At 42.2% G+C, this 461,373-nt stretch carries 453 protein-coding genes, 17 tRNA genes, 1 rRNA gene, 1 other RNA gene, 3 pseudogenes, 1 riboswitch and 3 other annotated features (1 of these 479 only partly in view); of the genes and pseudogenes, 375 read left to right on the plus strand and 100 right to left on the minus strand.

Annotation, left to right across the window (positions count from 1 at the left end; genetic code table 11):
- The 17 genes from rrf to KP77_RS07230 all read left to right on the plus strand — a co-directional run.
- A 5S ribosomal RNA gene (gene rrf / locus KP77_RS17535) occupies positions 1-98 on the plus strand; the annotation flags it as partial.
- Between the two features lie 5 nt (positions 99-103).
- Positions 104-178 (plus strand) — tRNA-Asn (locus KP77_RS07155).
- A gap of 1 nt (position 179) precedes the next feature.
- Positions 180-271: transfer RNA gene (locus tag KP77_RS07160), tRNA-Ser, on the plus strand.
- 9 nt (positions 272-280) lie between these two features.
- Positions 281-355: transfer RNA gene (locus tag KP77_RS07165), tRNA-Glu, on the plus strand.
- 24 nt (positions 356-379) lie between these two features.
- A tRNA-Val gene (locus KP77_RS07170) sits at positions 380-455 on the plus strand.
- 18 nt (positions 456-473) lie between these two features.
- Positions 474-547, plus strand: a tRNA-Met gene (locus tag KP77_RS07175).
- 6 nt (positions 548-553) lie between these two features.
- Positions 554-629 (plus strand) — tRNA-Asp (locus KP77_RS07180).
- A 62-nt stretch (positions 630-691) separates the two neighbouring features.
- A tRNA-Phe gene (locus tag KP77_RS07185) sits at positions 692-767 on the plus strand.
- A gap of 6 nt (positions 768-773) precedes the next feature.
- A tRNA-Thr gene (locus tag KP77_RS07190) sits at positions 774-849 on the plus strand.
- Between the two features lie 7 nt (positions 850-856).
- A tRNA-Tyr gene (locus KP77_RS07195) sits at positions 857-940 on the plus strand.
- A 5-nt stretch (positions 941-945) separates the two neighbouring features.
- A tRNA-Trp gene (locus KP77_RS07200) sits at positions 946-1,019 on the plus strand.
- Between the two features lie 21 nt (positions 1,020-1,040).
- Positions 1,041-1,116 (plus strand) — tRNA-His (locus KP77_RS07205).
- A 5-nt stretch (positions 1,117-1,121) separates the two neighbouring features.
- Positions 1,122-1,196: transfer RNA gene (locus tag KP77_RS07210), tRNA-Gln, on the plus strand.
- Positions 1,197-1,202: 6 nt separating this feature from the next.
- Positions 1,203-1,277, plus strand: a tRNA-Gly gene (locus KP77_RS07215).
- A 10-nt stretch (positions 1,278-1,287) separates the two neighbouring features.
- A tRNA-Cys gene (locus KP77_RS07220) sits at positions 1,288-1,361 on the plus strand.
- 60 nt (positions 1,362-1,421) lie between these two features.
- Positions 1,422-1,506 (plus strand) — tRNA-Leu (locus KP77_RS07225).
- Between the two features lie 6 nt (positions 1,507-1,512).
- Positions 1,513-1,586 (plus strand) — tRNA-Gly (locus KP77_RS07230).
- A gap of 130 nt (positions 1,587-1,716) precedes the next feature.
- Here the strand turns inward: KP77_RS07230 and KP77_RS07235 are convergent.
- Positions 1,717-2,367, minus strand: a complete 651-nt coding sequence (locus KP77_RS07235; protein ID WP_041122059.1) for a B3/B4 domain-containing protein — start codon at positions 2,365-2,367, stop codon at positions 1,717-1,719.
- A 63-nt stretch (positions 2,368-2,430) separates the two neighbouring features.
- On the opposite strand from KP77_RS07235, the gene queG reads away from it, so the two are divergent.
- The 9 genes and pseudogenes from queG (at position 2,431) to yhbH (ending at position 10,400) form a co-directional block, all read left to right on the plus strand.
- The gene (queG, locus tag KP77_RS07240) at positions 2,431-3,561 is read left to right on the plus strand and encodes a tRNA epoxyqueuosine(34) reductase QueG (protein WP_041122060.1); all 1,131 of its coding nucleotides are present in this window, start codon (positions 2,431-2,433) and stop codon (positions 3,559-3,561) included.
- A 74-nt stretch (positions 3,562-3,635) separates the two neighbouring features.
- A pseudogene (locus tag KP77_RS07245) lies at positions 3,636-4,034 on the plus strand (amidase domain-containing protein); the annotation flags it as partial.
- A 46-nt stretch (positions 4,035-4,080) separates the two neighbouring features.
- On the plus strand, positions 4,081-4,554 hold the full coding sequence (gene trmL, locus KP77_RS07250; protein WP_041122061.1) for a tRNA (uridine(34)/cytosine(34)/5-carboxymethylaminomethyluridine(34)-2'-O)-methyltransferase TrmL: 474 nt from the start codon (positions 4,081-4,083) through the stop codon (positions 4,552-4,554).
- Between the two features lie 137 nt (positions 4,555-4,691).
- Complete coding sequence (gene nfsA / locus KP77_RS07255; protein WP_041122062.1) at positions 4,692-5,441, plus strand: oxygen-insensitive NADPH nitroreductase; 750 nt, start codon at positions 4,692-4,694, stop codon at positions 5,439-5,441.
- Between the two features lie 297 nt (positions 5,442-5,738).
- A complete protein-coding gene (locus KP77_RS07260; protein WP_041122063.1) occupies positions 5,739-7,634 on the plus strand; it encodes a PrkA family serine protein kinase in 1,896 nt (631 codons plus the stop codon).
- 50 nt (positions 7,635-7,684) lie between these two features.
- Positions 7,685-7,852, plus strand: a complete 168-nt coding sequence (locus KP77_RS18305) for a hypothetical protein (RefSeq protein WP_200889058.1) — start codon at positions 7,685-7,687, stop codon at positions 7,850-7,852.
- A 515-nt stretch (positions 7,853-8,367) separates the two neighbouring features.
- On the plus strand, positions 8,368-8,538 hold the full coding sequence (locus KP77_RS17955; RefSeq protein WP_152614692.1) for a hypothetical protein: 171 nt from the start codon (positions 8,368-8,370) through the stop codon (positions 8,536-8,538).
- A gap of 129 nt (positions 8,539-8,667) precedes the next feature.
- Positions 8,668-8,973, plus strand: a complete 306-nt coding sequence (locus KP77_RS07265) for a hypothetical protein (RefSeq protein WP_041122064.1) — start codon at positions 8,668-8,670, stop codon at positions 8,971-8,973.
- Positions 8,974-9,272: 299 nt separating this feature from the next.
- Entirely contained in the window at positions 9,273-10,400 is a 1,128-nt protein-coding gene (gene yhbH / locus KP77_RS07270; protein WP_041122065.1) for a sporulation protein YhbH, read from the plus strand.
- Between the two features lie 100 nt (positions 10,401-10,500).
- Here the strand turns inward: yhbH and KP77_RS07275 are convergent, their stop codons facing one another.
- Positions 10,501-11,808 carry an NCS2 family permease gene (locus tag KP77_RS07275; RefSeq protein ID WP_456152086.1) on the minus strand — a complete coding sequence of 436 codons (1,308 nt, stop codon included), beginning with the start codon at positions 11,806-11,808 and terminating at the stop codon, positions 10,501-10,503.
- Positions 11,809-12,218: 410 nt separating this feature from the next.
- On the opposite strand from KP77_RS07275, the gene KP77_RS07280 reads away from it, so the two are divergent.
- Complete coding sequence (locus KP77_RS07280) at positions 12,219-13,859, plus strand: M20/M25/M40 family metallo-hydrolase (RefSeq protein ID WP_041122067.1); 1,641 nt, start codon at positions 12,219-12,221, stop codon at positions 13,857-13,859.
- 42 nt (positions 13,860-13,901) lie between these two features.
- Here the strand turns inward: KP77_RS07280 and KP77_RS07285 are convergent, their stop codons facing one another.
- Together KP77_RS07285 and KP77_RS07290 are read right to left on the minus strand one after the other, a co-directional pair.
- Positions 13,902-14,528 (minus strand): nitroreductase family protein, encoded by a 627-nt coding sequence (locus KP77_RS07285; protein ID WP_041122068.1) that lies wholly within the window; start codon positions 14,526-14,528, stop codon positions 13,902-13,904.
- A gap of 145 nt (positions 14,529-14,673) precedes the next feature.
- Positions 14,674-15,204 (minus strand): flavodoxin family protein, encoded by a 531-nt coding sequence (locus KP77_RS07290; RefSeq protein WP_041122069.1) that lies wholly within the window; start codon positions 15,202-15,204, stop codon positions 14,674-14,676.
- A 181-nt stretch (positions 15,205-15,385) separates the two neighbouring features.
- Between KP77_RS07290 and wrbA the strand changes: the two genes are divergently transcribed.
- On the plus strand, positions 15,386-15,997 hold the full coding sequence (wrbA, locus tag KP77_RS07295) for an NAD(P)H:quinone oxidoreductase type IV (protein WP_041122070.1): 612 nt from the start codon (positions 15,386-15,388) through the stop codon (positions 15,995-15,997).
- Between the two features lie 34 nt (positions 15,998-16,031).
- Here wrbA and KP77_RS07300 read toward each other — a convergent pair whose 3' ends face one another.
- From KP77_RS07300 to KP77_RS07310, 3 genes are all read right to left on the minus strand, one after another.
- Positions 16,032-16,904 (minus strand): RluA family pseudouridine synthase, encoded by an 873-nt coding sequence (locus KP77_RS07300; protein WP_041122071.1) that lies wholly within the window; start codon positions 16,902-16,904, stop codon positions 16,032-16,034.
- Between the two features lie 71 nt (positions 16,905-16,975).
- The gene (locus KP77_RS07305; protein ID WP_041122072.1) at positions 16,976-17,449 is read right to left on the minus strand and encodes a thioredoxin family protein; all 474 of its coding nucleotides are present in this window, start codon (positions 17,447-17,449) and stop codon (positions 16,976-16,978) included.
- Positions 17,446-17,877, minus strand: a complete 432-nt coding sequence (locus tag KP77_RS07310) for a disulfide oxidoreductase (RefSeq protein WP_041122073.1) — start codon at positions 17,875-17,877, stop codon at positions 17,446-17,448. The genes KP77_RS07305 and KP77_RS07310 overlap by 4 nt, the downstream gene beginning before the upstream one ends.
- Positions 17,878-18,075: 198 nt before the next feature.
- Here KP77_RS07310 and KP77_RS07315 point away from each other — a divergent pair, with 198 nt between their 5' ends.
- The 8 genes from KP77_RS07315 to KP77_RS07350 all read left to right on the plus strand — a co-directional run bounded on the left by KP77_RS07315 (position 18,076) and on the right by KP77_RS07350 (position 27,423).
- Positions 18,076-19,620: a bifunctional GNAT family N-acetyltransferase/carbon-nitrogen hydrolase family protein gene (locus KP77_RS07315; protein WP_041122074.1), complete on the plus strand. Its 1,545-nt coding sequence runs from the start codon at positions 18,076-18,078 to the stop codon at positions 19,618-19,620.
- Positions 19,621-19,750: 130 nt separating this feature from the next.
- Positions 19,751-21,484, plus strand: a complete 1,734-nt coding sequence (locus KP77_RS07320) for a phospho-sugar mutase (protein ID WP_041122075.1) — start codon at positions 19,751-19,753, stop codon at positions 21,482-21,484.
- A gap of 305 nt (positions 21,485-21,789) precedes the next feature.
- On the plus strand, positions 21,790-22,899 hold the full coding sequence (locus KP77_RS07325; RefSeq protein ID WP_041122076.1) for a GAF domain-containing sensor histidine kinase: 1,110 nt from the start codon (positions 21,790-21,792) through the stop codon (positions 22,897-22,899).
- An 11-nt stretch (positions 22,900-22,910) separates the two neighbouring features.
- Entirely contained in the window at positions 22,911-23,564 is a 654-nt protein-coding gene (locus tag KP77_RS07330; RefSeq protein WP_041122077.1) for a response regulator, read from the plus strand.
- 120 nt (positions 23,565-23,684) lie between these two features.
- Positions 23,685-24,665: a zinc-binding dehydrogenase gene (locus KP77_RS07335; RefSeq protein ID WP_041122078.1), complete on the plus strand. Its 981-nt coding sequence runs from the start codon at positions 23,685-23,687 to the stop codon at positions 24,663-24,665.
- 88 nt (positions 24,666-24,753) lie between these two features.
- Complete coding sequence (locus tag KP77_RS07340; RefSeq protein ID WP_041122079.1) at positions 24,754-26,121, plus strand: SpoVR family protein; 1,368 nt, start codon at positions 24,754-24,756, stop codon at positions 26,119-26,121.
- Positions 26,122-26,230: 109 nt separating this feature from the next.
- Positions 26,231-26,872 carry an FMN-dependent NADH-azoreductase gene (locus tag KP77_RS07345; protein WP_152614693.1) on the plus strand — a complete coding sequence of 214 codons (642 nt, stop codon included), beginning with the start codon at positions 26,231-26,233 and terminating at the stop codon, positions 26,870-26,872.
- An 86-nt stretch (positions 26,873-26,958) separates the two neighbouring features.
- Complete coding sequence (locus tag KP77_RS07350) at positions 26,959-27,423, plus strand: NUDIX hydrolase (RefSeq protein ID WP_041122081.1); 465 nt, start codon at positions 26,959-26,961, stop codon at positions 27,421-27,423.
- Between the two features lie 37 nt (positions 27,424-27,460).
- On the opposite strand, the gene KP77_RS18515 is transcribed toward KP77_RS07350, so the two are convergent.
- The 6 genes from KP77_RS18515 to KP77_RS07375 form a co-directional block, all read right to left on the minus strand.
- Positions 27,461-27,589, minus strand: a complete 129-nt coding sequence (locus tag KP77_RS18515; protein WP_268747457.1) for a hypothetical protein — start codon at positions 27,587-27,589, stop codon at positions 27,461-27,463.
- Between the two features lie 153 nt (positions 27,590-27,742).
- Positions 27,743-29,218: a SulP family inorganic anion transporter gene (locus KP77_RS07355; RefSeq protein WP_041122082.1), complete on the minus strand. Its 1,476-nt coding sequence runs from the start codon at positions 29,216-29,218 to the stop codon at positions 27,743-27,745.
- Between the two features lie 341 nt (positions 29,219-29,559).
- The gene (locus KP77_RS07360; protein WP_041122083.1) at positions 29,560-31,242 is read right to left on the minus strand and encodes a glycoside hydrolase family 13 protein; all 1,683 of its coding nucleotides are present in this window, start codon (positions 31,240-31,242) and stop codon (positions 29,560-29,562) included.
- 399 nt (positions 31,243-31,641) lie between these two features.
- The gene (locus KP77_RS07365) at positions 31,642-33,000 is read right to left on the minus strand and encodes a hemolysin family protein (RefSeq protein ID WP_041122084.1); all 1,359 of its coding nucleotides are present in this window, start codon (positions 32,998-33,000) and stop codon (positions 31,642-31,644) included.
- Between the two features lie 247 nt (positions 33,001-33,247).
- Positions 33,248-34,150 (minus strand): aldo/keto reductase, encoded by a 903-nt coding sequence (locus KP77_RS07370; protein ID WP_041122085.1) that lies wholly within the window; start codon positions 34,148-34,150, stop codon positions 33,248-33,250.
- A gap of 15 nt (positions 34,151-34,165) precedes the next feature.
- Positions 34,166-34,435, minus strand: coding sequence for a hypothetical protein (locus KP77_RS07375; RefSeq protein WP_152614694.1), 270 nt, complete (start codon positions 34,433-34,435; stop codon positions 34,166-34,168).
- 90 nt (positions 34,436-34,525) lie between these two features.
- Here KP77_RS07375 and kynU point away from each other — a divergent pair, with 90 nt between their 5' ends.
- Positions 34,526-35,803 carry a kynureninase gene (kynU, locus tag KP77_RS07380; protein WP_041122087.1) on the plus strand — a complete coding sequence of 426 codons (1,278 nt, stop codon included), beginning with the start codon at positions 34,526-34,528 and terminating at the stop codon, positions 35,801-35,803.
- 13 nt (positions 35,804-35,816) lie between these two features.
- The gene (gene kynB / locus KP77_RS07385) at positions 35,817-36,431 is read left to right on the plus strand and encodes an arylformamidase (RefSeq protein WP_041122088.1); all 615 of its coding nucleotides are present in this window, start codon (positions 35,817-35,819) and stop codon (positions 36,429-36,431) included.
- Positions 36,432-36,471: 40 nt separating this feature from the next.
- Here kynB and KP77_RS07390 read toward each other — a convergent pair whose 3' ends face one another.
- The gene (locus KP77_RS07390; protein ID WP_041122089.1) at positions 36,472-36,906 is read right to left on the minus strand and encodes an arsenate reductase/protein-tyrosine-phosphatase family protein; all 435 of its coding nucleotides are present in this window, start codon (positions 36,904-36,906) and stop codon (positions 36,472-36,474) included.
- Positions 36,907-37,087: 181 nt separating this feature from the next.
- Here KP77_RS07390 and KP77_RS07395 point away from each other — a divergent pair, with 181 nt between their 5' ends.
- Both KP77_RS07395 and KP77_RS17820 read left to right on the plus strand, forming a co-directional pair.
- Positions 37,088-38,338: a dicarboxylate/amino acid:cation symporter gene (locus KP77_RS07395; protein ID WP_041122090.1), complete on the plus strand. Its 1,251-nt coding sequence runs from the start codon at positions 37,088-37,090 to the stop codon at positions 38,336-38,338.
- Positions 38,339-38,414: 76 nt separating this feature from the next.
- Positions 38,415-38,588, plus strand: a complete 174-nt coding sequence (locus tag KP77_RS17820) for a twin-arginine translocase TatA/TatE family subunit (RefSeq protein ID WP_084218631.1) — start codon at positions 38,415-38,417, stop codon at positions 38,586-38,588.
- Positions 38,589-38,700: 112 nt separating this feature from the next.
- Here KP77_RS17820 and KP77_RS07400 read toward each other — a convergent pair whose 3' ends face one another.
- From KP77_RS07400 to KP77_RS18310, 3 genes are all read right to left on the minus strand, one after another.
- On the minus strand, positions 38,701-40,101 hold the full coding sequence (locus tag KP77_RS07400; RefSeq protein ID WP_041122091.1) for a cryptochrome/photolyase family protein: 1,401 nt from the start codon (positions 40,099-40,101) through the stop codon (positions 38,701-38,703).
- A gap of 15 nt (positions 40,102-40,116) precedes the next feature.
- On the minus strand, positions 40,117-40,686 hold the full coding sequence (locus KP77_RS07405; RefSeq protein WP_041122092.1) for a TetR/AcrR family transcriptional regulator: 570 nt from the start codon (positions 40,684-40,686) through the stop codon (positions 40,117-40,119).
- A gap of 131 nt (positions 40,687-40,817) precedes the next feature.
- Positions 40,818-40,967: a hypothetical protein gene (locus KP77_RS18310; RefSeq protein ID WP_173425079.1), complete on the minus strand. Its 150-nt coding sequence runs from the start codon at positions 40,965-40,967 to the stop codon at positions 40,818-40,820.
- Positions 40,968-41,662: 695 nt separating this feature from the next.
- Between KP77_RS18310 and KP77_RS07415 the strand changes: the two genes are divergently transcribed.
- Both KP77_RS07415 and KP77_RS07420 read left to right on the plus strand, forming a co-directional pair.
- Positions 41,663-43,420 (plus strand): ABC transporter ATP-binding protein, encoded by a 1,758-nt coding sequence (locus KP77_RS07415; RefSeq protein ID WP_041122094.1) that lies wholly within the window; start codon positions 41,663-41,665, stop codon positions 43,418-43,420.
- Entirely contained in the window at positions 43,417-45,420 is a 2,004-nt protein-coding gene (locus KP77_RS07420) for an ABC transporter ATP-binding protein (RefSeq protein WP_041122095.1), read from the plus strand. Before KP77_RS07415 ends, KP77_RS07420 begins: the two co-directional genes overlap by 4 nt.
- A 445-nt stretch (positions 45,421-45,865) precedes the next feature.
- On the opposite strand, the gene KP77_RS07425 is transcribed toward KP77_RS07420, so the two are convergent.
- Complete coding sequence (locus tag KP77_RS07425) at positions 45,866-46,483, minus strand: NAD(P)-dependent oxidoreductase (RefSeq protein WP_041122096.1); 618 nt, start codon at positions 46,481-46,483, stop codon at positions 45,866-45,868.
- 230 nt (positions 46,484-46,713) lie between these two features.
- Here KP77_RS07425 and fumC point away from each other — a divergent pair, with 230 nt between their 5' ends.
- Positions 46,714-48,102, plus strand: a complete 1,389-nt coding sequence (gene fumC, locus KP77_RS07430) for a class II fumarate hydratase (RefSeq protein WP_041122097.1) — start codon at positions 46,714-46,716, stop codon at positions 48,100-48,102.
- A 67-nt stretch (positions 48,103-48,169) separates the two neighbouring features.
- On the opposite strand, the gene KP77_RS07435 is transcribed toward fumC, so the two are convergent.
- From KP77_RS07435 to KP77_RS07450, 4 genes are all read right to left on the minus strand, one after another.
- On the minus strand, positions 48,170-49,267 hold the full coding sequence (locus tag KP77_RS07435; RefSeq protein ID WP_041122098.1) for an ABC transporter ATP-binding protein: 1,098 nt from the start codon (positions 49,265-49,267) through the stop codon (positions 48,170-48,172).
- 109 nt (positions 49,268-49,376) lie between these two features.
- A complete protein-coding gene (locus KP77_RS17540; protein ID WP_052474027.1) occupies positions 49,377-50,294 on the minus strand; it encodes a helix-turn-helix domain-containing protein in 918 nt (305 codons plus the stop codon).
- Between the two features lie 97 nt (positions 50,295-50,391).
- The gene (locus KP77_RS07445; RefSeq protein ID WP_041122099.1) at positions 50,392-50,571 is read right to left on the minus strand and encodes a hypothetical protein; all 180 of its coding nucleotides are present in this window, start codon (positions 50,569-50,571) and stop codon (positions 50,392-50,394) included.
- 54 nt (positions 50,572-50,625) lie between these two features.
- The gene (locus KP77_RS07450; protein WP_041122100.1) at positions 50,626-50,832 is read right to left on the minus strand and encodes a DUF5342 family protein; all 207 of its coding nucleotides are present in this window, start codon (positions 50,830-50,832) and stop codon (positions 50,626-50,628) included.
- A gap of 129 nt (positions 50,833-50,961) precedes the next feature.
- Here KP77_RS07450 and KP77_RS07455 point away from each other — a divergent pair, with 129 nt between their 5' ends.
- Together KP77_RS07455 and KP77_RS07460 are read left to right on the plus strand one after the other, a co-directional pair.
- On the plus strand, positions 50,962-52,101 hold the full coding sequence (locus tag KP77_RS07455; RefSeq protein ID WP_041122503.1) for a DUF445 domain-containing protein: 1,140 nt from the start codon (positions 50,962-50,964) through the stop codon (positions 52,099-52,101).
- Positions 52,102-52,171: 70 nt separating this feature from the next.
- Positions 52,172-52,537, plus strand: a complete 366-nt coding sequence (locus KP77_RS07460; protein WP_041122101.1) for a YlbF family regulator — start codon at positions 52,172-52,174, stop codon at positions 52,535-52,537.
- A gap of 36 nt (positions 52,538-52,573) precedes the next feature.
- Here the strand turns inward: KP77_RS07460 and KP77_RS18670 are convergent, their stop codons facing one another.
- The gene (locus KP77_RS18670) at positions 52,574-53,350 is read right to left on the minus strand and encodes a methyl-accepting chemotaxis protein (protein ID WP_456152087.1); all 777 of its coding nucleotides are present in this window, start codon (positions 53,348-53,350) and stop codon (positions 52,574-52,576) included.
- Positions 53,330-53,869: pseudogene (locus KP77_RS18675) on the minus strand (protoglobin domain-containing protein); the annotation flags it as partial. The pseudogene KP77_RS18675 and the gene KP77_RS18670, both read right to left, overlap by 21 nt.
- Positions 53,870-54,136: 267 nt before the next feature.
- Here KP77_RS18675 and KP77_RS07470 point away from each other — a divergent pair.
- The gene (locus KP77_RS07470) at positions 54,137-54,931 is read left to right on the plus strand and encodes an enoyl-CoA hydratase (protein WP_041122102.1); all 795 of its coding nucleotides are present in this window, start codon (positions 54,137-54,139) and stop codon (positions 54,929-54,931) included.
- Between the two features lie 31 nt (positions 54,932-54,962).
- On the opposite strand, the gene KP77_RS07475 is transcribed toward KP77_RS07470, so the two are convergent.
- A complete protein-coding gene (locus KP77_RS07475; RefSeq protein ID WP_152614695.1) occupies positions 54,963-55,148 on the minus strand; it encodes a YhzD family protein in 186 nt (61 codons plus the stop codon).
- A gap of 141 nt (positions 55,149-55,289) precedes the next feature.
- Here KP77_RS07475 and KP77_RS07480 point away from each other — a divergent pair, with 141 nt between their 5' ends.
- The 4 genes from KP77_RS07480 (at position 55,290) to KP77_RS07495 (ending at position 58,764) form a co-directional block, all read left to right on the plus strand.
- Positions 55,290-56,186 (plus strand): ABC transporter ATP-binding protein, encoded by an 897-nt coding sequence (locus tag KP77_RS07480; RefSeq protein ID WP_041122104.1) that lies wholly within the window; start codon positions 55,290-55,292, stop codon positions 56,184-56,186.
- The gene (locus KP77_RS07485; RefSeq protein WP_041122105.1) at positions 56,179-57,450 is read left to right on the plus strand and encodes an ABC transporter permease; all 1,272 of its coding nucleotides are present in this window, start codon (positions 56,179-56,181) and stop codon (positions 57,448-57,450) included. The genes KP77_RS07480 and KP77_RS07485 overlap by 8 nt, the downstream gene beginning before the upstream one ends.
- Positions 57,451-57,573: 123 nt before the next feature.
- A complete protein-coding gene (yhaM, locus tag KP77_RS07490) occupies positions 57,574-58,527 on the plus strand; it encodes a 3'-5' exoribonuclease YhaM (RefSeq protein WP_041122106.1) in 954 nt (317 codons plus the stop codon).
- Between the two features lie 54 nt (positions 58,528-58,581).
- Positions 58,582-58,764, plus strand: coding sequence for a sporulation YhaL family protein (locus KP77_RS07495; protein ID WP_041122107.1), 183 nt, complete (start codon positions 58,582-58,584; stop codon positions 58,762-58,764).
- A gap of 35 nt (positions 58,765-58,799) precedes the next feature.
- On the opposite strand, the gene KP77_RS07500 is transcribed toward KP77_RS07495, so the two are convergent.
- Complete coding sequence (locus KP77_RS07500) at positions 58,800-59,723, minus strand: peptidylprolyl isomerase (RefSeq protein ID WP_041122108.1); 924 nt, start codon at positions 59,721-59,723, stop codon at positions 58,800-58,802.
- A 176-nt stretch (positions 59,724-59,899) separates the two neighbouring features.
- On the opposite strand from KP77_RS07500, the gene KP77_RS07505 reads away from it, so the two are divergent.
- Both KP77_RS07505 and KP77_RS07510 read left to right on the plus strand, forming a co-directional pair.
- A complete protein-coding gene (locus tag KP77_RS07505; protein WP_041122109.1) occupies positions 59,900-59,983 on the plus strand; it encodes a YjcZ family sporulation protein in 84 nt (27 codons plus the stop codon).
- 27 nt (positions 59,984-60,010) lie between these two features.
- A complete protein-coding gene (locus KP77_RS07510; protein WP_041122110.1) occupies positions 60,011-60,109 on the plus strand; it encodes a YjcZ family sporulation protein in 99 nt (32 codons plus the stop codon).
- Positions 60,110-60,338: 229 nt separating this feature from the next.
- Here KP77_RS07510 and KP77_RS07515 read toward each other — a convergent pair whose 3' ends face one another.
- The 6 genes from KP77_RS07515 to KP77_RS07545 all read right to left on the minus strand — a co-directional run bounded on the left by KP77_RS07515 (position 60,339) and on the right by KP77_RS07545 (position 63,907).
- Positions 60,339-60,527 (minus strand): hypothetical protein, encoded by a 189-nt coding sequence (locus KP77_RS07515; RefSeq protein ID WP_041122111.1) that lies wholly within the window; start codon positions 60,525-60,527, stop codon positions 60,339-60,341.
- Between the two features lie 91 nt (positions 60,528-60,618).
- A complete protein-coding gene (locus tag KP77_RS07520) occupies positions 60,619-61,179 on the minus strand; it encodes a DUF3267 domain-containing protein (protein WP_041122112.1) in 561 nt (186 codons plus the stop codon).
- A gap of 178 nt (positions 61,180-61,357) precedes the next feature.
- Entirely contained in the window at positions 61,358-61,945 is a 588-nt protein-coding gene (locus KP77_RS07525) for an HTH-type transcriptional regulator Hpr (protein WP_041122113.1), read from the minus strand.
- A 180-nt stretch (positions 61,946-62,125) separates the two neighbouring features.
- Positions 62,126-62,506: a YtxH domain-containing protein gene (locus tag KP77_RS07530; RefSeq protein WP_041122114.1), complete on the minus strand. Its 381-nt coding sequence runs from the start codon at positions 62,504-62,506 to the stop codon at positions 62,126-62,128.
- A 358-nt stretch (positions 62,507-62,864) separates the two neighbouring features.
- Entirely contained in the window at positions 62,865-63,383 is a 519-nt protein-coding gene (locus tag KP77_RS07540; protein ID WP_041122116.1) for a tryptophan transporter, read from the minus strand.
- Positions 63,384-63,484: 101 nt separating this feature from the next.
- Positions 63,485-63,907, minus strand: a complete 423-nt coding sequence (locus KP77_RS07545; RefSeq protein WP_041122117.1) for an HIT family protein — start codon at positions 63,905-63,907, stop codon at positions 63,485-63,487.
- Between the two features lie 102 nt (positions 63,908-64,009).
- Here KP77_RS07545 and KP77_RS07550 point away from each other — a divergent pair, with 102 nt between their 5' ends.
- A complete protein-coding gene (locus KP77_RS07550; RefSeq protein ID WP_041122118.1) occupies positions 64,010-64,759 on the plus strand; it encodes an ABC transporter ATP-binding protein in 750 nt (249 codons plus the stop codon).
- Entirely contained in the window at positions 64,743-65,966 is a 1,224-nt protein-coding gene (locus KP77_RS07555; protein ID WP_041122119.1) for an ABC transporter permease, read from the plus strand. The genes KP77_RS07550 and KP77_RS07555 overlap by 17 nt, the downstream gene beginning before the upstream one ends.
- Before the next feature lie 37 nt (positions 65,967-66,003).
- Here KP77_RS07555 and KP77_RS07560 read toward each other — a convergent pair whose 3' ends face one another.
- A complete protein-coding gene (locus KP77_RS07560) occupies positions 66,004-67,179 on the minus strand; it encodes an amidohydrolase (protein WP_041122120.1) in 1,176 nt (391 codons plus the stop codon).
- Positions 67,180-67,309: 130 nt separating this feature from the next.
- Here KP77_RS07560 and KP77_RS07565 point away from each other — a divergent pair, with 130 nt between their 5' ends.
- The 4 genes from KP77_RS07565 (at position 67,310) to KP77_RS07580 (ending at position 70,492) form a co-directional block, all read left to right on the plus strand.
- Positions 67,310-67,909, plus strand: coding sequence for a phosphatase PAP2 family protein (locus tag KP77_RS07565; protein ID WP_041122121.1), 600 nt, complete (start codon positions 67,310-67,312; stop codon positions 67,907-67,909).
- 92 nt (positions 67,910-68,001) lie between these two features.
- Positions 68,002-68,796 carry a cell wall-active antibiotics response protein LiaF gene (gene liaF / locus KP77_RS07570; RefSeq protein WP_041122122.1) on the plus strand — a complete coding sequence of 265 codons (795 nt, stop codon included), beginning with the start codon at positions 68,002-68,004 and terminating at the stop codon, positions 68,794-68,796.
- 9 nt (positions 68,797-68,805) lie between these two features.
- On the plus strand, positions 68,806-69,849 hold the full coding sequence (locus KP77_RS07575) for a sensor histidine kinase (RefSeq protein WP_041122123.1): 1,044 nt from the start codon (positions 68,806-68,808) through the stop codon (positions 69,847-69,849).
- Position 69,850: 1 nt separating this feature from the next.
- Complete coding sequence (locus KP77_RS07580; RefSeq protein ID WP_327063109.1) at positions 69,851-70,492, plus strand: response regulator; 642 nt, start codon at positions 69,851-69,853, stop codon at positions 70,490-70,492.
- Positions 70,493-70,520: 28 nt separating this feature from the next.
- On the opposite strand, the gene KP77_RS07585 is transcribed toward KP77_RS07580, so the two are convergent.
- On the minus strand, positions 70,521-71,039 hold the full coding sequence (locus KP77_RS07585; RefSeq protein ID WP_327063110.1) for an antibiotic biosynthesis monooxygenase family protein: 519 nt from the start codon (positions 71,037-71,039) through the stop codon (positions 70,521-70,523).
- A 253-nt stretch (positions 71,040-71,292) separates the two neighbouring features.
- Here KP77_RS07585 and hemE point away from each other — a divergent pair, with 253 nt between their 5' ends.
- The 3 genes from hemE (at position 71,293) to hemY (ending at position 75,013) form a co-directional block, all read left to right on the plus strand.
- Positions 71,293-72,324: a uroporphyrinogen decarboxylase gene (gene hemE / locus KP77_RS07590; protein ID WP_041122124.1), complete on the plus strand. Its 1,032-nt coding sequence runs from the start codon at positions 71,293-71,295 to the stop codon at positions 72,322-72,324.
- A gap of 90 nt (positions 72,325-72,414) precedes the next feature.
- Entirely contained in the window at positions 72,415-73,344 is a 930-nt protein-coding gene (hemH, locus tag KP77_RS07595) for a ferrochelatase (RefSeq protein WP_041122125.1), read from the plus strand.
- 262 nt (positions 73,345-73,606) lie between these two features.
- Positions 73,607-75,013, plus strand: a complete 1,407-nt coding sequence (hemY, locus tag KP77_RS07600) for a protoporphyrinogen oxidase (protein WP_152614696.1) — start codon at positions 73,607-73,609, stop codon at positions 75,011-75,013.
- A 24-nt stretch (positions 75,014-75,037) separates the two neighbouring features.
- Here hemY and yhfH read toward each other — a convergent pair whose 3' ends face one another.
- Complete coding sequence (gene yhfH, locus KP77_RS17825) at positions 75,038-75,166, minus strand: protein YhfH (RefSeq protein ID WP_084218653.1); 129 nt, start codon at positions 75,164-75,166, stop codon at positions 75,038-75,040.
- Between the two features lie 175 nt (positions 75,167-75,341).
- On the opposite strand from yhfH, the gene KP77_RS07605 reads away from it, so the two are divergent.
- The 3 genes from KP77_RS07605 (at position 75,342) to KP77_RS07615 (ending at position 78,827) form a co-directional block, all read left to right on the plus strand.
- Positions 75,342-76,106 (plus strand): MBL fold metallo-hydrolase, encoded by a 765-nt coding sequence (locus KP77_RS07605; RefSeq protein WP_041122127.1) that lies wholly within the window; start codon positions 75,342-75,344, stop codon positions 76,104-76,106.
- Positions 76,090-77,082 (plus strand): lipoate--protein ligase, encoded by a 993-nt coding sequence (locus tag KP77_RS07610; protein WP_041122128.1) that lies wholly within the window; start codon positions 76,090-76,092, stop codon positions 77,080-77,082. Before KP77_RS07605 ends, KP77_RS07610 begins: the two co-directional genes overlap by 17 nt.
- A gap of 191 nt (positions 77,083-77,273) precedes the next feature.
- A complete protein-coding gene (locus KP77_RS07615) occupies positions 77,274-78,827 on the plus strand; it encodes a fatty acid--CoA ligase family protein (RefSeq protein ID WP_041122129.1) in 1,554 nt (517 codons plus the stop codon).
- Positions 78,828-79,144: 317 nt separating this feature from the next.
- Here the strand turns inward: KP77_RS07615 and KP77_RS07620 are convergent, their stop codons facing one another.
- Together KP77_RS07620 and KP77_RS07625 are read right to left on the minus strand one after the other, a co-directional pair.
- Positions 79,145-79,396, minus strand: a complete 252-nt coding sequence (locus KP77_RS07620) for a hypothetical protein (protein ID WP_041122130.1) — start codon at positions 79,394-79,396, stop codon at positions 79,145-79,147.
- Between the two features lie 5 nt (positions 79,397-79,401).
- Positions 79,402-81,027, minus strand: a complete 1,626-nt coding sequence (locus KP77_RS07625) for an ABC1 kinase family protein (RefSeq protein WP_052474030.1) — start codon at positions 81,025-81,027, stop codon at positions 79,402-79,404.
- A 148-nt stretch (positions 81,028-81,175) separates the two neighbouring features.
- On the opposite strand from KP77_RS07625, the gene KP77_RS07630 reads away from it, so the two are divergent.
- The gene (locus KP77_RS07630; protein ID WP_041122131.1) at positions 81,176-81,952 is read left to right on the plus strand and encodes an enoyl-CoA hydratase-related protein; all 777 of its coding nucleotides are present in this window, start codon (positions 81,176-81,178) and stop codon (positions 81,950-81,952) included.
- A gap of 58 nt (positions 81,953-82,010) precedes the next feature.
- Here the strand turns inward: KP77_RS07630 and KP77_RS07635 are convergent, their stop codons facing one another.
- A complete protein-coding gene (locus KP77_RS07635; RefSeq protein ID WP_407637918.1) occupies positions 82,011-82,577 on the minus strand; it encodes a helix-turn-helix domain-containing protein in 567 nt (188 codons plus the stop codon).
- 103 nt (positions 82,578-82,680) lie between these two features.
- Between KP77_RS07635 and KP77_RS07640 the strand changes: the two genes are divergently transcribed.
- The 4 genes from KP77_RS07640 to KP77_RS07655 all read left to right on the plus strand — a co-directional run bounded on the left by KP77_RS07640 (position 82,681) and on the right by KP77_RS07655 (position 84,983).
- Positions 82,681-83,400, plus strand: a complete 720-nt coding sequence (locus tag KP77_RS07640) for an AzlC family ABC transporter permease (protein WP_041122133.1) — start codon at positions 82,681-82,683, stop codon at positions 83,398-83,400.
- On the plus strand, positions 83,397-83,702 hold the full coding sequence (locus KP77_RS07645; RefSeq protein ID WP_041122134.1) for an AzlD domain-containing protein: 306 nt from the start codon (positions 83,397-83,399) through the stop codon (positions 83,700-83,702). Before KP77_RS07640 ends, KP77_RS07645 begins: the two co-directional genes overlap by 4 nt.
- Before the next feature lie 70 nt (positions 83,703-83,772).
- Positions 83,773-84,591 carry a YihY/virulence factor BrkB family protein gene (locus tag KP77_RS07650; RefSeq protein ID WP_052474031.1) on the plus strand — a complete coding sequence of 273 codons (819 nt, stop codon included), beginning with the start codon at positions 83,773-83,775 and terminating at the stop codon, positions 84,589-84,591.
- Positions 84,591-84,983: a thiol-disulfide oxidoreductase DCC family protein gene (locus tag KP77_RS07655; RefSeq protein ID WP_041122135.1), complete on the plus strand. Its 393-nt coding sequence runs from the start codon at positions 84,591-84,593 to the stop codon at positions 84,981-84,983. Before KP77_RS07650 ends, KP77_RS07655 begins: the two co-directional genes overlap by 1 nt.
- On the opposite strand, the gene KP77_RS07660 is transcribed toward KP77_RS07655, so the two are convergent.
- From KP77_RS07660 to KP77_RS07670, 3 genes are all read right to left on the minus strand, one after another.
- Positions 84,980-85,468 (minus strand): hypothetical protein, encoded by a 489-nt coding sequence (locus tag KP77_RS07660; RefSeq protein WP_041122136.1) that lies wholly within the window; start codon positions 85,466-85,468, stop codon positions 84,980-84,982. The two genes, KP77_RS07655 and KP77_RS07660, sit on opposite strands and share 4 nt — an antisense overlap.
- Before the next feature lie 74 nt (positions 85,469-85,542).
- Positions 85,543-85,917, minus strand: coding sequence for a DUF998 domain-containing protein (locus KP77_RS07665; RefSeq protein ID WP_041122137.1), 375 nt, complete (start codon positions 85,915-85,917; stop codon positions 85,543-85,545).
- Between the two features lie 148 nt (positions 85,918-86,065).
- On the minus strand, positions 86,066-86,305 hold the full coding sequence (locus tag KP77_RS07670; RefSeq protein WP_041122138.1) for an IDEAL domain-containing protein: 240 nt from the start codon (positions 86,303-86,305) through the stop codon (positions 86,066-86,068).
- A 208-nt stretch (positions 86,306-86,513) separates the two neighbouring features.
- Here KP77_RS07670 and KP77_RS07675 point away from each other — a divergent pair, with 208 nt between their 5' ends.
- Positions 86,514-87,155: a competence protein ComK gene (locus tag KP77_RS07675; RefSeq protein WP_041122139.1), complete on the plus strand. Its 642-nt coding sequence runs from the start codon at positions 86,514-86,516 to the stop codon at positions 87,153-87,155.
- On the opposite strand, the gene KP77_RS07680 is transcribed toward KP77_RS07675, so the two are convergent.
- A complete protein-coding gene (locus KP77_RS07680) occupies positions 87,095-87,490 on the minus strand; it encodes a hypothetical protein (RefSeq protein ID WP_041122140.1) in 396 nt (131 codons plus the stop codon). The genes KP77_RS07675 and KP77_RS07680 overlap by 61 nt on opposite strands.
- 162 nt (positions 87,491-87,652) lie before the next feature.
- Between KP77_RS07680 and KP77_RS07685 the strand changes: the two genes are divergently transcribed.
- The 11 genes from KP77_RS07685 (at position 87,653) to KP77_RS07735 (ending at position 105,386) form a co-directional block, all read left to right on the plus strand.
- On the plus strand, positions 87,653-89,635 hold the full coding sequence (locus KP77_RS07685) for a S9 family peptidase (RefSeq protein ID WP_041122141.1): 1,983 nt from the start codon (positions 87,653-87,655) through the stop codon (positions 89,633-89,635).
- A 482-nt stretch (positions 89,636-90,117) separates the two neighbouring features.
- Entirely contained in the window at positions 90,118-90,822 is a 705-nt protein-coding gene (locus tag KP77_RS07690; protein WP_084218634.1) for a TVP38/TMEM64 family protein, read from the plus strand.
- Entirely contained in the window at positions 90,777-91,328 is a 552-nt protein-coding gene (gene lepB, locus KP77_RS07695; RefSeq protein WP_041122142.1) for a signal peptidase I, read from the plus strand. Before KP77_RS07690 ends, lepB (KP77_RS07695) begins: the two co-directional genes overlap by 46 nt.
- Before the next feature lie 133 nt (positions 91,329-91,461).
- Complete coding sequence (gene addB / locus KP77_RS07700; RefSeq protein WP_041122143.1) at positions 91,462-94,908, plus strand: helicase-exonuclease AddAB subunit AddB; 3,447 nt, start codon at positions 91,462-91,464, stop codon at positions 94,906-94,908.
- On the plus strand, positions 94,905-98,570 hold the full coding sequence (gene addA, locus KP77_RS07705) for a helicase-exonuclease AddAB subunit AddA (RefSeq protein WP_041122144.1): 3,666 nt from the start codon (positions 94,905-94,907) through the stop codon (positions 98,568-98,570). The genes addB and addA overlap by 4 nt, the downstream gene beginning before the upstream one ends.
- Positions 98,571-98,599: 29 nt before the next feature.
- On the plus strand, positions 98,600-99,760 hold the full coding sequence (locus KP77_RS07710; RefSeq protein ID WP_041122145.1) for a DUF418 domain-containing protein: 1,161 nt from the start codon (positions 98,600-98,602) through the stop codon (positions 99,758-99,760).
- Between the two features lie 67 nt (positions 99,761-99,827).
- Positions 99,828-100,736 (plus strand): fumarylacetoacetate hydrolase family protein, encoded by a 909-nt coding sequence (locus KP77_RS07715; protein WP_041122146.1) that lies wholly within the window; start codon positions 99,828-99,830, stop codon positions 100,734-100,736.
- Between the two features lie 328 nt (positions 100,737-101,064).
- On the plus strand, positions 101,065-101,436 hold the full coding sequence (locus KP77_RS07720) for a YisL family protein (protein WP_041122147.1): 372 nt from the start codon (positions 101,065-101,067) through the stop codon (positions 101,434-101,436).
- Between the two features lie 158 nt (positions 101,437-101,594).
- The gene (locus tag KP77_RS07725) at positions 101,595-103,103 is read left to right on the plus strand and encodes a phytoene desaturase family protein (protein ID WP_041122148.1); all 1,509 of its coding nucleotides are present in this window, start codon (positions 101,595-101,597) and stop codon (positions 103,101-103,103) included.
- Positions 103,100-104,578, plus strand: a complete 1,479-nt coding sequence (locus KP77_RS07730) for a phytoene desaturase family protein (protein WP_041122149.1) — start codon at positions 103,100-103,102, stop codon at positions 104,576-104,578. Before KP77_RS07725 ends, KP77_RS07730 begins: the two co-directional genes overlap by 4 nt.
- Entirely contained in the window at positions 104,556-105,386 is an 831-nt protein-coding gene (locus KP77_RS07735; protein ID WP_041122150.1) for a phytoene/squalene synthase family protein, read from the plus strand. The genes KP77_RS07730 and KP77_RS07735 overlap by 23 nt, the downstream gene beginning before the upstream one ends.
- A 49-nt stretch (positions 105,387-105,435) precedes the next feature.
- Here the strand turns inward: KP77_RS07735 and KP77_RS07740 are convergent, their stop codons facing one another.
- The 4 genes from KP77_RS07740 to KP77_RS07755 form a co-directional block, all read right to left on the minus strand.
- Positions 105,436-106,818 carry an ammonium transporter gene (locus KP77_RS07740; protein ID WP_041122151.1) on the minus strand — a complete coding sequence of 461 codons (1,383 nt, stop codon included), beginning with the start codon at positions 106,816-106,818 and terminating at the stop codon, positions 105,436-105,438.
- A gap of 21 nt (positions 106,819-106,839) precedes the next feature.
- Positions 106,840-107,181 carry a P-II family nitrogen regulator gene (locus KP77_RS07745; RefSeq protein ID WP_041122152.1) on the minus strand — a complete coding sequence of 114 codons (342 nt, stop codon included), beginning with the start codon at positions 107,179-107,181 and terminating at the stop codon, positions 106,840-106,842.
- 200 nt (positions 107,182-107,381) lie between these two features.
- Positions 107,382-108,722: an MATE family efflux transporter gene (locus KP77_RS07750; protein WP_041122153.1), complete on the minus strand. Its 1,341-nt coding sequence runs from the start codon at positions 108,720-108,722 to the stop codon at positions 107,382-107,384.
- 71 nt (positions 108,723-108,793) lie between these two features.
- A complete protein-coding gene (locus KP77_RS07755; protein WP_041122154.1) occupies positions 108,794-110,542 on the minus strand; it encodes a glycoside hydrolase family 13 protein in 1,749 nt (582 codons plus the stop codon).
- A gap of 267 nt (positions 110,543-110,809) precedes the next feature.
- Between KP77_RS07755 and KP77_RS07760 the strand changes: the two genes are divergently transcribed.
- From KP77_RS07760 to KP77_RS07780, 5 genes are all read left to right on the plus strand, one after another.
- Complete coding sequence (locus tag KP77_RS07760) at positions 110,810-112,087, plus strand: sugar ABC transporter substrate-binding protein (protein WP_041122510.1); 1,278 nt, start codon at positions 110,810-110,812, stop codon at positions 112,085-112,087.
- A 97-nt stretch (positions 112,088-112,184) separates the two neighbouring features.
- A complete protein-coding gene (locus tag KP77_RS07765; protein ID WP_041122155.1) occupies positions 112,185-113,495 on the plus strand; it encodes a carbohydrate ABC transporter permease in 1,311 nt (436 codons plus the stop codon).
- Complete coding sequence (locus KP77_RS07770; protein ID WP_041122156.1) at positions 113,495-114,337, plus strand: sugar ABC transporter permease; 843 nt, start codon at positions 113,495-113,497, stop codon at positions 114,335-114,337. The genes KP77_RS07765 and KP77_RS07770 overlap by 1 nt, the downstream gene beginning before the upstream one ends.
- Positions 114,338-114,417: 80 nt before the next feature.
- Positions 114,418-115,962: an alpha-amylase family glycosyl hydrolase gene (locus KP77_RS07775; RefSeq protein WP_041122157.1), complete on the plus strand. Its 1,545-nt coding sequence runs from the start codon at positions 114,418-114,420 to the stop codon at positions 115,960-115,962.
- A gap of 54 nt (positions 115,963-116,016) precedes the next feature.
- On the plus strand, positions 116,017-117,048 hold the full coding sequence (locus KP77_RS07780; RefSeq protein ID WP_041122158.1) for a LacI family DNA-binding transcriptional regulator: 1,032 nt from the start codon (positions 116,017-116,019) through the stop codon (positions 117,046-117,048).
- 26 nt (positions 117,049-117,074) lie between these two features.
- On the opposite strand, the gene KP77_RS07785 is transcribed toward KP77_RS07780, so the two are convergent.
- On the minus strand, positions 117,075-118,415 hold the full coding sequence (locus tag KP77_RS07785; protein ID WP_052474032.1) for a CoA-disulfide reductase: 1,341 nt from the start codon (positions 118,413-118,415) through the stop codon (positions 117,075-117,077).
- Positions 118,416-118,431: 16 nt separating this feature from the next.
- Entirely contained in the window at positions 118,432-119,295 is an 864-nt protein-coding gene (locus KP77_RS07790; RefSeq protein WP_041122160.1) for a DegV family protein, read from the minus strand.
- A 188-nt stretch (positions 119,296-119,483) separates the two neighbouring features.
- Between KP77_RS07790 and KP77_RS07795 the strand changes: the two genes are divergently transcribed.
- Positions 119,484-120,326: a YitT family protein gene (locus KP77_RS07795; RefSeq protein WP_041122511.1), complete on the plus strand. Its 843-nt coding sequence runs from the start codon at positions 119,484-119,486 to the stop codon at positions 120,324-120,326.
- A gap of 531 nt (positions 120,327-120,857) precedes the next feature.
- Here KP77_RS07795 and KP77_RS07800 read toward each other — a convergent pair.
- Positions 120,858-121,670 (minus strand): Cof-type HAD-IIB family hydrolase, encoded by an 813-nt coding sequence (locus KP77_RS07800; protein ID WP_041122161.1) that lies wholly within the window; start codon positions 121,668-121,670, stop codon positions 120,858-120,860.
- Positions 121,671-121,800: 130 nt separating this feature from the next.
- Between KP77_RS07800 and yjfP the strand changes: the two genes are divergently transcribed.
- A complete protein-coding gene (gene yjfP, locus KP77_RS07805) occupies positions 121,801-122,565 on the plus strand; it encodes an esterase (RefSeq protein WP_041122162.1) in 765 nt (254 codons plus the stop codon).
- 60 nt (positions 122,566-122,625) lie between these two features.
- Positions 122,626-122,934, plus strand: a complete 309-nt coding sequence (locus KP77_RS07810; protein WP_041122163.1) for a metal-sulfur cluster assembly factor — start codon at positions 122,626-122,628, stop codon at positions 122,932-122,934.
- Positions 122,935-123,309: 375 nt separating this feature from the next.
- Here the strand turns inward: KP77_RS07810 and KP77_RS07820 are convergent, their stop codons facing one another.
- Positions 123,310-124,140: an undecaprenyl-diphosphate phosphatase gene (locus tag KP77_RS07820; protein WP_200889060.1), complete on the minus strand. Its 831-nt coding sequence runs from the start codon at positions 124,138-124,140 to the stop codon at positions 123,310-123,312.
- A 141-nt stretch (positions 124,141-124,281) separates the two neighbouring features.
- Here KP77_RS07820 and clpB point away from each other — a divergent pair, with 141 nt between their 5' ends.
- Positions 124,282-126,858 (plus strand): ATP-dependent chaperone ClpB, encoded by a 2,577-nt coding sequence (gene clpB / locus KP77_RS07825; protein ID WP_041122165.1) that lies wholly within the window; start codon positions 124,282-124,284, stop codon positions 126,856-126,858.
- 36 nt (positions 126,859-126,894) lie between these two features.
- Here clpB and KP77_RS07830 read toward each other — a convergent pair whose 3' ends face one another.
- The gene (locus tag KP77_RS07830; protein WP_041122166.1) at positions 126,895-127,080 is read right to left on the minus strand and encodes a YjzD family protein; all 186 of its coding nucleotides are present in this window, start codon (positions 127,078-127,080) and stop codon (positions 126,895-126,897) included.
- A 141-nt stretch (positions 127,081-127,221) separates the two neighbouring features.
- Between KP77_RS07830 and KP77_RS07835 the strand changes: the two genes are divergently transcribed.
- From KP77_RS07835 to opp4C, 8 genes are all read left to right on the plus strand, one after another.
- A complete protein-coding gene (locus tag KP77_RS07835) occupies positions 127,222-127,404 on the plus strand; it encodes a ComZ family protein (protein WP_041122167.1) in 183 nt (60 codons plus the stop codon).
- Positions 127,405-127,655: 251 nt separating this feature from the next.
- Positions 127,656-128,591, plus strand: a complete 936-nt coding sequence (locus tag KP77_RS07840; protein WP_041122168.1) for a beta-ketoacyl-ACP synthase III — start codon at positions 127,656-127,658, stop codon at positions 128,589-128,591.
- 108 nt (positions 128,592-128,699) lie between these two features.
- Entirely contained in the window at positions 128,700-129,935 is a 1,236-nt protein-coding gene (gene fabF / locus KP77_RS07845; protein WP_041122169.1) for a beta-ketoacyl-ACP synthase II, read from the plus strand.
- Positions 129,936-130,275: 340 nt separating this feature from the next.
- Complete coding sequence (locus KP77_RS07850; RefSeq protein ID WP_041122170.1) at positions 130,276-131,304, plus strand: ABC transporter ATP-binding protein; 1,029 nt, start codon at positions 130,276-130,278, stop codon at positions 131,302-131,304.
- 2 nt (positions 131,305-131,306) lie between these two features.
- Positions 131,307-132,314 carry an ABC transporter ATP-binding protein gene (locus KP77_RS07855; protein ID WP_152614707.1) on the plus strand — a complete coding sequence of 336 codons (1,008 nt, stop codon included), beginning with the start codon at positions 131,307-131,309 and terminating at the stop codon, positions 132,312-132,314.
- A gap of 28 nt (positions 132,315-132,342) precedes the next feature.
- On the plus strand, positions 132,343-134,094 hold the full coding sequence (opp4A, locus tag KP77_RS07860; protein ID WP_041122171.1) for an oligopeptide ABC transporter substrate-binding protein: 1,752 nt from the start codon (positions 132,343-132,345) through the stop codon (positions 134,092-134,094).
- Between the two features lie 34 nt (positions 134,095-134,128).
- Complete coding sequence (gene opp4B / locus KP77_RS07865; protein WP_041122172.1) at positions 134,129-135,094, plus strand: oligopeptide ABC transporter permease; 966 nt, start codon at positions 134,129-134,131, stop codon at positions 135,092-135,094.
- Positions 135,095-135,112: 18 nt separating this feature from the next.
- On the plus strand, positions 135,113-136,018 hold the full coding sequence (gene opp4C, locus KP77_RS07870; protein WP_041122173.1) for an oligopeptide ABC transporter permease: 906 nt from the start codon (positions 135,113-135,115) through the stop codon (positions 136,016-136,018).
- A gap of 332 nt (positions 136,019-136,350) precedes the next feature.
- Here the strand turns inward: opp4C and trpS are convergent, their stop codons facing one another.
- Positions 136,351-137,346, minus strand: coding sequence for a tryptophan--tRNA ligase (gene trpS, locus KP77_RS07880; RefSeq protein WP_041122175.1), 996 nt, complete (start codon positions 137,344-137,346; stop codon positions 136,351-136,353).
- 161 nt (positions 137,347-137,507) lie between these two features.
- Positions 137,508-137,713: a binding site (T-box leader), on the minus strand.
- A 209-nt stretch (positions 137,714-137,922) separates the two neighbouring features.
- Here trpS and KP77_RS07885 point away from each other — a divergent pair.
- The 6 genes from KP77_RS07885 to pepF all read left to right on the plus strand — a co-directional run bounded on the left by KP77_RS07885 (position 137,923) and on the right by pepF (position 144,622).
- On the plus strand, positions 137,923-139,107 hold the full coding sequence (locus KP77_RS07885) for a putative glycoside hydrolase (RefSeq protein ID WP_084218654.1): 1,185 nt from the start codon (positions 137,923-137,925) through the stop codon (positions 139,105-139,107).
- A gap of 165 nt (positions 139,108-139,272) precedes the next feature.
- The gene (locus KP77_RS07890; protein ID WP_041122176.1) at positions 139,273-139,845 is read left to right on the plus strand and encodes a GNAT family N-acetyltransferase; all 573 of its coding nucleotides are present in this window, start codon (positions 139,273-139,275) and stop codon (positions 139,843-139,845) included.
- Positions 139,846-140,116: 271 nt separating this feature from the next.
- Positions 140,117-140,512 carry a transcriptional regulator SpxA gene (gene spxA, locus KP77_RS07895; RefSeq protein WP_039808451.1) on the plus strand — a complete coding sequence of 132 codons (396 nt, stop codon included), beginning with the start codon at positions 140,117-140,119 and terminating at the stop codon, positions 140,510-140,512.
- 311 nt (positions 140,513-140,823) lie between these two features.
- Entirely contained in the window at positions 140,824-141,480 is a 657-nt protein-coding gene (gene mecA / locus KP77_RS07900) for an adaptor protein MecA (protein WP_041122177.1), read from the plus strand.
- 68 nt (positions 141,481-141,548) lie between these two features.
- Positions 141,549-142,742: a competence protein CoiA gene (locus KP77_RS07905; protein WP_041122178.1), complete on the plus strand. Its 1,194-nt coding sequence runs from the start codon at positions 141,549-141,551 to the stop codon at positions 142,740-142,742.
- Between the two features lie 62 nt (positions 142,743-142,804).
- Positions 142,805-144,622: an oligoendopeptidase F gene (pepF, locus tag KP77_RS07910; RefSeq protein WP_041122179.1), complete on the plus strand. Its 1,818-nt coding sequence runs from the start codon at positions 142,805-142,807 to the stop codon at positions 144,620-144,622.
- An 88-nt stretch (positions 144,623-144,710) separates the two neighbouring features.
- On the opposite strand, the gene KP77_RS18130 is transcribed toward pepF, so the two are convergent.
- The 5 genes from KP77_RS18130 to KP77_RS07930 all read right to left on the minus strand — a co-directional run bounded on the left by KP77_RS18130 (position 144,711) and on the right by KP77_RS07930 (position 147,697).
- Entirely contained in the window at positions 144,711-144,884 is a 174-nt protein-coding gene (locus tag KP77_RS18130) for a hypothetical protein (RefSeq protein WP_160289512.1), read from the minus strand.
- A gap of 212 nt (positions 144,885-145,096) precedes the next feature.
- On the minus strand, positions 145,097-145,957 hold the full coding sequence (locus KP77_RS07915) for a ClpXP adapter SpxH family protein (RefSeq protein WP_235420692.1): 861 nt from the start codon (positions 145,955-145,957) through the stop codon (positions 145,097-145,099).
- Entirely contained in the window at positions 145,954-146,352 is a 399-nt protein-coding gene (locus KP77_RS07920; protein WP_041122181.1) for a globin domain-containing protein, read from the minus strand. The genes KP77_RS07915 and KP77_RS07920 overlap by 4 nt, the downstream gene beginning before the upstream one ends.
- A 122-nt stretch (positions 146,353-146,474) precedes the next feature.
- Complete coding sequence (locus KP77_RS18520) at positions 146,475-147,107, minus strand: lytic transglycosylase domain-containing protein (protein ID WP_041122182.1); 633 nt, start codon at positions 147,105-147,107, stop codon at positions 146,475-146,477.
- Positions 147,104-147,697, minus strand: a complete 594-nt coding sequence (locus KP77_RS07930) for a CYTH domain-containing protein (RefSeq protein ID WP_041122183.1) — start codon at positions 147,695-147,697, stop codon at positions 147,104-147,106. The genes KP77_RS18520 and KP77_RS07930 overlap by 4 nt, the downstream gene beginning before the upstream one ends.
- 149 nt (positions 147,698-147,846) lie before the next feature.
- On the opposite strand from KP77_RS07930, the gene KP77_RS07935 reads away from it, so the two are divergent.
- Genes KP77_RS07935 through KP77_RS07945 form a run of 3 tightly spaced genes read left to right on the plus strand, consistent with a single transcriptional unit; the run spans position 147,847 to position 150,216 of the window.
- Positions 147,847-148,509, plus strand: coding sequence for a GTP pyrophosphokinase (locus KP77_RS07935; RefSeq protein ID WP_152614709.1), 663 nt, complete (start codon positions 147,847-147,849; stop codon positions 148,507-148,509).
- An 11-nt stretch (positions 148,510-148,520) separates the two neighbouring features.
- Positions 148,521-149,315, plus strand: a complete 795-nt coding sequence (locus tag KP77_RS07940; protein WP_039808459.1) for an NAD kinase — start codon at positions 148,521-148,523, stop codon at positions 149,313-149,315.
- Positions 149,293-150,216: an RluA family pseudouridine synthase gene (locus KP77_RS07945; RefSeq protein ID WP_235420693.1), complete on the plus strand. Its 924-nt coding sequence runs from the start codon at positions 149,293-149,295 to the stop codon at positions 150,214-150,216. Before KP77_RS07940 ends, KP77_RS07945 begins: the two co-directional genes overlap by 23 nt.
- Before the next feature lie 3 nt (positions 150,217-150,219).
- Here KP77_RS07945 and prpE read toward each other — a convergent pair whose 3' ends face one another.
- Positions 150,220-150,963, minus strand: coding sequence for a bis(5'-nucleosyl)-tetraphosphatase PrpE (gene prpE, locus KP77_RS07950; RefSeq protein ID WP_041122185.1), 744 nt, complete (start codon positions 150,961-150,963; stop codon positions 150,220-150,222).
- 172 nt (positions 150,964-151,135) lie between these two features.
- Between prpE and mgtE the strand changes: the two genes are divergently transcribed.
- From mgtE to KP77_RS07965, 3 genes are all read left to right on the plus strand, one after another.
- The gene (mgtE, locus tag KP77_RS07955) at positions 151,136-152,509 is read left to right on the plus strand and encodes a magnesium transporter (protein WP_041122186.1); all 1,374 of its coding nucleotides are present in this window, start codon (positions 151,136-151,138) and stop codon (positions 152,507-152,509) included.
- Positions 152,510-152,859: 350 nt separating this feature from the next.
- The gene (fabI, locus tag KP77_RS07960) at positions 152,860-153,633 is read left to right on the plus strand and encodes an enoyl-ACP reductase FabI (protein WP_041122187.1); all 774 of its coding nucleotides are present in this window, start codon (positions 152,860-152,862) and stop codon (positions 153,631-153,633) included.
- A 92-nt stretch (positions 153,634-153,725) separates the two neighbouring features.
- Complete coding sequence (locus tag KP77_RS07965; protein WP_041122188.1) at positions 153,726-154,160, plus strand: CotO family spore coat protein; 435 nt, start codon at positions 153,726-153,728, stop codon at positions 154,158-154,160.
- A 116-nt stretch (positions 154,161-154,276) separates the two neighbouring features.
- Here the strand turns inward: KP77_RS07965 and KP77_RS07970 are convergent, their stop codons facing one another.
- The gene (locus KP77_RS07970; protein WP_041122189.1) at positions 154,277-154,795 is read right to left on the minus strand and encodes a CotY/CotZ family spore coat protein; all 519 of its coding nucleotides are present in this window, start codon (positions 154,793-154,795) and stop codon (positions 154,277-154,279) included.
- 147 nt (positions 154,796-154,942) lie between these two features.
- Here KP77_RS07970 and KP77_RS07975 point away from each other — a divergent pair, with 147 nt between their 5' ends.
- The 7 genes from KP77_RS07975 (at position 154,943) to KP77_RS08000 (ending at position 158,085) form a co-directional block, all read left to right on the plus strand.
- Positions 154,943-155,368 carry a YhcN/YlaJ family sporulation lipoprotein gene (locus KP77_RS07975; RefSeq protein ID WP_052474036.1) on the plus strand — a complete coding sequence of 142 codons (426 nt, stop codon included), beginning with the start codon at positions 154,943-154,945 and terminating at the stop codon, positions 155,366-155,368.
- Between the two features lie 11 nt (positions 155,369-155,379).
- Positions 155,380-155,838, plus strand: a complete 459-nt coding sequence (gene spoVAC / locus KP77_RS07980; protein WP_041122190.1) for a stage V sporulation protein AC — start codon at positions 155,380-155,382, stop codon at positions 155,836-155,838.
- A complete protein-coding gene (spoVAD, locus tag KP77_RS07985) occupies positions 155,839-156,852 on the plus strand; it encodes a stage V sporulation protein AD (protein ID WP_041122191.1) in 1,014 nt (337 codons plus the stop codon).
- 1 nt (position 156,853) lies between these two features.
- Complete coding sequence (gene spoVAE, locus KP77_RS07990; protein WP_041122192.1) at positions 156,854-157,210, plus strand: stage V sporulation protein AE; 357 nt, start codon at positions 156,854-156,856, stop codon at positions 157,208-157,210.
- 63 nt (positions 157,211-157,273) lie between these two features.
- The gene (locus KP77_RS17830; RefSeq protein WP_084218635.1) at positions 157,274-157,387 is read left to right on the plus strand and encodes a YjcZ family sporulation protein; all 114 of its coding nucleotides are present in this window, start codon (positions 157,274-157,276) and stop codon (positions 157,385-157,387) included.
- A gap of 58 nt (positions 157,388-157,445) precedes the next feature.
- The gene (locus KP77_RS07995) at positions 157,446-157,700 is read left to right on the plus strand and encodes a stage VI sporulation protein F (protein ID WP_041122193.1); all 255 of its coding nucleotides are present in this window, start codon (positions 157,446-157,448) and stop codon (positions 157,698-157,700) included.
- 94 nt (positions 157,701-157,794) lie between these two features.
- Complete coding sequence (locus KP77_RS08000) at positions 157,795-158,085, plus strand: hypothetical protein (protein WP_041122194.1); 291 nt, start codon at positions 157,795-157,797, stop codon at positions 158,083-158,085.
- 43 nt (positions 158,086-158,128) lie between these two features.
- Here KP77_RS08000 and KP77_RS08005 read toward each other — a convergent pair whose 3' ends face one another.
- The 3 genes from KP77_RS08005 to KP77_RS08015 all read right to left on the minus strand — a co-directional run bounded on the left by KP77_RS08005 (position 158,129) and on the right by KP77_RS08015 (position 159,886).
- On the minus strand, positions 158,129-158,551 hold the full coding sequence (locus KP77_RS08005) for a GNAT family N-acetyltransferase (protein WP_041122195.1): 423 nt from the start codon (positions 158,549-158,551) through the stop codon (positions 158,129-158,131).
- Positions 158,551-159,066, minus strand: coding sequence for a YjcG family protein (locus tag KP77_RS08010; protein WP_041122196.1), 516 nt, complete (start codon positions 159,064-159,066; stop codon positions 158,551-158,553). The genes KP77_RS08005 and KP77_RS08010 overlap by 1 nt, the downstream gene beginning before the upstream one ends.
- An 85-nt stretch (positions 159,067-159,151) precedes the next feature.
- Entirely contained in the window at positions 159,152-159,886 is a 735-nt protein-coding gene (locus KP77_RS08015) for an alpha/beta hydrolase (protein ID WP_041122197.1), read from the minus strand.
- A gap of 182 nt (positions 159,887-160,068) precedes the next feature.
- Between KP77_RS08015 and KP77_RS08020 the strand changes: the two genes are divergently transcribed.
- From KP77_RS08020 to KP77_RS08035, 4 genes are all read left to right on the plus strand, one after another.
- A complete protein-coding gene (locus KP77_RS08020; RefSeq protein WP_041122198.1) occupies positions 160,069-160,614 on the plus strand; it encodes a phosphatidylglycerophosphatase A family protein in 546 nt (181 codons plus the stop codon).
- Positions 160,615-160,829: 215 nt separating this feature from the next.
- On the plus strand, positions 160,830-161,801 hold the full coding sequence (locus KP77_RS08025) for a TAXI family TRAP transporter solute-binding subunit (protein WP_084218636.1): 972 nt from the start codon (positions 160,830-160,832) through the stop codon (positions 161,799-161,801).
- 79 nt (positions 161,802-161,880) lie between these two features.
- The gene (locus KP77_RS08030) at positions 161,881-162,402 is read left to right on the plus strand and encodes a DUF1850 domain-containing protein (RefSeq protein ID WP_041122199.1); all 522 of its coding nucleotides are present in this window, start codon (positions 161,881-161,883) and stop codon (positions 162,400-162,402) included.
- The gene (locus KP77_RS08035) at positions 162,395-164,383 is read left to right on the plus strand and encodes a TRAP transporter permease (protein WP_041122200.1); all 1,989 of its coding nucleotides are present in this window, start codon (positions 162,395-162,397) and stop codon (positions 164,381-164,383) included. Before KP77_RS08030 ends, KP77_RS08035 begins: the two co-directional genes overlap by 8 nt.
- 97 nt (positions 164,384-164,480) lie before the next feature.
- Here the strand turns inward: KP77_RS08035 and KP77_RS08040 are convergent.
- Positions 164,481-164,553 (minus strand) — tRNA-Val (locus KP77_RS08040).
- A gap of 104 nt (positions 164,554-164,657) precedes the next feature.
- On the opposite strand from KP77_RS08040, the gene KP77_RS08045 reads away from it, so the two are divergent.
- A complete protein-coding gene (locus KP77_RS08045) occupies positions 164,658-165,770 on the plus strand; it encodes an NAD(P)/FAD-dependent oxidoreductase (RefSeq protein WP_041122201.1) in 1,113 nt (370 codons plus the stop codon).
- Between the two features lie 39 nt (positions 165,771-165,809).
- Here KP77_RS08045 and KP77_RS08050 read toward each other — a convergent pair whose 3' ends face one another.
- A complete protein-coding gene (locus KP77_RS08050; protein ID WP_041122202.1) occupies positions 165,810-167,072 on the minus strand; it encodes an ATP-binding protein in 1,263 nt (420 codons plus the stop codon).
- Between the two features lie 95 nt (positions 167,073-167,167).
- On the opposite strand from KP77_RS08050, the gene ssrS reads away from it, so the two are divergent.
- Positions 167,168-167,360: non-coding RNA, 6S RNA (gene ssrS / locus KP77_RS17835), on the plus strand.
- Positions 167,361-167,398: 38 nt separating this feature from the next.
- On the opposite strand, the gene kynA is transcribed toward ssrS, so the two are convergent.
- Positions 167,399-168,217, minus strand: coding sequence for a tryptophan 2,3-dioxygenase (kynA, locus tag KP77_RS08055; protein WP_041122203.1), 819 nt, complete (start codon positions 168,215-168,217; stop codon positions 167,399-167,401).
- Between the two features lie 193 nt (positions 168,218-168,410).
- On the opposite strand from kynA, the gene KP77_RS08060 reads away from it, so the two are divergent.
- The gene (locus KP77_RS08060) at positions 168,411-170,231 is read left to right on the plus strand and encodes a putative bifunctional diguanylate cyclase/phosphodiesterase (protein ID WP_041122204.1); all 1,821 of its coding nucleotides are present in this window, start codon (positions 168,411-168,413) and stop codon (positions 170,229-170,231) included.
- Between the two features lie 294 nt (positions 170,232-170,525).
- On the opposite strand, the gene aldA is transcribed toward KP77_RS08060, so the two are convergent.
- Together aldA and KP77_RS08070 are read right to left on the minus strand one after the other, a co-directional pair.
- Positions 170,526-171,971 carry an aldehyde dehydrogenase gene (gene aldA, locus KP77_RS08065; protein ID WP_041122205.1) on the minus strand — a complete coding sequence of 482 codons (1,446 nt, stop codon included), beginning with the start codon at positions 171,969-171,971 and terminating at the stop codon, positions 170,526-170,528.
- Between the two features lie 70 nt (positions 171,972-172,041).
- Positions 172,042-172,479, minus strand: a complete 438-nt coding sequence (locus tag KP77_RS08070) for an SACOL1771 family peroxiredoxin (RefSeq protein ID WP_041122206.1) — start codon at positions 172,477-172,479, stop codon at positions 172,042-172,044.
- 112 nt (positions 172,480-172,591) lie between these two features.
- Here KP77_RS08070 and KP77_RS08075 point away from each other — a divergent pair, with 112 nt between their 5' ends.
- The 6 genes from KP77_RS08075 to KP77_RS08095 all read left to right on the plus strand — a co-directional run bounded on the left by KP77_RS08075 (position 172,592) and on the right by KP77_RS08095 (position 178,052).
- Positions 172,592-173,272: a response regulator transcription factor gene (locus KP77_RS08075; RefSeq protein ID WP_041122207.1), complete on the plus strand. Its 681-nt coding sequence runs from the start codon at positions 172,592-172,594 to the stop codon at positions 173,270-173,272.
- The gene (locus tag KP77_RS08080) at positions 173,269-174,231 is read left to right on the plus strand and encodes a sensor histidine kinase (RefSeq protein WP_327063111.1); all 963 of its coding nucleotides are present in this window, start codon (positions 173,269-173,271) and stop codon (positions 174,229-174,231) included. The genes KP77_RS08075 and KP77_RS08080 overlap by 4 nt, the downstream gene beginning before the upstream one ends.
- Before the next feature lie 45 nt (positions 174,232-174,276).
- Positions 174,277-174,621, plus strand: a complete 345-nt coding sequence (locus tag KP77_RS18585) for a sensor histidine kinase (protein WP_327063112.1) — start codon at positions 174,277-174,279, stop codon at positions 174,619-174,621.
- A gap of 62 nt (positions 174,622-174,683) precedes the next feature.
- Complete coding sequence (locus KP77_RS17545) at positions 174,684-175,400, plus strand: PepSY domain-containing protein (RefSeq protein ID WP_052474037.1); 717 nt, start codon at positions 174,684-174,686, stop codon at positions 175,398-175,400.
- Between the two features lie 84 nt (positions 175,401-175,484).
- Positions 175,485-176,534, plus strand: coding sequence for a M42 family metallopeptidase (locus KP77_RS08090; RefSeq protein ID WP_041122208.1), 1,050 nt, complete (start codon positions 175,485-175,487; stop codon positions 176,532-176,534).
- 63 nt (positions 176,535-176,597) lie between these two features.
- On the plus strand, positions 176,598-178,052 hold the full coding sequence (locus KP77_RS08095; RefSeq protein ID WP_041122209.1) for a UDP-N-acetylmuramoyl-L-alanyl-D-glutamate--2,6-diaminopimelate ligase: 1,455 nt from the start codon (positions 176,598-176,600) through the stop codon (positions 178,050-178,052).
- A gap of 250 nt (positions 178,053-178,302) precedes the next feature.
- Here the strand turns inward: KP77_RS08095 and KP77_RS08100 are convergent, their stop codons facing one another.
- Entirely contained in the window at positions 178,303-179,517 is a 1,215-nt protein-coding gene (locus KP77_RS08100; protein WP_041122210.1) for a NupC/NupG family nucleoside CNT transporter, read from the minus strand.
- Positions 179,518-179,657: 140 nt separating this feature from the next.
- On the opposite strand from KP77_RS08100, the gene KP77_RS08105 reads away from it, so the two are divergent.
- Entirely contained in the window at positions 179,658-179,897 is a 240-nt protein-coding gene (locus KP77_RS08105) for a YueH family protein (RefSeq protein WP_041122211.1), read from the plus strand.
- Positions 179,898-179,914: 17 nt separating this feature from the next.
- Here the strand turns inward: KP77_RS08105 and KP77_RS08110 are convergent, their stop codons facing one another.
- The gene (locus KP77_RS08110) at positions 179,915-180,547 is read right to left on the minus strand and encodes a class F sortase (RefSeq protein ID WP_160289513.1); all 633 of its coding nucleotides are present in this window, start codon (positions 180,545-180,547) and stop codon (positions 179,915-179,917) included.
- Positions 180,548-180,586: 39 nt separating this feature from the next.
- On the minus strand, positions 180,587-181,387 hold the full coding sequence (locus tag KP77_RS08115; protein WP_041122213.1) for a DUF4397 domain-containing protein: 801 nt from the start codon (positions 181,385-181,387) through the stop codon (positions 180,587-180,589).
- A gap of 168 nt (positions 181,388-181,555) precedes the next feature.
- Between KP77_RS08115 and KP77_RS08120 the strand changes: the two genes are divergently transcribed.
- The 9 genes from KP77_RS08120 to KP77_RS08160 all read left to right on the plus strand — a co-directional run bounded on the left by KP77_RS08120 (position 181,556) and on the right by KP77_RS08160 (position 195,065).
- A complete protein-coding gene (locus KP77_RS08120; protein ID WP_041122214.1) occupies positions 181,556-183,127 on the plus strand; it encodes a peptide chain release factor 3 in 1,572 nt (523 codons plus the stop codon).
- A 334-nt stretch (positions 183,128-183,461) separates the two neighbouring features.
- Positions 183,462-184,487 (plus strand): EAL domain-containing protein, encoded by a 1,026-nt coding sequence (locus tag KP77_RS08125; RefSeq protein WP_041122215.1) that lies wholly within the window; start codon positions 183,462-183,464, stop codon positions 184,485-184,487.
- 306 nt (positions 184,488-184,793) lie between these two features.
- Positions 184,794-186,161, plus strand: coding sequence for a Na+/H+ antiporter NhaC family protein (locus KP77_RS08130; RefSeq protein WP_041122216.1), 1,368 nt, complete (start codon positions 184,794-184,796; stop codon positions 186,159-186,161).
- A gap of 114 nt (positions 186,162-186,275) precedes the next feature.
- The gene (locus KP77_RS08135) at positions 186,276-189,347 is read left to right on the plus strand and encodes an efflux RND transporter permease subunit (protein WP_041122217.1); all 3,072 of its coding nucleotides are present in this window, start codon (positions 186,276-186,278) and stop codon (positions 189,345-189,347) included.
- A gap of 85 nt (positions 189,348-189,432) precedes the next feature.
- Positions 189,433-190,524, plus strand: coding sequence for an SDR family oxidoreductase (locus KP77_RS08140; RefSeq protein WP_041122218.1), 1,092 nt, complete (start codon positions 189,433-189,435; stop codon positions 190,522-190,524).
- Between the two features lie 53 nt (positions 190,525-190,577).
- A riboswitch (yybP-ykoY riboswitch) is annotated at positions 190,578-190,750 on the plus strand.
- Positions 190,751-190,800: 50 nt separating this feature from the next.
- Positions 190,801-191,580: a TerC family protein gene (locus KP77_RS08145; protein WP_041122219.1), complete on the plus strand. Its 780-nt coding sequence runs from the start codon at positions 190,801-190,803 to the stop codon at positions 191,578-191,580.
- Between the two features lie 173 nt (positions 191,581-191,753).
- Entirely contained in the window at positions 191,754-192,500 is a 747-nt protein-coding gene (gene sigI, locus KP77_RS08150) for an RNA polymerase sigma-I factor (RefSeq protein WP_041122220.1), read from the plus strand.
- Positions 192,497-193,597, plus strand: a complete 1,101-nt coding sequence (locus tag KP77_RS08155) for an anti-sigma factor domain-containing protein (protein ID WP_041122221.1) — start codon at positions 192,497-192,499, stop codon at positions 193,595-193,597. Before sigI ends, KP77_RS08155 begins: the two co-directional genes overlap by 4 nt.
- Positions 193,598-193,715: 118 nt before the next feature.
- Complete coding sequence (locus KP77_RS08160) at positions 193,716-195,065, plus strand: TrkH family potassium uptake protein (protein WP_152614700.1); 1,350 nt, start codon at positions 193,716-193,718, stop codon at positions 195,063-195,065.
- Between the two features lie 35 nt (positions 195,066-195,100).
- Here the strand turns inward: KP77_RS08160 and KP77_RS08165 are convergent, their stop codons facing one another.
- A complete protein-coding gene (locus KP77_RS08165; protein WP_041122222.1) occupies positions 195,101-196,843 on the minus strand; it encodes a B12-binding domain-containing radical SAM protein in 1,743 nt (580 codons plus the stop codon).
- Between the two features lie 161 nt (positions 196,844-197,004).
- A complete protein-coding gene (locus tag KP77_RS08170; protein ID WP_041122223.1) occupies positions 197,005-198,018 on the minus strand; it encodes an acyltransferase family protein in 1,014 nt (337 codons plus the stop codon).
- Between the two features lie 123 nt (positions 198,019-198,141).
- Here KP77_RS08170 and KP77_RS08175 point away from each other — a divergent pair, with 123 nt between their 5' ends.
- Positions 198,142-199,521 (plus strand): ATP-binding protein, encoded by a 1,380-nt coding sequence (locus KP77_RS08175; RefSeq protein ID WP_084218638.1) that lies wholly within the window; start codon positions 198,142-198,144, stop codon positions 199,519-199,521.
- A 64-nt stretch (positions 199,522-199,585) separates the two neighbouring features.
- Here the strand turns inward: KP77_RS08175 and KP77_RS08180 are convergent, their stop codons facing one another.
- Positions 199,586-200,353 (minus strand): carbon-nitrogen family hydrolase, encoded by a 768-nt coding sequence (locus KP77_RS08180; protein ID WP_041122224.1) that lies wholly within the window; start codon positions 200,351-200,353, stop codon positions 199,586-199,588.
- Positions 200,354-200,440: 87 nt separating this feature from the next.
- Between KP77_RS08180 and KP77_RS08185 the strand changes: the two genes are divergently transcribed.
- From KP77_RS08185 to KP77_RS08200, 4 genes are all read left to right on the plus strand, one after another.
- The gene (locus KP77_RS08185; RefSeq protein WP_041122225.1) at positions 200,441-201,619 is read left to right on the plus strand and encodes a pyridoxal phosphate-dependent aminotransferase; all 1,179 of its coding nucleotides are present in this window, start codon (positions 200,441-200,443) and stop codon (positions 201,617-201,619) included.
- A gap of 29 nt (positions 201,620-201,648) precedes the next feature.
- Positions 201,649-202,659, plus strand: a complete 1,011-nt coding sequence (locus KP77_RS08190; RefSeq protein ID WP_052474040.1) for a bifunctional metallophosphatase/5'-nucleotidase — start codon at positions 201,649-201,651, stop codon at positions 202,657-202,659.
- 50 nt (positions 202,660-202,709) lie between these two features.
- Complete coding sequence (locus tag KP77_RS08195; protein WP_041122226.1) at positions 202,710-203,159, plus strand: MarR family winged helix-turn-helix transcriptional regulator; 450 nt, start codon at positions 202,710-202,712, stop codon at positions 203,157-203,159.
- Between the two features lie 114 nt (positions 203,160-203,273).
- A complete protein-coding gene (locus tag KP77_RS08200; protein WP_041122227.1) occupies positions 203,274-204,971 on the plus strand; it encodes a M3 family oligoendopeptidase in 1,698 nt (565 codons plus the stop codon).
- 237 nt (positions 204,972-205,208) lie between these two features.
- Here the strand turns inward: KP77_RS08200 and KP77_RS08205 are convergent, their stop codons facing one another.
- Both KP77_RS08205 and KP77_RS08210 read right to left on the minus strand, forming a co-directional pair.
- Positions 205,209-207,293 carry an ATP-dependent Clp protease ATP-binding subunit gene (locus KP77_RS08205; protein ID WP_041122228.1) on the minus strand — a complete coding sequence of 695 codons (2,085 nt, stop codon included), beginning with the start codon at positions 207,291-207,293 and terminating at the stop codon, positions 205,209-205,211.
- Between the two features lie 136 nt (positions 207,294-207,429).
- On the minus strand, positions 207,430-208,179 hold the full coding sequence (locus tag KP77_RS08210; protein ID WP_041122229.1) for a hypothetical protein: 750 nt from the start codon (positions 208,177-208,179) through the stop codon (positions 207,430-207,432).
- A gap of 119 nt (positions 208,180-208,298) precedes the next feature.
- Between KP77_RS08210 and KP77_RS08215 the strand changes: the two genes are divergently transcribed.
- The 7 genes from KP77_RS08215 to ptsP all read left to right on the plus strand — a co-directional run bounded on the left by KP77_RS08215 (position 208,299) and on the right by ptsP (position 214,760).
- Positions 208,299-208,493: a hypothetical protein gene (locus KP77_RS08215; protein WP_041122230.1), complete on the plus strand. Its 195-nt coding sequence runs from the start codon at positions 208,299-208,301 to the stop codon at positions 208,491-208,493.
- Between the two features lie 15 nt (positions 208,494-208,508).
- Positions 208,509-209,225 carry an SDR family oxidoreductase gene (locus KP77_RS08220; protein WP_041122231.1) on the plus strand — a complete coding sequence of 239 codons (717 nt, stop codon included), beginning with the start codon at positions 208,509-208,511 and terminating at the stop codon, positions 209,223-209,225.
- 115 nt (positions 209,226-209,340) lie between these two features.
- Complete coding sequence (locus KP77_RS08225; protein ID WP_041122232.1) at positions 209,341-210,270, plus strand: AAA family ATPase; 930 nt, start codon at positions 209,341-209,343, stop codon at positions 210,268-210,270.
- A 1-nt stretch (position 210,271) separates the two neighbouring features.
- Entirely contained in the window at positions 210,272-211,435 is a 1,164-nt protein-coding gene (locus KP77_RS08230) for a DUF58 domain-containing protein (RefSeq protein ID WP_041122233.1), read from the plus strand.
- Positions 211,408-212,595 carry a hypothetical protein gene (locus KP77_RS08235; protein ID WP_041122234.1) on the plus strand — a complete coding sequence of 396 codons (1,188 nt, stop codon included), beginning with the start codon at positions 211,408-211,410 and terminating at the stop codon, positions 212,593-212,595. The genes KP77_RS08230 and KP77_RS08235 overlap by 28 nt, the downstream gene beginning before the upstream one ends.
- A gap of 180 nt (positions 212,596-212,775) precedes the next feature.
- The gene (locus tag KP77_RS08240; protein ID WP_039808554.1) at positions 212,776-213,039 is read left to right on the plus strand and encodes a phosphocarrier protein HPr; all 264 of its coding nucleotides are present in this window, start codon (positions 212,776-212,778) and stop codon (positions 213,037-213,039) included.
- Between the two features lie 2 nt (positions 213,040-213,041).
- On the plus strand, positions 213,042-214,760 hold the full coding sequence (ptsP, locus tag KP77_RS08245) for a phosphoenolpyruvate--protein phosphotransferase (RefSeq protein WP_041122235.1): 1,719 nt from the start codon (positions 213,042-213,044) through the stop codon (positions 214,758-214,760).
- A 125-nt stretch (positions 214,761-214,885) separates the two neighbouring features.
- On the opposite strand, the gene KP77_RS08250 is transcribed toward ptsP, so the two are convergent.
- A complete protein-coding gene (locus tag KP77_RS08250) occupies positions 214,886-215,542 on the minus strand; it encodes a GNAT family N-acetyltransferase (protein WP_041122236.1) in 657 nt (218 codons plus the stop codon).
- Positions 215,543-215,633: 91 nt separating this feature from the next.
- On the opposite strand from KP77_RS08250, the gene KP77_RS08255 reads away from it, so the two are divergent.
- A complete protein-coding gene (locus KP77_RS08255) occupies positions 215,634-216,497 on the plus strand; it encodes an NAD(P)-dependent oxidoreductase (RefSeq protein WP_268747459.1) in 864 nt (287 codons plus the stop codon).
- A gap of 39 nt (positions 216,498-216,536) precedes the next feature.
- Here the strand turns inward: KP77_RS08255 and KP77_RS08260 are convergent, their stop codons facing one another.
- A complete protein-coding gene (locus KP77_RS08260) occupies positions 216,537-217,679 on the minus strand; it encodes an aminotransferase class I/II-fold pyridoxal phosphate-dependent enzyme (protein ID WP_041122523.1) in 1,143 nt (380 codons plus the stop codon).
- Positions 217,680-217,827: 148 nt separating this feature from the next.
- Between KP77_RS08260 and corA the strand changes: the two genes are divergently transcribed.
- The 4 genes and pseudogenes from corA (at position 217,828) to KP77_RS08280 (ending at position 222,028) form a co-directional block, all read left to right on the plus strand.
- Positions 217,828-218,829 carry a magnesium/cobalt transporter CorA gene (gene corA, locus KP77_RS08265; RefSeq protein ID WP_041122237.1) on the plus strand — a complete coding sequence of 334 codons (1,002 nt, stop codon included), beginning with the start codon at positions 217,828-217,830 and terminating at the stop codon, positions 218,827-218,829.
- A 274-nt stretch (positions 218,830-219,103) separates the two neighbouring features.
- Positions 219,104-220,408, plus strand: a pseudogene (locus tag KP77_RS08270) (MFS transporter).
- 109 nt (positions 220,409-220,517) lie between these two features.
- Positions 220,518-220,967 (plus strand): TlpA family protein disulfide reductase, encoded by a 450-nt coding sequence (locus tag KP77_RS08275; RefSeq protein WP_041122238.1) that lies wholly within the window; start codon positions 220,518-220,520, stop codon positions 220,965-220,967.
- A 155-nt stretch (positions 220,968-221,122) separates the two neighbouring features.
- Positions 221,123-222,028, plus strand: coding sequence for a chemotaxis protein (locus KP77_RS08280; protein WP_041122239.1), 906 nt, complete (start codon positions 221,123-221,125; stop codon positions 222,026-222,028).
- A 97-nt stretch (positions 222,029-222,125) separates the two neighbouring features.
- On the opposite strand, the gene KP77_RS08285 is transcribed toward KP77_RS08280, so the two are convergent.
- Positions 222,126-222,566, minus strand: coding sequence for a YkyB family protein (locus tag KP77_RS08285; protein ID WP_041122240.1), 441 nt, complete (start codon positions 222,564-222,566; stop codon positions 222,126-222,128).
- A gap of 79 nt (positions 222,567-222,645) precedes the next feature.
- On the opposite strand from KP77_RS08285, the gene KP77_RS08290 reads away from it, so the two are divergent.
- The 6 genes from KP77_RS08290 to KP77_RS08315 all read left to right on the plus strand — a co-directional run bounded on the left by KP77_RS08290 (position 222,646) and on the right by KP77_RS08315 (position 230,026).
- Complete coding sequence (locus KP77_RS08290) at positions 222,646-224,187, plus strand: Ppx/GppA family phosphatase (RefSeq protein ID WP_041122524.1); 1,542 nt, start codon at positions 222,646-222,648, stop codon at positions 224,185-224,187.
- 11 nt (positions 224,188-224,198) lie between these two features.
- On the plus strand, positions 224,199-226,280 hold the full coding sequence (locus KP77_RS08295; RefSeq protein ID WP_041122241.1) for an RNA degradosome polyphosphate kinase: 2,082 nt from the start codon (positions 224,199-224,201) through the stop codon (positions 226,278-226,280).
- Positions 226,281-226,393: 113 nt separating this feature from the next.
- A complete protein-coding gene (locus KP77_RS08300; protein WP_052474041.1) occupies positions 226,394-228,478 on the plus strand; it encodes a sensor domain-containing protein in 2,085 nt (694 codons plus the stop codon).
- An 85-nt stretch (positions 228,479-228,563) separates the two neighbouring features.
- Complete coding sequence (locus KP77_RS08305) at positions 228,564-228,788, plus strand: hypothetical protein (protein ID WP_052474042.1); 225 nt, start codon at positions 228,564-228,566, stop codon at positions 228,786-228,788.
- Between the two features lie 197 nt (positions 228,789-228,985).
- On the plus strand, positions 228,986-229,744 hold the full coding sequence (gene fadH / locus KP77_RS08310; RefSeq protein WP_041122242.1) for a 2,4-dienoyl-CoA reductase: 759 nt from the start codon (positions 228,986-228,988) through the stop codon (positions 229,742-229,744).
- 69 nt (positions 229,745-229,813) lie between these two features.
- Positions 229,814-230,026, plus strand: a complete 213-nt coding sequence (locus KP77_RS08315) for a hypothetical protein (protein ID WP_041122243.1) — start codon at positions 229,814-229,816, stop codon at positions 230,024-230,026.
- A gap of 56 nt (positions 230,027-230,082) precedes the next feature.
- Here KP77_RS08315 and KP77_RS08320 read toward each other — a convergent pair whose 3' ends face one another.
- Positions 230,083-230,328 carry a glutaredoxin family protein gene (locus KP77_RS08320; protein WP_041122527.1) on the minus strand — a complete coding sequence of 82 codons (246 nt, stop codon included), beginning with the start codon at positions 230,326-230,328 and terminating at the stop codon, positions 230,083-230,085.
- 265 nt (positions 230,329-230,593) lie between these two features.
- On the opposite strand from KP77_RS08320, the gene KP77_RS08325 reads away from it, so the two are divergent.
- The 6 genes from KP77_RS08325 (at position 230,594) to KP77_RS08350 (ending at position 235,811) form a co-directional block, all read left to right on the plus strand.
- Positions 230,594-230,848 carry a YkuJ family protein gene (locus KP77_RS08325; RefSeq protein ID WP_041122244.1) on the plus strand — a complete coding sequence of 85 codons (255 nt, stop codon included), beginning with the start codon at positions 230,594-230,596 and terminating at the stop codon, positions 230,846-230,848.
- A 125-nt stretch (positions 230,849-230,973) separates the two neighbouring features.
- On the plus strand, positions 230,974-231,423 hold the full coding sequence (gene cbpB, locus KP77_RS08330) for a cyclic-di-AMP-binding protein CbpB (RefSeq protein WP_041122245.1): 450 nt from the start codon (positions 230,974-230,976) through the stop codon (positions 231,421-231,423).
- A gap of 18 nt (positions 231,424-231,441) precedes the next feature.
- The gene (locus KP77_RS08335) at positions 231,442-232,935 is read left to right on the plus strand and encodes an MDR family MFS transporter (RefSeq protein ID WP_041122246.1); all 1,494 of its coding nucleotides are present in this window, start codon (positions 231,442-231,444) and stop codon (positions 232,933-232,935) included.
- A gap of 8 nt (positions 232,936-232,943) precedes the next feature.
- Positions 232,944-233,810, plus strand: coding sequence for a LysR family transcriptional regulator (locus KP77_RS08340; RefSeq protein ID WP_041122247.1), 867 nt, complete (start codon positions 232,944-232,946; stop codon positions 233,808-233,810).
- A gap of 97 nt (positions 233,811-233,907) precedes the next feature.
- Positions 233,908-234,621, plus strand: a complete 714-nt coding sequence (gene dapD / locus KP77_RS08345; RefSeq protein ID WP_041122248.1) for a 2,3,4,5-tetrahydropyridine-2,6-dicarboxylate N-acetyltransferase — start codon at positions 233,908-233,910, stop codon at positions 234,619-234,621.
- A gap of 74 nt (positions 234,622-234,695) precedes the next feature.
- Positions 234,696-235,811 (plus strand): N-acetyldiaminopimelate deacetylase, encoded by a 1,116-nt coding sequence (locus KP77_RS08350; RefSeq protein ID WP_041122249.1) that lies wholly within the window; start codon positions 234,696-234,698, stop codon positions 235,809-235,811.
- 33 nt (positions 235,812-235,844) lie between these two features.
- On the opposite strand, the gene KP77_RS08355 is transcribed toward KP77_RS08350, so the two are convergent.
- On the minus strand, positions 235,845-236,708 hold the full coding sequence (locus KP77_RS08355) for a mechanosensitive ion channel family protein (RefSeq protein WP_235420694.1): 864 nt from the start codon (positions 236,706-236,708) through the stop codon (positions 235,845-235,847).
- A gap of 228 nt (positions 236,709-236,936) precedes the next feature.
- On the opposite strand from KP77_RS08355, the gene KP77_RS08360 reads away from it, so the two are divergent.
- The 6 genes from KP77_RS08360 to KP77_RS08385 all read left to right on the plus strand — a co-directional run bounded on the left by KP77_RS08360 (position 236,937) and on the right by KP77_RS08385 (position 244,661).
- Positions 236,937-237,479, plus strand: coding sequence for a peroxiredoxin (locus tag KP77_RS08360; protein ID WP_041122250.1), 543 nt, complete (start codon positions 236,937-236,939; stop codon positions 237,477-237,479).
- A gap of 178 nt (positions 237,480-237,657) precedes the next feature.
- On the plus strand, positions 237,658-239,412 hold the full coding sequence (locus KP77_RS08365) for an ABC transporter ATP-binding protein (protein WP_041122251.1): 1,755 nt from the start codon (positions 237,658-237,660) through the stop codon (positions 239,410-239,412).
- Positions 239,413-239,416: 4 nt separating this feature from the next.
- Positions 239,417-241,240, plus strand: a complete 1,824-nt coding sequence (locus KP77_RS08370; RefSeq protein WP_041122252.1) for an ABC transporter ATP-binding protein — start codon at positions 239,417-239,419, stop codon at positions 241,238-241,240.
- Between the two features lie 245 nt (positions 241,241-241,485).
- On the plus strand, positions 241,486-242,823 hold the full coding sequence (locus KP77_RS08375) for a cytochrome ubiquinol oxidase subunit I (RefSeq protein ID WP_041122253.1): 1,338 nt from the start codon (positions 241,486-241,488) through the stop codon (positions 242,821-242,823).
- Between the two features lie 101 nt (positions 242,824-242,924).
- On the plus strand, positions 242,925-243,938 hold the full coding sequence (locus KP77_RS08380; protein ID WP_041122529.1) for a cytochrome d ubiquinol oxidase subunit II: 1,014 nt from the start codon (positions 242,925-242,927) through the stop codon (positions 243,936-243,938).
- A 63-nt stretch (positions 243,939-244,001) separates the two neighbouring features.
- Positions 244,002-244,661: a potassium channel family protein gene (locus KP77_RS08385; RefSeq protein WP_041122254.1), complete on the plus strand. Its 660-nt coding sequence runs from the start codon at positions 244,002-244,004 to the stop codon at positions 244,659-244,661.
- 29 nt (positions 244,662-244,690) lie between these two features.
- Here the strand turns inward: KP77_RS08385 and rnjA are convergent, their stop codons facing one another.
- From rnjA to def (KP77_RS08400), 3 genes are all read right to left on the minus strand, one after another.
- Complete coding sequence (rnjA, locus tag KP77_RS08390) at positions 244,691-246,358, minus strand: ribonuclease J1 (RefSeq protein ID WP_041122255.1); 1,668 nt, start codon at positions 246,356-246,358, stop codon at positions 244,691-244,693.
- A gap of 3 nt (positions 246,359-246,361) precedes the next feature.
- Complete coding sequence (locus KP77_RS08395; RefSeq protein WP_041122256.1) at positions 246,362-246,571, minus strand: DNA-dependent RNA polymerase subunit epsilon; 210 nt, start codon at positions 246,569-246,571, stop codon at positions 246,362-246,364.
- Positions 246,572-246,905: 334 nt separating this feature from the next.
- Positions 246,906-247,460 carry a peptide deformylase gene (def, locus tag KP77_RS08400; protein ID WP_041122257.1) on the minus strand — a complete coding sequence of 185 codons (555 nt, stop codon included), beginning with the start codon at positions 247,458-247,460 and terminating at the stop codon, positions 246,906-246,908.
- A gap of 218 nt (positions 247,461-247,678) precedes the next feature.
- Here def (KP77_RS08400) and KP77_RS08405 point away from each other — a divergent pair, with 218 nt between their 5' ends.
- The 6 genes from KP77_RS08405 to KP77_RS08430 all read left to right on the plus strand — a co-directional run bounded on the left by KP77_RS08405 (position 247,679) and on the right by KP77_RS08430 (position 254,635).
- Positions 247,679-248,329: a YkyA family protein gene (locus KP77_RS08405; protein WP_052474043.1), complete on the plus strand. Its 651-nt coding sequence runs from the start codon at positions 247,679-247,681 to the stop codon at positions 248,327-248,329.
- A gap of 397 nt (positions 248,330-248,726) precedes the next feature.
- Positions 248,727-249,839 (plus strand): pyruvate dehydrogenase (acetyl-transferring) E1 component subunit alpha, encoded by a 1,113-nt coding sequence (pdhA, locus tag KP77_RS08410; RefSeq protein ID WP_041122258.1) that lies wholly within the window; start codon positions 248,727-248,729, stop codon positions 249,837-249,839.
- A 3-nt stretch (positions 249,840-249,842) separates the two neighbouring features.
- On the plus strand, positions 249,843-250,820 hold the full coding sequence (locus KP77_RS08415) for an alpha-ketoacid dehydrogenase subunit beta (protein WP_041122259.1): 978 nt from the start codon (positions 249,843-249,845) through the stop codon (positions 250,818-250,820).
- 84 nt (positions 250,821-250,904) lie between these two features.
- Complete coding sequence (locus tag KP77_RS08420; protein ID WP_041122260.1) at positions 250,905-252,242, plus strand: dihydrolipoamide acetyltransferase family protein; 1,338 nt, start codon at positions 250,905-250,907, stop codon at positions 252,240-252,242.
- Between the two features lie 4 nt (positions 252,243-252,246).
- A complete protein-coding gene (gene lpdA, locus KP77_RS08425; RefSeq protein ID WP_041122261.1) occupies positions 252,247-253,656 on the plus strand; it encodes a dihydrolipoyl dehydrogenase in 1,410 nt (469 codons plus the stop codon).
- Between the two features lie 121 nt (positions 253,657-253,777).
- Positions 253,778-254,635: a polysaccharide deacetylase family protein gene (locus KP77_RS08430; protein WP_041122262.1), complete on the plus strand. Its 858-nt coding sequence runs from the start codon at positions 253,778-253,780 to the stop codon at positions 254,633-254,635.
- Between the two features lie 234 nt (positions 254,636-254,869).
- Here KP77_RS08430 and KP77_RS08435 read toward each other — a convergent pair whose 3' ends face one another.
- Positions 254,870-256,390: an aminotransferase class I/II-fold pyridoxal phosphate-dependent enzyme gene (locus KP77_RS08435; RefSeq protein ID WP_327063113.1), complete on the minus strand. Its 1,521-nt coding sequence runs from the start codon at positions 256,388-256,390 to the stop codon at positions 254,870-254,872.
- 116 nt (positions 256,391-256,506) lie between these two features.
- Here KP77_RS08435 and KP77_RS08440 point away from each other — a divergent pair, with 116 nt between their 5' ends.
- Entirely contained in the window at positions 256,507-256,782 is a 276-nt protein-coding gene (locus tag KP77_RS08440) for a UPF0223 family protein (RefSeq protein WP_041122263.1), read from the plus strand.
- A 34-nt stretch (positions 256,783-256,816) separates the two neighbouring features.
- On the opposite strand, the gene KP77_RS08445 is transcribed toward KP77_RS08440, so the two are convergent.
- Positions 256,817-257,455 (minus strand): YktB family protein, encoded by a 639-nt coding sequence (locus tag KP77_RS08445; protein ID WP_041122264.1) that lies wholly within the window; start codon positions 257,453-257,455, stop codon positions 256,817-256,819.
- A 183-nt stretch (positions 257,456-257,638) separates the two neighbouring features.
- Here KP77_RS08445 and KP77_RS08450 point away from each other — a divergent pair, with 183 nt between their 5' ends.
- Both KP77_RS08450 and KP77_RS08455 read left to right on the plus strand, forming a co-directional pair.
- On the plus strand, positions 257,639-257,839 hold the full coding sequence (locus tag KP77_RS08450) for a hypothetical protein (RefSeq protein WP_041122265.1): 201 nt from the start codon (positions 257,639-257,641) through the stop codon (positions 257,837-257,839).
- A gap of 143 nt (positions 257,840-257,982) precedes the next feature.
- The gene (locus KP77_RS08455; RefSeq protein ID WP_041122266.1) at positions 257,983-258,777 is read left to right on the plus strand and encodes an inositol monophosphatase family protein; all 795 of its coding nucleotides are present in this window, start codon (positions 257,983-257,985) and stop codon (positions 258,775-258,777) included.
- A 61-nt stretch (positions 258,778-258,838) separates the two neighbouring features.
- Here KP77_RS08455 and KP77_RS08460 read toward each other — a convergent pair whose 3' ends face one another.
- Entirely contained in the window at positions 258,839-259,021 is a 183-nt protein-coding gene (locus KP77_RS08460) for a DUF5325 family protein (protein ID WP_041122267.1), read from the minus strand.
- Between the two features lie 111 nt (positions 259,022-259,132).
- Here KP77_RS08460 and typA point away from each other — a divergent pair, with 111 nt between their 5' ends.
- From typA to KP77_RS08515, 11 genes are all read left to right on the plus strand, one after another.
- On the plus strand, positions 259,133-260,977 hold the full coding sequence (gene typA, locus KP77_RS08465) for a translational GTPase TypA (protein WP_041122268.1): 1,845 nt from the start codon (positions 259,133-259,135) through the stop codon (positions 260,975-260,977).
- A gap of 22 nt (positions 260,978-260,999) precedes the next feature.
- Complete coding sequence (locus KP77_RS08470; RefSeq protein ID WP_041122269.1) at positions 261,000-261,311, plus strand: YlaH-like family protein; 312 nt, start codon at positions 261,000-261,002, stop codon at positions 261,309-261,311.
- Positions 261,312-261,792: 481 nt separating this feature from the next.
- Positions 261,793-262,692 (plus strand): branched-chain-amino-acid transaminase, encoded by a 900-nt coding sequence (ilvE, locus tag KP77_RS08475; protein ID WP_041122270.1) that lies wholly within the window; start codon positions 261,793-261,795, stop codon positions 262,690-262,692.
- Between the two features lie 41 nt (positions 262,693-262,733).
- Positions 262,734-262,964: a binding site (T-box leader), on the plus strand.
- Positions 262,965-263,045: 81 nt separating this feature from the next.
- Positions 263,046-264,782, plus strand: a complete 1,737-nt coding sequence (gene ilvB, locus KP77_RS08480; protein WP_041122271.1) for an acetolactate synthase large subunit — start codon at positions 263,046-263,048, stop codon at positions 264,780-264,782.
- Entirely contained in the window at positions 264,782-265,294 is a 513-nt protein-coding gene (gene ilvN / locus KP77_RS08485) for an acetolactate synthase small subunit (protein WP_041122272.1), read from the plus strand. The genes ilvB and ilvN overlap by 1 nt, the downstream gene beginning before the upstream one ends.
- Positions 265,295-265,395: 101 nt before the next feature.
- Positions 265,396-266,424 carry a ketol-acid reductoisomerase gene (ilvC, locus tag KP77_RS08490; protein ID WP_041122273.1) on the plus strand — a complete coding sequence of 343 codons (1,029 nt, stop codon included), beginning with the start codon at positions 265,396-265,398 and terminating at the stop codon, positions 266,422-266,424.
- A complete protein-coding gene (locus KP77_RS08495; RefSeq protein WP_041122274.1) occupies positions 266,411-267,952 on the plus strand; it encodes a 2-isopropylmalate synthase in 1,542 nt (513 codons plus the stop codon). The genes ilvC and KP77_RS08495 overlap by 14 nt, the downstream gene beginning before the upstream one ends.
- A gap of 18 nt (positions 267,953-267,970) precedes the next feature.
- Positions 267,971-269,071 (plus strand): 3-isopropylmalate dehydrogenase, encoded by a 1,101-nt coding sequence (leuB, locus tag KP77_RS08500; protein WP_041122275.1) that lies wholly within the window; start codon positions 267,971-267,973, stop codon positions 269,069-269,071.
- 19 nt (positions 269,072-269,090) lie between these two features.
- A complete protein-coding gene (leuC, locus tag KP77_RS08505) occupies positions 269,091-270,494 on the plus strand; it encodes a 3-isopropylmalate dehydratase large subunit (protein ID WP_041122276.1) in 1,404 nt (467 codons plus the stop codon).
- A 12-nt stretch (positions 270,495-270,506) separates the two neighbouring features.
- A complete protein-coding gene (gene leuD / locus KP77_RS08510) occupies positions 270,507-271,079 on the plus strand; it encodes a 3-isopropylmalate dehydratase small subunit (protein ID WP_041122277.1) in 573 nt (190 codons plus the stop codon).
- 69 nt (positions 271,080-271,148) lie between these two features.
- Complete coding sequence (locus tag KP77_RS08515; protein ID WP_084218640.1) at positions 271,149-272,102, plus strand: threonine ammonia-lyase; 954 nt, start codon at positions 271,149-271,151, stop codon at positions 272,100-272,102.
- A gap of 38 nt (positions 272,103-272,140) precedes the next feature.
- Here KP77_RS08515 and KP77_RS08520 read toward each other — a convergent pair whose 3' ends face one another.
- The gene (locus KP77_RS08520; protein WP_041122279.1) at positions 272,141-272,344 is read right to left on the minus strand and encodes a YlaI family protein; all 204 of its coding nucleotides are present in this window, start codon (positions 272,342-272,344) and stop codon (positions 272,141-272,143) included.
- A gap of 112 nt (positions 272,345-272,456) precedes the next feature.
- On the opposite strand from KP77_RS08520, the gene KP77_RS08525 reads away from it, so the two are divergent.
- Positions 272,457-272,912, plus strand: coding sequence for a pyridoxamine 5'-phosphate oxidase family protein (locus tag KP77_RS08525; protein ID WP_041122280.1), 456 nt, complete (start codon positions 272,457-272,459; stop codon positions 272,910-272,912).
- Positions 272,913-272,934: 22 nt separating this feature from the next.
- Here the strand turns inward: KP77_RS08525 and KP77_RS08530 are convergent, their stop codons facing one another.
- Entirely contained in the window at positions 272,935-273,435 is a 501-nt protein-coding gene (locus KP77_RS08530; RefSeq protein ID WP_041122281.1) for a hypothetical protein, read from the minus strand.
- Between the two features lie 181 nt (positions 273,436-273,616).
- On the opposite strand from KP77_RS08530, the gene KP77_RS08535 reads away from it, so the two are divergent.
- From KP77_RS08535 to pyc, 3 genes are all read left to right on the plus strand, one after another.
- Positions 273,617-273,898: a YlaN family protein gene (locus tag KP77_RS08535; RefSeq protein WP_041122532.1), complete on the plus strand. Its 282-nt coding sequence runs from the start codon at positions 273,617-273,619 to the stop codon at positions 273,896-273,898.
- A 118-nt stretch (positions 273,899-274,016) separates the two neighbouring features.
- Positions 274,017-275,258 carry an FtsW/RodA/SpoVE family cell cycle protein gene (locus KP77_RS08540; protein ID WP_052474060.1) on the plus strand — a complete coding sequence of 414 codons (1,242 nt, stop codon included), beginning with the start codon at positions 274,017-274,019 and terminating at the stop codon, positions 275,256-275,258.
- A gap of 28 nt (positions 275,259-275,286) precedes the next feature.
- Positions 275,287-278,730 (plus strand): pyruvate carboxylase, encoded by a 3,444-nt coding sequence (gene pyc / locus KP77_RS08545; protein WP_041122282.1) that lies wholly within the window; start codon positions 275,287-275,289, stop codon positions 278,728-278,730.
- Positions 278,731-278,757: 27 nt separating this feature from the next.
- Here pyc and KP77_RS08550 read toward each other — a convergent pair whose 3' ends face one another.
- Positions 278,758-279,681, minus strand: a complete 924-nt coding sequence (locus tag KP77_RS08550) for a COX15/CtaA family protein (protein WP_268747461.1) — start codon at positions 279,679-279,681, stop codon at positions 278,758-278,760.
- 337 nt (positions 279,682-280,018) lie between these two features.
- Here KP77_RS08550 and cyoE point away from each other — a divergent pair, with 337 nt between their 5' ends.
- From cyoE to KP77_RS08585, 7 genes are all read left to right on the plus strand, one after another.
- A complete protein-coding gene (cyoE, locus tag KP77_RS08555; RefSeq protein ID WP_041122284.1) occupies positions 280,019-280,933 on the plus strand; it encodes a heme o synthase in 915 nt (304 codons plus the stop codon).
- Positions 280,934-281,014: 81 nt separating this feature from the next.
- Positions 281,015-282,121: a cytochrome c oxidase subunit II gene (coxB, locus tag KP77_RS08560; RefSeq protein ID WP_041122534.1), complete on the plus strand. Its 1,107-nt coding sequence runs from the start codon at positions 281,015-281,017 to the stop codon at positions 282,119-282,121.
- Positions 282,122-282,147: 26 nt separating this feature from the next.
- Positions 282,148-284,040 (plus strand): cytochrome c oxidase subunit I, encoded by a 1,893-nt coding sequence (gene ctaD / locus KP77_RS08565; protein WP_041122285.1) that lies wholly within the window; start codon positions 282,148-282,150, stop codon positions 284,038-284,040.
- Complete coding sequence (locus KP77_RS08570) at positions 284,040-284,669, plus strand: cytochrome (ubi)quinol oxidase subunit III (protein WP_041122286.1); 630 nt, start codon at positions 284,040-284,042, stop codon at positions 284,667-284,669. The genes ctaD and KP77_RS08570 overlap by 1 nt, the downstream gene beginning before the upstream one ends.
- Positions 284,670-284,673: 4 nt before the next feature.
- Positions 284,674-285,003 (plus strand): cytochrome c oxidase subunit IVB, encoded by a 330-nt coding sequence (gene ctaF, locus KP77_RS08575; RefSeq protein WP_041122287.1) that lies wholly within the window; start codon positions 284,674-284,676, stop codon positions 285,001-285,003.
- A 144-nt stretch (positions 285,004-285,147) separates the two neighbouring features.
- The gene (ctaG, locus tag KP77_RS08580) at positions 285,148-286,068 is read left to right on the plus strand and encodes a cytochrome c oxidase assembly factor CtaG (RefSeq protein ID WP_041122288.1); all 921 of its coding nucleotides are present in this window, start codon (positions 285,148-285,150) and stop codon (positions 286,066-286,068) included.
- Positions 286,069-286,091: 23 nt separating this feature from the next.
- Positions 286,092-286,553 (plus strand): DUF420 domain-containing protein, encoded by a 462-nt coding sequence (locus KP77_RS08585; protein ID WP_041122289.1) that lies wholly within the window; start codon positions 286,092-286,094, stop codon positions 286,551-286,553.
- Between the two features lie 168 nt (positions 286,554-286,721).
- Here the strand turns inward: KP77_RS08585 and ytvI are convergent, their stop codons facing one another.
- On the minus strand, positions 286,722-287,780 hold the full coding sequence (gene ytvI / locus KP77_RS08590; protein ID WP_041122290.1) for a sporulation integral membrane protein YtvI: 1,059 nt from the start codon (positions 287,778-287,780) through the stop codon (positions 286,722-286,724).
- Positions 287,781-287,888: 108 nt separating this feature from the next.
- Positions 287,889-288,248: a YugN family protein gene (locus KP77_RS08595; protein WP_041122291.1), complete on the minus strand. Its 360-nt coding sequence runs from the start codon at positions 288,246-288,248 to the stop codon at positions 287,889-287,891.
- A 201-nt stretch (positions 288,249-288,449) separates the two neighbouring features.
- Between KP77_RS08595 and KP77_RS08600 the strand changes: the two genes are divergently transcribed.
- On the plus strand, positions 288,450-289,532 hold the full coding sequence (locus KP77_RS08600; RefSeq protein ID WP_052474044.1) for a CAP domain-containing protein: 1,083 nt from the start codon (positions 288,450-288,452) through the stop codon (positions 289,530-289,532).
- A 24-nt stretch (positions 289,533-289,556) separates the two neighbouring features.
- On the opposite strand, the gene KP77_RS08605 is transcribed toward KP77_RS08600, so the two are convergent.
- Positions 289,557-290,030 (minus strand): PaaI family thioesterase, encoded by a 474-nt coding sequence (locus KP77_RS08605; RefSeq protein ID WP_041122292.1) that lies wholly within the window; start codon positions 290,028-290,030, stop codon positions 289,557-289,559.
- Between the two features lie 78 nt (positions 290,031-290,108).
- Here KP77_RS08605 and ylbD point away from each other — a divergent pair, with 78 nt between their 5' ends.
- Positions 290,109-290,429: a spore coat protein YlbD gene (ylbD, locus tag KP77_RS08610; RefSeq protein WP_041122293.1), complete on the plus strand. Its 321-nt coding sequence runs from the start codon at positions 290,109-290,111 to the stop codon at positions 290,427-290,429.
- A 48-nt stretch (positions 290,430-290,477) separates the two neighbouring features.
- A complete protein-coding gene (locus KP77_RS08615) occupies positions 290,478-290,924 on the plus strand; it encodes a YlbF family regulator (RefSeq protein ID WP_041122294.1) in 447 nt (148 codons plus the stop codon).
- A 33-nt stretch (positions 290,925-290,957) separates the two neighbouring features.
- Here KP77_RS08615 and KP77_RS08620 read toward each other — a convergent pair whose 3' ends face one another.
- The gene (locus KP77_RS08620; RefSeq protein ID WP_041122295.1) at positions 290,958-291,860 is read right to left on the minus strand and encodes a glycerophosphodiester phosphodiesterase; all 903 of its coding nucleotides are present in this window, start codon (positions 291,858-291,860) and stop codon (positions 290,958-290,960) included.
- Positions 291,861-291,934: 74 nt separating this feature from the next.
- Positions 291,935-292,249 (minus strand): hypothetical protein, encoded by a 315-nt coding sequence (locus KP77_RS08625; RefSeq protein ID WP_041122296.1) that lies wholly within the window; start codon positions 292,247-292,249, stop codon positions 291,935-291,937.
- Between the two features lie 79 nt (positions 292,250-292,328).
- Here KP77_RS08625 and KP77_RS08630 point away from each other — a divergent pair, with 79 nt between their 5' ends.
- Entirely contained in the window at positions 292,329-292,604 is a 276-nt protein-coding gene (locus KP77_RS08630; protein WP_041122297.1) for a YlbG family protein, read from the plus strand.
- A gap of 48 nt (positions 292,605-292,652) precedes the next feature.
- Here KP77_RS08630 and KP77_RS08635 read toward each other — a convergent pair whose 3' ends face one another.
- Positions 292,653-293,039: a DUF7147 family protein gene (locus KP77_RS08635; protein WP_041122298.1), complete on the minus strand. Its 387-nt coding sequence runs from the start codon at positions 293,037-293,039 to the stop codon at positions 292,653-292,655.
- Between the two features lie 101 nt (positions 293,040-293,140).
- On the opposite strand from KP77_RS08635, the gene KP77_RS08640 reads away from it, so the two are divergent.
- From KP77_RS08640 to coaD, 4 genes are all read left to right on the plus strand, one after another.
- Positions 293,141-293,431, plus strand: a complete 291-nt coding sequence (locus KP77_RS08640) for a hypothetical protein (protein WP_041122299.1) — start codon at positions 293,141-293,143, stop codon at positions 293,429-293,431.
- A gap of 88 nt (positions 293,432-293,519) precedes the next feature.
- Entirely contained in the window at positions 293,520-294,887 is a 1,368-nt protein-coding gene (locus KP77_RS08645) for a hypothetical protein (protein ID WP_041122300.1), read from the plus strand.
- Positions 294,888-295,028: 141 nt separating this feature from the next.
- Entirely contained in the window at positions 295,029-295,607 is a 579-nt protein-coding gene (gene rsmD, locus KP77_RS08650) for a 16S rRNA (guanine(966)-N(2))-methyltransferase RsmD (RefSeq protein WP_041122301.1), read from the plus strand.
- On the plus strand, positions 295,597-296,082 hold the full coding sequence (coaD, locus tag KP77_RS08655) for a pantetheine-phosphate adenylyltransferase (protein ID WP_041122302.1): 486 nt from the start codon (positions 295,597-295,599) through the stop codon (positions 296,080-296,082). Before rsmD ends, coaD begins: the two co-directional genes overlap by 11 nt.
- A gap of 12 nt (positions 296,083-296,094) precedes the next feature.
- On the opposite strand, the gene KP77_RS08660 is transcribed toward coaD, so the two are convergent.
- Positions 296,095-297,183 (minus strand): hypothetical protein, encoded by a 1,089-nt coding sequence (locus KP77_RS08660; protein ID WP_041122303.1) that lies wholly within the window; start codon positions 297,181-297,183, stop codon positions 296,095-296,097.
- 124 nt (positions 297,184-297,307) lie between these two features.
- Here KP77_RS08660 and KP77_RS08665 point away from each other — a divergent pair, with 124 nt between their 5' ends.
- Positions 297,308-298,096 (plus strand): patatin-like phospholipase family protein, encoded by a 789-nt coding sequence (locus KP77_RS08665; RefSeq protein WP_041122304.1) that lies wholly within the window; start codon positions 297,308-297,310, stop codon positions 298,094-298,096.
- Entirely contained in the window at positions 298,089-299,123 is a 1,035-nt protein-coding gene (locus KP77_RS08670) for a SepM family pheromone-processing serine protease (protein WP_041122305.1), read from the plus strand. Before KP77_RS08665 ends, KP77_RS08670 begins: the two co-directional genes overlap by 8 nt.
- Before the next feature lie 37 nt (positions 299,124-299,160).
- Here KP77_RS08670 and KP77_RS08675 read toward each other — a convergent pair whose 3' ends face one another.
- Complete coding sequence (locus tag KP77_RS08675) at positions 299,161-300,363, minus strand: nucleotidyltransferase (RefSeq protein ID WP_041122306.1); 1,203 nt, start codon at positions 300,361-300,363, stop codon at positions 299,161-299,163.
- A 243-nt stretch (positions 300,364-300,606) separates the two neighbouring features.
- Between KP77_RS08675 and KP77_RS08680 the strand changes: the two genes are divergently transcribed.
- The 4 genes from KP77_RS08680 (at position 300,607) to KP77_RS08695 (ending at position 302,983) form a co-directional block, all read left to right on the plus strand.
- On the plus strand, positions 300,607-301,152 hold the full coding sequence (locus KP77_RS08680; protein WP_041122307.1) for a YceD family protein: 546 nt from the start codon (positions 300,607-300,609) through the stop codon (positions 301,150-301,152).
- A gap of 60 nt (positions 301,153-301,212) precedes the next feature.
- Complete coding sequence (rpmF, locus tag KP77_RS08685) at positions 301,213-301,386, plus strand: 50S ribosomal protein L32 (protein ID WP_039808711.1); 174 nt, start codon at positions 301,213-301,215, stop codon at positions 301,384-301,386.
- 139 nt (positions 301,387-301,525) lie between these two features.
- Positions 301,526-302,278, plus strand: coding sequence for an enoyl-CoA hydratase/isomerase family protein (locus tag KP77_RS08690; RefSeq protein WP_041122308.1), 753 nt, complete (start codon positions 301,526-301,528; stop codon positions 302,276-302,278).
- Positions 302,279-302,398: 120 nt separating this feature from the next.
- Complete coding sequence (locus KP77_RS08695; RefSeq protein ID WP_041122309.1) at positions 302,399-302,983, plus strand: RsfA family transcriptional regulator; 585 nt, start codon at positions 302,399-302,401, stop codon at positions 302,981-302,983.
- Positions 302,984-303,024: 41 nt separating this feature from the next.
- Here KP77_RS08695 and KP77_RS08700 read toward each other — a convergent pair whose 3' ends face one another.
- Positions 303,025-303,501, minus strand: coding sequence for an N-acetyltransferase (locus KP77_RS08700; protein ID WP_041122310.1), 477 nt, complete (start codon positions 303,499-303,501; stop codon positions 303,025-303,027).
- Between the two features lie 161 nt (positions 303,502-303,662).
- Between KP77_RS08700 and KP77_RS08705 the strand changes: the two genes are divergently transcribed.
- The 41 genes from KP77_RS08705 (at position 303,663) to pyrE (ending at position 348,494) form a co-directional block, all read left to right on the plus strand.
- On the plus strand, positions 303,663-305,003 hold the full coding sequence (locus KP77_RS08705; RefSeq protein WP_041122311.1) for an acetyl-CoA carboxylase biotin carboxylase subunit: 1,341 nt from the start codon (positions 303,663-303,665) through the stop codon (positions 305,001-305,003).
- Between the two features lie 5 nt (positions 305,004-305,008).
- Positions 305,009-305,221 (plus strand): acetyl-CoA carboxylase biotin carboxyl carrier protein subunit, encoded by a 213-nt coding sequence (locus KP77_RS08710; RefSeq protein ID WP_041122536.1) that lies wholly within the window; start codon positions 305,009-305,011, stop codon positions 305,219-305,221.
- A 21-nt stretch (positions 305,222-305,242) separates the two neighbouring features.
- Positions 305,243-306,781, plus strand: coding sequence for an acyl-CoA carboxylase subunit beta (locus tag KP77_RS08715; protein WP_041122312.1), 1,539 nt, complete (start codon positions 305,243-305,245; stop codon positions 306,779-306,781).
- A 162-nt stretch (positions 306,782-306,943) separates the two neighbouring features.
- Positions 306,944-307,846, plus strand: a complete 903-nt coding sequence (locus KP77_RS08720; protein ID WP_052474045.1) for a 2-dehydropantoate 2-reductase — start codon at positions 306,944-306,946, stop codon at positions 307,844-307,846.
- A complete protein-coding gene (locus tag KP77_RS08725; protein WP_041122313.1) occupies positions 307,846-308,232 on the plus strand; it encodes a DUF3397 domain-containing protein in 387 nt (128 codons plus the stop codon). Before KP77_RS08720 ends, KP77_RS08725 begins: the two co-directional genes overlap by 1 nt.
- Positions 308,233-308,310: 78 nt before the next feature.
- Complete coding sequence (gene bshC, locus KP77_RS08730) at positions 308,311-309,921, plus strand: bacillithiol biosynthesis cysteine-adding enzyme BshC (protein WP_041122314.1); 1,611 nt, start codon at positions 308,311-308,313, stop codon at positions 309,919-309,921.
- Positions 309,922-310,107: 186 nt separating this feature from the next.
- A complete protein-coding gene (gene mraZ / locus KP77_RS08735) occupies positions 310,108-310,539 on the plus strand; it encodes a division/cell wall cluster transcriptional repressor MraZ (protein WP_041122315.1) in 432 nt (143 codons plus the stop codon).
- 27 nt (positions 310,540-310,566) lie between these two features.
- Positions 310,567-311,502 carry a 16S rRNA (cytosine(1402)-N(4))-methyltransferase RsmH gene (rsmH, locus tag KP77_RS08740; RefSeq protein ID WP_041122316.1) on the plus strand — a complete coding sequence of 312 codons (936 nt, stop codon included), beginning with the start codon at positions 310,567-310,569 and terminating at the stop codon, positions 311,500-311,502.
- A gap of 21 nt (positions 311,503-311,523) precedes the next feature.
- Entirely contained in the window at positions 311,524-311,877 is a 354-nt protein-coding gene (gene ftsL, locus KP77_RS08745; RefSeq protein ID WP_041122317.1) for a cell division protein FtsL, read from the plus strand.
- Positions 311,874-314,060 (plus strand): penicillin-binding protein, encoded by a 2,187-nt coding sequence (locus tag KP77_RS08750; protein WP_041122318.1) that lies wholly within the window; start codon positions 311,874-311,876, stop codon positions 314,058-314,060. Before ftsL ends, KP77_RS08750 begins: the two co-directional genes overlap by 4 nt.
- A 106-nt stretch (positions 314,061-314,166) precedes the next feature.
- On the plus strand, positions 314,167-316,086 hold the full coding sequence (locus KP77_RS08755; protein WP_041122319.1) for a stage V sporulation protein D: 1,920 nt from the start codon (positions 314,167-314,169) through the stop codon (positions 316,084-316,086).
- Positions 316,087-316,145: 59 nt separating this feature from the next.
- Complete coding sequence (locus KP77_RS08760) at positions 316,146-317,624, plus strand: UDP-N-acetylmuramoyl-L-alanyl-D-glutamate--2,6-diaminopimelate ligase (RefSeq protein ID WP_041122320.1); 1,479 nt, start codon at positions 316,146-316,148, stop codon at positions 317,622-317,624.
- A 193-nt stretch (positions 317,625-317,817) separates the two neighbouring features.
- Positions 317,818-318,792, plus strand: coding sequence for a phospho-N-acetylmuramoyl-pentapeptide-transferase (mraY, locus tag KP77_RS08765; RefSeq protein WP_041122321.1), 975 nt, complete (start codon positions 317,818-317,820; stop codon positions 318,790-318,792).
- On the plus strand, positions 318,792-320,144 hold the full coding sequence (gene murD, locus KP77_RS08770) for a UDP-N-acetylmuramoyl-L-alanine--D-glutamate ligase (protein ID WP_041122322.1): 1,353 nt from the start codon (positions 318,792-318,794) through the stop codon (positions 320,142-320,144). Before mraY ends, murD begins: the two co-directional genes overlap by 1 nt.
- A 22-nt stretch (positions 320,145-320,166) precedes the next feature.
- A complete protein-coding gene (gene ftsW / locus KP77_RS08775) occupies positions 320,167-321,240 on the plus strand; it encodes a putative lipid II flippase FtsW (RefSeq protein ID WP_052474046.1) in 1,074 nt (357 codons plus the stop codon).
- Positions 321,241-321,363: 123 nt separating this feature from the next.
- Positions 321,364-322,215 carry a cell division protein FtsQ/DivIB gene (locus KP77_RS08780; protein ID WP_052474047.1) on the plus strand — a complete coding sequence of 284 codons (852 nt, stop codon included), beginning with the start codon at positions 321,364-321,366 and terminating at the stop codon, positions 322,213-322,215.
- A gap of 204 nt (positions 322,216-322,419) precedes the next feature.
- Complete coding sequence (gene ftsA, locus KP77_RS08785) at positions 322,420-323,712, plus strand: cell division protein FtsA (protein WP_041122323.1); 1,293 nt, start codon at positions 322,420-322,422, stop codon at positions 323,710-323,712.
- Between the two features lie 240 nt (positions 323,713-323,952).
- Positions 323,953-325,119, plus strand: coding sequence for a cell division protein FtsZ (gene ftsZ, locus KP77_RS08790; protein WP_041122324.1), 1,167 nt, complete (start codon positions 323,953-323,955; stop codon positions 325,117-325,119).
- Positions 325,120-325,263: 144 nt separating this feature from the next.
- On the plus strand, positions 325,264-326,097 hold the full coding sequence (locus tag KP77_RS08795) for a sigma-E processing peptidase SpoIIGA (RefSeq protein WP_041122325.1): 834 nt from the start codon (positions 325,264-325,266) through the stop codon (positions 326,095-326,097).
- Positions 326,098-326,111: 14 nt separating this feature from the next.
- Entirely contained in the window at positions 326,112-326,831 is a 720-nt protein-coding gene (sigE, locus tag KP77_RS08800) for an RNA polymerase sporulation sigma factor SigE (RefSeq protein WP_041122326.1), read from the plus strand.
- Positions 326,832-326,924: 93 nt separating this feature from the next.
- Positions 326,925-327,698, plus strand: coding sequence for an RNA polymerase sporulation sigma factor SigG (gene sigG / locus KP77_RS08805; RefSeq protein ID WP_041122327.1), 774 nt, complete (start codon positions 326,925-326,927; stop codon positions 327,696-327,698).
- A 106-nt stretch (positions 327,699-327,804) separates the two neighbouring features.
- Positions 327,805-328,053, plus strand: a complete 249-nt coding sequence (locus KP77_RS08810) for a YlmC/YmxH family sporulation protein (RefSeq protein WP_041122328.1) — start codon at positions 327,805-327,807, stop codon at positions 328,051-328,053.
- A gap of 67 nt (positions 328,054-328,120) precedes the next feature.
- Positions 328,121-328,936, plus strand: coding sequence for a peptidoglycan editing factor PgeF (gene pgeF, locus KP77_RS08815; protein WP_052474048.1), 816 nt, complete (start codon positions 328,121-328,123; stop codon positions 328,934-328,936).
- A gap of 2 nt (positions 328,937-328,938) precedes the next feature.
- Positions 328,939-329,610 (plus strand): YggS family pyridoxal phosphate-dependent enzyme, encoded by a 672-nt coding sequence (locus KP77_RS08820; RefSeq protein WP_041122329.1) that lies wholly within the window; start codon positions 328,939-328,941, stop codon positions 329,608-329,610.
- Positions 329,611-329,627: 17 nt separating this feature from the next.
- The gene (locus tag KP77_RS08825; RefSeq protein WP_041122330.1) at positions 329,628-330,038 is read left to right on the plus strand and encodes a cell division protein SepF; all 411 of its coding nucleotides are present in this window, start codon (positions 329,628-329,630) and stop codon (positions 330,036-330,038) included.
- 23 nt (positions 330,039-330,061) lie between these two features.
- A complete protein-coding gene (locus KP77_RS08830) occupies positions 330,062-330,346 on the plus strand; it encodes a YggT family protein (protein ID WP_041122331.1) in 285 nt (94 codons plus the stop codon).
- A gap of 61 nt (positions 330,347-330,407) precedes the next feature.
- Positions 330,408-331,184, plus strand: coding sequence for a YlmH family RNA-binding protein (locus tag KP77_RS08835; protein ID WP_041122332.1), 777 nt, complete (start codon positions 330,408-330,410; stop codon positions 331,182-331,184).
- 86 nt (positions 331,185-331,270) lie between these two features.
- Positions 331,271-331,780, plus strand: coding sequence for a DivIVA domain-containing protein (locus KP77_RS08840; protein WP_041122333.1), 510 nt, complete (start codon positions 331,271-331,273; stop codon positions 331,778-331,780).
- Positions 331,781-331,858: 78 nt separating this feature from the next.
- Positions 331,859-332,084, plus strand: a binding site (T-box leader).
- A gap of 269 nt (positions 332,085-332,353) precedes the next feature.
- Positions 332,354-335,128 carry an isoleucine--tRNA ligase gene (gene ileS, locus KP77_RS08845; RefSeq protein WP_041122334.1) on the plus strand — a complete coding sequence of 925 codons (2,775 nt, stop codon included), beginning with the start codon at positions 332,354-332,356 and terminating at the stop codon, positions 335,126-335,128.
- A gap of 310 nt (positions 335,129-335,438) precedes the next feature.
- Entirely contained in the window at positions 335,439-335,927 is a 489-nt protein-coding gene (lspA, locus tag KP77_RS08850; RefSeq protein WP_041122335.1) for a signal peptidase II, read from the plus strand.
- The gene (locus KP77_RS08855) at positions 335,893-336,825 is read left to right on the plus strand and encodes an RluA family pseudouridine synthase (protein WP_041122336.1); all 933 of its coding nucleotides are present in this window, start codon (positions 335,893-335,895) and stop codon (positions 336,823-336,825) included. The genes lspA and KP77_RS08855 overlap by 35 nt, the downstream gene beginning before the upstream one ends.
- A 156-nt stretch (positions 336,826-336,981) precedes the next feature.
- Positions 336,982-337,518 (plus strand): bifunctional pyr operon transcriptional regulator/uracil phosphoribosyltransferase PyrR, encoded by a 537-nt coding sequence (pyrR, locus tag KP77_RS08860; RefSeq protein ID WP_041122337.1) that lies wholly within the window; start codon positions 336,982-336,984, stop codon positions 337,516-337,518.
- Positions 337,519-337,637: 119 nt separating this feature from the next.
- Positions 337,638-338,960: a uracil permease gene (gene uraA / locus KP77_RS08865; protein ID WP_041122338.1), complete on the plus strand. Its 1,323-nt coding sequence runs from the start codon at positions 337,638-337,640 to the stop codon at positions 338,958-338,960.
- A gap of 138 nt (positions 338,961-339,098) precedes the next feature.
- Positions 339,099-340,004 carry an aspartate carbamoyltransferase catalytic subunit gene (locus KP77_RS08870; RefSeq protein WP_041122339.1) on the plus strand — a complete coding sequence of 302 codons (906 nt, stop codon included), beginning with the start codon at positions 339,099-339,101 and terminating at the stop codon, positions 340,002-340,004.
- The gene (locus KP77_RS08875; RefSeq protein WP_041122340.1) at positions 339,988-341,253 is read left to right on the plus strand and encodes a dihydroorotase; all 1,266 of its coding nucleotides are present in this window, start codon (positions 339,988-339,990) and stop codon (positions 341,251-341,253) included. Before KP77_RS08870 ends, KP77_RS08875 begins: the two co-directional genes overlap by 17 nt.
- The gene (locus KP77_RS08880) at positions 341,253-342,338 is read left to right on the plus strand and encodes a carbamoyl phosphate synthase small subunit (protein ID WP_327063114.1); all 1,086 of its coding nucleotides are present in this window, start codon (positions 341,253-341,255) and stop codon (positions 342,336-342,338) included. The genes KP77_RS08875 and KP77_RS08880 overlap by 1 nt, the downstream gene beginning before the upstream one ends.
- On the plus strand, positions 342,331-345,522 hold the full coding sequence (gene carB / locus KP77_RS08885) for a carbamoyl-phosphate synthase large subunit (protein ID WP_041122342.1): 3,192 nt from the start codon (positions 342,331-342,333) through the stop codon (positions 345,520-345,522). Before KP77_RS08880 ends, carB begins: the two co-directional genes overlap by 8 nt.
- Entirely contained in the window at positions 345,519-346,283 is a 765-nt protein-coding gene (locus KP77_RS08890; protein ID WP_041122343.1) for a dihydroorotate dehydrogenase electron transfer subunit, read from the plus strand. The genes carB and KP77_RS08890 overlap by 4 nt, the downstream gene beginning before the upstream one ends.
- Positions 346,276-347,214: a dihydroorotate dehydrogenase gene (locus KP77_RS08895; protein WP_041122344.1), complete on the plus strand. Its 939-nt coding sequence runs from the start codon at positions 346,276-346,278 to the stop codon at positions 347,212-347,214. Before KP77_RS08890 ends, KP77_RS08895 begins: the two co-directional genes overlap by 8 nt.
- A complete protein-coding gene (gene pyrF / locus KP77_RS08900) occupies positions 347,186-347,893 on the plus strand; it encodes an orotidine-5'-phosphate decarboxylase (protein ID WP_041122345.1) in 708 nt (235 codons plus the stop codon). The genes KP77_RS08895 and pyrF overlap by 29 nt, the downstream gene beginning before the upstream one ends.
- Positions 347,886-348,494, plus strand: a complete 609-nt coding sequence (gene pyrE, locus KP77_RS08905) for an orotate phosphoribosyltransferase (RefSeq protein WP_041122346.1) — start codon at positions 347,886-347,888, stop codon at positions 348,492-348,494. The genes pyrF and pyrE overlap by 8 nt, the downstream gene beginning before the upstream one ends.
- A gap of 241 nt (positions 348,495-348,735) precedes the next feature.
- Here the strand turns inward: pyrE and KP77_RS08910 are convergent, their stop codons facing one another.
- Complete coding sequence (locus tag KP77_RS08910) at positions 348,736-350,445, minus strand: Rqc2 family fibronectin-binding protein (protein ID WP_041122347.1); 1,710 nt, start codon at positions 350,443-350,445, stop codon at positions 348,736-348,738.
- A gap of 112 nt (positions 350,446-350,557) precedes the next feature.
- On the opposite strand from KP77_RS08910, the gene KP77_RS08915 reads away from it, so the two are divergent.
- From KP77_RS08915 to spoVM, 15 genes are all read left to right on the plus strand, one after another.
- Positions 350,558-351,427: a YicC/YloC family endoribonuclease gene (locus KP77_RS08915; protein WP_041122348.1), complete on the plus strand. Its 870-nt coding sequence runs from the start codon at positions 350,558-350,560 to the stop codon at positions 351,425-351,427.
- Between the two features lie 25 nt (positions 351,428-351,452).
- Complete coding sequence (gene remA / locus KP77_RS08920; RefSeq protein ID WP_041122349.1) at positions 351,453-351,716, plus strand: extracellular matrix/biofilm regulator RemA; 264 nt, start codon at positions 351,453-351,455, stop codon at positions 351,714-351,716.
- Positions 351,717-351,718: 2 nt separating this feature from the next.
- The gene (gene gmk, locus KP77_RS08925) at positions 351,719-352,333 is read left to right on the plus strand and encodes a guanylate kinase (protein WP_041122350.1); all 615 of its coding nucleotides are present in this window, start codon (positions 351,719-351,721) and stop codon (positions 352,331-352,333) included.
- Between the two features lies 1 nt (position 352,334).
- Positions 352,335-352,562 (plus strand): DNA-directed RNA polymerase subunit omega, encoded by a 228-nt coding sequence (gene rpoZ, locus KP77_RS08930; RefSeq protein WP_039808788.1) that lies wholly within the window; start codon positions 352,335-352,337, stop codon positions 352,560-352,562.
- Positions 352,563-352,679: 117 nt separating this feature from the next.
- Entirely contained in the window at positions 352,680-353,897 is a 1,218-nt protein-coding gene (coaBC, locus tag KP77_RS08935) for a bifunctional phosphopantothenoylcysteine decarboxylase/phosphopantothenate--cysteine ligase CoaBC (protein ID WP_041122351.1), read from the plus strand.
- Entirely contained in the window at positions 353,894-356,272 is a 2,379-nt protein-coding gene (priA, locus tag KP77_RS08940) for a primosomal protein N' (RefSeq protein ID WP_041122352.1), read from the plus strand. The genes coaBC and priA overlap by 4 nt, the downstream gene beginning before the upstream one ends.
- 12 nt (positions 356,273-356,284) lie before the next feature.
- Entirely contained in the window at positions 356,285-356,773 is a 489-nt protein-coding gene (def, locus tag KP77_RS08945) for a peptide deformylase (RefSeq protein ID WP_041122353.1), read from the plus strand.
- The gene (gene fmt / locus KP77_RS08950) at positions 356,770-357,702 is read left to right on the plus strand and encodes a methionyl-tRNA formyltransferase (RefSeq protein ID WP_041122354.1); all 933 of its coding nucleotides are present in this window, start codon (positions 356,770-356,772) and stop codon (positions 357,700-357,702) included. Before def (KP77_RS08945) ends, fmt begins: the two co-directional genes overlap by 4 nt.
- On the plus strand, positions 357,699-359,027 hold the full coding sequence (gene rsmB, locus KP77_RS08955) for a 16S rRNA (cytosine(967)-C(5))-methyltransferase RsmB (protein ID WP_041122355.1): 1,329 nt from the start codon (positions 357,699-357,701) through the stop codon (positions 359,025-359,027). Before fmt ends, rsmB begins: the two co-directional genes overlap by 4 nt.
- A 24-nt stretch (positions 359,028-359,051) precedes the next feature.
- Entirely contained in the window at positions 359,052-359,807 is a 756-nt protein-coding gene (locus KP77_RS08960; protein ID WP_041122356.1) for a Stp1/IreP family PP2C-type Ser/Thr phosphatase, read from the plus strand.
- On the plus strand, positions 359,804-361,774 hold the full coding sequence (gene pknB, locus KP77_RS08965) for a Stk1 family PASTA domain-containing Ser/Thr kinase (RefSeq protein ID WP_041122357.1): 1,971 nt from the start codon (positions 359,804-359,806) through the stop codon (positions 361,772-361,774). The genes KP77_RS08960 and pknB overlap by 4 nt, the downstream gene beginning before the upstream one ends.
- 12 nt (positions 361,775-361,786) lie before the next feature.
- Complete coding sequence (gene rsgA / locus KP77_RS08970) at positions 361,787-362,668, plus strand: ribosome small subunit-dependent GTPase A (RefSeq protein WP_041122358.1); 882 nt, start codon at positions 361,787-361,789, stop codon at positions 362,666-362,668.
- 3 nt (positions 362,669-362,671) lie between these two features.
- Positions 362,672-363,325 (plus strand): ribulose-phosphate 3-epimerase, encoded by a 654-nt coding sequence (gene rpe, locus KP77_RS08975; RefSeq protein ID WP_041122359.1) that lies wholly within the window; start codon positions 362,672-362,674, stop codon positions 363,323-363,325.
- A 128-nt stretch (positions 363,326-363,453) separates the two neighbouring features.
- A complete protein-coding gene (locus tag KP77_RS08980; RefSeq protein ID WP_041122360.1) occupies positions 363,454-364,089 on the plus strand; it encodes a thiamine diphosphokinase in 636 nt (211 codons plus the stop codon).
- A gap of 15 nt (positions 364,090-364,104) precedes the next feature.
- Positions 364,105-364,191: a stage V sporulation protein SpoVM gene (spoVM, locus tag KP77_RS18645; protein WP_039808808.1), complete on the plus strand. Its 87-nt coding sequence runs from the start codon at positions 364,105-364,107 to the stop codon at positions 364,189-364,191.
- A 59-nt stretch (positions 364,192-364,250) separates the two neighbouring features.
- On the opposite strand, the gene rpmB is transcribed toward spoVM, so the two are convergent.
- Positions 364,251-364,439 carry a 50S ribosomal protein L28 gene (rpmB, locus tag KP77_RS08985; protein WP_039808810.1) on the minus strand — a complete coding sequence of 63 codons (189 nt, stop codon included), beginning with the start codon at positions 364,437-364,439 and terminating at the stop codon, positions 364,251-364,253.
- A 236-nt stretch (positions 364,440-364,675) separates the two neighbouring features.
- Here rpmB and KP77_RS08990 point away from each other — a divergent pair, with 236 nt between their 5' ends.
- The 99 genes from KP77_RS08990 to KP77_RS09480 all read left to right on the plus strand — a co-directional run.
- Positions 364,676-365,038 (plus strand): Asp23/Gls24 family envelope stress response protein, encoded by a 363-nt coding sequence (locus KP77_RS08990; protein ID WP_041122361.1) that lies wholly within the window; start codon positions 364,676-364,678, stop codon positions 365,036-365,038.
- A 15-nt stretch (positions 365,039-365,053) separates the two neighbouring features.
- Positions 365,054-366,727, plus strand: a complete 1,674-nt coding sequence (locus tag KP77_RS08995; protein WP_041122362.1) for a DAK2 domain-containing protein — start codon at positions 365,054-365,056, stop codon at positions 366,725-366,727.
- Between the two features lie 93 nt (positions 366,728-366,820).
- A complete protein-coding gene (gene sdaAB / locus KP77_RS09000) occupies positions 366,821-367,483 on the plus strand; it encodes an L-serine ammonia-lyase, iron-sulfur-dependent subunit beta (RefSeq protein ID WP_041122363.1) in 663 nt (220 codons plus the stop codon).
- A gap of 34 nt (positions 367,484-367,517) precedes the next feature.
- Entirely contained in the window at positions 367,518-368,405 is an 888-nt protein-coding gene (sdaAA, locus tag KP77_RS18385) for an L-serine ammonia-lyase, iron-sulfur-dependent, subunit alpha (RefSeq protein WP_041122364.1), read from the plus strand.
- Positions 368,377-370,449: an ATP-dependent DNA helicase RecG gene (gene recG, locus KP77_RS09010; RefSeq protein ID WP_235420696.1), complete on the plus strand. Its 2,073-nt coding sequence runs from the start codon at positions 368,377-368,379 to the stop codon at positions 370,447-370,449. Before sdaAA ends, recG begins: the two co-directional genes overlap by 29 nt.
- 375 nt (positions 370,450-370,824) lie before the next feature.
- On the plus strand, positions 370,825-371,394 hold the full coding sequence (gene fapR / locus KP77_RS09015; RefSeq protein WP_041122365.1) for a transcription factor FapR: 570 nt from the start codon (positions 370,825-370,827) through the stop codon (positions 371,392-371,394).
- Positions 371,395-371,396: 2 nt separating this feature from the next.
- Positions 371,397-372,377, plus strand: coding sequence for a phosphate acyltransferase PlsX (gene plsX, locus KP77_RS09020; RefSeq protein ID WP_041122366.1), 981 nt, complete (start codon positions 371,397-371,399; stop codon positions 372,375-372,377).
- Between the two features lie 15 nt (positions 372,378-372,392).
- Positions 372,393-373,337, plus strand: coding sequence for an ACP S-malonyltransferase (fabD, locus tag KP77_RS09025; protein WP_041122542.1), 945 nt, complete (start codon positions 372,393-372,395; stop codon positions 373,335-373,337).
- Positions 373,337-374,080 (plus strand): 3-oxoacyl-[acyl-carrier-protein] reductase, encoded by a 744-nt coding sequence (gene fabG, locus KP77_RS09030; protein WP_041122367.1) that lies wholly within the window; start codon positions 373,337-373,339, stop codon positions 374,078-374,080. Before fabD ends, fabG begins: the two co-directional genes overlap by 1 nt.
- A gap of 59 nt (positions 374,081-374,139) precedes the next feature.
- Positions 374,140-374,373 (plus strand): acyl carrier protein, encoded by a 234-nt coding sequence (acpP, locus tag KP77_RS09035; RefSeq protein ID WP_039808828.1) that lies wholly within the window; start codon positions 374,140-374,142, stop codon positions 374,371-374,373.
- Between the two features lie 127 nt (positions 374,374-374,500).
- Entirely contained in the window at positions 374,501-375,247 is a 747-nt protein-coding gene (gene rnc / locus KP77_RS09040) for a ribonuclease III (RefSeq protein WP_041122368.1), read from the plus strand.
- On the plus strand, positions 375,247-378,807 hold the full coding sequence (gene smc, locus KP77_RS09045) for a chromosome segregation protein SMC (protein WP_041122369.1): 3,561 nt from the start codon (positions 375,247-375,249) through the stop codon (positions 378,805-378,807). Before rnc ends, smc begins: the two co-directional genes overlap by 1 nt.
- A 13-nt stretch (positions 378,808-378,820) precedes the next feature.
- Entirely contained in the window at positions 378,821-379,822 is a 1,002-nt protein-coding gene (gene ftsY, locus KP77_RS09050) for a signal recognition particle-docking protein FtsY (protein ID WP_041122370.1), read from the plus strand.
- An 82-nt stretch (positions 379,823-379,904) separates the two neighbouring features.
- A complete protein-coding gene (locus KP77_RS09055) occupies positions 379,905-380,225 on the plus strand; it encodes a putative DNA-binding protein (protein WP_041122371.1) in 321 nt (106 codons plus the stop codon).
- 14 nt (positions 380,226-380,239) lie between these two features.
- Entirely contained in the window at positions 380,240-381,589 is a 1,350-nt protein-coding gene (gene ffh, locus KP77_RS09060; RefSeq protein ID WP_041122372.1) for a signal recognition particle protein, read from the plus strand.
- A 108-nt stretch (positions 381,590-381,697) separates the two neighbouring features.
- Complete coding sequence (gene rpsP / locus KP77_RS09065) at positions 381,698-381,970, plus strand: 30S ribosomal protein S16 (protein ID WP_041122373.1); 273 nt, start codon at positions 381,698-381,700, stop codon at positions 381,968-381,970.
- Positions 381,971-381,975: 5 nt separating this feature from the next.
- Positions 381,976-382,209 carry a KH domain-containing protein gene (locus KP77_RS09070; RefSeq protein ID WP_041122374.1) on the plus strand — a complete coding sequence of 78 codons (234 nt, stop codon included), beginning with the start codon at positions 381,976-381,978 and terminating at the stop codon, positions 382,207-382,209.
- 327 nt (positions 382,210-382,536) lie between these two features.
- The gene (locus KP77_RS09075) at positions 382,537-382,929 is read left to right on the plus strand and encodes a YlqD family protein (protein WP_041122375.1); all 393 of its coding nucleotides are present in this window, start codon (positions 382,537-382,539) and stop codon (positions 382,927-382,929) included.
- Positions 382,929-383,444, plus strand: a complete 516-nt coding sequence (gene rimM, locus KP77_RS09080) for a ribosome maturation factor RimM (protein ID WP_041122376.1) — start codon at positions 382,929-382,931, stop codon at positions 383,442-383,444. The genes KP77_RS09075 and rimM overlap by 1 nt, the downstream gene beginning before the upstream one ends.
- Complete coding sequence (gene trmD, locus KP77_RS09085; protein ID WP_041122377.1) at positions 383,441-384,178, plus strand: tRNA (guanosine(37)-N1)-methyltransferase TrmD; 738 nt, start codon at positions 383,441-383,443, stop codon at positions 384,176-384,178. The genes rimM and trmD overlap by 4 nt, the downstream gene beginning before the upstream one ends.
- A 116-nt stretch (positions 384,179-384,294) precedes the next feature.
- Positions 384,295-384,639 carry a 50S ribosomal protein L19 gene (gene rplS, locus KP77_RS09090; RefSeq protein WP_041122378.1) on the plus strand — a complete coding sequence of 115 codons (345 nt, stop codon included), beginning with the start codon at positions 384,295-384,297 and terminating at the stop codon, positions 384,637-384,639.
- A gap of 109 nt (positions 384,640-384,748) precedes the next feature.
- Positions 384,749-385,282 (plus strand): signal peptidase I, encoded by a 534-nt coding sequence (gene lepB / locus KP77_RS09095; RefSeq protein WP_041122379.1) that lies wholly within the window; start codon positions 384,749-384,751, stop codon positions 385,280-385,282.
- Between the two features lie 5 nt (positions 385,283-385,287).
- Positions 385,288-386,145 (plus strand): ribosome biogenesis GTPase YlqF, encoded by an 858-nt coding sequence (ylqF, locus tag KP77_RS09100; RefSeq protein ID WP_041122380.1) that lies wholly within the window; start codon positions 385,288-385,290, stop codon positions 386,143-386,145.
- A gap of 72 nt (positions 386,146-386,217) precedes the next feature.
- Positions 386,218-386,976: a ribonuclease HII gene (locus KP77_RS09105; protein ID WP_041122381.1), complete on the plus strand. Its 759-nt coding sequence runs from the start codon at positions 386,218-386,220 to the stop codon at positions 386,974-386,976.
- Positions 386,977-386,990: 14 nt separating this feature from the next.
- Complete coding sequence (locus tag KP77_RS09110; protein ID WP_041122382.1) at positions 386,991-388,772, plus strand: hypothetical protein; 1,782 nt, start codon at positions 386,991-386,993, stop codon at positions 388,770-388,772.
- A complete protein-coding gene (locus tag KP77_RS09115; protein ID WP_041122383.1) occupies positions 388,769-389,038 on the plus strand; it encodes an EscU/YscU/HrcU family type III secretion system export apparatus switch protein in 270 nt (89 codons plus the stop codon). The genes KP77_RS09110 and KP77_RS09115 overlap by 4 nt, the downstream gene beginning before the upstream one ends.
- Positions 389,039-389,158: 120 nt before the next feature.
- Positions 389,159-390,319 (plus strand): ADP-forming succinate--CoA ligase subunit beta, encoded by a 1,161-nt coding sequence (sucC, locus tag KP77_RS09120; protein WP_041122384.1) that lies wholly within the window; start codon positions 389,159-389,161, stop codon positions 390,317-390,319.
- 18 nt (positions 390,320-390,337) lie between these two features.
- Positions 390,338-391,240 carry a succinate--CoA ligase subunit alpha gene (gene sucD, locus KP77_RS09125; protein WP_041122385.1) on the plus strand — a complete coding sequence of 301 codons (903 nt, stop codon included), beginning with the start codon at positions 390,338-390,340 and terminating at the stop codon, positions 391,238-391,240.
- 66 nt (positions 391,241-391,306) lie between these two features.
- Positions 391,307-392,167, plus strand: coding sequence for a DNA-processing protein DprA (gene dprA / locus KP77_RS09130; protein ID WP_041122386.1), 861 nt, complete (start codon positions 391,307-391,309; stop codon positions 392,165-392,167).
- Between the two features lie 341 nt (positions 392,168-392,508).
- The gene (gene topA, locus KP77_RS09135; protein ID WP_041122387.1) at positions 392,509-394,587 is read left to right on the plus strand and encodes a type I DNA topoisomerase; all 2,079 of its coding nucleotides are present in this window, start codon (positions 392,509-392,511) and stop codon (positions 394,585-394,587) included.
- Between the two features lie 63 nt (positions 394,588-394,650).
- Positions 394,651-395,955, plus strand: coding sequence for an FADH(2)-oxidizing methylenetetrahydrofolate--tRNA-(uracil(54)-C(5))-methyltransferase TrmFO (gene trmFO, locus KP77_RS09140; RefSeq protein ID WP_041122388.1), 1,305 nt, complete (start codon positions 394,651-394,653; stop codon positions 395,953-395,955).
- Positions 395,956-396,015: 60 nt separating this feature from the next.
- Entirely contained in the window at positions 396,016-396,912 is an 897-nt protein-coding gene (gene xerC / locus KP77_RS09145) for a tyrosine recombinase XerC (protein ID WP_041122389.1), read from the plus strand.
- 18 nt (positions 396,913-396,930) lie between these two features.
- Positions 396,931-397,473: an ATP-dependent protease subunit HslV gene (gene hslV, locus KP77_RS09150; RefSeq protein ID WP_041122390.1), complete on the plus strand. Its 543-nt coding sequence runs from the start codon at positions 396,931-396,933 to the stop codon at positions 397,471-397,473.
- A 13-nt stretch (positions 397,474-397,486) separates the two neighbouring features.
- On the plus strand, positions 397,487-398,899 hold the full coding sequence (gene hslU / locus KP77_RS09155; protein ID WP_041122391.1) for an HslU--HslV peptidase ATPase subunit: 1,413 nt from the start codon (positions 397,487-397,489) through the stop codon (positions 398,897-398,899).
- A gap of 70 nt (positions 398,900-398,969) precedes the next feature.
- A complete protein-coding gene (gene codY, locus KP77_RS09160; RefSeq protein ID WP_041122392.1) occupies positions 398,970-399,749 on the plus strand; it encodes a GTP-sensing pleiotropic transcriptional regulator CodY in 780 nt (259 codons plus the stop codon).
- Between the two features lie 384 nt (positions 399,750-400,133).
- The gene (flgB, locus tag KP77_RS09165; RefSeq protein ID WP_041122393.1) at positions 400,134-400,529 is read left to right on the plus strand and encodes a flagellar basal body rod protein FlgB; all 396 of its coding nucleotides are present in this window, start codon (positions 400,134-400,136) and stop codon (positions 400,527-400,529) included.
- Positions 400,529-400,987 carry a flagellar basal body rod protein FlgC gene (gene flgC, locus KP77_RS09170; protein WP_041122394.1) on the plus strand — a complete coding sequence of 153 codons (459 nt, stop codon included), beginning with the start codon at positions 400,529-400,531 and terminating at the stop codon, positions 400,985-400,987. Before flgB ends, flgC begins: the two co-directional genes overlap by 1 nt.
- Positions 400,988-401,015: 28 nt before the next feature.
- Positions 401,016-401,321 (plus strand): flagellar hook-basal body complex protein FliE, encoded by a 306-nt coding sequence (gene fliE / locus KP77_RS09175; protein WP_380270053.1) that lies wholly within the window; start codon positions 401,016-401,018, stop codon positions 401,319-401,321.
- 36 nt (positions 401,322-401,357) lie between these two features.
- Positions 401,358-402,950: a flagellar basal-body MS-ring/collar protein FliF gene (fliF, locus tag KP77_RS09180; protein WP_041122395.1), complete on the plus strand. Its 1,593-nt coding sequence runs from the start codon at positions 401,358-401,360 to the stop codon at positions 402,948-402,950.
- A gap of 11 nt (positions 402,951-402,961) precedes the next feature.
- A complete protein-coding gene (gene fliG, locus KP77_RS09185; RefSeq protein WP_041122396.1) occupies positions 402,962-403,975 on the plus strand; it encodes a flagellar motor switch protein FliG in 1,014 nt (337 codons plus the stop codon).
- Complete coding sequence (gene fliH / locus KP77_RS09190) at positions 403,968-404,741, plus strand: flagellar assembly protein FliH (protein WP_052474049.1); 774 nt, start codon at positions 403,968-403,970, stop codon at positions 404,739-404,741. Before fliG ends, fliH begins: the two co-directional genes overlap by 8 nt.
- On the plus strand, positions 404,738-406,069 hold the full coding sequence (gene fliI / locus KP77_RS09195; RefSeq protein ID WP_041122397.1) for a flagellar protein export ATPase FliI: 1,332 nt from the start codon (positions 404,738-404,740) through the stop codon (positions 406,067-406,069). The genes fliH and fliI overlap by 4 nt, the downstream gene beginning before the upstream one ends.
- Positions 406,070-406,516, plus strand: a complete 447-nt coding sequence (fliJ, locus tag KP77_RS09200; RefSeq protein ID WP_041122398.1) for a flagellar export protein FliJ — start codon at positions 406,070-406,072, stop codon at positions 406,514-406,516.
- Between the two features lie 5 nt (positions 406,517-406,521).
- Entirely contained in the window at positions 406,522-407,130 is a 609-nt protein-coding gene (locus KP77_RS09205; RefSeq protein WP_052474050.1) for a MotE family protein, read from the plus strand.
- A gap of 24 nt (positions 407,131-407,154) precedes the next feature.
- Positions 407,155-408,453, plus strand: a complete 1,299-nt coding sequence (locus tag KP77_RS17550; protein ID WP_052474051.1) for a flagellar hook-length control protein FliK — start codon at positions 407,155-407,157, stop codon at positions 408,451-408,453.
- Positions 408,454-408,456: 3 nt separating this feature from the next.
- Entirely contained in the window at positions 408,457-409,086 is a 630-nt protein-coding gene (gene flgD / locus KP77_RS09215) for a flagellar hook assembly protein FlgD (protein ID WP_235420697.1), read from the plus strand.
- Positions 409,087-409,099: 13 nt separating this feature from the next.
- Positions 409,100-409,462 (plus strand): TIGR02530 family flagellar biosynthesis protein, encoded by a 363-nt coding sequence (locus tag KP77_RS09220; RefSeq protein ID WP_041122400.1) that lies wholly within the window; start codon positions 409,100-409,102, stop codon positions 409,460-409,462.
- A 72-nt stretch (positions 409,463-409,534) separates the two neighbouring features.
- A complete protein-coding gene (flgF, locus tag KP77_RS09225; protein WP_041122401.1) occupies positions 409,535-410,773 on the plus strand; it encodes a flagellar basal-body rod protein FlgF in 1,239 nt (412 codons plus the stop codon).
- Between the two features lie 53 nt (positions 410,774-410,826).
- Positions 410,827-411,051: a flagellar FlbD family protein gene (locus KP77_RS09230; RefSeq protein ID WP_041122402.1), complete on the plus strand. Its 225-nt coding sequence runs from the start codon at positions 410,827-410,829 to the stop codon at positions 411,049-411,051.
- Positions 411,041-411,478 carry a flagellar basal body-associated protein FliL gene (gene fliL, locus KP77_RS09235; RefSeq protein ID WP_041122403.1) on the plus strand — a complete coding sequence of 146 codons (438 nt, stop codon included), beginning with the start codon at positions 411,041-411,043 and terminating at the stop codon, positions 411,476-411,478. The genes KP77_RS09230 and fliL overlap by 11 nt, the downstream gene beginning before the upstream one ends.
- Before the next feature lie 32 nt (positions 411,479-411,510).
- Positions 411,511-412,509: a flagellar motor switch protein FliM gene (gene fliM / locus KP77_RS09240; RefSeq protein ID WP_041122404.1), complete on the plus strand. Its 999-nt coding sequence runs from the start codon at positions 411,511-411,513 to the stop codon at positions 412,507-412,509.
- Positions 412,502-413,680, plus strand: coding sequence for a flagellar motor switch phosphatase FliY (gene fliY / locus KP77_RS09245; RefSeq protein WP_200889063.1), 1,179 nt, complete (start codon positions 412,502-412,504; stop codon positions 413,678-413,680). Before fliM ends, fliY begins: the two co-directional genes overlap by 8 nt.
- 21 nt (positions 413,681-413,701) lie before the next feature.
- Positions 413,702-414,064 carry a response regulator gene (locus KP77_RS09250; RefSeq protein ID WP_041122406.1) on the plus strand — a complete coding sequence of 121 codons (363 nt, stop codon included), beginning with the start codon at positions 413,702-413,704 and terminating at the stop codon, positions 414,062-414,064.
- Positions 414,065-414,069: 5 nt separating this feature from the next.
- Complete coding sequence (locus tag KP77_RS09255; protein WP_041122407.1) at positions 414,070-414,708, plus strand: flagellar biosynthetic protein FliO; 639 nt, start codon at positions 414,070-414,072, stop codon at positions 414,706-414,708.
- Positions 414,701-415,366 (plus strand): flagellar type III secretion system pore protein FliP, encoded by a 666-nt coding sequence (gene fliP / locus KP77_RS09260; RefSeq protein WP_041122408.1) that lies wholly within the window; start codon positions 414,701-414,703, stop codon positions 415,364-415,366. Before KP77_RS09255 ends, fliP begins: the two co-directional genes overlap by 8 nt.
- Positions 415,367-415,380: 14 nt before the next feature.
- Complete coding sequence (gene fliQ / locus KP77_RS09265) at positions 415,381-415,650, plus strand: flagellar biosynthesis protein FliQ (protein WP_041122409.1); 270 nt, start codon at positions 415,381-415,383, stop codon at positions 415,648-415,650.
- Between the two features lie 3 nt (positions 415,651-415,653).
- Complete coding sequence (fliR, locus tag KP77_RS09270; RefSeq protein ID WP_041122547.1) at positions 415,654-416,427, plus strand: flagellar biosynthetic protein FliR; 774 nt, start codon at positions 415,654-415,656, stop codon at positions 416,425-416,427.
- Between the two features lie 6 nt (positions 416,428-416,433).
- Positions 416,434-417,513, plus strand: a complete 1,080-nt coding sequence (gene flhB, locus KP77_RS09275) for a flagellar biosynthesis protein FlhB (RefSeq protein ID WP_041122410.1) — start codon at positions 416,434-416,436, stop codon at positions 417,511-417,513.
- 19 nt (positions 417,514-417,532) lie between these two features.
- Positions 417,533-419,566, plus strand: a complete 2,034-nt coding sequence (gene flhA / locus KP77_RS09280; RefSeq protein WP_041122411.1) for a flagellar biosynthesis protein FlhA — start codon at positions 417,533-417,535, stop codon at positions 419,564-419,566.
- A gap of 2 nt (positions 419,567-419,568) precedes the next feature.
- Positions 419,569-420,660: a flagellar biosynthesis protein FlhF gene (flhF, locus tag KP77_RS09285; RefSeq protein ID WP_235420703.1), complete on the plus strand. Its 1,092-nt coding sequence runs from the start codon at positions 419,569-419,571 to the stop codon at positions 420,658-420,660.
- A 38-nt stretch (positions 420,661-420,698) separates the two neighbouring features.
- Entirely contained in the window at positions 420,699-421,517 is an 819-nt protein-coding gene (locus tag KP77_RS09290; RefSeq protein ID WP_160289514.1) for a MinD/ParA family protein, read from the plus strand.
- A 9-nt stretch (positions 421,518-421,526) separates the two neighbouring features.
- The gene (locus tag KP77_RS09295; protein ID WP_041122414.1) at positions 421,527-422,606 is read left to right on the plus strand and encodes a protein-glutamate methylesterase/protein-glutamine glutaminase; all 1,080 of its coding nucleotides are present in this window, start codon (positions 421,527-421,529) and stop codon (positions 422,604-422,606) included.
- A 7-nt stretch (positions 422,607-422,613) separates the two neighbouring features.
- Positions 422,614-424,590: a chemotaxis protein CheA gene (locus KP77_RS09300; protein WP_041122415.1), complete on the plus strand. Its 1,977-nt coding sequence runs from the start codon at positions 422,614-422,616 to the stop codon at positions 424,588-424,590.
- Between the two features lie 45 nt (positions 424,591-424,635).
- The gene (locus KP77_RS09305; RefSeq protein ID WP_041122416.1) at positions 424,636-425,076 is read left to right on the plus strand and encodes a chemotaxis protein CheW; all 441 of its coding nucleotides are present in this window, start codon (positions 424,636-424,638) and stop codon (positions 425,074-425,076) included.
- The gene (locus tag KP77_RS09310; RefSeq protein WP_041122417.1) at positions 425,073-425,702 is read left to right on the plus strand and encodes a chemotaxis protein CheC; all 630 of its coding nucleotides are present in this window, start codon (positions 425,073-425,075) and stop codon (positions 425,700-425,702) included. Before KP77_RS09305 ends, KP77_RS09310 begins: the two co-directional genes overlap by 4 nt.
- A 4-nt stretch (positions 425,703-425,706) precedes the next feature.
- The gene (locus KP77_RS09315) at positions 425,707-426,186 is read left to right on the plus strand and encodes a chemotaxis protein CheD (protein WP_407637922.1); all 480 of its coding nucleotides are present in this window, start codon (positions 425,707-425,709) and stop codon (positions 426,184-426,186) included.
- Positions 426,187-426,314: 128 nt separating this feature from the next.
- Positions 426,315-427,088: a FliA/WhiG family RNA polymerase sigma factor gene (locus KP77_RS09320; RefSeq protein WP_041122419.1), complete on the plus strand. Its 774-nt coding sequence runs from the start codon at positions 426,315-426,317 to the stop codon at positions 427,086-427,088.
- Between the two features lie 14 nt (positions 427,089-427,102).
- On the plus strand, positions 427,103-427,414 hold the full coding sequence (locus tag KP77_RS09325) for a hypothetical protein (RefSeq protein ID WP_041122420.1): 312 nt from the start codon (positions 427,103-427,105) through the stop codon (positions 427,412-427,414).
- Positions 427,415-427,426: 12 nt separating this feature from the next.
- Entirely contained in the window at positions 427,427-427,900 is a 474-nt protein-coding gene (locus KP77_RS09330; RefSeq protein WP_041122421.1) for a hypothetical protein, read from the plus strand.
- 153 nt (positions 427,901-428,053) lie between these two features.
- Entirely contained in the window at positions 428,054-428,770 is a 717-nt protein-coding gene (gene rpsB / locus KP77_RS09335) for a 30S ribosomal protein S2 (protein ID WP_041122422.1), read from the plus strand.
- Between the two features lie 91 nt (positions 428,771-428,861).
- On the plus strand, positions 428,862-429,743 hold the full coding sequence (tsf, locus tag KP77_RS09340; RefSeq protein ID WP_041122423.1) for a translation elongation factor Ts: 882 nt from the start codon (positions 428,862-428,864) through the stop codon (positions 429,741-429,743).
- Positions 429,744-429,820: 77 nt separating this feature from the next.
- Complete coding sequence (pyrH, locus tag KP77_RS09345) at positions 429,821-430,546, plus strand: UMP kinase (RefSeq protein ID WP_041122424.1); 726 nt, start codon at positions 429,821-429,823, stop codon at positions 430,544-430,546.
- Positions 430,546-431,103, plus strand: a complete 558-nt coding sequence (frr, locus tag KP77_RS09350) for a ribosome recycling factor (protein WP_041122425.1) — start codon at positions 430,546-430,548, stop codon at positions 431,101-431,103. Before pyrH ends, frr begins: the two co-directional genes overlap by 1 nt.
- Before the next feature lie 175 nt (positions 431,104-431,278).
- Positions 431,279-432,073 (plus strand): isoprenyl transferase, encoded by a 795-nt coding sequence (locus KP77_RS09355; RefSeq protein WP_041122426.1) that lies wholly within the window; start codon positions 431,279-431,281, stop codon positions 432,071-432,073.
- Positions 432,070-432,870: a phosphatidate cytidylyltransferase gene (locus KP77_RS09360; RefSeq protein ID WP_041122427.1), complete on the plus strand. Its 801-nt coding sequence runs from the start codon at positions 432,070-432,072 to the stop codon at positions 432,868-432,870. The genes KP77_RS09355 and KP77_RS09360 overlap by 4 nt, the downstream gene beginning before the upstream one ends.
- A gap of 18 nt (positions 432,871-432,888) precedes the next feature.
- Positions 432,889-434,040 (plus strand): 1-deoxy-D-xylulose-5-phosphate reductoisomerase, encoded by a 1,152-nt coding sequence (gene dxr, locus KP77_RS09365; RefSeq protein ID WP_041122428.1) that lies wholly within the window; start codon positions 432,889-432,891, stop codon positions 434,038-434,040.
- An 85-nt stretch (positions 434,041-434,125) separates the two neighbouring features.
- Positions 434,126-435,400 (plus strand): RIP metalloprotease RseP, encoded by a 1,275-nt coding sequence (gene rseP / locus KP77_RS09370; protein ID WP_041122429.1) that lies wholly within the window; start codon positions 434,126-434,128, stop codon positions 435,398-435,400.
- A gap of 22 nt (positions 435,401-435,422) precedes the next feature.
- A complete protein-coding gene (locus tag KP77_RS09375) occupies positions 435,423-437,138 on the plus strand; it encodes a proline--tRNA ligase (protein WP_041122430.1) in 1,716 nt (571 codons plus the stop codon).
- A 68-nt stretch (positions 437,139-437,206) separates the two neighbouring features.
- A complete protein-coding gene (locus KP77_RS09380) occupies positions 437,207-441,514 on the plus strand; it encodes a PolC-type DNA polymerase III (protein WP_041122431.1) in 4,308 nt (1,435 codons plus the stop codon).
- 136 nt (positions 441,515-441,650) lie between these two features.
- Positions 441,651-442,118 (plus strand): ribosome maturation factor RimP, encoded by a 468-nt coding sequence (gene rimP, locus KP77_RS09385; RefSeq protein ID WP_041122432.1) that lies wholly within the window; start codon positions 441,651-441,653, stop codon positions 442,116-442,118.
- Between the two features lie 21 nt (positions 442,119-442,139).
- A complete protein-coding gene (gene nusA, locus KP77_RS09390) occupies positions 442,140-443,264 on the plus strand; it encodes a transcription termination factor NusA (protein WP_041122433.1) in 1,125 nt (374 codons plus the stop codon).
- Between the two features lie 14 nt (positions 443,265-443,278).
- Complete coding sequence (rnpM, locus tag KP77_RS09395) at positions 443,279-443,554, plus strand: RNase P modulator RnpM (protein WP_041122434.1); 276 nt, start codon at positions 443,279-443,281, stop codon at positions 443,552-443,554.
- Complete coding sequence (locus KP77_RS09400) at positions 443,555-443,863, plus strand: YlxQ family RNA-binding protein (protein ID WP_041122435.1); 309 nt, start codon at positions 443,555-443,557, stop codon at positions 443,861-443,863.
- A 13-nt stretch (positions 443,864-443,876) separates the two neighbouring features.
- Positions 443,877-446,036 (plus strand): translation initiation factor IF-2, encoded by a 2,160-nt coding sequence (gene infB / locus KP77_RS09405; protein WP_041122436.1) that lies wholly within the window; start codon positions 443,877-443,879, stop codon positions 446,034-446,036.
- Positions 446,036-446,314, plus strand: a complete 279-nt coding sequence (locus KP77_RS09410; RefSeq protein ID WP_041122437.1) for a DUF503 domain-containing protein — start codon at positions 446,036-446,038, stop codon at positions 446,312-446,314. The genes infB and KP77_RS09410 overlap by 1 nt, the downstream gene beginning before the upstream one ends.
- A 35-nt stretch (positions 446,315-446,349) precedes the next feature.
- Positions 446,350-446,694, plus strand: a complete 345-nt coding sequence (gene rbfA, locus KP77_RS09415; RefSeq protein WP_041122438.1) for a 30S ribosome-binding factor RbfA — start codon at positions 446,350-446,352, stop codon at positions 446,692-446,694.
- A 69-nt stretch (positions 446,695-446,763) separates the two neighbouring features.
- Positions 446,764-447,675 (plus strand): tRNA pseudouridine(55) synthase TruB, encoded by a 912-nt coding sequence (gene truB / locus KP77_RS09420; protein WP_041122439.1) that lies wholly within the window; start codon positions 446,764-446,766, stop codon positions 447,673-447,675.
- A 13-nt stretch (positions 447,676-447,688) separates the two neighbouring features.
- Positions 447,689-448,636, plus strand: a complete 948-nt coding sequence (gene ribF / locus KP77_RS09425) for a bifunctional riboflavin kinase/FAD synthetase (RefSeq protein ID WP_041122440.1) — start codon at positions 447,689-447,691, stop codon at positions 448,634-448,636.
- Positions 448,637-448,774: 138 nt separating this feature from the next.
- A complete protein-coding gene (gene rpsO / locus KP77_RS09430; protein WP_039808972.1) occupies positions 448,775-449,044 on the plus strand; it encodes a 30S ribosomal protein S15 in 270 nt (89 codons plus the stop codon).
- A gap of 126 nt (positions 449,045-449,170) precedes the next feature.
- Entirely contained in the window at positions 449,171-451,285 is a 2,115-nt protein-coding gene (gene pnp, locus KP77_RS09435; protein ID WP_041122441.1) for a polyribonucleotide nucleotidyltransferase, read from the plus strand.
- A 168-nt stretch (positions 451,286-451,453) separates the two neighbouring features.
- Complete coding sequence (locus tag KP77_RS09440; protein ID WP_041122442.1) at positions 451,454-452,689, plus strand: M16 family metallopeptidase; 1,236 nt, start codon at positions 451,454-451,456, stop codon at positions 452,687-452,689.
- A gap of 185 nt (positions 452,690-452,874) precedes the next feature.
- Entirely contained in the window at positions 452,875-453,159 is a 285-nt protein-coding gene (locus tag KP77_RS09445; protein ID WP_084218650.1) for a YlmC/YmxH family sporulation protein, read from the plus strand.
- Positions 453,160-453,174: 15 nt separating this feature from the next.
- Positions 453,175-454,059 (plus strand): dipicolinate synthase subunit DpsA, encoded by an 885-nt coding sequence (dpsA, locus tag KP77_RS09450; protein WP_041122443.1) that lies wholly within the window; start codon positions 453,175-453,177, stop codon positions 454,057-454,059.
- A gap of 3 nt (positions 454,060-454,062) precedes the next feature.
- Positions 454,063-454,656, plus strand: coding sequence for a dipicolinate synthase subunit B (locus KP77_RS09455; RefSeq protein ID WP_041122444.1), 594 nt, complete (start codon positions 454,063-454,065; stop codon positions 454,654-454,656).
- Between the two features lie 100 nt (positions 454,657-454,756).
- Positions 454,757-455,800, plus strand: coding sequence for an aspartate-semialdehyde dehydrogenase (locus KP77_RS09460; RefSeq protein WP_041122445.1), 1,044 nt, complete (start codon positions 454,757-454,759; stop codon positions 455,798-455,800).
- 32 nt (positions 455,801-455,832) lie between these two features.
- Positions 455,833-457,014 (plus strand): aspartate kinase, encoded by a 1,182-nt coding sequence (locus KP77_RS09465; protein ID WP_041122446.1) that lies wholly within the window; start codon positions 455,833-455,835, stop codon positions 457,012-457,014.
- Positions 457,015-457,019: 5 nt separating this feature from the next.
- The gene (gene dapA / locus KP77_RS09470) at positions 457,020-457,913 is read left to right on the plus strand and encodes a 4-hydroxy-tetrahydrodipicolinate synthase (RefSeq protein WP_041122447.1); all 894 of its coding nucleotides are present in this window, start codon (positions 457,020-457,022) and stop codon (positions 457,911-457,913) included.
- Between the two features lie 178 nt (positions 457,914-458,091).
- On the plus strand, positions 458,092-459,759 hold the full coding sequence (locus KP77_RS09475; protein ID WP_041122448.1) for a ribonuclease J: 1,668 nt from the start codon (positions 458,092-458,094) through the stop codon (positions 459,757-459,759).
- A gap of 78 nt (positions 459,760-459,837) precedes the next feature.
- Positions 459,838-461,373, plus strand: the 5' portion of a protein-coding gene (locus KP77_RS09480; protein ID WP_052474052.1) for a DNA translocase FtsK. The gene runs 813 nt beyond the window's last position; the window shows 1,536 of its 2,349 coding nt (coding positions 1-1,536); the start codon lies at positions 459,838-459,840; its stop codon lies beyond the right edge, outside the window.

Below are 461,373 nucleotides of genomic sequence, written 5' to 3' on the forward strand. Positions count from 1 at the left end.
GAGGTCACACCCGTTCCCATGCCGAACACGGAAGTTAAGCTCTTCAGCGCCGATGGTAGTTGGGGGTTTCCCCCTGTGAGAGTAGGACGTCGCTAGGCATTATTCCACAGTAGCTCAGTGGTAGAGCAATCGGCTGTTAACCGATCGGTCGTAGGTTCGAGTCCTACCTGTGGAGCCATGGAGAGCTGTCCGAGAGGTCGAAGGAGCACGATTGGAAATCGTGTAGGCGGCTACCGCTGTCTCAAGGGTTCGAATCCCTTGCTCTCCGCCATTGCATACTGGCCCGTTGGTCAAGTGGTTAAGACACCGCCCTTTCACGGCGGTAACACGGGTTCGAATCCCGTACGGGTCACCATTTATATTTTACGACAACTTCCCTGGAGAATTAGCTCAGCTGGGAGAGCATCTGCCTTACAAGCAGAGGGTCGGCGGTTCGAGCCCGTCATTCTCCACCATTTTTAACTTTATATCGTCGCGGGGTGGAGCAGTTCGGTAGCTCGTCGGGCTCATAACCCGAAGGTCGCAGGTTCAAATCCTGCCCCCGCAATTACATGGTCCCGTGGTGTAGCGGTTAACATGCCTGCCTGTCACGCAGGAGATCGCCGGTTCGATCCCGGTCGGGACCGCCATTTTTATCTCACAGTTGAAAAAAACTTATTTACATAGTAAGATAGAAAATGCTTAAATATTTGGCTTTGTAGCTCAGTTGGTAGAGCAATGGACTGAAAATCCATGTGTCGGCGGTTCGATTCCGTCCAAAGCCACCATGTGTTGCCGGTGTAGCTCAACTGGTAGAGCAACTGACTTGTAATCAGTAGGTTGGGGGTTCAAGTCCTCTTGCCGGCACCATTCATATGGAGGGGTAGCGAAGTGGCTAAACGCGGCGGACTGTAAATCCGCTCCTTCGGGTTCGGCAGTTCGAATCTGCCCCCCTCCACCATTCATAGGGGCATAGTTTAAAGGTAGAACAGAGGTCTCCAAAACCTCCGGTGTGGGTTCGATTCCTACTGCCCCTGCCAATTTTAAAAAATAATATTACGGCGATTGTGGCGAAGTGGTTAACGCACCGGATTGTGGTTCCGGCATTCGTGGGTTCGATTCCCATCAGTCGCCCCATATATTGGGCTATAGCCAAGCGGTAAGGCAACGGACTTTGACTCCGTCATGCGTTGGTTCGAATCCAGCTAGCCCAGCCATTTTTTGCGGGAGTAGTTCAGTGGTAGAACACCACCTTGCCAAGGTGGGGGTCGCGAGTTCGAATCTCGTCTTCCGCTCCATTTTTATTTTGGCGGTATAGCCAAGTGGTAAGGCACGGGTCTGCAAAACCCTTATCACCGGTTCGAGTCCGGTTACCGCCTCCAAAAAATAAAATGATTCAGTTTGTAATACATGCATGAGTATGATAATATTCATATTGTCATGCCGATGTGGCGGAATTGGCAGACGCGCACGACTCAAAATCGTGTTCCTTCGGGAGTGCCGGTTCGACCCCGGCCATCGGTACCAGCATTTGCGGGTGTAGTTTAGTGGTAAAACCTCAGCCTTCCAAGCTGATGTCGTGAGTTCGATTCTCATCACCCGCTCCAACATACATAACCAACGCAGTGTTTCGTTTATCTAAAACGAAGCGTTGCGTTTTTTTATATGTAAAAAACATAAAAGCCCCACATAATGATGAGGCTTTTTGATCGGACGAAGCCGGATGATATAATACACTTATACGATTTGTGATGTGGCATTACCGCCATTTACCTGGATAAACATATGCTTTAATGAATCAAGCAGCTTTTCCTGATCCGCAGCTGGGAGAGAAGGTCTGAGGTAGACGATATGTACTGCTTCAGTCGTTTCTCTGCTGACGGAGGTTCTGAGTGAATCAACACTTGGGCTTCCAAAGGGTCCATAATCATCAGCAGCGATAATCAGGTTTTCGGCAGAATTGTCTCTGCCGTTTAAGCCTTCAAATTGTTCGTCCTTGCTGCCGACCCTGATCTCAACAGGACCGCTGATATTCTGGGCATCATATATACCAAGGGGCGTTTCATATTGAAGGGAAAAGAAATTATTCAGGTCAACTGCTGAATTGGCACTCGGCAGATAGTTTTGTTTTGATATTCTTCTGAGAAGTGCTTCTGTACTTGGTCTATACCTGTTGGGATCTTTCCCGAACTGTTTAAATAATTGTCTCCATTCAGCAATTCCTTCAAAGTCGGACGGCTTTTTATCCTTCAGATCAAAAAATAATGATTCCTGAAATAATTGAAGCCGTCCTTTTAACATTTGAGGTGAGTCGCTGACGGTGACGTTTCGATAATGAATGATGCCAAATGAATAATCTGATAGTGATGAATGAACTGAAACTTCCATAAGGTGGTCAACTCCTTTTGTATGCATTCAGTTTACCATTTCCATATAGAAAGGGGGATTAGAATGAATTATGATGCTTTAAAACAGGAAATTATTGATCATGCTGACGAACTTGGCATTGATAAAATCGGCTTTACGAGTGCGGATTTCTTTTCTGATCTGAAAGGCCGGCTGATCAGACAGGAAGCGCTGAATTATCAGTCGGGTTTTGAAGAAAAGGATATTGATAAGCGTGTAACCCCTTCGTTATTAATGCATGAGCCTAAGTCGATTATTTCAATTGCATTGGCCTATCCTTCTAAAATGAAGGATGCACCTAGAAGTAAAAAAGGTGAACGCAGAGGTGTTTTCGCGAGGGCATCCTGGGGAGAGGATTATCACACTGTTTTACGAAAAGCGCTTGAGCGCCTCGAGCAGTTTATACAGGAGAGAGTACCTGATGCCAGAATGAAGTCAATGGTTGATACAGGTGAGCTTGTAGACCGTGCTGTTGCCGAAAGAGCAGGCGTTGGATGGAGTGCCAAAAACTGTTCGATTATTACGCCTGAGTTTGGTTCTTATGTCTATTTAGGTGAAATGATTACAAATATTCCTTTCAGCCCGAATGAACCGATGGAGGATCAGTGCGGGGATTGTAATTTATGCGTGGATGTCTGTCCGACCGGAGCGCTTGTTCAGGGAGGACAGCTGGATGCGAAAAAGTGTATTGCATTTTTAACGCAGACGAAGGATTTTCTGCCTGATGAATATCGCACTAAAATCGGGAATAGGCTGTATGGATGTGATACGTGTCAGACCGTCTGCCCCAAAAATAAGGGAATTGATATGCACAAGCATCCAGAATTTGAGCCTGATCCTGAGATTGCGAAGCCGCTGCTTGAACCACTTCTGACAATCAGCAATAGAGAGTTCAAAGAAAGCTACGGTCATGTGTCAGGTTCATGGAGAGGCAAGAAGCCGATTCAGCGTAATGCGCTGATTGCACTGGCTCATTTTAAAGAAGCGTCAGCACTGCCATCTATTTTTGAAGTAATGCAGCATGACGTGCGTCCTGTTATGAGAGGTACAGCTGCCTGGGCTGCAGGGAAAATCGGCGGTGAAGAAGCTGAGAAGATGCTGTTGAAACAAAAAGAGCTTGAACAGGACGAAGAGGTGTTAAAAGAGATCGAGAAAGGCTTATCACTTTGTAAGTGAGGGGTGTTGAGTACATGTATAATGGCGTACTTGCTGCTGAATATGCTGAGGAGTGGTGAGATAAACGGAATCCCGCGTTCCCTGCTTTTCCGGTAGATTGTACGAACTTTGTCTCGCAATGTCTGCTTGTAGGCGGACTCGTGATGAGAGGGTATCCGGACCGTTACAGAGGCTGGTGGCTGCAGGGCGGACAGTGGAGTCTCAGCTGGGCAGTTGCGCATTCTATGCGCTGGTTTCTTGAGGAGGCAGCTGAAAGAGTGGCAGATGCTTCTATGCTGAAGGTTGGAGATGTGATCTGCTATGATTTCGCAGGGGACGGCAGAGTAGACCATACTGCCATTGTGACGGTGATTGACTCAGGGGTGCCTTATGTGAATGCGCATACGAATGACAGCAGGCACAGATTATGGACATACAGTGATTCAGCTGCTTATTCGCCATCGATCAGGTATTATTTTTTTCACCTTTCGTGATAGAATAGAGAATGGCTCAGCCGAAATAGACGATGAGGTGAAGAAATTGGGATTACACGTTGTTTTATATCAGCCGGAAATTCCTGCTAACACAGGTAATATTGCACGTACCTGTGCAGCAACCGGTACATCACTACATTTAATCAGGCCGCTTGGCTTTTCTACAGATGATAAAATGCTCAAACGTGCAGGACTTGATTACTGGCAGCATGTTGATATTCATTACCATGATTCGCTTGAGGATTTTTACCAGGCAAGTGAGGGTGGAGAATATTTCTACCTGACCAAGTATGGCACGCAGCCACACTCAACGTTTGATTATAGTGATGTAGAAAAAGATTTCTATTTTGTTTTCGGGCGGGAAACATCAGGGTTACCGGATGACGTCATTGAAAATAATAAAGACCGCGCGCTTCGCATTCCGATGAATGAGCACGTGCGTTCACTGAACTTATCCAATACTGCAGCGATTCTTGTATATGAAGCGCTGAGACAGCAGAATTTCCCTTCGCTTGGGTGAAGGTAAGGCCATAGTCGTTTAGACTATGGCTTTTTTATATGTAAAGTTCGTGTCAATCAAAATACATAATGTTTGAATCGCTGTATTCCAAAACGCTACACTTAATAAAGGTTAGAGTATGAAAGGTGGAGGTAAATATGAACAGAACAATTGAAACGATGTTAAATCACAGATCTGTCAGAAAATTCAAAGATGAAAAATTATCGCCTGAGCAGGTTCAGATGATTGTAGAGGCTGCTCAGATGGCATCAACGTCAAGCTTTATTCAGGCCTATTCAATTATTGGTGTAACTGATCCTGATAAAAAGAAAAAGCTGGCTGAACTCGCAGGCGGGCAGGATTATGTATCAGACAGCGGTCACTTTTTTGTGTTTTGTGCAGACCTCTACAGACATTCATTGATCGGTCAGTGGGAAAGTGCGGATGTGGAAGACTCTATTACGTCGATGGAAAAATTCATGGTATCAGTTATTGATGCTTCACTGGCAGCTCAAAATGCAGCTGTAGCAGCTGAATCAATGGGGCTGGGTATCTGTTATATTGGCGGCCTGAGAAATAATCTGCCTGAGGTTTCTGAGCTGCTGGAAACGCCTGAGCATGTCATTCCCCTATTTGGCTTAACAGTTGGCGTACCGGATCAGGAAACAGCTGTAAAACCGAGAATGCCATTTCAGACGATCTATCACGAAAACAGTTACAGACATCAGGAAGAAACAGTGAAGCAGGAGCTTTATGAATATAATGAAGCAATCTCAGCTTATTATCATGACCGCACAGCAGGTAAAAGATCCGATAAATGGACAGAGCAGATGGCAACTATGCTGCAAAGGAAAAACAGAATGTATATGAAGAATTTTGTGGAGGAGAAAAACTTCGCGAAAAAATAAAAAAAGCTGCGATCGCAGCTTTTTTTAGTTGTTTTTAGTTTTGCCCGGCTTATCGTTATAACCGGCTGTAAAGATTGCTGCAAGGAATGCTACGCAAATACCTAGAATAAGTGCTGTACCCATCTCATATACCTCCCGGATAAAGTATGAATCATGTCATATATTTTTAAGTATACATGATTATCTTGAATAAAGAAATGACTGTCCTGTGAATATGCATATTTCAGCTCACTTTGCTCATGAATACAGCATGTGCTGCATACCGTTTTATATGAGAGCGAAGAGGGGGAGAATCAGATGGATATGTTAAAACGGGTGGCAGACTATCAGCTTGAAGAGTCGATGCTGAAATGGGAAGGGACCTTCTCCGATTATTTAGAGATGCTTAAAAGCCGGCCCTGGATTGCACAATCTGCACATTCCAGGATTTATCATATGATCAAAGATGCAGGAACCGAACAGATCAATGGACGAAAAAGCTACCGGTTTTTTAACCGTCATTTATTCGGTCTTGAAGAAGCACTTGAGCGGCTCGTGGAAGAATACTTTCATCCAGCGGCAAGACGGCTTGATGTGAAAAAGAGAATTCTTTTATTGATGGGTCCTGTAAGCGGTGGTAAATCAACGCTTGTGACACTTTTGAAAAGAGGGCTGGAGCAGTATACGAGAACAGATCGCGGTGCAGTCTATGCGATTAAAGGGTGTCCGATGCATGAAGATCCGCTTCATCTAATTCCTGAAGCACTGCGGGAAGATTTCTTTAAGGAATATGGAGTCCGAATTGAAGGGCACCTGTCACCATTAAATATGATGAGACTCGAAAAGGAGTTCGGTAACAGAATTGAGGATGTTCCGGTGGAGCGGGTATTTTTTTCAGAGGATAAACGAACAGGGATTGGTACATTCAGTCCGTCTGATCCAAAGTCACAGGACATTGCAGACCTGACAGGAAGTCTGGATTTTTCAGCGATTGCAGAATACGGTTCGGAGTCGGATCCGCGTGCGTACCGTTTTGATGGTGAGTTAAATAAGGCGAACCGCGGACTGATGGAATTTCAGGAAATGTTAAAGTGTGATGAGAAATTTTTATGGCATTTACTTTCATTGACGCAGGAAGGGAATTTTAAAGCAGGAAGATTTGCACTCATCTCTGCAGATGAAATGATTGTCGCTCATACGAACGAAACGGAATATCGTTCGTTTATTTCCAATAAGAAAAACGAAGCGCTTCACTCCAGAATGATAGTCATGCCGATGCCTTATAATCTGCGTGTGTCTGAAGAAGAGAAAATATATGAAAAACTGATCTCACAAAGTGATGTGGCGGATGTGCATATTGCGCCTCATACACTCCGGACAGCAGCGATCTTTACTGTGCTGACACGACTGAAAGAGCCTAAAAGAAAAGACATTAACCTGATCAGTAAAATGAAAATGTATGACGGAGAATCGGTTGAAGGGTTTGGAGAGGCTGATGTTGAAGAGCTGAAGCGGGAACATACCGGAGAAGGGATGGAAGGGATTGATCCACGTTACGTACTTAACCGGATCTCTTCTACAATTATTAAGAAGGAACTGTCCTCCATTAATGCGCTCGATGTTTTAAGGTCACTTAAGGAAGGCTTTGATCAGCATGCTTCTATTTCAAAAGAAAGCAGGGAGCATTACCTGACCTGTATTTCACTTGCGAGAAAAGAGTTTGATGATCTGGCTAAAAAAGAAGTCCAGAAAGCATTCGTATATTCGTATGAAGAATCTGCAAAAACGCTGATGGACAATTATCTTGATAATGTTGAAGCATATTGCCATAAGTCAAAGCTGAAGGATCCATTAACAGGGGAAGAAATGCATCCTGACGAGCGGCTGATGCGTTCAATTGAGGAGCAGATTGGCGTTTCTGAAAACGCGAAAAAAGCATTCCGTGAAGAGATCCTGATCAGAATCTCAGCATTTGCACGGAAAGGTAAACGGTTTGATTACCAGTCACACAGCCGTCTGAAAGAAGCGATTCAAAAGAAGCTGTTTGCTGATCTGAAAGATGTCGTCAAGATCACCACATCTTCAAAAACGCCGGATGAGCTGCAGCTGAAGAAGATGAATGAAGTGATCGCAAGGCTGATTGATGAATATGGCTACAATTCTACAAGCGCAAATGACCTGCTTAAATATGTAGGATCACTGTTAAACAGGTAGCGTTTTTTAAAACGGTAATGAGGGTAATGGGACAGTAGAGGTGATGAACGATGACTAAGAAAGAAGAAGTGAAAAACGATATTCCGGAAAACAGTTCCATGGCTGGTGATCTGGAGGAAATGGATCAGCTTGGACGCCAGATGGAAAAGATGAGAACCAATGAACAATTAAAAAAGCACCGGGAGCCCGGGACTGAGCAGTATGAAGAAGAGGAGTAGATCCTCTTCTTTTTTTCGGTTTTTAGCTGGGAGCTGGTTTTGAGGATAGGTTGAAGTGAGTGATTCAAGTATTTGAAGGGGCGGGGTATTCGATCAGCTTTTGGGATTTATCTTTGACCTTTTAATAGGATTCAATCAGCAATCATATTTATTCAACATCTGCTCATGATCTCTTGGATATATCGATGAGCTTTTGATTTTTGTCTATCATCTTTCATGTTATTTCAATGACCTTTCTATTTTTTCGGGCAGCTGACGCTTTAACTCAATCATTTTTTGGCGCTAACGCGTCTTATGCCTGTCAGAGCTGACCGAGCGCCCTCCACTTTTCATGAGATCCAGTTCCGGTGCCCAGCCCCTCGAGTCATAAGCTACGCTGAGAAAATGGGAAAGGTCACCCATTTTTCTCAGCGCATCTTATGCTTGTCGGGGCTAAACGGGGCACCTCCACTTTTCATCATTTGACTGAATTTTCTAATAATGATACACTATAAAAAAATCGGAGGGGATTTTTTATGCCAGGCAGAGAGTATTTTAAGGAGCTTGAGCCGGTGAATGGGAGTATGGCTAGTAATATGGAAGAGCTGGTGATGCTCGGTAAGCAGATGGAGAAGATAAGGTCAGGCGGAGAGTTAAAGTCCAGTAAGAAATTGTCCGATCCAATTCAATATGAAGAAAAGTCATGAAATAACCAGTCTGAAAAACTGGTTATTTTTTTTGAAACTTTTTAAATAGGGAATACGTATAAGAGGTATCAATTGAAATTAAGCACTGTGCCTTTTAATATCGTACTTACAGAAAGGACTTGATGATGAATGAAGATTTCTACAATTATGAAGTGGGTGACGGGCAGTCTTGAGGCTGTGCTGGCCATTCCGATTCTCGGTGGTACACTAATTATCTCCACGGGCTGGTCGATACTGTGGATTATGCTGGCTCTGCATATTGTTGCTTTAATATTCGCTGCACGTGAATTCACATCGAAAACAGGAAGTATTTTCGGTATCTTTACATCTGTATTCGGATTCGTACCGCTGCTTGGATTTATCATGCACGTCATCACAGCAATCATCCTGCTGCTTGATGCCTCACGTTCAACAGCAAAAGAGAAAAGTTTCTAAAAGTTACAAGTAAATAATAAATATACGAAGAAACGAATGTACGCTGATAGATATCAGAGGTGAACGTAGCGGAAGGCGGCGACTCCAGCAGGTTAAGACGGACAGCTGAGACCCCGCAGCGCGAAGCGTGAGGAGGCTTAGCGCCGTCCCTGCGGAAAGCGCCGCCTGCAGCGCAGTGAACCGGTTAGTTACGCTGAGACAAGCTAATTGTCTCAGCGTTTTTCTTTTCCCTGAAATCATAAGCAATAATTTAAGCCTGCCCTCATACAATAGAGAAAAGATGAAGGGTGAGGCGATATATGCAGGGTTCTACCGTATCAAAAGAAGACTGGTCCCTGCATCAACAGGGCCAGGAAGACCAGAAGAGACACAACAGGAAAATCCAGCAGGCAGTAAAAGACAGACTACCCGAACTGATCACAGAAGAAAATGTCATTATGTCAGACGGCAAAAAAATGGTGAAGATTCCTGTGCGATCACTTGATGAATACAAAATCCGCTATGATCATTCAAAAAAGAAGCATATAGGTCAGGGTAACGGAGACAGTGGGGAAGGAGATGTTATTGCAAGGTCGCGTGACGGGGGAGGCAGACAGGCGGGCAGTGAACCGGGTGAAGATTATGTGGAGGCGGAGGTATCCATAGAAGAAATTGAGACCGCCCTGTTCAGTCAGCTCGATCTTCCTGATTTTAAGCAGAAAGAAGAAGTAGAGGCTTCAAAAGAAGGGATACAGTTCACTGATATCAGAACAAAAGGACTGACTGGCAATATTGATAAAAAGAAAACCATGATGACAGCATTCAAACGTAATGCGATGAATGGGGAAGCGGGATTTCATCCGATTCTACCTGAAGATATCCGTTATAAAACATGGACGGAATCAAAAGAAAAAGAGTCAAAGGCAGCCGTTATTGCGATGATGGATACGAGCGGGTCAATGGGTATGTTTGAAAAGTATATTGCGAGGAGCTTTTTCTTCTGGCTTGTGAAGTTTTTGAACCTTCATTACGCACATGTTGAAATCAGATTTATTTCACACCATACAGAAGCTAAAGAAGTCGAAGAGGAAACGTTTTTTACAAAAGGGGAAAGCGGTGGAACGATTTGTTCGTCAGCTTATAGAAAAGCGCTTGATATTGTGGGGAGTGATTATCCGCAGGAAAGGTATAATGTCTATGCCTTTCACATTTCAGATGGCGATAACCTGACTTCAGATAATGAAAAGTGTCTGCCGCTGATTCAGAAACTTGCTGAACATTGCAATATGGTCGGGTATGGGGAAGTAAGCCAGTACCATCGCCAGTCTTCTCTCATGTCTGTTTTTGCAAAAGCCGAAGAAGAAGAGATCAGAACGTTTATCATGAGAAGGAAAACAGAGGTGCTTGATGCGTTAAAATATTTTCTCAGCAAAAAATCCCACGTCTGAGGACGCGGGATTTTATTTTTTCGTTTTGTTAAAGCCCAATGTTGTTTTAGCACAGCTGTTGATTGAAGCGGAAATCAACAGCCAACTTTAAAAGAGCTATTTAATGTGGAAGGAAAACCAGCTGATAAGCGAACAGCACTGCAAATAAATAGACAAGAAAGTGAACTTCTTTCCATTTTCCCTTAACAATTTTTAAAATTGGATAAGAAATAAATCCAAGGGCGATGCCTGTTGCAATACTTGATGTCAGCGGCATACTCAGGATAATCAGAAACGCAGGAAACGCTTCATCAATCTCACCCCATTTAATATGGGAGATGCTGCTCATCATCAGGCTGCCGACGATAATCAGTGCAGGAGCAGTAATAGCTGAAACGCCTGATACAGCACTGACGAGAGGTCCGAAAAAGGCTGCTGCAATGAATAGTACTGAGACCGTTACAGTAGTTAATCCTGTTCGTCCGCCTGCTGCGACACCTGATGATGATTCGATATAAGCGGAAGTCGGGCTTGTACCAACCATTGCCCCTGCAGTAGCAGCGATCGAATCAGCTAACAGTGCCTGACGTGCGCGCGGCATGGTTTTACCCTTCATCAGACCGGCCTGCTGTGCAACACCAATCATCGTGCCGGTTGTATCAAATATGGTTACTAACAGGAATGAAAAGACAACGGCGAATAAACCATATTCAATGACATCACCAAATGCTGCAATCGGGTTGGAAATAATAATTCCTTCCGGCAGACTTGGCAGTGCGACTACCCCGTTGAACTCGAGCTGCCCTGTAAAATAGGCAATGGCCCCTGTCACAATCATACCAATGAATAGCGCACCGTTAACATTTAAAGCCATTAAAATCAGTGTGACTGCAAGACCTGTAAATGCCAGAATAACAGACGAAGAATGAAGGTCACCAAGTGCGACAAGGTTGTCCAGGTGCGCAACGATAATACCTGTCATTCTCATTCCGATAAAAGCAATGAATAGACCGATTCCGGCTGTAATTCCGTGCTTCAGGTTATCAGGAATCGCTTCTATGAGCTTTTTTCTGAAAGAAGTCAGGGAAAGAATCGTAAAGATCACTCCGGCGACAAATACGGCTGCAAAAGCAACTTCATACGTAATATTTGTGTTAGTGCCGACAACTGAAAAGGCAAAGTATGCATTGAGCCCCATACCTGGTGCAATGGCAATTGGATAATTTGCCATTAGAGCCATCCAGAGAGTTCCGATCACTGTGGCAATAATTGTTGCAAGAAATACCTGGTCAAAAGGCACGCCTGCACTTGAGAGGATAATCGGATTCACAACAACGATATAAACCATTGTCATAAATGTGGTAAAGCCTGCTAAAAGCTCAGTTTTAACAGTCGTATTATTTTCTTTTAAATGAAAGCGAAACATCATATCAGTCCTTTGTTAAAATACGAACGTTTAAAAGCACAAGTTATATAATATTCGTTTATAGCATAAGATTCAACCCTTTTTGATCAAAATTTTTTATATTCTTGACTCTGTTAAAGATGGCTGTTGATTTCCGCTGCAGGGGGAACGCTTTCCGCATGAGCCGTCATTTTGGCTCCGGTTCAATCGAGCCTCCTCGACGCTGCGGGTCTGCGGGGTCTCACCTGTCACGCTTCTCCTGCTGGAGTCGTCCCCCTTCCACTGCAATCACCAGCTGTGCTAAAACAACATTGGTCTTTAACGTACCTATATTCTTAATAAATTTTATTTAAGCTGATGATTTCACACAAACCTGCTTTCATTCGGTTCGTCCTTCGATTAAGATGAATGAAAAGAGAGCAGGGGGTAATAGGATGTTTCGCGAACTACAACATTTATCTGCACCGGAGCAGGCTGAATTCATCACAAGAAAGCTGATTGCAATGAAGAGTTATACGGGGTCACAGGGTGAAGTACATAAAGTAGAACAGATTTTTGAATGGATCTCTTCATTTCCTTATTTTCAGGAAAATCCTGAACATGTGTGGATACAGGAGATAAAAGATGACCCATTTGGCAGAAAGAATGTCTGGGCGATGCTGCCTGGAGAGTCTGATAAAACTGTGCTGTTCCACAGTCATATTGATACTGTCGGCACAGAAGATTTCGGATCACTTCAGCAGATGGCTCATGACCCGGACAGTCTTGAAGCATTCTTTAAGGGATTTCCGGGAGATTACCGCGTAAGGCAGGAGGCTGGTTCCGGACAATGGTTGTTTGGCAGGGGATCACTTGATATGCAAAGCGGGGCAGCGATTCATCTGGTGAACCTTCTGCAGTTATCTGAAGAAAAAAGAGATGGCCATATGCTGTTTTTATTTAATCCGGATGAAGAAAGTGAACACGCAGGGATGCTTGGGGCACTCCATGAACTCGCCCGTCTGAAAAAGGAGATGAAACTCGATTATGTGGCAGCGATCAATAATGACTTTATCGCACCAATGTATGACGGTGACCGCACGAAATACATTTATACAGGTGCAGCGGGGAAGGTCCTTCCATGCTTTTATATATACGGCAGAGAAGCGCACGTTGGAGATGTGCTGACTTCAATTGACCCGACGCGTATTGGGGCTGAGCTAAACCGCAGAATCAATCAGAATATTGACCTTGCTGAAGATCTGGAAGGGGAATACGTGCTTCCACCGGCCTGTCTTCATTTTAAAGACGATAAAAAAGATTATAATGTACAGACTGCAATCAGTGCTCACCTGTACTTCAACTATTTCGTATTTGAACAGACGGCACAGGACGTACTTGAGAAACTGCGTAAAATTTCAATTGAAGCAGTATATGAGATCAGCAGAGAGAGTACGAAAAAATACAGAGACTTCCGAATCAAGCACGGATTTCCGCCGAGTGACTGGAATTTTCAAATGGATGTCTGTACATTCAGCGAGCTGGAATCGTCGTTGAGAGCGCAGGGAATCGATGTGGAAAGTAAGTTAAATGAGGTTGTGAAAAAATATAAGGGGAAGGACAAACGGGAAGCAGCTTTTGCGCTGGCTGAAGCGCTTCAACAGCTTGACCCTGAGAAAACACCGCGCGTACTCTTGTTTTTCGCACCGCCATTTCTTCCACATAATTATCTGAGCGATAAAAATGAGCATGGTGCGGACATTATGAAAAAACTTGAAAAACATTTGCAAATTACCTCAGAAAGAGAAGGAGAAGAATTTGTCACAAAGCGTTTCTTCCCGTATCTTGCAGATGGGAGCTTTCTCTCACTTCATGAGTCAGAAGAAGCGATTGAAATGTTAAAAAGAAATATTCCGCGCATGCAGGATCTCTACCCGGTTCCTGTACACCTGATCCGCGAGCTGAACATCCCATCAATCAATATCGGCGTCTACGGACGTGATGGACACAAGTGGACAGAGCGGGTCTATAAGCCATACACATTCGGCATCCTGCCGGGACTTATCAAAGACTTTGCAAAAGATCTTGTGAAATAAACATCATAAAAAGCTGAGACAATTTGTCTCAGCTTTTTATGATTATACATATTCTACCAGGTCATCAATGTTGATTCTGCCGGATTTGCGGGCTTCTTTGGCCGCTTTACCAACCGTAATCAGCATAACAGGCACATAGCGGTCTGAGATCTCGAATTCTTCAACCAGACCTGCATCGCTGAATCCACCGATCGGGCACGTATCCCAACCCTTCGCTTTTGCAGCAATCATGAATTGCATTGCAGCAAGTGAAGCATTCGAGAACGCTGCATCGCGTGCAAACTGTTCATTTTCATAAGCGCCTTGAATCTGTCCGTTCAATGCCTGTTTAATTTCCTCAGACATTGATCCTTCTTCAACTGCAGGATCGAAAACAGTATCTACATTTTCATTCGCACGCAGATCGCCAAGCACAGCAATGACAGCTGAAGCATCCGTGATCTGCTGCTGGTTATAGGCGATTGGAAGCAGACGTTCCTGCGATTCAGGATTGTGGAAAGCGAGAAACTTCCAGTGCTGAAGGTTCCACGCTGATGGTGCCTGTCCCATCGTCTGAAGAAGCTCATTCAGCTCTTCACGGCTGATCTCAGCTTCCGGATCGTATTGTTTAGTTGCTCTTCTTTCAAAAAGTACATCAAGTACGTTTTTCTCTAAAGTTGTTGCAGCCATAGTGGGTCTTCCTCCTTAAAAATGTATCAGATTATATCAGTTACTTTAAGTTATCAGCGCCCACTATAGTATACAAAAATGGTGATTGTCAAGAAATAAGGTGCAGCTATTAAGCTGACTTTATCTCAGATATCCATCTGGTGAACTAGTCGAAAAACTGTTCCAACTGATGAAGTCTATTACTCTTTGATGCATCACCGGGTTTTCTTGCTTCACCGATAAAGTATTTTTTGAAGTCCATTCCTGTAAATTCAAAAATATGCTTAAACTGCAGAATAAGCGGTAAGCCTTTTATATCAACCTGATCACCGCCGCAAGTGATCACATATGAAGGTGTGTTTTTCACCCGCTCTTTAAAGTCCAAATCAGGATCCCTCATTGCCTGGGACCATCTGTCAATAAACGTTTTCATATAGCCACTCATGCCATACCAGTATAATGGTGTAGCAAAAAGGACAGCATCCGCAGATAGCATGGTTTCTATCACTTGCGTATGGTCATCATCTACAGGGCTGAAACCGGACTCATCGTGCCGCTGATCATGAATCTGCTGAATATCCAATTCTCTTAACCGTATCCACTTTACTTCACCTTTATAAGAAGCAGCTGCTTTCTCTGCAAAATATTCTGAATTACTGTTTTCGCGTGAACTTCCGCTAATGATACACAATGTCATGTCACTAATTCCTCCTATTCAAACAAATTGTACCCTTTCAACATTCTATGTCAACAAACGGTTCATGATACTTTGAAACTGAGATTTTCGAAACTATGTTTATTTTAAGTGAATTTAGGAAATAATATAAAGCGTGAAATCATTTTTAGAAAATTAAATTGATTCAAGGAGTGATTGTGAAATGTCAAACGTAAAATTAGCGATTATTTATTACAGTTCAACAGGAACAAATTATCAGCTTGCGAAGTGGGCGGAAGAAGCAGCGAAGGAATCCGGAGCTGAGGTTAAGGTATTAAAAGTTGAAGAGACTGCACCACAGCAGGCCATTGCTTCAAATCCTGCATGGAAAGAGCATTATGAAGAAACAAAAGATGTGCCAGTTGTTACGTTAAATGATCTTGAGTGGGCGGATGCGTATATTTTCAGTATTCCGACACGTTACGGTACTATGCCGGCACAGATGAAAAACTTTATTGATACAACAGGTGGTCTTTGGTTCAATGGTAAGCTAGTCAATAAGGTAGTCAGCGGCATGAGTTCCGCTCAAAACCCGCACGGTGGCCAGGAAGCAACCATTTTGAACCTTTACACAACCATGATGCACTGGGGTGCAATCATTGCAGCACCAGGCTATTCTGATCCGGTCACGTTCGCTTCAGGTGGAAATCCGTACGGCACGAGTGTGACAGTGGACCAGGACGGCAATATGAAAGAAGACGTTAAAGACGGTGTTAAATACCAGGCAAAACGCACAGTAGAAGTAGCAAAGTGGGTTAACGCAGGTAAGGCATAAAAGAAAAACGCAGAGGCTCATGCCTTTGCGTTTTTTAGTGCAAATGAAAATATGCCGGCGGGGCGGCTTCAACTTCGATCAGCTCAAGCGTAAACGGATGTTCAAATGACAGCTTTTTTGCATGTAATGCCTGGCGATCGTACATTTTATTGTGTGATCCGTAAAGTGTATCACCAGCGATCGGATGTCCAATGTGGGACAGATGCACTCTGATCTGATGAGTACGGCCGGTTTCAAGATTTAATTCAGCCAGTGACAGATGTTTTTCAGCATCATATTTTAACCTGCGGTAGTGTGTGACTGCTTTTTGCCCGCCTGGTGAAACTCTTCTTCTGACTGGATGATGTCTGTCTTTTCCGATTGCCTCAGAAATCGTTCCATGCTGATCAAGCTGACCCTCTGCGAGCGCAAGATAAGTACGTTTAATTAGTCTTTTTTCAAGCATCTGATCAAGCAGAGGTTTAATTGCCGGGTGTTTTGCAAAAAGGATTGCACCTGTCGTATCGCGATCAAGCCTATGAACCGGCTGCGCATAACCGCTATGTCCGTTTGAGAGTAAGGCATGTATTACAGCGTTTTGCAGCGTCTTTGTATCAGCCTCACTATTTGGATGTGTATCTGTATCTGCCGGTTTATTGACGATCATAAGGTGCTCGTCCTCAAATAAAATATCAATCTCTTTTTCCCAGGCTGGCGCTGACGGCTGAGCAACATATTCAATAGATAGAAGATCACCTGTTGAGAGAGGATCCTTCCAGGGCTTCAGCTCTCCGTTAATAAAGATACTCTTTTCCATTCTCCACTGGTGAATGGTTTTTTTACTGAATGCCAGCTCTTCTTTCAATAGTGTATCAAGCGTTTTACCATCCCACTCGGGGTGAACGGTGATTGTAAATGATTGTTTCACTGATTTAAGCTCCTTTCGAATATTTATAATGAAAAAACTGCCAGGAAGTTTTACTCCTGGCAGTGTTCATATTATCCGCCTGTTACGTTCCGTTCAAAGAACTCGCGGTAATCTTCCTCAGGTGCAGCACCGACAATACCGTCAACCGGCTCACCATCTTCAAAGTGAATTAAAGTAGGTGTTGACTGAATGCCGTATTTACTCCCCTGATCCTGGAACTCAATTAAGTTCATCTGAACCATATCAACGCCCATTTCTTCAGCGAGTGGTGCAAGCATTGGTGTAGTTTCAAGACAGTATTGACATTCAGGGCTGAAGAAATACACGGTTGTCGGTTCACCGCTTGTAATGCGCTCCTCAAGTTCATCCGGCAAAATCTGATTCTGATAGTTTTCGTTATCCAGCAGATCAATAGTAGACTGTTCCAGATCGTCTTTTCCATATGGATTTCCTTCGACTTTTGATTCGTTTTGCATATTAGTGATCAGTGCAATGGCAGCAAAAATTAATACGATTACACCGCCAAAGAGTAATACTTTTTTCATGATTGTGTTGCTCCTTTCGATTGCTTAAGAATAATCAGGCTGAATACAAAAATAATCGTAAAGGCTGTCAGTGCTAAAAATGGAATTGTAATAAAGCCAGCCCAGTTAATATATTCCCCTGTGCATGGGACCATCCCGCATGACGGAGCAGAAGATGACAGGGCATCAATCTTTTGAATACTGTAATGGTAAATGGATATACATCCGCCAATCCCTGACAGAATTGCTGAATAGAGGGCAGCTTTTGCATCCTTTTTAATCACTGCAATCAGCAGGATCACTGCGAGCGGGTACATAAAGATTCTCTGATACCAGCAAAGTTCACAAGGCTCAAAGCCTCTGATCTCAGAGAAGTACAGTGAACCCATCACAGCAGTAAACGCAGCAGCCCAGGCAGCAAAAAGCATATTTTCTATCTTTTTGGTCATTAAGACGCCTTCTTTCACAAAAAAACTATTGTCATTGAAGATTGTAAAAGTTAATTGTGAATAATACAAGCTTTGAAAATCAGGTATGGGAAATTACATATTGAATTTGTCTAAAGTTTGGCACAAAAAGTATGGAAGCTGTTATTATTATTAATTGGGTTTATAATTAAATGAATACACGTTTGAGGAGTGAAACCTATGTCTGAGAAACTGGATTTGTCTCAATTTGAGAAAAAGATGATCATTCGTAAAATGATTCATGCTGATATAGATAAAATTATTCATATGCAAAGACTGTGTTTCCCTGGCATGCAGCCATGGAAAGTGGAACATCTTGAAAGTCACCTTGAAATGTTCCCGGACGGTCAGCTTGTAGCGGAGCTTGATGGGGATATTATCGGGTCATGCTCAAGTCTGATTATTAACTTTGATGAATATGACGACCGCCATACGTGGGATGACGTAACAGATGAAGGGTACATTACAAATCATAATCCGGACGGCTATAACCTGTACGGGATCGAAGTGATGGTTCATCCCGATTTCCGCCGGATGAAAGTCGGTCACAGACTGTATGAAGCAAGAAGAGAACTTGCGCGGGAATTCAATCTGAAAAGTATTATCATCGGCGGGCGTATTCCAAACTATCATAAATACGCAGGCGAAATGTCTCCTCGTGAATACGTAGATTCAGTTCAAATGCATAAAATCTATGATCCGGTCCTGTCATTTCAGCTGATTAACGGTTTTACACTGATGAGGATCAATCCGAATTATCTTCCGGACGATAAGCAGTCGAATAAGTATGCAACATTAATGGAATGGAACAATGTGGACTACCGTCCGAAGACGAAGAGACACTTTAAGACAAGCCACCCTGTGCGCATCTGTGTGGTTCAGTACATGATGCGTCAGATCGATTCTTTCACAGATTTTGCAAATCAGGTTGAATACTTTACAGATGTGGCATCAGACGCACAATCAGATTTTGTTGTGTTTCCTGAGATTTTTACTACTCAGCTGATGTCCTTCCTGAACGAAAAGTCTCCGAGTATGGCAGTCAGAAAGCTGACAGATTACACGGAAGAGTATATTGAACTCTTCACAGATCTTGCAGTGCGCTACAACGTTAATATTATTGGCGGCTCTCACTTTGTAAAAGAAGAAGATGACGAGATTTATAACATCGCTTATCTGTTCAGAAGAGACGGAACGATTGAGAAGCAGTATAAGCTTCACATCACACCAAACGAAAGAAAGTGGTGGGGAATCAGCCCGGGAGATACAGTACGTGTATTTGATACTGACTGTGGAAAAATCGCAATTCAGATCTGCTATGATATTGAGTTTCCTGAGCTTGCACGTATCGCAACGGATATGGGCGCAAAGATTATCTTCACGCCATTCTGTACAGAAGACCGTCAGGGGTATCTGCGTGTAAGATACTGCTCACAGGCACGTGCTGTTGAAAATCAGATCTACACAGTGATTTCAGGTACAGTCGGCAACCTGCCGGAAACTGAAAACATGGATATTCAGTATGCACAATCAGCAATTTTTGCACCGTCTGACTTTGAATTTGCGCGTGATGGTATTGTAGGAGAGACAGATCCAAACCTTGAAATGGTGATGATCGGTGACGTTGACCTTGAAATTCTGCGTCGTCAGCGCCAGGGCGGAACCGTGCGCCAGCTGAAAGACCGCAGACATGACATCTATTCAATCAACTATAAAAAGCAGTAATCTTAAAGGACATGACAAACCTTCTTGCATGAAGGTCTGTCATGTCCTATTTTTACGGGCTTCTTTCAGACTTTTCAATATTCAATACAGGGCGTGCGTGCTACAATAAGAAAAAAGTGGAGGGGATTTTATGAGCGTACAACAGGTTTATAATAAATGGGTTACTTTTGACGGGCTGGACCAGGAGCTTCACGCTGAGCTGGCAGCGATGAAAGGCAATGATAAAGCGATAGAAGATGCGTTTTATAAAAATCTTGAATTCGGCACAGGCGGTATGCGCGGAGAAATTGGAGCAGGAACGAATAAGATGAATATCTATACTGTCCGCAAAGCAGCTGAAGGGCTCGCTAAGTACATAGAAAAAAATGGTGAAGATGCAAAGAAGAAGGGTGTCGTGCTGGCCTATGACTGCCGCAGAAAATCTCCGGAATTCTCACTTGAGATTGCACGCACGCTCGCCTCTCACGGCATTAAAACATATGTGTTTGAGTCATTGCGCTCAACACCTGAACTGTCATTTGCCGTACGTCACCTTGGAACGTTCATGGGTGGAATGACAACAGCCAGTCATAACCCGCCGGAATACAACGGCTTTAAAGTGTATGGTGCGGATGGTGCACAGCTGAACCTGCAGGATGCTGACGATGTGATTGATGAAATTAACATCATTGAAAATGAGCTGGATATTCAGGTGAAGCCTGTGGATGAACTGAAAGCTCAGGGTCTGATCGAAATGGTAGGAGCAGACGTGGATGACGCTTATGCAGAGCACCTGATCACTGTATCTGAAAAGCCGCAGATGGCAAGAGAAACGGACCTGAAAGTTGTCTTCTCACCACTTCACGGTGCATCGAATGTAATGGTTCAGCGCGGACTGAAAGCGCTTGGGTATGACGTGCATGTAGTAACAGAGCAGGAACAGCCTGACTCTGAATTCCCTACTCTTAAATCTCCTAACCCTGAGGAGCCGGGTGCATTTGAACTTGCGATCCGTGACGGGAAAGAGATTGGAGCAGATCTTTTAATCACTGCTGATCCGGATGGAGACAGACTGGGTCTTGCTGTTCAGGGACCGAACGGTGAGTATACACTGCTGACAGGGAACCAGACTGGTGCGATCCTTCTTGATTATCTGCTTGCCAGAAAAAAAGAAAAAGGTCACCTGCCTGAAAACGGACGCGTGTTTAAGACCATTGTAACCTCTGAAATCGGCCGGAAAGTAGCTGAGCATTACGGTGCAACTGCTGAAGACGTACTGACAGGGTTCAAATTTATCGGAGAAAAAATTAAAGCTTACGAAGCAACAGGTGAGTACGCATTCCTGTTTGGCTATGAAGAAAGCTATGGCTATCTGGTAAAAGACTTTGCACGTGATAAAGATGCGATTCAGGCTGCCCTTCTTGCGACAGAAGCAGCTGCTTATCATAAAGCTGAAGGAAAGACACTATATGAAGTACTGCTGGCACTTTATGAGGAGCACGGTTACTTTAAAGAAGACCTTGAATCGATCACGATGAAAGGAAAAGACGGTGCTGAAAAAATTCAGTCTCTGCTTTCGTCACTGCGCGAAAAACCATTGTCTGAAATTGCAGGACTGTCAGTTGATGCTCAGGAAGACTATCTAACATCACTGCGCCGGCACTCAAAAGAAGGGGCAGAATATAAAATCAATCTTCCCTCATCTAACGTACTGAAATATTTCCTTGAAGATGGTTCGTGGGTATGTGTACGCCCAAGCGGCACAGAACCGAAAATCAAATTTTACTTCAGCGTAATCGGGTCAACACTTGAAAACAGTGAAGAAAAACTAAACAGTGTTAAAGATTCCTTCATGGAAAAAATCCGTGCTGAATTGAATAATTAATTCTTTCTAAAAAGTTGAGAAAAAGTATTGGTTCTTATCTGAATCACAGGTGAACGTAGCGGAAGGCGGTGACTCCGGGACGATTAGCGGGATAGCTGAGACCCCACAGCGCAAAGCGCGAGGAGGCTTGGGATGGGGCCAAAAAACGGCCCACATCCGGAAAGCACCGCCTGCAGCGCAGTGAACCGGTTATTGAATAAAGAGGCTGAGACACCAATGTCGCAGCCTCTTTTCAGTCTATTGACTGATTAGTTCAACCCTGTTTTTACCCTATAATAAAAACAGACGAAACGGATGGTGATCGAATGAACGATCCAACTCACGTGACAATCCTGAAAGAAATCGCTGAACTTCTCAACGAAGAAACAGAAATTGAGTCGATGCTTCAGGGTTCACTCGAAAAATTCCTTGAAGGAACACACTTCCACACCGGCTGGATCTTTTTTATCGAAGAGAGCGGCAGGCACACGCTGATTGCCCATGAAAATCTTCCTGAGGTACTTATGCATAAGGATTGCTTTTATATGAAAAATGGGGGCTGCTGGTGTGTTAATCGTTTCAGGCAGGGGAGATTGAAAAAAGCCTCGAACATTATTGAGTGCAAGCGGATCACTGAAGCGCTTCATAAAAGCAGTGAGAATCCTGAAGGTATTACACACCATGCGACAGTACCCCTTCAGTCTGGAAACGAACGTTTTGGACTGTTAAACGTTGCAACGCCCGGTAGAAGAAGCTTTGAAGAACATGAACTCGCGCTCTTAGAATCCGTAGCCTTTCAGATCGGCTCAGCGATTAAAAGGATGCAGCTGACGAAAAAAGAACAAGAAGTAGCGCTGATGCAGGAGCGTAACAGATTAGCACGCGATCTCCATGATTCAGTCAATCAATTATTATTTTCAATGACGCTCACTGCAAGAGGGGGAGCGGAAATGACTGATGATCAAGAGGTGAAAGAGACATTTCACAGCCTTCAATCTCTTGCACAGGAAGCATTGACTGAAATGAGAGCGCTGATCTGGCAGCTTCGTCCAAAAGGAATGGAAGGCGGCTTGACAGAAGCTTTGAATGGGTTTGCAGAGATGCTTGGATTAAAAGCATCTATCAAGATAGAGGGAGTACTGAATCTCCCCGCCAAAGTGGAAGAAACGATATTCAGGATCGGTCAGGAAGCCATTACAAACTGTAAAAGGCATGCTGAAGCAAAAGATATCTATATATGGATTGAAGCGAAGGGCGATAAAGTTGAGATGACAATCCGTGATTTTGGCAGAGGTTTTTTCCCTGAGCATACAGACAAAGTGCCATCAGTCGGCTTATCAAGTATGCAGGAGAGAACGCGTCTGTTAAATGGAGAGTTCTCATTGAAAAGTGCCCCGTCAGAGGGAACACAGATTAAGGTCATACTGCCTTACTAGGAGGAACTGCTGTGACAATAAAATTACTGATCGCTGATGATCACCATGTTGTAAGAAGAGGACTTGTCTTCTTTTTAAAAACACAAAAAGATATTGAAATTGTTGGAGAAGCAAAAAATGGGGTAGAGGCAGTAGCAATGGTGAAGAAGTTTCAGCCGGATGTCGTACTCATGGATCTTGTGATGCCTGAGATGGACGGGATCGAAGCAACGAGAGAGATTAAGCGTGCACTGCCATCAACAGAGATTATGATGCTGACAAGCTTTTCAGATCAGGATCACGTCGTGCCAGCCATTGAAGCAGGTGCTGCCGGCTATCAGTTAAAAGATATAGAACCTGATGAGCTTGCTGATTCAATCAGAAAGCTCGTAAAAGGTGAAAATACGCTCCATCCAAAGGCAACCAGTCACCTGATGACACGCACGAACCCGGACCAGCAGTCACCGCATGAGATTCATCAGCTAACAAAAAGAGAGAAAGATGTACTGCTTGAACTTGCCAAAGGGAAAAGTAATAAAGAGATTGCTGCTTCACTGTTTATTACAGAAAAAACCGTGAAAACGCATATATCCAACCTTTTCTCAAAGCTTGAAGTATCAGACCGCACGCAGGCTGCGCTTTATGCAGTCAGACACGGCCTTGCTTCCCCTGACAGAAAGTTTTAGATGAAACCGGAATGTTTTTATTCCGGTTTTTTTCATTGGGTATGTTTGCGGGTGGACAGTACTGATTAAACCATCTTTATAGTGGGTAACACAAAAGAAAGACAAAAGGAGGACTTCATCATGAAAGCACTATTATTAAAAGATAAAGGAACATGGCGGGATATGTTGGTTGAAGAGTTTGAAAAACCTGTTCCTGCCGCAGATGAAATTCTTGTCAAGGTAAAGGCAGCCGGGTTGAATCCGGTCGATTATAAAACAGGCGAAAACGGATCACCGGCGTGGAGCTACCCGCATATTCTGGGTCTCGATGCAGCAGGGGTCATTGAAGAAACCGGTTCAGAAGTAACGGAAGTTAAAAATGGTGACCGTGTCGTGTTTCTCGCAGATATGGCCCGCAAAGGTGCGTTTGCTGAATATATCGTGACAAAAGCGCATACCGTTTCAGTTCTGCCTGAAGAAGTTTCATTTACAGATGCTGCAGCCTTACCGGTAGCTGCCTATACTGCTTATCAGGCATTGTTTTTCAAGCTACATATTCAAAAGGAAAAGTCGATTCTGATTCACGCAGGTGCAGGCGGTGTAGGTGGTTTTGCTATCCAGCTTGCGAAATATGCAGGATTAACAGTCATTACAACGGCTTCAGAGGAAAATCATGCGTATGTAAAACAGCTTGGAGCAGATTTTGCGATTGATTATAAAAAGGAAGACTTTGTTGAGAAGACAAAAGAATATACTAATGGCCTGGGCGTAAACTATGTGCTGGATACTGTCGGCCGTGAAAACGCTACGAAATCTCTTGAGACGCTTGCATTTAATGGACATATCGCATTTATTGCAGGTCAGCCTGAAATGAACGAATCGATATCATTTGCGCACCCGGTCTCATTTCACCATGTAGCACTTGGCAGCGTATATCAGTCAGGTAATCCTGATGAAGAAAAGTCGCTTAAGACGATTGGTGATCATCTGGTTGAGCTGCTGATAAAAGGTGAAATCAAAAGTCTGGTCAATCAGGTTATTTCACTCGAAGAAGTACCTGAAGGCCTTGAAGAACTCGAAACACGGAAAGTCAAAGGCAAAATTGTTGCTGAAATCAATTAATAAAAGACCGGGAGCCCAGGCTTCCGGTTTTCTTTGTAAGGGAATAATAAGAGGATCTGCGTAATATCATGTGTAAGAGGTGATTTGCGTGGACTCAAAAGTACTTGCTGCAGCAATTGATGAAGTGACTGAAATTGCAAAAGGATTTGGTCTTGATTATTACCCGATGCGCTATGAGATCTGTCCTGCATCAGTCATCTATACATTCGGTGCGTACGGAATGCCTGCGAGATTTTCCCATTGGAGCTTCGGGAAACAATATCACAAAATGAAAATGCAGTATGATCTTGGATTGAGTAAGATCTATGAGCTTGTAATCAATACAAATCCCTGCTATGCTTTTTTACTTGATACAAATACACTGATTCAAAATAAGCTGATTATTGCACACGTACTTGCTCACAGCGACTTTTTTAAAAATAACATCAGATTCAGCCAGACAAATCGCGACATGATTAAGCAGATGAGTGCTACTTCCGAGCGAATCAAAGCATATGAAAAGAAGTTTGGAATCAAAAAAGTAGAAGAATTTCTAAATGCTGTGCTGGCAATTGAAGAACATATTGATCCACTGCTTTTTAAAGCACAAGAACAGCATTCAGATGATAGACCGCTCAAAAAAATTGCGGAACCGTATAGTGATTTATGGGAAGAAGTGCAGCAAACTGATGAAAAAGTAAAGAAAAAAAGAATTCCTCTTCAACCTGAAAAAGATCTCATGCTCTTTATCCAGTCACACAGCAAAGAACTAGAAGAATGGCAACGGGATATTATGACAATGGTGCGTGAAGAAATGCTGTATTTCTGGCCGCAGCTTGAAACAAAAATTCTAAACGAAGGCTGGGCAACATACTGGCACCAGAAAATCATGAGAGAATTGCCCCTTACTGAAGAAGAAACGATTGAGTATGCGAAACTGAATGCAAATGTTGTTCAGCCTTCAAAAACATCAATTAACCCGTATTATCTTGGACTAAAGCTGCTTCAGGATATTGAAAAAAGAGAAGCGGCTCAACATGGTGAAGAAGCAGGGAAGAAGAAACTTTTTGAAGTGAGAGAACTCGAATCAGATCAGTCATTCATCAGAAATTACTTCACCAAAGAGTTCTCCAGGCAGGAAGACCTTTATCTATTCCAGCAGTTCGGCAAGGATTATAAGATTACAGATAAGGATTTTGAGGCAGTCAGGGATGAACTGATCCAATCAAGAGTCAATGGCGGATTTCCCTGTTTATACGTTGAAGACGGCGATTACTTGAAAAACGGTGAGCTTTATATCAGGCATGCGTATGAAGGAAACGAGCTTGATCTTCATTACCTTGAGAAGGTGCTTCACTATATTTATCAGCTTTGGGGAAGAACAGTTCACTTTGAAACAGTGGTCAATCAGAAAACTTTTTGTTTCACATGCAGTGGTCGTGGGGTATATAAAAAACAGGTTGACTATACAACCTGAGCAGATCGTTTGAAATGATCTGCTTTTTGTTTTAACATTGTCCTGTATTCGAGATAAATGAAAATATGTATTTCTCGTTAAGCAATAATCATTTAAAAAGGAGTTTTTCATCATGAGAGTACTACTAGTCAAAGCAAACAACCGTCCATCAGATCAATCAGTATCTGCAAAAATGCACGACCTGTTTTTAGAAGAAATTAAAAATAATGAAGAGATTACAATCGATCATGTCGATTTATATAATGAAGAACTGCCATATATCGGCCAGGACTTCCTTGCTGCACAGGGTAAAGCCGCTGAAAGTGCAACATTGAATGAAAAAGAGGAAAAGGTTCTGACGATTGCTAATAGACACCTTGACCGTTTCAAACAGGCGGATGTTGTTGTTTTCGCATTCCCGCTATGGAACTTTACGGTACCTGCAGTCCTTCACACGTACATGGACTATCTGTTCCGTGCAGGTGAGACATTCCGCTATACTGCTGAAGGTCCTCAGGGTCTAATGGGTGACAAGCGTGCAATTCTGCTGAATGCACGTGGCGGAGACTATTCTGCACCTGCAATGCAGGGGGCTGAAATGAGTGTTAACTTTATCAAAAATGCACTTGGTTTCTTTGGTATCCAGCAGCAGACTGATGTCATTATTGAAGGTCATAATCAGTATGTTGACCGCACAGAAGAAATTAAAGAACAGGGCTTCAAGCGCGTTGTTGAAGTTGCGAAAGACTTAAGTGCAGTCGCAGCACGATAATATATTCAAAAGCAGTTCCGTGTAGTGCGGAACTGCTTTTATTTTTGTAATCTTTTACGTTATCATCATTAAAAAGGAGTGAGTTCATGGGATACATAGAAAACCTGAGACAGAAGATCGGACACGACCCGGTTAACCTGGTCGGTGTCACAGTAGCAGCATTCAATGATACAGGGAATATTCTTCTGCAGAAACGGCCTGATGGGGTATGGGGACTGCCTGGCGGACTGATAGAACTGGGTGAATCAACTGAATCTGCTGCAAGAAGAGAAGTGAAAGAAGAGAATGGTATTGAAATCGGCACGCTTGAACTGGTGACTGTTTTGTCCGGAGAAGATTATTATGTAAAGTTGCCAAACGGGGATGAATTTTTTGCGATAACTGTCGTTTACTATTCCAAGGACGTCAGTGGAGAGTTAACTGCAGATGGAGTTGAAACAATAGAGACCGACTTCTTTCCGCCGAATGAACTCCCGGAAGGTATCAGTCCGAGAATTAAAAAAATGCTGAGAGATTCAGCAGATCAGCTATCGGATTTTGGGAAAAAGTAAAAGAAGCTTTCCGGTTCATCCGGAAGGCTTCGTCTCATCATAAAAGTGTATGCAGCATAACTGCCGCTATCCCGATACCTAAGATAAAATAGTTTTGAATACCGCCCGGCTTTTCCTCACGTGACGCAACCTCTTCCAAACGCTGAAGCAACTGACCCTTTTTCATTCAGATCCACTCCGTTCATCTATAGGTAGTCTGATTATAAACGAATAAGAAAGCGCTTTCAATTATAAACTGAATATTTAGTGAATTAGACCTTTATTTGTATGACATAAATATCCCCCGTATACGAACGAGTATCCGGGGGATGTTTGCGGATTAATGTCCTGAAGTATTAGCACCAGGCTGATCATATACTGAAAGCTGATCAACGAGCTCATTACTCTCTTCATTTAATCCTGTTAATTTAACTTTAGCACCATGCTGTTGCAGTTTAATTGCTACCTTATCGACTGCATGAATGGCTGAATCATCCCATAAATGAGCCTTTTTAAAATCAAAAATAACTGTATCGATCCCTTTAGTATCGTAATCAATTGCAGATACAAAATCAGTCACAGATGCAAAAAATATCTGACCGTCAACACGGTAAGTAATCGTTGAAGCGGCTTCGTCAATTTCTTTATCAATGTGTACTTTAGAAATTTTTGCAGCAAAGAAAATCGCGCTCAGCAGCACACCTGCAAGTACACCGATTGACAGGTCATGAGTGATCACAACTGTCGCAACCGTCACGATCATAACTGCAGCATCCGATCTTGGCACTTTATGGAGTCTCATCAGAGAGTTCCAGTCAAATGTACCGATAGACACCATAATCATGACACCAACAAGCACAGCCATCGGAATCTGCACAACAATATCAGTCAGAATCATAATCAGTCCAAGCAGGACAACACCGGCTGTAAAAGATGACAGACGACCGCGTCCACCAGACTTCACATTGATCACAGCCTGTCCAATCATCGCACAGCCGGCCATACCGCCAAAGCAGCCTGTCACCATATTGGCAATACCCTGACCGCGCGCTTCTTTATTCTTATCACTAGGTGTATCCGTCATATCATCAACGATCTGAGCTGTCAGTAGTGATTCAAGCAATCCTACTATTGCAAGTGAGATAGAATAAGGCAGTATAATCATCAGCGTTTCAAAGGTAAACGGAACATTTGGTATCAGGAAAGAAGGGAGGGTTTGTGAGATTGTCCCCATATCGCCGACCGTTTTCGTTCCAACACCTGTAGCCATCACAAACCCAGTTACCACAATAATAGCAATCAGCGGGGAAGGAATCGCCTTGAAAAATCTCGGTACAAGATAAATGATTGCAAGTGATACAGCCACTAATCCATACATAATCCACCCCGCGCCTTCAAATTGTTCAAGCTGCGCCATAAAGATCAGAATAGCCAGTGCGTTAACAAACCCGATCATCACTGAATTCGGAATAAACCGCATCAGCTTTCCGAGCTTTAACACACCCATAATCAGCTGAATGAATCCGGTCAGAATGGTTGCAGCAAATAAATACTGAAGACCGTGATCAGCAACGAGCGTAACCATCAGAAGGGCCATCGCACCAGTCGCACCCGAGATCATTCCAGGTCGGCCTCCGATAAATGCAATGACAACAGCAATACAAAAAGCAGCATAAAGTCCAACCATCGGGTCAACGCCTGCAATGATTGAAAAGGCAATGGCTTCAGGAATTAATGCAAGGGCCACTAAGGTACCAGACATCAGGTCGCCACGCACATTCCCAAACCACTCCTGTTTATATTTAGTTAAATCCAATTTAATAATCTCTCCCTTAAAATTATTTTTGCGACTTTTCACTCTCAGAAAAGTCAGGATCCGTTTATAACGAGGAGAATTATAACATATCTTTATAGAGTGGAAAATTTCATGTAAGCGTATTATTTAGTATAATCGTCTATTATTCTCTCATATGCTTACTTTTAATATATCAGTTCATAAAAATGACTCAAATATTATTTATAATAATCAAGTTTCACGAGTCGGAATTCAAATTCGAGTTTTAGGGCAGTTTAATACTGATGGAGCGGAAGTTTCCTCATCAACTATCACCGCGTTAAGTTCAAAAAAAGACTGCCCGGTTGGACAGTCTCTGTAAGTTACGAGAGTTTATATACTCTCGCTTCATAAGGCTTCAGTACCACCGTAGAAGTATCGTCGTGTGCGGCAACAGGAAGGTTATTCAGCAGAAGGTGATCCAGGCTGATCTTAAAATCAAGATCTTCGCAAATCGCATCCTTTGTTGAAAGGTTAGTCAGAACAACAACTTTTTCATTTTCAAGCGTTCTCGTATATGCATAGATCTGATGGTGTTCAGGAAGAATCAGATCATAGACACCGTAAGTGAAAATATCATACTCCTTTTTCAGTGCAATCATCCGCTTATAGAAAGAAAGGACAGAGTTTTCATCTTTTAACTGATCTTCGACGTTAATATCTTTAAAGTTCGGGTTCACTCTCATCCATGGTGAACCTGTTGTGAATCCTGCATTACCTTCAGCTGACCACTGCATAGGTGTTCTGCTGTTGTCCCGTGAAGATGCCCACAGAATCCGCATAATATCGTCATGCGCTACACCTTCTTCACGGCGGATGCGGTACAGGTTTTTCGCAGACACATCATCATAGTCATCGATCGAGTCAAACTGAACATTTGTCATGCCGATTTCCTGACCCTGATAGATAAATGGCGTACCCTGCATCAGGAAGTACATCGCTGCCATAGATGTTGCACTTTCATACCAGAATTCATCATCATTACCCCATGTTGACACCACGCGCGGTTTATCATGGTTTTCAATAAACAATGCATTCCAGCCATTGTTTTCAAGACCTTTTTGCCATCTCGTCAATACTTTTTTCAGTTCAACAATATCAAGCTGGAGGTTTGTCTCTGCATCCCACAGGCCAAGGTGTTCGAACTGGAATATCATATCCATTTTCCCTTTTTTCTCACCAACCCACAGATCAGCTTCATCAATCGATACGCCATTAGCTTCGCCGACTGTCATGACATCATACTGGCCGTATGTTTTATCTTTGAATTCTTTTAAAAGAGGCTGGATGCCTTTTTGGTTCATATGCATATCGAAAGAAGAAACATATTTTTTCTTCTTAGGGTTTGGCATGTCAGGAAGTTTTTTACGCTTCTTAATGTGACTGACTGCATCAATTCTGAAGCCGTCAATTCCTTTATCAAGCCAGTAGTTGACCTGGTCATAAATTGCCTGTCTTGCTTCAGGGTTTTCCCAGTTCACATCCGGCTGCTTTGTCGAGAAGACGTGAAGGTAGTACTGGTCAGTTTTCTCGTCATATTCCCACGCAGATCCGCCGAAAATACTTTCCCAGTTATTCGGCTCAGCAATGGTTTTCCCGGCTTTATCTTTCTTACCGTCCCGCCAGATGTACCAGTCACGCTTTGGACTGTCCTTAGACTCGCGTGATTCCACAAACCACTGGTGTTCATCACTCGTATGATTTGGCACAAAATCGATAATCAGCTTCATATCACGCTTATGGACTTCTTTCAATAATGTATCAAAATCGTCCATTGTACCGAAGTCATCCATAATTGCCTGGTAATCAGAGATATCATATCCATTATCATCATTAGGTGATTGATACATTGGACAAATCCAGATCACATCAATTCCAAGATCTTTTACGTAGTCCAGACGCGAAACGATTCCCTGCAGATCACCAATTCCATCACCATTCGAATCCTGAAAGCTTCTCGGATAGATCTGATACCCGACAGCTTCTTTCCACCATATTTTTTTCATCAGTACGGCACCTCCATATTTTATGCAATCGCTTGCACTAACAATTAAATTAAATGCTTTGTCTGCAGTGATTTTGTATGGACTGCAATACAAAGCGAGCATGTATTTCATTCACTTTTTATACCCATTTATTTTACCGTCTATCAAGGTATTTCGCAATATTTATTTAAAATAAGAAAATTGTCCGATCCATGCAGGCGGGGGTACTACAGTAGCCAGCTAGAACTCTACAATTGCCAGGCGAAACACTACAACAGGTAAGCAGAATACTACAGCTGCCAGACGAAACACTACAACGGCTAAGCAAAACACTACAGCTGCCAGACGAAACACTACAACCGCTGCCCGCCACAAGCCCTTCAACAAAATAAAGAACCGCGCAACATTGCGCGGTTCCCATTATAAAGCTTCTGTCGTCCGTATTGCTGCCGGAGCAGTTTCCACCTCAGACTCAGATGTTTCTTCTTCAGACAGCTTCCATACTTCAAGATAAAGAATATGGTAGCCTTCTACATCGTTAACCCGGAATACATGGCCCTGCTCATAAAGCTCATCGCCGACTTCAGCATTAAAGTTTCTTGTCATGAACCAGCCGCCGATCGTATCAACATCTTCTTCATCAATTTCGATGTTCAATAGCTCATTCACACTTTGAACAAGCACTTTTGAATCCAGAATAAAATGATGTTCATTAATCTGCTGAACGTCCGGAATTTCATCAGCATCGAATTCATCCTGAATTTCTCCGACGATTTCTTCAATAATATCTTCCATCGTAACTAGGCCGGATGTTCCGCCGTATTCGTCAAGCAGAATTCCCATATGCATTCTGTCTCTCTGGAACTTATGAAGCAGTTCATGAATTGGAATGCTGTCAATGACCTGTATGATCGGGTGGGTAAATTCAGAAACAGGTCGCTTACCGTTATTCTGATCCTCGATAAACGCTGTCATCAATTCTTTCATATTAATCATACCGATAATATTATCACGGTCACCGTCTTCAGTGACCGGATAACGTGTATACTGCTCTTCTTTCATTACTTCAAATACTTCAAGCAGCGTAAGGCCGCTGTCTACACTTGCAATTTCTGTTCTTGGTACCATGATTTCTTTTGCAACACGCTCATCAAATTCAAAAATCTTATTTACGAATTTGTACTCTGACTGATTAATCTCACCGCTCTTTAAGCTTTCAGATAAAATCATCCGTAACTCTTCTTCAGAATGAGCCATATCGTTGGACTGCGAATGCTTTAATCCAAGTGCTCTTGTCAATAGACGCGCTGAACCATTCAGGAACCTGACGAAAGGATAAAGAATACGGTAAAACCAGATTAATGGTGTTGCAACCATGAGTGTAATTTTCTCTGCCTGTTGTATCGCAATAATCTTTGGAGAAAGCTCTCCAATAACAACATGTAAAAAGGTAATCAATGAAAAAGCAGCTGCGAATGAGAAAATTGAAATCCATGAAGCCTCAATGCCTGTAAAGAGCGGTGCAATCATCTGTGCGATCGTCGGTCCGCCAATCCATCCGAGTGCCAGCGCTGAGACAGTGATGCCAAGCTGACATGCAGATAAATATTCATCAAGATTATCAGTGATCTTTTTTGCTCTTGCTGCTCTCGTGTGACCTTCCTCAAGCAGCTGATCAATCCGTGTGGATCTCACCTTTACAATCGAAAATTCAGAAACCACGAAAAATGCCGTACATGCAAGTAAAACAACGACCAAAATTAAATTGTCTATCTCCAATGATGCGAGAGCATTCCAGTCTATTTAGGAAGCTCTCTTCCACCTCCTGTAAATGTTAGTGTGTAAGCATCAGAGATCGTCCGCACAGAACGAAGGTTCTTCAGGGGACTTACGCTGAGCTTTTATGCCATTGACAAAACGGTTTACTATACAGTTCAGGTTCATAACCCCATCAGATTTCCTCCATTCTCAAGTTAATTGCCTATATTCTATCACAGTCAGCAAAATTTTTACCACTGAATTTCATTTAAGCTACATCGTGTCCAAGGACTGCCTGATAGATTCTGAACCACTGATGGGCGTCCATATTGAACGTGTGGGCACCGGCAGCAGAGCGGATCCTTTCAATTTTACCTGATCCTGCGATGACAGAAATATTTGCAGGGTGGCTATATAACCATGCATAAATCACTTCATCTAATTGTGAAGTGCCGATCTCCTGACCAACTTCATTTAATGCCTCACGTATTCTCACTGATTTTTCATCAGTACCTGTCAGAATTTTTCCGCCTGCAAGGGGAGACCAGGCCATTGGCGGTGTTTTCTTTTCAAGTGAAAGATCAACTGTGCCATCTTCAAAATTCTCAAGGTGATATGGACTCAGCTCAATTTGATTTGTAATCAGCGGCTGATCGATATAGCTTTCAAGCATATTGAACTGGTTTCTCTTGAAGTTTGATACGCCAAAATGTCTGACCTTACCTGAGCGATGAAGCTCACCAAAAGCCGCCGCGGTTTCTTCGGGGTTCATGAATGGATCCGGTCTATGGATCAGCAGCAGATCAATTGTATCAGTTGAAAGGTTTTTCAGTGACTGTTCAACTGATGAGATAATATGTGATTTACTTGTATTATAATGATGGCTTCTGTGAGCAGGGCGGTTTGGGGACTCAAGAACAATCCCGCATTTTGTAACAAGCTCCATTTTGTCCCGCAGTGATGGCTCGAGTGCGAGTGCTTCACCAAAAAGCGCTTCACACTGATAACTTCCATATATATCAGCATGATCAAATGTCGTAATCCCTGTATCAAGCACCTCTTTGATCAGTGAGAGACGTTCTGATTTAGACAGGCCCCACCCTGACAGATGCATCAGGCCGTGTACAGTTTTTGATATCGAAAAGTCCGTTGTAAGCTGTACTCTTTGCATAATAAATTCCTCCAATTATGAATTAGTGAATAACAATGTAAAAATGATAAAGATGATTGCGATCAACCTGATGACCAGTTCTTCAGCAGTTACACCGATCAGATAAAGTGCCAGGATTAATAAGGCACTTCTCATAAGCTCGGCTTTCCCGGGTTTTGAAACAGATAAAATTGACAGCAGGATGAAAAGCGGAAGTATGTATAAGAGTGCTGCAGAAGCAGCAGGAATCACAATGAGAACAGGGATCAGCATTATCATGATGACAACTCTTGTTTTCTTCATCATTCAGCCCTCCCGCCTTCGCAAAACAAGTTTCTATACTGTATGATAATATCATACAAATTCAATCATCATGAACAACTGGAGGGTGAAAGTATGAGTTTTACATTCAGCAGGGAGGAAGCTGTGTTGTTTGATCAGCAGGATGAACTCTCAGCATTTCGTGATCAATTTTACATAAAAGAGGGGCAATATTATTTAGATGGTAATTCACTTGGACTTTTATCCAAAAAAGCTGAGCAGGCAGTACTGAGTCTGCTTGACAGCTGGAAGAACTATGGCATCGAAGGCTGGATGGAAGGGGAACATCCATGGTTTACACTTTCAGAACAGCTCGGTGAAAAAACGGCACCGCTGATTGGCGCAAAGCCGGATGAAGTGATCGTAACAGGTTCTATTACAGTCAATCTTCATCAGATGCTTTCAACCTTTTATCAGCCGGATGGGAAGCGGACGAAAATCGCAGCAGATGAACTGAACTTCCCTTCTGATATTTATACGCTTCAAAGTCAGATCAAGTTAAAAGGGTTGAACCCTGATATAGAATTGATTAAGGCTGCTTCTGATAATGGCACAACTTTATCAATTGAAGAAATTGATCGTGTATTAACGGATGAGGTTGCTGTTTTGCTGCTGCCTTCAGTCCTATACCGGAGCGGACAGCTGCTGCCTATGAAAGAACTGACAAAGCGAGCTCATGAAAAGGGGATTATCGTCGGTTTTGATCTCGCTCATTCAATCGGTGCTGTGCCGCATGAACTCCATGATTGGGGCGTTGACTTTGCTGTATGGTGTAATTATAAGTACATGAATAATGGTCCCGGGGGAACAGGCGGGTTATTCATTCATGAAAAACATCATGACAGGCTGCCTGGATTAAAAGGATGGTTCGGTTCTAATAAAGAAAAGCAGTTTGATATGGCACATACTTTTACAAAAGCGGATGGAGCAGGTGCATACCAGATTGGTACACCGAATATTTTATCAACTGCCCCGCTGATTGGCAGCCTGGAGCTGTTTGAGGAAGCAGGTATTCATAACCTGAGAAAAAAATCATTGCATCAGACTCAATATATGGCTGATTTCTTTGAACAAAAGCTGAGGTCATTTGGTATGAAAAAAGTGACTCCTTCAGCTGATGAAGACCGGGGAGGGCATATTGCGCTTCAACATCCTTATGCAGCCGGTATTTGCAAAGCAATGAAAGCAGAAGGAATTATTCCGGATTTCAGAGCGCCTGATATTATCAGACTGGCACCTGCAGCATTTTATACAAGCTATCAGGACTTATATGAAGCAATGCAGAAGATACAGAGAATCATGGAAACGGAAGCATATAAAAACTATTCGAATGAAAGAAATGTTATTGCGTAAGGAGTGGAAGCAGATGAAATTGATCGACATTTCAATGACGCTAAGCACTGAGACGCCAAACTGGCCGGGAGATACACCGTTTCACTATGAAATTGCATGGCCAATGGCAGAAAGCGGATCTGTCAATGTAGGGAAGATTGAAGCAAGTACGCATATCGGTACACATATTGATGCCCCTTTTCACTATGACGACGATGGACAGAAAACTGATGAACTCGACTTAAACAGGTATTTTGCTAAAGCTGCAGTGATTGATTGTACAGGTCTTTCAGAGATTAAAAAAGAGCATATTAACCTGAAGGGCGAAGGAGTCACGGCTGTCCTGTTTAAAACATGCTCATGGCAAAATCGCGGGGTATTCCCGGATGGTATTCCAGTACTCGATACAGAGGTGCCTGCTTATCTGAAAAAACAGGGCATTAACCTGATTGGTGTTGATCTGCCTTCTGTCGATCATCTCGAAAGTAAAGAGCTTCCTGTACATCATGCTTTGTATGCGCAGGATATCAATATATTAGAAGGTATTGTACTCGATGAAGTGGAGGAAGGGACGTATCAGCTGATCGCCATGCCGCTGAAAATTAAAGGCGGTGACGGCAGCCCGGTACGTGCAGTGCTCGTATCATAAAGTTAGAAAAAAGCCCCCACTGCTCATATGCAGGTGGGGGTTACACAGCTGATGCTGAAAGATCTTTTTCAAGCTCGCGGATTTTGAGTGCAATTTCATCACATATTTCCTGAAACATCGCCCACTTTGTAAAAGGATCATTTGCTCTTTTAGCAGGGTTAACGATATTCCAGTTAATTACTTTGTCAGAAAATGACGGGTGAATACTGATTTCCTCGTCTTTTTCAGGATCCTGTATAAGGACAATCACATCCGCGTTCCTGAGGTCGCTTTCACTTATGCGATACGGTGTAATCGATGCTATATCTATACTGATTTCTTGCATTGCCTGTAAAGTGAAAGGATTTTTTCTGGCATCTGCCCATCCTGCACTTTTAAAAACAGTGCCGGGAATATAAAGCCTGGAAGCCCATCCTTCAGCGATTGAGCTGCGTTCATGGTTTGCTGATATAAAGTAAATGTATCGATCGGCCATACGAACAGCTCCTTTCATTTTTCGACGCTTTCATAATTCACTATACCCATCTTTCATTAAATATATGCACATAGACCTGTTTTCCGGCGCATTATTTGATTTCTGTGCGGTTAGCAGGTAAATTGATTTGGGTATAGAGTAAAAACGGAATGCTTATAAATATGAGGATGGAGGACGCTGTATGAAACTTAATCTGACAGCTAAGATTTTAATAGGATTAGTACTTGGTATTATCGTAGGCCTATTATTAAATATATTCGCCCCCGATCTGTTTAGTACATTAAATACATACTTATTCAATCCGCTCGGGGAAATATTCCTTGGATTAATTAATATGCTTGTTGTGCCAATTGTTTTCTTTTCGCTTGTACTTGGTGTTGCAGGGCTTGGCGATACGAAAAAACTTGGCAGAATGGGTGTAAAAACAATCCTGACTTTCCTGACTACAACGGCGATTGCCATCACGATCGGCTTGACACTTGCAACAGTCATTCAGCCGGGCAGTGATTCACTATTTACCCAGGAAGAAAAGGATGCTGCTACTTTTGAAGAAGAAGAGTCTCCTTCAGTTGGAGAGACTTTATTGAATATTATTCCTGAAAATCCGGTAATGGCCATGGCTGAAGGAAATATGCTGCAGATTATCGCATTTGCTATTTTTATCGGGTTTGCCCTTACAGTACTTGGAGACAAGACAAAAGGTGTCTATCAGCTTTTTGAACAGGGGAATGATATTATGATGTTCCTCGTTGGAATTGTCATGAAGTTCGCACCATATGGTACATTCGGTCTGATTGCGTCAGCACTTGGTGAAGCGGGACTGGATTCTCTTCAGAGTATTCTGATGTATGTTCTGGTTGTTCTGCTCGCATTATTAATTCATGCGGCAGTTACTTACAGTTTTATCATTGGGTTTCTGGCTAAAAAGAGTCCGATCTGGTTCTACAAAAACTTTTTCCCTGCAATGACTGTCGGTTTCAGTACGTCTTCAAGTAATGCGACACTGCCGATTTCGATGGAAACTGCCCAGAAAGAATTGAAAGTATCAAAACCGGCAAGTTCCTTCGTTCAGCCGTTAGGTGCCACAATTAACATGGATGGTACAGCCATTATGCAGGGTGTAGCTACGATCTTTATTGCACAGGTATATGCAGTCGACCTATCATTTGTAGAGCTTCTGACAGTTGTGCTGACAGCAGTTCTTGCAAGTATCGGAACTGCAGGGGTGCCGGGTGTGGGAATGATCCTGCTTGCTATGGTACTTGCACAGGTAGGGCTCCCGGTCGCTGGTATTGGTCTGATTATTGGAATCGACAGACTGCTTGATATGACAAGAACAGCGATCAATATTTCCGGTGATGCTGCGGTTGCGCTTTTCGTATCAGAATCAGAAAAAAAGAGAAAAATTAAAGAACAGCGCGGTGAAGCGTAATTCACAATATCTCCACTCGCATTTTGCGTGAAAGATTGTATACTAATAGCAAGATGAACAGAAGGGGTAGAGTACAATGAACCTCGGATTTGGAGAAATACTCATTATATTATTTGCAGCGCTGATCGTGTTTGGTCCGTCAAAACTGCCGGAGTTAGGCAAAACAGCCGGTAGAACACTTTATGAATTTAAAAAAGGGTTGAACTCAGTCACGAAAGATGAGCAGCCTAAAAAACCGTCCGGGGAGTGATTTCCCGGGCGGTTTTTTCTGGGAGCACACCGGGGACGGAGCTTGGTGTGCTATTTTTATCATCATTCTAATTTCAGCACAGCAAGCTCTGTTTCTCCTGTGCCCCTATCATCTATCCCTTCTTTACATCATCATAATGGTCAAGCGCTCTTTGTCTTGCTGCTTTATGATCAACGATCGGTTCAGGATAATCCCTGCCGATTTGAACACCTGCTTCTTCAAGTACATCATCAGGAGCAGAGGAAGGATCATGAATATGCTTTGTGGGCATATGTTTAAGCTCAGGGATCCACTGCCTGATATATTCTCCATTAGGATCAAACTTGGATGATTGTGTGGTAGGGTTAAAGATTCTGAAGAAAGGTGAAGCGTCAGCACCTGAACCGGCTACCCACTGCCAGCCCATCACGTTATTGGCAACGTCAGCATCAACAAGCGTATCATCAAACCAGTCTGCGCCTTCTCTCCAGTGGATCAGCAAATCTTTAGTCAGAAAAGACCCGGTAATCATTCTGACCCGGTTGTGCATATAACCAGTTGTCCATAGTTCCCGCATTCCCGCATCCACTATAGGAAAGCCGGTTTTTCCGTGTTTCCACGCTTTCAGTTGGTCGCTCTCATCCATCCATTTGAATGACTTAAACTGCTCATTCATCGGGTCTGTTTTTGTTTCAGGAAAATGTGTGATCAGTGAGTAAGCGAAGTCACGCCAGACAAGCTGTCTTATGAATGGTTCTCCGGCTGCTTCAGCTGATTTCTTAATTGAATGATAGACACTCCTGACAGATAAAAGGCCAAGGGCAAAATAAGGTGAAAGAGCAGAACTTGCTTCTTCTGAAGGGAAATCACGTTTGCTCTTATAGACCTTCAGTTTTTTATCCAAAAAGGCATTGAAACGTCTGACAGCCGCTTCTTCTGATGGCGTCCAGCGCTTTTCCATACCGGATGTCCAGTTAATCTCTGGCAGCAGCTTAAGATCATCTAAAGATAAGGAATCCCGTTTGTTGAATGAAGCAGGCTCGATGTTCTTAACAGCAGGAAGCGCCTGAGGAATGTCATGCTTTTGAAGTGCTTTATAAAAGGGTGTAAAAACTTTATACGGATCTCCGTTATTTTTCTTTACATCCCATGGCGGAAGCAGCAGTCTTCCTTCGTAGGTATTCACGCTGATCCCATTCTTGTGAAGTGATTCGCCGATTTCACGGTCTCTGTTAAAAACAGCAGGCTCATATTGCCTGTTCCAGTGAATAGAGTCAGCTTCATATTTTTCCACAATGTCAGGCAGAATCTCTGAAGGTTTTCCGCTTAAAATGAGAAGCTCGCTGCCTGCGGATTTAAGTCTTTTTTGAAATGATTCAAGCGCATGGTGAAGAAACCACTTTTGAGCGGAACCGATTTTGTCATCTTCGTCAAAAATATAGACCGGCAATACTTTGCCGGTCTCTGCAGTATGATAAAGTCCCGGGTTGTCGTGGAGTCTGAGATCTTTTCTAATCCATACAATTGCAGTCATCAAAACGCTCCTTTGTCAGGGAGTAATCCCGTTTTCAATCATATCAAAGAGCACTTCTGCCCATTCTTCCTTAGGTATTCCCTCTGTATTCTGAATTAAAACGGATTGAAAAAACACACCTGCAATCAGTGAAGAAGGAAGGCTGTTTCTGATTGAACCTTCTTTTTTAGCTTTTTCTATCAGCATCATCAGCAGCTGAAACAGTCTGCCTGACTGTGCATCAAGTTTTTCTAATTGCTCTTTAACAATAGAAGAAGAGCTTTTATCGAGTGAAGGTCTCATTTTGATCATGTCATATACCTGGGAATATTCCATGAACAAATAAAGCAGATCCTTCAGCGTCAAAAATGCATCAGGTTGCTGACTCAGCTGATCAATTTTTTTCATGACCTGATCCATCAGCATGGTCATATAATCTGCTATCAGTTCGTCTTTATTTTTGTAGTACTCATAAATTGTGCTTCTGGCAACTTCAAGCCGTTCGGAAAGTGCTTTGAAGTGAAAACCTTCATATCCTTTTTCTAAAAGGAGGCTTTCGGTTGCTTCCATCAATTCAGGAATATTCATTTTTCTTTGTCGCGCCATATGCACTCATCCTTTTAATGATCGTCCTGTACTCAGTATAGCTGAAAGCAGTGGGAAAGTGGGAAATGAAGCGGCTGATAAGCGAAACCACAAAAAAGAACCCTGATGTCCAGGGTTCTCTCATGTACTGCTTAAAACATCGGAAGAATATAATTAATTAGGAACCATAAGATACCGATAAAAATAATGATGTAAGCAGCGTATTTGATGAATGTTGCGCCGACAAGACCTCTGTCGGTTTTTTGTTCTTTTTGTACTTCCACTCTGCGTTCGTCTGCCATTATAATAACCTCCTGATTATCCAATCAGATTAATTAAAAAGAAAATAACAACGATAGCGCCAATAATCATTAAGATTGTACGTAACATGATAACGCCTCCTAATCATAATATTGATTTGCTGCTGACTAGAGCCAGCAGATATTACTTTGCATTTATTAGTAAGATACCCACAGGGGGGCAGTACAAACCAGGTTTCATGTTTTTGCAATTAAAAAATTTTCTAAATGTGCCGAAGAACAAACCGAAGAACAAACTTTCATTGATTTCTGAAAAATATATTGACATTGTCAAAGTGGTAGTTTATTCTAATGATGTTCAAATAATGGACAAAAAATCGTACAGAAAGGAGCTGTGTGTCATGATCATCATCAAACGTAAATCAATTTCTGCAAAACTGAATATCACGCAGCGGACTTTTTTCTGACGATCTGAATTTTTTTATGTCTGATAAAGGTGCTGTCTGCGTAGGCAGTCAGCGCCTTTTTTTGAAGCATACCGTGCTTTTACAGGGCCGGTATGTTTTTTTATTTCCATTTTTTAGTTGATAACAGCTATGCTGTTTTTCATAAAAAACGATTTCAGGAGGACTGATGAAGATGAAAGGATTTTACACAGAAGTATTAAAGGCAGGTTTCAATGCGGCTCTGGATAGTGGGTAGCCTGAAACAAAACGGACTAAAGGAGGTTATCACGGATGTTTGAAATTTTTATTAAGCTTGGATGGTTTTTTAAAGAACACTGGAAACGTTATACGATCGCAATTGGACTTTTATTAATTGCCAACCTGTTTGAGGTGGTGCCGCCGTTTCTTGTGGGAATGGCGATTGATGATATTTTTATGGGTGAGTTAACGGAAAATTTGTTAATTAAATATTTGTTGATCTTAGCAGGAATTGGTGTGGTTACTTATATCATCAATTACGTCTGGCAGTATCTATTGTTTGGCGGAGCCAACCAGATTGAACGCAAGCTAAGATCGATGTTTATGCGGAAGCTGCTTCAGATGACGCCCGGATTTTATGAAAGGAACCGCACGGGTGATCTGATGGCACGCGCAACGAATGATTTGAAAGCAGTCTCAGTTACTGCCGGGTTCGGTGTACTGACGCTGATTGATTCAACGGCGTATATGCTCACGATTCTGCTTACGATGGGATTTTTAATTTCATGGGAGCTGACGTTAGCTGCAGTTCTGCCGCTACCGGTGCTCGCGATCGTGATGAAAATTCTTGGTAAAAAGATTCATGAACGTTATATGACAGCACAGGATGCATTCGGTGACCTGAATGACCGCGTGCTTGAATCAGTTGCAGGCGTGCGGGTGATCAGGGCATATGTGCAGGAAAGACGGGACGAACAGTTATTTTATGAAAATACTGAGGATGTTTATCAGAAGAATATCCGCGTATCTTTTATTGATTCATTATTTAATCCGCTGACAAAAATTCTGACAGGGATCAGTTATATGATTGGTCTCGGTTATGGTGCTTATCTTGTATTTAACCAGGCCATCACATTAGGTCAGCTTGTATCATTCAATGTTTATCTTGGGATGTTGATCTGGCCAATGTTTGCAATCGGGGAATTAATTAATATCATGCAGCGCGGCAATGCTTCAATGGACCGCGTGAATGAAACATTAAGCAGCACGCCGGATGTGGCGGAGCCTGCCTATGCAGCGGCTGTTTCATCAATGAATGAAATTAAGTTTACAGATACTGAATTCCAATATCCTTCTTCTAATGTGAAAAATCTGAGCAGGCTGAATGTGTTGCTCAGGCAGGGTGAAACACTTGGTATTGTAGGGAGAACAGGAAGCGGGAAGACAACGATTGTCAGACAGCTGCTGAAGGAATATCCAGCAGGTACAGGTGAAGTATCGGTTAGTGAAACGGGTATTCGCGATCTGTCAAAAGATCAGCTGCTGTCATGGATTGGGTATGTACCGCAGCAGCACATACTATTTTCAAAATCAGTACGTGACAACATTTTGTTCGGAGCAGAGGATGCTTCAGAAGAAGAACTGATGAAAGCCATTAAGATGGCTCATTTTGAAAAGGATCTGCAGATGCTGCCTGAAGGGCTTGAAACAATGGTGGGTGAAAAAGGCGTCGCGTTATCCGGCGGTCAAAAGCAGCGGATTTCAATTGCGCGTGCGCTGATTAAAGATCCCTCACTGCTAATTCTCGATGATTCATTATCAGCAGTTGATGCGAAAACAGAAGCGGCGATTCTTGAAAATATTAAAAATGAAAGAAATGGAAAGACGACCATTATCACCACTCACAGATTGTCCGCAGTAGAGCATGCTGACTGGATTATCGTTATGGATAACGGTGAGATGATCGAAGAAGGTGTTCATGAAGATCTTCTTGAGAAAAAAGGCTGGTATTTTGAGCAGTACGAACGCCAGCAGGTGGAAGAGTCACTGTTAGAGGAGGTGCAGTCATGAGTGTAGGAAAACGCCTCTTTCAATATGGCCTGATGTATAAAAAGACGATTATCATCGCCCTTGTCATGCTGACAATTTCAGTTGCAGCAGAACTTGCAGGCCCGTTTATTGCAAAGAAAATGATTGATGATCATATTTTAGGTAGTGAAGAGACATGGGTTGAAACAGCAGATACAGAAGATGCTGTATCATACAATAATACGTTTTATAAAAGAGAAGCTTATTTGAATGAAGGTGAGCAGGCTGGCAGTGAGGCTCACATTTATCAGATTGGACTGGATTTTTATTTTGTGAACGGTCAGGTTGATGCGCAGGGAGAACGGAGTTATGAAAACGGTCAGCTTTCGTTCGGTTCAGGCGGTACGTATCCGGCTGAAGAACTGACACGAGCAGAAGTATTTGACTTTTACACACCTGAGATTCCGAGAATTCTTGTGCTTGTTGCGTTGTATTTCGGTTTGACTGTTGTAGCTGCGATCTTCCACTTTGGACAGGAATTTCAGCTGCAGCGGTCAGCAAACAGAATCATTCAGAAAATGCGGACGCAGGTGTTCAGTCACATTCAGCGCCTGCCTATCAATTATTTTGATGATCTGCCTGCCGGGAAAGTAGTGGCAAGAATCACAAATGATACAGAAGCAATCAGGGAACTTTATGTGCAGGTTCTCGGTCAGTTTTTCCACAGCGGCGTATATATCGGCGGTATCTATATTGCGCTATTCATTCTTGATCCGAACCTTGCAGCAATCTGCCTTGTGCTGCTGCCGATCCTGTATGTGTGGATGCTGCTCTACAGAAAGTATGCGTCTGTCTACAATCAGACAGTCAGATCAAAGGTAAGTGAAATTAATGCTTCTATCAATGAAGCGATACAGGGAATGAGTATTATTCAGGCATTCAGAAGAGAGAGCCGCATTCAGGATGAATTTGAGGAGAAAAACACAACTCATTTTCAGTTTCAGAATAAACTGCTGAATCTGAATGCACTGATGTCACATAACCTGGTGAATATTTTACGGAATCTGACGTTCGTTGCTTTTATCTGGTATTTCGGCGGTGCATCACTGAATGCTGAATCAGTCGTGACAGTAGGGGTGCTATATGCATTTGTTGATTATCTGACCAGACTGTTCCAGCCGGTTACAGGCATTGTCAACCAGCTTGCCAACCTTGAACTTGCACTTGTAGCAGGAAAAAGAGTGTTTGAGTTGATGGATGAAGACGGGGAAGATGTCAGAGATGAAAGAATTGAGCGCATAAAAGGACACGTGGTCTTTCATGATGTGTCATTTGCGTATAAAAAAGAAGACTATGTATTAAAAAATCTGTCATTTGAAGCGAAGCCTGGTCAGACAATCGGACTGGTCGGACATACAGGATCAGGAAAATCATCGATTATGAATCTGCTGTTCCGCTTCTATGACTGTCAAAAAGGGGAGATTCTCATTGATGGACAGAACATCAAGGAATTACCTCGACAAACCATTCGCGATCACATGGGGATTGTACTCCAGGATCCGTATCTCTTTACAGGTACAATTGCATCCAATGTCAGCCTCAATGATCCTCGAATTTCAAGAGAAAAAATAGAGGATGCACTGAGAGCTGTCGGTGCCGATCAGATACTGACCGGACTAAAGGATGGGATTGATGAACCTGTGATTGAAAAAGGAAGTACGTTATCGTCAGGACAAAGACAGCTGATCTCTTTTGCAAGAGCGCTTGCTTTTGATCCGGCGGTGCTTGTACTCGATGAAGCAACATCAAGTGTGGACACTGAAACGGAATCTGTTATTCAGCAGGCAATGGATACGCTGAAAACGGGCAGGACGACATTCATTATCGCCCACCGTCTGTCAACGATCAGAAATGCTGATCAGATTCTTGTACTCGACAGAGGTCAAATCGCAGAACGCGGCACACATGACGAGCTGATGGCCGCTCGGGGTAAATATTATCAAATGTATGAATTGCAGCAGGGGAAACAGCAGGCTGGGTAATACTTCCTGCTGCTGTTCAAAAAAAGCCTGAGACTCTTTTATAGAGTGTTTCAGGCTTTTTAAATCGTTCCGCTGCGCTTCAGGTGGATGCTTTCCGGACGGAGGTTGCTGAGCCTCCTCGCCTTCGGCTGCGGGGTCTCAGCTTCCCTCTAATCGTCCCGGAGTCACCACCTTACGCTCCGCTGCACTTAGTTTTACCTTTCTACATTGAATTGAGGATTGCTTGTTAAAAATACCATTGATAGTTCAATTCAACTGTTAGAGGTTCGAGTGTATACGTAAGTTTTTGGTGCAATTTTAGCAGCGGATTGGAGAACAGGACGGAGACTCCTGTGGAAAAACGATCGGGAAAGACCCCGCAGGGCAGTGGTTTTCTGCCCGAGGAGGCTTGATCGTTCGTCCGCGGAGTTCGGAAAGGCATTGTGTTTATAGAGCACAATCAGACTTAATAAGTAATCCCGACTCTCTCCCGAACATGTTCATTGTTTAGTAGAAGAGAATAAGCGAAATCACCTGTATCATACATAGAAATACTCGACGGATTATCAGGCAATGTATTGATTTCAGTCCGGTAGGCTCCAATACGCTCGCCGTCAGGCAGATAAGTCGGGCAGACAATCGTCCAGTCAAGTCCTGCCTGCTTCAGCATCAAATAAGCTCTGCAATGATCTTCAGCGGCTGTACTTAACCGTCTGTTGGACTCAGTGGAATGAAACCTGAACTTTCCGGGTTCCCGCTTTGAATCGAGAATACCGGCAGTACTAATTGTAACGATCCGTTTGATACCGTGCTTTCTCATAGCAGGGAGAATGTGAATCATCGATTTTGTCAGTGCATCATTTTTATCCGTCCCAAGCGCACTGATAACCGCATCTGCACCTGCGATCGTCTGCTCTACATCATTTTTAACGGATGCGTCGCCCTGTATGTACATCAGATGTGGATCATGGCTGTTAAGCGCCGGGTCTCTGACTAGCGCCTGAATATGATGACCATCCTGTAAAGCACGTTCAAGAATCACGCTGCCAACTCTTCCGGTAGCCCCGAATAATGCGATCTTCATCCTTAAAAACCCCCTCTTACTTTCATTATATTGGCTTTGTAAAGCCTAATGGTGTTTTAGCACAGCTGGTGATTGCAGCGGAAATCACCAGCCAACTTTAATAAAGCTATTATATTTAGTGTAGCCTATCTGGAGACTTTCGCAAAGTTAAATGAATAAGGTGATGTAAGTGAGTAATATTAATGGAAATGTTACAATATTCATACAATCACTTGAAAGGGGATATGAATATGGATTTTCGTACTGAAAGAGATACATTAGGAGAAGTGCAGGTACCGGCAGATAAGTATTGGGGTGCACAAACACAACGCAGTAAAGAAAACTTTCCGATCGGGATTGAAAAGATGCCACTTGAAGTAACGTATGGCTTTGCTGAACTGAAAAAAGCAGCAGCCGTTGCGAACTATGATCTTGAAAAACTCTCATTACATAAAAAGAATGCAATTGTAAAAGCATGTGATGAAATACTGAATGGAGACCTAGATGGTCATTTCCCGCTTTCAGTATGGCAAACAGGAAGCGGCACACAATCCAATATGAATGTAAATGAAGTCGTTGCTTACAGAGCAAATCAGCTTTTAAGTGAACAGGGAGCAGATGAAAAGGTTCATCCGAATGATGATGTGAATATGTCTCAAAGTTCAAATGATACGTTCCCGACTGCGATGCATATTGCAGCTTACCGTGCGATCTGCAGCAAGCTGATCCCTGCACTGAACAATTTTACAGATACACTTTATCAGAAGGAAAAAGAATTTTATGAAGTGATTAAAATCGGCAGAACACACCTTCAGGATGCTACGCCTTTAACGCTTGGTCAGGAGATTAGCGGGTGGCGGGCAATGCTTGAACGCTCAAATACCATGGTTCAGGAAGCAAATAAACATATTCTTTCACTGGCGATTGGCGGTACGGCAGTAGGAACAGGTATTAATGCACATGAAGAATTTGGAGAGCGTGTAGCAAAACAGCTTGTACTCCAGACGGGGTTCCCGTTTTATTCATCAGATAACAAGTTCCATGCGCTGACAAGCCACGATGAGATTGTCTATCTGCATGGTGCGCTTAAAGGATTGTCAGCTGATCTGATGAAGATTGCCAATGATATCAGATGGCTCTCAAGCGGCCCTAGAAGCGGAATTGGTGAAATTACGATTCCTGCGAACGAACCGGGAAGCTCCATCATGCCGGGTAAGGTTAATCCGACACAGAGTGAAGCGCTCACGATGATTACAACACAGGTGATGGGCAATGATGCAACAATCGGGTTTGCAGCCAGTCAGGGTAACTTTGAACTGAATGTCTTTAAACCGGTTATTATTTATAACTTCCTGCAGTCCGTTCAGCTTCTTGCTGACGGAATGAATACATTTAATGATAAGTGTGCAGTGGGAATTGAAGCAAACCTTGATGTGATTGAAAAGCATGTGAAGAATTCGCTGATGCTGGTTACAGCACTGAATCCGCATATCGGCTATGAGAAAGCGGCTGAAATTGCCAAGCTTGCTTTTAAAGATGAATCAACATTAAAAGAAGCTGCAGTGAAAACAGGATATCTGACAGAAGAACAATATGATGAATGGATCCAGCCGATCAATATGGTGAATATTGACCGCTGATCACAAGAAAAGGCCCGCTCGGCGAATGAGCGGGCCTTTTACTCTATGGTTAAAGGGGGTAACCAACTTATTTAATGCGCTGCTCAGTTTCCACGTCAAAGAAGTGGCACTTGTTCAGGTTGAATGCAAGCTCAACTTTCTGTCCTGCTTTAATATCTGAACGTGAATCAACGCGTGCAACAAAATCCTGATCACCAAGCTTAGAATAAAGCATAAGCTCAGCACCTGTTAGTTCAGAAACTTCAATGTCAGCAAGGAATTTAGATCCTGCAGCTGATTCGATGAATACAGGCTCATCGTGAATATCTTCAGGGCGTACACCCAGGATAATCTCTTTTCCAATGTAATTCTGGTTGCGCAATACTTTCATTTTTCCTTCAGGTACCTGAAGCGTCTGTCCTTTTACTTCAAAGCCTGCATCAGTCAGTTTACCGCTGAAGAAGTTCATTGCAGGAGAACCGATGAATCCGCCAACAAAGACGTTTTCAGGATTGTCATACACTTCTTTAGGAGAACCGACCTGCTGGATTACACCATCTTTCATAACAACGATACGCGTTGCCATTGTCATCGCTTCAGTCTGATCGTGTGTTACATAGATTGTTGTTGTCTGAAGACGCTGGTGAAGCTTAGCGATTTCAGCACGCATCTGAACACGAAGTTTTGCATCAAGGTTTGAAAGCGGCTCATCCATCAGGAATACTTTTGCGTCACGTACAATCGCACGGCCAAGAGCAACACGCTGACGCTGACCACCAGAAAGTGCTTTTGGCTTACGGTCAAGAAGTGCTTCAAGTCCAAGAATTTTCGCTGCGTTTTTAACACGCTTGTCAATTTCAGCTTTATCAAATTTACGGAGCTTCAGTCCGAAAGCCATATTGTCGTATACACTCATGTGCGGATATAGTGCATAGTTCTGGAATACCATTGCGATATCGCGATCTTTAGGTGCTTTATCATTTACACGCTCATCATCGATGTAGAAATCACCTTTTGAAATTTCTTCAAGGCCTGCTACCATTCTTAATGTCGTCGATTTACCACAGCCTGATGGTCCAACGAATACGATAAATTCTTTATCCTGAATGTGAAGGTTAAAGTCAGATACTGCTGTTACATCTTTATCATAAATTTTGTAGATATTCTGCATTTTTAATTCTGCCATGCTGATTCCTCCAGTGTGTACGTGCTGTACGTTTGATGTAAGCCTATTGTATCTTTCTATGTAAGCCTTTCCAATAGGCACGTTGCACAAAAAGAAGACTGATCATTCGTCACAATGACCAGTCTTCCTTTTCACTTATCCGCTGATTCCATTCCAGGCAGGCGAAATAGGCGATTAATCCGCCGTTAAACGTTTTAATATCAATGCCTGCTTTTTCACTGAATTTATCAAGTCTGTATTGAAGGCTGTTACGGTGCATATATAAAAGCTTTGCTGTACTGCTGACATTTGACAGGTTTTCTACAAAACGCTGAATGATCTTCGGCAGATCACGTTCAGCATCAAAGAGCTCAAAAATCGCAGCAAATAGCGTATCTTTTTCAAATGTTGAAAAACGGTTCATCAGATTGACCGGCAGTACGTCAAACAGGGAAAGAACGCTCCGCCTGGATTCGAACGGAATATGATGGTCAAACCAGGTCCGTTCCATTTCAAGCATTGTCTTCGTCATCTCACCCGTACTGTGAAAAGATCCTGCGAAAAAAGTGATTTTCATCTCAAGATCATTCTCGATCGCCTGTGCAGCGGAAGCAAGTTCATCAAGTGACAGTGTATCTTCAGAGTGTGGCTCTATTACAAAACCGCTGTACTCATCTGTATGTGCGATTACTGCCTGGTCTGAAAAGACAAAATGAAGTGCCTGTTCTCCTTCAGTCTGAAAAGGGGAATCACTGATATACTGAACCATTCTGAATACTTTTCCTTCATCATAAGGACATTTTGCCCCATCCTCTGTCATGAATCTTATCCATTCTCCCGCAGGTCCTGCAGGTGGTGGGGAAGAAGGGGTTAATATGATAGAAATTAAATCTTTTTCCCTGTCAGACAACGCTGATTTTGAGAAACCGATCAGCTGATCAGTTTTCGTATCACGGAACCATATGTAATGGGGATGGTCAGTCTGTGCGAGCTGATTGGGAAGTCTGGCTTCAGGAAATGACTGAAGAATTGAATCGATTGCTGTCATAAGATCACCCTGCTTTAATCGTAGAATGAATTTAAAATATCACGATTCGTTTTTTTACACAACAAAACGGCCGGAAAACCGGCCGCTTTGCCGCCTGCTAATCAGCAGGCAGGGATTCAGGTTCTAACTCTCTTGCTTCTTCGATGTTTGTCCTTTGACCATAGCGGAACACACTGCCACCCGCCATTCCTTCATTAATAAAACGGTCCACATCCATTGCACACTCGTCCCGGCCTTCATAAGAAGTATCCGGAAGGAAAGACAAACGACGCTTCATCGAAAGCACCCCCTGATTCATAATATATGTGAATCAGGCATAAGATATACAATGTCAGTCACCGTATACGTGAAAAAGCATCAGATCGTGAATCTGCTGAATCACTTTATCCTGATCTTTTTCAGGTGCATCAGACAGCCACTCAATTTTGCCGTTTTTATGATAGATGCCCTTCACCTGTTCTCCCATATATGTAAATGAAAAACTCCACCCAGGTAAATCCTTTGCATACAATTTTTGATATTGAAAATGCTGAATCATGCGCTACCTCCACTATAAAATGTTTCACTCAGTATATCATGAAGAAAATGAGTGTGACATGTCTCATTCTGACGATTGATACAGTCTTCTGATATACTGAATAGGATCAGTATAGTGGAAGGTGAGATTATGGAGATTGCATTATTATTACTTGTTATGATGACAGTTGGAGCAGTGATCGGGGGCTTTACGAATTCCCTGGCAATTAAGATGCTCTTCAGACCATATAAAGCTGTATACATCGGAAAATGGAGAGTTCCTTTTACACCGGGACTGATCCCGAAAAGGCGTGAAGAACTTGCCCGCCAGCTCGGGTTAATGGTCGTGAATCACCTGCTGACTGCAGAAAGTCTGAAAGCAAAATTTCTGAATACAGAAAAAGAAAAAGCGCTGACAGCCTGGCTGCAAAAAGAGTGCAGAAAAGTATTTGAAATTGATGATTCAGTAGAAGCAGTGCTGAACCGTTTTGATCTTGAATCACCTGTGCCATATCTTGAGCATACGATGGACAATTGGATTGAAGATCAATATGACCAGTTAAAGGAAAAATACATGTTTCTGACGCTTCGTGAAACACTTCCTGAGCAGTGGCAGCAGCGGCTGGATCAGAAAGTAACATCAGTCAGCACATATATCCTTGAAAAAGGAGAGGACTATTTTTCATCTGAAGAAGGTAAAGAAAAAGTCCAGACGATGATTGACGATTTCCTCAAAACAAGAGGAACACTTGGAAGCATGGTTCAGATGGTCATGGGCAATACATCACTCGCTGATAAAGTTCAGCCTGAAATCATTAAATTTTTGAAACATCCAGGCACTCATGATATACTCGAACAGGTTTTGCACAAAGAGTGGGAAAAAGTGAAGGATTGGCAGTGGGAACGGGCATTCTCAATTGTCACTGACCGTGATCTCATTATCCGGCTTAAAGGAATACTAAAAGAGCGTATGAACCTGAATGAATGGATGAACAAACCATTTGGCAGTGTCATTCAGCCGCTAGAAAACAGGCTGATTGAAGATTTGATTCCAAAAGCTTCATTGAAAGCCAAAGATATTCTCATTGAACGGATTGAGGATATCCTGTCTAAGATGAGACTTCAGGAAATCGTCAGGGAGCAGGTGGACTCGTTTGAGGTGTCACGTCTCGAAGAACTTGTGCTTGGCATTTCGAAAAGGGAATTTAAAATGATCACCTATCTTGGTGCACTGCTCGGTGGATTAATTGGAATTGTTCAAGGGGTTTTTGTGTTATTGACCGGCCTTTGAATCAGTTAATGTTTACAGCTGATTTAATAGGGGAAACACTGATGAGTGATATTTTAAGGAGGTTTTACGATTGGCAGTAAATCTGTTTGATCAGGCAAATGAACTAGAGAGTGCAATTCGTCAAAGCGAGGAATTCACTAATTTAAAAGAAATGTATGACGCTGTGAACAGCGATGAGTCAGCGAAGGGAATCTTTGAGAACTTCCGTAACATTCAGCTTTCTCTTCAGCAGAAACAAATGAATGGCGAAGAGATTTCTCAGGAAGAAATCGAGCAGGCTCAAAAAACAGCTCAGCTTGTACAGCAGCACGAATTAATCGCAAAGCTGATGGAAGCTGAACAGCGCATGAGCATGACAGTTCAGGAACTGAACAAAGTGATCATGAAGCCGCTTGAAGAGCTTTACGGATCAATGGAAAATAATAACGAGCAATAATAAAAAAGCCGCTCAGGGCAACCTGAGCGGTTATTTTTATGCTCTTTCCTCAAGCGATGCAGCAGCTTCAGCTACACCGGCAGCTTTTTCCGAAATTTCATTCAGTGTAATCACAAGACCACTTACATCTGAATCAATTTGTGAGTTCTGGCTCTTCAGCTCTTTCATTGAAGCCATAATTCCTTCAAATGATTCACTCGTTGAAATGATGCTGTCACGTTCAAACTTGAACAGTTCCTTCAGTTCAAAGATCGAGCCTTCAATTGTTTTCGTTTTCACATTTGTGTCCTTCAGCAGATCATACACTTGAGAAACGGATTCCTTTGTATTTTCTGCAAGTTTTCTTACCTCATCAGCTACTACGGCAAACCCTTTACCATGCTCGCCTGCACGTGCAGCTTCAATTGAAGCATTCAGGGCAAGAAGATTCGTCTGATCAGCAATCGACGTTACCATGTTGGCTACTTCAGAGATCTGGCTGTTCAGGTTATTCAGTTCTTTAATATTTTGCTCGGTAGACGCCATTTTATTTGAAATCTGTTCGCTTTCTTTCTTTGTTTTATCGAGACGGGATTGTTCTTCACCTGTTTTATTTTCAAGCTCAGTTGCGACATGAGAACCGTTTTGCGCACGGTTTGATAATTGCTCCAGCGCTTTTTTCATCTGGCTGACGTTTTCACTCGTTGAACTGCTGTTATCTGAAAGAGCAGCAGCACTTGTTCTCAGCGTATCAAGCAAATCTTCAAGCTGATTTTGTTCAGCCATCAGCCTTGCCTGGAACTGATTCTCATAAGCTTCAAGGACAATCTGCATTTCAAGGTTCAGAATTTTAGAGACCGCACGCATGAGATTGAATTTATCTTTTTCGTTAAATGAAGTCTTTTCAACCATGTCCATAAATGAATTCAAAAGGTCCTGAAAAGCAGCAATATACCACTTAGGATCAAGTCCAATATGAAGGTGTACTTCTGCAATACGGTTCCTTTTCTGAATAAACTGCTGATCAATTTTACCGCTGAACATCTCCTGAATATGTACAGTTAACGTTTTTTTCAGTCTTTCAATAGAGCTGTGCTCATTAATAATCGATAAAAGTTGCGGCTCGTGGCCAATGGTCTTATAAAAGTGAGAGACAATCTTCTCTATATCTTCAGTGACATAAGGCTGGAAAGCCATTAAAACCTGTAAATCATATTTAGAAAGCGAGATCATACTCAACTGTTTAGGTGTAGTAATTTCTTTTGGCAGGTCGATTTTCACCTGGCTTTTAAACTCTTCAGCAACTGCTGACAAATCTGACTTCTTTTCACGCGTTTTTGCAAACATCATCATCAATAAATCTCCCTTCAGATACTCTCTTTAAGTAATATCGTACCGATTTGTTCAAAAATGAATCGTTTTAAAAAATAATTTAATAAAATTGCAGGATATTATACATCAATTATACTATAAAAATGAATTTAGTAGGTATTTTTTCATAAATATTTTCTTTTTCTTATGTAATAGTAGGGAATTCAAATCATTTTGGGGATTTTAAAGGATATCTCAGGATGTATAGGGAATAAGTGAATGAAGATTCATTTTTAAGGGGATGGAGTGATGATGATGGAAAAGCAATTCGACACACTGAAGGTAGAGATAACCGGTAATGCAGCATGGGTTACATTTAACAGGCCTGAAAGTCTAAATGCATTAAATCTTCAAATGATGACAGAACTGCAGGAAGTACTGAATGAATTGAAAAGAGATGCGGATCTTCAGGTGCTTGTGCTAAAAGGGGAAGGCAAAGGATTCTGTTCCGGCGGAGACATTAAAGCGATGCTTAAAATGAATGGAGAGGAAGATTTCCAGCATTTTATGAAAGTGATTAATGACCTGTCTATTACACTCTATACGATGCCAAAGATTACAGTGAGTGCGATACACGGAGCAGCGGCAGGACTTGGTCTGAGTCTTGCATTGGCTACGGATGTTGTCATTGCAGAAGAACAGAGCAAGCTCGCGATGAACTTTATCGGGATCGGTCTTGTACCGGATGGGGGCGGACACTTTTTCATGCAGGAAAGGCTTGGATCTCAAAAAGCACTGCATACAATCTGGCGCGGTGAGATTATGAATGGACAAGAAGCTTATTCACTTGGTCTGATCGATAAAGTAACTGCAGAAGGACGCGTGTCAGAAGACACTGAAGCTTTCGTTAATATGATTAACAACAGTCCGGTTAAAGCGATGATGGAATCGAAATCGATTTTAAGAGCGAGCAGAAGTAGCCAGCTTGAACAAACGCTTGAGCTTGAGAAAGATGCCCAGTGGAGAATGAGACAGACAGAGGACCATATTGAAGGCATTCAGGCTTTTACTGAGAAAAGAAAGCCGGTATTTAAAGGGCAGTAAAAAAAGACGGGGTTTCCCGTCTTTTTTTCTATTAAGTATGAAATACAACGAGTTTGCCTCTTGGTGAGACTACGCGGTGTGTGTGGTCAGCCATTCCTTCTTCTTCAAGGCGTTTTTCCCCGATTGTTTTCGCCTCTTTGTCATTTTCAGCTTCGAATGAATCTTCGAAAAGCATTTCCCCTTTTTTACTGAATGCCGTGATTTTGTAGATATCCACTATCATCATCTCCTTTTTGTCCGTATATTTATTATGTCACAGCGCGATTGTTACGTGAAGTATAGAATTTATGAAAAAATTTGAACCTTTTTTCATTGTTTTCCGTATAAAATAGAAAGGAAGGTAAAAGGAGGAAACAACATGTTGAAGATCGATAATGTCACAAAAAGGTTTGGCAGTCATACAGCTGTTGACAGTCTGTCACTGACCATTCCAAAAGGTGAAATGTTTGGTTTTCTCGGGGCAAATGGAGCAGGTAAGACAACCACCTTCCGTATGATTCTGGGGTTAATTGATCTGACAGAAGGAAGCATCAGATGGAATAATGAACCGATTGGCTATGATACGAGCAGTCTGATCGGCTATCTGCCTGAAGAACGTGGGCTTTATCCGAAAATGAAGGTAAAAGAGCAAATCGTCTACTTAGCAAGGCTCAGAGGAATGGATAAGAAAAACGCTGAAAAAGAATTAATTGAATGGCTCCGGAAATTCAATGTTCCTGAATATGAAAACAAGCGTGTGGAAGAATTATCGAAAGGGAATCAGCAAAAAATTCAATTTATTGCATCCGTCATACATAAACCACAGCTGCTTATTCTTGATGAGCCATTCAGCGGCCTCGATCCGGTGAATGTGGAATTACTGAAAAAAGCAGTATATGAACTGAAAGAGCAGGGGACTACAATCGTGTTTTCAAGTCATAGAATGGAACACGTGGAAGAACTATGCGAAAGTTTATGTATTATTCACAGAGGCTCGCCTATTGTCCAGGGCAGACTCAATGAAATTAAAAGGGATTTTGGCAAAAAAAATCTGATGATCAAAGCAGATTTTGAACTGAAGGAACTTGAGACGCTGCCGGGAGTCATTAAAATGAAGAAATTAATCGGCGGAGCGATTCTTCAGATTGAAAATGAAGATGTCTCTCAGGCAATACTGGATTTCCTTAAGCCAAAAGGATTTATCCGCCAGTTTTCACTTGAAGAACCGTCTCTCAATGACATCTTTATTGAAAAGGCAGGTGCTTCTTATGAATAGATTTGGATTAATTCTTGCAAAATCATATATGAACAAGATTAAGTCAAAATCATTTTTAATTACAACGATTATCTTTACGCTCGTCATTATCGGAGCAACTAACTTTCAATCGATTACTTCACTATTCGAAGGATCAGGAGATGGTGATGAGGAGAAGTGGCAGGTTGTTGTTTATGAGGAAGATACAGAGATAGCAGGCAGTCTCTCAGATCAGGTTGCAATATTAAATTCCTCTATTGAAGTAAGCGGTGGAGAAGCCGGCAGGGTGGATCTCGAAGAACAACTTGAAAACGGAGAGTTTGACGCACTTCTTTCGATCAGTATGACTGAAGCGGGAAGAATTGATGCTGAATACTTATCAGCCTCTCTTACAGCAAACTCTTATTCAGTGGATTTACAGGCAGCCCTTCAGACGATTCAGTCGAATATGGCGGCAAATCGCCTGTCTCTCAGTGCAGATGAACTGGCGACTTTGAATATGCCTGTTGCCTTTTCACAGGCTGCATACGTCGATTCCGCTAAGTCAGCAGAGGAACTTGATCAGGCGAGAGGATTAGTCTATGTGCTGATATTTGTCATCTATATGTCTGTGTTAATATACTCAATGATGATTGCAACTGAAGTGGCAACTGAAAAATCATCAAGAGTGATGGAGATCCTGATATCAAGTGTACCTCCAATTCAGCAGATCTTTGCGAAGATACTAGGAATCGGTCTGGTTGGACTTACCCAGATTTTTATCTGGGCGATTGTTGGAATCCTCTCAGTTAACTTGAGCAGCGATACACTTGAAGGTGGCATTTATTCTTTATTTGATTTCTCTTCAGGTTCTATCAGTACAATTGTATATGGAATTGTATTCTTTTTACTTGGCTATTTTCTTTATGCTACACTTGCAGCTTTCCTTGGGTCTTTAGTCAGCAGGTCAGAGGATCTTCAACAGGTCCTGATGCCGGTGAATATTCTGATTGTAGGAGGAGCGATGCTTGCGTTCTTTGGACTTGCAGAACCTGAATCCGGCTATATCACTGTCACATCCTATATTCCATTTTTTACGCCGCTTGTGATGTTTACAAGGGTTGGGATGCTGAATATTCCCTTTTGGGAGCCTGCGATTGCCATATCACTAACGGTTCTGACGATTTTAGTGTTAGGATGGTTTGGAGCAAAGGTTTACCGGGGAGGCGTACTGATGTATGGAAACTCCTCATCTTTAAAAGATATCAAACAGGCAGTACAACTTTCAAAAAAAGAAAAATCATAAAAATCAGAGATAGCCGGTGCTTCTGCCGGTTATTTCTATTTATGAATGCTGAATATCTGATATAATAAAAGAACAGGTGTTCTTATCTGGACGATCATTGAGAATGTAAAGGAGAGATTGCTGATGAATGGTATTACTTATATGAATCCGGGAGATCCGGTTGATCAGTATTTATTGATCAAACAGATGACAAAAGGGGTCACGACTGCAGGGAAACCATTTCTGACACTGATTTTTCAGGATAGAAGCGGCGATATTGAGGCAAAGCTCTGGGATGCCGGAGAAGAGGAGGAACGGAAGTATCAGCCTCAGACGATCGTGAAAGTAGCTGGAGAGATCCATAATTACCGGGGAAAGAATCAGCTGAGACTGAGACAGATCAGGCCTGCATCCGCTCAGGATAATGTAAAGATGGGAGACTTCCTGGAAACAGCCCCTTTATCTATTGAGGAGATGAGTGAAGAACTGACGCAATACATTTTCGAAATGAAAAATCCGGTGATTCAAAGAATTACGCGTCACTTGCTTAAAAAGTATCAAAAACCATTTCTTGAGTATCCTGCAGCAACGAAAAATCACCATGAATTCGTGTCCGGTCTGGCCTTTCACGTGGTCTCAATGCTGAGGCTTGCAAAGTTTCTGACTGAGCAGTATCCATCATTGAATAAAGACTTATTATATGCAGGTATCATCCTGCATGATATGGGGAAAGTGAAAGAGCTGTCAGGTGCGGTGTCTGCTACTTATACGCTTGAAGGAAACCTGCTCGGACATATTTCAATCATGGTCAATGAAATTGCTGAAGCAGCAAAAGAGCTAGAGATCGAAGCGGAAGAAGTACTGTTGTTGCAGCATATGATACTTTCCCATCACGGAAAAGCAGAGTGGGGCTCTCCGAAACCGCCAATGCTGATGGAAGCCGAAATCCTTCATTATATCGATAATATCGATGCTAAAATGGTGATGATGGACAGAGTGATCAGCCGTACGACTTCAGGCGAATACACAGAGCGGGTATTTGCACTTGAAAACAGATCATTTTACCGTCCGCATATGTATGATCAGGACAAGGCATAAGCTTGTACCCGCCTGCATAGGATAGCCTAAGAATATGAAGCAGGAGGCGAATCCATGTTTCCAATCTGGGTTGACCTGGCAATCGGTGGAGCAGTACTCAGTCTTGTGATGTTTGTCAGAACATCTTATGTTGATCGAAAGCAGGAAAAAGATTTTATTGAAGAGCATGGAAAAACGTATATTCAGCGAATGGCAAGAGAAAAGAAAAAACGCTTATCATCTGAACTGAAGGATTAAAAAAAGCGGGAGGCATGCCTTCCGCTTTTTAACGATTAAGATTCTGTGTCTTCTGTTTCTTCTTCAGCAGGCTCTTCAGCCGGTGCTTCCGGCTGGGAAAGAAAGGCATCAAAAGTTGTAGCAAGATCTTCATCTTTAATATCAATGTCTGCTTCTCTCATCATATCCTGGATCATTGCGCTTGCCTGAGTACGGTCTGCTTTAGCCAGTTTCAGGTCATGCTCAATCTCATCTTTCATTTCTTCAAAGCTGTCAACTTCAGCTTCACGTGTTTCAAGTACTTCAATGACATGCCAGCCAAAGCTTGTTTCAACAGGCTCGCTGATTACATTAGGCTCAAGACTGAATGCGGCTTCTTCAAAAGCGGGATCCATGTCACCAGCGCTGAAAAATCCGAGTTCGCCGCCTGTTTCCTGTGCAGCAGGTTCAGTTGACATTTCTTTAGCCAGTTCAGTAAAATCAGCGCCTTCTTCAAGCTGCTGTTTTACATTTTGAGCAGTCTCCTGATCTTGTACAAGAATGTGACGCGCATTTACTTCTTTTTGCATTTGCTCATATTCCTGCTGAATCTCTTCTTCAGTCACTTCCACATCCTCAATTAATGCTTTTTCCTGAAGTTTGTTCAGTTTCAGTGTGTCACGGAATGTATCTTCCGTGTAACCCTGCTGTGAAAGGAACATATCGAACTGCTCCTGACCACCGTATTGCTCTTTCATTGATTCGATTTCAGCGTCAATCTCTTCATCTGACACTTCATATTTATCTTCAAGAATCTGTTCAAGTACCATTACCTGAAGCGCCTGTTCGCCAACAGTTGTCTTCATCTCCTGATATAATTCTTCTTTTGTGATATCTCCGGCATTCGTAGAAACCACTACTTCGCTTGCTTCTTCGTCACTGCATGCTGCCAGCGCAGTGACACTTAGTGTAAGAGAAGCTGCTGCGATCCACTTTTTCATATCCTTCATCTCCTAACATTCTCTAAGCTGTAAAAATCTCCAAAGCATACTATAACATAATTCCCAAACTCATTGTATTGTTTTCACAATCATTCCATTTTTAAAAAAGATAAGCGTTGAGCCCATCCATTATGGCGCTGCCATGAATAACATACTTAAGAAAGGAGGGAGTCTTTATGTCATGCGGAAAAGGCGGAGGATTTGCGTTAATCGTAGTCCTGTTCATCCTCCTGATCATTGTCGGGGCAGCCTGGTTATAAAATCTGAAAAGGAAGGGGGCAACACATATGTCTCACGGACATGATAAAGGCTACTACAACGGAGGCTTCGCACTACTCGTCGTACTATTCATCCTCCTCATCATCATCGGAAGCGCCTGGTTCTAAGAAAAGCGGAGGTGAGCGTTTAGGGGCGTATATGCTGGACTGAAGCGGATTAAGATAAAGGAAACACGATGAACGAAGTGAATCGATGTTGACTTATCTTAAGGAGCTGAGGGAACCGCACTAGCCCCTGCCTGCTGGAGCTGGACAAAAAAGAGGGACCATCCCTCTTTTTTGCCATGAAAAAAAGATGCCAAAACGGCACCTTCAGTCGGCTTACATATTTTAGTCGTTACGTATACAAAATCTCCACGTAGGAAGACAGCAGTAAAATCAGAATCAGGATATTAATTGTGCGGAAAACCTTTGGCTGCCGCTCATTCGGGATTTCCTTCTGCACACAAAGTCTATTAGTCATTCGATTAATGGCGTAAATAATAAAAACTGTAAATGCGATAAATAGTCCAATTACGGAAACCATGTTCCCCCTCCTCATCTCTAAGTAATAGAATAACAAAAAACAGACACAATGAACAGAGTGAGCTGTTCATTGTGTCTGAATGAATACCCGTTTAAATGCCGGGATACTGGGTTTCCTTAACTGGAACCAGGATTTCATAGCCGTCATCATCTTCTTCAATAAATGCACCTTTAGGTGATTTAAACAATGAGCGGGCATAGATGAAATCAACGAGACAGATACCAGTGTGGTAGGCAATTAAAATTGTAAAATAATGTGCATACCCCTGAAAAACTGAAGCCCCGTACAACAGCATCCCATTTAAAAACAGGAACGGTGAAACCAGGGCCAGAATAAAAAAGAATTTCGGAATCGGTTTATTGACTCTGACTGACATAATTGGCACACAGAAAAACTGAAATTTCGTTTTCAGTCGAATTAAGCTGTAAAATCCTGCAAGCGGCAGTGTGTGCAAAACTTTATGAAGTGGATATATTAATAGAAATCCGATAGCAAACCATAAAAAATGCTGATCATACATTGGTTGGTCGGAAAGTAATTGTATCGTTACATGTAAAAAAGAAAATACAGCAAGAACTATAATCGCAGATAGAAAGAAGATGCGATAGAATCCGTATTGTTTCTTTACATTGATAGATTTCCAGCAATGCAATGTGATCGCCTCCGTTCATGACGATTTTTAATTAAAAACTAACATGAGAGATACTTTACTCCGATCTGATGAAAGTTGCAATAGGTAATGAAGAAATTTTACAATTAAAATAAATGACAAAAATCCTGCAGTAAAAAGGACGTATATCCTTTTTACTGCAGGATTTTTAATAGTAGGTTTATGGAGACGCAATTTGCTTGACTGGATTGGCAGTTCTGCTCTTTTTAACCTGTCCATCAACCTCTGAAAATTCATTTTCTATGTTGTGAAAAGAAGTTTCAAAGATTTTCATAAAGTCGTCACCGTAAATATTTTTTACAATGGCCATTACATCCATCATTTCGGGGAACTTTCCGTATATTTCACGGAGAGGAGATGCACCCTGAAAAACTGAATGTGTTTCAGGAGAGTAATTCTCCATCAGTTCAAGTAAAAGCTCGTCACCTTTCTCAGTCAGTTTGATATACGTATTACGCTTATCATTTTCCCGTTTCGAGAATTCAAGAAAGCCGCGTTCTTCAAGCTTCTTAGAAAAGTTAAATGCAGTTGACACGTGCATAACGCCGAATTTGGCGACATCGGAAATGGAAGCGCCTTTCAGGTGGTAAGCAATCCATAGGATATGATGCTCGTTAATATTAAGGTCATAAGGCTTAATCCAGTTCTGCCAGTCTTTTTCAATTGCTTTCCACAGAGCTTTGCTCAGCTGGGCCATTCGCTGGCTGAATATCATCGCCTCTTTCATAGAATATAATTTCTCATCCATGTGTCACACCTACTTTCTTAAAAGATTTTAGAGTAATAGGAATATTAGTTCAGTTTCAAACATTATAGCAATAAAGTAAAAAGAAAAAAAGACAAGAATAGATTAAATTTTCGCACAAATGGTATTTATTTTATAGAATTCCGTTTTCAGAATATAAAAAAACAGCCGCGCGGGCTGTTTTTAAGATGATGTTTGAGGTTCTTTGCTGTCCTGGTTAATTGTTTTCTCGAGTTCTTCCATTGTGGACTGGATTGCAGCAAGCTCTTCCTGCAGGTTGTTAATGGCAGGATCTGCTTCTCGTTTCCATGCCTGAATGGATTCTTTCAGTTCAGCTGCTACTACACGCAGCGAATCTTTACTTTCTTTTGAAGCGTCTGCAATAGATTCTTTTACAATCTGCAGATTCATTTGTAATTCAAGCATATGTTCACGCCAGTTGTCTTTCGTGTTTTTAATTGTTCCTCTGAGCTCTTCACCTGACTGAGGAGCTGACATGAGTGATGTTGCTGCACCGGCAACTAATCCGATTGCCAGTCCAAGTGAAAATTGTTTGAAATTCATCCCAACCACATCCCTTTTTGTTTTTATATTCTTATTGTATATAGTAATTCATAAACTGTCCAAAGTATTCCCGGACAGGAGGCTTCAATTAATGAAGACTGTAGCCGTAGTGCTAGTAGTATGTACTGTGTTATCGCTGCTCTTATTTGTGAAGTGCCTACTCGACCTGATGTCTAAAGCGATTTACCCCCCGGTCAGGATTAAACGGAAACGGGTTATGTTCACCGGAATTGCTTCATTACTATTACTTATTTTAACCTATTTGATTTGGATATAAACCTGATTCTGCGCTTCCTTCAAGGATTCTGTATCAAATAAAAAACCGCCCCCTGATTATAAAGGGGACGGTGCAGGGAGTTCAGGCAGCAGATTCGACCAGATTTGATCTTTTCATGATTGCCTGTGCTACAGGATACATCACAGCCATTAATAAACCATTGACTACAATTGCCGGAACTACTGCAGAAAGTGCAAGTGCCATAATTGGACCAGGAAGTCCAACAAGCAGGGCGGCAGATCCAAGGAAGATTGTTCCTGAGATCAGTGTACCGACAGCTGCCAGTACTGCCGCACCTGCAGGTTTGCGTGCAAGTTTACCTGCAAGAAGAATGATTCCGTAAAATGCAAATGCTGTAATAGGCTTATCGATCACATTCGGCAGGAATCCCCCTGGGAATGTTGTTGTTAGACCGGATAAAATACCTGTTGCAAGGCCGATCACTAACACGTTTTTAACGCCCGGGAATAACAGAATGCCGAGAAACATCATCAATAGTGACATATCCGGCTTCATTGTCAGGGCTCCCGGGATTAAAAGGTGTAATGCTGTACCCATCCCTGCAAATAGTGCGAGTGCTACAAGTGTTCTTGTGTTCATAACTCATCTCTCCTAAGCTAAACTGGTTTTTTTCCTGACATGTCCTCATGACTGCCAGCGAAAATTAGCATTATTATATCACGCCTGTACCGTATTTCCTACTAATTAATTTTTGCGGCAATCGCTGCTGCCATCTCACCGCGCTCGTCATTTGAATAGTCATCCGTATGTACTTCCCATACAGGTTTGAAGCCGTCTTCCTCCCCGTGACGCGGAAGAATATGAAGGTGATAATGAAAAACACTCTGTCCTGCGAATTCACCATTATTATTTAAAAGGTTAACACCTTTCAGATCATAGGTTTCTTTCATGGCATTTGCAATCTTAGGAACAACCGAAAACAGATTTGCAGCAATTTCCGGTGTCAGTTCATGAAGGTCTTTTTTATGCGTCTTTGGAATAACCAGCGTATGACCTTTTGTCACCTGACTGATATCGAGAAAAGCATACACATGCTCATCCTCGTATACCTTTGCTGACGGGATTTCTCCGTCAATAATCTTACAGAAAATACAGTCACTCATCATCCTCATCCTTTCTCATGTTAAATTAAGTTTATTCTACCATAATGAGTCGTGTTGTATGCTACAATGCTGTCATCAGATAAGAGGAAAGGGAGTACGGTTATGTCACTACTTGAAATTAATCAGCTAACAGGAGGCTACACAAGGCGCCCTGTGTTAAAGGATATCAGTCTGGCGATGGAGCCCGGAAAAATTGTCGGACTGATCGGGTTAAATGGAGCCGGTAAAAGTACGACGATCAAACATATTATCGGTCTGATGGAGCCTCATGAGGGAACAGTATCCATTAACAATCTGCAGCTGAAGCAGAACCCGGATGAATACAGAAAGCAGTTTTCCTATATTCCTGAGGCACCGATTCTCTATGATGAGCTGACACTTGAAGAACATTTAAGACTGACTGCAATGGCTTACGGGATTAAAGAGCAGGAATATGAGGCGCGTGTGCCTGATCTGTTAAAGAAGTTCCGGATGGAAGGGAAGCTGAAATGGTTTCCTGCACATTTTTCTAAAGGAATGAAACAGAAAGTCATGATCATGTGTGCATTTTTAATTAATCCGAGCCTTTATATCATTGATGAACCATTTGTAGGTCTCGATCCGCTCGCGATCCAGTCGCTTCTTGATCTGATGGAAGAAATGAAGTCTGACGGGGCAGGCATATTAATGTCTACTCATATTCTCGCTACTGCTGAACGTTATTGTGACTCATTCATTATCTTGCATGAAGGTCAGATACGTGCACAGGGTTCTCTTGAAACGCTCAGGAATGAATTCAGTATGCCGGGAGCCACGCTTGATGATATTTATATTCAACTGACAAAGGAAGAGTCGCATGAAACAAGTAAATGATTTATGGGCATCAAGACTCTCAGATTATCAAAAAGAACTTCAGAAATATATGCGTTATATTTTCAATGGACATCTGATGTTCGTGCTGATATTTGCTGTAGGTGGAGGCGGTTATGTCTATAGCAACTGGATTCAGACACTTGATGGAACATTTCCTTCATCCATTTTGATTGCAGCTGTGATCGGATTGGCGCTGACGATGAGTCCTGTATACACCTATCTGCAGGAGCCGGACAAAGTGTATTTGACACCTCTTGAAGGTCAGATGAAGCGCTATTTTGTCAATGCACTTGTTTCCAGCTTTTTCTTTCAGTCTTACGTGATCCTGCTGCTGCTGGCTGCCGCAATGCCGTTATATGTACAGACCACAGGTGCACAATTTTCCGATTTTTTCTGGTTTTTAGCGATCGTACTTACGGTTAAAATATGGAACCTGATCATGAGATGGACGATGTTACGATACCAGGAGCCGGCAAATCATTATATGGACCTCGGGATCAGACTCGTATTAAATATTACATTCCTATGGACGGTTTTTGCTGACACACAGCTATGGCTTCCGATCACAATCGGCCTGCTCATGGCAGGGTATATGGCTGCATTCAGACATCTGACAAAAGAGAAGTCATTAAAGTGGGAACTGTTAATTGACCTTGAAAATGCAAGGCTGCACCGCTTTTACCGCTTTGCGAATTTATTTACAGATGTGCCTCATCTCAAAGGCCAGGCGAAGCGCAGGAAGTGGATGGATCCTTTCCTGAAGACGCCTGATCTGAATCCTGCGCATACATACAGTTATCTGTATACAAGAACGTTCCTGCGTTCAGATGAATATTTCGGGTTGTGGGTCAGACTGACGATTATCGCAGGGGTCATTATCGGCGGTGCTGATAATCTCTGGCTGAAAGTGATTACTGCAGTTCTGTTTTTATATCTGACAGGCTTTCAGCTGATCCCGCTTTTGAAAAAGCATGAACTGAAAATCTGGCCGGATCTGTATCCTGTGAGTCCCGGCCTGCGTCATGATTCATTTAAGAAATTACTGATGAAGATTCTGGTTGTACAGGCCGTTGTATTTGCACTGATCAGCCTGGTGCAGCTTGATTTTTACGGGGCAGCCATGATTGCTGCAGTATCTATTGTATTTGTCATTGTTTTCAGTTCAATGTACGTCCCTGCACAGATCAAAAAGCATCATATAAAATAAAAAAGAGCTGTCCCTTTAGGACGGCTCTTTTTTTGTGTTATTGCTGTTTGTGATACTCGATCGCGGCTTTGCCGAGTGTTTTTGCAGCGATCAGCATTGCTTTTTCATTAAAATCGAATTTTGGATGATGGTGCGGGTAAGGTACATCGACTCCTTCAGGTTTAGCACCTGTGAAGAAGAATGTACCCGGACGGTGTTCAAGATAATAGGCAAAGTCTTCCCCGCCCATCTGCATCTCACTTTCTTCAGCAGTTACACCAGGGATACTGTTTGCAATCTCTACAATATAGTCTGTTTCTGTTTCGTGATTTACCACAGCCGGATAACCTCTGAAGTAGTTGTAATCATACGTACAATCTGTTGCGATCGCAGTTCCTTCTGTGATTCTGCCAATCTCTTTTTCAACAAGGTCACGTACTGCAGGCTCAAACGTTCTGGCTGTTCCAATCAGCTTTGCAGAATCAGCGATTACATTGAATGCATTTTCTGCTACAAATGAGCCGACTGAGACAACTGCAGATTCAACAGGGTTCACGCGTCTTGAAGCAATTTGCTGAAGGGATGTAACAAGCTGGGCACCTGCAACAACCGCATCTTTTGTTTTATGTGGCTGGGCACCATGTCCACCTGCACCCTGAATCTTAATTTCAAAACGGTCTGCAGCTGCCATGATCGGCCCGGTGCGGTATTCCACTTTACCCAGGTCAGCTGTGACCCAGAGGTGCGTGCCAAAGACAACATCAACGCCATCAAGACAGCCGTCTTTAATCATACTGATTGCCCCGCCCGGCGCATACTCCTCAGCATGCTGGTGGATCATTACATATGTGCCTTGCAATTCATCCCGTAACAGGTGAAGTGCTTTTGCAAGATGAAGTAATGCGGCAGTATGGCCATCGTGCCCGCAGGCATGCATTTTATCTGCGATTAGTGATTTGTATGGTACATCTTTTTCGTCCTGGATTGGAAGGGCATCAAAGTCTGCCCGCAGTGCAACTGTTTTACCGGGATGAGCCCCTTTGATGACAGCTGTTACACCGTTTCCGCCAACACCGGTTTTTACTTCAACACCAAGGTCTTTGTAAAAAGCCTCAATAAGTGCAGGCGTCTCTTTTTCTTCGAATGAAAGCTCAGGATGCTGGTGAAGGTGACGGCGAAGTGAAACCATATCGTCAAAATAAGAATCTAATAGCGAAAAAAGTTTTTCAGTCATATGTATGCTCCTTTCATAGTTAAAAGCATTTGCCAATGAGTCAGTATAGCACGGGAAACGAATTTTTTCACTCTTTTGACGATTTGATTCTTGCTATATAATGTAAGTAGGCAGGGAGGAGGGAATGAGCATGAAAAAATGGTTTTATCCACTGGCAGCTGTCACTTTTGCAGCGGCAGTTTTACTGGTGATTAACTTAGATAATGGTCTGGGTGATATCGATCAATTCGGCTCAGAATTTTTTAGTGGACTGGACTTCTTACTGTTTTTCAGCTTCTTGGGTGGAGAGTGGTTTTTAGCACTGATCAGTATTGGTGCAGTGCTTTACTTATGGTTCAGACGGAATCATTATCTTGGGATGATGATCGTTTTACTTGCTGTCGGGGGAGGCAATTATATAAACAGGTTAATTAAAAGCCTTACTGAGCGGCCGCGGCCGGATCAGCTTTTAGGAGAAAGCTACAGTTTTCCAAGCGGCCATGCCATGGTCAGTATGATCGCAGCCATTGTGATCATTTACCTCATTACTGAAAGGTCAGGAGATGCAGCCGGCCAGGCATTAATGTTTGCTGTCGGCATTTTAATCTCTATCCTTGCAGGTCTCAGCAGAATGCCTGAACAAGCACATTATTTCACAGATGTCATCGGAGGATGGCTGCTCGGCTATACCTACGCAATTGTCTGCCTGCTCGTCTACGAGTACCTCATGAAACGACGCGCCTCCGTCTGAAGACGGAGGCAGCGTCCTGCCCATGATGCTTATCAACAAACTGCAGACACCTTACAATGAAGAAAAGTGTCTGAAGAAAGGCAGGGGACCGAATGGATGGAACAAATAAAAAACAGTGGGGATGTGCGAGTTTTCTTCTTGTATTCGGCTTACTGCTGTTACTGATTAACCTGGGCATTCTGCAGTTCAACGGTGGGCTGGTTACAAGCCTGATCATTCCTGTGCTGATCCTGACGATAGGAATCGTTAATCTGATCAAGTTTATAACAAGACGGAAAGGCATATTCCCTGGATTGATCTTAACTGTATACGGCGGTCTGCTGACTGTATCCTATTTGTCAGAAGAAATGTCCTTTGGCTATAACGGGATCTGGAAGCTGTGGCCATTACTGCTGGTAGCATTTGCATTGTCAATGCTGTCGAAGAAGAGTTCAATTGAAGTGCGCTATGGAAATAACAGATTCGGTGGTGATCATGCTTCTTTTAAAACTGCAGCTGAATCTATTACAAGAACAAGTATGAAGCATGCAATGAGTATCGGTAATGAAGCGTTCACATCGGAGAACTGGGCACTTGAGAATATGAAGCTGAATAAATCAGTCGGCAATTATGTATTTGATTTGAAGAAAGCCTATATATCCGAGGGAGAGACGCTTTTGAATGTGACAGTCAGAATCGGCAATATTAAAATGCTTGTACCGGAAGAACTCAGCGTAGACATTACTTCTAAGGTTGCGGTTGGGGAAAATACTGTGTTTGAAAGACGTACAGAAGGAACAAATGAGCGTCCTCTGGCGTATCAGTCAGCTGATTTTAATGAGGCGCCAAAAAGAGTGAAGATCATTCTTGATGTGAATGTCGGATCTGTACGGATCGACAGGATCTGAGGAGGGCGTATGATTAAAGTAGCGAGTTTGAATCACTGGTTTATCCTTCAATATATCAGGTTTACGTTATATGGCGCCATTTTACTTTTCACTGTATTGCAGCTCTATATTTTTCTATCTGAAGAACCGGTTCTGGATACTGCTGCATCACTGGTCGTTGTTGCTGTCACAGCTATCATTTTTTTGATGATGTCACTCTATACCGGGATCCGGTCAGGTACGATCATGCGCCAGCGTCTTGATGAGATGAACGCCTTTGTGGCGAGGCTTTCATCAGGAAAAACTGGAGAGGTGCTTCATATCAAAGATGCGGATGATCTCTCAGTTCTCGAAAGATCATTAAATGAACTCTCCGTTAATATGAGTGAGCAGGCAAGGTCTCTTCAGCGGATTTCAAGTGAACGTTTAACACTTGAGAAGCAGGCTCAACAGGCTGCTGTCATCGAGGAGCGTCAGAGGCTGGCAAGGGATCTGCATGATTCAGTCAGTCAGCAGCTTTTTGCCATGACGATGATGTCTTCGGCTTCAGTGAGAATGCTCGACACAGATCACAGCCAGGCGAAGCAGCTGATTCACCAGGCAGCAGAGATCGCTGAAAAAGCGCAGGGAGAAATGAGAGCGCTCCTGCTGCATTTGAGACCGGTAGACCTTAAGGGTGAGTCACTCTCCACAGGGCTTGAAAAGCTTGCGAACGAACTTGAACAAAAAACGCCGATTACATTTTCAATGAACCTTCAGCATATGAATAAGATTCCGGAAAGTTCGGATGAACATTTATTCAGAGTCGTTCAGGAAGCTGTATCAAATATTCTCAGACATGCGAACGCTACAGTGATTACGATCAGATCTGAGCTGAAAGGGACGTTTTTTCAGCTTTTTATTGGAGATAATGGAACAGGGTTTGATGTCAATGAGAAGAAGTGGACCTCATACGGCCTGCAGACAATGAAAGAGCGCTGTGAAGAAATTGGTGGACAGTTTGAGCTGCGGTCAAAAGAGGGTGAAGGTACATATATTACAATCAGGATTGCTGTAACAGAAGGGGGAGAGTAAGTTGGAGAAAGTAAAAGTGATGATAGTGGATGATCATGAAATGGTCAGACTCGGTATAAAATCCTACCTGCTGACAGAGACGGATATTGAATTTCTTGGTGAGGCGACGAACGGAAAAGAAGCTGCCGTACTCGCTGGAAAGACGAATCCTGATGTCATTTTGATGGACCTGCTGATGGAGGGAGGAACAGGAATCGAAGCGACTGAAAAAATTCTCTCATTTCTTCCTGATACAAAAATCATTATTCTGACCAGTTATTATGATGATGAGCAGGTCTTTCCTGCGCTTGAAGCAGGCGCACACAGTTATATCTTAAAAACGTCTTCAGCCCCGCAGATCCTAGATGCTATATATAAGGCAGCGAGGGGAGAGTCTGTGATTGAGCCGCAGGTTGCAAATAAATTAATGACACGCTTCAGAAGTAAGGAGAGGGTTCTTCATGAGGATTTGACTGAGCGGGAAATGGACGTATTGAAATGTCTGGGCGACGGGTTGACGAATCAGGAAATTGCAGAGGAATTATACATAGGCATTAAAACGGTTAAGACGCATGTCAGTAATGTGTTAAGTAAGCTTGAACTCAGTGACAGAACGCAGGCTGCGATTTATGCGAACCGGAAAGGGTTGCTGAGGAATAAATAAAAAAATCGGTGGAAGCCCACCGATTTTTTTACTGTTCTGTCTGTCCGACGTATTTTGTAACGAATGATGCTCTTGGGAACATGGTTTTCTGATGGTCGATGCCTTCAGGTGTGCCGCGCTTTTCGTGTGCTTTATTATAGGACTGTGAGTTTTGCCAGTCTTTAAAGGAAGCTTCATCTTCCCACTGAGTCAGAACAACATAAATGTCTGAATCCAATGGTCTCAGGACGCGGATTGCAATAAATCCAGGCTCTTCTTCAATCAGTCCGGCACGGTTTTTGAAGCGGTGCTCAAATACCGGTCTGCCTTCATCAGAAACAGGGATATTATTGAATACGAAAAAGCCGTTTTCAGTCAGCTGTCCCGACTCACTAAAAGCCTCGTATTTTCTCGGTTCGTTAAAGAGCGTTTCACCCTCAGTTTCATGGACTAAAAGAGCTGTATCGTCTCCTAATAGCTGAATCAGGGTTTCATCAGGATTTTCCTCCTGGAATTTATGTAAAAATTCCGGTGTTCCAAACGTCATATAAATCTTTTTCATCATCATTCATCCTCCTTCATTTTTATCTTCCGTAAAAAAGGAAGCCACTGATTTATTTATACCCTTTTTTACTCACCTAAACCAAAGGAAATGCTTTTCTATCAATGTAAAAGAGGAGATTTTATGACATTTGACAGTGTCTTGTGTACACTGAAATAGAAAAGGTCTATAGTTAAAAACGGATATAATGACCGAAAAAAGAAGCAGTCTTTTAGAGAAGTTGCATTCAGTATATTTTGAAAGGTGGATCCTACTCATTATGAGTTCATTTAACGATACATTTTTACGCGCAGCAAGAGGGCAGGAAGTGTCACACACACCTGTCTGGTATATGAGGCAGGCGGGCCGTTCGCAGCCTGAGTACCGCGCTATAAAAGAAAAATACTCGCTATTCGAAATAACACATCAGCCTGAGCTGTGTGCGTATGTAACCAGGCTCCCGGTTGAGAATTATGGTGTAGATGCGGCAGTTTTATACAAAGATATTATGACACCGCTTCCTGCAATTGGTGTAGATGTGGAAATTAAATCAGGTATCGGTCCTGTGATTGATAATCCGATCCGCTCAGCAGCTGACATTGAAAAGCTTGGCATGATCGAGCCGGAAGAGGATGTTCCTTATGTGCTTGAGACCATAAAATTACTGACAACTGAACAGTTGAATGTGCCGCTGATCGGTTTTGGCGGTGCCCCGTTTACACTCGCAAGTTACATGATCGAAGGCGGACCTTCAAAAAATTATCATAAAACAAAAGCATTTATGTACCAGGAACCAGCAGCATGGCATGCATTAATGGACAAGCTTGCAGAGATGACCATCCGTTATACAACGGCTCAGGTTCATGCAGGCGCAGGTACCATTCAGCTGTTTGATTCGTGGGTAGGTACATTAAATGTACAGGATTTCCGCGTATTTATTAAGCCGCATATGGATAAGATCTTTGCTGCACTGAAAGAATTAAATATTCCTCTGATTATGCATGGGGTAGGTGCTGCACATCTTGCTAAAGACTGGAATGACCTTCCGCTTGATGTAGTCGGTCTTGACTGGAGACTGTCGATTGAAGAAGCACGTGAAAAAGGTGTAAACAAAACCGTTCAGGGGAACCTCGATCCTTCACTGCTGTTATGCGATTGGGATATTATCGAGAAAAATGTAAAGCCGATTCTTGATGCAGGAATGAAGCACCCGGGACATATTTTTAATCTTGGACACGGTGTATTTCCTGAAGTACAGCCAGAGACACTGAAAAAGCTGACAGCATTTGTACAGGAATATACTGCCCGTTAACACATTAATAAAGCAGAAAAATGGAAGCTTAGTAAACAGTTTGCTACAACAATAGAGAAGCAAAAATCTAGCTAATGAGGTGGAATTGAAATGTCAAAGAAAAAAATGGGTCTACTTGTCATGGCATATGGAACACCATATTCAGAAGATGATCTGGAACGTTACTATACACATATCCGTCGCGGCAGAAAACCTTCGGAAGAATTGCTTGAAGACTTGAGAGACCGTTATCGTGCAATCGGCGGGATTTCTCCGCTTGCACGAATCACAGAAGAGCAGGCAAATGCACTGACTGCAAGGCTGAATGAAGTGCAGGACGAGATTGAATTTGTCATGTATCTTGGTTTAAAACATATTGAACCGTTCGTTGAAGATGCAGTAGATGAAATGAAAAAAGACGGCATTGAAGAGGCAGTGTCGATTGTACTTGCGCCTCACTTCTCATCTTACAGTGTGAAATCATATAACAAACGTGCAAAAGACCGTGCAGATGAAATCGGCGGACCTTCAATCGTATCAATTGAAAGCTGGTATGATGAGCCGAAATTCATTCAGTACTGGTCTGAGAAAGTGCAGGCTACATTTAGCAGCATGACAGATGAGCAACGTAAAAAAGCGGTTCTGATCGTATCTGCTCACAGTCTGCCTGAAAAAATTCTTGCAGGTGGCGACCCTTATCCGGACCAGTTGAAAGAAACAGCTGATATGATCGCAGAGCAGGCAGGCGTTAAAAATTACGAAATCGGCTGGCAGAGTGAAGGGAATACGCCTGATCCATGGATCGGCCCTGATGTTCAGGATCTGACAAAAGATCTGCATGAACAGCACGGCTATACGGCATTTGTCTACACACCGGTTGGATTCGTATCTGATCATTTAGAAGTCCTTTATGACAATGATTATGAGTGCAAAGTTGTAACAGACGAAATCGGAGCAGATTACTTCCGTCCGGAAATGCCAAACACACAGCCATTATTCATCGATGCAATGACAGATAAAGTTTTGAAGACATTAGGATAATTAGTTTTTCTATCAATATAGCTTAAGAAAGTTAGCCTATGTTCTAGCACAGCTGATGATTGGAGCTGCAGGTGGCGACTCCAGCAGGATAAGCCGGACAGGCAAGACCATGCAGTGCGAAGCACGAGGAGGCTTGATTGAACCGGAGCCAAAACCGGCTCATGCGGAAAGCGTCCCCCTGCAGCGTAAATCATCAGCCAACTTACCGCATGATCTAACAGACAACAAGTGAAAATCCAGTTTACAGAAAGTGATGATTACTGTGACACAGTCAAAGCGCAAAATCGTGATCGTAGGCGGCGGGATAACAGGCCTGGCCGCTGCATATCGGGCACAGGAAAAAATAAATACTGAGCAGCTGGACGCAGAAATTACAATCGTAGAAGCGAATCACAGGCTTGGCGGGAAAATTCAAACTGTCGTACAGGACGGCTTTGTCATCGAACGGGGCCCTGACTCTTTTCTTGAACGCAAAAAAAGTATGGGCCGTCTGATCACAGACGTTGGAATGGAGGAGAAGCTTGTACCCAACGCTACAGGTCAGGCATTTATCCTTGTAAATGATAAACTGCATCCAATGCCTGGCGGCGCAATCATGGGGATCCCGACACAAATCAGACCGTTTATGCTAACAGATCTGATCTCACTCACTGGCAAGCTGAGAGCGGCAGGAGATTTCGTGCTGCCAAAATCTAACCGTCAGGATGATCAATCGCTGGGTACTTTCTTCAGAAGAAGACTTGGAAACGAAGTCGTTGAAAATCTGATTGAACCACTGTTATCAGGAATTTATGCAGGTGATATCGATCAGATCAGCCTTCAATCTACGTTTCCACAGTACGGTAAGCTTGAACAGGAACACCGCAGTCTGATTGCAGGAATGAAAAAAACATCTCCGGCAGCTAACAGAAAGCCTGGTGAAAAAAAGAAAAGTATGTTCTTAACGCTATCTACGGGACTGGAGTCACTCGTTGAAACACTGGAAACCAGGCTGTCTGATTGTGACATTTTAAAAGGTACCCGAGTAGAATCAATCAGCTGTGGTGACCGCTACCAGCTGTCATTAAACAGCGGAGCCGTCATCGAAGCAGACAGTGTGATTTTTACTGTGCCTCATTTTACAGCAGGATCTGTCTTTTCAGATTCCGGTCTGCTTGAACAGATTGAACATATTCCCGCAACTTCAGTTGCAACGGTTGCAATGGCATTTGATCAAGAAGAGGTAGAGAATATTCTTGATGGAACAGGCTTTGTGGTATCAAGAAACAGTGATTATACGATTACTGCGTGTACATGGACTGATAGAAAATGGCCTCATACAACGCCTGAAGGAAAAGTACTGCTCAGATGTTACGTGGGTAGAGCGGGCGATGAAACTGTCGTTGATCTTTCAGATGACCAGATCGAGAAAATTGTGCTCGATGATCTGAATAAAATCATTAAAGTGAAAAGTAAGCCTGACTTTACAATCGTCACACGCTGGAAGAAAGCAATGCCGCAGTATACAGTCGGCCACAGAGAAAGATTGGCTGCTGTCAGAACGGAGCTTGAAAAAAACTATCCGGGTGTTTATCTGGCCGGTGCTTCTTACGATGGGATCGGCCTGCCTGACTGTATTGATCAGGGAGAAGCCGCTGCATATAAAGCACTGAACTATATTACCCAATAAAAAAAGCGCCCATAGGCGCTTTTTTTATTGAGTTCCTGCACACTTGCTGCATACAGTTGTGTAAGCTTCAGCCTGTTCTTCCATTTGTTCTCCGCAGGATGCACATTTCTTAGGTGGCAGGTTTCTGAAAAATTCCATTACGTTTTCTAGCATGTTCATCAGCCTCTCTTTTATGTTTTGTTATAGTACTAATTAGTTGTTAAATGTATTGTATTATAACAGAGCGTGTAAAGTCAAGGAATATTCTGAAAAAAAGAAGATAAGTGTAAAGATTGATTTTTTCAAGTATAGTAAAAGGTATAGAATGCTTAATTCAGGAGGCTTTGTCATGCAAATCACAGTAGTCGGGTTTTGGGGCGGTTATCCGAATAAAGGAGAAGCCAGCACAGGTTACCTGATCGAAGAGGACAATTTTAAGCTGTTACTTGATTGCGGCAGTGGTGTACTAGCACAGCTTCAAAAATATATTGCGCCAGAAGAACTTGACGCCATGCTCATTACTCATTATCATGCTGACCATACTGCAGATATCGGTGTACTGCATCATGCACTGCTGATTCAGCATTTCCTGCAGAACAAAGATTTTCAAGTGACAGCCTATGGTCATCGTGAAGACCAGCAGGGGTTTGATACACTTCATTATAAAGACCTTGTGAAAAGTGAAGCTTATCACCCGGATCAGACTTTACAGGCAGGTCCGTTTTCAATCACGTTCTTAAAAACGGTGCACCCGGTGCCATGTTATGCTGTACGTATTGAAAGTAAATCAGGTTCAATGGTCTTTACTGCAGATTCGGCTTACCAGGATGAATTTATCCCGTTTGCTAAAAACGCTGATCTGCTCATTGCAGAATCCAACTTCTATAAGGGAATGGACGCATCATCTGCAGGTCATATGACAAGTACCGAAGCAGCAGAGATTGCTGAGAGAGCAGGTGTACGTACACTTGTTTTAAGTCATTTGCCGCATTTCGGCAAACTGGAACAGCTTCTTGAGGAAGCAAAAGAAGTATATCAGGGTGAAACATTACTTGCATCATCCGGACTGACTATTACATATCAGGGAGGAAAATCAGATGTTATTTATCGATAATAAAGGAATTACAGATCCAAAAATCAATCTTGCAATTGAAGAGTATGCACTAAAAAATCTTAATGTAGAAGAGGAGTCTTATCTTCTTTTTTATATCAATAACCCATCTATCATTATTGGTAAAAACCAGAATACGATAGAAGAAATCAATACTGATTATGTTGAAAAGAATAATATTCAGGTCGTACGCCGTCTCTCAGGTGGTGGCGCTGTCTATCATGATCTTGGAAACCTAAACTTCAGCTTTATTACAAAGGACGATGGGGAGAGCTTTCATAACTTCCAGAAGTTCACTGAGCCGGTTGTAGATGCTTTAAAACAAATTGGTGTTCCGGCAGAGTTGAAAGGCAGAAATGACCTTTTAGTCGGGGAAAGAAAAATTTCCGGAAACGCACAGTTTTCCACAAAAGGAAGAATGTTCAGCCACGGCACGTTGATGTTTGATTCTGAAATTGATAATGTGGTTTCTTCATTAAAAGTAAGAAAAGATAAGATTGAATCCAAAGGAATTAAGTCAATCAGAAGCCGCGTGGCAAATATTTCTGAGTTCCTTGAAGAGAAAGTAACGATTGAAGAATTCAAGCAGCTGATTCTGCGACACATTTTCGGAAGTGAAGAAGAAATTAAAGAGTATGTGCTGACTGAAGAAGATTGGAAGAAGATCCATGAGCTGTCTGAAGAACGTTACCAGCAATGGGAGTGGAATTTCGGTAAATCACCGAAATTTAACTTGCAGCATTCACACCGTTTTCCGGCAGGCAGCATAGATGTGCGTCTTGATGTTGAAAAAGGAAGCATTGAAAACTGCAAGATCTATGGTGACTTTTTCGGTGTAGGTGATGTCAGTGACGTTGAACAGAAGCTGATCGGTACACGCTATGAGCGTGCAGAGATTGAAAAAGCGATTGAAGATGTTGATCTGAAACACTACTTCGGTAATGTAGACCGTGAAGAGTTTATTGATTTGTTGTATTAAGGGTTCCTAAGACTGAGACGATTTGTCTCAGTCTTATATTTATATTCAAGCAAATGAAAGCGTTATCTTGATAACGATCCAACTCTCCGTTATAATTAGTGTGAATATTCGCTTCTTTATGAACATTAATGAATGACTGTTCATTCACAAAGAAGGCGGACATATAACCAAATACAAAGGGGATGGATTGGTTGAATTTATCAGATCGTTTGCAGGAAACTGCCGGACAGTACGCCGGTAAGACTGCCTATCATTTTATGGGTCAGTCAGCTACATATGCTGAACTGAATGGTGCCGTGAACAAAATGGCTAACTACTTTGACAGTATCGGGATTAAAAAAGGAGATCATGTTGGACTGCTGCTTGGCAACTCTCCGCATTTTGTGATTGCCATGTACGCTGCACTCAGAACGGGTGCAACAGTGATCCCGATCAATCCGATCTATACGCCGGATGAGATTGCCTACATTATTCGTGATGGCGATGTCAAGGCAATCGTAGCGCTTGATCTGTTACTACCTCTTATTGAAAAAGCGCATGCAGCATTACCTTCAGTTAACCATTATGTGGTATGTGAAACTGAAGAGGGCACTGCTGAAAAGCTCGCAGCACTTCCGGAAGAAGTAAAGGGGAAGGTGACAGCTTTTACTCAGGCCATTAGTGAGCAGCAGCCTGTGTATCAGGGGCCGGAACTTCATGAAGATGATACAGCTATTATCCTTTATACATCAGGAACGACAGGCAAGCCAAAGGGTGCGATGCTTAGCCACAAAAATGTATATTCAAATGCAAAGGATACAGCGGAGTATCTGAATATTACTGGTGAAGACCGTGTTGTTACAACACTGCCGATGTTCCATGTATTTGCATTAACCGTTGTACTTAATGCACCGCTGATTAACGGTGGGACGATGCTGATCGTACCTAGATTCAGTCCGAAAGATGTTTTTGACGTTGTTGAGAAATACAAAGCAACTGTATTTGCAGGGGTTCCGACAATGTATAATTTCCTGCTTCAATACCCTGAAGCAGACAGCTCAAGCTTTGAAAGTGTACGCCTCTGTATCTCAGGAGGGGCTTCTATGCCGGTTGCACTGCTTGAAAACTTTGAAAACAAATTCAATGTGAAAGTTTCGGAAGGATATGGTCTTTCAGAAGCATCACCTGTGACGTGCTTCAATCCATTAGACCGAGACCGGAAAGCCGGATCAATCGGAACGTCAATTACGAATGTAGAAAACAAAATCGTGAACGAGCTTGGCGATGAGCTTCCTGCTGGTGAAGTTGGGGAACTGATCGTGAGAGGTCCTAATGTGATGAAGGGTTATTATAAAATGCCTGAAGAAACGTCAGCAGCCATTCGTGATGGCTGGCTGTATACAGGTGACCTTGCTAAGCAGGACGAAGAAGGATACTTCTATATTGTAGACCGTAAGAAAGATATGGTCATCGTGGGGGGATATAATGTGTATCCACGTGAGGTGGAAGAAGTACTTTATACACATGAGTCTGTTGTTGAAGCAGCAGTAGTAGGCGTGCCGGATCCGAACTTCGGTGAAGCAGTTCATGCTTATGTCGTGCTGAAGGATGAATCTGTTTCAAAAGAAGATCTTCAGGCATTCTGTTCTGAGAAACTCGCAAAATATAAAGTGCCGACAGTTATCGAATTCATCGAAGAACTGCCAAAGAACACAACAGGTAAGATTCTGAGACGTGCACTGCGCGATCAGGTAAAACAGTCATAGTTTATATGAGTGAGAGGAGACAGGAGAGCCTGTCTCTTTTTTAATGGGAGGAAAACCTGCGCGTTAGAATAAATGGAAAGGTGATTGAATAAACTTGAATGGTGATTGAATAATCTAAAAGATGAATGAATTCCTGCACTGGAAAATAGCGCAGAATGAATAAATCCAAAAGGTGATAGAATTATCCGGATTGCTGAACGAAATACTCAAAAGGTGATGCAATAATGCCACTACGTCAGCCGCCCGACCATCCACGGCCCAATCACTGAAATAAAAAACACTCCATCCATCCGGACGGAGTGTTTCAGTATATAGCTTTACATATTCGGTTTCTTATACCCTGAAAAGAATCTCAATAGCAGATTAAACGGGAAGAAGATCGGGTAGCCTGCTACATCAGCTTTTCTTAAAAATTCAATAAATGAGAGCTTTACCTGGCGCTGCTGCTGTATTTTTTCTTTATTTCCACGGACAGTTACCCTGTAACCATCCTCAAGTCCTTCAAGCTTTGCTTCAAAAGGTCCTTTTGATCCTTTACGCTCGCGTTCCACTTTCGGTTCTTCTATCATCTCATTCACTCCTCATAATCAGTCTGAATTTTTTTAGATAAAGCTCTGATTCGCAGCAGTCCAAAAAGCGTAAGGAATCCCGCTCCTCCTGCGATGATCCACTCTTCAAGAAAGACAGCTCCGTGAAGGGCAGTTAAGGGAATCAATGTAAAATACACTGTCTCCCGGCGTCTTCCTGATAAATCATTCATCCGGCTTTCTTTTTTCCGGTATGATTCCATCGACCTTCTGTAACGCTTCGGCTCCTCAAGTGCATCGAGGATTTTAGAAGGTGCGGAAAGGTAAGGCTGAATTGTCCGCAGCACTGTCTGCCAGGTATTGCCTTCACCACCGCGGTCAGCTGCCCATCTGACAATTGTCGGACGGGCCATTTCAATAAAGTCCGCTTCAGGATAAATCGTATAAATGACGCCTGTAAAAGTTGACAGTGCACGGCCGAAAAATGCGAATTCAGTCGGAAGCTGAATCGGCTGTGTTCTGACAATGTCCTGGACATCTTCCAAAAGCTTCTCCATCATCAGACTCTCGCCATCCTGCCAGTCACCGCTTTTATAGACAGCGACAACTCTTTCAACAATTTCCTGCAGAAGATCACGATCTGCAGCAGGAAGCAGAAATTTCATATCTTCAAGTGCCCCTACGACTTCACTGTAACGCTCAAAGATAACACCTTCTACTGCCCGCTGAACAGCTTCAGCATCGTTTTTACTTATAACGCCTACCATACCGAAGTCGATCAGCACAATTGTACCATCGGATTTGATCAAGATATTGCCGCCATGGGGGTCTGCGTGGAACATTCCTTCATTTAAAAGCTGATCCACAAAAAGTAGCAGCAGTCTTTCTGCAAGATCTTCACGATTAAGACTGTGCTTATCAAGGAAGGAAAGGTCAGTGATTTTAGACCCTTCAATCCATTCCATCACAAGTACGCGGCGTGTTGTATATTCCTCATAATACCTCGGAACAATGACACCTTCTGTATCCTTAAAGCGTTCCCCGAATGCAACCCCGTTTTGAAGCTCTTTTTTAAAGTTAAGCTCATCACCGATGACAGAAACCATTTCATCATATAGCGCATCGAGGTCAGCCTGTTTGCCGAAATTCGTAAACTTCTTAGCAAGCCAGATCACAATTTTCAACGCTTTAAAGTCTGTCCTGATAATAAAGTCGATCCCTGGACGCTGGACCTTAATGGCAACTGAATCACCATTATGAAGCCAGGCATGATAGACGTCACCAATAGAAGCAGAGGCAACAGGCTTTTCTGATATTTTATGAACCATGCTGCCGTAATCTGTATTCCATTCACTTTCAATGACTTCTTTTGCTTTTTCCCAGGGAACCGGGGGTACTCTGTCCGTTAAGCCCTCAAGCTCTAAGATGAAGGATCGCGGCATAATATCGGCCCGGGTAGATAAAAATTGTCCAACTTTTATCATTAAACCCTCAAGTTTTAATGCAGTCTGTTTATATTCCCTGGCCTGTTTACCTGCAAGGTCAGACCATTTCTTTTCAACAGAAGGGTCCCACCTGCCACGGTATCTGCGGTTGAAAAAATAGACCTGTAGAAAAAACTTCACGGCCATCGTTACAATCTTATAAATGCGGTATGCAGCTATTTTTTTCATCACAAACACCTTCTTCCCTGCCTGCAATCAGCTAATTACAGTTTACCACGCGGAACGTTTCTTAAACGGATATGAATGTGCATGAAACGGCAGTGAATGCTACAATAAGTGAATGAAAGGGCTTACATATATTAAGGAGGAAACAGTCATGGAGACGATTCAATTAGAACAGAAAGAGGGACTTGCAATCATTACGCTCAACCGGCCGGAGTCAATGAATGCTTTCAATTATCAAATGTTATCAGAGCTTGGTCAGACTGCAGAAGCGCTGCGGATTAATCCGGATGTAAGAGTTGTGATTATACGGGGAGCGGGAGACAGGGCATTCAGTGTCGGTGCAGATCTGAAAGAAAGAAAAACCCTTACTGAACAGCAGGTGAAACGAAACATATATAAAATCGGGGAAGTGTTCAGTACCATTGAAGCACTTCCGCAGCCGGTTATTGCTGAGATCAACGGCCATGCCTTTGGAGGCGGAATGGAGCTTGCTTTAGCATGTGATTTCAGGCTGGCAGACAGGGAAGCTAAAATGGGGCTGACAGAAACAAGTCTGGCCATTATTCCAGGGGCAGGCGGCACACAGAGGCTTCCGAGAGTGATTGGTGAAGCGAAAGCGATGGAATTGATTCTAACAGCAAAGAGATTTACTGGAGAAGAGGCACTAAGTTATGGTCTGCTGACAAAAGCAGTCGAAAAAGAAGCGTTGCATGAAGAAGTACTTTTACTGGCAAAGGCGATGCTTGCTAACGGACCGATTGCACTGCAGCAGGCAAAGTATGCCATTAAGGCCGGGATGAATGCTGATCTTCAGACAGGATTGAAGATTGAAAGAAAAGCTTATGAAATCACGATCCCGACAGAAGACAGAGTAGAAGCACTGATTGCTTTTTCTGAAAAAAGGAAGCCGGAGTTTAAAGGGAAATAAATGTATGAATAGGAAAAGCTCATTGTCCCCGGGACAATGAGCTTTTCCTATGAAGCAGTCAGCCTTCAGTATAATGAATCACCATCTGGCAAACTGTGCGGATTTCACCTTTATTATGATAATCGTGAGGCTGATCGGCCTTGAATCGGATTGAATCACCGCTTTTTAGCGTATAATCAGTCCCTGAAACGGTGATCATGAGCTCTCCTTCAATGACTGTCATATACTCTTCAACACCGCTGCTGTGACTGTCACTGTTGTAAAGGCATCCAGGATCCAGCTCTATTCTGTAGCCCTCCCATTGCCTGACAGGGTCAAATGTAAAAATAGGATACACGCGATATTTGCCGTTATTTTCTTCAAGCATCTCGACCGTTTCAGCACGGATCACGGTAACATCACTGACTGGAGAGGCAAGCAGTGATGAGAATGAAATTTTTAACCCATTGGCAATTTTCCAGATCGTTCCGACCGATGGGTTTGCATCACCGCGTTCGATTTGACCGAGCATCGCTTTACTTACCCCTGTCAATTGTGCAAGCCTGTCGAGAGACAAGTCTCTGTTTTTTCTAAGCAGCTTCAGGTTACCGCCTAGCTGTTTTTTTATTTCATCCAAAAAGTTCACCTCTTCAGGTTGTTTATTATATTATACGAATGTACAATATAGTAAAACTATCTCGTTGCATCTATTGTAAATGATATATATAGAAAGAGGAAGGAGTTTATTTATGCAAATGGCTGCAGTCAGCGAACAGAAATCAGGTTTCAAAGCAGGAATTAAGGCAGGTATAAGCATTGCAGTCGGATATCTGCCCGTTGCACTTACATTTGGCCTGCTCGCTAAAACGACAGGGTTAACACTATTTGAATCAGTGCTGATGAGCCTGCTCGTTTTTGCAGGAGCGGCACAATACATCTCACTATCTCTTATTGCAGCGGGAGCCGGAGCTGCTGTTATCATTTTTAATACATTCATCGTCAATATCCGCCACTTTCTCATGTCTGCTTCTTTAAATGAAAAAATGGAACCTGAAACGCGGGCAAAAAAATCACTATATGCGTTTGGCCTGACAGATGAAACCTTTACTGTTATTGCTACGAGGGAAGGGAAGACGACGACAGGGTTTGCTCTTGGGGTCATGCTGATTGCTTATGGAAGCTGGGTGGTGAATACAGGTATCGGACATGTGATCGGTGCCAGTCTGCCTGAATTTCTGCAGCAGGCTATGTCAATTGCACTTTATGCCATGTTTGTCGGTCTTCTCGTTCCTTCACTCAAAAAAGAAATGAAAGTAGCTTATCTGGCGGGGCTTGCTGCTGTGTTAAACAGTATGTTTACTTTAACGGGCCTGCTTGATACAGGGTGGGCAATTGCCGCATCTACACTGATTTCAGCGATGGCAGTAGAAGTGTTAACAGGATTGAGGAAGGGGGCAGCGTTGAAATGAATATGGTGCTGATTATTATTGGTATGGCAATTGTGACTTATATTCCAAGGGTATTACCCCTGACTGTACTTGAAGGAAAGGAGCTTCCGCCATTTTTCCAGGGTGTTCTGAAAAATATTCCTTATGCAGTACTAGGCGCACTGATCTTCCCGGGAATATTGTTCATTCAGCCGGATGATATCTGGTTTGGAATTGCAGGCGCGGCGGCTGCTTTTATACTTGCTTTTCTCGGAGCGGACGTGATGATCGTGGTACTTGGAGCCATCGCATTCTTATCTGTCTACATGCTGATGGGCGGCTGACGGATTACTTTTTCTTAATTGAGGGAAAACAGGTATAACGCACACCTTAACGTTTCCGGAGGAGAAAGATATGTTCATAGAGAGAATGAAATATGCGGGCAGCCGTTTTTTTAAAGAAGGGTACTATGATCATGCAGCACAGACAGCCTATTATTTCATGCTGTCGCTGTTTCCATTTTTAATCATGGTCGTTTCAAGTACGAGTTTTTTACCTTTTACTTCATCTGATCTGATTACAGTGATCAGACCCTATGCACCACCTGAGACATACGGTTTGATTGAAACCAATCTGACCGCTATTCTTGATTCCGGACAGGGAACAGTGATTTCAATCAGTTTTCTGTCTACGATCTGGCTTGCTTCTATGGCGATACAGTCGCTGGTGCGTTCACTGACAGACATTTATAAAATTAATAGACGCGAGAGTTATATTAAAGGGCTGTTCAACGACTTTTTTCTGACAATCGGATTTGCATTGATTCTGCCGCTGACCATATTGATTCCACTGCTTGAAAATATTGTTCAGCGTATTGCAGAAGAAACTTTTCTATTTGAAGCAAACTGGCTTGTGATCTGGACACCGCTTCGCTGGGGGATCAGTACAGTCATTTTATTTGTGTTCTTCTGGGTACTGTACAGACATTTGCCAAAGCATGGCTTAAGCTGGAAGGATGTACTTCCGGGTGCTATATTTGCGGTAATTGCATGGCAGTTGATTTCTGAAGGCTTTTCATTATTTGTCGGCTACGGTAATTACAGCCAGCTGTACGGTCAGCTCGCTTCTGTTGTTGTCATGATGATCTGGTTTTACCTGACAGCTGCAGTGCTGCTGTTTGGCGCATTATTGAACGTATTTGAAAATGAAGGGAAAGAAAGGGGAAGTGAATAATGCCTGCTGTTGTCTTATTTGATGGAGACTGTAATGTATGTGACTGGAGCGTTCAATTTATCATGAAACATGACCGCGCCGGTTACTTTCACTTTGCTTCACTACAGGGGGAAATCGGACAAAAAATGAGGAAGACATTCGATGTGCCGCCGATGGTTGATTCAGTTTTGCTGATTGAGGATGACAAGCTCCATATGAAATCCGATGCTGCACTCAGAATCTGTCGCTCGCTTGATGGTCCGGTAAAATTGCTTTCACTGCTGCTGATTGTGCCGCGCCCGGTCCGTAACCTTGCATATGACGCTTTTGCAAGAAACAGATTTCACTGGTTTGGAAAAAAGCAGGCGTGTAAGCTGCCGACGCCTGAAGAAAGACGCAGACTGCTTGATTAGTCTGCGTCTTTTTTATAGGAGCCGTCAAGAATTTTATAATCTTTGGATTTTTTGTAAGGGACCTTATGGATCTTACAGTACTGTTCCAGCTGCCAGAATAGATACTCAGGGTGAAAATTAAAAAGCCTGACAGGAAGCCCATTGGTTGTTTTGATCAGCACAAGCTTTGCAGCCCAGTTTGCACGTTTGAATTTTACTTCTTTAATGTCAGATGGGGAGATGTCCCTGCTGTAAATAAGCCATTTCATAAAGAATGTATTGAAAGTCAGTTTCCCTTCATTGATAGAAAACGTGAAATGGATGAATAATGTGAGGAGATTAAATAAAATAAGAGCGATGAACATGGAGCGGAAACCGGGAGATTCCCATGAGAAAATCAGGCTTGGTGTAATTAATGCTGTAATTAAAACAATTGGAATAGGCGATGTTTTAGTTTTATATAAAAATTGGTGAGTATTGATTGCTTCCGGTTCAATGGGTTGCATAACATCCTCCCTGAATCAAAGATACTTCCATTTTAACACAAATGGAAACTGATGGAATGAAAAAAGAAGGCATCTCAGCCTTCTTTTTTATCATTCTGTATAGGTGTGTAATTTTTTGTGCGGAACTGATCTTTTAGTAACTGGATGCTTAGGATCAGACAAAGCATACCTGTCAGCCAAATGAGTCCTGCAACGCCAAGCAGAAAATGAATCTGGTCAGATACACTTTCAACAGTTGGATCGTTAAAACCGCCTCCAAGACCCATCCAGAATATAATATAAGCAATGACCGTCAGGCCAAGGTGGGCAGCCAGCCATAGAAATGCAGTTTTCATACGCGGAGCACGTCGGATTGAATAAAGTATAAATATAATTGCGGCAAGCGCGGCTGCAACAAATCCCCATTCAATGATCAGTAAAAATGTACTGTTTAATTCTTCAGTCAGCATGAGCGGGCTCCTTATCATGAATTATTAGATAGTTCTATTATTCATGATTACAGTTGGAAATGCCACTGTGGAGAGGTTACGATTTTATGAAATGATGAAAAGTTGAACCCCCTGCATATTTGTTGCCTGTCTGCAGGGGGCTCAAGTACTACACACCGTGTGTGTCCTCTAATGTATTTAATTCTGCTGAATACTTCATAAAAGCGTCTTGATCTTTGCTGTCTAACGCTTCATTAATTGCTGTTACGAGCTGTTCTTTGCGATGACGGACTAGGATTTCATTCAGGACCATATCCACATAAATCTCCATCATCGTCATTTCACTGGATTGTTTCTGAGGGACGGTTGACTCATTCATGAATTCTGCGAACGATTTGTTGTTTTCCATCTTCATCACCTCTGCTACTTTTTTTCATTATAGAGAATATCCGTGAGAATATCAACAGAAAGTTTTAAATTTTTAGACAATATTACTTTTGACACCGGAGAGCTGCTGTAGCAGCATTGGTATAAGAACATATTTGAAAAAAATTATGTATACAACTGGATAATAATTAGGATATGATTGTCCCATATTCAGAAAAAGGAGTGATAAAATGGAATTTATTACAGCGATGTCAACTTACACAATTAATACGAATACGATGCTTTTAGAGCCATTGTTAGAAGGAGGCCGGTTAAGGGGAACCATTATTTATGAGAAAGACAGGAGACCATTTCAAATTGAATCAAAGCCAATGGAAATCATGGAGCATTCCTGCTTATACTACTTTTCATCCTACGAAGGACGCAAAACCTCATCGAGATTCCTCACCAGCTTCAGTCACAAGCCTCCGATCGTAATTGATCCTATATCAAATATTTATTTCTTCTCCACCCATTCGGACTCTAACAAACGGAACTACTGGATTGCACTGCACCATGTGGTCAGCATGGAAAAAAATGACGACCTCAGTAATGAGACAACGATTACGCTCTCAGGCGATCTGACACTTACACTGCCAATCTCGAGAAGAGCAACACACCTGCAGTATCTGAAAGCTTCAGTGTTATCTCTGAAACTGCATCAGAATATTAACGGTATACGTGAAAAATCCGAGGACACCTATAAAACGAAACTGCAGCATAAACGCTTTGGGTTTGCAGAGTATCTCGAAAGAATTGAAAATGCAGACCCTCAGGACCGTATCAAGCCCGATGACGGCGGGGACATTGACTTTAACCGTCCAATCAGATAATACCTTAAAAGGTTCTCGACGTGATTTCTGAGCCGCGGATTGAAATAGTTGTGCTGCTCCTCGTAGCCTTTATAGACAAACAGATATAGTGTAAAAGCTTCATCAGATTTCAGTTTGATGACCTTCATGCCGTGATCTTTCATATACTTCTTCACAACAGCGAGTTCCCGCTGCACGGCAATCATGGTTTCTTCTATCAGTTCAATATAAGGTCTGGGGAGTTTTACACCACTCTTTTCAATCACAATCTGATCGCGTTCAAGAACCTTCAGTACCATTGGCAGATAAAAAGCATTCTCAAGCCGGTCCCGATCCTCAGGCGGAATCTTTGTCATTGAAATCTCCTCCTCTAAAACGAACGTGTGTTCTATATTATTGTACACAGATTTTAAAAAGTTACAACTGAAATATATTTGCATTATTCACAAATTAATCTGATAATAGAACAAGCGGTTTATCTCGATAACCGAAATATTTGGTACACCGGAGGAGATTTCATGACACAAAAGCGCCATATTACAGCGGAAGACCTGTATAAAATCGAATCACTGACCGATCCGCGCTGGTCACCGGACGGAGAGAACGTTATATTCGTCAAAACACATATTAGTGAAGAACATACATATGCATCAAACCTGTTTTTATACAATCAGGAAAGTGAAGAATTACAGCAGTGGACATATGGAGATCACAGAGTATCTTCCCCAAGATGGTCACCGGACGGCAAAAAGGTTGCGTTCGTATCCAACCGCTCAGGAAAAAACCAGGTATACGTACTGCCGGTAAAAGGCGGGGAGGCGAAGCAGGTAACAGAGACAGAAAATGGGGCAGGTAACCCGGTCTGGTCACCGTGCAGCGGCAAGCTTGCTTTTCATGTATCTCTTGAGCCGACAGACTCTCTTACAGAAAAGAATGAAGATAAGAAAGAAGAAAAGGAAAAGCTGAAGCCATTTGTGACAGATTCAATGAAATACAAAGCAGATGGAGCAGGTCTGCTTGACGATAAAAAACAGCAGATTGCCATCATTGATCTAAAAACGGAGGAGCTGAATCAGCTGACAAAAGGTGAGGACAGCTACTCATTACTTGCGTGGTCACCTGATGGCAGCCAGCTTGCCTTTACAACAGACGCAGATGCAGAGGATAAGGACTTTTCATTTAATAATGAACTGTATCTCTACAACCTTGCAGACGGGAGCAGAGAGCATATTCAGACTGCTGAAGGATACGTCGGATTTGCTGCATGGTCACCTGAAGGCGATCAGCTTGCTTTTACAGCTTCAGGCAGAACATATGAAAATGCGACACACAGTGAACTCTGGATCAGGAATCAGACATCGGGTGTTGCAGAATGCCTGACTGAAGGCATTGATGCACCGGTCGGGGATTATGCCATTGGTGATATTCAACAGGGCGCTGGTGTTCAGGGAGCTGTATGGGCTGATAATCAGAGCCTTTACTTCGTCATCACTGATCAGGGGAATGTCAACCTGTATTATGCTTCAACTGAAGGTGAAGTGTACCCGGCATATGAAGGAAACCATCATGTGTATGGCTTTGATGTCCACGGGGATTCACAAAAAATTGCAGCTGCAATCAGTACAACTGAGAATCCGGGAGATCTGCATCTGATTCATGTAACAACAGGTAAAGCAGAGCAGGTAACAAACGTGAACAGCGGCCTGCTTGAAGAAGTTGAAATTGTTGCACCGGAGTCTGTATCGTATGAAAGTACAGATGGTTATACTGTCCACGGCTGGTTTATGAAGCCTGCCGGATATACTGAAGGTGAAAAAGCACCAATGATCTTAAATATCCACGGTGGACCTCACGCTATGTATGCCAATACTTTCTTCCATGAAATGCAGCTGTTGGCATCTCAGGGCAATGCAGTTTTATATACTAACCCGCGCGGCAGCCACGGCTACGGCCAGGAGTTCGTAAATGCTGTAAGAGGAGATTATGGTGGCGGAGATTACCGCGACCTGATGGCAGCAGTAGATGGGGCGCTTGAGCAGTTTGACTTCATCGACCGCGACCGCCTTGGTGTGACTGGCGGAAGCTACGGCGGCTTCATGACCAATTGGATCACAGGCCATACTGACCGCTTTAAAGCAGCCGTCACGCAGCGCTGCATCAGTAACTGGATCAGCTTCTACGGTGTCAGTGATATTGGTTACTACTTCAGTGAATGGCAGATCCAGGCGGACCTTGGTGATATTGATACACTATGGAAGCATTCACCGCTCGCTTATGCTGATCAGATTAAAACGCCACTGTTAATCCTGCACAGCGAAAATGATTACCGCTGTCCGATCGAACAGGCGGAACAGCTTTATATTGCCCTTAAGCGAAAAGAGAAAAAGACACGCCTTGTCAGATTCCCGGAATCCGACCACAACCTGTCAAGAACCGGAAAACCTGAACTCAGACTCGAAAGACTGAACCACCTGACAGGATGGATGAATGAATATATCTAAGTGAAGAACAATTGATACTATATCGTAGTATAGTCATATATTTTTATGAGATTTATGATTGGAATCTTAGCGCAGCGTAGCGCACGATTAAAAACTGGAACACCTCTGAAGGGCCTTAAAACTCGTATATTTTCAAAAGAATTCTATATAAAAGGAAGATGGCGCTCTTAATCTCAAGCGCCATCTTCCTTTTAATTGTAAAATTTTTATTGAAAAACTAGGTTCATTGTAGCGGAAGGCGTGGACTCCGGGACGATTAGCGGCCGCCGTCCGGAAAGCCTACGCCTGGAGCGTAAATGAACCGGCCCCTTTTTAGAGGCTTTTTCAGTGGCATCCACATCTGTTTCGTTTTTTATTTTCTATCGCCATAGTTTGTTCAAACTGAAATAAGGGAAAAATGTAGCCATCATAGGCGGTATTTTCCGTATTATGCTATACTGATAAAAAATAGCCGCCAGTCTATAGATCAGAGGAGCGTTTGAATGACGTTGGAAACTCTAGAAGCATGGTTTACACTTGAAAATCTTCGCGAATTAATAGCAGAGTACCGTGCATTCGGACCGCTGCTCGGATTCCTGTTGCCGGTTTTTGAAGCTTTTCTGCCTTTTCTGCCGCTCGTCGCTTTCGTTGTAGCGAATGCGAATGCTTACGGTGTTCTTTTTGGCATACTGCTCTCATGGGCAGGGGCTTCAGTAGGTGCGCTGATGGTCTTCTGGCTGATCAGACGTTTCGGACATTTACGACTGTTTTATTTTCTGAGTAATCAAAAACAGGTCAGAAAGCTGACTACATGGGTGGAGCGCCACGGATTCGGTCCGCTGTTTCTGCTGCTGTGTTTCCCATTTACACCATCAGCAATAGTCAATGTTGTAGCAGGGCTGTCACGAATCAGCGTCATACAATATATGCTTGCTGTAGTAACGGGTAAACTTGTGATGATCTCAACGATCTCATTTATCGGTGCGGATATCGTCTCACTTATCCGGGAGCCTGTAAAAACAGCCATCGTACTTGGGGTAATCGTTGTACTGTGGATTGTTGGTAAGAGAGTGGAAAAAATGATTAATAAAAAAATGGAACGTGACATATTGATGCACGAGCGTCATAGAAAGTCTGCCGGGAATGAAAGGTTGGAGAATAGATGGAATCGTGGAAAAAAGAAGGCTTCGAATGGCTCAAAGCATTAGCAGTAGGCGTTGTGATCGTACTGGTAGTCCGCATTTTCCTTTTTTCTAATTATGTAGTGGAAGGTGTATCGATGCAGCCGACACTGCAGGATGGAAATAAGCTTGTGATTAACAAAATCGGCTATCAGATTGGAGACTTTGACCGGTTTGATGTCATCGTCTTTCATGCAAACGAATCAGAAGACTACGTGAAAAGAGTCATCGGCCTTCCGGGTGATGAAGTCGCTTATGAAGACGACAAGCTTTATATCAACGGAGAGTATTATGAAGAACCTTATCTTGAGGAATTTAAAGAAGAGGGTAAGCGTCTGACAGGTGACTTTACGCTTGAAGAGCTTACTGGAGAAACAGAAGTTCCTGAAGGTCACCTGTTTGTACTTGGAGACAATCGTGAGCAAAGTCTCGACAGCCGGATCTTCGGCTTTATTGATCAGGACTCAGTCGTTGGCAAAGTCAACCTGAGATACTGGCCGTTAGATGAACTTGATATCAGGTTTTATGAATAAAAGAGTATAAGCTAAAGTTTTATACAGGATTGAGCTATCCATCAGGATGGCTCTTTTCATTTCCCCGTCACTTTTCATTGAGGGAGAAGTGTAAGATAATAGCTATATGCAGATGACAAAGGAGGCTGAAGTCATGCCGCTTATCATTAAGACAGGACGTTCAGGAACCGGAAAAACAGATCAAATTATGCAGGAAATCACTGCGAAAGTAAAAAATAACCCGTCAGGTGATCCCATTCTGTTAATTGTACCTGAACAGATGACCTTCCAGTCGGAATACCGCCTCGCTCTTGAAACCGGCGGAATGGTACGGGTGCAGGTGCTGAGCTTTACACGACTTGCCTGGAGAATTCTTCAGGAAACAGGAGGCGCCACGCGCATACATATTAATCATACGGGTGCGAGTATGCTAGTCAGAAAACTGATCAGTGAACAAAAAGATCAGATGGTGATGTTTGGCCGGGCAGCAGGCAAGCATGGGTTTGTCAGTCACGTAGAAAAAATGCTCACAGAGTTCAGAAGATATTGTGTGAACCCTGAAGACCTGCTTGAAAAAACAGCAGAAATCAGCGGTACAGCGCCAAAAGCTTTAGTAGATAAGCTGAAAGACATTGAACGGATCTATTCAGGGTTTGATGAGCGCCTGGAAGATAAATACATAGATTCAGAAGATTACCTGAGACTGCTGGCTGAAAAAATAAGTGACTCAGATCTGATCAGTCAAGCAGACATTTATCTCGACGGTTTTCACAGCTTTACTCCTCAGGAATATCTCGTCATTGAAAAGCTGCTGAAGTCTGCAAAACAGGTCACAGCTGCAGTGACGGCAGATCTGTCTTCAACGGACCCTTTACTTTTCCGTCAGACTTCAGATACTGTCAGCCAGCTGAAAGGCATCGCTGCTGATACTGGTGAAAAGGCAGAAGTCATCACATTTGGAGAAAATAAAAAATATAAAGGCAGAGGTTTGTCATTTTTAGAGCGTTCGTTTGAAACTTATGGAGCAGTGTACAGTGAACCCGCTGATCTGACGGTGATTGAAGCAGCGGGTAGAAGAGCAGAAGCTGAAGCAATCGCAAGGGAGATCAGAAGACTTGCAAGAAATGAAGGGTACCGCTATAAAGATATTGCCGTACTTAGCAGGAACGGGGAAGCGTATCATGAAATCATTGAGCCGGTTTTCAAAGATTACGATATTCCATATTTTATAGATAAGAAAAGAACCATGCTTAATCACCCGCTGATTGAATTTATCCGGTCAGCACTTGAAGTAGTTACGAAAAAATGGCGTTATGAGGCAGTTTTCAGAGCGGTAAAAACGGAACTGTTTTTCCCTGCTGAGGCTGACTATGAAGTGCTCAGGGGAAATATGGACAGGCTCGAAAATTATGTGCTTGCACAGGGAATTCACGGTTACCGCTGGCAAAAAGAGTTTTATTATAAACAGTTCAGAGGGCTCGATTTTGTTCACCAGCCTCAAAATGATGAAGAAAAAATGATTCAGGATGATTTGAATGAATCAAGAGTAATGATTACAGCACCAATGAACACCTTTGAAGAGAGGCTGAAAAAAGCAGATACTGTTCATGCTTATTGTGAAGCAGTATTTCTGCTGCTTGAAGAGCTTGATATCCCGCTTAAGCTTGAACAGATCTCACATGCAGCTGAAGAAAAAGGTGATGTGGAAGCTGCAAGAGAGCATGATCAAGCGTGGGACGCAGTAGTGGAACTGCTCGATCAGTTTGTTGAAATCACGGGGGAAGACCGTATGACGCTGCAGGAGTTCAGTGAGATCCTGGACGCCGGTATGGAGACACTTGAATTCTCTCTTGTTCCTCCTGCCATTGACCAGGTGATTATTGCAGACCTGGAACTTTCGAGGCTTCCTGCAGTCTGCGCGTCATTTGTGATCGGTGTCAATGATGGTGTCATGCCCGCCCGGATGCAGGATGACGGAATTTTAGCTGAAGAGGACAGGATTTTTATGGAGCGCGCTGGGTTAAAGCTTGCACCAGGGTCGCGTGAAAAGCTTCAGGATGAGGATTTTACAGCTTACAGAGCATTTACCTCTCCTTCAGAAAAGCTTTATATCTCTTATCCTCTGGCAGATGAAGAAGGCAAGTCGCTGATTGTCTCACCTTATATTAAAAAAGTGACTGGCATGCTGCCTGAGCATAAAAGAATGCTTGCCGTAAATGATCCGGTGGAAGTTCCGGCAGAACAGCAGCTTGACTATATATGCCATCCGCTTCCGACGGCATCATTCATGACTTCCCAGCTCCAGCAGCTGAGAAAGGACTATCCGGTCGCAGATATCTGGCGCGACGTTTATAACTTTTATGTAACTGATCCGCTGTGGAAGCAGGAGAGTAAACGGATTCTGTCCGGTTTATTTTATGGCAATACAGCAGCGCCGTTATCAAGAGGTACTGCTGAAGATCTGTATGGCAGTTCAATGATGGCCAGCGTGTCAAGAATTGAAAGAATGAACAGCTGTGCGTTTCAGCATTTTTCAAGCCACGGGCTTCGTCTGAAGGAAAGAAGTATTTTCAAACTCGATGCGCCGAATATTGGAGAGCTATTCCATGCTGCGCTTAAATGGATATCCGAAGAACTGCTGCAAAAAGGCATCAGCTGGAAAAGCCTGTCCCAGCGCCAGTGTACGGAGCTTGCAAATCAGGCAGTCAGTCATATCGGACCGCAGCTACAGTATGATATTTTGAACAGTTCGAATAAATACCGCTATATTGCAAAGAAACTGCAAACGGTCATCAGCCGGGCATCATTCATTCTAAGCGAACATGCCAGAGCAGGAAATTTTGAACCGCTCAGAGTGGAGCTCGGATTTGGTCCTGGTCAGGAACTTCCGCCGCACAGTATTCAGTTAAGTGACGGTGACACGATGTCACTGCAGGGAAGAATTGACCGTGTAGACCATGCCAGAAGCGAAGGGAAAGTATATTTAAGAGTTATAGATTACAAGTCAAGTGTAAGAGACCTTGATTTTACAGAGATGTATTACGGGCTTTCACTGCAGATGATGACATACCTTGATGTTGCGCTGACGAATGCAGCAAGACTCGTACACACTGAGGCTGAACCGGCAGGCGTACTCTATTTCCATCTTCACAATCCGGTTGTGAAAACAAAGAAAACAATGAGTATGCAGGAGATGCAGGATGAATATCTGAAAAAGTATAAAATGAAAGGTCTTGTGCTTGGTGATGAAGAGGTAGTGAAACTGATGGATATGACGCTTGAAGAAGGGAATTCATCCATTATTTCAGCAGGCCTCAAAAAAGACGGTACGCTCAGGTCGAACTCAAAAACAGCCAGCAGAGATCAGTTTAATGATATGAGATCACATACCCGATCTATGTTCAAAACTGCAGGAGACAGAATCAAGGCAGGGGACGTATCAATTGATCCTTATGAATATAAGAAACGGACGCCTTGTCAGTTCTGTTCGTACCGGTCAGTCTGTCAGTTTGATCCTGCACTTGAGCAGAATCAATATCGTTCACTCAGACCAAAAAAAGCTGAAGATTTGTTTCAGGGAATGAAGGGGGATCACCAATGATTCCGGTAAAACCTCAAAACGTCACTTGGACCGATGAACAGTGGCGTGCCATATTTGAAAAAGGCAGTGATATTCTCGTTGCAGCAGCGGCCGGGTCAGGAAAAACAGCCGTTTTAGTAGAGCGGCTGATTCAAAAAGTGCTTGATACAGATCAGCCGACTGATATAGATGAACTGCTTGTTGTAACATTTACGAACGCTTCAGCTGCAGAGATGAAGCATCGTGTGGGAGAGGCACTTGAAAAGGCATTGATTGAGAATCCTGAGTCCAGACATTTAAGAAAACAGCTGACTCTCATTAACAAAGCCTCCATTTCAACGCTGCACTCATTCTGTCTTGAAGTGATCAGGCAGTATTATTATCTGATTGATATCGACCCGGGCTTCAGAATCGCAGATGATACAGAAGCGGAACTCCTGAAGGATGAAGTCATCGAAGAGATCCTTGAGAAGGAGTATGGCATTCCGGATAACGATTCATTCGCAGAACTTGTGGAAGCTGTTACAAATGACAGAAGTGATGATGCCCTTCATCAGATGATCAGGAAACTTCATACGTTTTCACGTTCACATGCAGACCCGGATAACTGGCTGGATGGAATCATCACACTGCATGAGACGGACGGTATTCAGATTGATGATCATCCGCTTGCAGGATATGTGCTGTTTCACGTTCAGCTTGAAGCAGAAGGCGCAATTGAACTGATCAATCTCGCTCTTGAAGCTGCCAGAAAGCCAGGTGGACCACACCCGAGAGCAGTTAACTTTGAGGATGATATCAGGCAGTTAAATGAAATCCGCGATGCTGCAGGCTGGGAAGAAACAGAAGCAGCAGTATCAGCTTTTTCAATGGGGAGACTGAAGCCTTGCAAGGGCGATGAATTTGATGAAGCATTAGTCGAACAGGCGAAAAAATGGCGCGATCAGGCAAAGAAAATGATCAATGATTTAAAGGATAACTTTTTTGTCAAGAAGCCTGAGGATCTGCTCGGGGATATGAACCGGATGACCGGCAGACTATCCACACTGGCAGCGCTGGTCAGAACGTTTGAAAAAGCATTTAAAGCGGCTAAAGAAGAAAGAGGACTCGTTGACTTTAACGATCTTGAACACTTCTGCCTCGAGATCCTGCGTGACCCTGAAACCGGCGAACCTTCACAGGCAGCTTATCATTATAAAAATAAGTTTAAAGAAGTTCTTGTAGATGAATATCAGGATACGAATATGGTACAGGAAACGATTTTGCAGCTGGTGAAGTCAGGCGGTGAAAAAGACGGTAATCTGTTCATGGTTGGAGATGTAAAACAATCCATTTACCGTTTCAGACTTGCTGAACCAAATCTGTTTCTCGGAAAATACAGGACATTCCAGCAGCCGGGAAGCGGACAGAAAATTGATCTGGCCAAAAACTTCAGAAGCCGTCCCGAAGTCCTTGACGGTGTAAACTTTATTTTCCGTCAGATCATGGGCGAAATGGTCGGGGAAATTGATTATGACCAGGACGCTGAATTAATCCCAGGTGCCCCTTATCCGACAGATCTTACAGTACCGGTCAGATTTACAGTGATTGATCAGGCTGATGAAGGTGCGCCGGAAGAAGAAATGCCTGAGGAAGTGATGGATGAAAGAGAGCTTGAGCGCTCAACGCTTGAAGCCCGTTATATGATCAGCGAAATCCGCAGTATGATTGATGACAGCAGGCAGATCTATGATGTGAAGAAGAAGCTGTACAGACCGCTCGAATACAGGGACATAGTCATTCTCACGCGGTCTATGACGTGGACACTTGACATCATGGATGAATTCAGACAGGCGGGAATTCCGCTTTATGCGGATCTTTCAAGTGGCTACTTTGATGCAACAGAAGTGGCGATTATGGTTTCACTTTTAAAAGTGATCGACAATCCGATTCAGGATATTCCGCTTGCTTCGGTGCTGAGGTCTCCAATTGTCAGATGTACAGAAGAAGAGCTTGCAATGATTAGAAAAGCTGATTCGAAAGGTACTTTCTATGAAGCACTCCAGACTTATATGTCATCAGGTGATCCTGATAGTGCACTAAAAGAAAAATGTTCATGGTTTTTAATTTCTCTTAGAAACTGGCGGGCACAGGCGCGAACAGGTGCTGTATCAGAGCTTGTCTGGCAGCTGTTCCGGGATACACAATTTTATGATTTTGTTGGCGGGCTCCCGGGCGGCAAGCAGCGTCAGGCGAACCTGCGGGCGCTGTATGACCGGGCGCGGCAATATGAATCCACTTCTTTCAGAGGTCTCTTCAGATTCTTAAGATTTGTAGAACGCATGAGAGACCGCGGGGATGACCTCGGAGCAGCAAGAGCGCTCAGTGAGCAGGAAGATGTCGTTCGTCTGATGACAATCCATAAGAGTAAAGGGCTTGAGTTTCCGGTTGTCTTTATTTCAGGAATGGCAAGGCAGTTCAATGAAATGGATCTGAGAGGCAGTTATTTGCTTGATAAAGATTTCGGTCTTGCACTGTCGTATGTTGATATCGAAAACCGGATCAGCAGTGTAACGCTTCCGCAGATGGCATTCAAGGAAAAAAAGCGTCTTGAAAATCTGGCTGAGGAAATGCGTGTGCTGTATGTTGCAATGACCCGGGCAAAAGAAGAGTTAATTCTGATTGCTACAGTTCCTGATGCAGAAAAATCCAAAGAAAAATGGTCACTTTCGGGTTCTGACAACACGTGGCTGCTCCCCGATTACACTAGAAAAGGTGCAAAGTCATACGCCGACTGGGTAGGACCATCACTCAGCCGTCATCAGGACGGCATTCATGCTGTTCCTTCAAGTGTGCTGAAGGATCCATCTGTATGGAAGATGCAGATGCTTCATAAGCAGCTTTTCAATCGGGAACAGAAAAAAGAAGAAGTGGCTGCGGAGTGGCTGAATCATGTTCAAAAACATGAACCTGTTCCTGGACAAAGTGATGAATACGAAGATATTATGACACGGCTGAAATGGCAATATCCCTATGAACAATCAGCAATGATTAAATCAAAACAATCCGTTTCCTCTATTAAAAGGCAGCACGAAACATTTGATGAAACCGGTGCGGATTCCATTGTTAAGCCTGCTAAAAAACTATATGAACGTCCTTCATTTCTGAAACAGGAGAAAATGACAGCGGCTGAAAAAGGTACGGTTATGCATACAGTTATGCAGCAGGTACCGCTTAAAAAAGTACCGGATGAACAGGAGATTCAGTCATTGTTAGCTGAGCTCGAACTAAAAGAAATTCTGACTGCAGAGCAGGCTGAAACCGTCAGAACCAATGATGTGACTGCGTTTTTCCAGTCGGATCTCGGCAGACGAATGATTGAATCAGATCAGGTAAGCAGGGAAGTCCCGTTTACCTATGCTGCCACGCCTCAGGAAGCAGGCATTCAGTTAAATGTAGATGATCCTGTGCTGATTCAGGGGATCGCAGACTGTCTGTTTGAGGATGAGGGCGGGCTGGTATTGCTCGATTATAAGACAGACTATGTGGACCGAGCAGATCCACAGGTAAAAGAAAAATTGTCAGAACGTTACAGGCTTCAGCTGTCTCTTTATAAGAAAGCACTGGAGAAAAGTCTGAATCGACATATTGATGAAGTTTATTTGTATTTCTTTAACGCAGACCTGACAATAAAAATAGAATAAACTGGCCCAGCCAGTCGGAGGGATATGTATTGAGTTTACAGCCAATTGATTCACAGCAGAGAATTCAAAACCTTGATGTCATTCGCGGGTTTTCTCTGCTTGGCATTTTTATTGTTAATATGATTGCATTTCATTCCCCAGTGTATTACTACGATCCGTATGCGTGGTGGGGGGATTCACTGAATAGACAGGCCTACTGGTGGATTGATGTATTTGTGCAGGCGAGCTTTTACCCGATCTTTGCAATGATGTTTGGTGCAGGGCTTGCATTACAATTTGTCAGGGCACAGCAGAAGAATACGCGCTTTTCATCGTTTGCTGTGCGCAGGCTTGGTGTACTGCTTGCAATTGGAATGGTGCATGCATTTTTAATCTGGTCAGGAGACATTTTGATTACTTATGCAGTTACCGGCTTTATTCTGATCTGGATGCTGAAAATGAGTGGGAAAATGCTGCTGACACTCGGCTTTATCATCTACTTCCTGCCACAGACACTGCTTGCAGGTATTATGTTCTTTGCAGCAATGGTTGATCCTACAACTGTTACTTATTTCAGCTCAGTACAGGATATCGAGTCATCTGTGGCGAATTATGGCAGCGGCTCTTTTGGACAGATCTTCAGTCAGCGCCTTGAGGACTGGCAGTATGCCAATGATCCCTCTGCATTTGTATCCATTATCATCGTGATTCTTCCGTTAATGATGATTGGAGCAGGGGCTGCTAAAGTCCAGTTGTTCCAAAAAGCGAAGGAGAAAAAAATGCTGCTTGGCATATGTACTCTCCTGTTTTTAGGAGCAGGAATTGCAGTGAAAACGTCTCCTTACTGGGGGGAACAGAACCTTGCTTTTGTCTTTACCCAGGATTACGTTGGAGGGCCGCTTGTTGCAATGAGCTATATGACATTGCTGCTGCTTATCATGACGGCACCTGTTACAGCTAAGCTGCTTCAGCCGCTGGCGAAAACAGGAAGAATGGCATTGACAAACTATCTCTTACAATCTGTTATAGGCACGATTATTTTTTACAATTACGGGTTTGGTCTCTACGGGGAGGTCACGCTCTCAACAGGTACACTGATTGCACTTGGTATATTTTTTATGCAGGTGATCTTCTCGGAGCTGTGGCTGTCCAAATTCAGCCAGGGTCCAATGGAGAAATTATGGAGAAAACTGTCGTATTCCAGAAAATAAAACTGTCAGATTAGCAGAAAAAATGTATAATAGAAGGACAATTCAGATTTTAAGGAGTGTACATTCAATGAAATTTCTATCTTTCCGTTTTGAAGACAAACTACTTTACGGTGTCAAAGTAAAGCGAGAGGAAGCAGCATGGAATATTGTCCGGATCCATAAAGAGCTGATTCCAAATGAACAAGTACCTGCAACACTGCTTGAAGGTATTCAAAGCGGAATGGAATTACAGGAGACAGTCAGAAAGTGTATTCGTGCAGCTGAAGAAAGTGATCACGTTTCACGCTACAAAGTAAAATTTGATGATCTGGTATGGGAAGCGCCGGTACCCTGCACTCCTAAAAATGTAATGTGCATTGGAAAGAACTACCGTGACCACGTCCTTGAGATGGGTTCAGAAAAAGATATCCCTGATGAGCTGGTTGTATTTACAAAAGCATCAACTTCTATTACGGGAGATAACGCACTGATCCCGTCATACGAAGAACTGACAGACCAGCTGGACTATGAAGGGGAACTCGCAATTGTCATTGGTAAAAGAGGCAAAAATATTCCTGAAAAACAGGCAATTGATTATGTCTTCGGATATACAATCGTTAACGATATCACAGCAAGAGATCTTCAGAGCAGACACAAACAATTTTTCATCGGTAAAAGCCTTGATGAAACTTGTCCAATGGGGCCGTTCCTGGTATCAAAAGATGAAATTCCGCATCCACACAAACTGAGTATCGTGACAAAAGTAAATGACGAGATCAGACAGGATGGAAACACATCAGATATGATTTTTTCAATTGAAAAGATCATCTCAACACTGTCAAAAGGAATGACGCTAGAACCGGGAGATGTAATCGCAACCGGCACACCAGCGGGCGTCGGAAAAGGCTTCAACCCGCCTAAATTCCTCAAAAAAGGTGACCAGATCAAAGTCTCCGTCCAGGGAATCGGCACACTGACAAATGAAATTGGTGAATGATTTAAGTTAATAACAGATCATGTGTAATGAAGAGAGCGCATATTCAGAGTAGAATTTTATACTTTGAATATGCGCTTTTAATAGAAATTCAAAGTCATAAAGTAAACTCAGCTGGTCCTTGAAGTGGAGGTCGGAGGCTCACCATTCGGGGGCAGGAAAGCGCAGCACTGCACGGAAGGGGCCAGCGGTTACAAGCACCCCCTGATGCAAAAATCAAAAGCGGTTGTTTTAAGCAAAATTCATGACTCCGTCAATGTTTTCAGGTGACATGATAAGGGAATATGGTAGCATATAGATAGTTCGGTATTTTGGTTCAGGAGGTTAGGGAATGTTAGACAATACACACTTACACATTACAACATGGGTACTTGGAATCGTTCTGTTCTTCATTGCGCTTGCGTTAATGAAAGGAGCGAACGCAAAAGGTGCTAAGATCGTACATATGATTCTACGTCTGATGTATGTGCTTATCATCTTTACAGGCGGCTGGTTATTTTTCCAGTTCTCGTCAATTGATGCTGCACTATACGGCGTGAAATTCCTGCTGGGAATACTCGTAATCGGATTCATGGAGATGATCCTTGTCCGTACGAAAAAGCAAAAATCAGTAAAAGTAATGTGGATACTATTTGTAATCGTGCTGCTGGCTACACTGTACTTCGGGTTCAGTCTGCCGATCGGCTTCGATTTCCTACGTTAAAAGTCGCTTATACAGCGGCTTTTTTCTGTATAGATTAACCACCATATTCAAAATTGAGTTCAAACCGACACCTGTGTATACTTAAAACATCAACTATCTGTATAATATTTGAACAATGAATGTATAATTAGAAAGTTATAGGGATGGAGGCTGTTTTTATGACCCGTTCAATTGCAATTATTGGCGCAGGACCAGGTGGGCTCGCAGCAGCAATGCTGCTTTCTGCTAAAGGGTTTAAAGTAGATGTATATGAAAAACATTCGTTTGTAGGAGGGAGAAACAGTTCTTTTACGATGGATGGTTTTACGTTTGATGTAGGTCCTACTTTTCTGAGTATGCCTGAGATTGCTGAAGAGATTTTTCAGGAAAGCGGAAAGAACCTTCACGATTACGTTGATATGATTGAACTTCCGATGATGTATGAGCTGGTTTTCAAAGATAAGCAGGTAAAAATGTATCGGGATCCGGAAAAAATGAAAGCGCAGATACAGCGTTATTTTCCCGGTGATGAAGCAGGGTATGATCGCTTCATGAATGATACGAGAAAGAAAATGGATGCGCTGCGTCCGATTCTGCAAAACAAAATAGACCGTTATACAGATTATCTTTCATTAAGAGTACTGAAAGCATTGCCTGAACTGTCACTCGGAAAGAGTCTGTACGATGTGTTAAGTCAGTATTTCACTCATGAAGAACTGAAACTCGGGTTTACATTTCAGGCTAAATATCTGGGCATGTCTCCATGGGAATGTCCCGGCGCTTTTTCAATCCTTTCTTTTATGGAACATGAATATGGAATCTTCCATCCAAAAGGCGGTGTGAATCAGCTTTCAAAAGCGATGGCGAAAGCTGCTGAAGAACTTGGCGCTGAGATTCATCTGGGTGACGGTGTGAAAAAACTCCATATTAACAACAGAAAAGAAGTAACCGGATTTGAGCTGGAGTCGGGCAGACAGATCATAGCGGATGAAGTGGTGATCAATGGGGATGTATCGCACGTGATGACAAACCTGGTTGAAGGAAATCACTTGAAAAAGTTCAGTGAGAAAAAACTGAGTCAAAAGAAATATTCCTGTTCAACTTTCATGATTTATCTTGGGATTGATAAAGTATACGACCTGCCTCACCATACAATTTCTTTTGCTGAAGACTATAAGAAGAACGTGGAAGAAATTATGCAGACTCAGCTGTTATCTGAAGATCCCTCCATTTATATTCAAAATGCATCCGTTACTGACCCGACACTTGCACCGGATAATAAATCTGCACTCTATATCCTTGCCCCAGTACCCAACAATCTGAGCGGCCTTGACTGGGATGAACAGGAAGAGACATTCAGAAACCTCGTACTGGATTCAATCGAAGCAAAGACAGGTTTTAAAGATTTGCGCAATCATATTGAAGTGGAGCGGATCATCAGTCCGAAGCATTGGGAGATCGATTTCAATGTATTCAAGGGAGCTACATTCAGTATGGGGCATCAGTTGAGTCAGATGATGGCACTGCGTCCGCATAATAAGTTCGAGGAGCTTGGACGAACATGGTTAGTCGGAGGCGGAACCCACCCGGGAAGCGGGCTGCCTACGATACTCGAGTCAGCACGCATTACCTCAAATCTTCTGATGAATGAAAAGCGAAATCGCATAGAAAGCGGTGAAGCAGGATGAGAGTATCGATTATAGGCGGTGGAGTCGGGGGTATGATGTCTGGTCTTTTGCTAAGGAAAAAGGGATTTGACGTAACCCTTTTTGAGAAGGAAAAGAATCTTGGCGGCAGACTGGCTTATCACGAGCACGGAGATTACAAAATCGATAAAGGCCCGACGATTGTTCTTTTACCCGAGATGCTGCAGTCACTACTAAGCGAAGCTGGTGTGAATGAAGATGAGTACGAACTGATCGCATGCGACCCGCTTTATGACCTTCATTATCAGGATGGCACAGTCTATACAAAATACCGTGATAAACAGGCACAGATGAATGAGATCAGCAGAGTATTCCCTGGCGAAGAAGCCGGGTTCAGCCGATTTATAAATGACATGGAGAACAGATTCATTGAAGGAAAGCCGAAGTTTCTCGAACAGTCATTTTTGAAGCGCTGGGATGCACTTCAGCCTTCGGTTATTAATTCACTGAGAAAATTAAAAGCATTCAGGTCTGTTTCGAAGCAATTGCATCAATATTTTCAGGATGACAGACTGAAAACAGCTTATGCGCTGCAAACGTTGTATATTGGCGGCAATCCTTTTCAGACGCCCGGGATTTATTCTCTGGTATCCTACAGTGAACATGAACATGGTATCTACTACCTTAAAGGGGGATATGCAGGACTTGCAGAAATTCTTGAAAGGCAGATGGACCGGGTAGGTATTCGGATCATAAAAGAAGCGAATGTTGAGAAAATTACAATTGCTGCTGGAAGAGCTGAAGGTGTCTTGTATAATAGTAAGTATGAACCAGCGGACGCAGTCGTCTTAAATGGTGATTTTCCTATTGCTGAAAGTCTGGTGCAGAAGCAGGGAAGACAGTACCAGCCGTCATCCGGATGTCTGCTTATGTATATCGGTGTTAACGGAAAATACAATGATAGAAAAATGCATCAGTTTTATCTGAGTGAAAATTTTGAGAAGACAATGAATCAGATTTTTAAAGAACAGAAAATTCCTGATGATCCTTCCTATTACGTGTTTAATCCTTCTTTGATTGATCAGAGTCTGGCTCCAGAAGGTAAAAGTGTGCTGTATGTACTGGTGCCGGTGCCGCCTGAGATCGATCAGGATTGGGATGCAGTCAAACATACATTATCAGATCAGATACTGGATTCGATGGAAAAGGCAGGATTTGAATCTCTTAAAAGCCGCATGGAATGGGTAGATATCAGAACGCCTGAAGAAGCGAAACAGGAGGGACTGTATGCCGGTGGCAGTTTCGGTATCGCACCTGCACTGTTTCAATCAGGACCATTCAGGCCGCAATTTCAGCCATATCCGGAGCTGGAGAATGTGTTTGCGACAGGAGCTTCCACTCACCCTGGAGGCGGCGTGCCGATTGTCATGCAGGGTGCAAAACTGTTAGCAGATGGAATGGACAGAAAGTTTAATAGAAGGGAGAGATCAGCAGATGGAATTGGCAAGAGCTTATAAAGAGTGTGAAAAGGTTATTAAAATACATTCGAAAACTTTTTACAGAGCTTTTTCAATGCTTCCTTCAAAAGATAGAAATGCAGTCTGGGCGATTTATAGTTTCTGCAGAACAGTAGACGATATTGTAGATGAAAGTGATACACCGGAAAAGGAGCTGTCACAGTTTGAAAGCGATTTTGATCGTTTTCTGTCAGGTGAAAAGTTGAATGATGCAAAATGGATTGCCCTTTCTGATGTATTCAGCCGTTATGATATGAACGTTCAGGCGTTTAAGGATATGGTGAAGGGGCAGAAGATGGACCTTGCTCACAGAACCTATCACACAACAGATGATGTTCTCGACTATTCATATCATGTAGCAAGTACGGTAGGTCTTATGCTTTTGCCGGTACTTGCGCCTGAGAATGAGAAAGCATTGCGGGAGAGTGCAGTGAAGCTTGGTTATGCCATGCAGATCACGAATATTTTACGTGATGTCGGTGAAGACCTGGAGAGGCAGCGGGTGTACCTGCCGGCTGAAGTAATGTCGCGGCACGGCTATGATGAATCTCTGCTGTTTGAAAAGCAGGGGGGACAGGCTTTTATCAACACGTGGGAAGAGCTTGCTGTACTTGCTGAAGGATATTATGATGAGGCCATGAATAAGCTGCACTTATACCCGCCTTCGAGCCGGGTGCCGGTCAAAGGGGCAGCGGTTTTATATCGTGCCATTCTTAATCAGGTCAGAAAGAATAATTATAACGTATTCTCAGAGAAAAATTATGTGCCGGCTGAGGAAAAAGATAAGTTATTATCAACTTACCAGTAAAAAAGCATCCGCTGTCAGCGGATGCTTTTTTTAGTAATGTCTCCAAATTTTATACGGTTTTCTTATAAACTTTTTGCTTTTTTGCAGACTTTCCAAGCTGATCCAGGCGCTCAACAAGGCTGCCTGACAGCGTATCGCCTCCAGTAGCTGTTGAAGAGACAAGTGATTCTTTCAGCTCGTATGCATTTGAACCATGTTCAGCGTAATCAAGACCTGTGATCTCTTCTTCACGTGAAACGCGGATACCGCCTGCTGATTTCAGGATAAATACAACTGCGCTTACTGCTAATCCTGTCCAGAGAATAACTGCTCCTACGCCGATTGCTTGCACGCCAAGGAGTGAAGCACCTCCTCCGTAGAATAATCCGTTTGCCGTATCAAATAGACCAACAGCAAGCGTTCCCCAGATCCCGCAGATTCCGTGCACTGCGATCGCACCAACCGGATCATCTTTCTTCAGTACCACATCAATGAAGCGGATACCTTCAACAAGAATAACACCTGCAACAAGACCAATCACGACTGCGCCAATTAATGATACGTTCGCTGTACCTGCAGTAATACCGACAAGACCACCGAGTGCACCGTTCAATGTAATAGAAGGATCAATCTGCTTGAATCTGATTTTCGTATAAAGAGCAGAAGCAATGACACCGCCTGAAGCTGATAAAAGTGTTGTTGAAATAACAACTGGTACAAGTGTCGGATCAGCTGCAAGTGAACTTCCGCCATTAAAACCAAACCATCCGAACCAAAGGATAAACACACCAAGTGCGCCGATCGGTATATTATGTCCTGGAATAGCATTCACTTTTTTACCTTCATACTTTCCGATACGTGCACCAAGGAATGCAACGGCTGCAAATGCACCTACAGCACCTGTTAAGTGAACAACAGTAGAACCTGCAAAGTCGACGAAACCAAGCTCTGAAATCCAGCCGCCTCCCCAGACCCAGTGGCCTACAACAGGATAGATCGCGCCAGTCATCAATACAGTCAGTATTAAATAGCTGCTGAGCTTCATCCGTTCAGCAACAGCACCGGAGATAATGGTCGCACAAGTTGCGGCAAACACAGCCTGGAATAGGAAGAAACCTACATCCTCAACGCCTGAGAGAGCGAAGCCGGTTGTGCCGAAAAAACCGTTTGAGCTTCCGAACATAATCCCGTACCCCACAAGGAAGTATAAAACAGAACCAATGGAGATCGTCAGGATATTCTTTAATAGAATATTGAGTGTATTTTTAGCTCTCGTAAACCCTGATTCGACCATCGCGAACCCTGCATGCATAAAAAATACTAAGATAGCTGCAATCATAACCCACATTGTATCCAATGAAAATTGTACACTTTCAGCTGTTACTGGTGCTGCATAAGCACTCGTTGTTACCAGGCTGCCTAAAGCTGTAATAGATAAAATCTTCTTCTTCATTGATCATACACCTCCGAATTTTTAAAGAACTGCCTGTCTTCCGCGTTCACCGCTTCTGATTCTGATAATCTCTTCAATAGGTGAAATGAATATCTTGCCATCTCCAACCTCACCGGTACCACAGGCTTCGATAATTGCGTCTACGATTTCTTCTGTCCGGTGTTCTTCAGTTACCATTTCGACTTTAATCCGTGATACAAGAGGAAGTTCATAAGATGTTCCTCTGAAAGCGCCTTTCTTGCCTTTTTGATTTCCGCATCCGGCAGCTTCAAAAACTGTCAAACCGTTAATGCCAAGATCAACCAGCTTTTCCCGTAAAGTCTGAAATACTTCAGGACGGACGATCGCTTCGATTTTTTTCATATTTATCCTCCTTGTTTCTGATGTCATATCACCTGACATGAATTATATGTTAGGAAATATAACATGAAAGTTGTTATGTTTATAATAATATTCAGAATATTAGTTAATTGCAAGTGTTTTTTTAGAAAAAACGTTTTTAATGTTAGGTTTTATGACGTGAAAAAAGCCCTCACATGAGTGAGAGCTTGAATGAAAACGTTTTACGGCTGAGCAAACTTTTTTTCAATCCATCCTTTAGAACGCCATCTCCGGAGCATCAGAATTCCTCTGAGCCATTCATCCAGTATAAAGGCGATCCATATACCGATGAGCCCAAGTCCAAATACAATTCCCAGCAGGTAAGCAAACAAAACGGCTACGCCCCACATCGATAAGATCCCGATATAAACAGGAAATTTCACATCTCCGGCGGCACGTAGAGAATTGATCACAACAAGGTTAAAGCTTCTGCCGGGCTCGAGGATAATTGTGAGATAAATCAGGATGGAGCCAAGAAATAAAATATCCTCATTTGCAGTAAAGATACCAAGCAGTGTTTCAGAGAAAATAGAGAACAGCAGAGCCATCCCAAATGAAATCATAATGGCAATTCGTAAACTCTTAATCCCTCTTTTATAAGCCTCTTCATATTTTCCTGCACCTACCATATGTCCGATCAGGATCTGAGTACCCTGGCCGATTGAGATCGCAAATAAAAAGATAAACATCATGATATTCAATGTGTATACCCTTGTCGTTATTGCCTCTGTACCGAGTGATGCAATAAAAGCTGTGATGACCAGCTGAGAAGCATTGTATGATAACTGTTCTCCGGCAGAAGGGATGCCGATTTTCAGCAGATTCTTCAAATGGGAGGCGGGCAGTCTGAATAAAGAGATAAAAGGCAGTCCGCCATCAATGCGTTTAATCAAAAGAATAAATAAAACAATTAATCCTATGAATCTGCTGATGACAGTGGAATAGGCAACGCCTTCAACGCCTAGTACAGGGAACCCGAATGCACCAAAGATCACAATATAATTCCCTGCCACGTTAATGATGTTCATGCCGAGCGTGACGTACATGGCGTCTTTCGTGAAGCTGTAACTTCTGAGCACGGCGCCAAGTGTCATAATAACTGCCTGTATAAAAGATAATCCTCCGACAACTTGCAGATATACCGTCGCCTCTGGCAATAATTCAGGAGGCAGATCCATCAGTAATAGAATGTTGTCGTCAAAAATGAATAGCAGTACACTGAGGATCAGACTGAAGACGAGGTTGGCAGCAATTGAAACAACCGCAATTTCAGCGGCGCTTTTATTTTTTTCTGCGCCGAGATACTGAGCAACGAGAATAGAAGTACCAGTTGCAACAAATCCGAACATCACGATAATCAATGCGAGAATCTGATTGGAAATACCAACTGCTGCAACACTGTCATCAGAATACTGGCTGAGCATTAACGTATCAGCATTACCCATGAGCATATGGAGAGAAATTTCTATAAAAATGGGCCATGTCAAAGCGAACAGAGTTAATTTCTTTTTGGAGCTTTTCACTGCAAAACCTTCCTTCAAACCGGTATTTCACATAATAAATGACTGAGGCGGCTGGGCCTCAGTCTGAGTAGTTAACCAATTTTAATCATTTTTATTTCTTGTGGTCGTAATTTAATTTTTCCCTTTTTCCATTTATGCGCTTCTTCAGTCATTAAGTCAATGGTTTTCCGTTTATTTAATGAATAAGGTATTTTGACAGTGTCTTTTTTATGAGACAGGTTGATCAGAATCAACACTGCTGAATTCTCATTCTCTCTTTTTAATATCAGCGTTTGGTCACTCAAATCATAAAATGACAGATCGCCTTCATTTGCAAGAAGAGGCTCATCTTTTCGCAGCTTGATCAGCTTTTTTGTGAAAGATAATAATTCCTGATTCTGTTTTGATTCATCCCATTCCATACATTTTCTGCAGCCCGGGTCTTGTCCTCCGGTTAAGCCGATCTCGTCTCCATAATAAATACATGGAGTACCATAGTAAGTTAATAGCAGTGTAAAGACCTGCTTAACTCTTACAAGGTCATGACCGCACTCTGTCAGAATTCTCGGTGTGTCATGACTGCCGACAAGATTGAAAGCTGCTTGATTGACAGGTGAAGGATACATGAATTGCACTTTAGTCATATTTTCAATAAATGTTTTAATGTTAATATCGCGTTTTGCGATTAGCTGGAGTGCGTTGTTAGTGAATGGGTAGTTCATGACTGCATCGAACTGATCACCCTGCAGCCACGGAATGGAGTCGTGCCAGACTTCACCAAGAATATACAGGTCCGGATTAATATTCTTCACTTCCTGTCTGAACTCCCGCCAGAAAGCCTGATCCACTTCATTTGCCACATCAAGACGCCAGCCGTCAATTTCAAATTCTCTTGCCCAGTAGCGTGCAGCTTCAAGTAGATAATTTTTTACCTCAGGATGTTCTGTATTCAGCTTAGGCATCATATAAGTAAAAGCAAAAGTATCATAATTCGGTTCGGGTTTTGTCTGAACAGGAAAGTCCCAAATATGAAACCAGTCTTTATATCTTGAGTTTTCACCCTTTTCAAGTACATCCTGGAATGGAGGGAAGAAGAAGCCGCTGTGATTAAATACAGCATCAAGCATCACTTTAATGCCGCGTTTTTTACATTCAGAAATCAGTTCCTTTAAGGTTTCTTTATTTCCGAAATACTGATCGATCTCAAAGTAATCGATCGTATCATATTTGTGGTTAGATGAAGCTTCGAATAACGGAGTAAAGTAAATGCCGTTAATCCCGAGGTCTTCAAGGTAGTCAAGGTGATCGATGACTCCCTGCAGGTCGCCTCCGAAAAAAGAGTCTCTTTTAGGATCTTCACTGCCCCATGGAATAGTGGCAGGAGGATTAACCGAAGGGTCGCCGTTAGCGAATCGCTCCGGAAAGATCTGATACCACACTGTGTTATGTACCCATTCAGGTGACTGAAACAGGTCTGCCTGGTTCATATAAGGCATACAGAAATATTCTCCAATGTCTTTCGGTGGAGCAGGATGAAAGTTCTTTTCCCCGTAAAAGACACTTTTCTTCTTATTAGATAGAACAAAACCGTATCTCAGACGATGGTATGGAGGGGAGATATTGATTTCCCAGTAGTCATGAAGCTCATCTGTACCGGCAGCCTTCATGTCAAGCTGGCTGAAGTTCCACTGGTCATTCGTCCAGTCGTAGGGGTCACCGTGTACAAGTGTTACCTGGTGAATATCATTTTTTGCAGTTTTTAATCGGATTTGCATCTCATCTGAATTGATTGAATAGGCCATCGAGCGGTCGGCGCGATGGTAAACAGCAGCTTTATTCATCTGGATTGGAGCCTCCTGTAGTGTGGAATTGATTACAACATTATGCCAAAGGAATATGCTTGTCAATCTGAGGCTTCCGAAATATTTTCGTCACATTTTGCAAAAACTTCGAAAAAAGTATTGTAATCTTTTAAATTCTGATTATAATAAAAGTAGGTTGTGCAATCGTTTCCACAGAATAATGTAAGCGTTTAAGTTTTTATTTTTTTGCATGTTGTGCAAACGGTTGTACAGACAAATGAAAAACACCTTTAGGAGGGGTCAATGTTGAAAAAGTATCTATCGTTTTTTGCAATGGTACTACTATTAATTGGAGTCCTTGCAGCTTGTGCACCGGATCGTGAAGAGTCTGGCGGTTCTACTGATGACAGCGGGGGCGGAGATTCAGAAGAAACAACTGGAGATCAGCCAGAAACACTTAGTGTATGGGTAAATGATAATGAAGATCAAAAAGTAGTACTTGATACACTTTTTGAAAAGTACACTGAAGAAACTGGAATCGAAATTGATGTAACACCAATGAACATGTTAGATCAAATTGAAGCTCTTAACCTTGATGGTCCTGCAGGTAACGGTCCTGACTTGTTCTTCCAGCCGCATGACCGTATTGGTAATATCGTCCTTCAGGGACTTGCAGCACCAATTAATCTTGGTGAAGCAGAAGGTACTTACTCAGAAACAGCAATTGATGCTGTAACGTATGATGGTGAAATTTACGGAGCTCCACTTGTTGTTGAAACTTATGGAACTTTCTACAATAAAGATCTAGTTGAAGAAGCACCTGCAACAATGGATGAGTTAATGGCGATTGCTGAAGAGCAGACTGATGCTTCAGCAGATCAGTATGGTTTCCTGATGGAAGCTGCTAACTTCTACTTCTCTTACCCATTCTTCGGTGCAAATGGCGCTTATGTATTTGCAAATGAAAATGGCGCTTATGACGTTGAAGATATCGGTCTTAACAATGAAGGCGCTGTAGCTGGTGGAGAACTGATCCAGTCATGGTACGAAAATGGTTATATCCCTGTTGAAATCAACCCTGATATCATGAACGGTCTATTCACAGACGGTAAAGTCGGCGTTGCTATCACAGGTCCTTGGAATATTCCTGCATATGAAGAAGCACTTGGTGACAGCCTTGGAACTGCAATTCTTCCAACAGTTGACGGAACAAATGCAACATCATTTGTAGGTGTTAAATCTTGGATGGTTTCTGATTTCTCTGAAAATAAGGATGCAGCAACTGATCTTGCGCTATTCCTTACAAATGAAGAAAATTCTACAGCATACTTTGAAGGTGCCGGCGAGCTTCCAGCTAACCAGGCAGCACTTGAAAGTGAAGCAGTTACATCTAACGAACTGATTGCTCCATTCGCTGAGCAGATTCAATACGGAACACCAATGCCATCTGCTCCTGAAATGCAACAGGTTTGGGATCCAATCAACAATGCACTTCTATTCATCGCTCAAGGTGAAGAAGTACAACCTGTACTTGATGAAGCAGTACAGCAAATCAAAGACAATATTGCAGCAGCACAGCAATAATATTCATGACGATGGTGGATAGAAGGATTCCCTCCTTCTATCCACTCACTTTATAGAGAGAATTTCTCTCTGCAATGCTCATTCGGGAGGCGATGACATGTCAACTGCTAATCCAACAGCTAAAAAGAACCACAACCCCAAATTAGCTGTCATTTTATCTATACTTCTTGCAGGTTTAGGTCAGTTGTACAACCGCAGATATGTTAAGGGTGCTTTATTCATTATCCTTGAAGTTTCCTTCATCCTGACGCTTGGACAGTTTATTAACTATGGTATCTGGGGCATTATGACACTGGGTACACTTGCAGGTACAGACCATTCAGTATTTCTATTAATCTATGGCTTTGTTTCATTAATTCTTATTGCTTTCGCCATCACTCTTTACATAGCGAATGTGAAAGATGCTAAAAGAGATGCGATCCGTCTAAGAGATGGAGAAAAGACACCAACCTTCAGGCAGGCAGCAAAAAATGTGTGGGACACTGGATTCCCATATTTCTTTGTCACACCAGGACTTGTCATGCTTGTATTTATCGTTGTATTACCACTTTTATTCACAGTGGCACTTGCGTTTACAGATTACACGCAGTATAACCAGCCGCCGAGAAATCTTCTGAGCTGGATCGGTTTTGAAAACTTCGGACGTCTGTTCTTTGGCAGCGGAACCGGAGACAGTAATATCTGGCAGGACACATTTATCAGCGTATTTACCTGGACAGTTGTGTGGACAGTAGTCGCAACAACGCTTCAGATTGCACTTGGATTATTCCTTGCACTGCTTGTTAACGATCCACGTATTAAATTTAAGCGTTTAATCCGGACAATTCTAATTTTACCATGGGCAGTACCGGCTTTCGTTACGATCCTCGTTTTCGCAGCAATGTTTAATGATCGTTTCGGAGCAATAAATACGGACGTTCTTGCAATGTTTGACCTGGCGATTCCGTGGTTACAGGATCCATTCTGGACACGCATTGCGTTAATTATGATACAGACATGGCTTGGATTCCCATTCGTCTTCGCTTTATTCACCGGGATTTTACAGAGTATTTCTAAAGACTGGTATGAAGCAGCAGATGTTGACGGGGCAAGCCGTATGCAGAAATTCAAAAGTATCACACTTCCTCACGTACTGTATGCAACAGCACCGCTTTTGATTATGCAGTATGCAGGAAACTTTAATAACTTTAATATCATTTACCTGTTTAATGAAGGTGGTCCGCCTGTCCGCGGTCAGAATGCGGGCGGTACAGACATCCTGATCTCATGGGTATTTGACCTGACGTTTGAATTGAACCAGTATAGTATGGCAGCTGCCATTACGTTGATCCTGGGGTTAATTGTTACCGGTTTTGCCTTCTTCCAGTTCAGAAGAACAAGATCCTTTAAAGAGGAGGGGAATATTTAATGAGCAAGAAAATGAAATCGAACGTAGAAGTAGCACTGATTTATTTATTCCTGGCCTTTATGGCGGTTGTCATAGGCTATCCTCTTTTATGGACGGTTGGCATGTCACTGAATCCGGGAACAAGTCTCTATTCAGCTCAGCTGATCCCTGATAACTGGTCACTCGTACATTATAAATGGCTGTTCACAGATCCAAGCAGTGATTATCTGCTCTGGTATAAAAACAGTGTATTCGTTGCGATTGCGAATGCTTTCTTCTCAGTCGTACTGACATCATTTGTAGCGTATGCTTTCTCACGCTATAAGTTCACCGGCCGTAAATATGGTCTGTATGCATTCTTACTGCTTCAGATGTTCCCAGTTATTATGGGAATGGTCGCAATTTATGTCATGCTGAACATGGTGGGTCTGCTTGATTCACTAGTTGGACTTACTTTGATCTATATTGGAGGTCAAATCCCATTCAATGCATGGCTTGTGAAAGGATATTTTGATACAATACCTAAGGAGCTTGATGAAGCTGCAAGAATTGATGGTGCCGGACACTTAGGCGTATTTTTCAAAATTATGCTGCCGCTAGCAAAGCCGATTCTCGGTGTTGTAGCCTTATTTAATTTCATGGCACCATTTGTTGACTTCCTGCTGCCGCGTATTATTCTCAGAAACCCTGACAACTTTACGCTCGCACTTGGATTGTTTAACTTTATCAGTAATCAGTTCGACAATAACTTTACGCGATTTGCTGCGGGATCTATTTTGATCGCTGTACCGATTGCGCTTGTCTATCTGTTATCACAGCGTTACCTGATCTCAGGACTTACTGCCGGTGGTACAAAAGGTTAATCGCTGATACTGATTGATTCTTACAGACACATAGCTTACGTAACTTCGGAAAATTTTCCGTTAAAGGAGGAGGGGCAGAGGTGAGAAGAGTCAGCGCTCTTTTACTCATCACTATCCTCCTTTTTAATAGCGCTTTTTTAAGCTCAGCAGGCGCTGTTGAAAAGGAAGAGAGAAAGTGGCAGGATGAATCAATTTATTTTCTGATGGTGGACCGTTTTTCAAATGGTGATACATCTAATGATTTAGTAGTGGATACGCAGGACCCATTGGCATATCACGGAGGAGATTTTCAGGGGATTATTAATGAACTGGATCACATTGAAGAGATGGGCTTTACAGCAATCTGGCTGACCCCGGTTTTTTCTAATGAAGAAAAAGGGTATCACGGCTACTGGATTGATGATTTTTATGAAACTGAAGACCATTTTGGTACAATCGAAGAATTCAAAGCGCTTGTTGATGAAGCGCACGACAGAGACATAAAAGTGATTCTTGATTTTGTTGTTAATCATACAGCACCAACTCATCCATGGGTGTCAGATCCTGAAAAAGAAGACTGGTATCATGTGGAGCAGCCAATCAGGGATAATAATGATCCTGAACAGCTGGAGAATGGATGGATTTACGGGCTGCCGGATCTGAATACGGAGAACCCGGAAGTGCGCGAATACTTATTTGACGCTGCAAAATGGTGGATTGAAGAAACGGATATTGACGGCTACCGTCTCGATACAGTAAAGCATGTGCCGACTGAATTCTGGACAGACTTTTCTTCTGAAGTAAAGTCCGTAAAAGATGATTTCTATTTACTTGGAGAGGTATACGATACGGATATACGTAAGATTGCTGAATATGCTGATACAGGTATAGACGGATTTGTCGATTTTCCTCTTGCAGAACAAATGAGAAGTGCTTTTCAAACAGTGGACCAGTCGACAGCAAGACTGTTCAATTACTGGGATTATAATCAGCAGTTTTTCGAAAACCCCTATCTGATGGGGAACTTTATAGATAATCATGATATGAGCCGGTTTACACGGCTTGCATCAGAACAGAATATGTTTCCCGGTACAAGATGGGAACTGGCAACTGTCTTTATGTTTACAGTGCCTGGCATTCCGATTATGTATTATGGATCTGAAATTGCTTTAGACGGTGGGGAAGACCCTGATAACCGCAGATTGATGGACTTTAATGTAGATGAAGAGCTGAAAGAATATATAGGTGATGTAGGAGAACTCCGTCAGGATCTTCCGTCACTGACCAGGGGTACGTTGAGTGTTCTCTATAATGAGCAGGGAATGCTTGTATATGAAAGGGAATATGAAGATGAGACAACAATTATTACGATTAACAACACGAGTGAAACGCAAACAGTAGACCTGCCTGTAAGTGATTACATGGATAACAGTGAATTGCGCGGTCTTCTTGGCGGTGACCTTGTCAGAGCAGAAGATGATCAGTTCAGAATCATTCTGGACAGAGAAGTAGCTGAAATTTATGTTGTTGCTGATGAAACCGGGATAAACTACGGCTTTTTAGCATTGATCGCTGCTGTCTGGATCTTCTTTATCAGTTTCTTCATATTTATGAGAAAAAGAGGGAAAAGAAAATCAGAGGCTTAGGCCTTTGATCTTAACATTTTGTAAGCGTAAACAAAATCGCAGGAGGTGACCATGATGTCTGTCACAATTAAAGATGTAGCAAAAGTGGCAAATGTAGCCCCGTCCACTGTTTCACGCGTCATTGCGAATAACCCGAGAATCAGTGAACAGACAAAAGTTAAAGTAAGAGAAGCGATGGAGCAGCTTGGCTACCACCCGAATTTTATTGCCAGAAGTCTTGCGAATCAGTCAACACAGGTGATCGGACTAGTCACTCCAGGCTCATCTGATGTGTTTTTTCAGAATCCGTTCTTCCCGACAGTATTAAGAGGGCTGAACGAAGGGGCGCATGAACATCAATATGCGCTGCAGCTTGTCACAGGCAAAAGTGAGGACGATATTTATAACGGAGTCGTTCAAATGGTGCAGGGAGGACGGGTGGATGGTGTCATCCTCCTTTATTCAAAAGTGGAAGACAGAATTGTCACCTACCTTCAGGAAAGAAATTTCCCATTTGTGATGATTGGCAAGCCGTATAAAATGGCAGAGAGCATTACGCATGTGGATAATGACAATATTCAGGCAGGCTTTGACGCGACAGAGTTTCTGATCGGTATGGGGCATGAGAGAATTGCCTATATCGGTGGGGATAAACAGCTGGTTGTGACAGTAGAAAGACTTCAGGGGTATAAGGATGCACTGGCGCAAGCCGGATTACCATACAGAGAGTCATATACCGTCCATGAAAGCTTTTTACTTGAAGGCGGTAAAGATGCAATATGTGCGTTAATGGAACTGCCGGTCAGTGACAGGCCGACAGCACTTCTGGTCACAGATGATCTGATGTCACTCGGTGTGCTAAATACGCTCAGTGAGCTTGATATGACAGTACCTGAAGACATCTCAATGATCAGCTTCAACAATGTATTATTCTCAGAAATGTCGAGACCTCCGCTGACTTCTGTGGATATTAATATCTTTCAGCTTGGATTCGAAGCGTCTGCACAGCTGATTAAAAGAGTGGAGGATAAAAGCGTGCCGCATCGCCGCGTCACTGTTCCGCATCATATTGTGAAAAGGTTTTCCACTGAATACGTGAAGAAATAAAAAAGAACCTGCAGAAGGTTCTTTTTTCATTTCTTCACTTTTTTTACGGCTTTATATCCAAGCATATTCACAGGATCCTTTGGTGCGCTGTAAGGAGGTGCATAAGCGATTTCAAGTGTCTGCAGATCAAGGACTGTCAGATTACCTGTAATCGCTGTGCTAATGACATCAATCCGCTTATCTGCTCCTTCTCCGACAGCCTGTGCCCCGAGGATCTTACCGTCATCATGAGAGAAGTGAATAACCAGTGAAAGCTTTGCGGCACCCGGATAATAACCCGCATGCTGTCTGGCAGTGAGTTCTGCAGTTTCAAAGGGTATTTTCATCTCTGTTAATGACGATGCACTGTGACCTACAACTGCAGCTGTCTGATCGAAGACTTTACAGATAGCAGTACCCAGGATACCTTTGAATGGGAGACTGTCACCGGTCATATGCCTCGCTGCGATATAAGCTTCCCGGTGTGCAACCCATGCCAGAGGAACACGCTTTGGCTGTGATGTAATGTAATCAATAGACTCGATCACATCCCCAATGGCATAGATATCCTCATCATTTGTCTGCATATATTCATTGACACAAACGCCGCCTGTTTCACCAATTTTCAAACCGGCTGTTTCAGCCAGATGTTTGTTCGGTTTAATACCGACAGCCAAGAGCAAAAAGTCAGCTTCGATCTCTGAACCATCTGACAACAATAAAGATTTATCTTCATTTATTCGCTTTACCGTTGCGTTCAGGTGAAGATCAATGCCTTTTTGAAGGAGCTCTTTTTCAAGAATTTCTGAGAAAGCCGGTTCGAGCAGATTCAACACGTGACCGGAGCGTTGAACGAGATGAACGTCAAGGCCTCTCTCTTTCATATTTTCAGCCATTTCAAGCCCGATAAATCCGCCGCCAACTAGACAGGCTGACTGATAACTTCTGCCGGAGATATGCTCATCGAGTTTCAGCATATCCTTAAACGATCTCAGGCTGTAGCAGTTACCGCGGTCAAGATGTTCAATATCAGGTACAATCGGAACTGCCCCGGGAGAATAGACCAGCTTATCATATGTCTCTTCATACATTTCATTTTGAATATGATCATTGATTGTAAGGGTCTTTTTACTTCGATTAATGCTGATCACTTCATGACGGATCCGCACTTCAATGCTTTTATCTTTTTGAAAAGACTCAGGTGTTGCAGCAATCAACTGCTCTTTCTCTTCAACAAAACCTCCGAGGTAGTAAGGCATACCGCAATTTGCAAAAGACATTGTTCCATCTTTTTCAAACACGATAATCTCAGCCTGATCATCAAGCATCCTCAGCTGGGAGGCGAAGGTTGCACCGCCTGCAACGCCTCCGATAACGAGTACTTTCATATTCATATCATTCCAATCAGCGTACAGATTTTTTGTTCAGGAAGAAAATAGCGAGTGTGCCGGGCCCTGCATGAGCACCGACTGCAGAACCGATCATACCTGTAAAGAATGAAGATGTGCCGAATTCATTTTCAATCATCGTTTTCATTTCTTCAGCAAGTTCGGCGTCATCACCGTGGCTGATGCCGATCATTTGCTGATCAAGCTGATCTCCGCGTTCATTCATGACTTCAATAATCCGTTTTAACAGCTTTTTCTTTCCGCGCAGCTTTTCAAGCGGGACGAGTTTTCCATCTTCAACGTGAAGCAGAGGCTTGATGTTTAAAAGTCCCCCGATAAAGGCGGAAGCTTTAGACACGCGTCCGCCTTTAGCAAGATAGTCAAGGTCTTCAACAGTGAATAAGTGCTCCATATGTTCGAGCTGAAATTGAACTTCATCTGTTATTTCTTCAAATGCAGCACCTTCTGACAGCATAGATGCCGCTTTTACAACAACCAGTCCATACCCGAGTGAAGCACACTTCGTATCAACAATGGTCAGATCAAGTTCCGGATATTCTTCTTTTACCTGATCTCTGATCATCACCCCGGTCTGATAAGTGCCTGAGAGTTCAGATGAAAAGGCAATATAAAGTCCTTTTTTACCGGACTTGGCAAGTGCAGTGAACTCTTCTTCCATCTTTTGCGGGCTAGCCTGTGATGTTTTAGGGTGTCCGCCATTTCTGATCGAATCAAAAACATCCTTAGATTTTATTGTAACCAGATCCTCGTATTCTTCTTCACCTATATGTACATGTAGAGGGAGGAGTGTTATATTATGTTCTGTGAAAAATTCAGCAGGCAAATCACACGCGCTGTCTGCAATCAGTTGGATATTCATATGAATCGCTCCTTTGTCGTTAGTCCTAAGTCTCAGTTTATCTATTTATTTGATAATTTACAACGACATTAGTGTATATGAAGTTAAAACAGGTAAAGAAAGAATAGAATGGACTTTTTAGAAGGGAAGGGTGAAAGGTGGCAGAAACAAAAGATGCTTTCAGCTTATCTAATGTATCAAAAGAAACAATGTGGCTTGAGACACAGAAGATAGCAGTTGTTATTATCGGAGCAATCCTGAATGCAGTAGCACTGAATTTATTTCTGATTCCTGCAAATGTCTTTGCAAGCGGATTTACAGGTGCAGCACAGCTTTTATCTAATATTTTTTATGAATTTACTCCTATTAATTTGTCAACTGGTATCTTACTGCTGATCCTCAATATTCCGGCAATCATACTAGGCTGGCTCAGGGTAGGGAAAATGTTTACGATCTATAGCCTTGTGTCAGTTGGCTTTACAACCATTGCGCTTGAAATTATTCCAATTATTGAGGTATCACCTGATATTTTACTGAATGCTGTTTTTGGCGGTGTCATTGCAGGTGTGGGTGTGGGGATGACGCTTAAGTGGGGTGCCTCTACCGGTGGTATGGATATTATCGCGATGATTTTATCAAGATTGAATGATAAGCCGGTAGGCATTTATTTCTTCGTGATGAATGCTGGTATCATTTTACTTGCAAGTGCGCTTTTTGGTTGGGAAAAAGGTTTGTATACACTTGTTACACTTTATGCATCTACGAGAATGATCGATGCGCTGCATACAAGACACGAGAAACTCACTGCGATGATCGTTACGGAAAAATCTTCACTGCTTAAAAAAGCGATTCACGATAAAATGGTCAGAGGAATCACAATTGTACCTGCACGTGGTGCTTTTGCAGATGATCCGAAAGAAATGCTGATTATCGTCATTACAAGGTATGAACTGTTTGAGCTGGAGAGAATTATCCATAAAACAGATCCGCATGCTTTTACAAATATCATTCAGACGACAGGGATCTTTGGGTTCTTTAGAAAAGACGATTAGTAGAAAAGTGGAGCTGAGGGAAGCATACTAGCCCCTGCGAACCGGAGCTGGACATCGTAGGAAAGCAGAAGGCGCTTGCTCAGCTCCGACCGCGATTAATAGTAAAACGGCTGTCTCTAAAATAGAGACAGCCGTTTTACTTTGTATAGCCGTTCCGCTGCGCTTCAGGCGGATGCTTTCCGGACGGTGGACCGTTTTGTGGTCCGATATGGCCTCCTCACCTTCGGTTGCGGGGTCTCAGCTTCCCTCTAATCGTCCCGGAGTCACCGCCTTCCGCTCCGCTGCACTAAGGTGTAAAAAATATTTGCACATTTAAAATGTTAGTTATATTAGAGACCAATGTTGTTTTAGCACAGCTGGTGATTGGAGCGGAAGGGGGACGACTCCAGCAGGAGAAGCGTGACATGTGAGACCCACAGACGCAACGCGTCGAGGAGGGCCGATTGAACCGGAGCCAAAAAGACGGCTCATGCGGAAAGCTTTCCCCCTGGAGCGGAAATCAACAGCCCTCTTTAAAAGAGAGTTTAAATGTCAGTACTTAATATTCAACCGGTCTTCAAGGAATAACGAAATACCATCTTCATTGTTGGTACCTGTAATATGCTTGGCTGTGGATCTGACACTGTCAATGCCGTTGCCCATTGCGACACCCAGGCCGGCGTAATCGAGCATTTCAAGATCGTTATCCTCATCTCCAAAAGCAATAATACGGTCTTTGGAGATACCGTAGTAATCAGCTACTTTTTTAAGTCCGACTGCTTTATTCAATCCGGACTTTACGATTTCAATGACATGCCACGGAGCACCCCATCGTCTGTGGTCAATCACTTCTGCGTGCACTTCACTTAAGTGATTTCTTATGCTGTCCACGTGTGCCTCATCAGCGTGGATAAGTAAGCTGGTAGGATTAGCAGGTAAATAGGTTCTTAGGTCTCCTGCAGTAATCGTCGGATTACCGAAACTGAAAATGTCCAGCAGCTTTTCATCATGATAATGAAGATACACATCATCAAGGATTTCAGCTACCATATTATGAAATTCATAGTCATGCACTGCTTCGACAATATCTTTTACAACATTCAGGTTCATTGGTTCGTGGTGTAGCCCCCAGCCCTGGTCGAGAGGGTGGTGGACATAGGCACCGTTAAAATTAACGATTGGTGTCTGTAGGCCAAGCTCTTTATAATAGGCTTCACTCGCCCTGAAAGGTCTGCCGGTTGCAATCATGACTTCATGACCGGCTTCCTTTGCTTTTAAGAGCGTCTTTTTTGTTCTCTCAGAGATTACTTTCTCATCTGTCAGTAATGTGCCATCAAGGTCTAATGCGATTAAATGTTTATCCATCTGAATACGCTCCTTCACTTCTAACGTCAACACCATTGTACCATTATTCAGATGTATAAGGTGAATGAGTATGCCACATATTGGTTATGTGATAATATATGAGCGAAAAGGTTGGAGAGGAGCAGCACAATTGATCGAAATACATAATAGAAGAATTGCGGGTATCCCTTGCCTGCATGTAGCTAAACAGCAATCAGATCATTCATCTGTCATTTTTTTCTTTCACGGATTCATGAGTGCGAAAGAGCACAATCTGCATTACGCTTACCTTTTAGCTGAAAAAGGGTTTGATGTGATACTCCCTGATGCAGCTTATCACGGCGAGCGGTCCGACGGGTCAGACGAAACGGTCATGAGTACGCGCTTTTGGCAAATCGTTGTCAGATCGATAGAAGAATTTAGTGCCATGAAAAAGGCGCTGTCAGATGAAGGTTATGCTAATGATACGCGGATCGGTGCAGCCGGAACGTCGATGGGCGGTATCACAACCCTTGGCGCTTTAAAAAAGTATGAGTGGATTCACACTGCAGTCAGCCTGATGGGTTCTCCTGCATACGTCGGTTTTGCCAAAGCACAGATTCAGCATTTTGAAAGAAATGGTTTCAAACTTCCAATGAGCGAAGAAGAGGTCAATGAACAGCTGAAGGTACTCGAAGCATATGATTTAAGCCTTCATCCTGAAAAGCTGAATAACCGTCCGCTCATGTTCTGGCATGGAAAAGCGGACACCGTTGTCCCTTATGAACCAACATATGCATTCTTTAAAGCCATCCACCAGTTATATGTTAAAAAAGATCATCTGCGGTTTATCTCTGAAGAAACAGAAGGACATAAAGTGACGCGTAAAGGGCTGTTGGAAACGGTAAAATGGTTTGATCACCATATGAAATCGTGACAGTTTCAGTCAGGCGAGATTTTTGGTATGATGGACACAAAGAGTTAAAGGAGTGATTTGATGGACCAGGATGTAAAAGACAGCATTATGGGTGCGCTTGAACAAGTAATTGACCCTGAACTGGGTATTGATATCGTAAATCTTGGCCTTGTCTATGATGTGTTTATGGATGATGCCGGAAATACAGAAGTGAAAATGACATTGACTTCTATGGGCTGCCCGCTGGCTCCTGTCATTGTAGATCAGGTTAAAGCAGCACTTGCTGATGTACCGGAAGTAAAAGAAGTAGATGTAAATATCGTATGGAGTCCGCCTTGGAGCAAGGACAACATGTCACGATATGCTAAGATTGCTTTAGGCATTACGTGATCAAAGCACAAAAACCGCTGGACCATTAGATGGGTTCAGCGGTTTTTTCTGTTTATGAGAGATTGTGGCTGTTGGCTGATTACGTTATGGCCGAATCATTAAAAGATGATGGTATTCATGTGTTAGCTTCAAGAATTTTCAGTAGAGATGATAGATAAAACCTACCCTCCGGAAAAGAGTGCCGAATTATAGTCAAAGATGTCAAAATAATTTCAATTGCTGATAGATATACATGAAAAGGTGAGCGAATCGCCACACCTTTACATACCCAGCCGTTACTACACAAAAAAAGAGGCTCAGCCGCCATGGCCAAACCTCTTACCAATTATAGTGAAACAATTTCCCTTATACAACGTATATAAGGAAACCAAATCTTTAAGAAATCCAAAGGACAAGCAGAACGATCGGTCCTACTGTCAGACAGTAGATAGCAAAATAAATCAGATTCCCTTTTGCCATGATATTCATAAACCACTTAAGTGAGAAGTACGAAGCAATCAGTGAAGCGATAAAAGCCAGCAGATATGGAATCCACAGGTCTGCGAGATTATCATCCGACAGAAGGTCTGAGAAGCTCAGAATCATTCCGCCAAGACTTACCGGTACAAAAAGTAAAAATGAGTATCGCAGTGCAGTTTCCTGATGAATACCGCGTGCCATCGCAGCAACAATTGTAGCACCACTCCGGCTGATGCCTGGAATTAACGCAACAGCCTGCGCAAAACCTATAATCACGGCATCTTTCATTGACATACCGCTTTCTCCGCGTTTTCCTCTCAGGTTTCTGATCAGAAATAATGCCACACCTGTAATCATTAATGTAATTGCGACTGTCTGAGGTCCGGATAAACGTGAAATATCTTCATCGAATAACACGCCGATTACACCGGCTGGAATGGTTCCGATAATCAGGTAAACAATAAAGTTAAATTCAGTCTTATCTTCAGGATTACGGGTCTTTATGTAACCGAGTCCTCTTTGGATCAGGCGCATGATATCTTCACGGAAAACGAGCAGAACAGCAATCAGTGAAGCAGAGTTTACCATCAATTCAAATGTAAAGTTATTACCTTCAATCTCAATTCCGAGAAAATGCTGTGCTAATAGAAGATGTCCGCTTGAAGAAATCGGGATGGGCTCTGTAAACCCCTGAAACAAACCGAGAAATGTAAATTTTAAAATGATCCATAACTGTTCAATATCCATAAAAATCCTCCATCTATGTTGCATCACATGTTCTTAATTTAACCACCGAAAAGAAAGGATGTAAAGCAGTTCTTCTTTACAATTTCATGAAATGAATGATAAAATATTACAAAGGTCAAAGAAGGTCAAAGGAGTGGTCAGATGAAACTCGATCAAATGACATATAGTGTTCAGAACGCTTTTGCAGAAGGCAAAGAGCTTGCCACGAACAGCAGGCATTCCACAATCGAAGTGGAGCACGTCTTTGAAGCATTGACGAGAAATGAATTTGCAGGGCGGCTGATGACAGGAATTCAGTTAGATATGGCTGATCTGAAGGCATATACAGCACAGAGACTCACATCTTTCCCGCAGATACAGACTGACGGTTACGACCCGGTTTTTACAGGTGACACGGGAACATGGCTTAAAAAGTCAGAAGAGATCATGAAAGAATATGAAGATGAGTTCTTATCAATAGAACATCTGCTGCTCGGACTAATGAAAATGACCCATCTGCCTGTGGCGAAGTACCTGATCAGTCACAGTGATGGTCCTGAGGCATTGAAAAAAATAACAGATGAAATCAGAGGAGGAAAAAGGGTGACAACTCAAAATCCTGAAGTTGCATACGAAGCGCTGACTAAATACGGGCGTGACTTAGTCGAAGAAGTAAAAAAAGGAAAGATGGACCCTGTGATCGGGCGTGACGCTGAGATCAGACACGTCATCCGGATTCTTTCAAGAAAAACAAAAAATAATCCAGTATTGATTGGAGAGCCTGGCGTTGGTAAAACGGCGATTGTAGAAGGACTCGCCCAGCGGATCGTCAGAAAAGACGTGCCTGAAGGCTTAAAAGATAAAATTGTATTCGAACTTGATATGAGCGCGCTTGTAGCAGGTGCAAAATTCAGAGGAGAATTTGAAGAAAGACTGAAAGCTGTATTAGCAGAAGTAAAAAACAGTAATGGACAGATTATCCTATTCATTGATGAGCTCCATACAATTGTAGGAGCAGGTAAAACTGAAGGTGCAATGGATGCCGGAAATATGCTGAAGCCTATGCTTGCCAGAGGGGAAATCCATTGTATCGGTGCCACAACACTGAATGAACATAGACAGTATATTGAAAAAGATCCCGCATTAGAACGGAGATTCCAGCAGGTGATGGTTCACGAACCGGATGAAGATGATACGGTTTCCATTTTAAGAGGGTTGAAAGAGCGTTTTGAACTGCATCACGGTGTACGCATTCACGACAGCGCAATCGTTGCAGCAGCAAAATTATCCGAGCGTTACATTACAGACCGCTTTCTGCCGGATAAAGCGATTGATTTAATTGATGAGGCATGTGCCATGATCAGAACGGAAATTGATTCTATGCCGCAGGAACTTGATGAATCATTCAGAAGAGTGATGCAGCTTGAAATCGAAGAAGAAGCACTCGCAAAAGAGAAAGATCCAGCGAGTGTTGAGCGGTTAAGAAAACTCCTGCTTGAGCTTGCAGAATTAAAAGAGCAGGCAGAAGTGATGAAATCAAAGTGGGAGAGTGAAAAGCAGTCGCTTGTCGGGATTCAGGAGAAAAAAGAAGAGCTTGATAAATTAAGAAGAGAGCTTGATGAGGCGGAAAACAACTATGATCTGTCTAAAGCCGCTGAATTAAAACACGGCCATATTCCTAAGCTTGAAAAGGAAATTACAGCACTTGAAAATGAACATGAGATGGGCCGGGGTGATAACAGGCTGTTAAGAGAAGAAGTATCAGAAGAAGAAATTGCTTCGATCGTTGCAAGATGGACCGGCATCCCTGTAAACAGATTAATAGAAGAAGAACGTCAAAAACTGCTTCGGCTTGAAGATACGCTGCATGAAAGAGTAATCGGTCAGCAGGAAGCTGTAACAGCTGTCAGTGAAGCCGTCATGCGGGCGCGTGCAGGGATTAAAGATCCTGACCGGCCGATTGGATCATTTATCTTCCTTGGACCAACAGGCGTCGGTAAGACTGAACTTGCCAAGTCTCTTGCTTTTACACTTTTTGACAGTGAAGAACAGATGATCAGGATAGACATGTCCGAATACATGGAAAAACACGCGATCTCAAGACTGATTGGTGCACCTCCGGGTTATATCGGATATGAAGAAGGTGGTCAGCTGACTGAAGCCGTCAGAAGGAAGCCATACTCAGTCATCCTTTTAGATGAAATTGAAAAAGCACATCCTGAAGTATTCAATATCCTTCTTCAAATGCTGGATGAGGGAAGAATAACAGATTCCAAAGGACGAACAGTGGATTTTAAAAATACGATCATTATTATGACATCGAACATCGGGTCAGGTCATCTGCTTGAGCATCAGGAAGAGCCTGAGCAGGCACGGGATCTTGTGATGGGCGAACTGCACCGTCATTTCAGACCTGAGCTGCTGAACCGGATGGATGATATCGTCTTGTTCAATCCTCTAACAGAAGATCATATGAAGGGAATCGTCTATAAGATGATTGAAGAATTGCAGGAGAGATTACAAGAACAGCACATTACACTTGAACTCTCAGACGAGACCGTTGCCTATATAGCAAAAACGGCCTACAACCCTTCATTCGGTGCTAGACCATTAAAGAGATATATACAAAAAGAAATCGAAACGCTTCTTGCGAAAGAATTGCTGAAAGGAAACGTAACGCCTCACAGTGATATCATCATCGAACGTGATCAGGAACAGTATAAAATCATTCATAAATAATAAAATCATGATCCCTATATTGGGGATCATGATTTTTTAGTGGTGCTCTGCAGGTTCAGGTTTCGGAATAACTGTGCCGATTACAAATAATAGAACAGTCACAACCACTGCAATGATATTAGCTGTCATAAATTCATATGGTACGCCATTCATTGAGCTTACTACATAAGCCATCATGTGTGTTAATAGGAATGTCCAGAACAAAGTCATAAAATATGCCAAGGGATTCACCTCATTTCAGAAAAATACATCGCTTTCATTTTAGCACAATTTTTTCGAAAAGAAATGGTCAATCAATGAAATCATTCAACATTTGAGTTAAGATAATGAAGCACTTAAACAGAATGCAAAGGAGAGATTCATATGGCAGATGATAAAACAATGGAATTTATGCAGATCGCAATGAAGTATTTACCTGAAGCGAAAGCAAAAATGGACGAAGCTGGTATAGAGGTATCAGTTGAATCACTGCAGCCTTTTATGTCAATCTTTGCAAAAGCAATGAATGATGCTTATGAATTGGGCAAGGCGGACGCAGAAAAATAAGCAATTGATCACAGCATTGTGAGGGAAGACCGTGACTAATTTGTCACGGTTTTTTTGTTGGGGCACAGGGGGGACGGAGCTTCTTATGCCACTTTTATAATCATTTTCATTTCGGCACAGCAAGCTCCGTCCCTCCTGTGTCCCCTAAAAAATATTCATAAGTTGAAAAGAACTTCATTATCATATAATATTAGTACCAACTCATAATATTTGATCATACAGATAAAAAATATCAGAAAGAAGGAAGATATATGCGTGCAGGTGCTTTAGGGGTAGGGCGGTATTTACCTGAAAGAGTTGTGACGAATCATGATCTGGAAAAACAAATGGATACGTCAGATGAATGGATCCGGACTCGTACGGGTATAGAAGAACGCCGATTGGCAGATGATGAAACAGATACGTCAGATATGGCATACGAAGCTGCACTCAGAGCGCTTGAGAATGCGGGGACGAAAGCTGAAGACCTTGATATGATTCTTGTAGCCACGGTAACACCGGATAAGCCATTCCCGTCAGTAGCGACAATACTGCAGGAAAAGCTTGGGGCAAAAAAAGCGGCTGCGATGGATCTGTCAGCTGCCTGTGCAGGGTTCATGTATGGAATGGTAACAGCAAAGCAATTTATTGAAAATGCCGGATATCAGCAGGTACTTGTAGTAGGTGTGGAAAAGCTCAGCAAAATTACAAACTGGGATGACCGTAATACAGCTGTTCTTTTCGGAGACGGTGCCGGTGCAATGGTCCTTGGTCCAGTGGATGATGATAAAGGGATCCTTTCATTTGAACTTGGTGCTGACGGCTCAGGCGGTAATCATTTGTACCAGGGTGAAGAAGGTATCTATATGAACGGACGTGAAGTATTTAAATTCGCTGTAAGACAAATGGGCGAATCAAGTATCAATGTCCTTGAAAAAGCAGGGCTGACAAAAGAAGATGTAGATTATCTGATTCCACACCAGGCGAATATCCGAATCATGGAGGCTTCAAGACAAAGACTTGATCTGCCTGTAGAGAAAATGTCTATGACAGTGAATAAATACGGTAACACCTCAGCAGCGTCCATTCCGATCTCATTAATAGAAGATCTTGAAGCAGGACGAATTAAAGATGGCGATCTGCTTGTCATGGTAGGCTTTGGTGGAGGCCTGACATGGGGCGCAATTGCTATGCGTTGGGGAAGATAAGTGGACAGAAGAGGGATAGACCCTTGCTCTGCGTGTACACTTTGTGGGGAGGGTAGACCCCGCTTCTACCCATTAACCGATCGATTATATAAGTAGGAGATGACAATCATGACAAAAAGACGTGTAGTAGTGACTGGTCTTGGTATGGTATCACCAGTAGGAAATGATGTGCATACATCATGGGAGAGTATTATCAATGGAAAGTCCGGCATCGGGGAACTGACAAGACTGAATCAGGAAGAATTTCCTGCAAGAGCAGTTGCTGAGTTAAAAGACTTTAATATAGAAGATCATATAGAGAGAAAAGAAGCACGTAAGATGGACCGTTTTACTCATTACGCGATTGTTGCTTCACGTGAAGCTGTAAAAGATTCTTCACTGGATATTTCGTCTAATGCCGACCGTATAGGTGTATGGATCGGAAGTGGAATTGGTGGAATGGAAACATTTGAAAAGCAATTTGAAACGTTCCAGAAGAGAGGGTATAAGCGGGTCAGCCCGTTTTTCGTCCCAATGATGATTCCGGATATGGCTGCCGGACAGGTTTCTATTGACCTTGGTGCTAAAGGAATGAATTCATGTACTGTGACTGCTTGTGCGTCGGGAACGAACTCAATTGGAGATGCATTTAAGGTGATTCAGCGCGGAGATGCAGATGCTATGATCACAGGCGGAGCCGAAGCGCCAATTTCACAAATGGCAATGGCAGGTTTTACAGCGAATACTGCACTGACGTTAAATGAAGATGTGACAAAAGCAAGCCGTCCTTTTGATAAAAACAGAGATGGTTTTGTCATGGGAGAAGGTGCAGGTATTCTCGTATTAGAGGAACTTGAACATGCTCTTGCAAGGAATGCAAAGATCTACGCAGAGATCACCGGGTACGGTTCTACAGGGGATGCTTATCATATTACAGCACCTTCTCCTGGAGGCGAAGGTGGTGTTCGTGCGATGAAGCAGTCTCTTGAAGATGCTGGACTAAGCCCTGAAGAAATTGGCTACATTAACGCGCATGGGACAAGCACACCATATAATGACAAATACGAGACAATGGCAATTAAAGAAGTATTCGGAGAACACGCCTATAAGCTAGCTGTCAGTTCAACAAAGTCTATGACAGGACACCTGCTTGGAGCTGCCGGGGGAGTTGAAGCGATATTCACTGTGCTTGCAATCAAAAACAGCGTCCTTCCTCCAACAATGAACCTCGAAGAAGCTGATCCTGAATGTGATCTGGATTACGTACCGAATGCGGCCAGAGAGCAGGAAATAAAGGCCGCAGTCAGTAATTCCCTTGGTTTTGGCGGTCATAACGCAACAATTGTATTTAAATCTTATGAATAAAATTGATATACCGGAGCGGGGTTTGCTAAAGGCAGCCCTGCTTTTTTATATGAATATGAATGAATATTCATGCATCCTATTGTAATATAATTCACTTTACCTATTAAAGTTATATATGTAATAGTGTATTATGTTTATTACAACAATATTTTGAGTGTGAAAATATTTTAAAAATTTTTTTATTTCGACAAAACTCATTGAAATCAATGTTTCAAGCATAGTAGAGGGGGGGAATTGCAAAGATTTAGAAAAAACAAGTTGAAATTGTAATCTATCTGTAATAGTATTTTATACAAATAATATAAATTGATTGAAAATAAGAAATATTAGAGGTGTTCAAATGGTTAGAAAAACGGCAGGACAGAACGAGACACCACTTTTAGAGATCAAGGAACTCCAGACAGGGTTTAAGATTGGCAAGAATTATTATAACGCTGTTGAAAAAGTTTCCTTGAAAGTCGACAGGAGAAAAATTGTCGGAATAGTCGGAGAATCCGGCTGCGGTAAAAGTGTTATGTCACTGTCCGTAATGCAACTCCTTCCACAGGGAATCGGAAAGGTCCGTGGAGGAGAAATCAAATTCGAAGGCAGAAATCTTGAAAAATTATCAGAGCGCGAAATGAACAAGATCCGCGGTAAAGACATCTCGATGATTTTCCAGGAACCTATGACTGCTCTTAATCCGGTTTTTACAATCGGTTATCAGATAGAAGAAGTGCTTCTCAATCATGAAAAGATTGATAAAAAGGAAGCGAGAAAGAAAAGTATCGCTTTACTTAAAAGTGTAGGAATCCCAAGACCTGAGAGTATTGTTGAAGAATATCCTCACCAGTTATCAGGTGGGATGAGACAGCGTGTGATGATCGCAATGGCGATTGCTTGTCAGCCGAAACTTCTGATAGCGGATGAGCCAACCACTGCACTGGATGTTACAGTTCAGGCGCAGATTCTGGAACTGCTTAAAGATATCCAGGAAGTGAACGACATGGCCATCATTATGATTACGCATGACCTGGGCGTCGTCTCAGAAATCTGTGACGAGGTCATTGTTATGTACGCAGGAAAAATTGTTGAAAGAACAGATGTAATGGAACTGTTTGATAATCCTAAACATCCATACACGCAATTACTGATGAATGCCATTCCAAAGATGGATGAAGAAGTAGAAACACTTGCAACAATTGAAGGGCTTGTGCCTTCTATACAGAAAATGCCGCAGGTTGGCTGCCGCTTCGCAAACAGATGCCCTAAGGCAATGCCTGAGTGCACGCAGATTACACCTGCCTTAGCAGAAGATGAGCCTGGGCATGAAGTTGCCTGCATTCTATATGAAAATAGTAAACAGCCTGAAAGGGTGGGTGACAGATGAACATGACAGAGACGCGCGAGACTACCGCTCAGCCGCCTGAAACTGAAAAAGAAGTGCTGCTCGATATCCAAAACCTGAAAACATACTATCCAATCAAAGGCGGGTTCCTCAAGAGAACGATTGGTAACGTGAAAGCTGTAGATGATATCAATATCCAGATTAAAAAAGGTGAAACAATGGGTCTTGTTGGTGAATCAGGATGTGGAAAGTCAACAACCGGCAGAACCATCCTCAGACTGTTAACGCCGACGGAAGGAAAAATTCTTTTTGATGGTAAAGACATTACCAACATCAGAGGCAACGAGCTGAGAAAAGCGAGACAGGATTTCCAGATGGTATTCCAGGATCCTTATGCATCACTGAATCCTACACAAAGTGTAGGGGATATCGTCTCAGAACCTATCCGAAACTACCGTAAAGTAAGTAAAAAATCTTTAAAACCGGAGATTCTTGAACTGCTCAGACGCGTAGGTCTCCCGGCTGAAGCATATGACAAATATGCGCATGAGTTCTCAGGTGGTCAGCGACAGCGTATCGGAATTGCCAGAGCACTCGCTCTGAAGCCGAAACTGATCGTAGCAGATGAGCCAGTATCAGCACTTGATGTATCCGTGCAATCACAGGTACTGAATCTGCTGAAAGAACTGCAGGATGAATTTGACCTTACATTCTTATTTATTGCCCATGACCTTAGTGTTGTTAAACATATGAGTGACAGAATCGGGGTTATGTATCTCGGCAATATGGTGGAAGTAGCGACGAATAAGAGTCTTTATGCCGAGCCGCTTCACCCTTACACCCAGGCACTTATTTCAGCAATTCCGGAGACTGATCCTAAAAAGCGCAAAGAACGTATCGTGCTTCAGGGAGATGTGCCATCACCTGCCAACCCGCCTTCTGGCTGCCCGTTCCATACGCGCTGCCCTATGGCAAAAGCAGAATGTGCTGAAATCAAACCTGCTTTAAAGGAGGTGAAACCTGGTCATCACGTAGCTTGTATTCTTTACTAAAACTTAAAACCAATTTGGGGGGAACAAAATGAAAAAGAAATCGCTATTGCTGATGCTTACTTTGCTTCTTGTACTATCTGCATTCCTTGCAGCTTGTAGTTCAGGAGACAGCGCAGATGAGCCGGCTGACACAGAACCAACTGAAGAAGGTAACACTGACGATGCAGAAGGCGACACTGAAGGTGACGCTGGAGAAGCACAATCTGGGGGAACTCTTACATATGGTGTAGACGCTCCACCTGAAGGCCTTTTCAACTGGGCATTCTACGGTATCGCAACTGATGCTGATATCATTGCACTATTTGATGAAGGTCTAATCGAATATGATGAAAACCTTGCACCTCAGCCAAACCTTGCGAGCTGGGAAACAGAAGATAACAAAACATACACATTCACATTCGAACAGGGTGTAATGTGGCACGACGGTGTTGAGCTTACAGTTAATGACTGGGTATTCGCACTTGAAACAATCGCAGATCCGGACTATGATGGTCCCCGTTATGCTAACGTACAGACAATCGAAGGTGCGCCAGCTTACCGCGCAGGCGAAGCAGACAGCATCTCTGGTCTTAACGTAATTGATGATTATACAATTGAAGTAACATTTGATGAAGCACGTATTAACAATCTTGTTAACGTTTGGGCTTACCCAATGAACCGTGCGCAATTCGAAGGTATTCCTGTAGCTGAAATGTCAGCTTCTGAGCAGGTACGTACGAAGCCTGTAGGTCTTGGACCATTTAAAGTTGACAGCATCACTCCTGGTGAAGCTGTAATCATGACGAAGTTTGAAGACTACTGGAAAGGTGAGCCAAAGCTTGACGGAATCAACGTTCAGGTTATTGATAACACTACTACAGTAGGTGCACTTGGAAATGGCGATATCGATATGATTTCACTTCAGCCTGTTAACGGTCCTGAAGTAGAAGAACTAGAAAATGTTGAAATTGTTACTTACCCAGGTCTTTCTTATTACTACATTGGTTTCAAGCTTGGAACATTCAATGCTGAAACAAATGAAATTGTTGAAGACAAAGAAAAGTATGCTGATGTAAATCTTCGTAAAGCAATGGCACACGCTATTGACCGTCAATCTTGGATTGATGCATTCTTCTTCGGATATGGTTCACCTGTAAATGGTCCAGTACCATCAAACCACTGGATCGCTGCAGACCCTGAAGAACTTGCAACTTATGAGTATGACCCTGCAAAAGCAGAAGAACTTCTTGCTGAAGCTGGATATGAGGATGTAAACGGCGACGGATTTGTTGAAGATCCAAATGGTGAAGAATTTGTTGCTAAGTTCTCTCACTACGCTACTGGTAACCCGACTTTTGAAACACGTGCACAGGCAATCGTTCAGTTCTGGCAGGAAGTTGGAATTAACGCTGAGCTTGAAATGGCAGAAGTTAACCTTTACTACGATATGATCGAAAAAGATGATCCATCTATTGAAACATTCTTTGGCGGCTGGGGAACTGGCGCTGACCCGGATCCAACTGCTCTATGGGGATCTGACCAGCTTTGGAACTACCCACGTTACAAGAATGAAGAGTCTGACCAGCTTCTAGCTGATGCACTTGACCTTGAAGTTGTCGGTGACGATCAGGAAGCACGTAAAGACCTTTATGTACAATGGCAACAAATGGTGGCTGAAGATGTACCAATGATCTTTATCGCTGAACTTGAAGAAATTGTTGCTCTTAACGAGCGCGTTCAAGGCGTTGAATATGACGTTTCAGGTTCAAACAGCCCACACGAATGGTCTATCGCTCAATAATAGTATGCAGTAAAGATTGATAAGGAGAGTATCTATGTTAAAGTATACAATTCGCCGTATCATCGGTATGATTCCAATGCTTCTCCTTATCTCCTTCGTAGTGTTTCTCCTGGCGAAAGCTATGCCGGGAGATTCGCTCAGCGGGGAGATTGATCCGAATAACACTGACCCACAGTACATAGAAGAGATGCGTGAAAGATTAGGATACAATGATCCAATTCCGGTACAGTATTTCAGATGGGTTGGCGGATTTTTTCAAGGTGATTTTGGAACATCAACACGATATAAAGTACCTGTAGCAGACTTAGTAGCAGAAAGGCTTCCTAACACGATATTCTTAGGTGTCTCATCACTTGTAATTACTTATATTTTAGCCTTTGCAATGGGGATATATGCAGGAAGAAAACCTTATACATTAGGAGATAACCTGATTGGTGGACTGAATTATCTGGGACTAGCCATACCATCATTTATCGCTGCTGTATTTGCGATTTATTTCTTCTCCTTTAACCTTGGCTGGATCCCTTATTCAGGCTCAGTCGATCCAACCCTGCAGCCCGGCACATTTGATTACTGGCTGAGTCGCGCCCACCATGTGTTAATGCCGGCTATTGTTTTAGGAGCACTTGCAACAGCAAGTTATACGCAGTTTTTACGAAATGACATTATTGAAAACAGCAGAAAAGACTTTGTGCGTACAGCGCGTGCAAAAGGGACACCAACATCTAAGATTTATAATGTTCATATCATGCGTAACTCGATTATCCCGCTTGTAACTTTTCTTGGCTTTGATATTGCAACACTAATCAGTGGTGCGATCATTACTGAAACGATTTTCACTTATCCGGGAATCGGACAACTTTTCCTTAGCTCAGTAACGAACCGTGATTATCCAACACTGATGGTTATTACAATGATGCTTTCAGCTTTAACATTAGTAGGAAACCTGATTGCTGATATTTTGTATGGTGTTGTTGATCCAAGAATCCGTCTGGATTGATAAAGGAGGAATTATTCAATGGTCAATGTAACAGCAGATCCAAATAAGTCACAGGAAAAAACCATTAATATGTCTCCTTGGGCAATTGCCAGACGTAAGTTTTTGAGGAACAAACTTGCTATGATCAGCAGTTTTTTCCTGTTGACAGTTATTATCGTATCGTTTTTAGCACCGTATGTAACATCAGCTGATATTTCGAAAGTAAATATTATGCAAATGTCTTTAGAGCCAAGCAATGAACACTGGCTTGGAACAGATAAATCTGGAAGAGACGTATTTACTCGTCTCCTATATGGAGGCCGTGTATCGCTTCTTGTAGGAATGGCATGTACAACACTGGTTGTTCTTTTTGGAACAATTGTCGGTTCAATTGCAGGATTTTATGGCGGAATTGTTGATTCAGTTCTAATGCGTTTCACTGATTTCGTACTTAACTTCCCATTCCTAGTATTCGTTATCGTTCTTAGTACAATTTTCTATGGTTTAGTAGATGGATTAACAATTTTAATCGCCGTGATCAGTCTACTCAGCTGGGGCGGGGTAGCCCGGATTGTACGAAGTAAAATTCTGGCAGAAAAAGAAAACGAATATATTTTAGCAGCTGTATCTATTGGATGTAAGCCGTCTAAAGTAATTATTAAGCACTTACTTCCGAACGTATTGTCTACAATTATTGTACAGTCTACTATTTTATTCGCAGGACTGATTGTGGCAGAATCCGGACTGAGTTACCTCGGCTTCGGGGTTCCACAGACGATCCCAAGCTGGGGTAATATGCTATCTGCTTCCCAGGAATCAGATGTATTATCCAATAAACCATGGATTTGGATGCCGCCTGCGATTATTCTGACAGTAACAATTCTTTCAATTAACTTTATTGGTGAAGGTTTGAAGGATGCATTTAATCCTAAATCTCAACGATAATAAAAAGCGTCTCTTAACTGAGACGCTTTTTTCATTTCCCGGGAAATTTTGTTTGTGCACTGCATACAATAATACGGGGTGTGCAAATGACGAGAATTTTCATATACATAATTGGATTCCTGCTGCTTTCATCAGGTATGATTCACAGTTTGATTTTTATGAATCTAATTCCTTCTGGAAATACAACAGCAGAATACATCAAATACTTATTCAGTCATACAGAAACATACGGGATTCCAATCGGGGCGTTGTTCATTCATTTGTCTACATTAAAATACCCATGGAGAGAGAGACATGTAAAAAGCTGAGACAATTTGTCTCAGCTTTTACCATTATTTTTTCTTGCGCTTTCTTCCAAGACCCATAGCGGTTTCCATTTTCTTTACCATTTTTCCGGCAGCAAAGTTTGCTTTTTCAGCTCCAAGGTCTAGGATGTCATCAAGTTCTTCAGAATCCATCAGTTCATAGTAACGGTCCTGAATCGGTTTTATATGACCGGCTACAATCTCAGCCAGTTCTCCTTTGAAGTCACCATAACCTTTTCCTTCGTAAGTTTCTTCAATTTCAGTCAGCGATTTACCTGTTAAAATTGAATAAATAGACATGAGATTTGAGATTCCCGGCTTATTTTCTTTATCATACTTCACAATACCCTCTGAATCGGTTACAGCACTCTTAATTTTCTTTACGATTTGTGAAGGCTCATCAAGCATTGAAATGAAACTTTTCTTATTGGCATCAGATTTACTCATTTTCTTAAGTGGATCCTGAAGTGACATGATTCTTGCGCCTGTTTTTGGAATTCTTACTTCCGGAATGGTGAAGATATCGTTATATTTTCTGTTAAATCGTTCTGCTAAGTCTCTCGTCAGTTCAAGGTGCTGCTTTTGATCTTCCCCTACAGGAACAATGTCAGTCTGATATAGCAGAATGTCAGCTGCCATAAGCGGCGGGTACGTTAGAAGTCCGGCAGAGACGCCGTCTTTACCGGATGATTTATCTTTGAATTGAGTCATCCGCTCAAGCTCCCCGATGTATGATACACATTGCAGCATCCATCCTGCCTGTGCGTGTGCAGGTACTTCTGACTGGATGAATAACGTAACTTTTTCGGGATCAAGGCCTACAGCGATATACATTGCTGCAAGACTTTTAATGTTTTTTCTCAGCTCCAAACGGTCCTGAGGCATCGTAATCGCGTGCTGATCAACGACACAGAAGTAGCAGTTGTAATCATTTTGAAGGTCAACAAACTGCCTCATAGCGCCAATATAATTTCCAAGTGTGATGGTTCCACTTGGCTGAATACCTGAAAAGATTGTTTTCATTGATAGTTCCTCCTAAAAAATAATAGCTCTGTTAAAGTTGGCTGTTGATTTCCGCTCCAGGGGGAACGCTTCATTCACCAGCTGCACTAAAACAACATTGGTCTTTAACATAGCTGAAATAATACAAAAAATCCGTCCCTATCTATTAACAATTGCTAATAGATAGGGACGGATTTTCCGCGGTGCCACCCTAATTGCAGTTAAACTGCCTCTCAAAGCTCATAACGCAGAGCAGGGCGCCTTTAACTACTCCATTCATTAAAGGGGCTCCAAAGTCCATTCACTGCCGCTGAATATCTGCTCTCACCACCCGCAGACTCTCTGATCATTCAGATCAGCAGTTACTAATCTTTATCCATGCCTTTATTTAATATACAGTTATTATAAGTGAATACTTGAAAGATAAGCAAATGATTTTCGAATTCCCGGATGATCTTTTTATGACGATATTTAAAATAAAATTGGAATTTCAGAAATTATTAACAAAATAATTCAATATAACGTTTCTTTTACTATTATTACTTGTTAGAATTAAAAAGTACATAAAATGAGTTGGTAGGAGAGGTAAAAGTGTCATTGAAATACATCGCAACTTCTGCAAGCGCTGCAATTCTTGCTTTAGCAGTATTTAACACTGATGTTCTTGCAGAATCACATGAACAACATCAAATCAGAGAAGTTTCACAACAACAAAAAGGTTTCCCGGATTCAATGCCCCGTTTTGTCTATGACTCAGGGTTAACGTTTGAATACCCGGATGCTGTCAGAGGAATTTACGTAACTGGACATTCAGCTGGTGGAGAGCGCTTTGAGACTCTGCTTGATCTAATGGACAATACGGACCTGAACGCAATGGTTATTGATATTAAAGAAGATCACGGTTATTTAACATATGTACCTGAAGAAGATTCACCTTTTTATGATATTGGACAACCTTACATAAAAGACCCGCGTGCGATGCTTGAGACACTTGAAGAACATGAGGTTTATCCAATTGCGCGTGTAGTTGTATTTAAAGATACAATCCTTGCAAACAGCAGACCTGATCTGTCATTCCAGGATAACGGTCAGGTATGGGCCAATGGGCGCGAAGAATCATTCGTTAATCCTTTCTTAAAAGAAGTCTGGGATTATAATGTAGAGATTGCAATTGAAGCCGCAAAAATGGGATTCAAGGAAATTCAGTTTGATTATGTAAGATTCCCTGAAGGATTTGAAACAAGAGATGATGTCCTTACTTATGGTACAGGGGATTATACAGATGACGGTAATGATGAAACAAACGAAAGAGTTGACGCTGTAACAGATTTTGTTGCCTATGCATCTGAACAGCTCGAACCTTACGATGTGGATGTATCCGTTGATATTTTTGGATATTCAGCCACATTACCTGAAGCACCTGGTATTGGACAGAACTTCAATCGCATTTCTGAAAATGTAGATGTCATTTCATCTATGATCTATCCAAGTCACTGGACGTCATATTTTGGCATTGCCAAACCGGACTTAGAGCCTTACAACCTGATTTCTGAATATGCAAAAGTTGAAAATGCAAAGCTTGCTGAACTGGAAGATCCACCGGTTTCAAGACCGTGGATTCAGGATTTCACAGCTTCATATCTTGGAGCAGGAAACTACCTGGTATATGGACCTAATGAAGTAAAAGCACAAATTGATGCGTTATATGACAATGGCATTAATGAATTCCTTCTCTGGAATGCAGGAAACACATACACAGGCGGGGTAGATTATCTGCCTTAAGCAACACACACCATGACCCGGCACAAAAATTTGTGCCGGTCTTTTATTTTTGATGTCTATGTTTATAAAAATTTTAAATAGGGTATAGTAAAAAGGTTAACTACCCTCCAAAAAAACCTCTCTAATTTAACTTTAAAATCTCACACTTTGAAAGGGGATCAGAATATGCACTGGTATGAAAAGCTGCGTGATTATTTTCCTGTAGAAGAGATGAAATCACGCGAACATATGGAAACGCTTTTAAAAGAAAGAAGTGATATTTATCACAAAGATGAAGGACCAAAACATGTACTGATGTACGTTGAGACGGATGATTTCATCTTTATAGATTATTTATTTGTCTCTGGAAGCGCAAGGGGAGAAGGTCTTGGTGGAAAACTGATTCAAAAGTTGAAGGACAAAAACAAACCTATCATCCTTGAGGTTGAACCGGTTGACTATGAAGATACAGATACCGAAAAGCGTCTCCGTTTCTACAAGAGAGCGGGTTTCCAGCATGCGACATCGATCGGTTACAACAGACGCTCTTTAGCAACGAATGAAGTGAACTCCATGGAGATTCTTTATTGGGCACCGGATGATGAAAGTGAAGAAGTTATTTATCAGGCGATGAAAAAGACATATCAGGATATTCATACTTATAAAGATAAAACTTTTTACGGCGATGAATACGAACCGGTAGAAAAGGTACTTAAAAACGATCGTGAAGATGCGGAAGATGTGTTAAAAGAAATATGATATTTTCAATTACACAAGGTTAAATGAGAATGCTTAAAACAAATTGCTTAAGTTATGTTTAACCGATGAAGATTCGGGAATAACTACATTAAGACAACATTTTAAATGAGTTTATCACATTTATATGACAATTTCGTTAAGCTACTATTCAAAACATTGTTGATTGTGTATAATGAATTCAAGATATCTTTTTAAAACGATTTTAATCTAGAAATCATTTATTGAAGATATTGAAGGATAAATTTTTAAATTGAGGGAGTGTGAATGGTTCATGGTAACTTTGTTCACTTCACCTAGCTGTACATCATGCAGGAAAGCAAAAGCCTGGTTGGAAGAACACGAGATTCCATATACAGAAAGAAATATCTTCTCTGAACCGTTAAGTATTGAGGAAATCAAAGAAGTACTTCGTATGACTGAAGATGGAACAGATGAGATCATTTCTACAAGATCTAAAATCTTTCAAAAACTGAACGTTGATTTAGAATCACTGCCGCTGCAGGATCTATTTGAACTGATTCAGGAAAATCCGGGATTGTTGAGACGTCCAATTATAATGGATGAGAAGCGTCTTCAGGTAGGTTATAATGAAGATGAAATTCGCAGATTCCTGCCAAGAAAAGTACGTACATTCCAGCTTCTTGAAGCACAAAAAATGGTTAATTAAGATTAGATTAAATAGTGAGACTTGTCCGTTTTTCAGTAACAGGACAAGTCTTTTTGTATAATTGTGTATTTTTTTATAAAATTTTCCCATGATATTTCATTAAGCTTCACTGCTTGAAATAATTGACGGAATAGTCTACACTCAAATGACAATCTGTTAAATAATTAGACGCCATATAATTTCCCTTTATGGCAGAATTATCATACAATATAAGAGTAGAAAGATCACCCTATTCTTTGAGTTCGATTGTACTACCTATGACTAGGGGGGAGATTCCCTTCATCCAACACATAGGAAGGGAGAGTTGAAAGATGGAAATAGAACGCATTAATGATCATACCGTAAAATTTTATATTTCCTATGGGGATATAGAAGACAGAGGATTTGACAGAGAAGAAATCTGGTATAACCGGGATAAAAGTGAAGAACTCTTCTGGGAAATGATGGATGAAGTTCATCAGGAAGAAGATTTCACTGTTGAAGGCCCACTTTGGATTCAGGTTCAGGCACTTGAAAAAGGTCTTGAAATACTTGTGACAAAAGCACAGGTAACAAAAGATGGGCAGAAGTTTGATCTGCCGATGCAGGATGACAAAAATGGACCGGGTTTATCTAACCAGATTGAAGATTATCTCGACCAGCATTTTGACATGGAAGATGAGCAACAGGAAGAAATGGAAATGAAATTAGTCCTTCGTTTTCAGGATTTTGAAGATGTCATTGCTCTTTCAAAAAGGTTTGTCCAGGAAGATCGCCTGTTGACTAAGCTGTTTTCTTATGAAAATCAATATTATTTATATACTGATTTCCCTGAGAACCAGTTTGAAGAAGACGACTATGAAAACATTTCAAGTCTGCTTTTTGAATATGGTAAGGCAACGAGTGTTACAGTCCACCGTCTTGAAGAGTATGGTAAAGTAATTATGAATGACCAGGTTTTCAATCAGGTGAACGAATACTTTAATTAATTTATTACAGCTGTACTGCTTGTTTCGTATTAGAAACAAACAGTACAGTTTTTTATAAGGAGGATCAAATGTTAATTGCTGAAACCTTTCATGGTGAAGTACAATCATTGTACCTGAAAGTACACAATAGTCCTTATGTGCAGTCACTCCGTCATCTGCCTCTCAGATGTCCCTCATGTAAATCTCCTGTCCTGTTAAAGTCAGGCCCCAAAGTGATTCCGCATTTCGCTCACAAATCTAAAGTACATTGCGCAGGTTTTTCAGAATCTGAATCAAGTCTTCATCTGCAGGCTAAGACCGGGTTGAACGACTGGTTATTATCTCAGTCGTGTATAACTGAACTTGAGAAAACTTACCCCAAAATTAATAGACGAGCTGATATCAGTGTGAAAATGAATTCAGTCGAGTATGCCTTTGAATTTCAATGTTCTCCAATATCAAATGAAATTGTGCAGCAGCGATCTATGGATTACAGGAAAATCGGGGTCATCCCTTTTTGGCTCTTGCCAACTGAAACGGCTGAGCATACTAACCTGATCAAACTAACATCTTTTCAACAGCAATTTATCAGATATTCACAAGTGAAAAATCAATATTATCTCATCTCTTACTCTCCGGAAAAACGAATATTTACAATCCTTCATCACCTTATTCCTCTAAGTAAATCACTCTTTTATGCAGAACGGACAAGCTTCCCGCAGCACACACTATTTTTTCCACACTTTCCTCTCCGAACGTTTGAAGCAGCGCAAAACCACTATCATCTGCACCTGAAAATGAATGAGAAATGGATGCTGAATGTGTTCAAATACCGGAGAAGTTTCAAAGATCCTCTCCTCAAAAGAATGTATATCGCAAAATCCTCTTTATTTTCACTGCCTCCTTGGACAGGTTTATTTTTACACTCAAACATCTACTATTCAGTATCGCCAATGGAATGGCAGGCTTATTTATATCTGTCTATGAAACAATCAGGTGTCTTTACTTCCTCCCAATTAGTGACGGAATTGAAGAACCTGGTCCGTCATCAGATTGTTCCGTTACGAACACTGCATGAAAATTTTCCGCCTCATTTTATTCAGGCGACTGTTGATGAGTTGCTTCATTTATTAGTTAAATGTGCGATCATTCATATGAATGGGGGTTTTTATAAAATAACTGATCCTGATTCTGAAATAAGCGTAGAAAATAGAGAAGAAAAGTTAAAACACTTTCATCATTTATACAAGGAAATAATCATACAGGAATATAATAGAAGATAGTTGCAACTTATTTAAAAAAGAGAGAAAATAAAGAAAGTTCGAGTAATGATAGGAGGAACAAAATGTCCAGTCAAACTGTAAAGAAATTAAAGGAAAGAAATGAAGTCCCTGAGGAACTCACGTGGAATTTAGAAGCAATTTTTTCTGATGATGAAGCATGGCACAGTGAATATAAAGAAATATTAGCTGAATCCAAAAAAGCTGCAGATTTTAAAGGTACACTTGGTAATAGTGCAGATACTTTCTATGAGGCTTTAAAGTTCCAGGATTCAGTGATGGAACGTCTAGAAAGGCTATATACATATTCACATATGCGTCACGATCAGGATACAGGCAATGCTACTTATCAGGGAATGGATGACCGCGCTAAAAACCTGGTGTCACAGGTGAGCAGTGCTTTTGCATTCATGATGCCGGAAATATTAGCGATTGAAGAAGAAAAAATCCACCAGTTTCTTCAGGAAAAACCTGAATTAAAAACGTATGAACACTCATTGGAAGTGTTGAATGCCCAGCGCCCGCATGTACTGACAGCAGAAATGGAAGCACTGCTTGCAGAAGCTTCAGAAGTTCTTAACGGTTCAGCTAACACGTTTGGTACATTAAATAATGCTGATCTGACTTTCCCGACAGTAAAAGATGAGAACGGGGAAGAGGTGGAAGTCACGCACGGAAGATTTATTAATTTTCTTGAAAGCGGTGACCAGCGGGTAAGACGTGATGCGTTCAAAGCTGTTTATGAAACGTATGGACAGTTCCGTAACACATTTGCATCTACACTAGGCGGTCAGATCAAGAAGGATAACTTCTCTGCAAAAGTTAGAAATTACCGCTCTGCGCGTCATGCAGCACTTTCAAATAACAGTATTCCTGAAGATGTGTATGAAAATCTTGTAGGAACAGTTAACAAAAACCTGCATCTTCTTCACCGTTATGTAAAACTGCGTAAAAAGGTGCTTGATCTTGAAGAATTACACATGTATGACCTATACACTCCATTAGTAAAGGATGCTGCAATGAAGGTCTCTTATGAAGAAGCGAAACAGATGATGACTGATGGATTACAGCCACTTGGTGATGAATACCTGAAAGTTGTTAATGAAGGTTTGTCGAACAGATGGGTTGATGTTGAGGAGAATAAGGGTAAGAGAAGTGGTGCTTATTCTTCAGGTGCATTTGGCACAAACCCTTATATTCTCATGAACTGGCAGGATAACGTGAATAATCTTTTCACACTCGCGCATGAATTCGGCCACAGTGTTCACAGTTATTACTCAAGAGGAAATCAGCCTTATCATGACAGTGGATATTCAATTTTTGTAGCTGAGGTAGCTTCAACATGTAACGAAGCGCTCTTAAATGATCATCTGCTGAATACAATCGATGACGAAAAGAAGAGGCTCTATATTCTGAATCACTTCCTTGAAGGCTTCAGAGGGACTGTTTTCAGACAGACAATGTTTGCTGAATTCGAACATAAAATCCACCAGATGGCACAGGATGGCGAAGCGCTCACAGCAGATTCACTGACAAAAGAGTATTATGCGCTGAATAAAAAGTATTTTGGTGATGATTTGATTGTAGATGAGGAAATTGGACTTGAGTGGGCAAGAATTCCTCACTTCTACTATAATTACTATGTTTATCAGTATGCGACAGGCTACAGTGCAGCTACAGCTCTCAGCAAGAAGATTCTTGATGAAGGGAAACCGGCAGTTGAGAAGTATATTAACGAATTCCTTAAAGCAGGAAGCTCTGATTATCCAATCGAAGTGCTGAAAAAAGCTGGCGTTGATATGACAAGTGCAGAACCAATTGAAGAGGCATGTAAAGTGTTTGAAGAAAAGCTGAATGAAATGGAAGCATTGCTGGATAAATAATATTTGAAGATTGATACAGGCTCCACAATAGTGCAGTGAGCCGGGAAAATCAAGTCAGGCTGGAGCAGTTGATCTGCTCCAGCCTGTTTTATTTCCCTTTAAATCTTCTTGGCTGATAAAAAGTCCATAAAAAAGCAGTAATCGCTGCAAATAGCATAATTGAGGACAACGTAACCGGATAAATTTCCATCAAAGCAAACAGGTGATAAATAAAGGCAGAAGGAATTAATACGATCAATAAAATCAGCCGGATATATTTCATCTCTTGTGCCTCCTGATATTTAAGTATATGATGTTCACTGAAATTTAAAACCTTGCAGCTTGTCACACTTGTAAATACATGATAAGATGGGGGTGTGAAATTGATCACATACAAACATATACCCCTTTGTTTGACCGTGAAAAATTTCTCCCATCCCCTTTGTTCGTAAGAAAAGGCCCTCACTTTTGTGAGGGCCTTTTCGTTATGAAAAATTAGAATATATAACGCCAAAACGTTCCGTTACCAGCTTCAATTTTTTCGATTTTCTTATTAAACATCAATTTTTTTAAACGTTTTTCTGCTTCTTTCATTGAGATGTCATAAACTTCTGCCACTTCAACAGTTGCGGCAATTTTAAAGCGCATTAAAAATTCTTCAATAGCAGGAAGCTCTTTTTTAGGCGGTTTTTCTTCTAACATCTGTTCAACAATCTGAGAATAAATTTCATAAGGATAAAGACCGTCCACTTTGATTCCTTCATCTTCAATGTTTTCATTAAAGAAAACAAGCGTTGGTGTGCTGTGTACATCCATTTCACTCGCGATTTTAACATCGCACTGAAATGCCTTAGAAGCTGTGGCAGAGTGAATATCGTGTGTAAACTCATCAATATCGAGTCTGGACTTTTCAGCACATGTCAGTAATACATCGAAATCGGAGATGTTTTTCTGTTCAACAAACAGCTGCTCCTGGATCGATCTTAAAAATCTGCTGCCCGCTTTTTTACCCTGCATTTCAGCTGCTTTTACAGCGACAGAAGCAAGAAAAGGTGATTCTACAGGATTTTTCATCCATTGACTGCCATCACAGGGCATCCCGGATTTTAATGCAGTTTCATTCCAGCTTTTAGCAAGCTCCTTGCGCTGTTTTTCAGTCTGACAGTTAAGTGTATCGAGGCTGCTGCTGAGGATATGCTTTATACGTAGATAAGGTTCATATTCCAGCAGCAGCTTCTTAATTTTCGGCTCCAGCGCCCAGCAATCTGAGCTTAATGGATCAATAAACAAATAGATTTCAAGTGGCCTTTGTTCCTGGCTGTACCAGCTTGCATCTGTCCATTTTTTTGCGCTCAATATGAATCACCTTCGCGATCAGGCGTATTCACCATATGCTTGGCTGTCAGAGAAAGACGATAGTAAAGTGCGTCTCTAAATTCTCCTTCAAGCCCGGTTTCGTCCATTGCGGCATCCATACAGCTGAGCCAGGCTTTAGCACGTTTTGGTGTAATTTCATGAGGGAGGTGTCTGGCTCTCATCATCGGATGTCCGTGCTCTTCAGTGTAGAGCTGAGGCCCTCCCAGATATTGTGTAAGAAACTGCTTTTGTTTTCGTGCAGTCTCAGTCAGGTCATCAGGAAAGATTGGTTTCAGTTCGGGGTGGTTACCGACTCTCGTATAAAAAGCGTGTATGAGTTCAGTCAATTTATCCTCACCAATGAAATCGTATGGTGTTCTAGTCTGTTCAGTCATAATAAAACCCCTTTACGCTCGTAGTTCGAATGTATAACTATTGTAGCAACAGGGGTTTTATTTCTCAAATACTTCGCTTAAGGGCATATAAAAAAGGCTGGGACATCCAGCCTTTGTTTTGTTTATCCCAGATAAGTATCCATTACTTTCCGCACGTAGTTTGTTGTTTCTTTAAAAGGCGGAATACCATTATATTTGTCTACATTGCCCGGCCCTGCATTATAGGCAGCAAGGGCGAGCTTTGGATCCTGGTTGTATTTATTCAGTATATCACGAAGATATTTTACGCCGCCCTGCACATTTTCTGCAGGATCAAATATATTTTTGACACCAAGCCACTTTGCTGTGCCTGGCATAAGCTGCATCAGGCCTGATGCGCCTGCATGGCTCACTGCTTCCGGGTTAAAATTAGATTCGTGCTGAATCACTGATCTTACCAGTTTCTCAGGGACATTATATTTCTCGGCAGCATCCTTAATGATCTGATCAACTGACTGTGTGGCATTGTTTTTTGGCTGAAGTGTCTGCGCAGTTGTTTCTATAGGTGACTGCACAGCAGAAGGCATCATAGAAAGTGTATTCTGGAGCTTGTGCTGTTCAACAAGTCCGGCTACAGAACCCAGTTGATTAGGGTTTACTTCCATGCTTTGCTGCATCATCTGAAAGAAATTCTGGCTGCTTTGTTCAGGATTTTGAGCACCAAGGGTCCGCATAGCCTGAAGCTGCATCAATTTATTAATTGAATCTATATTCATGATTTTCCTCCTTCACGATTTTGCATGAGGCGGGCTTTATAGAACCGTTTAATCTTATTATCGGTTTCCCTGACTGGAATTTTGTAGGCCGTTAGTAGGGAGAGGAAGTTTTCTTTTCCTTCATCATGGGACGTTACCTCGTATTCCAGCTCATAATCTTCAATACCAAGATAAGAACTGTGATCAAGTACAAGCAATCCGTTCTTATAAGGTGTTTCAGATCTGTTTGTCTGAAGGGATCCAAAGTGAACGATCTGCTTCGGGGAAATATTCATCAGTTCGAGCATCTCAGCAATTTCTCCGCCTACCAGCCCTCCTCCAGAGAGCATATCTTCAAGGTCCAGTGAAGACACAGGCTGATGGGTTTCAAGAAGGCCTTCTTCCACCGGCTGTTTTAATGTGAGTGTCAGCTTACCGTCTTTTTCGCGGATACGCAGCGCTGAGCGTGCTTCTTTCAGCTGAAAAAGCGGGGTATCAAAGTAATGATTGGTCTGACTTACCGGTGAATCCATATCAAATGCTGTATAAAGATCGTGATACTCTTTCTCTGTCAGCATATTTTTAAATTCGATTTCAAGCTCCTGAGGCATGATCACCGCTCCTTTAATTTCATACTCATATTATGGATGCTTTAAGTTGAAACTTCAATGGAAAGGTGAAAGCAGCGGGTCTCTGTGATAAAATGTAAAGGCAACTGGCGAACTGAAAAACCTGAGTTAGACAAACTGACGGGGTGATGCTGATGAAATGGGAAACATTTCTGGAGCCTTATAAACAGGCCGTAGACGAACTGAAAATAAAATTAAAAGGGATGAGAACACAGTTTCAACTCGAACAGACTCATTCTCCAATCGAATTTGTAACCGGACGGGTTAAACCGATTGCAAGTATTGTTGATAAAGCCAGAGAAAAAAACATCTCAGAAGATCAATTCACCCAGCTGGCTTATCAGGTACAGGACATAGCAGGTGTAAGAATGATGTGTCAGTTTGTAGATGATATTGAGAAAGTGGTTAAACTGCTGAGACAGCGGAAAGATTTTATGATTGTTGAGGAAAAGGATTATATATCCCATAAAAAATCAAGCGGTTACCGCTCTTACCATGTCGTAATTGAATACCCTGTTCAGACGATTAACGGGGAGAGAAAAATTCTCGCTGAAATTCAGATCAGGACTCTTGCGATGAATTTCTGGGCAACCATTGAGCATTCATTGAATTATAAATATCAGGGGCAGTTCCCTGAAGATATTCAAAACCGGCTGCAGCGTGCTGCAGAAGCAGCTTTCCGGCTTGATGAGGAAATGTCTGAGATCAGAGAAGAGATACAGGAAGCGCAGGCCTTTTTCCAGAAGAAAAAAGAAACGGGTAATAGAGAAAAAGATAACAGGAAAAACACATAAGGAGGGATCATATGAAATTTGCGATCACATCAAAAGGGGATGCCAAATCAAACGCCCTGATGCATAAAATGCGAACATACTTAAAGGACTTTAATCTCGAATATGATGAAAAAGAGCCTGAAATTGTGATTTCAGTTGGCGGAGACGGTACGCTGCTTTATGCCTTTCACCGCTACAGTTCTCGTCTTTCCAAAACCGCATTTGTTGGTGTACATACCGGCCACCTCGGCTTCTACGCTGACTGGGTGCCTGATGAAATAGAAAAGCTTGTTATCGCAATTGCAAAAACCCCTTATCAGATTATTGAGTATCCTTTAATGGAAGCAATCATCCGTTATAAAAATGGTGGCAGGGAGACGCGCTACCTTGCGCTGAATGAATCTACAGTAAAAAGTGTAGATGGCACACTGGTAATGGACGTCGAGATCAGAGGACAGCATTTTGAGGTATTCAGAGGAGACGGCCTTTGTCTGTCAACGCCTTCAGGATCTACTGCTTACAATAAAGCACTTGGCGGGGCGATTATCCATCCTTCATTGCCGTCTATTCAGCTTGCTGAGATGGCTTCGATTAATAACAGGGTGTTCAGAACTGTGGGTTCTCCCCTGATTATGCCCGCTCACCACACTTGTATGCTAAAGCCTGTTAACCGGTCAGACTTTATGATTACCATTGATCACCTGACGCTTGTTCATAAAGATGTGAAGTCCATTCAGTACCGCGTAGCTGATGAAAAAATCAGATTTGCAAGGTTCAGACCGTTCCCATTCTGGAAAAGGGTACATGACTCATTTATTGATGGATAAGCGTTTAATGATGGAGTGGACTGTTGAATCAGATCATCATGACCTGCTGTTACGGGATTTTATCGGATTGAAAGGCATTTCCAAAAGGGGTCTGACAGCAATCAAATATAATGGCGGCGGAATTTTTCTAAATGGGGAAGAGGCGACCGTCAGAAGACAAGTGCAGAGTGGTGATGTAATCAGCATTTTCTTTCCTCCTGAAACAAGAAGCAGTTCACTGATCTCTGAAGATACTAATCTTCAGGTGCTTTACGAAGATAAATGGCTGATTGCTGTGAACAAGCCTGCCGGAATGAATACCATTCCATCAAGAAGTGCACCTTCAGGGTCGCTTGCAAACGCTTTGGCAGGCTATTACGATCATCATCAGATTGAAGCAGGTATTCATATTGCAACAAGACTTGATAAAGATACATCTGGTGTTGTGCTTGCAGCAAAGTACGCACATATTCATCATCTGCTTAGTGAAATGCAGAAGAAAAACGGGATCACCCGGGAATATCATGCAATTGCTGAAGGTCAGGTCATAGAGAATGAAGGTACGATTGATCAGCCAATTTCACGTGATCCATCAAGTATTATTACCAGACTTGTTGATCTAAAAGGGCAGCGGGCAGTTACACATTATAGAAAAATCGGCTCAGGTCAAGACCATACATTGCTCGCACTCACACTTGAAACAGGCAGAACTCACCAGATCAGGGTGCATACTTCCTGGCTTGGTCATCCGCTTGCAGGGGATGATTTGTATGGCGGCAGCTGTAAGTTTATTACCAGGCAGGCGCTTCACTGTCACAGACTGACTTTAGAGCATCCAATAACAAATCAGCGCCTTGATATCATTTCTGAGGTGCCTGATGATATCAATCAATTAATGAAAGAAACTGGCATGAATGGTTAGCATTCATGCCAGTTCATCGTCTCTGAACTTTTCCGGATTATATGTCATGGAAGACGAGACGGAAACAGTCTCCATTTCAGGGTATCTGAGGGCAGTCAGCTTGTTGCCGAAAACTGCACCTGTATCAATGTTAACAGTTCTGTTTTTGAATCTTGCTTCATGTACCGGCGTATGTCCATATACAATCCAGGGCTTTCCATTGTAGTGCTGTGCCCAGTCTTTTCGCACCGGCATTCCTTTTTCATTTTTTACTCCGGTAATGTCACCGTACAGTACAAATACGGTCACACGCTTGTTGAACCGTCCAATATCTTCTTCCCTGATCCCGGCGTGTGTAATGACGAGCCGCTTATGATCAAGTACGTGATAGAGCGGTGATGATTCATAAAGGGACATAAACTGATTTGTCACTTCTTTTCTTTCTTTTTCCGGTAACAGATCAAGCTCAGCAGCAGTGGTTTCGAGTCCGTGAACCAGCTTAACCTGATTGCCTTTTAAATAGCGGTAGAGCTTATTACAGTGATTACCGGGTACATAATAGGCATGATGCTTGTTTACTAAATGATACACATCTTTTATGACTTGTATTGAATCCGGCCCTCTGTCGGTCAGATCCCCTACAAATCCAAGCTTTCGTCCTTCAGGATGAACGGGTAATCCGGTTTTCCAGGAATAACCGAGCTTTTTTGTTAACAAAACCCATTCATGATGACACCCGTGAATATCTCCAATTATGTCGATTTTCATATCGGCCTCCCAGTATGAATAAAGTATGATTGATTTTTAGCAGAAAAAACGCTATCAATAATAAAGTGAAAATAAAGTGCTTCATCATCTCTTATTATTTCACAGTTTACCACCAATGCCGTTAAAATATCACTTATAGGCATGATGTTGGAATGAAAGGAGTGTAGATTAAATGGCTGAACAGGAACTCGAAAAAGAAACAGTAATCGATGAGGATTTTTTAATCAGGTCACTTGAAAATAATGAATTTGATGTATTCAGAGATGAATATTTTAATCTGCACCCCTATGATCGTGCACAATTTTATTTTCGGCTTGAACCTGAACTCCGCATAAAAATATATGAGTATTTATCTCCAGAAGAAATGGGAGAAATTATTGAAAATATTGAAGCGGATGATGAGGATTACGAGCCGCTGTTTGCAGAAATGAATGCGCAATATGCTGCTGATACATTATCCAATATGTACACAGATGATGCGGTCGATGTTTTAAATGAATTAAATAAAGACCAGGCTTCAAGCTATTTAACGATTATGGATCAGGAATCGGCGAAGGAAATTAAAAACCTTCTGCATTACGAGGAATATACAGCCGGTTCAATTATGACAACAGAATTTATTTCGATCCCGGAACATTCAACTGTACGTTCAGCAATGGCCATCTTAAGAAACAAAGCACCTGATGCTGAAACAATCTATTACACATTTGTAATCAATGAGGATAGAAAACTTGTCGGCGTTGTCTCACTGAGGGATCTGATTACTTCTGAAGAGGACAGGCTGATAAAAGAAATCATGTCTGACAGGGTCGTGTCGGTTTCTGTCAGTGAAGACCAGGAGAATGTTGCAAGGATGATGAAAGACTATGATTTCCTTGCACTGCCGGTTGTGGATTTCCAGCAGCATCTGCTCGGAATTATCACAGTCGATGATATTATTGATGTCCTTGATGAAGAAGCGTCGGATGATTACTCCAAGCTGGCCGGTGTCTCAGATATGGATTCCCGTGACCGTACACCGCTTAGAGCAGCAAGAAAAAGGCTGCCATGGCTGATCGCACTGCTGTTTTTAGGCATGCTGACGGCGAATTTAATCGGCAGCTTTGAAGATACACTAGAGCAGGTAGCAATACTTGCCGTATTTATTCCGCTAATTGCAGGAATGGCAGGTAACACCGGCACCCAGGCGCTCGCAGTTGCTGTCAGAAGTATTGCAACAGGAGATATTAATGACGAAAGTAAAACAAAACTGATCTTAAGAGAAGCAGGAACCGGCCTGATTACAGGTACGATCTGCGGCATTCTCGTGGTCGGTATTGTGTACGTATGGTATGGTTCATTTTTCCTTGGGCTGCTTGTCGGTTTCTCAATCTTTGCTTCACTGATCGTTGCTACACTTGCAGGGTCTCTCGTGCCGCTTATTATGCACAAATTCAATATTGACCCGGCTGTAGCATCAGGTCCATTCATTACCACGATCAATGACATTATCAGTATACTGATTTACTTTGGAATCGCTACGACTTTTATGAGTTACCTGACGTAAATTCTTTACAACCATAAATCATCTTTTAGAGCCGGAGACGAAAAATGTCTCTGGTTCTTTTATTTAGACTCTGTTAAAGTCAAATATTGTTTTATCACAGCTGATGATTGCAGCGGAAGGGGGACGACTCCAGCAGGAGAAGCGTGACAGGTGAGACCCCGCAGGCGAAGCCGAGGAGGTCGGATTGAATCGGAGCCATTAGATGGCTCATGCGGAAAGCGTTCCCCCTGGAGCGGAAATCATCAGCCACCTTTAACAGAGCTTTTATTTAAATAACATTGCCTCTTAGTAATAGAATATGTTAAGTTAGTATCAGGTACTAATAACTTGTTCTAAACAAGGAGGACAAAATGAGCTTATCACTAAAAGGTAAAACAATTGTCGTAATGGGTGTAGCAAATAAAAGAAGTATTGCATGGGGCATTGCCAAATCCCTTGATGAAGCAGGAGCTAATCTGATTTTTACATATGCAGGAGAGCGCTTTGAAAAGCCTGTACGTGACCTGGTCAGTACGTTAAAAGGTCAGCACGAACTGATTCTGCCTTGTGACATTACAAATGATGAAGAAATAAAATCATGCTTTGAAACGATTAAAGAACATGCCGGTACAATCCATGGGTTCGCTCATTGTATCGCATTCGCTGCAAAAGAAGATCTGCAGGGTGATTATATGAATACAAACCGCGATAACTTCCTGCTGGCTCATAACATCAGCGCATACTCACTGACAGCTGTTGCAAAAGAAGCACGTCCATTGATGACTGAAGGCGGAAGCATCGTCACACTTACTTATCTTGGAGGAGAGCGTATCTTACCAAATTACAATGTCATGGGAGTAGCAAAAGCTTCTCTTGAAGCAAGCGTCCGTTACCTTGCAGGAGACCTTGGAAAAGATAATATCCGTGTGAATTCAATCTCTGCAGGACCAATCCGAACGCTTTCAGCAAAAGGAATCAATGATTTCAATTCTATTCTAAAAGAAATTGAAGAAAAAGCTCCGCTCAGAAGAAACACAACACCTGAAGAAGTAGGAGACACAGCCGCGTTCCTTTTCAGCGACTATTCAAGAGGAATGACAGGAGAAAACCTGCACGTCGACTCAGGTTACCATATCACAGGATGAAGAAAAGACTGGCGCTGACCAGTCTTTTCTTTTTGAATACAGCGAAACCACCCTGCATATACTTCACTACCACCATTAAAGGGAGTGAGGACTTGCACAAAAAGGGGCGTCCGCTTCTTTATGTCAATCAGCCTGAGTTTCCGGAAATTAAGCCTGTCATGCAGCATTATTATCAGGCGCCTATTACAAAAGACAAACCGCCTGTTAAAAAACCAAAAGTTCCACCGCTTGGATATATTGAGGAGACAGAAAAAGAGCTGCCTGCTGAAGAACCACACAAAGAACAGACTTTTTCATTCAGAGAACTGAAGCCCTTTAAAAAAATGACCCTTCCTGAAAAGATTGATTATCTGGGTGCATTTGAAGGGCGCAGAGCACCCTTTCAATGCCGATTTGTCAAAGAAGATGGAAGCGAAGTGCATGGAATTATCACTTCAAAAAACAAACACGACCTGTCAATTAAAACATTAAAAGGGGAAGAGCTCCAGCTTGAAAGAGATGAGGTTCTTGATATCCATATTTATTAACAAGCAATAAAAAGAAAGGAAATGGATCTGCAGCTGCAGGCTCATTTCCTTTTTTATTTTTCCTGCAATACCTGTTGCAGGATTATATTTGAGAAAGATCAGGGAGACTCCCCGTGTTAGTCACAAATGCCGAGATAAACGTCTTTAATACATTGCACAGCGCAGAAGCAGCTTAAGTCGACAGTGATGCAGCTGTCAGTTGAATCGAAGTCAGTCACTTTACATAATTTGCCGAGATTAATTTTTGTTCCACATTCATTCAGCAGATCAACTTCTTTACCGTGGTGATCTCTTGGCTCAAGGACACGAAGTGTTGCACAGCATCCGTCAAAGATCGTCTCGACTCTGAAAAATACTGAGATACAATCATGGTCTTTGAAATCAGTGTCTTTGTAAAAAGCATGGAACGGTGAACCGTCTTTAGACTTCAGTGTAAAAACACGTGTGTCTGCACGGCGTCTTCTTGATGGTGCAGTTAAGTCACCAAGCGGCTCTAAGAAGCAATTCGTCAAACATGGCTGGCATTCTACGTCTACTGCATTGTCCTGAATATCTTTAATTGCCCTGACAACTTCACAAACGCAGTTACGGTCATTACCTACGCCACCAACTTCATTATTTCGGCCACAACCCATTTTTTCTCCTCCTTTTTCTGGATTCTATATACTTTATTCAATATAGGAAACGGAAGATTGGTCATTTGCCGTGGTTTTAAAAATTAGGCATAAAATGTTTTCTCTCAGACAGACTATAACTATTCACAACAGCGAAGAGGCGATTGAATGAAAAAGATGATGCTAACAGCAATAAGCATACTGTTCCTGACAGGATGTGCTGCATTTGAACAGACTGGACCGGTTCATGTGAAAATACATGATAGTGAGAACGGAACGGTTAAAGAAGTGGCCCAGCGCATAGAAGATACGAAAGAACTCTATGATTCAGTGGTGGTAGCTGCAGATTCCACACTTGTAGTCAGTTACAAAGTAAAGCATATGAATAGATTTCAGATGAAGTCGATTGAAAAAAAGATGAAAAGCTGGCTGACTGAGAAATATCCTGAAAAAGAAATTGTACTGTCAAGCGATTATAAAATCTTTATGGAATTATATGCATTTTCAGACAAATGGCAGACTGGTGAATTGAATGAACAGGAAGCAATGGATGAGATCGAAAAAATTATTAAGCTTAAAAAAGAAATGACATGAGGAGGGATAGAATGGCAAATCAATGGGTTACCCAGTCCAAGGCAGCTGCTGATGCGCATGAACTGAAAAGACCGGTCTTAAAAAATTGTGTAAAGGCGTTTCTAGTAGGAGGGTTGATTTGTACGATTGGACAACTCGTAACCCTCCTGCTGATTTTGTATTTTCCTTTTACTGAACAGACAGCAGGTAATCCGACTGTGGCAATCATGGTGTTCTTCTCAATGCTGTTAACTGGTTTTGGGCTTTATCAGAAGCTTGGACAGTTTGCAGGAGCAGGAAGTGCTGTGCCTGTAACCGGCTTTGGTAACGCAGTTGTCAGTGCAGCGATCGAACATAGAAGTGAAGGACTTGTGCTTGGGGTAGGGGGGAATATTTTTAAACTGGCAGGATCAGTGATTGTATTTGGCGTGTTATCTGCATTTTTCATCGCGTTGATTAAAACAGTACTGCTTCAATTGGGAGTGATCTAAATGAAAACATGGCATTTTCAATCGCTGCCATCTATTGTGTCATCATCTGTAGCAGCCGGACCTTTTGAAAAAAACAGTCCGTACGCTGATTATTTTGATACATTTTTTGAAGATTTATATATGGAAGAAAAAAGTTTTGAAAAAGCTCAAAGGAAACTGCTTGAAACATCCGTGCAGGGAACACTCCAAAAAGCCGGTATGAGCGGGCAGCAGGTGGACTGTATGATTGCTGGTGATTTGATCAATCAGATTACGCCATCGAATATTGCAGCCAGAACGCTTGGCATTCCTTACTTAGGTGTTTTTAGTGCATGTGCAAGTTCAATGGAAGGACTGGCACTTGCAGGCGCACTTGTAGATGCAGGTTATTCAGAAGCGATGTTAACCGGAGTGTCCAGTCACAACGCAGCAACTGAAAAGCAATTCAGATATCCGACAGAGTACGGCGGACAGAAACCGCCGACAGCACAATGGACAGTGACTGCAGCAGGGAGTGTACTGGTGACCGGGAACACAGCCGATTCGTTAGCTCATATAGAAAAAGCGACGATTGGGAGGGTGCAGGACATTAACGTGACGGATCCTTTCAATATGGGGGCTGCGATGTCGCTTGCTGCTGCTGATACAATTGAACGGCATTTTAATCAAACCGGGGAATCGGCCCGTGATTATGATCTGATCATTACCGGGGACCTTGCAGCAATCGGACATGCTGCAGTAAAAGATATTTTAAATAAAAAACAGATCCATTTGTCCGCAGATCAGTTTCTGGATTGTGGAAAGATGATATATCAGGGGCTCGACGAAGTACAGGCAGGCGGCAGCGGACCCGCTTGTTCTGCAGCGATGGTCTATGGCTATTTCCTGAAGCTGTTAAAAGAAGGCACCGTGAACAAAGTGCTCGTTGTAGCGACAGGGGCATTATTATCTCCGCTGACATTCCAGCAAAAAGAATCCATCCCGTGTATTGCTCACGCTGTATCATTGATTAAACCGCAGAAAGAGGGTCGTTAGCATGCTTCCAATGTTTTTCTGGGCATTTATTGTCGGTGGTCTGATCTGTGTGATCGGACAGCTGATGATGGATGTGTTAAAAATGACGCCAGCACACACGCTCAGTACTCTGGTTGTCAGCGGGGCAATCCTTGAAGCTTTTGGTCTTTATGAACCGCTAATTGATTTTGCCGGCGCTGGTGCCACTGTACCGATTACGTCATTTGGAAATGCCCTTTTGCATGGTGCGATGCAGGAAGCAGAAAAGCATGGGGTAATCGGTGTTATGACCGGTATGTTTGAAGTGACCAGCTCAGGTATTTCAGCAGCGATTATTTTTGGATTTATCGGTGCTTTGATATTTAAGCCGAAAGCCTGAATCTGCTGCCCAATCTTTCTCTTTCCCTCTTACATAGAATATAAAAAGTCAGGGGGTGAAGGTATGTACGGCAACTGTGGATATGGTTCTTACGGCGGGTACAATGGCGGCTCGACATTTGTGCTGATTGTTGTGCTTTTTATTCTGTTGATTATTGTAGGCGCGAGCTTCATTTAAGTACGAAAGCCACTCCCGGTGAGGAGTGGCTTTTGACGATCAAAGGGAGGGATCATGAATGAATGATGCTTTTTTCAAAAAAGTGGAAAACAAAACAGGGGTAAAAATGGAGCAGCTGCTTGCACTGGCCAATGCTTTCCAGCATGCTGACTTAAATGATGAAGAGACTTTAAAAAAACTTGTCAGACAGGTTGCCCAGGCAGCGGGTAAGCCGGTAACAAAAGAAATGGAAGAGAAAATTACAAAAGCTGTATCCTCTAAAGGGGACAAAATTGATTATCAGACACTTTCCAATATGATTAATAAAAAATGACCCCCATAAAAATGAGGTTTTATTCATAAAGTATAGTAGAAGGTTTAAAAGTTTGTAAAAAGGTAATAATAAAATAAATTCGGAGGTGAGAAGAATGGGCTATATCGCACCAGTCAATCAACTGCAGTATCAGCAGTATGCCGAAAGAGTAACGATGAAGGATTACGATCCGTACTACTTAACGCCTGTTCAAAGAGTTAATCCATTACGTAGATCTGACAGGGATTTTGAAGAAGAACTTGAACAGGAAATGGATAAACGTGAAAAGAAACGTGAAACTGAATTCAAAAGCGGTGATGCGCCAATCTTTCACATCCAGACAATCCCACCACATCTAATCCCAAAAGTAACAGGAAAAGGCCAGAACTTTAATGCTTCAATCTGATATAAAAACAGCTGCGACTTAGGCCGCAGCTGTTTTTTCGTGATTAAATTTCTTTTTGCATTTTATAATGTGGGATACCGGCATCCATGAACTCATCAGAAATCACAAGATAACCGAGCTTTTCATAAAACCCCAGTGCATGCGTTTGAGCATTCAGGACAAGAGCAGGCAGTCCCTCGCTTTTTGCGAACTGTTCAATTTCATTCATCAGAAGAACGCCGGCATGATGACCACGCAGTGATTTCATTACGCATACGCGTTCGACTTTCCCTTTACCATCCACAATTCTGAAGCGTCCTGCTCCAGCGGGTTGACCATCATGATAAAGGACAAAATGAGCAGCTGATGAATCAAATTCATCGAGTTCCAATTCTTCCGGAACTTTCTGCTCGCTGACAAAAACCTCTTTTCTTACATGATATGCATCCTGCAATTCCTGTTCTGACTGTACGTGCTTTACCTGCATCAGCTGGTTCCGCCTAAACGGTAAGTTTCGTACACAGTCCATGAGCCGTTTTCGAGCTGATACAGCAGGTGAAATCTGTCTACCGTTTCCTCGTGATCAACGCCTGCCATCCGGAGAGAGCCATATACATCAGAATGCTCGTCATTAGAGAGTTTCTGTGCAATCGTAATGTGTGGAACAAAAGAATATGGAGACTCATCGCCAAACTCGACAATTTGCAGTGACTGATATAAATTCGTTAATTCAGGTACTGAATCAACCTTCATATAAATTACATTATTAACCGGTTGAAATGAACTGATTTTATAAGCCCGTAAAGTAAAAGGTTCAGCATTCTTTGCCACGTCATGTAATTTTTCAGCAATTTTATTGATTTCCTCATCTGTTGCTTCAAAAGGTTCTTTCAATGTCAGGTGAGGTGGAATTAATGAATAATGCGGATCATAACGCTTTCTGTACGAGTTAGCCAGATCCTGTAATTTTTTTGAAGGGAATACTGCGATACCAAACTTCATGTTTTGTCAGCCTCCTCTATTCACATCATAAATAAATCTTTTTCTCATACAATTATATCAAACAACAGCACTCAATTTGCCTCTATTAATAAGAAGTTTTTTTAAACATTTTTTCCATGACACGTGACAGATCAGGCTGCCAGTATTTCCAGGAATGATCCCCATCAAATTCATTATAAAAAACGCTGTATTGTTTTTCTTCCATCACCTCATGCAGTTCTCTGTTTGGAGTCAGAAAATCTGCCTCTGAGCCATTTGTTGTTTTAACAGCTGTTTCCTGATTCCCGATAATATGATAGAAATTGATCAGCTGAACGTCTTTAAATGCTCTGGCATTGTCAAGCACATCTTCATTAACAAGTGGTGACTGCATAATCACTCTGCCAAACGTATTAGGGTACTTTAATGCGGTCTGAAAAGAAATGGTTCCGGCAAGTGAATCACCAATCAGTGCCCGGCCTATACCGATATTATAAGTAGGGTACTCCTCATCTATAAAAGGCACCAGTTCTCGCGCAATAAATCTGATATAGGCATCGTGCTGACTGCCTCCCGGGTGATATTTATCATATCTGTCTTTTACACTCTTATAGGGAACGCCCACAAAGATCAGGTTTTCAATTTTTTCTTCTTCATTCAGCTGATCCAGGAGCCGCGGCATTCTGCCTAGCTGGAAATAATCTTTTCCATCCTGTGCGATCAGCACTGTATATTTATATAACGGTGAGTAGTTGTGAGGAAGGTATACGAGCAGATCCATCTCCTCCTGAAGTGCCTCACTGTAAATTTTGTGTTCTTTTACTGTCCCTGTCTTAGCCATCAGAAATCCTCCCTGTTACAAAAAAAGTTTGAAGCGTTTACAAATAGATTGTATCATATCAGTCTATAGAGGTCTCAGATTCAGGATACTCTGTCAGCACTGCTTACCCGTTCAGGAAATCACCTGACTGTCATGCGGGAATGGTTGTGCTGTAAATTATATAAAACAAAGGAGATTTTTTTATGACCCAGGAGAGAGTTCATTCACATGACGTCACTCAGGCTGCCTATCAGGTATTGCGTGAGAGAGGCGTTACGATAAATGATATAGCAGAAATTGTTCTTGAAATGCAGGGACCTTACAATGAAAAGTTAAAGTTTGAAGAATGCGTTGAGAGTGTGGAAAAGGTACTGCTGAAAAGAGAAATGCAGCATGCGATTTTAGTAGGGGTAGAGCTTGACCGCCTGGCAGAGCAGAAAAAATTGTCTGAGCCTCTGCAGACACTCGTTGAAACAGATGAGGGGCTGTTTGGTGTAGATGAAACCATAGCACTGGGGGCATCGCTCGGATATGGCAGTATTGCAGTGACAACGTTCGGCCACTTAGATAAAAATAAGATAGGCATTATTGAAAAGCTTGATACAAAAAGAGGCGGCGGTATTCATACCTTCCTTGATGACATGGTAGCAGCAATCGCAGCGAATGCTTCTTCGAGGCTTGCTCACCGTTTGAGGGACATTGAGGAGAATCTGCCGAAAAGTGAACGCAGAATTATCGAAGACGAATAGTATTCAAATTTTATACAAAACCCTCCATCAATCACCAGAAGATATTACAATGTTTGTAAACATGCTAAATAAACAGATAACGGTTACATGATTGGTTTATCAACATTTGTAGAAAAAGAAATATGTGTTAAATGATTTAAGTTTGACACAAATGTAATATTGCGTGATAAAATAGTATACGTAGTTATGCAATTTTATAAGGAGGGGGAACTACTTTGAAAAACAAAAAGTTCAATTTAACTATGATTCTGCTGCTTGCAGTATCAATGATTCTTGCTGCCTGCGGCGGAGATGACAGCGGCAGCGGGGATTCAGAAGGCGGTTCAGACCAGCCTGAATTTATTAATATCGCTACAGGCGGTACGGGCGGTACATATTATCCGCTGGGTGGAACATTTGCTGACCTGATTGAAACTGAAACAGGAATCACAACAACTGCCAATACTTCTAATGCATCTGCTGAAAATATGGCGATGATTGACAATGAAGAAGTGGAGATTGCATTCGTTCAAACGGATATCGCTTCTTACGCTGTTGAAGGATCACAAATGTTTGATGCACCAATCGAAACAATTCAGGGTCTTGCAACACTTTATCCTGAAACTATTCAAATCGTAACTAGTGCTGAATCAGGTATCGAATCAGTTGAAGACCTTGCAGGAAAGACTGTTTCTGTAGGTGAGTCAGGTTCAGGTACACGTCTGAACGCTGAACAGATCCTTGAAGTACATGGCATGTCATTTGATGATATGGACGTTCAGAACCTTTCATTTGATGATTCAACTACTGGTATCCAGGATGGCTCGATTGACGCAGCATTTATCACTGGCGGAACGCCAACTGGTGCTGTAGAAGGTCTAGCTGCACAGGTTGATGTTGTAATCGTACCAATCGAAGCTGATATGGCTCAGGCGCTGATGGATGAATATCCATTCTACTCTGAAGATGAAGTTGCTTCAGGTACGTATGGTCTTGAAGAAGCAGTTCCTACTGTAGCTGTTCAGGCAATGCTTGCTGTATCTTCTGAGCTTTCAGAAGATGTTGTATACGACATTACAAAAGCAATTTTTGAAAACACTGACTCAATTACTCACCCTAAAGGTGAATTTATTACAGTGGATACAGCTCTTGATGGAATCGGGATCGATGTACACCCTGGTGCTCAGCGTTACTACGACGAGCAGTAATTAAGAAATAAGTGATTAAAATGAGGCAAACAGGTCCTGCTAGGGCCTGTTTGCCCATTCTTATGGAGATGTCAAAGAAATGCAGAAGAAAAAAATCATTCCGTTACTGGTGATTCTTATTGCAGGAGTATTTTTTGCTGCTGTATTTCTGCCAACAAGAAAAGCGATTACTTTTCACCATCAGCAAACAGGAGAACTGCTCAGTTATATCCCCGTTACAAATCAAAATGATTTTCAATTAAGTTACACACATTCAATTCATCGATCCGAAGTAATTGATTATTATGAAATAACAAAAGAAAATGACATCCGGCAAGTAGCACTTGAATACGAAGATACAGCAATCGGTATGCCCTCAAATGCTTTGTATGAAGGCGAAGAATTTGTTGTAGAAAACGGGAAGTACAGAATTGAAAACATGAACCGGCTGTTTCCCGAAATTAATCTGCATACAAGTCAGGTGGTAGTCAGTCATGTTTTCCATTATGATGACCATGATTATGCCCTGCATGAATATATTGATACTGGAACATTTATTACGATTTCAATTAAGAGGTTATCACTCGCGGAGTTATTGAGAGGAGTTGGTATGGATGACTGAGGAAAAAAATAAAACTGAACTCGAACATAAGGATGAAGAACAGTTCGGTGAAAAAGAACAGAAGGACTTGCTCGCTAAGTATGATCCGGATGCGAGAACGAAGCAGTATAAAGGCGTATTAAACTGGGTTGTCTTTCTGGGTCTGATTGCTTTTTCAGTATTTCAGATTTATGCGGCAATCACACAATCTATCCCAAGACAAACGCTATTATCCATTCATTTAGGCTTTGCACTGACACTAGTATTTTTACTGTTTCCTGTCACTAAAAAGAAAATCGGTCACAATAAACTGACATGGTATGACTCTATTCTCGCCCTGTTATCCATTTGGGTGGGTGCATACTATCCATTGAATGAAGACCGGATTGTAAATACAATCGGTACAATCTCACCGATGGACTTCTGGACAGGTTTAATTGCCATTTTACTTGTTCTTGAAGCAACGAGACGTGCTGTTGGTCTGCCGATTATGATTATTGCGGTTACATTCATGGCTTATGCTTATTTCGGACCGCAAATGCCAGGCTTCCTCCGTCACAGAGGATTGGATATGGAATCACTTGTTAATACAATGTTTATTTCTTCAGAAGGAATTTTTGGTACGCCGCTTTACGTATCTGCAACGTTTATTTTTCTCTTCCTGTTGTTTGGTTCATTCCTTGTTAAAACAGGGATTGGTCAATATTTCAATGACCTTGCTGTTGCATTTGCAGGAAAAGCAACCGGTGGTCCTGCAAAAGTAGCGATATTCTCAAGTGCTCTTCAGGGCACGATCAGCGGGAGTTCTGTTGCGAACGTAGTTACTTCAGGTTCATTTACCATTCCAATGATGAAAAGACTTGGTTACCGTAAGGAATTTGCAGGTGGAGTAGAAGCAGCCGCCTCAACCGGAGGTCAGCTGATGCCGCCAATTATGGGTGCTGCTGCCTTTCTGATGGTTGAGTTTATCGGTGGCGTTACCTACTGGGAAATTGCGAAAGCAGCAACGATTCCTGCACTGCTTTATTTCTCAGGTATCTGGATTATTACACACTTTGAAGCAAAAAGAATTGGTCTTACCGGTCTGCCGGATTCAGAAATTCCAAAGAAATCAACTGTACTTAAAAAGATCTATTTACTTACACCAATCTTTGCTGTAATCTTCCTGCTTCTTGATGGAAACTCGATCATCAGAGCGGCGCTGTATTCAATCTTAATTACGATTCTCGTCAGTATGATTCGCAAAGATACGCGTATTAATGTCAGAAAGTTTTTTGACGGTCTTGCAGATGGTGCAAGAACAGCTCTTTCAGTTGCTGTTGCCACTGCCTGTGCCGGTATCATTGTAGGGGTCGTTACCCGTACCGGGCTTGGTCTGAAGCTTGCAAATGGGCTGGTTGACCTGTCAGGTGGTATTTTACTTCTCACATTATTCTTTACAATGTTTGCTGCCATTATTCTTGGAATGGGTTCACCGACTACAGCAAACTATGTCATCACTGCAACAATTGCTGCTCCGGCGCTGATCTTATTAGATGTACCACCGCTCGCAGCACACTTATTTGTATTCTATTTCGGAATTGTAGCTGATATTACACCGCCTGTAGCACTGGCTGCCTTTGCTGCCGCCGGGGTCTCGGGGGGAGAACCGATACGAACCGGAGTGAATGCCGCCAAGCTTGCAATAGGTGCATTCATTATTCCTTACATGTTTGTTCTCTCACCACAGCTGCTGCTGATTGATACTAACGCTGTAGAAATTACACTTTCAGTTATTACAGCACTTGCCGGAATGACGGCGATTGGAGCTGCAGTGATTGGATACTGGTATAGACCGGTTCATCCAATCGAACGTATCCTTGCACTGACAGCAGGTCTGATGCTGATCTATCCTGAAGGGATCTCTGACATTGTCGGAGCAGGTCTGTTTGTAGCACTTCTTATTTTGCAGTTTGTATGGAAACGAAAAGATAAAAATCAATTAAAAACTGCACAAGCTTAACAAAAAGCATTCCATTTTTCAGATGATTCATCTGAAATGGAATGCTTTTTTTGACATAAAAAACGCCTGATCCTTAAAGGACAGACGAACTCATGTATGATTCCGACTGGTCTCGAACCAGCGACCTCCACCCTGTCAAGGTGGCGCTCTCCCAACTGAGCTACGGAATCATGATATGTATCAGACAACTATCATTATACCTTTTAGACAATTTACCGTCAATGCGTTATTGTTCAATATAGATAAGAATAAACCAGATAATCGGAGTGTGTATATGAAAAAAATAGTGATCATCGGTGGGGGCATTGCAGGTGCATCAGCTGCTTATTATCTTTCTGGAAAACATTGTGACGTCACACTGGTTGACAGGGAAGACTTTGGACAGGCGACCGGCGCAGCAGCAGGAATTATATGTCCATGGCTCTCCCAGCGTCGAAATAAAAAGTGGTATTTCCTTGTAAAAGAGGGAGCAGCCTATTATCCGGAATTGATCCGTGCGCTGAAAGAAGATGGAGAAGAGGATACGGGCTATAAGACAACAGGTGGCATTGCGTTACACCGTGAGGAAGAGAAAAGAAACAAAATGTATGAACGCGCGATTAAAAAAAGAGAGGATGCCCCTGAGATGGGAGATGTGACACCCATCGATGCAGAACAGGTACATCAGCTGTTCCCTTATCTTACAGAAAGCTTTTATGGGCTTTATGTATCTGGAGCGGCAAGGGTTGACGGTCGAAAATTAAGACAGGCACTGATCAACGGCCTCAAAAAAAATAGAGGCAGGCTTCTGACTGGTGAAGCAGAGCTGATCACTGAAGCAGGAGTGGTTTCAGGAGTGAGGGCAGCTGGAGAGAATCTGCAGGCTGACAGTGTGATTGTAGCTGCAGGTGCCTGGGCACCGGAAATCTTCAAAAAGCAGGGCGTTAATATTGACGTCAGTTATCAAAAGGCTCAAATTGTTCACCTTGGGATAGAGAATGAATCAAAACATTTACCGGTTGTCATGCCACCGGGAGATCAATATCTGCTCTCATTTGATGATCACCGGATCGTAGCGGGTACAACACATGAAAACGACAGACCGATGGATGATCAGGTCACGATGGGTGGGCTGAATGAAATTTTTCAAAAAACCATCAATATTGCATCTCACCTCGAATCAGCAGCTTTCCTTGAAGCAAGAGTGGGATACAGGCCTTTTACACCGGGATTTTTACCTGTAGCAGGGCCGTTTCCTGGGATAAAAGGGGTATATTTTATCAATGGTCTCGGATCTTCCGGATTGACCTCTGGACCGTTTATCGGCAGGGAAGTGGCGAAAATGGCTATCGGGGAAGCCTCTGTGATTAACCCGGAGGACTATCCTGTTAAAAATATTATCAAATAGATGAAAAGACAGGGAGTCCGCACTCCCTGCCTTTTCTGCCTATTCTCTATGAACAGGTAGTGTAATCTCAAACCTGGTGCCCTGATTTTTACTGCTGAATACTTTAATTGAGCCGCCAATGGCTTTAACAATACTATAGGATACCATCAAACCAAGGCCTGTTCCTTTTTCTTTCGTTGAAAAATAAGGTTCGCCAAGCCTGTTAACTTCTTCTTCAGTCATGCCATATCCTTCATCCTCAACGGTAATGGTGCATCCCAACAGATGCTGAGAGAGGGTGATCGTGAGCGTTCCACCATCAGACATTGCTTCAATTCCATTCTTAAAAATATTAATCAGGCATTGCTGAAACTGTTTTCTCTCTGCTTTCAACATCGCGTCATTATGCAAATGATTTTTAACAGAGATGTGGACGGTATTCATATTTGCAAGCGGCTGAAGTACTTTAACTGAATGTGTAATCTCATCATGAATATGAATGACTGTATACTGTTCAGTAGCAGGTTTTGCAAAGGTGAGATAGTCGTTAATAATATCAGTGGCATGATCGATTTCCTTTATCGCCGTATCAAGGTAGTAACGCTGGTTTTGATCAGCCCTGCCGTCCTGCAGAGCCATTTGAATAAAGCCTCTGCAGACTGTCAGCGGGTTCCTCACTTCATGGGATATACTTGCTGCAAGGTGGCTGACAACAGACATTTTCTCAGCTCTGATCAGGTCGTTTAAAATAAGAAAATTTGTCCTGATAATTTCCCATAGGATCAGTGCAATCACCAGGCCTGTTACATTAATAATGGTAAAGGTTATCCATACATCAATCGGCATAAGTACATCAAAAATAAAATAAGATAATGCCAGGTTACAGATGACGAGGAAGGACACTAATGAAGTTCCAATCAGGATTTTACCCGGTATATGTGAACGCTGGAACCTCTTCATGAAAATGAAATACAAAATCCATATCAATAATAGTGTAATGGTAGAAATCAACACGCCATCCCCGCCAAGGAGCGCTCTGATGATTAATGCTACAATCGTGAGGAAAATCCCCATAGGGTAGCCGCCATATAAGGTTCCTAATACAATCGGAACCGCACGGAGATCCCATAGAAAACCTTCATTGATCGTAAAAGGAAATGAGAGGCAAAGTAAGATTGAGATCGCAGGGAAAATCGCAGCGAGCCTGCCTTCTTTGTTTTGAAGACGATTATGGTAAGAATAAAAATAAACGATTTGTATAAATAATAAAGGCAGAATCATTAATAAAAAATTGACAAGTAAATCTTTTGTTAAAACGTCCATATATCAAACTCCAAGTTAGTAGTCAGTACGTATCATAATAACACAGATTGAAACGTTTTGATTGATATTCCGGAGGCATTGCGATATGATTTTTACTCAGGCTGCGTTGTGCGTATGTTCTAAGTAAGTTTTAACCTTTGATCTGTTAACGGGAGTTTTAAATAAAAGTCGGATTGTCATGCCTCATCAGCGTATGAGGACGTACATGAACGCTTTTGCGAACACCCACTTTGAGGAGTGGTGGTTTAAAAACTTTCTTAATAAAACTACGGCAATTGCGGCTTAAAAACCGGGGATATCCCCGGTTTTTTTATATGGATTATTCTTTATAGTTCAGTCCGTAAATCCCATAGTTCAGGAAAGAAATACGAATCAAGGACGCTTTTTAAGTAGTTGACACCCGAAGAGCCGCCAGTACCTTTTTTAAAACCGATAATTCTTTCAACTGTTTTCATATGACGGAATCGCCATTGCTGATGCCAGTCTTCGAGGTCCACGAGTTTTTCAGCCAGCTGATACAGTGTCCAGTATGTCTGGCTGTCTTTATATACTTCGCTCCATGCCGCTTTTACCTCCGTGTTTTTTTGATACGGATTAGAAAAATCTCTATTCAGTACTTCATCCGGAATTTCAAATCCTGCTTCCGCCAGTTTTTCAATCGCAATGTCATATAATCCTTTTGAATGATACGCTTTTTCGAGCATATTGAATACTTCCTGATCCTGCTTGTAAATTTTGAGGATGTGAGGGATCTTGTATCCGAGTGAAAACTCAATCAATCTGTACTGATAAGACTGAAAGCCTGAAGCCTTTCCTAGAGAATCACGAAACTCAATATACTCAGAAGGCGTCATTGTAGCAAGTACATCCCATGCTTTAATAATCTGTTCCTGGATTTTCGACACTCTGGCCAATTGTTTAAAAGCAGGCTCGAATTGATTTTCTTTAAGAGACTGACATGCTGCCTGTATTTCATGAATAATCAATTTCATCCACAGCTCGCTTACCTGATGAATGACGATGAAAAGCATTTCATCATGATGTCCTGATAATCTGTTTTGCGATGAGAGAAGACTGTCTAAAGACAGATAATCCGCATATGTCATATCATCTTTAAAATCTGTATACACTTTTTGATCACTCATTATTACACGTCCTTTAAAAAATTTGATTCGTCTATCATTTTAACAAAATTCTTTTTGTACAATAGGAAATATTCAAAAATAATTACGTTCTTATGTATTTCTGTGGTAAAATTGATCTATTGGATAAGAAAAAATTAGGTCTTTATCATTTTATTTACCCAGTGCTGTCAAAATATTCAAAGAGGTGTCAGAATTGTTAAATAATGATCATGAACTTTTCAAAATTCAACAGCAGCGACTTTTTCAGCTTGCAAAAATAAAAAAAGTTTCTTCGCACGACCTGCAATACACAATCGAACAGCTTTGTGAAGCCATGTCTGAAATGATTCAGTGTGAGCGGGTAAGTGTGTGGACATTTGATCAGGAACGCCCTGCATTAACTGCGCTGAATATTTACCATCAGGGACAGCACTCAAGTGGTGAAGTACTACATAAAAAACAATTCCCAAATTATTATAACCTGCTTCAGGGAAATAGAGTTTTATCAATTACTGACGTATCAACCGATCAGCGGGTAAAAGAACTCTATCCTCATTATTTTGAAGCATCAGGTCATATTAGATCAATAATAGATGCACCGATTGTAATGGCCAGCGGAGTAATCGGAGTTATCTGCTGTGAAACCTCAGAAAAGATTGAGTGGGGGAAGCTTGAGGAATCGCTCGCCGGCACTTTTGCAGATCTGATTGCGTTTATTTTTGACCGGATCCAGAAGCAGGAACTCGAAGAAAAACTCGAGTTTTTAGCCTACTACGACCAGCTGACTTTCCTGCCAAACCTCAATATGTTTTATAAAGAGGCAGCAAGCCGGTTAAGAAAATCTTCTCACCATTCTGTCTGTTACATTGAAATCGATCAGTTTACACAAATGGTTGATGCAATCGGATATGATTCCGGTGATGTGATTGTAAAAGCAATTGCAGAACGGTTCCTGCAAATTTTGAAGCCAGGAGAATTTCTCGCACAGGCTGATCAGTTTCATTTTGTGCTTTTCACCAGTCATGAACAAATTGAAAGCAGGATTGGAGAACTTCAGGCTTCTTTAGCTGAACCGTTTAAAGTAAACGGGTTTGATGTGGCTGCTTCATTCAGCTTCGGGGTCAGTATGAATGATCACTCTGTGAAAGAACTTCTGCAAACTGCTCAGATCGCTTTAAATAAAGGTAAAGAACATTCATCGAGAAACAGCTTGACGTATTTTACAGAAGATATGAAAGAATCAAGCCGTGATTATTTTGAAATTGAGATGAACCTCAGAAAAGGATTGATTGAAAATCAATTCATGATGTATTTTCAGCCTCAAATATCAGGACCTGATGCTAGGATCGATGGTTTTGAGGCACTTGTGAGGTGGAATCATCCTGAAATAGGACTAGTAAGACCTGATATTTTTATTCCATTAGCAGAATCAACAGGATTTATTGTCCCGCTCGGGGAATGGATCATACAGGAGTCATTGAAGACGCTTAAGAAGTTCCATGAAGCAGGAATGACTCATCTTGGCGTGTCAGTTAATATTTCTTCAAGGCAGTTTATTCATGAGCATTTTCCGGAGATGATTTTTCAGGCCCTGGATCAATATCAGCTATCACCTGATAAGCTGTGCCTTGAGATTACGGAATCTGTGGCAATGGAGGAGAGTTCAATTGTACTTGAAAGGCTTCACCTCTTTACGAAAAAAGGCGTTAAACTGTCCGTAGATGACTTTGGTACTGGCTTTTCGGCATTTGTCTACCTCCTGGACTATCCGGTGAACGAAATAAAAATAGATAGGGAATTCATCAGACTGCTTACACAGAACAAAAAGAGTGAAGCACTGGTAAAGACGATTATCGATCTTGCAGACAACCTGAGGCTTTCAGTCATTGCTGAGGGAGTGGAGACTCAGGATCAGCTCGGTTTACTTCAAAGCCTGGGCTGTCAAAGGTTTCAGGGTTATCTCATTAGTAAACCGGTACCTCCTGCGGAATTAACACAGTGGGTCAACAAGTTCAGGCCGGAACAAGTGATGTGAAAAAAAGGCATCAGCTGTCTCAAGTGACAGCTGATGCCTTTTTTATAAGTATAATTGCTGATTATTATTAAATGCTTGTCAGGAAGAGCAGAAGAGCAGTGATGACTCCTGTCCCGGCGAAACCTGTCAGTATATCAGACTTTGTATATGAAACATTTTCTTCTCTCATGATGATCTCCTCCTATGGTGTGGTCGTTTTGTTTGTGATATTAGTCCATTCCCAGATCACAAATGATTAAACAAGATCATGTGAAAAAGAAGAAAAAAGACCTGCATAAGCAGGTCTTTAGACACTTATTCTGTTTTATATTGCATATAGGCAACGTGAGTGACAAGGAAATCATCCAGTCCATGTTTCCCATCAGCTCCGCCAAGTCCTGATTTGCGCACGCCGGCGTGGTAACCCTGCAACGCTTCGAAATTTTCGCGGTTTACAAAAGTCTCACCGAATTTCAAGCCATTAATCACTCTCATTGTCTCATGGTAATTTTCAGTATAGACAGATGATGAAAGTCCATATTCCGTGTCATTACTCATTTCTATTGCTTCATCTAATGTTTTATAAGTCACAATCGGCAATACCGGTCCGAACACTTCTTCTTTTATAATTGAAGAATTGTGCTGTACATTGCCAAGCACTGTCGGAGCATAGAAGAATCCTTTTTCACGATCAAGCGGCTTACCGCCTGTCAGAATTTCAGCACCTTCACTGACTGCTTTTTCAACCATTTCGTGTACAGTGTCCAGACGGTCTTTGCTGACCAGTGGTCCAAAGTCGAGGCCGGTTTCATTATTCGGATCACCAGTTTCAGATTGTTTCATTGCTTCAGTCAGTTTTTTAGTAAAAGCTTCCGCAACGGATTCCTGTACATATACGCGTTCAGCATTTGTACATGCCTGACCTGAGTTCGTCAATCTTGAGGTAACAATATGCTTTACCGCAAGATCGAGGTCAGCATTCTCAGTCACAATCGCAGGTGCTTTACCACCAAGCTCCAGATTTACTTTAGTAATGTTCTGAGCGGCAGCTTCCATGACCTTTGTACCGGCACCGACACTGCCTGTCATTGTAATGATTCCTACTTTCGGGTGAGAAGCCATCACATTACCAATTGTAGAGCCGGTTCCAGTTACGTAGTTGTATACGCCTTTTGGAATTTCATCCATTCCATCTACAATTTTTGTGAATTCGGCAGCTGTATTTGGTGTCTGCTGACTCGGTTTTAATACGATTGAACAACCTGCAATTAATGCTGTAGCAACTTTTCTTGCAAGAATAAACACCGGGAAGTTCCATGGTACGATGCCGGCTACAACACCGATCGGTTTTTTATAAATAAATATATTTTCATTCGGTCGGTCACTCGGGAGGATTTCCCCTTCAATTCTTCGCGCCCATTCAGACATATAATGGAAATAATCAATCGCTGTATCAACTTCATCTGAAGCCTGATCCTGTGGTTTACCCTGTTCTTCAATCAGCAGCTTGATGAATGTTTCACGATTTTCCTTGATTTTGTCTCCAAGCTTTCTGACAATCTGACCACGTTCATTAGAGGGAACCTTTTCCCACTTCTTCTGAGCTTCGAATGCTGCATCAATTGCTTTATTTACGTCTTCTTCTGTCCCTTTCGGCGTCTGGGAGATGACTTCTTCTGTAGCAGGATTAACAATGTCAATCCACTCATCACCAGTTGACTCTGTGTATTGCCCATTAATATAAAGTTTATGTTTAATCATAAAAAAATCCTCCTAAGTATGGAATAGTGTATGTTTTCCACATTTAGCAGGATAGAAACATTTTGATGCTCTAAAGAGATTCAAACTTTTTTTCGAGCCTGATGTCAACGTTTCCTTTCAGTGCTCTTGAGATCATACAGCTCTCCTCGGATTGCTCCATATAACGCTCAATTTTCTTTTGGTGAACTGATTCAGATTTCACGTAAGGACGATGAATAATCATTTTATAGGTTATGACGCCTTTGTCATTTACTTCAACAATACCCTCCGATTCAAGGGTCATTTCTGCCGGTGTGATTCCGGCACGCTCAAGCTTTGCTGCCAGTGTAATAATATAGCATGTTGCAGCAGCTCCGAGTAGCATTTCATCGGGATTCGTTCCGATGCCAGGGCCGTTCATCTCAGGCGGAATTGAAATATCAGTCTTCAGATTACCTGCCTCGATGTTACCCACGCTGTTTCGTCCGCCTGGCCAGTCAGCTTTTAAATGAAAAGAATGTTCAGCCATCTAATCTTCCTTTCTGAAAGTTGATTCATCAACATTGTAACATTGATGTTCAAAAAGGAAGCTGCAGAAAACCTGTGCTACAATATTTTAAAAAGACGCAGGAGAGATCATTGTGAAGAAAAAAATCCTGATTGTTGAAGATGAAGAAAAAATCGCGCGTGTGCTCGAGCTTGAACTTGGATTCGAAGGATATGAAACAGATAAAGCTTTTTCAGGATATAGTGCACTTGAGAAGTACAGGGGAGAAAGCTGGGATCTGATTTTACTTGATGTCATGCTGCCTGAAATGACCGGTATCGAACTGCTTCGCAGAATCCGTTCCTCTGATTCATCAACGCCTGTCATAATGCTGACAGCAAAAGATTCTGTAGAAGATAAAGTATCAGGCCTCGACCTTGGCGCTAATGATTACATCACAAAACCGTTTCAGATAGAAGAACTTCTTGCCAGAGTCCGTGCTGTGCTCAGGACAAAACGTTCAGAAGATACGCAGGTATTAAAGGCGGGAGATCTGGAATTAAATGAACAAACGCGTGAAGTAAGAAGAGGCAGCTCAGAGATAGAGCTGACTCCAAGAGAATTCGATCTACTCGTCTATTTATTGAAAAACATGAAGCAGGTCTTAAATCGTGAACAGATTTTAAATGCAGTCTGGGGCTATGATTATTATGGTGATACGAATGTTGTGGATGTCTATATCAGGTATATCCGGAAGAAGATTGATCCGGACGGCGCAGCACCTCTCATCCATACGGTCAGGGGAGTTGGCTATGTATTGAAGGTGAATGAATGAAGCTGCAAAATAAAATTCACTTGTATACATCAGGCGTCTTTGCGATCCTGCTTCTTTTGATCAGTATTGCGATCTACTTTACGTTCAGCAACCTGACCTATAGCAGTGAACTGAATTCAGCTGAAATGGATACTTCAAGTACTGCTGCGAGTATGATCAGCAGTGCAGGTGTGATCCCTGAAGAAGATCTTCTGCGGGCTTTTGGACCACTCGATGGTGCAGCATCCATAGTCACTCAAGATCAACGTTCTTTCGGAACTGTACTCTCACCCGGGCAGAATACACTGAGAAATATTGAAAGGATTTTTTACTCATCGGAGCATGCTGAAATCATTAAAGTGGATGAGGAAACCTTTACATTTGTGTCTATACCGATGATATGGACGGACGGTTCTGTCGTGAATCTGCAGGTTTATGAAAGTATAGAAACAGCTGTTTCAAACTTAGAGGTGCTGCGAAATACGCTTGCAGCTGTGATGATATTGGCGCTGATTCCTGTATTTATTTCCGGCAGGCTGCTCGGTAATGTCATTATGGGGCCAATCAGGTCTATGACCGGTACGATGAAGGATATACAAAAGAGCGGGGAGTTCAAGAGAATCCCGCTTGAAGAAAAGTCTAAAGATGAGTTATATCAGATGGGAGAAAGCTTCAACCATATGATGAGCCTTCTTGAATCAAACTATGAAAAGCAGGAACAATTTGTCGCAAATGCTTCTCATGAATTGAAAACACCGCTTACTGTAATCGAAAGCTACGCGGACTTAATCAAGCGCAGAGGTACAGAAAATCCTGAAGTAGTAGACGAATCGGTTGAAGCTATTCACTCTGAAGCGATCAGAATGAAAGAGTTAACACAACAGCTTTTGCTTCTAGCAAAGCATGGAGAGCAGTGGAAGCTCCAGCTTGAGCGGGTGAATATTACTTCTCTTGTTAAGGAGTCTGCTGAAGGGTTTTGAAAAGCATATGACAGAGAGATAGCAGTTGAAGCAGAGGAGAACATTATGGCTACAGCAGATCCGCAAAAGCTGAAACAGCTTATTTATATTCTGATGGATAATGCAATTAAGTATAGTGAAAGTGCGATCCATGTTGCTATTAAAGTGGAGCTGGATCAGGGAGTCATTACTGTAACTGACAAAGGAATTGGTATACCTGAGGGCGATTTGCCAAAAGTATTCGACAGATTTTACCGGGTTGATAAAGCCAGAACGAGGAAGTCCGGCGGATACGGACTTGGTCTATCACTGGCAAAGGAATTATCAGAAGTACTCGGCATGACAATCAGTCTGCAAAGTACAGAAGGAGAGGGAACGACAGCTTCGATCCGTTTCAGACTATATTCTTAATCTGATTCTCATCAGTTTCTAATCTTCACAGGGTATGATAGTAAAAAGTGGAGGTGAAGGCAGTGAAAAAGCAAAGGTTTATCTGGATGACCGGTGGTGCTCTCCTTGCTGTTGTGTTAATCATTTTTGTCCAGCAATTCATGACTTCCGGTACTCAGGCTGCACCTATGACACAGGAAGAGGCGCTTCAATTAATAGATGAAAGATATCCCGGTCATGCTGCAGAATTGATCGAAGAAGATGGAAACGTCTTTGTCTTTAACCTTGAAAATGAAAGTGGACGATACTCATTGGAGATCGACCGTGAAAATAACAGTGTGTCACACCTTGAAAATATTTCTATGAACGATTCTGTTGAAGAACAGATGACGGCTGAACTGACTGAGGAGGAAGCACTTGAAATTGCCAGACAAAGCAGTGAGGGAGAGATTGCTTCAAGTAGCCAGTCAGGATCTGCTGATGGAAAACAATACGAGTTTGTATTTGAGGAAGAATCCCGTATTGTGACAATCGCAGTTAACGCAAAATCCGGTGAAACTGAAATCATTGATGAAGAACAAAAAGAAACGAATATACAAGAGCCGGCGAGAATTTTGACTGAACAGGAAGCAATAGGTATTGCTCTTGAAGCTGTTTCGGGTGAAGTGGATGATATTGAACTCGAACAGACAGATGGCGTGCCATATTTCATTGTTGAAATTGAAACTGAGGATAACGAAGCCTCAGTACAAATTAATGCGATTTCAGGTCAGGTAATGTCAACCTATTGGGATGATTGAACAAAACGGACGTAAAGTCCGTTTTGTCTTTCAGTGCGTGTATAGTAAACTAATACATAGATGACATTTACAGGAGGTTTACATATGCAGGCGAATGCAAAAGAAACAATGAATCTATTAAAGGAACTTGTATCAATTCCAAGCCCTTCAGGTAACACATTTGGAATCATTACATATATTAAAAACTGGTTTGGTGAAAGAGACATTCCGTCAAGAGTAACGAATAAGGGTGGACTGATAGTAACTTTTCAAGGTGAGAATCATCAGGAACATCGCGTATTAACTGCACACGTGGATACACTTGGGGCAATGGTAAAAGAGATAAAGCCCGACGGCAGATTGAAAATGTCGATGATCGGCGGCTTCAGGTGGAATGCTGCAGAAGGTGAATATTGCACGGTTGAAACAGCAGAAGGGAAAAAATATACCGGTACAATCCTGCTCCATCAGGCATCTGTTCATACATATAAAAACGCCGGGACACTCGAGCGCAGCAATGACAATATGGAAGTCAGACTTGATGAAGTTATTCATTCAAAAGAAGACGCAGAAGCACTTGGTATCTCAGTAGGGGATTTCATTTCTTTTGATCCACGTCCGCAAATCACGGAAAGCGGATTTTTTAAATCACGCCATATTGATGATAAAGCGAGTGTGGCAATGCTGATGAAAGCAGCAGAACTGCTTAAAACCGAAGATATAACACTTCCCTATACAACTCATTTTATTATTGCAAATAACGAAGAAATCGGTTTTGGAGGGAATTCAAATATTCCTTTTGAAACAAAAGAGTATATCGCTGTTGATATGGGAGCACTCGGGGATGGTCAGAGCTCTGACGAATTTACAGTATCGATCTGTGCGAAAGACAGTTCAGGGCCATATCATTATGGCTTGAGAAAACATTTAGTACAGCTTGCTAAGGACCATGACATTGACTATAAGGTGGATATTTATAATTATTATGGTTCAGATGCTTCAGCTGCAGTCAAAGCGGGAGCGGATATTAAGCACGGATTAATAGGAGCAGGTGTTGACGCTTCCCATGCTAATGAACGTACACACGAGAAATCCTTATATCATACTGAAACGCTCATTCTTCGTTATCTTACGTCTTCATTAAGCAATGATTGAAGAAATATAAAATAAGAGTAAAATATCAAATGAAGAAATTATTTAACGAGTGAGGAAATCATCATGAAAACAAATGAATTAATAAAAGATCTATCATTAATTAAGCAAACAGGAACACTGCCTGAAGACATTACAGCACTTGAAATTGACTCAAGAGCAGTGACAGATGGTACCGCATTTGTCTGTCAAAAAGGCTATACAGTTGATGGCCACGATTTTGCAGGTCAAGCAGTAAAAAATGGCGCGAAACTTATCATTACTGAAAAAGAGCTTGAGCTTGAAGCCTGTCAGATAATCGTTAAAGATTCTGCACGGGCACTTGCTTTCCTTGCAGACAGGTTTTACGGCTCTCCATCTGAAAAGATGAATGTCTTTGGTGTGACCGGCACAAATGGAAAAACGTCTGTATCAAACCTGATTCATGAGCTGATCAGAAAGCTTGGAGGCCGTTCGGCACTCTCAGGTACAATCGGTTTTGATCTTGATGGTGATCTGCGCCAAAGCGCTAATACAACGAGTGACCTGCTGACGACTCAAAAAATGATTCACACAGCAAAAGAGCAGGGGATCAGTAATATGATCTTTGAAGTTTCTTCTCACGGTCTTGTTGAAGGGAGACTGTGGGGTGTTGATTTTGATGTAGCTGTATTTACTAATCTGAGCCATGATCACCTTGATTACCATCACACAATGGAGCACTACGGCTATGCAAAAGGGTTACTGTTTTCACAGCTTGGTCAGGATCTGACAAAGCAAAAAGCCGCTGTGTTAAATCTTGATGATGAATGGTTTGAACGCTATGCACAAATGACACCGCATGAAGTAATCAGTTACAGTATGGAAAAACCGGCTGACTTTTACGCTGAAGACATTCAGTATATGGCAGACCGCACTTATTATAAGCTGATGTCACCTGAAGGAGCATTTGACCTTGAAACGCAGCTGCTTGGCACTTTTAATGTATCGAATACGCTCGCTGCAATTGCTGCTTTGTATGCAAAAGGCTACCGTGTATCCGACCTGGTAGAGGCATTAAAAGAAGTCGCACCGGTTTCAGGCAGAATGCAGCTGGTACCGACCTCAGCACCGCTTTCAATCTATATTGATTATGCCCACACACCAGATGCGATTGAAAAAGCGATTAAATCTGTAATGCCGTTTAAGAAAAACAGGATTCTTTTCTTAATCGGTACAGGCGGCAACAGGGATAAATCAAAGCGTCCGGCTATGGCTAAAATGGCATCACTTGCTGACTATGTGGTTTTAACAACAGATGACCCGCGTTATGAAAGCTATGAGAGTATTACATCAGATCTTGAAAAAGGGATGGAGCATAAAGGGTATGCATGTATTGGAGACAGGGGAGAAGCAGTCAGACACCTGATGCAGCAGGCGGAACCTGATGATATTATCATTTTCGCAGGCAAAGGGCATGAAGACTATCAGATCATCGAAAATACAAAATACCCGCATAGCGACAGTAACATTGCACTCGAAGTTATTGCAGAGCGGTTCTAAGAAAATAATGTACAGAAAAAGGTTGTCCGGGTGGACAACCTTTTTTACTAACTATGATAACCAGATAATTGGATTTGCACAGCTGTGATTGGAGCGGAAGGGGGCGACTCCAGCAGGAGAAGTCGGACAGGTGAGACCCCGCAAGCGCCATGCGCTGAGGAGGCGGGATGGCGCCACAAACCGGCGCACCCATGCGGAAAGCGCCCCCTGCAGCGGAAATCAGCAGCCAACTTTAACAGATCCCTTCTGCTTAAAAGAACATACCTGCAATAGATGCAGAAAGCATTGACGCAAGCGCACCGGCTGCAACAGCGCGGATACCCATACGTGCAATATCAGGACGTCTGCTCGGTGCAAGGTTACCAAGTCCGCCAAGCAGAATCGCAAGAGAAGAGATGTTAGCGAATCCACAAAGAGCGAAAGTAATAACAGCAACCGTTTTATCAGAGAATGAATCCATTTCAGGAGCGAAGTTTGCATAAGCAACAAACTCATTCAATACAAGCTTCTGACCGATAAAGTTACCTGCTCTTACTGCTTCATCCCACGGAATACCAATTGCAAATGCAAGAGGTGCAAAAATATAACCAAGAATTAATTCAATTGAAAGCTGTTCAAAACCGAACCAGCCGCCAATTCCACCAAGAATCCCGTTTAACATTGCGATTAAAGCGATGAACGCGATTAACATTGCACCAACGTTAAGAACCAGCTGAAGACCAGTACTTGCACCTTTAGCTGCTGCATCAACTACGTTAGAAGCTTCTTCATCAGCTTCCATTTCGAAGTCCTCAGGGTCAGGACGATTATCTGTCTCAGGAACAAACATCTTTGCCATGACTAGACCTGCAGGTGCAGCCATAAAGCTTGCAGCTAACAAGTATTCAAGTGGTACACCAAGCTGTGAATATCCGATCAGAACAGAACCTGCTACTGAAGCAAGTCCTCCAGTCATAACTGCAAACAGCTCTGAGTTTGTCATATTAGCGATATAAGGCTTAACGACTAATGGTGCTTCAGTCTGTCCAACAAATATGTTAGCTGAAGCTGACATTGACTCAGCTTTTCTTGTGCCAAGCATCCAGGATAGTCCGCCGCCTAAAAATTTAATAACAACCTGCATGATTTTCAGATAATACAGCACTGAAATTAAGGAAGAGAAAAAGATAATAATGGTTAACACGTTAATCGCAAATACCATTCCGCCTTCAGCCTGATAGCCAAATCCGCCGAGAACGAAATCTATTCCTGCATTTGCATAGTTAATAATATTATTTACACCAAAAGTCAACCATTCAAGAAAACTTCTGCCGACACCGGTCTGAAGAACAAGAAAAGCAAATGTCAGCTGAATCGCCAGGCCGACAAGTACCGGTCGCCAATTAATCTTCATTCTATTATTTGAGAATACAAAGGCAATTCCAAGGATTGTTAAGATCCCGAAAAATCCCCATAAAATGTTCATATTTACAGCTCCTAACCGTTTGTAAAATGTGTATTGCTTATTTGCTTTTCTCATTCTACAATGCAATTGCAAGCGTTTCAATAATCGTCACAGAAACGTCAATAAAAGTATGATGTCTGACATCTGAGGAGGTATGGAACTTGAAAATTAGAAAAAGCTATGGTCCCTATGGAGAAAGAACTGTGTATATTCATGAGAATAAAAAAGAAGAAACAATACTGATTGCGATTCCTTCATTAGAGTGGTCCTGGTTTTTCACATATGATGATGCAGGTGCGGAGTTGGTTAAACAGCTGGGTGAATCTTTGGCTCACCGGACTGATCCGTCTGAAGCGGAGGAGCTTGCTTCCCGCATCCGTCAGTGGACAGGGGAAATGTAGACCTTATTAAAGGCTGATCAAGCCTGATCAGCCTTTAATTCAGTATATACTACTAATCTCTCAACATATCCGCCATTACCACGGTCAAAATACCCCGTACAAGTAATCAGGTTCAGTCCCTTTTCAGCTGAAGATCCAAATATTTCTTCGATAGGGGCTTCGCCTGTATCATAAGCTACAGAATCCTTTACAACAAATACAAGCGTTTCACCATTACTGCCTGTAACTGTAATCTCATCTCCGGGATTCAATTTCTTCAGATCCCAAAACACTGCAGGCGCTTTCTCACTGTCAACGTGACCAGCCAGTACAGCGTTTCCTCTTTGTCCGGGTTTGAAGCCGGGTTCAAACCATGCAACTTCTTCACCATTATCCGGTACAGCCATTCCGCCTGATTCATCCAGTCCGTATGGATTGACAACCGCATCTACACCAATTGCCGGTATTGACACTCTGCTTGGCTGCAGGGATGTATCCTGTACAATGGAGGTTACAGTCGGCTCACTTTGGCCGATATCTTCATTTTCTGTTACAGCATCATCTATTACCGGCTGAGTACTTTGTGTTTCAATTTTCTCAGTATCTTCTGCAGAAGGAGCAGCCGTATCTGCAGAAAAAAGCTGACCAGATGATGAGCATCCACTCATCATCAAAATCAGCCCTGTAAATATCATCAGTTTTTTCATTAATTAAGATTGGAATACGCGCTTGCGGAATACAATCAGAAGTGCTGCTCCGGCAGCCATTGCTGCTACTGCCATCATACCTGCATTAGACTGGTCAGCTGCACCACCCATACCTGTTTCAGGCATTTCAGATGGCATACCAGATGAAGCTGGTGCTGTTACAACTAATGCTTCAATGCTGTCTAGTGTATTAACTGCATATACACTGTAAGCCATTCCAGCTTCTAGCGCAGTACCTGACAGATCAAGTACCTGATCACCTTCAGGCGTACGTACTTCAAGGTCATATGTTCCAGCTTCAAGTTCAGCAAAATCAGTTACGCCTGGGAATTCAGCTCCAGAGAATACTGCGTCTCCACCGATCAGACCAACATCTACTGCCGGTGCATCAGGAGAGAAGTGACCTGCACGAACTTTAGTCATTCCTTCACCAATTGAAAGGTCATCCTGTGTAACATTCAGTTGAATGCTATCAAGTGTTCCTACAGCAGCTGCAGTATAATACATACCTTCTTCAACTGTAAGTGTTTCTGAGATGACAGCTGTTTCTGTGTCTCCGGCAGGGAAGATCTCAACTTCATGATCGCCTGCAGGAAGTGCTAAGTAATCAGTGAATGCTTTGAATTCTGCGCCTTCAACAACTGCTTCTCCATTGACATACACATCAACAGCAGGTGCATCAGGTGATGCGTGAATCACTCTTACCCAACCTTCTCCACCTTCATGATTGTCTGCTAATGCAGCGCCGCCCATCATAGCCATAACTATAATCGCAGCAGCAAGGGTACTAAAAAGTTTCTTCACAAAAATCACTCTCCTTTTTTAATTGGTACAAGTAATGTACAACTTATTTATACAACGTGTTCAACTTTTGCACAACTCTAAATGTGCTTTTTTACATTTTGAGTCTGATTGCAATATGTTATAGAAACTAATATGATGTTACTTGTAGAAATTCATACATGAGAGGAAATGGATATGACATTTATAGATGAGGTAAAATCACGGCGTACGTTTGCAATTATTTCTCACCCGGATGCCGGTAAAACAACGCTGACAGAACAGCTGTTACTATTTGGTGGAGCAATCAGAGCAGCCGGAACCGTTAAAGGAAAGAAAACCGGAAAGTATGCAACTTCAGACTGGATGGAAATTGAGAAACAGCGTGGAATCTCAGTAACATCATCAGTGATGCAATTTGATTATTCCGGTAAAAGAATCAATATCCTTGATACACCAGGTCACCAGGACTTCAGTGAAGATACATACCGCACACTGATGGCAGTAGACAGTGCAGTCATGATTATCGATGCTGCTAAAGGGATCGAGGCGCAGACTTTAAAGCTGTTCAAAGTATGTAAGATGAGAGGTATTCCAATCTTTACATTTGTTAATAAGCTTGACCGGCAGGGAAGAGAACCGCTTGAAATTATGGAAGAGTTAGAAGAAGTACTTGGTATTGAATCGTATGCCATGAACTGGCCAATCGGTATGGGAAAAGAATTCCTTGGCATTTATGACCGCTATCATAAAAGAATTGAACAGTTCAGAGTCGAAGACGACAAGCGTTTCCTGCCTTTAAATGATGAAGGGGAACTTGATGGAGACTATGAAATTAAAAACTCTTCTCTATATGATCAGGCACTCGAGGATGTGCTGCTTCTTAATGAAGCAGGAAATGAATTTACAACTGACCGTTTGCAAAATGGCGAGGTTACGCCAGTGTTTTTCGGAAGCGCGCTGACAAACTTCGGTGTTCAGACGTTTCTTGAGACGTATCTGCAGTTTGCCCCGATGCCACAGCCGAGAAAAACAGATCAGGGGGAAGTAGCGGCAACTGAGGAAGAATTTTCAGGATTTATTTTTAAGATCCAGGCGAATATGAACCCAGCGCACCGTGACAGAATTGCTTTTCTTAGAATATGTTCAGGGCAATTTGAGAGAGGAATGCCGGTACAGCTGAGCAGAACGGGTAAAACGATCAAGCTGAGTTCTTCTACTTCGTTTCTCGCTGATGACCGTAACACGGTTGATAATGCAGTGAGTGGGGATATTATCGGAATACACGATACAGGAAATTATCAGATTGGCGACACCCTGTCAGGCGGCAAAAAGAATTTTGCATTTGAAAAACTGCCACAGTTCACACCTGAACTCTTTATGAGAGTAACTGCAAAAAATGTTATGAAACAAAAGCACTTCCATAAGGGTATTAATCAGCTGGTACAGGAAGGTGCTATTCAGCTGTATAAAACTTACCGTACAGATGAAATTATATTAGGCGCTGTCGGACAGCTTCAATTTGAAGTATTCGAACACAGAATGAAAAATGAATATAACACAGATGTCATGATGGAGAATATCGGATCAAAAATTGCCCGTTGGATTGAAAATGAGGAAGATGTGAAAGATGCGATGTCCTCACAGAGAAGTATGCTGGTGAAAGACAGATACGGTAAGCTTGTCTTCCTGTTTGAGAACGATTTTGCAATGAGATGGTTCTCTGATAAACATCCTGAAATTAAATTGTACAGTCTTTTATAAAATATGAGTCGAAAATAACCCTCCCTGAGCATTCGGGGAGGGTTATTTTTTGAAAGGCTATGTTAAAGCCCAATGTTGTTTTAGCGCAGCTGTTGATTGCAGCGGAAGGGGGACGACTCCAGCAGGAGAAGCGTGACAGGTGAGACCCCACAGCGCGAAGCGCGAGGAGGCTCACCGCACGCCCTGCGGAAAGCGTTCCCCCTGCAGCGGAAAGCAACAGCCACCTTTAACAGAGCTTTTGAAAGAAGATTAAATTTTACTACAATATAGGAATAAAGTATGTTTTTAAGGGTAGATAATTAGCAGTATTAAAAATGAAGGTGGGGGCGTTAATATGTTTACGAAGTGTGCTAATTGTGGTGTTAATATGAAATTTTCAGATGAAGGAACTTTTCATTTGAAGAATATTTCTGAAAGTGAAATTAAATCTTTGTCCTTTCCTGTAATCGGTCTTGGGGATACGTATAAATCTGGCTATCATAGTCTCGAACAGCTTGTAGAAATGGCAGATGAAGTGTCAGCTATGAATAGCGGGTTGGAATGTGGGATATCAGCAAAAAATAATTATGCACAATATATGAGAGCAGACCTTTTTAAAACACGTCTTGAAAATCGGGAAACTGTTGAATTTATCCAGAGTGGAAAGCTGATCAGTCATCTGCAGCCAATTGTAAATATTTCAACAGGAGAATTATATGCTTACGAATCTTTATTACGTGCAGACAGCAACGAAAAACCAATTTCTCCATATGAACTATTCCAGGTAGCCAATAAAGCTGAAATGCACTCACTCTTAGATCAGCGTGCGAGAGAAGAAGCAATCCGTGCAAGAAAGAATCATATTCAATCAGGCGTAAAGAGCTTTATTAATTTTCTTCCTTCAACTATATACAACCCGGAATATTGCCTTCAGCATACGTTTCACGTAGTTAATAAATATAATGTAGATCCGGCTGACCTTGTATTTGAAGTAGTGGAAACTGAAAAAATTCAGGATGTCAACCACTTGAAAAAAGTGTTTGAGACATACAAACGTGAAGGGATGAAAGTTGCTTTAGATGATGTAGGTGCAGGGTTCTCTACGATTGAGATGCTGAAGCTGCTTGAGCCGAACTATGTAAAAATTGATCGTTCTTATGTAGACAGATGCGATGAAGATACAGAAAAGCAAAAATTCCTGAAAGAGGTAACGCATGTTTCGAAAGAGCTTGGCATTACAGTATTAGCTGAAGGCCTTGAAAGAATAGAAGAATTAAAGGTCTGTAAAGATGTAGGGATCGACCTTTGTCAGGGCTATCTGATTGGAAAACCTGAACCGACTGCTAAAACACCGATCATCAATACATCTGTGGCTTCTTAAAGATTTTTTCTTGACTCATCAGAAAATCCGATATAAAATCATAGTACACTTTATCACTTAAAAGCGTTTAAGTAAAACAGTATATTGCGACGATCCGCAGATACAGTAGATAGTTGGGCAGCAGTAATCAGAGACTGGGAGGTTGCTGAAATCTCAGGCTGTTCAGATATTGAATTACACCTGCACGAAGGATGTACGTTAAAAGAGAGCAACATGCTAATTTGGGTGGTACCGCGGAGTAAACTTCGTCCCTCTATGGGAGGCGGAGTTTTTTTGTGTGCAGATTGATACATTGGAGGATTAAAGATGAAAAATATACAAAGAACAGTTGCTCCTTCTCTGACAGAGGGAATCATCATTTTATTTATGATCATAGGCATCATGAGTGTAAGTATGATTGGATTTGGTTCAGTTCCGCATATTCCGATCATGATTTCCATCTTACTTCTATTATTATTTGGCTTGTTTAAAAAGTCACAGTTTAAAGTGCTTCAAGATGGTATGACAGCAGGTGCAGCAACTGGCCTTGGCGCAATCTTTATTTTTATCTTTATTGGCATGTTAATCAGTGCCTTTATGCTGTCGGGAACGATCCCCACATTAATGTATTACGGCTTGAATCTGACTGAATTCCCGTTCTTTTTTACAGCTGTATTTGCCATTACAGCTATTATCGGAATCAGTATTGGCAGTTCTTTAACGACTGTAGCTACTGTGGGTGTGGTGTTTATCAGTATTGCAGGTTCACTCGATTTCTCCCTAGCTGTTACTGCAGGGGCGATTGTATCAGGGGCATTTTTTGGAGACAAAATGTCTCCTTTATCCGATACAACCAATCTTGCATCATCAGTAGTAGGCGTTGATTTGTTTGAACATATCAGGCATATGTCAATGACGACGATTCCTGCCTTTATTCTCACAGCTGTATTTTTTATGTTCTTTCCTGCAGATCTGCAGACAGAATCAGCAGGTAGTGTGGTACAGCTTGGCGATGACCTGATCGCAACGGGACTGGTCCACTGGTATAGCCTGCTGCCGATCGGACTGCTGTTTTTATTTGCTGCGAAAAAGGTTCCGGCTTTATTAACGTTAACTGCTGCAATTATATTCAGTATCGTGATCTCATATTTTCATTCAGCAACGCCTGTATCTGAATTGTTCCAGGTTTTATTTTCGGGATATGTGTCAGGCTCTGAAAGTGAGCAGGTAAATGAGTTGCTGAGCCGAGGCGGAATAGAGTCAATGATGTTTACAGTTTCGCTCGTTGTTCTTGCACTGGGACTTGGAGGATTATTATTCACAGCAGGTATCATTCCAGTATTATTTGAACGAATGACAAATCAGAAAAACACTTTATTCAAAGCAGCAGGAACAGCTATTGGTACAAACGTGCTTGTGGGAGAACAATATTTGTCTATTCTGCTGACAGGTGAAACATTTGCTCATCAGGTGGATCAGGAAAAAATAGAACGTAAAAACTTATCAAGGGTTCTTGAAGACGCGGGAACCGTTATTAATCCATTAGTCCCATGGGGCGTGTGCGGTGTATTTATTACAAGTGTGCTGAATGTCAGCGTTTTAGATTATCTGCCATTTGCGTTTTTCTGCCTGGTTTCACCGGTGATTACACTCATCTATATCAAAACAGGGTGGACCATTACGAAAACCGGATGATTTGATGATATTGTGAACGAAGCATTTTAAAATTGATTAGCGACAGGTTTGTCGGTATAGTGAAAAGTAGAGTAAAGTGCCGGTCTGTGCAGACTGGCGGAAGGAGCGTTTCACTTGAATATCAGTCGTTTTTCAATCCGGCGACCTGTTTTTACGATCGTCACCATGCTGGTTGTTCTGCTGATCGGAACAATCTCATTAACCAGAATTCCCCTGCAGCTGATTCCGAATATTAATGCACCTGTTTCAGTTGTTGTTACTTCATACCCGGGAGCGGGACCTACAGAAGTATTAGAAAAAATAACAAAACCAATTGAGTCTGAAGTATCATTACTTCCAGGACTGGAAAGTGTCCAGTCGACTTCAACAGAGGGCTCAAACCTGATTCTGCTTGAATTTAATTTCTCTACTGATATAGAAGAGATTGAAGCAGATATCAGACAGGCGGTAGAACAGGCGCAATTACCTGATGATGCAAATGAGCCGCGTGTCCTGCAGTTCGACCCGTCTCAATTTCCTGTCATCCAGATGAGCCTTCGTTCAGGAGATGAAGGCACAGATATCAGGGAACTTGCAGAAGAACTGGAAGTGGAATTGACTCGGACTGAAGGTGTTGCCAGTGTTGATATCTCTAATTCACTTTCTGAAGAGGTCAGAATTTCACTTGACCAGGAACAGCTTGAAACTTATGGCTTAACTCAAACTGATATTTCAAACGCAATTCAGTCCAACAATATTTCATTTCCCGGTGATTCAGTTGAAACAGATGGGAAAAGCCTGACAACCAGGATTTTAAGTACGCTTACTTCAGTAGAAGATATTGAGAATCTTGTGGTATCTGCAGACCCGCAGACCGGAGATGATGTCACAATCAGTGACGTTTCAGAGATTACGCTTGGAGAACCTGAACAGAATGTCATCACAAGAGCGAATGAAGAAGATGCTGTTCTGATTAGTGTGCTCCAGGAATCAGATGCAAATACTGCTGATGTATCTACAGCTTTTCAGGAGTCACTTGATGAACTGCTGAATGAAGAACGATATGAAAATGTAACGGCCGATGTACTTTTTGACCAGGGGGATTATATCCAGCTGGCGATCGGTAATATTGCGAGCTCACTGATTTTCGGGGGCATATTCGCGATGGCAGTATTGTTTCTATTCTTAAGAAATATTAAAAGTCCGATTATCATCGGTGTAGCGATTCCTTACTCAGTGATCGTCACATTTGTCCTGATGTACTTTGCAGATTTCTCACTGAACATCTTTACACTTGGTGCACTTGCACTTGGAATCGGAATGCTCGTGGATAATGCCATTGTTGTACTTGAAAATATCTATCGTCATCTTGCTATGAAGAAAGATCCTAAAACAGCTGCGAGAGAAGGCTCAAAAGAGGTAGCAAGTGCAATTACAGCTTCCACACTGACCACAATTGCTGTATTCATTCCAGTTGTATTTATTGAGGGTCTGATTGGGGATCTGTTCACTGAATTTGCTTTAACCATTTCATTCAGTTTATTTGCATCGCTTGTTGTTGCATTAACAGTTATCCCGATGCTTGCGAGCAAAATGCTGAAAGAGCCGAAAGAAGATATAGAAGAAAAACGGAGAGAATCACCGTTTATCAAACGTTTTATCAGTTCTGTCAGATGGTCATTAAGACGCAGATGGCTGCCACTGCTGATCATGACCGCATTGCTTGGAGCAAGTGGATACGGACTATTCAGCGTCGGTACACAATTTCTCCCGGCAACAGATGAAGGTTTCTTTGATATTAGTGTGTCCCTTGAAAATGGAACTGCAATAGAAGAAACTGAAGCTGTGGTTGATGCAATAGAAGAAGAATTGATGCAGGAAGAATCGATTGATGTATACCTGAGTCAGATCGGGTCATCTCAACAGGGATCTTTCGATGGATCTACCGATGGTTCAACTGCAAGTATTTTTGTTAAAATGGTGCCTCTTGATGAACGTGAGATTTCAATTTTTGAACTGATTGAAGATATCTCACCACAAATCGAGGATGCGGCAGTTGAAGTGAATGAGACAGCAGAAGTATCTGCTTCACTACAAACAGCAACAGGAACATCTCCGCAGACATTATCTTTTGATGTGAGAGATGCGAATGAAAGCCGTCTGAACGAATCAATTGAAGAGATTAGAGAAGCACTGCTGTCACTTGATTCAATTACAGAAGTTGAAACAGACCTTGAAGACACAGTAGAAGAGGTCCAGATTGAAATTAACAGAGAAGAAGCCAGAACTGCCGGACTTGCTCCTGCCCAGATCGCCCAGGAGGTTAATGCTGTAACACGTGGTGCGCTGGCAACTCAAATCATTACAGATGATTCAAATGTGTATGATGTATACATTCAGTATGAAGAAGATATTGCCAATACAATTGAAGGACTTGAAGAACTATCGCTCCGCTCTCCTTCAGGAGAATTTGTCGCGCTTGGCGATGTTGCAGATATCACAATAGGTGAAGGGCCTGTATCGATCCAAAGAATTGACCAGCAATCCGCTGTAGGATTCACCGCTTCTTACACAACTGATACTAATCTTGGTGTGGTGTCTCAAGAAGTAGATGAAGCAATTGCTGATCTTAACCTGCCTGAAGAAACTGAAGTTGTTTTTGGCGGAGACAGAGAGCTGCTTGAAGATTCGATCGTAGACATGCTGCTTGCTGTTGCTCTGGCGATTGTCCTCGTTTACTTTGTAATGGCAGCACAATTCGAATCATTTAAATATCCATTTGTTATTATGTTCACTGTACCGCTGATGATTATTGGTGTTGCGCTTGCTCAATTTATTACGCAAACACCAGTAAGTGTAACGTCGATAATAGGATTACTCATACTAACCGGTATCGTAGTTAATAACGGTATTGTGCTTGTTGATTATATTAATCAGCGTAAACAGTCAGGAATGGACAGTTACGATGCCATTGTTACTTCGGTACGTGACCGTGCCAGACCGATTCTGATGACGGCACTGACTACTATTCTGGGACTTGTACCATTGGCGCTTGGATTTGGTGAAGGGACAGAGATTAACCAGCCTATGGCAATTACAGTCATCGGTGGATTAATCAGTTCGACATTCCTTACACTTTATATTGTGCCGATTATCTACAGTTTTATTGATCCTGCTACCAGAAGAATGAATAAAAAAGCGAAATAACCTGAAAAGGGCTGAGACGAATGCGTCTCAGCCCTTTATTAATTAACCATTTATTCTGTATAATTGGTAAAAAAGGAGTGTTGGGATGAAGACAGGATATTTTATGACAGGATTTCCGGGTTTTATCAGTGAAAAGCTGTTAAGGATATGGCTGAATGAGAAAGATGAAAAACATATTTACTTACTTGTACTACCTTCGATGCAGCAAAAAGCAGCTGCAAGAATCGAACAGCTCAAGTCTGAAATCCAGACTATGTCCACAATTCATATTGTGCAGGGAGATATCACAAAAAAAGATATTGGTTTATCTTCAACTGTCCATACTTACTTAAAAGATAAAATAAACTATGTCTGGCATCTCGCAGCTGCATACGACCTCGCTATTGATCAGCCGACAGCATATAAGGTAAATGTTAAAGGGACTTACCATGTAAATGAGTGGGTTAAATCCCTTACAAAATTAAAACGGTATGTATATTTTAGTACCGCTTATGTTGCCGGCAGAAGAAACGGGCTTATAAAAGAAGATGAGCTGATCAGGCCGGAGCAGTTCAGAAATTACTATGAAGAAACGAAATTCGAAGCGGAAGTGCTTGTAGATAAAATGAAAGAAGACTATCCTGTAACGATTCTGCGGCCCGGGATCGTTAAAGGTGATACTGTAACAGGTGAGACCAGTAAGTTTGATGGACCATATTACTTACTGAATATATTTGATAAAACGAAGAAGCTTTCACGGATTCCATATATCAGTAAAAGCAGCGCAAAATTAAACGTAGTGCCTGTTGAGTATGTGATTGATGCAGCGTCATTCCTTGGCAGGTATGAAAAAAGTGCCGGTAAAACCTATCATCTGACAGATCCAAACCCTTACCCGGCGAGAGAGATCTACAGGTTTCTCATGCAAAAGCAAACAGGCAGAACACCAAAAGGCTTTCTGTCTCATAAAATGATGGATAAAGCATTAGCGATTCCTAAAGTAAGAAAACATCTGGGAGCTGAAAGAGAGGGACTTGAATACTTCTTCTGGGATGGAGAGTTTGATCAGTCTCAAACAGCCGAAGACTTAAAAGAATCAGGTATCAAGTGTGCAGACTTTCTTGATGGCCTTGATGCGATGGTATCATTTTATAATCGTCATAAGGATGAAAAAGAATTTCATACAATGATAAAATAACCTTGAAAAAAATACCTGTAATGATATAATAAATTCAATTCAATAGCGCTTTGACATCTGTCAAGGGGGAGTAGCTTTAGCTGTTAATCAGCTAATTATGATCGTCACGACATGAACACAGCGGTTCATCGGTCATAATGGCATTGTCATAATGCTTTGCAAGACCTTTGCCTTTTATTAGGCAAAGGTCTTTTTATGTTGATTTCACTTGTTTTGGCAAATGATTAATTCCTGGCGAATTGGAGAAAATGAAAAGATACAAGAGGAGGATACAAGATGGATGCAGCATTGTTGCTGGAGTATGGCTGGGTACTGCTGATTCTGATCGGACTTGAAGGGATACTTGCAGCTGATAACGCAGTTGTGATGGCGGTAATGGTTAAGCATTTACCACCTGAACAGCGTAAAAAGGCATTATTCTACGGATTATTTGGAGCTTTTGTTTTCAGATTTGCCTCATTGTTTTTAATTGCAATATTAATCGACGTATGGCAGGTACAGGCGATCGGGGCTGCCTATCTGCTCTATATTTCAATCAGTCACGTAGTCAAACAAATCAGATCAAAACATGACGAGTCAGTTGAAGCTGATGAAGCTGAAAAATCCGCTAAAGGATCAGGCTTCTGGATGACAGTATTAAAAGTTGAGCTCGCTGATATCGCTTTTGCCGTTGACTCCATGCTGGCTGCAGTGGCACTTGCGTTAACGCTGCCGGCAGTTGGAGCTTTTGAAATCGGAGGAATGGATGGCGGACAGTTCATCGTCATTTTCCTTGGCGGTCTGATCGGTCTGATCATCATGCGTTTTGCAGCCCACTGGTTTGTAAAGCTACTGGGCAAATATCCGTTGCTTGAAACGACTGCTTTCTTAATCGTCGGATGGGTTGGTGTAAAGCTTGTCGTGCTGACTCTTGGACATCCAAATGTTCAACTGATCGATACGCATTTCCCACATTCAACTGAGTGGAAAATTATATTCTGGTCAATTCTGGTGCTGATTGCAGGCGGAGGATATATGTTAGCAAAAAGAAGAGGGCAGGAAAGTTCTGCACATTAATGCTAAAAAAGCTGAGACAATGTCTCGGCTTTTTTTATTTTATTTCAACAAAATTAAAAAGACCCCCTGATATTACAGAAACATTACGTAAAGTTTATTAAAAGGGAAATGTTTCTTTCAACACAGTTTACCGTTACAATTTATCTATCATGTGTTGAATAGAGGTGGAGAGGTTGATATCTTTCCTATTATTTGGGTTATATAAGTTTTCTTCAAAAGCTACACTCGAAGAAAAAGTAAAGCAGATACAAATGGGGGATACTGAGCTTTTATCAGAAGTGCTGGAAGCATATAAGCCTTTTGTTAAAAAAACAGCTTCAAAAGTATGCCGCCGTTATATATATGATTCCGACGATGAGTATAGTGTTGCGCTGATTGCATTTCACGATGCGCTGATGAAGTATCAGTCTGATAAAGGAGCTTCAGTGATCAGTTTTTCAGAACTTGTCATCAAACGCCGGGTCATTGATTATTTGCGTACTCACCAAAAGGAAAAGCAGGAAGTATTATTTGAGCCCGGCAGTGAGTCTGTTGATTCAGCCGGTTATCTCGAGAATGATCAGTCAATGAAAGCTTTTGCCAGTGAACAGGATGCTGAAGCAAGAAAAGAAGAGATCATAAAGTACAGTTTAGTCTTGAAAGAGTATGGTTTGTCATTTAATGAGCTGGCAGTCAGTTCACCGAAACACAAAGATGCCAGAGAGAATGCTGTCTTTATTGCAAAGCTGGTCAGCTCGAACAGTGAATGGTTTGCAGAACTGAAAAAGAAAAAAAGGCTTCCGATCAAGCAGATCGAAAAAGAAGTGGATGTCAGCAGAAAGACAATTGAAAGGAATCGTAAATATATCATCGCAGTAGCAATTTTAATCAACGGCCACTTTCCTTATCTTTATGAGTATGTGAAGGAGCAATTGCAATGAAAAAAGGAATCGTAATGGAAATTAAAAAAAGGCACTTAATTCTTTTAACTGTTGAGGGCGAATTTTGCAGGGTTAAAAATCCGGGTGGGCATATCCATGTCGGAGAAGAGGTCGCGGCAAGCGAGTACAGTGCGCGCAGTTACCCTCATTTAGCTGCTGCGGGCGCTTTGGCAGCAATTATGATGTTAGCTTTTGTCATATTGGAACCGGTATTTAATCAGAAAACTTATGCCTATGTTGCAGTTGATATTAACCCAAGTTTTGAGATCGAATTAAATAAAGGCACTGAGGCGATAAATATTGAAGCAGTAAATCATGATGCACAGCAAATGATCGAAAATATGGAACTTGAAAATCTTAATATTGAAGAAGTGATTTCAAGCATCATTAATGAAAGTATTCAGGAAGGTTATTTATTACCTGAAAATGGTCAGGTGACGATATCTACAGTGATTTCTGAAGAAGCAGATCAGTCATTTGAAGAAGAACTGGAGTCGCTTTTAGCAAATGTATCGCGTGCGTCAGATGTATCGAATATTGCATTTTATGAAGGTTCACTCAGAGATATTGAGGCTGCTGAAAGACGGGGGATTTCATTTGGACAACTGTTGGCGGAAAAAAACAGTAAAAGTGAAGAAGATATCACACCTGAAAAACCAGCTGCTGTAGAAACTGAAACGGCGAATAAAGAAGATAATGAAACTTCAGAAGATACACAGGAAGATGATCATCAGGAAACCCAGGTGGATGAAGTCGAAATAACAGAAGACAAAAATGAACAAAACCATGTTGTGCCGGAAACAGTAGATGAGGATTCACATGTGGATAAAGAAATGATAGAGAGTAGTAACGAAAGCAGTAGCAGTGGGAACAACGGAAACCGTGGTAACGACGGAAATAATGGCAATACCGAAAACAATGGCAACAATGGCGATAACGGGAACAACGGAAATAACGGGAATAACGGGAACAATGGAAACAATGGAAACAATGGAAACAACGGAAATAACGGGAACAACGGAAACAATGGCAACAACGGTAATAATGGAAATAACGGAAACAGTGGCAACAACGGAAACAACGGCAACAACAATTAAGCAGGAGTATTCCTGCTTTTTTGTGTGTCAAAATATCAATGGTTCTACAGAAACTTGTTTAAAAGAGAGCGGTTTTCATATAAGCTATGTATAGATTTAAATGAAAGGAACTATAAACATGTGGCAGATGCTGAAAGACCGGCTAAGAAAAATGAAACCTGCCCAGTTGATTGTCACCTATTACTTTTTGGCTATCAGTTTATCATTTGGGCTCTTAAGACTGCCCTGGGTGCATAAGCCTGATCAGGAAGTATCATTAATTGATTCACTCTTTACTGCTGTGAGTGCAGTAAGTGTTACGGGTCTTACAGTGATTCAGATTTCAGATACTTATACTATATTTGGGATCGTAATGGTGATATTAATTCTTCAACTGGGCGGTATCGGAATTATGTCCCTTGGTACTTTTATCTGGTTATTAATAGGGAAAAGAATTGGATTGAGAGAACGTCAGCTAATTATGCTTGACCACAATCAATATAATTTATCAGGCGTTGTAAAATTAATTATTGAGATTATCAAAATCTTATTAATCATTGAAGCAATTGGGGCGCTGTTGTTAAGCCTGTATTTCACTCAATTTTATGAAAAATGGTCTGAGGCTGTTTTACATGGTGTATTTGCTTCAGTATCAGCAACAACAAATGGAGGATTCGATATTACAGGTCAATCTATGATTCCTTATGCGGATGATTATTTTGTCCAGATGGTTACGATTCTTCTCATCATTCTGGGTGCGATCGGATTCCCTGTACTGATTGAGTTAAAACAATTTATCAGTCATAAGTCAGGGCCTTTCAGATTTTCCTTATTTACCAAACTGACCACTATTACGTTTGGAATATTATTAATTGTGGGAACGCTTTTGATTTATTTGATCGAATACAATCAGAGGTTTGAAGGGTTAAGCTGGCATCAGGGGTTGTTTTATGCCCTGTTTCAATCAGTATCGACACGTTCCGGGGGACTGGTCACATTAGAGGTGAGCACCTTTACTGAACCTACACAGTTGATTCTGAGCCTGTTAATGTTTATCGGTGCATCACCCAGTTCAGTTGGCGGAGGGATCAGAACAACGACGCTTGCCATTGCAGTTTTGTTTTTGATCAACTTTTCAAGGGGCCGGCACCATATTCAGATATTTGGCAGGGAAATCCATTTGATCGATATTTTCAGGTCTTACGTTGTGATTATACTCGCTGTTCTGATGTCGATGGTCTCGGTGATTTCAATCATGATTCTCGAAGGTCTTGATGTCATTACAGTTATATTTGAAGTCACATCCGCATTCGGAACTTCCGGAATGTCGATGGGGATTACACCAACGCTATCCACGCCAAGTAAAATCATTTTGATGTTTCTGATGTTTGTAGGACGTGTAGGACTGATTTCCTTCCTGTTTATGATCGGCGGGAACAATAAAAAAGAAAAATTCCGTTATCCTAAAGAACGGGTTATTATCGGATGATCAAAAAAGAACCTCAAACGTGAGGTTCTTTTTTGTTAAGATATTAAATGCTGAACGCTTGTTTTTGGAAATTCAAATATAGATGCAATTCCTTTTTTCGGATGATAGTAGGCAAGCAGATAAGTGGAAACCGGCTCGCCGTCAGTCAGCTTTAAGCCTTCCTCAAGTACCGTATGCTTATATAATTCCTTCTGTTTCAAATTCAATGCTGAAAATGCTTCTCCAGCGATAGACGGGTCAGTAAGTAACACGTCGTACACGCTGCTGAGATTTTTATCCTCTTTGCCCCACCAGGCTTTACGGGGCTTGAACTTATGGTTTTTCAGATAATCTTTTTTCATCAGATAAGTTGTGTTTTCAAGTGCTTCAGGCTTGTATGCTTTTATGAACTGATAGAGGCGTTTAAACAGATCCTCAAGCTGATGACCAATTCTTGACCAGCCTGATTCATCCCAGTACGTACCAAAATCCTGATAAAAATCAAATGGTGTGTCAAATACTTCTCCGGTCAAATAGGCAATCGTTTCATCAAGTCGATGGTCATTCCAATACTTTTCCAACACGTCTTCAACCTGCTTAATTCTAAGAATCTCATCAAAAGTCAGCTGGTTGTTGCTAAGAATCTCATAAGGGGCATGATCCATATAAATATAATCATGGTCAGCAGCATTTATTCTCAGCCCGGTCCCACGCAGCATCTTTAAAAATCCAAGCTGCAGCTCTTCCGGTTCAAGCTCATACACGTCATTAAAAGTTTGCTTAAATGATGCGTAATTTTCCTCAGGAAGACCTGCAATCAGATCAAGGTGCTGAGCGATTTTACCGCCGTCTCTTACCATAGTGACGGTACGCTTGAGTTTTTCAAAGTTCTGTTTACGTTTTACAAGCTCATTTGTGTGGTCATTCGTTGACTGTACACCGATCTCAAAGCGGAATAGTCCCGCAGGTGCATGATCATTCAGATACTGAATCACTTCAGGACGCATAATATCACCGGTAATTTCAAACTGAAAAACAGTCCCCGGCACATGCTCTTCAATTAGAAATTCAAACATTTCCATTGCGTAGCTTCTGCTGATATTAAACGTTCTGTCTACAAACTTGAAAACACGTGCCCCGTTTTCCATTAAATAACGAATATCTGCTTTTACAGCTTCACGGTCAAAATATCTTACGCCCACTTCGATTGAAGAAAGGCAGAATTGACATTGAAACGGGCATCCTCTGCTAGTTTCAATATAAGTGATTCTTTTACCCAATGAAGATTGATCTTCTTCAAATCTGAAAGGGGAAGGCAGCGTTTTTAAATCAGCTTTTGCAGGCTGGGGGCGCAGGTGCATTTTTCCTTCAAGCAGGGATGCTGCGCCATGAACGTCAGAAAATTCGATCGTACCTGAGAAATAATCAAGCAGCTCTTTAAACGTCTTTTCTCCTTCACCGATTACAATGAAATCTGCATGATCCTGAAGCCGGTTAAGCCAGTAATGCACATCATACGTAACTTCTGGCCCGCCGAGTATCACTTTCACATCAGGCAGGATCTTTTTCAGCATACCAATCACCTGGATGGTTTCTTCAATATTCCATATATAACAGCTGAATCCAATTACATCCGGTTTTTTTGCATATAAATCCCCGGTGATATTTAAGATTGGATCATTAATCGTATATTCAGCAAGCTCAATATCATACTCATTCTCAGCTGCTGCCTTTAAATATCTGATTGCAAGGTTCGTGTGAATATATTTGGCATTAAGTGACGCCAGTACTGTTTTCATGTTCCTTCTCCTTTATTAACAAATCAATATTAAGTGTACATGACCATATACAGACTGGCAATGAAGTTCTTTATAATGAATCATCTTGAATGAAAAGGTTTATTTTATATTTATTAAGTGTTAAGATGTTGTTAAATATTATCCAAATATTCTTACTTCACCTATTCTTTGGATTTCATCATTTTTTTGGCTTTTGTGGCCCTCAATTCAACGATCGGCTGACCGGCAGCTGCAACGAATCTGGACGATAGAAAAATCGTTAACAGAAGTGAAGCTGCCATAATGATGAGTAGTGATACGTATGGATTTACAATGAGTCCAAGGTTACTCTCACGGTAAAATTGAATGATGAAACCATGGAACAGATACACATACAAAGTATTGAGACCCCACTTTGTAAAGAATGTCTTGTTCACAGGTGACAGTGAGAAGAATGCAATAACGAGCCAGAAGCTCACACCATAGATCAGCAGCCTTAATAACGGGCTGGCCTCTACGGGTGTTCCCAGATCTTCATAGGAATGGGAACCAAACAGCCATCTGCTACTCCAATCAGGCAGAAGGTAGATCGAAATAAATACTACAAGTATGGAAAGGACAGAGAATATCTGACCTTTTTTTGACGCAATCTTACTGAAAAATTCCCGATTCAGGTAATGACCTGCTAAGAAAAACGGAAAAAATACAAATGTCCTTGAAAGGCTGAGTGTGGACGTGTAATCATTTACAAACCCAACCATTACGCCAAGTATGATACTGATACCCATTGCTGCTTTCCATTTCAGCTTCAACACATCCACGAATAAAATCAGCAGCAGACTCCAAAAGAACAGACTGACTAAAAACCACAGTGCCCATTGTGGATTAAATGGATCAATCTCAATATTATTCTCATTTCTCAGGAAGTAATAATAAATGGTATAGATGACTTGAAAAATAAAATAAGGTACGATCAGTTTCTTTAACAGCTTCAGGAATAATCCTTTTGAGTAATTCGCTTTGGCGAAGTAACCGGCGATCAGTATAAAGGCCGGCATGTGAAAGAAGTAAATTGTCTGGTAAGTAGTCATCAGAAGTGCATCTTCTTCAATGCTGCTCTGAATAGCGTGACCAAATACCACTAGAAAAATTAATATAAATTTTGCATTGTCAAAATAATAGTCGCGTTTCGACATGATTACACCGCTTTCATTAGCACTTGTCGTTCAGATACATACCCGTTTTCGCAATTAATAAATCTGGTGATAATGACATATTTATAATTGTCATTCATTTTATTGAAAAGAAGGGATATAAAAATGCTTTCAAGACATTTGTCTCAAATAGAATCTTTTCATCACGCAGAACAGCAGGGAGGAAGCCTCCCATCGAGTAGCAGGTTACTGAATTACATGAATGAATGTGCATTGGTCATCAATCAAAGTGGAATTATACTGAACTTCAATAGTCAAAGCAACGGCCATTTGGACCCCAGGACTGGAACCTCACTTTATACATATTTGAAAAGTGAAGACATCGAATGGTTGGAAGCTTGTCTTAAAGGTGAAAATATTCCGCAGAAAATGATCAGATATTTCGGTGAGAACAAAACGGTCGAAGGAATTGGGGAATGTATTTCAGTGGAAGGTGAAGAATATATATTTATTTTTAAAAATCTTCATCATATACCTGAAAAGTTCATTTTTGAAAATATATTTCAAAGAGCGATACATGGGCTATTAATTATGAATGAGGAAGGAACAATTGTCAGATCCAATTTATTTGCGGATGAATTGCTGGATATTAAAAGTGAAGATGATATCAATTTATATGATCTGCTCGATCAATATCCTGACGAAGCAGGAATACCGGGGTTTACGCAACCGCATGCTACTCATGAAAAAGAAAATATGCTAAGCAGGGTCATACGGATTCAATCGAGAAGTTATGAATTAACTAAAGTGGACAACATAGCAGGCAGTTATGATCTTGTTGTGATCAGGGATATAAGCGAAGTGGTTAATAATATACGCAAAGCCAATGAGCATGATACGTTAAAGGTTGTCGGTCAGCTTGCAGCAGGAATTGCCCATGAAATTAGAAACCCGATGACTTCTTTAAAAGGATTTATACAGCTGCTCGAGCCAAATCTGCGTGAACATCAGAAAATGTACTTTGAAGTCATTAACTCTGAATTGAAACGTATCGAGACAATTATGACGGAATTTTTAATGCTGGCAAAACCAAAAAAGAGTGTGTTCAGTAAAATTAACTTAAACCATGTTATTCAGGAAACAGTTGATATTATGAAACCACATGCTACACTGCATGATCTGGAAATTACGTATGAAGCATTAGATGGAGAGTGTCATGTGTTTGGAGATTCAAACCGTTTGAAGCAGGTGTTTATTAACCTGATTAAAAACGCTATAGAGGCGACACCGGCAAAAGGGAAAATTCAGGTAGGAATCAGCCGGAAAGCAAGTGAAGTAATCGTATCGGTATCTGACAGCGGGTGCGGGATTCCAAAAGGAAAGCTTGATAAGCTGAAAGAACCTTTTTTTACTACAAAAGAAAATGGTACGGGGCTTGGACTTCCGGTCAGCCTGAATATTATTGCTGAACATCATGGCACTGTGGATGTCAAAAGTGAATTAAATAAAGGGACGATCTTTGATATTTTTCTGCCTGCGCTATGATAGTAAATAATCAGTTCCTGTTGCAGAGGGAAGTTTCTACTTCCCTGCTGCAGGATAGGCTGATTCAATAGTAGTCCGTTCTCCGGTCATCAAAAATTGGTATTCTTTTACGTATTTCTTCTACTTCTTCCACATTGATTTCTCCGTATACGATCTCTTCTTGATCCGTTCCTTCAGCTATCACTTTGCCCCACGGATCAATCACAATAGAGTGCCCGCCAAACTCATTGGCCGGGTCACTTCCGACTCTGTTACAGGCAATGACATATACCTGATTTTCAATCGCTCTGGCTTTTAAGAGCGTAATCCAGTGATCGATTCTTGGAGCCGGCCATTCAGCAGGCACAACAATAACTTTGGCGCCATTCAGCACTGATTTTCTGATCCATTCAGGGAACCTGATATCATAACAGATAAACGCGGCAAAACTGATTCCAGCCAGTACGAAGGATGGATCATCAGAACCGGCCTGCAGGTGTAAGTGCTCGTCCATTAATTTGAACAGGTGAAGCTTACTGTATTCATGAATCAGTGATCCGTGATTGTCGATGACCGGCAGCGTGTTATAAATACCGTCATCTTTCACATTTGCTGCAGAACCGCCGATCAGGTTCACATTGTGAGTAACTGCAAGCTCTTTTAAGAGGTCAATTGTGCGGTCATAATGTTCCGGCATGGTTTTGAGGTTTGGCAGGTCATAGCCTGTTGTCCAGAGTTCAGGAAGGACGACAAGATCTGCATCCTCTATCTGATTGAACCAGTCCTCTACCTTCTTATAATTTTCTTCAAAAGAACCAAATGCGATGTCCATCTGGAATATTGCAACTTTCATCAGTTCACCCACTTTTCAGAATCGTCTTTACAATGATACATTTACGTTATAACATTTAGTGCAATAATTTGAAAGAGGGTCGTCTTAGTGAAACAGTTTGAACAATCTGATCGATTACAACAGCTTCCGGAACAATTTTTTGCGAAGCTTTCAGCAAAAGTAATGGAAAAAGTCGCAGCAGGACATGACATTATTAATCTCGGGCAGGGAAATCCGGATCTTCCGACGCCTGATCATATTGTAAGAAGACTTCAGTCAGCCGCTGAAAATCCCGTCAATCATAAGTATTCACCTTTTAGAGGCATGTCCTATGTAAGAGAGGCAGCTGCCGCTTTTTATAAAAGAGAATATGGTGTTAATCTGGATCCGGATAAAGAGGTGGCATTGCTGTTTGGCGGGAAAGCAGGGCTTGTTGAACTTCCGCAGTGTCTGGTGAATCCCGGGGATGTGATTCTTGTTCCCGATCCGGGGTATCCCGATTACTGGTCAGGTGTATCTCTTGCAGAAGCTGAAATGGTAAGGATGCCGCTTCTTAAAGAAAACGAGTTTCTTCCTGACCTCACACAGATTTCTGAAGAAACGGCACGGGAAGCAAAGCTGATGTTCCTTAATTACCCGAACAATCCAACAGGTGCACTTGCAGATCAGTCATTCTTTGATGAAGTGATTGCATTCGCAGAAGAATACGATATTTGTGTTGTACATGATTTTGCATATGGATCAATTGGTTTTGATGGGAACAGGCCGGTCAGTTATCTCCAGTCTGAGCGGGCAAAAGAAAATGGTGTTGAAATCTATACGCTATCCAAGACATTTAATATGGCAGGCTGGCGTGTTGCGTTTGCAGTAGGTAATCCATCAGTCATTGATTCTTTGAACCTGCTTCAGGATCATTTGCATGTGAGTTTGTTTGGTGCAGTGCAGGAGGCTGCAGAAGCGGCTCTGACTGAGTCATATCAGCCCGCACTGGACTTATCAGATCTCTATGAAGTAAGAAGAAATACAATGGTCAGTGCATTTAATGAAGCCGGGTGGAAGGTTGATGCACCGAAAGGATCTTTCTTTGCATGGTTTAAGGTGCCAAAAGGGTATACTTCTGAGAGCTTCAGTGATCTGCTGCTTGAAAAAGCAGATATCGTAGTAGCCCCAGGTATCGGCTTTGGGGAAAGTGGGGAAGGATACGTGAGAGTAGCACTTCTGACAAGTGAAGAAAGAATAAAAGAAGCTGCAGTAAGACTGTCAAAACTGAATCTGTTTCATACATAAACTGTTTTTTGACCCGGGGGGTGAATGGATTGGCCAACGATCATATTCAATTGACCATACTTCAGACCAATGATGTTCACGGGCATGTGAAATCAACTTCTCATTGGGGAACTGATCAGACGCACGGGATGGCGAGGCTTTCTTCGATTATCAAAAATAAGCGGAAAGAAGACCCGGAACTTCTTCTGTTTGATACAGGAGATATGTTGAAGGGGAGTCCGCTCACCTATCATTACGCAAAGTATAATGACTATATGCCAAATCCGATGATATCAATTATGAATGAACTGCAATACGATTGCGGGGCAGTCGGAGAACATGATTTCGAGTACGGTCTTCCGTTTTTAAGCAGAGCGATCAGCCGTTCGTTTTTCCCATGGCTCGCTGCTAACATTGTTCATAAAACGACAAAAGAGCCATACTTTGGCTTTCCTTATACAGTTAAAAACGTAAAAGGTGTCAAGGTGGCGATCCTTGGTATTTCAGCCACTAGAATGAATGGAGAAGAACCATTTATCATTAAAGATATATTATTTGAAGACGCATACCTTGCAGCCAAACGGTGGGTGGGGTTTATTCACGAGAATGAAAGTCCTGATCTTGTCATTGTGAATTATCACGGCGGATTCAATACGCAATCTGCACGTTCAATCAATCAGGGAGACATGATCTGTTCCATTGACGGAATTGATATCCTGCTTACTGCTGGCGATCATACTGTCATGAATGAGAGGCGTTCAGGGAAACTGGTTCTGCAATCCGGCGCATATGGAGAATGCCTGGGAGAAATTAAGCTTTCCCTTTCAAGGTTTGGTTCATCATACAAAATTGAAACAGCAGAGGGTCGACATACATCAGCTGAAGAAGCAGAGGCGGAACCTGGAATCGAAAAACTGATTTATTTTCAGGAGCTGGAAACGTTGAATTGGGCCCGTTCTGAGTCTGCAGCCAGGCACTTCGGGCTCAAAACAGATGATGATCAGACGGTGATTGATTGGTTAAAAAGCGTGATACTGAAGGAATACATTGACTTTTTTTAGGTTCCATCGCTATACTTTATAAGATGATAATGACAAAGGAATGACTGACTATGACTGATGGAGCGGACTATAACCAATCATTAAAACTTTTTATCGTATTATCCAGAGCCTACAAAGCGATTAATGAATCAAGCAGCAAATTCTTTCAGGAAAAAGGATTAAATCCGACTGAATTTGGTGTGCTTGAATTGCTGTATCATAAAGGAAAACAGCCGCTTCAAAAAATAGGCGGTAAAATCCTGCTTGCAAGCGGAAGTATTACGTATGTAGTCGATAAGCTTGAAAAGAAAGGTCTGATCTGCAGAGTGGCATCCCCTGAAGACAGAAGGGTCACCTATGCGGAGATCACAGAAAAAGGTGAACTATTCATGAGTGAAATTTTTCCTGCTCACGAAAAAAACCTGCATGAACTGATGACCGCTCTTTCTGATGAAGAGCAGAAACAGGCGATTGAACTGCTGAAAAAGCTGGGATTATCGATCAAAGACCTTTCATACTAGTATAAAGATCAGCACCGGGCGATGATCCCGGTGTTTTTTATATGGTAATATGCAGGAAGTAAAGCACTGAAAGTCGAAATAAAAGGTTGGAGTAAAAAGAGTGGAGGAGACAACATGTTAACATTCAAAGATTATTCATATAAGCGTCCTGACTTCGATCAGGTGAAAACTGAATTTGAAACTTTGCTGGATGCGTTCAGAGAGGCAAACAGCTTAGCTCAGCAGGAAGAAGTAATGGGCAGATTGAATCAGCTCAGAGACGATATTTCAACTCAGGGAAACCTTGCTTTTATAAGGGCATCAATTAATACAAAAGATACGTTTTATGAAGAAGAAAAAAATTATTTTGATGAAATACAACCGCAATTTGAGGAACTTACTACTTTGTTTTATAAAGAACTTGTAAAGTCACCATACAGAAAAGAATTAGAAGAAAAATGGGGAAGTCAGTTTTTCAATCTGGCAGATTATTCGATTAAAGCATTCAGTCCGGAAGTTATTCCGCTGTTACAGGAGGAAAATCGTTTGTCCTCCGAATATTCCAGACTAGTCGCTTCAGCTGAGATCGACTTTCAGGGTGAACAGCTGACACTGGCCCAAATTGACCCGTATACAGAGTCTGTCGACCGGAGTATCCGTGAAGAGGCTGTTAAAGCAAAGTTTAATTTTTTTGCTGATCATGAGGAGAAGTTTGATGAACTTTACGACAAACTGGTTAAAACAAGACACGAAATTGCGCTGAAACTTGGCTATAAAAACTTCATTGATGTTGGATATTTAAGAATGCTGCGGGTCGATTATAGCGCAGAACAGGTAAAGGTCTTCCGTGAGCAGGTAAAAAAATACGTTGTGCCGCTTGCAACTAAATTAAGAAAACGCCAGCAGGAGAGAATTGGCGTAGATCAGCTGATGTTTTGGGATGAATCGCTTGAATTTCTGACAGGAAACGCTAATCCGCAGGGCGGACCAGAGTGGATTATTGAACAGGGAAAAAAGATGTATAAAGAACTTTCTGATGAAACAGATGAGTTTTTTACATTTATGAATGAACGGGAACTGATGGATCTCGAAGCGAAAAAGGGTAAAGAAGCAGGCGGATACTGTACATTTATTGAGAACTACGAAGCGCCTTTTATATTTTCAAACTTTAATGGTACATCAGCAGATATAGATGTACTGACACATGAAGCGGGGCATGCGTTTCAGGTTTATATGAGCCGCAATATTCAGATCCCTGAATATATCTGGCCTACGCACGAAGCAGCAGAAATTCACTCTATGAGCATGGAATTTCTGACATGGCCATGGATGGAAAATTTCTTTGGTGACCAAACTGAGAAATATAAATTTGCCCATTTAAGCAGCGGTATTTTATTCTTGCCTTATGGGGTAGCGGTAGATGAATTTCAACACAGAATATATGAGAAACCTGATATGACTCCGGCAGAGAGAAAAGATGTCTGGAAAGAACTTGAAAACACCTATCTGCCGCATCGCAATTATGGCGGACATGAGTACCTGAATCAGGGAGGCGTCTGGCAGAGACAGGGGCATATCTATGAGGATCCGTTTTATTATATTGACTACACGTTAGCCCAGATCTGCGCTTTTCAGTTCTGGAAGAAATCAAGAGAGGATTTTGACGGTGCGTGGGCAGATTATGTACACCTGTGCAAATTGGGCGGATCAAAATCATTTACAGAACTGGTTAAAGAGGCTAATCTCAAGTCGCCGTTTGCAGAAGGAAGTCTGGAATCTGTTGTAAATGAAATAGAGAATTGGCTTAATGAAGTGGACGATCAGGCTTTATAAACAAAGCTCTGTTTAAAGGTGGCTGTTGATTTCCGCTTCAGGGGGAACGCTTTCCTAAGGGCGTGCGGTGAGCCTCCTCAGCGCGGGGCGCTTGCGGGGTCTCACCTGTCACGCTGCTCCTGCTGGAGTCGTCCCCCTTCCGCTCCAATCACCAGCTGTGCTAAAACATCATCGGGCTTTAGCTTTATCATAACCACAAACAAAAAAAGAGACTGCGCCGGCAGTCTCTTTTTTCTGTTACATTTTCACAATGATAATTTCACCGTCTTCAAGTACTGCTTTTAAGTGTTTTTCTTCAGGATAGTCATACATAAAGTCTGTCACCTGATCTTCAAGTGTTTCCTGAATCACTCTTCTTAGCGGACGGGCACCAAATGAAGGGTGGTAACCGAGTTCAGCTATGCGCTCTTTCACTTCCTCTGTGACAGTGAGCTTCATACCCTGTTCTTCAATCAGCTCGCTCAGTTCCTCTAACATCAGATCAACAATTTTAATGAGATGTTCTTTACCCAGAGACTCAAATTCAATAATACTGTCAAATCTGTTCAGGAATTCAGGTTTGAAAAAGTCGCTCAGTGATTCCAGTATAGAAGCTTCATCAGCTGCCTGTGTCGCTCCGAACCCTACGGCTTTCTTTCTCGTTCCGACACCTGCATTACTAGTCATGATAATCACAGTTTCCTTAAAGCTTACTGTGCGGCCCTGGCTGTCAGTGAGACGGCCATCCTCCATAATTTGCAGGAACATATGCATGACATCAGGATGAGCTTTTTCAATCTCATCAAGCAGCAGAATCGTATAAGGAGAGCGGCGCACTTTCTCAGTCAGCTGCCCTGCCTGATCGTGCCCGACATATCCGGGTGGTGAACCGATCAGTTTTGATACGCTGTGCTTTTCCATGTATTCGCTCATATCCAGACGGATCATGTGTTCTTTAGAGCCGAAAAGTTCTTCTGCCAATGTTTTGGACAGTTCAGTTTTTCCGACACCTGTAGGACCTACAAACAGGAATGAACCGGCAGGGCGGTTTTTTGATTTCAGTCCCGCACGGCTTCTGCGGACAGCTTTTGCAACTCTTTTAACAGCTTCATCTTGTCCGATCACATGATGACGAAGATTTTCCTCAAGTTCAGCCATCTTTTTATGCTCGTCCTGTTCAATCTTACCAACAGGAATACCGGTTTTTCTTTCAATTAATTTCTGGATCATCTCTATGCCAACGACAGGTTTTTCTTTAGAAACAGGCTGATTCAGCGCAAGTTCGAGCTGCTCTTCCTCATCCCGTAACTTTGCAGCTTTTTCATATTCTTCATGCTTCAGTGCTTCTTCTTTTTCAGCATGAATCACCTTCAGGCGGTTTTCAATTTCTGTTTTATCCGCCAGATCCAGGGTTAAGTTGAGCTTAGAACCGGCTTCATCCATCAGGTCAATCGCTTTATCCGGCAGGAAACGATCCTGAATGTAGCGTTTTGACAGTGTAACAGCAGCTTCAATAGCTTCAGTGCTGTATGTGACACTGTGGAACTCTTCATATCTTGTTGCAAGCCCTTTTAGAATATCTATTGCTTCAGATATTGAAGGCTCTTTCAGGTGAATCGGCTGGAAGCGACGTTCAAGCGCTGCGTCTTTTTCAATCTTTCTGTATTCAGCAAGCGTTGTTGCACCGACAAGCTGCAGTTCACCCCGTGCAAGTGCAGGCTTCAGAATATTTCCTGCGTCCATCGAGCCTTCGGCAGAGCCTGCCCCGACAATCTGATGAATTTCATCAATAAACAGAATAATATTTTTTCTTTGCTGAAGCTCGCTGATCAACTGCTTCATTCTTTCTTCAAATTGGCCTCTGATTCCTGTATTAGATACGAGTGATGCTACATCCAACAGGATGACTTCTTTTTGCTTCAGCTTCTGAGGGACAGACCCTTCAGCGATTTTCAGTGCAAGTCCTTCAGCTGCAGCAGTTTTACCAATCCCTGGTTCACCTATCAGCACAGGGTTATTTTTATTTCTGCGATTTAGAATTTCAATCATTTGTTCAATATCCCCATCTCTGCCAATCACAGGGTCAATAAGGCCGGCACCTGCAAGATTTGTCAGGTTTCTGCCGTATTCTTCAAGAAGTCCATCTTGCTTTTTCGGCTTTTCCTGCTTCATTTGTTCGAAAGGCTGGAATGAATCGCTGCCTTTTTGGTTCATGGCAGTATGAAGCTTTGAACGTTCTTCTTTATAGCATACGGAGCACAAATGAAAATCCTGTACATGTTCGTTTAGTTGAACTCTGAATTGTATATTAGCTGGTTTAGTCTGGCATTTTTGACAAATCATCGTGACTCCTCCTTATTAATCAATTACAATTTGACTATCTTTGACTTTCTGATTTCAGTATACTTTGACCTTTATTGACTTTCAAGTTTTGTGCTCAAAAAAACCGCTCCCTGATTTAAGGAAGCGGTCTTTTGTATTATTCAATTGTTTCAGCCATTTGGATGAATGCATCTTCAAGGCCTGAATCAGCCTGCGTGTGAATCTCAATTCTTACAAACATATCGTTCAGTTCATAAAGGTAAGTCTTAAACTGGTTTTCACCAACAGCTGCTTCATAACCAGTAATCACATTGTCAGCTTCAGCAGGCGTCCATTCAGCAGCAGCCTCACCCTGAATAGCATCTGCCTGACCTTTCATCTGATCTTCAATTAGTGCCTGTTCAGATTCAGCCTTCGGATAAGTGTGAATACGCATAAACTGTGAATCGTCTTCGTCAAAATAGACCTGGTCAACATTTGGCTCTTCAAGAGTAAAAGAAAACCCTTCTGCTACATAGACACTGTAATTGTTCTCTTCACTTTCCTGGAGAAAAGCAGTTCTTTCTGACTCATCTCCATTAATTGTGAGTGTCATCTGCTGTTCAAGGAGGCGCATATCACTTTCACCTTCGCTATTTTCCTCTGCATCTTCTTCTGCTTCAGCAGAGTCATCAGTTGATTCTTCAGCAGCTTCTTCTTCAGTACTTTCTTCTTCAACAGTTTCTTCTGAATCAGTTTCAGATTCTTCAACGGGAACATCTGTAGCAGCTTCTTCTGTTTCTTCCGGCATAACAGTTTCTGCATTTTGCTCTCCTGCAGTATCGTCTTCACTGCTATTTTCAGTGCCGCATGCAGCCATAAAAGCAGCGAGCATTGAAATGAGCATGTACATCATCATTTTTTTCATATGATTTCCTCCATTCTATATGTATAGTCTCATTGTAGTAGACGTACCAGATTTGTAAAAGTTTCAAATGTCTCATAAAGTGATATAGAGAAATAGATATTTATAAGCAGGTGATGAAAATGACAAAAGAAGAAGTAAATGCTTTACTCGATCAATTGAAGAGTGGAGAACTAACTGAAGTAACAGTCGAAAAAAAGGATTTCGATCTGTTCAGCAGTGTATTAAGAGCAAGAGACGATTTTAAGCATTTCAGAGGGATTGCAAGACATTATGGAAAAACGGTCTACCACTACCTTGAAGAACCAAGAAGCTAAAAGGGGGATACATAAATGAAGACAGTTATAGTGACAGGAGCAGCAAGTGGAATCGGGCTCGCGATCTCAAAGGCATATGTGAGTGAAGGTGCGTTTGTTTATATGGTAGATAAAAATAAAGAAAAGCTCACTGAGGAAGCGGGAAAGCTTGAACATACGGAGGCGGTCACTGCTGATGTATCAAGTTATGTGGAAGTAAAAAAACTTTTTCACTATATAAAAGAAAAATCAGGAACCGTTGATATTTTAATTAACAATGCAGGAATTTCTAAGTTCAAATCAATTTGGGAAGTATCGGTCGAGGATTGGGAGGAGATTATACATACGAATCTCTCAAGCGCTTTCTACTGCTCAAGGGAAGCGGCTTTATTAATGGAGCAGGGGGGATCAATTGTGAATCTCTGTTCAACGAGAGCTCATATGTCTGAACCAGATACTGAAGGGTATGCAGCTTCAAAGGGAGGCATCTTTGCATTGACGCATTCGCTGGCAGTTACGTTATCTGAAAAAGATATTACGGTCAATGCCATCAGTCCAGGCTGGATCCACACAGGAGATTATGAGAGTCTCCGTGTAGTGGATCACGAGCAGCATCTGTCCAACAGAGTCGGTAAGCCTGAAGATGTTGCAAGAGCGTGCCTGTTCCTGACAGACGAAGCAAATAATTTTATTAATGGAGAAAACCTCGTGATCGATGGAGGAATGACAAGAAAAATGATTTACGAGCATTGATTTTTAAGACCGGGGACATTTCCCGGTCTTTTTCATTTTTTCACCATAACAATGAAACCTTTTTCCGAATTTTTAGTATAATAACTATAATTGACTATAAGCGGGGAGAGGTTTGATGAAAAATATGATACAGCAGGAAGTTGGAAAGTCAGTCGTTGGCAGAGACAGGGAGGTTGAATTACTGACCATTGCCATGCTGCAGGGAGGACATGTATTGCTTGAAAGTGTACCGGGAACCGGTAAGACACTCCTTGCAAAATCATTTGCTAAAGCAGCCGGTGGGAAATTTTCACGTATTCAATTCACACCGGATGTGCTGCCTTCTGATGTGACAGGACTACACTTCTTTAATCCTGAAACTAGAAAATTTGAATTAAAGGAAGGGCCGGTTATGACGAACTTCCTGCTCGCAGATGAAATCAATCGTGCAACGCCAAGAACGCAGTCGAGTCTGCTCGAAGTTATGGAAGAAAAGCAGGTAACAATTGATGGTGAAACGCTTACTTCATCTTTTCCATTCATGGTTATTGCTACACAAAACCCTGTTGAGTCACAGCAGGGAACTTTTCCACTGCCATATGCGCAGCTCGACCGATTTATGTTTAAGCTGCCTTCTGAATATCCCGGATTTGAAGACGAATCCAGTATTTTAAAACAGTGGATCCATAAAGAGGAATCACCACTTATATCAGCAGTCGTATCTATTGAAGAGCTTCAACAGGCTGCAGATGAAGTAAGAAATGTTTCTGTACATAACGAAATCACTGATTATATTCTAAAGCTGATCCGCTCAACAAGGTCCCATCCATTAATTGAATGGGGTGCGAGTCCGAGAGCAGCTGTCACTCTGCTGAAAGCGGCACAGGGTTCAGCTTATCTTCAAGGACGCTCGCACATTATTCCTGAAGATGTAAAAAATCTTTTTCACTATGTACTTGGTCACAGAGTTCAGCTGACGCCGGAGGCCTCCCTGATGAAAAATACAGATGAGATTCTGACTGAAGTATTAAAGGATACTGATGCACCAGTCGAATTGAGGCTTTAAAATGTGGCTTGAAATAAAGTCGACAGAGAGGCATTTGAAGTTACTTGAAGTCATCACACTGTTAAGCGGATTGTTCTTCTTTCTTGGAAGCCAATTCGCAGGGGCTGCTGTATGTGCCGGGATCGTTATTTTTATCAGGTTCCACCTGCACTATAGTGAGCATGCAGGGTCAGATCTGACTTTCATCGAAAATGAACAGGCTGAACGTTTGAATGTAGATGATGAATCGGACTGGACAGTCACTTTCCGGAATGGAAAATACCCTATTAGAGATGTAACGGTCACGCTGACTTTTACAAACCATGCAGCATTTCTTAATGAGGATACAATGAGGGTTGGACAGACAATCCAATGGTCCGGACAATTATCGATGGAGAAATATGAAGAGTTAAAAGTATCTATCCCGGTCAAAGCGGTTAAGCGCGGTAAATTTAAAATGGTGTCCTGTCAACTGCATATCCCGCACTTATTCGGTTATGGCTATAAGCTGATGCAATACAAAGGACACTTCAGGGCAGAAAAAAGAATTTACCCGGAAACAGAACACGTTAAATTTTCATCTTATCCTCCGGCGGTCCGTCCGGGGGATAGTATGGCAAATTTTTCTTTATATGAAGATCTTACGATGCGGGCGGGTACAAGAGAATACAGAGCAGGAGATACGATGCAGCGGATCAACTGGGCTGCCTACGCAAAAACCGGTCAGCTGCAGACAAATATTTATGAACCCGTAATTGAAGAGAAATATATGATTATACTGAATGTGACGTATAAGCACGCTAAAAACATTCATTTTGAAAAGTTGATTAAACAGGCAGCTTTTATGATTACAGATGCACATCGTCTCAACCGCACAATTGGATTATGTATTAACGTCAGAACGAAAGAAGCGCCGAATTTTTACTATATTGCGCCTGATAATGGGATCAGTCACAGTAGAAAATGTCTTGAAATGTTAAGCATTTTATCTATTGGTGATGTGACGATGCCGGTTAATCCAATGATTAATCAGCTGTCACTTATGCAGGCAGGTGTGACAGATTATATTTATATCGGCGACACCACTTCCTCTGAAAGGCTCTCTTCTCTAAGTGGAAGGGTGTGGATTGCAGGTGAGCAGGAAGGGGGGGCAATACGATGGAATCAACAGTTAACCGGTCAATAAGATCATCTATCTCCCTGTTATTTGATACGATGTTTCCAGTATTAATCCTTACTGCATTTGCAGAAAATGGACTTTTTCCAATTCACTATACAGCCCTTGGCATCGGCGTCATATCAGCCTGCCTGATTTTAATGAGCCTGGATAGAAAGATACAGGTCCGGGTTTTTGCACTCGCTTTAACAGCCTTTTTAATTCTATCTGTTGTGGCGGGAGGCTGGCCTGTCATTCTGATCGTTTGTCAGGGAATATTTTTCTTTTGGAGAATGCTGAAAAGGTCAGATAGCAGTGAATTATCACAGATCACTCTCATTCAGCTGATTCTATTCACATTAGTGTTTATCTCTATGTTTTCATTCCAGCTGACATATGAAATATATCCGGCGAATTTTTTAATTATCTATCTTGTTGCCGGCATCTTTTTATATAGTGCAGCGCCTTATTTCAGTACATACGCCAGCAAAAACGGGCTGGTATTGTTTTCAAAGTATGCCGGTCTTTTTTTAACATTGGGTGCAGTGATCTATCTTCTGGCAGAACCTTTCAGGAAATTACTGTTTGCAGCAGGAGACGTCGCTGTAGCAGGTGTGATCAGAATTCTTTATCTGACCGGGGCAGACATTGAGATACCGGAAGCACAAATGCCGGAAGTTGAAACGTCCTCTGAGGAGGGAGATATGTATAAGCCAAACCCACTGAATAGACAAGAGATAGAAGAAACGGTGGGTGTCAATACACTTGAGCTGATTATGTTGATTGCAGTTATCGTGTTAGCAGCGGGGGCAGCCTGGTTACTATTCAAAAAGTTCAAGCAGCAGCCCGTGCTGTCAGGGTCTGCGAATATGGATGTTACGATAGAAAGAAGACGAGTGAAAAAAGACCGTGATGAAAAAACAACTGTACCAAACCACCAAATCAGAAAAGAAATACTGAAGCTTGAACAAAAAGCCCGGAAAAATGAAGCAGGCAGGTTAAAGTCTGAAACGGTTAGGGAATGGTTCAGTAGGCTAAAAGTTCAGGACTATGGATATTACGCTGCGATATATGAAAAAGTCAGATACAATGACCAGGATGTTCTGTCAGAAGAGCAGAAAGCTTTTGAACAATTTGTTAAACATTTTGAGAAGCAGATTAAGAAAAATCAGCAACGATCTGATTCCTAAAATGCTGAAGCACTGCAAATTCGTTGTACTTAAGCCTTTCTCATGCTATTCTTATGATTTAAAGAGGATGTAAACATGTCACTAATAAGTAAAGGAATTTTTGTTGACTGTGAGGACGGAATTCGTTAACTTATTAAAGTAATGTTGTAAATACAAGTGTAGAAAAGGAGAAGATTAATCATGACACAAAAAACTTTTACAGTAACTGCAGAAACAGGTATCCATGCACGTCCGGCTACAATTCTGGTTCAAAATGCAAGCAAATTTGATTCTGATATCCAGCTTGAGTATAAAGGGAAGAAAGTAAACCTGAAATCAATCATGGGTGTTATGTCTCTAGGTGTTGGTAAAGACGCTGAAATCACAATCTACGCTGATGGAAGCGACGAAGAAGAAGCGCTGGCAAGTCTTGAAGAAACTCTTAAAAACGAAGGTCTTGCGTAAGAATGTCTTCAGTTTTAAAAGGAATAGCAGCATCAAGCGGAATTGCGATTGCTAAAGCTTACCGTCTTGTAGAGCCGGACCTTTCGTTTGAACAGACGAAAGTTGAACATGCAGACCAAGAAGTACAGCGCTTCCAGGATGCTCTCCAGACATCTAAAAACGAGCTAGAAGTCATTCGTGACCGTGCAAGAACAGAGTTGGGAGAAGATAAGGCCCAAATTTTTGAGGCGCATCTTCTCGTATTAAGTGATCCTGAATTGATATCTCCTATTGAAGATAAGATCAACCAGGAACACGTTAACGCTGAGGCTGCATTGAAAGAAACAGCGGATATGTTTGTTACGATGTTTGAACAGATGGATAACGAGTATATGAAAGAGCGTGCTGCAGATATCCGTGATGTAACAAAGCGTGTTCTTTCACACCTGCTGGGCGTAAAAGTACTTAATCCAAGCATGATCTCAGAAGAAGTTGTGGTCATTGCTGAGGATCTTACACCGTCAGATACAGCACAGCTGAACCGTGAATTTGTTAAAGGATTCACAACAAATATCGGTGGACGTACTTCACATTCAGCAATCATGGCCCGCTCTATGGAAATTCCAGCAGTAGTTGGAACAAAAGAAGCGACTGTGACAATCGAAAACGGCGACATGGTTATTGTTGACGGGTTAAATGGTGAAGTTCACGTTAATCCGACTGATGAACTGATCAGTCAGTATGAAAAGAAAGCAGCTGATTTTGCTGATCAAAAAGCAGAATGGGCCAAGCTTGTTGATGAAAAAACTGTAACGGCGGATGGCCGTCACGTCGAGCTTGCTGCAAATATTGGAACACCGGGAGATCTTGAAGGTGTAACAAATAACGGTGGGGAGGCGATTGGACTTTACCGTACAGAGTTTCTTTACATGGGCCGTACTGAGCTTCCGTCAGAAGCTGAACAGTTCGAGTCATATAAAGCAGTGTTAGAAGGCATGAAAGGTAAGCCGGTTGTCGTTCGTACGCTTGATATTGGCGGAGACAAAGAGCTTCCTTATCTGAATCTTCCTGAAGAAATGAACCCATTCCTCGGCTTCCGTGCAATCAGACTATGTCTTGAGGAAACTGACCTGTTCCGTACGCAGCTTCGTGCACTGCTTCGTGCGAGTACGTACGGCAACTTAAAAGTTATGTTCCCGATGATTTCTAACCTTGATGAATTCAGATCTGCTAAAGCACTTCTTCTTGAAGTGAAAGAAGAGCTGATTCAAGAAGGTGTGGAAGTCTCAGATTCAATCGAAGTCGGCATTATGGTTGAAATTCCTTCAACAGCAGTGATGGCAGATCAGTTTGCAAAAGAAGTGGATTTCTTCAGTATTGGAACAAACGATCTGATTCAATACACGATGGCAGCTGACCGTATGAATGAAAGAGTATCATACCTTTATCAGCCGTATAATCCTGCTATTTTGCGCCTGATTAAAATGGTGATCGATGCTTCTCATAAAGAAGGTAAGTGGACTGGTATGTGCGGCGAGATGGCCGGAGACGAAATTGCGATTCCAATTCTGCTTGGACTTGGACTCGATGAATTCTCAATGAGCGCAACTTCTATTCTGCCTGCACGCACTCAGATCAAGCAGCTTTCAGATGATAAAATGAAAGCCTTAGCTGAGCACGTCCTGACACTTGGTACAAATGATGAAGTGATTGAAGCTGTAAAAAAAGAAATTAATTTGTAATATATTTGTTATTTAAATTGGGATTAAAAGAATGAACAGGGGGAAGTATATTAGTAGTACAAGCATACTTTTTCATTCTGATTTCCCTTTTTTGAACCGGATTCCCCCCATAATCCGGTTCTTTTTTATGTTTTAAAGGGGTTATTCCACGTCATCAGTACCGCACAATCAGCTGAGTCTTCATCTTCAAGGTAATTTCTCATCAATTTCTCCGGGATCCGTCCGGCCTTCATCAAAAATGTGACGACTGGATCTGTAAGTTCACCACTCACAATTCTTTTAAAATATTCCTCCGGTGTCATATTATCCCTGAACGCTTTGTAGCCAGGCATTCTGCTGCCACCCGCAAGTTTTTCGACTCCAAGAAAAACAACCGTTTCATACATCGCTCTCATGAGTTCTTTTCCAAGCCCAAGGCCCCTGTAGTCAGGATTCATACAAATATCAACGATGTACAATACATTACCGTCCGGTTCGTGATTTGTAATATAACCATCAGAAGTAATTTGCTCCCATGTATGCTGTTCCCCTGCATAGTTCGTTCTGAGCGCAGTGATTGAACCGGCAATCTGCCCGTCCACGAGAATACAGAGTGCACCTTCAGGAAACCTGGTAATGTGTTCATTCAGCTGCAGATGATTCCATAAAAGATCTGAAGGAAATGGAGGAGGAAAAGCTTTTCTCTGCAGCTCAATTAACTGTTCAAAATCTTCTTCCCGATAGTTTCTAACCGTTACGCTATACCTTTTTTCATTCTTAAAAATAAAAAGATCTTTTTTCATAACAGCCTCCTTTTTGCTAATCTTATCAACAGGAGATATCGTTTGCAATTTTCAAAAAGTAAGTCACAATCAAAGAAAAGGAGTGATTGATTTGAATATCGGGTTTATCGGTACAGGGGTAATGGGGAAGTCAATTGTTACACACTTACAAAAGGAGCATACAGTTCACCTATTCACACGTACGAAGGAAAAAGCAGAGGCATTGTTAAGTAATGGGGCTATATGGGAAGAGTCACCTGCTGCAGTAGCTGAAAAATGTTCAATTATGTTTTCAATGGTTGGTTATCCGGAAGATGTGGAAGCTATTTATAAGGGAGAAGAAGGTGTTTTCCAGACAGCTTCTGAAGGGTCAGTCTGTATTGACCTGACAACTTCAAAGCCTGAGCTTGCTGAAAAGCTCTATCAGGAAGGAAAATTAAAAGGCATACATATGATTGATGCACCTGTATCAGGTGGAGACACCGGAGCGAAAGAGGGAATATTATCGATTATGGCTGGCGGGGATGAAGAAGTTTTTGAAAAAATCGTTCCTGTTTTACAGACTTTTGGTGCAAATATTGTCTATCATGGGAAGTCAGGAAGCGGGCAGCATGCAAAAATGAGTAATCAGATTGTAATCGGTTCAACGATGACCGGTGTTTGTGAAGCGTTAACGTATGCAATTAAAGCCGGACTCGATCCTGAAAAAGTGCTTGCAAGCATTTCGAAGGGAGCAGCAGGCAGCTGGAGTTTAAGTCATCTGGCACCACGTATGTTAAAAGAAGATTTTGAACCTGGATTTTATATTCATCATTTTATTAAAGACTTAAAAATTGCGCTTGATGAGGCAAACAAAATGGGGTTATCTCTGCCGGGACTTGAACTGGCGTTACATTCATATGAGCAGGCAAAATCTGAAGGGTTGGCAGATAAGGGAACACAGGCACTGTATAAAGTATATGCAAAACAGATTTAGTGCCTGTGCGGGGCCGGGATATAGCGATCCCGGCTTTTATTAAGGTTTCAATACATGATTTAAGTAATGTTCAATTCTGTTAAATGCTTCAGTCAGCTGAGCTTCTGAGCAGGCATATGAAATTCTGACATACCCCTCGCCTTCTGCACCAAAAGCTGTTCCCGGTACAACGCCCACTTTTGCATGCTTTGCAAGATTAAGTGCGAACTGTTCAGCTGATTCATCAACAGGGATTCCTGCCAAGAAATAAAATGCTCCATCCGGTTTCACTACATCAAACCCCAGCTCACGCAGACGTTCCTCAGTAAGCGCCCTTCTTTTTTTGTATGCTTCTTTCATAGGAAGTGCGTCATCTTTTCCAAATGTATAAGCTGCCAGTGCAGCGCGCTGTGAAATAGAGGGGGCACATGAAACAGTATACTGATGGACTTTCAGACATTGTTCAGCAAACACTGATGGAGCCATCAATACTCCGATTCGCCAACCGGTCATTGAATGTGATTTTGAAAGTCCGTTGATGATGATCGTTCTGTCGCGTGCCATTGTTCCAATCGATGTATGAATGTCATCATAGGTTAGCTCACTATATATTTCATCAGCAATGATGGTGAGATTATACTTTTCTGCAAGTAAAGCGATCTCCTGCAGTTCTGTATGATTCAGGCTTATACCGGTAGGGTTAGAAGGATACGGCAGTATGATTGCCGCTGTTTTTTTACTGATAACCGGCTCAATACATGATGCAGTTAATTTAAAGCCATTATGCGTTGTATCAATATAAACCGGGGCTGCCCCGCATTGCTGAATGACAGGTGTATAGCCGGGATATACGGGAGCGGGGAGAATCACTTCCTGACCAGGTGATAAGATGGTTCTCAGTGCTGTATCAATGGCCTGAGAGGCCCCGTTGGTCACAATGATTTCATCCTCAGGCCGGTAATGTAATCCGTATTTTTCCTGCATATACACGGAGATTGCGGTTCTCAGTTCCGGAATGCCCGCATTGTGGGTATAACTGGTAAAATTCTGATCGATTGCCTGCTTGGCAGCTTCCTTAATATGATCCGGAGTAGGGAAATCAGGCTGTCCAATTGTCAGTGAAATCATGCCATCAATATGCTGGATCTGATTAAAAAACTTACGGATGCCTGAGATTTCAATATTTTTTACTGCTTCATTCATCACATATTCACGTCCTTCAGGTATTAGCTTATGACAGCTATTGTACCTTAAAAAGCGGTGCGATTGAAATTTGTAATGAGTAAGTTGATTAAACAGTCATGTTTCAGGATAAATAACAGTTATGAAAGATACGAAGGAGGTGGCTCATATGATCAGAGTGATGGGCATGACGACCGTCGGACAGATTAAGGAGTTCGATTCAATAAAAGATGCAAGGAAAGCTAAGCTTCACTGGATGTGGACAGATTTTTCAAAACCTTCTGAGCGAGAAGGGAAAGAACTGTCAAAAACCTTTTCGTTTCACCCGCTTGCAATTGAAGACTGTGTGGAAAAAGGCTACCAGCGTCCAAAATTTGATAGCTATCATCAATATATATTTCTGGTCCTTCATCATTTAACGAAAGATACATATGAAGCTGAGGAAATTGATGTATTCGTAAATGAAAAAATGATCGTTACCTGGCATTACGATCAGCTGAAAATGGTTGATGAGATCTGGCAAAGAATGCTGTCAGGTGATGCTGCACGTGAAGAGCAGAATCCGATAGGACTGCTGCATTCAATACTTGATATCACAGTAGATGAATATTTTCCTCACGTGTATGGTATTGAAGATGTGCTGAACAGTATTGAAGAACGAACAGATGAAAATTCGTCTCATGATCTGATGGACAGACTGTTTGATGTGAGGCACGATATGCAGAAGCTGAGAAGATCTTTGGTACCGACGAGGGATTTACTGTACCGTCTCTTAAATGGTTCGAACGTGGGACTTACAAGAGATCAGCAGCTGTACTTTTCAGATGTATATGACCATGTGATTAAACTGACTGAAATGCTTGATTCCTACCGTGAATTTTCATCAGATATCCGTGATAACTATATCTCTGTCAGTTCAGACAAGATGAATAATATTATGATGACGCTGACCGTTATTACCACGATCTTTATGCCGCTGTCATTTTTAGCCGGACTTTACGGGATGAATTTTGTCTATATACCTGAACTTGAATTCGAGTACGGATACTTTGTCCTGCTAGGCGTCATGTCAGTAATCGCCATCGTTATGTTTATTATCTTCCGCAAAGTTGGCTGGCTGCAATTCTCCAGATCAAAGAAAAAGAAAAGGCGCAGAATTTTTAAAAGGTAGTAAATCTGAAACAGAAGACTCTATATCGTTTTCGCATAAGGAGAATCCTTTTAACTGTCCATGTGGCTGAGACAATTTTTTGTCTCAGCCTTTATTTTATGTCTATATTAAAGCTCAATATTGTTTAGTACAGCTGGTGATTCTCGCTGAAGCGGAAATCACCAGCCAACTTTGACAGAACTAATTTTATATTAATTTCCTGTAAATTCTACTTAGAATAAAGGGTTTTATCACATGCGTATGGAAAGAGTGGGAAAGAAATGGAGGAATGATGATGAACCGGACGGACCATACGCCCCGCTCAGGAATGAAGCTTTTCTTTACGCTGCCGATATTATCATGGGCACTTTATGACTTTGCCAATACAATTTTTTCTTCAAATATTAATACCGTGTTTTTCCCATTTTATCTGGATGCACAACTTGGCGGAAGCGTTGAGATGGAACAGGTAGCGAGTACTTTTATCTCTTATGCAAATGCATTTGCGAGCTTTTTACTCGTCATTTTTTCCCCATTGTACGGTGTCTGGATAGATCGTACGGGACAGAAGAAGAAGTATATTGTCTGGCTTGCATCTCTTTCTATAGCCGCTACTTTTCTGATGGGGATATTCGCTGTCACAACCGTGCAGGGAGAGTGGCTGAATCTGCCGGTCAATTTATTTTTTGTGATTATTGCATTTGTTGTGGCAAAGTTTTTCTTTAACAGCAGTCTTGTTTTTTACGATACAATGCTGAGTGATTTAGGGACAAAAGAAGAAATACCGCTGATTTAAGGGTTTGGGGTTGCGGTTGGGTATCTTGGCACAATTGTTGGACTCTCTGTCTATTTGTTTGTGCAGGAAGGAAATCCTGAGCAGGCTTTTATCCCGACAGCCGTTATGTATTTACTATTCTCACTGCCGTTATTTTTCTTTTTAAAGGATACACCTGCAAAGAAAACGGAGAAAGAACATTTCCTTACAGGTTACAAGGAGATCTACCGCACATTTAAGGACATGCGCAATTATAAAAATACATTTACCTTTATGCTTTCTTATTTCTTTTTAAATGATGCAATTGCGACGACGATTGCGATTATGGCCATTTACGCCACTGCTGTCGTCGGTTTTACGAGTGGACAGTTTATCATTCTTTATCTCGGTTCAACGATATTTGCCATTATAGGATCCTTTATATTCGGTTATATTACTAAAAAGACAGGTGCAAAGGTTGGTGTGATGCTTGTATCAATCATATTAATTACGGCTCTGACCATCGCTGCACTTGCTACAGAGCAGTGGATGTTCTGGATAGCAGGCGCACTGATCGGTGTAGCTCTCGGCTCCATGTGGGTCACTTCACGTACATTAATCATTGACCTGACTCCTTATGAAAAAAGAGGGCAATTTTTCGGGTTATTTGCTTTTTCAGGAAAAGTTTCCTCCATAATCGGCCCGGCAGTTTACGGTACGATTACGCTGAACCTGAGGGAGTACGGGGAGCTGGCAAGCAGAATCGCACTGTCATCGCTCATCGTGATGGCAGTAATCGGCATGATTCTGCTGATAAAAGTGAAGCAGCCTGTTGCTGAGACTTGACTCAAAGTGTTGTCATTTCTATAATGGAAATTGTGTTTTTTATAATAATTTTAATTAAGGATGAAACCCGTACTGCGATGGGTTCAGTTAGATGCAGGAGGAATTGAACATGAAACTAAGAGCACCAATGCCTGAACTTGATGGCGCTGTTAAATGGTTAAACGGTGAAGTGAACAGAGAAGAGCTTGTAGGTGATAAACCGACACTGATACATTTCTGGTCAGTAAGCTGTCATTTATGTAAGGAAGCAATGCCTGATATTAATGAACTGCGTGATGAATATGAAGATAACCTGAACGTTGTAGCTGTTCATATGCCTAGATCTGAGGATGATCTTGATATGGATGTGATTGAACAGGTAGCACAGGGACACGATATCTCTCAGCCGATTTACGTAGACAGTGAACACAAACTGACAGAAGCATTCGAAAATCAGTATGTACCGGCATATTACGTTTTTGATAAAGAAGGCCAGCTCAGACACTCTCAGGCAGGCGGCAGTGGCATGAAAATGCTGCGTAAGCGACTGAACAGAGTACTTGATACAGAAGAAAAGTAATTGCATATTCAATAACAGCTTCCTTTACCCGATATAAGAGGTGAAGGAAGCTTTTTTATTACAATTGATGAAAATCAGTTATTGCCTTTATACAACTGGAGCGGAAGTCGCCCATATTACAGGTAATGTAATTTGATGTCTAAGGAGAGAGAAAAATGGCAGATCAAAATGGAATCTTGCTTGAGAGTGGTACAAATGAGCTTGAAATTGTTGAATTTGAAGTGAATGGAAGTAAATATGGTATTAATGTTATTAAAGTGAAAGAAATCATTCAACCGGCAGCAGTTATACCGATTCCGCATTCACACCCTTACATAAACGGAATTATTCAGCTTAGGGGAGAAGTACTTCCGGTTATTGATATGAGACAGGTACTTGGCAGGCAGCCGGGAGAAAAGAGCGCCCAGGAAAAATACATTGTGTCAGAGTTTAATCAGCAAAAGGTTGTATTTCACGTAGATAACGTATCGATGATCCACAGAGTATCGTGGGACCAGATTGAAAAGCCGTCAGATATGTATCAGAACACAGATACAAAAGTCATTGGCGTGATTAAACGAAATGATGAGATGCTTCTGCTGCTTGACTTTGAGAGTATCATCCTTGAAATTAACCCTGAATCAGGGATAAACGTTGGAATGGTTAAAAAGCTTGGTAAGAGAGAACGTTCTGTTAAAAAGCTTGTTGTAGCTGAAGATTCACCTCTTCTGCGTCAGCTGCTGTCTGATACGCTGAAAGAAGCGGGGTATGAGGATGCCGAGTTTTTTGAAAACGGTAAAGATGCACTTAGCTATCTGGAGTCTTTAGCTGATTCAGGTGTGCCGGTTGAACAAAAAGTACAGCTGGTAATCACTGATATCGAAATGCCCCAGATGGACGGGCATCATCTGACAAGAAGAATAAAAGAACACCAGGTTCTTGGTAAACTGCCTGTTGTAATCTTTTCTTCCTTAATTACAGATGACCTCAAACATAAAGGGAATCAGGTTGGCGCTGATGATCAGATCAGTAAGCCTGAAATTAACCAGTTGATTAATTCAATCGACACACTGATTATCTGATTACCTCTGGCAGACTTCAAAAAAACCGGCGCAGTGTTAAAACTTTTAACTGCGCCGGTTTTTTTCATATGGAAGTAAGGGAAGATATAACTGACAGCTATTCTCCAAGCCGTTTGAAGACGGGACGCTGATATTGCTGTCTTTGAGGAGTCTTCTTTTCAGGTTCTGCCTTTAGTCCTGTATATGACTGTAAGATAGATTTTGCTTCTCGCAGGTTCATTCTTGTTTTAGGGTTTCTGACACTGTCTGAAAGCTTACCGAGATGCGGGAGATCTTTGAAGTCATTTTTCTGGGGAGGTATATGGAACATATAGCTGCCGCATTCAACGAGTAAATCAGAACGTTGCTGGCTGAGTCCCGGGTTTCTGGAATACTGAAGTCCAACTTTTTTTGCTTTTCCTTCTTTAAGCATTTTTTCAATTGCTGCTTTTTTGATCTGATACAGAAATTTTGAATCCGGAGCTGTTTTAGCATGTTTATTAATTGTGAAAATTGCCTGTGCAATTTTCTCCGGGGAATGTTCTGCGGGTTCATTCATATTGTCACACACCTTTTCTATTATTTGGACAAGTATACCGCAACTGATGGGAAATATAAAGATGGAGAGTGATTTCAGGATGAAGAATAAAACTGCAGTGATCGATATCGGTTCAAACACAATCCGGCTCGTTCTTTATGAATATGATCCGGAAAAAGGAATGAAGGAAGTTGAAAATATTAAAACTGTAGCCCGTTTAAAATCTTACCTTGATCAAGATCAGAGGCTGACTGAAGAAGGGGCAGTTATTCTTGAAGAAGCGCTGCTGGCATTTAAAGAGATCATATCCTTTCATGAGGTGAAGGATATACGTGCCGCAGCGACCGCAGCTGTGCGTCAGGCAGTTAATAGCGATGAAATCGTACTGCATATGAAAGAGAAAACCGGGATCAGTATTAAGATTCTGTCTGAAGAAGAGGAAGCCTATTTTGGATATCTTGCTGTTGTCCATTCAACACCGGTTATGTCAGCAGTGACAATCGATATTGGCGGGGGAAGTACTGAAGTTACCTACTATGAACACAAGCAGCTTCAGCATTCTCACAGCTTTCCATTTGGGGCTGTGTCGCTAAAAAATGATTTCATGGCAGGGGATCAACTGACAAAAGCTGAGAGAAAAAAGCTGATTCAATTCATCAGAGATTCATTTCAAAGCCTCAACTGGCTTCCCGGCAGGAATGTTCCGATTGTTGCAATTGGAGGAAGTGCGCGTAATATTGCACAGATTCATCAGCAGAATACTCATTATCCGATTGCTGGCGTTCATCAGTACTGGATGAGTGGGAAGGATCTTGAACAAGTGAATGATCAGCTGGTCAATATGGATAAAGATGAGCTTGAGAAGCTGGATGGTTTATCAAGTGACCGGACGGATATTATTGCTCCGACGTCCCAGGTTTTCTGTGAGCTGTATGAGATTGTTGATGCAACCGGCTTTATGTTCAGCAGAAAAGGATTGCGGGACGGGATTGTCTTTAAGGAGCTGATGAAAAAGTATGCTGCTCCTCTTGATAAAGAAAGAGTATTTGCAGCCAGTATGAATGAACTGGCATTTGATTATGCGATTGAAAGACCGGAAGCTGAGCATATGATCTCTCTCGCAACAGAAATCTATACACATTTAGGTGCACTTGGTGAGGTTGAATTAACTGAAAAAGGACTGCAGCTGATTAAAAGAGCGGCATTTTTATATTACCTGGGTGATTACATTGATTCTGATTCAAGCAGTCAGCATACTTTTTATATCATTGCGAACCGGTCGATAGATGGTGTTCTACATAAAGACCGGATTGCCCTGGCTCTTGCAGCCTCTTTCAAAAGCAAGTCGATGCTGCAGCAGTTTTTAGAACCCTTTGACGGCTGGTTCAGCGAGGAAGAGATTCAGGAAATCAGATGTATTGGTGCAATTGTTAAGCTTTCATACAGCCTGAATGGATCAAAGAGAAATTTGATCAGCCAGCTTGAGATCAGAAAAAAAGGTGATGAACTGCAGCTGAGTGTTTTTGCAGAGGGGCGTACACTCGCTGAAGAGTATCAGGCGGGAAAACAGAAAAAACATCTGGAAAAAACGCTTAAGAAATCAATCAGGCTTAAATTTATTCCGATTACACAGGAAGTATAGGAGAGATCAGTATGGGACATTCAGATAAGAAATTCAGTAAGCCCGAATATTATAATAATCGTGAACTCAGCTGGCTCGCATTTAATCAGAGGGTCCTTGAAGAGTCCTCTGATCTAACGAACCCTCTGCTTGAACGGCTGAAGTTTCTGGCGATATTCAGTTCAAATCTTGATGAATTCTTTATGGTGCGTGTTGCAGGTTTGAAAGATCAGGTGAAGGCGAATTTTACAAAGCCTGAAAATAAAGCGGGCCTGACACCAAAACAGCAGCTCAGTGCGATATCTGATCATACTCACCGCCTTGTAAAACAGCAGTACGAAGCGTTGACTAATCTTCAGAGTAAATTAAAGGCTGAGAGTGTTGAATTCAAAGAAATTGATACCCTCACTTCAAAACAACACAGTTTTATCGAAAATTTTTTCAAAGAGCAGGTATTTCCTGTATTAACGCCTCTTGCGGTTGATGCCTATCGCCCATTTCCTATCTTACTCAATAAAAGCCTTAATATCATCGTAGAACTATCAGGCAAACATGAAGATCAAAAAGTGGCTATTGTACAGGTGCCATCAGTGCTGCCAAGGTATATCAGACTGCCTTCTGTGACTGGACATGAATATGTCTTACTTGAACAGGTAATCAGACACTTTCTGAACCGGCTGTTTATTGGATATAAGGTAACTTCCAGTTTGTTGTTCAGAATCACAAGAAATGCCGATTTAACGATACATGAAGAAGGCGCACGGGATCTTTTACTGGAAATAGAAAAAGAATTGAAGAAAAGAAAATGGGGCGCAGCTGTTAGGCTCGAAATTGAAGATACTGACGCTTATGATAAATTTCTGCCGATGCTGATGGAGGAGCTTGAAGTGGAGGAAATTGATCTGTATACCATTACGGGGCCGCTGGATCTTACTTTTTTATTCAGCTTTACTTCAACGTTATCAAAGGATAAGGATCATCTTGTATTCCAGTCCTTTATTCCGCAGCCCCCGGCAGACCTTCAGCCCGGAGAAAATATATTTGAAAAAGCGTTGAGACAGGATTTGTTTTTTCATCACCCGTATGAGTCATTTAATCCAATTGTGGATTTTGTAGATGAAGCAGCAGATGACCCTGATGTATTAGCGATTAAACAGACACTCTACAGAGTGAGTGGCGGATCACCGATTATACGAGCGCTGAAAAAAGCAGCTGAAAACGGTAAACAGGTGACTGTATTAGTAGAACTGAAAGCAAGGTTTGATGAAGAGAATAATGTACAGTGGGCTAAAGAGCTTGAAATGGCCGGCTGCCATGTGATTTATGGAATGACATTCCTGAAAACCCACAGTAAAATCACATTGGTTGTCAGGAAAAAGAATAACAAAATTGAAAGATTTGTTCATCTCGGGACAGGAAATTATAATGATCAGACTGCAAAAATCTATACGGATATGGGTATCATTACAACGAAAAGAAAATTCGGGACAGATGCCACAAACTTTTTTAATTATCTGAGTGGCTATACTGAGAAACCATCCTATCACCACCTGATCGTTGCGCCGTATTCGATCAGAGATTCCTTTATAACGCTGATCGATAAAGAAATTACTTTTCATAAAAAGCATAAAAATGGGCATATTATTGCCAAAATGAATTCACTGACTGATAAGCCTTTAATCATGAAGTTTTATGAAGCATCTGCAGCAGGAGTGAAAGTGGATCTGATCATCAGAGGTATCTGCTGCCTGCGTCCAGGTTTAGAGGGTGTGAGTGAAAATATCCATGTCAGAAGTATTGTGGGGCGTTTTCTCGAACACAGCAGAATTTATTATTTCTATCACAATGGAGAAGAAAAGTGCATGCTCTCTTCTGCAGATATGATGACCCGTAATATGGATAAACGGATTGAGCTATTATTTCCTGTAACTGAAGCATCTCATAAAAACAGAATTAAAAATATTCTCGATCTGCAGCTTTCAGACAATATGAAAGCAAGGGTACAGAATAGCGAAGGCGTATATGCTCATGTGGAGAAAAAAGATCAGCGGCAGATTAATACACAGGCAATCTGTCTTGAAGAGGCATATAGAATCAGTGAAGGTGAAGAGTAGTGAGTATATATAACTAATGTAAAGTAATCCTAAAGTTTCATAAAGTGATTGACATAAAAATTAAAGTTTGGAATGATTAAAGCAGCTCGATTGATAATTGGAAGGATGGACTTATGGATACTCCCAGACACAGGATTGATGAAAGCGGGCATGATTTTCCTGAAGAAATACTCGATATGCTCAATATCATCATTACACAACACATCACGGATGCTGTTTTTATCATGGAAGAAGAAAGAAACGATTATATATACAGGTATACAAATCAGGCAGCATTGAATCTGATTGGAAAGAAAGCTGAAGATGTAATCGGTCAGTCTATTAAAGCTGTCATGAAAAATTCTGCCGCCACGCTGATTGACATGTACAGAAATGCCGGTGCAGAAAAGCAGGACATAAGGTATAGAGATTCTATACAGTCTGATAAAGGCACCAGGTATTACGAAACAAATCTGACACCGATCGCTGATTCCAGCAATCAAAATAAGTATATTGTAGCAATTGTACGTGACGTCACAGAGCAGGAAGACGAGCAATTGAAGCTTAAATACCTTCAGGAGCACTATCACTCCATCATCCAGCACAATCTGGATGCAGTGATCACACTTTCCGATCAGGGTGTCATTAAAGCGGTCAATAAAGCTGCAACAAATACTTTTTCTATTCCTGAAGATAAAATGCTTCATCAGCACGTGCATACACTTTTCTCACCATCGACTTCTTCGAATGTAATGAATGGAATTGATAAGGCACTTAAAAACGGACCGCATGAATTTCACTTTGTACCCGCAGTGACGCTTGAAGGTGATGCAATCGTCGTACACACAAAATTTGTTCCAATCATTACAAATGGCAGATCTCAGGGTGTGTATTTAATCGTCAGAGATGCAACGAGTGAAAAAGAAACGAAGGAAAAAATTAATTTTCTTTATCTTCATGACAGGCTGACAGGTTTATATAACCGCCAGGCACTTAATAATCATATTGGTGAATTATCTGCAGTCTCAAAAGAGTCACATGCACTGATGTGTCTCGATCTTGATAATTTTAAAAAGCTGAACAAGACGCTTGGCTTTAATGCAGGAGACGAGCTTCTGAAGAAAGTTGCAGCACGGCTGAAGACACTATTACCTGAAAAAGATTACTTATACCGGTTGAATGCAGATGAATTTGTATTTTTCCTGCACAATATCACCCAGGCTCAAATGAAAGAGTTTGCTGAAGATATTGTAAATGTATTTCAGCAGCCCTATGAAATTAATCAGCAGGAATACTTTATTTCTGCGAGTATCGGCATCAGTGTATATCCCTATGATGGTGTGCAAAGTGACATATTGATCAACCACGCAGCACAGGCGCTGCATACTGTTAAAAAGGCCGGGGGAGTCAGATACGGCTTTTATCACAACAAAATGACACAGGCTTTTCCAGACAAAATGATTATGGAGACCCACCTCCGCAGGGCAATTGAATTAAATGAACTGAGCCTCCATTATCAGCCGCAGGTAGATTTGCAAAATGGTGAAATTTCAAGTGTTGAAGCACTGCTGAGATGGAATAACCGTAAATTCGGAGCAGTGCCGCCTTCAGAATTTATTCCAATTGCAGAAGATAACGGTTTGATTCACTCTATAGGTGCATGGGTAATCGATCAGGCATGTCTCCAGCTTCAGGCATGGTCACGTCAGGGGATTTCCAATATCAGAATTGCAGTAAATATTTCGCCACAGCAATTTGCACAGGCGGATTTTGATGACATTATTTTAAATGCGCTGAAGAAATACAACGTTGAGCCTGGTCTGCTTGAAATTGAAATTACTGAGAGTGCAATGAGTAATATGAACGCAACTTTATCAATGCTGAAAAAGCTTAAAAAAATCGGTGTTAAAATTTCAGTGGATGATTTTGGAACTGGGTATTCATCATTAAATTACCTGAGATTATTTCCGATTGATATCTTAAAAATTGATCAGTCATTTGTAAGAGAAATTCAGTCAGAGTGTAAAGATGCAGCGATCACAAAAACGATTATCCACCTGGCTCACAGTCTCGGCCTCGAAGTTGTTGCAGAAGGCGTGGAAGAAATGGCACAGGTATCGTTTTTACGAAAAGAACATTGCCAGAAAGGACAGGGGTATTTCTTCAGTAAACCGCTGCCTTCAAGGGAAATGGAACTTAAGCTCCTCAGCATAAGCTGATTGATAGATTGACATTCTTCTGTTAGTAGTATACTGTAAAGCTGTTGTGCAGAATTTAAGTATTATACTAAAGGAGCTTTTTCAATTGAAAAAAGGGCTGACATTAAATATTTTACGTATCCCAGTAGAAGCTGGTGTCATTACAGCATTTATAGAAGGTTTTAATGAAGATCAGGCAAAAGGAACAGTTTACGCTGAATTAAACAGTGAACATGTTGCTGCGACCGGTTTTAATAAGAAAAAAACGATTGTACGTGCAATTGCAAAACTTCATCAGAAAAGTTCTATTCATCAGGATCATCATCAGTAAGCTGACCAGGCCAAACGGCTCGGTCAGTTTTTTTCTTTGAGTTTTGTTGAGGTGGCTGATGGTTTCCGCTTCAGTCACCAGCTGTCCTCAAATGACATTTAACTTTAATAAGGCTTTAACTTTAAATAAATTGAATTTTATGAATGATTAATAGTATAATGAATGAATAGTCATTCATTATACTGGAGGGGATTCAGATGAGAAAAGTGTATATTGTTACAGGCGGTTCAAATGGAATGGGGAAATTTATGGCGAAAAGGCTGGCTGATGATGGTCATTCTGTCATGATCACGGGCAGAGATGAGGAAAAGCTGAAGGCAGCTGTGGAAGAAATCGGTACAGGAGACACTGTTGCGTATTTTCAAATGGATGTAAGAGAATATGAAATGGCTGAGCAGATGATTCAATCTGCTGTTGAAAAGTTTGGAACAGTTGATGGCCTGATTAATAATGCAGCAGGCAACTTTATCTGTCCGATCGAAAAAATGTCACCGAATGCATGGCGGTCAGTCATTGATATTGTACTCAATGGTACATTCAACTGCACAAAAGCAGCAGGTGACTACTGGATCAAGCACGAAATAAAAGGAACAATCATTAATATGGTGGCTACATATGCCTGGAATGCAGGAGCTGGAGTAGCACATTCAGCAGCTGCAAAGGCAGGGGTGTTATCGCTGACAAGAACCGTGGCTGTTGAATGGGGACACAAATACGGGATCAGGGCAAACGCAATCGCACCAGGTCCAATTGAGCGTACAGGCGGTGCGGAAAAGTTATTTGAATCTGAAGAAGCAGCGAAAAGAACAGTTCAGAGTGTACCACTTAAGAGACTAGGCAAACCGGAAGAAATCGCTGGTCTGGCTGCTTATATGTTATCTGAAGAGGCGGCGTATATGAATGGTGAATGCGTCACGCTTGATGGTGGTCAATGGCTGAACGCGTTTCCTTTCTAAAAAGGTTTTATGCATAATTGCTGCTACATATGTTCACGCTAAGGTAAAGACTTAGAAGGTGGGAATCATATGACTGCAGCCATCACACTTATAGCAGTTACACTGGTCTGTCTGATTGGACTGGCCGTCACTTTGCAGGCAGGTAATAAAAAAAGTGAAAAGGATGAAGTGTCACAGCAGGTAAAACGCCATCCTTTATTATTTAACCCGGTTATTATTATCTACAGTCTCGCAGGAGTCGCAGGAGTCGCCATCATTCTTTATTATATGATGGTGTATTGACAACACAGAGAGACCTGTTACAAAAGAGGCTGAAGACAATTGTCTCCAGCCTCTTATTAATCACACGATATATTTAATTTTTCAGCCAGGGATTCAAGGTTGAAGCCGCGCACGACTTCACTGTCATTGATCACTACCGTCGGGGTCGAATATGATTCCAGTGTGTCTATCATATATTGCCTTGAAGATGTATCCTCTTTAATATTTATCTCACTGAATTCAACTTGGTTTGCTTTAAAAAAACGTTTAACAATTTCACACGGCGGACACTGTGGCTGAGTGTACAAAATTACTTTTTGCACGCTGCTCACTTCCTTTAAACAATATTCATTTGTTAATAGTTTCGCGTAAATCAGCAGTTGTGTCAAAGGATTTGCAAGTGTTCCTGTCTGTTCTTTAATTTGAGCTGTCATGAGTTGAGAATGTGTGTTATAGTATTCTTTGTTTTGTAACAGCTGAAAAAGGGAATGAGGATGAAGGTGGTTTCACCGGATGATTCTTTGCTAACTGCCATTCCCGGTTAAATGTTATAATGAAATGATCAACAAACAGAAGGGAGAATACCACATGTCTCAACTGATGGGTATTATTCAAAGACTAAAAACATTGCAGGAGCAGGATCAGTCAGGTGATGTTCCTTCCCGCTTTTTCGAACTGAACGGTAAAAGAGTATGCCAGGTGAAATATTTTGGCACAAATGATACGTTCGAGCTTGAAGTGTATGACAAAGATCAGAAACCGCAGAAATATCCTTTCGACAACATTGATATGACAGCGATTGAAATCTATGAACTGCTTCAGGAAGAAAATAATAACCAGTAAACATGAAGAACCGGTGCTCCCGGTTTTTTTTTGGATTTTTTTAAAACAGAGTTCAGACATAGAGAGCATCTCTTTGGTTATGTTATGATGGGGACAGAGAGATTTTGTAAAAAGGGGTTTGACACATGCTAACAATTGAACATAAAGAATTTCTTGAAACACCAATCAGTCAATATATTATTCCTTCAGAAAAAATTGCCCACGTGCAGGAGATGAACACTGCAGAACATGCACTTCTCGTATTAACAAAAAGCGGATATTCATCCATACCCGTACTGGATTCTTCCTATCACCTGAAAGGCCTGATCAGTGTACAGATGATCACTGATTCAATGCTCGGACTTGAAGAAATTGAATTTAGCAGACTGAACGAAAAAAAAGTAAAAGATATCATGCGTGCTGACATTCCATCTCTAAAGCAGACTGATCAGTTTCAGTTCGCACTTAACCTCCTTGTGGACCACCCGTTTGTGTGCGTGATGAGTCCTGAAGGTTATTTTGAAGGGCTGCTAACACGAAGAGTAATGTTAAAACAGTTACAGAGGCATATACACAAACAAATTCAGCGTTCTTAACGTCAAGGGAGCTTCTATATGAATGAGTCTAATCAGCGGACAGGACAAAATAAATACCGTCCATTTATATTAGCTGCTGTCATGCTTGCGATGTTTGTTGGTGCAATTGAAGCGACCATTGTCTCAACAGCTATGCCTGCAATCACAGCAGACCTTGGTGATTTCCAGCTTTATAGCTGGGTTTTTTCTTCATATCTATTAATGAGTACGGTTACAGTATTACTTTATGGAAAACTGTCTGACCTGTTTGGCAGAAAGCCCGTACTTACATTAGGTATGTCGTTTTTTTTAGTCGGATCTATATTATGTGGTTTTGCTGAATCGATGGAATGGCTGATCGCCTTCAGGTTTATTCAGGGTCTTGGAGCGGGGGCTGTCATGCCGATCGCTTCAACGATTGTAGGAGATATATATTCTAAAGAAGAACGCGCAAAGATTCAAGGTTACCTATCAAGTGTATGGGGAATCTCAGCTGTTATGGGACCTGCGATCGGTGGACTACTGGTAGAAACGATCGGCTGGCAATACGTATTCTGGATTAATATCCCGCTTGGTGTTCTTTCTCTTACTGTGCTTTGGATATTCCTCAAGGAGGACGTTGAAAAAAATACATCGCCCATTGATTATAAAGGAGCAGCTCTGCTATCAGTTGCACTGACAGTCTTACTGTATCTGCTGGTAGAAGGCGGTATTTCTATCCCATGGCTATCTTCGACTGCGCTCATCATGATCGCTTCAGCGGTACTGCTGTTGTATCTTTTCGTCAGACATGAGCTGAAGGCACCTGACCCGATGATGCCATTTTCGATCTGGAGAAACCGTGCGATATTTATTGCCAATATTGTATCACTGACAACAGGCGTATTATTGATAGGTATATCGAGTTACCTGCCTGCTTTTGTGACAGGTGTGATGGAGGAGAGCGCTAGTATTGCCGGATTTACGCTGACTGCAATGTCAATTGGCTGGCCCATTGCAGCAACTGTTGCAGGAAGATTACTGATTAAAATCGGTTATTATAAAACGAGTCTTCTTGGCGGAATCTCTTTAATCATTGGAACATTTCTATTTGTCCTGATGGAACCGGGCTATGGGCCGGTATGGCCTGCGGTATCCTCATTTTTCGTTGGAATAGGTATGGGGCTTACAACAACATCATTTATTGTATCTATTCAAAGTGCAGTCCCATGGAAATTAAGAGGTGCTGCAACTGCAGCAAATATGTTTATGAGAAATCTGGGCAGTACAGTCGGAGTTGCGCTGCTTGGAGGGATACTGAATGCTTCGATCAGATCCTCTTTTGAAAAGAGTGAAAACACCGAAGTTCAGTCATTAGGTGTTGATGCGGTGAATAGTCTGCTTGAAGCAGAACAGAGAAGCCGCATTGAGCCTGTTGTACTTGAGCAATTGCAGTCGGCTATGACAAGCGGTTTAAATATCGTTTATTTCATTGTATTTGCATTTGCTTTAATCAGCTTATTTTTTATTCTGTTTCTGCCGAGGAAGGAATAGGGTGAACTATGAATCATTCCGATTATCATATGCTGGATATACTTGCTGAAGAGATGAATATGAGAAAAGCAGCTGAAAGGCTGTTTGTTTCCCAGCCTGCTTTATCACAAAGGCTGCAGTCAATCGAAAAAGAATGGCAAAAGTCATTATTTATCAGGTCTAAAAAAGGACTGACGCTTACACCTGCCGGGGAAATGATTGTGAATATGGCACGGGAAATGATCAAGAAGGAAGAAGCAGTCAGAGAACAGATTCTCGCGCTTGATACAAAGGTATATGGCACGCTGAAAATTGCCTGCGCTTCTATTGTGGGGCAGAACTGGCTGCCAAAAGTGCTGAAAGACTTTGTAGAAACAAATGCGCACGCAAGAATTTCACTCATGACAGGATGGAGCAGTGAAATATTGCAGGCTGTATACAATGGTGATGTGCATATAGGGATTATCAGAGGGACACCTGACTGGAAAGGACCTAAGTTGCATTTATTTCAGGACCAGTTGTATCTTGTGGATAAAGAAATAAAACGTGTAGAAGATCTTCACTTAACAAATAGACCTTTCATTCAGTTCAAAAGTGATTCAACTTATTATCAGGAAATTCAGGAGTGGTGGGGCAGACAGTTTCAGATTTCACCGCGCCAGAATATCGTTGTAGATCAAATCGAAACCTGTAAACAAATGGCGCTGAATGGAATCGGGTATGCCATCCTTCCGTCCATTACATTGACAGGTAATGAAGATGTGTTTTGTACACCACTTCATACAGAAGATCACACATTAAAAAGAGATACCTGGCTGATCGGCTATCAGGCAGCATTTGAACTCCCACAGGTTGAAGCATTTATCGAGTCTGTTAAAAAGTATTTATCCGTATGATTTGAAATTTTCTAATATTGATCACTTGTATTGTGGTGCGGTGGTCTGATAAAGTAAAAGTCAGCTGAATGCTTAAATGATTGAGAGGGGAATTCAAATGAACACAATGGATGCAAATGAAATTATTTCTTATATTCAAAACGCGAAAAAATCAACGCCTGTAAAAGTATATGTCAAGGGGGCAGATCTTCATAAGATTAACTTTGGTGATGCTACCCAGACATTTTTATCTGAAGGTTCAGGTGTTATCTTCGGAGAGTGGGCAGATATTCAGCCGGCGCTTGAAGCACACACTGATCAGATTTGGGATTACATTGTAGAAAACGACCGCAGAAATTCTGCTATTCCGATGCTGGACCTGAAAAACATCAAAGCTCGTATTGAACCGGGTGCGATTATCCGTGACCAGGTTGAAATTGGGGATAATGCAGTGATCATGATGGGTGCTTCAATTAACATCGGTTCTGTGATCGGTTCAGGTACAATGATCGATATGAATGTTGTTCTTGGTGGCCGTGCTACTGTAGGTAAGAATTGCCATATCGGTGCGGGAGCAGTCCTTGCAGGTGTAATTGAACCACCTTCAGCAAAACCGGTAGTGGTTGAAGATGATGTTGTGATTGGTGCAAATGCTGTTGTTTTAGAAGGTGTAACAGTTGGACAGGGCGCTGTTGTGGCTGCAGGTGCAATTGTCATTGAGGACGTTGAACCTTACACAGTCGTTGCAGGAACACCGGCTAAGGTACTGAAGAAAATTGATGAAAAGACAAAGTCTAAAACAGAAATTAAGCAGGAACTTCGTCAGCTGTAAAAGCTGCTTTTAAAGAACGCAGATGACAATCTGCGTTTTTTTCTTGAACTGAATAACAGGAAAGGTGTTTGTAAATGGACAAGTTTATTGAAATCAGAAGAGACCTTCACAAAATCCCTGAAGTTGGATACAAGGAATATAAAACTCAAAGCTATTTACTTCAGTATATCGACTCGCTGCCACAGGAAAACCTATCAGTTAAAACATGGGAAACCGGTATGTTTGTGTTGGTAAATGGAAAAGGAAGCAGTCCGAAAACATTGGCTTACAGAACAGATATCGATGGACTGCCAATTACTGAACAGACAGGACTGCCATTTTCCTCTGAGCATCACGGATTCATGCATGCATGCGGTCATGACTTCCACATGAGCATTGCTCTTGGGGTGCTTACAGCATTAGCGTCACAGCCTATTGACGATCATATTCTTTTCATTTTCCAGCCGGCTGAAGAAGGGCCGGGTGGTGCTGCACGCATGCTTCAGTCAGATGAGATGAAAGCCTGGATGCCTGATGAGATCATGGGCCTTCATGTCGCTCCTGAATATCAGGCAGGAGAAATCGCAGTTAAAAAGGGTCTTTTATTTGCAAACACGTCTGAATTGAAAGTTGTCTTAACCGGTAAAGGTGGACACGCGGCTTATCCGCATAAAACAAAAGATATGATTGTGGCAGGTGCTCATTTGATCACACAGCTGCAGTCAGTCGTCTCACGGTCAATTGACCCGTTAAACAGTGCAGTTGTCACTGTCGGCAAACTTGAGGCGGGGACAGTAGGAAATATTATTGCTGAGACTGCCGAGCTGAATGGAACAATGAGAAGTCTCGATCCTGAAGTGATGGAGACGTTAAAAACAAGGGTGAAGGCAATCTCTGAAGGAATTGCACTGGCCTTTGACTGTGAAGTAAAAGTTGAATTCAACCAGCCTTATTACATGGTCTATAATGATCATCAGCTCACTGAAGATTTTATGTCATTTGCCTCTGAGTACAATGGTATTCACTGTATTGAATGCGAAAAAGCTATGACAGGAGAAGATTTCGGTTATTTTCTTAAAGAAATTCCGGGTTTCATGTTTTGGCTTGGTGTCGGGTCTGAGTACGGACTGCATCACGCAAAACTGAATCCGGATGAGAAAGCAATTGAACCGGCGATCACATTCATTACAGACTACTTAAGAAGTAAATAATCATAAAAAAAGGCGGCATATCAGCCGCCTTTTTTAACTTTCTTTGTGTACGTATACCTGATGTGGAAATGGAATCTCAATGCCATTGCGGTCGAGCGCTTCTTTCATTGCTTTTCTAAGCTCTCTTTCAACGCCCCACTGTTCCATATTTGCAGTCTTTCCGATCACACGGATGACGACATCTGAAGAACCAAGCTCTTGAACACCTACTACATTAGGTCCTTCTACAATGTTGCTGTTAGCAGCAGCAACTTCATCACATACATCCTGTAACACTTTAATCGCTTTATCAATATCGTCATCATAAGAGATACCAATATCAATCATTGCGCGCATATTACCGCGTGAATGGTTACTCATGCTTGTAATTTCACGGTTAGGTACGAAATGTAATGTCCCGTCAAAGCCACGGATTTTAGTTTGTCTTAGACCAACCTCTTCACATATTCCTGAAAAGCTGCCAGTCGTTATGTAATCGCCAACATCGATTTGCTTTTCAAGCAGAATGAAAAATCCGGTTACGACGTCACTGACAAGGCCCTGTGCACCAAATCCGATTGCCAGACCAACAATACCAGCCCCTGCGATCAGCGCTGTAACATCAATATTGACAACCTGCAGGATCGTGACAATTAAGATAAAGATGAGTGCATAGCCAAAAACATTCTTGGTTAGACTCTCTAACGTACGGGCTCTGCCGACGGAGATATTTTCTTTATGCTCATATTTAGTGAAGATTCGTGATAATACACGGTTTCCGATCGCTTTAGCAATCATAAATACAATAATGATGCCGATGATTTTCAGAGCTGCGATTCCGATTGCAATAAGAAGTGCTCCCCATTCATATTCGGCAAGTCTTGCACTTAACGCATTAACATTTAAAATAAGTTCCAATGACTGTCATCCTTTCTGCATAACACAATGGTTTATATCGTCCTACTATACCCTTATAACAAAAGGGAAAACATGAATCAAGGATTCATGCGGATTTTATTAATAATATAAAATCAATTTTGTTTTAAATTGACTAATGTTTTTTCGTATATTATCATGGAAATCGTGAGTTTATTGAGGAATGAATCAATTCATTCTCATGCTGAATTTTGATCTGGAGGGATTTTGATGGCAGAACGTATGGTAGGCAAGCAGGCGCCACGCTTTGAAATGGACGCAGTACTTGCTGACAAGGAATTTGGAAAAGTAAGTCTTGAACAGAATATGAAAGAAGATAAATGGACGGTGTTATTCTTCTATCCAATGGACTTCACTTTTGTATGTCCAACTGAAATCACTGCAATGTCAGACCGTTACGACGAATTTGAAGACCTTGATGCTGAAATTATCGGGGTTTCTACTGATACAATCCATACGCACCTTGCATGGATCAACACAGAACGCAAAGACAATGGTCTTGGCGATCTGAACTACCCACTTGCAGCGGATACAAATCACCAGGTATCTCGTGAATATGGCGTACTGATTGAAGATGAAGGGATTGCACTTCGCGGACTTCACATTATCAGTCCTGAAGGCGAGCTGATGTATCAGACAGTATTCCACAACAACATCGGCCGTGATGTTGACGAAACACTTCGCGTACTGCAGGCACTTCAGACTGGCGGACTTTGCCCGGCAAACTGGAAGCCTGGACAAAAAACATTATAAGATCGCTTCAAAAAGATCAGCCTGCGGGCTGATCTTTTTTAATGACTGCAGCGTTACACTCATGAGTGAATAGTGGGAAATGAGAAAAAATTCTAATAAAGGTGGAAATATATTTCGAAAACCGATATATTTAATAGGTGTCTATATAATAGAAGAAACAAAAGAGGAGGGATACGCGATGGATGTTTTTAAGAAGTTAAAAGAATTTTACTGGCCTCATAAGCGGCACTTTATACTTTCGATCATATTTTTATTTGTCATGACACTGATTACAATTGTCTATCCGATTATATTACAGATCACAATTGATGACGTCGTCGGTCAGGGAAGGTACGGACTGATCCCTTATCTTGCTTTTGGATTTATTGGGATTATGGCGATCAAAGGAATCGCTACATTTATCTCTCAATATAATGGAGATCTGTTTGGTATTATTGCTGTCTATGATTTACGTGAACGGCTGTATGACAAGCTTCAGAGCCTGCCATTCCAATACTATGATAATGCAAAAACAGGCGATATCATGTCACGTCTGACAGCTGATGTGGAAGGCTTCCGTTTCTTCCTGTCATTCGGATTTGCTGAATTAATCAGACTGGTACTGTTACTGATTGTGACAACAGGGGTTATGCTTTATTATTCTGTTCCACTGACGATTGTAACGATGCTGTCTATCCCATTTCTTGCGATTGCTGTGTTTAAGTTTGATAAAAAAGTTCACCCTGCATTTAGAGGTGTAAGAAAATCATTCGGAAAACTTAATACGAATGTACAAGAAAATATCAGTGGCATTAACACAGTGAAATCTCTTTCAAGAGAAGAACACCAAATTGATAAGTTCAACAGCTCAAACCAGGATTATAAAGAAAAGTACTTATTTACATCGGATGTGTGGGCTAAGTATTTCCCGTTAATGGAGTTTCTGGGGAATGTCAGTGTTGTGATGCTGCTTGGTTACGGGGGGTATCTTGTTGTCAATGACAGCCTGACTGCCGGTGAACTGACAGCGTTTTACAGCCTGGTCGGTTTTATTATCTGGCCGATTATGAACCTTGGTTTCACGATTAACCAGTTTTCACAGTCAAAGGCTTCGGGGGAGCGTCTGCTTGAGATTCTTGAAGCGGAAGAAACGATTACAGAAAAACCTGATGCTATTGAAATGACAAGATCTGAAGGTGTAGTTGAATTTAAAAATGTAACATTACGCTATACAGAAGATGACGAAAAGGCAATTAACAATATTTCTTTTAAAGTTGAAAGTGGAAAGACAATTGGCTTAATTGGTGCAACAGGGTCAGGTAAAACGAGCGTGACGCAGCTCATGACAAGGTTTTATGAGCCGACTGAAGGATCTGTACTGATCGATGGCAGGGAAGTCAGTGATTACACGCTTAGATCTCTCCGTAAAAATGTGGGGTTTGTGCTGCAGGAATCATTCCTGTTTTCTTCTACTATTAAAGCCAATATTGCATTCGGAAGACCTGAGGCAACAATGGATGAAATTATTTCAGCAGCTAAAAAAGCTGAAGCGCATGATTTTATTATGGAAATGCCGGACGGCTACGATACGATGCTTGGCGAAAGAGGACTTGGTCTATCCGGAGGTCAAAAGCAGAGAATTGCAATTGCCAGAGCGATCTGCCTGGATCCAAGTATATTGATTCTTGATGATGCAACGAGTGCTGTAGATATGCAGACTGAATTCAATATCCAAAAAGCATTAAAAGAGGTTATGAAAGGCCGGACTACATTTATTATTGCGCACCGGATTTCCTCACTAAAACATGCAGATGAAATTTTTGTATTTGAGAACGGTGAGATTACACATCGCGGTACACATGAAGAGCTGATTAAGCTCGAAGGACAGTATAAGCGGATCTACGATATTCAGTATAAAGATCAAAAAGCACTGTCTGCAACAGGGATGAGGTGAAAAAATGAGCAGTGAAGCGCAAAAGAGGATTCAAAACAGATTTAAGTATTCAACAGACCAGGTCATTGAAAAGCCATTTAACTGGACCCAGCTTTGGAGATTGTTCAGATATCTGAAACCATATTCAAAAAAACTGTTGCCGTTATCGATCATCATGGTACTGATTACAACTGCGATCAGGCTGGTCATACCGATTTTGATTGGTATGTATGTAATTGATGAGGCGATTGCAGGGAAAGACGGTAATCTGCTCATGCAGCTTGTAGGAGTAATTGCCGGTCTATATATTGTGAACTATGTTGCGAACGTATTCAGAATTAAATGGATGAACATCTTAGGTCAAAGTGTGATCTATGACCTGAGAAAGCATCTATTTACTCACGTTCAGTGGCTCAGTAACAGGTTTTTTGATAAACGCTCAGCTGGTTCGATCCTGGTGAGAATCATGAATGATATTAATTCACTTCAGGAACTGTTTACAAACGGTGTCATTAATCTTCTAATGGATATTCTGATGCTGATGGGTATATTTGTTGTCTTATTTACGATCAGTCCGGAACTTGCACTTGCGGTTATGATTGTGCTGCCGGCTATGTTCCTGATCTCAACAAAACTCCGTAAAAAGATTAGAAGATCATGGCAGACAGTCCGTCTGAAGCAGTCAAAACTGAACTCCCATTTAAATGAAAGTCTTCAGGGGATGAGAATTACACAGTCCTTTACACAGGAAAAAGAGAATGCTCAATATTTTGAAGGCGTGAATAATGAAACATTTGAAAGCTGGCGGGATGCAACGAAAAAGAATGCGACATTCAGACCGCTGGTAGAAATGACAAACGCAGTTGGTTCAGCTATTTTAATCTGGTATGGTGCTACACTTATTCAGGGAGGCAGCCTTGAAATCGGGGAGTTTGTAACCTTTGCATTCCTGATCGGGATGTTCTGGGAGCCGATCTCAAGACTTGGTATGGTGTATAACCAGCTTCTTATGGGGATGGCGTCTTCAGAAAGAATTTTTGAATTTCTTGATGAGCAGCCGAATGTGGCTGAAAAGAAAGATGCGATCGAACTTAAGCAGATTAAAGGCGATGTGAAGTTTGACGGGGTTGATTTTGCTTACTCCGGTGACAGGAAAGCATTAGACGGCATCAATCTTGATATAAAAGCCGGTGAAACGATTGCGCTGGTTGGTCATACAGGATCAGGTAAAACCACAATCGCTAATATGATCACCCGTTTTTACGATCCGACTGCAGGATCAATTAAAATGGATGGTCATGATCTGCGTGATGTATCACTCAGAAGTCTCAGATCACAGATTTCAATTGTTCTTCAGGATACATTCATTTTCTCAGGAACAATTAAAGATAACATCCGTTTTGGTTTCCCGCATGCTTCTGATCAACAGCTGATAGAAGCAGCAAAAGCAGTGGGAGCTCACGGCTTTATAGAAAAGCTTCCAAAAGGATATGACACTGAAGTGGAAGAAAGAGGTAATATACTTTCAGTTGGAGAGCGTCAATTGATTTCTTTTGCCAGAGCTTTACTTGCCGATCCGAGAATCATCATTCTTGATGAAGCTACTGCGTCAATTGATACGGAGACGGAAGTGGTTATTCAAAAAGCCCTCAATACATTACTTGAAGGCAGAACGGCAGTCATTATTGCGCACCGTCTTTCAACGATCCGCGATGCAGACAGAATCTATGTATTAGATCATGGACATCTGATGGAAAGCGGTAATCATGATGAGTTAATGAAACATAAAGGAATTTATCAAGGACTTGTGCATTCACAATTTACCGTGCAGCAAAATCATGCTGGATAAGCATTTTAGCCGGAACATATATGTTCCGGTCTTTTTTCTATGCATCTGACAGTTAAAAATAGACTGAGCATCCTCATTTGAAAAAACAGAATACAAGGGATATACTGAGAATACATACTTTGTGAAGGATGTCACAAATTGTTCATGTTCAACATATCATATACGTCTTTATTATTGTAAAATGTTTGGTGAACAGTGGTATAGTAAATTTACTAGTATGAAGCTTTTTTAGGAGGGGAATCATATTGGAACTGGATGGCGTAATGCTCAGTCGGCTGTTAACAGCTTCGACTCTCATATTCCACGTTATATTCGCAACAATCGGTGTTGGTATTCCGGTCATGATTGCGATTGCTGAGTTCATTGGTCTTAAAAAAAATGACCCTCATTACTTACTGCTTGCAAGAAGATGGGCAAGAGGGTTTACAATTACAGTTGCAGTCGGGGTAGTGACAGGTACGGCAATTGGTCTGCAATTATCACTTCTGTGGCCAAGCTTTATGCAGGTGGCAGGACAGGTCATTGCACTGCCATTATTCATGGAAACATTTGCTTTCTTCTTTGAAGCAATCTTTTTAGGGATCTACCTGTATACATGGGACAGATTCAAAAACCGCTGGCTGCACTGGCTGTTAAATATTCCGATCGTGATCGGTGCATCTTTATCAGCATTTTTCATCACTACGGTAAACGCCTTTATGAATACGCCACAGGGCTTTGATATTATTGACGGGGAAACAGTCAATATCAGCCCGCTGGCTGCTATGTTCAACCCTGCAACGCCTACAAAGGTGTTTCACGTCATCACATCAAGTTATATGACGTCAGCGCTGATTTTAGCTGCTATCACGGCTTTTATTATTCTTGCGAAAAAAGGAACAGATTATCACAAGAAGGCGCTTAGACTTACAATGACAGCTGCACTGATTTTTTCAGCGGGTACTGCACTTGCAGGGGACCTGTCAGCAAAATTCCTTGCAAAAGAGCAGCCTGAAAAGCTTGCAGCTGCTGAGTGGCACTTTGAAACTGAATCAAATGCTGATCTGATCCTTTTCGGAACAATTGATGAGAATAATGAAATCAGCAATGAAATCAGAATTCCCGGCATGCTGAGCTTTCTGGCAGGTAATTCATTTGATACGGAAGTAATTGGACTGAATGAGTTTCCTGAAGAAGAACGCCCTCCGTTATGGGTTCATTATATGTTTGATATGATGGTCGGGATCGGGATGTACTCTTTATTCATTGCAGGACTGTTTGTGATGTTCATGTTCATCAAACGGTTCAATGAATTGAATAAGCTGCTCCTGATGGGGATTGTAGCGAGTGGACCGCTGGCAATGCTTGCGATTGAATTCGGCTGGATCTATGCTGAAGTCGGACGCCAGCCGTGGATTTTAAGAGGCATTATGACGGTAGATGAAGCAGCTACAACCTCCGGATCAGTCGGGATTGCATTCGGTCTCTTCCTGGCACTCTATGCAGTTCTTGGATTCTTCTGCGTGAAAGTGCTGCTGAGAATGTTCAAGAACAGACCGCCTGAAGCAGAGCTTGAAAAGCGCTTCCCTGGAGGCAGCCTGTAAGACTGATATTGAAGACAATGAGCAGGCAGATGGTGAAAGTCTTTTCCCTGATGCCTGCTTTAAAACGAATATAATAATGCCAAGGGGGAGGAATGACTGCTATGAGCTTAGAGATTATCGGGATTACAGTTTTGTGGCTGTTTTTATACGGTTACTTAATCGTTGCATCCATTGACTTTGGAGCAGGATTTTTTGCTTATTATGCAAGAGTGTCTAAAAAAGAACATATTATGAGTAAACTGATCAGCAGATATCTGTCACCGGTCTGGGAAGTAACGAACGTGTTTTTCGTATTCTTCTTTGTTGGTCTGGTCGGATTTTTTCCTGATACAGCTTACTATTATGGAACTGCCCTTTTATTACCGGGTTCAGTTGCCATTATACTCATTGCAATCAGGGGTTCATTTTATGCATTCGGTAATTATGGATCCAAGGACAGTACATTATACTTATTCTTATATGGTGCGACAGGGCTTTTAATTCCCGCTTCACTATCTACGGCATTAACGATCTCAGAAGGTGGATATTTAAGAGAAGATGAAAATGGCGTTACGTTTTTAGCGGGTGAATTGTTCACAAGTCCATATTCATGGAGTGTTGTATTTCTTGCAATTGTCTCTGTATTATATATCAGTGCGAGCTTTTTAACTTATTATGCAGATCGTGCAGAAGATTATGATTCAAGGGCGATTATGAGAAAGTTTGCCCTTTTTTGGGGCGCACCCACCATTATCGCAAGTTTAATGGTTTTTGCCGGACTGCGTTCGCACAATGGTGAACACTTTGAGAGGGCGCTTGATCTATGGTGGATGTTTGGTTTATCACTTGTATTCTTCCTGATCGCAGGCTACCTGATTTTCAAGAAAAAGAATTATGGAACGGCATTTCTCATGGTCATGCTCCAATTTTTCTTTGCATTTTTCGGATATGGCGCTTCTCACTTACCGTATATCCTTTATCCGTTTATCACAGTGGAAGGCAGTGTTGTGAATGAAACGATGGGTATCGCACTGGTTACTGTGTTTATATTAGGGCTGTGCCTGCTGATTCCATCTCTATACCTGCTAATGAGACTATTCCTCTTTGATGCAGATTATGTAAAAGGGAAAAAATAAGCTCTTTTTCTGAATTTCCCTGTGCTAAAATGAAAGTAAGGACACGACAGTGGGGGAAACAACGTGAAAAAAGAATTTGTAGTTATTGGACTCGGCCGCTTTGGCGGCAGTATCGTCCGTGAATTAGTTGAACAGGGTATGGAAGTAATGGCCATTGATAAATTTGAGGATAAGGTGGATGAATTCTCCCAGATTGCGACACACGCAGTAATGGCAGATTCAACAGATGAAGCAGCATTAAGAAGCCTTGGAATCAGAAACTTTGATCATGTCATTGTAGCAATAGGAGATGACATTCAGGCAAGTATCCTGACGACGCTGATGCTGAAAGAAATCGGCGTTAAGAAAATCACTGTAAAAGCACAAAACGACTATCATGAAAAAGTATTGGAACGGATCGGGGCAGATAAAGTTGTTCACCCTGAGAGAGATATGGGAAAAAGAATTGCTCATAACATCGTTTCAAACAATGTGCTGGATTATCTCGAACTTTCAGATGAGCATTCTATCGTGGAGATTGCAGCAAACAGTCTTCTGATCGGAAACTCAATCATAGAACTAGATATTCGTGCAAAGTACGGTATTAATATTGTAGCCATTAAAAGAGGCGATGATATTATTGTGTCGCCGCAGGCCAATGATGTGATACAAAAAGGAGACATCCTGATTGTAATCGGGGCAGATAATGACATTAACCGTTTTGAAAAACGCGTTATGCAGTAAAAAAAGCTGAGACATTGTCTCAGCTTTTTTCATACCTCCATAATAATCGGCAGGATCATTGGGCGGCGTTTCGTTTTTTCATATAGGAATGGCTCAAGTGTATCAGTAATTTCATTTTTGATCTCTGACCACTGGCTTGTCTTATTTGCAAGCACTTTATTCAGGTGCTTATAAAGAAGATGCTGTGCCTGGTTAATCAGTTCTCCGGATTCTCTCATATAAACAAATCCGCGGGAGATCAGATCAGGACCTGAAGCAATCTTATGATCATTCAGATTCAGGCTGACAACTACAACAACAAGTCCTTCTTCTGAAAGGACGCGACGGTCTCTAAGGACGATATTGCCGATGTCTCCAATACCGCTGCCATCAATATATACATTGCCGGACGGAATTTTCCCCGCAATCGCAGCTTCGTGACTGCCAAGTGCCAAAACATCACCGTTTTCCATGAGGAAGCAATTTTCTTCAGGAACTCCACAATCCACAGCGAGGCTTGCATGCATTTTCTGCATTCTGTATTCCCCGTGGATCGGCATGAAAAATTTCGGTTTTATCAGTCGAAGCATCAGCTTCTGTTCTTCCTGGGAACCGTGTCCTGAAGTATGGATATTATTTAATGATCCATGGATCACGTTAGCTCCTGCACGGTATAACAGGTTGATTGTACGGTTAACGCTGATTGTATTACCCGGAATTGGTGAAGATGAGAATACTACAGTGTCACCAGGAATAATCTGAATCTGACGGTGAGTACCGTTCGCGATCCTTGAAAGGGCCGCCATAGGTTCACCCTGACTTCCTGTACATAAAATGACTACTTTGTCAGCAGGCATTCTGTTCAGCGTATGTGCATCAATAAACGTATCTTTAGGAGCATTGATATACCCTAATTCATGACCAATATTAATAGCATTGTCCATGCTTCTTCCGAATACTGCGACTTTACGTCCGTATTTAACAGCTGATTCAACGACCTGCTGCAGACGGTAAATATTAGAGGCGAAGGTTGCAAAAATGATACGTCCATTTACAGTCTGGAAAATATCATCGATGCTTTCACCGACTTTACGTTCAGATAAAGTAAAGTTTGGTACTTCACTGTTTGTACTGTCAGAAAGAAGTGCAAGAACACCTTCTTTACCGATCTCAGCCATCTTTGTCAGATTAGCCGGATCCCCAACAGGTGTAAAGTCAAACTTAAAATCGCCGGTATGAACAATATTGCCTGGCGGGGTTTTCACAACAACACCGAATGAATCAGGAATACTGTGGGTAGTGCGGAAAAAGCTGACCGCTGTTTTACGGAATTTGATTACATCATCTTCATCTATTGTATGAAGACGTGTTGATCGTAAAAGACCGTGTTCTTCAAGCTTGTTTTTCAATAGACCAAGCGCAAGTTTTCCGCCGTATACCGGTACATTTACCTGGCGAAGCAGATAAGGAATTCCGCCAATATGGTCTTCGTGACCGTGAGTAATAAATAAACCTTTAATTTTATCCAGGTTTTTCTCAAGATATGTGTAATCCGGAATTACATAATCAATTCCAAGAAGTTCATCTTCAGGGAATTTAATGCCGGCATCGATCAGGATAATTTCATCCTGAAACTGAACGCCATAAGTGTTTTTTCCGATTTCTCCAAGACCGCCGAGGGCAAACACAGCAGTCTGGTCATTTTTAACAAATTTCATCTATTAAAACTGTTCCAGCTGATAGTTTTGGTGATTTTGCTCGTATTCTAAATATTTGCCCTCTAGCTTTTGTACAAATTCAATGTTAAAACCATGTCCGCTGAGCTTCTTACGTACTTCCTCTTCAGTTTCAGCTTCGATATACATCGCTTTCGTTTTTTCACGTACTGGTACCTCTGATGCTACTTCCTGATAATAAACTTTAAAAATCATGTAAATCTCTCCTCCATATCATTACTAAAAAAGCGCAGTCATAGCGCTTTAATTATCGTGTTTGGTCCCCGATTCAGGGGTTTATAAATAATTATGATCATTTATAAGCAAATTTATAATACCCTGTTAAATAAAGAACAGCCCTCCTGATTGTGAAGGGCTTACAGGGGCTCAGGCAATCATCTTTTTACGCAACATGTCTCTCCACTGTCGTGCAAGCTTTTTCTTAAGCTTCTTCAACATGGCGGATCACTCCTTATCATTATCATAACGCGGAATGAGTGATCTGTAAAGATAAGGTTCTTGACATATAAGATGAAAAACGTTATTAGTTTTATCTTTCTAATGGAACAGCTCCATCCGGTTCTTTGAAAGGATCATTTGAATCAATATGGTCATAAAACATAATTCCGTTCAGGTGATCAATTTCATGTTGTGCTGCTACAGCAGCAAGTCCTTTAAGACGGAATTTAAGTTCTGCGCCATCGGCACCGATTCCCCGGATTGTTACCCGTGCATAACGTGGTACATAACCTGGAATATTTTCATCTACAGACAGGCACCCTTCCCCGGAAGTAAGGTATGTTTTATCAACTGAATGACTGATAATTTTAGGATTGGCCATACTAAAGCTGTATGATTTGCCGTTATCGTCCTGTATATGAAGCGCAAATATCTGTTTAGACACATTAATCTGCGGAGCTGCCAGGCCGATTCCCGGGCGCAACTTGTACTCATCGGCCATCTCCGGGTCCTGGCTGTTTTTAATATATTCAAGAAGTGAAGCCATCACAGCCTTATCTTCATCACTTAGAGGGAGGCTGACTTTTTCAGCTTTTTCTCTGAGTACAGGATGGCCATCACGAACAATATCTTTCATCGTAATCATTTTACTTTCCTCCCGAACAAATTCATTATAAGCATTATCATATCAGATATAATGGTTGAAAAAAATTACTAAGTCTGAAAAATGCCATGATACGATCACATTAGACAACTTTCATTCAATATATAACATTAACCGGAGATAAATGGGTAAAAAAGATTGAAGTTTGCCGTAATCACAGATATGATATTAAGTGTTATTATTCAAGGGGGTTACATTAAGTGAAAACATACATAGCAGGCGCTTTTTGTTTTTCAGCTATTCTGCTTTCCGGGTGTGTATTCGGTACACCTGCAGAAGAAGAAATCAGCGAAAAACTGGAAGCTGCTGTAGCAGCAGAAGAAGGATATGTGAGTGCGCAGAATGATCTGCGTGATCTGGAAACAGAAGAACAGCAATTATATGATGAGATTATGGCTCTCAGTATGGAAGAGTTTGAACAGATCAACACATTAGCTGATGATGCATTAAGCAATCTCGATACACGTGAAGAAAAGCTTAGTGAAGAAAGAGAAGCAATCAGCAGTTCTGAAGAAGAGTTCGGCGAAGTGGAAAGTCTGGTAGCAGACATAGATTCAGAAGAACTTCAACAGCACGTAGAAACGATGATTGATACGATGAATAACAGATACTCAGCACACGATGAATTATCAACGGCTTATGAGGATGGACTTCAGTTGAATCGTGAACTTTATGAAATGCTTAAAAATGAAGAGCTTAAACTTGAAGAGCTTGAACAGCAGGTTACAAAAATAAACGATCAGAATGCTGTGATTATAGAAGCGAATACTGAGTTTAACGATTTAACAAATGAATATAATGATCTTAAGGCCGAATTTTATAATATGGCAGAACTGAACACTGAAGAGTAGACAATTGTCTGCTCTTTTTTAATTTGCCGGTCAGCTCCGCGATAATCATCACCTTCAACAGAGTCTACAATAAAACTCACATCAGCCTTATAACAGTTTTGTTTTTACATCATTAATATAGTACAGATGCATATAGAATTAATACAGTTTCATGTTTCTGTGTAAAAAAATAACTGAAATAAAACCGTCAAAACTTTATGATTGACGTTATATCAGCTGTCATGTAGAATTTATTTCGTAAACTGTATTAATGTTTTTAAGGAAATGATTGATACAGATAAAAAGAATTTAGAACTTTAGGTTTTTTACCACTGGATTTGTGGAAAAATATAAAGTAATTGTGTTCTGAAGAAGAATACGAACGAATTTGACAAAACCGAAAGGATAGGTGGATTACATGGCTTCTAAAAAGAAGACACCATTCGATGCTGTAAAAGTATTAGAACAGATCGAAGACAAGTTTGAAATGTTCCAGATTCTTGACGAAGAAGGAAAAGTAGTGAATGAAGATGCAATGCCGGAACTGAGTGACGAGCAGCTTCAGGAATTAATGAGCCGTATGGTTTATACACGTATTCTTGACCAGCGTTCTATCTCTTTAAACCGCCAGGGACGCTTAGGATTTTATGCGCCGACTGCAGGTCAGGAAGCATCACAGATTGCTTCACACTATGCACTTGAAAAAGAAGATTGGGTAGTGCCGGGTTACCGTGATGTGCCTCAGATTATCTGGCATGGCCTTCCACTTGCTCAGGCATTCTTATTCTCAAGAGGTCACTTCAAGGGGAATCATTCTCCAGAGGGTGTTAATGTACTTCCACCGCAAATCATTATCGGTGCTCAATATGTTCAGACTGCAGGTATTGCGCTTGGACTTAAAAAGCGTGGTAAAGATTCTGTAGCGATTACTTACACTGGTGACGGTGGATCTTCACAGGGTGATTTCTATGAAGGAATCAACTTTGCAGGTTCATATAATGCGCCTGCCATCTTTGTTGTGCAGAATAACCAATTTGCGATCTCAACACCTCGTGATAAGCAGACAAAAGGTAAGACAATTGCACAGAAAGCTGTATCTGCAGGAATCCCGGGGATCCTTGTAGATGGTATGGATCCACTTGCTGTATATGCAGCTACTAAAGAAGCGCGTGACCGTGCAGTAGCAGGAGAAGGTCCTTCACTGATTGAGACACTTTGCTACCGTTATGGCCCTCATACAATGGCTGGTGATGATCCGACCCGCTACCGTACAGATGACATGGATACAGAGTGGGAAAAGAAAGATCCTCTAGTGCGTTTCCGTAAGTTCCTTGAAGAAAAAGGACTATGGAGTGAAGAAAAAGAAAATGAAGTAATCGAAAAAGCTAAAGAGGAAATTAAAGCTGCAATCAAAGAAGCTGATGATACTCCTAAGCAGAAGGTTACTGATCTCATGGAAATCATGTATGAAGAAATGCCTAATAACCTTAACGAACAGTATGAAATTTATAAAGAGAAGGAGTCGAAGTAAGCCATGGCACAAATGACAATGATTCAGGCAATTACAGATGCACTCCGGACAGAACTTAAAAATGACGAAAATGTTCTTGTGTTCGGTGAAGACGTTGGTAATAACGGAGGCGTATTCCGTGCAACTGAAGGTCTGCAAAAAGAATTTGGTGAAGATCGTGTATTTGATACACCGCTTGCAGAGTCAGGTATCGGCGGTCTTGCGATTGGTTTAGCACTTGAAGGGTACCGTCCAGTACCTGAAATTCAGTTCTTCGGCTTCGTATTTGAAGTAATGGACTCGGTGAGTGGACAGATGGCACGTATGAGATACCGCAGCGGCGGTAAATACAGTTCACCGATCACAATCCGTTCTCCATTCGGCGGTGGTGTTCACACGCCTGAACTGCACGCAGATTCTCTTGAAGGTCTGATGGCACAGCAGCCTGGACTGAAGGTTGTAATTCCTTCAACTCCTACTGATGCAAAAGGTCTTCTGATCTCGGCTATCCGTGATAACGATCCGGTTATTTTCCTTGAGCACATGAAACTTTACCGTTCATTCCGTGAAGATGTACCTGAAGAAGAGTACACAATTGAAATTGGTAAAGCTGATGTAAAGCGTGAAGGAACTGACCTGACAATCGTAACTTACGGTGCAATGGTTCACGAATCACTGAAAGCTGCTGACCAGCTAGAAAAAGACGGCCACTCTGTAGAGGTAATTGACCTTCGTACAATTCAGCCGCTTGATATTGAAACAATCATTAAATCAGTTGAGAAGACAAACCGTGCAATCGTTGTACAGGAAGCTCAAAAGCAGGCTGGTATTGCAGCGAGTGTAGTAGCTGAAATCAACGACCGTGCGATCCTTAGCCTAGAAGCACCGGTGCTGCGTGTAGCAGCTGCTGATACTGTATTCCCGTTCTCACAGGCTGAATCAGTATGGCTGCCAAATGCTAAAGATGTAGTGGAAACAGCTAAAAAAGTACTTGAATTTTAATGTGTAAAACGGAGAAAATTCTCCGTTTTACCTTTTCATAAACGCATGTAATAAAGAAAATTCCTAACCAGGAGGGTGAAAACATTGTCATTCGAATTTAAACTACCTGATATCGGTGAAGGTATTCACGAAGGTGAAATTGTAAAGTGGTTTATCAGTGTTGGAGATAAAGTAGAAGAAGATGACGTGCTATGTGAGGTTCAAAACGACAAAGCCGTTGTAGAAATTCCGTCTCCTGTTGCAGGAACTGTAGAAGAAATTCTTGTTGATGAAGGTACAGTAGCTGTAGTAGGTGATACGTTGATTAAGCTTGACGCACCGGGCTATGAAAATCTTCAATTTAAAGGTTCTGACAGCAGCGACAGCAAGAAAGAAGAAGCTAAAGAAGAACCTAAGGAAGAGCCAAAAGAAGAAAAGCAGGAATCAGCTGAAGCATCTGATGACAGCAGTGAAGCAGCAGTTGCCAAGCCTCAGGAAGACGTAGATCCTGACCGCCGCGTGATCGCTATGCCGTCAGTACGGAAATATGCACGTGATAACGATGTAGACATTCGTTATGTATCCGGGTCAGGCAAAAACGGCCGCGTATCAAAAGAAGATATCGATGCATATCTGAAAGGTGATACTGCTGATGCTAAAGCTGATAGCACTGAACAATCTTCTGATCAGAAAGAAGAAAAGTCAGCGCCTAAAGCTTCTGCTCCGGCTCCAGAGGGTGAATTCCCTGAAACACGTGAGAAGATGAGCGGAATGAGAAAAGCAATTGCTAAAGCAATGGTTAACTCTAAGCATACTGCACCACACGTAACGCTGATGGATGAAGTGGATGTAGAAAAGCTTGTTGCTCACCGTAAGAAGTTCAAGGAAATCGCACTGGAGAAGAATGTTAAGCTTACGTTCCTTCCTTATGTTGTGAAAGCTCTTGTATCTGCACTTCGTGAGTACCCTGTTCTTAATACAATGCTTGACGATGAAGCACAGGAAATTGTACAGAAGCACTATTACAATATCGGTATTGCTGCTGATACAGAAAAAGGACTTGTTGTACCGGTCGTTAAGCATGCAGACCGTAAGTCTGTATTTGGTATTTCTGATGAAATCAATCAGCTTGCAGGAAAAGCACGTGACGGTAAACTTTCAGGTGATGAAATGAAGGGTGCGTCATGCACAATCACAAATATCGGTTCAGCAGGTGGACAGTGGTTCACACCTGTTATTAACCACCCTGAAGTTGCAATTCTGGGAATTGGACGTATTGCAGAAAAGCCGGTAGTAAAAAATGGTGAAATTGTAGCGGCTCCTGTGTTAGCATTATCATTGAGCTTCGATCACCGTATGATTGATGGTGCTACAGCACAAAATGCGTTAAACCACATCAAACGTTTATTGAACGATCCAGAACTTTTACTAATGGAGGCGTAAAACAATGGTAGTAGGAGATTTCCCAATCGAAACAGATACTCTCGTTATCGGATCAGGTCCTGGAGGTTATGTAGCTGCAATCCGTGCAGCTCAGCTTGGACAAAAGGTTACAATTGTTGAGAAAGAAAACCTGGGCGGAGTCTGCCTGAACGTAGGTTGTATCCCATCTAAAGCAATGATCTCAATCGGTCATCGTTATGAGCATGCAAAAGGCTCAGAAGATATGGGTATTGTTGCTGAAAGTGTAAAAATTAACTTTGATAAAGCCCAGGAATGGAAAGCCGGAGTAGTGAAAAAGCTTACTGGCGGTGTTGAAGGGCTTCTTAAAGGCAATAAAGTAGAAATTGTACGCGGAGAAGCATACTTCGTGGACAGCGAAACAGTAAAAGTAATGGATGAAAAGAATTCTCAAACTTACAAGTTTAAGAATGCGATCGTGGCTACAGGTTCACGCCCGATTGAAATTCCATCATTTAAGTTCTCTAAGCGCGTGCTTGATTCAACAGGCGCACTTGCACTGAAAGAAATTCCTAAAAAGCTTGTGGTTATTGGTGGAGGATACATCGGTACTGAGCTGGGAACAGCTTACGCTAACATGGGATCAGAAGTAACAATTCTTGAAGGTGCTGACGATATTCTTGGTGGATTCGAAAAGCAGATGACTTCAGTTGTTAAAAAAGGTCTTAAGAAAAAAGGCGTTGATGTCATTACAAAAGCAATGGCTAAAGGCGTTGAAGAATCAGAAGACGGCGTAAAAGTATCCTATGAAGCAAAAGGCGAAGAAGTATCAATTGATGCTGATTATGTTCTTGTTACAGTAGGCCGTCGTCCAAACACTGATGAAATTGGTCTTGATCAGGTTGGAATTGAGATGACTGATAAAGGCATCATCAAGACTGACAAGCAGTGCCGCACAAGTGTTGAAAACATTTATGCAATTGGTGACATTGTTGACGGACCACCGCTTGCACACAAGGCATCTTACGAAGGAAAAATCGCTGCTGAAGTAATCGGTGGAGAGAAATCTGAAGTAGATTACCTTGCAATTCCTGCTGTATGCTTCACAGATCCTGAACTTGCAACAGTTGGCTACAATGAAGCACAGGCTAAAGAAGAAGGAATTGAAGTGAACGCTGCTAAATTCCCATTCGGAGCGAATGGACGTGCACTTGCTCTTAACCAGACTGAAGGTTTTGTTAAGCTGGTAACACGTAAAGAAGATGGATTGATCATTGGTGCTCAGATTGCCGGAGACGGTGCTTCTGATATGATCGCAGAGCTTGGTCTGGCAATTGAAGCAGGTATGACTGCTGAAGATGTTGCAATGACGATCCACGCTCACCCGACTCTTGGTGAAATTTCAATGGAAGCTGCAGAAGTAGCTCTTGGAACACCAATTCACATCGTAAAATAATACCAAAAGAGCTGTGCTAAATTGCACAGCTCTTTTTAAAATTGTCATAGTTTAAGTCTTTAGCATGCCTCTGCGTATGTTACAATCACTACATACATATATTGAAAGGTGAGGTTATTCTTTGAAGATTTATGCACCAGCGGCTATATCAGCAGTTTTATTACTTGCTGCATGCAGCTCAGATGAAGCAGCTCAAACTGAAGATCAGAATCAGGAAGCAGTGGCTGCAGAAGAAAATACGGAAGAAACAATTCAAGAAGAGACAGAAGTGCTTGAAGAGACTGAGGAAGTAGAAGAGGCTGAACCTGAGGAGCAGGAAGAGATCCCTGAAGAAAAAGTTGAAACGCTGTATGAAATCAATGAAGCCAACTGGTCAGTGACGCCAATTAGTGACGCACCTGAAAACGTAGTGCTTCTTACATTTGATGATGCGCCGGATCAGCATGCTGTAGAGATGGCTCAGAAACTTAATGAAGCGGATGCTCCGGCTATCTTTTTCGTAAACGGCCATTTCCTTGATACACCGGAAGAAGAAGAAATGCTGAAAGAAATTCACGAGCTTGGTTTCCCGATCGGTAATCATACATACAGTCACCCGAATATGCGGGATCTGACTGAAGAAGAGCAGCGTGAAGAAATTATTTCTTTAAGTGACCGTGTAGAAGATATCATCGGAGAACGCCCGAAATTTTTCAGAGCGCCATTTGGAGCGAATACAGATTTTTCTGAAGCACTTGCCAAAGAAGAGGGAATGGTACTCATGAATTGGACCTACGGATATGATTGGGAAGCTGATTATCAAAATGCTGAAGCACTGACTGATATTATGGTTAATACTGAATATTTATCTTCAGGAGCAAATCTGCTGATGCATGATCGTACATGGACAAACGAGGCAATACTGGGTATTGTTGAAGGACTGAGAGCGAAAGACTTCACGATGGTTGACCCTAAAACAATCAAAGGATATCTGGACTAATTAGAGTGGCGCTTATGCGTCACTTTTTGTTGCCTGAAAAATAAACTGAATATTCTTCTTTTAAAAAGGGGATTGTATTTTTTATCCTTGAAGGTTAAAATAAAAAGGAAGCGCTTACAAGCATATGGGGATGGGAGTAAGCTGATCGGATGAGCAATCATATAAACTCGTCATGAATAATAAGGGAAGAAAAAGCTGATGCGAAATGCATCAGCTTTTTATCATTATAAGGTTTTATCTGATTGCGCGGTGTTCTTTAATCACGCGCAGTTTAGTCAATGTTTCATCCTGTGGCCCCTGAACAGGAAGACCGGCCTCAATATTCTCGTGAATATATCTCAGGTTATCGTCTGTAATAATCTCACCCGGAATAAAGATCGGAATACCAGGTGGATAAACCATAATGAATTCTGCACAAACTCTGCCTGCTGTTTCATCAAGAGGAAGCAGTTCTGTATCTGCGTAAAACGCTTCGCGCGGTGTGACTGCTAATAGTGGAATATCCGGCAAAATGACTTCAGGTACTGCCTGTCTGCTGTCATGTCTGAACTCTTTGGAAAGTGCATGAATGGCTTTTACAAGAATATCAGCTTCATATTGCGTATCACCAGGTGTCACGATACATAGAATGTTATATAGATCAGACAGTTCTACTTCGAGGTTATAATGCTCTCTCAGCCAGACTTCAGCCTGATAACCTGTGATGCCAAGCTCTTTAATCGAAATAATAATTTTAGTCGGATCATAATCAAATGTGGCAGGCGTGCCTAAAATTTCACTGCCGATACATTTGATCTGTTCGATTTCACTAAGGCGCTTTCTAATATTTTCAGCGAGGTGTATTGACTGAGTAATCAGTTCCTTGCCTTCAATGGCTAATCTTCTTCTGGCAGTATCAAGAGATGCCAGAAGCGGATAAGAGGTTGAAGTTGTCGTCAGCATACTGAGTATCGACTGAACCCGTTTGGGTGAGACAAGCCCTTCTTTCACATTTAAAACAGAACTCTGTGTCATAGAGCCGCCCAGCTTGTGTACGCTTGTTGCAGCCATATCAGCACCAGCCTGCATAGCAGAAGCAGGAAGTCTGTCGTGAAAGTGAATGTGTACGCCGTGAGCTTCATCGACCAGTACAGGAACCTGATGGTCATGTGCAATTTTTACAATTTCTTTCAGATCAGCAGCAATGCCGAAATAGGTCGGATTAATAACCAGCACACCTTTTGCATCAGGGTGCTGTTCGAGTGCGTGAGCAACAGATATTGGTGTAATGCCATGGGAGATACCAAGTTCTTTATCAACCTCAGGGTGAATAAAGATTGGGATTGCTCCACAAAAAACGATTGCAGACATAACTGATTTATGAACGTTTCTTGGTACGATTATTTTCTCGCCCGGACCACAGACGCTCATAACCATTGTCATGATTGCACCGCTTGTCCCCTGAACAGAGAAATACGTATGATCTGCGCCAAATGCTTTGGCAGCGAGGTCCTGGGCATCTTTAATCAAGGACTTCGGCTGATGAAGATCATCGAGTGGTGCGATATTGATTAAGTCTATAGATAATATATTTTCACCCGCGAAAGCTCTGAATTCAGGATCCATTCCGGCACCTTTTTTATGGCCGGGTATATGAAACTGAACCGGGTTCCGCTCTGCGTGTTTTTTTAATCCAGTGAATAATGGTGTATCATGCTGAGTTAAAGTATGGTCTTTTCTCTCCACATTAAGCAGAGATGAAGGTGTATTGGACAATTGAAAATTCACCTCATTAACGGTATTGTTATCTAAAGAAGGATAACAGAAGAATTATAGCATTTCACCACATAAAAAGAAATATAAGAGTACGTGTCAGAAAGGAAGTTTATTTTATGGAATACCAATACCCACTGTCAATGGACTGGTCAACTGAGGAAATCATTGATGCAGTTAAATTTTATGAAGCAGTAGAAAAAGCATATGAAAAGTCAATTGAGAGAGAAGAGTTTATGAATTATTATAAGCGCTTCAAAGAAATTGTCCCGGGTAAAGCTGAAGAAAAGACAATTGATAGAGAGTTTCAGGAAATGAGCGGCTATTCGATCTTCAGGACACAAAAGAAGGCAAGAGAAAGCGCGCCTGGAGATAAAATTTCTATGACAAAATAAAAGAATGGTAAGTGCATGCGCACTTACCATTCTTCTATAACGCCTGCTGAACGCGGGCACCCATTTTATATAATGGCATCAGCTCTTTCCAGGTCTTAGAAATCAACTGAATCAGCTCCTCTTTTGACAATTTGGCTGCTTCAGCTGCTTCGATTCTTCTGCCTGCAAGAAACTCTGCTTTTTTTACATTTTCAAACCTTTCAAGTGCATGTAACACATCGCCTTCGTTCATTTCGCTAATTTTTTTAGCATCTTTCTTTGTATGGTCAATGCTGATATAACCATCCTCAGGCAGTATCTTCATCACATCATCGAGGTTTTCTATTATTGTTTTTGCGATATTTTCCTTCTCAGGCAATTCGTAAATAAATGCAGTCCAGATAAATAAGTGATCATCCCAGAGGCCGAACTGGAAATGCGGCATTTTTTTATACCCTCTTTTACTTGGTGCAGCAGCCATCCAGGTATCGTTTGGCGGATTCACGGAACGTCTGGCATGCCTTGCGATATGGAGATGCATTTCTTCATCCGTCAGATCTGACAGAGCGGGAACTACCTGTTCTCCGATCTCCTGAAACTTTGGCTGAATGTGGGACCGGATGCCTTCCATCCGCTCATCTAAACCTTCAATATTGAATACTTCAAAATCTTTTTCACTGAAATAGCCAGTCATGAACAACCCTCCGTTGTGTTTTAAAACAGTTTAATCAGTTTGAGCTCTGCTTAAAGTGGCTATAATACATGTAACAGGCCGCCTGAAACTTTATTTATTCTAGCACAGATGAAGTTTGTGAATAAACTGATTTGAATTGAATAAACTGCTTTAAACACAATATTTTGAGAGGAGTGGAAGGGTATGAAGCAGGTCATCCAGGTAACCAGAAAAAGAGATTATATACAGGAAAGGCTCGCAGTGCTCAGAATGGAGCTTGATTATGAGCTTGCAGTATTGTTTGAAGCAATGGAACTTGAAAATAAAACAGAGATCGACAGTGTAAAAGAAAGGCTTTCATTAATCCGGCATGAAATGAATGAATTGGGCGGTTTCTCAAAATGAAACATTCAGTACTAAGTTTGTATCAGCAACGCTAAGACGAACGCTTAACCAATGAGCGTTCGTCTTAGCGTTGCTTTACAGTTGATAATAAAAAAAGAATCTAATACAGTTTAACTATGTTGTCTCATATAGGAGGAAGTTTTATGGAGGAGAATTGGAATGACATTGATCAATTCACTAAAAGTTCAATAAAAGAAGCAGGAAGTAAGATCATTGATTCATTTGATGAAGTGTTAAAGATACAGACTAAAAGCAATGTCAATGATCTGGTCACTAATATGGATAAACAGATTGAAAAATATTTTGTTGAGAAAATAAAAGATCATTATCCAACGCACAGAGTACTTGGTGAAGAAGGCTTTGGTGATCAGGTGGAAGACACAGCCGGAACAGTCTGGATTATTGACCCGATTGATGGGACGATGAACTTTGTCCATCAGCAGAGAAATTTTGCGATATCGATCGGGATCTTTCATGAAGGTGTCGGTATGCTCGGCTATATCTATGATGTTGTAGCTGACGAGTTGTATCATGCACGTAAGGGGCAGGGAGCATACCTTAATGAAGAAAGACTTTCTCAACTCGGAGAAGTTCCGGTTGAAGAAGCTATTCTTTCGATCAATGCTACCTGGCTAGTGCCGAATAAAAAGGTAAATCATGAACAATTCGCATCGCTGGTCAGAAGAGTCCGCGGGACAAGGTCTTATGGCTCTGCTGCCATCGAACTGGCATACATTGCAGCCGGCCGTCTGGATGGTTACCTGACAATGAGGCTTTCTCCGTGGGATTTTGCAGGAGGTAAGGTACTGATCGAAGAAGTGGGAGGCACGATCACTGACCTTAAAGGAAACGACCTTTCACTGGTCGAAAATTCCCCCGTATTCGCAGGAAATCCGGCCGTCCACAGCGAAGTGCTGGACAAATATTTAAAACATTAGCTTGCTGTTCAGTGCAAAGCTAACAAAAAAGCTGAGACAATGCTGTCTCAGCTTTTTAACATTAACTTTCTGCCTGCTCACGAAACTTCTTCTTCGTTTTAAACCCCATACCAAATACCGCAATGACAGCAATAATAGATATAATTGCACCAATCGCACTTCGCTCGGCAATTGCGATCCCAATACCTGACATAGCAATGACCGCAGCAAAAGCAAACAGGATAAATACCATGTTATTTTTCATCGTCATCCTCCTCTATACAGTCATTTTACATAATTCATTTCTATAATTCCACCTATTGTGATACAATAGTACAGTTAGAAAAGATTAGAACGTAAAAACAGGAGTGAAATAATGACGAATCTTAGGCAAGACTTACGAAACATTGCAATTATTGCTCACGTTGACCATGGGAAAACAACTTTAGTAGACCAGCTATTGAAACAATCAGGTATCTTTCGATCAAATGAGCATGTAGACGAACGTGCAATGGATTCGAACGACATTGAAAGAGAACGCGGTATTACCATCCTTGCGAAAAACACTGCGATTCAATATAAAGATACACGTATTAACATTCTCGATACACCTGGACACGCAGACTTTGGTGGAGAAGTGGAACGTATCATGAAAATGGTTGATGGTGTTCTTCTTGTAGTCGATGCATATGAAGGCTGTATGCCACAGACCCGCTTTGTACTGAAAAAAGCGCTTGAACAGAATTTGACACCAATTGTAGTTGTGAACAAAATTGACCGTGACGCTGCCCGTCCTGCAGAAGTAATTGATGAAGTACTTGAACTATTCATCGAACTTGATGCGAACGAAGATCAGCTTGAATTCCCGGTCGTTTATGCTTCGGCAATTAATGGAACAGCAAGTCTGGACCCTGAACAGCAGGATGAGACGATGGAGTGTCTGTATGATTCAGTTGTAGAGAACATTCCTGCACCAGTTGATAACAGTGCTGACCCGCTTCAATTCCAGATTGCTCTTCTTGATTATAACGACTATGTAGGCCGTATCGGAATCGGTCGTGTATTCAGAGGAACGATTGAAGTAGGACAACAGGTTTCATTAATGAAGCTTGACGGCAGTGTGAAAAACTTCCGTGTTACAAAAATATTCGGTTTCTTCGGCCTTAAGCGTGAAGAAATCCAGTCAGCTAAAGCCGGAGATCTAATTGCAGTATCCGGAATGGAAGACATTAACGTAGGGGAAACAGTTACACCTGTAGACCATCAGGAAGCACTTCCTGTACTGCGTATTGATGAGCCGACTCTACAGATGACGTTCTCTGTCAACAACAGTCCATTTGCAGGACGTGAAGGTAAGTTTGTTACTGCACGTAAAATCGAAGAACGTCTGGAAGCGCAGCTTGAAACAGATGTAAGTCTTCGTGTTGATCAGACTGATTCTCCTGATGCATGGGTTGTATCAGGTCGTGGTGAACTGCACCTTTCAATTCTGATTGAAAACATGAGACGTGAAGGATATGAGCTGCAGGTTTCTAAACCTCAGGTAATCGTACGTGAAATTGATGGTGTCCGCTGTGAACCGGTTGAGCGCGTTCAAATTGATGTGCCTGAAGATAATACTGGTTCTATTATTGAATCAATGGGTGCAAGAAAAGGCGAAATGCTTGATATGGTGAATAACGGAAACGGTCAGGTACGTCTTGTATTTATGATTCCTGCACGTGGTCTAATTGGATATACAACTGAGTTTATGACAATTACACGTGGTTTCGGTATCATTAACCACTCATTCGACAGCTACCAGCCAATGCAGCAGGGACGCGTCGGTGGACGTCGTGCCGGAGTACTTGTATCTATGGATAAAGGCCAGGCATCACAGTATGCAATTCTTGGCGTTGAAGACCGCGGTACAATTTTTATTGAACCTGGTACTGAAGTATATGAAGGAATGGTTGTTGGAGAGCACACGCGTGAAAATGACCTGACTGTTAATGTAACAAAGATCAAAGCAGCTAATAATATCCGTTCTGCCAACAAAGAGCAGACAACTACACTTAAAAAAGCGAGACTGATGACGCTTGAGGAATCTCTTGAGTATCTGAATGATGATGAGCTTTGTGAAATTACGCCAGAGACAATCAGAATCCGCAAAAAGATTCTTGATAAAAACGAACGTGAGCGTGCTCAGAAAAAGCAAAAGTACGCTGAAGCAGGCAAATAATTAAGAGGAGCTGACAACCTCCATGGTGAATGTAGAAGACCGCTTATCATTTTTTCCTGCGCTGTACAGAGTTGATGCCAACCCTGATGCAGGAATGTGGTATCTTTACCTCACGATTATATTATTGTCAATTGTCGTCTATAAGCTTGGCTTTGCGAAAAAGCTGCCACCGCTGAAATCTGCACTGATTTATCTGTTTCTGATTTTAGGGTGTACAGTTCTTACGTTTCTGGCGGTCTTTTTACCAGTCACAGAAGGATTGATTATTGCAGCACTTATCCTGATCATTTATAAGATCAGATTAAGACGTGAGCAGGCTAAAGGCACAGTTTAATACAATGGATAAGGAACGAAGTGAAACTTCCTCTATATCAGAAAAGACACCTGATCCCAGGTGTCTTTTCTTTTTAATGGAAAGCTGAAACTGCATAAATATTTTCGTTAGATATGCGGTTCTAAAAAGATATAATGAATAATATTGTATATAAATTCTTAAAATTGTATATGATTTTAAACATCTAAAAATTGGTGATTTATCTGTAATTTTTAAATTTAAAAGCTGTCAAGACACCTTTGTAAAGGCATTTCGCTCAAATTTACCTCACATGTACATGTAAAAATAAAAAAATTTTGATCTGCAAAAAAATGCACAGTATCGCATAGTATCAATGATGTAAACGATTACATTTTATTTAAAAATTCTAATTTGTCAAAAAACTTAATTTTCAGCTGTTGACGGACTTGTATATCCGCGTTATGATTGTCAACAATTCAAGCCTACGGGCAACGATAAAGCGATGGAAGGAGTGAATAAGGTGAGTGAACAATTAATTTTTCTAGATGGAGAATTTGTTTCAAAACAAGATGCTAAGATCTCAGTTTATGATCATGGTTTCTTATACGGCGATGGGGTGTTCGAAGGTATTCGCTCCTATAATGGAAATGTATTTCGCCTCGAAGAACACCTTGTAAGGCTGTATGATTCTGCTAAATCAATTCTGCTTGAAATCCCTTATACCAAAGAGGAGATGCAGCAGATTATTATTGAGACACTGCAGAAGAACAACTTGAAAGACGGTTATATCCGATTAGTTGTATCACGTGGTGTTGGCAACCTTGGACTTGATCCATTTACATGTAAGAGACCAAGTGTAATTGTCATCGCTGAATCCTTAGCACTGTTTCCGAAAAAGCTTTATGAAACTGGCATTGAAATTGTTACAGTTGCCAGCAGAAGAAACCGTTCAGATGTATTGAGCCCGAAAGTAAAATCACTGAACTACTTAAATAACATCTTAGTGAAAATTGAAGCCGGTCTCGCAGGTGTACCTGAAGCATTGATGCTGAATGATCAGGGTTACGTAGCAGAAGGTTCTGCTGACAATATCTTTATTGTCAGAGGAAATAAGATCCTGACGCCTCCCGGTTATGTGGGGGCACTTGAAGGGATTACAAGAAATGCAATTATTGAACTGGCAAAAGATAAAGGTTATGAGATGGAAGAAGCAGTATTTACAAGACATGATGTATATGTAGCAGATGAAGTTTTCCTAACAGGTACTGCAGCGGAAGTCATTGCAGTCGTAAAAGTGGATGGACGCGTTGTAGGTGAAGGTGTCCCTGGAAAAGTAACAAACGATTTACTTGAATCTTTCAGAGAATTAGTCATTAAAGACGGTGTAAAGGTATATAATTCAGCATTAAATGCAGGTTAACTTTTTTATCGCTTAACTTTCGTGAGTTAAAGCAATTATACGTTAAATCATTGATGAGGTTAAAGTACGCAGCAATGGGCTTTTACAGAGAGCCGGGATTGGTGGAACCCGGTATTGCCAGCTGTGTATGACATCCCCTCGGAGTGGAACACTGAAAATTTGCAGTAGGTGTTCACGGACATTTGTTCGTTATCAAAGAACAGGTTATCTGTTCATGAGGCAGCTTTTGCTGCGAAGTAGGGTGGTACCATGAAAAGTCTTTCATCCCTATACAAAGGATCACGTGTCTATTTGTATGGGTTTGAAAGGCTTTTTCATTTGTTTAAAAAAGGATTTAAAGGAGGCATGTTTCAATGAGTGTGCAAGTAAATGCGAAACAGGCAGAAGCACTTGGCGGTGATGTACAGAAGCAGGCAGTTCAGGGAGCGGATATATTTATTCAATCTCTTCAAAACGAAGGTGTGGAAATGATTTTTGGGTATCCGGGTGGCGCAGTGCTCCCGATCTATGACGCACTGTATAAGAACCCGATCCCGCATATTCTCGCAAGACATGAGCAGGGAGCGATCCATGCTGCTGAAGGATATGCAAGGGTTTCAGGTAAAACAGGCGTTGTGATCGCAACATCCGGGCCGGGTGCTACTAACCTGGTAACAGGCATTGCCGATGCAATGATGGATTCGCTGCCGCTCGTTGTGTTTACAGGCCAGGTGGCAAGTGCAGTAATTGGAACTGATGCTTTTCAGGAAGCAGATATTGTTGGCATTACTCAGCCGATCACAAAGCATAACTATCAGGTGAAAGACGTAAATGATTTGCCGAGAATTATTCATGAAGCATTTCATATCGCATCGACAGGCAGACCGGGACCGGTACTCGTTGACATCCCGAAAAATGTATCAAATGAAGTGTTTACAATGGCTGAGGTAAAGCAGACGGAAGTGAATCTGCCGGGTTATCAGCCTACGACTACACCAAATTTTCTGCAGATTCAGAAAGTAGCGCAGGCAATTCAAAAGGCTGAAAAGCCGCTCGTGCTTGCAGGAGCAGGCGTGCTTCATGCCAAAGCTTCAGAAGAGTTGACTGCTTTTATTGAACAAACCGGAATACCGGTTACTAATACACTGCTGGGTCTCGGAACGATCCACGGTGAGCACGAACAATTCCTGGGTATGGCTGGTATGCATGGCACATATGCCGCAAACATGGCGATCTGTGAATGTGACTTGTTAATCAACTTCGGTGCCCGTTTTGACGATCGCTTAACCGGAAACCTTGAACACTTTGCACCGAATGCACAAGTCATCCATATTGATATTGATCCGGCAGAGATTGGCAAAAATGTCCCGACGGATATTCCAATCGTTGCAGATGCAAAAGAAGCACTGCAGGCATTATTAAAGCTTGGAATCAAATCGGACGGGATTGAAAAATGGACGAACCATCTGAACAGCATGAAGGAAGAATACCCGCTTCATTATAAGAAAGAAGAAGAAGGGATCCTCCCACAGGAAGCAATTGAACTGCTTCACAAACATACCGGCGGAGATGCAATCGTCACTACCGATGTTGGGCAGCATCAAATGTGGGCAGCACAATATTATAAGTTCAATCATCCTGATCACTGGGTGACATCAGGCGGACTTGGCACAATGGGCTTTGGCTTTCCGGCAGCCATTGGCGCACAGCTTGCAAAACCGAAAGAAACAGTCATCGCTATCATAGGAGATGGCGGCTTCCAGATGACGCTGCAGGAACTGTCACTATTGCAGGAAAGTCAAATTCCGGTAAAAGTTGTCATCTTGAATAATCAGTGTTTAGGTATGGTAAGGCAGTGGCAGCAGACGTTCTATCAGGAAAGATATTCGCAGTCACTCATGCCATCACAGCCTGATTTTGTAAAGCTTGCAGAAGCTTATGACCTTGAAGGTTATAAAGTAACCAGTCTGGATGAGGCAGATGAAATATTCGAAAAAGCAATGAATTCAAATAAGCCGGTCCTGATCGACTGCAGGGTAAAACAGATTGAAAATGTATACCCGATGGTTGCACCAGGAAAAGGGCTGCATGAAATGTTAGGGGTGAAATGATGAAACGTGTGATCACAACAACAGTTATTAATCAAAGCGGCGTACTGAACCGGGTCACAGGATTACTCATGAAAAGGCAGTTCAACATTGAGAGCATTACTGTTGGACACACTGAACAGCCTGGCATTTCAAAAATGACTTTCGTTGTTCATGTGGAAGATCAGAGGAAGCTTGAACAACTGCTGAAACAACTGCAAAAACAAATTGATGTGCTAAAAGTAAATGATATTTCTGATAAGGCGATTGTGACCAGAGAATTGGCACTGATTAAAGTACTTTCACCGCCTGCAGTCAGAAGTGAAATCACCAGTATTATCGAGCCTTTCCGGGCAACGGTGATCGACATGAGTAAAAACGTGATCACAGTTCAGGTCACTGGTGATCCTGAAAAAGTTGAGGCATTCATTGATCTGGTGAGACCATATGGCATCAAAGAGATGACGAGAACAGGCGCGACAGCCTTCGTCAGAGAAAATCAGAAAACACCATCGCAGCAATTATCCATTTTATAAAGATTTTTAAAGAACAGCATAAAACCTCAGCTGAGTCTCCACAGAGGAATTCAGCGTGATATAAAAACTAAAAACTCATACACACACTGGAGGAATTTATTATGGTAAAAGTTTATTACAATCAGGACATCAACAGCTCACTAGAAGGTAAGAAAGTTGCAGTAATCGGGTACGGTTCACAAGGTCATGCACACGCTCAAAACCTGAAAGAAACCGGCCATGACGTAGTTGTCGGTGTAAGAAGAGGAAAGTCGTGGGAGCAGGCTGAACAGGATGGACTGGAGGTAAAAACAGTTAGAGATGCTGCAGAAGAAGCAGATATCATCATGGTTCTTCTTCCGGACGAAAGACAAACTCAAGTTTATGAAGAAGAAATCAAACCTGGACTGCGTGCTGGAAAGTCACTCGTCTTTGCACACGGGTTCAACGTACATTTTAACCAGATCGTACCACCGGCTGATGTAGATGTATTCCTTGTTGCTCCAAAAGGTCCTGGTCACCTTGTCCGCAGAACATTTGAATCAGGCGCAGGTGTTCCGGCACTGTTCGCAGTTTATCAGGATCAGTCAGGTCATGCTGCAGAAACAGCACTGGCTTACGCAAAAGGAATCGGAAGCGCACGTGCCGGCGTACTTGAGACAACATTTAAAGAAGAAACTGAAACAGATCTATTCGGAGAACAGGCAGTACTTTGTGGGGGACTTACTTCATTAGTAAAAGCAGGATTTGAAACACTCGTAGAAGCAGGATATCAGCCGGAACTGGCATACTTCGAATGTCTGCACGAGCTGAAGCTGATCGTAGACTTGATGTATGAAGATGGCATGAGCGGCATGAGATATTCAATCTCTGACACTGCACAGTGGGGAGACTTCGTATCAGGCCCTCGTGTTGTGGATGCTGACACGAAAAAACGCATGAAAGATATTCTGACAGATATCCAGGACGGCAAATTTGCTAAAGGATGGCTGCTTGAGAATCAGCTGAATCGCCCTGAATTCACAGCAATTGCAAATCGTGAGAACGAACATCAGATCGAAAAGGTGGGTCGAGAGCTGCGCAGCATGATGCCATTTGTTAAAGCAGGAAAAGAAAAACAGAAGGAAGTGGTTGTGAGTGCGAAAAATTGATGTTTTTGATACAACGCTGAGAGACGGTGAACAGTCAGCAGGAATTAATCTGAATACAGCCGAAAAACTTGAAATTGCCAGACAGCTTGAGCGGTTCAATGCTGATGTGATTGAAGCAGGGTTTCCTGCTTCATCACAGGGTGATTTTGAAGCAGTGAAAAAAATCGCTCAGACGGTCAAAGGCTCAATTGTTACAGGACTTGCAAGATCAGTAAAAAGTGATATTGATACTTCCTGGGAAGCGCTGAAATACGGTGAACAGCCGCATATTCATATTTTTCTGGCTACATCACCGATTCATATGACTCACAAATTAAAGAAAACACCTGATCAGGTAGTTGATATTGCAGTAGAATCAGTGAAATATGCGAAAAAGAACTTTCCACTGGTTCAATGGTCAGCTGAGGATGCTTTCAGATCAGATCCGGATTTCCTGGTCAGAGTCGTAAGAGAAGTCATTAAAGCTGGTGCAACGACAATTAACCTGCCTGATACGGTTGGATATGCGACACCTTCAGAATACGGTGCGATGTTCAGACACCTGAAAGAAAACGTACCAGGTATTGACCGTGTGAAGCTGTCAGCCCATTGTCACAACGATCTTGGTATGGCGGTTGCCAACACGATTGCAGCGATTGAAAACGGTGCAGATCAGGTTGAAGGCACAATTAACGGCCTTGGTGAGCGTGCAGGAAATGCTGCACTTGAAGAACTGGCTGTAGCCCTTCATATCCGGAAAGATAAATTCACATTCGGTACTGATGTGAAACTTGATGAAATCAAGCGTACCAGTCAGCTTGTCAGTCAGCTTACAGGTATGGCGATTCAGGCAAACAAAGCAGTAGTCGGTAAAAATGCCTTTGCTCATGAATCAGGTATTCATCAGGATGGCATGCTGAAAGAGCGTACGACTTATGAGATTATCACACCTGAACTCATCGGTGAAAATTCCACTCAGATCGTACTTGGCAAGCATTCAGGACGACATGCTTTTAAAGATAAGGCTATCGCACTCGGATTTGAGTTAAGCGACGAAAAAATTACTGAAGCATTTAAAGCGTTTAAAGCACTTGCTGATAAGAAAAAAGAAATTTCAGAAGACGATCTGTATGTGCTGCTTACAGATCAGCAGATCCAGGAAGAAGAAGTGCCTGTATATGAATTAAAATCAGTGCAGGTTCAATACGGGAATGGAAGTATCCCGACAGCTTCAGTATCAGTCATCTCACCTGAAGGCGATCTGTTGCAGGAAGCATCTACCGGATCAGGAAGTGTAGAAGCCATTTGTAATACACTTGAACGGCTTGTTCAGGGGAAAGTTCATTTGCTCGATTACCGTGTTACTTCTATTGGTAAAGGGCGGGATGCACTGGGAGAAGCAGTTGTGAATATGACGTATAACGGAAAGTCAACAACAGGTCGTGACGTAGCGCAGGATGTGCTGGAAGCGTCAGCTAAAGCTTATCTTAACGCAATCAATCGTCAGCTTGTTAATGAACGTAAAAGATCTTACGCAAAAACTGTATAACACAGGGGAGGAATTATCATGAAAAAAACAGTAGCAGTTCTGCATGGAGACGGAGTCGGACAGGAAGTAACAGAAGCAGCAGTGAAAGTTCTCCAGTCGGTTGGACGGAGATTTGACCATACATTTGAGGTTAAAAAAGGGCTGATCGGCGGAATTGCTATTGATGAGACAGGTTATCCTCTGCCGAAAGAAACAATTGATGCATGTGAGAAAAGTGATGCTGTCCTGCTTGGGGCAGTTGGCGGTCCTAAATGGGACCAGAATCCTTCAGAACTCCGTCCGGAGAAAGGGCTTCTGGGCATCAGAAAGCACTTTGGTCTATTTGCCAACCTTAGACCAGTAAAAGCCGTTAAGGGAATGAGCGAAGCATCCCCACTGAAAGATCATCTATCAAAAGATGTAGATATGATGATTGTCAGGGAATTGACAGGCGGCCTTTATTTCGGTGAACCAAAAAGAAAAACACATAACGGTGCGGTTGATTCCCTGACCTATTCACGGGAGGAAATCGAACGGATTGTTGAACAGGGATTTGAACTTGCACGTTTGAGAAAAGGAAAAGTAACGTCAGTTGATAAAGCAAATGTACTTGAAACAAGTAAGCTTTGGAGAGAAGTGGTAGAAGAGAAGAAAGCCCACTACCCTGATGTTGAAGTTGAACATTTGCTTGTTGATGCAGCAGCGATGAAGCTGATCACCCAGCCGGGGTCATTTGACGTTGTTGTCACAGAAAATCTTTTCGGAGATATCCTGAGTGATGAAGCTTCTGTGCTGACAGGCTCACTGGGTATGCTGCCATCAGCAAGTATCCGTTCAGACGGCTTTGGACTATATGAACCGGTACACGGGTCAGCACCAGACATTGCAGGAATGAATATTGCAAACCCGTCAGCTGCAATTCTGTCAGTTGCGATGATGCTGAAGTACTCATTTGGAATGGAAACAGAAGCATCAGCAGTTGAAACAGCTGTATACAGCGTATTTGACGATGGTTATTGTACAACTGATGTGCAGAAGTCGGGACACCGCGTACTGACAACTTCTGCTTTTGCAGATAAAGTGATTGAAGAGCTTGAAAGAGAGCTGGTATCAGACCATATCATGTCTGCTTATGTATAAGTGAGGAGGGAACAGTCTTATGGCGAAGACGATTATTGAAAAAGTTTGGAACGACCATATCGTATATGAAGAAGAGAATAAACCGGACCTTCTCTATATTGACCTGCACCTGATTCATGAAGTGACATCACCGCAGGCATTTGAAGGCTTAAGATTAAAAGGAAGAAAAGTCAGAAGACCTGATTTAAGCTTCGCCACAATGGATCATAACGTACCTACAAAAAATCGTGAAGTCATTAAAGATCCGGTGTCAAAGCAGCAGATGAATACTCTTGCAGATAACTGTAAGGAATTCGGTATACCACTTGCTCATATGCATCATCCGGATCAGGGAATTGTTCATGTTATTGGGCCGGAGCTTGGTCTGACCCAGCCTGGCAAAACCATTGTATGCGGAGACAGCCACACCTCTACTCACGGAGCATTCGGTGCTCTTGCATTTGGCATCGGTACAAGTGAAGTGGAACATGTGCTGTCAACGCAGACACTATGGCAGTCCAAGCCGAAGACAATGGAAATCAAAGTAGAGGGAGACCTCGGATTTGGTGTTACTGCCAAAGACGTCATTCTTGCCATTATTTCAAAGTTCGGAGTAGACGCTGGTACAGGATATGTCGTTGAGTATACCGGAGATGCAATCAGGAAGATGTCAATGGAAGAGCGCATGACGGTGTGTAACATGTCCATTGAAGCTGGTGCCCGTGCAGGTCTGATCAGTCCTGATGAAACAACAGCTGAATTTTTGAAAAACCGCGCCTACGTGCCCGCCGATCAATATGAAGAGCTGAAAGAAAAATGGCTTAGCTATGCGACAGAAGAAGGCGCGGTCTATGATAAAACGCTGACCATCCACGCTGATGAGATTGAGCCATTTGTAACATGGGGCACGAACCCGTCAATGGGATCCGGAATATCAGCTCATGTGCCAACTGCTGAAGACTATACGCAAAACTCAAAAAAAGAGGAGTTAAAGCAGGCACTAGCCTATATGGATCTATCAGAGGGAATGCCGATTACCGACATTGAAATTCAGCATGTATTCATTGGGTCCTGTACAAATTCACGGATCGGTGACTTGAGAGCTGCAGCTAAGGTAATTGAAGGTAAGAAGGTACATGAAAATGTCACAGCAATCGTTGTACCCGGTTCATTTACGGTTAAAATGAAAGCTGAAGAAGAAGGACTTGATCAGGTATTCAAAGATGCCGGATTTGAGTGGCGGGAGTCAGGATGCAGTATGTGCCTGGCGATGAATGATGATATTGTACCTGCCGGTGAAAGATGTGCTTCTACTTCTAACCGTAATTTCGAAGGCAGGCAGGGGGCGGGAGCAAGAACGCACCTGGTCAGTCCTGCGATGGCTGCAGCTGCTGCAGTCACAGGCAAGTTCACAGATGTCCGAAAGATGAATGTTTACGCGTAAGGAGGGAAGTTGATGGAGCCGGTAAAAAAGCTAACAAGCAGTATTGCACCACTTGATCGTATCAATGTTGATACGGATCAGATTATACCCAAGCAGTTCCTGAAAAGAATTGAACGCACCGGATTTGGTCAGTTTCTCTTTTATGGGTGGCGATTTAATGAAGATGGGACTCCGAATGAGGATTTCATTTTAAATCACCCTGCTTATAAAAATTCTGAGATTCTTGCAGCAGGAGAAAACTTTGGCTGCGGCTCATCAAGAGAGCATGCACCGTGGTCACTTCAGGACTATGGATTTAAAGTGATTATTGCACCATCTTTTGCAGATATTTTCTACAATAATTGTGTGAAAAATGGTATCCTTGCCATCAGACTTGAAGAAGCTGACCGGGTGATCCAGGCAGGGAAAGAAGGAAAATCCGCTGCAGTGGATCTTGAATCACAGACAGTGAGCTGTGGTGGGCACACCTGGCATTTTGATATTGATCCTTACTGGAAACAGATGTTACTGAATGGCTGGGATGAAATTTCTATTACATTTCAGTATGAAGATGCTATCAGGAAATATGAAGAATCGCACGTCTAATTACAATGAGAGGATGATCAACTTGGGAATTTCTATAACACGAGCGCATTATTTGACGCAGCAGAAGAACTGAGCAGCTATGTTCACAGAACGCCATGTAAACAGTCTGACACACTGAATAAAGTAACAGGACAGCAGGTATTTATGAAGCTTGAAAACCTTCAGAAAACAGGTTCATTTAAAGTCAGAGGTGCAATGAATAAAGTAGCCTCACTGACTGAGCTTGAATGTAAAAGAGGAATTATTGCAGCATCAGCAGGCAATCATGCCCAGGGTGTTGCACTTGCAGGTAAGAAAAAAGGTGTGGATGTTACGATCTTCATGCCGCTTTCAACCCCTGAAACAAAAGTAAATGCAACACGTGAATACGGTGCTGAAGTCGTGCTGACCGGTGAATCTTTTGATGAAGCGTATGCAGCCGCATGCAAAAAACAGGAGGAAACCGGTGCTGTATTTATTCACCCTTTTGATGATCTGAAAATCATCGAAGGCCAGGCTACTGCAGCGCTTGAAATGCTGCAGCAGTGTCCGCACCTCGAAAGAATATTTGTTCCTGCAGGCGGGGGAGGGTTACTTGCCGGCACAGCGCTTGCTGTTAAAGCGTTGAAGCCTTCTGTAAAAGTAATTGGCGTACAATCTGCTTCAGCACCTGCCATAGCAGCATCTTTCTTTGGTCAGGCAAGCAGTGAAGTACCATTTCTTCCGACGATCGCTGAAGGTATTAAAGTGAAGTCTCCAGGGAAGCTGACAACTTCGATCATCAATAAATATGTCGATGATATGGTAACAGTGACTGAAGGAGAAATTGCCAAAGCAATCCTGTTCATGCTTGAAAGAGAGAAGATGATGGTAGAAGGCGCAGGAGCAGCCGGCATTGCCGCGCTTCTGAGTAATACACTGGCTCCTTTTTCAGGCCAGACTGGCGTTATAGTAAGCGGCGGAAATTTTGATGCAGCTAAACTCGGCAAATGTATTGAATTAGCCGGGGAAGTGAAAGAACCGAAGCGCAAGTTGATTATTTGATGTATAAAACCCTAAAGCCGGCCGGCTTTAGGGTTTTATTAAAATTCTTTTTCAATTTTTCTTGAACTTTTGTATTGTTTGAAATTACCTGTAGCAATTCGTTTTTTTGTTTTGGTTTCAATCCGGCTGTTACACTCTTCGCAAAGATAGGTATGGATCGGACGGTTGCGGAGCTTTTTAGCCAGTGGACTGAAGTCTTCAATTGATTCAATTTTATCGCATAAAAAACATTTTACTCTCATTAGTCAAGCTCCTTTTCCACAGGGTATATATCTAATAGTATAACATGTGTGCACGGTGAACTGTTACGGTTAGAAAATCTGCTGTATAATAAATCAGAAAGGAAGTGATGATATGGCTAACAGAGTTGAAGATCACCTGACGCCGGGGCTGTATGAAGAATTTTTACACGAACGGTTTGTCCAGCTTGCAACTGTAGACGCAGAATCCGGCGGTACGAACATCGCATCACTGTCATGGGTACATGCAAAAGACGAATCAACGATTATATTCGCAGTGGATCACCGCTCGAGAATCATTCAGAACATAGAAAAACAGCCGCTTTGTTCACTCTCTATTATTGCAGGCGGAAGCACATATTCAATTAGTGGAAAAGCGGTAGTTGCAGGACAGTCCACGGCTGATGTGCCGATCGGCCTGTCGATAATCCGGCTTGATATTGCTGAAGTAAGAGATGTGATGTTTTACGGAGCTAAAATCATTACAGAGCCGGCATTTGCAAAAACCTATGATGAGCAGGCTGCAAGAAACCTTGATCAGCAGGTCATGGAGGAGTTAAAAAAGCACTGACCGGGTCAGTGCTTTTAGCGTATCAGGAGATTGTAATTTTTCGAACGTTTTTAATCGGATTGTCTCTGTTAGAACCATCTTCAAATAAAATGTGAACGGGACCATCTTCGCGGAGCGGCTTTCCGTTTTTCGAGAAAGCCAAAATCAATTCCCCTGCTTCTTCCATTGAAAATGAATGAACACCATCAGCGGTGGAGATCATCACTTTTTCAGCGCCTGCTTCTGGTTCTGCATTTTTAATAAAAGGCTTCATTTTAATACCAAAAGTGCCGTTTAGCAACGTTTCTTTCTGGGTTTTCTTTTTTGCCGGTGAGACAGGTTTGGGGATTTCGGCCCCTTCTTTAATTTCTCTTGAGAAGTGTTCAGCGACAGCTTTTGAATATTGTTCAATCTCGTCTATTTCCACCCGTTCTTCATCAAAATAAGTCGTAAGGTCAATTTTTCTTTCATCAAAAATCCATACACTCGGGTCTATCGTCAGCTGGAATTTAACCCGGCCTGAAATTGGTATAATATTATTCATGATTCATATCCCCCTTAAGATCTGTCTTCTGAGTATACATCTTAATATTAATTGTGTCACATATCGTAAAACACGTTAAATGAGCAAGACGCTGCTTGCAATTTTGATGATAAAACGCTACACTTTAGGTTAAGCAGCTATGATGTATCGCATGAAAACTGAATGGATTGGGGGGATCAGTGTGACATCAGAAATGAGAATTGACCATCGTGAAAAAGCCTATGAGCTTTTACGTAAAGATGCCGAAAAAATAGCGCAGCTAATCAAAGTTCAAATGGATAACTTAACGATGCCCCAGTGTCCATTGTATGAAGAGGTATTAGATACGCAAATGTTTGGGTTATCCCGTGAAATAGAATTCGCCGTCAGGCTCGGGCTTGTGGATGAAGCAGATGGAAAGACATTAATTGACTCACTTGAAAAAGAAATGTCAACGCTCCATGATGCTTTTACCAATAAATAACTTTCAACCGCTCAAACAAACTTTTCAGATTGTTTGAGTTTTTTTATATCAAAAAAAGAGGATTTTACACATTTCCTGTTGAATAAATATACAGATGGGACTGATAAGAATGTCGACCATTCTGAAAAGAATGTTCAGGTCATACGATTATTCATTGATGGCTGTATACATACTCTTAGGAGTTTTCGGGGTTGTCATGGTTTACAGTGCAGGAATGGTGTATGCAGTAGAAATCCTTGACCAGAGCCCGGATTTTTTCTATATGAAACAGCTTAGAAATCTGATCATTGGGGTAATAGGATTTACAGTGATGGCATTAATTCCTTATAAGTTATATAAGGAGGGAATGATGCTCAAAATCATTTTTGGGCTGATGTTTGTGCTACTGATTGCCGTACATATATTTGGATCTGAAGTAAACAATGCACAAAGCTGGATCATGCTTCCGGGTTTTCAGCTGCAACCTGCAGAATTCGCCAAGCTTGGGATGATCGTTTATCTCTCAGCAGTGTATGCAAAAAAACAGTCTTACATTGATGAATTTAACAAAGGGGTTATGCCGCCGATTGTCATGCTTATTGCTGCATGTTTTCTGGTTGCTGCCGAACCTGATTTCGGAACTGCTGCCATTATATTTGCGATCGGTATGAGTGTGATTATCGCATCAGGCATGAAAGTGAAAAGCATGCTGAAGCTTGCCGGGCTTGCAGGCGGAGTAATCGCTGTAATTGCAGGATTACTATTTTTAATTAGCCGGAATACATTCTCCAATATTTTTTCTGAAGAGCGCCTTGGAAGGATTGCAGCGTACCAGGATCCGTTTGCTCATATTAGTGATAACGGCTGGCAGCTTGTCGGCTCTTATTATGCAATAGGAAACGGCGGGCTGTGGGGAAGCGGACTCGGTCAGAGTATACAGAAGCTCGGTTTCCTGCCTGAGCCGCATACTGACTTTATCATGGCCATCATTGCTGAAGAGCTTGGCATATTCGGTGTCGGGTTCGTCCTGCTTGGTCTTGCCTATATTGTTCTTAAAGGAATCAGAATTGGTCTGCGGTGCCGGAACCAATTTGGAAAAATGCTGGCCATTGGTATATCCAGCATGATCGGTATTCAGACCTTTATCAATCTTGGCGGAATGTCCGGTTTGATTCCAATAACAGGAGTGCCGCTGCCGTTTATCAGTTATGGCGGGTCGTCACTGATTCTTTTATCTTTATCAATGGGGCTGCTGATGAATGTGGCTATGTTTGTCAGATATGAGGAAAAATATTTCGCAAAAGAAAAACAGAGTGTACCGGTTAAAAATAGTAAGACATCTTCAATGAATGAAAAGAACACAGCTAGATTATATCGCTAGAAGTTTGACATCATGAAGGAGGATCATTATGAAAAAAATTAATAAGGTACTAGTAGCTAACAGAGGAGAAATTGCAATCAGGGTATTTCGCGCCTGTACGGAACTGAACATCCGTACAGTTGCGGTATACTCTAAAGAGGACAGCGGATCATTCCACCGCTTTAAAGCGGATGAAGCCTACCTCGTAGGTGAAGGGAAAAAGCCGATTGATGCTTACCTGGACATTGAAGGCATTATTGAAATTGCAAAAAGAGCAAATGTAGATGCAATCCATCCCGGTTATGGATTCCTTTCGGAAAATATTCACTTTGCAAGACGCTGTGAAGAAGAAGGAATTACATTTGTCGGACCAACTTCAGAACACCTTGATATGTTCGGTGACAAAGTAAAAGCCAGACAGCAGGCAATTAATGCTGAAATACCGGTAATTCCAGGCAGTGACGGTCCTGTCGAAAGCCTTGAGGAAGTACAGGCATTCGGTGAAAAACACGGGTTCCCATTTATTATTAAAGCATCTTTAGGCGGAGGCGGCCGTGGAATGAGAATTGTCCGCTCGGCAAGCGATGTCAAAGAATCCTATGACCGCGCAAAATCGGAAGCGAAGGCTGCTTTTGGTAATGACGAGGTATATGTAGAGAAATTTATTGAAAACCCTAAGCATATTGAAGTGCAGATTCTTGGGGATCACGAAGGCGAGATCATACACCTTTATGAACGTGACTGCTCTATTCAAAGGCGTCACCAGAAAGTTGTCGAAATTGCTCCCTCAGTTTCACTTCCTGATGGACTTCGGGATAAAATCTGTGATGCAGCAGTTAAGCTCGCGAATAACGTGTCTTATCTGAATGCAGGTACAGTAGAGTTTCTCGTAGCAAATAATGAGTTTTTCTTTATTGAAGTTAATCCACGTGTTCAAGTTGAACATACGATTACTGAAATGATTACCGGTGTTGATATTGTGCAGTCTCAGCTGCTGATTGCAGAAGGACACACGCTGCATAGTCCAAAAGTAAATATACCAAAGCAGGAAGACGTTCAGCTGAATGGATTTGCGATTCAGTCACGTGTTACAACGGAAGATCCGTTAAACGGATTTATGCCGGATTCAGGACGTATTATGGCTTACCGTTCAGGCGGCGGCTTCGGCGTTCGTCTGGATGCCGGAAATGGATATCAGGGAGCAGAAATTTCTGCGCATTACGATTCACTATTAGTGAAAGTATCAACGTGGGCACTGACTTTTGAACAAGCTGCAGCTAAAATGGTCAGAAATTTACAAGAATTCCGTATTCGGGGAATCAAAACAAATATTCCGTTTCTTGAAAATGTCGTTAAGCATGAGAAGTTCTTAAGCGGGGAGTATGACACATCATTTATTGATCATACACCTGAGCTCTTCCTTTTCCCTAAGCGAAAAGACAGAGGAACAAAAATGCTTGCTTATATCGGTAATGTGACAGTAAACGGTTTTCCAGGCGTAGATCGCGGGGAAAAGCCGGACTTCGGTAAGCCGAGAATTCCGAAAGTAAACCTGCTGGAACAGCCGCCTGCAGGTACAAAACAGATTCTTGATGAAAGAGGCGCTGATGGTTTGAAAGAGTGGGTAAAGGAGCAGGATGATGTACTTGTTACAGATACAACTTTCCGTGATGCACACCAGTCACTGCTCGCAACCCGCGTCAGAACAGTTGATCTGAAAAATATTGCTGATGCATCAGCACGCATGCAGAATGAATTGTTTTCGTTTGAAATGTGGGGTGGCGCAACTTTCGATGTTGCCTACCGCTTCCTGAAAGAAGATCCGTGGATGAGACTGCTGACGCTGCGTGAAAAAATTCCAAATGTCATGTTCCAGATGCTGCTGCGCGCGTCAAATGCTGTAGGATACAAAAACTATCCGGATAATGTGATCCAGGAATTTGTAAAACGCTCTGCTTATGCAGGTATTGATGTATTCAGAATCTTTGACAGCCTTAACTGGGTTGAAGGTATGGAAACTGCTATACAGGCAGTCCGTGATTCTGGGAAAGTTGCTGAAGCGGCAATCTGCTATACTGGGGACATTTTAGATCCAACACGTACAAAATACGATACAGATTACTATAAATCACTAGCTAAAGAGCTTGAAAATCAGGGGGCACATATCCTCGCGATTAAAGATATGGCCGGACTTCTTAAGCCTGAAGCTGCTTATCGACTGATTTCTGAACTGAAGGATACTGTAGATCTGCCAATTCACCTTCATACACATGATACGAGCGGTAATGGTATCTTCCAATATGCCCGTGCAATTGAAGCGGGTGTGGATATTGTTGATACTGCACTCGGTGCGATGAGCGGTCTTACTTCCCAGCCAAGTGCAAGCTCACTTGCTTATGCATTGAAGGGAAATACGAGACAATTAAAGCTGGACGTAGAACACTCACAAACACTGTCTCATTACTGGGAAGATGTGCGTAAATACTATGCTCCTTTTGAGAGCGGAATGAACTCGCCTCATTCAGAAATCTATAAGCATGAAATGCCTGGCGGTCAGTATTCAAACCTTCAGCAACAGGCGAAAGCTGTTGGCCTGGGTGCACGCTGGGAAGAAGTGAAAGAGATGTATGCACGGGTAAACCAGATGTTTGGTGATATCGTAAAAGTAACGCCGTCTTCCAAAGTTGTAGGGGATATGGCACTCTTTATGGTTCAAAATGACCTCGATGAACAATCTGTCATTGAAAAAGGAAATTCTATTGACTTCCCGGATTCTGTGATTGAACTATTCTCAGGATATCTTGGTCAGCCACACGGCGGTTTTCCTGAAGATCTGCAGAAGGTCATTTTGAAAGGCAAAGAACCGATCACTGTAAGACCGGGTGAACTGATGGAGCCGGTTGATTTTGATAACCTGAAAGAAGAGCTGTTCCATGAACTGGGTCGTCCGGTTACAAGCTTTGATGCGCTGGCACATGCGCTGTATCCTAAAGTATTTAAAGAGTTCACTGATACGGCTGCACAATTTGGTGACGTTTCCGTGATTGATACACCTACTTTCTTCTATGGAATGAAGTTAAATGAAGAAATTGAGGTTGAAATCGAAACAGGTAAAACGCTGATTCTGAAACTGGTTTCTATTGGAGAAGCAAGAGCAGATGGTACAAGAGTACTTTACTTTGATCTGAATGGTCAGCAGCGTGAAATTGTGATTAAGGATGAAAGCATTAAATCAACTGTGGCAGTCAAGCAGAAGGTTGATCCATCGAATCCTGAAGAGCTGGGTGCAACAATGCCTGGTACAGTTATTCAGGTAGTTGTTTCAGTTGGAGATCAGGTAGAAAAAGGTGAACACCTGATTATTACAGAAGCAATGAAAATGGAGACGACAGTACAGGCACCATTTGACGGTACAGTAGAAGAAGTCTGCGTCGAAAGCGGAGAGTCACTCTCACCTGGAGACCTGATGATCAGATTGAAAAAAGACAGTTAACATAAAAAGAAAGTTGAGCGATTATGCTCAACTTTCTTTTTTACTGTTTATTTTACTTCTTGAGATCAGCAGGATGAAATAACTCAATAAACCGAACAATAAAGAAATAATCAGTGCGTGAGATAACGCGACGAGCAGGTTCATCTTAGTGACGACTACGAATGCACCTGTGATCACCTGTCCTGTTACAAGTGCGAGCGCAATGATCCACCCGTAATAGACAACTTTCTGATGCTTGTAATGTTTGATCGCAATGATTGCCACATAAATAATCCAGATGAAAATAAAAGCAGCTGCCATTCGATGTCCCATTTGAATCCACTGAATTGAATTCAGTGAAAGGTCACCCGGAGCTGAATTGACACAAAATGGCCAGTCAGGACATGCCAGACTTGCTTCTGTATGACGGACGAAAGCTCCTGAATAGACGACAGCAAAGATGTAAATCATTAATCCATAAGTATGCCGTCTGATTCTTTTATCAATAACCAGCTTGTAAGCGTCAAACTTCTTATCAACTTCAAAGATCAGAAGTGTAAGGAGCAGTACTGCTGCAAATGAAATGAGTGAAATGCCAAAATGAGCAGCCAGAATGATATCAGAATGCCCCCATACAACTGCCCCTGCTCCTAATAGAGCCTGAAGCATTAAAAAGAAAAAAGCCAGTATTGCCAGAAAATTCGTTTCTCTGATATGCCCCATTGCACGCCAAGACCATATTGATAAAGCTAAAACAAGAAATCCTGCACCGGCTGAAACCACGCGGTGAGAAAGTTCAATAATTGTCTCGATTTCCAGCTGATCCGGAATGATTTGTCCATGACAGAGTGGGAATGACTGACCGCAACCCTGGCCAGAATCAGTTTTAGTTACCAATGCGCCGCCAAGTAATACCATCAGCATGACAAGTGTCGTAACGACCCCTAGTATTTTTAAACCCTTTGATTGCAACAACATTCACCTACTTATACAATTCACACGAAACGTGCGTTTTTTAACATTCTCGTAATGTCTATTATGGTACAGAATAATCGGGAGGTGTACCTTTTTTGTGTAAAAAACGAATATTATTAAACGCGAAAGACAAACAATTTTCACATTGCAATACTATATAGAAATAGTACATAACACAGATGGAAGCAAAAGATGTGAAGGAATTGTTACATTTATTTAAACGCTTAATTTCAGAAGTTGTCTGAATTTCATTTTAAATATAGAAATCATGTTCGCTATCCTTTATAGTAGATGTAGTATAATGTATTAGCAAGTTTGGAGAGGAGGGGAAAGTGTGTCAAATAGTCGAGTAGTGTCGGCTGTAAAAGAGGCAGATTTTTCTGAAACAACTGCTTGGAAGGATTTCCTCGCTCTGATAAAAATCGGTATTGTCAATTCAAACTTTATTACAGCATTCACAGGGTTATGGCTGGCAATGTATTTTACCGGTACGCAATTTCTCAGTTCAATTGACACCATGTTTTTAACATTAATCGGATCATCACTTGTAGTCGCGGGCTCTTGCAGCATTAATAATTACATAGACCGTGATATCGATCCATTAATGGAAAGAACAAAAAATCGTCCGACTGTAACTGGACGGGTGGCACCTGTAAGAGCGCTGGGCCTTGGAATCGGGTTTGTAATTTTTGGTGAAATTATGTTGTTTATGACAACCCCAATGGCCGGTTTAATAGGATTATTCGGAGTTTTCAGCTATGTTGTTCTTTATTCAATGTGGACAAAAAGAAAGTATGCCAGCAATACAATTGTCGGCAGCATTTCCGGTGCAGTTCCTCCACTGATCGGATGGGCAGCAATTGACCCGTCGCTTGGAGCGATTCCATTTGCACTGTTTTTAATTATGTTTGTGTGGCAGCCGCCTCATTTTTATGCAATTGCAATGAGGAGGGTAAATGAATATCGAGCTGCCGGAGTACCTATGCTACCGGTTGTAAAAGGGTTTGCAAGAACAAAGTTTTCAATGCTCCTTTGGGTAGTTGCTTTGTTTCCGCTGCCATTTTTATTGTCGGAACTTGGTACCGCTTTTATTGTCCTTGCGACCGTGCTTAATATTGGCTGGCTGGCGCTGGCAATTAAAGGATACAAAACAAAAGATGACCACAAATGGGCAACAATGATGTTTGTTTATTCATTAAATTACCTGACAATCATGTTTACAGGTATGGTCATTCTTACATTTATTTAGGGAATTCTTTCTCAAGAGAAATCCATATAGAGAGTCTCCAACATCAAGAATATTCAAATGAAAGAGGGGTTTAATGAAGCTATGAAAAATGGGCTTAAGAAATGGCGTTTTCTGCCGCTTGTGGCAGCAATGGCGTTTATTCTTTCCGGCTGTGGAGAGCCGTTTCTGTCAGCGCTTCAGCCTGCGGGTGAAGTAGCACAGAAGCAATTTAACCTGATGATGCTGAGTGTAGCGATCATGGTTTTAGTAATTATCGTCGTATCAATTGTATACGTGATTGCTGTAACTAGGTTCCGCCGCTCAAAATTAGGTGAAGATTTTATTCCAAAACAGGTAGAAGGAAGTCACAGACTTGAAGTAATCTGGACTGTTATTCCAATTATTCTTCTTCTTATTCTTGCAGTACCAACTGTTGCATTAACTTTCGAACTTGGCGATCAGTCAGGAGCGGAAGCTGAAGATGAAGAAGGTAACAGAGAAGCACTTGTAGTTGACGTGCGCGCGAACCTTTACTGGTGGGAGTTCTCTTATCCGGATCAGGGAATCGTTACTGCACAGGAGTTAGTTGTACCAACTGATCAGAATGTATACTTTAATGTAATTGCTTCTGATGTTAAGCACTCTTTCTGGATCCCTGCAGTAGGGGGTAAGATTGATACTAACGTTGATAATATGAACAAGTTCTATCTCAGCTTTGACAGCGAACGCGCTGAAGAAGCGAATAATTTATTCTATGGTAAATGTGCTGAGCTTTGTGGTCCTTCTCATGCCTTAATGGACTTCAAAGTAAAGACTATGGGTGAAGAAGATTTCAATCAGTGGGTTACTGCAATGCAGGAAGCCGGTGAAGCTGAACAGCAGTTTGAAAGCGACACTGTAGCAGATGGCTATGCTGTCTTTGAAGACACTGGCTGTATCGGTTGTCACGCGATAAACCCTACTCAGCAGATCGGAACTTCAAGCGGACCAAACCTGACTACGTTCGGTGAACGTGAGCATGTGGCTGGAATTCTTGATAACAAGGATTCAGAAGAAGTTCAGGCTGAAAATATCAAAAACTGGATTCGTAATTCACCTGATCTAAAGCCGGGTAATGAAATGCCGGTTTATAATCAGGATGATTTATCGGATGAAGATTTAGATGCACTGACTGAATTCTTAATGAGCTTAAAAGTTAACAATGAATAATTTGATTTCTAAGGGAGGTATACTTAGTGAGTACCGTTGCTGAAAAAAGAGGTTTCTTAGCTGTCCTATGGGACTACCTCACAACGGTCGACCACAAGAAAATCGCTATTCTTTATCTTGTATCCGGCGGATTTTTCTTCCTGGTTGGCGGTATTGAAGCAATGCTGATCCGTATTCAGCTTGCTGTTCCTGACAACGACTTTGTGTCAGCAGGATTTTATAATGAACTACTTACCATGCATGGAACAACCATGATTTTCCTGGCAGCCATGCCGCTATTATTTGCATTTATGAACGCAGTTGTTCCTTTACAAATCGGAGCACGTGACGTTGCTTTCCCATTTTTGAACTCACTGGGATTCTGGCTTTTCTTCTTCGGGGGAATTTTCCTGAACCTTTCATGGTTCCTTGGTGGAGCACCTGATGCAGGGTGGACATCTTATGCATCACTGTCAATTGCTTCTGATGGTCACGGGATCGACTTTTATGTTCTCGGGCTCCAGATATCCGGTGCCGGGACACTGATTGCCGGGATTAACTTCCTGGTAACGATTATTAATATGCGGGCACCAGGCATGACTTACATGCGTATGCCGCTTTTCACTTGGTCAACATTCGTTGCATCAGCACTTATTTTATTTGCATTCCCTCCACTTACTGTAGGGCTGTTCCTGATGCTGTTTGACAGAATGTTCGGCGCGAATTTCTTCGATGTAACTATGGGAGGAAATACGATTATCTGGGAGCACTTATTCTGGATCTTCGGTCACCCGGAAGTATACATTCTGATTCTGCCGGCGTTTGGTATTTTCTCAGATATTATTTCAACATTCTCTAAAAAGCGTCTGTTCGGTTATGCTGCGATGGTATTCGCAACAGTCCTGATCGGCTTCTTAGGATTCATGGTATGGGCGCACCATATGTTTACAACAGGTCTTGGACCAACGGCAAACGCGATCTTCGCTGTTGCAACAATGGCGATTGCAGTGCCGACAGGGGTTAAAATCTTTAACTGGCTTCTCACAATGTGGGGAGGAAGCATCCGTTTTACAACGCCAATGCTTTACGCTGTTGCATTCATTCCTTCATTCGTAGCCGGTGGTGTTACAGGGGTTATGCTTGCATCTGCTCCAGCTGACTATCAGTACCACGATTCTTATTTCGTAGTAGCTCACTTCCACTATGTAATCATCGGTGGGGTAGTACTTGGACTTCTTGCCGGTACACATTTCTACTGGCCTAAAATGTTCGGTACAATGCTGAATGAAACACTTGGTAAAATTACGTTCTGGTTATTCCTGATCGGTTTCCACGGTACGTTCTTTATCCAGCATTTCCTTGGTTTGATGGGTATGCCACGTCGTATCTGGAAGTACCTTCCTAACCAGGGGTTAGATCTATTCAATATGATCAGTACAGTCGGTGCATTCTTCATGGCTGTAGCTGTCATTGTACTGTTAGCTAACGTAATCATTACACAGGTTAAAAATGTTCGTGTTGGTAACGACCCATGGGGAGATGGACGTACGCTTGAATGGGCGATTTCATCACCACCTCCTTACTACAACTTCAAGCAGCTTCCGTTAGTGCGTGGACTTGATCCGCTTTGGATTGAAAAAATGGAAGGCCGTACTGAAATGACACCTGCTGAACCGCTTGGTGACATTCACATGCCTAACAGTTCATTCATTCCATTTGTTATGTCACTTGGTCTTTTCATTGCTGCTTTTGGTGCAATGTATCAGATTGACTGGAGAGCTTCTGACGGAGCAGATTATGTATGGTCACTTCCTGTACTGATTATTGGTATGGGTATCACGATTGGTTCAATGGCTGTCAGATCACTTAAAGATGATCATGGCTACCATATCCATAAAGAAGAACTGATGGATGACCATGATAAAGGGGGTAGGGAGTAATGGATATGAATAAAAAATACACGGCTCGCACGTGGCCTGAATCTCCTGAAAAAACTACCCTTGAAGGTAAAAATAAGTTTTTGGGTTTCTGGCTGTTCCTTGGCGGGGAAACTGTATTATTCGCAACACTTTTTGCAACATATCTTGCCTTAAAGGATAAGGTTCCAAGCAATGATCATTACCTGGCAGCAGATATGTTTGAACTGCCGCTTGTATTCATTATGACGATGCTGCTGTTAACATCTTCATTAACAAGCGTGTATGCAATGTACCATATGAAAAATCATAACTACCAGAAGATGCAGACATGGTTACTGATTACAGTACTCCTTGGACTTGCATTCCTCTGTTTTGAAATTTATGAGTTCAATCACTATGTTCATGAATTTCATCACACATTTACAAGCAGTGCGTTCGGTTCAGCTTTCTATACACTTGTAGGCTTCCACGGAGCCCACGTAGTTATAGGACTTGGCTGGTTCACACTACTGCTTGTACGTAACGCCAAGCGTGGATTGAACCTTTACAACGCACCGAAGTTCTTTGTAGCTTCTCTTTACTGGCACTTCATTGACGTTGTCTGGGTATTCATCTTCACGGTTGTATACTTAATGGGAATGGTGGGATAAACTGATGGCACATGAAACAACTTCAGCAAACCCTAAAGTCAATTATGAATACCGCCGCAGAAAAGCACGCGATGAAATGCGTGGACAGGTAACATCATTTGCAATGATGATCTTTATGACATTTATTGCATTTATCATTGTCCTTGCTGACTTTGATAAATTCTATGCATTCCCGATCCTGCTGGTACTTGCAGCAGCTCAGGTTGTACTTCAGCTTTATTATTTCATGCATATGAGTCATAAGGGACACGGAACTGCAGCATTATTCCTGTATTCCGGTGCGTTAATTGCATTTGTCACAATCCTGACTTTCTTAACAATCGTCTGGTGGTAATATAGAAGAGACCGGTTTATACCGGTCTTTTTTCTATGTCTGATATCTGTTCATGAACTTGTCATCTGACTGCATTGAAGTAAGTGTTAGACAGGCTTATAATAAAGTAGATGAGACCGGAACAGACAGAAAGGAAGGTGCCTGATGTCAATCACAATATTCGGATTCCAGGCGTTATGGAGCCCTTATTTCTTTATCAGCCTCACAATAATTACAATCCTGTTCTTTTTACTGGCAACGAAATGGAGACATAAGATTCAGGATTCAAGGCCGATCACAAGAAAAGAAACCGTACTTGTACTATTATCAGTCATTATTATCTACGTTATTAAAGGTTCCCCGGTAGACTTATGGGGACACATTTTATTCTCAATGCATATGGTTCAGATGGGAATTTTCTATTTACTGATCCCACCACTATTAATTGCAGGAGTACCAAATTATATGTGGAAAGCACTATTGAATCTGCCAGTGATCAAGCAGGTATTTTCATTCTTTACTAAACCTCTTATTGCACTGATTGTATTTAATGGAGCATTTTCTTTTTACCATATACCTCTGATATTCGATACGATAAAAGTAGATATGGTTCTGCATTCAATTGTCACCGGAACGATCTTCGTTTTATCATTCTTTATGTGGTGGCCGCTTGTAAATACCCTTGAAGGTGAATATAAGCTGAGCGGTGTTAAAAAAATCGGATATATTTTTGCTGATGGTATTTTACTGACACCTGCATGTGCGCTGATTATATTCTCAAATGACCCGATGTACGAAACGTTTTTTAACGGTGGTGCATGGTTAGAGGCGATGGCACTATGTGTTCCGGCAGGTACGCTGCAGAGTCTGCAGGGACTTGGGATTACCGGACCTGAGTTGTTTACAAACATGCCTCCCATTGAAGATCAGCAGGTAGGCGGAGTGATCATGAAAATTATTCAGGAAATCATTTATGGTGTTATATTAGCTCAGGTATTCTTCGAGTGGTATAGAAAAGAACGATCTGAAGAAGATGCACTGAATGCTTCCCTTTACGCAGCTAGAGAGTCAAATACTTTATCATGAAGACAAGAAAGAGGATATAGACAATGACATTACCTTTATTACCAACATTGAGTACCTTCTTTATTGTTGTCAGTGCTGTACTGGTGGCGATTGGCTGGGCACTTGTCAGAAAGAGAAAAATTGAAGCACATAAGAAAACGATGTTTGCAGCAGCTATAGCTGCTCTTACGTTTTTTATTATCTACATGAGCAGAACAATTTTTGCAGGGAATACGGCATTTGGCGGGCCGGATGAAATGAAGATTTATTATACTGTATTTCTTGTTTTTCACATTATTTTAGCAACTACTGGTGCTGTATTTGGCCTTGTAACAATCTGGCTTGGCTATAAGAACAGAATTAAGAAACACCGTAAAATAGGACCGGTCACTTCGGTTATCTGGTTTGCTACGGCGATCACCGGTGTAATGGTCTATCTGCTTCTATATGTACTATATGAAGGCGGAGAAACTACATCAGTGATCAAAGCGATTCTCGGAACATAAGCATAAAAAAGCGTGCCCCGTATTCAGACGGAGGCACGCTTTTTTATCATTTATTATATAGAAGTTACATATTGTTTAAGCGCAGCTGGTGAGGGGACGGCTCAGTGACCACCACCGTCCGGAAAGCGTTCCCCTGGAGCGGAAATCATCAGCCAGCCTCAACAGAGCCTAAAATTTAAAATTCATTTTGATGATACCGGCTTCTTTTGCTGAATTGAAGATAATCAGGATCAATGGTCCGATAATAAAGCCGAGAATCCCAAAAAGCTTTAACCCGATAAACATTGCAATTAAAGTAGCAAGTGGTGATAATCCAATATGTGTTCCCATGACCTTAGGTTCAACAGTACGTCTGATAATCAACAGCACAGCTGCCAGTATTGCAAGCTGAGTTCCCTGTTCTATGTCACCAGTAATCAGCTGGAAAATAGCCCATGGAGCAAGCACAACAATTGAACCGATAATTGGTATTAAATCTATTAACCAGATAATAATTGCCATCACCAGCGCAACTTCAGGTGCAATGATATAAAGTCCAATCAAAGAACCTGCCAGAATGAGCAGACTGACAAGGAACTGAGCTTTTGCAAATCCCCATATGACCTTTGACAGCCGTGCAGTCATAAAGCGGACTTTCTCAGCGGTTTGGTCTTTGAGGTGTTTGTAAATATTTTTTCTGATGCCTGGAAGATCAAGCATGATTAAAAACAATGCGATCAGGTATACAAGAAAGCTGACAAGGTAATCTGGTATATTTGTAATCATACCTGTTACACTTTCAGCGTTAATTGAATTTGTAATACTTGTTCTGAAGTCATTCAGGAAGTTATTAACTTCCTCACTGGTCTGATTCATTACCTGAGGCGGTACCTGTGCGAAGGTGATGGCCATATCTGTTTCAACAGTCTTCCACCATTTTGCCAGTTCATTTACATAATCAGGTGTATTTTCAACAAATTGAATGGCCTGACCGATTAGTTTCGTAACTGCAAAATAGGAGATTAAGCCGATGGTACCAAGGAATAAAACAAAAACAGTTCCTACTGACATCTTTCTGTTCAGTTTTGTCCGGGTGTTGATGAACTTAACAAGTGGCTCGAGTATAAGTGCTGTAATGACTGCCACAATTAAAGGTACAGATACTGGTAAGATGAAATAGATTAGTATCAGTGTGATCAGTATCACTAAAGCGGTTATCATATTTTTCTTTGTAAATATCTTGTTCAACGCCGGGCCCCTCTCAGCAAATTTAATGATTGATTAACATGCGGAGTATATGAAATTATCATTTATTGGATAAAATAAAAGAGCCATAGCTATAATGGCTCTTTACCATCAGATCGCAACCTTAGAAAGGTCTTCATAAATGGCAATCAGAATTTTTTCGCACGTTTGAACCAGGTGTTCAGGGAACTCTTCACCTTCACCATATTCAACACCGTGAGGGTAGTAATGCTTTCCAAGAAGTGGGGTCAGCAGTTTTACGTCTGCATCACTTGCACCAATGTCACCTTTTTCAGTGTAGCCGAAAATGCGCAGGTAAAAAGTACCTTCTCTGATTTCAAACTTTCTGTCATATGTAACACGTTCCCAGTCCCATTGACCAGCACGAACCATTCCATGTTCATTCATAATATCTTCCAATGGATCAAATTCGATTAATAGGGATTCTAATCCTGTATTTTCAAAACGCATTTGAAAATCTCCTCCTGTAAACCAGTTTTAAAATAAAACATCTCATGATTAATAATAGTCGAAAAAATAAGAAGTTGCAATTATGTCAGCAATTAAATGTCACTTTTTTGTGGCGAAAAGATGACAGTTAACATACTGTCTATCGCTATTATTATAAACGTTTCATATGTATAATATAAGTAACAGAAAGGAGGGACGCGCATGAAAGCAGTGATTAGAATAGGCGTAGTCATATTAGTCATATTCCTCATTGGCTTTTATAATGGTCCTTCTTTCCAGGAAAATGAAGAACTTGAAAATCAGCCATTTAATGTTGATCCTGATCAACGTGCAGAAATACCTGCTTCAGACGGTTTGACCCGTCCGAAATCCGGTGTTTCTGTCTATATAGGCAAGGCTGTGGACAGTCTGACAGAAACTTATGGGGAGCCTGACAGAATTGACCCGGGAAGAAATGGGCTCAGCTGGTATATCTATAATCAGGAGAACGGCTATATGCAGGCTGCTGTTAAAGAAAACGAGATCAAAGCTCTTTATGTGATGGGGGCGGCTTTTGACAGTACACCTTATCATACAGGACAGTCAGTACAGGACATTTACCGGTTTACGATGATTAACAGTGAAATTGTTGTAGAAGATGAAGGACGTGTATATCAGCTAGAGCTCAGTGAACAGGACCTTCATACAAGGTTGCTGGTGCAGTTTGAAGATATTTATGCGCAGTTAATGATTGACTCTGTCACCGGTACATTAATGGGCGTTTATTATCTTGATAAAGAGACCCTATTAGATCAGCAGCCTTATGAAGGATCCATAGAGGGAGGACCGGCAGCTGACGCTGAACAGGTTATTCTTGAAGAAGTGAATCAGGCGAATGAACGTCAGATATTTGATATCGTCAATTTTGTGAGAGCTTCACAAGGTTTACCTGAATTGATCTGGAGCGATCATGTGGCAGAAGTAGCGAGATCCTTCAGCCTCCTTAGAAACCAGTTATCAGCTGAAGAGGACAGTACTGAACTGCCAGGTTTATCTGACCGGTTGACAGAGCTGGAGCGTAAGTATAAGTCTGCTGGTGAGAATACAGCTTCACAGTATTATCTGACTCCCGCTGTAGTCCACGGCTGGCTTAATTCAGAAGGGCACAGAGAAACGATGCTGGCTGATACTTTCACTCATACAGGAGCAGGCGTCTACGGCAGTTACTTTACACAGGATTTTGTTCAGTATGAAGAAACTGACGAAGCAAACTCAGATCAGACATCATTGCAATCAGATGAATAAGGACGGGACAAATTTGTCCCGTCCTTATTTTTTATCAATCATAAAAAATGATCCTGTTGCATGGGCTGCCCGCTTACCATCAGCAGTTTCAATCCATCCTTCGATCACCATTGTTTTAGTTCCCGCATGAAGAACTTTAGCGTAGGCTGTAATTTCACCATCAATGATTGGTGCGGTGTAGTGAAGATTCAGCTGATTTGTAACTGCAGCTTTTCCTGGAAGAGCGGTTTTATTTGCAAGTGTACCCATAGCGGTATCAATCGCTGTTGCTGTAATACCGCCGTGCATAATCCCGAGTGAATTATATACAATTGGTGTGACAGGCATCTTAATAGAAAGCACTTCACCATTGAATTCATGTTCCATCGCAAACAGTGCACTTACATACGAAGAACTTTTCCCCTGCCGTTTTGATTCAAATCCTTTAAGGACCTGATCTATAATCATTTTTTCTTTTTCGTTTAACTGATCAGCCGTTATCTGATTGTTTGCATCCATTCTGAATATCCTCCTTTAACCATTCAACCCATTTTACCATAAAATATATGAACAAACGCTAAGAGGAGGCGGACGTATATGAGCAGCGACCTGACCCAATTCAAAGGTTATCTGAAAAAACATCCCGAGCTGATTATGAAAGTAAGAAGGGGGGAAACAACCTGGCAGGCATTATATGATGAGTGGCTATTAGTTGACCAGAAAGATTCAAGAGGGATAGAGTTCGATCAGATACTAAATACAGTAAAAGAAAAAATTCAGGATATTGATCCCGGCCAGATTGAAGAGTATTCAAAACGGATTCAGTCAGGTTTGGACTTTTTTCAGGAAATGCTAAGCAAATTAAATCAGGGGAATAACGAGTCAGATGATATTTTAATGAAACAATGGAAGCAATAAGGGTTCATTCTGTGAATTTCATGTTATGATAAAAGTGGAGGTGCGATTATGTTAGCTACGATGGAAAGAATCATGCTGCTTGATGCCTCAGATGAACTGTCTGAAGCAATCCTGCATTCAGAAACACTGGAAAATTATTATGAGAAGTACCGCACACTTAAATCATCCGGGAAGTCCATGGATAAAATATATAAATTTAATAACCTGAAGGAGCTGTATGAAGAAGTACAGCGCTTTGGAAGGTATCACCCTGATTACAGCAGAGTGATGAAGGAAATCCGGGAGACAAAAAGAGATATGGATATGGATCCGAATGTTGCACAATTCAGGGTAGCTGAAAACGAGCTGCAGCAGCTGCTTGATGAAGTCAGTGCTTTAATTGGCCATGCAGTATCCGAGAATGTAAAGATTCCGACGGGAAATCCATTTTTCGATTCACAATCCGGCTGCAGCGGCGGCTGCGGTTCCGGCGGGGGATGCTCCTGCTCAGCTTAATCAAAAAAGAACTGGCATACGCCAGTTCTTTTTTTAGTCGTTTTTAACAAGATGAATCGCAATGTCAGGACGATCCGTAATGATACCGTCCGCGCCGAGTCTAAGCAGGCGGTCCATTGTTTCAACATCATTAACAGTCCAGTACTCAACCTGGATATTCAGGGCTGTCAGAAATTCAATAAACCCTTTTGAGTCCAGTGGAATAGATTTATGCTTGGTTGGAATTTGAATAGCGTCAGCATTTGGATGATACAGATGTCCAAAACCGCTTCTGAATAATGAGAATGCTTTACGCGCTTCATTTTCACCTGCACCGATCGCAACGCGGTCCTGAGAGTAAAGGGAGAATCGGTCAATCTGTTCATCATAAAAGCTTGTAACAAGAACTCTGTCCATTACATCAAGCTTTTCAATCAGGCGCCATAGTTTTGACGGCATCAGACTGCCTTCATAAGTATCTGGATCTTCTTTCATATCAATATTGAAGAGGTGATCCGGAAACGCTTCAAGCGCTTCTTTGAGGCTGAGGATTTTTTCATCTTTGCCTCTATATGTCTGTTCACCCTGAAGGTCTCTGAAATGGTAACCAAGATCAAATTCCTTGAGCTCAGCAAGTGTGTAGTCTGAAACTCTTCCGGAACCATTCGTTGTTCTGTCGATAAATTGATCATGGAATACAATCAGCTCTTCATCTTTAGTCATTCTGATATCAATTTCAAAACCGTCTACGCCCAGTTCAGCAGCATGCTTAAAAGCAGCAAGTGAACTTTCAGGAGCGAGGGCTGCACCGCCGCGATGAGCAAAAATGCGTGGTTTCTCACCTTCAAAGAATGGTTTTGTTTGTCTTTTTACAGGCTTTGATGTCATTTTTGTACCAGCCCATATTGCTGCACCTGAAGCAGCCAGTGCAAGACCGATATTCGTTTTCTTTCCCATTTCAAATCCTCCCTTATACAAATATTTCACAATTTAATGTTAGCATGCCAGGGTAGCAGCGCACAAACATAAGCTCACCTGAACCTGATACAGTCGCTGCATAAATTTCCACAGCAGAACATTTTCTCGAGCGGCACATAAAAACGGTGACGGTACACCCATTGTTTGTGATGTGATCTGACGAATACGGTTTCTGCATTCAGCCGTTTACCCCGCATCGCCCTGGCTGCACACTTCATGATCATATGTTCAACTTCATGTCGATCAGTTTTAATCGTTGTTAAGTATAAAAAAGGTATACCGGCGGACTTCTTCCACTCAGCCTGAATCATACCGGGTTCATCACGCAGTAATGAAATAAATCTCTCCCAAATGTCATTCACATCCATATAAGCGCTTCCTTTCATTGCCGTAGCGGCATGGGATATGCTACAATTCTGTATAAGAATAACGAGTGAGGTAATGACTATGCTGACAGAGCGTCAAGGATTGATCATATGGCTGCACAGCTTAAAGCACGCTAAAACATTAAGGCGCTTTGGGAATGTGCATTACGTATCCAGAAAAATGAAATATGTATTATTATACTGTAATCAGAGTGAAATTGAAAAATTGACAGAGAAGCTATCCAACTACTCTTACGTGAAAAAAGTGGATGTTTCATTAAGGCCGTTTGTTAAAACAGAATATGAAAACGCAAGACCGGATAAAGCAAAAGAGTACGATTATAAAATGGGTCTTTGACAATTTAAAAAAGGCGGGCACAGGCTCCGCCTTTTTTTGTATCTGATTTTATGAAAGTGGGGCAATATACCGGTTCATTCTGAGTATACCGATTAAGTGCTGGAAATAAAGCTCAGTCTCTCCGAATACGGTAGAAGGCTGTACGTCAAGATGTACGATGGGAACACCGGATTCAGCCGCCGCCGACTCAATCAGCTTTAACCGTTCAGAAGTGTCTTCAAGGTCTGGAATACCCTCTCTGGAAATATAAATTGCCTGGAAATTACCCATTTCAGTTTTCTTCATAATCAGAGCGGGAGACACGACTTTTCTGTCATTTATTACAGTATGTAAGACAGCAAGACGTGAAGCGCGGTTTTTATTATAGCGGATTAAATCCAACAGCTCATAAATGTCTGCATATCCCTCACCAAGTTCAATAAAACGTTGAATCATTCTGTCACCTGCTTATAAAAATTTTATACACTTAATGTATCATAAGTTTTCATATTAAGCTTTCATAATGAGATAAAATTCGATGATCAGGGGTGGTCTACATGCATATTGCAGTGATTGTACTGGTAATTGTTTTACTCATCGTATATTTTTTGCCTGCCAGAGAACAGAAAGTGGATATTAAAGACGAAGGGTGGATTGTAGCTGCTATTGTTACAGCATTAGCGGCTTATGGGGCGATTGAACTTGCTAAACAGGAAGAGTTAAAAGAATTAACACTTGATGAACTTAAGAATGAGCTGGATCAATTTGAAGACTTACCTGACATCGACATGATCGTTGAAAACATGGGAATAGAAGCGGCGATACCTGATTTTTATGACATGGGTTAAATGTACCTAATATTTTTTGTTTAAAATAATAGAACTTTAAGACTACATGCCGTATAATGGTTTTATCAAATATGCGGGATGTGATGAGATGAAATGGGTATTATCTTTTTTTACACTTTTATTGATGACAGCTGCTGCCGGCCTTTTATATTTCCAGTGGACAGGTTATGACTCCGCCGCTGCATCTGATGAAAAAGTTCTTGTATCTCAAACGCTCGATGTCAAAATAAAGCCACGTGGTATCACGGTCTCGCAGACAATTAACGGGTTGCCTGATACTGAACTTTTAATAGACTGGCCTGAGATTGCTGATCCTGTCTCTTGTATGGAAGAATGCGGCCGGGTCTCTAAAAATATGGATAAAGTGATTGCCGGAGAAAAAACTTCAGTCACACTGACTTACACGCTGCAGACCCCGGTTACGCCTGCATTGCTTAAAAACTGGGGTGCTAAGCTAAGAGGGACTGAAGTACAGTCAACATCTGTCCATTTAACAGAGTCTTATCAATCTGAGGGTATGTGGATCTCAAGCCTGCCTTTTAATGGCAATTCACAGCTGGAATTGATACGTTTCTCTTCCTACAGCCATCAGGGAAATGAAGGGGAACTGATATGGGTGTCTGGTCAATTGTATCCCGTCTCAGCAGGGCCCGGGCAGACTGTATTCTCCCCATCAGAAGCTTTACCTGATATAACACTCTCTGAATACGCTGCAGACGTTCCTTTTACAGCAGTGGTAACAGATACTTTTACACCTGAGGATTCAAATGACTTTATTATCATCAATAACCTGAATGATTCTGATGCTATGACTAAGCTGATCAACGAATACGCGATGAAAAAATCTTATGGTTTGTCAGGCGAGTCTCAGTTTGTTGTTGATTATGTCATGTTGCAATTATTAAATGAGGAAACAGACTCTGAAAAAACATTACGTGCCGATCAGTCAGTCAAATCTGTTTTATCAAAAAGTAAGCTGACTGAATGGGAACAATGGCTTCATGAAAAAAGAAGCAGTCTGACAGCAGCTGATCTGGATCAGAAGCTGTCTGATCTAATGAAAGGAAAGACAGCATTTTTTGAATTGAATGCAGCAACAGACGGGTATATACCACTTTCAATTACTGATTCACGTGAGGTCACACTGAACGGGGAGCTGCTTGAAGGTGCACACAGAATAGATTCAGAAAATGAATCATATTATACACTTTTACCACTGCTTGAGCATCTGGGGTACACAGTACAGGACGCCGCGGGAAGTGTAACAGCCATTGGTGACAGCAGTTATACATTCTATCCGGATGAAGCAATCTTCAGATATAACGGATCCGGATATGACCTGATGTCTCCGCCGGTCATCAGTATCAACAATCAGCTGTATATTCAGGAAAGATGGGTCCAAAAATTTCTATTACTTTCGGTGGAAAAAGATCAGCAAATACATTTGACGAAATAAGCCGGCCTGATGAGCCGGCTTATTTTCTGTAAAAATCAGCGTATCTCATAGCGGTCAGCAGGCAATTATGGTAGCATAGGAACGAAATGTGTGACTCTTTATCATATATTGGCAAATAGAATGTGAAATCGTGGTGATAAAATGAGAATAATTTCAGGAGATAAAAGAGGCATTCAGCTGCAGGCAGTACCGGGAACCAATACAAGACCGACCACTGATAAAGTGAAAGAATCCATTTTTAACATGATTGGTCCTTATTTTGATGGCGGTGCGGGACTGGATTTGTTTGCCGGGAGCGGGAACCTTGGACTTGAAGCGTTGAGCAGAGGCCTTGATCATATGATCTTTGTAGATAAAGACCGAAAAGCTTTTCAGACGATTAAAGATAATATCACAAAGTGTTCGTATGAAAATCAATCAGAAGTCTACCGGAATGATGCGGAACGGGCACTGAAAGCAGTTGCGAAGAGATCGATGCGATTTAAACTAATTTTTCTTGATCCGCCTTATAAGTACAAACAGATTGACACATATCTGGCATTTATCAGTGAACATCAAATGCTGTCGGATGACGGGGTTATAATGTGTGAACATGATTCAAGTACAAATACACCTGAAGTTAACGGCGATTTAATCCGGGTAAAACATGAAATCTACGGGACAACAGGTGTTTCAATTTATCGGCTTGAAATAGGAGAGGAAGAGATGAATGAAACGTAAAGCAGTATGTCCGGGAAGCTTTGATCCGATTACGCTGGGACATTTGGATATTATCTCACGCGGAGCAAAGAACTTTGATGAATTACATATCGTCGTACTCAATAATTCTTCAAAAAAACCGGCATTTTCAGTTGAAGAAAGAATGGATCTGATCAGATCTGTCACAAAAGATCTGCCGAATATTAAAGTGGACTCTTATCAGGGGCTCCTTGTGGATTATGCGAGAGAAGTCGGCGCTAACGTAATCATCAGAGGGTTGCGTGCTGTATCAGACTTTGAATATGAAATGCAGATCACTTCTATGAACAGGGTATTACATAATGATCTGGAAACCTTTTTTATCATGACAAATAATCAGTACTCTTTCCTGAGCTCAAGTATTGTAAAAGAAGTCGCGCGGTACGGTGGAGATATATCAGAACTGGTTCCGCCTGAAGTTGAAGAAGCGCTGAGACAGAAGTATATGGTGAAATAAGAAAAGTCCCGGCTAAAACCGGGACTTTTCTATGCGATACGTCATCAAAAAGGTAAGTATGCCCAGTATTATCAGGGAAAGTGTAATCACCTGTGCAGATGTAATCCCATATTCCACAGGGGCTATAACTTCTTTCACTGCAGGTGAGTCCGTCTTGAGCGGGAACAGGTATGTATAGATAACAAAAATCAGCGGTGAAATCACTGCATGAAGCAGTCTCGAATAAAAATATGACTGATAGGAAATGGGAAGATGGCTGATAAAAGATAGAATCTGCATATGTATACACAAACCGCTGAATGAAGTCATTGAAAGAATAAGAATCGCAGCAATGTAAGTGGACGAAGCAGATGCTGCTGATTCTGCACCATTTGACAATTCCAATATACCAGAGATGACCAGATTGATTTTTGCATGGTGAGCACCCGTGTAGATTTCCTCCAAAAGCTGATTACATGATTCAATCAATACAGAAAAAAATACAATCAAACCACCGACTGTCAAAAGCTGTCTGACTGATGATGAGATGGCTTCCCTGAATAAAGTAAGGTAATCAACGGGCTCTCTTTCTGTCAGATCTGCATGAAAAGAAGGACCTTTTATATACTTTCCGGCTGCGATTCCTATGATGATATTTCCGGTTAGATGGCATAAAAATAAAGTACTGCCCAGGGTTGGCTGACTCATCAGGCCCCCTGCGACTGCGCCAATTAAAAACATCGGACTCGCCCCGTTGGTAAAGCAGATCAGACGATTGGCGTCAGGTATACTGATTTTATTTTTCTCGAGGAGATCTGCAGTCATTTTTGCACCGGTAGGAAATCCTGATACAGAGCCACTGAAGAATACGATTGCTCCGTAACCTGAAACGTTAAAAAGCTTTCTCGTCACAGGAGAGATAAAAGTTGCAAATACATTCACCCATGGAATGGATGGGAGTAAAGCGGTCAGGACGAAAAAAGGAAAAAGTGACGGGAAGATGATATCAGCAAAAAGCCGGATCCCGCGCATTGCAGCATCGATGGATGACATTGGATAGGATAGCATAAATACAAAAAATAGTAAGAACATCAATGAAATGATATGTTCTCTGAATTTCATCTGAATCGGCTCCGTTAGTGTGTGATTAGTTCTTTTTATAGCAAGGCAGTGCTAAAATTAACTGTATAGTGATTGTATGAGTTAAAGTGACGGGTAGAACCTGCCGGTTAGGGGTGTGGTAAATATGAATCCAAAAATAGGATTGGCGCTTGGGTCTGGCGGATCAAGAGGTTTTGCACACCTGGGCGTATTAAAAGTGCTCGAACGTGAAAATATTAAGATTGATTATGTAGCCGGCAGCAGTATGGGGTCATTGGTTGGTGCTTTATATTGTGCCGGACAGCGTATAGAGGATCTTGAGAGACTCGCTGACACATTCAGAAGTAAGTATTTTATGGATCTGACAGTACCGAAAATGGGTTTTATAGCAGGAGAGAAATTCAGGCAGTTTGTTAAACTGTTTTCACATGGGAAGAAAATTGAAGAACTGAATATTCCGTTATCGATTATTGCAACAGATCTCGTAAATGCAGAAAAAGTCATTTTCACATCAGGTCCCATAGACAGGGCAGTTAGAGCGAGTACTGCAATACCCGGGATTTTTGTACCCGAAAAAATTGATGGCAAGTTACTGGTTGATGGCGGTGTGATTGATCGTGTGCCTGCTTCAGTTGCGAAAGATATGGGTGCGGATATCGTAATCGGTGTAGATGTTTCACAAGTGAAAAAGCATGCTGAGATCAATACAATTTATGATGTGATTATTCAAAGTATTGATATTCTGCAGACAGAGATTGTCCACTTAAAAATGACAGGAGCAGATATTCTGATCTCCCCGAAAGTGGAACAGTTCAGCAGTAAGTCTTTTCAGTATGCCAAACAGATCATTCAACTCGGTGAAGAAGCTGCAGAAGCTGCTTTGCCTGATATTTTAAAGGAAATTGAACGCTGGAAGGAGCTTAGACATGAATAAAAAATCAATGGTTATACTGCTGATCATTATGCTGATTTCAGTGTTCCTGAGTTTTTATACATTACCTTACTATATTCAAAAGCCGGGAAGTGCATTCGCACTTGATGACATCGTGGAAGTAACTGATGGAACTGAAAGTGAAGGGGACTTTTCTTTAATGACAGTTTCACAGGTTGAGGCGAACGTTTTCGCTTATGCATGGGCATATTTTAGTGACTATCAGGAGATTTTCGAAATAGAAGATGTCAGAAATCCTCATGAGAGTGAGGAAGAATATGATGTCAGACAGCTGTATCTGATGGACAATTCTGCTGCACACGCGATAGAAGTAGCGTTTAAAGAGGCAGGAGCCGATTTCGAATATATCTATAATGGGATTTATGTGTTAAATGTTTTCCCGGGTATGCCTGCAGAAGGCGTATTAGAGGCGGGTGACCGGATCATTGAAGTCGACGATATTCAACTGGAGTCTTCGGAACAATTTATTGATTATGTTTCTGAAAAAGAAGCAGGGGATTCAATTTCACTTGTGATTGAAAGAGACGGAGAAGAATTGGCAGACCAGCTTACACTTGCTGAATTTCCTGATAATGATAATCGGGTCGGGATGGGGATCTCACTTGCAGATGATATTGAGTTAAATACTGACCCCGAAGTTGAAATTAATTCAGGTGGTATCGGCGGCCCGTCAGCAGGACTGATGTATTCACTTGAAATTTATGATCAGCTTGTCGAAGAAGACCTGACTTCAGGTAAAATGGTGGCAGGAACCGGTACAATTTCATCTGATGGTACTGTTGGAAGAATCGGCGGAATTGAGCAGAAAGTGGTAGCAGCAGACAAAGACGGAATTGAAATCTTTTTTGCACCTGATGATGAATTACCTGAAGATATGCAGGAAAATAATCCTGATTTGAAGTCAAATTACGAAGCAGCTGTTGAAACAGCAGAAAATATAGGAACCGATATGGAAATTGTTCCTGTTAAAGAATTCAGCGATGCATTAGAATATTTAAATTCTCTATAAAATTGAGCGGCCGGAATTATTTCGGCCGCTTTTTTACTTACAAAATGACCGGCGGTGCTGTGAAGTCTCTGCTGATCATTTTTTGTCTGTATACGGGGTCAGAAAACCCCATTGCATACGTTTTTGAAGCCCTGATATCAATCGCACATAACTCCTCATGTTTCCGGCTCAGCTTACTGATAACCGGCAGCGCGAAATCAGCTTTATGCATATTTAAATATTCCCTGCCTTTTCCGGTCATTCCGAGCATTCTGAGATATGAAGGCGAGCTGTTTTGCTGCACGTCAGTTTTCAGTGTTTTTGTTAACAGATGTGTTAAAATCCGCTGAATTCTTGTCCATGTATACCTTTTTGTTTTTACCTGATGCATAAACTCATGAAAACTGCTGCTTGCAGCTGCAGCAATCAGCCTGTATTCAATCCCTTCTTCCATTTCATATATATTGTTCAGTGACTGGGGAGAAGAAGTAAGAAGCGTGTGCTGAATAAATGGCCAGTATCGCTCCCAGTTCATCAGCTGTCCCCCGTCATTTATGTAAGATTCAGTCATGAGAAAGGTCGCTTCAGGAACGTGTTTTTTCACTTCGCTGAGTCCTTCCTCAAACATTTTTTTTCTGATTGATGTGGCACTTGAAATATAAGTCTCATGCAGTGATTCATCATGATACTCTGAGGCGGTTCTTTTAATAGTATACGGTGACATAGAAGATGCGTTTAAATCAGCAGCTTTTACATATTGATAGCCAAGCATATTATTCGGTCTGGACAGGTCAAGTCCTGCTTTATGTTCAAACAGTTGTCTGTAACTCTCAGCAGCTGCTGAAGGATAACTTCTGCCAAGCTTCATCTGTTCGCGAATCGTTTCCTGCAGCACGTCATGATACTCCTTTTCAAGCTGCAGCTGATCGAGAAATGGTTTGATCCGGCCGTTTTCACTGCCGAAACAGATCGAACTGCATCCTGCTGCGTGAAGCAATTTTACGGCACCTTCAGCAAAAATAGATGCATGCTGTACTGCAAAGTGGTAGGGCAATTCAAAAACAATATCCACACCGGATCTCAGCGCCATTTCAGCACGTTCCTGTTTTGGTAAAATAGCGGGTTCCCCTCTTTGCAAAAAGTTTCCGCTCATCACTGCGATGACAAGTTCACTGTCTGTCTTCTGACGGGACTGTTGTGCATGTATAAGATGACCATTGTGAAAAGGGTTATATTCGACGACAATTCCACAAGCTCTCATATTACTCATTCCTTTCTAAAAACTTTTCTGCTTATTAATGGGAAAGTAATAACTATACCTTTATATTCTAACTGATTTGCGTTATAATAGGTTGTAGTTTCGGCCGGTAAAAGCAACCGGTCTTTTATTGTGCAACTTAAACCGTAAATACTTTCAGGCCGGTACTTTTAGTTGTAAAGAAAAAATCTTGACATTCCTTTATACAGGGAATATAATCTACTTTGTGCCTTGAGGTGATGACAGATGAAATGGTCAATCATTCAGCTGCAGAAATATCGCAATGAAGACTTCAAGATCGACGAAACGGTAGACATGAATGAACTGACAGAACGCCACCGTGACATCAGACAGGTCAGCCCTGTTCATGTTACAGGACGCGGTGATATCAGTTCCTCGAGAATAACGTTTCACCTTCAGATTGAAACAACACTTACACTGCCTTGTGCAAGAACACTTGCAGATGTAGCGTACCCTGTTTCTCTTCAGACAGTGGAAACTTTTATTCTTAATTCATCTTATGTGGATGAAGATTTGAATGAAGAAGTACATGAGCCGGAAGGTGAGGTCATTAACCTTCGTCCGGTTATTGAAGAAATTCTGCTGACCTTGGTGCCGCTTCAGGTCTTTAGTGATAAAGCCATGAAAGAAGAAGGCATGGACAGTGGAAAAGGCTGGGAAGTTTTATCTGAGGAAGAGCTTGAAGAAGCAAGAGAAGAAGAGCAGCAGGAAGAGCCTGCAGCAGACCCGAGACTTGCTGATCTTGCGAAATTTTTTGACGAAAAAAAATAACCCGTAAAAACTGGACCTCTGGTTCATTTTACAATCACTCTCTTTAAGGAGGTGGGAAACATGGCAGTACCATTTAGAAGAACATCGAAAACCGCTAAAAGAAAGCGTCGTACGCATTTCAAGTTATCTGTACCAGGTATGGTAGAGTGCTCTAACTGTGGAGAAATGAAGCTTTCTCACCGCGTGTGTAAAGCGTGCGGAACTTATAAAGGCAAAGAAGTTGTAGGAAAATAATAACTTCTGCTGAAAACCTGCAAGAGGGACCATGGCCCTTTGCAGGTTTTTTTGCGTATGAAAGACTTGAAAACAGTATACAGATTATAAACATCCCGTGTTACAATGATGAACAGATTCAGGTAAAGGGGATTTGGATATGGGGTATACGATTCGTAAAAAAAATCACGCACTGATCTTTACAATTGCCAGACCGGATAAAAGAAATGCAGTGAACAATGAGGTCATGGATGGACTCGAGAAAGCTGTAACTGAAGCTGAGCAAAATGACGCTGTCAAAGCGCTCATTATAACAGGAGAAGGCGGCGAAGCATTCTGTTCAGGTGGGGATCTTCAGGAGTTTCATCAGCTGAAAACACAGAAAGAGTCATATGAAATGCTCTCAAAAATGGGTGGAATTCTATATAGAGTTGCTACACTGAACAAAGTGACAGTTGCATTTATCAACGGAACTGCAATTGGCGGAGGCTGTGAAATCGCGACTGCCTGTGACTACAGAATTGCCCGTAAAGGCGTTAAAATGGGATTTGTTCAGGGGAACCTTGCTATCACGACAGGATGGGGCGGTGGTACTCTGTTATATGAGAGACTCCCGTTAAATCAGGCATTCCGTCTGCTGACTGAAGCAAAAATTCACTCTGAGGAAACATTAAAAGAGCTTGGATTCATTGATCAGACAGTTAACGCATTATCTGCTGAAGACATGATTGATCTGTTTGAGGACGTTTTCAAGAAAACCGGTCCTGTTCTATCAGCATATAAAAAAATGCTCAACAGAAAATGGGCTTCAGGTGATCTGCGGGACCGCATGGAAAGCGAGATCCATGAGTGCTCAGTCCTTTGGGAAAAAGATGAACATCATGAAGCAGTGGAGAAGTTCTTAAATAAATAAAAAAATAGACATAAAAAATACGTTTTTCGTATTTTTTATGTCTATTTTTTTATATTCAAGCATAAGATATCAGTAGATTCAGAAAGTAGTAAAAAGAATGAGATGACTGGGGGAATCATTGTGAAATTCAGACAGGACGGATGGACATCCAAAGAAGATCAGTTATTAAAAGAAAAAGTGCTGACGCATATTGAGCAGTGCAGCACCCAGCTGAATGCATTCGAGGAAGTTGCGATTGAACTGAACAGAACGCCTGCAGCATGTGGCTTCAGGTGGAACTCCTGCCTGAGGAAAGAATGCCAGAAACAGATCTCGGAAGCTAAAAGAGCAAGGTATGCTAAAAGAAGAGAAGAAGAGAAAAAGAATACTGTAAAACATAATGACTGGACAGCCGAACAGCTCCTGCAAAGAATGAATCAGTGGATCAGCAGACTTGAAACGCACCAGCCTGACGAGGAGCTTGAGCTGAAAATCAAAGAAACGGAAAAAGAGCGTGAACGGCTGGAAAAAGACAATGAATTCTTAAGAGAACAAATCTCTGAACTGAAGGAAGATTACCATGCACTGCTTTATTTAATTGAAAAAGCCAGAAAGCTTGGATCAGAGGATGCTGAGAGGTCGCCTGGTGTCTTTAAGATGGAACCAAACGGTAATCTGTTCAGAATGGATAAAAAGGCAGTGAATGAATCATCAGATCATTATTAGATATATATAAAGGCTGAGACAGATGTCTCAGCCTTTACTCATTACTCATGTACTTGTTCTGTAACGCCTTCAGGGTACCAGACCATCGGGTTTTCTCCAAGGTCACGCTCCAAGTCATATGTGACGCGCTCAAAGCCCATCTTCTCCCAGAATTCAGTTGAGTTAACTCTCGGGTTCGTTTTGATTGGCAGACCAAAGCTTTTAGCGAACTCTACCATTTTAGAACCATAGCCTTTTTTCTGATAGCCCGGCAGCACTTCTACTTTCCATAACTCCAGGTAATTTTGAGGCGGCTCGAAGTACTGGTCAAACCTTGCGTCTCTCTTATACAGATTCATTCTCGCAACCAGCTTATTGCCAAGGTAGATCCCGTAAAAAGGTGATTCACTGTCGTTTTCCACCATATTTGTTTCGAGTTCTTCTTTCATTGACAGCTCCTGTACGCCAACTTCCCGAAACTTATTGAACTCTTCAAGAGTTTTGTAATTGATTTTCAGATTTTCCACTTTAAAAGACATTCCGGACACTCCCTATATATTTTCTGATATGCTCATGTAACCGCTTTAAGCAGTTTCTGACTATATTATATCGCAACAGGTCAAAAAATTCTGCACATTTACTTAGAAAGCGTTTACAATAGAAAATGGGATGGGGATAATTAAACAGAAGGGGGATTCATATGAGAAAAATACTGATTGCAAATCGCGGTGAAATTGCACTGAGAATTATTAAAACGTGTAAACGTATGGATATTAAAACAGTAGCAGTATATTCTGATGCAGATCAGGACCTTCCATACGTAGAGGCAGCTGATACTGCCGAGCATATAGGTCCGCCACCGGTTGCCCAGTCTTATTTACATATTGAAAGACTGCTTGAAATTGCTGCAAAAGAAAAAGTTGATGCGATTCATCCCGGTTATGGCCTGCTCTCTGAAAATGCCGAGTTTGCTGAGCGTATTGAAAAAGAGGGATACATTTTTATTGGTCCGTCCTCTGAAGTAATGAAAAAAATGGGCGATAAAATTGAAGCAAGAAAGACAATGGCAGAAGCAGGGGTACCTGTCGTGCCAGGATATGAAAGTGAATCAATGACGCTTGAAGATGCCTGCAAAGAGGCCGGAAGAATTGGATATCCCGTTATGCTTAAGGCGAGCAGCGGTGGAGGTGGTGTCGGAATGGTGCTTTGTGATGATGAGCAAGCGCTCACTCAGCATTTTGAACCGACAATTAAACGCTCCCAGACGTATTTTGGTTCAGGTAAATTATTTATTGAAAAATATATCCCGAAGGCACGCCACATTGAAGTACAAATATTCGGAAGTGCGGAAGGAAAAGTTTTTCATCTGTTTGAACGCAACTGTTCGATCCAGAGGCGGAATCAGAAGGTTATTGAGGAATCTCCATCACCATCACTCACTCAGCCCGCTAAGGATAAGCTGTACGATCTTGCAGTCCGTGCTGCTGAAGCAGTGAATTATAAAAATGCAGGAACAATTGAATGTATTCTCGATGCAGATGAGAACCCATACTTTTTGGAAATGAATACACGCTTACAGGTTGAGCACCCAGTTACTGAAGAGGTGACCGGAATTGACCTTGTAGAGTGGCAGATCCTGACTGCATTTAACGAAGAGATCCCGGTTCACAGTCAGAAGGATATTCAGCAGCAGGGCCATTCAATTGAATTCAGAATCTATGCTGAGGATCCGAAAACGTTTTACCCTTCACCTGGCACGCTTGAAAAACTTGAGTTTCCTGAGGGTGAAGGGATCAGAGTGGATGAAGGATACAAAGAAACAAATAAAGTTACACCGTATTATGACCCGATGATCGCCAAATTTATCGTGACTGCGGATTCAAGACAGTCCTGTATCAGTCAGGCAAGACAGGCAATCGATTCAATAAAAGTCGAGGGTGTTAAGACAAATATACCTGTTCATAAAGCCGTGCTTGATTCAGCTGAATTCATGGACGGGAAATACCACACACAAACATTAACGAAAATTAAAGGAGAATGATGAAAATGACACAGATTACTTCAACAATGGCAGGAACAGTTCTGCAGGTATTGGTCAATCAGGGAGATGAAATTGAAAATGGTCAGGCTGTAATGATGCTTGAATCGATGAAGATGGAGATCCCCGTGGAAGCAGAAACAGCTGGTAAAGTAAGTGAGGTTAAGGTAAACGCAGGGGATTTTGTAAATGAAGGTGACACACTGCTCGTACTTGAATAATCAGGAAAGGAGAGAGGGATTATGCAATCTGAGACAATTCAAAACAGGCTGAAAGAAGCAAGGGATACGATTAAAAAAGGCGGGAAGCCTAAGTATCATGAAAAACTCAGCGAACAGGGGAAAATGTTTGCACGTACAAGAATAGAGCATCTGGTAGATGAAGGTTCTTTTAAGGAAGATGCAATGTTTGCAAACTTTAATGCGGGAGACCTTCCTGCTGACGGTGTCATTACAGGTACCGGACTGGTTGAAGGGCGTCCTGTTTGTATTATGGCAAATGATTCAACGATAAAAGCCGGATCATGGGGCGCGAGAACGGTTGAAAAAATTATCCGCATTCAGGAGACAGCTGAAAAGTTGCGTGTTCCAATGCTTTATCTGGTGGATTCAGCGGGTGCAAGAATCACTGATCAGCTGGATATGTTTCCAAACCGCCGCGGTGCAGGACGGATTTTCCACAATCAGGTGAGGCTGTCAGGGACGATCCCTCAGATCTGCCTTCTTTTTGGACCTTCAGCTGCCGGTGGTGCATATATCCCCGCATTCTGTGACATCGTGATTATGGTGGAGGGGAATGCATCCATGTATCTCGGCTCACCGAGAATGGCTGAAAAAGTCATCGGTGAAAAAGTGTCACTTGAAGAGATGGGTGGCGCAAGGATGCATTGCTCAGTAAGTGGTTGTGGTGATGTCCTTGCTAAAGATGAAGAGGAAGCGATTGAACATGCGGTCAATTACTTAAGCTATTTTCCTTTAAACTTCGAAGGTGAGATTCCGGTAAAAGAAGCGCGGGCGAAACAAAGTTATAAAGAATTATCAGGCCTGATCCCCGCAAACCAGAATGCGCCGTTTAACATGTATGATGCCATTGATACACTGATCGATGAGGGCAGTTTTTTTGAAATTAAAAAGCTGTTTGCACCTGAACTGATCACAGGTTTTGCCAGAATGAACGGGAAGCCGGTAGGTATCATTGCCAATCAGCCAAAGGCAAAGGGAGGCGTGTTATTTGTAGACTCAGCTGATAAGGGTGCAAAGTTCATACAGCTGTGCGATGCGTTCAATATTCCGTTATTGTTCCTTGCTGATGTTCCTGGCTTTATGATCGGGACAAAGGTTGAGCGGGCAGGCATCATCCGTCACGGTGCAAAGTTAATTTCTGCGATGAGTTCCGCGACTGTGCCAAAAATTTCTGTAGTTGTACGAAAAGCGTACGGTGCAGGATTATATGCAATGGCAGGTCCTGCTTTTGAACCGGATTGCTGTATTGCACTCCCGTCTGCCCAAATCGCAGTAATGGGACCTGAAGCTGCAGTCAATGCAGTGTATTCGAATAAAATTCAGGACATTGAAGATCCCAAAGAAAAAATCGCTTTTGCACAGGAAAAGCACAAAGAGTATCAGGAAGAAATCGATATATACAGACTTGCATCAGAACTGATTATTGACGATATTGTAGAACCTGATGAGCTGAGAGATGTATTGATCAGCCGCTTTGAGTACTACGCTTCAAAAACCATTCCGATGCCGCCAAAAAAACACCCGGTGTATCCGGTATAACACACTTACCGCCAGAAGCGTTTTCTGGCGGTATTCTTCTGAATTGCGATATCAGGGGCTATTATTATTTTTATACAACTGTAATCAGCCAATCTTCAGCTGATTTTATTAAAAAAAGGATGCTATTTCACCTGCATTGTCTGATAAACTAGATAAAAAGGAGTGATCATTATTCGGGTAAATATCATAGGAGCAGGGTCAATTGGACTCCTTTTTGCTCATCAATTACAAATATGCGGTCATTCTATACATATAAGCACTAGATCTGATGAACAGGCCCACACTCTAAATAAGAATGGTGTAACTGCACCACAGAGCCAGGCAGTCAAAGTAGCAGCTTCCCAAATAGATAAAACAACTTTCAATGAATCAGAAGCAGTAATCATTGCAGTTAAGCAGTATCATTTAAATGAAATCTTACCTGCTTTAAGACGGGTACCTGATCATATTCCACTGATCTTCCTGCAAAACGGCATGTCGCATCTTACATATCTCTCTTCAATCCCACACAAACATATTTTTGTCAGTACAGTGGAGCACGGTTCAAAAAAGCTGAACAGTCATACCTATCAGCACAATGGCATTGGCTGGTGGCGTGTTGCCTGCTACAGGGGTAACAGCGAACTGGCGGATCGTTTAATCGCCTGTAACAGAACTGAGTTTCCGGTTGTATTCGAAGCTGATTATGAACGATTGCTGACAGTTAAGTTAATTAAAAACCTCATGATCAATCCGTTGACAGCGTTATTTAATGTGAGAAATGGTGAGCTTGAAGCTAATGCCCGTTACAGAGAAATGATGAAGTTACTTTACAGCGAAATTATGTTCATTTTTCCTGAAGCGGTCACACACTGCAGGCTGGATGATATTTTTGATTTATGTATGAAAACTGCAGAAAACGAATCATCGATGCTCTCTGATATAAAAGCTGGCAGAAAAACAGAAATTGAAGCAATGACAGGCTACGCTACAAAAATCGCTGAAGAAAAAAAGGTAAAGCCCCTGATTATACCATTTCTTGAAAATGCTATTCTTGCCATTCAGGAAAGGAAGGAGAAAAATTAATGGTTGCTGCAGCAAACCTTCTCAGCATACTGCTATATGCACCTTATCTGATCTATCTGCTTGTTTTTATTATTGTTAAGAAAATATCATCAAGGCACCGTCTGGCTGTTTCTTCCGGTATCAGTGCAACAAATCCATTCTTAATCGGATCAGTATACTTTCTCATTCTTTTTATATGGAAGATATCAATTTTCTGGGTTCTCTGCTTAATCGTAGCCGCTATCGGAATCCTTACTGCATTTTATATAAGAAGTAAAAAGGATGACTTCACCATCTCACATATTATTAAAAGTACGTGGCGGCTTTCTTTTTTAGTATTCTTCCTGCTGCATATAGCACTTATTGTGACCGGAACTGTGTTATCGATCTATGAATCATTGCTTTAGCGAGCAATATTCTTTCGGCTTTCGAAAAGCGGATGGTATACTGACAGTGGACTAATGCGGATTAAAGGAGAATTTCAGATGCTCGTAAAACAATTTGACCTTCCGGCTATTCAGCCTTTCGCTTCGGCGTATATAAAAGAATCTTCAAATACAATGAAACATTTCCATTATTCATACCGTCATGATTTTAAAAAACGGCTGACTGATCTGGATCAGCGTTCTTTTATGAGAAATGAACTTGCTGCCTGTATTGAATCATTTATGGGAAATCTCCCTTCTTCCCGGGAGACTGCTAATTCACTGGATGCTTTAAAAGGTGATGGGGTAGCAGTTGTTGGAGGACAGCAGGCCGGTCTGTTAACCGGACCGCTTTATTCAATACATAAAGTCATATCAATTATAAAACTTGCTGAAAAAAAATCTGAAGAACTTGGAAGAAAAGTGATCCCGATTTTCTGGATTGCTGGAGAAGACCACGATTTTCTTGAGATTAATCATGTTTATACTGAATCTGAAGGTAAACTGATTAAAAAGGGTTACCCTGAGCGGGTGCTGACTAAAAAGATGGCGTCAGATATTAGCTATAGTCATTCAGAGATGGAAGCATGGATTAACGAAGTGCTATCAGAATTTGGTGAGACATCTTATACTGTAGATCTGAAGAAAAAATTATATCGAGCAGCTGCAGACTGTACAAATATATCAAAAATGTTTGCCTGGCTGATTATGGATCTGTTTAAAGATACAGGTCTGCTGGTGCTGGATGCGGCTGATCCGGAACTGAGAAAACTTGAATCCTCATTTTTCAAGCAATTGATCGAACAGAATCAGGAAATCAACCGGTCAGTATTAGAGCAGCAGGAGTTGTTAAAGCAGGATGGATTTTCTCCAATGATTGAGCTTGAGGAAGATGCAGCAAACCTTTTTATCAGAAGAGATGGAGAGAGACAGCTTCTATTTTATAAAGATAATGCTTTTTATGATAAAGATGGCAGGTCTTATGGCTTCAAAGACATCATGGATGCAGCAGAACATTCTCCTGAGGATCTCAGCAACAATGTTGTAACAAGACCGCTGATGCAGGAATGGCTGATTCCGACGCTTGCATTTATTGGCGGGCCCGGAGAAATTGCTTACTGGGCTGAACTGAAAACGGGTTTTGAGAAAGCCGGATTCTACATGCCGCCTGTTGTGCCGAGACTCAACTTTACAATTGTGGAACGTCATATTGAACAGGATGCAGCGGAGCTTGGAGTAGAAATTGAACACGCTATCTCAAATGGATTAGAAAAAGAAAAAACAGCGTATTTTGAATCAGTGAAAGATCAGTCGCTTAGATCAGTGATTCAGGAAACGGAGAAACAGCTCGCTCTTCAATATGAAGAGATTAAGAAGCTCTCTAACGAATATGACCCTGCTTTTAATCAGATCGTAGAGAAGAACCTGAGCTTTCATTTGAAGCAGCTGACGTTTCTGCAGATGAAATCTGATCAGTCTATCAGTCAAAAGCATGGTCATGTACTGAGAAGATATGACAGAGTGCAAAACGCTCTCAGGCCACTAGGCGGCCCCCAGGAGCGGATCTGGAATATATATTATTATATTAATCGCTATGGAGAAACTTTCATGAGCGATCTGCTAAAAGCAGAAGCAGCATTTAATCACAAACATAATATTATTTATATCTGATGAAAAAGCTGTCCGGAATCAATGTTCCGGACAGCTTTTTTATTGGAATGAGATTGATTTGAGCTTTGTTTTTAGAAAATTCATTTATTTTTTATTCTTTAATATTACAGTTGTGTTATTATATCAGAAACGAGTGGTACAAAGTGGGGGACTGTGGTACATTTATTTTGAGAGGTGGGAAACCTGATGTTCATGGGGGAGTATCAACATTCAATCGATACAAAAGGGAGAATCATTGTCCCTGCAAAATACCGTGAACATGTTAAAGATCTTTTTGTGATTACAAGAGGTCTGGATCAGTGTTTATTTGGTTACCCTATGGATGAATGGCGCCGTCTCGAGGAGAAAGTCCGTTCACTTCCTGTAACGAAGAAGGATGCAAGAGCATTTGCCAGGTTTTTCTTTTCCGGTGCAGTTGAATGTGAGATTGACAAGCAGGGGAGAATTAATCTTCCCAAAAATTTAATTGATTACGCGAAAATTGAAAAAGAATGTATGATTATCGGGGTTTCATCAAGAATTGAGATTTGGGATAAAGCGGTCTGGAACGATTACTTGTCTGAATCCGAAGAATCATTTGCAGAAATTGCAGAAAACCTGATTGATTTTGACTTATAGAATTTAAAAAGTGTTGAGGTGGCAAGGATGTTTGATCATACGACTGTCCTTTTGAAAGAAACAGTTGATGGACTGAATATTAAAAAGGACGGTATATATGTAGACTGTACGCTTGGCGGTGCAGGACACAGTGAGTATTTATTATCCCAATTATCCAGTGAAGGTCATCTTTATTGTTTTGATCAGGATAAAACAGCCATTGAACATGCAAAACAGAAACTAGCGCCTTATAAAGGTCAAGTGACATTTATTCAATCGAATTTCAGACATTTAAAGGAAGAGCTGAATGAGCGCGGTGTTATGAAAGTAGACGGCATTTTATATGACCTGGGTGTTTCATCTCCACAGCTGGACACACCTGAAAGAGGATTCAGCTACCATCATGATGCACCGCTTGATATGAGGATGGATCAGACTTCACCTCTGACAGCAAGAGTGGTGGTAAATGAGTGGCCTTTTGAAGATCTGGTCAGAATTTTTTTCAGATATGGGGAAGAAAAATTTTCTAAGCAGATCGCCCGGAAAATCGAAGCTGCGCGTGAACTTAAGCCGATTGAAACGACGGCAGAGCTTGTTGAATGTATTAAAGATGGAATACCTGCACCAGCAAGACGAAAAGGCGGACACCCTGCCAAAAGAGTTTTCCAGGCAATTAGAATTGCAGTAAATGACGAACTTGGTGTCATCGAGGAGTCGCTTGAACAGGCAATCGGGATGCTGAATCCGGGGGGAAGAATCAGCGTCATTACCTTCCATTCTTTAGAGGACAGAATCTGTAAAACAATGTTTAAAGAAGCTGCAAAAGGACCGGAATTACCACCTGGTCTGCCGGTGATTCCGGAAGGGTACGAACCTGAATTAAAGCTGATTACCAGAAAGCCGATCACAGCAAGTGATGAAGAACTTGAACATAATAACCGTTCAAGATCGGCAAAACTTAGAATAGCAGAGAAAAACAGATAAAAGCGAAATGGGGGAAATAGAATGATGAACTCTGCAAGAAATCTTGAGCACAAGCAGTCTGTTCAGGTTACAAAGAAAAAAGTAGTCAAGAAAAGGACGTCCGCATTTACACTTGGTGAAAAAATGATCGCTGCAATCTTTGCTGCATTCGTGTGTATTGCGAGTCTTCAAATCATTACTGCCCAGGCTGAAATCTATAATACAAATAAAGAGATTCAGCAACTAGAATCCAACATTGTGACCCAGGAAAATGTGAATAATGACCTGACAATTCAGGTGAGTCAGATGAGTACATATGAGCGTGTCTGGGAAAAAGCAAAAGAACTCGGACTGACGCTGAATGATTCAAATGTTAAGGTTGTGCAGCAGCCATGAGGAAATTGAAAAAGAATTGGGGAGCCTACCTGCTGTTTACAGTATTTAGTGCTCTCTTTTTCATTTTAGTTGTAAGATTTATGACTTTACAGATCACAGGAGAAGCAGAAGGCAGAGATCTTGCAGCCCAGGCTCAGGCGCAGTATGCAAGAAGCCAGATTCTTGAAGCTGAAAGAGGGAAAATATTGGACCGTAACGGGGAAGTCATTGCAGAAGATACGCAGACTTATAAAATCGTAGCGGTACTGGATGAAAATCTGACCACAAATGAAGAAAACCCTCGTCATGTCATGAATCCTGAATCGACTGCAAGAACACTATCACAGTACCTGGACCTTACAGAGAGTGAAATCCTCGATATTCTTACACTTGACAGAAAACAGGTTGAATTCGGTACTGAGGGTAAAGATATCCCACTGGAAATTAAGCAGCAGATAGAAGATGAAAAATTGCCGGGTATATTCTTTCTTCAGGACCTGAAAAGATTTTATCCAAATGGTATTTTCTCATCTCATCTGATTGGATACGCCCAGCCTGAAGCAACAGACGATGGCATGGTAAAGACCATTGGTAAAATGGGGATAGAAAAAAATCTCAATGACTTTCTTGAAGGAAAAAGCGGTGAACTTTCATTTGAGACTGATGCAAGAGGTTACCTGCTTCCTGGCGGTGAAGAGGCGATTAAAAAAGCCCGGGATGGCCATGACGTATATTTAACGATTGATAAAAAAATTCAGACATTCTTAGAAGACGCAATGAGTCAGGTATCTGAAGAATATAACCCCGGCAATATGTTCGGAGTAGTTGCTGATGCCAAGACCGGTGAAATCCTTGCGATGAGCCAGCGTCCAACGTTTGACCCTGATACGCGTGTAGGCTTAAGTGATAACTGGTATAACCAGATTGTCGAGAGTACTTTTGAACCTGGTTCTACATTTAAAACCTTTTCACTAGCGGCGGCTGTAGAAGAAGGAGTGTTTAATCCAAATGCTACCTATCAGTCAGGATCATATGACGTACTGGGACAAAAAATTAGTGATCACAATAATGTAGGGTGGGGAACCATCAGTTATCTCGAAGGTGTACAGCGGTCCTCTAACACAGCATTTGCAAAACTACTCGAATTAATGGGAGACGACGTATATAGAAATTATCTGGATGACTTTGGGTTCGGTCAAATCACAGGAATTGACCTGCCTAATGAAGCACCCGGTCAAATTTTATATAATTATCCGCTTGAAAAAGTGACGACTATTTTTGGTCAGGGTACAACTGTTACGCCTCTGCAGATGATTCAGGCAGAAACCGCGATTGCAGGTGACGGGCAAATGAAGCGTCCCTACGTTCTTTCCAAAGTGGTTAACCCTGATACTGGTGAAGCAGTATATGAAGGAGAAACGGAAATAAGCGGACAGCCGATTTCAGCTGACACTGCAGCAAAAGTAAGAGAGTATCTGGCTTCTACAATAACGAGTGAGGTGGGTACCGGACAGCCATTCAGTATACCTGGATACGAAGTGTCAGGAAAGTCCGGCACAGCTGAAATTCCTGATCCAAATACAGGCGGATATATGAGAGGCAGAGATAATTATCTGTTTTCATTTATGGGAATGGCACCGGCTGATGATCCGGAGCTGATCGTATATGTCGGGGTTCAGCAGCCCGCTCTGCCACTTGATGAAATTGGTTCTGTTCCGGTATCAAAAGTGTTCAATTCTGTTATGCTGAACAGCTTAAAATACCGTAATATTCAACCGGCTGAAGCGCCTGTAAAAGAAAATGTATCCGTAAAAGACTATACGGATCAAAATGTATCAGATGTAAGACAAGAGCTCGAAGCAGCTGGTCTTGAAGTCATTGTACTCGGCACCGGCTCTGTGATTAAGAGCCAGTCAGCTGTTGACACTGACTTAATAGCAGGTGAAAAGCTGATTCTGGTTACAGATGGGGACTTAACAATACCTGATCTGACCGGCTGGTCGTATAGAGACGTGGTTAAAGCTGCAGCAGCTGCGGATCTTCAGCTGAATGCCACAGGAGCAGGATTTGCAGTTCAGCAGAATGTAACCGCAGATACAATCATTACACAGGACCAGCCGCTCACAGTAAAATTTGAAACACCTGAAGAAACAAGAACAAGATTAAGCCAGCCTGAAGAAGAGAGCGAACTTCCGCAGGACTGAATTAGAAACATGAAAAGCCTTTTCTGATCACTTCAGAAAAGGCTTTTTGCATACCTGAAAAATCCTGACATACGATGTGAATATAGCTTACTACAGGGGGAACAGTGTGCAGTATTTTTCAGAGAGGTTAATTAAGAAGAGACTACTGGTCGTGTTTGCCTTATTCTTGCTTATTTTCTTTGTCGTGATCATCAGACTTTTTTTCGTCCAGGTCATTTCCCATGAAAAATTATATGATAAAGCAATTGAAAGCTGGACGAGGGAATTACCGTTAGAACCTGAACGCGGCTCTATCTTTGACAGAAACGGTGAACCCATTGTATTAAATGAGTCCGCGCCAAGTCTCTTCATCATACCCAAACAGATTGAGGACCGTGAAAAGACTTCTGCACTATTAAGCAAAGTGTTGAAAATGCCAGAGGAAAAAGCAGCAGAGTTTGTAAACAGAAAAGGCTCGATTGAAAAGCTGCACCCGGAAGGCAGGAAGCTTTCATTTGATCAGGTAAGAGCGCTTGAAGAGGCATCACTTCCGGGAGTATATATTGCAGATGACTATAAGCGTGCTTATCCTCATGGAAGGATGCTTTCACATGTGCTTGGATTTATTGGGGTTGATAACAGAGGATTATCAGGACTCGAACTGCTGTATGACGATCAGCTATATGGCATTCAGGGAGCAACCGGCCTGTTCACGGATGCGAAAGGTAAAGAGATGGAAAAGTCAGGTTCATTTAACAAGGAACCTGAACACGGGATGGACCTGCACTTAACAATCGACCTGAACGTGCAGAATGTACTTGAACGTGAATTGACGAATGCACAGGAAAAATATGATGCAGATCAGATCTTAGCCCTTGCTATGAATCCGAAGACAGGTGAAATTCTGGGAATGGCTTCAAGGCCGGACTTTGACCCATCTAATTATCAGCAGTTCTCTCCGGACATTTATAACAGAGTATTACCGATCTGGAGAACGTATGAACCAGGATCAACTTTTAAAATTATTACACTTGCAGCAGCGCTTGAAGAAGGACTTGTAGACCTTGAAAACGAGCAGTTCTATGACAGCGGTCATGTGGAAGTAGGCGGGGTGAAGCTTCACTGCTGGCAAAGAGAAGGCCATGGAAGTCAGACGTTTCTGGAGGTCGTTCAGAATTCATGTAACCCTGGATTTATAGAATTAGGAAACAGACTTGGTAAAGACAGGTTATTATCTTATATTCATGATTTCGGATTTGGACAGAAAACAGGTATTGATCTGACAGGTGAAGCGAGCGGAATATTATTTAAGCCGGAAAATATGGGGCCTGTTGAACAGGCGACCACCGCTTTTGGACAGGGGGTTTCAGTCACTCCGATCCAGCAGGCGGCAGCTGTTTCGGCTGTGATAAACGGTGGTCATCTTCCAGTTCCCACGATTACAAAGAAATGGACTGACTCCAATACGGGTGAAACCGTTCACGAAGTAGAGATGAAATCAAAAAGAAAAGTTATTTCTGAAGATGTATCCGCTGAAATGAGAGAAGCACTCGAATCTGTGGTGGCACAGGGTACAGGAAGAGGAGCTTTTGTCGATGGGTATCGTGTAGGCGGGAAAACAGGTACTGCACAAAAGGTCGAAGATGGCCGCTATATGAAAGACAGTTACATTGTTTCATTTATAGGCTTTGCTCCAAGTGATGATCCGGAATTGCTGGTCTACCTTGCAGTTGACCACCCTAAAAATACAGTTCAATTCGGAGGTGTAGTTGCTGCACCGATCGTAGGTACAATCATTGAAGAATCATTAAATGCCATGGGTGTTGAAAGAAGAACAAAACAAATTGAAAAAGAAGTCAGGTGGTTAGACCCGCCTGAAGTCAAAGTCCCTGATGTAACTGGTATGACAAAAAGTGAACTGCTTGAAATGAACCTTCCGATTGAACTCGATATTAAAGGGGATGGCAAAAAAGTAATCAGACAATCACCAGAACCGGGAGCCGTACTCGAAGAAGGGAATACACTTCGAATCTTCACTGGTCAATAGCATTCTTTCGACCTATGAGGTAATATAGCAGTATAAGATTTGTTCGAGGAGTTGAATATATGAGACTTTCAGAGCTGTCAGGCTGCCTCCCGTTTTATACGATAAAAGGCCCTGAATCAGACCCTGAGATCATGAAGCTGTGTCATCATCATCAGGAAGTTGAAAACGGATCCCTTTTTGCAGCGATTAAAGGTGAACAATCTGACGGCAGATTATATATAGAAAAAGCGATCGAAAATGGTGCAGCTGCTATTATATCTGATACTGAGTACGAATTGCCGGTGCCGCAGATTATTGTTAAACAGCCGAGGCATGCACTTGCATATCTTGCCAATTATTTTTACGATTATCCGAGTTTCGATCTGAATGTGATCGGTGTGACCGGTACGAATGGAAAAACGACCGTTACTCATATGATTCACAGTGTACTTGAAACTGCCGGTATGAAAACCGGTATGATTGGCACGCTGTATATGAAACAGGGGAACCAGGTGAGAAAAGCCGTTAATACCACTCCTGATAGTTTATTACTGCAACAGACCCTGGCAGATTACAGAGATGCAGGAGTGAAGGCTGCAGTTCTCGAAGCTTCATCCCATGGTCTGTCTCAGGGCAGAATGTTCGGGTGTGATGTTGATATTGCAGTATTTACGAATATTACACAGGACCATCTCGACTATCATGAAACAATGGAGAATTATAAATGGGCAAAAACCCTGCTATTCTCCCAGCTCGGTCATTCACACGTCAAATCATCACCAAAATTTGCTGTTCTGAACAACGATGATCCATTTTCAAAAGAGATAGAATCAGTTACATCTGCTCATATTTTAACGTACGGTCTAAGCAGTGATGCTGATATATATGCTGAAAATATAAATATTCAAAAAGAATCTGCTTCTTTTGTATTAAGAACACCTTTGGGTCATACTGAAGTTGTTATCAAATTAGCTGGTATTTTTAATATTTATAATGCGCTGGCTGCAGCAGCAGTAGGTTTTGTAAATAGAATTTCTCTGCCGGAGATTGCCTCAGGTCTCGGGCAAATCTCAGGGGTACCCGGACGTTTTGAAATTGTCAGGCATGAGCATCCGTTTACAGTGATTGTGGATTACGCCCATACGCCTGACAGCTTAAAAAATATCCTTCAGGCAGCAAACAGGATGAATCCGAACAATCTGATTACGTTAATTGGCTGCGGCGGCGACAGAGATCGTGCCAAGCGTCCGGTTATGGCAAAAATTGCGTGTCAGTATGCGGATCATGCCATTTTCACCTCAGACAATCCGAGAAGTGAGGATCCGAAAAAAATTCTGAGGGATATGGAAAAGGGAGTGCCTGGTGACTGCTACACAGTGATTGAAGACCGTAAAGCGGCCATCAGCGAGGCGATCAGTCAGGCAACTCCCGGAGATATTGTCATTATTGCAGGAAAAGGTCATGAAAAATATCAGATCATTCAAAATGAAAAAATCCCTTTTGATGATAAGTCTGTAGCTGAAGAAATACTGAGGGAATTACAGGTGAAGGGTGTTTAGTCATAAACCTTTATAAAAACTGAGACAAATTCGTCTCAGTTTTTTTCTGTTCACCAGTATAACAATTGTCCTGAAATTAAAAATGTAACAAACTTTACCGCTCTAAACACTGTGGTTATGATAAAATGAGAGATTGTCAGCATACAACATAAACAGTACAATAAACTGGAACGATTTGTTAGGAGGAAGCAAGATGTCATTATGGGCTGTACTATGGGCAGCAATAGTTGGATTTGGAATTTCCGCAGCGGCAGCTCCGGTATTTATTCCATATTTAAGAAGATTAAAATTTGGACAAAGTATTAGGGAAGAAGGACCTGAATCCCATCAGAAAAAGTCCGGTACGCCAACAATGGGCGGTTTAATTATTTTGAGCGCACTGACGATTGCAACGGTAGCAGTCAGCGCGATCTTCGGTGTACTTTCCGTGACAACTTTTCTATTATTAATGGTCACAATTACCTTTGGCATCCTTGGATTCCTAGATGATTTCATTAAAGTAGCCAAAAAGAGAAACCTTGGCTTAACTTCAAAGCAGAAGCTTCTGGGACAAATTGTGATTGCAATTATATTTTATATTGTTTTCAGCGCTAATGATTTTTCGTCAATCATTGCAATACCATTTACGTCAATTGAATTAAATCTTGGCATTTTATATGTCGCATTCGTTATTTTCTGGTTAGTCGGATTTTCGAATGCTGTTAACCTGACAGACGGACTTGACGGGCTTGTTTCAGGAACTGCAGTCATTGCATTTGGTGCATTTGCGCTGATCGCCTGGCAGCAGGAACAACTGGCACTGGCAATTTTCTGTATGGCAGCTGTCGGGGCGCTGCTTGGGTTCTTACTATTTAATGCCCATCCTGCAAAAGTATTTATGGGTGATACAGGTTCACTTGCTCTTGGTGGCGCGATCGGAACCGTATCATTGCTTGCAAAACAGGAAATCTTGCTCTTATTGATTGGGATTGTTTTCGTATTGGAGACTTTATCAGTTATGATTCAGGTTACTTCATTCAAAACAACTGGAAAAAGAGTTTTTAAGATGAGTCCGCTTCATCATCACTTTGAACTCACTGGCTGGTCAGAATGGAAGGTCGTTACCGTCTTTTGGACAGTTGGTCTTGCAGCAGGTGTGATGGGCGTTCTAATAGGAGTGTATGGCTGATGATCAATTATAAAGGGTATCAAAATAAAAAAATCCTGGTAGTCGGACTTGCAAAAAGTGGAGTCGCTGCATCACTTCTGCTTCACAGATTGGGGGCATTTGTTACAGTTAATGACTGGAAGCCCCTTTCTGAGAATAAGGACGCACAGCAGCTGCTTGATCAGGGAATAAAAGTAATTTGCGGCAGCCATCCGGTTGAACTTCTCGACGAAGGTTTTGAAATGATCGTGAAAAATCCGGGCATTCCTTATACAAATCCACTAATTAAAGGTGCTATTGCAAAGGGTCTGCCTGTAATCACTGAAGTAGAACTTGCTTATCAGATCAGTGAAGCAGATATCATCGGTATTACCGGTACGAATGGAAAAACGACAACGACGACACTGGTTCATGAGATGATTTCTAAAGATCAGAAAAAATCATATGTCGCAGGTAATATTGGAACTGTTGCCAGTGAAGTAGCCCAGATTGCACATCCTGGTGAAGCAATGGTCGTTGAATTATCGTCATTTCAGCTGATGGGGATCAGACAGTTCGCACCGGCAATTTCAATCATTACGAACATATATGATGCGCACCTTGACTATCACGCTTCAAAACAGGAATACGTGGAAGCAAAAGCTGCTATTACTAAAAATCAGACAGAAAACCATTATTTAATTGTCAATGCTGATCAGGAAGAACTCATGGATGCTGTTCAGCATACAAGAGCTAAAAAGGTACTATTTTCAACGAAGAGATTAATGACAGAAGGTATATCAACTGACGGTGAACAGATTTTCATGAATGGTGAATCTGTCGTAAGACTTAAAGATATCGTACTGCCAGGAAGACATAACCTTGAGAATATTATGGCTGCAATCGGTGCAGCAAAGTTGTATGGTGTCTCAAATGAAAGCATCAGAGCAGTACTCGGGGAATTTGCGGGTGTAAAACACCGTACACAGTTTGTAAGAGAGTGGAATCAGATTAAGTTCTATAATGATTCCAAGGCAACAAATATCCTGGCTACCCAGAGTGCACTTGATGCATTTAAAGGTCCAACTGTCCTGTTATGCGGGGGGCTTGACCGTGGAAACAGCTTTGATGAATTGTCAGCGTCAATGTCGAATGTCAAAGCGGCAGTTGTATTTGGTGAAACGGCAGACAAGATGGCTGAAGCTGCAAAAGCAGGTGGTGTGGAAAACATCATCAGTGTGAAAGATGTAAAAGATGCTGTTCATGCTGCAGCAGAAAGTGCAGAAAGTGGAGATGTTGTCCTTTTATCACCAGCATGCGCAAGCTGGGATCAATACCCGACTTTTGAAGTGCGGGGAGACATATTTATTGATGAAGTGAATAAGCTGAAGTAAATACGCTGAAGGGACGAGTGTCATGGATCGTCTGCTGTTTACTTTAGTACTGTGCTGTTCAGTTTTTGGAGTTTTATTAATTGATAGTGCAAGCAGTGTATGGGCATTCGACCGTTTTGGGGATGCCCATTTTTTTTCTTTCAGACAGGCCTTGTATCTGGTTGCAGGAGCCATAGCGATGGTCATCATCTCAAAAATACATTATCACATATGGCGTAAACATGCGTCTGTCATTTACCTGATTTCGATTATTCTGCTTGTTCTTGTGTTGATCCCGGGAATTGGTCTTGAGCGTAACGGTTCTCAGAGCTGGATCGGCGCAGGGCCAATATCAATTCAGCCTGCAGAGCTCGCGAAAGCAGGAGTATTAATGATGACTGCAGCTTTAATCAGTTCATCACGGAAAAAACTCACTCTAAAGCAGACAGCTTTTCTGATTTTGATTATTTTATTGCCTTTTGGCATCGTTATGCTGCAGCCGGACCTTGGAACCGGGACTGTCCTTGCAGGAAGCGGCATGTCACTGTTATTTTTAGCAGGGGTCAGTATCCGTTTCTTTGTTTTTCTTTTTGGGACAGGAGTGGCAGGGTTTGCAGGGCTGGTCATAGCTGCGCCATATAGAATGCAGAGAATCAATTCGTTTATTGATCCGTGGCAGGATCCGCTTGGAGCGGGATTTCAGATGATACAGTCACTATACGCAGTCGGCCCGGGGGGACTTTTCGGCACAGGTTTTTCAGACAGCAGACAGAAGCATTTTTATCTGCCTGAACCTCAAAACGACTTTATCTTTGCCATTGCTGCAGAAGAGCTTGGCTTAGCGGGAAGTATAATGATTATTCTGTTGTTTGCTGCAGTGATCTGGCGAGGCATTCTGATTGCAGTAGCAGCACCTGATACATTCAGTAAAATGCTGGCAGGAGGGATTGTCATTTCACTTGGATTACAAAGTGCGATCAACATTTCAGTTGTGATTGGGTTAATACCTGTCACAGGTATCACCCTGCCGTTTTTCAGCTATGGCGGATCATCACTGATGGTGGTTCTCTGCATGATTGGAATTTTGTTAAATATCAGCCGTTATACAGGAAAGTAGGTATTTTACATTTTCATGACGTTAAGCATGTTTCTGTATGTTATCAGCTTTCAATAGTGTAGTATAAAGGTAGATTCAAAAAGAGTCGTTTGCGGCTCGTATCGCGTGACTGGAGTGAAATGAATGAAACGCAAGCCGGTTGTCTCACTTGAAGACAGAGTACCGCAGTTAAGACAGCGCCGGCGGAAAAGAGCGAACAGGCGCTTAGTCGGTGTTGTTCTGCTATTCGTCTTCCTAATTATTATTGTACTGTATTTCCAGTCTTCCTACAGTAAAGTTCAGGATATTCAGGTGAATGGAAACAGCGGGATATCTGATGATGCTGTTGTGGATCTAGCAGGAATTTCACCAGGAGACGCTTATTGGACTTTAAATCTGGATAATGCTGAAAAAAAACTGACTGATCATAAAATAATCAGAAACGCAGAAGTTAAAAGGGATTTTCCATTAGGTGTAGAAGTAACAATTGAAGAATTTGAAAAAGTTGCATTGAGCAGAGAAGGCCAGCAATATCGTACAGTGTACGAAAATGGTTATATCAGTGACCCCAAACCAGTGCAGGATATCGATTTTAGCGCACCTGTTCTGAACGGTTTCAGGCAGGGTACTGTGTTAAATGATCTTGCATCCGCTTTGTCAGACCTTCCGGGAAACGTATTGAATTCCATTTCTGAAGTGCACCATACTCCATCTGAGGTTGATTCAGGAAGAGTTACGCTCTATATGAATGATGGTTTTGAAGTGACTGCGGTGATTCATACGCTAGCTGAGAAGATGACACATTATCCATCTATCGTCAGTCAGCTCGACCCTGACGTAAAAGGCGTGATTGATCTGGAAGTAGGATCTTATTTCCGTGCTTATGAGAGTGGGGAAGATGTGCCGGATGAGTCGGCAGTAGACACTGCCGGAGAAGATATTGATGACTCGCTGGATAATCGTGCAGGTGTGATTGAGGGAGACTCAGAAGAGTAAGATAAATAAAGTATGAATTTGTCAGTAATATCGGTCATTTATTACTTTTCTGAGTATCTCAATTGGTGTAGACTATACCTATTGAGGTTTCTGCCATGAAACTGCAAGAATGCTAACTTTTGTAGTTGCGTTTATAAATATGAAATCCTGAAAAATAATGAATGATTGAAAACAAAGTTAAAAGGTTTAAAGGAGGTGCCACACGTGAGCAGCAACGAGTACTATGTCAGTCTGGACATAGGATCATCTTCTGTAAAAGTAGTTATTGCAGAATTGGTCCAGGATTCAGTTAATATTATTGGAGTCGGAAATGTTGAGTCTGAAGGAATCAGAAAAGGTTCAATTGTTGATATTGATGAAACTGTACAGTCAATCCAGAAAGCAGTAGATCAGGCTGAGCGGATGACAGGTCTTTCAATACATAATGTAATTGTAGGTATACCGGCAAATCATGTCGCCCTGCAGCCATGCCATGGAGTAGTGGCAGTTTCTACAGAGGACAAAGAAATCCGTGATGAGGATATTGCGCGCGTCTTAGATGCGGCACAGGTCATGCCGATGTCTCCTGACAGGGAGTTAATTAATATTGTACCCCGTCAGTTTATTGTAGACGGACTGGACGAAATTAAGGATCCACGGGGTATGATCGGAGTAAGACTGGAGCTTGAAGGTACAGTCGTGACTGGTTCTAAGACAATGTTGCACAATATTTTACGCTGTGTTGAAAAAGCCGGGCTTGAAGTCGCTGATATTTTTCTTCAACCGCTTGCATCCGGCACGATCGCCCTGTCAAAAGATGAACAGGACCTTGGCACAGCTATTATTGACATTGGTGGCGGTTCAACAAGTATCGCAGTATTTGAACATGGTCACCTGATTGCGGCTTCAACTGTACCAGCAGGCGGTGAACATATTACAAAAGATCTGTCGATCGGTCTCAGAACTACAACTGATGATGCTGAGAAAATCAAACGTAAGCATGGACATGCTTTTTATGATTATGCCTCTGAGGATGAAGTGTTCAGTGTGCCTATTATCGGGAGTGATCAGCACCAGCAATTTAATCAGCTTGAAATATCTGATATCATTGAAGTCAGAATGGAAGAGATGTTTGAATTAGTGCTGAATGAACTGAAAAGGCTCAATATTCATGATTTACCTGGTGGATTTGTCCTGACCGGCGGTTCTGCGGCCATGCCTGGCGTGCTTGAACTCGGACAGGCAGTGCTTCAAAACCAGGTTAGAGTTGCAGTGCCGGATTATATTGGGGTCAGAGAGCCGCAGTATACGACGGCAGTCGGTTTGATTAAATATGCATACAAACATGCCAAGCTGCAGGGACAGGCTGACAAACAGCCTTCTGCATCAGAATTTGATCACAATGATTATGCACCTAAAAAACAAAAGTCCCAGGAAGCAGCACCTAAGCAGCAAAAGCCAAAGCAGAAAAATGAAGAGGGCAGATTTAAAAAACTATTTGGATACTTTTTTGAATAGCTTTGTTAAAGTTAAATATTTTTTAGCACAGCTGGTGATTGCAGCGGAAGGGGACGACTCCAGCAGGAGAAGTCGGACAGGTGAGACCCCGCAAGGCGAAGCCTGAGGAGGCGGGATGGCGCCACAAACCGGCGCACCCATGCGGAAAGCGTTCCCCTGGAGCGGAAATCACCAGCCAAAATTAACAGAGCCTATTGAATAGAAGTTCCGGGAAGTAATTTTGAATTAGGAGGATTTGCGATGTTAGATTTCGATACGAATGTTGATTCCCTGGCAACGATCAAAGTCATCGGTGTAGGCGGCGGCGGAAACAATGCTGTTAACCGCATGATTGAGCACGGCGTTCAGGGAGTAGAATTTATAGCGGTTAACACTGATGCACAAGCACTTAATCTTTCCAAAGCAGAAATCAAAATGCAAATCGGCGGCAAGCTGACGCGCGGTCTTGGAGCAGGTGCTAATCCGGAAGTAGGCAAAAAAGCAGCTGAAGAAAGCCGTGAACAGATTGAAGAGGCGATCAAAGGTGCAGATATGGTATTCGTTACTGCCGGAATGGGAGGCGGTACCGGTACTGGTGCAGCGCCTGTTATCGCACAGATTGCCAGAGAACTTGGCAGCCTGACAGTCGGAGTCGTAACCCGTCCATTTACATTTGAAGGACGCAAGCGTGCCACACAGGCAGCAGGCGGTATCAGTTCGATGAAAGAAGCAGTGGATACACTGATTGTCATTCCTAATGACAGACTTCTTGAAATTGTTGATAAGAGCACGCCGATGCTTGAAGCATTCCGTGAGGCTGATAACGTACTTCGTCAGGGTGTTCAGGGTATTTCTGATCTGATCGCAGTTCCGGGTCTGATCAACCTTGACTTTGCAGACGTTAAGACAATCATGTCAAATAAAGGCTCAGCACTGATGGGTATTGGTATCGCATCAGGAGAAAATCGTGCATCTGAAGCTGCTAAAAAAGCGATCTCAAGTCCGCTTCTTGAAACAGCGATTGATGGTGCCCAGGGTGTGCTGATGAATATTACAGGCGGTACAAACCTGAGTCTTTATGAAGTTCAGGAAGCAGCTGATATTGTAGCAAGCGCGTCGGACCAGGAAGTAAATATGATCTTTGGATCAGTCATTGATGAAGATCTCAAGGATGAAATTCTGGTTACAGTCATTGCAACAGGATTCAGTGAAACGCATAATCAGTCAAAACCTGCCCGTCCTCAGATGGGTGGCCAGGTAAGACAGCAGCCTCAGCCTCCAAAACGTGAGAGAGAGCCTGTACGTGAACAGCATCATCAGCGTGAGGAAGCTCCTCAGGCCGAGCAGCAGCCGCGTAATCAGCAGCCTGTTGAAGATACTTTAGATATTCCAACCTTCCTGCGTAACCGCAACAGACGCAGAGGATAACACGAAGTCCGGCTTACTTAAGCCGGGCTTTTTTTGTGGGCTGATGACGTAATTTATCCCACGAAATATTGAACTCCTAATAGGAACTGACAAGTTTCACTGCTGCTGAGTTTGTAGAATGTGGTTATCGGGAGGACAGGAATCATGACTCTGTATATCGAGTATCTGCTGATCGTCAATATTGGCGGAGGTTTGATTTTACTGTTTACGTTGAACCGGCTGTTAAAAACTCAGTTAAAGGTGCACACTGCATGTCTGGTCTTACTTATGTATACGGGTCTTGAATGGTACTTTTTGCAAAGTGGTTCTGAATTCATCAAAGTCATTGCACCTGTTCTCATGATTGCAGTTGTAAAGGCTTCGATCAGAAAACAGATTATGCTTCACACGGCATCATTATGTTTGTTTTTATTTTCTTCAGGGTCATTGGCTTCATTTATGAAAGGTCTGCTGTCTGTATCAACCCCTATTTCGGGACTTGCTCTGCTATTTTTGATCTTATTTATTCATTTATTTCTTGCAGGGAGAGTTTCGTGGCAGATCAGCAGCTCTTCTGCGCAACAATCTTATATCTATGAGGTGGAACTGACACTCGGGGAAAAAATATGGGCCGGCAATGGGTATCTCGACTCAGGCAATGCACTCATTACACCGTTTTCAGGAAAACCGGTTATGTTTGCAGACTATTCTGTTGCTAAATATTTACTTCCTGATGAAGTATTGTGTTTTGTAAAAAAAGAGTCAGACTGTCCTGAAGAGTGGAAACAGAAAATCAATTATATTCCCACTAAGTCAGTCCATAAAGAATGCGACGTTCTCATCAGCATTGAATGTGACCTTATCAAAGTACGTACAGATGAGGACCACTATGTTTTCGAGAAAATCCCGGTTATTTTCAGTCTGGAGAATCATTATGTAGACCGTTCCTGTCACTGTCTGCTAAATCCGCTGCAGATGCTTCATTGTTATCAAATATAAGGGGTGCTGTATGAATGAACTTATTGGATGCTAAAAAGAAAGTCCAGTTATGGCTTGTGCAGGTTACCGGAAAGTTAAAAGCTAAAGAAATACATTATATTGGTGGCAGTGAAGCGCTCCCGTCTCCGCTTGCGAGACCAGAAGAAGCAAAAGTTCTCGCGAGGCTCGCACAGGGAGATGAGCAGGCCAGATCTTTATTGATTGAAAGGAACCTCAGACTTGTCGTATACATTTCAAGAAAATTTGAAAATACCGGAGTAAACCTTGAAGATCTGATCAGTATCGGAACAATTGGTTTGATAAAAGCGATTAACACTTTCAATATTGAAAAAAACATTAAGCTTGCCACGTATGCTTCAAGATGTATTGAAAATGAAATTCTGATGTATCTCAGAAGAACAAGCAAACTGAGATCTGAAGTTTCGTTTGATGAACCGCTGAATACAGATTGGGATGGAAATGAATTATTATTATCTGACGTACTGGGAACAGAAAATGATCTGATCATAAAAGGAATTGAAGAAAAAATGGATAAAGTGCTGTTATATCAGGCGCTCAATATTCTTGATGAAAAAGAGACGTTTATTATTGAATCACGCTTTGGGCTAAATGGACGTAAAGAGCATACCCAAAAGGATGTAGCCGATATGATGGGCATCTCACAGTCCTACATATCGAGACTTGAAAAAAGAATTATTAAAAGGCTTCAAAGAGAAGTGGCGAAACTGGTGTAAAACCAATCTTTTCCTTTATAGCGCGACCGCATAATTTTCATGTGCAGGGACATACTGAACGAGAACAATTACTCCCGACTGGAGGAAAATCTCATGTCCCGGAAAGTTGAAATTTGTGGTGTTGATACTTCTTCACTTCCAATTTATAAAAATGAAGAAATGAGACAGTATTTTTCTGCTTTTCAAAGTGGCGATAATGAAGCAAGAGAAAAACTTGTTTATGGCAATCTCAGACTTGTCTTAAGCGTCATTCAGCGTTTCAGTCACAGAAGCGAAAATCCGGATGATCTGTTTCAAGTTGGCTGCATCGGGCTATTAAAATCGATTGACAATTTCGATCTCAGCCAAAATGTGCGTTTCTCAACCTACGCAGTTCCAATGATTATTGGAGAGATCAGAAGGCACCTGAGAGATAATAACCCGATCCGCGTATCACGGTCGCTTCGGGATATTGCCTACAAATCACTTAAAGCCAAAGAAGAGCTTATTACTGAAACTTCTAAGGAACCAAAAATCAGTGACATAGCAAAGCGCACAGGTATACCTGAAGAAGATATTGTTTTTGCACTTGATGCGATCCAGGAGCCGGTATCCCTGTTCGAACCGGTTTATCAGGATGGTGGAGATCCGGTTTATGTAATGGATCAGGTAAAGGACCACCGGGTAAGTGATGAAAAATGGATTGAAGAACTCTCAATCAGAGAAGGGATGCATGATCTTGAAGATCGCGAAAGACTGATCTTAACAAACCGGTTCTTCAATGGGAAAACCCAGATGGAAGTAGCTGAGGAAATCGGAATTTCACAGGCTCAGGTTTCCCGTCTTGAAAAAGGGGCCATTAAGCAGATGAATAAATATTTTTTATGAAAAGCCGGGGCTGCCCCGGCTTTTTGCTGTGTTTAAAATCACTGCAGTGTCGTAAAAGTTTCGTAAAGCATAGTCAACTGCATATGATATAGCAGGGAGGAGATAGATGATGAGAATTTCTGATCTGCAATCAAAGGATATTGTATCTATAACGGATGGAAAAAAACTGGGGTTAATCGCTGATATAGACCTGAATGTTAAAACCGGCATGATTGATTCTTTTATCTTGCATTCCTCAGGTGGCTGGTTCAGCAAAGGAGAAGAAGTAAAAATCATGTGGAAAGATGTAGCGAAGATCGGTAACGATGTGATCTTAGTCAGACACCCTTTCAATCAGGAGACACTCATCAAATAAGGAGATTTTTAAGGATTTATGGTACACTCTTATTGAATCTCTGAACAGACAGAAAGGTTTGATATACATGCAAATGGTTGCTGATCAATCAAATATATTTCTGGAATCTCCTTTATGGAAAAAAAGGTTCCCGAACCTGACTGCAATCTTCACAACAAAAAACGGTGGTATCAGCAGCGGACATTTTTCAACGCTGAATACTGGTTTACATGTTCAGGATCATCAGGAAGATGTCATCCAAAATCGCCGGACAGTCGCAAAAAGCAGCGGCTGGGATCTAAATAAATGGATATTTGCAGACCAGATTCACGGTACCCGTGTAGTGAAAGTGACTGCACGTCATGCCGGAATGGGTACTGAATCTTATAATGAAGCGGTAAAAGCTGCAGATGGCCTCTGGACTATTGATCAGGGGCTTGGCCTTTCTCTTGGGTTTGCGGATTGTGTGCCGATTTATTTTACTGAACCGGAAACAGGATTCGCGGGCGTTGCACATGCAGGCTGGAAAGGCAGCGTTCAGAATATTAGCGGTGAAATGATCAGACAGGCTGATGAAGCTGGTGTCTGCATAGATAAAGTCCACGTACTGATTGGTCCTTCAATCGGCAAATGCTGTTACACAGTTGACCATAAAGTCATCAGCCAGTTGCCTGTGGAAGTTTCACAAGCGCCCGGAATTTATGAACAGACAGGAACTGATCAATATAAGCTTGACCTGCCTGAACTGAACAGAAAGCTTCTTCAGTCAGCAGGTGTAAAGGATGAACATATATTGTTAAGCGAAATGTGTACATCGTGCAATAAAGATCTGTTTTTCTCACACCGGAGAGACCAGGGGAAAACAGGCAGGATGTCTGCTGTGATCGGATGGAGGGAAGAATAGCATTGAAAGTATCTGAAAAGCTGAAAGTAATTAATAAAGATATTCAGGCAGCAGCGGAACGTGCCGGAAGAAATACTGCCGATATTAATATTGTAGCAGTTACAAAGTATGTAAGTAATGACAGAACCCAGGAGGCAGTTGATGCAGGACTTGTCCACCTTGGTGAGAACCGTCCTGAAGGATTCAAAGAAAAAAGTGAAACTATCAGTGGAGATGTGAACTGGCATTATATAGGATCTTTGCAATCAAGAAAAGTTAAAAATGTGATTAACGAAGTAGATTTTCTCCACTCTTTGGACCGGATCTCGCTTGCAAAGGAAATTCAAAAGCGTGCTGAAAAACAGGTCCCATGCTTTATTCAGGTAAATGTGTCAGGAGAAGAACAAAAACATGGACTTTCTCCGGAAAATACTTCACAATTTGTCGAAGAACTCGCAAATTATGATAAAATAAAGGTAATTGGCCTGATGACAATGGCGCCGCTGACTGAAGATAAAGAGGTGATCCGCAGCTGTTTCAAACAGCTGGCAGAGCTCAGAAAGGAAATCGCTGCAAAAAATCTGCAGCACGCACCCTGCACTGAGCTGTCAATGGGGATGTCAAATGACTTTACGATAGCCATTGAAGAAGGAGCTACCTACATAAGAATCGGATCTTCGCTCGTCGGAGAATAAAGGAGGAAATCCGTATTATGGGGATGAAAACGAAATTTAAAGATTTTTTCTTTGGTGAAGAAGAGGAATACGTAGAGGAAATAACAGAAGAGACACCTGAAGAGCCGAGAAGTATTAAAAAATCTTCTCAAAAACAGAATGTGGTCAGTCTTCAAAGCATTCAGCAGTCTTCGAAAATGGTATTAATGGAGCCGAGAATGTATGCTGAAGCTCAGGAGATTGCCGATCACCTGAAAAGTCACCGTGCAGTCGTGGTGAACCTCCAGCGTATCAGTAAAGATCAGGCAAAAAGAATCGTGGATTTTCTGAGCGGGACCGTCTATGCAATCGGCGGAGACATTCAGCGGGTCGGCACTGATATCTTTTTATGCACGCCTGATAATATAGAAGTCAGTGGAAATATCACAGACTTAATTCAAGAAGATTAACATGATGGGTGGTTAAAAGCAGCATGGATAGTGTTTTAATTTCAATATATCAGGTGCTGGAAATGTTATTAACATTCTTCAGCTATGCACTAATTATTTATATCCTGCTCTCATGGTTTCCAAATGCCAGAGAAAGCAGTTTTGGTCAGATTCTCGCAAAGATCTGTGAGCCTTATCTCGAGCCTTTCAGGAGGATCATACCACCTCTTGGCATGATTGATATCTCCCCGCTGGTAGCGATCATCGCGCTTAACCTGGCAATTGGCGGGTTGGGACAGTTATTTCAACTGCTTATTCGTATGTTTTAATAATCATTCAAGGCCCGGTGGCTGTCACCGGGCTTTCTTGTATAGAAAGGGATTGACAAATATGACAGTATATCAGCATTTCCGGGAAGAAGAAAAAGGATTTATCGATCAGGTGCTGGACTGGAAACAGGATGTTGAATTTAAGTATGCGCCAAGGCTGACCCACTTCCTTGATCCAAGGCAGCAATTCATCATTCAGTCGATCATAGGGTCAGCAGGTGAAATAAAAGCATCATTTGATGGCGGTACTGATGAGAGTGAACGGAAAAGAGCATTCATCTACCCTGAATATTTAATTCCTTCTGAAGAGGATTTTGAGCTCTCCCTGCTCGATGTCGGCTTCCCTTCAAAATTTGTACAGCTCACTCACGGAGATATACTGGGCTCTCTGATGGGGCTTGGTATTAAAAGAGAAGCACTTGGAGACATCCTCGCTGCGAAAGACAGTATTCAAATCATTACATCAAAAGACATGAAAGATTTTCTTATGATGAATTTTATCCAGGCAGGAAAGGCTAAAGTGAATGTAACCGAAGAGAAATGGGAAAATATCATTCAGCCGGAAAACAGGTGGAGTGAAAAAAATGTACTTGTATCCTCTATGCGACTTGATACGGTGATTGCCAGTTCCTTAAATCTTTCACGTCAAAAAGCCCAGCTGCTGATCCAGGGAGGAAGGGTAAAAGTTAACTTCAGGCAGGAAGAGAAAACTTCTTTCGAATTAGACCAGGGGGATATGATCTCAGTCAGGGGGCATGGAAGAATGAGGGTCGGGGAACGAAGCGGTATGACGAAAAAGGAAAAAATCAGACTCAATTTTTATTTCCTGCAATCATAATGAAAGAATTAAAAGGATTTTCCCACAAAAGGTCGAATCATCAGTATAATGGATAATAGAGACAAAAAGTTTTGGAGGTGCAGATGATGCCGTTATCACCGCTTGATATACATAATAAAGATTTCAGCCGGGGATTCAGAGGATACGATGAAGATGAAGTAAATGAATTCCTTGACCACGTGATGAGAGATTATGAACTTGTTCTGCGTGAGAAAAAGGAACTTGAAGAAAAACTGAATAACCATACAGAAAGGCTCGGGCACTTCACTACAATTGAAGAAACACTCAACAAATCAATTGTCGTGGCCCAGGAAGCAGCTGAAGAAGTAAAGCGTAATGCAAATAAAGAGGCAAAACTGATTGTAAAAGAGGCAGAAAAAAATGCTGACAGGATTGTGAATGAATCACTCACAAAAGCGCGAAAAATCGCCCTCGAGATAGAAGACCTTAAGAAACAGTCAAAAGTCTTCCGTACACGATTCAGAATGCTGATAGAAGCTCAGCTTGATCTGATCAATAATGATGATTGGGACGAACTGATGGAGTACGACCTCGATACAGAAGAGCTGAAAAGTCTTGAACCTGAACATGATTAAGAAAGATTGACGTTTAAGCTTTATGTTACTATAATTAAACTGTTAAAATGAAATATCTTGTATATGCACTTATATGATTCATCAACTATGATGGGAACAGTATTTTGTGATGATCCGTCTTCAGCGAACCGGGGATGGTGCCAGCCCGGTACGGAGTCACTTGAGAAAATCACCCCTGAGTTTTCAGACTGAAGCCGAGTAAGTCTGAACGTGTAACAGCGTTAACCGTTACTTGAGTGGAAAAAGTCTAAGCTTTTTCTATAAGGGTGGTACCGCGTGAAGCACAGTCTCTCTCGTCCCTTTACCAGGGATGGGGGAGTTTTTTATTGTATTGGCTTTGTTAAAGTCAAATGTTGTTTTTGCACAGCTGGTGATTGGAGCGGAAGGGGGACGACTCCAGCAGGAGAAGCGTGACAGGTGAGACCCCGCAAGCGCCCCGCGCTGAGGAGGTCCGATTGAATCGGAGCCAAAAGACGGCTCATGCGGAAAGCGTTCCCCCTGGAGCGGAAATCGGGCAGCCACCTTTAACAGCGCGAGTATTTTTAAGCATGTTTATAAACAGGAGGAGAAAAAATGGAATACAAAAATACATTATTAATGCCAAAAACAGCGTTCCCTATGCGTGGAAACCTGCCGAACCGTGAACCGGATATGCAGGAAAAATGGGCAGAAATGGACATCTATAAAAAAGTTCAGGAAAGAACATCAGGCCGTCCACTATTCGTTCTGCACGATGGACCTCCATATGCAAACGGAGATCTTCACATGGGTCACGCGCTGAATAAAGTATTAAAGGACTTTATTGTGCGCTATAAATCAATGAGCGGATATCAGGCTCCATATGTCCCAGGCTGGGATACACACGGTTTGCCGATTGAGCAGGCACTGACAAATAAGGGTGTGAAGCGTAAAGAAATGACTGTAGCAGAATTCCGTGAAAAGTGTGCGGAATATGCCCTGCAGCAGATTGATAATCAGCGCACTCAGTTTAAGCGTATTGGCGTACGTGGCGATTGGGATAACCCGTATATCACACTGAACCCTGAATATGAGGCAGAACAGATCCGCGTATTCGGTGAGATGGCGAAAAAAGGCTATATCTATAAAGGGAAAAAGCCTGTCTACTGGTCACCTTCAAGTGAGTCTGCATTAGCAGAAGCAGAGATTGAATATCAGGATAAGCGTTCTCCTTCAATTTATGTATCATTCGATGTGAAAGATGGGAAAGGCAAGCTTGATGAAGGCACTGCATTCATCATCTGGACAACAACGCCATGGACGATTCCTGCTAACCTTGCAATCGCACTTCACCCGGATCTTGAGTATGTAGCGGTTGATACTGGCAGTAAAAAGTTTGTCGTTGCAAAAGAGTTGCTTGAAAAAGTTCAGGAAACAATGGAGTGGGAGAAGGCAGAAGTTACTGATACATTCAGAGGTTCTGACCTTGAGCATGTAACTGCACAGCACCCTCTTTATGAGCGTGAATCACTTGTGGTACTTGGTGAACACGTCACAACTGATGCTGGTACAGGATGTGTTCATACTGCACCTGGACATGGGGAAGACGACTTTATCACAGGTAAAGAATATGGGCTAGATGTTCTTTGCCCGGTTGATGACCGCGGGGTATTTACAGCTGAGGCACCTGGGTTTGAAGGACTGTTTTATGATACAGCGAATAAGCCAATCACAGAAAAACTTGAAGAAGCAGGCGCACTGTTAAAGCTTGAGTTCTTTACTCACAGCTATCCGCATGACTGGAGAACGAAAAAGCCGATTATTTTCCGTGCTACTGCACAATGGTTTGCTTCGATTGATAAATTCAGAGATGAATTAATGCAGGCAGTAAAAGATACAAAGTGGATCCCGGGCTGGGGTGAAACCAGACTGTTCAACATGGTGCGTGACCGCGGTGACTGGTGTATCTCAAGACAGCGTGCATGGGGTGTGCCGATTCCGGTATTCTACGCAGAAAATGGAGATGCAATCATTACGGAAGAAACGATCGAACACGTGTCGAATCTGTTTGCAGAACATGGCTCTAACATCTGGTTTGAGCGTGATGCGAAAGATCTTCTTCCTGAAGGATTTACACATGAAGGCAGTCCTAATGGCCGTTTTACAAAAGAACAGGATATTATGGATGTATGGTTCGACAGTGGTTCATCCCACCAATCCGTACTGACAGTCCGTGACGACCTGCAGCGTCCTGCAGATCTTTATTTAGAGGGAAGTGACCAGTACAGAGGCTGGTTCAACTCTTCGCTGACAACTGGTGTTGCTGTGACAGGTAAAGCACCTTATAAGGGTGTGTTAAGTCACGGATTTGCCCTGGATGGCAACGGCCGTAAGATGAGTAAATCACTCGGTAATGTAGTTTTACCTTCAAAAGTGATGAATCAGCTTGGTGCTGACATCCTGCGTCTGTGGGTAGCTTCAGTTGACTATCAGGCGGATGTACGTGTATCTGATCCGATTTTGAAGCAGGTTGCTGAGGTATATCGTAAAATGCGTAACACTCTGCGTTTCCTGTTAGCTAACCTTGCTGATTTTGATCCTGCAAAAGATGCGGTATCATTTGAGAACTTAAGAGAAGTCGATCAATTCATGATGGTTCGTCTGAATCAGGTAGTAAAATCAGTTACATCATCGTATGAAAATTATGAGTTTGCTTCAATTTACCATACGGTCAATAATTTCTGTACGACTGACCTGAGCTCGTTCTATCTTGATTTTGCAAAAGATATTTTATATATCGAAGCAGCAAATCATCCGGATCGTCGTGCAATGCAGACAGTCATGTATGAATCACTTGTGTCACTAGTTAAGCTGCTGTCACCGATTCTTTCACATACTGCAGATGAAGTATGGTCATTCATTCCTGGTGTGACAGAAGAAAGCGTTCAGTTGACTGATATGCCGGAAACTGCAACGTATGAAAATGAAAAGGCGCTGCTTGATAAGTGGAATGCGTTCCTTGATGTGAGAGATGATGTGCTTAAGGCGCTTGAGGAAGCAAGAAGCAGTAAGCTGATCGGTAAGTCACTTGCAGCTAAAGTAACGCTGTATGCTGATGAAAAGACGCATGAGCTTCTATCTTCAGTAAATGAAGATCTGAAGCAGTTGTTTATTGTGTCTGACTTTGAACTTTCAACTTCAGAAGGTGCCCCTGAAAAGGCGATGCAGTTTGAAGGTCACAAAGTGGCAGTTGAAAAAGCTGAAGGTGAAACATGTGAAAGATGCTGGACAGTAACAACTGACGTTGGCAGTGACAGCGATCACCCGACTCTTTGTACAAGATGTGCATCTGTCGTAAAAGAACATTACGCAGATGTCACTGCAGAATAATACCACTCAGGCTGCCGGCTACATTGCCGGCAGCTTTATTAATTAGAGAGTGCATAGATTTTGACTCATTCCATGCCTGCGGGCTTGGCTTTTCAAGCGGAGCTTGAAAAGTACCGAATAAGAAAAGAAGGCAGGAATTCAAGCTAGCTTGATTCCTGTCTTCTTTTCTTATTCGGTAAATGAGCCAAAATCGGACGTTGTCCTGTTAAAAACCAAACTATTTACGAAACATCTTCTGTAATCATGTCTAAGTCTTTGAATTATGCTACAATACTTTAAGGGTTTGCAACGAGATAACGGAGGTAGACAAGTGATCTATTATTTGCTGGCTTTATTTATTATCGCAGTGGACCAGCTGACTAAATGGCTGGTTGTCCGGAATATGGAAGTAGGGGAATCGATCAATGTGATTGACGGTGTCTTCTACCTGACCTCGCATCGTAATACAGGTGCGGCATGGGGAATGCTTGAGGGACAGATGTGGCTTTTTTATATTGTTACACTGACCGTAATCGCAGGAATTCTTTATTACTATTACAAACATGCTAAAGGAAATAAATTGTTCAGTGTGAGTCTGATGGTATTGCTTGGCGGAGCGGTTGGAAATTTTATTGACCGTATCTTCAGGCAGGAAGTTGTGGACTTTGTACAGCTGACATTCTTCAATTTTATTTTTAATATTGCAGATGCGGCACTGACAATCGGTGTAATCATGCTGTTTATTCAGATGATTTTAGAAGAAGTGCAGGAAAAGAGGAAGAAAAATGGAAAACATTCAACACTTGATACAGGAGAATGAAAAAGGCAAGCGTATAGATGCAGTGCTCGCGGGACTTGAATATAACTGGTCAAGAACGCAGGTGCAGCAATGGATCAAAGAAGGTAACGTAACTGTAAACGGCGCTAAAACAAAGCCGAATTATAAAAGCGTACCGGGAGATGAAGTACAGATCGAAATCCCTGACCCGGAACCGCTTGATGTGGAAGCAGAAGAAATGAACCTGGATGTTTATTATGAAGATGCTGATGTCATCGTCGTTAATAAACCAAAAGGAATGGTCGTCCACCCGGCACCAGGTCACCTTTCAGGTACCCTGGTAAACGGTCTGATGGCTCACTGTAAAGACCTTTCAGGCATCAACGGGGTTATGCGTCCCGGCATTGTCCACAGAATTGATAAAGATACATCAGGTTTATTAATGGTCGCTAAAAATGACGCAGCACATGAAAAACTCGTTCAGCAGCTGGTTGATAAGACGGTAACGAGAAAATATACGGCTGTTGTACATGGTGTCCTCGATAACACTGCAGGCACCATTCATGCGCCGATCGGACGGGATAAAAAAGACCGTCAGAGTATGACTGTCGTTGATGGCGGGAAGCAGGCAATCACGCATTTTAACGTAATAGAAAAATTTAAGGACTTTACACTGGTAGAGTGTATTCTTGAAACCGGACGTACACACCAGATCCGCGTTCATATGAAATATATCGGACATCCGCTTGCGGGAGATCCGAAATATGGACCACGTAAAACGCCTGACTTAAATGGACAGGCACTGCACGCAGGAGTGCTTGGATTTGTGCACCCGACGACTGAAGAATATATAGAATTCACTGCACCTGCTCCGGCAAGCTTTGATGAGTTTGTCGAAAAACTACGGAATGACGTTGACAATCCGGTTAAGAAAGATTAGAATGAGAACAACTTCATAACTGAAACCTTTAATCCGGTCCAGAGAGACAGGGAAGGCTTAGCGAATATTACAGGATATTTCTGCCCTTCCGACTGCTCATAAGCCGGGAGGGTTTTTTTATAACTCAGTATCCTGATCATAAAGGAGAATGATGACATGTCTGGAACAGTCGTGATGGACGAGCAGATGATGAAAAGGGCACTGACAAGAATCGCCCACGAAATCATCGAGCGGAATAAAGGCGTCGAAGACTGTGTACTCGTTGGGATTAAAACACGGGGCATACATCTTGCAGAGCGTCTGAAAGAAAAAATCGAGTCAATCGAACAGGTAACCGTGCCAGTCGGTGAGCTGGATATTACCATGTATCGTGATGATCTTGAAAAGAAACATACAACTGGTGAACCGGTTGTTCACAGTAAAAATCTTTCACTTGATATCAACAATAAAAAAGTGATTGTAGTAGATGATGTGCTCTACACAGGAAGAACGGTCAGAGCAGCAATGGATGCCATTATGGATAACGGCAGACCTACTCAGATTCAGCTGGCCGTCCTCATTGACCGGGGACACAGAGAACTTCCGATCAGAGCTGACTTCGTCGGCAAAAACATTCCGACATCAAGCAGTGAGAAAATCAGCGTTGAACTGCAGGAAACAGATCAGTTTGAACAGGTTACAATAAACAAATAAACATCCTTTAATGCAGTCCAGAGAGGCTGGCGAAGGAGACTACAGGAGATCAGACTATCTTCTGGCGCCTCTTTGCCATGCGCTCGGCAAAGAGGCGTTTTTTATTAGGAGGAATTTCAATGACAAATACACAAACTGCTAAACCGATTTTAGATGTAGAAGAAAAGCCGAAATTAAACCAATGGCTGACACTCAGCCTACAGCACTTATTCGCTATGTTTGGTGCAACAGTGCTCGTACCGATGCTTGTCGGGTTAAGTCCGGGTACTGCACTGCTTTCAAGCGGACTTGGTACAATTGCCTATCTGATTATCACAAAAGGACAAATTCCCGCTTATCTTGGTTCATCCTTTGCATTCATTGCCCCGATTATCACAGCCACTGAACTCGGAGGACCTCAGGCTGCGATGCTTGGTGCATTTTTTGCGGGGCTTGCATATGGTGCAGTAGCCATGCTGATCTATAAGTTCGGTGTGAACTGGCTGATGAGAATACTGCCTCCGGTTGTGGTCGGCCCGGTCATCATCGTGATTGGTCTAAGTCTTGCCGGTACTGCTGTTAATATGGCGATGTACGAAAATCCGCTTGCAGATCCTGCTGACTTTATCTATAGCGGAACACATATCACAGTAGCGCTGATCACTCTAGCCATTACAGTCATTGCATCAATATATTTTAAAAAATTCTTTGGACTGATTCCGGTTCTTGTTGGAATTACAGGGGGTTACATTGCCGCATTTTTTGCAGGGCTTGTAAACTTCCAGCCTGTGCTTGATGCACCTTGGTTTGCTGTACCTGAACTGTATATGCCATTTGTAAGTTACACACCTGAGTTCTCATGGACAGCCATTGCGATCATGGTCCCAGTCGCAATTGTGACATTATCAGAGCATACCGGTCATCAGATGGTTGTCAGTAAAGTAGTTGGAAGAAACTTTCTGGAAAAGCCGGGGCTTCACCGTTCTTTACTCGGCGATGGTGTTGCAACAATGATTGCTTCAATGATTGGCGGACCTCCGAATACGACGTACGGTGAGAATATCGGTGTACTGGCAATCACAAGAATTTTCAGTGTGTTTGTGATAGGAGGCGCAGCAGTTCTAGCGATTCTCTTTGGATTCATCGGAAAAATATCCGCGCTGATCAGCTCGATTCCAACACCTGTTATGGGTGGTGTATCAATCCTGCTCTTTGGCATTATTGCTTCAAGCGGACTTAGAATGCTGATTGAAGCAAAAGTGGATTTCGCTTATAAAAGAAACCTGATCATCGCATCTGTCATTATGATTATTGGAGTAGGAGGCGCATACGTTCAGTTCAGCGAAACATTCGTTTTACCGGGAATGGCGCTCGCAGCAATTATCGGAATCGCACTGAACCTGATTTTACCTGGCCGCAAGAAAGAAGAAGAAACGCTTTTTAATGAAAATAAAGCCGCATAACAATCCTTTTAAATGAAGTCCAGAGAGGCTTTCAAAAGGGTTTCTGACAGGATCAGTCTGTCTAAAACCGCTTTTTGAGCCTCCTCTCAAAAAGCGGTTTTTTATATGGTTAAAACAACTCACAGGGAGGGTTCACACATGCATTTTCTTACACTTGACGAACTGACAGTAGAAGACATTTATAAAGTGCTTCATCAGGCTGAGGCGCTTCAGAACCATCAGCCACTTCCAAAGCCTGACCTGTATGCAGCCAATCTGTTTTTTGAAAACAGTACAAGAACGAAATGCAGTTTTGAGATGGCACAGAGAAAGCTCGGGATGAATGTCCTTTCTTTTGATGCCGGAACCGCTTCAATCAGTAAAGGTGAATCGCTTTATGACACAGTAAAAACGCTTGAAGCAATCGGTGTGGACGTTGTTGTAATCAGACATAGTGAAGAAAGATACTTTGATGCACTGAAAGACAAAGTGTCCCTTTCGATTATTAACGGCGGTGACGGAATGGGGCATCACCCGTCACAGTGCATGCTTGATCTGCTGACGATCTATCAGGAGTTTGGCAGTTTTAAAGGTCTGACAGTTACCATCGCAGGCGATATCAGGCACAGCAGGGTAGCAAGATCTAATACGTATGCACTTCAAAGACTTGGTGCAGAGGTGAACTTTTCAGGACCTCCTGCATGGCGTGATCCGGAAATGACAGATATCCCATTTGTAGATATGGATCAGGCAGTAAAAGAAAGCGATGTTGTCATGCTGCTCAGAGTGCAGCATGAAAGGCATGCTTTTGGAGAAAATTTTACAAAGCAGGAATATCATCAGCAGTACGGTCTGACAGTGGACAGGGAAAGAAAAATGAAGAAAAACAGTATCATCATGCATCCTGCACCGGTGAACCGTGGTGTTGAAATTGCAGATGAGCTGGTTGAATGCGATCGGTCACGCATTTTTAAACAAATGAAAAATGGTGTTGTGACGCGTATGGCTATGCTTCAATATGTACTGGCAAAAAGAGAGGAGACAAAACATGAGCTTATTAATTAAAGGTGCAGATATATATGGTTTTGGAAAAGGGGATGTCAGAGTTTCTGATGGTAAGATTCAGTCAATCGGCAGCCTCGATGCCTTACATAACGAGGGGATCATCGAAGCAGACGGGAAAGTCCTCTCTCCCGGATTCACAGATGTCCATATTCACTTAAGAGAACCGGGTGGCGAACATAAAGAAACAATTAAAACAGGGACACAGGCAGCAGCGCGGGGCGGATATACACTCGTATGCGCTATGCCTAACACGCGACCTGTACCTGATGACGTGGAGACACTTCAACATATCCAAAACAAAATTACGGAAGATGCCATCATACCGGTACTGCCTTACGCTTCCATTACACAAAATCTCGCGGGAAAAGAAATCAATGATTTAGAAAGTCTCGCGATGCAGGGGGCATTCGCATTTACAGATGACGGTGTTGGTATTCAAAACGCAGATCAGATGCTTGAAGTTATGAAGAGAGCAGCAGACTTGAATAAGGCAGTTGTCGCACACTGTGAGGATAACAGTCTCATCCATGGCGGGTGCATGCATGAAGGAAAACGGTCAGCCGAGCTTGGGCTGCCGGGGATTCCTTCAGTCTGTGAATCAGTACAAATTGCAAGGGATGTATTACTTGCTGAAGCAGCAAATTGTCATTATCACGTGTGTCACGTATCGACTAAAGAGTCAGTCAGAGTCATTCGTGATGCAAAGAAAGCGGGCATTAAAGTTACAGCTGAAGTAACGCCGCACCACCTGCTACTCAATGAAAAAGATATTCCGGGTGAGGATGCGAACTTTAAAATGAATCCGCCGCTGCGTGCTGCAGAAGACCAGCAGGCATTAATCGAAGGACTCGAAGATGGAACGATTGATTTTATCGCAACAGATCATGCACCGCATGCATCTGTTGAAAAAGCTGAAGGAATGCTGCGGGCACCGTTTGGCATAACAGGTCTTGAAACAGCATTTCAGCTGTTATATACAGAATTCGTGCAGAGCGGCCGGTGGACGATGGATCAGCTGATTAACTGGATGTCTGTGAAGCCCGCTCAAGTATTTGGACTGAATGCAGGGAAGCTTGCTGTCGGTGCAGACGCTGATCTGGTATTGCTGGATCTGACGGCTGAAAGAGAAATTAATAAAGACAATTTCTTATCTAAAGGAAAGAATACGCCTTTTAACGGGCATAGAGTGACTGGACTTGTCTCACTCACTGTAAGTAAAGGAAAAATCGTATGGCAGGAGGAAATGTGATGACGAAAAAGCAGCTTATTTTAGAAGACGGTTCAGTATTTTCAGGTGAAGGTTTTGGCTGGATGGGAGAAGCTGAAGGTGAAGTCGTATTCAATACAGGGATGACAGGCTATCAGGAAATTCTTTCAGACTCGTCTTATTGTGCGCAGATGGTCGTACTTACCTATCCGCTGATTGGGAACTACGGAATCAACAGAGATGATTTTGAATCAATTCACCCATATATTAAAGCGCTGATCGTCAGGGAAGCGTGCGATCTGCCTTCTAATTTCAGAAGTGAAGCAAGCATTGATGACCTGTTGAATGAAAAGAAAATCCCCGGCCTTTCCGGTGTTGATACGAGAAGGCTGACGCGCCTGATCAGAAGTTACGGCACGATGAAAGGCAGAATCTGCGCGGAAGATGCTGATGTGAATCAGGTAATCACTGAGCTGAAATCCTCAGAGCTGGCTAAAGACCAGGTCAGCCGGGTCTCCACCAAGTCAGCATATCCAAGTCCCGGAAGAGGAAAGCGCGTTGTGGTTGTTGATTACGGCATGAAGCACGGAATCTTACGCGAACTGAACCGCAGACAGTGTGACGTCATCGTTGTACCTTATCACACATCAGCAAAAGAAATTCTGAGACTTCACCCTGATGGTGTGGTATTGACCAATGGTCCTGGTGATCCAAAGTCTGTACCTGAGTCTGTTGAAACTGTAAAACAGCTGATCGGATCAGTTCCGATTTTTGGAATCTGTCTCGGTCACCAGCTGCTTGCACTTGCAGGAGGAGCAGACACGTTCAAGCTGAAATTCGGTCATCGCGGATCCAACCATCCGGTGAAGGAACTCTCAAGCGGCAAAGTTGCGATCACATCTCAAAACCACGGTTACGCAGTAGAGGAGAACTCACTGCTGTCTACAGACTTTATCGTTACGCATAAAGCACTGAATGATGGAACAGTTGAAGGAATTCAACATCGGGAGCAGCCGGCTTTCTCTGTTCAGTACCACCCGGAAGCTTCACCCGGACCTGAAGATGCCAATGAATTATTTGACCGCTTTATCAACATGATGGAAGAGGAGGAAGTTCAATATGCCTAAACGTACTGATATTAAAACAATTCTTGTAATTGGATCTGGTCCAATCATTATCGGCCAGGCAGCTGAATTTGATTACGCAGGAACGCAGGCCTGCCTCGCTTTAAAAGAAGAAGGGTACCGTGTTGTGCTTGTGAATTCGAATCCTGCAACCATCATGACGGACACTGAAATTGCAGATAAAGTCTACATGGAGCCGCTGACAGTAGATTTTATCAGCAGGATTATCAGAATGGAAAGACCGGATGCACTCCTTCCGACACTTGGCGGTCAGACAGCACTTAACCTTGCTGTAGAGTTGTCTGAAAGCGGCATTCTTGAAGAATGCAATGTTGAGATTCTTGGAACGAAGCTCGATGCGATCCAGCAGGCAGAAGACAGAGACCTTTTTAGAAAGCTGATGAATGAGTTAAACGAGCCGGTACCTGAGAGCGAAATTATCCATAACCTTGATGAAGCGTACGCATTTGTGAATGAAATCGGCTATCCTGTGATCGTCCGGCCTGCTTTTACACTCGGCGGAACAGGTGGAGGGATTTGCCACGATGAAGAAGAACTGATTGAAGTTGTCACTTCAGGATTAAAATACAGTCCTGTCACGCAATGCCTGCTCGAGAAGAGTATTGCCGGATTTAAGGAAATCGAGTATGAAGTGATGCGCGATAAAGATGATCATGCCATCGTTGTCTGTAATATGGAAAACATCGATCCGGTCGGTATTCATACAGGAGACTCAATTGTTGTAGCTCCTTCACAGACCTTAAGTGACAGAGAGTATCAGATGCTTAGAAACTGTTCATTGAAAATTATCAGAGCACTTGGCATTGAAGGTGGCTGTAACGTACAGCTTGCACTCGATCCTGACAGCTTTCAGTACTATATTATCGAAGTTAATCCACGTGTCAGCAGGTCTTCGGCACTTGCCTCTAAAGCAACCGGCTACCCGATTGCAAAACTGGCAGCAAAAATTGCCACCGGATTAACACTGGATGAAATGATTAACCCTGTAACAGGTACTTCTTATGCATGTTTTGAACCGGCACTTGATTATGTAGTAACAAAAATCCCGAGATGGCCGTTTGACAAATTTGAAGCCGCAAAACGAAACCTTGGTACACAGATGAAAGCAACTGGTGAGGTCATGGCAATTGGCCGGACGCTTGAAGAATCACTGTTAAAAGCTGTACGATCTCTTGAAAACAACGTCTATCACCTTGAAATTGAACAAAACGATGCAGAGTGGGTAGAGAGAAGAATCAGAAAAGCTGGAGATGAAAGGTTATTTTATATCGGTGAAGCACTGCGAATGGGTGTAACGATTGAAAACATCCATGACTGGAGTAAAATTGATTACTTCTTCCTGAACAAAATGAATAACATCGTTCAGTACGAAAAAGTTCTGAGTGAGAACCGTACAATAGATACTCTATATAAAGCCAAAAGAATGGGCTTCAGCGATAAGACAATCGCCAGACTTTGGGATATGACTGAAGAAGACATCTATAACAGAAGAAAAGCAGAAGGCATCATGCCTGTCTATAAAATGGTTGATACATGTGCAGCAGAGTTTGAATCGGAAACGCCATACTTTTACGGAACCTATGAAGATGAAAACGAATCTGTTGTCAGCAACCGCAAAAAAGTGATTGTTCTTGGATCAGGCCCGATTCGTATCGGTCAGGGTGTGGAATTCGATTATGCAACGGTTCATTCAGTATGGGCCATTAAAGAAGCAGGCTATGAAGCGATTGTCATTAACAGTAATCCTGAAACAGTCTCAACAGATTTCTCGATCTCAGACAAACTGTACTTCGAGCCGTTAACACTTGAAGATGTCATGCACGTGATTGATCTTGAGCAGCCTGAAGGGGTAGTCGTACAGTTCGGTGGACAGACTGCGATTAACCTTGCAGATGGGCTCGCTAAAAGAGGCGTTAAAATTCTTGGCACATCTCTTGAAGACGTAGATAGAGCGGAGAATAGAGATCAGTTTGAAAAAGCATTGAAGAACCTTGGCATTCCACAGCCAGAAGGAAAGACAGCTGTTTCAGAAGAAGAGGCTGTAGTAATCGCAGGTGAAATCGGCTATCCGGTTCTGGTAAGGCCATCGTATGTATTAGGCGGCAGAGCAATGGAGATTGTCTATCATGAGCAAGAGCTTCGTCACTACATGAATACAGCTGTAAAAGCGAGTCCAGAGCACCCGGTATTAATAGACCGCTACCTGACAGGGAAGGAAATCGAAGTTGATGCAATCTGTGACGGTGAGACAGTATGTATTCCGGGAATCATGGAGCACATCGAACGGGCAGGTGTACACTCTGGAGACTCTATCGCTGTCTACCCGCCGCAGACTTTGACAGCTGAGCAAATCTCAACGCTTGAAGATTATACGATCCGCCTTGCAAAAGGGTTAAATATTAAAGGGCTGATTAACATTCAGTACGTTATTTCAAAAGGTGACATCTACGTACTTGAAGTGAACCCGAGATCAAGCCGGACAGTGCCGTTTATGAGTAAGATTACAGGGGTTCCGATGGCGAACCTGGCGATGAAGGCCATCCTTGGCGAAAAGATCAGCACGCATGGCTATGAGACTGGAATTGCTGAGCAAAAAGAGGGTGTATATGTAAAGGTTCCTGTCTTCTCTTTTGCCAAGCTGAAGCGTGTGGATATTACACTTGGACCGGAAATGAAGTCAACCGGGGAAGTAATCGGAAAAGACGAAACGCTCGAAAAAGCACTCTATAAAGGACTGACAGCAGCTGGAATGAATATCAGGCATCATGGCTCAGTACTGCTGACAGTAGCTGATAAAGATAAAGACGCTGGTACATTGCTTGCAGAAAGATTCCACAGACTCGGATATCATATCCTGGCAACTGAAGGAACTGCACAATCGTTCAACGAAGCGGGTATTCCGGCAGAGCCGATCAATAAAATCGGTGAGCAGGGTAAAACGCTCATTGATGGCATTCAGTCAGGAGAAATCCAGCTCGTTGTTAATACACTGACAAAAGGAAAGCAGCCTGCAAGAGACGGATTCAGAATCAGAAGAGAGTCAGTTGAAAATGGTGTGCCGTGTTTGACATCACTCGATACAGCAGAGGCAATGCTACGCGTACTGGAATCCATGAACTTTACAATGGCACCAATGAGTCCGATTAAAAAGGCGGCACTTGTATGATCAAAGTTGAAAAGATGAAGATTCTCAGCCAGAAGATCATTGCTGAAAATATTTATGAAATTGAATTGCAGGGGCCGCTGGTCAATGAAATCTCCATGCCCGGCCAATTTGTTCATATCAAAGTAAATAAAGCAAATGATCCTCTGCTGAGAAGACCAATCAGCATTTCCTCTTATGATAAAAAAAGGCAGACGATGACGCTGATCTACAGAGCGACAGGGGCCGGTACAATAGAGCTGGCTCAGCAGACAGGGGAAATTAATGTGATGGGCCCGCTCGGCAGCGGGTTCCCTGTTGAAGACGTGAAAGGTGAAACGGCGGTATTAATTGGAGGCGGTATTGGTGTTCCGCCTCTCTATGAATGTTCAAAACAACTAAAGGCACGAGGGAAAAAAGTGATTCATATCCTTGGCTTTGAATCCGCTGAAGCAGTATTTTATGAAGATAAATTCAAAGAGCTGGGACCGGTCTATATCACAACTGCAGACGGTTCATATGGCACTAAAGGATTTGTCACTGATGCGGCTGTACAGTTTAATATAAAAGCGGATATCTTTTATGCCTGTGGTCCTGTACCAATGCTGAATGCCGTTGAAAAACTTTTTGAATCAATTCCCGGCTACATTTCAATGGAGCAGAGAATGGGATGCGGCATCGGTGCCTGTCTGGCGTGTGTGTGTGCTGTAAATGGTCCTGAACTGTACAAAAAGGTATGTACGGATGGGCCTGTTTTTGCGAAAGGGGAGTTAGTCTATGGATAAGCTTCGTATCAGCCTGCCGGGTCTTGAGCTGAAAAATCCGATTATGCCGGCATCAGGGTGTTTCGGGTTCGGACGTGAATACTGTCAGTTTTATGACCTGAGCCTCCTTGGTTCTATTATGGTAAAAGCAACTACGCTCGAGCAAAGACTTGGAAATCCGGTACCCCGAGTAGCAGAAACCTCTTCAGGTATGCTCAATGCAATCGGCCTGCAAAACCCTGGACTTGAAAAAGTGATGAACACTGAACTTCCATGGCTTGCAGGGTATGATCTGCCGGTAATTGCAAACGTTGCAGGATCAATGGTGGAGGATTATGTAGAGGTAGCTAAAAATATTTCCCGTGCAGGAAATGTTCATGCACTTGAACTGAATATTTCCTGTCCAAATGTAAAAGAAGGTGGAATCGCATTCGGCACAGATCCGGAAGTTGCGAGAGAGCTGACAGCAAAAGTAAAAGCAGTCTCTGAAGTACCGGTCTATGTAAAGCTCTCACCAAACGTAGCAGATATTAAAACAATGGCCCTGGCTGTTGAAAAGGGCGGGGCTGATGGTCTTACAATGATTAACACGCTTGTCGGAATGAGGCTTGATCACCGTACAGGGAAGCCGGTGATTGCGAACAAAACAGGCGGGCTGTCGGGTCCTGCAATCAAACCGGTTGCACTTAGAATGGTGTATGAAGTGAGTCAGGTAACGGACCTCCCGATTATTGCCATGGGTGGCATCAGTTCAGCCTGGGATGTCATTGATTTTATCTCAGCAGGCGCAAGTGCAGCAGCTGTTGGAACAGCAAATTTCGTTAATCCATTTGTCTGTAAGGAAATCATTGATGAACTTCCTGCGATATTAGATGAACTGGAAGTGGAACACATTCATGATTTAAAAGGGAGGAGCTGGAAAGTTGGAGAAACTGCCGATTATCGCGCTTGATTTTACAGGAGAAGAAACGAAAACATTTCTGAAGCAATTTGATGAGCAGCTCTTTGTAAAAGTCGGAATGGAGCTCTTTTATGAAAGCGGTCCTTCCATTGTAAAAGAGATTAAAATGATGGGGCATAAAATTTTTCTGGATCTGAAACTGCACGATATTCCAACGACAGTCCAAAAAGCGATGACGCAGCTTGCAGCACTGGATGTAGACCTTGTAAATGTTCATGCAGCAGGCGGACTCAATATGATGAAGGCTGCTGTAAAAGGGCTGGATGAAGGAGCTGTTAATGGAAAGCGTCCAGAGATTATTGCTGTGACGCAGCTGACTTCAACCTCAGAAAATCAGATGCAAAATGATCAGCAGATACACAGTACTCTCATTCAATCCGTCTTGCATTACGCAAGCCTTGCTAAACAGGCAGGCCTCGACGGAGTTGTCTGTGCAGCAACTGATTGCAGACACTTAATCGGTGAGCTTGGTTCTGACTTTAAATATATTACGCCGGGCATCCGTCCAAACGGAACAGACACAAACGATCAGGTAAGGACGGCTACACCTGCAGAAGCTGCGCAGCTCGGAGCCTCAGCGATCGTCGTAGGAAGAGCCATTACAGGAAGCGAAGATCCTGTTAAAAGCTATCAGCAAATCAAAACAGAATGGAGCGGAACGGATGAATAAAGAAATGGCAGCATACCTCCTTGACATCAAAGCAGTGGAATTAAATCCGGATAACCCGTTCACATGGGCATCCGGTATAAAATCACCAATCTACTGTGACAACCGGTTAATCATGTCATATCCTGAAATCAGATCTTTCGCAGCTGATCAGCTGACAGAACTGATCAAAACAAATTTCAGTGACGCAGACATCATTGCAGGAACGGCAACAGCCGGAATCCCCCATGCGGCCTGGGTCAGCGAAAGAATGAATCTGCCGATGAATTATGTAAGATCATCAGCTAAAAAGCACGGAAAGTCGAATCAGATTGAAGGGAAAATCACACCGGGTAAAAAAGCAGTTGTGATCGAAGATTTAATTTCAACCGGCGGGAGCAGTCTTGACGCAGTCAAAGCGCTTGAAGAAGAGGGAATTAGAGTACTCGGAGTCGCTGCACTGTTTACATATGGATTCAAAAAAGCACAGCAGCAATTCGAAGAAGCAGGTGTACCATACTATACAGTCACAGATTTCGATACACTAATCAAGCAGGCGGAAGACATGTCGTATATCAGTGAAGACCAAGTGACTGAACTTGCGAAGTGGAAGAGAGAGTTTTAACTAATTACATTGTATTTACATTATAACCGCTGAACCTTTCCGTGGAGGGCTGCGCTTTCCTGCCCTCCACGGAAAGGTGCAGCTAATTTTTACTTAACTAATATTAGTGTTCGTCGTAGTTCTATTTAAAATTAATGTGCTATAAAAAAGTCTTACCACAGCTGTTGATTGGAGAGGGAGAAGACGCCCCTGCTAAAAGCGTTCTCCTAAAGCTGAGATTAACAGTCGGCTTGAGTATAACTTATTTCTTCAAACGTCTGATCAGTTCATCATCAGGTGTGACATAGACAGTTTCCTGCTGTTCATAAATCACATAACCAGGCTTTGATCCGCTTGGTTTTTTGACGTGGCGGATTTTTGTGAAATCAACCGGTACAGAACTTGAAGCCCTTGCTTTACTGAAGTAGGCCGCAATCTTTGCAGCTTCAAGGATTGTTTCTTCATCAGGCTCTTTATCCCGGATTACTACATGCGACCCCGGAATATCTTTTGTGTGCAGCCAGATTTCATCTTTTCCTGCAGCCTTATTCGTCAGGTAATCATTCTGTTTATTATTCTTCCCGACAAGAATTAAAGTCCCGCTGCTCGCAATGTATTCTTCAAGAACAGGCTTTTGAGGCTTGGATTTTTTCTTTTTCTGCTTTTTCGCTTTCATATAACCTTCTTCAGCCAGTTCTTCCCGGATCTCTTCAAGATCAGAAGGAGAGGCAGAGTCAAGCTGCTGCGTCAGCTGATCAAAATACTCAATTTCTTTTTCAGTAAGAGAAATTTGATCTTTTACAATATCAACTGCATTTTTCGCCTTTTGATATTTTGTGAAATACCACTGTGCATTTTCTGAAGGTGACTTTCTCGGATCAAGCTTAATTGTGACAGCTGGTGAATCCTCTTCGTAATAATTGAGTACTTCCACTTCTGACATCCCGCGCTCAACTGCATATATATTCGCTGTTAAAAGCTCTCCGCTTAATTGATATTTCCCTGCTTCAGCTGCCTGATCTAACGTTTTTTTCAGCTTTTTAATTTTTAACACGTTTTTATCTTTTTCATTTTTAATAAAACGTTCCAGGTCATGTCCCTGCTGTCTGACACGGTCACGTTCTGCTTTACCGAAATAATAACGGTCGAGCAGCCTGCTGATCGTAGAAAAAGATTCTGCGTGACTGTTTTTAAATTGCTCAAGTGGAAATAAATAAAAATGATCTTTGTTTTCGTGCTGAATAAATGAAGGCTTAATCTCTTGTGGGCCAGCGTTATTCAGCAGCTGTTTAAAAGCTTCATATAATCTATTTTTCTCTGTCAGTCCCGCACGTGCCAGCACTTCTTTAGCAAAAAGCGGTGATAGCCCGGCAAAGTGCTGAACAATCTGTTTATCAAGCTTGCCACTGTTCCAGTCCAGTGTTCTCAGAAATGTCTCTTCATCTACTTCAAACGGATTTAATTTATTTTGGGAAGGAGGCCATTCAAAGTCAGCACCGGGCAGAATCGTTCTGGCACGATTCACTGCAGGATTCAGGTGTTTGATGCTGTCTAAGATCATATGGCGGTCTTTATCCACTAATATAATATTTGAATGTCTGCCCATAATTTCAACGATTAATTGTTTATAGGAAATATCACCGATTTCATTGCGTCCTTTAACTTCAAAAATGATGATTCGTTCCATATCCTTTTGCGTAATCGACTCTATAATAGCACCTTCTAAATGCTTTCTCAGCAGCATACAGAACATTGGCGGTTCAGAAGGGTTTTCATAATGTTCTTCTGTCAGTTGGATTCTTGAATAGGAAGGGTGGGCAGATAAAAGCAGCTTATGATTTTTACCCTGTGCACGAATCACCATAATCAGTTCGTTCTGATACGGCTGATGAATACGGCTGATTCGTCCGCCGTTAAGATTCTCTGTTAATTCTTTCGTAATCGCTCTTGTAAATATTCCGTCAAATGACATACGGATCCCTCTTTCCAGTCTACTTATTGTTCTGTCCCATCTTATCATCTTTTTAGGTATGCTGTATGCTATAATGGAGTACATTGAAGCTAATAAGCAGGTGACTTACGATATGACAAACAGTATGACCGGATTTGGAAGAGGAACAGCAGGCAGTGATCTTCTTACTGTAACCGTGGAGATCAAATCAGTGAATCACCGGTTTCATGAATGTACGGTAAAAATGCCAAGGGTGTACGCTGAAACAGAAGACAAGATAAAAAAATGCATATCTACTTACATAAAGCGTGGTAAAGTGGATGTTTATATTTCAGTAGAAAGTGAAAAGCCAAGCAGTCATAAGCTGATCATTGACTGGCATTTACTTGATGAGTATGCACAGTTTGTAAAAGACGCTTCAAAAAGATATGGCGTCGATGAACACCTGCGTATCAGGGATCTGCTGAGACAGACAGATGCTTTTACTGCTGTTGAAGTTCAAGAGGAGCATTCTGCTGATCAAGTCATTCTCGATGCGCTCGAGGAAGCATGCAGAAAACTTTCGGATATGAGAATGAATGAAGGAAAAGAGCTTGAAAACGAATTGCGCTTTCAAGTACAATCATTAAAGCAAAAAGCAGAATACGCGATGAGTATTTCTCCAGATATTTCAAAAAAGTATAAAGAACGTCTTGAGAAAACCATGAGAGAGTATGCTAACAGCCTTGACGAGAACAGGCTGCTGACTGAAGTAGCAGTATTTGCTGAAAAAGCGGATGTAACAGAGGAGTTTACAAGACTGCTCAGTCATATCAAACAATTCGAACATGCACTGGACAAAAAAGAACCGATCGGCAGACGGCTTGATTTCATGACGCAGGAAATGCACCGTGAAATCAATACAGTCGGATCAAAAGCAGGGGATGAAAATGTGGCTGCCGCGGTGATTGATATGAAATCAATTCTTGAAAAGATCCGTGAACAGGTTCAAAATATCGAATGAGCAAATTGATTAAGGGGTGTCAAGGATGTCTATTAAGTTAATAAATATCGGGTTTGGAAACATCGTCTCTGCTAATCGTATTATTACAATCATCAGTCCGGAATCCGCACCGGTAAAAAGACTGGTTCAGGATGCGCGTGAAAGGGGCACACTGATTGATGCAACGTACGGACGGAGAACAAGAGCAGTCATGATTATGGATAGTGATCATGTCATACTGGTAGCGGTTCAGCCGGAGACTGTGGCATCCCGTTTTACAGATAAAGATGAAAGTCAGGAAGAAGGGTGAAAATGATTGAAAAAGGTGTACTGATTGTACTTTCAGGACCTTCCGGTGTAGGAAAGGGAACAGTCAGAAAAGAGTTATTCCAGGCAGAAAATACGGGGTATGAATACTCTGTTTCCATGACAACAAGACTCCCGCGGGAAGGGGAAGTCGATGGGAAAGATTATTTTTTCAAGACACGTGAAGAGTTCGAAGCACTGATTTCACAGGACAAGCTTCTCGAATATGCAGAGTACGTCGGAAATTATTACGGCACACCTGTTGATTATGTGAGAGAAACACTTGATAATGGAAAAGATGTGTTTCTTGAAATTGAAGTTGAAGGTGCCAAGCAGGTCAGGGAAAAGTTTCCTGATGGTCTCTTTATTTTCCTCGCACCTCCAAGTTTATCAGAACTTGAAAGCCGCCTTGTTACACGGGGCACTGAAAGTGATGACGTCATTAAAAGCCGCGTGGAAGCTGCAAGAAGAGAGCTTGCAATGATGAATCTTTATGATTATGTTGTTGAAAATGATCATGTACTAAATGCCTGTGAGCGGATCAACGCAATTGTTCTTGCAGAACACTTAAAAAGAGAACGCGTGGAAGCCCGCTATAAAAAAATGCTGGAGGTAGAATAATATGTTATACCCATCATCTGATGCACTCAGAAAGAATATCGATTCAAAATATTCATTAGTCAGTGTGGCTGCAAAGCGTGCACGCAACATGCAGGAAAAAGGGGATAAAGGTTCATTGGAATCTTATCACTCTGTTAAGTTTGTCGGCCAGGCACTTGAAGAAATCGCTGCAGGTCAGCTTGTCATGAAAAAGCCGCAGGAAGGCATTCTATACGAAGACGAAAAGTAATAGACAAAAAAGAAAAACAGCCCCGGCTGTTTTTCTTTTTTGTTCTGAACTGACTTCTTTAAAGAATGAAAAATGTTGTATTTTCGTTCATAATGGAAGTATCTATTTAATAGGGAGATGGCTGTATTGGTTAATAAAAATATACTCCTTTGTGTCTCAGGGGGAATTGCTGTATATAAAGCTGTTGCATTGACCAGCAAACTGAGTCAGGCAGGCTTCAATGTAAAAGTAATCATGACGGAAAGTGCAATGGAATTCGTGACACCGCTCACTTTTCAGGCCATGTCACGAAATGATGTATATACTGATACTTTTGATGAAAAAGACTCTTCAAAGATTGCGCATATTGATCTGGCCGACTGGGCGGACCTTGTCCTGATTGCACCTGCAACGGCAAACGTATTAGGCAAGCTCGCAAACGGGATCGCAGACGACATGATCACGACTACGCTGCTTGCCACGACTGCACCAGTATGGGCAGCTCCTGCGATGAATGTTCATATGTACAGTCACCCGGCAGTTCTTAAAAATATCGACGTTCTACACGAACGCGGCGTTCAATTTGTAGAACCGTCAGAAGGGTTTCTTGCCTGCGGGTATGTTGGTAAAGGCAGACTCGAAGAACCGGAGAAGATCACACAAATTATCACAGAATATTTTTCAAAAAGAAAAGAACGTCTGCTTGAAGGTAAAAAAGTGCTCATCACTGCCGGACCTACACGAGAAAAAATTGATCCGGTACGTTTTTTTACTAACCATTCAAGCGGCAAAATGGGTTATGCCATTGCCAAAAAAGCTGCTGAAGCAGGAGCTGAAGTAACGCTTATTTCGGGACCGGTTTCACTTTCATCAACTCCAGGAGTCACAACAATAAAAACTGAAACAGCTGAGGAGATGTACCAGGCAGTGATGAAGTACTTTCATGATTCAGATGTGGTGATCAAGAGTGCAGCAGTAGCTGATTACAGACCGGTTCAGACAAATGAGCAAAAAATGAAAAAGAAAGACGGTTCACTCATACTTGAATTTGAAAGAACGACGGACATTCTAAAAACGCTGGGCGAACAAAAGAAACATCAGATTCTGATTGGTTTTGCTGCAGAAACTGAACAGCTTGAAACCTATGCATTAAATAAACTGAAGTCAAAAAATGCAGATCTTATTGTAGGAAACAATATTATGACTGAAGGTGCAGGGTTCGGCACAGAAACAAATGCTGTTACTTTTTTCAGAAAAGACGGGACGGCAGCGGAGCTTCCGCTTCAGACAAAAGATCAGGTGGCAGAAGCACTGATCAGTGAAGTTCATCATCTTCTTCAGGAACGATTAACATGATTGCTTCTGTCATTGTAGATGTTCCTGCAAAGCAGATTGACCGGACTTTTGATTATCTGGTTCCTGAAAACCTGCAAGCGGTTGTCAGAAAAGGAATCAGGGTGATTGTGCCGTTTGGTCCCAGAAAGATTCAGGGGTTTATTTTATCCATAAAGGATGAAACGGCTGTAAAAAACCTGAAGCCGATAGAGGAAGTCGTTGATATCGAACCGGTTTTAAATGATGAACTGCTGTCTTTATCTGAATGGCTGACAGAGCAGACGCTGTGCTACAGAATTTCTGCATTGCAGGTGATGCTGCCTGCTGCAATGAAAGCAAAGTATAATAAATATTTTCATCTGCTTGATTCTCATGGCATTCCGGTTGAGATGAAGAGACTTTTTGAAAAAGAATCTCCCCTTACCTGGAAAACAGCAGACGCGCATCATGCGTTAAAAGATTTGCAGGAGCTGATCAGACATCGTAAAGTCGAAATGCGGTACGTCGTGAAACAGTCTGCAAATGTTAAAAAAGTAAGGATTGTAGAACTCAGTAATGAAAATATCGAGGTTTCAGGTAACGCCAAAAAGCAGTTAATGATCATAGAAGAATTAAAAAAATCAGGCGGCAAGTTGTCAGTTCCGGTGTTAAAAGAACTGACGGATGCGACCAGTGCTGTGATTAAAACGATGATCGATAAAGGCATTCTCATTGAATCTTATGATGAACAGTATAGAGATCCGTTCAATCAGCGGACATTTGATAAAACTGAGCACTTTAAACTGACTGATGATCAGCAAAAAGCTATTATGCCGATTTTGGAAAAAGTGAACAGCTTTGAGCAGCAGACCTTCTTGCTGCACGGTGTAACCGGAAGCGGGAAAACTGAGATTTATCTGCAGACGATTGACCAGGTACTGAAGCAGGATCGCCAGGCAATTATGCTGGTTCCTGAGATATCGCTTACTCCCCAGATGGTTCAGCGGTTTAAAGGAAGGTTTGGAGATCAGGTAGCTGTAATGCACAGTGGACTCTCTGTTGGAGAGAAATATGATGAATGGCGAAAAATTCACCGCGGGGAAGTCAATGTAGTCGTCGGTGCACGTTCAGCGATTTTCGCTCCATTTAAAAGGCTTGGCGTCATCATTATTGATGAAGAACATGAGATGAGTTACAAGCAGGAGGATTCCCCGCGCTATCATGCAAGGGACGTGGCGATTGAAAGGAGTAACAGGCACGGCTGTCCTGTTATTTTAGGCAGTGCTACACCATCGCTTGAAAGTTTCGCCCGGGCTAAAAAAGGTAATTACCATCTGCTCGAGCTTGAATATAGAATGAACAATCAGGATATGCCTGAAGTGAAAGTTGTGGATATGCGTGAAGAGCTCCGTGAAGGGAACAGATCCATGTTCTCAAGAGATCTGTTAGAAGAGGTTGCAAAACGGATTGAAAAGAAGGAACAGGTTGTTCTTTTTCTTAATAGAAGGGGCTACTCATCATTCATTATGTGCCGCGATTGCGGGACGGTGATGCAGTGTCCGCACTGTGAAGTTTCATTGACCTATCACCGGTCAAAAGAGAGTATGAAGTGCCATTACTGCGGACATGAAGAGTATGTACCAAATGAATGTCCTGAGTGTACGAGTGAGCATATCAGATACTTTGGCACGGGAACCCAGAAAGTTGAAGAAGAACTTTTTAAGCTTATGCCGCATGTCAGAACAATCCGGATGGATGTGGATACGACTTCGAAAAAAGGCTCCCACGAAAAACTGCTGAATGCGTTTGGCAGAGGTGAAGCTGATATTCTGCTAGGTACACAGATGATTGCCAAAGGCCTTGATTTTCCTAATATCACACTGGTTGGTGTGCTGAGTGCAGACACGATGCTGCATCTGCCTGATTTCAGAGCATCAGAAAAAACTTTTCAACTTTTAACGCAGGTCAGCGGCAGAGCAGGACGTCACGAGAAAACAGGAGAAGTCATTATTCAGACGTATACCCCTGAACACTTTTCGATAGAGCTGGCCAAATCACAACATTATGAATGGTTTTACCAAAAAGAAATGATGATGCGTAAAACTGCGCAGTACCCACCGTTTTATTATATTTCACTGATTACAATCAGTCATGAGAACGTGAATAAAGCAGCGGGTGTATGCAGTGAAATTGCTGATATTCTAAAAGCAAAACTGACAGATCAGTCCATTATACTCGGACCTGTCGCGTCACCAATTGCAAGAATTCAGGACAAATACCGTTATCAGTGCATGATTAAATATAAACAGGAACCTGAATTAAAAAGTCTGTTGAAAAAAATATTGGATCAATACAGTCATACAGGTAAAGATGCAGTAAGTATAAATATTGACGTGCAGCCTTATATGATGATGTAAATGGAGGATAATATGAAGAAACTTGAAATTGTGACACACCCTGATGAGAGACTTGAGCAGGTATGCAGCAAGGTAACTGTGTTTGATCAGTCACTGCATGATACATTGGATCAGCTTTTTGACCTGATGATGGAGCATGACGGGATTGGTATTGCAGCACCTCAGGCTGGAATTACAGAAAGAATTGCAATCGTCTATCTTGATGACGAGAGCGGGGTGATCGAGATGATCAATCCTGAAATCAAGATGATTTCAGGTGAGGAGACTGATGTGGAGGGCTGCCTCAGCTTCCCTGGTATCTTCGGTGAAGTCTCACGCACAGATCAGATTCTCCTTCAGGCGCAGGACCGCAATGGTAAAACATTTGTGATGGGAGCAGATGGTTATCTATCACGTGCGATCCAGCATGAAGCAGATCACCTTGACGGCGTATTATTTACTTCAAAAGTAACTACATTTGTAACGGAAGAAGAACTGAAAGAACAGGAGGAAGCAGAATGACTTCAGTTATTTTTATGGGGACGCCTGATTTCTCCGTCCCGGTCCTGCAAAGAATCATTGCAGATGGATATGAAGTAAAAGCAGTCGTCACGCAGCCGGACAGACCAGTAGGGAGAAAGAAAGTACTGACGCCGCCTCCTGTAAAACAGGAAGCAATGAAACACGGCCTGACTGTGATCCAGCCTGAAAAACTTTCTGGATCTGTAGAACTTGAAAAGATTATTGCACTTGAGGCAGATCTCATTATCACTGCAGCATTCGGCCAGCTGCTGCCTAAAAAACTGCTCGAGGCGCCTGTACATGGCTGTATTAATGTGCATGCTTCACTGCTTCCAGAGTTAAGAGGCGGAGCACCTATTCACCATTCAATCATCAGAGGATATAAAGAGACTGGTATTACAATTATGTATATGGCTGAAAAGCTTGATGCAGGTGATGTAATTAGTCAGAGAGCGGTGGAAATCACCGATGAAGATCATGTTGGTACACTTCATGATAAGTTAAGTGAGACTGGTGCAGAGCTGCTGTCTGAAACTCTCCCCCAGTTAATTGCAGGAGAAACAAACCGGACACCACAGGATCATGAGAAGGCTACATATGCCTGGAATATTAAGCGTGAGGAAGAGAAAATTGACTGGAACCGTCCGGGACGTGAAGTGTTCAATCAGATCAGAGGTCTTTATCCGTGGCCGGTCGCATACACCATTTTCAGGGACAAGCCGATGAAAATACAGCAGGCGAAGCTCTCAACCGGCAGCGGTGAGCCTGGTGAAATTATCAGAACAACAGACGAAGGGATCGTCTTTGCTACGGCGGATCATGAGGCTGTTCTTGTAACAGAGCTTCAGCCATCCGGTAAAAAGAAAATGGCTGCATCTGACTTCCTGAGAGGTTCTCAGGTGAAAGTCGGAGAGAAGGCACAATTATGAGTAAATTTTCTTTAAGAGAAGCAGCACTTCATATTTTGGATCAGATTGATAAAAATCAATCCTACAGCAACCTGCTGCTGAACCACGCCATTCAGAAATTTAATATCAGTAAAAAAGACACTGGTCTTTTAACAGAAATTACTTACGGTACGATTCAGCGGAAAATGACGCTTGATTACTACCTTGAACCATTTCTGAAGAAAAAAGTTGAAGGATGGGTACGCAACCTGCTGAGGCTGAGTCTTTACCAGATGATCTATCTCGACAGAGTGCCTGAGCGCGCTGCCATTCATGAAGCAGTTGAGATCGCGAAGAAAAAAGGTCATAAAGGAATTTCAGGTATGGTGAACGGCGTTCTCCGTTCTATTCAGCGTCAGGGTGTGCGGCCGCTTGATGAATTATCAGATCCTGTTATAAAGATTTCTATAGAAACAAGTCATCCTGAATGGCTTGTCAAAAGATGGGCTGAGCATTTTGGTCTCGAAAAAACAAGGGAAATGTGTGAAAGAAATCTGATAGCCCCTGTTCAGACTGCACGTGTGAATACCAGCAGAATCAGCCGGAGTGAAGTGATCGACATGCTGAAGCAGGAAGGTGTCGAGGCTTCAGAAAGCACAATTGTACCAGCAGGCATCCGCGTGAAAAAAGGAAATATCGCCCACACTGTTGCATATAAAGAAGGGTATATCAGTGTGCAGGACGAAAGCTCAATGCTTGTTGCCTATGCACTCGGGGCAGTACCTGGAGAATCAATTCTTGATATGTGTGCGGCACCGGGAGGAAAAACGACGCATATTGCCGAATCTTTAAATAACGAAGGTGAAGTTCTTGCACTTGATCTTCATGAACATAAGATCAAGCTGATAAAAGAAAATGCTGATCGTCTGAAGCTCGGAAATGTAAAAGCTGAAGCGATGGATGGCCGGAAACTGAACGAGCATTATCCTGACCGGCAATTTGACCGGGTTCTGGTTGATGCACCCTGCAGCGGTTTAGGCGTATTGAGAAGAAAACCTGATATTAAATATGCAAAAAGAGAACAGGATCTCGAATCACTTTCCCGTATTCAGCAGGAATTGCTTCACTCGGCAGTGGGCAGTCTGAAGAAAGGCGGTACACTGGTATACAGTACATGTACTGTTGATAAAGAGGAAAACGAAGGAACCGTCAATAGATTTTTAGCTGATCATCCTGAAATGGAACTTACAGTACCTTCTGGCCTGCCGGAGAGCATTGCTGCACTTGCTGAAAATAATATGCTGCAGATCTTCCCGCAGGATTTTGACGGGGATGGATTTTTTATCGCTTCATTTAAGAAGAAGTAAGCAGAAATAAAACGAGGTGGATGGATGGAAGCCGTTTTTAAAAGTGACCGTGGGAAAATACGTAAACTGAATGAAGACTCAGGTGGCATATTCAAAAACAACCATGGTGTTCTTGCTGTTGTGGCTGACGGCATGGGTGGTCATCGTGCCGGTGATGTGGCGAGCAGGATGACAGTCGAATTGATTGAAGAAAAATGGAAAAACGTGACGAATGTTCTTAGAGCCGGCGCAGCTGAAGAATGGCTGTATGAGGCGATCGAAGAAGTGAACAAAACCATTTATCATTATGCTAATCAGAACCCGGACTGTGCAGGTATGGGCACAACGCTTGTTGCTGCAATCTGCACAGAGGATTTTATTTCAATTGCCAATATCGGTGACAGCAGAGGTTACGTCATTGATGAATCCAGGGTGCTTCAAATGACTGAAGATGATTCCTTTGTCAATGCGCTTGTTCAGTCAGGTGAAATTTCAAGGGAGGATGCTGAGCATCACCCTAAGAAAAACCTTCTTTTAAAAGCGCTTGGCACAAAAGGTAAAGCTGATCCGGCAATTAAAACGATTGTGCCTGAAAATGACACTGTTGTACTGTTATGTTCTGACGGACTCTCAAACAAAGTCAGTGAAGAGGAAATTAAAGAGATACTGCTGCAGAGCGTCACGCTCGATGAAATGGCTGAAGATCTGATACAGCTTGCCAATGAACATGGCGGAGAGGATAACATCACACTCGCCGCAGTTAAAGTTTCTTTTGATGATGAGGCAGGTGAACCCTCATGATCGGCAAGAGAATTAATGGCAGATATAAAGTGATTAAAACCATTGGCAGCGGCGGGATGGCGAATGTTTATCTGGCGAGAGATATGATTCTTGACAGGGATGTAGCGGTAAAAGTGCTGCGGATGGACTTTGTCAGCGAAAGTAATATGCTGAAGCGGTTTCAGCGTGAAGCTCAGTCTGCAACAAGTCTAGCGCATCCAAATATTGTCAGTATGTATGACGTTGGTGATGAAGATGATTCTTATTATCTGGTAATGGAGTATGTGGAAGGAATGACCCTTAAGCAATATATCAGGGAACATTCACCACTGGACCTTGAAGATGCAGTAGATATTATGCTTCAGCTGACTTCAGCTATTGCACATGCCCATCATAACGGCATCATCCATAGAGATATAAAACCGCAAAACATTTTAATTGATGACCAGGGTAATATTAAAATTACTGACTTTGGTATTGCTATGGCATTAAGTGCTACAGCGATCACACAGACCAATTCAGTAATGGGAACTGTTCACTATCTATCACCTGAACAAGCGAGAGGCGGAACGGCATCCAAGAAATCTGATATTTACTCTCTTGGCATAGTGATGTATGAGCTGCTGACGGGTACACTTCCCTATGAAGGGGAAACACCAATCTCTATCGCATTGAAGCACCTCCAGAGCGATCTGCCAAGACCCTCAGAAATCGTGCAGGACCTACCGCAAAGTATCGAAAACGTAATATTAAAAGCAGCAGCTAAAGATCCGCATTACCGCTATTCAAGCGCTGATGAGATGGCTGATGATCTTAAGACGTCGCTGAATCCTGAAAGATCCGGCGAGCCGGTTTTTGCACCGGCTCCTGACCTTGAAGCTACAAGAGCGATACCGATTATAAAAGACCGAATGAATATTCCGGCTTCTGAAGACACAAAAATTCATGAACCTGAAAGTAAAAAAGAACCTGTCGCCAAGAAAAAGAAAAGAAAAAAATGGCCATGGATTACTGCACTGGTTCTTCTGCTGTTAATCAGTGGCGGTGTTATGGCTGCAATGGGCATATTTGGCCCTTCTCAGGTACAGGTTCCGGATGTAACGGGTGAAGATGTCAATGATGCTGAAGATATATTGACTGAAGCAGGTTTAACAGTGGGGGATATTATTTACGAACCTAATGAGGATATTGAAGAAGATATCGTCATAAGGACCTCGCCAAAAGCAACAAGATCACTCGATGAAGGTGAACCTGTCAACCTGACTGTCAGCAGCGGAAAAGAAACTGTTGAAGTAGATGGGTATGTGGGAAGAAACTTTAACAGCAGTGAAGACTTAATCCGTGATGCCGGATTTCGTGGTATAGACCCTGAAGAAAAATTTGATGACGCTGCAGAAGGCACAATTCTCGAACAGGACCCCGAAGAGGGAGAAGAAGTGGTTCCAGGAGACACAGTCATGAGACTAGTGATTAGTAAGGGTCCTGAACAGGCGGAAATTCCTGATCTGACAGGTTTCAGTGCTGAAGAAATTGCCGCTTATGAAGAAAGCAGCGGCATGACGGTATCTGTTACACGAGAGGAATATTCAAATGATTATGCTGCCGGTACTGTCATCTCACAAAATCCTGAAGCAGGAACAATGATAGAACCGGGCAGTAACATTAATGTAGTGACTTCTCTCGGTCCGCCACCACTGCCGGTTAACAATGTGGTTATTCCGGTCACAATTGACTATCTCGAAGCGGAAGAACAGGAGCCTCCTGAAGACGGTGAGGAACCTCCTGAATTGCCTGAGCAGGTCATTACCATCTATATTGATGATAAAAATAATAGTATTGAAGAACCTTTTGAAGAATTTACAATTACAGAAGATACAGAACGCAATATCAGGTTAACGATTGAACAGGGTAGCAGCGGATCATACCGGATTGAAAGAGACGGTGAAGTTTACCTTGAAGATACAATCACATATCAGGAAAATGACTAAAGGAGAGAGTAAATGCCTGAAGGAAAAATTATGAAAGCCCTGAGTGGTTTTTATTACGTAAAAGACCAGAGCTCAGTCATCCAGTGCAGAGGACGGGGAATATTCCGTAAAAATAAAATCACACCATTAGTCGGAGATTATGTTGAATATCAGGCAGATAATGATCAGGAAGGCTATATTCTTGATATTCATGAGAGAAAAAATGAACTTGTGAGACCGCCTATCGCGAATGTGGACCAGGCTGTCCTCGTCTTTTCTGCAGTTGAGCCTGAATTCAGTACATCCCTGCTGGACCGGTTTCTCGTATTAGTTGAAAGTCACCATATCAGACCAGTCATTTGTATTTCTAAAATTGACCTGCTCGATGTTGAGAAGCAGAAGAAAATCGAGCAGTTTGCTGATGATTACAGAAAAATTGGCTATGAAGTCATTTTGACATCAGCAAAATGGGAAGAAAGCATAACGCACCTGAAGCCGATTTTAGATGAATATGTGTCTGTATTTGCCGGTCAGTCAGGTGTAGGTAAATCCTCGATCCTGAATGCTCTTAGACCTGACCTTGACCTGAAGACAGACGAAATATCCAGTTCACTTGGCAGAGGGAAGCATACGACTCGTCACGTGGAACTGCTTGAGATCGGTAACGGGTTTGTAGCAGATACACCGGGCTTTAGTGCACTTGAATTTGCTACACTAGAGCTTGAAGATCTGCCGGGATGTTTCCCTGAAATGGTGGAAGTGTCAGAGCGCTGTAAATTCCGGGGTTGTCTTCATATGAATGAACCTAAATGCGCAGTGAAATCAGCTGTGGAGACAGACGAAATTAAATCATATCGCTATGAGCACTATCAGCAGTTTTACGAAGAAATCAAATCAAGAAAGCCGAGGTATTAGGTTATGGTTAAAATTGCACCATCTATATTATCAGCCGACTTTTCAAAGCTAGGCGATGAAGTCAGGGAAGTGGAAAAAGCAGGAGCTGACTATATCCATATCGACGTAATGGATGGTATGTTTGTGCCGAATATTACTATGGGTCCGCTTGTGGTTGAAGCAGTCAGACCAGTCACGTCACTCACTCTCGACGTACACTTAATGATCGAACAGCCGGAAAGATATGTGGAAGCTTTCGCTAAAGCGGGGGCTGATATTATCTCTGTGCACGCTGAAGCTACCAGACACCTGCACAGAACGGTTCAAATGATAAAATCAGCCGGTGTTAAAGCAGGAATTGTACTGAATCCTCATACACCTGTTGAAGCAATCAGACACGTCTTAAGTGAAGCAGATCTTGTGCTTGTTATGACGGTAAATCCAGGGTTTGGCGGACAGTCATTTATAAAAGAGACCGTTTCTAAGATTAAAGAATTAAACGAGATCCGGGCACACGAACGTTTTCATTATGAGATTGAAGTGGATGGCGGTGTAACAGACGAAACCATTTCACTATGTACAAATGCAGGCGCCGATGTTGCTGTAGCCGGTTCATTTGTATTTGGCAAAGCAGATCGCGAAGCAGCAATTAAGGCGCTGACAGACGCAGTGAAATAAAAAACTACATGGCTGGCTTAAACGGTATGAACGTTTGCAGCGAATAAAGCAGAGGCTGAGACAAAATTGTCCCAGCCTCGCATTATTTATTAACTATATATTTATTATGTAAACTAAGGGGTGGTTTTATGATTAATTTGGTAGGAGGAGGTCCGATTTATTCAGAGTGGTTTCAAACGCTTCCTAAGGATGGTCAATGGGTTGGAGTAGACAGGGGAACAGTTTTTCTGCTTGAGCATGGACTTCATGTTGATCACGCATTTGGGGATTTTGATTCTGTAAGCCCGTCAGAGAAAGAATTGATTCTGCAAAAAGTCAGCACTGTTCATGAAGAACCGCCTGAAAAAGACGCGACAGATATGGAACTTGCGCTGCAGTGGGCGTTCACACAGTACGAAGAGGTTAGAATGATAGGCGTTACAGGAGGAAGACTGGATCACTTCTTTGGGAATATTCAGCTGTTGCTCTCTGATTCAGCACTAAATCATGGTTACCCGGTTTGTATAGAGGATGAAAAAAATAAGATAACCTGCCATTTGCCGGGCAGGATGACGGTTGAAAAGAACGCGCAATTTCCTTATTTGTCATTCATCCCATTTACCCAAAGCGTTAAAGGCTTAACACTCACAGGCGTAAAATACCCGCTGTCAAACCATGAAATAACCTATGGAATGACGCTGACACTCAGTAATGAGATACTTGAGAACTTTGCTTCTATTTCGTTTTGTGAAGGCATATTAATGATGATAAGAAGCAGAGATTAGCAAGGAGGGAGTCATATGCGCTTCTATTCGATAAAATTGCCGAGAATGCTTGGAGGAATGGTTAGAGGGGTTTTAAGCCTGTTCAGAAGGAGAACTGCTTAGAATAGATCAAAAAAGGCTTGAAGATCATCATGATCTTCAAGCCTTTTTACGTTATTTTATTACACGCGTTCTACTTTGCCTGATTTCAGAGCACGAGCAGAAACCCAAACACGCTTAGGCTTACCATCAACAAGAATACGAACTTTTTGAAGGTTTGCGCCCCATGTACGCTTGTTAGCGTTCATTGCGTGGGAACGAGCGTTACCAGAACGTGTTTTACGACCTGTTACAACACATTGTTTTGCCATTCTATTCCCCTCCTAACAAATGAAGCTGAAAACATTGTTTCAATCTTTCACTTAGTCAATCACACTTTAACTAATTTATCACAAGGATCGTCATTATGCAATAAAAATTAAAATATCTATCAAGTTTTTTTGCTTTACAGGCGCAGAATGGCGATTCATGCTGTTTATCTTTCATTCACAGCTGTAGTATAGTAAAATATCTGTAGCCAAAACAGTATTAAAAGGGGGATCACTACATGTCGATTGAATTAAATACCAAATATGGTCAGATCGATATATCGAATGACGTCATTGCAATGGTAGCCGGTGGAGCTGCGATTGAATGTTACGGAATTGTCGGGATGGCGTCTAAGCATCAGGTCAGAGACGGTCTCACCGATATATTAAGACGTGAAAATTTTACCCGGGGCGTGATTGTACGTCAGGATGGCGATAAAGTGTCAATTGATATGTATATAATTGTGGGATATGGAACGAAAATTTCAGAAGTTGCTCACAACGTTCAGTCATCAGTGAAATACACACTTGATAAAACTGTTGGGCTTTCAGTAGAAGCAGTCAATATTTTTGTTCAGGGAGTCAGGGTGACGAACCTGTGATAGGAGGAAAGTTTTGTGATTAGAAAAGAGATAGACGGCCATACGTTTGCCGCGATGGTACTTCAGGGGGCAGCAAGCCTGTCAAATCATGCAGATACAGTCGATGCGCTGAACGTTTTTCCTGTACCCGATGGTGATACAGGAACAAATATGAACCTTTCCATGACTTCAGGGTCAAAGGAAGTCAAAAACAATACTGGAGATCATCTTGGGAAAGTGTCAACTGCACTTTCTAAAGGGCTTCTTATGGGGGCACGTGGAAATTCCGGTGTGATTTTATCCCAGCTTTTCAGAGGATTTGGGAAATCCGTTGAATCAAAAGCAGTATTAAATGCAAAAGAATTTGCCGAAGCACTTGATGCTGGTGTTGTGTCAGCATATAAAGCTGTAATGAAGCCTGTTGAAGGCACCATTTTGACAGTTGCAAAAGATGCAGCAAGAAAAGCAGTTGAAGCTGCAGAAACAGAAGAAGATCTAACGAAGCTGATGGAGATTACGCTTGATGAAGCGAAGGCTTCACTAAAGCGCACGCCGGATCTGCTTCCTGTATTAAAAGAAGTAGGTGTAGTGGACAGTGGCGGTCAGGGACTTGTTCATGTCTATGAAGGCTTCCTTGCAGAACTGAAGGGTGAAAAGATTTCTGACACTCCTTCTGCCCCATCAATGGACGAGCTTGTAAGTGCAGAGCATCACATCGGTGTGCAGGGCTTTATGAATACAGAGGATATCGAATTCGGTTATTGTACAGAGTTTATGGTGAAGTTTGAAGATAAAAAGCTCTCAGATAACCCTTATGATGAAATGAAGTTTCGTGAGGATCTGAGTGAACTTGGTGATTCTCTTCTGGTAATTTCAGATGACGAAGTGGCTAAAGTACATATTCATACTGAAGAGCCTGGGAAAGCACTTTCGCAGGGGCAGTTGTATGGCAGCCTGATTAATCTGAAAATCGAAAATATGCGTGAGCAGCATACCGGAATCGTTGGAGAAGGACACCGTGCAGCTGAAAAAACTGAGAAATCTGCTGAGAAACAGCCATATGCAATTATTACAGTTGCTATGGGTGAGGGAATCTCTGAGCTGTTCAAGAGTATTGGCGCTACCGGTGTGATCGAGGGCGGACAGACAATGAATCCAAGTACGGAAGATATTGTTAAAGCCATCGAAGAATCCAATGCAGACCGTGTCATTATTTTGCCGAACAATAAAAATATTATCATGGCAGCTGAGCAGGCTGCAGAAGTTGTCGAAATGGAAGCAGTCGTCATTCCGACAAAAACGGTACCGCAGGGCATGTCATCTATCCTGGCTTTTAACCCATCTGCTGAACTTGATGAGAATGCTGAAACAATGACAGATGCGCTAAAGCACGTAAAAACCGGACAGGTAACCTTTGCGGTCCGTGACACGTCAATTGACGGCGTTACAATTAAAAAGGATGATCATATGGGCATTGCAGAGAGCAAAATCGTCACATCTGGAAACAGCCGTTTCGAGACAGTTAAAAAGCTGCTTGAGCATATGATCGATGATGAGTCCGAAATTGTTACAGTGCTTTACGGTGAAGATTCACCTGAAGAAGAAGTTTCTGAAATTGAAGCATTGATCGAATCGTCATATCCTGACGTTGAAGTAGAAGTTCATAATGGCAAACAGCCGTTATATTCATATATTCTTTCTGTAGAGTAAGTTGAAAATTAAGATGAAACGCGAGAAAATAGAAGGGCGGGGCCCTTCTATTTTTTTGAAGTGCCATTAAATTGAATGAAAGAGGGGGCAGCTATGAAATATAAAAGTGTTTTTGATATTATTGGTCCCGTTATGATCGGGCCATCATCTTCACATACAGCAGGTGCAGCTAGAATCGGTAAAATGGCCAGAGAGCTTTTTGGCAGAGAACCTGAGTGGGCAAACATTTCATTTTACGGATCTTTCGCCAAGACATATAAAGGGCATGGAACCGATGTTGCCATTATTGGCGGACTTATGGATTTTGAAACAGATGATGTCCGGATTATCGAAGCAAAGCAGATTGCAAAAGAAAAAGGGATCCGTATTAAGATTCGTGAAGAAGAATCCCTGACAGATCATCCTAATACAGCAAGAATCAGACTTGGTGATAAAGATGGCGATATTGAGCTTGTCGGTATTTCAATCGGAGGCGGAAAAATTGAAATTATTGAACTCAATGGCTTTGAATTAAGCCTGACCGGTCATCATCCGGCGATTCTTGTTGTTCATGAAGACCGCTTTGGAGCAGTAGCGGCTGTATCAACAGTACTTGCAAAACATAAAATGAATATCGGTAAAATGGATGTCTCGAGACAGGACGTCGGGAAAATGGCACTCATGACAATTGAAGTGGACCAGAACGTTGAAGATGCATTATTACATGAATTAAAAGCGCTGCCGGAAGTAACACAGGTTACAAAAATCACTGATTAAAAAAGTGATAACGCTTACAAACAGGAGGGTTAACATGTTCAGAAACGTTGCAGAGCTTGTAGAGCTTGCTGAAACGAATAATAAAAAAATCTCAGATATTATGATTGAACAGGAAATGGAAGTCCGTAATAAAACACGCGAAGAAGTATTCGATACAATGGAAAGAAATCTGACTGTTATGGAAGAAGCGGTTGAAAGAGGGCTGCAGGGCGTTAAGTCGCACTCAGGATTGACTGGCGGTGATGCAGTACTGATCCAGAAGTATATTGAAAGCGGTAAGTCACTGTCAGGCACCCTTTTACTGGATGCTGTCAGTAAAGCTGTTGCCACCAATGAAGTAAATGCAGCAATGGGTACAATCTGTGCAACACCTACTGCAGGTTCAGCAGGCGTCGTGCCTGGCACGTTGTTTGCAGTTCAGAATAAGTTGAATCCGACAAGGGAAGAAAAACTCAGATTTCTGTTTACTTCAGGTGCATTTGGATTTGTCGTTGCTAATAATGCCTCCATCTCAGGAGCTGCTGGCGGATGTCAGGCAGAGGTAGGTTCAGCAGCAGGAATGGCCGCGGCAGCGATTACTGAAATGGCTGGCGGAACCCCGTCGCAGTGTGCTGAAGCCATGGCGATTACGCTGAAAAATATGCTTGGACTTGTATGTGATCCTGTTGCGGGATTAGTGGAAGTACCATGTGTGAAAAGAAACGCAATGGGTGCAGCGAATGCTATGGTAGCTGCTGATATGGCACTTGCAGGTGTAACAAGCAAAATTCCATGTGATGAAGTCATTGACGCAATGTATAAAATCGGCCAGACAATGCCTGTGGCCTTACGTGAAACAGCCCAGGGCGGCTTGGCAGCTACACCAACCGGCCGGGAGCTGGAGGCGAAAATATTTGGATTCTCTCTTAATAAAAAATCCTGATCATCCATTACTAAAACCTGTGTCAGTTCTGCAGGGGGTTGGTGAAGAGACGGCGGCCCAGCTTGCTGACATGGGTATTTTAACAGTGTCAGATCTCATTAATTATCTTCCGTACAGGTATGATGATTTCAGATTGAAAGATCTTTCTGAAGCTGCACATGAAGAGCGTGTAACCGTTGAAGGCAGTGTTCACAGTGAACCTGCCCTTCAATTTTATGGGCGAAAAAAATCCAGACTTTCATTCAGACTGCTGACCGGCCCTCATAGTGTGAAGGTTACTTTTTTCAATCAGCCTTACCTGAAAAAGAAAGTGAACCTCCACGACAAAATGACGGTAACCGGAAAGTGGGACAGGCAGCGCCAGCTCATTACTGCACAGACGTACAAGCTCGGGGAAGGTGTACAGGAAGAATTGTTTGCACCGGTTTATCCACTGAAAGGGAACGTGACGAATAAGCTGTTAAGAAAATTGATTAAACAGTCACTTGATTCATACGGATCACTGTTGTCAGAAACGCTGCCAGCAACGCATTTATCGAAATATAAATTAATAGATCGTAAAGAAGCTCTTTATTCCATGCACTTTCCTGTTTCACCTGAAAGTATGAAGCAGGCCAGAAGAAGATTTGTTTATGAAGAGTTTTTCTATTTCCAGCTTAAGATGCAGGGGTTAAGAAAGGTCGAGCGTGAACAGTCTGAGGGCGTTCATTTTCAGTATGATGCTGAAATGCTGAGGGCATTTACAGACAGTCTTCCGTTCCCTCTTACAAATGCGCAAAAAAGAGTGTTGAAGGAAATTTTTTCGGACTTATCCTCTCCATTCAGAATGAACCGTCTGCTTCAGGGGGATGTAGGTTCCGGTAAAACAGTTGTTGCAGCAATTGCACTCTATGCTGTTATTACTGCCGGCTATCAGGGAGCGCTGATGGTGCCGACTGAAATACTCGCAGAACAGCATGCCGAGTCCTTGTCCTCTTTATTTGCCAATACTGATGTAAATGTTGCCCTGCTGACTAGCTCAGTAAAAGGGAAAAAGAGAAAATTACTGCTTGAGCAGCTGAAATCAGGCGGTATTGATCTGCTAATCGGAACTCATGCCCTGATTCAGGATGAAGTTGACTTTCAAAAGCTAGGCCTTGTCATTACTGATGAACAGCACCGGTTTGGCGTTCAGCAAAGGCGTGTTCTGCGTGAAAAAGGTGAAAGTCCGGATGTCTTATTTATGACAGCTACCCCTATTCCCCGGACACTTGCGATTACAGTGTTCGGAGAGATGGATGTATCAATCATTGATGAAATGCCGGCTGGCAGAAAGCCGATTGAAACATACTGGGTAAAAGAGAACATGATGAACAGAATTCTGGGATTTATTGAAAAAGAACTTGCAGAGGGCAGGCAGGCGTATGTGATCTGTCCGTTGATTGAAGAGTCGGATAAGCTGGATGTGCAAAATGCCATTGATGTTCACACCCAGCTATCACAATATTATGCGGGCAGATATGAAGCCGGTTTAATGCATGGACGGCTCCATGCGGAAGAAAAAGAAGCGATCATGAAGCAATTTGCCGAAAATAAAACTCATATCCTCGTTTCCACTACAGTAGTTGAAGTTGGGGTGAATGTGCCAAACGCTTCAGTCATGCTGATCTATGATGCAGAAAGGTTCGGCCTCTCACAACTTCATCAGCTGAGAGGAAGAGTCGGCCGTGGCAGTGATCAATCCTATTGTATTCTGATGGCAGACCCGAAAAATGAAGTCGGTAAAGAGCGTATGAAAATTATGACTGAAACAAATGACGGTTTTGTCCTAAGCGAAAAAGACCTTGAACTGAGAGGTCCCGGAGATTTCTTCGGCAGAAAACAAAGCGGGATGCCGGAATTCAGAGTAGCTGATATGGTGCATGATTACAGAGCGCTTGAAACAGCAAGAGATGACGCCCATCAGCTGATTGAAAGTGATGCGTTCTGGGTCAGCGGGGAGTATGAACCGTTAAGGAATTACCTTGAAGCAGAAGGCGTGATCAGCGGCGGGAAGCTTGATTGAGTAGAGCGTTTCCTGTAGCACAGAGTAGATTGACTGGTTACTGGGACCGCTATAAGTATAAAGATAGTTTTAATTTTAATTGAATATAGAGGTGAACGTAGCGGAAGGCGGTGACTTCGGGACGATTAGCGGGATAGCTGAGATCCCACAGCGCAAAGCGTGAGGAGGCTCAGCGACCGCTGTCCGGAAAGCACCGCCTGCAGCGCAGTGAACCGGTTGTAAAAGCAGAGGCCCGGACATTTGTCCCGGCCTCTTTATTAAATTACAGTTAATATTCTTGTCAAATCACTATCAGCCGTCGGTTTCCTTTACAAAAGGGACTTTTTATTTATATACTACTATTAGTACCAAGTGTTAGTATCGGACGGTGATGAAATGAAAAAGATAAAAAAAGTGCGTCAGTCAGAACTGATCAAAAAAATTGAAGATAATCCATTTGTAACTGACGATGAACTTGCAAAGTTTTTCGATGTCAGCGTACAGACAATCAGACTCGACAGGATGGAATTGTCTATACCTGAACTGAGAGAACGGATTAAATCGGTGGCTGAACAGACTTTTGAGGACGAGGTGCGATCTCTTCCAATTGATGAGGTAATCGGTGAAATCATCGATGTGGAGCTGGATGATTACGCTATTTCGATCTTTGACGTGCAAAAAGAACACGTTTTTCAACGCAACAGCATTGCAAGGGGGCACCATTTATTCGCACAGGCCAATTCATTGGCAGTAGCTCTGATAGATGATGACCTGGCTCTGACCGCTAAAGCTGCAATCGAATTTTGCAAACCGGTGCGTTCAGGACAGCGGGTCGTATCAAAAGCGCGTGCGGTGAAAACTGACGGGCGCAGAACAACTGTGGAAGTAACATCTTCAGTAGGAAAAGAAGTAGTGTTTAAAGGTGAATTCGATATGTATCGTTCATCTGAAAAAGGAGGAGAATGACTTTGATTATTGCAGTTGATGCGATGGGCGGAGACAATGCGCCTGAAGAGATTGTTAAAGGTGCAGTGAAAGCAGCTGCCGAACAGCCTTCTTTGACGATCAGACTTTATGGTGATGAAGAAAAAATAAAACCGCTGTTGAATAGTGAATCTAACATTGAGGTTATACATACAGATGAAATGATTCTCTCAGCTGACGAACCTGTCAGAGCTGTCCGCAGAAAGAAAAATGCTTCGATGGTACTTGCAGCACAGGCTGTAAAAGACCAGGAAGCTGATGCGTGCGTATCTGCAGGTAATACAGGTGCATTAATGGCTGCAGGTCTTTTTATTGTCGGGAGAATTAAGGGGATTGACCGCCCTGCACTGTCACCAACTTTGCCGACCATTGACGGCCAGGGGTTTGTGATGCTCGACCTAGGTGCCAATGCTGATGCAAAGCCTGAGCATCTGCTGCAGTATGCAGTTATGGGCAGCATCTATGCTGAGCAGGTCAGAGGGATTAAGAATCCGACAGTCGGACTATTAAACATTGGTACTGAAGAAGGTAAAGGAAATGAATTAACAAAACAGGCTTATGATCTTCTCAAGGATTCAGGACTGAACTTTGTAGGGAACGTGGAGTCAAGAGACCTGTTGAACGGCGTATGTGACGTCGTTGTTACCGATGGGTTTACTGGAAACATGGTATTGAAAACGATTGAAGGAACAGCACAGGCACTATTTGGCATGCTAAAAGAAACCTTTACCTCTTCTGTAAAGACAAAACTTGCTGCCGGACTTGTGAAGAACGATCTCAGAAACTTAAAAGGCAAGCTTGATTACACAGAGTACGGCGGCGCAGGACTATTCGGTCTGAACGCACCTGTGATTAAAGCGCACGGTTCGTCTAATGCGAATGCAGTATATAATGCGATTAAACAGGCTCATACGATGGCAGAATATGATGTCAGCGGGAAAATTTCCGCATCACTAAATCAGTAAAGAGAGGTTTTTATGATGGCGAAAATTGCAGTATTATTTCCGGGTCAGGGTGCCCAGGCAGTAGGAATGGGGCATGAAATTGCACAGCATTTTGATGCAGCTGAAGGTATCTTCAGTCAGGCCGCTGATATTTTAGGGGAAGATTTTGTGAAGCTGATGCAGGAGGGACCCCAAGAAGATTTAACAAAAACAGTGAACGCGCAGCCTGCTCTTTTAACAGCAAGTATTGCGATACTTGAAGTGTTAAAAGAAAAAGGCATACATATGGATTACGTGGCAGGCCACAGTCTTGGTGAATATTCGGCGCTTGTAGCTGCTGAATCCTTAACTTTTGAAGATGCACTGAGAACTGTCAGAAAACGCGGTGAACTGATGGAAGAAGCTGTGCCTAACGGTGAAGGTGCCATGGCCGCTGTACTCGGTATGGATCGTGAAGCATTGAAAGCTGTAACAGATGAAGTGTCTGAACGCGGGGAAGCAGTTCAGCTTGCAAACCTGAACTGCCCTGGTCAGATCGTCATTTCAGGTACTGCTAAAGGAGTGGAGGATGCTTCAGCACTTGCAAAAGAACGCGGTGCAAAAAGATGTCTCCCGTTAAATGTCAGTGGACCGTTTCATTCTTCTCTTATGAAACCGGCAGCAGAAAAGTTCGAAGCTGAATTGAAAAATATTTCAATATCTGACGCATCAGTTCCTGTCATAGCCAATGTAACAGCAGATGCAGTATTTGAAGCGGAAAAAATTGAAAAGCTGCTAGTTACTCAACTTTATTCTCCTGTGTTATGGGAAGATACGATTGAAAAACTGATTAACATGGGTGTAGATACATTTATCGAGGCAGGTCCGGGGAAGGTTTTATCAGGGTTAGTGAAAAAAGTGAATCGCAGAGCAGCTGTTTACCCTGTATATGACCAGGAAACACTTGATCAAATGCTTATAAAGCTGGAAGGAGAATCATAATGAAACTTGATGGTAAAACAGCAATTGTTACAGGTGCATCACGCGGTATAGGCCGTTCAATCGCCATTGAACTTGCTAAAAACGGTGCAAACGTAGTTGTAAATTACAGTGGTAACGAGGAAAAAGCGAAAGAGACAGCTCAAGAAGTAGAGTCAGCGGGCTCGAAAGCGCTGGTATTTAAAGCGGATGTATCGAATGCGGATGATGTTCAGGCGATGCTGAAGGAAACGATCAGTGAATTTGGCAGTATTGATATTCTTGTTAACAATGCAGGTATCACGAAAGATAACCTTCTGATGCGAATGAAAGAAGACGAATGGGATCAGGTAATGGATATTAACCTGAAGAGCGTTTTCCTTACGACAAAAGCAGCAGCACGTCCAATGATGAAACAGCGTAAAGGAAAAATTATTAATGTCTCATCAATTGTTGGTGTTATGGGTAACGCAGGTCAGGCGAATTATGTTGCTTCGAAGGCCGGTGTCATCGGATTGACAAAAACTTCTGCAAAAGAGTTGGCTGCAAGGGGTATTAATGTGAATGCAGTTGCACCTGGCTTTATTGAAACAGATATGACCGGCGAACTCGCACCGGATATCCAGGAAGCAATGAAACAGATGATTCCGCTTGACCGGTTCGGTAAACCTGAAGATATTGCAAAAGCAGTCGTTTTTCTGGCTTCTGATGATGCTGATTATATTACAGGTCAGACAATTCATATTGATGGTGGTATGGTGATGTAAAAAGCCTGTTTTAATCAGGGCTGTTTTACACTATAATACTTGAAGGGAGGTGAACGAACATGGCAGAAGTATTAGACCGCGTAACAAAAATCATCGTTGACCGTTTAGGTGTTGATGAATCTGAAGTTAAGCTTGAAGCTTCTTTCAAGGAAGACCTTGGTGCTGATTCTCTTGATGTAGTAGAATTAGTAATGGAGCTTGAAGATGAATTTGATATGGAAATTTCTGATGAAGATGCAGAAAAGATTGGTACCGTTGGAGATGCAGTGAGTTACATAGAAAGCAAAATGTAATCAGCCAGGACGAACCATTCTGCGCGCTTGGCATGATTTTTCATGCCAAGCTTTTGTATTTTAGACCTAATTAAAAAGCAGTTAATCATGAATTGAAAAGAATAAAGAATGGCAAGGTGAAGTCGGAGTGGGTAAATATAAACGAGAGCAATATTCAAAACAGTTAGAACAGAAATTTAATGAATTTCAAAAGAAACATGGCATTCAGTTCAATAATCATAAATTAATGATGACAGCATTTACTCATTCGTCTTATGTAAATGAGCACCGGAAAAAACCTTATGAAGATAATGAAAGGCTTGAATTTCTGGGAGATGCGGTTCTTGAACTGTCAGTATCGCATTATTTATTCGAAAAGTATCCTTCAATGAGTGAAGGAGAAATGACAAAACTGCGAGCAGCCATCGTATGCGAACCTTCATTGGTCATTTTTGCAAATGAAATGGAATTTGGTAATTTAATTCTGCTGGGTAAGGGAGAAGAACAAACCGGGGGCCGGATGCGCCCTGCGTTATTAGCTGACGTGTTTGAAGCCTTTATCGGCGCGCTGTATCTTGATCAGGGTATGGAGCCGGTCAGACAGATCCTTGATAAAGTTGTTTTCCCGAAAGTAGATACCGGTGCTTTTTCGCATGTGATGGATTATAAGAGCCAGCTTCAGGAGTTTATTCAGCGTAACCATTCGGGTACGCTTCATTATGAAATTCTGAAAGAAAAAGGCCCGGCTCATAACCGGGAGTTTGTATCGAGAGTATTGCTTGGGGATGAAGACCTCGGATCAGGGACAGGCCGTTCCAAGAAAGAGGCGGAGCAGCACGCTGCCCAGCAGGCACTGCTCTACTTAAAAAAGTCAGGAAGCCGGGAGAATAAATAATGTATGTGAAACAGCTTGAAATACTCGGCTTTAAATCATTCGCCGAGAAAGTTCAAATTGATTTTGTGCCGGGCGTGACAGCAGTTGTCGGTCCAAACGGCAGCGGTAAAAGCAATATTACAGAAGCGATCAGATGGGTGCTTGGAGAGCAATCTGCAAAATCACTCCGTGGCGGTAAGATGGAAGATGTTATCTTCTCGGGAAGTGACTCCCGTAAAAAGTTGAATGTAGCAGAAGTATCACTTGTGCTTGATAATACGGATGGTGCACTGCCGCTTGATTACGCTGAGATCAGTGTGACGAGACGGGTTTACCGCTCAGGGGACAGTGAATACCTGTTAAATGGTGTCTCATGCAGACTGAAAGATATTACGGAGCTCTTTATTGACTCAGGTCTCGGAAAAGAAGCTTTCTCTATTATCGGTCAGGGAAGAGTGGATCAGATTCTTAACAGTAAACCTGAAGACAGAAGACTGATCTTAGAAGAAGCGGCAGGCGTTTTAAAATATAAAAACCGCAGAAAGAAAGCGGATCAGAGACTTGGTGAAACGCAGGATAACTTATTTCGCGTACAGGATATCCTTCATGAACTTGAGTCCCAGGTAGAGCCGCTGAAACAGCAGGCTTCTTTAGCGCGGGAATATCTCGCATATAAAGAGGATCTCAAAAAAATAGAATCCGGACTTCTCGCTTATGAAGCAGAAGAGATGACAGCTGAATGGGAAGCGGGAAATGCGGAACTTGAAAGAATTCACAATCACGAACAGAAATTGAAAATAAAGCTGGCGCAGGATGATGAAGCTTTAAATATAAAACAGCAGGAACGTTCTGTCTGTGATAAGGAGACTGAACATCTTCAATCTGCACTTTTAACCGTCACGAAAGAAGCAGAACAACTTGAAGGACGCCGTCAAGTTCTGATTGAACGTCAGAAGAATGCTGATCAGAATGAAGACCAGCTGAAACAAAAAACAAAAGACCTTGATAATCAGCTGAAGCAGCTGAAAGAAAAAATGGACAATAAAGAGCAGGCTGCAGATGCGTATAAAGAAGATATCCGTGATATCAAACGTCAGCTTGCAGATACAGACCGTCTGCTCAGCACGACAGCTGATGAAATTGAACAGCAGCTTGAAAAAGCAAAAAATGATTATTTTGAAACGTTAAACAGCAAAACAACTGCTCAGAATGAATTGAATTATCTGAACCAGCAGCGTGATCAGGAACTGAAGAGGACTGAAAAACTGACTGGTGCAAATGTCAGATATATTGAAGAACGGGAAAAATGGAATCACAAACATCAGGAAATGATGACTGAATCAGACAGTATTACAGCCGATCTGCAAACAGCTGCTACGCAATATAAAGAGGCACTTCATAAAAGAGATACAGTCAGAAGTGAACTGTCAGACCTTGAAAAAAATCTTTATAAAGCTTATCAGTTTGTCAGCGATTCAAAATCCAGAAAATCAATGCTTGAATCAATGGAAGAAGAGTTTTCGGGATTTTATCAGGGTGTTAAAGAAGTACTGAAAAACCGGGGTACTGTATTAAATGGTATTGAAGGCGCCGTTGCTGAACTGATAGATGTTAATAAAGAGTATGAAACCGCCGTGGAAACAGCACTTGGCGCATCGATGCAGAGCGTTGTGACTAAATCGGAAGCAGACGCAAGGCAGGCCATCCAGTACCTGAAGCAAAGCCGTGCAGGCCGGGCGACATTTCTTCCGATGTCAGTTATTAAGGCGAGAACACTGCCGCAAACATTGATAGAACGTGCGAAAGAACATGAAGACTTTATCAGTCCGGCTTCGGAACTGACTGGATTTGACGAGAAATACCGTCACGTCATTGAGAATCTGCTCGGTCACGTATTAATTGTAAAGACATTAAAAGGCGCAAATGAGCTTGCAAAAATGCTTCAATACAGATACCGGCTCGTCACGCTCGATGGAGATGTGGTGAATCCGGGCGGTTCGATGAGCGGGGGATCACAGGCTAAGAAAACGTCTACGATTTTCTCAAGAAAAAATGAACTTGATCAGCTGAGCGAGCAGATTCCGCGCTATGAGGAGACGGCTATTCAGCTTGAGCAAAAAGTACAGAGCCTGAAAAATCAGGCGGCTGAAGCAGAACAGGTAATGGAAAAGGAGCGTTTGAATGGTGAACAGCTTCGGGTGAAGGAAGCTGAATTAAAGGCGGATCTCCGGGAAGTTGAAACAGCGATCAGACAAGCTGATGAGCAGCTGAAGCTTTATGACCTTGAAATGGCTGAACTGAAAACTGTCGAAGGCTCCTATGAACAAAAAGCAGCAGATTTAAAGAGACAGACAGCTGTGGCTGAAAAGCTGATTGCGGCACTGGATCTTAAAATAAAAGAGCTGACCGGACAGCGTGAGACTGAGCAAACGTCAAGAGCTGACAGGCTTGAAGCGAGGTCTGCTCTTCAGGCTAAGCTTGCAGTTGCTGAAGAAAAGTTCTCTCAAGTGAAAAGGGAATTGAAGGAACTTGTTCAGCTGAACGCTGAAACGAAAGAAAAGTTTGAACTGGCGCTTGAAGATCTGAAATGGCTGACCGATGAGATGTCATCAGGTGAAGGTCTTGCAGACCTGCTTGAGAGCCAGATTCAACAGAAGCAGGACGAGAGCTTAACGCTGTCGAAAAAATTGCAGGAAACGAAAAATAAGCGGGAAGCACTTGAAAGAGAGCTGAATGAATTAACGTCTTCCTACAAAGAATCCAGCAGAATTCATCAGGGACTGCTTGAAGAAATAAATGATCTGAAGCTGAGAACAGGCAGACTGTCATCAGAAATTGATTTCAGACTCAATAGACTAAGTGAAGAGTATGAATTATCATTCCATGCAGCCAAAGAACAGTTTCCACTTGAACTTGCCCCGGATGAAGCAAGATCAAAAGTGAAGCTGATCAAGCTCTCAATTAGTGAGCTTGGGCCTGTTAATATTGGTGCGATAGAAGAATATGACCGCGTATCAGAACGCTATGAGTTTCTTCTTGATCAGCAAAACGACCTGCTTGAGGCCAAAGACAATCTGATGGCAGTCATCGAAGAAATGGACGGTGAAATGTCGAGAAGGTTCAGTGAAACATTTGAACAGGTGAAAAGTCATTTTTCAACGGTATTTAAAAAACTGTTTGGAGGCGGTTATGCTGAATTAAAGCTGACAGACCCTGCAGATATGCTTTTAACAGGGATTGATATTGTCGCGCAGCCTCCCGGTAAGAAACTGCAGAACTTAAGTCTGCTCTCGGGCGGGGAGCGCGCACTGACAGCAATCGCACTGCTTTTTTCCATTCTTCATGTACGTCCTGTGCCGTTTTGTATTCTTGATGAAGTCGAAGCGGCTCTTGATGAAGCGAATGTACAGCGGTTCAGTGATTATCTGAACCAATTCAGTGAACAGTCACAGTTTATCGTGATTACACACCGGAAAGGAACAATGGAAGGTGCAGACGTTCTATATGGTGTTACGATGCAGGAATCAGGTGTATCCAAGCTTGTTTCTGTTAAGCTTGAAGAACAGACAAATATGAATTAAAGGGGACACGGGCATGAGTTTTTTTAAGAAGCTGAAAGAAAAATTTACAACTCAGGATACGGCAACTGATAAATATAAAGATGGGCTGTCAAAGACGAGAAACAGCTTTACGTCACGATTAAACGATCTGGTAGCTAACTACAGAACTGTAGATGAAGATTTCTTCGAAGAACTTGAAGAAATCATGATTCAGGCAGACGTCGGCTTTGATACAGTGATGGAGCTTGTTGAAGAGCTGAAAATGGAAGTGAAAAGACAGAACATTAAAGATACAGAAGGCATTCGCAGCGTGATTTCTCAAAAGCTGGTTGACATCTATTATGACGGGGAAGAGCCTGATGAATTGTTGAATATGCAGGAGGATGATTTGACCGTCATTCTTTTTGTAGGTGTCAATGGTGTAGGGAAGACGACAACAATCGGAAAGCTTGCACATCAGTTCAAGGAAGATGGCAAAAAGGTTGTCTTAGCAGCAGGGGACACGTTCCGGGCCGGAGCCATTGAGCAGCTTGAAGTATGGGGGGACCGTGTAGGTGTGGATACGATCAAACACAGCGAAGGGTCTGATCCCGCTGCTGTGATGTATGACGCTGTTCAGTCTGCGCGGGCGAAAAAAGCAGATGTACTGATTTGTGATACAGCAGGCAGACTGCAAAATAAAGTAAACTTGATGAAAGAGCTTGAGAAAGTAAAGCGTGTCATTGAAAGGGAAATCCCGGGCGCGCCGCATGAAGTGCTGCTTGCACTTGATGCAACAACTGGACAGAACGCAATGACACAGGCGAAAATATTTAAAGAGGCAACCAATGTATCCGGTATCGTACTGACAAAGCTTGACGGAACAGCTAAAGGCGGAATTGTACTGGCGATTAAAAAAGAGCTTGGGATTCCGGTTAAATTTGTCGGGCTTGGTGAAAAAATGGATGATTTGCAGCCGTTTAATGCTGAAAAATATGTGTACGGCCTGTTTTCAGATCTGGTTGATAAAGAAGAATTGATTGAAGAAGAAGAGTAAAGGTTTACGGGTTGACACAGAGGCCTGTAATCTGTATGATTTTTAGTGTAAAGGCTTTTCACTTAACAAAGGGGGATATGTGATGCTCGAAAAGACAACAAGAGTAAACTTTCTCTATGATTTTTATCAAATGTTGTTAACGCCTAAACAGCGGAGCTACATGTCTCTATATTATCTTGATGATTACTCACTCGGCGAAATAGCGGAAGAGTATGATGTCAGCCGTCAGGCGGTTTATGACAATATCAGAAGAACAGAAGCTATGCTTGAGGAGTATGAGTCTAAATTATTGTTATTTCAAAAGTTCCAGGAGCGCACAAAAGTGATCGAACAGTTGAAGGCTGCTGCAAATGAGCAGGCAGAGCTTCTCTCAATCATTGACACGCTTGAGGAATTGGAATAGGAGGCTTTCCATTTATGGCATTTGAAGGATTAGCCGATCGTCTGCAGGGTTCCATCCAAAAGATCCGCGGGAAAGGCAAAGTGAGCGAAGCAGATGTAAAAGAAATGATGCGTGAAGTCCGTCTCGCTCTTTTAGAAGCCGATGTTAACTTTAAAGTTGTCAAAAACTTCGTTAAACAGGTGAGCGAGCGTGCAGTAGGGCAGGAAGTCATGAAAAGTCTTACGCCCGGACAGCAGGTCATCAAAGTAGTAAAAGAAGAACTCACAGAACTCATGGGCGGGGAGCAGAGCCAGATTGCTGTAGCTAAAAAACCGCCTACTGTGATTATGATGGTCGGGCTGCAGGGTGCAGGTAAAACCACTACTTCCGGTAAGCTTGCCAGTCTTCTGCGTAAAAAGCATAACCGGAAGCCGCTTTTAGTTGCTGCTGATATTTACCGTCCTGCTGCGATCAAGCAGCTTGAGACGATTGGAAAACAGCTCAGTCTGCCTGTTTTTTCGATGGGAGACCAGGTCAGTCCGGTTGAAATCGCTAAAGCAGGGATTGAAAAAGCAAAGGAAGAACACCATGATTATGTGCTGATTGATACAGCAGGTCGTCTGCACGTAGATGAGACGCTGATGGATGAATTAAAACAGATCAAGGAGCTTTCTGACCCAGATGAAATTTTCCTTGTTGTAGATTCCATGACAGGTCAGGATGCTGTCACAGTCGCACAAAACTTCGATGACGCGCTCGGCGTAACAGGCGTAGTGCTCACGAAGCTTGACGGTGACACACGAGGCGGTGCCGCACTGTCTATTCGCTCAGTAACCGGTAAACCGATTAAATTTGCCGGGATGGGTGAAAAAATGGATGCGCTCGAACCGTTCCACCCTGAAAGAATGGCATCAAGAATTCTCGGGATGGGTGATATGCTATCCCTGATCGAAAAAGCACAGACGAATGTGGATGAGGATAAGGCGAAAGAGATGGAGAAAAAACTCCGCACCGCTTCATTCACTCTCGATGATTTTCTTGATCAGCTTGGACAGGTAAAGCAAATGGGCCCTCTTGATGAACTGCTGAAGATGATTCCGGGTGCAAACAAGATGAAAGGGCTTGATAACATCGATGTTGATGGTAAACAGCTCGGTCATGTTGAAGCAATTATCCAGTCGATGACGGCTCAGGAAAAAGAACAGCCCGAAATTATTAATGCCAGCAGAAGAAAGAGAATCGCCCGGGGCAGCGGAAGACCGATCCAGGAGATCAACCGTCTGCTTAAGCAGTTTGAAGAAATGAAAAAAATGATGAAGCAGATGACAAACGCGCAGGCAAAAGGCAAAAAACGCGGTGGATTCAACTTCCCATTCATGCAGTAACAGCGTTTTAACAGAAAAATTTTAGTGTGTTAAGAAAAAAGACTTTACAAAGGGAGAAACCCTTGATATTATACTATCTTGTGTGAAACTATTCGGAGGTGCAATAACATGGCAGTAAAAATTCGTTTAAAGCGTATGGGAGCTAAAAAGTCTCCTTTCTATCGTATTGTAGTAGCAGATTCTCGTTCACCACGTGATGGACGTTTCATTGAAACAGTAGGAACTTACAACCCGGTTGCAAACCCTGCAGTTGTAGAAATCAATGAAGAAGCGATCCTTAAGTGGATGGGTAATGGCGCTAAGCCGTCTGACACAGTACGTAACCTTCTTTCTAACGAAGGCATTATGGAGAAATTCCATAACTCAAAGAGCGGTAAGTAAGAGACGTGAAAGAGCTTATCGAAACGATTGTCAAGCCACTCGTTGATCACCCGGAGGCTGTAAGAATTGATGTGCAGGAAACTGACAGAACAATTTCTTATAAGCTTTCAGTCCATCAGGACGATATGGGTAAAGTCATTGGCAAGCAAGGCAGAGTTGCGAAAGCTATACGTACTGTTTCTTTAGCCGGCGAGAGCGGGTCAAAGAAAAAGACCGTGATTGAAATAGTTGATAAGTAAAAAGGGAGGCCTATGTCCTCCCTTTTGCTGTATCATAAACTGATTCATTTTTTCGGCTATGTTAAAGCCCAATATTGTTTTAGCACAGCTGTTGATTGGAGCGGAAGGGGGACGACTCCAGCAGGAGAAGCGTGACAGGTGAGACCCCGCAGGCGAAGCCGAGGAGGCTTACCGCACGCCCTGCGGAAAGCGTTCCCCCTGCAGCGGAAATCAACAGCCACCTTTAACAGAGCTATTCTTAAAGTATATAGTCTTATTGAACAGATGCTGGTTCCCGTAATAGTCGGGGGGCAACAACCAGCTTAACTTTCTAAAGGGGTGCAGATCATGCAGGTAACTCAAAAAGTAATTGTGAAGGAAATCATGACGAACTCTTCTAAGAAGCGTCTGAAGGATTCCCTGACACAAAAATCAGAGCGCGCACAAAAAGAGATTGAACAGCTTATTTTTCAGCAGAAGAAGCTTGAAAAACAATTTGAACAATCTTCAGATGCCGTAAAAAACCGCATTAACCAGGAAATCAATAAAAGAAAACAGCTGATGGCTCAGACAGAGGCTCAGCACAAGACAATTGATGAAATGCCAATGGGTACTGAATATACGCTGAGAGAGACAGACATGCTTGTGGAACTTGACCAGGGAAGCATCTGGCATCCTGATCAAAAGCCTGTGATCGTGCTTGAAGACGGTATGGTTAAAGAAATCCGTCAGGGGTGGTAATGATGGAATGGTACGATGTAGGCAAAATCGTAAACACCCATGGAATAAAAGGGGAAGTCAGAGTCATATCAAGTACTGATTTTCCTGAAGAAAGATATCAAAAAGGCAGTACGCTGCACTTATTCCAGGCAGGTAAGGATCCGGTTCAGCTGACTGTATCATCCTACCGCAGACATAAAAACTTTGATCTCTTGACGTTTGCAGGGTATGACAATGTAAATCTGGTTGAACCATTCAGGGAAGCATTGCTGAAAGTGTCTGCTGACCAATTAAATGAACTGGACGAAGATGAGTTTTATTACCATGAAGTAATTGGCTGCGAAGTATTTACTGAGGAAGGCGCACTTCTTGGTAAGGTTACTGAAATCCTCTCACCCGGTGCGAATGATGTATGGGTGGTTAAGCCTGAGAGCGGAAAAGATATCCTTATACCATATATTGAATCTGTCGTTAAAGAAGTGAACATTGCTGATAAGAAAATACTTATCCATGTAATGGAGGGGCTGCTCGAATGAAGATAGATATTCTATCATTATTCCCTTCAATGTTTGAAGGGGTTTTTGGAGAATCAATCTTAAAAAAAGCAGTAGAAAAAGGTGCAGTGGAATACAACGTTACTGACTTCAGACAGTTCGCTGGTAATAAGCACAATTCAGTGGATGACTATCCTTATGGCGGCGGTGCCGGAATGGTGTTAAAGCCCGAACCGATTTTTCAGGCTGTGCGTCATCTGACTGAAAAAACGTCTTACGCTCCGCGTGTGATTCTGATGTGCCCCCAGGGTGAGAGATTCAATCAGAAGAAAGCCGAAGAGCTTGCAGGGGAAGATCACCTGATTTTTATCTGCGGTCATTATGAAGGATATGACGAGCGTATCAGGGAACATCTGGTGACAGATGAGATCTCTATAGGTGACTTCGTCCTGACAGGAGGAGAGCTTGGGGCCATGGTGGTGACTGACAGCGTAGTCAGACTGCTCCCTGAAGTGCTGGGGAATGAGGAATCTGCTGTGAAAGATTCTTTCTCGAGTGGATTGCTTGAACATCCGCATTATACGCGGCCGGCAGATTACGAGGGGATGAAGGTTCCGGAAGTTCTCCTGTCAGGAAATCATGCTAAGATTGATGACTGGAGAATGAAAGAATCACTCTATAGAACCTTCACAAGGCGACCTGATTTGCTGGAGCAGATGGAACTTAGCGATCAGCAGATTAATTGGCTTGAAGAATTTAAAAATAACGTTGAATAGCTTGTTTCTATGTGGTATTATAGTTTTTGTGCTTAGTTCACGTAAGTGGATAAGCCTTGAACACAATGTTCCGCTGCAAAAGAAGCAAGAGCATTTGTTGGAAGGAGTTGAAAATGATGCATAACCTTATTCAGGAAATTACTAAAGAACAGCTTCGTTCAGATCTTCCTACATTCAAGCCGGGTGATACTGTAAAGGTACACGTTAAGGTTGTTGAGGGAACTCGCGAACGTATTCAGGTGTTTGAAGGTGTTGTAATTAAGCGCCGTGGCGGTGGTGTAAGTGAAACTTTTACAGTACGTAAGATTTCTTACGGTGTTGGAGTTGAGCGTACATTCCCTGTACACACACCAAAAATTGCGAAGCTTGACGTTGTGCGTCGCGGTAAAGTTCGTCGTGCGAAACTTTACTACCTGCGTAACCTACGCGGTAAAGCGGCTAGAATTAAAGAAATTCGCTAATTGTAGAAAAAGAGCCTGCGGGCTCTTTTTTTATGTCCGAATCACCTGGCAGTCGTGTTGCTGTTGTATGTTACAATATGTTCATCTGAGATACGCGGGGTGAAGGGTATTGGAGATTAAAAATGAGTGGTGGGAATGGTCTAAAACATTGCTTGCAGCAGTGATTATTGCAGGCATGATCCGTTTATTTTTCTTTTCTCCTGTCGTAGTGGATGGAACCTCAATGGTTCCCACGTTACAGGACGGTGACCGGATGATTGTGAACAAGTTTCAGTATAAAGTGACATCACCGGACCGGTTTGACATTGTTGTATTTCATGTCTCAGAGCGGGAAGATTATATTAAAAGAGTGATTGGACTCCCTGGTGAGTCTGTTGAATTTGAAGATAATCAACTATACATAGATGGAGAGCCTGTAGAAGAATTTTTCAGTGATGATGATACAGTCACTGAGGATTTTACACTGTTTAATCTGACAGGCTATGAGGAAGTTCCGGAGGGTCATCTGTTTGTGATGGGTGATAACCGAGAATACAGCAAGGACAGCCGTCACATCGGGCCTGTATCGATCGAGGAAATCGTAGGGGAAACCCCTTTGATTTATTGGCCGGTCGATGATATAAAGATTATTTTTAAGGAGTGAACTATATGAGCATACAATGGTTTCCCGGCCATATGGCTAAAGCGAGAAGGCAGGTAACGGAAAAACTGAAGCTTGTTGATATAGTATTTGAATTAGTTGATGCACGCATACCACTGTCTTCACGAAACCCCATGATTGAAGAAATTATCGGTCAAAAACCGAGATTGATTTTAATTAATAAAGCTGATATGGCTGACCCGGCAAAAACGAAGGAATGGATTGCTTATTTCGAAGATAAAGGAATAAAAGCTGTGGCGATCAATTCTGATAAGGGTAAAGGACTGCAGCAGATACAAAAAGAAACAATGAAGATTCTCAGTGAAAAATGGGAACGGATGAAATCCCGCGGAATCAGACCCCGTGCTGTAAGGGCAATGATTGTCGGGATTCCCAATGTCGGGAAATCCACGCTGATCAACCGACTGGTGAAGAAAAATATCGCTCAGACAGGGAACCGTCCAGGTGTTACTAAAGCCCAGCAGTGGATTAAAGCAGGAAAAGAAATGGAGCTGCTTGATACACCTGGGATTCTGTGGCCGAAGTTTGAAGATCCGGAAGTAGGTTACAGATTGGCACTCACAGGTGCAATAAAAGATAATATTTTGAATCTGCAGGATATCGCACTTTATGCACTGCGTTTTCTTGAAACGTATTATCCGGAACGCCTGAAAGAGCGGTATGCCATGGAAGAGATTCCCCAGGATGCAGCTGAACTGTTCGATCATATCGGTAAGAAACGTGGCTGCCTGATGTCAGGCGGGCAGATTGATTATGATAAAACAGCTGATATCATCGTCAGAGACGTAAGAAATGTTCAATTTGGACCGATCACTTTCGACCTTGAGCTATTAGAACAAGAATGACAAATGGGCTTCCGCACTTGTGGAAGCCTTTAATTTTTATAAAAATGACCGATATAGAAAACAGGTGACAACATGCGATCAATTAAACAAATTAAAGATTTACTAAGTGAAATGCCGGACGCTGAACTGATCAGTGAACTTCAGACAGATGAGCGTAAAGGGGTGCAGCAGCTCTTAAAAACATACAATGCCAGACTTGAAAAAGAGCGTAAAGCCGAAGAACAGTACCGGAGTATGCAGGTGTATGAGAACCTTGCATCCTCTAAAGGGTACCGTTATATTGCAGGGACTGATGAAGCCGGCAGAGGCCCTCTTGCCGGTCCTGTCGTAGCAGCAGCGGTTATTTTACCGGATCAATTTTTCCTGCCCGGACTGAACGATTCCAAAAAGCTCAGCGCAGCAAAGAGAGAAGCTTTTTTCGATATCATTCTGGGCTCTGCAGATGTAGGTGTAGGAATCATAAGTGCAGAAGAAATTGACCGTATTAACATATTGAATGCATCTAAAAAAGCGATGCTTACAGCAATCAGCCAGCTGGATCAGCAGCCGGATTATGTGTTAGCGGACGCTGTGACTCTAGATACACAGATCTCCCAGGAGTCTATTATTAAGGGTGACGCAAAAAGTGTAAGTATTGCAGCGGCATCAGTGATAGCCAAAGTGACAAGAGACAGACTGATGCAGGAAGCCGCGAGGAAATATCCCGGTTATGGATTTGATAAAAATGCAGGGTATGGCACAAAAGAGCATGTAGACGCGATCAGCCGTTCCGGTGTCACAGATGAGCACAGGCGTTCATTTGAGCCGGTGAAGTCAATGATCCGTCAATAAGCGGAGGTGAGAATATGTCTTCATATATTTCAGGTCAGCAGCGTCCAGGTGTTTTAACCCAGGCTCAGGACCGCCAGCAGCAATTAAAAGCGGGCCAGATTATACACGGAAAAATGATGAAAGCACTCGGTAATCAGCAAATGGAGGTCCAGGTCGGAGGAAGGCTCTTAACAGCAGTTGTATCAGGAACATTTGCTGAAGGAGAAGCGAAATGGTTCCAGGTGGAAAGTGCAGGTAACCCGATCGTATTAAAACCAGTCAAAACAGACGGGACCGGGAAAGCAGACCTTCAACAGCTTCTCCAGTCGATCGGGCTAAGCGGCAATAAAGAGATGAAGGCACTGCTCTCATCATTGATCAGCCGTCAAGTGCCAGTCTCAGCAGAAAAGCTGACACAAGCAGCAGCACTGCTTGCGGGAACACCTGATAAAACAGAAGGAATTTCAGTTATAAAATTAATGATGACAAGAGACCTGCCGTTAAAAGAAAGCGTATTTATGCCTCTATTATCTGCTAACAAAGGCATTGCAGAACCACTAAGCGGTCTGCTTAATCAGGTGAAAAGTGATTTGTCTGTCCAGGCCAGTCCTAAAACCAGCCAGATCATGACCTCAATTGAAGAGCCGTTAACAAAAGTCATGCACGACCATACTGTTCAGCGTATGTTTGAAAAGATGTCAGCAGGACCGCAAGCATCAGCAAATCAGGCGCTTACCGGACTGAAAGACATGCAGATCCTCCCCGGACAGGCGACATTAAATAACTGGATGGTGCCCGGTGAATCTGCACAGATGATGAAAGGACTTGAGCATATCATTAAAGTGCTGCAGGGACTTCCTTCCACTCAGGTGAATCAAAATGAACTGCATCAGCTGCAGCAGACGTTAAAAAATGCGCAGCAGAGTGCGGGTTCTCAATTGCAGAATGCACAGCCTCAAACTGCTCAGGTGCCTCAGCAAAGTGCACAATCTCAACCCAATCAGCTGCAGGGACCGCAGCAACAGCTGGCAGAAGCGATTATAAAAGGACAATCGCTTATTCTACAAATAAAGCCGCAGTCATCGCTTCAAAGTCTTCAGCTGCTCAGCCTGCCACCAGCAAACGCAAATCAGCCGCTGTCGTTCCTCAGTACTTCTAAAGAAGTGCAGAGTCAGCTTGGAACACAGACCGGATCCAATGCGATACAGATGGTGCTGAAAGAGGTCATGCAGCGGCTCGGTACCGATTATGAAGCAAGGTTGTCAAACCCTTCTTCACCGCCTGAATCAGCTGCACAGACGCTAAAAGCACAGCTTGTGTCCTTACTCAATATGCCTGGACTGACCGCTCAAACTAAGGATTCAGCCGAACAGGTATTGAACCGGCTGAATGGCATGCAGCTGATGTCCGCAGAAAATGGCCCGCAGCAGCAGTTAATGATGCAATTTCCGATTCAACTTGGAGAGACAAGATCAGACGTCACGATGAAAATGAATGGCAGGAGAAAAAGTGACGGCACGCTAGACCCGGATCATGTCAGAGTTCTTTTTTATATTACATTGTCTGAACTAAAGGAAAGCGTCATTGATATGAATGTTCAAAATAGAGTGGTGTCTCTGGATATTTATAATGATAGTGAGCACCTCAACCGTGTAGCCGAGCCGTTTATACCAGCTTTGAAAGCTGCACTTGAAGGAACGGGCTATGCTTTTTCATCAGTCAAATTCCACAGTACAAAAGAAGTTGACCCGCCGATCATCAACCCTGCAGAAGACGCGCTTTCTTCTGCTTATCATAAAGTGGATGTGAAGATATGAAAGAACACAAAAGGCTTGAAGCTGTTGCGCTTACGTACAAATCTGAAACCAGCGATGCACCGGTTCTCTCAGCGAAGGGTAAAGGTAAAATCGCCCAGTCGATTATCGATAAAGCCAAAGAACATCAGGTGCCGATTCAGCAGGATGAATCTCTTGTAGAACTTCTTAGTCAGCTGGAATTAAATGAAGCGATTCCTGATGAACTATATCAGGCAGTGGCAGAAGTTTTTGCTTTTATCTACAGAGTGGACCAGAGCAAAAAATAAGATTATTCAGACAATGATCAAATTTTCACAATATCGCCTCAAATAGTAGACATCATCACTTTCATTCTATACAATGAAAGCGCAGTCTATTTTCAAAAGAGTTTGATAGGAGGATGGAACATGAATATCCATGAGTATCAGGGGAAAGAACTCCTTAGAAAATATGGAGTAAGTGTACCCCGTGGTTATGTGGCTTTCACGCCAAAAGAAGCTGTTGAAGCAGCAAAAGAACTTGGATCAGCAGTTACAGTAGTAAAAGCGCAGATTCATGCGGGTGGCCGTGGTAAAGCGGGCGGAGTAAAAATCGCAAAAAGTCTTGATGAAGTCCGTACATATGCAAAAGAACTTCTTGGTAAAACACTGGTGACACATCAGACAGGTCCAGAGGGTAAGGAAATTAAGCGCTTACTTATCGAAGAGGGCTGTGACATTAAAAAAGAATATTACGTAGGTCTTGTACTTGACCGTGCAACATCACGTATTACGCTTATGGCATCTGAAGAAGGCGGAACTGAAATTGAAGAAGTTGCAGAAGCAACACCTGAAAAAATCTTCCGTGAAACAATTGATCCGGTTGTAGGTCTGACAGCATTCCAGGCACGCCGAATCGCATTTAATATTAATATCCCAAAAGAGCTTGTGAATAAAGCTGTGCGCTTTATGCTTGGTCTTTATAAAATGTTTGTGGAAAAAGATTGCTCAATTGCAGAAATCAATCCGCTTGTTACAACTGGAGACGGAAATGTAATGGCACTTGATGCAAAGCTTAACTTTGATGCAAACGCTCTTTACCGTCAAAAAGACGTTATGGAGTTCCGTGACCTTGATGAAGAGGATTCAAAAGAAATCGAAGCATCTAAATATGACCTGAGCTATATTTCACTTGATGGAAATATCGGCTGTATGGTTAACGGTGCCGGCCTTGCGATGGCAACAATGGATATTATCAAGCATTACGGCGGAGACCCGGCTAACTTCCTTGATGTTGGGGGCGGCGCGACTGCTGAGAAAGTAACAGAAGCATTCAAGATTATTCTGTCTGATGAAAATGTAAAAGGTATTTTTGTTAACATTTTCGGCGGAATCATGAAGTGTGACATTATCGCTGAAGGTGTTGTTGAAGCAGCGAAACAGGTTGGACTGAAAGTACCGCTTGTGGTCCGTCTTGAAGGTACGAATGTAGAACTTGGTAAGAAAATTCTAAATGAGTCAGATCTTGATATCGTAGCAGCCGGAACAATGGCTGACGGTGCACAAAAGATCGTGGAACTTGTAGGCTGAGAAAGGCAGGGAGCATAAATGAGTGTTTTTATTGATAAGAATACAAAAGTATTAGTTCAGGGAATCACAGGCTCTACAGCCTTATTCCATACAAAGCAGATGCTTGAGTACGGCACACAGATCGTTGCGGGTGTAACACCTGGAAAAGGCGGTTCTGAAGTTGAAGGTGTACCTGTATTCAACACAGTGGAAGAAGCTGTTAAGGCAACAGGCGCTAACGTATCAGTTATTTACGTACCGGCTCCATTTGCTGCTGACGCAATCCTTGAATGTGTAGACGCAGAGCTGGATATGGCAATCTGTATTACTGAGCATATTCCTGTAGTGGATATGGTGAAAGTAAAACGTTATATGGAAGGCAAGAAAACACGACTTGTCGGACCTAACTGCCCGGGTGTTATCACACCTGACGAGTGTAAAATCGGTATTATGCCTGGATACATTCATACAAAAGGTCACGTAGGCGTCGTATCACGCTCAGGAACACTTACTTATGAAGCTGTACACCAGCTTTCACAAGAAGGAATCGGTCAATCTACAGCTGTTGGAATCGGTGGAGACCCGGTTAACGGAACAAACTTTATTGATACGCTTGAAGCTTTCAATAACGATCCTGACACTGAAGCTGTAATTATGATCGGTGAAATTGGCGGAACTGCTGAAGAAGAGGCTGCAGAGTGGGTAAAAGCGAATATGACGAAGCCGGTTGTAGGCTTTATCGGCGGCGCTACTGCACCTCCAGGAAAGCGTATGGGTCATGCCGGCGCAATCATCTCAGGTGGTAAAGGTACTGCTGAAGAAAAGATCCGCATAATGAACGAATGTGGAATCGCTGTAGCAGAAACGCCATCTGTAATGGGTGAAACGCTAATTAAAGTACTTAAAGAAAAAGGTCTTTACGATAAATGTAAAACGCATTGATCATTCAAGAGCTGTCTGAATGCAGGCAGCTCTTTTCTTCATATAAAAACGCTGAGGAGTGATGTAATGACTGACCGCTTCCGTAAAAAACTACTTTATTTGCATTATATGAACGTTTTAACAAACAAACAGCTTCTGACATGGCTGAGGGTTGATCCCGGCTTCGAACAGCCTCTAAGTACCCCTCCGGCCCATATAAAGCTTACTCCTGCTCAATCCTTGAAGTTACAAAAAAATCTATCCGCAGCCTCCTATCTAGAAATTTCCGCTCATCTGACTCATTCAAACACTTCCTTCATCACAATATTTGACTCCATTTACCCGGATAATTTAAGAGAAATTTATGACCCGCCTGTCATTTTATACATGAAAGGTAATGTAGAATATCTGCGCAACGAAAAAATGCTAGCTGTTGTCGGATCGAGAAAAGCAGATCAGTATACTGAAACAATGCTGAACATCATTTTGCCTGACCTCCTGGCAGAAGGAATATGTATTATCAGCGGCCTTGCAAAAGGAGCTGACAGTATCGCACACCGGCTGGCATTGAAAGGTCAGACAATCGGTGTGACGGGGAGCGGTTTTCAACATGTTTATCCAACCTCCAATCAGCAACTGTATAAAGAAATGGCAGCCGCACAGCTCCTTCTTTCGGAATACCCTCCATATATAAAACCTCAAAAATTTCATTTTCCAATGAGAAACAGAATCATAGCCGGCTTATCAAAAGGTCTTCTCGTCACGCAGGCAGCAGTGAAAAGCGGTACGATGATTACCGTTGATAGAGCACTTGAAGAAGGAAGAGACATATTTTCTGTGCCCGGATCTGCTGTAGACCCTTTAAGCGAAGGAACGAACAGCCTGATTTCACAAGGCGCAAAGTTGACCGTCAGCGCAAAAGATATTTTAAATGAATGGTCTATTTAGCAGGTATAAAACAGTTTAAAAAAGCTCATTTTCCTTTAAAGCATAGGATATGTTTCAAATAAAAAAGTTGCAATTTAAAAAAATATAGTTTACATTGTGTCTCAGACCGTAAAATGCACATAAGAAGAGATTTTTTTATCTTAATCAGGTGTAAACGCTAACAAAGCCGATGCATTCGTAATAAGATAATTTCACCGTTAAACTTGAACCAAACGACTTTAATGATTAAAAAGCGGTTGATTAAACAGGATGTATTTATCAGAAAAATGATTGACAAATGGAAAATGTTACACATATAGTTACGCATAAGAAGGTAAGTATACCTCCAGGGAGGATTAAGAATGGCAGATTTTTTAGTAATTGTAGAATCACCCGCTAAAGCAAAAACGATTGAGCGGTATCTTGGAAAAAAGTATAAAGTGAAAGCATCTATGGGACATGTCAGAGATCTCCCGAAAAGCCAAATGGGCGTAGATGTAGAAAAAGAGTTTGAACCGAAATATATTACAATCCGCGGAAAAGGTCCTGTATTAAAGGAACTGAAAACAGCGGCTAAAAAAGCGAAACGCGTTTTTCTCGCGGCTGACCCCGACAGAGAAGGGGAAGCCATTGCATGGCATCTGGCACACAGTCTGGACCTTGATCTGGATTCTGAATGCCGCGTTGTATTCAATGAAATTACAAAAGACGCGATAAAAGAATCGTTCAAGCACCCGCGGAAGATTGATATGGATCGCGTTGATGCACAGCAGGCCAGACGGATTCTTGACCGTCTGGTTGGATATAATATCAGCCCGATTTTGTGGAAAAAAGTTAAAAAAGGTCTCAGCGCTGGACGTGTGCAATCGGTAGCAGTCCGCCTGATCATTGACCGTGAAAATGAAATCAAAAATTTCCAGCCTGAAGAATACTGGACAATCGATGGGCAGTTCAAAAAAGGAACAAAAGATTTCCAGGCATCATTCTACGGGATTAATGGCAAGAAGAAAAAGCTTGAAAACGAAGATGATGTGAAAGAAGTTTTGAATCAGATGAAGGGGAAACAGTTTGAAGTTCAATCTGTAACGAAGAAAGAACGCAAACGCAACCCGGCACCATCATTTATTACTTCTTCACTGCAGCAGGAAGCAGCGAGAAAACTGAATTTCAGAGCACGAAAAACAATGATGCTCGCCCAGCAGCTGTATGAAGGAATCGATCTTGGTAAAAAAGAAGGTACTGTCGGTTTGATCACTTATATGAGAACTGACTCAACACGGGTATCAGATGTAGCAAAAACTGAAGCCGCCGGTGTCATTGAAGAGCAGTACGGAAAAGAGTTTTTAACGACAGAAAAACCAAAACAGCAAAAGAAAAACAATGCACAGGATGCACACGAAGCGATCCGGCCAACGAGTGCAATGAGAACACCTCTGTCAGTCAAGCAGTATCTGAGCAGAGACCAGTACCGCCTTTACAAGCTGATTTGGGAAAGGTTCATCGCCAGCAGAATGGCGCCTGCCGTGATGGATACAATGAGCGTGGATCTGATGAATGGAGACGTTCAGTTCAGAGCGAGCGGTTCAAAAGTGAAATTCGCAGGATTCATGAAAGTATATATTGAAGGCAGCGATGATCAATCAGACGATAAAGAGAATTACCTTCCTGATCTGAAAGAAGGCGAGAAGGTGTCGTCAGAAGATATCGAATCGAAGCAGCATTTTACACAGCCGCCTCCGAGATATACTGAAGCGCGTCTTGTAAAAACGCTTGAAGAACTTGGTATAGGAAGACCTTCTACGTATGCGCCTACACTTGATACGATTCAGAAGAGAGGATATGTATCTCTAGATAATAAGAGGTTTGTGCCGACTGAGCTTGGAGAAATTGTTCTCGAGTTGATCGTTGAGTTCTTCCCTGAAATCATAGACGTTGAATTCACGGCGAAAATGGAGAAAGAGCTTGATGATGTTGAAGAAGGTCAGATACAATGGGTTAAGATTATCGATGAATTCTATAAAGACTTTGAAGTACATCTTGATATAGCAGAAAAAGAGATGGAGAAAGTTGAAATCAAAGATGAGTATGCAGGTGAAGACTGTGAAGAGTGTGGCAACGCGATGGTTATTAAAATGGGCCGCTACGGCAGGTTCATGGCATGCAGCAACTTCCCGGACTGCCGTAATACGAAGCCGATTGTTAAAGAAATCGGTGTGAAGTGTCCAACCTGTAAAGAAGGAAACGTGATCGAACGTAAAAGTAAAAAGAATAGAATCTTTTACGGCTGCGACCGTTATCCGGAATGTGAATACCTGTCCTGGGATAAGCCTGTTGACAGACAGTGTCCGAAGTGTGACACCACATTAATTGAGAAAAAGCTTAAAAAGGGCAATCAGATTCAATGTCCGAACTGTGATTATAAAGAAGAGCAGCAGGTATAATCAGGTCCTGGCGGTTTCTCCGCCGGGCCCTTTTCCTGTGACTGATCAATAGGAGGAATTAAAATGACACAAAGTGTAAATGTAATCGGAGCCGGTCTTGCAGGAAGTGAGGCTGCGTGGCAAATTGCTGAAAGAGGCATCCATGTAAATCTGTATGAAATGCGTCCTGTCAGACAGACGCCTGCACACCACACAGATAAATTTGCTGAACTTGTATGCAGTAACTCCCTGCGTGCGAACAGCTTAACAAATGCAGTAGGTGTATTAAAAGAAGAAATGCGTACACTTGATTCAGTGATTATTTCTGCAGCAGATGCAAGTTCTGTTCCTGCAGGCGGGGCACTAGCTGTAGACCGTCATGAATTTGCAGGCTATGTAACTGAGAAGGTGAAAAACCACCCGAATGTAACTGTGTACTCAGAAGAGATCACAGAGATCCCAGAAGGTCCAACAATCATTGCGACAGGACCTCTGACAACTGAAGGGCTTGCAGAAAGTATTAAAAAAATGACTGGTGAAGAGTACTTGTATTTTTATGATGCAGCTGCACCTATTCTTGAAAAAGACAGCATTGATATGGATAAGGTATATTTGAAATCCCGTTATGATAAAGGTGAAGCAGCCTATTTGAACTGTCCGATGACTGAGGAAGAGTTCAACCGCTTTTATGACGCTTTAATTGAAGCGGAAGTTGTACCGCTTAAAGAGTTTGAAAAGGAAATTTATTTTGAAGGCTGTATGCCGGTAGAAGTCATGGCAGCTCGCGGCAGAAAAACGCTTCTTTTCGGACCGATGAAACCGGTTGGACTTGATGATCCTAAGACTGGCAAACGTCCATATGCAGTTGTTCAGTTAAGACAGGATGATGCAGCTGGCACGCTCTACAATATTGTCGGATTCCAGACACACTTAAAGTGGGGGCCTCAAAAAGAGGTAGTCCGAATGATTCCGGGGCTTGAAAATGCAGAGATCGTCCGATATGGCGTGATGCACAGAAACACATTCATCAACTCCCCAAGCGTACTAAAATCAACTTACCAGCTGAAAGCAAGAGAAGATCTTTTCTTCGCAGGACAGATGACTGGTGTTGAAGGATACGTTGAATCAGCTGCAAGCGGTCTGGTTGCAGGAATCAATGCTGCACGACTTGTTAAAGGGGAAGAGCCGCTATTATTCCCGGCTGAAACAGCGATGGGAAGTATGGCGCGCTATATCACACAGGCTGATACAAAGAATTTCCAGCCGATGAATGCCAACTTCGGTCTGTTCCCTGATCTTGGTGAAAGAATTAAAAATAAGAAAGAACGCGCTGAGAAACACGCTGAACGCGCAATCGAAACAATTCAGAACTTTGTGAAAAAAATGTAATATTAATTGCAAAAGCCTCTAAATCATGATAAGATTTAGAGGCTTTTGTGAGGTGAAAAAATGATACAATATTCCGATGAAGCAAAACAATCTTTTATTCAATATCTGCAGACAGAAAAGAATTACTCTTCTTTAACTGTAGAACACTATATTCATGATCTGGATCATTTTTTTGAATTTTTGAACCGGGAAGGTGTCGGGCATATTAAAGAAACGGACGATTTGCTTGCCAGAGGATATCTGGTCAGCCTGCATGAACAGTCCTACTCACGTGCATCGGTATCCAGAAAGATCTCAAGCCTGAAGACGTTTTTCAGCTTTTTAAATAGAGAGAACCCGGAATTTGTTAATCCTATGACTTATGTGATTCATCCAAAAAAGGAAGGCAGGCTGCCTCATTTTTTTTATGAGAATGAAATGGAGCAGCTTTTTTTAGCGTGCAGCGGGGATGATCCGCTTTCTAAAAGAAATAAAGCACTGCTGGAATTGCTATATGCAACCGGGATCCGCGTAACTGAATGTACAGGCATTCAGCTTAAGGATCTCGACTTGACAATTGGTACTGCGTTGATTAAAGGTAAAGGAAGTAAAGAAAGGTATGTGCCATTTGGGCATTTTGCTGAAAAAGCACTGAGGGACTATATTGAACATGCCCGGGGTACGCTGATGAAAGACGAGCACAGTTTTCTCTTTGTTAATCACAGAGGAACGCCGCTGACTGCCAGGGGTGTGCGTCATATCCTGACAAAGCTTGTTGAACAGACAGCGCTCACGCATTCTATCCATCCGCATATGCTCAGACATACTTTTGCGACGCATATGCTTAACAGCGGAGCAGATCTCAGAACAGTCCAGGAGCTTCTTGGGCATGCACACCTTTCTTCTACTCAGCTGTACACGCATGTGACAAAAGAACATTTGAAGAAAACATATCAATCATTTCATCCGAGAGCATAATAAGAAAAGAGGGTGCTTATGGAACAATTTCATGCAACAACAATATTTGCAATCAGGCATAGATATGGTGCTGCAATGGCAGGAGACGGCCAGGTGACGCTTGGCAATTCTGTTGTGATGAAAAATACAGCACGCAAGGTGAGAAAACTGTTTAACGGACAGGTTGTTGCAGGTTTTGCAGGATCTGTTGCAGATGCTTTTACGCTTTTTGAAATGTTCGAAGGAAAGCTTCAGGAGTATAACGGCAACCTTCAAAGAGCGGCAGTGGAAGTAGCGAAGCAGTGGAGAAGTGATAAAGTGCTGAGACGGCTTGAAGCCCTGCTGATCGTCATGAATAAAGATAGTCTACTGCTGATCTCCGGAACAGGAGAAGTAATAGAACCTGATGATGATATATTAGCAATCGGTTCAGGCGGAAACTATGCATTATCAGCAGGCAGAGCACTGAAAAAGCATGCAGGTGAACATATGAACGCAAAAGAAATCGCTGAAGCTTCATTAAATACAGCAGCTGATATTTGCGTATTTACAAATCACAACATTATTGTTGAAGAGCTGTAAGGAGGCGGTCAGAATGAGACAGTCAGCAGAATTAACACCAAAACAGATTGTTGAAAAGCTTGACCAGTATATCGTAGGGCAGCGCGAAGCTAAAAGAGCAGTTGCTGTCGCACTGAGAAACCGTTACAGAAGAAATCTGCTTGAAGAATCAATGAGAGAAGAAATTATCCCTAAGAATATCCTCATGATGGGCCCAACTGGAGTTGGTAAAACTGAAATCGCAAGAAGAATTGCCAAGCTTGTCGGCGCTCCTTTTATTAAAGTGGAAGCGACAAAATTCACTGAAGTAGGATATGTCGGCAGGGATGTTGAATCAATGGTGCGTGATCTGATGGAAACGTCAGTGAGAATCGTTAAAGAAGAAAAGATGGAGTCAGTGCAAGCTAAAGCAGAAGAGAATGCGAATAAGAGACTTGTCAAACTGATCGTACCATCAGCGAAAAAATCACAGAACTTTAAAAACCCGTTTGAAATGATGTTTGGCGGAAATGATCAGAATCAGGAGCAGCAAAGCGAACCTTCTGAAGATGAATCATCTCTCCGCGAAAAACGCCAGGAGATTGCGCGGAAGTTAAAGGACGGCGAACTTGAAGACCGCATTGTCACAGTAGAAGTAGACGAAAATCAGTCAGCTTCCATGTATGATATGCTTCAGGGATCAGGTATGGAACAGATGGGGATGAACTTTCAGGATGCGCTCAGCAACCTGATGCCGAAAAAGAAAAAGAAGCGCAAGTTAACTGTAAGAGACGCAAGAAAAGTACTGACGCATGACGAAGCTCAAAAACTGATCGACATGGACGAAGTATCCCAGGAAGCACTGTACCGCGCTGAACAGACGGGGATGATTTTTATTGATGAAATCGATAAAATCGCTTCGAAGTCTTCCGGCTCCGGATCACAGGATGTATCCAGAGAAGGTGTACAAAGGGACATCCTGCCGATTGTAGAAGGCTCAACTGTCAATACGAAGTACGGTCCCGTGAAAACGGACCATGTGTTGTTTGTAGCGGCAGGCGCATTCCACACAGCCAAGCCGTCAGATTTAATCCCTGAACTGCAGGGGCGTTTCCCAATCCGCGTAGAACTGCAAAAACTTGCAGTTGAAGACTTTGTACGGATCTTAACTGAGCCGGATCATGCATTATTAAAGCAGTACACAGCACTGATGGCAACAGAAGGGATAGAAGTAGATTTCACAGAAGACGCTGTCAGAAGGCTTGCAGAGATCGCTTATCAGGTTAATCAGGAAACTGACAACATCGGAGCGAGAAGGCTGCACACGATCATGGAAAAACTGCTCGAGGATTTATCCTTTGAAGCATCTGATATCGCACTTGGTACAATCTCCATTACACCTGCTTACGTAGATGAAAAATTAGCTAAAATAGCAGGCAGCAGAGATTTAAGTGAGTTTATTTTATAAAGGTTTTGCGTTTTTTGAATAAGGGAAAGATGATACTAAAAATAGAGAATCAGCAGGAGGAATTCAGGATATGAATTTACTAGGAAAAACAAGAGAAATTAACTCAATGCTACAGCAATCAGCCGGTAAGCCGGTAAACTTTAAAGAAATGGCAGAAACACTCAGCAGCGTGATCGAAGCCAACGTATTTATCCTCAGCAGAAAAGGTAAACTGTTAGGCTTTGCGGTTAACCAGCAGATTGAAAATGAGCGTATGAAGCAAATGCTAGAAGACCGTCAGTTCCCTGAACAGTATACAAAAAACCTTTTCAACATTACTGAAACATCACCAAACCTTGACATTGAAAGTGAGTATACAGCATTCCCTGTTGAAAACAAGGATCTGTTCGCAAAAGGTCTTACAACAATTGTACCGATCATCGGAGGAGGAGACCGTCTTGGTACTTTGATTCTTGCGCGTGTAGAGCAGAACTTTGAAGATGATGATCTGATTCTTGGTGAATACGGGGCAACAGTGGTAGGGATGGAAATCCTTCGTGAAAAAGCTGATGAAATCGAAGAAGAAGCGAGAAGCAAAGCAGTTGTTCAAATGGCAATCAGTTCACTTTCATACAGTGAGCTCGAAGCAATCGAACACATCTTTGAAGAACTTGATGGAAAAGAAGGCCTGCTTGTAGCATCTAAAATTGCTGACCGCGTTGGCATCACACGTTCAGTCATTGTAAATGCACTGCGTAAACTTGAAAGTGCGGGTGTTATTGAATCACGTTCACTCGGTATGAAAGGAACGTATATTAAAGTACTGAATGATAAGTTCTTATTTGAACTTGAGAACCTTAAAAGAAACTAAATGACTATAAAAAAGAGCCTGTACACATTTCGTGTCCAGGCTCTTTTTTGTATCTGCAAATTTGTCTAAAATGTGAAGAATGTCGTAAAAAGACAGAAAATTAAGAGGATAAATATGGATGATTCATTTCAAAAAGTTAACGTCTGAAAATGGCTTTGTAATAGTCATTCCAGATTTTGTAGAAGGTAATAGAAAAACATTTGTTCTGAAAATTAAACTAATCCAAAAGAACTGTTTATAAAAAATAGAACTTTATAACTATAAAACTTTACTAATAAAGTGTAGACTATCAATGGTCCTACCATTAAAATGATGTATAAGTGATTTTTTATGTTGTCTGACAATTAAAGTTGTTGTCGAAATACAAGGAATTGAGGTGTTTTTATGAACTTGTTTTCCGGTACGATCAGTTCTCTTGAGAGAGGACTCGACTATTCTGCAGTTAAGCAAAAAGTCATTGCGAACAATGTAGCGAATGTGGACACACCAGGCTATAAGTCTAAAGACGTAAGCTTTCACGCAATGTTACAGGATGAAATGAAACTGTCATCAAATCAATCCCAGAAAAATCCGCTGCATTTTGATCTGTCGAATCAGGGAAGCGGTGGCATTAATATAAGCAGCCGGCCATATAACGTAAGAGAAAATGGCAATGGTGTAGATATGGACAAGGAAATGGCGGATCTTGCTACTAATCAGATTTACTATAATTCACTGATTTCAAGGATCAGCGGCAAATTCGGATCTCTTAACAGTGTAATCAGAGGAGGCGGTCAGTAATGACAATGTTCCATTCAATGAATACAACTGCATCAGCCTTAACGACACAGCGACTCAGAATGGATGTTATTTCATCTAATATGGCAAACATCGACACGACTAGAGCTACGCTTGAAAATGGGGAATGGCAGCCATATAAAAGGAAATCTGTCGTATTAAAGCCTCAGGGAGACAACTTTTCATCATTTTTAAATACAGCGATGAACAGACCTTCTAACGCCGGGGAAGGTGTGACTGTGTCCAGAATTATTGAGGATAACGAAACACCGGGCGAACTTTTGTACGATCCGGAGCACCCTGATGCGAATGAAGAAGGGTATGTAGAAATGCCAAACGTGGATCCACTGCGTGAGATGGTTGATCTGATGTCAGCTACACGGTCTTACGAAGGTAATGTTACAGTTTTTAATGCGAATAAATCCATGATGATGCAGGCGCTTCAGATTGGACGATCTTAAAACCTGAGAGGAAGATGAACTTTTGGCTATTCAACAGATCAATACGGCGGGATTAAATCTTTTAAGTCCGTCAGTTCCACAAAACTCTACAAAAATTTCTCCTTATAACGCTCAGCAAAATTTTGCTGCGATGTTAAAGGACTCTATTAATGAAGTAAATGCTGCACAAATTGAAAGTGATAAAATGACGACCCGGATGATCAACGGTGAAGACGTTGAACTTCATGATGTTATGATCGCTTCACAAAAAGCATCTGTATCTCTGAACCTTACAATGGAAATGAGAAACAAAGCAGTAGAAGCGTATCAGGAAATTATGAGAATGCCAGTATAACAAAGCAGATTTTCAATGTGAGACCGGAGGATTGTCATGAACGAGAGATTTAATCAGATTTTTTCAAGAGTTAAGACATTCACCGGCACTAGAACTAAAAAACAGTGGGCTTTGTTTGGCGGACTTGCAGCACTTATTATTTTACTAATCGTCTTCATATCAATATTTACAACAAGACAGACGTTAGTGCCACTGTACAGTAACTTAACACCTTCAGAAACCGGAATGATTAAAGAAACACTTGATGGCAGAGGGATCCCTTCAGAGATCACAGAAGGCGGTACGGCCATTCTTGTACCCGAACAGCAGGCGGAAACCTTAATGGTTGAACTGGCTGCTGAAGGAATTCCGAATACAGGGAATATAGATTACTCGTTTTTTAGTGATAATGCCGGTTTTGGTATGACAGATAATGAGTTTAAAGTTATGCATGTAGACGCGATGCAGACGGAAATTGCGACACTGCTGAAGAGTATTGATGGTGTACAGGACGCGACAGTGATGATCACTATTCCTGAGCAGGGCGTATTTTTGAATGATAACCCGGAACAATCTTCAGCTTCTGTTGTGCTGAATACACAGCCGGGTTATCAATTTGATGAAGGGCAGGTTCAGTCACTTTACCACCTTGTATCAAAAAGCGTACCAGACCTTCCTACTGAAAATATCGTCATTATGAATCAGTTTTTTGAGTATTTCGATATGCAGGACCAGAATTCATCGCTTGCCGGTGTGAACCTGACAGATCAGATGGCACTTCAGCAGACGATTGAAAGAGACCTGCAGCGCCAGGTACAGATGATGCTTGGAACGCTTGTTGGTCAGGACAAAGTTGTCGTGAGTGTGTCAACTGACATTGATTTTGATCAGGAGAACCGTGAAGAAAACCTGGTAACACCTGTAGATGAAGAAAATATGGAAGGCATTGAAGTCAGTGCGAGACGGATTACAGAAACGTTTGAAGGCACTGATGCAGCAGGAGGCGTACCTGAAGGGGAAGATCCTGCTGATAACCTGACAGGCTTTGTTGAAGGCGCCGGAGGTAACGGTGATTATGAGCGTGAAGAAGAAACAATTAATAATGAAGTAAACAGAATCAGAAGAGAGATTGTTGAGAGTCCATACCGGATCCGTGACATTGGATTCCAGGTAATGGTGGAACCGCCAAACCCTGATGATCCTGCATCCCTTCCGCCGCAAACTGTTGCGGATATAGAAACGATGCTTGAGACCATTATCAGTACATCTTTAGACGCTGATGTTTCAGCTGAACTGACACCGGAAGAGATTGCGGAAAAAGTGTTTGTGTCTGCCCAGACATTGAACGGCAGAGCTGATTTTGCTGAAGCAGAACCTACTCCTGTCATTCCACTGTGGGCTTACATCTTAGGTGGAGTACTGTTACTTGTGATAATCGGACTGATCTTCTTCATTGTCCGTTCACGCAGACAGCAGGAAGTGATTGAAGAAGAGATGTTTGCTGAGGTGCAGGAACCGATTGATGTACCGGATGTGAATGATGAAAAAGAAACAGAAGGAACGCTGAAAAGAAAGCAGCTTGAAAAAATGGCGAAAGAAAAGCCTGAAGAGTTCGCTAAACTGCTCAGATCCTGGATTGCAGACGAATAGGAGTGTAATAAGTGGCTAGAAGAGAAAAAGAATTAACCGGGAAACAAAAAGCAGCGATCCTGCTCATCTCCCTTGGCCCTGATGTAGCATCTTCTGTTTATAAGCATCTGGATGAGGAAGAAATTGAGCGGCTGACGCTTGAGATATCCGGCGTAAAAAAGGTTGAATCAGAGGTTAAGGAAGATATTCTTGAAGAATTTCATAATATTGCTCTGGCGCAGGATTATATCTCACAGGGCGGGATTGGTTATGCAAAGTCAGTGCTTGAAAAGGCACTTGGAGCAGAGCAGGCAAGTGCAGTCATTAACAGGCTGACGTCATCACTGCAGGTAAGACCTTTTGACTTTGCTAAGCGTGCTGATCCGATGCAGATCTTTAACTTTATTCAAAACGAGCATCCGCAGACGATTGCACTGATTTTATCGTACCTGAACCCGCAGCAGGCAGGTCAGATTCTTTCTAACCTGCCACAGGACGTGCAGGCTGACATTGCGAAAAGAATTGCGATGATGGACAGCACCAGTCCTGAAGTCATCAGTGAAATTGAATCTGTGCTTGAAAGAAAACTCTCAAGTACAGTACAGCAGGACCACACTGAAACAGGCGGGATCGAATCAGTCGTTGAAGTACTTAACGGCGTAGACCGCGCAACAGAAAAGACCATTCTCGATTCACTTGAGATTCAGGATCCTGAGCTTGCTGAAGAAATTAAAAAGAGAATGTTTGTATTTGAAGACATTGTTACACTTGATAACCGTTCCATCCAGCGCGTGATCAGAGACTGTGAAAATGAAGATCTGCTGCTTGCAATGAAGGTTTCTGCTGATGACGTGAAAGATGTGCTATTTAGAAACATGTCTCAGCGTATGGCAGAGAACTTTAAGGAAGAAATGGAGTATATGGGCCCTGTCAGACTCCGTGACGTTGAAGAAGCACAAAGCAGAATTGTTGCAGTGATCAGAAGGCTTGAAGAATCAGGAGAAATTATTGTTGCCCGTGGCGGGGGAGATGATGTGATTGTCTAGAATCATAAAATCCGGCTTTGTCGGAGAAGTGCAGACAGCTGGTAAAGCCATTCCATTCAGACAGATCAATTCTGATATTACGCATTCAGATGATACTTTGTCCTGGACAGTCGAACAGGCAAGGCGTGAATCGAATCGTCTTGTAATGGATGCAAGCGACCAGGCCCAAAAGCTGCTAGAAGACGCACATCAACAGAGAGAAGAAATGCTTGCATCCATCGATCAGAAAAAAGAACTGTGGGCACAAGAGAAAGAACAACTGCAAAAGCAGGCTTATGAAGAAGCTTTTGCTCAAGGCTACGAGGAAGGGCGTAACAAGGGATACGATGATGTTTCTCACCTGATTGCAGAAGCACAGGATGTCGTCGCATCAGCTAAAGGCACGCTGCAGGCTCATCTCGAAGAAAATGAATTTGTGATTTTGGAGCTTGCCATGAATGCTGCTGAGAAGATTCTGTCGCAAAAGCTTGAAGAATCACCTGAGAGTTTTCTTCCGATTGTAAAAAAAGGTGTAAAAGAAGCTCGTGAGATGAAAGAAGTGAAAATTTATACAGCAGTTCAGCAATTCTCATTTCTTCAGGAAGAGAGAGATGAACTGCTCGCTATTTTTCCGACTGACGTTAAGCTCTACATTTACCCTGAAGAAGAACTTGAACCGTATAAATGCTTTATTGAGACGGCTAACGGACGGATTGATATCAGCATAGATACACAGCTGACAGAACTGAAGACAGGACTTTCTGAGATTCTGGGGAGTATGAAATGAAGGCGGCAGAACTGATTCAGCACATATCTTCTATTAAAACAGTCCGTCATTACGGCAAAGTTAAAAGAGTCATCGGATTAATGATCGAGTCACAGGGACCTGAAAGCTCTATAGGAGAAGTTTGTTACATACATGTACACTCAAGTGCAAGGAAACAGACAATCCGGATTAAAGCAGAAGTAGTAGGGTTTAAAGACGAAATGGTCGTGCTGATGCCTTTTACACACGTTCAGGATATTGCCCCCGGGTGTATCGTTGAAGCGAGTGGGAAACCACTTGAGATCAGTGTGGGAGAAGCGCTGGTCGGTAAAATTGTAGATCCGATGGGGGTTCCAATCGATGATAGCGTACTGCCTGCAGGAATGAGACAGGTAGCGACAGAACAGGAACCGCCTAACCCGCTTACAAGACCGCCGATTGATGAAATCATGGAAGTCGGTGTAAAAGCCATCGATGGCATGCTTACTGTCGGAAAAGGTCAGAGAGTCGGAATCTTTGCAGGAAGCGGCGTTGGTAAAAGTACGCTACTTGGAATGATTGCGAGAAATACAGAAGCGGATCTGAACGTCATTGCCCTGATCGGGGAGCGCGGACGTGAAGTAAGGGAGTTCATTGAGCGGGATCTCGGTCCTGAAGGCGCAAAGAAAAGTATTATCATCGCTGCAACTTCTGATCAGCCCGCATTAATGAGAATTAAGGGTGCGCTGACGGCCACTGCGATTGCTGAATACTTCAGAGACCGCGGACTGAATGTCATGCTGATGATGGATTCCGTTACACGCGTTGCTATGGCTCAGCGTGAAATCGGACTCGCTGTCGGCGAACCGCCTGCAACGAAAGGTTATACGCCTTCTGTATTCGGTCTGCTGCCAAAACTTCTTGAACGAACAGGTACAAATGAACATGGCAGTATTACCGCCTTCTATACAGTACTTGTTGATGGTGATGATATGAATGAACCGATTGCCGATACTGTAAGAGGAATATTAGACGGACATATTGTACTTGACCGTACAATTGCCAATAAAGGTCACTACCCGGCAATCAATGTGTTAAAAAGCGTCAGCCGCCTGATGAACCATCTTGTAGATAAAAGCCACTTAAAAGCGGCTGAAAAAATGCGTGACATGATGAGCACGTATGAGCAGGCTGAAGATCTGATTAATATCGGAGCATACAAAAAAGGCTCTTCAAAAGAAATCGATGAAGCAATCAGATATCAGCTGGTGATCAAACAGTTTTTGAAACAGTCAACTGATGAAAAAATACAGCTGTCTGATACAGCAGGACAGTTAATCCAGTTATCAGAAAAAGGCGAGGGATCTTAAATGGCTTATCAATATCGATTTGAACGCGTGCTGACTGTAAGAGAAAGAGAAAAACAGGAAGCTGAAGACCGTTACAGAGATTCAGTAGATTCTTTTGAAAAAATGGCTCAGAAATTATATGAACTGTTAAAAAAGAAAGAATTAATGGAAGAATCCCAGACGAACCAGATCCAGACCGGTATCCCGGTCCAATCACTCAGACACGGTCAGCAGTTTCTAACCAATATTGAAAAAAGCATCTCTTACCAGCAAAAACTGGTGGTGGACGCGCGTACGAATATGCAGCGTCATGAACACCGGCTGATGGAGAGAAATATTGAAGTAAAGAAGTATGAAAAAATCAGGGAACATGATAAAAAGCGGTTTCTTGCAGAGCAGGAACAGGCTGACAGAGATCAGATGAATGAGTTGTCTATCGCACAGTTTATGAACCGCAGAAACAGGTGATTTGAATGAAACAAAAACAGCAAAAGCAATCCATCCGGACTGAGGCTGAAGAGACAAAATCACCCGGTAAGTTCCAGGTATTTTTTCTGCTGATTTTTGTGCCTTTTCTCTTTCTGATCTTTATAGCGCTTATCGTGTTGTCGATTCTCGATATTAATATTTTTGAAAAAGCAGAAGAGGCTGGTATCGATATTCCTTTTACAGGAGAAGAACAGCCTGCTGAAGAAGCGCCTGCGAACCCTGAAGAAAGAATCGTCAGCCTGCAGGCACAGATCGAAGAAAAAGAGGTACTGATTTCACGCCTTGAACAGGAAATGGTCAGTCTTGAGGATGAAAATAACCTGCTGATAGAAGAGCAGGAAAGGCTGCAGACGGAAATTGAACAGCTGCAAAATGAACAGGAATCAGCCGGCAGGGAATTTGCAGAGGTTGTTTCGGTTTATGAGGATATGAAAGGCAGTGAAGCAGCACCGATCATCACGAATCTAAATGATGAGGACGCAATCAGAATCCTGTCAAATCTGTCAGCTGAAAATGTTGCAGAGATCTTTTCAGCTATGACTGCTGAAGACGCTGCCCGTTACACTGAACTGATCTCGACGCGTACACAATAAAACTTGAAAGGAGGTGAAAAAGAATTGATCGGAAATCTTACATTACAGGGTGTGCAGGCACCCCAACAGCTTGGAAGTGTAAAAGAAGCATCACTTATGTCAGGCAGTACAGACTTCAGTCAGATCCTTGCAGGACTTGGTGAGAAACTCCCGGAACTGATTGAAAACAGTGAAGCATCAGGTCTTGAAGCGCTTTTAAGTCAACTGAATGGGTTAGGTCAGTCAGAGGATATTGCTGAATTCATGACAGAAATGGATAAGTTATTCCCTGAAATCAAGCAGCTGTTCACATTATTTTCTGAAGATGAACTGCTTGAGATGACACCGCAGGAACTGATAAGTGCAGCGGGAATTAGCCTTGAAGTGACTGAAGAGCTAACCGATGTGACGGCTGAAGAAATGGTGCAGACTATTAGTGAAATGATTAACACACAATTTTCACCACGAAGCCAAATGAATGATCAGCAGGGTTCTAAAGAAACGTACCAGGCCATGTCATCAGCACAGCCTCAAGAAATAATTAAACTTTTATCTTTGCTCAAAGGCCTGACATTGCTTCAGGAAAAACAGCCTATGCAGAATCAGGAAGTGATTAAGCAGCAAAACAGTCAGCTTCAACAGATTTTTGGTAGTATTCAAAAAGTCTTTGAAGCAGCAGTAAAAGAAATGAAGAATCATACACCTGCTGAGCAGAAAACTGAACAAAAGTCGCCTGAGCTACTTTTATTAAAAAGTCGGACTGGAATTCAATTTACCCAGCTAATCAGTGAAAAAAACCAAAATGCTGATGTTACTGCAAAACCTGAAGCACTGAAAAACGACCAGCAGATGATTAACCTTCAGTCACTTCAGCTTCAGAGTGCACCTGTTAAATGGTCACTCCAGCCTGTTAAACAGCCTGACTCAGCGCAACAGCTGATGGAACAGTTCCAGAACATTATGCAAAAAGCAAAGTTTGGGAAAGTAAACGGGACTGAAAAGCTGATGATCAGACTTCAGCCGGAACATCTTGGCACACTCAAAATCGAGCTTCTACAGAAAGACGGTATGATGACAGCACGTATTATCGCTTCAACAGCGGTAGCGAAAGATATGATTGACTCACAGCTTCATCAGCTCAGACAGTCATTCACATCACAGCAGCTGCAGGTTGAAAAAATTGAGATCATGCAGACTCAGACTGAGAACAGACTTGATAAAGATGGTAAGAATGACCAGCAGACTGACCAGCGAGACAGAGAGCGCGATCAGCAAAGCGCACAGAATCAGTCAGAGGATGAACAGACTTCATTCCATGACATATTCTTAAATATTGAGGTGTAAATATTGGAATTAAAAGGTATTAACGAAGGCTTATATTTATCTTCACTTGAAAAAAAGAAGCTTGAAGCAAAAGACCAGACAATGGGAAAAGATCAGTTTTTAAAATTGCTTATTGCCCAGCTTCAAAACCAGGATCCAACCCAGCCGATGGAAGATAAAGAGTTTATCTCACAAATGGCGAACTTCTCTAGTCTTGAACAGATGACAAATATGGCTACATCATTTGAAAAATTTGCATCCATGCAGGAACAGACAGCACTGATTCAATACAATGAATTTGTCGGTAAAGAGGTAAAGTGGGACAAAATGGAGACTGTTGATGGTGAAGAAGTTGCCACAAACGGTAAAGGAATTGTTGAAACCGTTAAATTTAAAGGCGGTTCAGTCGAATTTACCCTTGAGGATGGTACAACTTTGACGCCAGGTAATGTATCTGAAGTCAATAAAGGCGAACTGCAGGATTCACTTCAGCAGGCCAGTATGATGATTGGCAAAAAAGTCAGCTGGATGAAAGAAGATGAAGAGCTTGAAAGCACAGTTGTTTCGGTATCGAGAAAAGACGGTGCAATCTGGCTTCACACAGCGGATGAACAGCGAATTACAGCTGATGAGCTGACTAAAATCGCACAGTAAAGGATTTGAGTATATGGAGCATATCCGATTTAATCCGATTCACACACCTCCGGCTGCTCCTGTCAAAAAACAGATCAAGCAATCCGGGTTTGCAGACAAGCTCCAGCAGGTCATAGATGGCGAGCTGAAATTCAGCAGACATGCAAATGAGAGATTAACAGCACGAAATATCGAAATCACACCGGACCAGTGGCAAAGAGTAACGGATAAAGTAAATGAAGCTGACAGCAAAGGTGTGAAGGATTCACTCGTACTGCTCGAGCAGGCAGCACTGATTGTCAGCATTAAAAACCGTACAGTTGTTACTGCGATGGACAAGAAAGACTTAAACGACCAGATATTCACGGACATTGATGGCACCATCATTTTAGAATAGGCGGACCTTAGATAAAGGAGCCTTAGAGCCAGCTGACCGACAGAAGCGGCTCACGAAAGGGGAAAAATAACAATGATTCGTTCAATGTATTCAGGTATCGCAGGACTTAAAAACTTCCAGACAAAATTAGACGTAATCGGTAACAACATCGCAAACGTAAACACATTCGGTTTTAAAAAGGGCCGTGTGACGTTTCAGGAAGCTATGAATCAAACAATTCAGGGTGCATCTGCTGCGCAGGAAGGCCGTGGAGGTAAAAACGCACTTCAAGTAGGACTAGGGTCAGTTACCGCAACAATTGACAGTGTACAGACACAGGCTTCACTCCAGACAACAGGACGTTCACTCGACTTAGCGATTAATGGAGATGGCTTCTTCGTTGTATCAGCTCCGGGTGGACAGGATCTGTATACACGTGGCGGTAACTTCTACCTTGATGAAAGCGGACTGCTTGTAACTGGTGAAGGTTATAGAGTTCAGCAGTTCGTCAATGGTGTTCAGGAGGATATTGTGGTTAATAGTAGTGGGGTTATTCCGGCACAGATAACAGACCAGATTACATTAGCAGGAAATTTAGCATCAAATGTCGTAGTTAGTGCAGCTAATCCATTTGTGAAAACTCAACAAATGAAGGTTGTTGACGACGAGGGTACCGAGCATACTATTGAAATCAAAATGGAAAAAGTAGTTGGAAACGATAATGAGTGGGATATTACTTTTACTAATCACGCACTTGAAGATATTGACGGAGTTGATAAATTTGTTAATGGAACTTTAACTTTTGATCCAGCAGACGATGAACCCAACTTTGACTTAAACCCTATTAATCTACCTGTTAGAGTTAACGCGGCAGGTACCGGATATGATACTTACGGTATTAATAATCTCGACATGACGAACTTAACTAACAACGAAGGCGAAGTATCAGCCCAAATGGGAGCTAACGGTAACCTTGAAGGTACACTAGATAGCTTCAGTGTATCAGCAGGCGGCGCAATTAACGCGGTTTACTCTAACGGACAGGTTCGTGAAATGGCGACTCTATCGATTGCCAGATTCAACAACCCATCAGGTCTTGTAAAGATCGGTAACAACGTATTCCAAGAATCAGTAAACTCAGGTGTTGCTAACATTGGAACATCAGCTGATGCTGGTGGGACAATTTCATCAGGCGCTCTTGAAATGTCCAACGTCGACCTTTCAGAAGAATTCACTGAAATGATCACTGCACAGCGTGGATTCCAGGCGAATACGCGTATTATCACTACATCTGATCAGATCTTAGAAGAACTTGTTAATCTGAAGCGATAATTCAGGCAGGGGGGTGACGGCGCCTTCATGAATGAAAGAAGGCGCCTGCTTTTATGATTTATGTAAAAAGGCTCAATGGTAAAGAATTTATGATTAATGCAATTTATATCGAAACAGTAGAAGCTTTTCCTGACACCACGATTTCGCTGACGAATGGTAAAAAATATATTGTCAAAGATTCAATGGCGGATGTGAAGGTGAAGATCACTGATTTTTACCGGTCCATTCACGTATTGAATATGACGCATTTAAAGGAGGATGATGCAGATGAAAAATAAACTACTGTTAACAATGCTCATCATTCTCGTATCGATTACACTGCTGGGTATTATCTTTTTAGTTGTGACAAATCAGCTTGCAGGTGATGGAGAAGAGGAAGAGGAAGAAGTAAAGCTGTCTGCAGATGAAATTGTGGAAGCGACAGTTGAGATTCCGGAAGTGACCACAAATATTGGTGGAAGCAGTTTTGCAAGAGTGTCTATGTCTATTCAGACAGACAGTAAAGATGCTGCTGAAGAATTGAAAAAGCTCGAATTTCAGGTGAAAGATATCTTAATTGATGAACTGCTTGAAATGAATAAAGCTGATCTTGAGGGAAGCGCAGGAAAAAATGCGTTCGAAGATATAGTGAAAAACCGTGTGAATGAGCTTCTTCAAAAAGGAGAGGTCATTCAGGTTTATACGACATCTATTGTCGTTCAATAATGGAAGATGCAGATGGACGGAGGTGAAATTGCGTGGCTGGAGATATTCTCTCGCAAAATGAAATAGATGCATTATTATCAGCCATCTCGACAGGTGAGATGTCAGCGGAAGAGATCAAAAAGGAAGAGCAGGAAAAAAAGGTTAAAGTTTATGACTTTAAGCGGGCACTGAGGTTTTCAAAAGATCAGATCAGAAGCATTTCGAGAATCCACGAAAACTTTGCCAGACTGCTCACAACGTTTTTCTCTGCCCAGCTCCGGACATATGTTCAAATAAATGTGGCATCAGTTGATCAGATTCCATATGAGGAATTTATCCGCTCTGTGCCTAAGATGACGATTCTGAATGTGTATGAAGTTCCACCGCTTGATGGAAAAATTCTGATGGAGATCAACCCTAACATCGCCTATGCTATGATGGACCGGATACTTGGCGGGCACGGCTCAAGTGTCAGCAAGATTGATAATCTGACAGAAATTGAAACGAAACTAATGTCTACAATGTTTGAAAGAGCTTTTGATAATTTAAGAGAAGCATGGGGAAGTATTGCAGAAATCGATCCAATTTTAACGGACTTTGAAGTAAACCCGCAATTTCTTCAGGTGATCTCACCAAATGAAACAGTGGTTGTGATCTCGCTGAATACCGTTGTAGGCGAAACGACAGGTATGATGAATATCTGCCTGCCTCATGTGGTCTTAGAACCAATTATGCCGAATCTCTCAATCAAGCACTGGATGCAGTCTCAGAAGAAGGAGCTGATTCCTGAAGAGCAGCTGCAGCTTGAAAAGCGTGTGAAAAAAGCAGACCTGCCGATATCAGCTGAGCTTGGTACTTCCATGCTTGCGATCGAAGAGTTCCTGATGCTTGAAGTCGGTGATGTGCTTGAACTGAATCACCGCTTCGATGACCCGGTTGTCCTGAAGATCGGCGATGTGCCGAAATTCATTGCTCAGCCCGGTCAGCTTGGCAAAAAAATTGGTGTTCAAATTATTGATGAAGTGAAAGGAGGAGAGGACGATGATGAGTGATGACATGCTCTCCCAAGATGAAATTGATGCGTTGCTGAATGGCAGCGCGGATGATGAACCTGAAACAGAAGAAAGCACTCCATCTGAACAATTGGATGAGGTGGCAATTGATGCGCTCGGTGAGATAGGAAATATTTCTTTCGGAAGTTCAGCAACGGCACTATCTACGCTGTTAAATCAAAAAGTAGACATCACAACACCGACTGTATCTGTCGTAAAGACTGAAGAAATTTCCAATTCATTTCCTCATCCTTCCGTCGCAATTAATGTGCATTATACAGAAGGATTAAAAGGAAATAACCTGCTTGTGATCAAGCAGTCGGATGCAGCTGTCATTGCAGATCTGATGCTTGGCGGAGACGGAACAAATCCGTCAGATGACCTTGGTGAAATTCAGCTGAGTGCTGTTCAGGAAGCGATGAATCAGATGATGGGGTCTGCTTCCACTTCAATGTCAACGATCTTTGGTGTCAAGGTGGATATCTCACCGCCAAGTATTGATCTGGTAGATCTTGAAAGTAAAGACGGGATGGAGAACCTGCCTGAAGAAGAATATGTGATTCAGGTTTCATTCAACCTGAAAATTGGAACGCTCATAGATTCAAATATTATGCAGCTGATACCGCTTGAATTTGGTCAGTCACTGGTACAGCAGCTGATGGGTGGAGGCGGACAGGCTGAGAATGAAGCGGCAGCGTCTGCGCCTGTAGCAGAAAGACCTGCAGCTGAAACTCAGGCAGCACCTGAGCGCAGTGAAACATCTCCGCAACCGCAAAGAGATCCTGAACCTTCAAGATTACCAGAAGACTCAGGTATTCAACTGAACAGAGACCGTGCACCTGAGAGGTCAGTAGACGTTCAACCGGCACAGTTTACACAGTTTGACAGTCCGGGGCTAAGCGCTGGAGAGTCAAGAAACCTGAATCTTCTGCTGGATATCCCACTTCAGGTAACTGTAGAGCTTGGCCGTACGAAGCGTTCTGTTCAGGAAATTCTTGAATTGACATCAGGTTCGATCATTGAGCTGGATAAACTTGCAGGTGAACCGGTTGATATATTAGTGAACAACCGTTTAATTGCGAAAGGCGAAGTGGTTGTAATTGAAGAAAACTTCGGAGTAAGACTGACGGATATTGTCAGTAAGTCAGACCGTTTAAATAAATTACGCTAATATAGCTGGGGGTAAAATGACATGGCGAAGAAAATCTTAATTGTAGACGATGCAGCATTCATGCGCATGATGATCAAGGATATCTTAACAAAGAATGGATTCGAGGTAGTCGGTGAAGCTGCTGATGGTGCGCAGGCTGTTGAAAAATTTAAAGAAACATCACCTGACCTTGTAACAATGGATATCACAATGCCTGAAATGGACGGTATTACAGCGTTAAAAGAAATTAAAAAAATTGACGGTTCTGCAAAAATTATCATGTGTTCAGCAATGGGCCAGCAGGCAATGGTGATTGATGCCATTCAGGCTGGTGCAAAAGATTTTATTGTAAAACCATTTCAGGCTGACCGCGTGATTGAGGCAATTTCTAAAGCGATAGGTTGATGGGTATGTTTCAGAAATTATTCGTTGTTCTCCTTCTGTTGTCAGTTTTAACAGGGGGAGAGCAAATTTTATTTGCAAGTCCGGGGAATGTATCAGATTGCATGGGAGATAATCCGTCTGAAGAATGCGCTGAACAGGAAGTACCCGCACTTGGAGAAGAAAGTGAGCCCGAGGCAATTAATGTCTGGACTTTTGTCAGACTAATCGGTGCACTTGCTCTGGTCATTATTTTATTATACGCACTGCTGAAGTTCGTAAACAGCAAAACTAAAAACTATCAGCAAAGCAGGCTGATTAAAAATATGGGCGGAACAACGCTTGGCGGAAACCGGTCAGTTCAAATTGTTAAAATTGCTGACAGTTATTATGTCTTAGGTGTCGGTGAAGATGTGAATCTGATTAAAGAGATCACGTCGCCAGAAGAAATGGCTGAACTCGAAGCCTATTTTGACCAGGATCAGCCACTTGCAGAAAGTCCTGTTGCCGGTCTGATCGGCAAACTGAAAAACAGAAAATCTGATCAGAAGATAAATGATCAGCAGTCATTCGGCAGCCTGTTTAAAGATCAGCTCGATCAGCATCACGCAGAACGCAGGAAAGTGTTCGAAAGAGTAAAAAGCAAGGAGCGTAATGAAGATGGATGAGTTCATACAGTTTTTCAATGACAGTCCTCCCGATGATGTAGCAACTTCAGTCAGATTGCTGCTGTTGCTGACTGTCCTGTCACTGGCACCGGGTATATTGATTTTAATGACTTCATTTACGCGAATTGTCATTGTACTATCATTTGTCAGAACGTCACTCGCAACGCAGCAGATGCCGCCTAACCAAGTCATTGTCGGGCTTGCACTTTTTTTAACCTTTTTCATTATGGCACCTGTCATGAGTGAAGTGAATGACAGGGCATTAACACCATTATTTAATGAGGAAATAGATCTTGAGACCGCTTATGAAGAAGCTTCTATTCCATTTAAGGACTTTATGAGTCAGCATACACGGCAAAAAGATCTGGAATTGTTCCTAAGTTATACAGAAGCTGAAAGGCCAGAGACAATTCAGGATATTCCATTGACTGTGATGGTCCCTGCATTTGCATTAAGTGAAATTAAAACCGCATTTCAAATGGGTTTTATGGTGTTTATTCCGTTTCTGGTGATTGATATGGTCGTTGCATCAGTCCTGATGTCTATGGGTATGATGATGCTTCCGCCGGTAATGATTTCATTGCCTTTTAAAATCCTGCTGTTTATCTTAGTAGACGGCTGGTATCTCGTCATGCAGTCCTTGCTGCAGAGCTTTTAGGTGGGTGAATTGAAATGAATGGAGAAATGGTTATTGCCATAGCAGAGCGTGGCGTATGGATCACGCTGATTATCAGTCTTCCCTTAATGCTTGTTGCATTAGTTGTCGGTCTGCTTGTCAGTATATTTCAGGCAACTACTCAGATCCAGGAACAGACGCTTGCCTTTATTCCGAAAATTATAGCAGTTATGGTGGCACTGATCTTTTTTGGACCGTGGATGCTGACACAGCTTGTCAGTTATGCCTCAGATATTTTCACTAATCTTACTAGGTATATCGGTTAGATGATGGAAGAATTATATCCCAGACTGACAATTTTACTACTTATAATCGTGAGACTATCAGCTTTTTTTGTGACGATGCCGTTATTTTCCCACCGTACGATCCCGGCAACGCACAGGATCGGGCTGGCTATACTGTTGTCATGGATGATGTATTACACACTTGATGCAGAACCGTTTGATATAAACGGTGAGTATATTTTACTCATTATAAAAGAAGCGGTAGTTGGATTGTTTCTTGGATTGATTGCTTACATTATTCTATCAGCCATCCAGATTGGCGGAAATTTTATAGATTTCCAGATGGGTTTTGCCATGGCGAATGTTATAGACCCGCAGACAGGTGCACAGAGCCCGCTGATCGGTCAGTATCTATATACACTGGCACTTTTATTGCTTCTTGCATTGAATGGCCATCACCTTATACTTGACGGAATCTTTTTCAGCTATCAGTATATTCCGCTTGATCAGGTCACCCTTGGATTTGGGGACCCGATGACAGCTGAACTGATTATTAAAGCTTTTTCAGCTACTTTTGTTATTGCTTTTCAAATGGCAGCGCCGGTCGTTGCTACATTGTTTCTGGTCGATATTGCCCTTGGAATTGTTGCAAGAACATCGCCGCAGTTCAATATTTTTGTAATCGGTTTTCCGATTAAAATTACGGTAGCATTTATCGTCTTAATTGTATTAATGGGTGTAACATTTCAGGTGATTCAGCGACTTTTTGACCTGATCTTTGTAGTGATGAGAGATTTAATGATCACGCTGGGAGGCTGATAGATAATGAGACTGAGGCTTGACCTGCAGTACTTTGCAGGCGAAAAAACCGAAAAAGCCACCCCGAAAAAAAGACAGGACTCCCGTAAAAAAGGTGAAGTTGCAAAAAGTCAGGACGTCAACACTGCATTCATCCTTTTCAGTGTATTTCTCTTTTTGTTTTTCGCAGGAGGCTGGTTTAAAGACCGGATGCTCAATCTTGTGGCTGTCCCTTTGATGGATTATATTAAACGCCCTGTTACAGCCGATACAGCACTCATTGTCTACAGTGAAATGCTGAGCCAGGTCGCATGGATCGTTCTGCCGATCATGGCAGTAGCAGCGCTGGGCGGTATTGTCGGTAATTACATGCAAATCGGTTTTCTAATCTCTACTGATCCATTAAAACCTAAACTGTCCAAGATGGACCCGATTAAAGGACTTAAAAGAATTTTTTCAGCGAGAGCGCTCGTTGAACTTGCAAAATCAGTATTAAAAATTTCCTTAGTGGGAATGACAACATTCCTTGTATTATGGTTCAGCATTGAGGATGTATTAGAACTTTCTTTGCTGCCTGTTGAATCAACGTTGCAGGTAGCAGGCAGTCTGACTGTCCAAATGGGACTGTTTGCTTCTGGGCTGCTGGTAATCTTAGCAGTCTTGGATTACCTTTATCAAAAGTATGACTTTGAAAAAAATATCCGAATGTCTAAACAGGATCTTAAAGATGAATATAAAAACACGGAAGGTGACCCGCTGATCAAATCTAAGATCAAACAGCGGCAAAGGGAGATGGCGATGAAGCGGATGATGTCTGAAGTACCGGACGCAGACGTTGTCATCACAAACCCGACTCACTATGCGATTGTTTTGAAATATAAAGACGGAGAATTTGAAGCGCCAGTTGTGGTAGCAAAAGGTGTGGACTTTGTCGCTCAGAAAATTAAAACCATAGCAAAAGAAAATAATGTGATTGCTGTTGAAAACCGCCCGCTTGCAAGAGCGCTGTATGATCAGGCGGAGATCGGAGACCCGATTCCGGAGGAGTTTTTCAAGGCTGTTGCTGAAATACTTGCTTACGTATACCGGATAAAAAACAAAGTGTAAAGCTTGAAAGGGGACCGGCATGAAAGGAAAAGATTTAGCTATACTCGCCAGTGTCATACTGATTATTGCCATGTTGGTCATTCCTCTTCCATCATGGATGCTGAGTGTTCTCATTATTATTAACATAACGCTTGGTCTGATCGTTCTATTGACCTCGATGAATATGAAAGAGCCGCTTGAATTTGCGATCTTTCCATCATTAATTCTGCTTTTAACACTCTTCAGGCTGGGTCTGAATATCTCAACTACCCGTGCCATTTTAAGCAGAGGAGAAGCCGGAGGAGTCGTTGAAACCTTTGGTACATTTGTTACCGGTGGAAATATTTTAGTTGGTATCGTCGTATTTATCATTCTGATTATTATTCAATTTATTGTTATTACTAAAGGTGCTGAGCGTGTATCGGAAGTTGCTGCACGATTTACACTTGATGCAATGCCTGGTAAACAGATGAGTATTGATGCTGACTTAAATGCCGGTATGATCTCGGAAGTTGAAGCAAGAGAACGCCGGGAAAAAGTTGGACGTGAAGCTGACTTTTACGGTGCCATGGATGGTGCCACAAAGTTCGTAAAAGGGGATGCGATTGCAGGTATCATTATCGTTATGATTAACCTCGTCATGGGAATGGTGATCGGTATTGTGCAAATGGGTATGACACTTGCTGATTCAGCAAACCAGTTTTCATTGCTGACAGTCGGTGATGGAATTGTGTCACAGATCCCGGCCCTGTTAATCTCAACTGCGACAGGTATCGTTGTAACCCGTGCTGCTTCTGACGGTAACCTTGGTCAGGATATCACATCACAGCTTTTCTCATTTGGTCCAATCATGTATGTTGCAGGTGCTACTATTGCCCTTTTAGGTTTGTTCACACCAATCAGTAACATTTTAACCCTCCCGATCGCTCTGATTCTGGTCGTAGGCGGGTATATGTTATCTCAAGCGAAGAAACAGGAAACAGAAGAGTTTACAGAAACAGAAGAAGAAACAGCAACGGATGAAATGAAGAGCCCTGAAAGTGTTGTCAGCTTACTGAATGTGGACCAGATTGAATTTGAATTCGGCTACGGCCTTATTCCGCTTGCTGATGCAAATCAGGGAGGGGATCTGTTAGATAGAATCGTGATGATCAGACGTCAGCTGGCACTTGAACTTGGTCTGGTTATTCCAGTCGTCCGTATCAGAGATAATATTCAGCTGCAGCCTAATGAATACCGTCTGAAAATTAAGGGTAATGAAGTGGCAAAGGGAGAACTGCTGCTTGATCACTATCTTGCGATGAGTCCTGGTGATGATGATTCCATCGAAGGAATCGATACCATTGAACCTTCATTCGGTCTTCCTGCAAAATGGATTGATGAATCTGTGAAGGATCAGGCAGAGATGCTCGGTTACACGGTTGTTGACCCGCCTTCAGTTGTCTCAACACATATAACTGAAATGATCAAAGGACATGCCCATGAGCTGCTGGGGCGTCAGGAAACAAAGCAGCTTGTGGATCATCTGCAGGAATCCTATCCGATACTTGTAGAGGAAGTGACACCTTCTCCGCTAAGCGTTGGAGATGTTCAGAAAGTCCTGTCAAAACTTCTGCGTGAAAATGTATCGATCAGGAATCTGCCGATTATCTTTGAAACACTTGCCGACTATGCAAGGATGACTTCAGATACAGATGTACTTGCTGAATATGTACGTCAGTCGCTCGCAAAACAGATTACAAGTCAATTTGCAGATCCTGGAGATACGCTGAAAGTTATTACCCTGTCAGGCCGCGTTGAAAAGCTGACTGCAGATAATGTGCAACAGACTGAGCATGGTAATTACCTGTCACTTGATCCAAATGATTCGCAGAGGATTCTTGAATCGATGGCTCAGCAGATCGAACAGCTGTCAATGACTGAACAGACACCGATTGTATTGTGTTCACCTGCAGTCAGAATGTATATCAGACAGCTGACGGAAAGGTATTTCCCTCAGATTCCAATTTTATCTTATAATGAATTAGAAGCGAATGTTGAAGTCCAAAGCGTCGGGGTGGTGAATATAGATTGAAGATGAAAAAAGTAACGGCGCCTACAATGCCTGAAGCGATGAAAAAGATCCGTAAAGAACTCGGCAGTGATGCTGTCATTTTGAACTCAAAAGTAACCTATACTGGCGGTTTTTTAGGACTTTTTAAAACAAAGCAGATAGAAGTTGTTGCAGGCGTCGACCAGCCTGAGCCGCCGGCTGCTGAACAGACAGCTGCCACTGCAGAAAGACAGGTAGTAAAAGAGGAAGATAAAAAGCTTGAAGAAGAAATACAGGAATTAAAAAAAATGGTCAGTGCGCTAACGGTCAATCAGACAGGCTATCAGGATTTTCCGCAGTCTGTCAGATCAATTCTTGAGAAACTCAAAGATCAAGATTTTAAAGACTCATGGCTCCTGGAAACAGGCCAGAAGCTGTATGATCAGTGGCAGGAAACACCTAAAACTGAACAGCTTACTGAGTGGGCTGAAGATTATATCAGAACGTCTCTTCAGCAGCAGACACATGCAGGTATTGATGCATCTAAAAAGTACATCAGTCTGATCGGTCCTACAGGCGTAGGTAAAACCACAACGATTGCAAAGCTTGCAGCAAAACTTGTCATGGAAGATCAGAAGAAGATTGGTTTTATGACTTCTGACACATACAGAATCGGTGCAATAGAGCAACTGAAAACGTACGCTGAACTTTTAAATGTACCTTTAGAAGTGATCTACAGCCGTGATGATTTTGAAAAGGCATTAACCAGATTCAAAGATTTTGATCACGTATTAATTGATACTGCAGGAAGAAACTATCGTGAAGTGCAGTATGTGGAGGACCTTGCAAAAACAATTGATTTTGAGATTGATATTCAGACGTTTCTGGTACTGTCAATGACTTCAAAATACAAAGATATGTCCGCTATTTATGAAAGGTTCAATGATATTAATATTCAGGGTCTGATCTTCACGAAATGTGATGAAAGTGTAACAGTAGGTCCTGCTTATCATGTGATGACTGAAAGCGGTATCGGAGCTGCTTATCTGACAGACGGACAGGCTGTACCTGAAGATATTGAGGAAGCCTCCTACAGGAGAGTTAGTGAAATGATGGTTAAAGGTGTGAATAGCTGATGGACCAGGCAGAAACTCTAAGGCAGAAGATGCTGCATATGAATGAGCCCACAGGAAAAGCGATTGCTGTCGTCAGCGGTAAAGGTGGAGTAGGGAAATCGAATTTTTCGATCAACTTTGCTTCTGAAATTGCTGCAAAAGGAAATAAAGTATTGCTGATGGATATGGATATTGGAATGGGCAATATTCATATTCTTCTGGGTAAGTCATCAGCAAGTACAATTATTCATTACCTCGAAGGTAAAGGGTCAATTCAGGATGTAGTCGTTCAGGTTGAAGATAACTTATCTTACATATCCGGCGGGTCCGGGCTCAGTAAGATGGTAGAGTGGAAAGACCTTGAGATCGAACGCCTGATGAAAGGTTTTACAGAGCTTCAGAAATCCTATGATTACTTAATTTTTGACATGGGAGCAGGTGCATCTGAAAACGGGCTTGAGCTGATCATGGCGGCTGATGAAGTGATTGTCATCACAACAGGTGAACCGACATCCATTATGGACGCCTATTCTATGATGAAATTTATTCATATGAAGGATCCTGATAAAGCCTTTGCACTTTTATGTAACCGGGTCATGAATCCTGAAGAGGGAAAGACAGCACTCAAACGACTGGAAGCTGCAATGAATAAGTTCTTAAATAAAAGTGTGCGCCTGCTTGGCAGTATACCGGAAGATCCATCTGTCAGAAGGTCTGTTAACAATCAGACACCTTTTACCAAGCTATATCCGGAGTCTCCGGCTTCAAAGACGCTTAAAAACATGACGGCTGCTTATATTGCGGAGCAGGATAGAGAAATCCATCATAGTAAAAGCCGGTTTACAGATCGACTTTCAGCTTTTTTCAGAAAAAAGTGAGGTGGAAAAATGGTACAGGATATTATTAAAGTATTAGTTGTAGATGATTCTGCATTTATGAGAAAGCTTGTTCAGGACTTCTTATCGGAACATGAAAAAATTGCGGTGGTCGGAACTGCAAGAAATGGTCAGGATGCCATTGCAAAAATCCGCCTTTTAAAGCCGGACGTCATCACAATGGATGTTGAAATGCCAATCATGAGCGGTTTAGAAGCACTAAAACATATAATGAAAGAAAATCCACTGCCGATTATCATGTTGTCGAGTACAACAAAGCAAGGAGCTGAAAATGCTCTTTTAGCCATGGATTACGGGGCAGTGGATTTTATCGCAAAACCTTCCGGGACTATATCACTAGATCTTCATCTGGTTAAAGATGAACTAATTGAGAAAGTTCTGCACGCTTCAAAAGCACTTCTAAAAAAACCGCGTGCTGCGGAGTTATTCATAAAAAATGAAGTGCAAACTAGTAAAAAAAGCCTGAAAAAGGTCGATAGTAGAATTGACAGACATTATCCGGCCGTAGTATTAATTGGTACTTCAACCGGTGGACCAAGGGCTCTGCAGACAGTTCTTTCGCGCCTGCCCGGGAATCTGAATGCGCCTGTCATCATTGTGCAGCACATGCCGCCAGGTTTTACAAAGTCATTAGCTCAAAGGCTTGATCAGCTTTCACCTTTGAAAGTCAAAGAAGCTGAAGATGGAGACAGGCTTGTCAATGGCTGCGCTTATGTCGCGCCAGGTGATTACCATCTGAATATCAATCAGCAGGGCACAAATCTTTCATTGTCCTTAAGCAAAGAACCGCCTTTAAGCGGACACAGGCCTTCAGTTGATTTTCTATTCCAATCTGCAGCGAAATTGAAGGAAATAAAAAAAATTGCAGTAATTATGACTGGAATGGGTGCAGATGGGTCTAAAGGTCTGGTACAATTAAACCACAAAGAACATATTGAGACGATTGCAGAAGCACAGGAAACCTGTGTTGTATATGGAATGCCTAAAGCTGCTCAGGCAACGGGACTCGTTACATATGTTGAGCCGCTTGAAGGAATTGCAAATAGAATTGTCAAAATAGCAGAAGGGTGAGTCCAACATGGAAATGAACCAGTACTTAGAAGTTTTTATCGAAGAAAGTAAAGACCACTTACAAAACTGTAATACGCAAATGCTTGAACTTGAAAAAAATCCTGGAGACATTGCAATTGTAAATGAGATCTTCAGGTCCGCACATACATTAAAAGGTATGTCAGCAACAATGGGCTATGAAGACCTTGCAAGTCTGACTCATAATATGGAAAACGTTCTTGATGATATCAGAAACGGAAAGCTTTCTGTTACGACTGCTGTCATGGATGCCCTTTTTTCTGCAGTAGATGACCTTGAAGATATGACAGCATCCATCGCATCCGGTGGAGATGGAAAAAAAGACGTTTCCCGTTCACTCAGTCTGCTTGAAGCGATTCAAAAAGGCGAGCCGGCTCCAAAGGCTGCAGCTGAAAATAATTCTTCTATTCAATATGATGAGTTTGAAAGAACTGTAATCGAACAATCATTGGAGCAGGGATATATTGCATATGAGCTGACTGTCAAACTGAAAGATGACTGTCTTTTAAAGGCGGCGCGTGTATACATGGTATTTGAGGTGCTTGAGAAAATCGGTGAAGTCATTAAGTCTAACCCGACAGTTGATCAGCTCGAAGAAGAAAACTTTGATCAGCACTTTTGTGTAACACTTGCTTCAAAAGAAGAAAAGGATTTTATTGAAAAAAGCGTTCTGAAGGTTTCAGAAGTTGAATCAGCTGAAGCAGCTGAAGTAAATCTTGAAGCAGTTGAAGAAAAACCGAAAGCAGCCCAGGAAGCAGCTGTTACAAATGAAGCAGCAGTTGTAGAAGAGTCAGCAAAAGAAACACAGAAGCAGGCTGTCTCAAACAAAACAATCCGTGTGAACATTGACCGTCTTGATGTTCTGATGAATTTATTTGAAGAGCTCGTCATTGACAGAGGACGCCTTGAGCAGATTTCAAAAGAATTGAATCATGGAGAATTGAATGAAACCGTTGAACGCATGTCTCGGATCTCCGGAGATCTTCAGTCGATCATTTTGACAATGCGTATGGTGCCGGTGGAAACAGTATTCAACCGTTTCCCGAGAATGGTGAGACAGCTTGCACGTGACCTTGATAAGCAGATTTCACTTGAAATCAGCGGTCAGGATACGGAGCTTGACAGAACAGTTATTGATGAGATTGGTGATCCGCTTGTTCACCTTCTGAGAAACGCGCTTGATCACGGCATTGAATCCCCTGCAGCACGAAGAGAAAAAGGGAAGCCTGAGGAAGGCACGATCCAGCTGCGGGCTTACCATAGCGGAAATCATGTATTCATTGAGATTGAAGATGATGGCGCAGGCATTAGTAAAGAGAAAGTTCTTAGTAAAGCGCTGTCAAGAGGGATTGTTACAGAGGAGCAGGCTAAAACGCTGACGGACTCACAGGTGTACGAACTCATCATGGCGTCTGGCTTCTCGACAGCCGAAACCATTTCAGACATTTCCGGAAGAGGTGTAGGGCTGGACGTTGTAAAAACGACGATTGAATCACTCGGTGGCTCTATTACGATTCATTCGACAGAGGGACAGGGATCAATTTTCTCAGTTCAGCTGCCATTAACCCTATCAATCATTTCAGTTATGCTTGTTGAGGTTGAAGAAGAAAAGTTCGCGATTCCATTGTCATCAATTATTGAAACGGCAATCGTAAAGGATGAAGAAATTCTGCATGCGCATAACCAGCGTGTGATTGATTTCAGAGGAAAAGTAGTTCCGCTTGTATTCCTGAATGAAACATTCGATGTGAAGAAAGAAAACACTGAAGATATTCACTCAGTGATTATTGTCCGCAAAGGTGAAAAACTTGCCGGTCTGGTAGTAGACTCATTTATCGGGCAGCAGGAAGTTGTATTAAAGTCTTTAGGCGATTATCTTGGAAACGTATTTGCTATTTCAGGTGCAACGATTCTTGGAGACGGCCAGGTAGCACTAATTGTAGATTGTAATGCACTGATTCAATAAAGAGTTTTAATGAAATGAAATTCATAGCAGTTAGGAGTGCAGTAAATGTCAAATCAGGATCATGATCTGAAAGTAATTGTGTTTCAGCTTGTAAATAAGGAGTATGCAGTACCTGTTCAAAACGTCCAGTCAATTGAAAAAGTCATGCATATTACGAGGGTGCCGGGTGTTCCTTCATATGTTCGCGGTGTGGTCAACTTAAGAGGGGTCGTGACACCGATTATTGATCTTAGAAAACGCTTCTCTCTTGAAGATGGCACAGAAGATGAACATACAAGAATCATTATCGTAAATATAGGTGATATTGAAGTTGGCTTTATTGTAGATTCAGCTAACGATGTTCTGGACCTGTCATCAGATTCGATTGAGCCTCAGCCAAATGTTGTCGGCAGTATTGAAGCAGATTTCATTGAAGGGGTTGCAAAAAATGACCGTAGACTCCTTATTTTACTGCAACTCGATAAAGTACTGGAGAACGCTGCATGAGTTATGAAGAAGACATTACCGCATACCACCTGGATATCTTAAGGGAAATTGGAAATATTGGAGCCGGTAATGCTGCGACTGCACTGTCAGCGTTGCTTGGCAACAAGGTTGATATGGCCGTTCCGCACGTGAAGGTTGTTTCATTTGATGAAATGATGGATATCGCAGGTGGACCTGAAAATATTGTTGTCAGTGTATTCCTCCGGATCGAAGGCGAAATGACAGGCAGTATGTTTTTCATTCTTTCAACAACTCAGGCAGAAAGTTTTATCAGGACACTGACGAATAACAAATCATTTAATTTTGATGACATTGGGGAATCAGAGCTTGGTCTATCAGCTCTTCAGGAAATGGGAAATATTTTATCCGGATCTTATCTGTCATCATTATCTGACTTTACAAACCTGAATCTTTATCCGACAGTACCTGCTATTGCTATTGATATGGCAGGCGCGATAATCAGTTTCGGACTTGTGGAGCTTTCACAGGCAGGGGACAAAGTAATTGTAATTGATACAGAACTTACTGATGATGGGGAAAAACGTGAAGGAGCAAACGGTCAATTTTTCCTTCTTCCCGATCCTGAATCATTTAAGATCCTGTTTCGATCTTTAGGAGTAGATTGATTTGATAAAAAACATCATTAAGGTGGGGATAGCAGACGCAGGTACTGTGTCTCCACCTGATACAATCAGAACTTCAGGACTCGGGTCCTGTGTCGGGGTAGTTCTATATGACAGCCGGAGTCAAAAAGCAGGTTTGCTTCATGTCATGCTGCCTGATTCCTCTCTAGCAAGATCAGGCGACATTAACCCTGCAAAGTTTGCAGATACAGGTATTCCTCACCTGATTGATCAGCTCAACCTTCCACCGTCAAGATTAAAAGCTAAAATTGCCGGCGGTGCTCAGATGTTCCAGTTTGCAGGACAAAAAGATACGATGAGAATCGGCCCCCGGAATGTTGACGCAGTCAAAGAGGCATTATCTCAATATAAAATCAAAATTGTCAGTGAAGACACCGGCGGCAGCAGCGGACGTACAATTGAGTTCGATCCGGTCAGTGCCAGTCTTCATATCAGGACAGTCAATGTTGGAGAAAAAGTGATTTAATCTAGAGCCTGTATGGCTCTTTTTTAATTGGGAAAACACAAAAGCCACTCCTTTTGATATAATAGGAAATATATATAATCAGTCTTTATATTCAGATCCTAACATTACAGGGCTTAAGGAGGCTTGCCATGAATCAGTCAGTTGATGATCAGGAAAAATATTATTGGCAGATGTGGACTGCCTCCAGAGATTCTCATGCGGGTGATATGCTTGTACAGCGGTATATGCCCCTCGTGCAGTACCATGTCCAGAGGATTAGTGCAGGGCTGCCTAAAAACGTATCAAGAGACGATATAAAAAGTCTTGGTTTAATGGGCTTATTAGATGCTTTGCAGAAGTTTGATCCTACAAGAGATTTAAAGTTTGATACGTATGCATCATTCCGTATCCGTGGCGCGATTATCGATGGCTTGCGAAAAGAGGACTGGATGCCAAGGTCTGCCCGCGAGAAAGCGAAAAAAGTTGATGCAAAGATTGAAGAACTTGAGCAGCAGTCTCTCAGGCATGTCAATGCACAGGAAGTTGCAGCTGCACTTGATATGCCTGTAGAGGAAGTATACCAGATCACACAGGAGCATCTTTTTGCAAATGTTCTTTCAATGGACGATCAGTCCGGTGATCAAGACGACAGTGAAACCACAGCGTTTACTTTAAAAGATCAGAATACAGTTTTGCCTGAAGAACAGCTTGTTAAAAACGAGCTGCTGCAGGATTTAGCCGGTGTTATTTCCCAGCTGAATGAAAAAGAACAAACTGTTTTAAGTCTTTTTTACACGGAAGAACTGACACTGACTGAGATCGGTGAAGTCATGAATCTCTCAACGTCACGTATTTCACAAATCCATTCAAAATGCTTGTTCAAATTGAGAAAATTGCTGGCTTCTGAATACAGCCGGTCTTAAAAGGAGCGGGTTATATGGGGCATAAACTGATTGGGCTGCAGGTGGCTATTCCGAAAACGGTGGATGCCGGAAAAATAGCAGATCAGCAGCAACAACAAAGCAATATCAATCAGAGTCAGGTCGCTGCAATTGCTGAAAAAGAACGGCTGAGGAAGCAGGAAAGTGTAAACCGGTACGGAGAAAGTGAAAAAACCAAAGACAAACGTGAACGTGAAAAGGGTGAACGAAGGAGAAATCAGCCTGATGAGGAGTTGCAGAAAGCCAGTAAGCCTGCTGCTGCCGAAACGCACCCTTTTAAAGGAAGAAGAATGGATTTCTCAGGCTGAAAAGGAGCTATCATGATCATATTTTTATTAATCCTGTCTATAATCTTCAATTTCGCAGCGTTTCTTTCTATTTTTCTTTTATTTATGAGGCAGAACCGTCTGATCAGTAAAGAAGTACAGCATGAAAAAACGCTGAATGAAATTGAGCAGACATTTACAGGCTACCTGCTTGAAATGAGAGATGAAAATGAAGCGTTTTTAAAACAATTCGAAAAAATAAGTCAGTCTCCGGAAAAAACTGAAACCCGGCCGGAGCCTGTCAAAGCTGAAGAACCGGCACTGACTGTGAAGACTTCTCGCAATCTAGCGAAAACAGCTTATAAAAAGCCTGAACCAAAACAGTTTACTGTGAGCGACCGGGCAAAAGAAATGGAGCGGGAAGGGCAGTCAGTAGAAGAGATCGCCCGAACGCTGAATAAAGGAAAAACTGAAATAGAGCTCATGCTTAAATTCAGACAGCCTTCAGACAAAAAGAGTCATCAATAATCACTTGATGACTTTTTTTTTATGTGGTATAGTAATTAACGGTGTTAATACACACGCTTCGTGATTGGGCGGATGGTGCTGCTTGGATTAAGCAGTTTCCGACCTGTAAATGACCGGAGCGGAGGAGAATAACCACAAGGAGGAACTAACACTATGTCAGTAATTTCAATGAAACAATTGCTAGAAGCAGGTGTTCACTTCGGCCACCAGACACGCCGCTGGAACCCAAAAATGAAGAAGTATATTTTCACGGAGCGTAACGGAATCTACATCATCGACCTTCAAAAGACGGTTAAAAAAGTAGAAGAAGCTTACAAGTTCGTGAAAGAAGTAGCTGCTGACGGAGGAGAAATCCTTTTCGTTGGTACGAAGAAACAGGCTCAGGAGTCTGTTAAAGATGAAGCAGAACGTGCAGGTATGCACTTCATCAACCAGCGCTGGTTAGGTGGAACGCTAACAAACTTTGACACTATCCAGCTTCGCATCAACCGTCTTAAGAAAATCGAAAAGATGGAAGAAGACGGCACTTTTGAAGTACTTCCAAAGAAAGAAGTAGTTCAGCTTAAAAAAGAATATGAGCGTCTTGTTAAATTCCTAGGCGGAATCAGAGACATGAAGAAGCTTCCTGATGTTTTATTCATCATCGATCCTCGTAAAGAGCGTATCGCTGTTGCTGAAGCAATCAAGTTGAACATTCCAATCGTAGGTATCGTTGATACAAACTGTGATCCTGACGAAATCGACTACGTAATTCCTGCAAATGACGACGCGATCCGCGCTGTCAAGCTTCTGACTTCAAAAATGGCTGATGCTATTCTTGAATCAAAGCAGGTTGAAGAAGAGGAAGAAGAAGCAGTAGCTGCTGAGTAATAAATTTGAAAAGGTGATAAGCGGGAAAATCCCTTATCACCTTTTTTAAAGGATAAAAATGAATTTTTAACAGATATAAGGAGGAAATTTCATGGCTATTACAGCTCAAATGGTTAAAGAACTTCGTGAAAAAACTGGTGCAGGTATGATGGACTGCAAGAAAGCACTTCAGGAAACAAATGGAGATATGGATCAGGCAATTGACTTCCTTCGTGAAAAAGGAATTGCTAAAGCAGCTAAAAAAGCTGACCGTATCGCAGCTGAAGGTCTTACATTCATTAAGAGTAACGGCAATGATGCAGTGATTCTCGAGCTTAATTCTGAAACTGATTTCGTTGCGAAAAACGAAGGTTTCCAGAAACTTGGTGACGAATTAGCAGATCACCTTCTTACTGCAAAGCCTGAGTCTGTGGACGCAGCACTTGAAACTGAAATGAGCAACGGACAGAAAGTAGGAGACTACATTACTGCTAACGTTGGTAAAATTGGTGAAAAGATCAGCCTTCGCCGTTTTGAAGTACGCACAAAAGGTGATGACGCTGCATTTGGGGAGTATCTTCACATGGGCGGAAGAATCGGAGTGCTTTCAGTAGTTGAAGGTACAACTGACGAGCAGGTAGCAAAAGATGTAGCAATGCACGCTGCTGCACTTAACCCTAAGTTCATCTCTCGTGACCAGGTTTCTCAGGAAGAAGCTGACAGAGAGCGTGAAATTCTTACGAAGCAGGCACTTGAAGAAGGCAAGCCGGAAAATATCGTTGCTAAAATGGTTGAAGGCCGTCTGAACAAGTACTTTGAAGAAATCTGCATCGTGGATCAGCCATTCGTAAAGAATCCTGATCAGAAAGTAAAAGAATTCCTATCTTCAAACAACGCTAAGCTGACTGATTTCGTCCGCTATGAAGTTGGAGAAGGTATTGAAAAGCGCCAGGACAACTTCGCTGATGAAGTAATGAGCCAGGTGAAAAAATAATTTTTATTTAAAACAACAGGCGGGGACACTTTGTGTTCCCTCTTTTTTGGAAAAAATGAACCATACGGGAGGACTCTATGAGTAAATCAAGATACAATCGAGTGGTATTAAAATTAAGTGGTGAAGCACTTGCAGGTGAAGCAGGTTTCGGTATTCATCCTCCGATCATTAAATCTGTTGCCGAACAGATTAAAGAACTGTCTGATCTCGGTGTGGAAGTAGCAGTCGTTGTTGGCGGCGGTAATATCTGGCGCGGTAAGATCGGCAGTGAAATGGGAATGGACAGAGCTTCTGCAGATTATATGGGAATGCTTGCAACAGTGATGAACTCACTGGCACTTCAGGATAGTCTTGAAAACGCGGGGGTTGAAACCCGTGTTCAGACTTCGATTGAAATGAGGCAGGTGGCAGAACCTTACATCAGAAGAAAAGCCATTCGACATCTTGAAAAGAAACGCGTTGTCATTTTTGCAGCCGGCACAGGGAACCCTTACTTCTCTACAGATACAACTGCTGCGCTCAGAGCAGCTGAGATTGAAGCAGAAGTCATTTTAATGGCTAAAAACAATGTAGATGGTGTCTATTCAGCAGATCCTAAGGTTGATAGCGAAGCTGTTAAATATGATGAGCTTTCATTCCTGGATGTCCTTAAGGACGGTTTGGCTGTAATGGATTCCACAGCTTCATCCTTATGTATGGACAATGATATCCCGCTCATAGTATTCTCAATTATGGAGAATGGAAATATAAAACGTGCTGCACTTGGTGAACCAATCGGCACAGTTGTCAGGGGGAAAAAATAATGGCACAACAGACGATGAATGAAACAAAAGACAAAATGTCTAAAGCAATTCAATCTTTTTCACGTGAACTTGCGAGCATCAGAGCAGGCCGTGCAAGTGCTGCTCTACTTGATAAAATCCAGGTGGATTACTATGGTGCTCCAACGCCAATCAATCAGGTAGCTTCAATTTCAGTACCTGAAGCGAGACTTCTTCAAATCACACCTTATGATAAGACTGCGCTTGGAGATATCGAAAAAGCAATTCAGAAATCAGACCTTGGCCTGAATCCGGCTAATGACGGTACACTGATCCGTATCACGATTCCTGCATTAACTGAAGAGCGACGCCGCGATCTGGCTAAGCAGGTTAAAAAAGAAGCTGAAGAAGCTAAAGTGGGTATCCGTAACATTCGCCGTGATGCCAATGATGACCTTAAGAAGCAGGAAAAAGCAGGAGACATTACTGAAGACGATCTGCGCGGGTACAGTGATGACGTTCAGAAACTGACCGATGAGCATATCGCTAAGATCGATGAGCTCGCAAAAGTGAAAGAACAGGAAATCCTTGAAGTTTAAGGAGACTTTTATTCACTAGTACTGGGGCACAGTGCACCGCTTGAAAAGGCTGAGACATATTTGTCCCAGCCTTTTCTTTGTTCCACCCCATTTCAAAACAAGGTAACATTTTCAAGTATATATTTGATATGATAGGACTAGCATAAAATATGCAAACACCAATGGGGGATGTACAATGCTCGAAAAAATGAAAAGATGGACGTCCTTGAAAGAGCCGGACTCCCTTTCCGAACGAATTTCTGAATGTAAAAACTATCAAATACCTGAGCATATCGCCATTATTATGGATGGGAATGGACGATGGGCAAATAAAAGAGCACTTCCGAGAGTGGCCGGTCATCATGAAGGAATGAAAACTGTAAAACCCATTACAAGGCTGGCCAGTGAACTCGGAGTAAAAGCGCTGACGCTTTATGCGTTCTCAACTGAAAACTGGGTCAGACCAAAAGTGGAAGTTGAATTTCTGATGAAGCTGCCGGAAGAGTTTCTCGGTACATTTCTGCCCGAACTGATTGAAGAAAATGTACAGGTGCAGATGATGGGAGACCGCGCTCAGGTACCGGTCCATACACTGAAAGCTGTAGATCAGGCCATCGAAAAGACGGCAAACAATGATGGTCTTGTCCTTAATTTTGCGCTGAACTATGGCAGTAGAAATGAAATTTTACAGGCAGTGAAAGCTTTTTCTATAGATGTAAAAGAAGGTAAAAAAAATCCTGAAGAGCTGAATGATGATATTTTTAGCTCTTATTTAATGACTCCGCACCTGGGAGACCCGGACTTGTTAATCAGAACTAGTGGAGAGATCAGGCTGAGCAACTTTATGCTATGGCAGCTTGCTTACACTGAATTCTGGTTTACTGATGTCCTGTGGCCTGACTTTAAAGGTGAACACCTGATTGAAGCAATCGAAGGTTTTCAAAAACGTTCCAGGAGATTTGGCGGTTTGAAAAGTGAGGACGTAACATGAAACAGAGAATTATAACCGGTGTACTTGCTGCGGCGCTGTTTATTCCAGTCGTCTGGGCGGGTGGCCTATTCTTTATCGCGGGCATTTACTTTATAGCAACCGTTGCATTATATGAAGTATTAAGAATGCGCTCTATTCAGTTTAGATCAATTCCGGGTGCGATTTCCATGATTACACTCTGGATTTTTCTGCTGCCAAATGAATACTATGAGTTATTGAATCAGCTTAATTACTCCAAAATAGAAACGGCGTTATTATCAGTATTACTGCTGCTCGTATATACAGTGCTTAAAAAGAACCGTTTTACATTTGATGATGCGGCATTTGCTGTTTTTGCGATGCTTTATGTAGGAATCGGCTTTTATTATTTTATTGAAACAAGAAATGCTGAAGACGGATCAGGGATTTTCTGGGTTATATATGCACTCGTTATTATCTGGTCAACTGACTCAGGTGCTTATTTTATTGGAAAATCTATGGGTAAGAAAAAGCTGTGGCCTGATATCAGTCCGAATAAAACAGTTGAAGGTTTTATAGGTGGAATTATAAGTGCGCTTGTGGGCGTACTGATTCTTTATTTCCTTGTACCGCTGGATACTGCTCTTTGGTATCTGCTGTTAGCAAGTGTTGTTTTATCTGCATTCGGTCAAATTGGTGACCTCGTAGAATCTGCACTGAAAAGACATTACGGCGTAAAAGACTCAGGAAATATTCTTCCGGGTCATGGGGGATTACTTGACCGTTTTGACAGCCTGTTATTTGTGCTGCCTCTCATGCATATCCTGCAATTAATCTGATGAAGGAGCTTTTTAAATATGAAAAAGATATCATTGATGGGTGCTTCGGGATCAATTGGCGTTCAAACGCTTAATGTCCTTCGTGCTCACCGGGACAGTTTCACATTAGTTGCTTTTTCAGTAGGGAAAAACATCGATCAGGCCAGAAAAATCATTGAGGAATTCAGCCCTTCACTGGTGTCAGTTCAAAATAGAGAAGATGCTGAAGTACTGGCAGGAGAATACATAGGGAAAATTCAGGTTCTGTCCGGAAAAGAAGGGCTGATTGAGACAGCCGTACATCCAGAAGCTGAGCTGCTGGTCAACGCAGTACTTGGCAGTGTAGGACTTGAACCGACGCTTGAAGCAATTAAAGCTAAAAAAACCATTGCGATCGCCAATAAAGAAACACTGGTGACAGCTGGTCATCTTGTTATGCAGCAGGCAGCTGAACATGGCGTAACCATCTTGCCTGTAGACAGTGAACATTCTGCGATTTTTCAGGCGCTTCAGGGGGAGCAGCATAAAAATATCGAGAGACTTGTGATCACTGCATCAGGTGGCAGCTTCCGGGACTTAACCCGAAGTGAACTTGAAAATGTAACGGTTAAAGATGCACTGAATCACCCCAACTGGTCGATGGGAGCAAAAATTACCATTGACTCTGCAAGTATGATGAATAAGGGACTTGAAGTGATTGAAGCGAAATGGCTGTTTGATCTCCCTTATGATAAAATTGATGTTCTGCTGCACAGGGAGAGTATCATCCATTCAATGGTTGAATTCCACGACAGTTCCGTGATCGCACAGCTTGGGACACCGGATATGCGGGTGCCGATCCAATATGCACTGAGCTACCCTGACCGGTTTGTCCATAAATCAGATCACAGGTTAAAGCTTGAGGAAATCGGAAAACTTCATTTCTCAGAGATGGATTTCAATCGATTCAGATGTATTGATTTTGCCTATCAGGCGGGAAGAACTGGTGGAACGATGACAACCGTTCTGAACGCAGCTAATGAAGCAGCAGTTGCACTCTTTTTAGAAGAAAAAATCAGCTTCCTGGATATAGAAAACGTGATTGAAAAAGCAATGACGGTGCACGATCCAATTCAAAACCCCGACCTGGATTCTATTATTGGTACTGACCAGGAAACACGTTCAAAAATTCTTGCGGATTTTAAAGGCTGAAACTGCCACCTGTTTTTTATAACGTGCTACAATGGGTTAAAGTCCGGTTTCACGGGACATAACAATGTAAAAGGTGGTTGTGACGATGAATTCTGTCATCGCATTTATAATAATTTTTGGGGCGCTTGTATTCTTCCATGAACTCGGACACTTTGTGTTTGCAAAAAGAGCAGGCATTCTCTGCCGTGAATTTGCAATCGGGATGGGACCGAAAATACTTGCCTTCAAAAAGAATGAGACGCAGTATACACTTCGTCTGCTTCCGATCGGCGGATATGTAAGAATGGCCGGAGAAGATGCAGAAATGCTTGAATTAAAACCTGGCTTCAGAGCAGGTCTGATTCTTGGAGAGAATGAAAAGGTAAAAAAAGTAATTTTAAATAATAAAGACCGCTACCCTGATCTTCGCGTTGTTGAAGTAGCTGACGCAGACCTTGATAAAGAATTATATATTAAAGGGTATGAAGAGGGAGAAGAAACACTTCAAACATTTACGCTTTCCGAAAAAGCCGTATTTATTGAGGACGGGGTGGAAACACAGATTGCACCGTGGGATAGACAGTTCAACTCGAAAAAGCTTTATCAGCGTTTTCTGACAATCTTTGCGGGTCCTGCGATGAACTTTGTTTTAGCCTTTGTCGTACTGGCAGTACTGGCTATGCTTGCTGGTGTGCCGAATGAAGAACCGATATTGGGTGATGTCATTGAAGGTGATCCTGCCAGTGAAGCGGGGCTTCAGCAGGGGGACGTAGTAACATCGATTGCCGGAAAGGAAATTACAACTTGGACAGATCTTACTGATATTATCAGTGATTCTCCCGGAGAGGAATTGACGGTAGACGTTGTAAGAGGCGGTCAGCCGCTATCATTTGAAGTAACGCCAAGAGTGGAAGTTTACGAAAATGGTGATGAAGAGATCAGACAGGGAATCATGGGCGTATATAATGACCTGATCGAGTCACCGAGTATCTTCCAAAGCATTGCATATGGCGCTGAACGTACTTATGAATTTACTGTATTGATTTTTGATCTGCTTGGACAATTAGTTACAGGCCAATTTTCAATTGATGCCTTAGCGGGTCCTGTCGGAATCTATAAAAATACAGAACAAGTTGCAGCAGCGGGTGTTTATCAGCTGATGCAGTGGGGTGCGGTATTGAGTATTAATCTCGGTATCATGAACCTGCTTCCGCTTCCTGCCCTTGATGGAGGCAGATTATTATTCTTCGGTGTGGAAGCGCTGCGCGGAAAACCGATTGACCGTCAAAAAGAAGGAATGGTTCATTTTGTCGGTTTTGCATTACTCATGCTTTTGATGATCGTTGTTACATGGAACGACATTCAGAGATATTTCTTATAACAGAGAGTTAGAGGTGCTAGTTATGAAACAAAGTCAAACGTTAATCCCAACTTTAAAAGAAACGCCTGCAGAAGCTGATGTTAAAAGTCATCAGCTTCTGCTGAGAGCGGGCTATATCAGACAAAACGCCAGCGGTATATATTCTTTTCTTCCTTTAGGCAAAAAGGTCCTTCAGAAAGTGGAGAACATTATCCGTGAGGAAATGAACGCAGCAGGCGGTGTGGAAATGCTGATGCCGGCTCTGCAGCCTGCTGAACTATGGGAAGAATCAGGCAGATGGTTCACATACGGGCCCGAATTAATGCGTATGAGAGACCGCCATGAACGCGAATTCGCACTTGGTGCCACGCATGAAGAAATGATTACGAGTCTGCTTAGAGATGAAGTGAAATCTTATAAGCGTCTTCCGCTAACGCTATATCAGATCCAGACAAAATACCGTGACGAAAAGCGTCCAAGATTCGGATTGCTGCGGGGACGTGAATTCCTGATGAAGGATGCTTATTCATTCCACGCATCTCAGGAAAGCCTCGATGAAGCATACGATAAACTGTTTGAAGCTTATAAAAACATTTTCAGAAGATGCGGCCTGAATTTCCGTGCAGTACTGGCTGATTCAGGAGCCATCGGAGGAAAGGACAACCATGAATTCATGGTCCTTTCTGAGATTGGTGAAGATACAATCGCTTATTCTGATTCATCTGATTATGCTGCAAACCTTGAAATGGCTGCAGTTAATAAGCAGTATGATAAGCAGAGCCCGAGCGGTAAGGAAAAAGAAGAAGTATCCACACCAGATCAAAAGTCGATTGAAGCAGTAGCAGATTTCTTTGGAACGGATAAAGAAAACACTGTAAAGTCAATGCTCTTTATCGTTGATGAAAAACCTGTACTTGTTTTAGTCCGCGGTGACCATGAAGTGAACGAGGTGAAAGTGAAAAATGCTGTGAATGGCCGTGTTGCAGAGCTTGCTACAGAAGAACAGGCGATACAATATACGGGCGTGAAGCCAGGTTCAATCGGACCGGTTGGACTATCTGAAGATGTCACTGTCATTGCAGACAATGCCGTTGAAGCAATGGGTGACATCGTTGCAGGCGCTAACAAAGAAGGCATTCACTTTAAGTACCTTCAGGCAGGAAGAGATTTTGAAGTATCTCAGTATGCCGATATCCGTGTCGTTGTAGAAGGTGATCCTTCTCCTGATGGGGTTGGCACGATTAAGTTTGCACGCGGAATTGAAGTAGGACATGTATTCAAATTGGGAACTGTATACAGTGAACCGATGAATGCAACAATTCTTGATGAAAACGGCCGTTCAAACCCGATGATCATGGGTTGTTACGGTATTGGTGTATCCCGTACATTAGCGGCTATGGCTGAGCAGTTTAATGATGAAAATGGTCTGATCTGGCCGGGCAATATTGCGCCATATGATGTTCATCTGATCGCAGTGAACATGAAGGATGAAGTTCAGGCACAGACAGCTGAAGAACTTTACAAGCTATTAACTGATTACCGTTATGATGTGCTGCTTGATGACCGAAAAGAACGTGCAGGTGTAAAATTTGCAGATTCTGATCTGATGGGGCTGCCTGTACGAATCACTGTAGGCAAGCGCGCTTCAGAAGGTATCGTAGAAATTAAAATCAGAAGCAACGGCGAATCATATGAAGTTCAAAAAGAAGAGTTAACAGACAAACTTCAGGAGATTTTCCGCCAGCTTTCTAATGAATAATCCTGAAAACTTTTAAAACCTGAGGCTGGTGCATGCACCAGCCTTTGCTGTCTCAAAAAGGAGGAAACATGAGTACTGATTTATCAAAAAAGGAAAAGTTCCGGCTGTTACTGACTCAATTGGATATGACGGGTGATCTGTACGCGGATCATTTTGAAGGTGCAGAAATTGAAAAGCTTGCAGTACACAAAAAAGATAAGAAGTGGCACTTTGTGTTCGGGCTCCGGACTGTTGTGCCCTGCAAGGTAATGAAAGACTTTACAGTCAGGCTGAATCAGTCATTTCAGCATATAGCAGATGTATCTTTTACGATCCGCCACGAAAACGCTGATGTCAGTGCGGAAACAGTGCTTGATTACTGGGAAACGTGTCTTGAGGAACTGCAGGGCATTGCACCGCCTCTACTGAAGCTTCTGACTGTGCAAAAGCCTGAAGTGAACGGCAATAAAATTACGATTAAAGTGTCAAATGAGACCGAGGGTTCACAAATAAAAAATAAGTATGCTGATATTTTGAACAGTGCATTTGAAAAATGGGGATTCGGTCCGTTTGTGCTGCATACTGAAGTATCACAGGATGATTCAAATGAAGAGTATGAGGCATTTGTTGAATCCAAGAGAAAAGAAGAAGAAGAATGGGCAAAGCAGGCACTTGTTGAAATGCAGAAGCTTGAAGATCAGAAGAATGCAGCTGACATACACACCGGTCCGGTTGCAATCGGGTATTCAATTAAACCGGATGAACCTGTAGCCATTAAGACGATTCAGGAAGAAGAGCGTAAAATTGCTGTTCAGGGACTTGTTTTTGATGCTGAAGTGAAAGAACTCAGAAGCGGAAGGTCATTATTGACATTCAAAGTGACTGATTATACTGATTCAATCCTTGTGAAGATGTTTTCTAGGGATAAAGAGGATGCAGCGATTATGCAGCAGCTTAAAAAAGGCATGTGGGTCAGAGCAAAAGGTTCTATTCAAAACGATACTTTTGTCAGAGACCTTGTCATGATCGCGCAGGATGTAATGGAAATCCAGCCGGTACTCAGACAGGATACCTCTGAAGAAAAACGTGTTGAACTTCATCTGCACACACCTATGAGTCAGATGGACGCTGTGTCATCCGTTTCTTCCCTTGTTTCACAGGCGAGTAAATGGGGACATAAAGCAATAGCAATCACAGATCACGCAGTCGCCCAGTCATACCCTGAAGCTCACGCGGCCGGTGCGAAAAATGATATTAAAATTTTGTACGGGCTTGAAGCAAATCTTGTGGATGATGGTGTCCCGATTGCTTATAACACTGCGGACAGAGATCTTGAAACTGAATCCTATATTGTTTTTGACGTTGAAACAACCGGATTATCAGCCGTTTACGATAAAATTATTGAACTTGCTGCGGTGAAAGTAAGAGAAGGGGAGATTATAGACCGGTTTGAACGGTTTGCAAATCCTCATCATCCTCTGTCAGCTACTACCATTAACCTGACAGGGATCACAGATGATATGGTCAGGGATGCACCTGAAATTGAAGATGTATTAGCTGATTTTAACGAGTGGTGCGGTCAGGATACGCTCGTTGCACATAATGCTTCATTTGATATGGGCTTTTTAAATGTCGGCTATAAACGGGCAGGGATGGATAAAGCCTCAAACCCTGTCATTGATACACTTGAACTTGCGAGATTTCTACACCCGGAATTCAAAAATCACCGTCTGAACACGCTCGCAAAAAAGTTTGACGTTGAACTTACTCAGCATCACCGTGCGATATTTGATGCGGAGGCAACCGGCTATATCCTTGCAAGGCTTTTAAAAGAAGCAAAAGAAAAGGGCATTACAAACCATAACCAGCTCAACGATTATATGGGTGAAGGTGATGCGTTCAAACGGGCAAGACCAAATCACATTACGATCCTTGCTAAGACTCAGGCTGGTTTGAAAAATCTGTTTAAGCTGGTATCCATCTCACACCTGGAATACTTTTACCGTGTCCCCCGTATTCCGAGATCTCTGTTGAATAAGCATAGAGAAGGCTTACTGATCGGTTCGGCATGTGACAAGGGTGAGATTTTTGAGGGGATGATGCAGAAGTCTCCTGAAGAAGTAGAAGAGCTTGCTGATTTCTATGATTATATTGAAGTGCAGCCACCTGCAGCTTATCAGCATCTGATAGATTTGGAGTTAGTAAGAGATGAAAAGAATCTGAAGGAAATCATTCAAAAGGTTGTGGATTTCGCAGATAAAATGAATATTCCGGCGGTTGCTACAGGAAATGTTCATTATGTAAATGAAGAAGATAAAATTTACAGAGAGATACTGATCGCATCACAGGGTGGGGCGAATCCGTTGAATCGTCATAAACTGCCTGATGTACATTTCAGAACGACAAATGAAATGCTTGATGCTTTTTCATTTATCGGTAAAGATAAGGCAAAAGAAATTGTTATTGATAATACAAATAAAATTGCTGACATGATTGAAGACGTCACACCAATTAAAGATGAACTTTATACACCTAAAATTGAAGGTGCAGATGAAGAGATGCGTGAAATGAGTTATGGGATGGCGCGCAGCATCTATGGAGACGAGCTGCCTGAGATTGTTGAAGCGAGACTTGAAAAAGAATTAAAGAGTATAATCGGGCATGGTTTCGCCGTTATTTACCTGATCTCTCATAAGCTTGTTAAAAAATCGCTGATTGACGGTTATCTGGTAGGATCACGTGGATCTGTCGGCTCTTCATTTGTTGCAACGATGACAGAGATCACTGAGGTGAATCCGCTGCCGCCTCATTATGTCTGTCCTGAATGCAAGCAGTCTGAGTTCTTTAATGACGGCTCAGTCGGTTCAGGGTTTGACCTTGACGATAAGGATTGTCCTCAGTGTAACGTTCCATTAATAAAAGACGGCCAGGACATCCCGTTTGAGACGTTCCTTGGATTTAAAGGAGATAAGGTGCCTGATATTGACCTTAACTTCAGTGGTGAATATCAGCCTGTTGCCCACAACTATACTAAAGTGCTCTTTGGTGAAGATTATGTATACCGCGCAGGAACAATCGGCACTGTAGCAGATAAGACAGCTTTCGGTTACGTGAAAGGATATGCAGGTGACAATAATCTGCACTTTAGAGGTGCTGAGGTTGAAAGACTTGCAGGCGGATGTACCGGAGTAAAACGGACAACCGGTCAGCACCCCGGCGGTATTATTGTTGTCCCGGACTACATGGATATTTATGACTTTACACCAATACAGTTCCCGGCAAATGCAAGTGAATCAGAATGGAAAACCACGCACTTCGACTTCCACTCTATTCATGATAATCTGTTAAAACTCGATATTCTCGGTCACGATGATCCGACTGTGATCAGAATGCTGCAGGATCTCTCAGGGATAGATCCTAAAACAATTCCAACAGATGATCCTGAAGTGATGAAGATCTTCAGTGGTACTGAATCACTCGGGGTGACTGAAGAACAAATCATGTGTAAAACCGGTACACTCGGTATTCCGGAGTTCGGTACACGGTTTGTTAGGCAGATGCTTGAAGATACGAAGCCGACAACATTTTCTGAGCTTGTTCAGATCTCAGGTCTGTCCCACGGTACAGATGTATGGCTTGGAAATGCGCAGGAACTGATTCATAACGGGATATGTGAACTGTCTGACGTAATCGGGTGCCGTGATGATATTATGGTATACCTGATCTATCAGGGGCTGGAGCCTTCACTGGCATTTAAAATTATGGAATTTGTCCGTAAAGGAAAGGGTCTTTCTCCTGAATGGGAAGAGGATATGAAGAATAATGGTGTGCCGGACTGGTATATTGATTCATGTAAAAAAATCAAGTACATGTTCCCTAAAGCCCACGCAGCCGCATATGTATTGATGGCAGTGAGAATCGCTTATTTCAAAGTGCACCATCCGATTATGTACTATGCTGCATACTTTACAGTCAGAGCTGAAGACTTTGATCTTGAAGCGATGGCAGCGGGATCCCAGGCGATCAAAGCTAAGATTGAAGGGATCAATGCAAAAGGACTAGATGCTGCTCCGAAAGAAAAAAGTTTGCTGACTGTACTTGAACTTTGTCTCGAAATGGTGGAGAGAGGGTATACTTTTAAACAGGTGGACCTATACAAATCTGACGCCAAAGAGTTTAAAATTGAAGGCAGCTCTCTGATCCCCCCGTTTAATGCAATACCGGGCCTTGGAACAAATGCAGCGATCAATATCGTTGAAGCAAGGAAAAACGGTGAGTTTTTATCGAAGGAGGATCTTCAGAAGCGCGGTAAAGTATCCAAGACGATTATCGAATATCTCGACGCACAGGGATGCCTTGCCGGACTGCCTGATCAGAACCAGTTATCGCTGTTTTAAGCGATTTGCACGGGTTCGCAATATATGGTATTATATTCACGGAAATGTTTTAGATAACTCTGACGTCAAAAGAGTGGGTGCCGCCCGCTCTTTTGTGTTGTTTCAGGCATTTTTCAGAGAATAATGGAGGAAACAGATGAGTAAAATTACTGAACTAACTGAAGAACTTGTAAACCCAATTCTAGAAGATATGAACCTTGAACTAGTAGATGTGGAGTTTGTGAAGGAAGGGTCTAACTGGTTTCTCCGCGTATTCATTGATAAAGAACCCGGCGTTGATATTGAAGAGTGCGGGATTGTCAGTGAACGCCTGAGCGAAAAACTGGATGAACTGGATCCGATTCAGCAGAACTATTTTCTTGAAGTCTCGTCTCCAGGTGCTGAGCGCCCTCTGAAAAAGGAAAAAGACTTTCATAACGCAATTGGCAAACAGGTGTATGTCAAAACCTATGAACCAATCGAAGGAATGAAAGAAATTGAAGGCGTACTGGACAAATATGATGGAGATTCATTAACGATAAATGTAACCATCAAAACGAGAAAAAAAGAAGTAACAGTTCCGAAAGACAAAGTAGCAAAAGCCAGACTGGCCGTTACATTTTAACAGGTGAAAGGAGAGAAAAGAATGAGTACTGAATTACTTGATGCGCTGGTATACCTTGAAAAGGAAAAGGGTATTGACCGCGATGTGCTGATCGATGCGATTGAAGCAGCACTTGTATCTGCTTATAAGCGCAATTTTAATCAGGCACAAAACGTACGGGTTGACCTTAACCTTGATAACGGGTCAATGCGCGTATTTGCAAGGAAAGAAGTAGTGGATGAAGTATTTGATTCACGCCTTGAAATCTCAATAGACGATGCTCATGAAATCGACCCTGCTTATGAAGTGGGAGATATCGTAGAGCTTGAAGTAACACCGCGTGATTTTGGACGTATTGCAGCCCAGACTGCCAAGCAGGTAGTTACGCAGCGTGTTAGAGAAGCAGAGCGCGGCATTATTTATACTGAATTTGTTGACCGTGAAGATGATATTATGACAGGTATTGTTCAGCGTCAGGACCACAGGTTTATTTATGTGGCACTCGGCAAGATTGAAGCCCTGCTTCCACTGAATGAGCAGATGCCTAACGAATCATATAAACCGCACGATCGCATTAAAGTGTATATTACTAAGGTTGAAAGAACGACTAAAGGACCTCAGATCTTCGTATCAAGAACGCACCCTGGTCTTTTAAAGCGCCTGTTTGAAATTGAAGTGCCGGAAATTTTCGATGGGACGGTTGAGATCAAGTCAGTGTCACGCGAAGCCGGTGACCGTTCGAAGATCTCTGTTCACTCTGATAATGAAGAGGTTGACGCTGTAGGAGCCTGCGTTGGTGCAAAAGGCGGCCGCGTTCAGGCAATCGTCAATGAATTAAAAGGCGAAAAGATAGATATTGTAGAGTGGTCAGAAGATCCGACAATCTTTGTTGCCAACGCACTGAGCCCGTCAAAAGTTGTTGATGTGCAGGTGAATGAAGAAGATAAGGCTACAACTGTTGTAGTACCTGATTATCAGCTGTCACTTGCGATTGGTAAGCGCGGTCAGAATGCAAGACTTGCAGCAAAGCTGACAGGCTGGAAAATCGATATTAAGAGTGAAACTGATGCACGCGAAATGGGAATCTTCCCGCGTGATGATCAACCGCTTTTCTCAGATGAAGATATGGAAAATTCATTCTCATATCCGGAAGATGACATCGAGTAAAGGAGTTCATTCAAGTGACAAAAAAACGTAAAATACCTTTACGAAAATGTGTTGCAACGCATGAAATGAAAGAGAAAAAAGAAATGATCCGGATCGTCCGTTCAAAAGAAGGGGTCGTTTCAATTGATCTTACTGGAAAGAAATCAGGACGTGGCGCATACTTATCTAAAGATAAAGATGCGATATTAAAAGCTCAAAAGAAAAATGTATTATCAAGCCACTTAGAAGCAGAAGTACCGGACGAGCTGTACAACGAGCTTCTTGAATTAGTGGAAGCGGGATCTAAGTAAATGAATCAGCCTAAATGGATGTCATTACTGGGTCTTGCGACTCGGGCAGGAAAAGTTATATCAGGCGAAGAATTAGTGATAAAAGAGGTCAGGAACAGCAAAGCAAAGCTTGTCCTGCTTTCAGAGGATGCATCAGCAAACACAACAAAAAAAGTGACTGATAAAGCATCATTTTATAAAGTTCCGGTCAGAATGGTTAAAGACCGTTATCTGCTCGGACAACTGATTGGCAAGGATGCAAGAGTTACCGTTGCAGTACTTGATAAAGGCTTCGCAGATAAACTGATCTCACTGCTCGACGAATCTTAACGGGGGTGAACGAATGAGTAAGGTACGTGTATATGAATACGCTAAAAAGCAAAATGTCACCAGTAAAGAAGTAATTGATAAATTAAAAACAATGAATATTGAAGTGAAGAACCATATGGCAGCATTAGAAAATGAGGCTGTTGCAAAATTGGATAAGGCTTACACAGGCGGACAGGACAAACCTGCAAGCCAGAATAAGCCGCAAAGCCAGAATCGCCCGGCTCAGAACAATCAGCAAAACCGTGGTAAAGGCGGCGGTCCTCAGGCGAATAACCGCGGAGGTAAAGGCGGACAGGGCAACCAGGGCGGCAAAGGCCGTGGCGGTCAGCAGCGTCCTGGCCAAAACAGAGGCGGTAAAAACAATCGCAATCAAAAGAACAAGCAGCCTTTCACGCCAACGCCAATGAAGCCAAGAGAGCTTCCTGAAAAAATTACATTCACAGAATCATTAACAGTAGCTGAACTTGCTAAGAAGCTTCATAAAGAACCTTCTGAAATTGTGAAAAAGCTGTTCATGGTCGGTGTAATGGCAACAGTCAATCAGGAACTTGATAAAGATTCAATTGAGCTGATCTGTGATGATTACGGCGTAGCAGTTGAAGAAGAAATTCTGATTGATTCAACAGATCTGGAAACGTATTTCGATGAAGAATCTGATGCTGATAAGCTTGTTGAGCGTCCATCAGTCGTGACGATCATGGGACACGTTGACCATGGTAAAACAACGCTTCTTGATTCAATCCGTAAAACAAAAGTAACTGAAGGCGAAGCAGGCGGAATCACGCAGCATATCGGTGCTTATCAGATTGAAAATGACGATAAAAAGATCACGTTCCTTGATACACCTGGACACGCTGCATTTACAACAATGCGTGCACGTGGTGCGAAGGTAACTGATATCACAATTCTTGTCGTAGCAGCTGATGATGGTGTAATGCCACAGACAGTTGAAGCGATTAACCACGCTAAAGCTGCTGAAGTTCCGATTATTATCGCCGTGAATAAAATGGACAAGCCGTCAGCTAATCCTGACCGTGTGATGCAGGAACTGACTGAACACGGGCTTGTACCTGAAGCATGGGGCGGAGACACGATCTTTGTACCAGTATCAGCACTAACCGGCGAAGGTATTGACAGTCTGCTTGAAATGATCGGTCTTGTATCAGAAGTTGAAGAGCTTAAGGCAGACCCGTCGCGACGTGCAATGGGTACTGTAATTGAAGCGGAACTTGATAAAGGCCGCGGATCAGTAGCTACACTGCTGGTTCAGGACGGAACACTCCGCGTTGGAGATCCGATCGTTGTCGGTACTACATTCGGACGTGTGCGTGCGATGGTCAATGATGTTGGCCGCCGTGTGAAAGAAGCAGGCCCTTCAACACCAGTCGAAATCACAGGACTGAATGATGTACCGCTTGCGGGAGACCGTTTTGTTGTGTTTGAAGATGAGAAAACTGCACGTTCAATCGGTGAATCACGTGCGCAGCAGGCACTTCAGGCTCAGCGCGGAGAAAAAACACGCGTATCGCTTGAGAACCTGTTTGAACAAATGAAGCAGGGTGAAATGAAAGACCTGAATGTCATTGTTAAAGGTGACGTGCAAGGTTCAGTCGAAGCCGTTGCTGCTTCACTTCTTAAGATCGAAGTTGAAGGCGTAAACGTTAAAATTATTCATACAGCAGTAGGTGCCATTACTGAATCAGATATCACACTTGCAGCAGCATCAAATGCGATCGTGATCGGATTTAATGTACGCCCTGATGCAAACGCGAAGCGTGCAGCAGATGCAGAGCAGGTTGATGTAAGACTTCACAGAATCATTTATAAAGTCATTGAAGAGATCGAATCAGCAATGACTGGACTGCTTGATCCAGAGTTTGAAGAAAAAGTAATCGGTCAGGCTGAAGTACGTCAGACATTCAAAGTATCAAAAGTTGGCACAATTGCCGGAAGTTATGTAACTGAAGGTAAAATCACACGTGACAGCGGCGTCAGATTGATCCGCGACGGTATTGTTGTCTTTGAAGGTGAGCTTGATACTCTGAAGCGTTATAAAGATGATGCCAAGGAAGTAGCAAAAGGCTATGAGTGCGGTATCACACTTAAAAATTATAATGATGTAAAAGAAGGGGACATTTTTGAAGCGTTTGTGATGGAAGAAATTAAACGCTAATGATTGTCCGTGCTGAATGTGAATTTCATTTACCTCTTTCACACTCATTAAAAGAAAAGCGATCTGTGTTAAAACGGGTGCTTAACAGGGTAAAGCAAAAGTATAATGTTTCCGCTGCTGAGACAAACTATCAGGATAAGTGGCAGCGCACTGTGATTGAACTTGTTTCAGCATCAGCAGATTATGCCGCTGCTGAAGCAGAAATATATCGTGCAGTCTCTTTTATGGAGTCATTTCCAGAATGGGAGCCTGTCACTTCCCGGGTAGAAAGGCTTTAACGGAAACAAATTTTCTTGATAAGAGGTGGCATGTTATGTCATTGCGCTCAAACAGAGTCGGAGAACAAATGAAAAAAGAGCTTGGCGATATTATTGGCCGCAAAATCAAGGATCCAAGAATCGGTTTTGTTACAGTGACAGATGTTGAAGTAACAGGTGATCTTCAGCAGGCAACTGTTTACATTACTGTTCTTGGAGACGAAGAACAGCGTGAAAATACGCTGCGCGGCCTTGCTAAAGCGAAAGGGTTTATCCGTTCTGAAATTGGACAGAGAATCAGGCTGAGAAAAACACCTGAATTGCTGTTTGAATTTGATGAATCAATTGAAACGGGTAACCGTATCGAATCATTGATCAGAGACTTAAAAGAACGCGAATAAGTTAAAGGCAGGCAGATCTGATTCTGTCTGCCTTTTTTAGCGTTTATTAAATGAAAGGAGCAATCATATATGAACGGTATTCTTCCTTTATGGAAAGACCCAGGCATGACTTCACATGATTGTGTATTTAAAGTAAGGAAAATATTGAAAACAAAAAAAGTCGGTCATACAGGTACACTTGATCCTGACGTCGATGGCGTACTGCCAATCTGTATCGGGCGCGCTACTAAAATAGCAGAATATATAACAGAAGCAGGTAAGTCCTACAGAGCTCAGATTGTAATCGGGGAATCAACTGAAACAGAAGATGCCTCTGGTCCTGTGGTCAATAAAAAAGACGTTCCACACCGGATCAGTCTTGATCATCTGCTAGCTGCAGCCGCACAATTGACCGGGGATATTGAACAGACGCCCCCAATGTATTCTGCAGTTAAAGTAAATGGGAAGAGACTCTATGAATACGCGAGGGAAGGAAAAACCATCGACCGTCCAACGCGCGTTGTGAAGATACATGAGATCGTGATCGATGATTCCTCACTCACCTACAATGAAGAAGATCAAACGTTTACTTTTTCAGCTGATATCAAATGCGGGAAAGGAACGTATATCAGAACGCTTGCTGTTATGGTCGGGGAAATACTCGGTTATCCCGCGCATATGGCAAAACTGACGCGGACTTCTTCTGCGCAATTCACAGCTTCAGATTGCGTCACGCTCGACCAGCTTGCAGCACTTGAGCATCCAGAAGAAATCTTAAAACCCTCAGAACTCGGGTTAAGTGGTTTGAAGAAGCTCTCTGTAAGTGATAAAGTTGCTAGTAAAGTGAAACATGGTGCGGTACTCGAGGTTCCCGCAGAATGGACGGGTGAGATGGGAGAACCGGTTGCTGTGTTTTATGAGGATACAGTTTTAGCTATTTATCACCTTCATCCGGAAAAAGCCGGTCTGATTAAACCGGTAAAAGTCATTTGGACAGGATGAGAAAGGAAACGTCATGAAAGTATATACGCTTCATCACCCGCATCAATTTAACAAAGATGATTTTCCGCCGTTATCAATCGCTCTTGGCTTTTTTGATGGTGTGCATGCAGGCCATCAGAAAGTCATTCAAACTGCAAAGGGTTATGCGGATACTCACGGTGTCAAAAGTGCTGTGATGACATTTGACCCTCATCCTTCAGTTGTATTGAGTTCAAAAAAGAAGAGCGTTGATTATCTGTCGTCAGTGGATCAGAAAATCAGTAAAATCAGTCAAATGGGGATCGATTATGTCTTAATCGTCCGATTTACATCCGCTTTTGCCTCACTCGAACCCCAGGAGTTTGTAGATCAATATCTGATCGGCCTGAATGCTGTACATATCACTGCAGGCTTTGACTATACTTATGGTAAATTCGGAAGAGGAAAAATGGAGACGCTCCCTTTTCATGCTAGAGGCATCTTCACATCGACAATCGTGGAAAAACAGGTGGATCAAGACGAGAAAATCAGTTCTACAAGAATCCGTGAGCTGCTGGCAAATGGGGATGTCGAAGTCGCGTCACGTCTGCTTGGAAGCTTTTATGAAACGGAAGGACTTGTGATTCATGGGGAAAAAAGAGGACGGAAAATCGGTTTTCCCACAGCGAATATTGAAACGCTGAACGGTCTGTTAATTCCTTCAACCGGTGTATATGCTGTCAGAATGAACATTCAGAACACGTGGTATGATGGTATATGCAATGTAGGATATAAACCTACATTTAATGATCCTGATCAGGCTGCGCTAAGCGTGGAAGTCCACTTATTTAATTACAGTGAAAGCATCTACGGTGAGAAGGTAATTGTTCAATGGATCAAACGGATCCGTAGTGAAAAGAAATTTAATGGTATTGATGAACTGATTGCCCAAATTGAAAAAGATAAAGATGAAGCCATTCAAATCCTGTCTGATCAGCAGTAAAGATACACAGGTTGCATCGCTACACCGCTTATGGTAGTATATCTTATGTACGAATGAACCTTTGCTTGGCATCGCGGTTACTCCGCCGTCTGCTCGGTAACAGGGGATTTTAATAAAAATTACAGGAGGCTATTAATCATGGCTATTACACAAGAACGTAAAAACGAAATCATTCAGGAATTCCGTACACACGAAGGCGACACAGGATCTGTAGAAGTTCAGGTAGCAATTCTTACTGAAGACATCAACAACCTGAACCAGCACCTTCGCACTCATAAGAAAGACCACCACTCACGCCGCGGACTATTCAAAATGGTAGGACGTCGCCGTAACCTGTTGACTTACCTTCGTAATAACGATGTAGCTCGTTACCGCGAACTGATCAACAAGCTTGGTCTTCGTCGATAAGAATGAAGTAATGATGAAAAGCGGGCCTCGTCCCGCTTTTTTATTAGGATAAAAAAGCAAATATTTGTACATAGTGAAAAGACGTATTGCAGATTTACTATGGTTAATGAAGAAAGGAGTTTTTAGATGGATCAGAATAAACAAGTTTTCACAACCAACTGGGCAGGAAGAGAGCTTACAGTTGAAGTAGGTCAGCTCGCAAAGCAGGCAAGCGGTGCAGCTCTTATCCGTTATGGCGATACAGTCGTATTAAGTACAGCGGTTGGTTCTAAAGAGCCTAAACCACTGGACTTTTTCCCACTAACAGTCAACTATGAAGAGCGTATGTACTCAGTAGGTAAAATTCCGGGTGGATTTATTAAGCGTGAGGGGCGTCCAAGTGAACGTGCAGTTTTGACAAGCCGTCTGATTGACCGTCCGATCCGTCCTTTATTCCCTGATGGTTTCCGTAACGATGTTCAGATCATGAGTATGGTTATGAGTGTGGATCAGGATTGCTCATCAGAAATGGCAGCAATGTTAGGTTCTTCACTTTCACTAAGTGTATCTGATATTCCATTCGGTGGACCGATTGCAGGCGTCATGGTTGGATTAATTGATGGAGAATTCATTATTAACCCGACAATTGACCAGCAGAATAAGAGTGAAATGGAATTGATTGTTGCCGGTACGAAAGATGCAATCAACATGGTTGAGGCAGGAGCTTTTGAAGTATCAGAAGAAAAGATGCTTGAAGCGATTATGTTTGGACACGAAGAAATCAAAAAGCTGATTGCTTTCCAGGAAGAGATTGTTGCTGCCTGCGGTAAAGAGAAGCGCGAAATCGTGTTGGCTGAGCTGAATGAAGATGTCGTGAACAGAATGCAGGACATGGCTGGTGAAAAACTTGTCTCAGCTGTTCAGACACATGAAAAGCATGCCAGAGACGAAGCAATTACAGCTGTTAAAAAAGAAGTGCTTGCTGTTCTTGAAGAAGAGGAAGCTGATGAGGATTATGTGAAGGACGCGAAAAAAGCGCTTGATCAGATGGTCAAAGCTGAAGTGCGCCGTCAAATCACTCAGGACAAGCTTCGTCCTGATGGCCGTAAGCCGAATGAAATCCGTCCGCTTTCTTCTGAAGTTGGAACGCTTCCGAGAACACACGGATCCGGTCTATTCACACGTGGACAGACGCAGGCTCTAAGTATTGCTACACTTGGACCTTTAGGTGACGTACAGATTATTGATGGCCTTGGGCTTGAAGAATCAAAACGTTTTATGCACCATTATAACTTCCCGTTATTCAGCGTAGGTGAAACTGGTCCAATCAGAGGGCCTGGCCGTCGTGAAATTGGTCACGGTGCACTTGGTGAGCGCGCACTTGAGAAAGTACTTCCTGATGAAAAAGACTTCCCGTATACAATTCGTCTTGTATCTGAAGTGCTTGAATCAAATGGATCTACTTCACAGGCAAGTATCTGTGCAAGTACATTAGCGATGATGGATGCAGGTGTGCCGTTGAAAGCGCCTGTAGCAGGTATTGCAATGGGTCTTGTCAAGTCAGGTGAAGATTATACAATCCTGACAGATATTCAGGGTATGGAAGATTTCCTTGGAGACATGGACTTCAAAGTAGCAGGTACTGCAAAAGGTGTTACTGCACTTCAAATGGATATTAAAATTGACGGGCTGACAAAAGAAATTCTTGAAGAAGCATTAATGCAGGCGAAAGAAGGCAGAATGCATATTCTTGACTCGATGCTCAGCACGATCAGTGAACCTAGAACAGAATTATCAGAATACGCACCAAAAATTATCCAGATGTCAATTAACCCTGATAAGATCCGCGATGTCATTGGGCCAAGCGGTAAAACAATCAATAAGATTATTGAAGAAACAGGTGTTAAAATTGATATCGAGCAGGATGGTACAGTCTTTATCGCATCAGCTGATTCTGAAATGAATGCAAAAGCGAAGCAGATCATTGAAGATATGGTGAGAGAAGCAAAAGTGGGTCAAAACTATCTTGGTAAGGTAAAACGCATTGAGAAGTTTGGTGCCTTTGTTGAAATCTTCAGCGGCAAAGACGGACTTGTCCACATCTCTGAACTGCAGGAAGAGCGTACGAACAAAGTGGAAGATGTACTGTCACTTGGCGATCAGATCGAAGTGAAGGTTACAGAGATCGATAACCAGGGCAGAGTAAATCTTTCTCGTAAAGCTGTACTGAAAGAACAGAAAGAAAGAGAAGAAAAAAAGTAAGATAAAAGCCGGCTGATTAGCCGGTTTTTCTATGCATGCTGAAAATTACAGATCAGAATAGGATAGATTGCATACAAATTGCACGATATAAAGCTTTTTTAAGTGAAAAATATCCTGAACCATAGTAGAATATTTCATTAAGTGCATTAAGTTTAGGAGATGTTTTTTATGATTACACGTTACACCTGCAAAAATGGCCTGAGGATTGTATATGAGCATATCCCGACTGTCAGATCTGCTGCGGTCGGTATATGGATTGGCACAGGCTCAAGAGATGAGAATACGGAAAATAACGGGATCTCCCATTTTATTGAACATATGCTGTTCAAAGGAACGAAGGAACGCTCTGCAAGAAAGATTGCTGAAGAATTTGACAGAATTGGCGGGCATGTCAATGCCTTCACGTCAAAAGAATATACATGCTTTTATGCAAAAGTGCTTGATAATCATGCGAAGCATGCGTTAGACGTTCTCTCAGATATGTTCTTCAACTCAGTCTACGACCCGGAAGAACTTGAAAAAGAAAAAAACGTCGTACTTGAGGAAATTAAGATGTATGAGGATACACCTGATGATATCGTTCATGATCTGCTTGGTGAAGCAGTTTATGGAAAGCATCCACTTGGATACCCGATACTTGGTACAGAATCAACGCTGAAGTCCTTTACAAGTGACGACCTGAAAAAATATGTATATGAGATGTACCGGCCTGAGGATGTGGTGATCTCAGCGGCAGGAAATATCGGACCTGAATTCATTAAGGAAATTGAATCTTTGTTCGGAGATTATACATCTTCAACTGAAGATAAAAAAGATCATGATCTTCCTGAATTTCACTACACTCATTTATCCAGGAGGAAAGAAACTGAGCAGGCACACCTTTGCCTCGGATTCGATGGACTGCCGATTGGACACGAGGATACGTACAGTCTGATTGTACTGAATAATGTACTTGGAGGCAGTATGTCTTCACGATTGTTTCAGGATGTGCGTGAAGATAAAGGACTTGCCTATTCAGTATTTTCATATCACTCTGCCCACCGTGACAGCGGACTGCTGACAATCTATGCAGGAACTGGTGCTGAACAGCTTGATGCATTGTACGATACGATTCAGTCCACCCTTTTAAAATTAAAAGCTGACGGATTAACTGCGGATGAACTGGATTCTTCGAAGGAACAGCTCAAAGGCAACCTGGTGCTGGGACTTGAAAGTACAAATGCAAGAATGAGCCGAAACGGTAAAAATGAACTAATGCTCGGCAGACACCGCTCAATGGATGAATTGATTGAAAAAATCGATCTGGTGTCCGAATCGTCTGTCAAAAACGTTGCTGACCGCATTCTCGGCGGAAACTTCGCCTCATCAGTCATCTCTCCTCAGGGAGAAAAAGTTTCACTATAAATATAAATCATTGCTACACGAGCCTGGACACTGCTGTCCGGGCTTTTTTATTTACAGATAAATATTGTTTTAGCATAGATGATGATTGGAGCGGAAGCGGACAGCCGAATTTAACAATGCTATTTATATAAAAATATCTCCCGGCATACATATAATAAATCAGCTTTTATAAGGAGGAAACATACATGAGAATGAGTGAACTGTACAGAAAGGAAATTATTGATATCAATCAGGCAGAACGGATGGGGGTACTGGGTAATGCAGACATTGAATTTGATGAAAGTACGGGAGAAATGATTAATCTGCTCATTCCATCAGGAAAATCAAACCCATTCAACCGGGCAAAAGAAGAATACGCAATTCCATGGAAAAATGTTCATGCAGTAGGGAAAGATTTAATACTGATACAGTCTAACCATTCACAAGATGATCAGCAATTACATACAATACCGGAGAATAATGATGAATGAAGTGAGTGAGATGGTATGGTCAACGAGAAGGTAGCCCGCAAAAAAGCAGCGGTGATCGGTGGAGATGCCAGACAGCTTGTCATTGCTGAGAAATTGTGTGAAATAGGTGCTGAAGTATATCTCTGTGGATTTGATCAGCTGAATATGACTGAACCAGGATACAGAAAAGCAAAGATTGATGAGATCCCATTTAACAGTGTGGATGCGGTCATTTTTCCTGTGAGTGGAATCAGTTCTTCAGGTGAAATCAAATCTTCATTCAGCGCAGAAAATCTGGCAATAGATCATGAACAATTGGATCAGCTGCATGAAGAATGCCTGATTTTTTCAGGAATCAGAACACCTTGGACAGAACGTAGCAATAAACAATTTGTCTACTTATTCGAAGAGGATGCTATTGCGATATCAAATTCTATTCCCACTGCTGAAGGCATACTCTGGCTGCTCATTCAGCATACTGATTACACCATTCATGGCTCAGACATTGTGATAACAGGAGGGGGAAGAGTCGGGCTGACGCTTGCAAGAGTGCTCCATTCACTCGGTGCTAATGTTACAGCTCTTTCCTCAGTTAAATCAGAAATAGCCAGACTGAAGGAAATCGGGGTAAACGGAAAGCATTTAAAAGATTTGAACAGGTATATTGCAGAGGCTGATATCTGGGTCAATACAATTCCATCAGATACGATCATAAACGAAAATGCGATGTCAGCCTGTAAGCCGGGGATTTTTTTAATAGAACTGGCTTCTGACCCTTCGATTGAACAGCGCAGGATTGCAGGGCGAATGAATCTTCAATATATGGAGGCACCGAGTCTTCCGGGTATGGTGGCACCAAAAACTGCTGGTGAAATACTTGCAGCGGCGATTCTGGATCTGGTCATTGAAAAAGGAGGATAAAAAGTGTTAGAAAACAAGAGAATAGGTTTCGGTTTCACAGGATCTCACTGTACTTACCATTTAGTGCTGCCTCAATTAATCAGATTAAAGGAATTGGGAGCGGAAATTGTTCCAGTCGTCAGTTATACAATGCAGTCAACAGATACAAGATTTGGTGAAGGAGAGGAATGGGTTCAAAAAATAGAAAAAGCATCAGGTGAGAAATGTATCAGAACAATCCCTGAGGCAGAACCGCTTGGACCGGTTAAGCCACTGGACTGCATGGTTATCGCACCCTTAACGGGGAATTCTTTATCAAAACTGGCGAACGCTCTTACAGATTCCCCTGTACTGATGGCGGCAAAAGCGACGATGCGTAATCACAAGCCGGTCGTTGCAGCAATATCGACCAATGACGGTCTGGGATTAAACGGTGTGAACCTGATGAAGCTGATGACAGCAAAAAACTTATACTTTGTCCCTTTCAGTCAGGATGATCCTGAAAATAAGCCCAATTCACTAGTGGCACATATGGATCATATCCCGGAAACAGTCATTGCGGCACTAAAAGGTAAACAGATCCAGCCGGTAATCACTTTATTAAATAAAAGAGATTGAGAAATAGAAAGCATAAATGATACAATGTGTTGTATGAATACACATTAGTGCTTTACCTGTCTAACGCATTACAGGGAAAGAGTGGAAGGGAGTTTTGTAAATGAAGGGTACAGGATATAACGTAGCAGTAGTAGGAGCAACAGGAGCAGTAGGAACTCAGATGCTCGCAATGCTTGAGCAGAGGGATTTTCCGGTTGAATCAATTAAACTCCTTTCTTCTGCAAGATCAGCAGGACAGACAATTCAATTCAACGGGGCACCGGTAACAGTTGAAGAAGCAACACCGGAAAGCTTTGATGGCGTGCAGATTGCACTTTTTTCAGCGGGAGGCAGTATTTCAAAGAAACTGGCCCCTGAAGCTGCAAAACGCGGTGCAATCGTCATTGATAATACAAGTGCCTTCAGAATGGATGAAGGTGTGCCACTTGTTGTTCCGGAAGTAAACGAACTTGATCTTCAGCATCATAAAGGCATTATTGCAAACCCGAACTGTTCTACCATTCAAATGGTGGCAGCTCTTGAACCGATCAGAAAAGAATTGGGTCTTGAGAAAGTCATTGTTTCAACATATCAGGCAGTTTCAGGTGCAGGTGTGCAGGCGATTGATGAAATGAAAGAACAATCGCAGGCTATTTTGAACGGGGAAGAACCAACGGCCAGTGTTTTACCTGTAAAAGGAGATAAAAAGCATTACCCGATCGCCTTTAATGCAGTACCGCAGATTGATGTCTTTGATACAAATGGCTATACTTTTGAAGAAATGAAAATGATTAACGAAACGAAGAAAATTATGCATATGCCTGAATTGAAGGTATCAGCAACATGTGTGAGATTACCAGTTGAGACTGGACACGCGGAATCGGTTTATATTGAGGTATCTGAAAGAGGAAAAAATACAGCAGATATCCACCGGATTCTCTCAGAAGCACCTGGCGTCACGCTGCAGGATAACCCTGATCAGCAGGAGTATCCAATGCCAAGCACTGCTGCAGGTAAAACAGATGTGTTCGTAGGAAGAGTGCGAAAAGATCCTGACGAAGACCATGGCTTCCATATGTGGATCGTTTCAGATAATTTATTAAAAGGAGCTGCGTGGAACTCAGTACAGATCGCAGAGAGTCTGATCAAACTTAAACTCGTATAACTGTCACGCGCTTTTAAGAGAGGAGCGTTACTTTGCCAATTTCAGTACTGAAATTTGGTGGAACGTCGCTATCAGACTCATGGAAAAGAGAGCAGGCAGTATCCTGTGTGAAAAGGGAGCTCGAACTCGACAATCAGGTGATTATCGTCGTATCAGCTATCGGAAGAATGGGAGCTCCTTATTCCACAGATACGCTGTTATCGCTTGCTGAGCCGCTGAGTATACCGCCTCACCAGAGATCACTGCTGCTTTCATGCGGAGAAATCATATCTGCGGCTATATTATCTTCAGCCCTGCATCATGCCGGGGTTGAGTGTGAGATCCTGACAGGGAAACAGGCAGGTCTGAAAACAGACGGTGTATATGATGCTGATATTTGCTCAATGAATACACACTCAGTTTTCACTGAATTGCAGCAGACTGATGTCATCATCATTCCAGGCTTTCAGGGAGAAGATCAGTATGGAAGGATTGCCACATTGGGACGCGGAGGCAGTGATACGTCTGCCTGTGCGATTGCGGCAAGTGTGAGTGCCTTATATTGCAAATTATATACAGATGTTGCAGGGATTATGAGTGGGGATCCAAGAATTGTTGATCAGGCAAAAGTAGTTCAATCCTTATCTTACGACGAAGCTTTTCACATTGCTCATCAGGGAGCAAAAGTGATTCATCCCAAAGCGGTTGAATGGGCCAGAAACGGTAATATACCGGTATGGACCGGAGACCTTTCGGACAATGGCGGGACATGGATCGGTCTGCATCCCCGGACAGAATCAGTTCATTCAGTTACAGCAATTGATCACCTCGTGCAGATTGCAGTACAGGCACAGGATTGCGATGCAATATTCAGAATGCTGGCTGAAAAAAATATCAGTATAGATCTGGTATCCATTCAGCCGATTGAAGTGAAATTTACCATACACCAGGATGATTATCCTGAATTAAAACGTACTTTAGATGAACAGCATATTTATTTTAAAAGCAGGCATCATGTATCAAAAGTTGCCCTGATCGGAATGCGGATCGCAGGACGGCCGGGTGTGGCTTCTTCTATCGTGTCACTGCTGACTAAAAGTAATATTAACATCTGGCAGACAGCTGATAGTCATATGACTTTCTGGGTACTTGTGGATCATGCGGATTCAGAGCCTGCCCAGCAGCTTCTCCATCAATTTTTTATTAATCCAGAACCAGCAACCGTACAGGAGTGAAGAAAATGAACTTTGGCAGAGTTTCAACTGCAATGGCTACTCCATTTGACCAGGAAAATAATATTGATACCAGCAGGTTGGAAAAGTTGATCAATTATTTAATAGAAAATGGCACCGACTCCCTCGTAGTAGCAGGAACGACAGGGGAATCGCCGACATTGTCATTCGAAGAAAAAATACATTTGTTTAAGCAGACTGTAAAAATAGTGAACGGCAGAATCCCGGTTGTGGCCGGAACAGGAACAAATAACACTGAATCAACAATCAAATTAACACTCGCTGCAAAAGAAGCAGGAGTTGACGCAATTATGCTTGTCGCTCCTTACTACAGTAAACCCAGTCAAAAAGGCTTGTTCCTGCATTTCAGTAAGGTAGCTGAAAAAGTGGATCTTCCGGTGATGATTTACAATATCCCAGGCCGTTCTGCAGTTAATATTGAGCCTGAGACGATTATCGCATTATCAAAAGTGCCTAATATTACAGCAGTTAAAGAGGCAAGCGGCAGCCTTGATCAGATGACTGAAATCATTGCAGGAACAGATGAAAACTTTTCTGTATACAGCGGTGATGATGGCCTGACACTTCCGCTTCTTTCAATTGGTGGTGCCGGCGTTGTCTCTGTGACATCGCATGTAGCAGGCAATGAGATGCAGCAAATGATCCGCTTATTTCATGCAGGAGAGCTGTCAAAGGCAGCTGTGATTCATCAAAAACTCCTGCCGCTGACAAGAGCATTATTTGCCCAGCCAAGTCCGGCCCCTGTTAAGGCTGTACTCAATCAAAAAGGTATTCAATGCGGAGGCGTACGGCTGCCGCTTATTGAACTCGATGAAAATGAAGAGCAGCTTCTAGCATCCTCAGTTAAAAAGTTTGAAGCACACATGAAAGATATTGACTAAGATCCAACAGCCAGGTCTTTTTCCAATTCGGAAAAAGACCTTTTTGATTAAAGAAGACCAAAAAAGCGTCTTTCAAAGAGCTGTGGTGATAAATACATGTACAGTTTTCCAAACTTACAGTATAATGAACACAGCTGTTTCAAAAGGTCGGATAACATTTTTGTAGGAGGAAATCGGTTTGTCTAAAGAGAAAAATGAAAAATTAAAAATTATTCCTCTCGGCGGTGTAGGCGAGATTGGAAAGAACATGTATGTAATTGAAGTGGACGAGGATTTATTCATTATAGATTCCGGGCTCATGTTCCCGGAGGATGAAATGTTCGGAATCGATATCGTGATTCCGGATTTCCAGTATATCGAAGCAAATAAAGAGCGTGTTAAAGCAATCTTTCTGACGCATGGTCATGATGATTCGATCGGATCGCTTCCTTATCTGCTTGAAAAAGTAAAGGTGCCTGTGTACGGATCAAAACTGACAGTTGCCCTTGCAAAAGCATTATTAAAAGAATACGGCTTTAAAGAGCGGGTTAAATTTTATACTGTACATGAAAAGAGCAATATGAAATTTGATTCTGTTAATGTTACTTTCTTTAATACAACACATAGCATTCCGGATTCACTTGGCATTGCCATCCATACATCAGAAGGTGCGATTGTGCATACGGGCGAATTCAAATTTGACCAGTCATCAAGAGGCGGATATGCATCGAACATCGGTAAAATGGCTAAACTTGGTGATAAGGGTGTATTTGCGCTTCTTTCAGACAGTACTGAAGCTGAGAAGCCAGGCCACACTACATCAGAATCAGTCATTGAAAAACATGTATCAAACAGTATCACGCATGCAAATGGCAGAGTGATTGTCACATGTTATGCATCAAATCTGATCCGTATTCAGCAGATTTTTGATGCAGCCACTGCAAGTAACAGAAAAGTAGCGGTCATTGGAGAAGCGGCTGAGCGCGTTGTGAACGTAGCTTCAAGACTTGAACACCTGACTTATGATGAAGAAACAAGAATTAAGCCAAGCGAAATTGATCAGTATAATGATCACGAAATTGTTATTATTCTTTCAGGTACACATGATGAGCCGTTTAAAGTAATGGAAAGTATGGCGAATCAGACGCATCCGATTGTAAATATTCAGGAGGGTGACACTGTACTGATTACATTTACACCATCACCAGGGATGGAAGTATACTTATACCGTTCTGTTAATGAAATGACAAAAGCAGGCGCTACCGTACTGACTTCAAGTAAGAATGTTCATGTCTCAGGGCACGGCAGTCAGGAAGATTTGAAAATGATGATGAACCTGATGAAGCCGAAGTATTTTATCCCTATTCAGGGTGAATACCGTCATCTGATTACCCACGGACGACTTGCTGAAGAGATGGGGATCCCGCGCTCGAACATTTTTATTGCTGACAAGGGTGATATTGTTGAATATCAGTCCGGCAAGATGAAAATGAGCGGCAGAGTTCAGACAGGTAATGTATTAATTGATGGGAAAGGTGTCGGCGATGTAGGTAATATCGTGTTGCGTGACCGAAGACTTCTTTCACAGGACGGCGTATTACTAGTTGTCGTAACCCTTAACCGTAAGACGAAAACGATTGCTGCAGGACCTGAAGTGATTTCCCGCGGTTTTGTATATGTCAGAGAGTCAGAAAAACTGATGGAAGAGTCAGTGACGGCTGTTAGAAATATTGTTGAAAAAAATGTTGAAAACCGTACATTTGACTGGTCCGGCATTAAACAGGAAATCAGGGACTCCCTGAACCATCTGTTATATACACGCACGAAACGCAGACCAATGATTCTTCCTATTATTATGGAAGTGTGATGTCACGAAAACTGAGCATTCAAAAACAGGCAGAAGTTATTCTGTCTGTTTTTTTCAGCCGGAAAAGGAGGTATACGTATGGCTGAAGCCAAAAGAAAAACAACAAATCGAAAAACTGCCACGCGAAAAAAGACGAAAAGATCAAAAAAGAAAAATTCTGCTTTTACATATGAATTAACCGGTATTGTCATGATTGCACTTGCATTGATTGCAGCCTTCAGACTTGGTGCAGCTGGTCAAATGCTTACATTAGCTTTTACTTATCTGATTGGAAATTTCCAGCTTCTTTTACCAGTGGCTATTATACTGACCTCCGTATACGTGATTCTGTATAGAAAGCTGCCTGTTTTAAAAGGGTCTAAGATGAGGGGCGGCCTGCTTGTCCTGACCGGGATTTTTCTGCTCAGCCACATTCTGCTCTTTGATCAGCTGAGCCGTGAAAACCTGATTACTAACGACAGCATACTTGTCCAGACGCACCGGATTATTATGGATGATTTTACGGTGAATGCAGGGGCCGGCATGGCTGGGGCACTGATTTATGCTATTTTTAATCTGCTCTTTGCTTCAACTGGTTCAAAAATCGTTGCTGCTGTATTTATCATCATCGGTTTATTATTAATTTCAGGCCGGTCAATCGGGGAAACCGGTAAAATCATTGCCGGCTGGATCGCTGACAGATTTATAGAAATGAAAGAAAGTTTATTGGATTGGATAAAAGAAAAGCGTCAGGCTAAGGACGAGGTAAAAAAACAAACCCGCACTTCAAGACGCCGTTCTTCTATTAAGCAGCCTGAAGCTGAACCGGTGATTGAGCATGATGACTCAGAAGAATCTGATGGGTTTGAGCCTCTGATTTCCAGCTTTGCTGAAAAAGCTGCACCTGTTCACACCGAGGAACCAATACAGTCTGAGTTACCTGCTCATCAGGAGGAAGAAGAGACGCATGACCCTGCACTTGAAGAGTTTACCTCCTCACCTGGGGTAGAAGAGGTGGAAAATAAAGAGTATCAGGTTCCGGCACTTGATTTGCTTGCGATGCCGCCACATGCAGACCAAAGCAGTGAATACAAAGCGATTCAGAAAAATGCATCCAAACTTGAAAAAACTTTTCAAAGCTTTGGTGTAAAAGCGAAAGTAACTCAGGTTCACCTGGGCCCGGCAGTAACAAAATATGAGGTTCATCCTGATGTAGGGGTTAAAGTAAGTAAAATTGTGAACCTGAATGATGACTTGGCGCTTGCCCTTGCAGCAAAAGATATCAGAATTGAAGCGCCGATTCCCGGAAAGTCAGCAATTGGAATTGAAGTGCCAAACTCTGAAGTGGCAATGGTTTCACTGAGAGAAGTACTTGAAGCAAATAAGAGTAAAAAAGAAGAAGCTAAACTCCTGATAGGCCTTGGCCGTGATATTACGGGTGAAGCTGTAGCTGCCGAACTGAATAAAATGCCGCATATGCTTGTAGCCGGGGCAACCGGAAGCGGGAAATCAGTATGTATTAACGGAATCATTGTGTCAATTTTAATGCGTGCAAAACCACACGAAGTAAAATTAATGATGATTGATCCAAAAATGGTTGAGTTAAACGTCTATAACGGAATACCGCACCTTTTA

Source organism: Jeotgalibacillus alimentarius (genome assembly GCF_000829445.1).
Classification (GTDB): domain Bacteria; phylum Bacillota; class Bacilli; order Bacillales; family Jeotgalibacillaceae; genus Jeotgalibacillus; species Jeotgalibacillus alimentarius.

Coding starts and splice junctions, on each gene's coding strand:
- KP77_RS07235 (WP_041122059.1), bottom strand. CDS start 2,367: ATGGAAGTTTCAGTTCATTCATCACTATCAGATTATTCATTTGGCATC.
- queG (WP_041122060.1), top strand. CDS start 2,431: ATGAATTATGATGCTTTAAAACAGGAAATTATTGATCATGCTGACGAA.
- nfsA (WP_041122062.1), top strand. CDS start 4,692: ATGAACAGAACAATTGAAACGATGTTAAATCACAGATCTGTCAGAAAA.
- KP77_RS07260 (WP_041122063.1), top strand. CDS start 5,739: ATGGATATGTTAAAACGGGTGGCAGACTATCAGCTTGAAGAGTCGATG.
- KP77_RS18305 (WP_200889058.1), top strand. CDS start 7,685: ATGACTAAGAAAGAAGAAGTGAAAAACGATATTCCGGAAAACAGTTCC.
- KP77_RS17955 (WP_152614692.1), top strand. CDS start 8,368: ATGCCAGGCAGAGAGTATTTTAAGGAGCTTGAGCCGGTGAATGGGAGT.
- KP77_RS07265 (WP_041122064.1), top strand. CDS start 8,668: ATGAAGATTTCTACAATTATGAAGTGGGTGACGGGCAGTCTTGAGGCT.
- yhbH (WP_041122065.1), top strand. CDS start 9,273: ATGCAGGGTTCTACCGTATCAAAAGAAGACTGGTCCCTGCATCAACAG.
- KP77_RS07275 (WP_456152086.1), bottom strand. CDS start 11,808: ATGATGTTTCGCTTTCATTTAAAAGAAAATAATACGACTGTTAAAACT.
- KP77_RS07280 (WP_041122067.1), top strand. CDS start 12,219: ATGTTTCGCGAACTACAACATTTATCTGCACCGGAGCAGGCTGAATTC.
- KP77_RS07285 (WP_041122068.1), bottom strand. CDS start 14,528: ATGGCTGCAACAACTTTAGAGAAAAACGTACTTGATGTACTTTTTGAA.
- KP77_RS07290 (WP_041122069.1), bottom strand. CDS start 15,204: ATGACATTGTGTATCATTAGCGGAAGTTCACGCGAAAACAGTAATTCA.
- wrbA (WP_041122070.1), top strand. CDS start 15,386: ATGTCAAACGTAAAATTAGCGATTATTTATTACAGTTCAACAGGAACA.
- KP77_RS07305 (WP_041122072.1), bottom strand. CDS start 17,449: ATGAAAAAAGTATTACTCTTTGGCGGTGTAATCGTATTAATTTTTGCT.
- KP77_RS07310 (WP_041122073.1), bottom strand. CDS start 17,877: ATGACCAAAAAGATAGAAAATATGCTTTTTGCTGCCTGGGCTGCTGCG.
- KP77_RS07315 (WP_041122074.1), top strand. CDS start 18,076: ATGTCTGAGAAACTGGATTTGTCTCAATTTGAGAAAAAGATGATCATT.
- KP77_RS07320 (WP_041122075.1), top strand. CDS start 19,751: ATGAGCGTACAACAGGTTTATAATAAATGGGTTACTTTTGACGGGCTG.
- KP77_RS07325 (WP_041122076.1), top strand. CDS start 21,790: ATGAACGATCCAACTCACGTGACAATCCTGAAAGAAATCGCTGAACTT.
- KP77_RS07335 (WP_041122078.1), top strand. CDS start 23,685: ATGAAAGCACTATTATTAAAAGATAAAGGAACATGGCGGGATATGTTG.
- KP77_RS07350 (WP_041122081.1), top strand. CDS start 26,959: ATGGGATACATAGAAAACCTGAGACAGAAGATCGGACACGACCCGGTT.
- KP77_RS18515 (WP_268747457.1), bottom strand. CDS start 27,589: ATGAAAAAGGGTCAGTTGCTTCAGCGTTTGGAAGAGGTTGCGTCACGT.
- KP77_RS07360 (WP_041122083.1), bottom strand. CDS start 31,242: ATGAAAAAAATATGGTGGAAAGAAGCTGTCGGGTATCAGATCTATCCG.
- KP77_RS07370 (WP_041122085.1), bottom strand. CDS start 34,150: ATGCAAAGAGTACAGCTTACAACGGACTTTTCGATATCAAAAACTGTA.
- KP77_RS07375 (WP_152614694.1), bottom strand. CDS start 34,435: ATGATGAAGAAAACAAGAGTTGTCATCATGATAATGCTGATCCCTGTT.
- kynU (WP_041122087.1), top strand. CDS start 34,526: ATGAGTTTTACATTCAGCAGGGAGGAAGCTGTGTTGTTTGATCAGCAG.
- kynB (WP_041122088.1), top strand. CDS start 35,817: ATGAAATTGATCGACATTTCAATGACGCTAAGCACTGAGACGCCAAAC.
- KP77_RS07390 (WP_041122089.1), bottom strand. CDS start 36,906: ATGGCCGATCGATACATTTACTTTATATCAGCAAACCATGAACGCAGC.
- KP77_RS07395 (WP_041122090.1), top strand. CDS start 37,088: ATGAAACTTAATCTGACAGCTAAGATTTTAATAGGATTAGTACTTGGT.
- KP77_RS17820 (WP_084218631.1), top strand. CDS start 38,415: ATGAACCTCGGATTTGGAGAAATACTCATTATATTATTTGCAGCGCTG.
- KP77_RS07400 (WP_041122091.1), bottom strand. CDS start 40,101: ATGACTGCAATTGTATGGATTAGAAAAGATCTCAGACTCCACGACAAC.
- KP77_RS07405 (WP_041122092.1), bottom strand. CDS start 40,686: ATGGCGCGACAAAGAAAAATGAATATTCCTGAATTGATGGAAGCAACC.
- KP77_RS18310 (WP_173425079.1), bottom strand. CDS start 40,967: ATGGCAGACGAACGCAGAGTGGAAGTACAAAAAGAACAAAAAACCGAC.
- KP77_RS07415 (WP_041122094.1), top strand. CDS start 41,663: ATGTTTGAAATTTTTATTAAGCTTGGATGGTTTTTTAAAGAACACTGG.
- KP77_RS07420 (WP_041122095.1), top strand. CDS start 43,417: ATGAGTGTAGGAAAACGCCTCTTTCAATATGGCCTGATGTATAAAAAG.
- KP77_RS07425 (WP_041122096.1), bottom strand. CDS start 46,483: ATGAAGATCGCATTATTCGGGGCTACCGGAAGAGTTGGCAGCGTGATT.
- fumC (WP_041122097.1), top strand. CDS start 46,714: ATGGATTTTCGTACTGAAAGAGATACATTAGGAGAAGTGCAGGTACCG.
- KP77_RS07435 (WP_041122098.1), bottom strand. CDS start 49,267: ATGGCAGAATTAAAAATGCAGAATATCTACAAAATTTATGATAAAGAT.
- KP77_RS17540 (WP_052474027.1), bottom strand. CDS start 50,294: ATGACAGCAATCGATTCAATTCTTCAGTCATTTCCTGAAGCCAGACTT.
- KP77_RS07445 (WP_041122099.1), bottom strand. CDS start 50,571: ATGAAGCGTCGTTTGTCTTTCCTTCCGGATACTTCTTATGAAGGCCGG.
- KP77_RS07450 (WP_041122100.1), bottom strand. CDS start 50,832: ATGATTCAGCATTTTCAATATCAAAAATTGTATGCAAAGGATTTACCT.
- KP77_RS07455 (WP_041122503.1), top strand. CDS start 50,962: ATGGAGATTGCATTATTATTACTTGTTATGATGACAGTTGGAGCAGTG.
- KP77_RS18670 (WP_456152087.1), bottom strand. CDS start 53,350: ATGCAGATTGTCCTTGAAGCTTATGAGAATCAGTTCCAGGCAAGGCTG.
- KP77_RS07470 (WP_041122102.1), top strand. CDS start 54,137: ATGATGATGGAAAAGCAATTCGACACACTGAAGGTAGAGATAACCGGT.
- KP77_RS07480 (WP_041122104.1), top strand. CDS start 55,290: ATGTTGAAGATCGATAATGTCACAAAAAGGTTTGGCAGTCATACAGCT.
- KP77_RS07485 (WP_041122105.1), top strand. CDS start 56,179: ATGAATAGATTTGGATTAATTCTTGCAAAATCATATATGAACAAGATT.
- yhaM (WP_041122106.1), top strand. CDS start 57,574: ATGAATGGTATTACTTATATGAATCCGGGAGATCCGGTTGATCAGTAT.
- KP77_RS07495 (WP_041122107.1), top strand. CDS start 58,582: ATGTTTCCAATCTGGGTTGACCTGGCAATCGGTGGAGCAGTACTCAGT.
- KP77_RS07500 (WP_041122108.1), bottom strand. CDS start 59,723: ATGAAAAAGTGGATCGCAGCAGCTTCTCTTACACTAAGTGTCACTGCG.
- KP77_RS07505 (WP_041122109.1), top strand. CDS start 59,900: ATGTCATGCGGAAAAGGCGGAGGATTTGCGTTAATCGTAGTCCTGTTC.
- KP77_RS07510 (WP_041122110.1), top strand. CDS start 60,011: ATGTCTCACGGACATGATAAAGGCTACTACAACGGAGGCTTCGCACTA.
- KP77_RS07515 (WP_041122111.1), bottom strand. CDS start 60,527: ATGGTTTCCGTAATTGGACTATTTATCGCATTTACAGTTTTTATTATT.
- KP77_RS07525 (WP_041122113.1), bottom strand. CDS start 61,945: ATGGATGAGAAATTATATTCTATGAAAGAGGCGATGATATTCAGCCAG.
- KP77_RS07530 (WP_041122114.1), bottom strand. CDS start 62,506: ATGAATTTCAAACAATTTTCACTTGGACTGGCAATCGGATTAGTTGCC.
- KP77_RS07540 (WP_041122116.1), bottom strand. CDS start 63,383: ATGAACACAAGAACACTTGTAGCACTCGCACTATTTGCAGGGATGGGT.
- KP77_RS07545 (WP_041122117.1), bottom strand. CDS start 63,907: ATGAGTGACTGTATTTTCTGTAAGATTATTGACGGAGAAATCCCGTCA.
- KP77_RS07550 (WP_041122118.1), top strand. CDS start 64,010: ATGTCACTACTTGAAATTAATCAGCTAACAGGAGGCTACACAAGGCGC.
- KP77_RS07555 (WP_041122119.1), top strand. CDS start 64,743: ATGAAACAAGTAAATGATTTATGGGCATCAAGACTCTCAGATTATCAA.
- KP77_RS07560 (WP_041122120.1), bottom strand. CDS start 67,179: ATGACTGAAAAACTTTTTTCGCTATTAGATTCTTATTTTGACGATATG.
- KP77_RS07565 (WP_041122121.1), top strand. CDS start 67,310: ATGAAAAAATGGTTTTATCCACTGGCAGCTGTCACTTTTGCAGCGGCA.
- liaF (WP_041122122.1), top strand. CDS start 68,002: ATGGATGGAACAAATAAAAAACAGTGGGGATGTGCGAGTTTTCTTCTT.
- KP77_RS07575 (WP_041122123.1), top strand. CDS start 68,806: ATGATTAAAGTAGCGAGTTTGAATCACTGGTTTATCCTTCAATATATC.
- KP77_RS07585 (WP_327063110.1), bottom strand. CDS start 71,039: ATGATGATGAAAAAGATTTATATGACGTTTGGAACACCGGAATTTTTA.
- hemE (WP_041122124.1), top strand. CDS start 71,293: ATGAGTTCATTTAACGATACATTTTTACGCGCAGCAAGAGGGCAGGAA.
- hemH (WP_041122125.1), top strand. CDS start 72,415: ATGTCAAAGAAAAAAATGGGTCTACTTGTCATGGCATATGGAACACCA.
- yhfH (WP_084218653.1), bottom strand. CDS start 75,166: ATGCTAGAAAACGTAATGGAATTTTTCAGAAACCTGCCACCTAAGAAA.
- KP77_RS07605 (WP_041122127.1), top strand. CDS start 75,342: ATGCAAATCACAGTAGTCGGGTTTTGGGGCGGTTATCCGAATAAAGGA.
- KP77_RS07610 (WP_041122128.1), top strand. CDS start 76,090: ATGTTATTTATCGATAATAAAGGAATTACAGATCCAAAAATCAATCTT.
- KP77_RS07620 (WP_041122130.1), bottom strand. CDS start 79,396: ATGATAGAAGAACCGAAAGTGGAACGCGAGCGTAAAGGATCAAAAGGA.
- KP77_RS07625 (WP_052474030.1), bottom strand. CDS start 81,027: ATGAAAAAAATAGCTGCATACCGCATTTATAAGATTGTAACGATGGCC.
- KP77_RS07630 (WP_041122131.1), top strand. CDS start 81,176: ATGGAGACGATTCAATTAGAACAGAAAGAGGGACTTGCAATCATTACG.
- KP77_RS07640 (WP_041122133.1), top strand. CDS start 82,681: ATGCAAATGGCTGCAGTCAGCGAACAGAAATCAGGTTTCAAAGCAGGA.
- KP77_RS07645 (WP_041122134.1), top strand. CDS start 83,397: ATGAATATGGTGCTGATTATTATTGGTATGGCAATTGTGACTTATATT.
- KP77_RS07650 (WP_052474031.1), top strand. CDS start 83,773: ATGTTCATAGAGAGAATGAAATATGCGGGCAGCCGTTTTTTTAAAGAA.
- KP77_RS07655 (WP_041122135.1), top strand. CDS start 84,591: ATGCCTGCTGTTGTCTTATTTGATGGAGACTGTAATGTATGTGACTGG.
- KP77_RS07660 (WP_041122136.1), bottom strand. CDS start 85,468: ATGCAACCCATTGAACCGGAAGCAATCAATACTCACCAATTTTTATAT.
- KP77_RS07665 (WP_041122137.1), bottom strand. CDS start 85,917: ATGCTGACTGAAGAATTAAACAGTACATTTTTACTGATCATTGAATGG.
- KP77_RS07670 (WP_041122138.1), bottom strand. CDS start 86,305: ATGGAAAACAACAAATCGTTCGCAGAATTCATGAATGAGTCAACCGTC.
- KP77_RS07675 (WP_041122139.1), top strand. CDS start 86,514: ATGGAATTTATTACAGCGATGTCAACTTACACAATTAATACGAATACG.
- KP77_RS07680 (WP_041122140.1), bottom strand. CDS start 87,490: ATGACAAAGATTCCGCCTGAGGATCGGGACCGGCTTGAGAATGCTTTT.
- KP77_RS07685 (WP_041122141.1), top strand. CDS start 87,653: ATGACACAAAAGCGCCATATTACAGCGGAAGACCTGTATAAAATCGAA.
- KP77_RS07690 (WP_084218634.1), top strand. CDS start 90,118: ATGACGTTGGAAACTCTAGAAGCATGGTTTACACTTGAAAATCTTCGC.
- lepB (WP_041122142.1), top strand. CDS start 90,777: ATGGAATCGTGGAAAAAAGAAGGCTTCGAATGGCTCAAAGCATTAGCA.
- addB (WP_041122143.1), top strand. CDS start 91,462: ATGCCGCTTATCATTAAGACAGGACGTTCAGGAACCGGAAAAACAGAT.
- addA (WP_041122144.1), top strand. CDS start 94,905: ATGATTCCGGTAAAACCTCAAAACGTCACTTGGACCGATGAACAGTGG.
- KP77_RS07715 (WP_041122146.1), top strand. CDS start 99,828: ATGAAATTTCTATCTTTCCGTTTTGAAGACAAACTACTTTACGGTGTC.
- KP77_RS07720 (WP_041122147.1), top strand. CDS start 101,065: ATGTTAGACAATACACACTTACACATTACAACATGGGTACTTGGAATC.
- KP77_RS07725 (WP_041122148.1), top strand. CDS start 101,595: ATGACCCGTTCAATTGCAATTATTGGCGCAGGACCAGGTGGGCTCGCA.
- KP77_RS07730 (WP_041122149.1), top strand. CDS start 103,100: ATGAGAGTATCGATTATAGGCGGTGGAGTCGGGGGTATGATGTCTGGT.
- KP77_RS07735 (WP_041122150.1), top strand. CDS start 104,556: ATGGAATTGGCAAGAGCTTATAAAGAGTGTGAAAAGGTTATTAAAATA.
- KP77_RS07740 (WP_041122151.1), bottom strand. CDS start 106,818: ATGAAGAAGAAGATTTTATCTATTACAGCTTTAGGCAGCCTGGTAACA.
- KP77_RS07745 (WP_041122152.1), bottom strand. CDS start 107,181: ATGAAAAAAATCGAAGCGATCGTCCGTCCTGAAGTATTTCAGACTTTA.
- KP77_RS07755 (WP_041122154.1), bottom strand. CDS start 110,542: ATGAATAAAGCTGCTGTTTACCATCGCGCCGACCGCTCGATGGCCTAT.
- KP77_RS07765 (WP_041122155.1), top strand. CDS start 112,185: ATGTCAACTGCTAATCCAACAGCTAAAAAGAACCACAACCCCAAATTA.
- KP77_RS07770 (WP_041122156.1), top strand. CDS start 113,495: ATGAGCAAGAAAATGAAATCGAACGTAGAAGTAGCACTGATTTATTTA.
- KP77_RS07780 (WP_041122158.1), top strand. CDS start 116,017: ATGTCTGTCACAATTAAAGATGTAGCAAAAGTGGCAAATGTAGCCCCG.
- KP77_RS07785 (WP_052474032.1), bottom strand. CDS start 118,415: ATGAAAGTACTCGTTATCGGAGGCGTTGCAGGCGGTGCAACCTTCGCC.
- KP77_RS07790 (WP_041122160.1), bottom strand. CDS start 119,295: ATGAATATCCAACTGATTGCAGACAGCGCGTGTGATTTGCCTGCTGAA.
- KP77_RS07795 (WP_041122511.1), top strand. CDS start 119,484: ATGTGGCTTGAGACACAGAAGATAGCAGTTGTTATTATCGGAGCAATC.
- KP77_RS07800 (WP_041122161.1), bottom strand. CDS start 121,670: ATGGATAAACATTTAATCGCATTAGACCTTGATGGCACATTACTGACA.
- KP77_RS07810 (WP_041122163.1), top strand. CDS start 122,626: ATGGACCAGGATGTAAAAGACAGCATTATGGGTGCGCTTGAACAAGTA.
- KP77_RS07820 (WP_200889060.1), bottom strand. CDS start 124,140: ATGGATATTGAACAGTTATGGATCATTTTAAAATTTACATTTCTCGGT.
- clpB (WP_041122165.1), top strand. CDS start 124,282: ATGAAACTCGATCAAATGACATATAGTGTTCAGAACGCTTTTGCAGAA.
- KP77_RS07835 (WP_041122167.1), top strand. CDS start 127,222: ATGGCAGATGATAAAACAATGGAATTTATGCAGATCGCAATGAAGTAT.
- KP77_RS07840 (WP_041122168.1), top strand. CDS start 127,656: ATGCGTGCAGGTGCTTTAGGGGTAGGGCGGTATTTACCTGAAAGAGTT.
- fabF (WP_041122169.1), top strand. CDS start 128,700: ATGACAAAAAGACGTGTAGTAGTGACTGGTCTTGGTATGGTATCACCA.
- KP77_RS07850 (WP_041122170.1), top strand. CDS start 130,276: ATGGTTAGAAAAACGGCAGGACAGAACGAGACACCACTTTTAGAGATC.
- KP77_RS07855 (WP_152614707.1), top strand. CDS start 131,307: ATGACAGAGACGCGCGAGACTACCGCTCAGCCGCCTGAAACTGAAAAA.
- opp4A (WP_041122171.1), top strand. CDS start 132,343: ATGAAAAAGAAATCGCTATTGCTGATGCTTACTTTGCTTCTTGTACTA.
- opp4B (WP_041122172.1), top strand. CDS start 134,129: ATGTTAAAGTATACAATTCGCCGTATCATCGGTATGATTCCAATGCTT.
- opp4C (WP_041122173.1), top strand. CDS start 135,113: ATGGTCAATGTAACAGCAGATCCAAATAAGTCACAGGAAAAAACCATT.
- trpS (WP_041122175.1), bottom strand. CDS start 137,346: ATGAAAACAATCTTTTCAGGTATTCAGCCAAGTGGAACCATCACACTT.
- KP77_RS07890 (WP_041122176.1), top strand. CDS start 139,273: ATGCACTGGTATGAAAAGCTGCGTGATTATTTTCCTGTAGAAGAGATG.
- spxA (WP_039808451.1), top strand. CDS start 140,117: ATGGTAACTTTGTTCACTTCACCTAGCTGTACATCATGCAGGAAAGCA.
- mecA (WP_041122177.1), top strand. CDS start 140,824: ATGGAAATAGAACGCATTAATGATCATACCGTAAAATTTTATATTTCC.
- KP77_RS07905 (WP_041122178.1), top strand. CDS start 141,549: ATGTTAATTGCTGAAACCTTTCATGGTGAAGTACAATCATTGTACCTG.
- pepF (WP_041122179.1), top strand. CDS start 142,805: ATGTCCAGTCAAACTGTAAAGAAATTAAAGGAAAGAAATGAAGTCCCT.
- KP77_RS18130 (WP_160289512.1), bottom strand. CDS start 144,884: ATGAAATATATCCGGCTGATTTTATTGATCGTATTAATTCCTTCTGCC.
- KP77_RS07920 (WP_041122181.1), bottom strand. CDS start 146,352: ATGACTGAACAGACTAGAACACCATACGATTTCATTGGTGAGGATAAA.
- KP77_RS18520 (WP_041122182.1), bottom strand. CDS start 147,107: ATGAATATAGATTCAATTAATAAATTGATGCAGCTTCAGGCTATGCGG.
- KP77_RS07930 (WP_041122183.1), bottom strand. CDS start 147,697: ATGCCTCAGGAGCTTGAAATCGAATTTAAAAATATGCTGACAGAGAAA.
- KP77_RS07940 (WP_039808459.1), top strand. CDS start 148,521: ATGAAATTTGCGATCACATCAAAAGGGGATGCCAAATCAAACGCCCTG.
- KP77_RS07945 (WP_235420693.1), top strand. CDS start 149,293: ATGACTCATTTATTGATGGATAAGCGTTTAATGATGGAGTGGACTGTT.
- prpE (WP_041122185.1), bottom strand. CDS start 150,963: ATGAAAATCGACATAATTGGAGATATTCACGGGTGTCATCATGAATGG.
- mgtE (WP_041122186.1), top strand. CDS start 151,136: ATGGCTGAACAGGAACTCGAAAAAGAAACAGTAATCGATGAGGATTTT.
- fabI (WP_041122187.1), top strand. CDS start 152,860: ATGAGCTTATCACTAAAAGGTAAAACAATTGTCGTAATGGGTGTAGCA.
- KP77_RS07970 (WP_041122189.1), bottom strand. CDS start 154,795: ATGGGTTGTGGCCGAAATAATGAAGTTGGTGGCGTAGGTAATGACCGT.
- KP77_RS07975 (WP_052474036.1), top strand. CDS start 154,943: ATGAAAAAGATGATGCTAACAGCAATAAGCATACTGTTCCTGACAGGA.
- spoVAC (WP_041122190.1), top strand. CDS start 155,380: ATGGCAAATCAATGGGTTACCCAGTCCAAGGCAGCTGCTGATGCGCAT.
- spoVAD (WP_041122191.1), top strand. CDS start 155,839: ATGAAAACATGGCATTTTCAATCGCTGCCATCTATTGTGTCATCATCT.
- spoVAE (WP_041122192.1), top strand. CDS start 156,854: ATGCTTCCAATGTTTTTCTGGGCATTTATTGTCGGTGGTCTGATCTGT.
- KP77_RS17830 (WP_084218635.1), top strand. CDS start 157,274: ATGTACGGCAACTGTGGATATGGTTCTTACGGCGGGTACAATGGCGGC.
- KP77_RS07995 (WP_041122193.1), top strand. CDS start 157,446: ATGAATGATGCTTTTTTCAAAAAAGTGGAAAACAAAACAGGGGTAAAA.
- KP77_RS08000 (WP_041122194.1), top strand. CDS start 157,795: ATGGGCTATATCGCACCAGTCAATCAACTGCAGTATCAGCAGTATGCC.
- KP77_RS08005 (WP_041122195.1), bottom strand. CDS start 158,551: ATGCAGGTAAAGCACGTACAGTCAGAACAGGAATTGCAGGATGCATAT.
- KP77_RS08010 (WP_041122196.1), bottom strand. CDS start 159,066: ATGAAGTTTGGTATCGCAGTATTCCCTTCAAAAAAATTACAGGATCTG.
- KP77_RS08015 (WP_041122197.1), bottom strand. CDS start 159,886: ATGGCTAAGACAGGGACAGTAAAAGAACACAAAATTTACAGTGAGGCA.
- KP77_RS08020 (WP_041122198.1), top strand. CDS start 160,069: ATGACCCAGGAGAGAGTTCATTCACATGACGTCACTCAGGCTGCCTAT.
- KP77_RS08030 (WP_041122199.1), top strand. CDS start 161,881: ATGCAGAAGAAAAAAATCATTCCGTTACTGGTGATTCTTATTGCAGGA.
- KP77_RS08035 (WP_041122200.1), top strand. CDS start 162,395: ATGACTGAGGAAAAAAATAAAACTGAACTCGAACATAAGGATGAAGAA.
- KP77_RS08045 (WP_041122201.1), top strand. CDS start 164,658: ATGAAAAAAATAGTGATCATCGGTGGGGGCATTGCAGGTGCATCAGCT.
- KP77_RS08050 (WP_041122202.1), bottom strand. CDS start 167,072: ATGGACGTTTTAACAAAAGATTTACTTGTCAATTTTTTATTAATGATT.
- kynA (WP_041122203.1), bottom strand. CDS start 168,217: ATGAGTGATCAAAAAGTGTATACAGATTTTAAAGATGATATGACATAT.
- aldA (WP_041122205.1), bottom strand. CDS start 171,971: ATGATTAAACATAAACTTTATATTAATGGGCAATACACAGAGTCAACT.
- KP77_RS08070 (WP_041122206.1), bottom strand. CDS start 172,479: ATGGCTGAACATTCTTTTCATTTAAAAGCTGACTGGCCAGGCGGACGA.
- KP77_RS08080 (WP_327063111.1), top strand. CDS start 173,269: ATGAAGCTGCAAAATAAAATTCACTTGTATACATCAGGCGTCTTTGCG.
- KP77_RS18585 (WP_327063112.1), top strand. CDS start 174,277: ATGGCTACAGCAGATCCGCAAAAGCTGAAACAGCTTATTTATATTCTG.
- KP77_RS08090 (WP_041122208.1), top strand. CDS start 175,485: ATGCAGGCGAATGCAAAAGAAACAATGAATCTATTAAAGGAACTTGTA.
- KP77_RS08095 (WP_041122209.1), top strand. CDS start 176,598: ATGAAAACAAATGAATTAATAAAAGATCTATCATTAATTAAGCAAACA.
- KP77_RS08100 (WP_041122210.1), bottom strand. CDS start 179,517: ATGAACATTTTATGGGGATTTTTCGGGATCTTAACAATCCTTGGAATT.
- KP77_RS08110 (WP_160289513.1), bottom strand. CDS start 180,547: ATGATGAGTGGATGCTCATCATCTGGTCAGCTTTTTTCTGCAGATACG.
- KP77_RS08120 (WP_041122214.1), top strand. CDS start 181,556: ATGGATATGACATTTATAGATGAGGTAAAATCACGGCGTACGTTTGCA.
- KP77_RS08125 (WP_041122215.1), top strand. CDS start 183,462: ATGTTTACGAAGTGTGCTAATTGTGGTGTTAATATGAAATTTTCAGAT.
- KP77_RS08130 (WP_041122216.1), top strand. CDS start 184,794: ATGAAAAATATACAAAGAACAGTTGCTCCTTCTCTGACAGAGGGAATC.
- KP77_RS08140 (WP_041122218.1), top strand. CDS start 189,433: ATGAAGACAGGATATTTTATGACAGGATTTCCGGGTTTTATCAGTGAA.
- KP77_RS08145 (WP_041122219.1), top strand. CDS start 190,801: ATGGATGCAGCATTGTTGCTGGAGTATGGCTGGGTACTGCTGATTCTG.
- KP77_RS08155 (WP_041122221.1), top strand. CDS start 192,497: ATGAAAAAAGGAATCGTAATGGAAATTAAAAAAAGGCACTTAATTCTT.
- KP77_RS08160 (WP_152614700.1), top strand. CDS start 193,716: ATGTGGCAGATGCTGAAAGACCGGCTAAGAAAAATGAAACCTGCCCAG.
- KP77_RS08165 (WP_041122222.1), bottom strand. CDS start 196,843: ATGAAAACAGTACTGGCGTCACTTAATGCCAAATATATTCACACGAAC.
- KP77_RS08170 (WP_041122223.1), bottom strand. CDS start 198,018: ATGTCGAAACGCGACTATTATTTTGACAATGCAAAATTTATATTAATT.
- KP77_RS08175 (WP_084218638.1), top strand. CDS start 198,142: ATGCTTTCAAGACATTTGTCTCAAATAGAATCTTTTCATCACGCAGAA.
- KP77_RS08180 (WP_041122224.1), bottom strand. CDS start 200,353: ATGAAAGTTGCAATATTCCAGATGGACATCGCATTTGGTTCTTTTGAA.
- KP77_RS08195 (WP_041122226.1), top strand. CDS start 202,710: ATGACTGATGGAGCGGACTATAACCAATCATTAAAACTTTTTATCGTA.
- KP77_RS08200 (WP_041122227.1), top strand. CDS start 203,274: ATGTTAACATTCAAAGATTATTCATATAAGCGTCCTGACTTCGATCAG.
- KP77_RS08205 (WP_041122228.1), bottom strand. CDS start 207,293: ATGATTTGTCAAAAATGCCAGACTAAACCAGCTAATATACAATTCAGA.
- KP77_RS08210 (WP_041122229.1), bottom strand. CDS start 208,179: ATGAAAAAAATGATGATGTACATGCTCATTTCAATGCTCGCTGCTTTT.
- KP77_RS08215 (WP_041122230.1), top strand. CDS start 208,299: ATGACAAAAGAAGAAGTAAATGCTTTACTCGATCAATTGAAGAGTGGA.
- KP77_RS08220 (WP_041122231.1), top strand. CDS start 208,509: ATGAAGACAGTTATAGTGACAGGAGCAGCAAGTGGAATCGGGCTCGCG.
- KP77_RS08225 (WP_041122232.1), top strand. CDS start 209,341: ATGAAAAATATGATACAGCAGGAAGTTGGAAAGTCAGTCGTTGGCAGA.
- KP77_RS08230 (WP_041122233.1), top strand. CDS start 210,272: ATGTGGCTTGAAATAAAGTCGACAGAGAGGCATTTGAAGTTACTTGAA.
- KP77_RS08235 (WP_041122234.1), top strand. CDS start 211,408: ATGGAATCAACAGTTAACCGGTCAATAAGATCATCTATCTCCCTGTTA.
- KP77_RS08240 (WP_039808554.1), top strand. CDS start 212,776: ATGACACAAAAAACTTTTACAGTAACTGCAGAAACAGGTATCCATGCA.
- ptsP (WP_041122235.1), top strand. CDS start 213,042: ATGTCTTCAGTTTTAAAAGGAATAGCAGCATCAAGCGGAATTGCGATT.
- KP77_RS08250 (WP_041122236.1), bottom strand. CDS start 215,542: ATGAAAAAAGATCTTTTTATTTTTAAGAATGAAAAAAGGTATAGCGTA.
- KP77_RS08260 (WP_041122523.1), bottom strand. CDS start 217,679: ATGAATGAAGCAGTAAAAAATATTGAAATCTCAGGCATCCGTAAGTTT.
- corA (WP_041122237.1), top strand. CDS start 217,828: ATGATCAGAGTGATGGGCATGACGACCGTCGGACAGATTAAGGAGTTC.
- KP77_RS08275 (WP_041122238.1), top strand. CDS start 220,518: ATGAAACTAAGAGCACCAATGCCTGAACTTGATGGCGCTGTTAAATGG.
- KP77_RS08280 (WP_041122239.1), top strand. CDS start 221,123: ATGGCAGATCAAAATGGAATCTTGCTTGAGAGTGGTACAAATGAGCTT.
- KP77_RS08285 (WP_041122240.1), bottom strand. CDS start 222,566: ATGAATGAACCCGCAGAACATTCCCCGGAGAAAATTGCACAGGCAATT.
- KP77_RS08290 (WP_041122524.1), top strand. CDS start 222,646: ATGAAGAATAAAACTGCAGTGATCGATATCGGTTCAAACACAATCCGG.
- KP77_RS08295 (WP_041122241.1), top strand. CDS start 224,199: ATGGGACATTCAGATAAGAAATTCAGTAAGCCCGAATATTATAATAAT.
- KP77_RS08300 (WP_052474041.1), top strand. CDS start 226,394: ATGGATACTCCCAGACACAGGATTGATGAAAGCGGGCATGATTTTCCT.
- fadH (WP_041122242.1), top strand. CDS start 228,986: ATGAGAAAAGTGTATATTGTTACAGGCGGTTCAAATGGAATGGGGAAA.
- KP77_RS08315 (WP_041122243.1), top strand. CDS start 229,814: ATGACTGCAGCCATCACACTTATAGCAGTTACACTGGTCTGTCTGATT.
- KP77_RS08325 (WP_041122244.1), top strand. CDS start 230,594: ATGTCTCAACTGATGGGTATTATTCAAAGACTAAAAACATTGCAGGAG.
- cbpB (WP_041122245.1), top strand. CDS start 230,974: ATGCTAACAATTGAACATAAAGAATTTCTTGAAACACCAATCAGTCAA.
- KP77_RS08335 (WP_041122246.1), top strand. CDS start 231,442: ATGAATGAGTCTAATCAGCGGACAGGACAAAATAAATACCGTCCATTT.
- KP77_RS08340 (WP_041122247.1), top strand. CDS start 232,944: ATGAATCATTCCGATTATCATATGCTGGATATACTTGCTGAAGAGATG.
- dapD (WP_041122248.1), top strand. CDS start 233,908: ATGAACACAATGGATGCAAATGAAATTATTTCTTATATTCAAAACGCG.
- KP77_RS08350 (WP_041122249.1), top strand. CDS start 234,696: ATGGACAAGTTTATTGAAATCAGAAGAGACCTTCACAAAATCCCTGAA.
- KP77_RS08360 (WP_041122250.1), top strand. CDS start 236,937: ATGGCAGAACGTATGGTAGGCAAGCAGGCGCCACGCTTTGAAATGGAC.
- KP77_RS08365 (WP_041122251.1), top strand. CDS start 237,658: ATGGATGTTTTTAAGAAGTTAAAAGAATTTTACTGGCCTCATAAGCGG.
- KP77_RS08370 (WP_041122252.1), top strand. CDS start 239,417: ATGAGCAGTGAAGCGCAAAAGAGGATTCAAAACAGATTTAAGTATTCA.
- KP77_RS08380 (WP_041122529.1), top strand. CDS start 242,925: ATGAGCTTAGAGATTATCGGGATTACAGTTTTGTGGCTGTTTTTATAC.
- rnjA (WP_041122255.1), bottom strand. CDS start 246,358: ATGAAATTTGTTAAAAATGACCAGACTGCTGTGTTTGCCCTCGGCGGT.
- KP77_RS08395 (WP_041122256.1), bottom strand. CDS start 246,571: ATGATTTTTAAAGTTTATTATCAGGAAGTAGCATCAGAGGTACCAGTA.
- def (WP_041122257.1), bottom strand. CDS start 247,460: ATGATTACGATGAAAGATATTGTTCGTGATGGCCATCCTGTACTCAGA.
- pdhA (WP_041122258.1), top strand. CDS start 248,727: ATGGCTTCTAAAAAGAAGACACCATTCGATGCTGTAAAAGTATTAGAA.
- KP77_RS08415 (WP_041122259.1), top strand. CDS start 249,843: ATGGCACAAATGACAATGATTCAGGCAATTACAGATGCACTCCGGACA.
- lpdA (WP_041122261.1), top strand. CDS start 252,247: ATGGTAGTAGGAGATTTCCCAATCGAAACAGATACTCTCGTTATCGGA.
- KP77_RS08440 (WP_041122263.1), top strand. CDS start 256,507: ATGGAATACCAATACCCACTGTCAATGGACTGGTCAACTGAGGAAATC.
- KP77_RS08445 (WP_041122264.1), bottom strand. CDS start 257,455: ATGACTGGCTATTTCAGTGAAAAAGATTTTGAAGTATTCAATATTGAA.
- KP77_RS08450 (WP_041122265.1), top strand. CDS start 257,639: ATGAAGCAGGTCATCCAGGTAACCAGAAAAAGAGATTATATACAGGAA.
- KP77_RS08455 (WP_041122266.1), top strand. CDS start 257,983: ATGGAGGAGAATTGGAATGACATTGATCAATTCACTAAAAGTTCAATA.
- KP77_RS08460 (WP_041122267.1), bottom strand. CDS start 259,021: ATGAAAAATAACATGGTATTTATCCTGTTTGCTTTTGCTGCGGTCATT.
- typA (WP_041122268.1), top strand. CDS start 259,133: ATGACGAATCTTAGGCAAGACTTACGAAACATTGCAATTATTGCTCAC.
- KP77_RS08470 (WP_041122269.1), top strand. CDS start 261,000: ATGGTGAATGTAGAAGACCGCTTATCATTTTTTCCTGCGCTGTACAGA.
- ilvB (WP_041122271.1), top strand. CDS start 263,046: ATGAGTGTGCAAGTAAATGCGAAACAGGCAGAAGCACTTGGCGGTGAT.
- ilvN (WP_041122272.1), top strand. CDS start 264,782: ATGAAACGTGTGATCACAACAACAGTTATTAATCAAAGCGGCGTACTG.
- ilvC (WP_041122273.1), top strand. CDS start 265,396: ATGGTAAAAGTTTATTACAATCAGGACATCAACAGCTCACTAGAAGGT.
- leuB (WP_041122275.1), top strand. CDS start 267,971: ATGAAAAAAACAGTAGCAGTTCTGCATGGAGACGGAGTCGGACAGGAA.
- leuC (WP_041122276.1), top strand. CDS start 269,091: ATGGCGAAGACGATTATTGAAAAAGTTTGGAACGACCATATCGTATAT.
- leuD (WP_041122277.1), top strand. CDS start 270,507: ATGGAGCCGGTAAAAAAGCTAACAAGCAGTATTGCACCACTTGATCGT.
- KP77_RS08520 (WP_041122279.1), bottom strand. CDS start 272,344: ATGAGAGTAAAATGTTTTTTATGCGATAAAATTGAATCAATTGAAGAC.
- KP77_RS08525 (WP_041122280.1), top strand. CDS start 272,457: ATGGCTAACAGAGTTGAAGATCACCTGACGCCGGGGCTGTATGAAGAA.
- KP77_RS08530 (WP_041122281.1), bottom strand. CDS start 273,435: ATGAATAATATTATACCAATTTCAGGCCGGGTTAAATTCCAGCTGACG.
- pyc (WP_041122282.1), top strand. CDS start 275,287: ATGAAAAAAATTAATAAGGTACTAGTAGCTAACAGAGGAGAAATTGCA.
- coxB (WP_041122534.1), top strand. CDS start 281,015: ATGAAAAATGGGCTTAAGAAATGGCGTTTTCTGCCGCTTGTGGCAGCA.
- KP77_RS08570 (WP_041122286.1), top strand. CDS start 284,040: ATGGATATGAATAAAAAATACACGGCTCGCACGTGGCCTGAATCTCCT.
- ctaF (WP_041122287.1), top strand. CDS start 284,674: ATGGCACATGAAACAACTTCAGCAAACCCTAAAGTCAATTATGAATAC.
- ctaG (WP_041122288.1), top strand. CDS start 285,148: ATGTCAATCACAATATTCGGATTCCAGGCGTTATGGAGCCCTTATTTC.
- KP77_RS08585 (WP_041122289.1), top strand. CDS start 286,092: ATGACATTACCTTTATTACCAACATTGAGTACCTTCTTTATTGTTGTC.
- KP77_RS08595 (WP_041122291.1), bottom strand. CDS start 288,248: ATGCGTTTTGAAAATACAGGATTAGAATCCCTATTAATCGAATTTGAT.
- KP77_RS08600 (WP_052474044.1), top strand. CDS start 288,450: ATGAAAGCAGTGATTAGAATAGGCGTAGTCATATTAGTCATATTCCTC.
- KP77_RS08605 (WP_041122292.1), bottom strand. CDS start 290,030: ATGGATGCAAACAATCAGATAACGGCTGATCAGTTAAACGAAAAAGAA.
- ylbD (WP_041122293.1), top strand. CDS start 290,109: ATGAGCAGCGACCTGACCCAATTCAAAGGTTATCTGAAAAAACATCCC.
- KP77_RS08615 (WP_041122294.1), top strand. CDS start 290,478: ATGTTAGCTACGATGGAAAGAATCATGCTGCTTGATGCCTCAGATGAA.
- KP77_RS08620 (WP_041122295.1), bottom strand. CDS start 291,860: ATGGGAAAGAAAACGAATATCGGTCTTGCACTGGCTGCTTCAGGTGCA.
- KP77_RS08625 (WP_041122296.1), bottom strand. CDS start 292,249: ATGGATGTGAATGACATTTGGGAGAGATTTATTTCATTACTGCGTGAT.
- KP77_RS08630 (WP_041122297.1), top strand. CDS start 292,329: ATGCTGACAGAGCGTCAAGGATTGATCATATGGCTGCACAGCTTAAAG.
- KP77_RS08635 (WP_041122298.1), bottom strand. CDS start 293,039: ATGATTCAACGTTTTATTGAACTTGGTGAGGGATATGCAGACATTTAT.
- KP77_RS08640 (WP_041122299.1), top strand. CDS start 293,141: ATGCATATTGCAGTGATTGTACTGGTAATTGTTTTACTCATCGTATAT.
- KP77_RS08645 (WP_041122300.1), top strand. CDS start 293,520: ATGAAATGGGTATTATCTTTTTTTACACTTTTATTGATGACAGCTGCT.
- rsmD (WP_041122301.1), top strand. CDS start 295,029: ATGAGAATAATTTCAGGAGATAAAAGAGGCATTCAGCTGCAGGCAGTA.
- coaD (WP_041122302.1), top strand. CDS start 295,597: ATGAAACGTAAAGCAGTATGTCCGGGAAGCTTTGATCCGATTACGCTG.
- KP77_RS08660 (WP_041122303.1), bottom strand. CDS start 297,183: ATGAAATTCAGAGAACATATCATTTCATTGATGTTCTTACTATTTTTT.
- KP77_RS08665 (WP_041122304.1), top strand. CDS start 297,308: ATGAATCCAAAAATAGGATTGGCGCTTGGGTCTGGCGGATCAAGAGGT.
- KP77_RS08670 (WP_041122305.1), top strand. CDS start 298,089: ATGAATAAAAAATCAATGGTTATACTGCTGATCATTATGCTGATTTCA.
- KP77_RS08675 (WP_041122306.1), bottom strand. CDS start 300,363: ATGAGAGCTTGTGGAATTGTCGTCGAATATAACCCTTTTCACAATGGT.
- KP77_RS08680 (WP_041122307.1), top strand. CDS start 300,607: ATGAAATGGTCAATCATTCAGCTGCAGAAATATCGCAATGAAGACTTC.
- rpmF (WP_039808711.1), top strand. CDS start 301,213: ATGGCAGTACCATTTAGAAGAACATCGAAAACCGCTAAAAGAAAGCGT.
- KP77_RS08690 (WP_041122308.1), top strand. CDS start 301,526: ATGGGGTATACGATTCGTAAAAAAAATCACGCACTGATCTTTACAATT.
- KP77_RS08700 (WP_041122310.1), bottom strand. CDS start 303,501: ATGTCTTTTAAAGTGGAAAATCTGAAAATCAATTACAAAACTCTTGAA.
- KP77_RS08705 (WP_041122311.1), top strand. CDS start 303,663: ATGAGAAAAATACTGATTGCAAATCGCGGTGAAATTGCACTGAGAATT.
- KP77_RS08710 (WP_041122536.1), top strand. CDS start 305,009: ATGACACAGATTACTTCAACAATGGCAGGAACAGTTCTGCAGGTATTG.
- KP77_RS08715 (WP_041122312.1), top strand. CDS start 305,243: ATGCAATCTGAGACAATTCAAAACAGGCTGAAAGAAGCAAGGGATACG.
- KP77_RS08725 (WP_041122313.1), top strand. CDS start 307,846: ATGGTTGCTGCAGCAAACCTTCTCAGCATACTGCTATATGCACCTTAT.
- bshC (WP_041122314.1), top strand. CDS start 308,311: ATGCTCGTAAAACAATTTGACCTTCCGGCTATTCAGCCTTTCGCTTCG.
- mraZ (WP_041122315.1), top strand. CDS start 310,108: ATGTTCATGGGGGAGTATCAACATTCAATCGATACAAAAGGGAGAATC.
- rsmH (WP_041122316.1), top strand. CDS start 310,567: ATGTTTGATCATACGACTGTCCTTTTGAAAGAAACAGTTGATGGACTG.
- ftsL (WP_041122317.1), top strand. CDS start 311,524: ATGATGAACTCTGCAAGAAATCTTGAGCACAAGCAGTCTGTTCAGGTT.
- KP77_RS08750 (WP_041122318.1), top strand. CDS start 311,874: ATGAGGAAATTGAAAAAGAATTGGGGAGCCTACCTGCTGTTTACAGTA.
- KP77_RS08760 (WP_041122320.1), top strand. CDS start 316,146: ATGAGACTTTCAGAGCTGTCAGGCTGCCTCCCGTTTTATACGATAAAA.
- mraY (WP_041122321.1), top strand. CDS start 317,818: ATGTCATTATGGGCTGTACTATGGGCAGCAATAGTTGGATTTGGAATT.
- murD (WP_041122322.1), top strand. CDS start 318,792: ATGATCAATTATAAAGGGTATCAAAATAAAAAAATCCTGGTAGTCGGA.
- ftsW (WP_052474046.1), top strand. CDS start 320,167: ATGGATCGTCTGCTGTTTACTTTAGTACTGTGCTGTTCAGTTTTTGGA.
- KP77_RS08780 (WP_052474047.1), top strand. CDS start 321,364: ATGAAACGCAAGCCGGTTGTCTCACTTGAAGACAGAGTACCGCAGTTA.
- ftsZ (WP_041122324.1), top strand. CDS start 323,953: ATGTTAGATTTCGATACGAATGTTGATTCCCTGGCAACGATCAAAGTC.
- KP77_RS08795 (WP_041122325.1), top strand. CDS start 325,264: ATGACTCTGTATATCGAGTATCTGCTGATCGTCAATATTGGCGGAGGT.
- sigE (WP_041122326.1), top strand. CDS start 326,112: ATGAACTTATTGGATGCTAAAAAGAAAGTCCAGTTATGGCTTGTGCAG.
- sigG (WP_041122327.1), top strand. CDS start 326,925: ATGTCCCGGAAAGTTGAAATTTGTGGTGTTGATACTTCTTCACTTCCA.
- KP77_RS08810 (WP_041122328.1), top strand. CDS start 327,805: ATGATGAGAATTTCTGATCTGCAATCAAAGGATATTGTATCTATAACG.
- pgeF (WP_052474048.1), top strand. CDS start 328,121: ATGCAAATGGTTGCTGATCAATCAAATATATTTCTGGAATCTCCTTTA.
- KP77_RS08825 (WP_041122330.1), top strand. CDS start 329,628: ATGGGGATGAAAACGAAATTTAAAGATTTTTTCTTTGGTGAAGAAGAG.
- KP77_RS08830 (WP_041122331.1), top strand. CDS start 330,062: ATGGATAGTGTTTTAATTTCAATATATCAGGTGCTGGAAATGTTATTA.
- KP77_RS08835 (WP_041122332.1), top strand. CDS start 330,408: ATGACAGTATATCAGCATTTCCGGGAAGAAGAAAAAGGATTTATCGAT.
- KP77_RS08840 (WP_041122333.1), top strand. CDS start 331,271: ATGCCGTTATCACCGCTTGATATACATAATAAAGATTTCAGCCGGGGA.
- ileS (WP_041122334.1), top strand. CDS start 332,354: ATGGAATACAAAAATACATTATTAATGCCAAAAACAGCGTTCCCTATG.
- KP77_RS08855 (WP_041122336.1), top strand. CDS start 335,893: ATGGAAAACATTCAACACTTGATACAGGAGAATGAAAAAGGCAAGCGT.
- pyrR (WP_041122337.1), top strand. CDS start 336,982: ATGTCTGGAACAGTCGTGATGGACGAGCAGATGATGAAAAGGGCACTG.
- uraA (WP_041122338.1), top strand. CDS start 337,638: ATGACAAATACACAAACTGCTAAACCGATTTTAGATGTAGAAGAAAAG.
- KP77_RS08870 (WP_041122339.1), top strand. CDS start 339,099: ATGCATTTTCTTACACTTGACGAACTGACAGTAGAAGACATTTATAAA.
- KP77_RS08875 (WP_041122340.1), top strand. CDS start 339,988: ATGAGCTTATTAATTAAAGGTGCAGATATATATGGTTTTGGAAAAGGG.
- KP77_RS08880 (WP_327063114.1), top strand. CDS start 341,253: ATGACGAAAAAGCAGCTTATTTTAGAAGACGGTTCAGTATTTTCAGGT.
- carB (WP_041122342.1), top strand. CDS start 342,331: ATGCCTAAACGTACTGATATTAAAACAATTCTTGTAATTGGATCTGGT.
- KP77_RS08890 (WP_041122343.1), top strand. CDS start 345,519: ATGATCAAAGTTGAAAAGATGAAGATTCTCAGCCAGAAGATCATTGCT.
- KP77_RS08895 (WP_041122344.1), top strand. CDS start 346,276: ATGGATAAGCTTCGTATCAGCCTGCCGGGTCTTGAGCTGAAAAATCCG.
- pyrE (WP_041122346.1), top strand. CDS start 347,886: ATGAATAAAGAAATGGCAGCATACCTCCTTGACATCAAAGCAGTGGAA.
- KP77_RS08910 (WP_041122347.1), bottom strand. CDS start 350,445: ATGTCATTTGACGGAATATTTACAAGAGCGATTACGAAAGAATTAACA.
- KP77_RS08915 (WP_041122348.1), top strand. CDS start 350,558: ATGACAAACAGTATGACCGGATTTGGAAGAGGAACAGCAGGCAGTGAT.
- remA (WP_041122349.1), top strand. CDS start 351,453: ATGTCTATTAAGTTAATAAATATCGGGTTTGGAAACATCGTCTCTGCT.
- gmk (WP_041122350.1), top strand. CDS start 351,719: ATGATTGAAAAAGGTGTACTGATTGTACTTTCAGGACCTTCCGGTGTA.
- rpoZ (WP_039808788.1), top strand. CDS start 352,335: ATGTTATACCCATCATCTGATGCACTCAGAAAGAATATCGATTCAAAA.
- coaBC (WP_041122351.1), top strand. CDS start 352,680: ATGGCTGTATTGGTTAATAAAAATATACTCCTTTGTGTCTCAGGGGGA.
- priA (WP_041122352.1), top strand. CDS start 353,894: ATGATTGCTTCTGTCATTGTAGATGTTCCTGCAAAGCAGATTGACCGG.
- def (WP_041122353.1), top strand. CDS start 356,285: ATGAAGAAACTTGAAATTGTGACACACCCTGATGAGAGACTTGAGCAG.
- fmt (WP_041122354.1), top strand. CDS start 356,770: ATGACTTCAGTTATTTTTATGGGGACGCCTGATTTCTCCGTCCCGGTC.
- rsmB (WP_041122355.1), top strand. CDS start 357,699: ATGAGTAAATTTTCTTTAAGAGAAGCAGCACTTCATATTTTGGATCAG.
- KP77_RS08960 (WP_041122356.1), top strand. CDS start 359,052: ATGGAAGCCGTTTTTAAAAGTGACCGTGGGAAAATACGTAAACTGAAT.
- pknB (WP_041122357.1), top strand. CDS start 359,804: ATGATCGGCAAGAGAATTAATGGCAGATATAAAGTGATTAAAACCATT.
- rsgA (WP_041122358.1), top strand. CDS start 361,787: ATGCCTGAAGGAAAAATTATGAAAGCCCTGAGTGGTTTTTATTACGTA.
- rpe (WP_041122359.1), top strand. CDS start 362,672: ATGGTTAAAATTGCACCATCTATATTATCAGCCGACTTTTCAAAGCTA.
- KP77_RS08980 (WP_041122360.1), top strand. CDS start 363,454: ATGATTAATTTGGTAGGAGGAGGTCCGATTTATTCAGAGTGGTTTCAA.
- spoVM (WP_039808808.1), top strand. CDS start 364,105: ATGCGCTTCTATTCGATAAAATTGCCGAGAATGCTTGGAGGAATGGTT.
- rpmB (WP_039808810.1), bottom strand. CDS start 364,439: ATGGCAAAACAATGTGTTGTAACAGGTCGTAAAACACGTTCTGGTAAC.
- KP77_RS08990 (WP_041122361.1), top strand. CDS start 364,676: ATGTCGATTGAATTAAATACCAAATATGGTCAGATCGATATATCGAAT.
- sdaAB (WP_041122363.1), top strand. CDS start 366,821: ATGAAATATAAAAGTGTTTTTGATATTATTGGTCCCGTTATGATCGGG.
- sdaAA (WP_041122364.1), top strand. CDS start 367,518: ATGTTCAGAAACGTTGCAGAGCTTGTAGAGCTTGCTGAAACGAATAAT.
- fapR (WP_041122365.1), top strand. CDS start 370,825: ATGAAAAAGATAAAAAAAGTGCGTCAGTCAGAACTGATCAAAAAAATT.
- fabD (WP_041122542.1), top strand. CDS start 372,393: ATGGCGAAAATTGCAGTATTATTTCCGGGTCAGGGTGCCCAGGCAGTA.
- fabG (WP_041122367.1), top strand. CDS start 373,337: ATGAAACTTGATGGTAAAACAGCAATTGTTACAGGTGCATCACGCGGT.
- acpP (WP_039808828.1), top strand. CDS start 374,140: ATGGCAGAAGTATTAGACCGCGTAACAAAAATCATCGTTGACCGTTTA.
- smc (WP_041122369.1), top strand. CDS start 375,247: ATGTATGTGAAACAGCTTGAAATACTCGGCTTTAAATCATTCGCCGAG.
- ftsY (WP_041122370.1), top strand. CDS start 378,821: ATGAGTTTTTTTAAGAAGCTGAAAGAAAAATTTACAACTCAGGATACG.
- KP77_RS09055 (WP_041122371.1), top strand. CDS start 379,905: ATGCTCGAAAAGACAACAAGAGTAAACTTTCTCTATGATTTTTATCAA.
- ffh (WP_041122372.1), top strand. CDS start 380,240: ATGGCATTTGAAGGATTAGCCGATCGTCTGCAGGGTTCCATCCAAAAG.
- rpsP (WP_041122373.1), top strand. CDS start 381,698: ATGGCAGTAAAAATTCGTTTAAAGCGTATGGGAGCTAAAAAGTCTCCT.
- KP77_RS09075 (WP_041122375.1), top strand. CDS start 382,537: ATGCAGGTAACTCAAAAAGTAATTGTGAAGGAAATCATGACGAACTCT.
- rimM (WP_041122376.1), top strand. CDS start 382,929: ATGATGGAATGGTACGATGTAGGCAAAATCGTAAACACCCATGGAATA.
- trmD (WP_041122377.1), top strand. CDS start 383,441: ATGAAGATAGATATTCTATCATTATTCCCTTCAATGTTTGAAGGGGTT.
- rplS (WP_041122378.1), top strand. CDS start 384,295: ATGCATAACCTTATTCAGGAAATTACTAAAGAACAGCTTCGTTCAGAT.
- ylqF (WP_041122380.1), top strand. CDS start 385,288: ATGAGCATACAATGGTTTCCCGGCCATATGGCTAAAGCGAGAAGGCAG.
- KP77_RS09105 (WP_041122381.1), top strand. CDS start 386,218: ATGCGATCAATTAAACAAATTAAAGATTTACTAAGTGAAATGCCGGAC.
- KP77_RS09110 (WP_041122382.1), top strand. CDS start 386,991: ATGTCTTCATATATTTCAGGTCAGCAGCGTCCAGGTGTTTTAACCCAG.
- KP77_RS09115 (WP_041122383.1), top strand. CDS start 388,769: ATGAAAGAACACAAAAGGCTTGAAGCTGTTGCGCTTACGTACAAATCT.
- sucC (WP_041122384.1), top strand. CDS start 389,159: ATGAATATCCATGAGTATCAGGGGAAAGAACTCCTTAGAAAATATGGA.
- sucD (WP_041122385.1), top strand. CDS start 390,338: ATGAGTGTTTTTATTGATAAGAATACAAAAGTATTAGTTCAGGGAATC.
- dprA (WP_041122386.1), top strand. CDS start 391,307: ATGACTGACCGCTTCCGTAAAAAACTACTTTATTTGCATTATATGAAC.
- topA (WP_041122387.1), top strand. CDS start 392,509: ATGGCAGATTTTTTAGTAATTGTAGAATCACCCGCTAAAGCAAAAACG.
- trmFO (WP_041122388.1), top strand. CDS start 394,651: ATGACACAAAGTGTAAATGTAATCGGAGCCGGTCTTGCAGGAAGTGAG.
- xerC (WP_041122389.1), top strand. CDS start 396,016: ATGATACAATATTCCGATGAAGCAAAACAATCTTTTATTCAATATCTG.
- hslV (WP_041122390.1), top strand. CDS start 396,931: ATGGAACAATTTCATGCAACAACAATATTTGCAATCAGGCATAGATAT.
- hslU (WP_041122391.1), top strand. CDS start 397,487: ATGAGACAGTCAGCAGAATTAACACCAAAACAGATTGTTGAAAAGCTT.
- codY (WP_041122392.1), top strand. CDS start 398,970: ATGAATTTACTAGGAAAAACAAGAGAAATTAACTCAATGCTACAGCAA.
- flgB (WP_041122393.1), top strand. CDS start 400,134: ATGAACTTGTTTTCCGGTACGATCAGTTCTCTTGAGAGAGGACTCGAC.
- flgC (WP_041122394.1), top strand. CDS start 400,529: ATGACAATGTTCCATTCAATGAATACAACTGCATCAGCCTTAACGACA.
- fliF (WP_041122395.1), top strand. CDS start 401,358: ATGAACGAGAGATTTAATCAGATTTTTTCAAGAGTTAAGACATTCACC.
- fliI (WP_041122397.1), top strand. CDS start 404,738: ATGAAGGCGGCAGAACTGATTCAGCACATATCTTCTATTAAAACAGTC.
- fliJ (WP_041122398.1), top strand. CDS start 406,070: ATGGCTTATCAATATCGATTTGAACGCGTGCTGACTGTAAGAGAAAGA.
- KP77_RS09205 (WP_052474050.1), top strand. CDS start 406,522: ATGAAACAAAAACAGCAAAAGCAATCCATCCGGACTGAGGCTGAAGAG.
- KP77_RS09220 (WP_041122400.1), top strand. CDS start 409,100: ATGGAGCATATCCGATTTAATCCGATTCACACACCTCCGGCTGCTCCT.
- flgF (WP_041122401.1), top strand. CDS start 409,535: ATGATTCGTTCAATGTATTCAGGTATCGCAGGACTTAAAAACTTCCAG.
- KP77_RS09230 (WP_041122402.1), top strand. CDS start 410,827: ATGATTTATGTAAAAAGGCTCAATGGTAAAGAATTTATGATTAATGCA.
- fliL (WP_041122403.1), top strand. CDS start 411,041: ATGAAAAATAAACTACTGTTAACAATGCTCATCATTCTCGTATCGATT.
- fliY (WP_200889063.1), top strand. CDS start 412,502: ATGAGTGATGACATGCTCTCCCAAGATGAAATTGATGCGTTGCTGAAT.
- KP77_RS09250 (WP_041122406.1), top strand. CDS start 413,702: ATGGCGAAGAAAATCTTAATTGTAGACGATGCAGCATTCATGCGCATG.
- KP77_RS09255 (WP_041122407.1), top strand. CDS start 414,070: ATGTTTCAGAAATTATTCGTTGTTCTCCTTCTGTTGTCAGTTTTAACA.
- fliP (WP_041122408.1), top strand. CDS start 414,701: ATGGATGAGTTCATACAGTTTTTCAATGACAGTCCTCCCGATGATGTA.
- fliQ (WP_041122409.1), top strand. CDS start 415,381: ATGAATGGAGAAATGGTTATTGCCATAGCAGAGCGTGGCGTATGGATC.
- fliR (WP_041122547.1), top strand. CDS start 415,654: ATGGAAGAATTATATCCCAGACTGACAATTTTACTACTTATAATCGTG.
- flhB (WP_041122410.1), top strand. CDS start 416,434: ATGAGACTGAGGCTTGACCTGCAGTACTTTGCAGGCGAAAAAACCGAA.
- flhA (WP_041122411.1), top strand. CDS start 417,533: ATGAAAGGAAAAGATTTAGCTATACTCGCCAGTGTCATACTGATTATT.
- flhF (WP_235420703.1), top strand. CDS start 419,569: ATGAAAAAAGTAACGGCGCCTACAATGCCTGAAGCGATGAAAAAGATC.
- KP77_RS09290 (WP_160289514.1), top strand. CDS start 420,699: ATGAATGAGCCCACAGGAAAAGCGATTGCTGTCGTCAGCGGTAAAGGT.
- KP77_RS09295 (WP_041122414.1), top strand. CDS start 421,527: ATGGTACAGGATATTATTAAAGTATTAGTTGTAGATGATTCTGCATTT.
- KP77_RS09300 (WP_041122415.1), top strand. CDS start 422,614: ATGGAAATGAACCAGTACTTAGAAGTTTTTATCGAAGAAAGTAAAGAC.
- KP77_RS09305 (WP_041122416.1), top strand. CDS start 424,636: ATGTCAAATCAGGATCATGATCTGAAAGTAATTGTGTTTCAGCTTGTA.
- KP77_RS09310 (WP_041122417.1), top strand. CDS start 425,073: ATGAGTTATGAAGAAGACATTACCGCATACCACCTGGATATCTTAAGG.
- KP77_RS09320 (WP_041122419.1), top strand. CDS start 426,315: ATGAATCAGTCAGTTGATGATCAGGAAAAATATTATTGGCAGATGTGG.
- KP77_RS09325 (WP_041122420.1), top strand. CDS start 427,103: ATGGGGCATAAACTGATTGGGCTGCAGGTGGCTATTCCGAAAACGGTG.
- KP77_RS09330 (WP_041122421.1), top strand. CDS start 427,427: ATGATCATATTTTTATTAATCCTGTCTATAATCTTCAATTTCGCAGCG.
- rpsB (WP_041122422.1), top strand. CDS start 428,054: ATGTCAGTAATTTCAATGAAACAATTGCTAGAAGCAGGTGTTCACTTC.
- tsf (WP_041122423.1), top strand. CDS start 428,862: ATGGCTATTACAGCTCAAATGGTTAAAGAACTTCGTGAAAAAACTGGT.
- pyrH (WP_041122424.1), top strand. CDS start 429,821: ATGAGTAAATCAAGATACAATCGAGTGGTATTAAAATTAAGTGGTGAA.
- frr (WP_041122425.1), top strand. CDS start 430,546: ATGGCACAACAGACGATGAATGAAACAAAAGACAAAATGTCTAAAGCA.
- KP77_RS09355 (WP_041122426.1), top strand. CDS start 431,279: ATGCTCGAAAAAATGAAAAGATGGACGTCCTTGAAAGAGCCGGACTCC.
- KP77_RS09360 (WP_041122427.1), top strand. CDS start 432,070: ATGAAACAGAGAATTATAACCGGTGTACTTGCTGCGGCGCTGTTTATT.
- dxr (WP_041122428.1), top strand. CDS start 432,889: ATGAAAAAGATATCATTGATGGGTGCTTCGGGATCAATTGGCGTTCAA.
- rseP (WP_041122429.1), top strand. CDS start 434,126: ATGAATTCTGTCATCGCATTTATAATAATTTTTGGGGCGCTTGTATTC.
- KP77_RS09375 (WP_041122430.1), top strand. CDS start 435,423: ATGAAACAAAGTCAAACGTTAATCCCAACTTTAAAAGAAACGCCTGCA.
- KP77_RS09380 (WP_041122431.1), top strand. CDS start 437,207: ATGAGTACTGATTTATCAAAAAAGGAAAAGTTCCGGCTGTTACTGACT.
- rimP (WP_041122432.1), top strand. CDS start 441,651: ATGAGTAAAATTACTGAACTAACTGAAGAACTTGTAAACCCAATTCTA.
- nusA (WP_041122433.1), top strand. CDS start 442,140: ATGAGTACTGAATTACTTGATGCGCTGGTATACCTTGAAAAGGAAAAG.
- KP77_RS09400 (WP_041122435.1), top strand. CDS start 443,555: ATGAATCAGCCTAAATGGATGTCATTACTGGGTCTTGCGACTCGGGCA.
- infB (WP_041122436.1), top strand. CDS start 443,877: ATGAGTAAGGTACGTGTATATGAATACGCTAAAAAGCAAAATGTCACC.
- KP77_RS09410 (WP_041122437.1), top strand. CDS start 446,036: ATGATTGTCCGTGCTGAATGTGAATTTCATTTACCTCTTTCACACTCA.
- rbfA (WP_041122438.1), top strand. CDS start 446,350: ATGTCATTGCGCTCAAACAGAGTCGGAGAACAAATGAAAAAAGAGCTT.
- truB (WP_041122439.1), top strand. CDS start 446,764: ATGAACGGTATTCTTCCTTTATGGAAAGACCCAGGCATGACTTCACAT.
- ribF (WP_041122440.1), top strand. CDS start 447,689: ATGAAAGTATATACGCTTCATCACCCGCATCAATTTAACAAAGATGAT.
- rpsO (WP_039808972.1), top strand. CDS start 448,775: ATGGCTATTACACAAGAACGTAAAAACGAAATCATTCAGGAATTCCGT.
- pnp (WP_041122441.1), top strand. CDS start 449,171: ATGGATCAGAATAAACAAGTTTTCACAACCAACTGGGCAGGAAGAGAG.
- KP77_RS09440 (WP_041122442.1), top strand. CDS start 451,454: ATGATTACACGTTACACCTGCAAAAATGGCCTGAGGATTGTATATGAG.
- KP77_RS09445 (WP_084218650.1), top strand. CDS start 452,875: ATGAGAATGAGTGAACTGTACAGAAAGGAAATTATTGATATCAATCAG.
- dpsA (WP_041122443.1), top strand. CDS start 453,175: ATGGTCAACGAGAAGGTAGCCCGCAAAAAAGCAGCGGTGATCGGTGGA.
- KP77_RS09460 (WP_041122445.1), top strand. CDS start 454,757: ATGAAGGGTACAGGATATAACGTAGCAGTAGTAGGAGCAACAGGAGCA.
- dapA (WP_041122447.1), top strand. CDS start 457,020: ATGAACTTTGGCAGAGTTTCAACTGCAATGGCTACTCCATTTGACCAG.